Here is a 458,687-nt window from a genome sequence, read left to right as displayed (position 1 = left end):
CGTCGCCCGGCACCTCCATCGTGCCCATGGAGTCCTTCTCGGTGCGGGTCTTCGAAGCGGTCAGCGTGCTCGATGCGGTCATGGGGTCTCCTGGCAGGGCTGCGGGACGGGGTGGCCTAATTCCGGGCTGCGTTCGCATCGTATGGGCGACCCGCGGACCCGGGTGCCACGGCGGCGCTCCCCGCAACCCGGGCTCGGCCCGTCCGTACAGTGTTCGGACCCGCGGCTCGACACGCCGTCACGCCCAAACGCCCGTCACCAAGGGGGCCCCTTCCCATGTTCGCATCGTTCTCATCGATCCGCTTCGTCGCCGCGGTTGCCGGCATGACCGTCGCCAGCAGCGTGCTGGCCCAGGGCGTGCTCCGCCAGGGCGAGAGCCGCGACTGGACGATCCGCTTCCGCGTCAACATCCGCGCGTGGCAAGACTTTGGCAGCGTCGAGCAGCAGCGCGGCGCCTCGCGCGACACCTGGGCGTTCGACCAGGCGACCGTGGTCGTGCCCGTGCTCGAGCGGACGAGCCTGCACCGCGTGCACGAGAACCGCGTCGACATGAAGGTCCGCGTCGACGACCGAGACGCGACCCCCGCGAGCACCGACCCGTTCGTCCGCCTGAACAACAAGCACGCCGGCTCGCGCTACCTGGGCTTCGCCATCGCCGAGGGCACGGCCCGCGACATCTCGGTGGTCACCGAAATCGGCATCACCTCGTACGACGTGACGGTGAACGACGAGCGCGCCATCGCGGTCGAGTGGCCGGTTGGCGACTGGCCCGAAGATGCGCTCAGCGCCCTCGACCCCCAGGTCGGCATCGAGCTGGGTTTGGACGGCGAGGAATACCGCGGCCTCGACCGCGTCTCGGGGTCGATCGACAACCTCATCGAGCGCCTGGGCACGAGCCCGAGGAACGTGCCGCCCTATCTCGTCGCGAAGTACCTGACCGGCGCGGTGTGGGCCCACATCCGCTCGCGGACGGGCAACGGCTTGAACACGGCGCGTACCGGCGAGATCGAGGGCCTGGAGGTCCACGGCGTGCCCACCACGTTCGTCCGCCGCCGCGGCAACCAGTTCGATACGTGCGCGGTGCTCGTGTACGCGATGCGGCGGGCCGGGCTGCCGGCGCGCATGGTCATCGGCATCATCGCCGATGCACGGGCCGACGACGAAGACGTGCTCACGCAGCGCAACGACCGCGAGGGCGAGATCATCTCGTGGGTCGAGTTCGCGCTGGTCGAGAACGGGCGGACGACGTGGATCCCCGTCGACTTCAACGGCATGATGCGCTCGTCCAGCCGCGCGCCCGACATCTCCGACGTCGAGGTGCTGCGCAAGCCCTGGGACGGCTTCGGCACCATCGACGACACGCGTTACTGGGCGCCCTTCGCCCACCACGTGCACCCGCCGGTGACGGTCAAGGCCTACGGCAGCCCGGGCTTCTGGGGCATCTTCGCCGAGCCGGCCGAGCCCAGCCGGGCCGAGCAGATGATCATGTTCGACGTGACGAGCACGCCCAAGACGGCCGAGTCCCGCCGCGAGACGCGCGAGCAGGGCGGCGGCGGCGACACGCCCCGACGCCGCCGTCGCTAGGGCCCGGTTGATGTTTGGAGCACGGCGTACGCTCGCGGCATGGAGTTCACGCCCGAGGACCTGGCCGCGAGCGACCGTTACAAGCTGCTGATCGGCCTGATCGTGCCGAGGCCGATCGCCTTCGTCTCGACGGTGTCGGTCGATGGCAAGCCGAACCTCGCGCCCTTCAGCTTCTTCTGCGGCGTGGGCAGCGAGCCCATGATGCTCGCGTTCTGCCCGGCGAGCGATGGTGCGGGCAAGGACAAGGACACGCTCAAGAATTGCCTGCCGGAGCGCGACGGCGGCACGGGCGAGTTCGTCGTCAACGTCGTCACCGAAGCCATTGCCCGCCAGATGGCCGCGTGCGCCGAGCCCTTGCCGCACGGCGAGAGCGAGTTCGAGCTGTCGGGCCTGACGCCGATCGCCAGCAGCGTCGTCAAGCCGCCCAGGGTCGCCGAGTGCCCGGCGGCATTCGAGTGCGTCACGCGACAGGTCGTGCGCACGAACCCGGGCGTTCCCTCCTCTGGCAACCTCGTGCTGGGCGAGGTCGTCCGCGTGCACGCGACCGACGGGCTCGTCAACGAGCGGCACCACGCCGACCCGGCGAGGCTCGCCGCGTTCGGACGCATGGGCGGGCCGGGTTATTGCACGACGCGGGACCGGTTCGAGCTGCCGTGGGGCAAGAAGGCGCTCGAGTAGCGTGCGTCAGTGATTCCGGAGCGCCTCGATCAGCTCGTCCTTGGTCATGTCGCTGCGCCCGTCGATGCCGATCTCGCGGGCCCGCTCCAGCAGCTCGTCCTTGGTGCGGTCCTCGTACTTCTCGGCCTTGCCGCCCTTCTCGCCGGGGTTGTCGGCGTTGGCGATGCGGGCGGCCTTCTCCTTGCTCATCCCCTCGTCGCGCAGGGCCTCATACTTCTCGTCGTCCTTGATGCTCGGGCCGTGGTCCTTGCTGGCTGCCATGGTCGGGCCTCCCTTTTCGCTCGGCGTGCTCCAGTGTGATCAAGGAAGGTCTATGCGTTCGGCCGCGGCCATCGATCGCACCGCGACCAACCCCGGGTGAACCACGCGTCAGCCGGGGTCGTCCCCATCGCCCTGCGGCCACGGCTCCCACAGCCCGTGCTCGATGCCGCCCAGGATGTAGATCGCGATGCTGCCTCGGCCGGGCAGCGGCATGCGCTCGATGGCGATCTCGGCCCCCGCGTTGCGCGCCGCCGCGACGGCCGCGTCGAGGTCGTCGACCAGCAGGTACGGCCGCACGACCGGCGCTTCGTCGGGGCGCAGCGGCCCGCGGACGGCGATGCTCCCGCCGCCGGCCATCGGCGAGAGCCGCGCCCCGCCCAGCTCGGCGACGGGCTCGCCGAACTCGACGCCGCGGATCTCGGCCAACACGTCGCAGGTCGCGTCGACCTGCGGCGTCACGATCTCGAGGTACTCCACGCGCGGGGCGTCGGTCGCCGTGTGCGTCGCCGTGCAGGCGGCCAGCAGGGCCAGCGTCGCGAGCATGATCGTCAGCGTGCGGCGGGTGCGGGTCGGGTGCATGGTTCTGCTCCTTCCTGTGTCCTCGCCGGGCATGCTAGCGGCCGGGCCCGGCGCGGCGCACGGGCCGTGCGCGCACGAAGGCACCGCCGCGGGCCGGAGAACGCACGGCCCGCCGCGGTGGCTCGGGGCGAAGAAAACAACCTCGGCTTACGCGGCCTCGGTCGAGATGACCTCGGCCGAGTTGCCCGCGCCGAAGCTGACCAGGAACACGGCCGGGTTGCCGCGGCCGGTGCGCCGGCTGCGGCTACGTGCTGTCGAGGCTGGATCGATGCCCGGAGTGCGGCGAGTTCGCGGCCTCGTGCCACGCTTACCAGCCCTTTCGCGCCCCCAACTCGCGGCGGATGGCGGCGGCCATGGCCAGCACGCCGGGGCGGATGAGCGTGCGGTCGTCCAGCATCCTCCCCGGGGCGACCATCTCGACGATCCGCTCGTCGACGGGCTCGAGGCCCACGCCCTGGCAGCGGACCCGGAGGCTCGTATCGCGGCCGGGGCGGCCCAGGTCGATGCGCAGCTCCCCGTTCGCCTCGGCGAACTCGTACGCGTCGAGCGTGAAGATGCCGCCGACCTCGGGGCGCGGCCGGTCGATGGCGAACGAGCGGACCTTGAGGAACCGCACGAAGTAGTAGCGCTCGACGGCGTCGACGGCCTCGACCAGCAGTGCGACCTCGCCATCGTCGCGCGATAGGTCGATGTCCACCACCGTCGCGTCGGCGAAGACGTCATCGAAGAGCTGGCGGTCGTGGGGCTTCATGGCGGGGCCTCGGTGGCGGGAGCGTACGCGCGGGCGTGGCTCGCGCGGTGCTACGCCTCGTCGGTGCGCGCGGGTGCCCAGCTCTGAAGCAGTGCGAGCGCCTGATCGAGCCGCATGATCGGCGGGGTCTCGCGACCAAGGCGGACCTCCGCGAGGCGGTACAGATACGAGCAGCCCCGTCTAATTGGGTCTTCCGGGTGGTAGTTGGTCCGGAATCCGTGCACCGATGGGTTGTTTATGTTGATCGACCGGCGGGTGTCGAGGTCCCAACGCAGGGCTGGCTCCTTGCGGATGAGCGTCTCACAGCAGAAGATGCCCAGGTCGGCCCCGATGGATCCGGCCCGCTTGGTCAATTCGAATAACCGGCCTTCTGTGTCGATCGAAACACGGAGCATCGGATCCTGGCGATCGAGCGCCGTTTGCTCGTCTGAGTGCCAGCGAATCCTTGCCTGGGTCTGGCACCATGGGTGCAACTCGCGCAGCGAACGCTTGGTGTACGACAACTCCAGCCCGGTGTCGGCGTGCACCAGCTCGCGCAGCATCTCGATGCGCTTGTCCTTCACGGACATGAAGAAGTCGAAGTGCTCGCGCGCCTCCGCCTTGGTCATGGCGTAGCGCTCGTCGACGTCGGGCCAGTCTTGCACTGTGTACGCGGGCATGCGGGCTCCGGGGCGATCCATTCTATAAACGACGTGGCATCGTTGGCCGTGTGCTCACGCCCGCGGCCCGGACGATCTCGCGGCGTTCCCGCCTTCGAGCCCTTGGCGACCTCCGCGTTCAATGCTCCCGCTCCGCCCGGCCAGCCGCAACCCGATGCAGCCGCGCGGGTACGAGCGCGGCCGGACGCTCCCGCCCCCGCGACCGTGGAGGAACGCATGTCGATTCGTTCGTTGATCCGCCCCATCACCCGTCGCCCCATGCTCGCCATCGCCATGCTCCTCGGTGCGCTCGGCCTCGCCCTGCTGCCCGCCTGCGCCTCTCCGCCCGTGCAGCGGGGTTCGCCCGACTGGACCCCCGACATTCCGCCCCTGGGCGTCGGCGACCCCGCCCCCGCGTTCGAGGTCGACCACTGGATCCGCGAGCCGCACGCGATGCCGTTCGATGGCGAGTCGATCTACGTCGTCGAGTTCTGGGCGACGTGGTGCGGCTCGTGCATCGCCGGCTTCCCCGAGCTGGCCGAGCTGCAGGCCGAGCACGCCGACGAGGGCGTGGTCGTCATCGCGGCGACGAACGCCGACGATTGGGGCTGCACGCTCGAGTCGGCGACGGCCATGGCGATGGACCCAGAGCGCCGCATGGAGTTCGGCGTCGCGTTCCTGGACGACAAGCGGCTGTACGACGCGTGGGCCGGGGCGGCCGGGCACCGCGGCATCCCCACGGCCCTGGTCGTCGACCGCTCGGGCCGGCTGGTGTACGTGGGCTACGAGCGGCCCGCGCACGAGGTCGTCGAGGAATTGCTCGCCGGCACGTTCGACATGCAAGCGGCCATCGAGAGGCACGAGAAGGTCATGATCACGTCGGCCACCATCGAGCGCTACGAGGCGCTGCTCGAGGCCGGCGACCCCGGCGCGAGCGCCTTTGCGTGGGCCGCGCTCGAGGGACCGACCGGCGAGGTCTCCAGCGGCCCGATGGCCATCGCCGAGCTCGCGCTCGACTTTACGCCCGACGGGATGGAGCCCAACCTCGAACTCGCGCTCGCCGCCGCACGCCGCGGGTATGCGCTGCGCACCGACGAGACCGACCTGTGGTACGACGGCACGCTGGCCGAGGCCGAGTTCCGAGCGGGAAACGTCGGGCGGGCGATCGAGGTCATCGAGCTGGCCCTCCGCCAGGAAGACGCCGACGGCGCCTGGGCCCTGCGGGAGAAGCTCGCCGCGTATCGCCGGGCCGCGGCACGCGAGGGGTGATGGCGGGGCGTGCGAGCGGCCCGCCGGCCCTACGCTGCCAGCGTCCACGCCCGCACCCGCACGGAGGCACTCCTTATGAAGATCCACGAGTACCAGGCCCGCGACATCCTCAGCCAGGCGGGCGTGCCCGTGCCGCCGGCGGTCGTGATCGAGGACGCGAGCCGGGCCGCGGCCGTGTTCGACGAGGTCACCAAGGGCATGACGGGCGTCAAGCTCGCCGTCGTGAAGGCCCAGGTGCACGCCGGCGGGCGGGGAAAGGCGGGGTTCGTCAAGCTCGTCAAGACCGCCGAGGCGGCGACCGAAGCGGCCGAGTTCATGCTCTCCAATAAGATGGTCAGCGTGCAGACCGGGCCCGAGGGGCTCGAGGTCACCAAATTGCTCATGGCGGCGGGCGTCGACATCGCCCACGAGTACTACATGGCCATCACCACCGACCGCAAGACGCGGCGGCACGTGCTGATCGCGAGTAGCGAGGGCGGCGTCGAGATCGAGAAGGTCGCCGAGGAGAACCCCGACGCCATCGTGCGGGAGCGGCTGCACCCGCTGCTGGGGCTGCAGCCCTACCAGGCCCGCAAGGTCGCGTTCGCGCTGGGCTTCAAGGGCAAGCTGGTGGGCCAGGCCGTCAAGACGATGATGGCGCTGTCGAAGACCTTCCTCGAGAAGGACTGCTCGATCGCCGAGATCAACCCCCTCATCGTCACCAAGCCAACGAGCGAGCACCCCGACGGCGAGCTGCTGGCCATCGACGCCAAGTTCAACTTCGACGACAACGCGCTCTTCCGCCACAAGGACCTGCAGGCCATGTTCGACCCCGCCGAGGAGAACCAGAGCGAGCTGCGCGCGCAGGAAGCCGGCCTGAGCTACATCGCGCTGGACGGCAACATCGGCTGCCTGGTGAACGGCGCGGGGTTGGCGATGGCGACCATGGACACGATCGCGCTCGAGGGCGGCACGCCGGCGAACTTCCTGGACGTGGGCGGCAGCGCCTCGGAGGAGGCCGTGACCGAGGCGTTCCGGATCATCCTCGAGGACGACGCCGTGAAGGGCGTGCTCGTCAACATCTTCGGCGGCATCATGGACTGCGCCGTGATTGCGCAGGGCATCGTCAACGCCGCGACCGAGATCGGCTTCGAGGTGCCCTTAGTCGTCCGGCTCGAGGGCACGAACGTCGACGCGGGCCGCAAGATCCTCGAGGAAGCCAGCGGCAAGCTCACGACGCTGCAGGCCGCCAGCGACCTGGGCGACGCCGCCAAGAAGGTCGCCGCAGCGGTGGCCTAGCCATGTTCGAGGTCAAGAAAGACGTCGCGCCCGAGGTCCGCAAGCGCCTGAAGCTGGCGCTCGAGGCCGCACACGCGGCCGGCGAGGTCACGCTGGGCTACTTCCAGGGCGACCAGCTCGGCACGCGGCGGAAGGAAGACGGCAGCCCGGTCACCAGGGCCGATACCGAGGCCGAGCAGACGCTTCGCACGGCGATCGCCGAGGCCTTCCCGCGCGACGACATCGTGGGCGAGGAGTTCGGCCAGACGCTGGGCAAGGCCGGCGGCCGCAGCACCGGCGGCGACGCCTTCCGCTGGGTGCTCGACCCCATCGACGGCACCGTCAGCTTCGTGCACGGCGTGCCGCTGTACGGCGTGCTCGTTGGCGTCTTCCAGGGCGAGTCGCCCGTGGCCGGCGTGGTGCACATGCCGGCGCTGGGCGAGACGGTGTACGCCGCGCTCGACGGCGGCGCCTGGTGGGTGCCCGGGCCCAAGCAGAAGCCGCGGCCGGCGCGCGTCAGCGATACCGATCGATTGCGCGACGCCATGGTGGTGACGACGGGCCTGGAGTACTTCGCGCAGATCGGCGCCGAGAAGCTCTACGCCGGGCTCTCGACGAGCTGCGGGCGCATCCGCGGCTGGAGCGACTGCTACGCCCACGTGCTCTTGGCGACCGGCCGCTGCGATGCGGTGGTCGAGCCGAGCATCAAGGTCTGGGACATCGCGCCGCTGCCGTCGATCCTGGGCGAGCTCGGCGGGGTCGTCAGCGACTGGCACGGCGAGCACCACCTCGATAGCGGCCACGCCATCGCGAGCAACGGCCACGTGCACGGGGAGCTGCTCTCGGTCGTGCGCGGGGCCGTGCCGCGGACCGACCGCGACGAGGCGATCTAGGATCCACCCGTCATGGCAACCAAGGCCGAACACCCCGAACCTGGAACGCCCGAGTCCGAGCTCGAGCGGCGGCGGAAGCTTGCCGGCTGGCAGATCGGGCTGCTGATCGTCTCGGTGCTGGTGATGTTCGCGGGCGTCGCCCTGGGCATTACCGGCACGCTCTCGGGCGATGCTGCCCAGGGCGAGCAGGAGCTCCGGCAGGCCGAGGCGGCCCAGGGAGACGGGCGCGAGGTGCCGGCATCCGGATTCGTGGGCGGTCCGGGCGACGTGACGCTGCCCTTCCCGGTGCCGGGCGTGCCGGGTAGCACGCCACCGACCGAGGGCGGCAGCGATCGCGAGCCTGGCTCGACCGTGCCGGCAGAACAAGCGTCCGAGCCGCCGGCCGACCCGTGGTCGCCGGCGATCTTCCGCATGGGCTTCGGCTTCTTTGTGGGCTTTGCGATGGCCTACGCGTTCCGCGCATTCGCGAAGTTCGCCGTCGTTTCGCTGGGCGTGTTCTTCCTGCTGCTGTTCGGCCTGCAATATGCCGGCCTGATCGAGGTGCAGTGGGGCGCGATGGCCGATCGCTACGACGGCCTCAAGAGCTGGCTCGGCGCGCAATTCGAGGGCTTTACGGCATTCGTGACGGGCGCTCTGCCGTCGGCCGGCGCGGCGCTGGCGGGCCTGGGGCTGGGCTTCCTCCGCAAGTAGCGTCGGCGAGCCGGCGTCACGCTATGGTTGACGCCAGCCCCGGAGGAAGACGATGGCCGCCGACGAAAACCACCCAGAGCCCGTGATCATCGCCCAGTACGCCACCGAGATCCAGGCGACATTCGCGGCCAACATGCTCCGCGAGGCGGGCATTCGCTGCGAGATGGTGGGCGGGGCTAGCTCGGGCTTCAAGGCCGAGAGCCCGGGCCACGTACGGCTGCTGGTTTCCGCGAACGATGCGAACAAGGCGCGCGTGCTGCTCGAAGAGTTCGATGCCCAGAAGTCGTCCGACGCCGACGAAGGCTGACCAGTCCGAGGCGGATCGAATTGAGAACGAGAGGACCGCTGCCGATGACCACCCGCTCGCGCGTTGCCGCCGTGCTGTTCTGCATGCCCCTCGTGGCGACGCTGCCGGGTTGCCTCGCGTACGAGGTGCGCAACGAGCTCCGCCGCGCCAACGAGTCGCTCGAAGAGATCGAACTGCGGCTCAGCTCGCTCAACGACAGCCTCCTGAAGATCGAGCGCACCAATACGCTGCTGTCGGACCTGGACATCACGCTCCAGAGCCTCGAGGCGACCAATTCATCGCTGGCCGCCATCGAGCAGCACCTGTCCGTGATCCGCGAGAACGGCGACGGCATGCAATCGGACGAGCCGTCGACCTCGCAGCAGGGCGAGCTACGGGACGAGCCACCCGTCGCATCGGGCGACGATCCCGGCTGAGGCTCAGCCGCCCGGGATGCGAACGGTGTCGAACTCGCGCCGGCTGGCGAGCTGGGCGGGCAGTTCCAGCATCCGCCGGCCGCGCCGCACGCTCAGGACCACGGTGTCGCCCGGCAGGTAGCGACCGATGACGCGGTAGAGCTCGTTGATGTCGCGCGTGCCTTGGCCGTTGACGGCAACCAGGACGTCGCGCGGTCGCAGGCCGGCTTTTCGTCCGGGCGAGTTGCGTGCGATACGCAGCACCGCCAGCCCCTCGCCGCGCTCGCCGTCGACGTCGATGCCCAGCGTGGCGGTCGGCGGGTGGTTCTGCTCGGGCGCGACGGGCAGGCGTTCGATCCAGCGGCGGAAGCTGAGCTCGATCTGGTCGATCTCGGCGCCGAACGTGCGCTCCAGCGCCTGGATGCCCGTGCGATCGCGGTCCCAGGTGTCGACGTAGTTGTCGTAGAACGCCTCGAGCTTACCGTCGGCAACGAGGTAGAGCATGACGGTGCGCGCGTGCCCGTAGTGCAGCAATTGCGACGTACCGACGAAGAGGTGGTCGGGGGTCTGGGCGAGCTGCTCGAGGGTCTTCAGTCCGTTGCCGCGGTGGGCCTTGCGGACGAGGTTGCTGCGCCACGACGGCGCGAACGCCGGCGTGCCATCGGGGTTGACGTCGACGTCTTCGACGAGCGAGGCCATGCCCTCCATGATCCACGACGCGTGTCGTTGGCCCAGCAGGCTCTGGCTGCGGTAGTGCAGCGCGTGGAAGACCTCGTGCCGCAGCGTGGCGCCCAGGTCCTTGCAGACGAGTTCCTTGCGGTCATGGTCGTAGGTGCCGGCGATCTGCCGCGTGGCGCCCCGGGCCGCCGCGCCGTGCCGCCGGGCGGCCCATCGAGCAAAGTCGCCGTCGGTCGGAATCACGACGCTGACCCACGGCACCGATGCGTCTTCGGCCTCGGATAGATTCTCGAACAGGTGGGCCACGGCCCACCGGCTGACCAGATCGAGTTCTTCGCGCGCCATCGCGAAGCTCTGCTGGGGGAGGCCAACGGCGAATCGCAGGCGGAGGAAGGCGTCCTCTTCCGTCGCGTAGTTGCCACCAAACCGCTTCGTCAGCGCGTCGAAGCGTGCCTGGGCGAGGGCTTCCATCCGCTGCGGCCATGCCTCGATGATCGCCCGGAACCGTTCGGTCTCGCGGATGGACTCCAGGTCGGGGTCGTGCCGCAGGTGGGCCAGGTCGTCGAAGCCCAGCTCGAGCGCGCGGTCGAGGGCGTCGAGCGATTCGTCGCTGCGGCCGAGCTGTGCGAGGGCGCTGGCGATGTTGTACGGCGGCACGAACGACTCGGGATCGCGACGTGCCATCTCTTCGAAGAGTGGCAGCGCACCGGCGTAGTCGCCATCGGTCGCGAGCGCATATGCCTCGGTCTCGAGCTGCGCATCGGACATCGGTCGCACGCGACCGTCCTGCGCGACAGCAGCGATGCACGCGACCAGGAGCACGGAGAGCGTCAGTGGCATTTTCATCGCGTCGCCTCCTTGGCGGCTTCGTCGCGGGCCAGCAGCATCGTCAAAGCCTCGGGATAAGCCCGACACTCCGCCTCGAACACGCGGGCGGCGAGCGTGGCGACCGTGTCGCCGGGCAGCACGGGGCATCTCGCTTGAAGCACGATGGGGCCGCTGTCGTACTCGGCGTCGCACAGGTGCACGGTGCAGCCGCTCTCGGCCTCGCCCGCCTCGAGCACGGCCCGGTGCACGCGGTCGCCGTACATGCCCGGCCCGCCGAACTTGGGCAGCAGGGCGGGATGGATGTTCACGATGCGTCCTTCGAGCGAGGCGGGGATCTCGAGGCGCTGCAGGTAGCCGCATAGGACGATCCACGACGCGTCGTGCTCGCGCGCGATTGCCTCGAGTTCGGCGGCGGGGATCATGCCGCGCACGATCCGCGTCGGCAGGCCGCGCGCCTCGGCCCGCTGCACGCCCGGGCACGGCCGCGAGGCGAGAGCGCCCGAGATGCGGGCGCGCAAACGTCCCGCCTCGATCTCGTCGAGCAGGTTCATGAGAGTCCGGCCGCCGCCGCTCAGCATCGCCAGCAGCCGGGGTGGCTCGGGTTGGTCGCCCATGGGCGTCACTCCTGCAAGCTTCTACGGGCCGGGCGGCCGATCGGTTGAGGCGGCGACCGTTGGCAGGTGGGCGGTTGCCGGGCTGGTCATGGGCACGGGGCGTCCGTCGGGCCCGATCGCCACCATCGTGAGCTGGGCCCGAGTGACGCGGACCGTATCGCCGCCCTCGTACCGCTCGGCATCGACGCACACCTCGACGGTCACGCTGCTGGTGCCCCTTCGGGTCGTGCGCGTCATGCAGCTCACCAGGTCTCCCACGTGCACGGGCTGGCTGAATTCGACCCGATCGACGCTCGCGGTCACCCAGCGGTGCACGCCGTGGCGGCGGGCCTCGACGAAGGCGGCCTGGTCGATCGCGCTGAGGATGACGCCGCCGAAGATCGTGCCGTACTGGTTGGTGTCCCGCGGCATGGTCATGACGCGGAGGCTGCAGGCCCAGTCGCCGTCCTCGCTGCAGGGGCCGTCCGCCGGGTCGCTGGTGGGGGGAGGGTTCGTCACGACCGAGAGGTTAGGGAGGCGGCGGGCCCTTACCATGCGGGCATGACGCAAGCCCCGACCAACGCCCAAGCCTGCGGCCCGCTCAGCACCCGACTCGACGTCGCCCCCATCGAGGCCCTGGCGGCCATGGACTGGCCAGACCTCGTCCGGCGGTATGCCGTGGGCGTCGAGTGGTTCGATCCTCGGCTGTTCCACCTGCCCGAGGGCGAGCTCGACACGCCCTTCAAGCCCGACTCGGGCGCGGGGCAGCTGCCCATCCGGGCCCTCGTCACGCACCTAGCCGACTGCGAACTCGTGTACCTGCACCGCATCCGCCGGGCCGTGGCCGAGCAGACGCCCGTGCTCAACGTGTTCGACGAGCAGGCATTCTTCGATGGACCGCTCTACGGCCGGGGCACCCGCAGCGGCGTGACGAGTGCGCCGCCGGTGGCCGGCTCGGTGGCCGTGGTGCACACGCTGCGGCGCTGGTCGCTCGACTGGCTCTTCGACATGGACGAGGCCGCCCAGAACCGCTCGGCCATGCACCCCGAACGGGGATCCATGACGGTGCGCGACATGCTGGCGTTCGCCACCTGGCACCTGGAGCACCACGCGAGGTTCCTCAATGCCAAGATCGAGCTGCTCGCAGGCCCGATGCCCGAGGCGCAGGCGATGCCCGCCGGCGGGTGCGGCCCGGGCTGCGGCTGCGCGGCGAAGGCCGACCAGGGCGATGCCGAGCAGTAGGGCGAGCATGATCTGCGTCCTGCTGGGGCTGCTCGCGGGGAGCCAGTCGGGCTGCCAGGAGGTCGTGCTCGACGAGCGACCGAAGAACGACCTGTTCGGTCGGCTGAGCGGCGCACCCAGAGAGCGGTCCGACGCGGTCTCGCCCCGCCGCGGCGTCGATCCGGCGAGCCTGCCGCCCATCCGCGAGGAGCTGCCCGACGGCGAGATCGTGCTCCGGGCCCGGACGGGCCGAGACCTGATGGCCCACCTCCAGCACGCCCTGATCCACGACGACGAGCCACTGGAGCGCGAGCTCTTCACCGAGCACCTGCTGAGCGAGGCGACGAGGGCCGAGTACGAGGCCCGCAGCCTGCCGCCGGACCAGGCCTATTACACGCTCCTGAGGCGACGGGACGACGTGCTGCTGCTGTTCAACCGCATCGGGCCGCTGGCCGAGAACTCGCCCCAGGTCATCATGAAATCGCTGGGGAACAACGTGATCCGCCTCCAGGTGACCGGGCTGGCCCGCGAGGGCCTCCGCTGGAGCTTCATGGACATGATCTTCGAGGACGGCAACTGGCGGCTGCGGTGGTTCGGGTAGGGGCGTCTGCCCTGTCCGCCGATCCGGGGGCTGGACCCGGGAACGGCCTCCGGGCTATCATTCGGGCTGTGGCGGACGCCGGGGTGGCCGGCGGCCGGGTGGTCGTATCGAGTTCCTTCTGAGAGTAAAGAGGCCAGGGTTTATGGCAATCGAACCGGCGGTGAAGCAAGAGGTCATTGGCGAGCACGCGAGGCACGAGGGCGATACGGGCTCTCCGGAGGTGCAGATCGCCATCCTGACCAGCCGCATCAAGGAACTCTCGGGCCACCTGCGCGAGCATCGCCACGACTTCCACAGCCGTCGTGGGCTGATCCTGATGGTCGGCAAGCGCAACCGCCTGCTCCGCTACCTGAGCAGGACGAACAACGACAGCTACAAGGCCCTCATCCAGAAGCTCGGCCTGCGCAAGTAACGGTTTTCTGCGTACAAAGCCCCACGAGGGGGCTTTTTTGTTTCGTTTTGTTTCGAGGCATTTCCGGGTCGGGCCCGGCGCATGGGCGTCGGGGAAAGAGGCCGTCCCGTTCCACATCCGGACCGCAAGTCACGGGCGATTCGCGCCCGGTCGGTCCATCTTCATGCGAGGGTTCCGGAAGGCCGAAGGAGCAGTCGGCGCGACGCAGTGCGGGTGCAACATCTTGCAGCGACACTGCCTTACGTCCTCTGCCCCTTCCACCTCCTCGTCCCTCTCTCCCTCGCGGCCGGCGTCACCCTGCTGATGCCGGTGTTCGCTGATAGCCGAGCCCGCGGACCGAGTTCGCCCGGCTCCTGGTGATAGAGGTACTTTCATATGGCAGACGTTCTGATTTCCGAGCAGATCAAGGTCGAACGAGAGATCGCCGGCCGCACCATGTCGATCGAGACCGGCGTCGTCGCACGCCTGGCCTCGGCGGCTGTCATCCTCCGGTACGGTGGCAGCGCCGTGATGGCGACGGTCGTCCGGGCCAACCCAAGGCCCGGGCTCGACTTCTTCCCGATGCAGGTCGACTACCGCGAGAAGCTGCCCGCGGCGGGCAAGTTCCCCGGCGGGTTCCGCAAGCGTGAGGGCGCTCCCAACGAGAAGGAAATCCTCACGATGCGGATGATCGACCGGCCCATCCGCCCCTTGTTCCCCGATGGCTTCATCGACGAGGTGCAGATCCAGTGCTGGGTCATGAGCCACGACGGCGAGAACGACACCGACGTGCTGGCCTCGGTCGCCGCGTCGGCGGCGCTCACCTTGAGCGACGCGCCCTTCGAGGGCCCGATCGCCACCGTTCGCGTTGGCCGCGTGCACACCGATGACGGTCCCGTGCTGGTCGCCAACCCGACGGCCAGCCAGATGGACTACAGCGACCTGGACATGGTGCTCAGCGGCCACGCCGACGGCATCAACATGATCGAGGTCGGCGCCGCTGAAGTGCCCGACGACGACGTGCTCGATGCCATCGAGTTCGGCCAGGACGTGATCGGCGAGATCCTCGAGCTCATCGAAGACCTTGCCGCCGAGGCGGGCCAGGAGAAGCGTCTGGGCGACAACATCAACCTGCCGGCCGACGACGTCGTGCAGGAAGTGAGCAAGGCCGCCAAGACCAAGCTGATGAAGGCCCGGCAGATCCCCGGCAAGCACGAACGCGGCCAGGCCGTGGGCGAAATCCGCGACGAGGTGCTCGACGCGCACTTCCCGATCATCGAGGACGGCACGCCGGGCGAGCACCTGGAGAGCACCAAGCGCCGCGCGATGGCCCGGGAGGCCTTCCGCACGCTCGAGAAGAAGGTGTCGCGTCAGCTCCTGGTGGAGAAGGGCGTGCGCGCCGACGGCCGCAAGCCCGCCGAGTTGCGTCCGATCTTCGGGCAGGTCGGCTACTTCGAGCGCACGCATGGTTCGGCGCTCTTCCAGCGCGGCGAGACGCAGAGCCTGGTGAGCTGCACGCTGGGCACCGGCAAGGACGCGCAGATCGTCGACGGGCTCATGCCCGAGTACAGCAAGAAGTTCACGCTGCACTACAACTTCCCGCCCTTCTGCGTTGGCGAGGCCGGCCGCATCATGGGGCCCGGCCGCCGCGAGATCGGCCACGGCGCGCTCGCCGAGCGCAGCCTGCTGGGCATCCTGCCCGGACCCGACGAGTTCCCCTACACCATCCGCCTTGTCAGCGACATCACCGAGAGCAACGGCTCGTCGTCGATGGCGTCGATCTGCGGCGGGTGTCTGGCGCTCATGGATGCCGGCGTGCCGATCCGTGCGACGTGCGCGGGCATCTCGGTCGGCCGCATGACCGACGAGAACGGCGAGAACGAGGTCTACATCACCGACATCATCGGTGAGGAAGACTTCTTCGGCGATATGGACTTCAAGATCGCCGGCACGCGCGACGGCATCACCGGCATCCAGCTCGACCTCAAGGCCCGCGGCCTGGAGATGGACCAGATCGAGCTGATCTTCGACCAGGCCCGCGAGGGACGGCTCGAGATCATCGACATCATGGAGCAGGTGATCGAAGCGCCCCGGGACGACATCTCGCGCTACGCGCCGCGCATCGAGACCATCAAGATCAACCCCGAGAAGATCGGCAAGCTCATCGGCCCCGGCGGCAAGACCATCCGCGCCATCCAGGAGCGGTGGGGCGTGCAGATCGACGTCGAGGAGGACGGCACCGTGTCGGTCGCCTCGACCGACGGCGACAGCCTCGCCGGCGCCAAGCAGGAAATCGAGGCGCTGGGCGAGGAGATCAAGGTCGGCTCGATCTACACCGGCAAGGTCGTGAGCGTTCGCGACTTCGGCGCGTTCATCGAGATCGCCGCGGGCACCGATGGCATGTGCCACATCAGCGAGCTCAAGGACGGCTACGTCGAGAAGGTGACCGACGTCGTCAACGTGGGCGACGAGGTGACGGTCAAGGTCATCCTGGTCGACGACCAGGGCCGCATCAAGCTCAGCCGCAAGCAGGCGTTGCCGCCCGAGGAACGCGGCGGTGACGAGGATGGCGATCGCGAGGAACGCGGTTCACGCGGTGATCGCGGCTCGCGTGGCCGCGGCCGGGGGCGTGATCGCGGCGGCGATCGCGACCGTGGTGGCGACCGAGACCGAGACCGTGACGGTGATCGTGACCGCGAAGGCGGCCGCGACGGGCGTCGCTCCAAGCGGCGTGGCGGACGCCGACCGGCAGCGGTCGATTGATCGCCTCGCACGCCAAGATTTGAGTTTTCACCAGACCCGCATCACTGCGGGTCTTTTTGATGACCGGATGCGGCGGGCGGTTCCCCGAAACGAGGGGTATCCGCCTGCTGTTTTGGCGAGTTTGCGACACTTTTGGTGTCGATTCGGCGAAGATTGCACCAAAGTGGCCTCTGGTGGCCAATTTCGCGTTACGCTCGCCTCGCCGAATTGATAACCTAGGAAAGCCCAGCGTGGATCGGCCCGACCGATCCGATTGCGGGCCGTCCAAGGCACTCGCGGCGTGGGGCTGTTCGCGGGCTTGGACGGCGGAGCAGCGCTCATGACCGAGCAGCCGACCGACCTGCTGGAAGGCATCGAGGGCGAGGTGAAGTGGTTCGATGCCCGTAAGGGGTACGGCTTCATCATCGGTCCGCAGGGCCAGGACGTCATGGTGCACTACTCGGTCATCAAGGGCGCGGGCTATCGCTCGCTGCGCGATGGCTCCACCGTGGAGTACGACGCGAAGAAGACCGACAAGGGCTGGAAGGCCACGCGCGTCGAACGGACGGGCGTCGTCGAGACCAGGCCCGATCCCGACAGCGTCAAGCGTTCGCCGCGTCGGTAGTTCGGGCGGGCCACTACCCTGAGCACATGTCGGTCGAGGCCTGGGGCACCCCATTCACGAACATGCTCGCGGGATTCGGAGCCGGGCTGCTGGTCGCGGCCGGCGCCGGTTGGTGGGCCACGCGCGTGTTGATGCGTCGAGCGCGGCAGGCCGAGGGTCGCGCTCGGGCCGCCGAGCACCTGGCCGAGATCGGCTCGATGACCGGCGGGTTGGCCCACGAGATCAAGAACCCGCTCTCGACCATCGGCATGAACGCGCAGCTCTTGGCCGAAGCCGTAGGCGACCTGCCCTCGGTTGACGAGCAGCAGCGTGGCCGCCTCGTCCGCCGGGCGGGCACGCTCAAGCGCGAGGTCGAGCGGCTCGGGGACATCCTGAGCGACTTCCTCGACTTCGCGGGCGAGCTTCGGCTGAGCCCGACGCGCGTCGACGTCAATCGCCTCGTCGAAGAACTCGCCGACTTCTTCCTGCCTCAGGCCGAGAGCCGAGGCGTGCGCATCCGCGTGGAACTTGCCGGGGAGCCTGCCTGGGTGAGCGTCGATGCGCCGCGCCTGAAGCAGGCCGTGTTGAATCTGATGCTCAACGCGACGCAGGCGATGGCTGAAGTCTCAGGCACTCTGCCGAAGGAACTTATGCTGCGTGTTCGTCGCCGACCGCGCGACGGGTGGATCGAAGTCCACGTGACGGACACGGGTCCGGGCATGCCCGACGATACCGCCGATCGGGTGTTCCACCCCTACTTCACGACGAAGCAGGGCGGAACGGGCCTGGGCCTGCCGACGAGCCGACGGATCATCCAGGCGAGCGGCGGCGTATTGAGTTTCACCAGCGAAGAAGGACGCGGCACCGACTTCGTCATCGAGTTGCCAGCCGGCGACGCCTGATCGACTCCGCCGGGACATGCTCGCAGTTTCGAGCCGATGGCGTGCATCTGGCGCTTGGATTCAGGGGGGATGCACGATGAGAAAGCACGTCGCACGCACCGTGCTCGCTTCGGTTCTCGCTCTTACGAGCATTGCGTCGGCGCAGGACGCGACGTTCCGGGGCATGGGATACAGCGGCATGGGGGCGTCGCTCGTCGGCAGCCGCGCGGACGCCTTGAGCCCGGACGGCCTGGTCGCGACCGGCGGTGACGATACCGACATGGGTACGCTCGTCGCGTCGTGGGACGAGTTTGCGTTCTTTCCCGAGTTCCTTCGGGATCCGGATGGCAACTTCACGCCCGGTCGCGGCGTGGCCGTGAGCGAGCTCGGACTCGTGACCGTCGGCGGATGGAACACGTTCCGGGACGGCACGTTCGTCCGGCTGTCGATGGCCTGGCAGTTGGGCCAGCTGGGCGTCGAACTCCAGCCGTTGCCCGATGCGTTGCCGCTCTCGGGCACCTACACGGTCGTCGGCGACCTGAACGGTCATGGTTCACTCGCCGTGGGCGTTTCTTTCGACGAAGCCCGGCGCCGACAGCCCGTTTCGTGGGATCCGGCCAGCGGCGCGGTCGATCGCCTCCCGCTGCTGCAGGGGCGTACCGGCGGACAGGCGAATCGGATCAGCACCGATGGACGCATCATCTTCGGCAGCCAGTTCGGCGGGCCCGGCGGCGTCGACCGCATCGTGTTGTGGACGGATGGCGTGCCGCAGGCCGCCGACGCGACGCTGCCCGACGGTTACGCGGACTTCACCATCCTCGGCATTTCTCCGGATGCGTCTGTCGTGACGGGGACGCTGCTACCCATCGACTACGACCCCTTTACGAATCCTGCGAAGCCTGCGGTGTGGCGCGAGGACACGGGCATCGAGATCCTGGACACCATCGGTCCGGCTGGCTTCAGGCTCATCGATGATGCGGTCAACGATGCCTCGGAGCACGGCGGCTTGATGGTTGGAACGGTCGGCGTTTTCGTCGTCGGTGGGCCCTACGCCGCGGCCGTGTGGTTCGAGGACGGCAGCGTGCGGCTGCTCCAGGAGTGGCTGGTCGATGAGTTTGGCCTGTTCGAGGCCGGCGAATGGCGCGGCCTGCTCGAGGCGACGTCGATCTCCGACGACGGCACGATCATCGTTGGCTACGGCATCAACCAGTTTGGCATCAAGGAAGCCTTCCGTGTCACCCTGCCCCGCCTGGGGTGCGAGGTAGACTTCGACGAAGACGGATCGCTAACGATCTTCGACTTCCTGGCTTTCCAGAACCTCTTCGATGACCGCCACCCGCGCGCCGATATGGACGGCGACGGGCAATTCACGCTGTTTGATTTCCTGGCGTTCCAGACGCAGTTCGACGCCGGGTGCGAGTAGCAAGCCGAGTCGACGGGGATCCTTACAGCTCTTCGATCCGCGTGCGCACCTCCCACAGCTCCGGGAAGAACTGGTGGTCGATCATCTGGCGAAGGAATGGCACGCCGCTGGATCCGCCGGTGCCGCGCTTCATGCCGATGATGCGGTGCACCGTGCGCAGGTGGCGGTAGCGCCACTGGCCGAACTGGTCGTCGACGTCGACGAGCTTCTCGGCCATCTCGTAGCTGGCCCAGTGCTCGTGGGGGTTCTCGTAGACCGTCTTGAGCACGGCGATCACGCGTTCGTCCATCTCTCGCGGCTCGCTGAAGTCGCGCTCCACGACGTCCTTGGGAACGGGCAGGCCCTGGCCGTGCATGTACGCGAGAAAGGCGTCGTAGATGCTCGGCGCTTCGAGGGCGGCCTTGAGCTCCGCGTGGTTGGCCTGGTCGTGCTCGTGCACCTTGAGCATCCGCCGGTCCTTGTTGCCCAGCAGGAACTCGACGAGCCGGTACTGGAAGCTCTGGAAGCCGCTGGCGTTGCCCAGCACGCCTCGGAACTGGGCGTACTCGGTCGGCGTGAGCGTCGCGAGCACGCTCCATTGGTTCAAGAGCTGCTGGAGGACGTGCTTGACGCGAGCGAGGATCTTGAAGGACGGCTCGAGGTCGCCCCGCTGCACGGCCACGATTGCGGCCCGCAGCTCGTGGATCATCAGCTTCAGCCACAGCTCGGTGGTCTGGTGCTGGATGACGAAGAGCATCTCGTCGTGGTGCGGCGGATTGCTCAACGGCTGCTGGGCCGTGAGGATCTTCTCGAGATGTAGATAGCCGCCGTAGGTCATACGGTCGGCCAGATCGGTGTGGAGCGTCGACTCGAACTCGCGCTGGGACATGTGGCGGTCTTAGCCGTTCCACTTGCGCAGGTCGGGACCCACGTAGTTGGCCCGCGGGCGGATGAGGCGGTTGTTGGCGTGCTGCTCCATGATGTGGGCGGCCCAGCCGGTGATGCGTGCGGCCACGAAGATGGGCGTGTACTGCGGCACGGGGATGCCGAGCGCGTAGTACGTCATGCCGCAGGGGAAGTCGACGTTGGGGTGGATGCTCTTCTCATCGAGCATGATCTGCTGGACGATCTCGCCCAGGTCGAACCACTTGACGAACTCGGCCCCACGCTTCTCGGCGGCGGCGCGGCCAAGCTTGTGGAGGATCGGGGCGCGGTGGTCGCCGTTCTTGTAGACGCGGTGGCCGAAGCCCATGAGCTTGCGCTTCTCGGTGAACGCCTTGCGCATCCAGTCTTCGACGGCGGGCTTCTCGATCTTTCCATCGAGGTCGCTCATGATCTCGCGGAGCATGTCCATGGCGGCTTCGTTGGCGCCGCCGTGCAGCGGGCCCTTGAGGGCGGCGATGGCGCCCGTGACCGCGCCATGCATGTCGCTCAGCGTGCCGGCGATGACGCGGCTTGTGAACGTGCTGGCGTTGTAATCGTGCTCGGCGTAGAGCGTGAGCGAGACGTCGACGACCTTGTCGGCCTCGGCATCGGGCCGCTCGCCGCTCATGAGGTAGAGCATGTTGGCGGCGTGGCTCAGGTTGGCGTCCCCGCCGGTGTCGGGCGCGACGATCTCGCGGCCGTCGATGACGTTCTGCATGTGCCCGATGATGGTGGGGATCTTCGCGGTCAGCCGCTTGGCCTTGCGCAGGTTGGCCTCGGCGGAGATGTCCTGGCACTCCTTGTCGAGGTTGGCCAGCATGCTGACGGCCGTCCGCAGGATGTCCATCGGCACCGCGCTGCCGGCGATGACCATGGGCTTGACGGTCTTGAGGTAGTCGATGACCTGCGTGGGCAGGGCACGGTTGGCGATGAGCTCGTCCTTGAAGAACTGGAGCTGCTCTCCGGTCGGCTTCTCGCCCTCGAGCAGGAGGTAGGCGACCTCCTCGAAGCTGGCGTTGTCGGCCAGGTCGTGGATCTCGTAGCCGCGATAGATCAGGGCGTCTTGCTCGACGTTGCAGATCGCGGTGTCGCCGGCGACGACGCCTTCGAGGCCGGCCTTCTGGGCGGGTGCGGCGGTGGTCATAAGAAGAGCCTCCGATCGGGAAGTTTTCGGGTGTCGCGACGATCGCGAAGGAAAAGAGGGCGCGGTGGGATTCGAACCCACGAACGGCTTTCGCCAAACGGATTTGCAATCCGCCCCATTAGTCCACTCTGGCACACGCCCGGGGCTGGTTCCGGCGGGTTCGTCCACCGGAAAGACATTATTGCGCGCTCGCAGACCAAAGGCCCGCGCGTGCGGCAATGACCCGCTCGTAATGCCTCAGAACGACCGATTCACGACCGCGTCGGCCATCGCCAGCATCGTGCGGCGGGAGGGTGAGTCGGCCAACTGCTCCAGACGCTCACGAGCCCGTCCCACGATGGCCTCCGAGGCGGCCTGGGCGTGCTGGACCGATGCGGTGCTCTCCAGGCGGCCGCGGAGTTCGGCCGGTGCGTCGCCCGAGTCATCGCCGGCCGCTTGCAGCGCCAACGCGAGGCTGTGGGCTCGCTCGGCGGGTTCGGCCTGGGAAAGGTGGTGGATGACCGGGAGCGTCAACTTGCCCTTTCGCGCGTCGCGGCCCACGCTCTTCCCGACGACCTCTTCGCGGCCGGTGAGATCGAGCAGGTCATCGCGAACCTGGAAGGCCGCCCCGATCTGGCGGCCGAAGGCCTCCAGCGCGGCGATGGCCTCGGCCGATCCGCCGCCCGCGGTCGCGCCGAGTTCGCACGCGGCGGCGATCAGCTCGGCCGTCTTGCGATCGATGATCTCGAAGTAGGTCGCCTCGTCGAGCGAAAGATCGTCGCGCCGGTCGAGCTGGAGCAGCTCGCCGCTGCACACCACCATGCTGGCGCGCGCCACGCGGAGCGCCGTGGCCTGCTCGTCGAGCGTCGAGCATAGGTGGTAGGCGCCGGCGATCAGGTAGTCGCCCAGGATGACCGCGGTCTCGTTGCCGCTCATGGCGTTCACGGTCCGGCCGCGGCGGCGCGTGTCGGCCTCGTCGAGCACATCGTCGTGCACGAGCGTGGCCATGTGCACCATCTCGCACACGGCGCCGATGATCTCGAGCGCGGCGCCCGGGGGGCCTTGCAGCACCGCGGCGAGATCGCCGTGGGCAGTCCCCGCCGAGAGCGCCACCAGCGCGGGGCGCAGCATCTTTCCGCGGTATCGCTCGACGTGCTGGGTCAGCCGCTGGACGGCGAGGATGTCGCTCTGGAGCGCTTCGTCGAATCGATCGACCACGCGGCCGAGGTACGAGGCAAGCTCGCCCTGGATGGGCTCGAGCGACGGGTCAAGATTGAGCAGGTTGTGCACGTCGACCTCCCCCCGCACGAGCGTTTCACGATAGGCTTGGGCCGGTCGGGCGGCCCCTCGCCGAGGCCACGTCCCGGTTTATGATGGGGCCATGAGCCTCAGCCCCGAACGATCGAGACAACTCGTCCAGCAGGCCCGCGAGGCCAATCTCCGCGGCGACTTTTCCCAGGCCTACGCCCTGGGACTCACGCTCCTGGAGAACCTGCCACGGGATCCCGACGTCCGCATGCTGATGGGCGAGGTCTGCCTGGCCACGGGCTTCATCGATCAGGCCCTCGAGCACCGGAAGTTCGTGGTCGAGAACGCGGCGCCCTCGCCGCTCAAGCAGGTCCAGCTTGCCGAGACGTACGTCCACGCGGGCCGCTTGGGCGACGCCCTCGCCCACTATGCCGACGCGATCAAGATCGACGCGGGCTTCCCGCCCGCCATCGCCGGTCGCGCCGAGGTGTACGAGATGCAGGGCAACTTCAAGCGCGCCTGGAAGACGCTCGAGCCCGCGCTGGCTGCGAACCCAACCAACCCGTCGCTGGCGGCGGTCGGGGTACGGGTGCTCATGGAGTTGAAGAGGATCGACGAGGCGATCACGCTGGGCGAGCGCGTGATGGGGGCCGACCTGCCCGAGGAACCGCAGCGGCGCAACCTCATGCTCACCATGGCCCGCGCTTATGAACGCAACAAGCAGTACGCCGAAGCGCTGGACGCCGCTCGCCGTGGGAATGACATGCTGCGCATGCCCTTTAGCATCGATCAGTACCGCGCCGAGAACGACCGCATCATCGAGACCTTCAGCGAAGCGTGGATGCGCTCGGCCCCGCGTGCCGCGTGCGACGGCTCGTGGGCCGTGTTCATCGTGGGCATGCCCCGCAGCGGTTCGACGCTCACCGAGCGGATCATCCACGCCCATCCCGATGCGTTCGGGGCCGACGAAGACTTCACGCTGCAACTCATCCTGCGCGGCGCGCAGACGGGATTCGCACCGACGGACTGGCCCGAATTCGTGCGTGACATGTCGCCCGAGCAACTCACCGCTGCCGGCGAACAGTACGAAAGGGCGATGCGGACCAAGGCACCGCGCGCCAAGATAATCTCCAACAAGGACCTGGCCAACATGCGACGGCTTGGCTTTGCCGACCGCATCCTGCCGGGCGCAAAGTTCATCCATACGCGGCGCGATCCGGCCGACAACTGCCTGTCGTGCTACTTTGAGCGTCTGCGACCATCGTCCATCCCGTACGCCGCCGACTTCGACGATCTCGCCGCGGTGTACGCCGAGAACGAACGCCTCGCCGCCCACTGGCAGCAGGCCTGCGGCAACGACTTCCTGACCATTCGGTACGAAGACATGGTCAGCGACCTGCCCGCCGTTGCTCGAAAGGTTATCGACTTCGTCGGCCTGCCGTGGGACGACCGATGCCTGCGTCCGCACGAGGCAAACCGGGCCGACCGCACGCTGAGCGTCACCCAGGTCCGCCGGCCGATCTACAAGTCGGCCAAGGGCCGTGCGGCGAAGTACGGCGACTTGATCGCCCCCCTGCGCGAGTCCCTGAAAGCCCACGCACTGGAAGCGTAATACCGGGGAGAGCCGTTTCGGCCTTGGCCAGACAGGAGCCCGCCCGTGAAGAGCACATGCAGAGCCGTCGTCACCTTGCTCGTCATTGCCCCCTTCGCGCTCGCCCAGCCGGCCGAACAGCACGATGCTGCGGAAGCCGCCCAGCCGCGGTTCGAGTTCATGAAGATCGATCCAGGGAGCTCCGGCTACCGGGGCTTCGAGCGCGCGATATTCGCCGACTTCGTCGATGCCGCCCAGGGCGATGCGGACGCGAAGCAGCGATTGGTCGACGCCTGCACACAAGCGATCGAGGTCGATTCGGAGAATGCCGAGGCCATCGCGTGGCGAGGTGCGGCCCGGATGTTTGACGCGGGGAGCGCCTCGGAAGCCGGCGACTTCATGGCCGCCATGCGGCACACCAACGAAGCGCTCGCCGATCTCGACAGGGCTCGCGACCTGGAGCCCGAGAATCCTGGCGTGCGGGTGGTCACGGCGACCACGCTGTTGAATCTGGCCGCGTACCACCCGATCGATCGCATGGCCAAGGGCTACGCCGCCAAGGGGGTCGAAGACGCCATCGCGGCGCTCTCGAAGCTCTACGAGAACTGGAACGAGCAGCCCATCGACCTCAAGGGCCAGCTCATGATCGGTGTCGCCTGGGGCTACGACCGCATGGGTGAGACGACCAAGGCCCGGGACTGGTTCAATAGGGTGATCGGCGCGGCCCCGGGCACGACGTGGGCCGAGCAGGCCCAGGCCTGGATCGATGCGGCCGACAAGCGTGCCAACGAGTTCTGACCGCTAGAACCCCACGGCCTGTCCATCCGCCCGCAGATCGCTCGCCGCGATGTAGCCGTCCTCGAGCTTGTAGATCACCTGGCCGCGCCCGAAGCTGGCGTTGCGCGTGCGGTAGCGTCGCATCGGGTGGCCCATCTTCTCGAGCTCGTCGTATACGCCCTCGCCGTCGATGGTCTCGAAGCCCGGCTCGATCATGACGCGGCCGTCCCGCTCGATCTGCCAACGCGGCGCATCGAGGCACGCCTGGGGGTTCTGCCCGTGGTCGGCCATGCGCACGAGCACCTGGGCGTGGCCCTGGGGCTGCATGAAGCCGCCCATGACGCCGTAGGCCATCGCGGGTTGTCCGTCGCGCGTCACGAACGCGGGGATGATCGTGTGGTACGGCAGCTTGCCGGGTGCGATCTCGTTGGCGTGGCCCGGCTCGAGCGAGAAGTTGCCGCCGCGGTTGTGCATCGCCACGCCGAAGCCCGGCACGACCATGCCCGATCCGAAGCCCGTGTAATTGCTCTGGATGAAGCTCACCATGTTGCCGTCGGCGTCGGCGGCGGTCAGCAGCACGGTACCGCCCTCCTTGGGCTCGCCGTAGCCGAAGTTGCCGGCCTTGCCGGGGTCGATCAGCTTCGCCCGTGCCTCCAGATAGCCGTCGTCGAGCAGGTCATCGACCGACACGCGCATGTGCTCGGGGTCGGCGACGTGCTGGTGCGCGTCGGCGAAGGCCAGCTTCATCGCCTCGATCTGCGGGTGCATCCAGGCGGCCGAATCGACGTCCATGCTCGCGACGTCGAAGTGCCTCAGGATGCCCAGCGCGATGAGCGCCGCAATCCCCTGGCCGTTCGGCGGGATCTCGTGCAGGCGCCAGCCGCGATAGTCGATCGAGATGGGCTCGACCCAGCGTGCTTCGTGAGTCGCCAGATCCGCGAGCCTGAGTGATCCGCCGTGCTTGACGCTTTCTGCCTCGATGGCCTCGGCGATCTCGCCCTCGTAGAACGCGCGGCCCTTGGTGCCGGCGATCGCCTCGAGCGTGCGCGCATGGCCGGGCATCGCGAAGAGCTCGCCGGGCTGCGGCGCTCGACCGCCGGGCGCAAAGGTCTGCTTCCAGCCCTCGAATCGGTCGAACCCGCGGTACCGCCGGCTCGACGCGTTCCAGCCAGATGCAACGCCGGGACTGACGAGGTAGCCCTCGCGTGCGTACCGGATGGCCGGCTCCAACACCTTCTCGAGCGGCAGCTTTCCGAACTTGTCGTTCACGGCGACCCAGCCCGACACGGCGCCGGGCGTCGTGACGGCGCGCCAGTCGTAGAGCGGCATGCGATCGAGCCCGTCGTAGTCCTCGCGCTTCAATCCCTTCGGTGATCGCCCCGAGGCGTTGAGCCCGTGCAGCTTCGCGTTGCCCTGCTCATCCTTCATCCAGAGCAGCGCGAAGTTGTCTCCGCCGATGCCGTTGGCGGTGGGCTCGACGACGGTGAGCGCGGCGGCCGTGGCGACGGCCGCGTCGGCGGCGTTGCCACCGAGACGCAGCATCTCGAGCCCGGCCTGGGCGGCGAGGGGTTGGCTCGTCGCCACGCAGTTGCGCGCCAGGACGGGCATGCGCTTGCTGCTATAGGGCAGGTCGTAGCCGAAGGGGCCCTCGCCCCACGAGCGGTCCTGCGGCAGCGACTCGGACTCTTCGACGACGCGGACTTCCACGCCCGCATCATTCGGCCGCGAGCCCCCCGACGCGGCCGACGCACGCGACGCGAGGTATCCGCCGCCCGCGGCCGCCGCCAGGCCGGCGGATGTCGTCCGCATGAAGTCCCGCCGGGTCAGGCCATCGTTGGGGTTCTGCCGCTCGTCTGGGGTGCTCGCCATAACATGCACGGTACACGCTCGGGACCGCCGATGCGCGGCAGCGAGCGACCATCTCGAGGGAGGCTGGAGCCATGCGAAACCGAATCGAACGCGTCCTTGGCCTGTGCGGGTGCCTCGTTGCGGTGCACGCCCAAGCGGGCACCGCCAGCGACCCCGTCACCGAGGCGTTTACCGCCGAGGGTGCGACGCTCAGCAGCGCCGTGGATTCGCTGGGCGCCCGCGTCGAAGGCGGAGACGCCGATGCGCGCACGCGGTTCGCTCACGCGCTGGCGGTCTTCTTCCGCAGCGGCGAGCACGCCGTCCAGCAGCTCTACGACTACGGCGCGGGCCAGCCCGTTCGCGCCGGCAGCATGATGATGTTCCGCGGCATGATGCAGGCCGGCATGAACCCCGAGCCCAAGGAAGTCACCGCGGGCGAGGTGCGCGGCATCATGCAGGGGTGGCTCGATGACTTGCGCGAGGCCGACGAACTGCTCAACGACGTGCCGGCCGATGGTGACTGGAAGCTCCGACTCGACATGGCCGAGATCCCGCTGGACTTCAACGGCGACGGCACTGCCTCGCGGCAGGAAGAACCGGCCCGCGCGTTTGCGATCGTGTTCCGCGACGGCGTCAACATTCCGCAAGAGCAGCAGTCGTTCGTGCTCGGGCTCGACGCCACGGACCTGCAATGGCTGCGCGCGTACAACGACGTGCTCATGGCGGCCGGCGAGATCATGCTGGCCTACGACAACCGCGAGATGTTCGATCGCTGCGCCCACCTCTTCTTTCCCAGGCCCAAGACGCCCTACCCGTTCCTCCAGCAGAACAAGCCGCTGGATCCCACCGGCATGGACATCGACGTCTCGGACATCCTCGCCTTCGTGGGCAGCCTTGATTTTCCGTTGGCCGACGACGGGGCGGAACGCATGTCCCGCGCCCGGCAGCACCTGCTCAAGGCGATCGGCCACAGCCGCGAGATGTGGGAGAGCGCTCGGGCCGAGACCGACGACGACCGCGAGTGGCTGCCAGCGCCGCACCAGTCGCCGGCGATACGCGGCGTCGCGCTCGGCGAGCCCCAGGTGACCATGTGGCTCGACTTGCTCGACGAGGCCGAAGCGCTGCTCGAAGGCGAGAAGCTGCTGCGGTTCTGGCGCGGCGATGGATCGCAGGGCATCGACGTGCGCGCGTTCTTCGAAGAGCCTCGAGACTTCGACGTGTTCTACTGGGTCCAGGGCTCCGCCGCAGCGCCGTACCTCGTGCCCGTCGAGGATCGGCCCGTCACCCGCGACGAATTGTGGCAGGACATGGAAGACACCTTCGGCGACGACCTGTTCCGCTCGATCTTTTACATCAACTAACGGCGCTCCGGCTAGTTGAAGCACCAGTGGAGCAGCCCGGCTGCGCCGTAGACCAGCAGCACGAGAAGCCCGGCATCGCCGCCGCCGCAATGCCCGTACGAGTAGTGCCCGTATCCGGGAGCGCCATAGCCGTAGGCGTAGTGGCCGTGGGACGAGCAGCCGCCCAGCGACGCCGCCGCGAAGGTCAGTACCGTCATCCCCAGCACCACCGCTCGGCAGCGCACTCGTTCGATCCGTCCGGGTCGTGTGTCCATCGTCGTCGCCCTCACGATCGTGCCGCCGGCCGCGGCCGCATCGGCCCGTCCCTCCTCGGACCGAATCGCGCCGCCGGCGGAAGCCCGTAGTTAGCACTAACCAATATAACGGCAGATCGGCCCTCCCGCGCCAGGAATGTCGCGGAAGTCGGTGGGATTTCTCGTCGTTATCGGGCATAAAAGGTCCGCCCTGACGCCCTGCGGCCGGGCCGACCTATACTCCGCCCGCGCGGGCCCGAGGGACCGTTCGCGAGGGGCGGTAGCTCAGTTGGTAGAGCGCATCGTTCGCAATGATGAGGTCGAGAGTTCGAATCTCTTCCGCTCCACTTCCCAATCACCACCGCATGAGACGATCGGCCGCCAGAGTGCTGTGGGCCGTCGCTCCGGCCGCCGCCGCGGCCCGGGAGCTCGGTCTCGCGTGGAGCGAGGCCCGGGCCTTCCTTGGGGCCATCTATCGGCGTCGTCGCGTTGTCGTGGCCGCAGTCGTGCCGGCTGCCTTCGTCGCTGGGGCCGGCGGGTGGCTGGCGTTCGTGGCGGCCGTCTCGACCGTCTACGAGCAGGTCACCACGTTCAACCCCGACGGCTCGATCGCCACGACCGAGTCCACCGGGCCGTTCGGTATCACCGCCTATCCGCTGCTCGCCGCAGCGGTGCTCGGGTTCGGTCTTGCGTGGTTCATCGGCACGCTCGCGGCGTTTGCGGCCCAGTACGCCGTGATCGGTCGCGAGGCCCGTCGCTGCGCTCGCACGCCCGCGTGCTTCGCGTGCGGCTACGACCTCTCGGCGGTCGTAGGGGAGACCTGCCCCGAGTGCGGAACGGCGCGTCCGCCGCGTATCGTGCGAGCATGATCGAGACGACGTACCTGAGAGAGAAGTTTGCTCGCGGCCTTTCGTACGGCGACTACGTCGCGACCGGCAGCGACAATCATCGCCACGCGTGGAATGACTTCCGCCAGCGCGTGCATCCGACCGAGGTCCATCGAGAGCTTTTTGATGGCTTCGTCCGCAAGATGCACCTCCTGTGCGTCAGCGGCACGTGGTGCGGAGACTGCGTGCAGCAGGTGCCCATGCTGGACGCCATCGCCAGCCTCCGCCCCGACCTCATCGAGCTCCGAGTCGTTGACCGCGACGAGCACATGGACCTGGCGCGGCGGCTGGTCATCAACGATGGCAACCGCGTGCCGGTCGTCTTGTTCCTGAACGAAGAATTCGACTTCGTCTCGATGTACGGCGATCGGACGCTCACGCGGTATCGGGCGATCGCGGATCGGCAGCTCGGGGCCTCGTGCCCGCTCCCGGGCGCGCCGGTGCCCGAAGACGAGATCGCCGCCACGCTGCAGGACTGGATCGACGAGACCGAACGCGCACAGCTCGTGTGCCGACTGAGCACGAAGCTGCGTGCCAAGCACGGAGATTGACCGGGACAACCGCCATGCTCGAACTGCTGCCCCATGCCTCGTACATCTGGCGGACTGCGCTCTCGGACGTGCGACACCGGTACGCCGGCGCGGGCGTTGGCGTGCTCTGGAACGTCATCCAGCCGCTGTCGATGATCTTGATCTATTCGCTGGTCTTCGCCAGCATCATGAGCCGCGAGGGCACCAACGACGCCCCGTACGTGGTCTACCTCTGCAGCGCGATGATTCCGTGGCTGGCGTTCTCCGAGACCGTGTCGCGCGGCAGTCAGGCGGTCGTGGCCAACGCGCAGTACCTTCGCAAGCTGCCGATCCCCGAAAGCGCGTTCGTCGCGCAAACGGTGGTGTCTGCCGCCATCGGGCTGGTGATCAGCTACGCCATCCTGGCCGTCGCGGCCATCCCATTCGGCTTTATTCCAAATGCGTACTGGCTGCTTGCGCCGGTGCCGTTCGTACTCTTGCTGATGCTTGGTTTTGGCCTGGGCGCACTCGGTGCAGCGGTGGTGCCGTTCGTCAAGGACGTAGCCGAGGTCATCCGCATCGTGCTGATGATCGGCTTCTGGGCCTATCCGATGGTCTACAAGCCCGAGATCCTGCCCGAGGCCGTCCAGGCCGCGCTGCCGTACAACCCGACGTACCCCGCGCTCGAGGCCGGCCGGCAGATGATGCTGGAGGGCCGGCTGCCCGACCTGTGGCTGCTGCCGGTGGCGCTCGGGTGGGCGGTGCTGTTCACGACGCTTGGCCTACTCGCGCTGCGAGCCGCCCGCGCCGAGATTCGCGACGTCATCTGACGTCGGCCCGCGAGCGTCAGTCTTCGATGAGCCGAAGGTCCGTCAGCATGAGCGACAGCGGCCGACCCTCGCCCTGGTTCCACTTCCACAGTTGGAGCTGCAGGTGGTTGGCACCCTGGTTCACGGCCACGGGCAGCGTGAGTGCATGGTCGGTGTGCGGCTGCGTCACCGGGATCGAGCCCTCGTGCACGGTCGCGCCATTGAGTACGAGGCGCAGCCGCTGGCCCTTGTGGAGGTTTCGGCAGGTGATGGCGAGCCGCGCGTGGCCGCTGCTTCGCGCGTGGAGCACGGCCGCTGCGGTGCCGCCCCGGAGCCAGCGGAACCGGCCGAGATTCTGGTCTGGCTTCGGGCCCTCCCAGTGATCGAAGCCGAACCGGGGCTCGTATGCCGGGCCGCTCGTGGGTAGCAGGGTGGCGTGCTCGGGCACGGGCGACGGACGGGTGAAGTCGATCTTGCGGCTCAGGCCGATGCGGTTGCCTGCGCCGCTCTCGGTGAGCGCGACGTGCAGCCGCTGGTAGCTCGTGTACAGGCTCCATTCGTTCTGGGCGTGGATGCGTGCCCACCGTCCCAGATTGGAGCGATAGGCGTCGTCCCGGTAGAGCGTGTCGATCGCCTCGGCCAGCGCCTCGGATGAGACCTCGCGCGCGACCAGTCCGGTGACGCCGTGCGTGATCGCCTCGGGAACGCCGCCCACGGGAAAGCCGATCGCCGGCGTGCCGCAGGCTGCGGCCTCGATGAAGACCTGGCCGAAGGCCTCGTCGGTGCTGGGCGCTACGAAGAGGTCGCACGCCGAGTAGAGCATCGCGAGCTGCTGCGGATCGCGCATGTAGCCCATCGCGCGCATGCCGGGAATCGGCGGCTTCGCGTTGGGCGGCACGTATCCGACGCCGACGACCGTGGCATCGGGCAGCCCGAGTTGCTTAAGGGCCTTCGCGAGGTACGCGATGCCCTTGCGATCGTCGTCGAGCGAGCAGGCCGAAGCCATGATCAGGAAGTCGTCCTTGGGTAGGCCGAGCGCATCGCGACAGGTCGCCTTGTCGCGGGGCCGGAGCGCATCGACGTCGAGCCCGTATCGCACCGCATGCACGGGCGGACGATGGCCCAGGTCGAACGGCGCCTTGCCTGCGTCGGCATCCCCAGCGGCGTCGAGTGCGTCGAGAGCCGCGGTCGCACGGTCGGCCAGCCACTGGCTGTTGGTCAGGATCGTCAGGTTCTCGCAGCCCGTCAGGAAGCGTCGCTTGGCCTCCCACGCGGGGCGGATCGCAGACTCTTCCATCGCCGGGTAGCCGGCCTGCGTGCTGGTCCGGCCCACGATGCCGGTCAGGAAGTCCTCGTTGTCACCGAAGTAGGTTTCGCGGCCGGTCAGCAGCCATGCGTCGTGCATGAAGAACACGGTCTCGTGCTTGTTCGCGATCGCGCTGAGTGCCTCTGGGGCTATGTCGGCGCCGTGGACGTTGCCGATGATGACCAGATCGGGCTCGACCGCGTCGAGGGCGGCGAGCACTGCCTCGGCCGAGACCGTCGGCGTCTCGCGAACCGGCTCGGGATGCGTCGCTGCCAGCACGCGGACGTCGTGGCCGGCGGACGCGAATGCCTCGGCGAGCCGGCGCTGGGCGATGCCCGCTCCGTACTCGAAGCCCACATCGTTGAATAGCGCCACGCGCAGACGGCCCTTCACGACCTCCTTCTCGCGCTGCTCGCGGACGATGCCGTGCTTCTCGCAGTGATCGACGACGACCTTGGGAAGCTCGCCGCGGAAGCCCGAGCCCTCGCCCTCGCTGGTCTTCTGGTCTTCGTGGGTGCGATACCAGCAGATCGGGCGGCCGATGCTGTGGACCCTCGCGCCGGCCTGGGCCATGCGCAGCCACAGCTCGTAGTCCATCGAGTAGTACCAGTCGACGCGGACGTGCGCGCCCGCCCGGTCCCACAGGTCCTTGGTGAAAAAGCTGTCGGGCTGCCACCAGAATTGGCCGGTCAGCCAGCAGTTTTCCAGGTCGAGCATGTCCTGCAGCGGCATGGGGCCTTCGCCGCAGCTGGTGATGCACTGGTGCACCAGCCTGCCCTCTTTGAAGACCTGCGAGATGCCGTTGACGAAATCGGCCCCGCTGGTCTTGAAGGCGATGGCGGCGGCGGCCAGCGCCCCCGGCGCCACCAGATCGTCGCTGTTGATCCACGTCAGGATCTCGCCGGTCGCACGCTCGAATCCCTTGTTGATGGCGTCGCTCTGGCCCTCGTCCTTCTCCGAGACGATCACCGAGAAGTGGTCTCGGTACCGATCGACCACCTCCATCGTGTCGTCGGTCGAACTGCCGTCCATCAGGATGTGCTCGAGGTTCGGATAGCCCTGGTGGATGATCGAGAGGATGGTCTCCTCGATGAAGTGGCCTTGGTTGTACGTGGGCGTCACGATCGAGATCTTGGGCCATGGCGAGCCGTCGGGCATCGTCGGCGGGAGCGGTTCGCCCTGCGGCACCACCCAAGGCCAGCGGCTGAGGCCCTCGAGCATGCGTCGCTCTCGCCGGGGTGCCAGCGACTTACGAGCATGCATCACCAGCTCGATGAGTTCTCGACGCGTCTGGCGGCTGCCATATCCCCTCGGCGGAGCGACCGCGGGCGTGCGCATGGTGGCCTCGGCCGCGGGGGTGGGGCCCTCGACGAGCGCTCGACGCGTGAGGTCGCCGAGCCGTCCGAACATCTCGTCGTCGAGGCGTACCGGCAGGATGCCCGATGCCGTGCTCCGCCGTTCCAGCACCGCGTACGTGTCGCCGCCCCCGATGCGCGCCCACGCGCCGTCCTCGGCCTTGGTCTCGTCTACGAGGATCGCCAGCCCGCCGTCGCATGCGACGCGTGCGATCGCCGGGAGTGCTTCGGCATCTTGCACGATCGTCACGCAGGGCTTCACCGGTAGCGTGCGCAGTAATTCGGTGGCATTGTGCTCGACGATGACGGCCCGGCGGAGCGTCTCGACCAACGTCCTTGCGGACTCGGCGTCTCCGACGGCGACGTAGGCCTGCCAGCCGCGCTCGTCGCACGCCCTCGCGATGGCGTCCTGAACGGCGGCCCCGGGCTCGCCCGCGACGAGCACGACGCCCCGCTCGCCGTCCAGCGCCGAGACGAGCGCGTCCTCGATGGACGTACCGGCATCGAGGGTCCGCATGCGTTCGGTCAGTCGGCGGGCATGGTGCAACAGTCCCGTGCTCTCGGTGCGGGTCGTACTCATCGATCGCTCCCCTTCAGGATCCTGGGCCGGCGTGCCTCAAGCCGCCCTAGTGCTGCCCGTTCGTGCCCGTCCCCAGAAGCCGACGTCGCTCGGCCTCTTCCCACGGCAGCACCATCGCCACGTGCAGGCGCTGGCCCATCTGCCGCCATCGGCTGGCGAGCAGTTCGCCTAGCTTGTTCTCGAGGTTCTGCACGGCCACCAGTCGCTGGTCGGCCAGCTTCTCCATCGCGCGGCGTTCTTCGAGCCGTTGGTCGGCACGGAGCTTCAAGTCGTTGTTCTCGCCCTGCAGAGCGCCGACCAGGCGCCGCGCCTTCGACAGGTCGGCCCGCAGCTTCGGCAGGTCGACGCCGGCGTACTTGGCGCGAAGTTCTGCGGCCTCGCGCTCCGCGGCATCGCGCTGCATCGCGGCCTTGTCGCGCGTCTTCTCGGCTTCGGCCGCTCTCGACTCGGACTCATGCAGCCGCTGCCGGCTCTGTTCCAGTTGCGTCCTCAGTTGCTCGATCTCGGCCTTGAGGCTCGATGTCGCCTGGTTGGCCGTATCGGCGCGCTCGACGGCGCTGGCCAGCTCTCGCCTTGCCTGCTCGAGCGCCTGGGTGTTCTGCGTGAGCTTCTGCGTCACCTCGCTGGCCCGGCGTTCGGCCTCGTCGGACCTCGAATTCCGCAGCACCTGCTCGAGCTTATCGAGCCGCTGCATGACCGCGTTGTCGCTCATTGCCTTCTCCCGAGTTTCCTCGTTCTTCTTCTTGAGTGACCGGCGAGCGATCGAGAGCTCGGCGCGGTAGTGCTTCGCTGCACGGGCAGCGTCGCCGGCCATGCCCACCAGCATCGCCCGGCTCGGCTCGATCTGCACCACGTCGGCACCCTCGACCTCTCCGTTTTCGAATCGATCGATCTGCGCGGTGACGGCGCTGACGGGTACGTCCTTGACGCAGTGCGAGCGGCGCTGTTCGCACCGCCAGTCGCACGGCGAGCAGGGCACCGCAAGCGTGATCGACACGCTCGGCTTCACAAGCGGGCGGAAACGCGGCCAGGTTCCCCCGCCGAAGACCGCCAGCACGGGCTTGCCCAGCGCTGCAGCCATGTGCATCGGCCCTGTGTCCTTGCCCACGTACGCGCGTGAAGCGTCGAGCAGCGCCGCCAGCAGCAGCGTGTCGCCCTCGGGCCCGCCGAACCAGTGCCTGGGCTCGAGGCCCTTAGCTTCCAGCGCATCGCCGATCGTTCGAGCAACCTCGGACTCTCCCTGGGCCCCCAGCAACAGCACGGGCCGGTCGTACTCCACCATCCAGTGGGCCAGTGCCTCGGCCCATCGCTCGGGTCGCCAGTTGCGGACGGCCGTGTATTCCTGGTGGCCTACGCACGCAGCAAGGAACGAGCCACGCTTGAGTTCCAGGCGCGCGAGAACGGCATCGGCCGACCGTTGCAACTCGTCGTTGAGCACCAGCCGCGGCTCGTCCAGGTACACGCCGGCGTTAAGCACCGCTCGCGCCAGGGCCTCGCTCTTGCGAAGTTCGTGCAGGTCCTCGTTGACCCGGACGACCTCGTCGAACAGCACCGGCGTTGCCCCGTCGAGGCTGAACTCGGAATCGAGGAACTTGCCGCCAGCCTGGCCGATGCGTCGGGCCTTGGGGAACGCCTCGCAGAGCCGCTCCTCCAGGATGGTCCAGGTGAAGGGGGCGCCGACGAGTACCTCGGGGTCGAACGCCTCCGCGGCCTCGACGACGTCGTCGAGGCGTTCGTCGTCGGCGTCGAGCTTGCCGTCGTAGACGTTGATGGGCAGCTCGATGAGGCGGGCGGTCGGTGCCACGGCCCGGGCCATGGGCTGTACCAGCGGGCTGACGACCAGGGCGAGCTCGTGCCCCGCCTCCGCCAGCGCCCGGAACAGCGGTTCGCGCAGGACGACGTCGCCGATGGTGTCCGGGTTGGAGATAAGGATTCGCATCAGGGGGCTTTGTACGGGCAGGTTCGCCGCGGGCTCTCGCGGGCCTCGTTCGGGCAATCAAAGGATAGTGCGCCGCGCCGGCGGCTTCTCATCAAGAGGCCGGCTTATGGGCGGTTTGCGGCCGCCGGGCTCGCCTCGACGGGCCCGGCCAGGGCGTCCATGAACTCTCGGTGGTTGGCGCACCGCGGGACCTTGTGCTGCCCGCCGAGCTTGCCGCGAGACTCCATCCACCGGTGGATCGCGCCCGGCTCGAGCGGCGTCACGATGGGCGGCGCCATGCCCAGCCCGTCGGTCCGCTTCACGCGATAGTCGACCACCTCGCCCTGGAGCTTGGCATCGAAGGCCTCGGCAAACTGCCCCAGATCGCCCCGGCGGACGACCTCGACGGCCAGCTGCAGCCCCGACCGCACGCCGTTGCCCGGGTAGACCGGCGACGCGGTGAACTCGCCGACCTCGATGCCCGTCTCGCGGGCGGCGTGGGCGACCGCCGTCTCGATGTTCTCGACGATCAGGTTCTCGCCGAAGGCGTTGATGAACAGCTTGTGGCGGCCGACGATCCGCAGCCGGGCGGGCCCGGTCCCGCCGCCCCAGCCCATGCGGTTGGGCACGCTGTCGAAGACCACGACGTCGCCGATGACGTAGCGCCACAGCCCGGCGCACGTGCTCATAACCACCACGTACCGCTGGCCGGGCTCGGCCTCGTCGGCGCACACGGCCTCGGCATCGTCCTCGCCGATGTCCTCGAGCCGCACGAATTCGTAGAAGTTGCCGTGGTCGGCGTTGAGGCGCATGCCGGGCTCGCCGAATTCGTCCTGGACGGCGATGAAGCCCTCGCTGGCGGGGTAGAGCTCCAGGCGGACCGGGATGTCGCGCTCGCCGCCGGTAAACAAGCGGCGCACGGTGGGCTCGAAGGGGTCGTACCGCACGCCGCCGTGCGTGAAGAGCGTGAGGTTGGGCCAGACCTGGTCGATGCGCTGCTTGCCGGTCTTGGCAAGCACCTTCTCCATGAGCGCCACGGTCCAGCTCGGCATGCCGCTGATCATGCGGATGTCTTGGGTCGAAGTCAGTTCGGCCATGGCGTCGAGCTTGCTCGGCCAGTGGTCCATGAGGGCGATGTCCTTGCCCGGCGAGTAGATCTCGCTGAGCGGCCAGCGGATCTGCTGGGTCGCGATGCCCGACAGGTCGCCGATGAGCATGCCGTTGTCCTGGCGTTCGAGCGCGCTCGAGCCTCCCAGGAACAGCGCCCGTCCGCCGAAGAGCATGGGGATCGACACGCCCCAATTGATGGCGTGGGAGAAGATGTCCAGCGACGCCTTGAAGTTGCTCTTCATCATCGCGTCGCTGATGGGGATCCGCTTGTCGCCCGCCGTCGTCCCGCTGGTCTGGCAGAACTGCTTGACCAGGCCCGGCCAGAGGACGTCGGGCTCGGCGCCCTCGACCATCCGCTGGACGTACGGCAGGAACGCCACGTAATCGCGCGCGGGCACGGCCTTGCGATACTCGCCGGCGATGTCCGCGTCGCTGGCCTTGAGCACACTGGCGAAGCCGTATTCGCATCCGAACGCCGTGTCCTTTGCTTGCTCCAGGAGCGATCGCAGCTGGGCCCGCTGCACGTACGCCGTGTTGGCGTTCCAGTAGTCGTACCTGCGGAGCTTCTTCGCCCGGCCGGCCACGCGTGCGTGCAGCCCCGCGCCGATGAGCGAGGTCCATCGCAGGCCGCCGGGCTGGTCCGTGATCGCGGTGCGTGCCACGGGCGGGGCCTACGCGTCCGGCTTCTCGGGGCCGAGCGACTCGACGAACTCGACGAGCTCCTGGGCGAACGGCTCGGGGTGTTCCATCATGGGCACGTGGCCGCAGCGGTCGAACCAGACCAGCCGCGAGCGACCGAGCATCGAGGCGAACTGCTCGGCGGCCTCGGGCGGCGTCACGATGTCCTGCTTGCCCCAGATCAAGAGCGTGGGCGCGCCGATGCCGCTCATGCGCGAGCCCAGGTGGTTCCGCCGGGCGCTGCGGCTGAGCCGGACCATCGCCCGCGCTCCGCCGCGCTCGCTCAGTTGCTGGTAGGCGCGCTCGATGTCGCTGTCGCGCATGTGCGTGCTGGGGTCGTAGAACAGCTCACCGATCTTGCGTTGCAGCCAGCCGCGGCTGGGACGGAGCTGGACGTCGCTGACCATCGACTTCTCGATGAGCCCGCTGCTGCCGGCGAGCACCAGGCCGCGCACCAGGTCGGGCCGCTGCAGCGCAACGCGCAATGCAACGTGACCGCCGAAGCTGTTGCCCACGAGCACGACCGGGTGGTCGAAGTGCTTCTGCAGGAAGTCGATCGTCAGGGCCGTGACGCCGTCGATCGAGCAGTCGTCGCCGCGCAGGTCGAGCAGCGGCACCTGCAGCAGCACGCACCGCACGCTCGGCTCGGCCAGGCGGACGACCTCTTCCCAGTGCTCGTTCAGGCCCACCAGCCCGTGCAGGAACACGACCGCCGCGCCGGCACCGACCTCCTCGACCGTCGCCGGCACCGTGCCGCTCAGACCGCGCAGCGTGATCGGTCGCCCGCTCGCCGGCGAGGAGGCCGTATGGGCCGAGTCGGCCGAAGCGTGCTGTCCGGTGGCGCCCGTGGGTGTCAACGTGCTGGGTTCCCTGCCCTGTGGCCCGCGGCAACGAGGGTGCAACGGCGTCCGGCGACCGAACGGCCCCTTGCCCCCCCAGGGCGAGCCCAATCGCGAGCATACTACGCGCCATCGCCGCCCGGCGCGGGCCAGAACCTAGTGGGGACCAACCAGAGATCCCACCCGTGGAATACGGGCTGTCCCTAGGCCTTTGCGACCGCCTCGGCCTCGACGATCTGCCCATCGACCATGTGCACGATCCGGTCGGCCCGCTCGGCCACGTGCTGGTCGTGGGTGACCATGAGCATGGCGCGCTTCGGGGCCCCCCCATCAATCGAGTCGTCATCCGGCCGAACGACCTTCTCGAGGGCGTCGAGGATGCCCTCGCCGGTGTGCTGGTCGAGGTTGCCGGTGGGCTCGTCGGCCAGCAGCAGCGGGGGGTCGGCGATCAGGGCCCGGGCGATGGCCACCCGCTGGCGCTCGCCGCCGCTGAGCTGGGCGGGCTTGTGGCGCAAGCGCTCGCCCAGGCCGAAGGCCGTGAGCAGCTCCTTCGCACGCGACCGCCGCTCGGCGGGGACCTTGCGGCCCAGCACGCCCTGCGTCATCGCGCCCAGCAGCACGTTGCCCATCACGTCGAGCTCGGGCAGCAGGTGGTAGAACTGGAAGACGATGCCCACGTCGCGCGAGCGGTAGCGGTTGAGCCCGCCCGGCCCGAGGCGGGAGATGTCGCGTCCCTGGAAGGTGATCGTGCCGTCCTGGGGCTTGTCCAATCCGCCGATCAGGTGCAGCAGCGTGCTCTTGCCGCTGCCCGAGGCGCCGAGGATCGCGACCCACTCGCCTTCCTTGAGGGTGATCGACGCCCCACGCAGCACCGGCACCGGCACGCGGCCCAGCCTGTAGGTCTTGTGGACGTCCTTCGCGTTGAGCAGCACGCTCATGCGCTCTCCAGCGCGCTCACGCAACGCTCAACGACCTCGGCCATCGGCACGACCTCGCCCTTGCCCGCGTCCTTGCGGAGCTTGAACTCCACGCCGCCGGCGTCCAGGGCCTTGTCGCCCAGCGTGAGGCGAACAGGGATGCCGATCAGGTCGGCGTCCTTGAACTTCGGGCCCGGGCGCTCCTTGCGGTCGTCGATCAGCACGTCGGCGCCCTTCGCGGCCAGTTGCTGGGCCAGGTCGCTGGCGACGGATTGCTGCTTCTCGTCCTCGGGCTTCATCAGGATGATCTGCACGTGGTACGGCGCGACGGCCGCCGGCCAGACGATGCCGTTGTCGTCGTGGCTCATCTCGACGCACGCGGCCATCGTCCGGCTGACGCCGATCCCGTAGCAGCCCATGGTGACCGACCGCGGCTTCTGGTCCTCGGCGAGCACCTTGAAGTCCATCGCATCGGAGTACTTCGTGCCCAGCTTGAAGATGTGGCCGACTTCGATGCCGCGCTGGGTCTCGAGCCTCGCGCCCTCGGCCCGCGGCGACGGGTCGCCTTCTTCGGCGTTGCGGATATCGGCGACCTTGAGCTTCTCGGTCTCGTACCCGAGGTCGCGGCCCCAGTGCCAGCCGGTGACGTGGTGGTCCATCTCATCGGCGCCGGTCGCCCAGGCGGTCGAGCCCTGCGCCGCGTCGGGGTCGACGACGATCGTCGCTCCGGTCAGCCTGGCGAACGCGCTCGGGCTCAAGTAGCCGATCGCCAGCCCATCCGCCTTCGCCTTCGCCTCGTCGGCCAGCTTCACGCCCGAGCCCACCGCGTCGCGTACCTTGCCCTCGTTCACGTCGTGGTCGCCGCGTACCACGGCCAGGACGTACTTCGTCTTGTCCGGGTCTTTCAAGACGCGCTCGAAGACGATGGTCTTGAGCATGCCCGCCGCGGTCGTCCCCAGGTGCCCGGCGACGAGCTCGATCCCCGGCATCTCCGGCGTGTGGTGCTTCTTGAGTTCCTGCGAAGCAGCACCCTCGAAGCTCCAAGCCCGCTCCCCGATCTCCGCCTTCTCCACGTTCGCCGCGTACCCGCTCACCGGGCACACGAGCACCTTGTCCTCGCCGCTCTCGGCGTGCACCATGAACTCGTGGCTGGCCGAGCCGCCGATGGGCCCGCTCTCGGCCTCGACGGCGGTGAACGTCAGGCCGCACCGCGTGAAGATCCGCGTGTACGCGTCGTAGAAGTGGTCGTAGGTCACGTCCAGCCCGCCCTCGCCCTGCTGATTGAGGTGGAACGAGTACGCGTCCTTCATGATGAACTCGCGGCAGCGCAGCAGCCCCGAGCGCGGCCGCGGCTCGTCGCGGAACTTGGTCTGGATCTGGTACAGGCTCAGCGGCAGCTGCTTGTAGCTGGTCACCGCGCCCTTCATCATCTCGACGATGGGCTCTTCGTGGGTCGGGGCGAGCGCGAGGGCCCGCCCGTGCCGGTCCTCCAAGGTAAACAGGTCGTCGCCGTACGCCTCGTCGCGGCCGGTTTCCTTTAAGAGGCTCATCGGCTCGAACGCGGGGAAGAGCATCTCCATCGCCCCGATCCGCTCGTGCTCCTGGCGCACGATCTCCTGGATCTTGCGGAGGCTCCGCCAGGCCAGCGGCAGGTAGTCGTACACCCCCGCGGCGAGCTGCCGGATGAACCCCGCCCGCACCAGGAAGACGTGGCTGGGCGTCGTCGCGTCGGCGGGGGCCTCGCGGGTGGTGGGGATGAGGGTCTGGCTCCACAGGTGGATATCGCCCTGGCGGGCGGCAAGGAGGGCTCCGGCTTTGCCGGGTTGGGAGGGGGATTGGGAGGCGGTCTGGGCGGTGGGGGTCATGGGAGGGCAGGGTAGGAGCGATGCCCCGTGCCTACCCCGGCCCGGTGCTCATGGGCATCCGAGGTCGAAGGCATTCTGGAAGGCGAGGAAGTCGAAGATGGTGAGGCTACCGTCGCCGTCGAAGTCGGCCAAGGGAGAGCCAACGTCGTACAAGACTCCGAACGCCAAGAAGTCGAACAGTGTGAGAACGCCATCGGCGTCCAAATCTGCGCGACACGTCTCGACGAGCGAGAAATCGTCGAGCGCAAAGTCGTTGCCCGAGCGTTGCCCTGATGCCTCGAACACCTCGACCACGACGGGGCCCGCTGCCGCCAGCGTGATCTCTCGTTCTAACTTCAACCACGCGTCCCAGATGCCCGCCGGTCTGGTTCGCACCGTCTCACCGATCTGCGATCCATCGACGAGGATGCCCAGTTCGGCATCGTTGCCACGACTGCCAAAGCTGGTGTTGGTGTAGTAGATCGAGACGGTGTATCGCCCGGCCCGCGGCACGTTTGCACGGAAACGAAGCACCGACGTGCCGGCATCTGGCGATCCGTTCACGACCAACTGTGCCCCGTCGCCCGTCGTGTGGTCCGGTCCCACCACCTCCACGGCCGGGAACGTTCGGTACACGTCGCCCGTGTCAAACACGTTGAGCGTGCCTTCATCGACGTCGAGTTGGGACACGATCTGGTAATCGGTTTCAAACGCCGCCAGCCCGGCGCTAAAGTCGCCTCCCGGAATGAGATTTTGGGCGTACGCCAGCGGTGAGACGGCCAAAACAGAAGCAACCGCGCCGGCCAGCTTGACGGTGATCGACGGCATGGAATCTCTCCTTTGAAAGTAGAGCATACCAGAACCGAGTCCAACACGCAAGCACAAGTCGCCTGCGGCCAATCGGCGAGTGCATAGCCACCGATCGCGCCACCCCCACCCCGCACCACGATCCCCCCTCCGGGCACCACACCACCTTGCCCCGGCATCGCGATCCCCGCGCCCGGGATCATGATTCCCCGGCCCGGGGTCTTGGCGTGGGCGCTCGGGATCGCGGTGCCGGGGCCTGGGGGTCGCGGCGGCGATGGAGGGCACGCCGGCCGCCGCGCTGCCCATCGGGGTCATCTCGTTCCGCACCAAAGCCGCTCCGGTCCCCGCCGCAGCCGTCGGCTTCCGCGCCGCGGCGACGTCCTTGCCCACGGCAGCGATTGCGTTCCTAACCGGAGCCGCTGCCTTCCCGAAGAAAACCGTTCCGCTCCGGACCAAAACGATTTCCTTCATGAAGGAAACGAATCTCGTGCGGACGTATCGGACCTTGTAACCCCGCTGGGAGGCTCTGGGGGCGATTGGGAGCGTTCTTGGATGGATTGGGGATCTTTGGGTGATCTTGGACCACTGAAGAACGTTCCTCACACTTCCGGACAGCAAGCAGGCAGCAATGGCCGGGCGCCGCGCTCCAGCGCGTGGACGCCGCCCATGGTCGTGTTCATGGGCAAGCCGGGGAACCAGCAGCAGGTGCAGACCGGTGGGCAGAGCAGCGGTCAAGCGGCGTAGGCCGCGCGCCGCCGAACACGTCGGACGCCCGCCCGTCACGCCCCCGCCCGCGCCTCGATCCGGCGCGGATCGGGGGCGTTTCCGCGCGCCCGCATCGATCGGCAACCACCGCACGGCCATCCTGGTACGACCTCCGGCGGCGCATGAGAACGCGCCGCCAGTGGGTGCACGAGGAAGGGGAGCAGCATGGACGGGATGGGAATCCGTCGTAGCGTCAAGGGGCATCGCCCGATCGTGGGAACAAGAGCGTTGGCAGCTGCGGCGACCGCCTTGCTCACGGCCGCCGCCTTGGCGCCGGGCCAAGACCGCTACGGACCCGAGCCGATCTCCGCCGATGGCCTTCGCGGCATCTATGGGTTCGAGATCGAGCACGAGGGACGCGAGCCCGAGCGCTTCGGCCGGACGATCGATTCAGCGGGCGACCTCAACAACGACGGCGCGGCCGACTTCGTCGTGACGGCCTTCGAGGGCTTCGCCGGATCGCAGGCGGCCTACGTGTTCTTTGGCCGGCCCGGCGGCGGCTTCCCGGACCTGACGACCGTGCCGACGCAAGACTTCGACGGCTTCGCGATCGTGAACGACAGGACCATCTCGAGGACGTCGATCCGGTTTGCGCGCACGATCGGCGACCTGAACGCCGACGGTGTCGACGACCTGTTCGTCAGTGCCGACGGATCTCGGCTCGGATACGTGCTGTACGGCCGGCCAAACGGCCAGTACCCCAAGATTGTGAACTTTTCGGAGTTCGGACCTCGGGATGGCATCATTCTCGAACTCACCCCCAACTTGTGGCCGCGCCTGACCTTCAGTCCGTGGTCGAACGGCGCGCTGGCGGGAGACGTCAACGGCGACGGCGTCGACGACGCGGTGTTCTCGTTCGCACGAATGCGAGACGAGTCTGGCCACTCGGCGTGCCAGGCGTACGTGCTGTACGGCTCGGCCGATGGCCTGCCCGCCCGGATCGATCCCCGCCTGTTCGACGGCGCCGACGGCTTCCTGATCCTCCCCGAGTCGGGCGACGACCTCCTTGGCGTCGCCGTCGATGGCGCCGGCGACGTCAATGGCGATGGGTTCGCCGACGTCGTGCTGGGCGCATCGGGTGACGTCGGCTCGCGTCCGTTCGAGATCCTCGCTCCCGGCAAGGCCCACGTCGTGTTCGGCGGGCCGGCACTGGGGGCCGTTGTTGACGTCGCCGGCCTCGACGGCACCAACGGCTTCACGCTGCGGCCCGGACCGGATCGATCGTTCGGGCTCGGGTATGGCGTTGCGGGCGTGGGGGACCTCAACGGCGACGGCCGAGACGACGTCGCGTTCGGTGCGCCCAGCGCGGGCGACCGGTTCGACGGCCGCGTGTTCGTGCTGTTCGGCGCACCCTGGTTCGAGGCCGAGTACCGTACGGACGCGATCGGCGAGGACGAGGGCGGCGTCTTCCTCGATTCGAGCGATGAACTGGTACGCAAGGGATTGGGCTGGTCCGTGGCGGCGGCGGGCGACGTGAACGCGGATGGCCGGTCCGACATCATCATCGGCGCCCCATCGATCATCGAGGAATTTGGTCGAGCCCACGTCGTGTTCGGTCGATCCGGCGGTGGGCCTCTTGGTCCCGGGGGAGTCTTCGACGTCGCCACGCTCGACGGCGAGAGCGGAGTGACGATCACCAGCCCGCGTCGGGGGGGCTCGGACTACTTCGGCGCTCGCGTGGGCGGGCTGGGCGACATCGACGTCGACGGCAACGACGACATCGGCATTACCGCAGAAGAAGCCAACCTCGGCGCTGGCGAGGCCTTCGTGCACCTGAGCGGCGGATTCTGCCCGCCGGACGCCAACGGGGACGGGCGACTAGACGCGTTCGACGTGCTCGAATTCCTCAACCAGTACCAGGCCCGCCAGGCGCTCGGGGACTGGAACAGCGACGGATTCTTCTCGCAAGAGGACCTTGCGGCGTTCTTGAACGACTTCGACGCCGGGTGTCCGTGATTGGGAGAGCCTGACACGCGTTGCGGCGGATCGCCTCCCCCTTCCCCATACCCTCCCCCATGGACGACACCCGCACCGGAGCCCGCCTGATCAAGGGCATGGCCTGGGGCGGATCAATCGGCGGCGCGGCGGGGGTGGGGCTGGGCGTGGTCGCCGGCTCGGTGACCGGTCCCGGTTGGGCCGCGATGGCCGGCTGGCTGGTGCTCGGGCCGGCCATGGGCGCCTCGTTCGGCGCGGTCGCCGGCTTCGTGTGGGCCATCGCCAGGCCCGAGACCGCCCGAGCGCCCTGCCCGCACTGCGGCTATGACACCCACGGCCTGCCGCGAGCGGCGCCCACCGGCGAGGCGACCTGCCCCGAGTGCGGCGGGACCGTCCCCCAGCCCGAGCCCGAGCCCGAGGGCGACGCGGGCTCGGGGCTGCCGTAGGGCCTCAGCCGCCGCACCCCGCGTCGAACGCGTTCTGGAACGCCAGGAAGTCGAACAGCGTCAGGCTGCCGTCGCCGTCGAAGTCGGCAGGGCAGGGGTTGGGCCGCACGGCCAGGACGCCCGGCTGGCTCACCGTGTCGCCGGCCACGTTGGTGACCATCACGTCGTACGCGGCCACGTCCTCGATGGTGGCGTCGATCGTCAGCGTGGGCGTCATCGAGCCCGAGACGCCGCCGCCATCGACCAGGTCCACGCCGTCGCGCCGCCACTGGTAGAGGAATCCACTCGTGCCGCCGGCGACGACGCCGAACTCGGCCACGCCCCCGCCGGCGGGCAGCAAGAGCGAGGCGGGCTGCGTCGTGATGATCGGCGCGACGCACCGGTTGAGCAGCACGCTCACGCTGTCGCCGTTACTGTTCGCCGTGGCCAAATCGAGGGCGCCGTCGCCGTTCAGGTCGCCCATGGCCACCGAGGCTGGCGCTGCGCCGACGAGATAGTTCGTGCGCGGCGCAAAGGTGCCGTCCCCGTTGCCGATCAGCACGCTCACCCGATTGGCCGAGCTGGCCTGGCCGTTAACCGTGGCCAGGTCGGGCACGCCGTCGCTGTTGAGATCACCGATCGCCACCCCTTCGGGCCCGTTGGGCGTGTCGTATTCCACGCGGGCCCCGAAGGTCCCGTCCCCGTTGTTGAGCAGCACGCTGGCGTTGTCGCCCACGAAGTTCGCCGTCACCAGGTCGGCCGCGCCGTCGCCGTCCAGATCGCCCACGGCGATCGATCGCGGGCCGTTGCCCACGTCGTACGGCACGCTGGGCGCGAAGGTGCCGTCGCCGTTGTTGAGCAGCACGCTCACGCTGTCGCCGATGTCATTGGCCGTGATCAGGTCGCCGTCGCCGTCGCCGTCCAGGTCGCCCACCGCCATCGACCAGGCCCCGTTGCCCGCGCCGTAGTCCACACGAGGCACGAAGGTGCCGTCGCCGTTGTTGAGCAGCACGCTGGCGCTGTTGCCCCTGTAGTTCGCCACCGCCAGATCGACGTCGCCGTCGCCGTCCAGGTCGCCTATGGCGACCGATCGCGGCTCGTCGCCCGCGTCGTACAGCACGCCCCGCGCGAAGGTGCCGTCGCCGTTGTTGAGCAGCACGCTGACGTTGTCGCTCGTGGAGTTTGCCGTCATCAGGTCGGCGTCGCCGTCGCCGTCCAGGTCGCCCATGGTCACGGCGAAGCCATTGTTGCCGCTGTGGGCGTAGCGCACTTCGGGCGCGAAGGTGCCGTGGCCGCTGTTGAGCAGCACGCTGAAGTCGTTGCTCCCCAAGTTCGCGACGGCCAGATCGGGATCGCCGTCGCCGTCGAGGTCCCCCATGACGACCGACCTGGCCCGGTCGCCCGCGTCGTAGTTCACGCGGGTCTCGAACAGGTCCGATGGGTCGCACCCCTGCCCGAAAGCGGTGGCGGCGGGAACGAGGGCGGGCAGAACGGCCAGAGCGGCCACGGCGGGGCGGAGTCGGAACATCGGATTCTCCTTTAGGACCCCAGCATAACGAGATCCCATCCGGAGCACAAGGGAATCTCGGTGGGTTTCGGGCGCGATGGAGCGATGGGCGACTTGGGTATTCTGAAAACGACCGCCCACGCCCGTCGCCGGCGTGCCCTGCCATCGTGCGCTGAATCTTCGAGCCCGGCTGGCTCGTTACGGGCACCCCATATCGAACGCGTTCTGGAACGCCAGGAAGTCGAAGATCGTCAGCGAGCCGTCGCCGTCGAAGTCGGCGGCCGGGTCGCCGGCGTCGAACAGGTTCTGGAAGGCCAGGAAGTCGAAGAGCTCAAGCAGGCAGTTGCCGTCGAGGTCGGCCTGGCAGACGAACGGCGGTGGGTCGAACGCGAAGCCCTCGTCCGGCGCGACCCACGCCACGGCGTTGAGCGCGAAGACGCGGCCGTTGGCGTTCCACGCCGGCGCGGCCGGGCACGGATCGATCGACATCGCCCATTCCTCATCGCCGACGAGAACGGCCCGTCCCTCGCCGCGTTCGAAGGCGGCGGCCGTCGCCGCGCCGGTGCCGATCGTCGCCAGCGGCGTCGCGCCGGCGCCCAGGTCGTCCATCGCGCAGTTGAACACGCGCTGCCATGGCCCCGAGAGCGCGCCGAACGGGCCATCGACCACGGGGTGCGCCCCGGTGAAGGCGAACGCGTTCGAGCCACAACTCGTAGCGCCGCCGGTGGGGACCACCTCGGCCATCGTGTCGGGGCTGCCGTTCTCGAAGATCAGCACGCCGCCGCCCTGGTCGAGGAACAGCCGCAGCAGGCGCTGCTCGCACGCGTTGAGCGAGTCGAACCGCGGCATGATCACCACGTCGGCCTCGCGCAGCGCGGCCTCGGTCAGCTCGGGCGTGCCGGTCAGCACGATCGATCGACCGACGACGCCGCCCGGCCCGAACGCGGCGGGGTTGAGCAGCGCATCGCGAAGGTCCGTGTGCACCGTGTCGCCCAGCAGGGAGAACGTCTGGTCGCCGCACGCGCGGGCGCGGGCGTCGTCCCACGTCAGCACACGCAGGTCGTCCTGGGCGCTGGCGAGCGTTGAAGCGCCCGCGATGGCAAGCGTGATGATGTAGTAACGGTTCGGTCTGGTCATGGCTCGTCCTCCGATCCATCACAGCCTACCCGATGTCCGCCGGATCCAGAACGCCATTCTGCTTGGATTCTCGCCGAACGGGCCACTCCCTCGTGACCGGATACGCTCTGGGATGCCCGCGACCCGCCGTGCGTTCCTCCAGTCCCTATACCTTGCCCTGCTTGTCATCTGTGTCATTGCCTGGCCGGCGTTGGCGGAGCAGGTCGCACCCGATCCGTCGGCCCGCGACCAACAACGCACTCGCACCCTTGCCACTGGTGGCAACCCCGCGTCGCTGGTGGTCTACGGCCAGGCCGAAGCGATCGCGACGCTCGCCGACGGCACGGTGCTGGCGGCTTCGGCCCGAGCGGGCGAGGGGCGGGTGGTCGCGATCGGCCACGGCGGGTTCCTGCGCGACGTCCGAGGCGACACGCGGGCGTTCCTGGCCGAGCAACTGCGATGGCTGGTGGGCGGGGCGGGTCCCGCGAAGGCATGGGGCGTGCCCGACGACCTGCGCGAAGCGGCGGCCTTCATGCACGTGGCGATGGAGCCTGTGGGCGGCGAGATCAGTATTTTAGAACTTGACGCGGTGGACCTCATCGTCGCGTCGCCGCAGGCGTTCGCCCGCGCCGGCCGCCTCGACGAACTTGGCGCATGGCTGCGAGGCGGCGGGGCCCTGCTCAGCGCCGAAACGGCCTGGGGCCAGATCCAACTCGGCCACGCTACCGGCACCCACGACCTGGCGGCCAACACGCTGCTGGCCGAGCACGGCATCCTCTACACCGAACGCGCCCTCTCGCCCGGCCGCGATGGCCTGTACACGCTCGATGCGAATGCCAACGACGAAGCGAACGCGAGCGTGGCACTAGCGATCCTCGCGGGCGAGGCCGAGGGCGACGTGGTCCGCGCCGCCCGCGTCGCGCGTCAGGCGTTGGCCACCGCGCCGCTCGAAGGACCGCTGATCGCGGCCGCCGACGCGTTGGAGCAGCGTCACGCCGAGGCGTTGCGAGCCGCGTACGCCTCGATGGCCACGAAGCCGCTCAAGCTCGCGGACGAACCGCTCGCGTGCGCGCTGCTCGACCTCGAAGCCCGCCGTGCAGAAGCGGCCGCGCCCACGGGCAAGGTCGACGCCCACCCCAGCCACGTCGCCTTCCCCGGCATCGTGCCCAACGTTGCGCCGCGCATCACTCGCCGCATCACGCTCGACGACGGCATCCCCGGCTGGCGTACGATCGGCCTGTTTGCACCGGCCGGCGAGCCGATCTCGCTTAGGATCATCGAGGGTGATGCGACGAACGTTTCGCTCCAGATCGGCTGCTGGCTCGATCCGCAGGACTTCGACGACCGGGTGCGCATGCCGACGGCAACGTTCCGATCGCCCGTCGTCGGTGGTGCCGCCACGCTCGCATCGCCGGTGGGCGGTCCGATCTACCTCGATCTCGGCGACACGCCCGCGAGCGTCACGTTCGAGATCGCCGGCGCCGTCGAGATGCCCAGGTACCGGCTCGGCCACACCGACCTCGCCGAGTGGCAGGCACGGCTCCGTCACTTGGCCGCGCCCTGGGCCGAGCTCGAGTCCGATGAGCTGGCGTTCTCGCTCCCCGCGTCGGCGATCCGAGACCTCGAGCACCCCGATCTGGTGATGCAGCACTGGGACCGCGTGCACGCCGCGATGCAGGCGCTCGAGCCGCGCTCGCCCAGGCATTGGCCCGACCGGCAGTACCGCTACGTCGCCGAGAAGCGGCTGAGCTGGGGCTACATGTACTGCCCGAGCAACGCACCGATCGTCATCCCGCTGAACGAGGCCCGAGCCATGGTCGACGTGGCAAACTTCGACGCCGAGGGCGAGAACCAGCTGTGGGGGCACTACCACGAGATGGGCCACGCCCACCAGGACCCGCTGTGGACCTTCACCGGCACGGGCGAGGTGACGGTCAACATCTTCACGGTGCTCGCGCTTCACAAGATCAACGGCTATCCGCTCGACGCCGAAGCCATGCGCAGCAACCCCGAGCGTGCCCTGAGCGCGATGCACGCGCACGCCGCGAAGGGCGCGCCCTTCCATCGCTGGAAGAGCGACCCCTTCCTGGCCTTGCAGACCTACGCGCTCCTCTGGCACGAATTCGGCTTCGAGGCGTTCGACCGCGCGTTCCGGTCGTACGAATCACTCCCGACCGCGCAACTCCCCAAGACCGACGACGAGAAGCGAGACCGGTTCGTCGTCCAGATGAGCCGGGCCGTCGGGCGCAACCTCGAGCCCTACTTCAGGGCCTGGGGCGTGCCGCTGAGCGAGATGCCGGCCGGTGATCTGGCCGATCTCGAACCCTGGATGCCCAATGGCTTCGAGGCGCCGTAACGACCGTCTTATGGACACCCGTCCGCGAACTCGTTCTGGTACACGAGAAAGTCGAAGAACGTCAGCAGCAGGTCGCCGTCGAAGTCGGCCCGCAGGTCGCCCGCGTCGAACAGGTTCCCGAACTCGAGGAAGTCGAAGATCGTCAGGAGCCCGTCGCCGTCGAGGTCGGCTCGGCACGGATCGGGTGGATCGAACTCGCCGCCAAACACGATGTAGCCCGCGCCCGCATCGCCCCGGCCCAGCGGATCGTTGTTCAGCGAGCCGATGAGCACGTCGGCGTCGCCGTCGTCGTTGAAGTCGCCTCCGCCGCCGCACGCGAATCCCGACAGGTCGTCGAACCCCTCGCCGAAGCACGCGAATCCGTCCTCGGGCTCAAGCTCGCGGATGTCGATGATCCCCGTGTACCGGTCCTTGCCGAACACGCAGTAGCTCACGCCCGAGCGCACGGCGCCCCCGTCGGCGAAGCTCGCACCGATGACGAAGTCGTCCCGGTCGTCGCCGTTGAGGTCGCCGGCGCCCGAGACCGCGACGATGCGATCGTCCCTGCCATTGCCCCGAAAGATGCCGCCCCTCGTTTCGTCGATGAAGTCGGGCGTGAACTCGTCCGGCCAGTCGTCGGCGCCGAAGAGCAGGTACGTCTCGCCGGGGTTCAGGGCAGACACCAAGAGGTCTGCAAGGCCATCGCCGTTGGCATCGCCGGCCGAAGCGACGCCGCCGCCGAGGCTGTCCAGAGCGAGCCGACCCTCGAGCCGGGTGACGCCGACGAACGCGGGGTTCAGCGTGATCTGGCGCCCAAAGGTCGCCCTGCCGCTGACGATGTAGGCAGCGCCAGCACTCGTCTTGCCGCCCGGTGCGGCAAGGTCCGCCCCGATGATGAGGTCGTCGATCGAATCGCCGTCGAAGTCGTCGCTCATGGCCACCGAGATGCCGGTCCTCGATCGAGAATCGCCCCGTGCGATGAAGCCGAGGACACCATCGAGGTCGGATCGGCGGATGGCCGGCGGGAAGGGATCGCTCGCGTCGCGCCCGAAGATCACGTAGGCCTCGTTCGCCAGCGGAGAGCCGATGCAGACGTCGTCGCGGCCATCACCGTTGACGTCGTTGCCGCCGCAGACCGACCTGCCCGTGTACGAGGCGCCGGTGGCGCCTTCGAACCGGAATCCGTTCGAGCCGTCGAGCGAAACGACGTCGATGACCGGCGGCAGCCCAGCGTCACTTCCGAAGACGACGTACCCGGCACCCGCGAACGCCCCTGCTCCATAGTTCGCGCCGGTAGCGCCAACGACCACGTCGTCGATCCCATCGCCGTTCACGTCGCCCGCGCCGGCGACCGCCGTCCCGACGTACGCGTCGGTGGTCACGCCGCGGATGGCAAAGCCGTTGGTGCCGTCGATGTTTCGCAGGTCGATCGTCGGCGAACTCGGGCCCGTCTTGCCATAGATGACGAACGCCGTGCCAGCATTGACCGCGGCGTCCACGTCGGCGCCGTTCGCGCCGATGACGATGTCGGCGACACCATCGCCGTTGACGTCGCCGGCGTTTGCGATCGAGATGCCTGCGAAGTCTCCGGGCGACATGCCCAGGATCTTGATGCCGCTACCGGCGGCAAGATCTGCAAGGTCAACAACGCGCACGGGATCCATCGCCAGCGCGACGGATGCGCACGACAAGCCGGCGAGCGCCAGCACCATTGCGGGTGATCGAGTCATCATGTTGTGTACCCCCAGGCAGCGCGATCGTGGAATCCGCGCGTGGGTTTAGTCTAACGGCGGATGCCGCCACCCCGCCCGCAAACGCCCCGCCCCGAGGGCCGTCGCGCGGCGCAATCGACCGATAACCAGCTCACCGATCCTCGCGCCGCGCCTCGCCAATGACGTTGGAGCCTTCCTCGGGGTCGCGAGATTCGTTCGCCTGCTTCTCGAGGTCGTCCGCTTCGGCGGCCAGACCCCCCTCGGCCTCCGTCGCCGTTTCGGAGCCCTCGTCGTGTGCCGGAGGCGGCGGCGGTGGCGCTTCCGCGGTCGATTGCGGCTCGGCTTCGACCATGTGCACCGGCACGCCCTGGGGGAAGATGACCTCGCGCGATTCGTCGGGCATGGAGATGCCCTCGCGCGTCAGCACCACCTTCGCGAGGCGCATGGCCGAGCTGCCGACCTTCAGCATGCTGTGCTTGGAGCCATCGATCCAGTAGTACGCACGCAGGTTGACCGTCGAGGCGCCCAGTTCCTCGACGAGCACCAGCGGCTCGGGGTCGTCCAGGATCGCGTCGTGCTCGTCGAGCATCTTCCACAGGACCTCTTGCGCGTGCGAGACGTCGTCGTCGTAGCCGATGCCGACGGTGAACGTCAGCCGCTGCTTCGGGTTGGCGCTGAAGTTCTTGATCGTGCTCTTGTAGACGGTGGCGTTCGAGATCTGGATGTGATTGCCGTCGAAGTCGATCAGCAGCGTGCCGCGGTTGGTGACCTTCCGAACCACGCCCAGCTTGCCGTCGACTTCGATGACGTCGCCCAGCCGGAACGGCCGCTGCACGCTCAGCAGCAGACTGGCCAGGAAGTTCTCGGCGATGTCGCGGAAGGCAAAGCCCAGGATCAGGCCGATGATGCCCGTGCCGCTGACCACCGTGAGCGCAATCCGCGTCATGCCGCTCACGCGGAGCGCGATGTAGATGCCGATGATCAGGACGACCGCGTACACGACCTTCCGAAGCACGGCCTCGAGCAGAGCGCTGTCCGTCCAGCGGCCAATGAGCGGGTCGAGCACCCGGCGGACGAGCGATGCGGCCACGAATGCGAGCACCAGGACCACGAGCCCGACGCCCACGAGCGGTACGGAGGCGACGCCCTGCCGCCAGAGCGCCACCAATTCCTCCTTGGCCGGCTCCAGCGTCCAGATTGGTCCTTGCTCGATCGTGATGTTGTTGACAACGGCGACCACGCCCTCGGTCCGACGCGCCAGGTCGCCGGCGAGCGCACGAGATTCCTCAATCTCGGTCGATCCCCGCAGGAACGCGACGCCCTCGCGTACCTCGACGTCAACGCTTGCGAACCGCTCCGTCGCGCGTAGTACCTCGGCGAGTCGCTCGGCGATGCGGCCGTCGTCGACCTGGCTCTCGACGCCTACCGCTTGCTCGCTGGCCGACACCGTGTCGGAATCAACGTCCGGCGGTGGCTCCGGCTGGCCGTCCTGCCAGCCGAGCACAGGCGTGCATGCGCCGAGCAGGACGAGCAGGACAACCGACCGCAAGATCAGGGCGTGGAGACGGGGCATGGGTTCAGGTGTTCTTGCCGATGACAAAGTAGAGAATCATGCCGATGAGGGGCAGGAGCAACACGATCAGCGTCCACAGAACCTTCCATCCGACGCTCTTGCTGGCGCCCAGAATGCTAATGATCGCGATGATGTCCAGGATGAGGATGATCAGACCGATGATGCCGTATTCCATGTCCGGTGCTCCTTCTTGACGGCCGCTCTGCGTCGCGCGACCGATGCCCGAGGCTGCCGCAGTACATCTACGACACGCATGAACCTAGCCAAGCTTCGTGAAGGCAGCCGAACCCGGCGGATGAAACCGCGTTCATAGGTGTTGCGAGGCGGATCCTCAGTGCTCGAGCAGGTCGCGGGCCTGCTGCATCGTCGCGTCGTCGATCAGCGGCTGCGCAACGCCACGGTCACCCATCTTCAGCAGCCATGGGGCCGATTCGTCGGCATCGCTGAACCTGCCGTCGCCGTCCGTATCACCGAGCAGCTGAAAGTACACGTACTCGCGGTCCCAGTCGATCCAGGCGTGCACGACGCGCATGCCCTCGGGCGTCACCACCCGCGGGTTCCGCGCATCGCCGTCGGCCATCCACGCACGCCGCGCATCAAGGCTGTCGAGCAGGCCGTCGTCGTTTGTGTCCTCGGTCGTTGCCAGGTACATCACCGCCCACACGGCCCGATTGCTGGAACGCGGCCGCGTCAGGAATGCCACCGAACTGATCACGCCCCGTCGGTCCAGCAGCATCCACCGCTCGTTGCTCGAGAGATCGCGGCCGAAGGCGTTGTGCCACCGTACTCGGCTGGCTGCGTACCTCGCGCCGCCCGCCGAGTCGTACGACGCGTTCTCCAGCCAACGGTCGCCGTGCTGGACGCTCCGCGCGCGATACGTCCCGCGCCGCTGGTACGGATCTTCCGACTGGAACCAACCCTTGTCGTCCTCCATCACGAAGGGCACGAGCACGACCTCGTGCCCCGGCAGGCCGATCGGCCGCTCCAGCGCGGGCCGGCCCTGGACCGAGTCCTCCACCGTGGTCTTCGAGATCGTGTGGCTCTTCAACGGGGCGGCCACGCCGCACCCGCCCAGCACCAGACCAATCAGGCACGCTCCGACTCCCAGAATCCCACTGCGCATGGCATCGCTCCCTTGACGTGTCGATCCCCTCGTGAGTGCGGCAACCCTCGGTTCTATGCGCAGCCGTCCTGGAACAGATTCTGGAACGCCAGGAAATCGAAGATGGTCAAGAGGCCGTCGCCGTCGAAGTCCGCGGCCGGATCTCCTGCCGCGAAGAGGTTCTGGAACGCCAGGAAGTCGAAGATCGTCAGGGCCCCGTCGCCCGTCAGGTCGGCCCGGCACGCCTCGTTCTCACGGATCACCACGAACCGATCCCGAGCGAACTCGTGCATCGTCGTCACGCCGCTCGGCCAGCGCACCTGGACCATCGCCGACGCCGCCAGGCCAAGCCCGAACTCGAGTTCCAGGCTGCTCGTGCTCGCCGCGTTGCTGCTGCCGCTGACGACCTCCTTGATCTGGTGCTCGCGCGCGTCGACGAGCCCATCGCCGTCGAGATCGGCCGACACCCGCACGCGGGCGCCGATCGCGTCTCGCGTCGAGCGCAGCGGACCGGCCGACGCATGATCGCCCACGAGCATGACGTTCAGGAATCCGTGGGCGCTTCCAGTCGTCGTCGCGAAGCGATTGTGGAACAACGCCGACGGCAGGCGATCAATGTTGACGACGAAGACGTCAACCCAGCCATCGCGATCGAAGTCGGCCGTCATGTTGCCCCGGGCCTCGCGCCGATCGCGATCGATGCCCAGCTCGACGGCCCGCTCCTCGAAGCCATCGCCCGTGTTCATGTACAGGTAGTCGCGAAACGGGAAGCTCGTCGTCGTGTGCAGGTCCTGCAGCCCATCGTTGTCGAGGTCCTGGAACTGCGCGCCCCATCCGAGCTTGGCCGGCGCATCCCACCAGGGCGCCGCATCGGCCGCCAAGGCGTAGCCCAGCTCGCCCGTGTCAGCCAAACGTGACAGCCACAGGTCGTTCATACCCGGAGACGTCGGGTCCCGCTGGTCGGACATGTCGGTGATGTAGAAGTCCAGGTCGCCGTCGTTCTCCAAGTCGGCCGCGTCGATGCCCATCGCGAACGTCGAGGCCGCACCGAACGTGCCGGGCAGGTCGTACGTCGCCGTCCGGAAGCCCAGCCACGTCCCGTCGCCGTCGGCGCCTCGGTTCAGGTAGAGCATGTCGCGGTCGTCGGGCCCGCCGACCTTGTTGGTCACGAACAGGTCGGGCCAGCCGTCGTTGTCCGCGTCGACGAACATCACCGCATTCGTCGAGCTGTACCGCTGGTTGTCCGTCTCGAACGTGCCATCGGCGGCTTCCCATCCCGGCACGCCGCACGCCATCGTCGCCTCAGTAAACGTGCCGTCGCCGTTGTTGAAGTAGAAGACGTCGCGTCGCCCCGGCACGTCGTGCGGCCCCTCGAACGGGCCGGTCTTCCCGAAGTACCCGTTGTGGTTACCCACGTACAGGTCGAGGTCGCCGTCGCGATCCGGGTCACCCCAGGCTGCCGTCAGCCCGTTGTCCAGTGGCACGCCGCCCTCGTAGGCCATGCCCACGCCGTGCTGGTCGTCGGCCACGCCCGGCGTCGGGTCGGTCTGGGCCGTCACGTCCACGAAGCCGATCGTCCCGGTCTCGGCGAGCATGTTCTTGTAGAGCGTGTTGGGCTGGTCGTAGTTCACGACGTACAGGTCGGCGTCGCCGTCGTTGTCGTAGTCGGCCGCGATCGCGCCGACCGCCTCGCCACCGTCGGCCGCGCCCGCCGCACCGGGGATCTCGACGAACGTCCGCCCGCCCGGCCCCGCGACGTTCAGGAAGAGCTGGTTGGTGCCGTCCGGATCGAGCGACGGCGCCCGCACGAGGTACAGGTCTGCCCACCCATCGCCGTCGAGGTCGGCAAACACGCCGCCCGGGCCGCGCGAGTTGCCCATCGATGCCCGGTAGTCCGCAAGCCCGACGCTGCTCGCCACGTCCTCGAAGGCAACCTGTCCGCTGACGCCGGATGCAAGAACGCCCGACGCGACCGCCGCCGTACACCACTGGATTGCACGCATCTCGAAGCCCTCCCACGCAAAAGCGTCGCGTTCAGCACCCGATCATGAACTGGTTCTGGTACTCGAAGAAGTCGAAGATCGTGAGTTCACCGTCGCCGTCGAAGTCGGCCAGCGGATCGCCCGCCTGGAAGAGATTCGAGAAGTAGAGGAAGTCGAACAGGGTTGCTCGTCCGTCTCCGTCGAAGTCCACGGCGCAGTCGCGCGCGACGAGCACGCGAACCGTGCCCTCGACCAATTCGTCGAGCCTGGACTCACTCGTTGCCAAATCTCGTGCGATGTACACGTCGTACCGGATCGTGCGCGTTGTTGCCTCGAGCACGATCGGGCCCGAGAGCGCGTCGTTCACCGTGAAGTCGGCCGCCCAGAACGAGATGGGGTTGGTCGGGTCGGCGTAGATGCCCGCGGTAGCCGGAAAGTTGAGCTGGCCGGCGATGATCTCCTCGACGCCGCCCCCCACGAGCATCCCGGCGGTGGTCCCTGGCCCATCCATCGGCGCAACGAGCCTGAGGTTGCTGAGCGTTCCCTGTGCCCGGCCGATGTCCACGTTCACGAAGACTCCCGACATCGCGTAGTCTCGACCATCGAACCCAGCCTTCATGGTGATCGTGATCGTCTCTCCGGGCCGCGGCTCGGGATTGGACAGCTCGAACACGATTCCTACCTGTGCCGCCGCCGTCCCCGCCCCGGCCAGCAGCATCGCCGCGAACGCGCTGTTCATCATCGTTCTGCCCTCCACTCATTGCGGGCGCGTCAGCACCCGGCCATGAACTGGTTCTGATACTCGATGAAGTCGAAGATGGTCAGCTCACCGTCGCCGTCGAAGTCGGCCAGCAGATCGCCTGCCTCGAACAGGTTGAAGAAGTACAGGAAGTCGAACACCGTCGCCTGCCCGTCACCATCGAAGTCCACGGCACAATCGCGCGCGACGAGTACGCGAATGGCGCCCTCGACCAGTTCATCGAGCCTGGACTCACTGGTTGCTGAGTCTCGCGCGATGTACACGTCGTATCGAGTCGTCCGCGTCGATGCCTGGAGCACGATGGGCCCCGAGAGCACGTCGTTCACCGTAAAGTCGGCCGCCCAGAAGGGGATCGGATTCGTCGGGTCGGCGTAGATGCCCGCCGTGATCGGGAAGTTGAGCTGGCCGGCGATGATCTCCTCGACGCCGCCAGCGACCAGCGTACCGGCGCTCGTGCCCGGTCCATCCATCGGCCTGATGAGCCTGAGATTGCTCAGCGTGCCCTGGGCCCGGTCGATGGACACGTTCGTGACCACGCCCGCCATCGCGTAGTCTCGACTGCTGCTGAATCCCGCGAGCATCCTGATCTCGATGGTCTCGCCCGGCATCGGTTCCGGATCGGAAACCTCGAACACGATGCCGACCTGGCCCATCGACCCGCAGGCCGTCGCGAGCAACGCCGCCGATCCGAGCAAGACTCGCATGATTGTTCCCCCGCTTTGCTGTTCATCCACGCGGTTGCGATGAAGTCGACCGCTTTCCGCGCCCAATGTATCACAAAACGGTGCGCTCCCAACACCAAACCGCGCGAATGCGCGAAGATGGCCATCGATGGCCTCAGATGGCCACCGGTGGACAACGGCGTCGAACTATCCAACAGGCCCTGGCGAAAACTGCTCAGGAATCGCCGAAGAGCCGCCGCTCCACGCCCTCGACGAGCGCGTGCAGCACGAGCATGTGGACTTCCTGGATTCGATCGGAGGTCGGCGCCTCGACGGGCACGCCCGGCACGATCCACTCGAGCTCGCACACGCCCGCGAGCTTTCCGCCGTCGCGGCCGAGCAGCGCGATCGTCCGGAGGCCCTCTTCCCGCGCTGCCTCAACCGCTCGCACGACGTTCGCCGAGTTGCCGCTCGTGCTGAGTGCGACGAGTACGTCACCCTCGCGCCCTAACGCCCGCACGCCGCGCGCGAACACCTCGTCGTAGCCGTAGTCGTTTGCAACGCAGGTCACGTGCCCCACGTCGGTCAGGCTCACCGCCGCCAGCGGCGCCCGATCCTTGCGAAACCGCCCGGTCAGTTCTTCGCAGAAGTGCATCGCGTCGCACGCCGACCCACCGTTTCCGCAGGCGAGGACCTTGCCACCCTCGGCCAGCGACTCGGCCAGTACGTCGGCGGCCAGGTCGAGCGTCGTAATGTTTCGCCCATCGGCCAGAAACGCCTCGAGCGCCCGCTTTGCGTTCTCGAAGGCCTCGATCACGCGTTGGCCTCGGCCATCTCGGCCTCGTCCGCGCCCGCGGGCTCCGCCGCGTCGACCTCGGCCGCCTCACCGCGCTTCATGCCCGCCAGGGCGTCACGCAGCCTCGGCTTGCCCTTCCCGTGTTGCTCGGCCGGCTTCGCCGACGAATCCACCGCCGCCGCGCTGAGCCGTCCATCGGCGCCGACCTGGTCGAACCGCACGCCGACCCGCGTCGACACGCCGCGCTCCTGCATCGTCACGCCGTGCAGCCGGTCGCACATCGCCATCGTCTTCTTGTGGTGCGTGATGACGATGAAGTTGCTCTTGACGCTGAACTGCTTCACGACGCGGCTGAACCGGTCGACGTTCGCGTCGTCGAGGGCCGCATCGACCTCGTCGAGCACGCAGAAGCAACTCGGCTTGCTCTGGAAGATCGCCAGCAGCAACGCGACCGCCGTCATCGCCTTCTCGCCGCCGCTCAGCTGGCTGATCGAGCGAGGCTGCTTGCCGGGCGGCCGCGCGACGATCTCGATGCCGCTCTCGAGCAAGTCCACCTCGTCGGTCACCACCTTCTGTCCGTCGACCTCGCGCACCAGCGGCATGAGCTTGATCTCGGCCCGTCCGCCGCCGAAGAGCTGGCGGAACAGCCCGTCGTCGCCCGCAAAGCTCTCGCGCACACGCTCGAGCATGTCTCCGAAGCGATGCCGGCTGGCCTCGTTCAGCTGCTCGATCAGCGTCTCCAGGCGAATCCGTGCGTTGTCGATGTCCTCGACCTGGACCGCGAGCTGCTCGTTCTTGCCTGCGAGCTGGCCTTCCTCGTCCATGGCCGACAGGTTCACGCTGCCCAGCTTGTCGATCGACTTCTTCAGCGTCGAGATCGCCTCGCCCGACTCCCGGTCGCCCACGCCGCGCATCACGCCGTGTTCCTCGTCGTGCAGCGCCTCGCGATATCCGGGCAGCTCGGCGGGCAGATCCAGCCCATCCTCGTCCAGCGTTCGCTGCACGAGGTTCTCGAGCCGGATGTCCGCTTCTCGGCCGCGAAGCTCGAGATCGTGCCAGGCCTTGTCGATATCGCCCGCGCTCCGCCGCGCCGCGTCGAACTTCCGCTCGAGGCCCAGCGCCGCCTCCTGGGCCGCATGGAGCGTGGTCCGCTTGCCGTCGATGCCGCCGCGCAGCGTTTCCGCCCGCTCCTGCAGCGTCTCGATTTCTTCGGCCGCCTCGCGTGCCGTCTTCTGATGGGCCTGGGCCTGCTCGCTGGCCCGCTGCACGTGCGTCGCCAGGTCGCGCTGGCTCGCCCGGTGCTTGGCCGCCGCCTCGCGCACGCTCGCGGCCTCGCGCCTTGCCGCCCCGATCTGCTCGCCCAGCGTGCTCGCCGACACGCGCGCGACGGTCAACGCCTCGGCCAACGAATCCGCGTCCTTCTCGGCTTGCTCGGCGCCGGCTTCGAGCTTCTCGAGCGCGCCGCGCTCGTCCTCCAGGATGCTCGCCAGCGACGCCAGCTTGCCCTCGAGTTCAACCACCTGCCTTGCCGCAGCCTCGCCGCTCGCCGCCGCCGTCTCGCGTTCGTCCCTGGCCCGCTGTCGCTGGCGGTCGAGCCGCGCCAGCGCATCGCCCGCACGCTCGGCCTCGCCCTCGGCCTTCAGCCTCGACTGCACCAGGTCGTTCAGCGTGCGCTGCAACGCCGTCTGTCGCTCGGCGAGATCGCCCGCCTTGGCGTCCAGCGTGCGCAGCGCCGCTTGGGCGCGCTCCAACTCGGTGGTCGCCTGCGCGAGATCCGCCGTTAACTGCTCGAGCTCGGCCCGTCGCTGCAGCACGCCCACGGCCTGCCCTTCGCCGTCGCCCGCCGTCAGTGACCCGGCGCTCACCACGCCCGGATGCCGTAGCACGCTGGCGGCGGCATCGGTGATCGTTGCGCCGCGGATCGGCCCGGCGCTCAGGAGCGCCGCCGACTCGATGTCCCCCGTCCGCCAGCAATCGTGCAGCAGCACGTCGAGCAGGCCCGACACCGACGTCGGATCGACGCCGGCCTCGTGGCACGCCCGCTCGTCCACGCCCGCGACCTCTCGCAGCGGCAAGAGCCGCCCGGATGCGCGCATCGCCTCGAATGCCGCATGGTCGGGCCGCTGTGCCGTCGCGGGCACGCCGAGCCCCAGCGGCACAAAGCTGACGCGACCGGTCAGCGTCGCCAGCTCCTCGCGCCCGGGCATGGCGTCCATCGAAGGCACGACCAACGCCGACAGCAGCGAGCCCAGCGCCGCCTCCACCTGCGGCGCATGCTCGATCGGCACGCGGATCAATTCTGCCAGCGGCGCGATGACCGTCGAGAATCCCTCGCCGCTCGCGGCGCGCTCGAGCACGTCGCGCGCCGGCTGGCCCAGCCCCTCGCGCGAGGCGAGCACCTCCGCGACCGCGTGGTGCCGCGTCTCGAGCCGCAGCCGCCGCTCCTCGAGCGACTTCACTTCGCCCGACTGCTTCGCCCGGCCCTCGCCCAGCGACGACGCATCCGACTCGAGAGCCGCGGCCTCGCGGGTGCGCTCGCCGTGCGCCTGGGCGTGGCTCTCGGCATCGGCCCGCGCCGCATCGCGGCGCTGCACGACGCGGTCGGCTTCTTCATCGAGCGACGCCAGCTCCGCCTCGACCTGTCGCGCCTTCTCGGCGAGCTGATCGGCCCGGCGGCGTTCTTCCTCGATGCGGCCTTGAGCAGACAGCTGGTCACGCTCGATGCGCTCGACCTCTCGACGCTTCTCGGCGTGCGCCTGACGCTTGCTGGCGACCTCCTGCTGCGCCCGCTGGCGTGCCTGCGATGCCTGCTCCAGCACGCGCTCCGCGTCGGCAAGCTGCTCGGCCACCGCGGCGACGCGCTCGGCCGCTCGATCGGCCTGCACTTCCGCCTGCTCGGCGGCCCGCTCCGCCTCGGCCAGCCGCTGCCCGTCGGCGTCCAGGCGAGAGAGCGCCTCGCCGGCAGATCGCTCGGCCAGTTCCTTCTTGTGCCGCGCCCGCTCGACGGCCTGGTTCGCCTCGGCAAGCTCTTCCTCGGCCCGGCGCACGGCCTGAGCCGCCTCGTGCCGCTTGAGGTCCGCTTCCTGACGTTCCTTCTCGAGGGCGCTCAGCTCGGCCTCGGCGGCGTCTCGCTGGGCGCGAGCGCCCTCCATGTCCGCGTGGATGCGCTCGACCGCGGTCGTCAGCGCATCGTGCTGGCTCAATGCGCGAGACGCCCGCCAGGCGCGAAGCTCGGCGTCGAGCTCGACGAACTGCCGCGCCTTGGCCGCCTGGCCGCGCACGATCTTGAGCCGACGCTCGGTGTTTGCCAGTTGCTCGCGCGTGACCGCCAGGTTGCGCTCGGCCCGATCGAGCTTGCGGACCGATTCGACCCGCCGCTGGCGGTACCGCGCGATGCCGGCCGCTTCCTCGAAGATCGTCCGCCGCTCCTGCGGGTTGGCCAGCAGCATCGCGTCGACGCGGCCCTGCTCGATGATCGAGTAGGCGTCGGCGCCCACGCCGGTATCGAGGAACAGGTCGCGGATGTCCTTGAGCCGGCACCGCTTGCCGTTGATCAGGTACTGGCTACCGCCGTCGCGGTACAGCCGCCGCTCGACCTCAACCACGTCCGTGTCGACCGGCAGGCCGCGACGCACCGTGCGGCGGTCGGCCAGCACGCTGTTGGCGTCCGGCTCGTCGTCGATGTCGCTCGACTCGTCTTCCGTCGCGTCGATCGCGAGCGGCTGGGCCTCGGAGACCGTCGTCCTTGGCGCCTCGTCCAGCAGCGGATTCTCGAACGTGAGCGTGACGCTGGCCATGCCCGCAGGCTTGCGCGCGGCCGAGCCGGCGAAGATGACGTCGAGCATCTCCTTGCCGCGCAGGCTCTTGCTGCTCCGCTCGCCCAGCACCCACTTGAGCGCGTCGACCACGTTGCTCTTGCCGCAGCCATTGGGGCCCACGATGCCCGTCACCGGATCGTCGAAGTGGAACTCCGTCCGGTCATCGAAGGACTTGAACCCATTGAGCGTCAGCTTGGCAAGCCGCATCAGACCTCCTGTCGCCATGGTCCGCGTCGCCGCGGACCGGGCTGGCATCCTGCCGCCCGAGCCCACAGTATCGGCCCCCGACCTTCAGAGACGTGGGATTCTTCGGCCCCATTTGGGCCCACGCCGGCGGGTTATCAGCCCTCGCGCTCGACGGGCGTGTCGCCCATCGCCTCGCCCGCCTCGTCGAGGGTCGCCTCGTCCATTTCCTCGCCGCGGATCGACCGCTGGATGAACCGCTGGAGGGGGTCGCCCTCGCCCGGCGCATCGCCCTCGAGTTCGGGCCGATCGGCGATGGCGCCGCGGGTCGAGCGATCGACGTTCTCGCGGAGGATGTTCCGCTCGACCTGCCACTGCGCCTTGACCGCCCCGACCTCCTGCAGGCTCGAGACCACCGACACGATCGAGCCGAAGCCCATGCCCAGCCCGCCCATCGGGCGCTCGACGGTGGGCTTCGTGGCCAGGAACTCGATGAACTCGTGCAGGCTCGCGGGCGCGTCGGGCACCGTCACCAACCAGTCGGCCGGCATGTGGCGGTACCGCACCCGCACGTCGAAGCCGTTGGGATCGAAGTCGGGATCGTCTACTTCCGGGCGCGCGAGGATCAGGTCATCGTTGATCCGCAGCACGGCGCCGGGCTCGATCCGCAACTCGGGGCCGAACAGCACCAGCCCGGCCTGGCCCTGCTGCCGCAGGAAGATCAGCGGCTCGCCGATGGGAACGCGGTCGACCATGAAACCGCCGGGCATGACGTCGCGCCGCAGGCCCTGGGCGAGGCTGCCGCGGAAGCTGGTGCGGGCGAACTCGCTCCATTGCCTCATCACGAGCACCGGGTCCATGCCCGGCCGCAGGCTGGTTCGCTCGCGCATGGCGCGCAACTCGCGCATGCCGGCACGCCTGACCATCGCCTCGTACGCGGCCACGCGCACCGAGACGCTGCCGGAGGCCGCCAGGTCCTGGAGCGTGGCGTCGATCATCGCGCCGGTGCCGAGCTCGCCCAGCAGGCCGAGCGCCTCGATCTGCAACGCCTCGTTGTCGCCGCGCGCAATCGCGATGAGCGGGCGCTCGGCGTTGGGGTCTCCAAGCCTGGCGCCCACGCGCAGGGCCGCCATGCGCGGCGCGATCTCGGGCCAGTCGTAGAGCGACGAGACCGACGTCGCCCCGCGGACCGACACCGGGCCCAGGGCCTCGAGCGCCCAGGCGAGGCGGTCGGCCGAGCCGGGCTCTTCCTGCAGGGCGCGCACGTAGCGGCCGACGTACCGCTCCTCGCGTCCCTGGGCGTCGGGATTGATGTGGGCAACGAGCCGCAGGAACTCCTCGGGCCGGTCCTTGTAGCTCCATGGGATGCTGACGGTGACGAGCGACGTCGTCGCGTCGGACTGGCCCGTCAGCCGGCCGCTGGCGATATCGCCGCGGTCGACCGGGCTGTTGCCAAATCGGCTGTTGATGAGCGAGGCGATCGCTCTCGTGCGCCGGGGGCTGGGCACGTTGAGGCGGATGGCCAGCTCGAGCGGGTTGGTCATGGTGCCGCCGCCGATGACGCGGCCCTGGGTCGGGTTTGCGCGCGGCCCGGCGGCGAAGGGGTTCACGTACACCGGACCCTCGGCGAAGCCCACCAGCCGCGTGGCCGGACCGCCCTGCACGGTGGGGCGGCCCAGCCGCAGGTCGGTGCGCCAGAGGCTACCGCCGGTGAGTTCCTCGTTGTTCAGGGCGTAGACGAGCACGTCGAAGGTCGAGCCCTGCGGTGCGCCGGGGGCGACCAGGCCCAGCACGGCCACGACGGTGACGTCGGGCCGGCGGATGAAGCTCTCGGGGCTCTCGCCCTCGAAGGGCGTGCCCTCGAACATGTCCATGCCGCGGGCGCCCTCGCGCAACGCGAGCTGGCGGATGACGGTGGCCTCCACGGCCAGGGGCAGCGGGCCGCCTTGGCCCTTGGTGCCCACCACGATGCCCAGGCCCGAGACGAGCGTGGGCTCGACGCCGATGAGCGTGGCTGACGCGCCGACCGTGCCGCGGAGCACGCTGGGGCCGTCGAACGGCACGACCACGCCGCCGCCGGGGCTGACCACGCGGCCCTTGCTCTTGCAGCCGGAGACCGAGGCGAGCACGATCCCGAGCAGCGCCAGCGCGGTCAGGAGGCTGGCAAGGCGGGGCGAGGGCGTGCGAGTGGACATGCGGCGATCTCCGGCGTTCTCGGGCTGGGCCCAGACTCTACGAGCGCCGTGGGGGATTGCTGCACCTGGCCGGCAGCGAACTCCGAGGATAGGCTCTCTTTGTTTGGTATTCGAAAGGTAATCGTGGTCGATCGGCACCCTGACGGACCAAGACGCGCGAATTTCGCGTGAATTTCACGTTTGACACAGCATGATGTATACGCGTTTCCCAGAACCACTACCTGTTGAATAATGGCGCTTGTGTTGTCGGTTGGCTGTGTGGAGGAGGCGTAAGTGCGTTTTGGGGCGAGATTTAGCGAGATTGCAGGGTGAGCGACAGGATATCCATACTGCATCTTGTGGTCAAAAAGTCTTGCGGCTACACGTTGTAGTGGGTAGAGTGGAGACGCCGATGAACGCGTCCGGCTGGGTGGCTCGGACCTCACGCGGCGGTGGTGGGTCTCAAACAGGGAAGGAACCGCGATGCCCGTGCTGTGCGACGAACAGATCAGGGAACTGGTGCGCATCGAGCCGTTCGAACGCGGCGAGCGTCGGCCTGGTAAGATTTCGTACGGTGTCAGCAGCTACGGCTACGACGTGCGGGTGGGGCCGACCTTCAAGATCTTCACGCCCACGCCCAAGAGCGGCGGCATCACCGTGGTCGACCCCAAGCGATTCACCGACGACCTGTTCGTCGAGGTGAATTGCGACGACGTGGGCACCGACCACGTCATCATCCCGCCGAACAGCTTTGCGCTGTGCGAGACGGTCGAGTTCTTCGAGATCCCGCGCGACTGCCTGGTCATCTGCGTCGGCAAGAGCACGTACGCCCGCTGCGGCCTGATCGTGAACGTCACGCCGCTGGAGCCCGAGTGGCGCGGCAAGATCACGCTGGAGATCAGCAACACGACGCCGCTGCCGGCACGCGTGTACGCGAATGAGGGCATCGCGCAGCTCGTGTTCTTGAAGGCCGACCAGGTGTGCGCGACGAGCTACGCGGATAAGGCTGGGAAGTATCAGGATCAGTCGGGGTTGACGTTGCCGAAGGTGGACTAACCGCGGTGGTGCGCGGTAGCTGCTTCATTAGGGCGAGGTTTGAGGGGCCAGGACGGTCATGAACGCTCGCTGAAGGATCGAGGTGTGAAATGAGTGGGAACATCCGCAAGGAGGCAGATCGTTGAATAGTCGACAAAATCGCATCAGTGGAATGGGTCGCCGGATGAAGGTAATCCGGCAACGTCGTGGCATTAGCTTGGCTGATGCAGCATACACCATGGGTTGTACCACTCAGACGTTGGAGCAGATTGAGCAAGGAGCCCTTGAGGAAGGCAGCACATGGCTGGTGCAAGTTCACAAGTTCTCTGAGATGGTTGGAATCAGCCTTCCTGTGCTGCTGGAAGGCGAGTGGACGAATGCTGACGTCCGCAATCTCTTCAATCAGGCATTGCTCGATACATTTGACAATGCGTTTCGTGTCTTGAATACCTTCTCGCCCTCTCCCACAATTGCACAGTGTCAGAACGTGATGGCGGAGATCCGTCGTCGGTTCGAACTCTGGTGTGACGAGCGCGAGGCTGAATCGGTAATTGCTTGGCGGCGCGAAGACGCGTTCGCTCTCGATGACATGGAAATTGTGTCGATCTACACGAGCATCAGGCGAGATAAGCGGTAACTGCCAACGCCTTATGGCGGTGAGGTGTGTGGGTGCACAAAGAAATCCAACGACATCTTGAAATGATGGCAAACTATGTGCGCTATCGGTACGGATGTCTTTCGACGCCAACTGATCTGGAGAAGCTAGCTCAGGGGCTTGGTGTTAAAGAGATTCGACAAGACGACATGTCCGCTTGGGGCTGTGTTGAGAACGGTGAACATGGCCTCGTGATTCGACTAAGGAAAGACTCGCCACACACGAGAATGCGGTTTTCGCTTGCTCATGAAATTGGGCACGTAATGCTAGAACTTCTCGAGAAGAAGCCCAATTCACAACACTACAGGCACTTCCGGTCATACGCACAGGTCGCTAGCGGAGCAGACGAAGAGTCGATGGCAGATCAGTTGGCTGCCTACTTGCTTCTCCCCACTGACTACATGATGCGTGCTATTTCCGGAGACTGGTCGCTTGCTCGATTGTCAACGATTGCCAGGCAAGCGGGCGTGAGCTTATCTGCGTCGATGATTCGCAGCGTGGATCTCTTCGGTTATCCGATTGTGGCATTCCATGCGCGCAGGCTTCAGGGAGAGCCTTGGAAACTCAAGTGGTCGAGAACGAATCAGCCTCATGCAGCGGAAGACATCAAGTCGACGCTCGAAGACTCGTCGACGCTCGGAGCAATCTGTTCGCCTAACTTCAAGGGTGATCGTGGTGCGTTCACCTGGACATCAATTCAAACCGAGGTTCGTCGGTACCACACGGTACAGAATCTCTATGGGCTAGCGCGCATTACTGCTGCTTCGGCTCACTCAAGAACTAGTAACAACGCGACCTGGAACTGACACCATTTTTGGATGGCACTCGATGAAGATTACCCGCAAGTTTACCACCGCCGGCCAGGATCCCTTCGACAGCGTCAAGTGGACGACGCGGTCGAGCAAGATCAGCAACCCCGATGGGTCCATCGTCTTCGAGATGAACGACGCGGAGGTGCCGGCGTCGTGGAGCCAGCTTGCCACGGACATTGCCGTCAGCAAGTACTTCCGCAAGGCGGGCGTGCCGCAGATGGAGAAGGCCGGTTCGATCATCGCCGGGGGGTGGCAGGCCGCCGCCAAGCGGGCCAAGGATGGCCTCCCCTCCGGCGTGCAGAAGGACGAGGACGGCAACGTCGTGACCGGGCCGGAGCGCAGCGTGCGCCAGCTTGCGCACCGGCTGGCCGGCTGCTGGCGTCACTGGGGCGAGCAGCACAAGTACTTCGATAGTGCCGAGGATGCCCAGGCGTTCTACGACGAGCTGGTGTACATGCTCATCCACCAGATGGCGGCGCCCAACAGCCCGCAGTGGTTCAACACCGGTTTGCACTGGGCCTACGGCATCGACGGCCCGGCCCAGGGGCACTGGGTGCCCGACCCCAAGACGGGCGAGGTGAGCCTGGCCGGCGGGGCGTACGAGCACCCGCAGCCGCACGCGTGCTTCATCCAGAGCGTGAGCGACGACCTGGTGAACGACGGCGGCATCATGGACCTGTGGGTTCGCGAGGCGCGGCTGTTCAAGTATGGCAGCGGCACGGGCACCAACTTCAGCAAGCTGCGCGGCGAGGGCGAGCCCCTGAGCGGCGGTGGCAAGAGCAGCGGACTCATGAGCTGGCTGAAGATCGGCGACCGGGCCGCCAGCGCCATCAAGAGCGGCGGGACGACGCGACGCGCCGCCAAGATGGTCTGCCTCGACATGGACCACCCCGACATCGAGAGCTTCGTGAACTGGAAGGTTCGCGAGGAGATCAAGGTGGCGGCGATGGTGGAGGGGCTGCAGAAGATCGCCGGCGAGCGGGCCAGCATGCACGACCCCGAGACCGTGGGCGAGACCGCCGAGCGGCTGGGGCTGAAGCTCGACTTCGACTTCAACGGCGAGGCCTACGCCAGCGTCAGCGGCCAGAACAGCAACAACTCCGTGCGCGTGCCCGACGCGTTCTTCGAGTCGGTCGACGCGGGCAGCGTGTGGGAGACGCGCTGGCGCACGGCCGAGGGCGTGGCGCGGACGGTCGACGCGCGGAAGCTTTGGGACGATATCGCGTACGCCGCCTGGCGGTGCGCCGACCCGGGCGTGCAGTTCGACAGCACGATCAACGCGTGGCACACGTGCCCCGAGGGCGGCCGCATCAACGCGAGCAACCCTTGCTCGGAGTACATGTTCCTCGATAACACGGCGTGCAACCTGGCGTCGCTGAACCTCATGAAGTTCTACGACGGCCCGACGCGGCACTTCGACGTGCGTGCGTACGAGCACGCGATCGACGTGTGGACGATGGTGCTCGAGATCAGCGTGCTGATGGCCGCCTACCCGAGCAAGGAAGTCGCCGAACTGAGCTTCAAGTACCGCACGCTGGGGCTGGGCTACGCCAACCTGGGCGCCATGCTGATGCAGGCGGGCATTCCGTACGACAGCGAGGACGGCCGGGCCATCTGCGGCTGCCTGACGGCGATCCTGACCGGCGGCTCGTACCGCATGTCGGCGAAGATGGCCAAGGAGCACGGGCCGTTCGCCGGGTACAAGGCCGATAGCGAGAACATGCTGCGGGTCGTGCGCAACCACCGGCGCGCCGCTCACGGCGTGAAGCGTGGCGCCGCCGAGTGGGAGGGGCTGAACGCCAAGACGCGTCCGGTGCCGATCGACCAGGCCCGCTGCCGCAGCGGCGAGGTGCCCGTGGCGAACACGCCCGAGCTGCTCGACCGCGCGAAGATGGCGTGGGACCAGGCCATCCAGCTCGGCGAGAAGCACGGCTACCGCAACGCCCAGACGACGGTGATCGCGCCGACGGGCACCATCGGCCTCTTGATGGACTGCGATACGACGGGCGTGGAGCCGGACTTTGCGCTCGTGAAGTTCAAGAAGCTGGCCGGCGGCGGCTACTTCAAGATCGCCAACGCGAGCGTGAAGCCCGCGCTCAAGGCGATGGGCTACGAGGAGACCGAGCGGCAAGACATGCTGCGCTACTTGCTCGGCACGCTGCACCTCGAGGTCGAGCTGCCCGAGGGCGTGCCGGGCGCGCAGGTGGGCCAGACGCTAGCGCAGTGGCTGCGGAGCAAGGGACTGGCCGAGAACGACCTCAAGACCATCACCGAAGCGCTGCCGGGCGTGTTCGAGCTGGGATTCGCGTTCAGCGCGTGGGCGCTGGGCGACCAGGCCCTCGAGCGGGCGGGCGTCGACGCGGAGGCAGCCAAGGCCGATCCATCGTTCAACTTGCTGCGGGCGCTCGGGCTCTCTCGCGAGCAGGTCGGCGAGCTGAACCTGCTGGTGTGCGGCACGCAGACGCTCGAGGGCGCCCCGCACCTGAAGGACGAGCACCTGCCGGTGTTCGACTGCGCCAACACGTGCGGTCCCTTGAGCACGCGGTTCATCGAGCCGCAGGGCCACATCCGGATGATGGCGGCGGCCCAGCCGTTCATCAGTGGTGCGATCAGCAAGACGATCAACCTGCCCAACGACGCGAGCGTCGACGACATCAAGGACTGCTACCGCCTGAGCTGGGAGCTGGGGCTGAAGGCCAACGCGCTCTACCGCGACGGCTGCAAGCTCAGCCAGCCGCTGAGCACCAAGAGCGACGCGGCCAGTGAAGACGGCGACGAGAAGCAGGCCGAAGAGCCGGTGCTGGTGGCGGTCGACCTCGAGGACGAGGTCGAGATCGACGAGCAAGGCGAGGCCGAGGCGCTCGAAGAGGTCGAAGAGCTCACCGTGACGGCGGCCGAGCAGGCCAGCAAGGCCGATGCGGCTGCGACGGTGAAGACGGTCGAGCGGATCGTGCACCGGCCCATGCGTCGTCGTCTGCCCGACACGCGGGGGTCGATCACGCACAAGTTCAACATCGCCGGCCACGAGGGCTACCTGACGGTGGGCCTGTACGAGGACGGCATGCCGGGCGAGCTCTTCATCACCATGGCCAAGGAAGGCTCGACCATCGGCGGCCTGATGGACAGCCTGGGCACGGCGGTGAGCGTGTCCTTGCAGTACGGCGTGCCGCTGGAGAGCCTGGTCCGCAAGTTCACGCACCAGCGCTTCGAGCCGGCGGGCATGACGACCAACCGCGACATCCCGCTGGCCAAGAGCCTGGTGGACTACATCTTCCGCTGGCTGGGCATCCAGTTCATCCCGGGCTATCGCGAGGCCAACACGCCCAAGCGTGGCGGCTCGGGCGAGGCCGCGAAGACCGACGCAAGCTCAGGGACGAGTGACCGCATTCGTTCGCTCGCCGGACCCACGGAGGGGTCCGGTGGGCGGGTCGAGATCGCCGCACGCGCGACGCGTGAAGCTAATCCGGAGCGTTCGGAAGCCGCGACGGGTTCGGCCCAGGCGCACCGTGCCGCCGAGGTGGTCGTCGTCGACCGCCAGCCGGCTGTCGAGGCTTCGGCCCAGGGCCAGGCGAACGTCCAGACCAAGAGCGGCGAGGCGGCGCAGCTCTCGTCGATGCTCGAGAGCATGGCCGACGCGCCCGCGTGCGACGTGTGCGGCACGATCACCGTTCGCAACGGCACCTGCTACAAGTGCCTGAACTGCGGCAACAGCATGGGGTGCAGCTGATGACGACGCGCCGACGCGGGCGCGCGTCGGTCTGAAGAACTCCTTCTCTCCCACAGATCGTCGGGATCACGCCCGCCCCCTTCTCAACGGCGGGCACGCCACCACCCGGTCCCGATGATCGCCACCCGCCCCCGGGCCCGCCACCAGGCCCGGGGGTTTTTCGTTTGTGCTTGCATTCCAGACGCGGCTCGTTCAGCCCGGCCGATCATCGCGCTTTCGCGCGAGCACGCGGACCTCGCCGTAGGCCAGCGGATGGCTGGCGTGCTCACCCACGCGCTCGCGGACCGTGTCGAGGCCCTGGCTCGTGAGCATGGCGCCGAGCAGCTCGGGCGTAAAGGCGTGCGGGTGCATGTCGTCGATCGAGGTCCGCAGGTCGACCAGGATCCAGGCGTGGCCGCCCGGCCTGAGCACGCGTGCGATCTCGGCGACGACGCGGCCCGGGTCGGCCACGTGGTCGAGGCAGTTGTCGCACACGACCACGTCGAAGCTCGCGCTCGTCACGGGCATCTGCTCGCCCGAGGCGGCGACGGGCGTGAAGCCGAGTGGACCGGGCGGGAACAGCTCGCACGAGGCGTACCCGTCGTTGAGCGGGTCGACCGCCGCGGCGAGACGCCACCGGCCCTGGGCGACCATGGGGTGTGGACCGCCGCCGATCTCGAGCACCGCGGTGTCGAGCTGCCATGCCGCGACGTCGGGCACGCCCAGCCAGTCGGCCAGTTCCTTGCACCGGTCGGTCTGCCAGCGGGCGAAGACGGCGTGGAAGTCGCCGTACGTTGGATCGATGGCCTCGTGGGCGCCCGGCACGTTGACGGCCCGCACCCAGTACGCGAGTTCGTCGCGCAGGCGTCGTTCGATGTGCACGTCGCCGATGGCGCTGGTCAGGCTGCCGTCGAGTCCGCCGCGCCACGCGTGCCACCCACCGGCGCCGGCGATCGCATCTTCGAGTGGTACGAGCGCTGGGCGGAGCACGCGTCGGACGGAGCGCTTCCACGCCGACACGAGTGCGGCTGCCAGCCGTCCCCGCCTCGGCGGCGTCGCGATCTCGATGTCTCGGGCCGGACGAACGGGCCCCGCGGGCGCGGGCTGAGGCGGGGCAGGCGCGGTCCGTTCGGCGGTCAGGCAACCGTTCCCGGGCTCGGGTTGCGGCGCGTCGTGGGACGGCGCCGACCGGCGTTCGGCACTCGTATGCGAGGGCGAATACATCTTCCGGAGCGTACGCCCGGTGGAGCGTCATGCCTAGAATCACCGATGGTCTCCGGGGCATCCGCCACGCGAATTCTGCCCCGCACCACGGAGGGGTGGCTTGCTGATGGAATCACGACCGGCATTCGATCGCCCGATCGGCGGGCAGGGCCTGCCGCGGCAGATCGTCAGCCTCAAGCGGCAGCTCATCAAGGAAGCGTCGTACGCGACGGCCATGATCGAGCAGGCCCTGGACGCCCTCCTGCGGCTCGACCGGCCCCAGGCCAAGGCCGTCCGCAAGCAGGATGATGTCATCGATCGGCAGGAACTGGAGATCGAGGAAGCGTGCCTCGACCTGCTGCTGATGCAGCACCCGGTCGCCAGCGATTTCCGCGAGGTGTTGTTCGTGCTGCGCGTAAACACGCAGGTCGAGCGTGTGGGCGACCACGCCACCAGCATCGCCAAGTGCGCGTCGCGCATGGTCAAGGCGGGGATCGAACCGCGCTGGCCGACGTCGCTCATCGAGATGGCCCACCGCGTGCCCGCCTGCTGCCACAAGACGCTCCGGGCCGTGCTCGACGAAGACCTCGATGCCGCTCGCGAGATCATCGCCGAGGACGAGGTCATCGATGATCTCGAGAAGACGCTGTTCTCCGAGACCCTGGGCATCATCAACAACGAGCCGCAGGGCGATCTGGCGGGCCTGTACATCTTCCGTGTGGGCCGAGAACTCGAGCGGACCGCCGACGTCATGGCAGGCATCTGCCGGGACCTGATCTTCCGGGAGACCGGCGAGAACGTCCGGCACTCTTAAGAGACGCCCTCTCGCGGCCTGGTTCGCTTTCGCGGAACAGTCTGCGGGCCGCCGCGATTGGGGCTACCGAACACGCCAGGCGTCTTGGGAGGCGATCGGTGGTTGGTACGCGCGGTCCGAAGATCATCGGGGTCCTCTCTCGGCCGAAGAGCCGCCGGGCGCTGCTCGTGTCGGCGCTCGTGTTGCAAGCCATCGTGCTGAGCATCGGCTGGTTCGCGACGTTCCGGCTGGTCCAGCGGTCGTTCGCCGGCGTGGTCGAGGACCTCGTGCAACAGCAGAACGCCGAGATCGCCGCCAACGTCGCCAAGCTGCTGCCCGAGACCATGGGCGACGTCGAGTTCGGCAGCGAACAGTGGGAGCGACTCCAGCGGATCATCGAGGATGAAGAGCTCAGCGGCCTTCTCGCCGGTGGGTTCGTGTGCCTGGTCGAGCCCAGCGGGCGCCTGCTGTGTCATCCCGAGATCCGCGAGAACCCGGGCTTGCGTGAGTTCAGCTTCGATGGGAAGGAACTCGCGGAAAGCCTTGGAAATCGTGACCAGTCGGTCCCGCTCATGCAGGCGGGCGCCGTCGGCATGCCGAGTACGGGCATCGTGCAGTTCACCAGCGACTTCCACTTCGTGGGCACGCAGCCGGTGGGCGACGACGGGCTCCGCCTGCTCGTGCACCAGCCCGTGGGCAGCGTCGTCAACGTGGGACGCGAGAGCACGCGTTGGGTGCTCGTGTTCGCGGGCATCGCGGCCGTGGGCGTGCTGGGCATCTCGGGCCTCGGGCTCAACGCGCTCATGAACCGGTTCGAGGGCGTGCAGGAGCAACTCAATCGCCAGATGCGCGAGGGCTTGCTCGTGGCTCGTCGAATCCAGCAGGCAGCGCTGCCCCGCGAGCTTCCGACGCTGGCGGGATACGAACTGGCGGGCGAAAGCATCCCCGCCGAGGAGACCGGCGGCGACACGTTCGACTTCACGCGTCTCGATGGGGGGAAGGCCGTCTCGATGATGATCGCAGATGCCACGGGCCACGGCATCGGTCCGGCGCTGGCGGTGTCGCAGCTCCAGGCCATGGCCAAGCTGGCGTGGCAGCACGAACCCGACCACGACGTCGTCCGCATCACCGACGTGCTCAACCAACGCATGCACGAGAACCTGCCCGACGGCCGGTTCGTGACGGCGTGGATGGGCGTGCTCGACGCAGCCAACGGCGTCGTTCGGATGGTGAGCGCGGGCCAGGACCCTCAGCTCGTCGTTCGGGCGTCGACGGGCCGGGCCGAACGCCTGACGACCGATACGGTGCCGTTGGGCATCTTGGCCGACTTGCCCCAGTACGCGGCGCGCTCGGTCACGCTCGAGCCCGGCGACCTGCTGTTGGTGGCGACCGATGGCATCGCCGAAGCGAGCGGACCGACAGGCGAGCAGTTCGGCGTCGACCGGATGATCGAGGTCGCTGAGCGGCTGGCCGCAAGCGGCCCGCAGGCGGTCGTCGAAGGCCTGCTGGAAGCGGCCGAACGCTTCACCGGCGGGGTCGAGGCCAGCGACGATCGGACCGTGCTGGCGCTGCGGCGGAGCCCATCTGCCGGGACGTGAGGAGAGGGCTCGGATATACTCACCGGCTCGGGCGCATAGCTCAGTTGGCTAGAGCGCTGCCGTCACATGGCAGAGGTCACAGGTTCGAGTCCTGTTGCGCTCATTCTCGAGGTTGTGAAGCGGACCGGCCGGCCCGAGGTCCTCGGTGCGCGCGTCGATCCGGACAAGAATCGTGGTGTGAAGAGACGATCTCACTCGATGAGCGCAGTGTCGTTTGCGCCGATTTCTTCCCAGAGAACCTCCAATAAGAAACTCGTCAAGCGGATCAAGGGAAAGCGGCCCGACCCGCAGAGCCCCCTAGATGTGCTGGACCGCGGGCCCTTGGTGGCCGCCATAGGCCCTTTTTGGCCATTTTCGCTGTTTTACCACCGCATCACATCTTTGGCCCATTTTCACCCCTCTTGCTGTATAATCGTCAGCAAGGGCCCGTCGGAGATCCTGGTTGCAGAACCGAGCGCTCAACCGAAGGCAGATTCGTCGTGCACGGTGCACGGCCAGCCGCGGCGTCACGCTGCTCGAGGCGCTCGTGGTGATGGCGTTGCTCGCCGTGCTGCTCGGGATCTTGCTCCCAGTGCTCGCGAGCGCCATCGATGCGTCGAGGTCGTTTCGCTGCCAGATGTCCCTCCGCAACGTCGCGTTCGACCTGCGGATGTTCCTCGACCCCGCGCTCGACGAAGGCCGGACGCACGACCCCTGCTCGCGTCACGGGCACGTAGCCATCGAGACGTTCCAGGAGAGCCTCTACGGCATCGACGAGTACTGGCGCTACGGGCAGGGTCGCTCGCAGGTCTCCCTCGGCAATTCTGAAGACGTTCCGCTTCGTTGCGCGGCCGTTCGCGGCGATCTCGTGCTCCGGCGCGATGCACCGTGCTCGAGCGGCGGCGTAGCGAGTTGGGACACGGTTTCGTACACCTTCAACGCCAGGCTGCACCGGATCGAAGGTCCGGGTGGTCGGAGCATGAGCACGTGCCTGAACGAACGGGTAATCGACGAGTCGATGGTGCCGCTGGCGTGGGACGTCGACGGCCGCGAGGCGACGCGCCGCGGCGTCACGCCCGTGTACTCGGCCCCGCCCACGGAGGCCGACTCGTTGTACGACGACGGGCGGCTGTGGATGCCCGCCTCACGTCACGGCTCGGGCATCAACGTGGCGTTCCTCGACGGACACGTCGATTCGTCGCGTCGGCCGCTGGAAGAGCCGGGCTGGCGGTGGGACTACTCGCTCAGGCACTAGCCCGCCGCGGTGCATCGGTATGCTCGATCTCCTCCGCGGGCGGCCCTCGCAGGTTGGTCACATGGCACGGCACTCGCTAAAGACCAGGTTCGCGATCTTGCTGGCGGCATTGGGCGTCGTCGTCGTCATCAACATTGCCACCATGCTGTGGGGGCTGGCGTTCCTCGAACAGCAACTCGACGAGCCCATGCGCGCTACCGAGAGGGCCCTCAGCCTGCTCAGCACCGCCAAACGGGCCGCCGGAACACAGTACAACGACATAGCCCAAGGTACTCGGGTGGCCGCCATCGGCCCAGCCCATTCGAGCAACGGCGACGGATCCGAATCCATCGATCGTGTTGCGTTGCTCGAGCTCAGCGATGAAGCGCGGCAGGCCGCGGCCGACCTCATTGCAGCCGAGCGATTGGAGGTGGTGCTGGGCCAGGGGGTCCCTCGATACCTCGCCCGAAGCATCGCGCGTGCTGAGGACGCCGTGCGTACCTGGCTCGATACGGGGGACGACGCCGATCGCGATGTTGCACTGGGCATGCTGTTTGACATCCATGAGCGGATTGAGGCCACGGAGACGCTCGTTATCGAGAACGCCCAACGGGCCAGTTCGCACACCGACGACGTGCGGAAGAAGATGCTGCTCTCGCTGGCTGGGAGCGTGGCGATCGCGGTGCTCTCGGGGGTGTTGGCCGTCCAGCTCGTCCGGCGGTGGGTGCTCTTGCAGGTCACCGAGCTTCGCGTCGCTACGGAGCGATTCGCGAGGGGCGAGCTTGGGTATCGCGTCGAGGTCCGCGGCAAGGGCGAATTGGCCGAACTGGCGGCCGAGTTCAACGCCATGGCCGGCACCATTTCGTCGATGCAGACCGAGCGCATCGAGCGTGAACGCCTGGCCGCATTCGGCACTGCCACGAGCCGCATCATCCACAACATCAAGAGCCCGCTGTCGGGCATCCGCATGATGGCCGAGCTCGCCGAGAGCGAGCCTGATGCGCCCCAGCGGACCGAGCAGCTCTCGCGCATCATCTCGACGGTCGACCGCGTGAACGTATGGCTCAAACGCTTGCTCGACCTCACGAGGCCAGAGCAGCTCAACCGCGTCCGCGTCAACCCCGGCGAGTGGCTCGAAGAGTCGCTGGCCTCGCTGGCCGATCGGGCCGGAGCCTCGGGCATCGAGCTTTCGATCGACGGGCAACGCGCGCCCGATGCAGTCTCGATCGACCCGTCCCAGCTCGAGCAGGCGATCGTCGCGCTGGTCTCGAACGCGATCGAGGTGACGCCCAGCGGCGGCGCGATTCGCGTGCACGCGTGGTCCGAAAACGGTACCGCGGCACCCGGTACGTGGGGCATCGACGTGGAAGACGGCGGGCCGGGCGTACCGCCGGAGGTCGAGGGCAATCTGTTCCAGCCCTACTTCACGACGAAGTCGCAAGGGAATGGCATCGGGCTTGCAATGGTGCACAAGGTGGCGAAGGACCACGGCGGCGACGCCTGGCTTCGCGACGCCGGAGTGGGCCGCGGCGCGGTATTCGCCGTATCCCTTCCCGTGGAATGAGCACCTTGCGGGCCATGCATGGCCGCGCGGAGGCCACCGATGGCCGTAGTCCTCCTTGTTGAAGACGATCAAGACCTGCGCTACTCCGTTGCGTCGACGCTACGCCGCGAGGGATACGACACCCTCGAGGCGGAGTCCGTTCGTGACGGGCTTGCGGTCTATGCATCGCGGCACGTCGATCTGATCATCACCGACCTTCGCATGCCTGGCGACGGCGGGCTCACGCTCATCAAGTCGGTCCGAGAAGAAGGATTCACCGGCGGCGTGCTGGTCATGACTTCGGACGACAGCGTGGCGACCGCCGTCGAGGCGATGAAGCTGGGCGCCGACGAGTACTTGCTCAAGCCCATCAGCGTGGCCGAGCTCTCGCTGGTCGTGAAGCGCTCGCTCGAGCGCGGCAAGCGCGATGCGCGATTGCGGCTGCACGAGCGCATGGCCAGCCAGCCATCGGCCGCGGACGCCAACGGCCTTGTGGGCGAGCACCCTGCGTGGAAGGAAGCGGTGTCGATGGTGCACCGCCTGGCGCAGCTGCCGTTGCCAGACCCCGGCGAGGGGCCGCAGGCCCTGCCCACGGTGCTGCTCATCGGCGAGACCGGCGCGGGCAAGGGCGTCCTGGCAAGGGAGCTGCACCGCGCGGCCGATCCATCGGGCCAGTCGCCGTTCGTGCACGTGAACTGCGCGGCGTTGCCGGCGAACCTGATCGAAGCAGAGCTCTTCGGCCACGAGCGCGGGGCATTCACCGATGCGAAGGAAGCGCGCGAGGGCCTCTTCGAGATGGCCGCCGAAGGCACGATCTTCCTCGACGAGATCGGTGAGCTTCCGCTCGAGCTGCAGAGCAAGCTGCTGCTCGTGCTCGAGGCCGCGACCCTCCGGCGCGTCGGCGGCACGCGGGAGCGTCGCGTTCGAGCCCGTGTCATTGCCGCGACGAACCAGGAATTGCCGGCGCGGGTGCAGGACAAATCGTTCCGCAGCGACCTGTACTACCGACTCAACACCTTCACGGTGGCGATCCCTCCGCTTCGACACCGCGGTGATGATGCGATCGCCCTTGCACGATCGGCCCTTGAGGGCTTCGGCAAGCACTTCGGCCGTGGGGTCCTCACGCTGAGTGACGAGGCCGAGGAGCTCATCCGCGAACACGACTGGCCGGGCAACGTCCGTGAGCTCGTCAATGCAATGCAGCACGCGGCATTGCTAAGCAAGGCGCGCGTCATCGAGCCTTCCGACCTGCAGATCGCACGCGAAGCTGACACGCACGACGGTGCGGAAGGCCTCCGATTCGACTTCCGGCGCGGGCCGTGCACGCTCGAAGCCGTGGAGCGAGAACTCGTCGAGCAGGCGCTCCGACACACCAATGGAAACGTCACCGCCGCAGCACGTCTGCTGCAGATGCAACGAAGCAGCATCCGCAATCGGATCGATCGGTACGGCTTGGAGTCTCTGGTGCGGGAGCTCAGCATGCCATGAAGCGCTCCCGATGTCCCATCTCGGTGGTTGCGATGGCGCTCGCAATCACGCCGGCGCTGCGCGCCGATCCGCTCGAGGAGATCTGGAACGATCTGGTGGGCGATGCCGTGCTTCGGCCAACCGACCGCGGCGGCCTGGGCATGATCAATCCGGGTGCCGTGCTGCCCGACGTCGTATCGCTGGGCGTCGGCGCGTGGGATCCGTTCTCGCCGGCAATCGATCCATATTCGGGCGTGCTGGTCGAGAGCCGCGACTCGGACATCTTCCGCGTGCAGCTCGTGCTCGATGGCCTCGTCAATCCGCCCGGCACGCTGGGCCTGAGCGGCCAGCCATTCGACCCCTATCGCTTCGGGCCCAGCCCGCTCTTCGGTTTCGTCGAGCTCGACGTCGACGACCGCAAGGACACCGGCGGCCACCTGGGCGCATCGGCCGAGAGCCGGTTCATGGCCAACGTCGCGCGGTTCGGCTCCAGGCCCCACGGCTCGATCGGCCAGCGCATCGCCGCGACGGCCGACGACTACGACCGCAACCTGTTCACCGGACCACAGTTCGAGCGCAGCGGGGCCGATTGGTCGCTGGCATTCTGCGGGTGCTTCGCCGTTACGCTGGTGAGCGAGGTCGGCAACGGCAATGGCCTCTTCGAGGCCGGCGAAACCATGATCGTGAGTGGACGCTTCTTCGCACGGTCGGAGGGCTACATCACGCCCAGCGGGATGAGCGGCGGCTCGGTGCCCGGCGCTTACGACCCCTTGGTCGAAGTACGCTTCGAGCACGACCAGAGCACGGACCAGACGACCGTGACGTTCGTCGGGGCAACCACGAACCTGGGCTACGGCCTGCTCGCGGGTACGCCAACCCCGCCGATCAACTTCCGCGCCGACGATGGCTGGAGCATCGAGGAGGGCGTGACCGACCTGATCGACTCGGTGCCCTTTGCCACCTTCGAGGCCGAGGTGCTCATCGAAGACTGGGAAGGTCGCGACGTCGAAGACTCGCTCGAACCCGTCGATTGGAGCGCGACGGTGCTCGTCGGCACGAGCTATACCGATCAATTCGTCGATGGTCTGTTCGTGTGGACCGACGCGGGCTTCGAGCTGACCGCGGCCGACGTCGACGGCGACTCGATCGCCGGCCCGCTCGATAAGCAGGCCCTGCGCGACTGGGTGTACGCCGAGGACGGCGGCTCGTCCGACGCCGACGGCGTGAAGAACGGAACGGTTGTGCTCGCCGACCCACCCTTCGACTTCTCGCTCTTCGACCTCGACGCCGACGGACTCGGCCGACACCACGACCTCTCGGCCTACGGCCCGCGGGCTGACCTTACCGGCGACGGTATCCGCGACATCTTCGACTTCCTTGCCTTTCAGAACTTCTTCGGCTCGGGCGACCTTCGCGCCGACTTCGTGCTGACCGAGACGCTCGACGTGTTCGACTCCCTGGAGTTCCAGAACGCGTTTAACGAGTAGATCTTCGCATGGCCACCCGGGGCCTAGGGGCTCGGTCTGGTGGCCAGCGACGGCCGACGAAACTCGTACCAACGCAAGACGGCCCCTCCTGCTCGCTCTGGGAGGGGCACTTTCGTGCTGGCACGTCCGTTGCCTATAGCTCAGCACGTCGCGACTGGAGGAGAGCCGCGGCGGCTTGATTCCTACCCCCTCGCAATGCTCTGGAGAATGTAGATGCACTCGAATTCGTTCACCCGCACGCTCGCTCTTGCTATCGCCGCCGGCGCCGTTGCCGGCACGGCGAACGCCCAGATCAGCTTCGGTCCGCGCACCGATCTGGCGACCGCGCAGCGGCCCTCGGGCGTCGCCGCCGCCGACTTCACCGGCGACGGCCTCGTTGATCTGGCCGTCATCGCCGACAACAACGACCGCATCCTGGTCTTCGCCGGCGACGGCGCGGGCAGCTTCGTCCCTGGTCCGGTGACGTTTCTGGGCGCCGGCGTGGGCGCCGACGCGGCCATCAGCCACGACGTGGACGGCGACGGCGACGAAGACCTCGTCATCGTCTTCGACGGCCCCAACCGCGCCCAGATCATGCTCAACAACGGTGCGGGCACCTTCGTCGCCGGCGGCAGCGCCCCGACGCAGCTCGAGCCGGTCTGGATCGTCAAGGGCGACCTCAACGGCAACCCGCAGGCCGATTTCGTCGTGGTCAATCGCGACTCGAACTCGGTGTCGGTGATGCTCGACCTGGGCGCCTCGACCAGCAGCACGACCATCTCGGTCGGACTCGAGCCCCGCTCGGCCGCCATCGCCGACTTCACGGGCGATGGCCTGGCCGACCTGGCCGTCACCAGCCACGACGACCGCACCGTGCGCATCCTCAACGGCAACGGCGCGGGCGGCTTCACGCCCGGCCAGGTCATCAGCACGCCCGGCGAGCGCCCCGAGGGCATCGTCGCGGCCGACTTCGATGCCGACGGCGACCAGGACTTCGCCATCACGATCGAGAACAACGTCGACGTGTACGCCAACACCGGCGGCACGCTCGCCCGCGCGGGCCGCTTCCCGGTCGGCTCGGTCGATCCTTCTGAGATGTACGTGGGCAACTTCGCCCCCGGCTCGGCGGCCGGTCCGGACATCATGACGATCAACAACGACGGCGGCTCGATCTCCGTGTTCGAGAACCTGGGCGGCCTGGGCTTCGGCGCCGCGCTCGTCCTGCCCGTGGGCGTCCAGCCCGACTTCGCGGCCGTGGCCGATCTCGACGCCAACGGCTCGAGCGACGTCGCCGTCACCAACCGCGACAGCAACACGACGAGCGTCTTCATCAACGATGCGGTCGGCACGACTCCCTGCGTGGCCGACTTCGACGGTGATGGCAGCGTGAACCTGTTCGACTTCCTGGCGTTCCAGTCGGCCTTCGACGCGATGGATCCGCGGGCCGACATCGACGGCGACGGGGCGTTCACCGTGTTCGATTTCCTCGAGTTCCAGAACCTGTTCACCGCCGGCTGCCCCTGACCGGCCGATCCGATTGACTCCCTGATCCTCTGGTGTTTCTCTCTTTACCCAGGCGGCGGCCGGTCCACGAGCCGGTCGCCGTCTTTTCATGCGCTCGCACGATACCATGGGCAATGCACAGCGAGCCTTCCGCCCTCCCCGATCGGCCTGCCTCGATGCAACATCCAGAGCCCGGTCCGCTCGGGCCGACCGTCCGACAGGACCGCTTCGACTCGATCGACACGCTCCGCGGCGTGGCCCTGCTGGGCATCTTCGTGATGAACATCCCGATCTTCGCGTTCACCGGCACGGCGTTCTTCAACCCGCCGGCCGGCGGCGGCTTCGAGGGCGCCGACTACGCGACCTGGCTCGCCAGCCACCTGCTCTTCGACATGAAGATGATGGCAATCTTCTCCATGCTCTTCGGCGCGGGCGTCGCGCTCATGGCCGAGCGGATGGCCGCCACGAACCGCAGCGCCGCTGGCGTGCACTACCGCCGCATGGGTTGGCTGCTGGCGATCGGCATGGTGCACGCGTACCTGATCTGGTTCGGCGACATACTCGTGGCCTACGCGCTCGTCGGGATGATGGTCTACCCGCTGCGCAAGCTGCGGACCAAGTGGCTGCTGCTGATCGCAAGCCTGCTCCTGCCGGTGGGCATGGCCTTGAGCGCCGTGCAGCAGATGCTGTTCGAGGCCATGCGCAGCGCCGAGAGTGGCGGCATGGCCGATGCGTGGGTCGACATGAAGATCATGTTCTATCCCACCGAGGCCTCGCTGGCCGACGAGAGCGAGGCCGCCCTCGGCGGATTCTTCGCTCGCGCATTGGCCCATGCGCCGAGCGTCATCTTCATGCAGACCTGGGTCTTCGCCACGTGGGTCGTCTGGCGCGTGTCGGCCCTCATGCTGCTCGGCATGGCGTTGCACAAGGCCGGCGTCTTCAAGGCCGCCCGATCCACCCGCTTCTACGCCACGATGCTCGTGGCGGGCGCCACGCTTGGCGGCGGCCTCGTGGGCGGGGGCGTGCTCATCAACCACGCCAACGACTTCGACCCGGTGGCCTTCTTCGGCGTCGTGGGCTGGTTCAACTACCTCGGCAGCATCGGCGTCGCCCTGGCGTGGGTGGCCGTCGTCATGCTGCTGTGCAAGAGCGGCGCCGTCGGCTGGCTACGGCACGCCCTTGCCTCGGTCGGACGAATGGCGTTGACCAACTACCTGAGCCAGTCGCTGATTGGCGCGTTCGTCTTTTACGGCTGGGGGCTGGGCTACTTCGGTGAGTTCAGCCGCAGCCAGCTCGTCCCCATCATCCTCGGCGTCTGGGCATTGCAGCTGGTCATCAGCCCGCTCTGGCTGTCGAAGTTCCGATTCGGACCGATGGAGTGGCTGTGGCGGAGCCTGACGTACCTGAAGCCGGCGCCGATGCGGCGGGCCAACGTCTCAGGCTGACCCCGCCACCACGTCTTCCACGCTCGGGCACGTGCACACCAGGTGCCGGTCGCCGTAGGCGTTGTCCACGCGGCCGACGCTCGGCCAGAACTTGCTCTCGCGCAGCCACTCGACCGGGTAGCCGGCCTGCTCGCGGCCGTAGGGATGCGTCCACGCGTCGGCCATGAGCGCCGCCTGGGTGTGCGGGGCGTTGCGCAGGACGTTGTCCTCGCGGTCGGCCTTGCCCTCCTCGATGTCGCGGATCTCTTGGCGGATGGCGATGAGCGCGTCGCAGAAGCGATCGAGCTCGATCTTGGCCTCGCTCTCGGTCGGCTCGATCATGAGCGTGCCGGGCACGGGCCAGGCCATGGTGGGGGCGTGGAAGCCGTAGTCCATCAGCCGCTTGGCGATGTCGTCGATCTTGATGCCGGCGCTCTTGTCGAACGCCCGGCAGTCGATGATGAACTCGTGCGCCACCCGGCCGCTCGGCCCGCGGTAGAGCACGTCGTAGTGGCCCTCGAGCCGCTTGGCCATGTAGTTGGCGTTGAGGATGGCGATCTCGGTAGCACGCTTCAGCCCGGCCGAGCCCATGAGCGCCATGTAGACATAGGAAATGGTCAGGATGCTGGGCGAGCCGTACGGCGCCGCGCTCACCGGGCCGATGGCTTGGCTGCCCGCGCTCGAAGGCTGCCGCACCGGGTGGCCGGGCAGGAAGGCCGCGAGCTCTTCGGTGCAGGCGATCGGCCCCATGCCCGGGCCGCCACCGCCGTGGGGGATGCAGAACGTCTTGTGCAGGTTCAGGTGGATGACATCGGCGCCGAGTTCGCCCGGCCGGCACAGGCCGACCTGCGCATTCAGGTTGGCGCCGTCCATGTACACGCGGCCGCCGTGGTCGTGCACGATCTGGCAGATGTCCTTGATCGTCGGCTCGAACACGCCGTGCGTGCTGGGATAGGTCACCATCAGGGCCGACAGCTTGTCCTTGTGCTGCTCGGCCTTGGCCCGCAGGTCGTCGAGGTCGATGTTGCCCTTGGCGTCGCACTTGATCGCCACCACCCGCATGCCCGCGATGATCGCGCTGGCCGGGTTCGTACCGTGGGCGCTCGTGGGGATGAGGCAGACGTCGCGGTCCTCGCCCTTGCTCTTGTGCAGGGCGCGGATGGTCAGCAGGCCCGTGTACTCGCCCTGGCTGCCCGCATTAGGCATCAGGCTCACGGCCGGCAGGCCGCACATGTCGGCGATCCACGCCTCGAGCCGGTCGAACATGAGCTCGTAGCCCGTCGTCTGCTCGGCCGGCGCGAAGGGGTGCAGCGCGCCAAACTCGGGCCACGTCACCGGCAGCATCTCGCTGGTGGCGTTCAGCTTCATCGTGCACGAGCCCAGCGGGATCATGCTGTCGGCCAGCGAGAGGTCCCGCCGCTGCAGCTTGTAGATGTACCGCAACATCTCGGTCTCGCTGTGGTGCGTGTTGAAGACCGGATGCGTGAGGTAGCCGCTGGAGCGCTGGAAGGCGGGCGCGACTTCCCTGTGTGCCTTGCTAGCCAGCTCATTGACATCAGCCTCGACGCCGAAGCACGCCAGCAGGTCGGCAACGTCCTCGGGCGTCGTCGACTCGTCGATCGTGACGCCCAGCGTGCCGTCGCCGAAGTCGCGCAGGTTGATCTTTCGAGCATCGGCCGCTTGCACCACGTCGGCCGCACTCGCCCCGCTCGGCTTGATGCGAAGCGTGTCGAAGACTTGATCCTCGGCGATCTCGTGCCCGCCGCCGAGCAACCCTGCGCGCAGCGTCTGGGTCATGGTGTAGACACGCATCGCGATCCGGCGCAGCCCCTCGGGCCCGTGGTACACCGCGTACATGCTGGCCATGATCGCCAGCAGCGCCTGGGCCGTGCAGATGTTGCTGGTGGCCCGATCGCGCTTGATGTGCTGCTCGCGCGTCTGGATGGCCATGCGATAGGCCGTGTTGCCGTGAGCGTCCTTGCTGACGCCGATGATCCGGCCCGGCATCTTGCGGGCGAACTCTTCGCGCGTCGAGAAAAACGCCGCGTGCGGCCCACCGAAGCCCATGGGCACGCCAAAGCGCTGGGCGCTGCCGACGGCGACGTCGGCCCCGAATTCGCCCGGGGGCTTGAGCAGCGTGAGCGCGAGCAAGTCGCACGCGCACACGAGCATGCCGCCCGCCTCGTGCACCGTGCTGGCCAGCGATTCGTAGCACTCCACGCGACCGTCGGTGGTCGGGTACTGCACGAGCACGCCCGCCGCGCCCTCGAGCTTGGATTCGATCTCCGACGCCGGGCACACGACGACCTCGACGTTCATCGAGTCGGCCCGCGTCTGCACGACCGCGATGGTCTGCGGGTGGCAGTCGTCGGCGACGACGAACCTGGGCTTGTTCTTGACGGCCACGCACATCGCCATCGCCTCGGCGGCGGCGGTGCCTTCGTCCAAGAGACTCGCGCCCGCGAGCGGCAGCGCGGTCAGGTCGCTCACCATCGTCTGGAAGTTGAGCAGCGCCTCGAGCCGGCCCTGGCTGATCTCGGCCTGGTAGGGCGTGTACTGCGTGTACCAGCCGGGGTTCTCGAGGATGTTCCGCTGGATGACCGGCGGCACGATCGTGCCCGTGTAGCCCATGCCGATGTAGCTGCGACGCACCTCGTTCTTGCCTGCGATGGTGCGCAGCTCGGCCAGCAGCTCGTGCTCGCCGCGCTGCGGCCCGACGTTCAGCGGCGCCTCGGTGCGGATCTGGCTCGGCACCGCCGCCTCGATCAGCGCTTCGAGTGAGTCGTACCCGAGCAGCCCCAGCATCTCGGCGACCTCGGCTTCGTCCGGCCCGATGTGGCGGTGCACGAACGTGTCGGTCGGGGCGAGCCCGCCGGGCATCCGGGCGTCGCCGGCCGTGCCCTGGTTGGTGCTCTGATTGGTGCTCTGGTTGGTGTTGGAACCGGTCTCGAGGCTGGTCATCAAGGAAGCGTCCCTCGCGGTCGAAAAGGGGTGCGGGCTCTCTTCGAGAATGATAGGAAAGCCGCGGCCCACGCTGCGATCACCGCCCGAACCTGCCGTGTTCCCGACCATGCGGCTGGCTGGCCCGCATGCCCGGAAAACCCGGGCGGCAAACCCCTTGGGTTCGGGCGGTTTCCCGGTAGACTGACACCGGAAGGAGGCCGCCATGATCCGCCCATTCATCCCCGCCCTCTCGATCGCCCTGACCTGCTCGCTGGCGCCGGCCGCCCTGGGCCAATGCCTGGAGCAACGCATCGAGAACCCGAGGCCAATAGAGGGGGCCGAGTTCGGCACCGGGGTCTGGCTGGAGGGCGACAGGCTGGTGGTGTCGGGCGGGGGGATCCACATCTACTCGCGATTCGAGGGCGAGTGGCAACTCCAGCAAACGATCGACGGCTCTTCGGGTGCGTCCTCGGCCAGCGGCCGGGTCGACTTCGATGGCACGAGGATCGTTGCCGGTGGCAATCGCGAGGCCTTTGTCTTCGTCGAGGAAGCCGGGCGGTTCGTCGTCGAGCAACGCATCGACCAGCCCCACCCCGACGCATACAGCTTCGCAAGATCGAACGCCATCGAGGGCGACACGCTCGTCCTCGCGGAGTTGGACGGTGCGGACCTGTGGGTGTACCAGCGTGACGACGACAACTGGCAACAGAGCCAGCTGATCGAGTATCCCAGCCATCTCGTTGAAGCCACTTCCTTTCCCAGGTATGCGTACAACCTTGAACTCCGAGATGGATGGCTGTTCGTGTCGGCCTCGAACGCCGATCGCTTGGGCGTGCGGCGTGCCGGTGTTGTTGTCGCGTACCGGCAGCAGCCCGATGGAACGTTTGCCGACCCGCAGGTGATCGCAACGCCCGAGCCCGGACACATCGAAGAAATCAACGAGCCGATCATGCGAAACGGTGTGCTGGCGGTGACTTCCCGAGGCATCGATGCTACGACCGCCGACCAGATCGTTGCCCACACCTTCCGGCTCGAAGGCGGAACCTGGTCCTACGACCAGGCCGTCCGCGGCTCGGGAACGAACGATCGCCTGTACGCCACCATCGGCCTGAGCTCCGACGCGAGCCAGATGCTGGTCTCCGATCGCGACCGAGGCCACGTGTACGCGTTCGAGCGAGACGCCTCGGGCCTGTACCACGAGGTGGGGCGCGTGGGCGCTGAGTCCGGGCTGGTGTTCTCGTACGCGGGCTTGGCCAGCGATGGTCGCACCGCCTACGTCGGCGCGCCCGGCCAGCGGATCGATGGCGTGCCCGAAGTCGGCGCCGTCGCCGTCATCGACGTCCTCTGCGAGCGGTGCACCGCCGACCTCACGGGCGACGGCCGGGCCGACACCGCCGACGTGCTCGTGTTCCTGAACCTCTTCGAGCTAGGCGACCTGGCCGCCGACTTCGACGGCGACGGCGTGCTCACGCCGGCGGACCTCGACGCCTTCCAGATCGCCCTGGCCGCCGGATGCCCGCCGCGGCCGATTGGCTGCCAGCCGCGCATCGTCAAGACGATCGACGAATTCGGACCGGTTGGCGCGGTCCTTCTCGATGGCAGCTTCGCCTACGCCCATAGCACCAGCATGGGCTTCCTCGTGCTGGACGTGCGCGACCCGACCGCGCCCGTCCTGCTGGGTGGGCTGCCGGCCTCGGATCTCGCCGGCAGGATTTCCAGGAACGGCGAGACCGCGTACTTCGCAGGCCCGGACCGCGAACTGGTCGTCGCCGACGTCTCGGATCCAACATCTCCGGAGGTGCTGGGCACCTTCGACGCGGTCGAAGACCTTTTGCACGCCACAGCTTCCGGCGACCTGGTGGCCATGACCAGAGCGCGTGCGGATCGTGGGGGTGCGATCGTGTTCGACGTTTCGGACCCCAGGTCGCCGGTCGAGGTTGGTGAGATCCGTGGCAACGCGTTCGTTGCTCGCAATGACCTCTTTGTGGCCGCCGCGGGCCAGCACCTGGAAGTCGGCTCGCTGGCGGTCTACGACGCCGGCCTTGTGCGTATAGCGGAAGCGCCCGTTAACGGCGAGGGCCAGTCCATTGCCCTGAACACCTCGGGCGATGTTGCCTTCGTACATTCGCTCAACTTCTACGGTCCGCCGCCGGTCGGCGGCTTCATCACCGCCTTCGACGTGCGAGACCCGACCAATCCGGTCGAGATTGGTCGCATCGCGGGTGCCGGCCGGTTCTCGCTGGTCGAGCGCAACGGCTATCTCTATGCGGGCGACCAGGGTGGCATCTACGTGTATGAGGTGCGCGACCCTTCGGCGATGCGGCTGGTGCACTTCGTGCCAACGGCCGCTCGCGGTGCCGACCTCCTCGACCACTACCTGTGGGCTTCCAACGGTGTCGGTGGCCTTTCGATCGTCGACATCGCCACCTGCCTCCCCTGCCGCGCCGACCTCGACGGCGACGGCGAGGCCACCGTCTATGACGTGCTGGCCTTCCTGCGGCTCTTCGACGCCGGCGATCCCTCGGCCGACTTCAACCAGGACGGCCGCCTCAGCCTCGTCGACCTGCTGGGCTTCCAGCGGGCGGTCGGGCTGGGCTGCGAGTAGCCGGGCGCCGTGGCCGACCTCGTCCGCGAGTCCTGGGCCTGGGGCCTGCCGCAGGCCGCCATCGCGCTGCTCCTGGCCGGCGCGCTGGGCATCGCCACGCTGCTTGTCCTGGATAAGCGCGGTCCTAAGAACCGGCTGGCCAGCGACGGCCCGGCCTATGCGTGGGCGTGGCTCTACGTCGCGGTCGGCATGGCCGCGTGGCTGCTCGCGGGCTACGCGTGGCTCAACGCGAACCCCAGCTCGACGATGGGCTTCGCCGTCGTCATCGGCACGTTCGTCGCCATCCTCGTCACGCCGGTGTGGTACGGCCAGCTCACGGGCCTGGGCGTCGCCGCCAGTCGTCTTGGCACGCGCTCGATGCACCTTCTCATGGCCGCGATGACGCTCGCGGGCGTGGCCGCCGCCGCGGCCACGCCGCCCGCGTGCGGCCTGCTGCTCGAGTCCGGCGTGATGTCCGACGACGGCGCCGTGCTCCCCGTGATCGTGGGCATCATCCCCCTGGGCAGCGCCCTCGCCGCGCTCTGCCTGGCGCCCATGCTTCCCGTCGGCCGCTACGGCAAGGGCCGCTGCATGCGCTGCGGCTACGACCTCGCGGGCCTGCCCGAGTCGTCCAAGACCAACGGCGCCATCCGCTGCCCCGAGTGCGGCTACCACCCGTCGGCGACCGAGCCGCCCACGGGTTGATCCGTCCAAGCCCCGGTTGCGGCCGCCCAGTACGCCAAGCCCGCACGTCCCTGCCCTATCCTGGATTGAGATCGGACCGGACTGAATCGAATCTAGACACGCCACCGCGGCGCCCCACACATCGGACCTTTCCTGAGGCAAGACGATGGGCGACTGGAAACCCGTGACCGTGGTCTCCGAAGGCCAAGGCGTCATTGCCGGCATCAATCCGTGGCGCTACGAATGGAGGTCGGTGCCATCCGAGCCACTGGAGCTTCCCCACCCGCTGTATCGCCGCCAGCGTCATCGCTTCGATGTCTATGAGGTCGACGGCCCCGAGGGGCCCGTCCGTTTTGCAGCCACAGAGCTTTCCCCGGGTTGCTATGGCTTCTATGTTCCCACATCCGGCTTCGACCAGAGGGATTCCCGCCAGTGTCTGGCGCTCCAACCTTCCCGCATTCAGCGATTGGTAAGGAGAGCCGCCAGCTTCATCAAGCCCGCCCGTCACGACTGATGCGGCCTGCCGGCCGGATCGTCGCGGCCGCCCACAACTCCAGACCGGCCCACCACAACCCCGATCCGGCCTCCCGGCACGCCACTTCGGATGACCAAAACGAGATTCCGGTCATCCGGATCCCGCTCCTGGGCGGCCAGCATCGCGTTCTGGCGGACCAGAACGTCGCCCTGGTTGACGCAAACGCGGAATCATGCCGCCTCTGCCAGATTTTGGTTCAGTCGGCCGCCCGCCTCGCCGAAACAACCGGCATGACCACCATCCCCGAGCGGTTGCCCGACGTGATCCCCTGGTGCCAGACCCACGTGAAGGCGTGGGAGGGCGACCCCGAGTCGATCGGGCTCGACGACGCCACCGTCGACGAGCTGGACGGCCTGACCCAGGCCGCCGAGGAGGCCGAGCGGGCGTACCAGCGGGCGAGGGACGCCGCGGCCGCCGCGCTGCAGCGCTACCGCGATCGCACGGGCCGCCTGCGCACGCGCGCCTCGCACGCCGTCGGCCGCGTGCGCGCCTTCGCCGCGGCGCAGCCCAGCCCGAGGAAGGTCCTGGCCGAGGCGCAGATTCCCTCGAGGCGCGACGCGTCGCCGATGCCGGCGCCGGGCACGCCCTTCCGATTCGCGTTCCGGCTCCTGGAAGACGGCTCGCTGGCGGCGACCTTCAGGTGCGACAATCGTGCGGAGGGCGGGCGGCGCCTGCGCGGCGTGACCTACGAGGTGCACCGCCGCGATGGGCTCGACGGGAGGTTCGAGTTCGTGTGCACCGCCCCGGAGCGCCGCTTCCGCGACGAGACGATCCCGCCCGGCACGGCGAGCGTTACCTACCGCGTCGTCGCCATGACCACCACGCGCCGCGGCAGGCCGGCGGAGAAGACGGTGAGCTTCGGGTCTAGGGGTGTCATCGAGGAGCATGCGAGCGGGCGCGCGGCGTGAGTCTGCCCCTGTCGGGGCCATCCGGCCGATACACCACCCATGAGCCAGCTTGCCCAGAGTACCACGACCGGGGCCACGACCGGGGCCACGACCGGGCCCGCGCCGAAGGCCACGACCAGAGCAAGACCCCGGGGCCTGCTGCCCCTGGCCGGCGTGCCCAGCGTCATCGTCGGCGACGCAACCACCGCCGCCCTGGCCGCCCGGTCCATCCCCGAGGGCGGGCCCATGATCGTCGGCCTCGTGCTCACCGGCATCGGCGAGAAGGGGCACACCGGGCTCATCGGCGTGCCGACGCTCGGTTCGCTCGAGGCCCTCGAGAACGCCCGCGAGAACATGGGCGTGCGCGTCGCGATCGTGAGCCTGCCGCTGGACGACCACGCCGGCATCGCGCGGGTGCGCCAGGCGATCCAGGAGGCCGGGCTCGAGGAGCGCTTCCTGCCGCCGGTGGTTGATCTCTTGAAGCGGCAGCCGCCGGTGCTCGTCGGGCTCGGCGGGCCGCCGGACTCCAAGGCCGGCGCGACCATGAGCACGGCCCCGGTCATCGACCTGCAGGCCCTCATCGGCCGGCCCATGCGCGAGACCGACGAGGCGCCGCTGCGCGAGCTCATCCACGGCAAGCGCGTGCTCGTCACCGGCGCGGGCGGGTCGATCGGCAGCGAGCTGGCCCGCCTGTGCGCCCGCTTCTCGCCGGCGAGCATGATCCTGATGGAGCGCGCCGAGAACGCGCTGTTCGAGATCGATCGGCGTTTGGCGTGGGCCCACCCCGACGTCGCCCGCCGCGCATTACTCCATGACGTCGCCGACCGCGCCGGCACGCGGCGCCTGCTGAACCAGGAGCGCCCGCAGATCGTCTTCCACACCGCGGCGCACAAGCACGTGCCGCTGATGGAAGACCACCCGGCCCAGGCCATCGCCAACAACGCGATGGGCACGGCGGCGCTGGTCGACGCGGCCATCGAGGCCGGCGCGCACCGCGTCGTGCTGGTCTCGACCGACAAGGCCGTCGCGCCGCGCTCGGTCATGGGCGCGACCAAGAGGCTGGCCGAGGCCTACGGCATCGCCGCCGATGCGCGGGCCAGGGCGGAGGGGAGGCCGACGCGGGTCTCGATCGTGCGCTTTGGCAACGTGCTCGGCTCGGCCGCCAGCGTGCTGCGCATCTGGAGCGCCCAGGTCGCCGAGGGCCAGCCCATCACGATCACTGACCGCCGCATGACAAGGTTTTTCATGACCATCGGCGAGGCGGCGCTGCTCGTTGCCCACGCCGGTGCGCTCGAGCCCGAAGAAGGATCAGCGGATGGCTGCGGCGTCTACGTGCTCGACATGGGCGAGCCCGTCGAGATCGCGACGCTGGCCGAACGCTTCGCCCGCGCCCACGGCCTCGAGCCCGCCTGGAACGAGGTGGCGGCCGGCCCGGGCCAGCATCCCAACCGCCAGACCATCGTCGAGACGGGCATCCGCCCGGGCGAGAAGCTGCACGAGGTGCTCGTCCACGCCGCCGAGGAGCTGGTCGAGACCGCCTGCCCCGGCGTGCTGCGGCTGCGAGATGCCGGCGAGGGTTCCGGTTGGCCCGACGGCTTCGAGGCCCTGCAAGCGCTGCGGGCCATGCCCGACCCGACCAACCGCGACGCCGTGCTCGCCGAGCTGCGGCGATGGATCCCCAGCCTCGGAGGGAATGCGGGAAACCACTGAGCCCGAGCACGCAGGCAGAAACGCCGGAGGCGATCCGACCAACAAGAGACGGCTAAACTTGCGTTCACGCCATCGCGGAGCCGCTCCAGGTCTTGAGAGCCACGCCCGCACGCGAGACCCCACCACACCCCCACGACACAATGGCCACTGCCACCATCACCAAGAAGCCCGACCTGCCGACGCTGCTGGCCGACCTCCGCGCCACGCGTGCGCGGGCCGAGGTGGCGCTGGTGGAGCTCCGCACCGCCCGCAAGGAGAGCGAGGCCCGCATGGCCCAGCGCCCCGGCGGCGACACCTACAAGCGAGTGGCCGGGGTGAGCAGCCTCGACCGCGCCATCCAGTCGGCCGAACGCATCGTCGCCGCGGCCGACCGCCAGCTCGCCAGCCTGTCGAGTTCGGCCAGCGTCGAGACCGGCCGCCGCTGGGCCAACGCCCGATGACGCTACCGCCCGTGCGCTTCCGCGTGCTCGACGAGCGCGCGACGATTCCGCGCCGCCAGAGTGCGCACGCCGCCGGCCTCGACGTCGCCGCGTGCCTGCCCGAGGCAACGCCCACCATGACGCTCGCGCCCGGCGAGATCGCCGTCGTGCCCACGGGGCTCGCGATCGCCATCCCGGGCGGCTTCGAGGGCCAGGTGCGTCCGCGCTCCGGCCTGGCCACCAAGCGCGGCATCACGGTGCCCAACGCACCCGGCACGATCGACGCCGACTACCGCGGCGAGCTGCGCATCGCGCTGATCAACCTCTTGAAGGACCGCCAGACCATCGAGCACGGCGACCGCATCGCCCAGCTCGTCATCGCCCCGGTCGCCATGTGCGACGTCGTCGTCGTCGACGACCTCGACGAGACCGCCCGCGGTACACAAGGCTTCGGCTCCACGGGCGTCTCGGCCAGCGCATGAAAAACCCACGCCGTCGCGTGGGTTCTTGCTTCAAGCTCCAAGACGAATTCAGCCCAGCCCGCCCTTGAAGCCGCTGTTGCCAAACTTCTCGCGCAGGCGGCGGAGCTGGGGCGTCTCCTTCAGGATCTCGTCGGCGCTCGGCCCACGCTCGCCCTTGCCCTTGGCGCCGGCGGGGGCCGGCTTGAGGGCCTTGATGCTCAGGCTGATGCGACGCTTGCCCGGCTCGATGCTCAGGACCTTCACGTTCACGACCTCGTCGGGCTTCACCGCGTCGCCGACGGCCTTGACGCGCTTGTGGTCGAGCTCGGAGATGTGCACGAGGCCCTCGACGCCCGGGGCGACCTCGACGAACGCGCCGAAGTCCATGATCTTCGTGACGCGGCCCGAGACCTCGGCGCCCTCCTCGATCTCGCCCACCTTCTCGGTGAATGGGTCGGCCTGGAGCTGCTTCATGCCCAGGCCGATGCGCTGGTTCTCCCAGTCGATCTTCAGGATCTCGACGCGGACCTGCTGGCCTTCCTTCACGACCTTGCGCACGGCGTTCTCGCCCTGGCCGATGCGATCGTGCGAGAGGTCCGAGACGTGCACGAGCCCGTCGATGCCGCCGATGTCGACGAACGCGCCGAACGGCGCGATGCGCTGCACCGTGCCCTCGACGATCTGGCCGACCGCAAGCGTGTCCTTGAGCTTCTCGGCTTCCTTGGCGCGTTCCTTCTCGAGGATCGACCGCCGGCTGAGCACGACGTTGCCCTGGCCGCGTCGCTCGACGCGCTGCACCTCGCACTCGAGCTTCTGGCCCACGAACTTGTCGAGGTCGTTCACGCGCTCGATGGCGACCTGGCTGGCCGGCAGGAACGCGCGGTGCCCGCCGGCGAGTTCCATCTCGAGCCCGCCCTTGTTGGTGCCGACGCACGTCGCCTCGACAACCTGGCCGCTTTGCAGCGTGTCCCAGATGGCCTTGCGGATCGCGCCCGGGCGGGCGCAGACGTAGATCGACTCGGCCTTGTCGAACCGTTCGACGATGACTTCGAGGTCCTGGCCGGCCTCGGGCAGGTTCTCGCCCTCACGCCACTGGCCGCGCGAGACGATGCCCAGCTCCTTGGGCCCAAATTCGAGGAAGATGTCGTTCTCGGTGACGTTGACGACCTTGCCCTCGCGGAGGTTGGGCCGGCCCTGGCCGCCGACCACGCGCGGGCCGCGGATGCCGCTCTGTCCGGGCTGCTTGCCTGCGCCGCCGCCCTGCGAACCGGCCGCCGGCGGGGTCGACGCCTCCATGGCCGCATCGATCTGCTTCGAAAGCTCGTCGCTGAGCGCCTCGGTGGTGGGCATGGTCTCGGATACCTGCGCCGTCGGTTCTGGCTGGGGCGCCGGGTCGGCGGGCGGCGTCGGCGAAGGGCTCGCGGGCGTACTGGGCTGCTGGTCGGCCATGGCGTTGGGTCTCGGACGGGTGGGCGTGCGACCGATGGGCAACGCCACCGGAACGGGGGAAAGTCTAGCTAAAGTGGCGTCCGTGCGGGGCGAGCCTGACGATTTCGCGGTCCGGCTCTTCGGCTCGGGGTCTCTCAGCGACCGGAGGGACGGCCGACGGGGGCTTCCTGCCCGGGGCCGGTCACGCCCTCGATGTTTGGATTCGACGCGGCGAGGTTGTCGCCCATGGTTGCACGGATGGCTTCGACGATGCGCTGGGCCGTCCGCACGTTGGCGAACCCGGCCCGGGCGTCGATCGGCGGCGGGCTGCCGGTATGGATCGCGTCGAGGAACGCGCGGATCTCCATCACGATGGGCTCGCCGTCGTCGATCTCGAGCTGCTCGACGTTGACCAGTTCGTCCCACTTGAGGTCCGTCAGGTCGACGCCGCTGCGGAGCTGGGCTTGGATCTCCTGCATCTGCAGCTCGTTCGCGGTGCGACGGATGATGACGCCCGTCTTGGCCCCGTAGTCGAGCTTGATGTACGCCTTCTCGCCCGTGATGCGGGTCACGCGCTCGGTCTTGAGCGCCAGCCGGCTGGCCGTGATGTTTGCAACGCAGGCGCCGCCGGGCTTGCGCCAGGTCAGCCGCGCGTTGCAGATGTCCTCGTGCTCGGTCACCACCGCGACGCCCGCGGCCTGGATCTCGTCGGGCTCCTGCCCGCCCATGAGCATGAGCACGACATCGAGGTCGTGGATCATCATGTCCATAACCACGCCGATGTCGACGCTGCGGAAGGTCATCGGGCTGACGCGATGCACCTCGATGAAGCGAGGCGTGATCGAGTCATCCTCGGCCGTCGCACGCTGCATCGCCCGCATGATCGGGTTGAACCGCTCGATGTGCCCGACCATCAGTACCACGCCGCGCTGCTCGGCCAGGTCGCGGATGGCCTCGGCGTCCTTCGACGTGCCGGCCAGCGGCTTCTCGATGAGGCAGTGCACGCCGGCGTTGATGCAGCGCTCGGCCAGGTCGCGGTGCGCCGTCGTCGGCGCGGCGATCGAGACCGCGTCGACGCCCTCGGCCAGCAGGTCGTCAAGATCGCTGAACGCCTTGCCGCCGAACTGCTCGGCCATGTCGGCCGCGCGCTCGACGTCCGCGTCGACGACGCCCACCAGCTCGGTGTCGGGGAGCTGGCCGTACACGCGTGCGTGGTGGCGGCCCATGCGCCCAACACCAACCGCACCGCAGCGAAGGCGGGCGCCGTTGGTCTGGCCGGACTGTGGGTTCGTGCTGCTCACCAGGGGGTGACTGTATGGCCCGCGTGGGGATAAAGCGTCAGGCCGCGCTGACGGCGCCTTCCATCGCGGCGGCGAGTTCCTCGCGGTTCTTGAGGCCGATGAACTTCTCCACCGGCTCGCCGTCCTTGAAGAGGATGATGGTCGGGATCGCGTGGATGCCGTACTTCACCGCGACGTCGCGGTTCGCGTCCGTGTCGAGCTTGCCGACCTTGACCTTGCCCGCAAAGTCCTCGGCGAGCTGGTCCACGATCGGCGCGAGCATCCGGCACGGCATGCACCATTCGGCCCAGAAGTCGACCAGCACGGGCTGGTCGCTCTTGAGCACGTCGGCCTCGAAGTTAGCGTCGGTAAACTCTTGTACGTGCTCGTTGGCCATGCGTGGCTCCTTGCGTCGCTCGGGGTCGTTCACAGACCCATCCATTCCGGTGCCGCGAGGACCGGACACCCGATCCTAGCGAGCCTCACTCGGCCTTCCACCGAGGCCGTTCGCTTCGGCGTTCGGCGGAGCGAGGGCCACGGTCAAACCCCATTCTCGCGCCCGGCATTCCAGGCGCTCAATACCGATAAGGCCCGGACGTGCTCGGTGGGGTCGTGCACGCGGTGGAGCAGGGCTCCGCCCTGGGCGGCCAGGAGCGTGCATGCCAGCGAGCCCGCCAGCCGATCCGCCGGCTCGCTCTCGGGCCCGATCGAGATGCGCCCCACGAACCGCTTGCGGCTTGCCCCGACGTACACCGGGTAACCCAGCGACGCAAGGTCCCCGATGCGGCGGAGCAACTGGACGTTCTGCTCGACGCTCTTGCCGAAGCCGAGACCCGGATCGATGACGATCCGCTCGGGCGCAACGCCGGCATCCAGCGCGCGTTGTGCGTGTGCCGCCAGCGTCGCTTGCACCGTCGCCACCACGCCACCGGCGAAGTCGGGCTCGTCCGCGTACTCGTCGGCGTACCTGTCCTGGGGCGGCGGTGCGCCGCGGTGCATGAGCACCAGCCCCGCTCCGGTGTGCGCGACGATCTCCAGCAGCTTCGGATCCTCCGTGCCGCCCGAGACGTCGTTGACGGCGTCGGCGCCCGCGTCGATCGCGGCACGCGCGACATCGCTTCGCGTCGTATCGACGCTGATGGGTACGTCCGCCGTCGCTCGATCTTCACACGCCCGAATCGCCTCGATGATGGGCACGACCCGCGCGACCTGCTCGTCTGCCGCGACGCGCGGTGCGCCCGGCCGCGTGCTCTCGCCACCGACGTCGAGCATCGCCGCGCCTTTGCGCACCGCCCGCCGTGCACGCTCGACGGCGGCCTCCACGCTTGCAAGCTCGCCGCCGTCATAGAAGCTGTCGGGCGTGGCGTTCAGGATGGCAACGACGCGCGGCTGCTCGAGAGCAACCGCGCGTCCGTGGGCCAGCGCCCAGTACCGGGATGGGGCCGCGGCGTCGGTCAGAAGGCCGGCCCGCCCATGCCGTCGTCTTCGAACTCCATGCCCGGCCCGCCCATGCCGCCGAACATCATGCCGAGCTCCATGCCCTTGGAGATGACGACGGGGGAGATGTGCAGCGCGATCTCGGCGGTGCCGTCGCCGCTAGCCGCGACGATCGCCACCGGCGGCATTTCGGGGATGTCGCCCAGGAACGCGGCGCCGATACCCAGCAGGTGGTCGACGCCGACGTAGAGCTCCAGCGCCCGGTCGCCGGGCAGCTTGGCCGAGATGGCGTCGATGCTCTGGTTGGTGCCCAGGCCGCCGCCGTTGGACGCCGCTTCGAGCGTCTGCGTCAGCATCTGGCTGTTGCGGGACATGGTCATGACCACGCCGTTGTCGGTGGGGGCCACGTAGCCACCCAGGCCGTTGCTGCCGAACATCATGCTCATGGCCATCTGGGCCTGCATGGCCTGCTCGTTGGCTTCGCCCTCGATGTTGGTGGTCACGCCCCACTCGTCGACGGTCACGCCGTCGATCACGCGGGCTTCGGGGCGGTAGCTCGTGTTGGTCGTAATGACCAGGCCTTCCTGCTCGGTGCGCTGCCCGTCGGCGATCTTCATGCCGTCGGCCAACGCCTTCTGCAGCTTGCCGGGCTCGTCCGAGCGGTAGTACGCGGCGCTCCGCACGAAGGCGCCGGCGCCGATGCTCATTTCCTGCATCGAGGGAGCGCCCAGCACCATGGCTCCGCCGCTGGAGTTGTTGAGCATGTCCATCATGGCGCGGGCCTGGCCTGCCATCTCGTCGCCCATGCCCTCCTGCATCATACCCAGGATGCTCTGCACGCCGGGCGACGACGTGTCGTACGCCGCCGCGAACGCGAAGGGCATGTCGGGCACGCGGGCCAGCAGGCCTTCAGTGCTCGACTTGCCCTGGAACAAGCCGCTCAGCATCGAGCCTTCCTTGAAGCGGCTCAGCATGCGAGCCGTCACGCCGTCGGCGGCGAAGTCGAGCGTCACGACGCCTGCCTGCGCATCGGTCAGGAAGGCGCCCACCAGCGGGTCGATCGCGCCGAAGCCCTGGGCGGCCTCAGGCCCGCCGAACATCATGGCCATGCCCTTCATGCCTTCGTAGCCCTGCCGCCACTCATCGGCGAGCGAGGCGATGGAGCCAACGATGAAGAGGTCCGCCGACTCGGCCGCGCTCAGCGAGCGGCTGCCGATGGCGCTGGCGTGCGCCTCGAGGTTGCCGTTGGCGGGCTCCCACATCTCCAGGAAGCCGTCATCGTCGCTCATGGCAACGTACGAGTCGTTGACCTTCTTCACGAAGACGTTCTGGCCGCCGAACTCGATCTCTTCGACGCCCGCGCCCACGCCACCACGCCCGGTGACGAACTCGTTGTATCCGGTGACCGGCAGCAGCATCACGCTGTTCTGGTCGCCACCGATGAAGAAGAACGCGGCCGACCGGCCGGCATCGACGCCCACGCCGTCGACCTCCGAGAGCATCGCCTGCATCTCGCCTTCCATGGGCGGCAGGTTGCTGGCCTGATAGAACGCGCGAAGATCGCCCATCGCGCCGCCGAGGTTGTTGACGGCGATGACGCCGCTCACGTCGGTGGGGACCCAGTCGAGCACCTGGGGCTTGGCCAACGCGGGCGCGGAGAGCGCGAGCCCGCAGGCGGCGATGACGCAGGACATCCGGCCGGCGAGGCCTTCGAACGAACGAGCAGACTTGAGCATGTGCTTCCTCCTGGCCTGTTGGAGCCGGCCGGGCCGAATGGGTGATTCCTTTGGGGCGCGGTCACGCCGCGCCGGGGCCATAAGTCTATCGGAACTGGCGGGCCGCCCTTTCCGTGCGTTGGGCAAACTTCCTATCAGGGACGATCCGGGCCAACCGCTTCCGCCCCCAGGATCGTCCGGATCGCCTCGTGGCTTTCGCGGGCCGTCTCCTCTGTCGTCTTTCGAGAACTGCGGACGAAGCTCCACCACATGATCGGCAGCGACAGGATCGTGAGCGGGTAGTACCACCACATGATCGATCCCCAGCCCCACGAGCCGGGGATCATGACGTCCAGGAAGTACCTGCCCGGCTCCACCGTCGCAATCATGGCGATGACGTAGATTATCGGAACTTTCTTCCGCCAGTGCAGCCCGAATCGGAGTCGAACGCCACCGTCGCGTGGTTCGGCCCACGCCAGCAAGTCCCGGTCGAAAGGATGGCCGAGCGCACTGGCGCGGAACAGGGCGTCGTCGGGGCCGCCGGGGGCGTATTCGGGCAGCTTGCCCCGGCGTGCCGCCTGGCCGAGCTCTTGCAAGACGGCCTCGGGCGTCCGGGAAACCGCCAGATCGGGCAGCGCATCGCCCGCGCGTTCGTCCGGCTGGAGGGGCTGTTCGGGTTGGGCGTCTCCCTCGGTCATGCTGGCCAGTGTATCGACGGATTCGGGCCGCTTCGGCACGAGATATGCACCCTCCGGCACTGCGATGGTGGAATCTGCCGGAAATGGTCATTCGTTGCGTCTCGTCGGCGACGGGCGTGGCGTGCGTGCAACGGCGTTGCCGGCACGCAACGCGGCTCGGGCGGTGGCGTCACTGGTGGGCGACGCCACGCAGCCCGAGCGGCCCAGCGAGGCCATCCGGCAGGCCGCCCGCGAGTTGGAGGTTGCGCGGGCCAACCGACAGGCGGCCTCGATCGACGCGGCCGACGCGCGGTGGGTCTTCGCCTGCCGCGTCGCCGCCAGCATGGAGGGCGGTCGCTCGGCCATCCTCCGCCCCGAGTCCCGCGATCGTCTCCTCAGCCAGGCCACGCGGCTTGGGCTGCGGCAGTTCGACGCCAACCTCGTCATCGCCATCGTCCAGGACTCGGCCCGCTGCGGGCAGGAACCGCTCGGGCTCGCCACGGCCGAGCGACTCCCGCTCATCCGCCAGGCCCACACGCCCAACCCGGCATCGCTGCCGGTCATGGCCCGCTTCGCGATCGCGATGATGGTGGGCGTCGTGCTGGCGGCGACCATGGTCCGATGGGTGCTTTCCTGAATCCTGCATTGACGCTCGCCGGCATCGCACGCGGCAGGCCGTAGCCTCCTCACCGGAAGGAGGCACCCATGCCCGCAACGACCGAAGGACCGATCAAGGCCGGCCGAAAAGCACCCGCGTTCAAGCTGAAGGACCAGGACGGCCAGACCCACGCGCTCTCCGATTACGCCGGCAAGCCGCTGGTGCTGTTCTTCTATCCGAAGGACTCGACGAGTGGCTGCACGCAGGAGGCTTGCGACTTCCGCGATCAGCTCCCCGCGTTCGAGGAGCTCGGCGCGACGGTCCTTGGCATCAGCATCCTTGACACGAAGAGCAAAGCGAAGTTCGCCTCCAAGAACGATCTCAACTTCCCGCTGCTGGCCGACGATCGCGAGAACGACGAAGGCAAGCCCGACCCCGTCGTCGCGCAGAAGTACGGCGTGTGGGTCGAGAAGAGCATGTACGGCCGAACGTACATGGGCATCGAGCGCACGACCTTCCTGATCGACGCGAACGGCAAGGTCGCGCAGGTCTGGAGCAAGGTCAAGGTGCCCGGCCACGTCGACGACGTTGCCGGAGCGCTTCGCGAACTCGACTGATCACCGACGCCGGCGGCCCGCCATCATCCCTCCCAGGCCGAGGAGTACGAGTGCCCCCGGGGCCGGGACCTGCTGCACGACGATCACCACCCCACCGGGCGTGAAGAGGACGTCGACGTCTCCCTCGAGGCCGAGGCCCCGGAGCTCGATGTCGCGGAACTGACCGTCGAGGCTGTCGGCAAGGATGATCTCAAACTGATCGCCCGGCTGCACCGGCGGCTCCCCCGAGAAGGGGGAAAACTCCAGCTGCAGCACGCCGTCGAGGAATGCGCCGCCGCGGATCTCGAGCACGTCGTGATCGATGCCCGGCGTGCGTCCCTCGATCTCGATGAGCAGCGTGCCGTCGAATCCCTGCTGGAAGAAGTGCGTTCCGGTAGGGTTCTCGGTGACCAGCACGCCCGGGGAGTTCCCGGGGCTGACCAAGCCGTTGTTGGTGAACAGCGCGGCCTGGATGGTTCCGTTGCCTTCGACAACGCCGAGGTTGTTCTCCACCGTGGCGGATCGAACGATCCCGCCGTTGAACACGGTGATCTGTCCCGTGTTGGTCAGCGAGCCCGTCGCGGTGATCGTCGAGCCCACGCCGTCCGCCTCGAGGACGCCCTCGTTGGCCAGCCCGCTGGTGGGCGAGAACGAGATGTCGGCGCCACCCTCGGCACGCGCGAGGCCTTGGTTCGTCTCGACGGCCGAGAACTGCGGGAACGCCGAATCTGGCCCGCGGAAGATCACGTCGGCCTGGTTCGTATCGAGCGTCGTGCCCGACAGATCCAGCGTCGCTGCGTCGAAGATGTCGTAGGTCGCCGGGCCGAGCGTGCCCGCGCTGGGCAGGATCGGATTGGTGATCTCGAGGGTGCCGTCCTCGACGACAACGGTGCCGGTGTTGACGAAGCCCACGTCCTCGATGAGCGTCAACCCCGCCGACTGCTTCGCGAAAACGCCGTCGTTGATGATGCGTGCGGTGCCATCGCCGCCGAAGTCGCCGCTGCTCTCGATCGTGAACGAGCTGCCGTCCATGATCTCGAAGACGGTCGTTCCCGTCAGCAGGATGTCGCCCGTGCCGGTCTTGCGACCCACGGAGCCCACGTGGCACAATGGCGTGTCGTCGATTTCCGCAACGAGGTCGCCGGTGAAGAGCAGCGTGCCCTCGCTCATGAGCTCCGAGATCGCCCGTGCCGTGCCGTCGCCGAACTCCAGCTCGGTACGAACGACGATGGTGCCCGTGCCGCCGCCGTCGATCGTGGCGTCGGTGCTGGTGAACCTCAGGCTGTCAAGATCAATGGCGGCACCGAGCGAGATCGTGTACGCGCCGCCCGAGTCGAATTCGATGATGGCCCGGTACAGGTCCGGGCCCCGCGCCGTCGGGAAGTCGGGTGACGACCACCGAGCCGCGTCGGACCAAGTGCCCGACGTGTCATCAATCCACGTTGCATCGATGACCTGCCCCACGCATGCATGGACGCACGCGCCAAGGACACCCATGGAAACAACCACACGGGGAAGGCCCAGAGTCGCCATGTTCTCTCCTCTCGCCGCGACCGCGGCGTGTCTCTCTGGGTGCAAGATATCAGAATGCGAACGGTGACTCAAGGCCATTCGCAATGTTTGAAAAGATCAGCCGGACGAAAGCTTGTCCCGTACGGCTTTGATACGGGCGTCGATGGTCGTGAGATCACCGTTATCGGTACTCATGCCGGCCTGCTGCTGCTGCTCGATGTAGCCGCGGGCCCGCTCGAAGGCAGCGAGGGCTTCGCGGAGCGTCGTCTCCTCCCCGGTCTCGTCGGCCTGGCCTTCCCTGAACACCCCGACGTAGTACCAGCCCACCATCGCGTCGTTCAGGTGCTGGCCCGTGGGGTCCGTGTCGGCGAGCATGTCTCGAACGCCGGCCGACTCGACGAAGTCCTGCTCGGCCTGCCGAGACTCTTCGAGCGCATCGAGCGCTCTGGCGCGCTTGTTCAGCAGGTGGGCGAGCGTGCGATGGAACGCGACGTCCGAATCGTCGGCGTTGATCGAGCGTCGGATGATGTCGATGCCATCGGTGAGGATGGCCACCGCATCGCGCCTCGCGATGCGCGCCTGCTCAAGAGGCTCTGCCGCATCCTCGCCGGCCGCCTCGCCCGCCATCGCCTCGTACAGGCGGGCCCGCTGCCGGAGCGCCTGTCCCCATGCGTCGTAGGCAACGCCCATGTCGGAGGGATAGACGCCGTTCGCCGGTTCGGCCTCGGCGAGTGACTGCAGCGTGTCGTTCGCACTCGCGAGCAGCGCGACGGCGCGGTCGATCGCCTCCAGGCCCCGGTCCGCTTGCCCGGGATCGGCGATCGACGCCTCGCTGGCGCGGATGCGCATGAGCGCGAGCCGCACCTGCGCACGCGAAGCGCCCAGCCTGGCTCGGTTCCGTTGCAGCCCTTCCAGTTGGCTCGAGAGTCGATCGAAGGAGGTCCGGCCGCGCTCGTACGTCGATTCCGCCCGGGCATTGAGCCGCGAGCGCTGGTCCGCATCGTCGCTGCGTAGCGCCTGCCCGATGAGCGAGTTGCCAAGCTCGAGTAGCGCGTCGGCATGGGCGAGCCTGAGCTTGCCAAGCAGTTCGTCGGTATCGGGCGGCGCGTCGATGGCCTTGTCGAAGGCGGCGAGTGACTGCTCGTACAGCTCGACCGAGCGCTCGAATTCACGCATGAGCCGGGCCGCGTGCCCCAGGTGCGTCAGCGCATCAGCACGCAGGTGCATCGCCGTGACCGAACCAGGCTCGTCGGCCAACACCGCGTCGGCGAGCGAGAGCGCCGAGGCATACAGCGCCTGGCCTTCCTCCGGCTTGCCGATGCGGTGCAGGTCTCGGCGGCCGGCATAGAGATCGCCCAACCGGAGCCGCCCCCGGCCGATCTGGAGCGTGCGCACCGGATCGCCCCGCACGTCGTCCTCGAATTGATCGAGGGCTGCGACCGCCCGCTCGGCGAGCGAGAGCTTCGCCGGGGTGCCGCCACGCAGGTTGACCACCGCGTCGTAGAACACCGTGGTCATGGTCTCGGTCAGGTCGAAGACCGCCGCGAGGCGAGCCTCGGCCCGGGCGCGCTGCTCCGCTTCGGCCTCCAGCAATCGCTGGGCCTCGACCGTCTTCTCTTCGGCCACGCCGCGCGCTGCTTCCGCGTCGCTGTACAGCACCGAGACGACCACCGCGAAGACGACGAGCGCCGCCAGCCCGCCCGCCCCGAGGGCCACCGGCACGCGGTACCGCTTCAGCGTCTTGGAGATGACATACCAGCCGCTGTCGCGCTTGGCCTCGATCGGCTGGCCGTCGAGGAACCGGTGCACGTCGCGGCCGAGTTCGCCCGCACTCTGATAGCGGCGCTCGCGCTGCTTGGCCAGCGCCTTGAGCACGATCGTCTCGACCTCGTCGTTGATCTTGCGGCGGATCGTGCTGGGCCGGGCGGGCTCGACGCGGACGATGTTGTCCAGCACGTCGCGCATGTTGCCCAGCACTTCGTACGGGAAGCGGTTCGTCAGGAGCTGGTACAGGATGACGCCCAGCGAGTACACGTCGGTGCGAACGTCGATGTTCGTGGGCGACCCGTCGGCCTGCTCGGGGCTCGCCCACGGCAGCGAGCCGATGAACTGCCCGGTCATGCTCATGAGCCGGCCGCTGCCCTCGGCGTCGAGGTCCGGGATGGCCAGCTTCGCGAGACCGAAGTCGACGACGATGGGCTCGCCGTGCTTATCGATGCGGATGTTGCTGGGCTTCAGGTCGCGGTGGATGACGCCCTTGAGGTGGGCCGCCGCGACGGCGTCGCAGATCTTGGCGAAGAGCCGGAGCGACTCGCGGATGGGGAGCTGGCCCTCCTCCATCAGGCGATCGAGCGGCTTCCCGCTGATGTAATCCATTACGTAGAAGCACGAGCCATCCGTCGTCACGCCGCTGTCGTGAATGCCCACGATGTTGGGGTGGTCGAGCTGGCCCAGCACCTGGACCTCGCGCTCGAACCGCGCGCGGCCCGACGAGCCCATGAACGGGCCCGAGTGCATGACCTTGATCGCCACGTGTCGCCGCGTGCTGAGCTGCACGGCCTGGTACACCACGCCCTGTCCGCCGCGGTGGATCTCGCGCACGATGTCGTAGCCGGGGAACGCCCCGTGCGGCGGCAGCGGCGCGCCCTCGAACCATGCCTGCGTCGACTCGGGCCAGCCGCTCGCGGGCTCGGCGCCCTCTAACGCGGCCTCGATGAGCCGACGCTCGGCGCTCGAACTTTCGTCCGGCTGGCGCGCGGCGTCGTCGGGGGTTGGCGGCCCCTGATCGCTTCCCTGGTTCGGCGTCTCGTCCATGCAGCAGCGTCCGTCGTGAGTGGGGTGTCAACCGCCCGGGCGGGAGAAGTACTGCTCTTCGTCGCCCATGGCCTCGCGGAGCCGGTCGTGTGCGCGAGCGCGGAGCATGAAGATGGCCCCGGTCGACCGGCCCATTTCTTTGGCCACTTCCTCCACCGGATGCCCGGCGAGGTCGTACAGCCGGATGACCTTGGCGTAGTCGGCCGGAAGCGTTGCGAGCATGCGCTCCATCGCCATGACTGCCTCGCCGCGCGCGACGAATCGCGAGGGCGTGGCCTTGCTATCGCCCGCCAGCACATCAATGAGCGTGGCCGCCGAGTCGTCGGCGTTCCGCGGCGAGTGCGCGCGCTTGGCAGGGTCGGGCCGCTTGGCCGCGTGGGCCGAGCGGATGGCGTCGAGCAGGTTGTTCTCGGCCACGCGCGAGACCCAGGCGCGGAAGCCGCTCATGCCGCCGGTCTTGAACTGCGACATGCGCCCGACGACCTCGATGTAGGTCACCTGCAGCACGTCGTCGGCCTCGATGGTCACCCGGAGCTGTGGCGGGATCTTGCCCTCCAGCCTCCCACGCAGCATGGGCGCGCAGTCCTCCAGCAGGTCGATGATCGCGGCGCGGTCGCCCTTCATCGCTCGCGCAAGCAGCGCTTCGCACGGGTCCGCCGCCGCATCGCCCGAACCGTCCCGGTCCGATTGGTCCTGGATCATGGTCGATTCCCCCCGGAGCCTCCTGCCCAGGGGATTGTAACCGACGGCTTCGCGTTTCCCCCCGTGTTCGGGTGCCCGAACACGGGCTGCTCGCCCGTCGGCCTGTCGAGAGGGAGTGGCCATCATCCTCCGTCCAGCGCAGGCGAGGCCTCCGACTCACGCGCGGGCCCAGACTTCGTCCAGCTTTCGGGCAAGATCGCGGGAAGCAACGCCAGGATGGCCACGCCGCCCACCGCCACGCACGCCCCCAGCACGGCCCGGGGCGAGACCCGGTCGCCGCTCCAGGCCACCATCGGCAGGATCATCACCGGCGCCAATGAGCACAGCGTCTGGGCGACCGCCACGGGCGTCAGGTCGGCCGTCACCAGGCTCATCCACATGCCCAGGAACGGGCCGACGAATGCCCCGAGGGCCGTGAAGGCCAGCCCGATCTTCAGCGTGCGGGGCGGGATCTTGGGCGCGTTGCGCCCGGCCTGGAACCGCCAACGGGCGATCAGTACGGGCGTCATGCACACGATCGCAACCGCGATGCGCACCTGCGTGGCCGGAAGCGGGCCCAGGTGATCCTCGGGCTCGAGCCAGCCGTGGCCCATGCCGGCCTTGCTGATGAGCAGCCCGCCGCCCTGGCACATCGAGCCGACCAGGGCCAGCACGATGCCGCGCACGCGGTGGGGGTGGGCCCGTTCGTCGGCCTTCATCGTCGGACGTTCCATGATGACCCATGCCACGCCCGCGATGGTGACGGCGATGCCCACCAGGGCCGGCCAGGCCAGCGACTCGCCCAGCACCAGCCACCCCAGCACGGCCGCCCAGATCGGGGCCGTGCTCATCATGAGCAGGCTCAGACGCGGGCCGATGTCGACGAACGCGGTAAACAGCGCCTGGTCGCCGATGACGATGCCCACCAGCGACGACGCCGCCAGCAGGATGAACTGCCGATCGCTCAGGACGGGCCACGGCTCGCCCGTCGTGATCCACACCATGCCCGTGAGCAGCAGGATGGCCACGTACAGCCGCAGCCCGTTGACCAGCGTGGGCCCGATCCGCCGCCCGCCCGCGGCAAAGCACAGGCTCGTCAGCGCCCACAGCAGGCTGGTGACGAGCCCGGCTGCGAAGCCGGCGTAAAAGGTGGGGTCCAAGGGGGGGAACTCCGGCGGTGGGGCGGCGGAACGCGAATCCGGAGCATAGAACAGGAGGCCCGGATCAGACCTCGGTCTTCACGCTTGCGCAGGGAGAATGCATGCCAGCTCACACACGCGTTGCGGTCTTGGCAGTCTTCACGTTGATCGGGCTCGCTTCCGGCGGCTGTGGCGTGTTCAGTCCGCTAGGGCCGACGATCAAGCCCAAAATGCCTTACGAGACGTTTTCCCAGCTCGACCAATACGAGCAGGTCAAGGTCTTCAATGGAGCGACCGGAGATCCAATCGATGTGATGGAGTTGTTCGACGCCGCTCAGAGTGGCGACGTCGTCGTCTTTGGCGAGCTCCACGGCCACCCCGTCGGCCTGCCCGTTGCCGCTGCCATCTGGAAGGACATGCTTAGCGTCCGCGACCGCGATGAGACGCCCGCCCTGCTCCTCGAGTTCTTCGAGCGTGACCAGCAGCTCGCCATCGACGAGTACCTCGCCGGCATGATCGAGGAGGAAGACTTCGTCAAGCAGGCCGGCCGAAGCGCGTCGAACTTTCCCGACGCCCACCAGGCGATGTTCGAATCGACGAAAGACGCCGGCGGGGTCGTGATCGCCGCCAACGCCCCGCGCCGCTACGTTCGCCTTGCGCGCACGGATGGCTACGACCGCCTCCGCGCCATGACGCCCGCGCAACGCGCTATGTTCGAGCTGCCTCCGACCGAAGAAGGCCCCGACGCCTACCGCGAACGCTTCAACGAAATCATGGGCGGCATGCGTTCGAGCGACGAATCGGGCAAGGCCCAGCCCGGCATGAGCGTGCCAGACTTCTTGCGCGCCCAGCTCGTGTGGGACGCGACCATGGCCGACAGCGTGGCCGACGCGCTGCGGGCCGGGCACGAGCCGGTGGCGCTGGTCATCGGCCGCTTCCACGTCGCGTTCGACGGCGCCACCGTCGAGTACCTCAAGCAGCAGCGCCCGGGCGCCGACGTGCTCACGATCGTCATGGTCGACCGCTGGAGCGAGGAACTGGCAGACGAGGACAGGGGTCGCGGCGACATCGTGGTCTACGTCGGGCCGAGCGAGCCCGAGGGCGAAGACTCGTAGGCCCTAGGTCCTGGCGAGCGCCTCGGCGACGACCTCGATCAGCGTCTCGGGCTCGGGCATCCGCCCCGGCCCGACGTGGCGGCACGCCTGCCAGCCGCTCTCGGCGTCGAGCACGTGGTACCCGTCGTCGCGCAGTTGCCGGAGGTTGCGCTGCGTGCTCGGCTGGGCAAGCATCACGCTGTTCATCGAGGGCGCGAGCAGCACCTGGACCTTCGCGCGATCCATCGCGCTGAGGATGAGGGTCACCGGATCGCTCGCGTGGCCGTGCGCCAGCCGAGCGAGGCAGTCCATCGTGCACGGCGCGACCAGCGCCACCTCGCAGCGGTCGGCCAGGTTCACGTGCTGCACGTCGCCCGGGTCGTGATGGTCCCAGATGCCAGTGACGACCGGATGCCCGCTGAGGGCCTCGAAAGTGAGCGGCGGGACGAAGCGCGTGGCGGCCTCGGTCATCGCGACGCGCACGTCGCAGCCGCGCTGGCTCAGCCTGCTGACGACCGTGGCAGTCTTGTACGCAGCGATGCCCCCGGTCACGCCGATGAACACGCGGCGGCCGGTCAGGTCAGGGGTCGGCTGGCTGGTCATCGCGAGGGAGCGTTAGAGCAGGGCTTCCTGCGAGCGCGTCGGGGCCGGGGGCAGTTCCTCGGCGGCCTGCGGCTCGGCGAACTCGAGCGTGATCTTGTCCTGCATGATCTCTTCGATCACCACTTCGAGGTCGCTGCGGCCGTTGCGATCCACGAGCGGGCGCGAGCCGTCGAGCAGCTCGACGAGGCGGCGCTGGATGAGCACGGTCAGCTTGAATCGGCCGCCGACCTTGGAGGCGATCTCGTTGCTCTTGAGGGCTTCGATCATGGGGGTTGGGGGCTCCCGATGGCATGCGAGCAGCACGCGCCCGGTTCGCCGGACGGTGCGGGATGTCGTTGGGGTCGATCACAATGATAGGCCCGCCCGCGGGCGCTCTGGGCCGCTACCATCGGCCCCCAGACCCACTGGGTCGACCCAAGGCGAGGAGGGCAAGGGGTGTCCAGCAGCGTGGCAGAAGTGAAGAAGGGCGACCGGGTCCGCCTGGCGACCCGTCCAGAGTGGGGCCACGGCGAGGTCCTGTCGATCATCTCGACTATCGTCGACGGCGAGCCGACCCGCAAGGTCCGCATCCGCTTCGCGCGGGCGGGCGTCCGCGAGGTCATCGATTCGCCCGCGCTGGCCGCGACCGCCGACGGCCCGGTCAACCTCCAGCCCGCCGCCCTCCAGGCCAAGATGGTCGCCCTGCCCGAGCCCATCCGCGATGCGCTTCGGCCGCTCGAGGACCGATTCAAGGACACGGGGGCCCTCTTCCGCTTCAATGGGCGCGGCGGCTCGCTCGTCGACTGGGCGGCGATGCAGACGGGGCTGGTCGATCCGTTATCGGAGCTGCCCCGCCACGAGATCGAGGACAGCTTCGCCCGCTTCCGTCGCGGCCTGGAGGAACACCTCCGCGAGTTGGGCCGCCAGATGAAGCGCGAGAACGAGGCCGAGTTCCGCCGGATCGCGTTGTCGATGCCCAACGACGCCCAGGACGTGTTGCGCGGACGCAACGTCCGGCGTTGACACCGCACCACGGCCCCCACGAGCCCGCGGAATCGCCCAGCTTTCCCGATCGAAATAGACGGACCGAGAACTGCCCTGGCGAAGCGCTGGGGCGGTTTTTACAGGACAAAGCGCAAGAGATGCCTGGTCGGACGCCGGCGTGTGGCACGCCGGCGCGGCGGTTGTATCTGTTCCTGGCACAGGCCGCGGGGGCGGACCACAACCTGAGACTCGATCGACGGAGGACACCATGAACGATCGCGACTTCCACGCCCGCCTGGGCGAGCTTCTGACGAAGATCAACGACATGCCCCAGGGCGAGCGCGATCGCCTCCGCAAGCTCGCCGACGAGACCAAGACCCGCCACGATCGGGTGAAGAAGGCCATCGGCGAGATGCAGGAGTCCCTCGACTACCTCCGCCTCAGCGTGAAGTACCTCGTGTTCGATCTCGAGGCCACCCGCCGCGAGAACCGCTACCTGCGCGACATGCTGGCCCGTTCGGCCGGCGAAGAGTCGGGCGAGTAAGCCCCAGCCAGCGACGAGAGACGTGCCCTTCGCCGAGAGGCGGACCGGCGCCTTGTGTCCTCCGCACGCCCGGCCCAGACGTGGGACGGGCGTGCTCCATTGGTGCCGGGAAACGCTGCCTGCTCAGGCCTTTCGATAGCCCGCGAGCCTGCGATCGGGCAGGGGCGTGAATGCCTGTTGCTCGGGTGGCAGGATCTCGGTCTCGCCGACGAGCAGCACGCCGTCGTCTGCAAGCACCTCGTGGAACATCCCGAGAATGCCCGCACGCGAGCGCTCGTCGAAGCCGCCGAGCGTGTCGCGGCACACGATGGCGTCCCACCGGCCGTGCCGGCCGATGCCCGCCCGATCACGGAGGTCGATGGCCTCGAAGCCGAGCATCTGCGTGATCTCGTCGCTGACCGCGTACCGACCCTCGTGCTGCGAGAAGTAGCGCAGCCTCATGACCTCTGGCACGGACTGCACGCCATCGGCGTCGAAGACGCCTCGCTCGGCGACGTCGATGCTCTGCCGGTGCAGGTCGCAGCCGTAGATCTCCACGCACCAGTCCATGATGCGGACGCCCAGCGTGCGGTGGATGATCATCGCCAGCGTGTAGGCGTCTCGGCCCGTCCCGCAGGCGGCACAGAAGATCCGAAGGCGACGAGTGTCGCGGCGCGATTCGAGCATCTGCGGCAGCAGCGAGGCCTCGAAGGTGCCGAGCTGCTGCTCGTGGCCGAAGAACGAGTCATCGCTCGGGCTGAGGCGCGGAAGGAGCGACTGGAACTCGTCGTTGCGCAGCGGGCCCGTCGTCAGCAGCGTGAGGTACTGGGCGAAGCTCTCGAGCCCGAGCTCGTCGACGCGCGCCAGCAACGAGGGCGTCAGCTCCGTCTGCCGGTTGATGGCGAGGACCAGGCCCGAGCGATCGGCGACGAGCTCGGCCAGGGCCTGGAACTGTTCGCCCGTGATCGTGGCCCTGGCCTGTGCGGCTACTGGCGTCTGCGACATGCAACGAGCCCTCCGTCGGCCGACATCGCGGACCGATATCCAAGCATCGGCCGGATCGCGGCCGAGTTTCATCTGAACGGGTCGTGCTGGTCGTATCGGTGCGGCGGCTATCGGACGCGCCGCCGAGCGGGAATGAATGCCCAGGAGAGGACTCGAACCTCCACCCTGTTTCCAGGACTACCACCTCAAGGTAGCGCGTCTGCCAGTTCCGCCACCTGGGCGTGGGGCGAGGCCGGGAAACCCGGCGCGGGGTGAGGATAGCGGGCAGGCCGCCCGCTGTCGAGCGTACGATCGCGCCGCGGGACGACCAGAGGCCCGCGAGAGACCCGCATTCCACACCCGGAGGGCCCATGCCTCAGCCTGGATCGACGTCGAGTTCCGCGCCGCCCGCCTTCTCCGCGCTGCTGGAGAACCTCCGTGCGCGAGCCAATGAGGCGGGCGTCTTCGCGTCGTGCCAGATCATCAACAACCGGCTCGACTGCCTGGCCGATGGGTCGGCCGAGGAGGCGTACTACCGCGTGCGGTGGGACGGCGGTCGCGTGTGGGTGGCGCTCGAGATGGCCGACCGCTGGCAGAGCGAGTCGATCGAGGCCGATCTGGTTCACACGGGTGACAAGCTGGACGAGTTGATCGAAGAGGAGATGGTCGACCTGGGCTACGAGGGCCCGCGTCCGACGTTCGAGCACTTCCGCTCGGACGACATGCTGTTCACGTTTCGCTCGCCGGTCGACGTCTCGGCCGAAGCGCTCGACTCGGACGCGAGCGCTCAGGCTGCCGCCTACCTGCTGCTTGGATACGAGGCGTGCTTCCGCCAGCTCGGCGACATGGACGCCGACAACGCCGAAGACTGATCGACCTGGTAGCGATCTTGCGGCCTACGACAGCCCGACCTGGCCGCCGTCCTTGATGAATTCTTCGATGTCCTGCTGAAGCCGCTGGTTGATCTCGTTGACTTCTTCTTGGGTCAACGGGGCCTCGCGCTGGGCGACCTTCGCGTTCTGTCCCGATGCGAAAGGCCAGGGCAGCACGCCGGCTTGCATGGCGAAGAAGACGCCCGCAAGCAGGAGCATGCTTGCCGCCGCAGAAACCTTCAGCACCCGCGGATCGAGACCCTTTGGCCTTGGCGTCTTGCGGTTGGAATCAAAGTCGATGCCATCGAGCAGCGAAGCCATGCGTCACCTCCTCGGTACGCCGGGTAGCGCACCGCCTGCTTGTCCGTTAAGCCTTGGCCGGATCAGGAAACGGCCGAATCAGGAAACGGCCGGATCAGGAATCGGTCGGATCAGGAGCCGCCGACGGTTCCGCCGCGACGGATGAACTCGGCCTCTTCCTGCTTGAGCTGTTCCTGGATGCGTTCGACTTCTTCCTTCGCCGGCGGCTGGTACTCGACGACGTCGCCCGAGCTGTTGGTGACGGTCTCGCCGCCCCACGGCGCCGGGATGATGTTGAACTGCATGGCGATGACCACGCCGGCGAGCAGGAACAGCACGGCGGCGATGGCGATCTTGATGACCTTGGGGTTCGGCCCGCCGCCAGACTTGGAAGAGCCGCCGGAGTCGCTGACTTCGATGCCGTCGAGCAGGGATGACATGTTGGGCCTCCGATTCGTTCGCTGCCGGCTCGCGATGGGGCCGGGGGGAGATTTGAGCGTGGCGGCCACGACCGCCGCCCGACACTTTACTTTAGTCGGGCGCTGACAGGATGATGATACGCAAAATGAAGGAAGCGGTTTAGGGGGTTTACCCTACATCCCTCCTCTGGAAGAGCGCGACGGCAAGGGCCAGGAATGCCGCGATCTGGAGGATGGCGTACGCAGCGATCTTGAACAGGTGCGAGGCCGGCACCTCGCGATTCTGGGTGACGGCGTCCAGCAGCCAGTAGTAGTGCATGTTCGGCACGATGGCCCAGAGCGTCGCGGCGACGGGTTCCACCGTCGTTGGCGTGACGAACACGAAGTCGTCGCGCAGCGGCTCGCGGTAGAGTTCGATGGGCACGCCGCCGATGTTCTGGACGAGCAGTTCCTTGCCGTTAGCGCTCTGGATGACCAGCCCGCTGGGCGTGCTTGCCTCGAACAGGCTGGGCGTATCGGTCGGATCGCCGCCGAATGGCGTGAAGTTGCCCGTCACCAATGCGACACCGTTGGGATTGGGCCCGTAGTAGAACGGATCGCCCTGGCTGATCTCTACGCGCGGGGGCTCCTTGAGCGTGACTTCTATGAACGCGCCGCGGGCGGATGGGTCGTTTTCTCCCACCTCGGGCGGCTGGGCGAAGTCGACGACGCCGACGATCTCGTTGCTGAAGGCCTGGCGTCCCAGGAAGTAGTTCGAGAGCAGGCCGCCCACGAAGACGCCCGCGCACACCACGATGGTCATGACCTGGCCCAGGCGCGTGCTCGCGGCGGTTGCCACGGCGGTGAGGACCAGGATGGCCAGCACCATGGCCGAGCAGGCGATGATGATCTTGACCGGGAAGTCGGTGGTGATGGGCTGGAACTCCCACTTGGCGGAGATCAGCAGCACGCCCAAGTAGGCCAGCAGCACCAGCGGCAGCATGGCGATGGACGCCGTCTGGTTGAAGGACCAGCCATACATGAAGTTGCCCGCGGCGGCCAGGAGCAGGGACCCGATGACGGCGCCGAGTCCGAAGAGGATGACGGGCATGTCGAGGGTGTCGGCGGCGGTAGACATGACGCCGTGGCGGATGGCCAGCAACAGGAAGGTGAGCATGATCACGACGGCGCACGTGATGGCGGCGCCCACGCCGAGGTACTTGCCCACGACGACCCAGGCCCGGGAGATGGGCTTGCTGACGACGGTGAGCATGGTCTTGCGATCGATCTCGCTGGAGATGACGGCGGTCGCGAGGAAGGCAGCCATGAGCACGCCCGCACCAAAGATCGTCGCTAAACCGACGTCTAGCAGGAGCTTATTGTCGCCGTAGACCTCGGCGGAGCTGCTCCGGCCCATGCTGAAGTTGGCCGACCACGTGTTGAAGACCTGGGCCAAGCCGCTGATGAGCACCAGCAGCAGGAGGATGGGCTGGCGCACGCTCTCGACGAAGGTATTGCGGGCGATGGTGAAGATCTGGCTTGGCATGGGCCTCCCGGATGTGCACGGCCGCGCGAATGGGTCGCCGGGCGATCGAGGGATGCAATGATTCGCCGCGGGCGGGCCTCTGGGTCGGTGGCCGAAGGAAATTCTTCCGCGTCCGGGGCGAACCCGGGGCGCGGCGGCTCGTAGCTGCCGATTGCGTCCGCGGCCTCCGTAGGGAGTTTCCAGTTGCGGGCGTGCCTCGGGAGGGGCGAGCGAGGGCGAGCGAATCTCGTCCCGGGCGTGTTGAAAGCGACGCCCCGGGGCGTGAGAATGGGCGGTCGATGGCTTCCGTGGGCGGCTGGAGCATGCCCCGCGACGCCGGCCCGCTCGCGTGAGCGATCGCGGGCGAGTCCGTTCGGGCCGCCTCGTTGCCGGGAGTGTTCGTTCCGGGAGCCTCTATCCGGGAGCCAGAGTGCATGTCGGGTGATTTCAATACCTACAAGCGTGCCGCCAGCCACTGCATCCTGGGCCTGATCTTCCAGAGCGTGTTCGGCGTGGGGCTCCTGGTCTACGGCATCGTGGGCCGCGAGCCGACGGCGATCACCGGCTCGATCTTCGCGCTCGTAGGCATCGTGCCTTGGATCGTCCTGCTCATCCTCTACGACCAGCACCGGCGCGAGCGCATCGAGGCGATGGAGGCCGAGGCCTTCGCCGCGACCGACGCGGCCACCAGTTCCGTGTTCGACGAGGCCGAGGGCGGACTTCGCGTGGCCGGTCGCCGGCTGAAGCTCATCCGCACGGTGGCCGTTCCGGCGGTGGGGCTGGTGTTCGGCGCGGCCTTGATCCTCGCGGGCGTCCTGCGGATCGGTCCCGGGCGGGCTCTGGCAAATCCCGACGAATTCGTGGCGCCGCCGCACGAGCTGGTGGGCCTGACCCTGGGCCTGGCGATCGCGGTGCTCGGGTTCATGTTCAGCCGGTACACGGCGGGCATGGCCAAGCGTCCGGCGTGGCAGGCCCTGCAGGGCGGCGCGACCATCGCGGCGGGCACGGGCCTATTCGGCCTGCTCGTGGGCGCGGGGCACGTGGTCGACCAGCTGGGCAGCAACGACGTGATCCGGGCGATGCTCTACGTGTCGCCGATCTTGCTCGTGGTGTTCGGGGCCGAGTCGATCCTGAACTTCCTGCTGGAGCTGTACCGCCCGCGGAAGCCCGACGAGGGCTTCCGCCCGCCGTTCGCGTCTCGCCTGCTGGGGCCGGTGGCCTCGCCCGAGGTCGTGGCCGAGTCGGTCAGCGGAGCCATCGATTACCAGTTCGGCTACGAGGTCTCACGGAGCTGGATGTACCGGCTGCTGACGCGTCGGGCCTGGATGCTGATTCTGGCGGCCGCGGTCGTGCTGTGGGGCATGTCGAGCGTGGTCGTGGTGCGTCCCGACCAGACGGGCATCCATACGCGCTTCGGCCGCATCGTCGATGCGAACGTCCAGCCGGGACTCCATGGGAAGCTGCCGTGGCCGATCGATCGCATCGAGATCCCCGGGGTGTACGAGTTCGACGAGGAACGCGTGGAGCGGCTTGCCGGTTTCTCGACGAGCACCGTGCGCACGATCGACGGCGCCAGCGCGCCGCGAACGGTCGAGACCGAGGCGTTCCTCTGGACGAACCTGATGGCCGAGAACGAGTCGAACATGCTCGTGCAGCCATCGCGGGGCGAGCTCGCGGCGGGCTCGCAGGTCGAGCTGGGCCAGGATCTCAGCCTGCTTCGCGTCGAGGTGCCCGTGCGGTACACGGTCGACGACGTCGAGGCGTGGGAGCTCTTCACGCAGGATGGCAACCACCTGGACATGCTGTACCGCCTGACGCAGAAGGTGGTGATGCAGTACCTCCTGCGGACGCGCGTGGACGAATTGCTCGGCCCGCGGCGCGCCGAGATGGCCGCCGAGATCCGCGATCGCCTCGAGCAGGAGTTCATCGACGCGAATCCGAAGCAGAACGGCGAACCAGTCGTGCGCATCCTCTCGGTGGGCGTGTCGGGCGTCGCGCCGCCGGCGTCGGTGGCCCTGCAGTTCGGCCAGGTGGTCGAGCAAGAGCAGAAGTACCAGGCGCAGCTCAACGCGGCGCAGGCGGAGGCCATCCGCTCGCTGACGCAGGCGGTGGGCTCGGTCGAGCTTGCCGACGAGATCGTGGCCGAGATCGAGGCGCTCGATCGGCTGCAGTCGCGTCGTGGCACCGAGGTCGACGAGGCGCTCGAGGCCGAGATCGTCGAGCAGGAACTCAAGATCGATCGCCTGCTGGCCGAGGCCGGCGGGCAGGCCGCGTCGCTGATCGCCGAGGCGCAGGCGCAGCGGTGGGAGCGGCACATGGGCCAGTGGGGCGAGGCACAGCTGGCCATGGGCCAGTCGGTGGCCGACCGGGCCAACCGGGAGTACTTCCGGGCCCAGCTCTACCTGGAGCGGTTCTTTGGAGCGCTGGACGGCAAGCGCATCATGATCGTGCCGGGCGGTCGCAACGTCTCGATCGACGTGGATCTTTCTCACGATCGGCAGGGCGGCGCGATCCTGCAGGATGATTTTTCGACGGGCGGCTGAGTCGCTCGTGATGGCGTACGGATCGGACGCGCTCGAGCGTCCATCGCAGCGGGAGCTAGTTCTGGCATGCCAAAGTTCTTCTTGACATTCGGCGTTGCGATTGCCTTCGTGGTCGTCCTGTTGCTCTATGCGACGACCTACACCGTCCGGTTCACCGAGGCGGCCGTCGTGACGAACTTCGGCGAGGTCTCGAAGGAGGTCACCGAGCCGGGCCTGCAGTGGAAGCTGTTCTACCCGATCCAGGGCGTGACCAAGTACGAGACGACCAACCGGTTGTCGCAGGCTCGCATCGAGACGTACCAGACGCGTGACGACCGCCAGCTCATCGTCGGGGCGTTCGCCATCTGGCGTGTCAAGCCCAACGAGGTCGCGACCTTCTACAGCCGGTTCAGCAACTCCGGCCCGCGGGCGGCCGACCACTACCGCGCCGCGGCGACGCTCGTCGAGGACACGCTGCGGAGTTCGATGTCCGAGCTTAGTGCGTACTCGATGGCCGAGCTGTTTACGCCCAACGAAGAGGCCTCGCGCCTCGAAGAGCTCGAGCAGCGCGTGCTCGCGCAGATGAAGTCGACCCTCGAGGGCCAGGGCGAGCGCTCGTTCGGCATCGAGGTCGTGCAGGCGGGCATCGCACGGACGAGCCTGCCCCAGACGACGACCGAGGCGGCGCTCGAGCGCATGCGCCAGGATCGCGCCCGCATCGTGACCGGCCTGCAGGAGACCGGGCAGAGCGAGGCCGACGCCATCCGTTCCAAGGCCGAGAGCGATGCGGCCAAGATCCTGGAGTTCGCCAAGGGCCGTGCCCAGCAGATCCGCGCCCGTGGTGATCTGGAAGCGGCCCGCTACCTCTCGCAGATGAGCGAGGCGCCCGGCCTGGCGATCTTCCTCAAGAACGTCGAACTGCTCGAAGACTCGATGTTCGGTCGCGCCACGCTCTTGTTCTCGACCGACACGCCGGGCCTGAACCTGCTGGACCCGGCGATCTTCCAGTCGACCGAGTCCGGCCAGGTCCCCGGCGTGGGCATGTTCACCGGTGAGCCGGCAGAGGCGGAGGGTCGCGGCGATGAGTGAGCCAGGCGACCGTGGCGGCAACGGTGGGGAGGATCGCGCGGGCGACGAGTCGCTCGAGTCGATGCTGCCCGAGCTGCGCGAGGACGAGACGAGCTCGGCGCCGACGCGCGAGGCCTCCGTCCGGCTGCGCGCCGATGGCGGGTCGGGCGAGCAGGCCATCAACGACATGCACGCCGCCAACGAGTCGCTGGCGGCGGCCTTCCGCACGATGTACCGGCTGCTCCAGCTTGCCATCGTCGGCCTGGTCGTGATCTACGTGCTCAGCGGGATCAACTCGGTCAACGCGGGCGAGTCTGGCATCAAGGTGCGCTTCGGACGTCCGGCGGCCGACACGGTCCCGCCCGGCATCACTTGGAACTTCCCGTATCCGCTGGGCCAGCTCATCCGAGTGCAGACCGGCCAGCGGACGGTGCAGCTCGAGGAAGAGTTCTGGTTCCGCGTCGATGAGCGCGATCGCGGCCGCTCGCTGGAAGAGCTGGCCCGCTCGCCGCGTCGCTCGCTCGACCCCGAGCGCGACGGTGCGCTGATCACGAGCGATCAGAACCTGGTGCACACCCAGTGGACGGTGGTGTACCGCCGCGAGGACCCGCGCGAGTTTGCCAGCAACATCACGCCCGACGATGAGCAGCAGATCGTTCGTACCGCGGTGCAGCGCGGGGTGATCCGGGCCGTATCGACGACGGCGATCGACGACCTGCTGCGTGAGACCGGCGCTGCCGGCGGCGTGGCCAGCCGGGCCCAGCGCATCGCGCAGGAGACGCTCGAGGCGATCGACGCCGGCATCGTGGTCGAGCAGCTCACGATGCGGACGCGCACGCCGCCGCTGAGCGTGTGGCAGGCGTTCACGGAGGTGCAGACGGCCGAGAGCCAGAGCCAGACCCAGCGCGTCCAGGCCGACAGCTTCGCGTCCAACGAGCTCAGCCGCGTCGCGGGCGCGGCGGCTCGGCCGATCCTCGACCTCATCTACGAGTACGAGCAGGCCGTCGAGCTCGAGCAGCAGGCCGAGCAGGAGATCATCCTCGACAAGATCCATCGCCTGATGGCGGGAGAGCCGGTCGAGATCGACGGGGAGATCCAGTCGTTCGCGGTGAGCGGCGAGGTCTCGCTGATCCTCAACATCGCGCAGCAGCAGCGGGTCGAGGCCGAGCTCTCGGCCAAGCTCATGCTGGAGCTCTACAACGCCAAGCTGCCGCAGTTCCGCGAGAACCCGGACCTCGTTCTGCAGAGCGACTGGTCGCGGATGATGGCGTCGGTGCTCGGGCGCGACACCGTCGAGGTCATCAAGCTGCCCTTGGGTGACATCAACCTGATGGTGAATCCCGATCCGGAGATCCGGCGGCTCATCAACGAGATCGAGCAGGAACGCCTGAACCGTGCCGCCCAGGATCGACGCGATCGCCGCGAACGCGACCGGGAGTTCCGCACCGACACCGAGATGCGCGAGTTCGGCGGCTGATCGCCGCGTAGGAACGCAACAGGGAGCACGCATCGCATGACGCAGATGGCAACCCCGCAGGCGGCATCGACGCCCGAGGCCAACTCAGCGGCCCGGCCGGTCGTCGCCGTCCAGGGGCTCACCAAGACCTTCCGCGACTTCTGGATGCGTCCGCGGGCGCGTGCGGTGGCCGACGTGACGTTCGACATCAGGCCGCACGAGATCTTCGGCTTGCTGGGCCCGAACGGCTCGGGCAAGAGCACCACCATCAAGATCCTGCTGGGCCTGCTCAAGCCGACCAAGGGCCGCGTGGCGGTCTTCGGCAAGTCGCCCACGGACGTGCAGATCAAGAAGCGCATCGGCTACCTACCCGAAGAGAGCTACCTCTACCCATTCCTGAACGCCCGCGAGACGCTGGACTACTACGGCCGCCTCTTCGGACTCGATCACGGCACGCGGCAAAAGCGCATTGATGAACTGCTCGACATGGTCGGGCTCAAGGCCGCCCAGTACCGCCAGGTACGTGAGTACTCCAAGGGCATGCAGCGACGCATCGGTCTGGCCCAGGCGCTCATCAATGATCCGGACCTGCTGATCCTCGACGAACCGACCACCGGCCTCGACCCCATCGGCACGCGACAGGTGAAGGACCTGATCGTCGAGCTCGGCCGTCGTGGCAAGACGGTGCTGCTGTCGAGTCACCTGCTGGCCGACGTCGAGGACGTTGTCGATCGCATGGTCGTGCTCTACGGCGGGCGCATCCGCAAGGAGGGCACGCGCGAGCAGTTGCTGCTGTCGACCGAGCGGACGACGATTGAAGCCGACACGCTCGACGAGCAGACGCTGGCCGAGATCGACGAGGTCATCCGTCGCCGCACGGGCGGGACGAAGGCCGTGCAGCGGGTGTCGCACCCGAGGCAGAAGCTCGAGGAGCTGTTCCTCAAGATTGTGGAAGACGCCCAGGCCGAGCGGCTGGAGACGGCCGGCGCCGAGGGCGGGGGCATGACGGCCGAGTTCCTCCGTGCCGAGGGTGAAACGCGCGATGAGGGCGAGGCGCTCATCAGCGACCTGGTGCGCGAGGATCCGCCCGCCGAGCCCGAGCCCGAGGCTGGCCCCGAGCCCGAGCCCGAAACGGAAGAGGTCGACGAGGTCGTGGTCGAAGAGCTCATCGAGAAAGATCGCTCGGCCGAGCCGACGGACGAGGAGCCCGAGGTTGACCTGGGCGTCATCGGCTCGCTCATGGACGACGACGACGAGAACAAGAAGGACCAGAATCAGAAGGACTCCTCGCGATGAGCGCGCTGTGGGCACGCATCGATCGCCTGCAGAAGTCGCGCGTGTTCAAGATCGTCGCGTCTCTCGTGGTGCTGGCGCTGGCCGTGGCGGTCGGCATCGCCTACGTCGCCCAGTCGAGCGCGGACACACGAGCCTCCGACCAGGTCGAGTTCTTCGATACCTCGGCCATCGAGGATCCGATCGTCCGGGCCCAGGCCGAGCGGCAGCAACGCATCATCCAGAACGTGCTGAACCAGGATCGCAGCCCGCTGGCGGTGACGTTTGGCATCGGCGTCGGCTTGGGCGCGTCGCTCATCATCATCTGGCTGGGCCTCGGGCTGACGTACGTCCTGTTGAATCTCGTGGTCGTGCTCGTGTCGGGCCCCATGATGCTGGCCGTGTACTACGAGCGGGCCGGGCCGAACGTCGAGGCGCTGGCGAGGATCATCGCCGGCGCGGCGACGCTGGCGTTCTGGTTCGTCGCGGTGCTCGAGGTGCTGCGGCTGCTGCTCTCGATCTCATCCGGTCCGGTGTTCGCCGTCGCGCGCAACGTGTTGGCCGAGGCGGTGCGGATGAAGGTCTCGCTGGTCTTCATCGTGCTGCTGATCCTGGGGCTGGCCGCGGTCCCGATGCTGCTGAACGAGGGCACGCCGCTTCGGTACCGGATGCAGGCGTTCCTGCAGTACGGCACGGCGGGCGCGTTCTGGATGCTCGCCATCCTGACGCTGCTGCTCTCGGCGGCCACGCTGACCTTCGAGCAGCGCGACAAGATCATCTGGCAGACCATGACCAAGCCGGTCTCGGTCTGGAAGTACCTGCTGGGCAAGTGGCTGGGCGTCATCTCGCTGAACGCGGCGCTGCTGCTCGTGTGCGGGGCGGGCATCTTCCTGTTCGCCGAATACCTCCGCCAGCAGCCGGCCGACGGCGAACGCGAGGCCTACGTCGCGCGGGGCGTGGAGCTCGGCGGTGCGGCCCTGAGCGAAGACCGTCGCATCCTGCACAACCAGGTGCTGCAGGCCCGCGTGGCCCGGGACATCGACATCCCGCTGGCCAAGAACAGCGAAGAGTTCGAGAGCATCGTCGATCAGTTCATCGAGCAGCGGGAGGCGCTCGACTCGTTCCAGGACCTGGCCGAGGAGCAGCCGCAGACGCGCGCCGAGGTCCGCGACGACCTCTACAAGAACTACATCGCCCGGCTGCGGTCGATCGAGCCCGGGCAGGCCAAGACCTACGTCTTCGGCGGCCTGGAACGGGCCGCACTGCAGGACGCGCCGCTGCTGCTTCGCTACCGCGTCGAGTCGGGCGCCAACCTGCCCGACGAGTCGTACCGGATCTTGTTCGACTTCGGCGGGTACCAGTACGAGCGAGAGGTGCGGCTGGCCCAGACGCTGATCATCGACGACATCCCGCCGCTGGCGATCGACGAGGACGGCCGGCTCGAGATGTCGATCATCAACGGCACGCTCGTGCAGGCGAGTGATGGCCAGATCGGCATCATGGGCAACCCGAAGACGATCACCTTCCCGCCCGAGGGGCTCGAGCTGAGCTACAGCGTGGGCGGGTACCAGATGAACTTCCTCCGGGTGGTGGTGGTGCTGTGGATCAAGCTGGCGTTCCTATCGCTGCTGGCGATCGCCGCATCGACCGCGCTCAGCTTCCCCGTCGCGTGCCTGGTCGCCTTCGGAGCCTTCTTTGCCGCCGAGAGCGCCCTCTTCTTGGAAGAGTCGCTCGAGGTGTACAACCCCTTCTTCGGCGAGGGCATCGGCCCGGCCATCCTGGCGGTGGTGGAATTCGTGTCGGCCGGGGTCATCTGGGTGTTCAGGGTGTATGCCGAGCTGAACCCCACCGAGAAGCTGGTGCAGGGCGAGTACGTGTCGTGGGCCAGCCTGGCCCAGGGCATGGTCGTGCTGGGCATCTGGTGCGTGCTGCTGTTCGGCGTGGGCTGGTTCGTGTTCCGGTCCCGGGAGCTGGCCATCTACTCGGGCCAGTAGCGATCCGTCGCGCCGTCCGCGGCGTATGACCGACTGGGGCGCCGCCGGGCGCCCGGACTCTTGCGGAGGCAACGCTCGATGCCACGAGGCCGGATGACGCAGCTGATCGCGGTGGTGGTGTGCTTCGCATTGCTCGGGCTGTCGGGCTTCGTTTCGGCCGACCTGACGGCCTCGGCCGGTCGCCACAAGCTGAGCTACACCGAGCGGGCCGAAGAGGGAGACCCCCCGCAGGTAGCCCTGGGCATCGCGATGGGCGCCTTCCGCGGCTTGTTCGTGAACATCCTGTGGATCCGAGCCAACGAACTCAAGGAAGAGGGCAAGTACTACGAGGCCGTCGACCTCGCCCGGGCGATCACCCGATTGCAGCCACGCTTCCCGCAGGTGTGGGCGTTCCACGCGTGGAACATGGCGTACAACATCTCGGTCACGACGAACACGCCCCAGGAGCGGTGGAACTGGGTGAGCCAAGGCATCGACCTGCTTCGCGACGAGGGCGTGCGCCACAACCCGACCGACATGGTGGTGCACAAGGAGCTGGCGTGGTTGTTCCTGCACAAGGTGCAGGCCTACGCCGACGACGCCCACTGGTACTACAAGCTCCAACTTGCTGCCGAGTGGCACGAGATCCTCGGCCCGCCGCCGTCGGGCGTTGGCGGCGACTACACGCGCGAAGCGCGCATTGCCGAGTTCGAGGCATGGCTGCGGCCGATCGTCGACGCGCCCGATACGCTGCTCGGGGTTGTCGAGGCCGAGCCGAAGGTCGATGAGCTTGTCGATCGCCTGGCGGCCCTGGACGTCGACCCGTCCGGCCAGCAGATGCTCAAGGTAGTCACGCGCGTGCGGATGGGCCGTGCCTCGGCCGTGTGGCCCGAGCTGCGCGAGTCGGCCGACCAGCGCTTCCTCGACATGACCGAGCTCGTGCACGATCCCGAGTTCGAGCAGGCGTGGGCGGCGCTGCTGGCTTACACCCGCAAGAAGGTCTTGCAAGAGGACTTCAACATGGAGCCGCGGCGGATGCTGCGGTATACGAGCGCCTACGGCCCGCTCGACTGGCGCCACCCCGCGGCCCACGCGCTCTATTGGGGGCAGAAGGGCGTCGAGGGCGGCATGACCCGCATCGAGGCGGTCAACATCAAGGACTACGACTTCATCAACACCGACCGCCTGGTGGTGCAATCGATCCAGGAACTGTGGCGCACGGGACACCTGTTCTTCGACTACGGCGGCATGCGGCTGAATACCGGAGACCGACAGCCCTTCTACCTGGGTATCCCGGATCCGGCGTTCGTGCCGGTGTACGGCGAGATCCTGGCCGACGTGGTCGAGCGAAGCTATTACGACAACGACCGGGCCTATAGCTCGTACGCCGCCGGCTACGAGAACATGATGAAGGACGCCATCCGGTACGTGTATCGCCGCGGCAACGTCAGGCTTGCCGACGAGATGAAGAACGAGCTGGCGTTGTTCGACTTCGCCAACACGAACAACGACGGGCGCGCCCAGTGGCTCGCGATGGACATCGACCGATTCGTCCGCGCCGAGCTGGCCGATCGCCTTGGTTCGCCGACGGTCGCGCTGCAAGAGGTGGTCGGCTCGCTCTACGACGCGTACCTCACCGGGCTGGTCGCGGGCGATGACGAGGTCTTCGAGCGTGCGATGGACTACGCCAAGACCTACCACGCGCTCTACCGCGAACAACAGATCCGAGAGTCGGGATTAGGCACCGTGCGGATGGAGTTCCTCGATCGGCGATTCGATTTCGTCGCGGGCCAGGTGTTCGGCTCGCTCCTGCCCCAGCTCAACATCGACTTCGCCCAGTCGGCGTACGGCAACGCGCCGCCGGAGCTCCAGAAGTGGGCGTACGACGAGTTGGTGCTGCGCTTCAAGCCCATATTCGACGACGAAGAGGGCAACCCCACCGTCGAGGGCCGGAGCTTCGACTCGGTCTTCCCACAGCCTGAGGGCATGCCCGCGTTCCGGGCCATGCTCGACCGCGAGTTCGGCCAGCGATCAGAGCAGGTCGAGCGCGAGCGGAAGTAGCACCAAGGCACTTTTCAGGAAGTGAGCAGTCGAAGCGCCGTCTCGTAGCGCTGCGCCGTCTGCGTGACGACATCGGCGGGCAACTGCGGTCCGGGGTCGCTCTTGTCCCAGGCTCCCGAATCGACCAGGCCCGACAGGTACTCGCGGACGAACTGCTTGTCGAAGCTCGGCTGGGCGTGGCCCGGCTCGTAGCGGTCGGCCGGCCAGAACCGCGAGCTGTCGGGCGTGAGCACCTCGTCGGCTAGCATGGGCTCGCGCGAGCCCCTCTCTGCGTCGAGCGGGAAGGCAAACTCGAACTTCGTGTCGGCCAGCAGGATGCCTCGGCTCGCGGCGTGCTCGCGCGCGGCCTCGTAGATCGCCAGCGAGCGATCACGTAGCTCGTGCACGAGATCGGTGCCGAGGAACGACGCTGCTTGTTCGAGCGAGATCGGCTCGTCGTGCTCGGGCGGTTCGGCCTTGGTGCTGGGCGTGAAGATCGGCTCGGGCAATCGGTCACACTGCTTCAACCCTGCAGGGAGCCGGACACCGCTCACGGATCCCGTGCTCTGGTAGTCTCGCCACCCCGACCCTTCGAGATAGCCGCGCACGACGCACTCGAGCTTGATGATCTCTCCGCGGCGCGCGATGGTGGTGCGGCCCCGCAGGTGCGCGGGGTCGGTCGCGGCTTCCAGTTCGAAGGCCGACGCGGGCAGGTCGGCCGCGTCGCTGATGAAGTGCGTGGGTCCGAGGCCACGCTCTTGGAGCCAGCGGAACCACCAGGCCGAAAGTGCGGTGAGCACTCGGCCCTTGCCCGGGATGGCGGTGGGCAGGACGACGTCGAAGGCCGACAAGCGGTCGGTCGCGACGATGGCAACCCGATCGTCGCCCAGGGCATACACCTCGCGGACCTTGCCCCGGTGCAAGAGTGGGAGGCTCAGGCGGGTCTGGGCGAGGGTGGCCCCCTGGGTCGGCTCGGCGCTCGGCATGGCCGTATGGTAGTGGGCGCGGCCCAAGACGAGGCCCGGACGGAACGCCCAAGGCCCCTTGGAGAGACGCTGGCGGATGCTGAAGTTCTTCGTGCATCGCGATGGGAAGCCGGCCGATGGCTGGCCGCTGGCCCACGCGGGCATCCTGGCGACCGACGGCGCGACGTCTCCGGGCGAGATCCGGATTGACCAGGGCGTCCTCACGGTGGTGCCCAAGAACCCCGGCACCGTTTCGCTCGAGGTGCTCTTCCCGCTTGGTGTCGGCCAGGGCCAGGCCCGAGCCGATCGCAAGACGCTGCTGACCACGACGCTCCTGCCCCAGCGCGAGCGACCCTACCTCTTGCCGCTGGAGCTCGCGCGGAAGCAGCTCATGCGATTCCTCAACGCGCTCGAAGAGTGGAACCTCGCGATGCTGCCGGCCGAGCACTCGGCGCTGCAGACCTTCGAGCGGGCGCGCGAGGACTTCTCGGCCGCGCTCGTGTCGTGGCGGAGCCTGCAGAACGGTGATCTCTCGGCCAACGATCCCGCCATCGCGGCTGCCGACGAGAAGTCCCGGCGTGCGCTCAGCGACGCGCTAGAGGCCAGCGAGCTGCTCGTAGCCGAAGCGGTGCATCGCGGGCTGGCGGCGCGGGCCGACGGCTCATGGTTCAACGACGCCATCGAGCGGGCCGAGCGTTCGATCGGTCGGCCGGCGAGCAAGCCGGTCGCCGTGGTCAAGGCTCCCGAGGCACACGGCGTGACGCTCGCGGGCGTGGCGCGCGTCGGGTGCGCGGTCGATCCCATGAGCTTCGAGCCGCCCGCGCAGGCGGCGCTGGCCAAGGCGGCGGACTTCGTCACCGTGCCCATGCCGTGGTCCGCGATCGAGCCGGCCGAAGGCAAGTACCAGTATGCCGCGACCGATCGATGGATCGAGTGGGCCGTGCGAAAGGGCAAGCTGCCGGTCGTCGCCGGTCCGGTGCTCGATCTGGCCCCGGGTCGGCTTCCCGAGTGGCTCTACATCTGGGAGAACGACTACGACACGCTGCGCGAGCTCGTGTACGAGCACGTGCGACAGGTCGTCACGAGGTACCGTCGGACCGTGCAGTGGTGGACGCTGGCCAGTTCGCTGGGCGTCGAAGGCGCCATGTTTCTTCGATTCGAGCAGATCGCCGACCTGCTGCGCGTCGCCGCAACGGTCACGCGCAAGCTCCAGCCCCAAGGCCGCGTACAGGTCGAGATCGCCGACCCGTTCGCGCTCTACGCCGCGCGGTCAACCAGGTCGCTCCCGCCGCTGCTGCTGGCCGAGCTCATCGCCCAGAGCGGGACGCACGTCGACGCCATCGGCCTGCGTTTCGACATGACCGACGACGGCACCGCCGCGGCCGTGCGCGACGCGATGGCGTTCTCGGAAGTGCTCGATCGGTACGCCGAGATGGACCGCCCGATCTCGGTGACGTTCGCCGCGTGCCCGTCGGCCCCCGTCGACGCCAACGGCGAGAGCGGCGAGTGGGACGGACCCTGGAGCCCGGCGACCCAGGCCGACTGGATCGAGCGCGTGCTGCCCGTGGCGGCCGCCAAGCCCTTCGTGCATTCCATCTGCTGGGGCCTCGCGCAGGACACGCCGCGTGCGAAGGGTGGCGCCGGTCTCGTTGATTCCGCTGGTGCGGCCCGTCCTGCGCTCGACGCGCTCGCCCGCCTTCGTGACGCCGTGCGCGCCGGCTCGATGGCGGGTTCGAGCCGGTGACTCCGCAAGGGCCATCGCCGCATGGCGCTCGCTGGGTTGCCGCACTCTTGATCTCGGGCGTCGGCCTGGCGGGCGTGGGCTACGGCCTGGCCACGCGGCCGACGCCTCCGCCGCAGCCGGTCGTGTTCGTGCCGCAGCAGGTGGAGCCAAGGACCGGCACGCTCGCGGAGCCGGTCCAGGCCCGCCCCACGCCGGCGTCCGAGACTCCGGCCCCCGCGTATGAGCCCAAGCCCACGCCCGCCGCGGGCATGATGATCGACGTCAACACCGCGTCGGCAGCCCAGCTCGAGCTGCTGCCGGGCATCGGCCCATCGCGCGCGGCGGCCATCATCGAGAGCCGCAACGCCCAGGGCCCGTTTCGCACCGTCGAAGACCTCGCCCGCGTACACGGCATCGGCCCCGCCACGGTCGAGGGGGTTCGTCCCTACGTCCGCATCGAGGTCGCCAGCCAGCCAAAATAGCGCCCTAACATCTTCTCGCGCTTGCACGAGTTGCTCGCAGAACTCGGCGGACTCGAGGAATTGGCCCATGCCCTGAGCGGCAAGGGAAGGCCGCGCGTGCGCGGCGCCATCGGCGCCTCGCCCAGCTTCACCGCCGCGGCCCTCGCGCGCCGCCTCGAGCGGCCCGTCGTGCTCATCCACGCCCACGTGGAGGACGCCCAGCACGCCGCCGACGAGCTCGAGGGCGTCGGGCTCGAGGTCGTCGAGCTGCCGGCGATCGAGGCCGGGCCCGACGGCGTCTCGGCCCGGGCACTGGCGGGCCGTGTCGCGGCCGTGCGTCGGGCGCGCGAACTGGGCCAGACCGACAAGCCGTTCGCCATCGTCGGGTCGATCCATGCATGGATGCAGCCGGCCCCCGCGGCCGAGCAACTCGAGCGGCTGAGCCGACGGGTGCAGCGGGGCGATCGCGTCGATCCGGGCGAATTGGTGCGCTGGCTGGGCGACGCGGGCTATGACCGCGTCGATGCGGTCGACGAGCCGGGCCAGTTCGCCCAGCGCGGCGGCATCGTCGACGTCTTTCCCGCCGCGCCCGGCGCCGACCAGGACGCCGCAGTGCCGGTGCGGCTGGACTTCTTCGGCGACGAGATCGACCGCATCGCCGAGATCGACGTGCAGAGCCTGGCGAGCGTGACGGCGATGGACGCCGTCGACCTGCCCGCCGCCATCGAGGGCGACCAGGCACAGGGCAGCGGCGTGTGCTTCATCGACCACTGCCCGCCGCGCGCATTCGGCGTGCTCGTTGAGACGCTCGAGGTCAGCGAGCAGGGCCGGGGCTACTTCGAGCGTGTGCGGGCCGAGTCGGGCGTGATCGCGCACACCAAGGTCGTGAAGATGGCCCAAGAGCGACTGCACGCGTTTGCCGAGCTGAACCAGTACTCGAGCACGGGCGATGCCGAGGAACTCTCGTTGCCCGTCGAGCGACCGCCGGACTTCCGGGCCGACGGCGCGGGCGGGGCGATCGAGGTCATCACCGCCGCCGGGGCGTGGGCGAACGAGGAGCAGGCGCGGGTGCTCGTTCCGTGCGCGACGCCGGGCGAGATCAGCCGCCTGGGCGAGCTCATGGACGAGGCCCAGGTGACGAACCTGGAACCGTGGCACGCGGTGATCGCGCACGGCTTTGTATGGCGGCAAAAGCAGACGATCGCCGTATTGCCCTTGCACGAGATGCTCGGCCGCGCGCCCGTGCGCCGTCGGCACGCGCGCATCAAGGGTGCCCGCACCGTCGACGCGTTCCTGGACTTTGCGCCAGGCGACCACGTCGTGCACGCCGATCATGGCATCGCGCGGTTCGTGGGGCTCACGCTGATGGAGATCGATGGCTCGGGCAAGAGCACCGACGTCGCCAGGGCGGCCAAGGGCAAGAAGAAGAAAAGGCCCAACGACCTCAACGTCGAGGAATTTCTCACGCTCGAGTTCAAGGACCGTGCGCGACTGCACGTTCCGGCAACGCAAGTCGACCTGGTGCAGAAGTACGTCGGCGGCTTCAGCGGCACGCCGCCGCTCTCGCAGCTCGGTGGCGCTCGCTGGAAGAACCAGAAGGAGAAGGTCGCCGAGTCGGTGAAGGACCTCGCGGGCGAGCTGCTCCGCGTGCGGGCGGCCCGCGAGGCCAGCCCGGGCATCGCCTACCCCGCCGACACGACCTGGCAGAAGGAGTTCGAGGCCGAGTTCCCATATCAGGAGACCGACGACCAGCTCGCAGCGCTCGGCAGCATCAAGCGCGACATGGCGAGCCCCAGGCCGATGGACCGGCTCATCTGCGGCGACGTCGGGTTCGGCAAGACCGAGCTGGCGATCCGCGCGGCGTTCAAGGCCGTCGAGTTCGGCAAACAGGTGGCCGTGCTCGTACCCACGACGGTGCTGGCCGAGCAGCACGAGCGGACGTTCCGAGAGCGCTTCGCGGCGTATCCGTTCAGGGTCGAGAGCATCTCGCGATACAAGACGACCAAGGAGAGCAACGAGACGCTCAAGGCCCTGCGCAAGGGCGAGGTCGACGTCATCATCGGCACGCACCGGCTCCTGAGCAAGGACGTGCGCTTCAGCGACCTCGGCCTGGTCGTCATCGACGAGGAGCAGCGCTTCGGCGTCGAGCACAAGGAGCAACTGCTGCGGCTGCGGACCGAGGCCGACGTGCTGACGCTGAGCGCCACGCCCATCCCGCGGACGCTGCACATGGCGATGCTCGGGCTGCGCGACATCTCGAGCCTGACGACGCCGCCGGCCGAGCGGCAGAGCGTGGTGACGGAGGTGATGCCGTTTGATCGGGCGCGCATCGAGCAGGCGATCGCGCGCGAGCTGGCGCGTGAGGGCCAGGTCTTCTTCGTCCACAACCGCGTGAAGGACATCAAGTCAAGAGCAGCGGAAGTCCAGGGGCTCGCGCCCGAGGCCGACATCGTGGTGGGGCACGGCCAGATGCCCGGCGGCCAGCTCGAAGAGGTCATGCTGAAGTTCGTGCGCCGCGAGGCGGACATCCTGGTCAGCACGACCATCATCGAGAGCGGCATCGACCAGCCCAGCGCCAACACCATGATCATCGCCGACGCCGACAACTTCGGGCTGGCAGACCTGCATCAGCTCCGCGGACGCGTTGGTCGGAGTAGTCGACGCGCGTACTGCTACCTGCTCTTGCCCGAGGACGGCATCCTGAGCGCCGTCGCCAAGAAGCGGCTGGCGGCCGTCGAGCAGTACGCCATGCTCGGCGCGGGCTTCAAGATCGCCATGCGCGACCTCGAGATCCGCGGCGCGGGCAACCTGCTCGGCTCGGAGCAGTCCGGCCACATCGCGGTGGTGGGCTACGACATGTACTGCCGGCTGCTCGAGCAAGCCGTGCAGGAGATGACCGGGCAGCGGAGCGTCACGCACAGCCGCATCGCCCTCGACGTCGGCTTGAAGGGCTACATCCCCGAGAGCTACGTCCCAGGCGACGTGCGCCGCATGGCCGCCTACCGGCGCATGGCGCTGGCCAGCAGCATCGGGCAGGTCTCGGCCGTGCGCGAGGACCTGGCCGAGGCCTACGGCAAGCCGCCCGGTCAGGTCGAGCGACTGCTGAGCCTGGCCGAGCTGCGCGTCGCGCTCGCGAGCGCGGGCGTCAGCAGCGCCGCCGTGCGCGGGGCCGACGTGATCCTCTTCGCCGCCGACCCGAGGCCCGTGCTCGACAAGCTCGAGGGCGTCGCCGGCTCGCTCACGAGCCTGACGCCCAGCAGCGGCGGCGCCAAGCGCCGCGACGCCGACACGCAGCGGCCGCTGCACGAGATCTACTGGCGGCCGCCCGAGCAGTACCGCCAGGGACGGACGCTCGTCGACGTCTTGTGCAAGCGGCTGCTGCCCGAGGGGTCGAGAGAGCCGGTCGCGGCGGGCTAGCGACGGCGGCGCGAGGCGAGCGCCAGGCCGCCGACGAGAGCCACCGCACTGCTCGGCGCGGGCACGACGATCAGCAGCTCGCCTTCCTCGAGTTCGTCGACGCGGAACTCGCTGGTGGCCAGCAGGCGGTCGGTGTACACGTCGAACCGCGTGGTCTCGGTCACCACGTGCAGCAGCACGTCCGAGCCCGGCCCGGGGCCGCCCGGCTCGTAGATCCAGTCGACCGCCCAGAACGCGATCGGGTTGGTCGGGTCGGCGTAGATGCCCGCGAGCGGGAAGTTGAGCTGGCCGGCGATGATGCCGTCGACGCCGGTGCCCGAGACCGCACCCGCGCTCGTGCCCGGCCCGTTCATGGGCGCGATCAGGCGGGGGTCTTCGAGCCGGCCCTGGACCTGGTTGATCACCAGGTCGGTGCCGATGGCGGCCATCGCGTAGTCGAGCGGGTTGAAGCCGGCGCTCATCGTGATGGTCGTCCGGTCGCCGGGCATCGGAAGCCCGCCGGGCAGGTCGGCCTCGATCAAAATGGCCTGGGCCAGCGTCGGAGCCGTGCAGGCCGAGGCGACGGTGATCGCGAGGATGGCGGGCGTTGGGCAGTTCATCCGTTCTCTCCTGTGGACGTCACTCGCTCGGCGGGACGATCCCGTCAATGTACCCGAAGATGGTGCGATCGGTGCCGTGTTTGCGTCTTCGTCGCGAAGTGGCCACGACGGGCCACGCAACGCCTTGCTGCCCGGGCCACCAACCAACCGCACCCCTCCCCTATGGTCGCCCATGGACACCAACCTCCACGGACGAACCGCTCTGGTCTGCGGCGCCAGCCAGGGCATCGGGCTGGCTTCCGCTGTCGCGCTCGCTGCTCTTGGCTGCCGCGTGACGCTCTTTGCCCGCGATCCGCAGCGGCTGGGCGAGGCCATGGCGGCGCTGCCGGTCGTTGACGGAGTCGAGCACGACATCGCCATCGCCGACTTCCAAGATCCCGTGATGGTGCTCGACGAGGCCAGCGGGGCCATGGACCGCGCCGGCGGCTTCGACGTGCTCGTCAACAACACCGGCGGGCCGCCCGGCGGGCCGATCACCGAGGCCGATGGCGAGGCGTTCCTCAAGGGCATGACGGCCCACCTGGTGAACAACCAAAACCTGGCCAACTTGGTCTTGCCGGGGATGCGGGAGAAGCGCTTCGGCCGGATCGTCAACGTCATCAGCACGAGCGTGAAGTGCCCGATCCCTGGGCTGGGCGTCAGCAACACCGTCCGCGCGGCCGTCGCGGCCTGGGCCAAGACGCTGGCGGGCGAGGTCGCCAAGGACGGGGTGACGGTCAACAGCGTTCTGCCGGGCTTCACCGACACGGCCCGGCTGAGCAGCCTGTTCGACGCCAAGGCCAGCCGCCAGGGCAGCGACGCGAGGGCCGTGAGGGACGAGGCGATCGCGTCGATCCCGATGGGCCGCCTGGGCGAGCCCGAAGAGGTGGCCGCCGCGGTGGCGTTCTACTGCACGCCCGCGGCGAGCTACGTCACGGGCACGGTGCTGGCCGTCGACGGCGGCCGGACGCCGGCGTTCTGACCGAGTTCGCGGCCCGCTTGCAAGATTGCGTGTCGCCGGACGCCGGTTCGTGGTATCCTTGAGGGATTCGGCGGTGGCGGTACGGGTTGGCCCGCCCCCTTCGGCTTCCTACCAGAGCCCGATCCATTCGTTGGTCTTCCAACCCGGCCGGCGAACCGATTCCACCATCAAGACCCGCGTGGCGGCCCTTGCGTCGCACGGAACGAGCCCGCCGCGAGGGCCGTACCTCATTCACCGATTTCCCCTCTTTGATCCCACACTTTGGAGCACTTCAGATGAGCAACGACAGGCGAGACTACGACGAGCGAGGCGAGTACCGGGGCGGCGGGGGTCGCGGCGGTGGGGGCCGAGGTCGCGGCGGACGGGGCCGAGGCCACGGCGGTGGACGGGGCCGGCATGGCGGCGGTCGCGGCCACGGCCGGGGCCACGGCGGGCACGACCGCCAGGGCATCCCGCTGAGCGCCCTCGACCCAGAGCTGACCGACATCAGCCGCCGCGTCATCGGCTGCGCCATCGAGGTGCACAAGGCCCTGGGCCCGGGCCTGCCCATCGAGATGTACAACAAGGCGCTGCAGATCGAGATGAAGGAAGCCGGCATCGAGCACGTGGCCGACCGGACCATCGACGTGAAGTACCAGGACCAGCTCGTAGGCCAGGTCACCGCGTCGCTGTTCGTCGAGGACCGCTTCATCGTCGACCTGGTTGCGCGGCCGGGCGACGTCGGCACGGGCGAGCGCCTGCAGACGCGCGCCAAGCTGCGGGCCCTCGAGCTCGAGCTGGGCCTCATCATCAACTTCGCCCAGCGCCGGCTGAAGGACGGCCTCGTCCGCGTGCTGAACCCCGACCAGCTCAAGGAGCTGCTCGAGGAGCGGCAGAAGGCCCAGGAAGAATCCGATTACGAGGACGACGAGTACGAGGATGACGAGTACGAGGACGAGGAAGACGACGACGAGTACGAAGACGAAGACGACGAGGATGATGACGAAGACGACGAGGATGATGACGAAGAGGGCGACGACGACCGCTGAGGCCGTCGCGTCTGATCCCGCACGCCCGCTCGGAGGCCTGCCCGTTCGGTGAACGCCTACCTGGACAACAACGCGACCACGCGACCGCTGCCCGAGGTCGTCTCGGCGGTGTGCGAGTGCCTTGAAAACTGCTGGGCGAATCCGTCCAGCGTGCACCGTCCGGGTCAGTCGGCGCGGGCGCGGATCGAGCAGGCCCGGCGATCGGTGGCCGAACTGATCGGGGCGGGTCAACGCGAGGTCGTCTTCTGCTCGGGCGGCACCGAGAGCTGCCAGCTCGCCATCCGCGGTGCGCTCGAGGAAGCCGAGAAGACCTGCGGCCGTCGCGTGCTGGTTACCAGCGGCGTCGAGCACCCGGCCGTCCGCGAGCTGGCCAAGAGCCTGCACGCCTGCGGCAAGGCCGAGGTCCGCTGGCTGCCGATCGGGCCGGGCGGTGCGATCGACCTCGAGGCGTCGCGGTCAATGATCGACGACTCGGTCGCGGTGCTCAGCGTGCAGTGGGCCAACAACGAGACCGGCGCCATCCAGCCCATCGCCGAGCTGGCGAAGATGGCCAAGGACGCGGGCGCCGCGGTGCACGTCGATGGCACGCAGTGGGTCGGCCGGATGGAGACCGACGTCCGCGCGTATCCGTTCGACCTGCTGACCTTTAGCGCCCACAAGTTCCACGGACCCAAGGGCATCGGCGCGCTCTGGGTCCGCCGGGGCTTCAAGATCTGCCGCCAGTCGCACGGCTCGCAAGAGCTCGGCCGGCGCGGGGGCACCGAGAACGTGCCGGGCATCGTCGGGCTGGGCGAGGCCGCCAAGGGCGCTCAGGCCTGGCTGGCCGACCCGGGCAACCGCGCCCGCGTCGCGGCCATGCGGGACGAATTGGAGCGAGGCGTGATCGAGCGCATCGAGGGCGCCTGCGTGAACGGCCCGCGCGACCCCGCCGAGCGGCTGTGGAACACGACCAACCTGGCCATCCCCGGGGCCGATGCCGAGATCATGCTGCTGACCCTCGCCGAGATGGGCGTGTGCGTCTCGGCCGGCTCGGCGTGCAGCAGCGGCTCGCTCGAGCCAAGCCCGGTGCTGTGCGCGATGGGGCTCGACAAGAAGAAGGCCGCCGGCTCCCTGCGGATCAGCCTCTCGCGGTTCACTACCGAGGACGAGGTCCGCTTCGCCGCCGACGCCATCGTCGAGGCCCACCAGGTGGTGACGGCGACGGTCTAGCCGCGGCCGCGTGTCGGTTGCCCTGGCGTTGACAGGCTTCTGGGCGGGCTACCCTGCGGCATGAGCGACAATCCCTACGCCCAGCCCCAGGAATTTGCCGGCGGCCCCGAGTACCTCGAGCCGAAGACCAGCATCCTGGCCGTCTTCGCCTTCGTGATCTCGCTGGTCGGCCTGATCGCCTGCTGCATCCCGGGCGTCGGTCCGTTCGGCCTGCTGCTGGGCGTGCTCGCGCTCGTACTCATCTCGTCGTCGGGCGGTCGCAAGAAGGGCGGCGGCCTGGCCATCGCCGCGATCGTCATCGGTCTGGTCGCCGGCGCCATCAACATCGCGATCATCTTCGGTGCGGCCGCGGCCGGCCGCGAATGGAGCGGGCTGGGCAGGCTGGTCGAGGCCGTCGAGGCGCGCGACCTCCAAGAGGCGCAGAGCTACATGGTCAGTTCGCAGGCGCAGCTGCTCGACGATGCATCGATGGACGCCTGGGGCAACGCGCTGTCGGCAGAGTTCGGTGCGATGCAAGCCCGGCCCGAAGGCATGTGGGACCTCATCCAACTGGCGATCGAGGTCGGCCCGAGCATCGAGACCGCTCAGGCTGACGCCGGCCAGGTGTACTCGCCCGCGTCGTACGCCGCAGCGCCGCTCGCGCTGCCGTTCGATCAGGGGACCGTCCTGTTCATGGTCATCATCCCGAACCAGGGTGCCGCGGGCTCGAACGTCGTCCACAACATCGCGTTCGAGGCCCCGGACGGCTCGCTCGTCTGGCTCTTGCCGCCCGCGGGCTCGACCATGCCGGTGGTACCGAGTGCGCCGACACCGGCCGACCCTGATCTGGTTGATCCCGAGCCGACCGACCCTGACTCGGGCGGCGATGACAGCAGTTCGGGCGAGGGCTGAGCCATGCCGCCGGGCAAGAACGATGGCCCGGTGCTACGCGTCCGAGGCCTGCGCAAGAGCTTCGACGGCCGCGAGATCCTTCGGGGCATCGATCTCGACGTCTTGCCCGGCGAGACCATGGTCATCATGGGGGGCTCGGGCTCGGGCAAGAGCACGCTGCTGCGACTCATGATCGGCTCGCTCAAGAGCGACGCGGGCAGCATCTCGATGTTCGAGCACGATATCTGCGGGCTCACCGAAGAGAAGCTCAACCAGGTGCGTCTGAAGTTTGGCATCCTGTTCCAGAGCGGCGCGCTCTTCAACAGCATGACCGTGGCCGAGAACGTGGCTCTTCCATTGCAGGAGCATACACGCCTCAGCCAGGAGATCATCGACATCCAGGTCAAGATCAAGCTCGAGCAGGTCCAGCTCCGCGAGGCGGCCGACCTGTTCCCGGCGCAGATCTCCGGGGGCATGAAGAAGCGGGCCGGGCTCGCGCGAGCGATGGCCCTCGACCCCCAGCTCCTCTTTTGCGACGAGCCCAGCGCCGGGCTCGATCCGATCACGAGCGCCCAGATCGACCGCTTGCTGCTCGACCTGACCAAGAAGCTGGGCATCGCCTGCGTGGTGGTGACCCACGAGATGGACTCGGCCTTCACCATCGCCGACCGCATGGCCATGCTCGACAAGGGCCGCATGCTGGCCGTCGAGTCCAAGTCCTGGTTCGAGCGCGTGCGGGACGTACCCGATGCCGAGGTCGATTCGCTTAGCGAAGACGAGCAGATTATCCACCAGTTCCTGCGTGGCTCGGCCGAGGGGCCGCTGAGCGAGCGGCAGAGCGGCAGCGACTGGGAGCAGGACATCCTGGGCGTGCGTCCCGGCGTTCCGGGCATGCGCAGCGTGGAGCCCTCGCGTATGGTTCCCAGGACCGAAGACGAGAGCGTGTTGCAGCGGCTTCGGCGGATCTTGCAGGCCTGAGCAGCCAAACCCGCGTTTGGCACGCCCGAAGGGAGCGCCCCCGACATGCCGCCGGCTCGTGGACGAAACGCGATCGTGGGTGCCTTCTTCATCGCGGCGGTCGCCTTGGCCGTGCTCGTCACGGCGATCCTGAGCGACTTTCTGTCGGCCCTGACGCCGACCAGGTCCTACGTCGTTCGCTTCGAGCTCTCGCACAACGCCGGCCTGCTCGCGCCGGGGGCCGAAGTCCGCGTCGGCGGGATGAAGGTCGGCAGCGTGGCCGACATCTCACTCGCCGACGAAGCGGGAGCCGTCGACGCACTGGACGTCCAGATCGACGTCAACGACGATCTGGTCCTCCACGAAGACGCCGTGGTGCGCCTCGAAGTCCCCCTGCTTGGCACGGGCACGGTGGTCAACTTCATCAGCGTTGGCGCGGGCACGCAGCTCGCCGAGGGCGGACTCGTGCTGGGCAAGCCCTCGCCCGGCCTGCTCGCCCAGACGGGCCTGAACGACGACGACATGGAGAACATCCGTCGATCGATCGCTTCGCTCGCCGCAGCCAGCGAGCGAGTCAGCCGCATCCTGACCGACGTCGAACCCGAGGTCGGGACAGCCATTGACGAGCTGAATCTCGCGCTGCAGGACGCGCGATCGATTACCGGGGACCTGCGCGAGCGACTGCCCGGCATCGGCGATCAGGTCGAGGGCGCGCTGATCGACGTTCGCGAGAGCGTCGACGTCTGGACCGCGCTGGCAACCCGGCTCGACGAGCGAACGGTCGAGCTTGGCGAGGTCATCCAGAGCGTGCGCGCAACCATCGATGACAACCGCCCGAACATCGATCGCGTCATCGCCGACCTCGCCGAGATCACCGAGCGGACCAACGAAGAGTTGCTGCCCACCGCGCTCGAGACGGTCGAGAATGCTCGTGCCGCCAGCGAAGAAGGCGTTGCCCTCGCTGCCGATGCCGCGGCGCTCCTGGAGTCCGAAACGCCCGGCATCCGCCGCAGCATGGCCAACCTGCGTCTGGCCACCGATCAGGCCAAGCTCACCATGCTCGAGGTTCGGCGCAGCCCGTGGCGGCTCTTGCAGCGTCCGACGACGCGCGAGCTGGAGGGCGAGCTCATCTACGACGCAACCCGATCGTTCGCGCAGGCCGCCAGCGACCTCCGGGCCGCGAGCGAGAGCCTGATTTCGCTGAGCACCGACGAGCGCGGGCCGGTCGACTTGCCCGGCCGCCAGCAGGCGATCGAGCAACTGCACGAGCAACTCATGTCCAGCTTCTCGCGGTACCGCAGGGCCGAGCAGGAACTGCTGGATCGCGCCCTCGACCTGGGCGTCGGCGAGTCCGCAGGCCCGAGCAACCAGGGCGGCTGATCGCTTCTGCCGATCAGTCGCAGCCGGCGTCGAAGGCGTTCTGGAACAGCAGGAAGTCGAAGATGTCCAGCACGCCGTCGTCGTTGAAGTCGGCCTTGAGGTCGCCCGCTGCGAACAGCGTCTGGAACGCCAGGAAGTCGAAGATCGTCAGCGTACCGTCGTCGTCGAGGTCTGCCGGGCAGCCCGCTGGCGCGATGAACGCATCGTCGAGGATCTCGTCGCCGATGCTCGTGTGCCGCCGGATGATCGTCGAGAGCGTCTGCTGGTTTACCGTGTCGACGAGGTCCGCCGGCAGGTACGCCTCGTACCAGAAGCGGTCGCCGTCGCGCAGGCGGATGAACTGGTCGGACAGCGCTGCCCGCAGCGTCTCGCCCACCATCGCGCCCGGCACGGTGTCTTCGACAAGGAAGCCCACCCACGGATCGATCTGGTCGCAGTCGGCGTAGACCGACGCGAGCTTGTCTCGCATCTCCGCGTTGCTCGTCACGCCGATGAAGTCCGACACGCGCGGCAATCCGAATGCCTCGCGAACCGAGTTGAAGTCGGGCAGGCCGTGATCGCGGCCACGCTGGATGTTGAGCGATGCGAGATCGAAGCCGCCATCGCCCGGGATGCCGAACAGGAGGTTCCGTACGTCGGAGATGATGAGCGCATCGAGCTGCTGGGCCCGCTTCATCGACATGCCCCGCAGAACGCTGTCGATGCCGTAGCGGCTGATGTGCGTCGGCTGGAAGAAGGCTTGCGCGAGCGACAGGTGGCCCTCGTCGGCTTCGGTGCCGTCGCTGTCCATCCGCGGCAGGAAGGTGGGCAGCATCGAGTGGCCCATGCGGAACGCCGCCGCCGCGAACACGTTGGAGATGCCCGGATCGACGCCCGGGTCGTAGCCGGTGTACGGTGGGATCGCATCGGGCCCCAGCAGCAGCGGCAGGAACTCGTTGTACGTGATCGCTTGCATGATGCCGCCAACGATCGCGCGGGCGTGCTCGTACACCTCGTCTCCGGTGAACGACGGGTTGGCGGCGCGAATCTGGTCGGCCCAGTAGTTGTGCTCGCGGACGAACAGTGTGTGGATGGCCGTCAGCGAGACCTGCTCGTTGGCGCGCACGTCGCCCGCGAGGAACAGCGTCGGGTTCAGGTGCGTGGGCGCATTGGGGAAGCGGTTGACGTTGTACGGCAGCAGATCGCCGTCGCTGGTCTTCAGGCGGCCCGTGCCGTCCATCGAGCGCAGCTCGTTGGCACGCTCCTGGTCCGAGCCGTAGACGTTCGACGCGTCGATGAACGCGGTGATGGCGTTGATCTGCTCGCGCGGGCCTGCGCCGAGCTGGTAGCCCGACCGGTCGAGCTCGATCGTCTGCGAGCCGGTCTCCTCCGGATCGAACCACGGATCGCCCGCAGGCACGACGATGTCGAAGCGCTCGATGGGCACGGCGATGGGCGTCTCGTCCATGTCGTGGTCGAGGAACTGGCCCCACAGCCAAAACATGTTCGAGTTGCCCACGTTGCTGGGCATGTCATTGCCGCCCTGGTCGGCGATGGCCTGGCTGATCGCCCGCGCACTGCTGCCGTCCGAGCGAGCCGGGATGCGGCCGGCGCCATCGCCGTACGCCGCGGGCGCCTTGCGCACGAACGTCTGGCCCGTCGAGCCCAGCCAGGGCACGACCAGGTTGTTGAAGCGGCCGTTGATGGTGCGGAACTCGTCGGGAAAGGTCGCGGGATCATCGACGCCCGGGGCGTTTGGGTTGCCGAGCGGCAGCGGGGGCATGAAGCGCGTCACGTACGCGCGCTGCACCAGCGAGCTCCGCCGATCGGGCGTCTCGGGCCGCGGCTCGACGACCGGGCCGGCGGGACTCGCCGGTCCGTCCTGGGCCAGGGTCGGCAGGCACAGTCCGGCGACGAGCACCAGGAGGCACGCGTTATTCAGCTTCTTCGCATCCATCGCAGCATCCCTCTCGTCTCTGGGTGTCCCCCGCCGGGCGAGGGAACTCCAATATACCCGAATGGTTGGTCGCGCTCAACAGCAGAGCGCAGCCGGCCACGCTGGCTCATGTCGAGAAAACGCTACCAGCGTCAGAGTTGCTGCATTTCATGTCCCATAACGTCAGCAGCCGCCGTCAAACGCCGACTGGAACGCCAGGAAATCGAAGAGCGTGAGGGTGAGGTCACCGTCGAAGTCTGCCAGTAGGTCGCCTGCGCCGAACGCGTTCTGGAAGGCGAGGAAGTCGAATGCCGTCGCGGCCCCGTCGCGGTCCAGATCGATGAGGCATCCTTGGGCTTCGCCCGCGGTTCGGACCATCCAGGTGCCGTTGAAGGGGCTGTCGCTCATCCGCAGGATGAACGGCGCCGCCCCAAGGTCGGTCAGCAGGTCGCCGTCGTAGAACAGCCAGGAGTTCAGGCCCAGCGTGTCCTGGTCCATCCGAGCCACGGCTTGCCGCTGCGGCACGAACGCGGCGATCGCGACGAAGAAGCCGCCCTCGCCTACGTCCGTCGGGCGGATGGCGTAGGTGGCGAAGGTGCTCGTCGAGGTCGCCTCCGACGCGTGCGAGGCCGCCGAGACGACCGTGGCGTTGGTCGGATCGCCGTCGCCGTCGGGGTCGGCGTACACGATCACCGTGAGCGGCGTGCCCACCGGCAGGCTGCCGGGGAAGGACACGCTGACCTCCGAGAGCCAGGGGCAGCCCGCGTCGGCGTGGAAGTAGTTGCCCCAGGTGACGACGGCGTCGAACTCGCTCGGACCGATGGTGAACCCGCCCGAGCCATCGTCGAGCACGTAGTCGGGGCAGCGGGCGATCGCAGCAGAAACGGCGAAAAACAGGCAGGCGAGGGTCTTCATCCGCGAGTCTAGCGGACAATTTTCTCGGATTCGGGAAGAGGCCGCCGCCCGGGCCGCTTTGCCCTCTCAGTGTTAGTGAACACTAAATAAATCGCACGCGGCCGGGCGGGCGTCGGAATGCCCCGCCAGGTCGCGAGCCGAACCGCCGAGAGGAGCTCGTGATGAAACGCACCGTCGCCAAGCAAGCAAGCGTTTTGGTCGCCCTGGCCGCCGCCACCGTCGCCATGAACGCCCCCGTGTGGGCAGCCGGCCAGCAGCAGTCCACCCAGGCCAACGAGCCCGCCAAGAAGGCCGAGCCCGTCCGGAACATCTCGGAGTGGAACCTGCCCAAACGCACCAAGCTGGCCATCAGCGGCTACGACCCGGTCGCCTACTTCCCCGAGGGCGGCGGCAAGGCCAAGAAGGGCTCCAAGCGCTTCGAGCACACCCACAAGGGCGTGACCTACCGCTTCACCAGCCAGGCCAACCTGGAGCTCTTCAAGAAGGCCCCCGGCCGCTACGAGCCCGCCCACGGCGCCTGGTGCAGCTGGGCCATGGCCAGCGGCGGCAAGACCGAGCCCAACCCCAAGAACTTCATCGTGAAGAACGACCGCCTGTTCCTGTTCTACGACGGCCTGTTCGCTAACACCCGCACCGACTGGCTGAAGGGCGACCACGACGAGCTGGCCGAGAAGGCCGACCACGAGTGGAAGAAGAAGAGCCGCGAGGAAAAGCGTCAGGTCAAGAAGCCCGCCGCGTGAAACGCAGGACCACGACCGCGCCCGACGACGCTGCCCCAGAGATCCGAGAAAGCCAGCCGCCGGCGTGACACGGGGAGCGCCGGCGGCTGGCGTCCTCGCTTCCCTGCAGTGCGCCAGACGCCCCCTCCTGCAGCCTCTAGAATCCCGTTCGCTACCAAGAAACCCACCCGGACACCCCGGCCTAGCGGCCCCCGTGCCCATTCAGGAGACCAACTGCCCATGTCCAACCAGTCCAACCAGCCCGTGATCGTCGCCGCCAAGCGCACCCCCATCGGCAAGTTCTTCGGCAGCCTGGCCGGGACGCCCGCGCCCCAGCTCGGCGCCTACGCCATCAAGGCCGCCATGGATGAGGTCCCCGCGCTCAAGCCCGACATGGTCGACGAGTGCGTCATGGGCTGCGTGCTGCAGGCCGGGCTGGGCCAGAACCCCGCGCGCCAGGCGGGCCTGAAGGCCGGCCTGCCCGACACGCTGAGCGCCAAGACCATCAACAAGGTCTGCGGCTCGGGCCTCGAGGCCGTCATGATGGCGGCCCAGTCGATCAAGGCAGGCGACAACGACGTCGTCGTCGCGGGCGGCATGGAGAACATGACCGGCGCGCCCCACTTCGCGCACGTGCGCCAGGGCGTGAAGTTCGGCGACACTAAGCTCACCGATGTCATGGCCCACGACGGCCTGACCTGCGCCTTCGAGCACTGGATGATGGGCAATGCCGCCGACCACATCGCCCAGAAGTTCGGCGTCAGCCGCGAGGAGCAGGACCGCTTCGCCGCCCAGAGCCACCAGCGCGCCGAGAAGGCGACCAGCGATGGCTGGTTCAAGGACGAGATGGTCGCGCTCACCGGCGAGCAACTTGGCAACCGCAAGGTCCCGGGGCCCGAGGGCGGCTGCAGCACTGACGAGGGTATCCGCCCCGGAAGTACCGCCGAAGGCCTGTCGAAGCTTCGTCCGGCGTTCGACAAGGCCGGCACCGTGACCGCTGGCAACGCGAGCCAGATCAACGACGGCGCCGCCGCCACGATCGTCATGAGCGAGAGCAAGGCGACCGAGCTCGGCATCAAGCCCATGGCCAAGGTCATCGCCTACGCCACCAGCGGCGTCGCGCCCAAGGACATCTTCGCAGCCCCGATCACCGGCGTGCAGAACGTGCTGAAGAAGGCCGGCCTGAGCGTCGATGACATCGACCTGTTCGAGCTCAACGAGGCCTTCGCCGCCCAGGTGCTCAGCAACATCAAGGAGCTTGGCATCCCCGAGGACAAGCTCAACGTCGCCGGCGGCGGCATCGCCCTGGGCCACCCCATCGGCGCCTCGGGCACCCGCGTGCTGACCACCCTGCTTCACCAGATGAAGCGCACCGGCGCCAAGCGCGGCCTGGCCGGCCTGTGCCTGGGCGGCGGCAACAGCGTGGCGATGGTGGTGGAGGCGGTGTGAGAACCCTGGCGAAACAGTGAGTCTCACCTGCAGCCCAAGGCTCTTGTGCTGGTGACTTAGTCAACAGCCTGAGTCAAACGAGTTCTGGAAGCACAGAAAGTCAAAGATGTCCAGCGACCCCGACCCATCGCAGTCCGCGATGGGATCGGCGTCCTGGAACGCGTTCTGGAACGCCAGGAAGTCGAAGATCGTCAGCACGCCGTCGCCGTCGAAGTCGGCGTAGCAGCCGCCGGTCACCTCGAGCGTTGGCAGCGGCATCAGCGTCACGGGCCGGGTTCCCGCGTCGGCGATCGTGATCGACAACTCGGCCATGCCCGCGGCGCCGCTCGATGATGCCGTCAGGTCGACCTCCCACACGCCGCCGCCCAGCGACACCGGCGTGCCGAGGCTGATCGTGGGCGGCCCGCCGATGAGCACCTGCGGCACCACCATGCTCATGTCGGCGGCATCGCCCCGCCAGTCGCGCAGCTCGATGCGCAGCGTCGCCATCTCGCCAGCCGCGATCACCGGCGGGTCGAGCTCGGCTTCGCTCTGCACGGCGTCGGCCAGGCCGACCAGGTCGCTGCGCCAATCGTCGAACAGGTCGCGGAGCTGGAACACCGGATCGGGATCGCTCCGGCTCGCGTTGGCGATGTTGAAGTTCATGAAGTAGTCGCCCGCGCCGCAGCCCGGGCCGGGGGCGAGGTTCCCGCCCTGATTACCAATGACGCTCAGGTTACTGCCCGTCGTGCCGACGAGCTCGTCGAAGCCATCACCGGTGAGGTCGGCGAGCACGAAGTTCCGCGGGATGAGCGACGTGCCGGTGCTGTCGACCAGCTCGAGCACGCCGGCGTCGAGGCGGAACGTCAGCAGATCCGCCGACAGGTCGCTTACGCCCACGACGACCTCGGTCGCGTCCGGGCTCGTCACGCTGCCGACCGCGGCCCAGTTCGGCGAGCGCGGGAGACCGGCCGTCGCCTGCGCAAACGTCCCCCCGTTCAGTGACACGACGGCGACCTCACGCCGCGAGCGATTCACGCCGACCAGGTCGTCGTCGCCGTCGCCGTCCATGTCGGCTGCTTCCAGGAGCGTGCCATCGAGCGTCGCGGCGCCGATGGGCCCGAGCGAGAGTGAGCCGGCGCCGTCGTTGAGCACCGCTGCGACGAGTCCGCCGCTCGTCACGTATCCGACGTCGTCGAAGCCGTCGCCGTTGAGGTCCCCGACGGCCCATTGACGTGGGCCACCCGCGAAGGCAAACGACTCGATCGAGAAGCCGCCCGCTCCGTCGTTTCGCAGCAGCAGGGCCTGACCTCCGCTCTCGGCGCCAACGAACAGGTCGGTCGGCCCGCCGTCGCCATCAACGTCGATCGCCAGCAACGCGCCCGGTTCGACTGCGATGCCCGTGCGCACCGGGTCGGCGAACCCACCCATGCCATCACCGACGCCGACGGCGATGGAATCGGCCACCTCGTCGTAGGCAACGATGTCGAGGAGGTCGTCACCGCTTACATCGATCATCAGGAGGTTCGACACACGCCCGAACCGCGTGTCCGCCGATGGGTCCAGGAGCACGGGCATCGTGCCGAGCACGTCGGGCCCGGCATTCGCGAGCGTCGAGAGTTGATTGCCGGCACTGTCCGCGACGACCGCATCGGGTGCGCCGTCACCATCGACGTCGGCGATCTCGATGTCCCGCGTCGAGGTCGTGAGCCGGTAGATCCCGTTGCACGCGTCGGTGTCGCCCGCCCGCGCGATCATCATGTACCCGATGTCGGCGCTCTTGAGGAACCCCGCCGGCGGCGTGCCGCACGGGATCGGCAGCGGCGTGCACGAGCACCGCGCGTCGCCGCCCACTGCCTGCGCCGCTTCCATGCCCGCCATCAGCTTCTCGGCCAGGTCGCCCGGCGTCGAGACGATTGCCTGCACCGCATCATCGACGACCGCGGGCCCCGTCAGCAGGTTGCCCTGCACGGCGTAGAAGATTCCGTCGCTCGTGCCAGTGAGTTCGCCCGTCAGGCCGCCCGCCCACGCCCCGGCCCCGGTGCCGCTGAAAGTTCCCGTGCCTCCGGTCACGTCGACGATGCCGTACTGCCGCGTCTGGTGCCCGGGGTCGAAGGTCGAGAGGTCGTCGAAGATCTCCGCCGGCGTCAGGCCCAGCGCAAGCCCGTCGCGGATGCGCACGCGGTTGCGGCCCGAGCTATCGACGAAGCTCTGCGCCGTCGCCGCGCCCACGCCCGTGATGATCACCGGCGTGTTGGCCCGCAGGTCGAAGCCTGTCAGGCACGTCGCGCTGCCCAGGGCGATCTCGCCCGTCCGCGTGTCGACCAGCAGAATGGACCAGGTGGCCTGGGCAGAGCCCGCGCAGGCGAGCAGGGCGGCGGCGGCGATGGCGGCGGGGGCCGAGCGCAGGTTGGGCAGCACGGGCAATCTCCTTCTCACGTCACGATCTTCGAGTGGCGATCCGATCTGCACAGCATACCACAAAAGCCTGTCGCCACGTCACTTCCGTAGGCAGGGTTTCCGCCGCCACGCTGGGGAGATGTCATTATGAGACCGGATTCAGCCGGAAATCATCCTGGCTACGCGCTTGCTTCGCATCGTATCTTGAACGCGAAGCGAATCGAAACGGAGCACCAGCATGGCCGACCGCGAAGACACCAGAAGCCAGGACCCGGACCTCGAGCAAGGGACCCAACCGGGAAGCTGGACCGATCCGGACACCCAGCCGGCAGAAGACCCGCAGGAGGCCGGCAAGAGCGGCAAGCACACCGGCAACCATCGATCGGCAGGCGACACGCCGCCCTTGTCCTCCGACGGCTCGGCCTCGAACGCTCGGACGTGACCGCCCGGAAGCTACGAACATCACTATAACCAGCGGCGGTCGGGTGAGTAGGGAGAGCCCGGCCGTCGCTGCTTGGTGCGCCCATCCGGCGGGTTGCAGGACCGTCCATCACCCAGCCGGCTTCTATCATGCGGCGCGGGCAACGCCGCCCGCCGGAACGCCGCCACGGGAGACACGATGGACCTCGAGACCCGCATCGCCCAGTTCGAGAACATGTCTCGGGAGGACCCCGACAACGACATGGCCCACTTCTCGCTGGCCAACGCCTACGCCCAGGCCGGCCGCCACGCCGACGCCGCCGCCAGCTACATGCGCTGCATCGAGCTCAACCCCGCCATGAGCAAGGCCTACCAGCTCGCCGGCGAGCAGCTCATCGAGGCCGGCGAGAACGACGACGCGACGGAATTGCTCACCACCGGCTACAAGAGCGCCACCGAGCGCGGCGACCGCATGCCCGCCACCGCCATGAAGGGCATGCTCGAGAAGCTCGGCGCCCCCGTGCCCGAGGTGCAGGAAAAGAAGCCGACCGCCGCCGAGCTCGAAGAGGGCGACTTCCTCTGCCAGCGCACCGGCAAGCGCGGCCACCAGCTCCCGCGCCCGCCCTTCAAGGGCCCCATCGGCCAGTGGATCTACGACAACATCAGCAAGGAGACCTGGGACGCCTGGATCGGCCAGGGCACCAAGGTCATCAACGAACTCCGCCTCGACCTCAGCCAGGACAAGGACGCCGAGGCCTACGACCAGCACATGCATGAGTACCTGGGCCTCGACGAGACGACGCTCGAAGAGCTGCGGGCGGGCTCGGCGAGCTGAGTTCGACTCAAGCGGGCGGGCCGAACGCCCGATAGCAGCAACACCGGCGTTCGGTCATAGCGCCACAGTTCCATTTCCAGAACGGCAGGGCCGCTCCTTGTTGGGGGAGCGGCCCTTGTCTTTGTGCGGTCGCCAATTGGCTTGCGGCTGCGTCAGGGCGGCTTGAGCGAGATTCCATCGGGGAGTGCCCGCGAAGGAAGGGCCGGCGCGCTCCGACTGCGGGCCGGAGATGTCGTGTTGCCGGCCGGCCACGGAGCATTGCCGGCCGGAGATGTCGTGTTGCAGGCCGGCGACTGAGCATTGCCGGCCGGAGAGGTCATGTTGCAGGCCGGTGATGGAGCGTTGCGGGCCGGTCCGGACCGATCGCCGGCCTGGCGATGGGCGTGCCGCCCATGCTCGTGAGCGGCGTGCTGGCCCTGCTCGGCCTGGCCGCGGCGTGCGTGGTGGGGGTGTGGGATTATGAAGGGTGTTTGAGGGGGGTGGGGTGGCGTGAGAGCGGCTAACCACAGCCTATTCAAAGACTTGCTCAGGAAACCTGCCATGTGCGTCTCGGTCCAACAGCCAAGGCATTGGCTTAGCGAATTCGCCCAATGACCTTTGTATGCGTCGAACGACAATGATGGCACTGTCGACGGCATCCTTTGCATGCTCAACTGAGGAAGCGAAGAAAGCCGGCAGCTTCGACTCACCTAGTGCCAGTAGGTCCGGCGATGGGGAAGCGTGAACGATTGCGTCGCGAGCAGATTTAGCTTCCTGCAGTAGGTACTTAAACTCTTTGCAGTTGTTCTCCTGGATAGGTGCACGATCTAGTCCTGCGACGATGCGCGGATATGTCAGCAGCTTCTCTCGCAGGGAGAGTGAACGGCGTCGTTTCTTATCCGGGTTCCACTCGGTGAGTTGCGACAGCTCAGCTTCGTCCAACGTGTCGCCATTCATGGCCACATGATCGAAAGCGATGCCGTTCAGGTAGGCTTCTACAAACTGCAGTGCCCCAACAATACAGGCCTGAGTCAGAGCACGCTGTTCCTTAACTCGACGCTTGGGTATGTCGTAGCTTGGCTTGAAGTCGTAGTTGTCAGTGATGCTGTTAAAGATGCTGCACATGTTCTCGTGAATCGCTGCGTCGACTCGGAACAGTTCGATTGTTGTTCGCCCGTCCTTCATTCCATGAGAATGAAATTGCACAAAAGTGTGCAAGGGTATCTCATCAAGATTTGTTAGAACAGTGTCGTACTTGGTGAACAACTTGGTCAGTTCAAATAGGGACAGAGAGGGGACACGGTCGTCTTTGGAGCCCCGCACAAAGTCAGAGATCGAGTCGAGCATCTCTGGGCCGCCAACGTAGCCGCAATATGCAGTTGCCCTAAGGTGGCCGGCCTGAATCTCTTTGAGAAGTCCTCGTAATTCAAGCTTGCTTGCTGTTCGGACGCGTGCGTGTGCCTCTCGAACATTGGCTTTAAGCTCGTCTGTGTCTTGACAGGTCAAGATTGTCAGTGTCTCGTGTCGAATTAGAGTGGCCTCCGCTTTAGCGGCGAGGCGAGAACGCTCAGAATAGTGTGCGGCCATGCTGCGTCCCTCAACAAACAGGCACGCGTCAAACGCGTGCCTGTGGTGTGAATCAGAGCTTAGACTAATTTCGAATCAATAATCAAAATCATCCCCACCGCCCATCGGCACCTTCGCCTTCTTCTCCTTCCGCTCCACCACCGCGGCCTCGGTGGTCAGCAGCAGGCCGGCGACGCTCGCGGCGTTCTCCAGGGCCACGCGCTCGACCTTGGTCGGCACGATGACCCCCATCTTCACCAGGTCGCCGTACTCGCGGGTCAGGGCGTTGAAGCCGAAGCTGGGGTCCTTGTTTTCCTCGACCTTGCTGGCGATGAGCGAGCCCTCGAGGTCGCAGTTCTTGGCGATCTGCTTGATCGGGGCGCTCAGGGCACGCCACACGATGTCGACGCCCAGCCCCTCGTCGCCGCCGGCCTTCTTGCGCAGCGACTCGAGCTTCGTGCGGGCGCGGAGCACCGCGGTGCCGCCGCCGGGCAGGATGCCCTCCTCGACGGCCGCCCGGCAGGCGTGCAGGGCGTCCTCGACGCGGGCCTTCTTCTCCTTCATCTCGACCTCGGTGGCCGCCCCGACGTTGATCTGGGCGACGCCGCCGGCCAGCTTGGCCAGCCGCTCCTCGAGCTTCTCTCGGTCGTAGTCGCTGCTGGCCGCCTCGACCTGGTGGCGGATCATGTCGATCCGGCCCTTGATGTCGGTGCTCTTGCCGGCGCCCTCGATGATGGTCGTGTTGTCCTTGTCGATCACGACCTTCTTGGCCCGACCCAGCTCGCGCAGTTCGAGCTTCTCCATGTCGATGGCCAGCTCTTCCATCACGGCGGTGCCGCCGGTCAGGATGCCGATGTCCTCGAGCATGGCCTTGCGGCGGTCGCCGAAGCCCGGGGCCTTGACGGCGGCGACCTTGAGAACACCACGCAGCTTGTTGACCACGAGCATGGCCAGCGCGTCGCTGTCGACGTCCTCGGCGATGATGAGCAGGCTCTTGCCGCTCTCGGCGACCTTGCCCAGGATGGGGACGAGGTCCTTGGCGCTGCTGAGCTTCTTCTCGTGGATGAGGACGTAGCAGTCTTCGAGCACGCACTCCATGTCGGCGGCGTTGGTGACGAAGTGGGGGCTCAGGTAGCCCTTGTCGAACTGCATGCCCTCGACGAGCTCGACCTCGGTCTCGAGGCTCTTGCCCTCTTCGACGGTGATGACGCCGTCCTTGCCGACCTTGTCCATCGCCTTGGCGATGATGTCGCCGATCTCGGCGTCCTGGTTGGCGCTGCACGTGCCCACCTGGGCGATCTCCTTGCTGCTGGAGACCTTCTTGGACATGCCGTGCAGCTCGGCAACGATGGCGTCGACGGCCTTCTCGATGCCGCGCTTCACCTCGTTGGCGTTGGCGCCGGCGGTGATGTTCTTGAGGCCCTCGCTATAGATGGCCTCGGCATAGATCGTCGCGGTGGTGGTGCCGTCGCCGGCGTCCTTGGACGCCTTCGAAGCCACGCTCTTGACCATCTGAGCGCCCATGTTCTCGTAGGGGTCCTCCAGCTCGATCTCCTTGGCGACCGTCACGCCGTCCTTGGTGACGGTGGGGGCGCCGAAGGACTTCTGGATGGCCACCACGCGGCCCGAGGGGCCCAGCGTGACCTTGACGGCCTGGGCGAGCTTCTGCACGCCGCGGAGGATCCGCTCGCGTGCGTCGTTGTCGTATGCGATGTCTTTCGCGGCCATGGTTCGTGTTCCTTGTGATTCGAGATTCACCACAGAGACGCAGAGGCACAGAGATGGGAAAGGGATCGATTCTCTCTTTCTCTTCTCTCCCTACCCGATCCCCTCTCTTCTCTGCGCCTCTGTGCCTCTGTGGTAAATGGTTTCTTACTGGTTCAGCTAACTGTTCAACTGGGGCGGACCGATCCGCACCCAGGCCACGCTCGCGGCGTCGATGATGGCGATGCTCTGGCCGTCGGTCACCTTGACCATGTGGTCGCCCTCCTCGGGCACGAGCATCGCGTTTGGCACCAGCAGCAGGGCGCCCTGCTCGCCGGTATGGTGGAAGGCGAACGTGGCGTCACGCCCGCCGGTCAGTTCCTTGAGCGCTGCGCGCAGCTCGTCGGTGGTCATGGACCGTTCCTTCCGCGGTTGCGGGTCCGGCTCAGCCCTCGAGCACCGCCAGCACGTCGCTCTCGGTCATGATCAGCAGCTCGTCGCCGTCCAGCTTGACCTCAGTCCCGGAGTAGCTGGTGAAGATGATGCGGTCGCCCTTCTTGAGCTCGAGCGGCACGCGATCGCCCGTCTCGGTGTTGAGCGCACCGTCGCCGACGGCCTCGATCACGCCGGTCTTGGGCCGGTCCTTGCTGCTCTCGGGCAGGAAGATGCCCGAGGCGGTGACGCTCTCGGCCTCGTCGCGGCGGACGATGATCTTGTCGTGCAGCGGGCGGATGTTCAGTTTCTTGCGAGTCTTCGTTGCGGCCATCGTGCATCGCTCCTCTGCGAGTAACGCCCGCATCCGCGGGCAGGGTGTGGTTCGGTTTCCTCAGCCGGTTCCGGGCCAGCGGCCCCGATAGTGACGCGCCAGGACGCGGCGCAGCACCTCCAGCAACAATTCGACGTCTCGGTGGTGGCTCGGACGATCGACCACCGCGAACGCGTCGGCGAGCAACGCCCGCATCGACTCGCGGCTGGCCTCGCGGGCCGTCCGGGCCCGGCGGATCACGATCGTCGGCGGCCGCTGCTCGCTGCGTTGCAGCAACTCCAGCAGTCGCAGCCCGCCGTCCTCGGCCGACCCATCGTCCAGCGGCAGGGCCAGGTCGACCACCGCCATGTGGATGGGCGTGGCCCGGATGACCTCCGACGCCTCCCGCCCGCTGTGGGCCCGCACCGTGCGGACGCCCAGCGGTGCCAGCAGCGGCGGCAGCCGATCGGCCCACGACTGGTCGGGCCGGCTGGCGTCGCTCAGCAGCAGGTTCAGGCGGGACGGCTCCGCGCTCGAACCGGTCGGGTTGGCAGCCGAGGGCTTCACGACGGGCGTGGTACAAGCCGCGTGCCTGTCCGCGGGGCCGCCCCTTGCGACGGCAGGCCCCCGCCAGCATGCTCACGCCGCTGTCACCCCAGCACCCGATCTCCCAAAGGTGTCATCTTGGCAGACGAGGCTGTAAGCCCAGCCGCCGGCGCGCATGAAAAAGCCCGGGTCGTTGCCCGGGCTGAACAAGCCGTCAGTCCTAGGCCGGGCTGGGCGACATCCCGCCCGCGATCTCCGGTCCCTCGTCGTCGTCGGGCTGGGCCTGGCTGGGCTTGGGCGTGCGGTCGCGGTCGGCCAGCAGCAGGTCCGAGACCGACGGCTTGTTGAGCGAGCCGCCGCTGATGAGCAGGTGGACCTCCTCGGCCGTCAGCGTCTCGTGCTTGAGCAGCGACTCGGCCACCGACTCCACCTTGCCCCAGTTCTCGTCCAGCAGCCGCCTGGCCTCGGCATACGCCTCGTCGACGATCCGGCGGACCTCCTGGTCGATCAGGTCGGCGGTGCGGTCGCTGTAGTCCTTGTCGGGCACGTAGGCCTCGCGGGAGTCAGCGCCGGTGTACCGCAGGAAGCCGAGCTTCTCGCTCATGCCCCACTCGGTCACCATCGTGCGCGCGAGCTGCGTCGCCTGGGCGATGTCCTGGGCCGCCCCGCTGGACATGTCGCCCATCGCACGCGCCTCGGCGATGCGCCCACCGCACATGACCTTGAGCGTGGTGTTGATCCACTTGAGCCCGTACCCCATGCGGTCCTTCTCGGGCAGGCTGAACGTCGCGCCGCCCATGCCGCCGCGCGGGATGATCGTGACCTTGTGCAGCGGGTCGCCGTGCGGCAAGAGCGCCTGCAGCACGGCGTGCCCGGCCTCGTGGTATGCCACCAGCTTGTTCTCGTCCTTCTCGCGCACGCGGCTCTTGCCGGCGCGGCCGAACTTCACCTTATCGCGCGCCTCTTCCAGGTCCTCGTGCTCGACGAACTCCTTGTCCTCCATGGTGGCCATGATGGCCGCCTCGTTGACGATGGCCGCCAGGTCGGCGCCGCTGAACATGGGCGTGCCGCGTGCGACCTTCTCGAGGTCGACGTCGGGCCCCAGCTTCACCTTCTTGGCGTGCACGCTCAGGATCTGCAGGCGGCCCTTGAGGTCGGGCAGGCTGACGGCGATCTGGCGGTCGAAGCGGCCCGGCCGCACGAGCGCCGGGTCGAGCACGTCGGCCCGGTTGGTCGCGGCGATCACGATCACGCCGTCGGTGGCGTTGAAGCCGTCCATCTCGACGAGGATGGCGTTGAGCGTCTGCTCACGCTCGTCGTGCCCGCCGGTGCTGTAGCCGCCGCCGCGGCGACGCCCGACGGCGTCGATCTCGTCGAGGAAGATCAGGCACGGCGCGTTGTCCTTGGCCTGCTTGAACAGGTCGCGCACGCGGCTGGCGCCCACGCCCACGAACATCTCGACGAAGTCCGAGCCCGAGATGCTGAAGAACGGCACGTCGGCCTCGCCCGCGATGGCCTTGGCCAGCAGCGTCTTGCCGCAGCCCGGAGGCCCGTTGAGCAGCACGCCCCGCGGGATGCGACCGCCGAGCTTGGTGAACTTCTTGGGCGTCTTGAGGAACTCGATGATCTCCGAGACCTCGTCCTTGGCCTCGTCGATGCCCGCGACGTCCTTGAACGTGACGCCGGTCATCTCCTTGTTGAACACTCGGTGGCGGCTCTTGCCGAAGCTGCCCAGCATGCCCGCGCCGCCCGCGGCTCCGCGCAGGCTCCGCAGGAACAGGAAGATCAGGAAGATGAACAGCAGGATCGGCAGCCCGAGCATGAGGTAGACCGGCCAGTTGCTGCTGGGCTGGGTCTGGGCCTTGCCCTCGGTCTTGACGATGATCTGATCGCTGATGGTCTCGCGCGTTGCGGCGTTGAGGTCGATCCTGACCGCCGTCCGTTCGGCGCTGTCGGGCCCGTCGAGCCGAACGGCCCGCACCGCGCCATCGGAGATGACGACGCTCTCTTCGTCGATCTGCCCCGCGTCGTACAGGCTGTAGAACTGCTCGAGCGTGATCCGCTCGCCGCGGCCGGTCTGGAACATCAGCATGACCATGACGGCAAGCAGCACCAAGGCCACGATGAGGATCATCATGCGGCCCTGGGGCATGGTCGGGCCCGAAGGCTGCTGGCCCGGCCGCTTCCCGCCCGGGCCCCCGCCCTGACCCTTGGGGGGCTGGTTGGGATTCCTGTCTTCCTGGCTCATCGCAATTCGACGCATGCGTGCTCCGCGAGGGGCCGGCTCCAACGCTCGCAGCGTCTCGGCGGCCACCGGTTTCCGAGTTCCATACCACGAGCATCGGCCCGCGTGGAGGTCATCCTAGAGACCGAGCGACTCGCAACGCCCGCTTATGGGGCCTGCGGGGACCAACCCCCGAACCGATGCGTGCATTCCTCGCCTTCGTACGCCGCATGGGCATCGCAGGGTCGTGCTACCACACCGAACGCATGGCTTCCAGGATGGCCCCCGCCATCTCGTCGGTGGCCGATGACAGGCCCACGTCGAGCGGCTCGCCCGCAGCGGGCAAGAACGACTCGACGACGACCAGGTTCGTCCGGCGTGCGAGCTCGCGTCCGGTCACGTTGCTCCGCCACGTGAAGTCCACCGTCAGCCGCACCGCCGCCTGCTGGGTGATGCCGCCTCCGGTGTCCTGCGTCAGACGGCGGATCTGCACGTCGCGGATGGTGCCCGTCAGCGCGGTCTGGGCCGACCCGCTGCTCGTGACGTCCCAGGGCGTGTCGCGCTGGACGCGGCGGATGATCGCCGTCGTCAGGTCGGACTCCAGCCCGGGGTGGAACGTCTCGTTCTGGAAGACCTGCACCGCGACGCTCTGGACGCGGTCGTCGTAGCTCGACGAGAAGCTGTAGCCCGTCGTCGGGTCGCTCGAGCAGCCGACGAGCGCGAGCGAAGCGACCGCGATTGCGAGGCCGAGCGCCCTCACGCGCCCTCTCCGGGCCTGAGCCATCCCCGCGAACGCAGCGTATCGATGGCCTCCTGCGCCGCCGTCGTCCGCGGATGCTCGCTCAAGAGCCGCCGCAGGACGTACCGGGCCGACGCCTTCTCGTCGCGCTTCAGGTACACGCGGGCCATCTGCAGCAACTGCTGGCCCTGGCTTTCATCGATCCGCACGCGCAGCGAATCCAGTTCGGCCTGGACTTCGAGGTCGCCGGGGTACTTCGCCTCGTAGACGTCCAGCAGCTCCTCGGTCTCGATGAGGCCCGAGCCGTCGTACTGCGGCCCGTTGTACTGCGCAAACGTCGCCTCGATGCGCGCCAGCAGCGCCGCCCGATAGAAGCTCGACGTCGGGAACGCCTCGAGGAAGATGCCGTAGACCTCGCGCGCCAGCTCGAACTCGCCCGTCCGCCGGTAGTGCGCGCCAAGCTCGAGCATCGCCCGCTCGGCGATCTGGCTGCCGGGCAGTCGCTCGGCGATCCGTACCAGCAGTTCTTCGCCGTCGCGGCGGGCGCTGCTAATGCGGATGCCCAGGAACTTGCGTCGCTTGCCGTTGATGTAGTCGATGGCGATCGCCATCGTCCGCTCGGCTGCCTTGACGAATTCCGGGCTGCCGGCATAGTTCCGCGCGATGGCCTCATAGTCGTAGAGCGCGTCGTACTCGTCGTCCAAGGCGACCTTGGCGTCGCCGCGCACGAGTAGCGCCAGCGGTATCCATTGGTTGCCCGTGCCCGTGTTCTCGCGGAGCCACCGCGTCAGCATCGACTTCGCACGCCCCGGCCGACCCTCCAGCAGCGTTGCCCATGCATCGCGGATGTACGCCTCGTCGGCGTCCATGGGCTCGGTGGCGTCGGCGGCCTGCCAGCCTTGCTGCGAGAGTTCGAGCTCGGCGCGCTGGGCACCGGCGCCGCTCGTGCAGAGCAGGATCGCCACGACGAAGAACAGGACCACGTGCTTCGGGATGCACATGGCCCAGTATAGTGTTCGCGTTGGCGGGCGGAACCCCTAGCGGCGACGCCGCAGGCCGGCCAAGCCGAGTCCGCCGAGCGCCGCCATCGTCGCGGGCGCGGGAATCGTGTAGGTGTACTCGTATTCCACGATCATCAGGTTGTACTCAACCGGTCCGCCGGGCGTCCGCAGCGGGATGGTTCGGCCAAAGTCCGTGCCGTCCCATGGGTTCAGGAACGAGCTGGTCAGGTCGTACACCGTGAAGTCGATGCCGCCGTTCTCGCTGACGAAGATCTTGTACTCGGTCACCTCGATGTCGCCCGTGAAGTCGAGGAACTCGATGGGGTCGCTCTTACCGATCTCCCAGCCGATGAACTCTGCTTCTTCGTCGCCAATGAGGTAGTCCGACGGCACCAGCGCGCTGCCGTCGCGAGAGCGGAACTCGAACTGGAGGACGTTGGTGCCGACGCCTCGGATCTCGGTCCACTTGGCCTCGACGATATCCGGTCCGCCGAGCAGGGGCCCGATGCTCTGGAACGCCTGATCGATAAGGAGCGAGCGCTCGCTGCCGTGGATGATCTCCTCGCCGGTCCGTGAGAAGGCCTTGAGCGCCACGCTCGCCGTCTCGTCGGGCGAAATGGTGCGGATACCGGTATCGCCCGGATCGATCTGGCCCTGGGCGCTGGCGGCCGCCAACGCGACCACGCCGCACACTCCGACCGTCCACTGGCCAACCATACCCATCCTCCCGATGCGCGTCACCGTGCCAGAGCCTGCATGAGCAAGCCCATGCAGCGACAAGCGTTCACAGAACGCGCCAACGCGGCGGAGAACACACACCCGCCGACCACTCCTCTTACGGCCAAGGTACATCAGGATGGCGGATTTGCCAGTAACACGGCGCAATTTCCGCGCCAGTCCGCATGATCGCGCCCGTGTCGGTGAAAATCAGCCGGCGTCGCTTGACAAGAGCACGAAGCCGTCGAGCAGGACGCGGTCCTGGATCGCGCCGCCCAGGCCCTCGTCGACGCGGACCTCGAGCGGCCCCACCGAGCCGCCGGCCGGGTCAACAGGGGGCAGATCAATGGTGAACGTCGCCTGCGGCACGGCAGCGTTCAGCCGCTCGGTGAACGCGACGCGGCCGCCGACACGCACGGTGACGTCGCAGTCGCCCCACACGCGGCAATCGTCGCGGAGGCGGGCGCGGATGGCCACGCGGCGTACGTCCGTGGGGATGTCCCAGGCAGCCGAGACCGGGCCGATGAGCTCGATCGAGGCCGATCCGAGCAGTTCGCGGTCGGGGTCGCCCACTTCCGGCGGCAGCGTCCACGAAGAGATCCGCTGCCACCGCGGCTCGCCCAGCGCTGCCAGCGGCACGACGCCGCCGCTCTCGAAGGCCACCGCCAGCACCTCGTTCATCGTCAGAGAGGCAAGCGTCTGGTCGGGCGTGCCCACCGGCTCGGCCAGGTCGATGCTGACGCCATCGGGCACGGTCTCGAGCGCATCCACCGCGACGATCGAGCCGTCGCTCAGCCATACGCGTGAGCCGACCGGCTCTTCTTCTGGGTTTGCCAGCGTAATGGACGCGATCTCGCTGAGATCGAACGAGCGCGACTGCCCGTCGACGTCGAGCACCACGTCGGGCCACACGCGCTCGAGCAGCCCACGCGTCCGGTCGCCGTTGGAGAGCACCAGCACGTCGTTGAGATCGTCGTACTCGGCCGGCTCGGCCTCCTCGCGGAGCACGACGCGGCGCAGCGCCTCGAGCGGCACGCGCAGGTTGCCGAGCAGCGGCGTGCTCCAGGCGAGCCCCGTGTCGCCGCTCGCCCGCGCAAACTCTTCGGCCTGCGTCGTCGAGAGGAACACCGGCATGCCGACGAACCGCTGCCCGTCGGCTAGCTCCACCCAGCTATCGCGCGGCCGCGGCGCCCTGCCGCTGGGCTCCACCAGCGCGACGACCGATCCATCGAGCGGGGCGCTCGCCTCGCGGCCGGCGGACGTGTAGACCAGACGCCCCGGCTCGAAGCGCACGTCGGTCACGAGCGTGCGCTCCAGCTCCGCGTTGATGATCACGCGGTCGGGCGAGGCCTGCCCCTGCGCGCTCGACCACGCCCAGAGCAGGGCAAGACTCGTCGTGATCGCGCGGCGTCGTGTGTGCATCAAGTTCGGGCTCGGGCGTGGGGGCGTCACTTCTGGTAAATCGGCAGGTATCGCTTCGGCATTTGGAGCACGATCAGGGCCATGGCCGTCCCATAAGCCGTGCCCACGGTTCGGTCGGGCCACGACCCGTTGGGCTGCTGCAAGTCGATCAGCTCGCGGCGGACCGCGGGCCACCACGTCTCCCAGGCCTCTCCGCCCGCCAGGTACATGGCCTGGACGGCGTAGTAGTGCCCGTAGTAAAAATACCCTCGCCGCAGCCCCCGGCCCGGAAGCGCCTCGCGGATGAGATACTGCACGCCCGGGTCGATGGCCTCGTCGCCGAACTCGCCCGCGTAGTACAGCGTCGCGACGCCGGCGGCCGACCGCGGCCAGGCGCTCGTGCCCGCCCGCGACTGATAACGGAAGCCGCCGTCGGCGTTCTGGCACCGCTTGACGTACTCGACGGCGTTGTCGATGACCTCGCTGCTCACCTCGATGCCCGCGTTGCGCGCCGACCGCAGCGCCATGACCTGGCAGATCGTCACGCTCACGTCCGCGTCGTTGGGCACGGGGTTGTAACGCCAGCCGCCCTCGTCGTTCTGCGATCGCTCGATGAGCCGGACGGCCTTCACGAGCGCCTCGTGCAGCCGCTCCTGCAGCGCCTCGCTGCCCTGGCTCATGCCGTAGACCTCGCCCAGGAACAGCGCGGCGAACCCGTGCCCGTACATCGGGCTGGGCGCCTGGTCGTCGGCGAGCAGCCCGCTCTCACCCGAACGCTCGAGCACGTAGTCGAGCGCCCGCCGCACGACCTCGCCGTACTGGCCTCGGCCCGGCATCTGTCCGTCGGCCATGAACGCGAGCGCCGCCAACGACGTTACTGCCACGCCGCGTCCCCACGCACCATCGCCAAAGCTGCCATCGGCGTTCTGCTGGGCGGCCAGGAACGCCAGCCCGTCGGCGATCGTCTGGTCGAGCTGCGGCGTGATCTCGGTCAATGGCTGGCCCACGGGCGCATCGGCCTCCTGAGCCACCACCGGGCCCGTTGCAACCGCCGCGAGAACCATCGCCATCGCCGTTCGCGTCATTCGTTGTTCGCCTCCTCGGCCAGCCTGCGGTAGTACGCCTCAGTAATCGCACGATACACCGCGCTGTAGGCGTCCGACGAGCCCTGCTGCAGGGCCTCGCGCACCCGCGGCGGGAGCGCGCCCCACGTCGCACCCACGGCCGCCTCGTCGCCCAACGCGCCGCCCTGCTGGGCCTGCCTGCGGACGCCCTGCGGATCGGTGGTCGGCTGCTGCTGCTGTTCCTGCCCCTGCTCTTGCTGCTGCTGTTGCTGGGGGGCCTGTTGCTGTTGCTGCTGTTGGTCCTGTTGCTGTTGCTGCTGTTGTTGCTGCTGCTGGTTCTGCTGGTTGCGTGCCGCCTCGATGAGCTGGTCGAGTGCGGCGATCGCTTCCTCTTGCACACGTTGCGTGCCGATGCCCGTGCCGCCGTCGCTGTTCAGCCGCGTCGAGGCCCGCTCCATCAGGTCGACCGCGCGTAGGAACGCGCCCGCAAGCCCGCCCTCGAGCTCGCGGTCGAGATCGTCGTTGATCGGCGCTTCGCTCACGCCCGCCGGGTTCGTGATGCCCAGCAATTCATCGAGCGTTGGTTCGTCGGCGGGCTTCTCTTGCGCTGCTGGATCGTCTTGCTCGCCCGGCGTCGCTTCCTGCAACGCTTCGAGCATCGCAAACCCAAACGGCTGCGGCCGCTCACCAGCGGGCTCGGGCCGCTGCGGCTGCTCCTGCTGTTCACTCAGGCGCTGCACGAGGTCCTGCGCCACTTGGCTCAGCTCGCGTTGTAGCTCGCCCGCGTCGGCCAGGCGCTCGGGCCCGAGCACGCCGTCGTCGATCGCCCGCGTCATCTGCGCCGCCTCGACCTGCATGGTCCGAAGCAGCAGCAGTTCGGCCATCGGCGGCACGACGCCCTCTTCTTCGCCCTGCTGGCCCGGCTGCCCGGATCCCTGACCGCCCTGGTTGCCCTGGGCAAACTCCTGCTCGCCGCGCTGCGTGCTGCTGTCGAGCGCCTCGATCAGCCCCCGGAGCACGGTGATCACCGTGTCCTGCGCATACAGCGTGTCGCCCGAAACGGTGCTCGCCTCGAGCAAGTCGCCGGCGCGCGTCGCCGATCGCTCGATGCGATCGTGCGCGAGCTTGAACGCCGACGCCTCGTCGAGGCCCTCGGTCTTCTGGCGGACGTCCTCGAGCTCGGCCAGCAGCTTCCGCTGGCGTTCGCCCAGGCGGCGTACCAAAATCTTCTGCCGGCGCGAGAGCGCCTGGTCGGCGTACGAGCCCGACTCATCCCGCAGCGATGCCTGCGCCGCCAGCGCTTCTGCGTACGCCTTACGCAGCTCGCGGCGCTGCCGCTCCAGCTCGCGCTGCTGCGCCTGCTCGTCCAGCAGCCGGGCCTCTTCGAGCGCGGACTCAAGCCGCTCCAGGCTCGCCCGCTCCTGCAACAACGCCTCGGCGTCATCGATTGGCACCGACCGCAGCGCCACGATGGCCGCATCCTGCGCCTCGGCGGCGTCGAGCAGCTTCCGCGCGATGCCCGCCAGCGCTTCGTCGCCCGCCGCGCGGTCCTCGGCCAGCGCCGCGGTATCGCGCGAGAGGCCGATCATCGCACCATCGAGCCCGTCGAAGGTCTTCGACACCTGCGCGACCTCGAGCCGAGAGATCTCGCCCGATTGCCGCGCGATCAACGCCTCGATGGCCGCCGATAGCTCTGCCAATACGCGGCGCAGCTCGGCGTCGCGGTCCTGCCCGGCTTCGTCCAGCCGCTCGGTCATCTCTTCCAGCGCGTCGAGCGCCCGCTGCTGGCTCTGCTGGGCCGACGACATCTGGTTCTGCTGGGCCTGCTCGGCGGCCTGCTGCATCTCGCGCGGCGCCTCGCCCTCGCGGCCACGCTGGGCGGCCTCGCGCAGCGTCTCGGCGCGTGCCGAATCGTTCTCGGCGATGGCTTCGGCCCGCTCGGCGAGCTGATCGATCGCGTCCTGGGCGCGACGCGACAGTTCGGCCTGCCGCTGGGCGATCTGCTCGACCCGCGAGCGCGCCTCCTGCGAGAGCTCGTCGAGCGAGCGGCCGGCGTTGTCGGCCTCGGCCTGGCGTGTCTGTTCTTGCAGCTCGCGCTGCTGCTCGATCAGCCGGTCCAGGTCCCGTCGTGCCAGCCACTCGTCTTCATCGCGGCTCAGCAGCCCGACCAAACCGCCCAGCTCGTCGCGGACGCGCTCCTGCGCCCGCTGCGCCGCATCGCGCGATCGCTGCCGCTCTTCAGCGTCTTGCGACTCGCTCGAGTCGCCGAGCGCTGCCTCCGCCCGGTCCGATTGCTCGGCCGCAGCGTTCAGGTGCTCTTGCGACATCCGAAGCAACTCGGCGAGCGCTGCATCGTCGAGCGCGTTGCGTTCCATCCTGTCGGCGATCTCTCGTACGGACTCGGCCTGCCGCGAGAGCTGGCTCGTCAGGTCGCCCTGCTCGCGCGACAGATCGGCGTCGTCTTCCGCCGCCCTTGCTTCGCCGAGCTGCGCGGCCTCGTCCAGCACGTCGCGCTGTGCGCGGTCGAGCCGCTTGGCGCTCTCGCGCACGGCCGACATCTCGGCCCGCAATTGCTCGATGAGCTCGGTCTCGCCGATGATCCGCAGCCGCCGCGTGGCCGACTCGGTGGCGTCGCCGCCGCGAAGGTCGGTGGCCAGCGCGTGCACCAGCAGTTCATCGCCCGGCGTGAGGTCGAAGGCAGAGAGCTCGACGACGGCAGCGGCGCGGGCCTCGAGCGGCGCCGTCTCGTCGCGCCAGGTCGCGAGCGTCACGGCCTCGCCTACCGGTTCGGGCGGAGCGCCCTGGCTGCCGGCGGGCGGCGTGGCCCGCTGGGCCAGCAGCTCGACCGAGACCAGGCCGAAGTCGTCGCGACCCTCGCCCACCATCGGCAGCGTCGCCGTGGGCAGCACCGACTCGTCCTGCCCGGGCTCGAGCACCGCCGCCGTCGGGTCGGCATCCGCAAGGACGTCGAGCGCGATGACGAGCGGTCGCGTCGATGGAATACCCAGTTCGTCGCGCAACTCGATCGAGAGCAACGCAGGCACGTTCGCACCGATGCGAACGATCGCGCCCAAGCCGTCGTCCATCGGCTCGATGCTCGATGCGACCAGCTCGCCGGTCTCGTCGGAGGCGTCGACCGAGAGCTCCGGCGCGGCCGCCGTGCTGAATCGAAGGTCGAACTCAACGCTCGAACCGGCCAGCACGGGCCCGAGCACGGCAGTGTCCTCGCCGCCCATCGCCAGCGGCACGCGTTCGCGTCGCTCGCCCAGGCCCAGCACGCGCCCACTCGAGGCACGCTCCGCATACGCCGGCGGCTCGACGAGTGCGCTCGCGCGGACCACCCTCGGCGGGCGCACGAGCTCGACGGTCGTCGTCGCCGTGCGATCATCGCGCGTCTCCAGCCACAGCTCCATCGTCACGCGCTGGGTCTGGCGGAGCGCCTCGGCCGCCGGGTTCACCAGCCGTTCGAAGACCTCCGGGACATCACCGGCCTCGGGCGCACCCTGGCTGGTGAGCATCAGCTTCTGCGGTGCGCCGCCGTCGAGCGTGTACCACGCCTCGACGCGCGTGCGGCCGACGGGGCGATCCGTTCGCGTGAGCTCACCGCGGATCGCGATGGGGTCTCCCAGCGGGTGGAACGCCGGAAGCTCCGCGAGCTCGATCGCCGTGCGAGACGGCCACTTCACGCCCGTCCAAGGCGCGAGCACGCGCTGGGTGGCGAGTGCGGCAGGCCCCGGGCGAGTGACCCAGAACGCCACGATGGAGCTCGCGACCAGCAAGAACACGCCCACGGCTTGCAGCGTCGGCGGCCGCTTCATCATGTCCGGCAGCGCATCGCGCGAGAGGTTGTCGATGAGGGGTTCGTATCGCGGCTCGAGCGAGCCCGACCGCGCGAGGTCCGTCGCCGAAGCCAGCCTGCCCTTCAGCTCGGGGCGTCCGTTTTCCAGCCGCAGCGCCAAGTCGGTCAGGCTCGGGTGCATCCGTAGCGCGGGCCATACGAGCTTGACGAGCGCCCACGCCATCACCGCGATCCCGCCGAACAGCGCGGCGTAGCGCACCCAGCTCGGCAACCGGAGCGCGTAGTCGAGGAGCGCCACCAGCACGAGGCCGCCGAGCACCCCCGCGAGCGCCCAGCCCAGCCGGCGCGACACCAGCAGCACCTTCGCCTGACGGCGGATGCGCGACAGGCGGGAGAGCAACCGCTTCGCGCTGGCGTGTCCGGCGTGCGTGCTAGCCATGACTCGGGCTCCCATCCTGGCGGTCGGCCTGATTCGCGACGGCGATCGCTCCTTCAGGCTATCGGTTCAATCTGCACGTGCCTGACAGGTCCGCCGCCCATCAGGGATACGTGCAGCCCGGCCCGACGTTCCCGCACGAACGTCACCGCCCGGTCACGAATGCGGGCCCGCCCGAACGAAGGCGCTCGCCGCGACCACCGCAGCCGTTCCGATCCGCAGAACGTGCGGCCCGAGCGACACAGCGGGCAACCCCGCTGCATCCGCCATGCTTCGCTCGGCGTCCGAAAAACCACCCTCTGGGCCGACGAGCACGTGGATGCCGCTCGCGGGCGTACCCGCCGCCACCCGGCCTAGGACATCCCCTGCCGCTTCGCCTTCCGCGCTGGCGATCACGGCGTTCGGCAGCTTCAGGGCCGCCTCGAAGGGCAGTCCCTGGTCAATCTCCAGGAACCACGGCCGCCCGCACTGCTTCGCCGACTCGTGGGCGATCCGCACGAGGCGCTCGATCTTGCCTTGCCGAGGCTCTCGCTCGCTCCGCTGGGTGTCCAGCGGGCGCCAACCAGCCGCCCCGACCTGGCTGAGCTGATCGATCATCGTCTCGAGGAGATCGCCCTTCGGGGCCGGGCTCAAGACGTGGACGGCCGGCTCGGGAGGCGGGCGCCGGCGATGCTCGGCGATCCTGACCAGCAACCGCCAGGAGGTCTTCGGACCGTTCTTATCGGAACCTTCGACGACGGCTTCGGCCGTGCCGCCCGCCCCATCCATAAGGATGAGCCGCTCGCCCGGCTCCATCCGTCGCACCCGCACGGCGTGGCGGGCCTGCTCGCCCTCGATGGCCATCTCGGCCTGGCCCGGGTCAAGTCGATCGACGATGAGGTGGTGCATGGCTGGGCTCGTCAGATGGGTACTACGTTTGGATAGTGGTTCTCGGACGGAGCTTTCGTAGGTCCGAGATCTTCAGACGCGGCCAGATTCGGCCGATGAACGCTGCGGCCCATGGCACACCACGCCGAGGACATCTCGAAGATCGAGGATATCGGCGAGCGCCTCGACGCCTTGCTCGATGCGCTCGAGGAATCTTCGGAAGAGGTCGCGCGCGCCAGTTCTTCGCTGGAAGACGACGCCCCGCCGCCTCCACGCAAGAAGCCTGAGCAGCCAAAGCCTGCTCCAGAGTCGACCCCCGAGCCAGCATCTGCAGCACCGACCGAACCCGAGCAAGCAGATGTCGCCCCGACCGAAGAATTGCCCGAGGAATCGCCCGCAGAAGAGCCCGCAGCAGAGGCGGACGATGGGCCCGTCATCGACGACGGCCTCTTGATCGAGCCGGAGGCGCAGGCCCCCCCGAACCCTCCGAGCAACGACGTCGACGGCGCCCCCGTCGGCTCCGATGACCTCGAGCGCGAGCTCGACGAGGAACTGGCTTCCCTGCTCGCGTCGGGCGTGTTCGAGGACCCCGTCGGCGAGATGGGGACGGACGAGTCGGCCGATCCGGTCGAATTGCCCGACGAAGACCCCGACGCCGATGCAAGGGCGAAAGCCGAGTTGCTCCAGTCGCCCTCGGAGCCAGAGCGCAAGCCCAACCTGCCGACCGACGAGGCCGAACTCATCGGCGAGCTCGACGAGCAGCTCGCGGCGCTGGCCGATGCCCAGCTCGAAGCCGACGAACCCGCCCCTGAACCGGTCGCTCCTTCGCCCGAACCCCAGATCCAAGCCGAGCCGGCCGAGCCGAAGGCTCCCGAGCCCGAGCCAGCAGCAGCACCGGCGCCCGAGCCCGCGACCGCTGAGCCCGCACCGGCGCCCGCGGCGGCCAGCGCTCCCGCCGTCGACAAGCCCGCGTGGCGCGCTGCGGCCGACCGCGTGCTGGTGGTCGCCGGTCCGGTCGTGGTCCGGGTGACCAAGCAAACGGGCGAGGCCTTGATCGTCGGCGCCCGACGCGCGAGCGCTCCGCTCGACAGCAAGCCGCAGCTCAAGCAGATCGTGGGATGGGTGGCGCTCGTGCAGGCGTTCCTTGCGACGTGTGTCTGGGTGTACCTGGCGCTGTGGCACAACCCGCCCCATCCGCCAACGACGCCGCAGCCGTCGCTCCAGGCGCCGGCCGATGGCTGACGCCTAGTCGCTTGCCAGCTTCGTGCGGACGTGATTGGGTCCGGTGAATGTCTTGTGCACCGGACACATGTCGGCGATCTCGGCGAGCCGGTGTCGCTGCTCGTCGCTCAGCTCGCCGATGGCGCGGATCGTGCACTCGATGACGCTGACCATGCCATCCTCCTGCTCGCAGTCTTCGCAATCCTGGGCGTGCACGCGGTCGTGCGACAGGTCGAGCTCGAGGCGCTCGAGCGGCCACTGCTTGCGGTCGGCGTACATGCGCACCGTAATGGCCTTGCACGCCCCGAGCGACGCGAGCAGCAGCGCATACGGATCGGGGCCGTTGTCCGACCCGCCCACGCCCTCGGGCTCGTCGGCGACGAGCGTGTGTCCGCCCGCGGTGATGTCGGTGTGGTAGCGGTCCTTGCCGATGGTGACCCGAATGACGCGAGGCTCTGCCATGGATGAACTCCTTGGCAGAGCCTACGTCACGATCCGAGGGGAGATGGGCGTCGGTCTCAGCCGCCGCCGCCCGGATCGCTCGGGTCGCTCGTGATGATCCGCCCGCCGACGACCGCGCTCACCGGCTGCTGGCCGAAGCCGTCGATGGTCGAGATTCCGGTGTCCACGCCCATGGTGACGTAGCGACGGCCTTCGATGACGGCGCTCAGCCGCCGCGTCGGCCAATACGTATAGCCCACGATGCCGCGGTGCACGTAGTCGGGCGCCCGCACGATGAGCGTGCCCTTGAAGTAGCGGATCGACGCACGCGAGTTCTCGATCCAGTGATCGGGCTCCACGAGGTCTTCGATGAGGCTGATGATCTCGTCGGCGCGTTCCTCGATGGGGCGCTCGTCGAGCTCGTTGTCGCCCTCGCCGCCGGTAAAGGGGCTCTGCCCGCCGCCGCCCTGGCTGGCCTGCAGCGCTTGCTGCAGGTCGATGGTCGGCACCTCGGGATACTCGGGCAGCACGAGCAGCAGATCGTTGATGTCGTAGATCTCGGTGCGGTTGAAGCGGTTCAGGCGGCTCGTCGGGCCCACTTGCATCTCGCCCCACTCGGTCATCTGCCAGTTGTTGCCGCCGCCGAAGACATCCTCGGCCTTGGCAAGCACGCGCTCGAGCACGGTGATCGCCGGCAGGTTCTCAACGTTCAGCGTGATGGTCTGCTCGGGGTCCAGGCCGGTGCCGGTGCGCTCGTCGAGCCAGAAGATCTCGAGGGTGGCGCCGGTCTGCTGCACGATGTAGTTCATCACGTCGCGCAGGGGTTCGTCCTGGAAGCTGGCGGTCAGCGGCCGCATCATGCGAGACAGCGTGACCCGTTCGGGTCGGCCGCCCTCGACCACCTGGGCCGGCGCGCCCGCCTCGCGAGTCGAGGTGGTGCCGGTCGGGCTCTGCTGGGCGGCGGCCGACGCCGCGAGCAACGCGGCCAGGCCGATGGCGGGGGCGGTGCGGGACGAACTCAGGCGACGCATGTGGTGCCTCCTTTTATCGGACAGGCTTCGGGCGAGCCATCCGCTCGATCCAGGCCGGACGGACGCAGCGCGTCCGTGCGTCGGCGTGGCGGGCTCGCCCGAGAAGCCCTCGTGGGTGCCCCGATGGGGCGGGTGCGGCGTGCCGGCCGCCCTCCATCGTATCGGCGACTCCGGGCCGCCGGTTCTGGGCGCCATCTGGTACCACGCGGGCGGGGCAGCGGTTGCGGGGGGCGGTCGATGGCGGTGCCGCCGCGAGTTTTGACGCGGACGCGCCACGCTTTGTTCCACGATGGGTGGAAGTACGCCGGATCCGGCCCTCCGAGCCGTCGAGCGATCGGCGAAACCTGCGCGTGAAACAAATTTCGTGCGGATTAGAAGGATCGGGCAAAGCCCGCGGCTCGTGCTGCCGAAACAAGGTGTGCGAGCCAAGGCACGGACGCCGGCCCGCCGTCAACGAAGCAACGTCCAGATTCGAGGCATGGGCCCCGCAGTGGGGGTGCGCGATGGTCGCGCGCTCGTCGGAGGGCTCGGTCGTGCGTCAAAGGTGCCGCGCGGCCACACGGAAAGTAGGAGCATCACGCGCATGAACAGCTTCATCAACAATTCGCCGGCCACGACCCCGTTCGGTGTCGGCACCCCGTTCACCCCGTCGTTCTCGTCTCCGTTCACCAGCGGCTTCGGCCAGATTGGGACCCCCATGTTCACGAACAGCTTCAGCAACAGCTTCGGCACCCCCTCCTTCGGCGGCTTCGGCCCCTTCACCACGCCCTTCACCAACTCGTACAACGGCCCGTCGTTCGGCGGCCAGTTCTCGCCCTTCAGCGGCTTCGGCTTCGGCCAGCCCTCGTGGAACCAGGGCTTCGGCTCGCCCACCAGCTCGTTCTACGGCGGCTCGTATGGCTCGCCCGTGAGCCCGTTCGGCTACACGCCCTTCAGCAACATTCCGTTCGGCTTCAACTCGTTCGGGCAGCAGCCCTTCGGCGGCTTCTCGCCGTTCACCACGCCCTTCTCCAGTAGCTTCTCCAACAGCTTTGGCAGCGGCTTCGGCGGCCTGCCGCAGAACGACTGGTCGATCTTCGGTGGTCGCTTCGGCGGCTTCCCGGGTTCGTTCACCAGCCCGTTCGCATCGAGCTTCGGCACCCCGTTCTACGGCTCGTTCGGCAGCCCCTTCGGCTTCCAGACCGGTTGGGACTCGGGCATCACCGGCTTCTCGCCGATCGGCAGCAGCTTCGTCTCGCCGTTCGCCGGTAGCTGGAGCCAGCCCGCGTGGAGCGGCTTCTCGCCGATCACCTCGAGCTACACCGCTCCGTTCACCTCGCCCATCGGCCAGACCACCGGCTTCGGCGGCGTGCCCACGACCGGCTTCGGTGGCATTGGCGGCTTCAGCGGCACCAGCAGCAACGGCACCGGCGTGACCGGCACCAGCGGCCAGGGCTTCTCCGGCTACTCGCCCGCGACCCCCGTGACCAGCGGGAGCAGCTCGAGCACCGGCATCGGCAACGGCACGCTCAACCCCGCCCTGAACACCAGCTTCGGCTTCGGCCAGAGCAGCTTCACCCCGACGAGCGTCGGGAGCTACGGCACCATCCCGGCGCAGCTCGTGGCCGGCCAGTTCGGTGGCCAGTTTGGCGGTCAGTTCAACGGTCAGGGCTGGAACGGCCCGATCAACGGCGTCACCCCGAACCAGTTCACGGGCCAGCCGATCTTCCAGACGGCCTTCCCCACGGGCGTCCCGGGCTTCCAGGCCCAGGGCTCGCACGGCACCCCGGGCGAGCTGCGCAACGCCGCCGGCACCACGATCAACGTGAGCCAGCGCGACGCCGCCTGATCACGTCACGACATTTCTTCTTCGGCAGGCCCGCGTCCCCAAGGCGTGGGCCTGTTTTTTTCACTCCCACTCGATCGTTGCGGGCGGCTTGCTCGAGATGTCATACACCACGCGGTTGACGCCGCGGACCTCGTTGATGATGCGGTTGCTGATGCGTCCCAGCACGTCGTAGGGCAGGCGCGCCCAGTCGGCGGTCATGAAGTCTTCGCTCTCGACGGCGCGCACGGCCACGGCGTTCTCGTACGTCCGCCCGTCGCCCATGACGCCCACGCTCTGCACCGGCAGCAGCACGGCAAAGACCTGGCTCGTCTGTCGATAGAGCTGGGCCGAGATGATTTCTTCCAGCAGGATCTCGTCGCACTCGCGCAGCACGGCCAGCTTGTCGCGGGTCACCTCGCCCAGCACGCGCACCGCCAGGCCCGGGCCCGGGAATGGGTGCCGCCAGACCATCTGGCTCGGCAGGCCGAGCACTTCGCCGAGCGTGCGGACTTCGTCCTTGAAGAGGTCGCGCAGTGGCTCGACGAGCGCGAATCCGAGCTCGGCCGGCAGGCCGCCCACGTTGTGGTGCAGCTTGATGGTGGCCGAGACCCCGCCGTGGCCCTGGCCGCTCTCGATGACGTCTGGGTACAGCGTTCCCTGGGCCAAGACGGTGGCGCCGGGGATGTCCTTGGCGGTGTCCTTGAACACCTCGATGAAGCGATGGCCGATGAGGCGACGCTTCTCTTGCGGGTCGGTCACGCCCTCGAGATCGCCCAGGAAGTCGTCGGCTGCGTCGACGACGCGCAGATCCGCGTCGAAGTGGTCCTTGAACGTCGTCTCTACGAGCTCGCGCTCCTTCTTGCGGAGCAAGCCCGTATCGACGAACACGCACGTCAGCCGGTCACCGATCGACTTGTGGAGCAGCGCGGCGCACACCGCCGAATCCACCCCGCCCGACAGGCCGCAGATGACGCGCTGGTCGCCGACCGCCTCGGCGATGCGCTCCTGCTGGGCCTGCGCGAAGTCGGCCATGCGCCACGTGCCCTTGCAGCCGGCAATCTCGAAGAGGAAGTTCCGCAGGATGTCAACGCCGTGGGGCGTGTGCGTCACCTCGGGGTGGAACTGCACGCCGAAGAACCGGACGCCGTCGTGCTCGTGGGCGACGGCGGCGGCGGGGCAGGTGGGCGTCCTTGCCAGGATCTTGAAGCCGTGGCTCTTGAGCTCGCTGATCTGGTCGCCGTGGGACATCCACACGGTGGTCTTGCTGGGGATGGCGCCCAGCAAGCCGCTCGGCTCAAGCACGTCGAGCGCCGCGCGCCCGAACTCGCGGTGGTCGGCCTTCTCGACGTGCGCGCCCAGCTGGTGGCAGGCGACTTGCATGCCGTAGCAGATGCCAAGCACCGGCAGCCCCATGCCCAGGATGCCCTCGGCCAGGGACGGCGCGCCGGGGTCCTCGATGCTGGCCGGCCCGCCCGAGAGGATGATGGCCTTGGGGCTTGCCTCGGCAAGCTCGGCCGCGGTGGCCTTGGGCGAGACCATCATCGCGCACACGCCAAGCTCTCGACATCGGCGGGCGATGAGCTGGGCCGTCTGCGAGCCAAAGTCGACGATCAGGACGACTTCGTCATGTGGGGTCGGGATCATCAGGGACTGCCTCCACGCGATGGGGAAGCGCGAAGCATATGCCGGCAGGTCCCTCGCCCGCGTTGGCTACGGTTGGCCATGCGGACGGTTCGCACCACCATCTCGGTTGGCGCCCTCGCGATGGCGGGCTGCAATGCCTCGTTGCCAGCCGACTTCGAGGCGCCCGACGCCGGCTCGCGCATCCGGGCGGTCATCGCCACGGCCCGGCAGCCCACGCACGAGGACCTGACCCAGATGGTGCGGGCGCTCAACTCCGACGACCCCGCCCTGCGGTCCCTCTCCATCGCCGCCCTCCAGCGGACGGCCGGAGACCGCTTCGGCTACGATGCCTGGGCCCCAGAGCCCGAGCGCCGGGCGGCGATCGACCGATGGAAGCGGTGGCTCGACGAACGCAAGGGCTCGGGCCCGGCGGCGTCGACGACACCCTGAGTTGGCCGCGGAGTGCACCCCCTTTCCATGACCGACACCCTACCCAAAGAGGTCACGCAGTCGCCCCCGGACATCCTGCTCCGGGTTGTCAGCGACGTGCGATACCTGGCCGGCGCACGCGAGATGGTGGCCGGCGTGGCCAAGCGCCTGGGATTCAGCCACGACTCCAGCTCCCACCTGGCCCTGGCCGTCGACGAGGCGCTCTGCAACGTCATCCGCCACGGATACAAGCAGGACCTCGGCAGGCCGATCTGGGTGAAGATCTGGCCGCTGCACGACGACGGCGAGCACGGGCCGGGCATCTGCATCGTCATCGAGGACGAGGCCCAGCAGATCGACCCGAGCAAGATCCAGGGCCGCGACCTCGACGACGTCCGCCCCGGCGGGCTGGGCGTGCACATCATCCGCCAGGTGGTCGATCGGGCCGAGTATGCTCCGAGGCAGGAGTCGGGCATGAGCCTCACGCTCGTGAAGCGCACCGACGGCCCCAGCGCCCAGCGGACCAAGGCCCTCTCGGGCGGGTGCGACGACGGCGCGTGCGGGTGCGACGGGCCATCTCGGCCGGCGACGGACAAGGGCGGACCGACTCGATCGGCTGGAGGGTGAGCGTGAGCGACGATCGTGATGGCAACGAGATCGACATCCGTCCCGAGGGCGAGAAGGCCGTGGTGGTCAGCTTGTCGGGCGAGGTCGACATCGTCCGATCGCCCGACCTGCAGATGGCCCTGCAAGACGCAGTCGGCCGCACGCCCAAGGGCGGCGGCGTGGTCGTCGACCTCTCGGGCGTGACGTACATGGACAGCTCGGGCGTGGCCACCTTGGTGCGAGGCCTGCAGCTCAGCCGCAAGAAGGGCGCGGGCCTGGTGCTTTGCGGCCTGCAAGACCGCGTGCGCTCGATCTTCGAGATTGCGCGCCTCGACACGGTCTTCCCGATTGCCGGCTCGCTCGACGAGGCCATCAAGACGACGTCGGCGGTGTAGGCATGACGCGGCTGCTCGGGTTCGTGGGCGGCATCGTGGTCGACACCGTCGACCACATGGGCGACATGCTCGTCCTGCTGGCCCAGGCCACGGTGTGGCTCGTGCGGTCGGTGCTCGATCCGCGGATTCGTCTTGGCTCGTCGGCCCTCAACACGCAGATCATCCGCGTGGGCGTGCGATCCATCGCCATCATCTGCCTGGTGTCGGCCGCGGTCGGGCTCATCCTCAGCCTGCAGATGGCCCCGCCGCTGGACGAACTGGGCCAGAAGGACAAGCTGGCCAACATCATCGGCGTGGCCGTGCTGCGCGAGCTTGGGCCGCTCATCAGCGCCATCGTGCTCACCGGCTACGCCGGCGCCGCTATCACCGCCGAGATCGGCACGATGGTCGTGGGCGAAGAGATCGAGGCGCTCGAGGCGCACGCGCTCAACCCCGTGCGGTTCCTCGTCGTGCCCCGCGTGTTTGCCACGTGCACGTGCATGGGCGCGCTGGGCGTGTTTGCAAGCCTGGTCTCGATCACCGCGTCGATCGGCGTATCGATCCTCGTCATCGACCTGCCCTTCGTTGTCTACTGGGAGAACCTGCTCTTCCAGGTCAAGGTCGTCGACTTCCTGACGGGCGTGGCCAAGAGCCTCGTGTTCGGCCTGCTCATCGGCGTCATCGCCTGCCTCAACGGCCTGCGTGTGACCGGCGGCGCCGCGGGCGTCGGCGCCGCGACCACGCGCACGGTGGTCGAGAGCGTGGTTGCGGTGGTCATCGCCGACCTCGTGTTCACGGCGATGTTCTACGCCTTGGGGCTGTTCTAGAGCAACCTCCGGCCAGCCGATTCGGTACCAACATTCGTGGCTCGCTGGATACGACGATCTTTCTTGTGCATCGCCCTGGGCTTTGTCACGGCGTGGCTCGTGGCGTGGGGTCTCACGATTGCCCTGTGGGCAGGATGGTTACAACCCGCACCTGCCTGGGTCGCGCGCGGCGTCGGTGTCGTTCAGCCTTGGCTCCTCGAACATCAGATGCACGGGCGCCCCGGCCTTGAGGGCGAGTCGTGGAGTGGGAATCGGCTCGATCGCACGTATCTCGGTGCCGAGTACCACCAGCGTGAAGCACAGCGGGTACTGAAAATGGGCGGGGCGGCGTACGCCGAAGTACGGGAGCGTGAACTCCGGGATTTCGCAACCCAGATCGAGGCGGTCATGAACAAGCCGCAGGGCAGCCTGACCGATCCGCTCGATAATCTGACGGCGATGCTGCCACCCATTTAGCGGATCGACGACCAGATTGCATCGTTTCCCCCGCCGAGCCTCGAAAGCCGCATGTCCGGGATGCAGGGGGAGAGCTTCTACGCCGGAATCATGCGTGCCGGCTGGCCATTGCCGATGCTCGAGGGGATCACGGGGTTCGAGGCAACGTCCGCCGGATCCGCCTACTAGCAGACCGAGTTCGAGAGTGGCCTGATCACGATCGACGCGCTCAAGCGCACGCCTCCCATCGGCGCGCAGCCCGTAGCGCTCTCTCTGCCCTTCGGCGTCATCGCACCAGCGGCCGTTGCCAACACCGTCTTCTTCGCGATCTCGTGGTTCGCACTGCTCACGGGACTCGAACTCGTTCGATCGCTCCGCCGCCACATGGCCGGCCGGTGCGTGCGATGCGGCTACGACCTGCGCCGCGTCGCCGGCAAGACCTGCCCCGAGTGCGGGCGAACGAGGAAATAGACCGATCGTGCCTACCGGCGATAGCCCATCGGCTGGTGCGCCAGGTGGTACGCCTCACGCGCCACGGTCATCACGATGAGGCCGACCAGGCCGAGCCCCGCCAGGATCATCGTCGCCAGCCAGTAACCTTCGGTCACGACCCAGGCCACGCCATAGAGCACGAGCCAGATGGCCCCGTAGCGGCGGAGCTTCTCCGCGGCGCGCGGGCCGGGCCCGGTCTTGCGCACCTTGTGGGACATGTAGATGATGAAGGTGATCGCCAGCGCGGCGATGAGCAGCGCACTCATCCGGCTGGGCCACGTAGGCCAGGTCTCCAGCCCGCTCGTGTTGTACGAGCCGATGAGCAGGATGACCGATGCCCAGAAAAGCCAGCCCAGCGTGATGGCCGCAACCGCGCGTCGGCTGATGGCCGGGCTCCGCCGCCCGATGACCCAGGCCGCCCACTCGACCGCCAGCGCGTGCGTCATAACGACGACGACGGGCCACACGAAGTGGAGCTGGATGTTCGGGATCACCATGTGCCCGGCGAAGATCAGGCCCAGCAAGAGCGGCCCCGCGCCGGGCACGAACTTGCCCACCACGTTGAACGCCAGCGCCGCCGCGGCCACCAGCACCGTGAGGCGGACGGCCCCGGTGCCGAAGAACGACGCGCCGAGCACCGCCGCGAAGACCGAGCCGGCCACGATGATGGTGGCAAGGTCGAGCCCGATCCGGCCGGTGGGGATGGGGCGGTCGGCCCCGAGCGCCCGGTCTCGCCGGCGGTCGACGATGTCGTTCAGGCCCAGCGTGAAGGCGTAGAGCCCGATGGCCGCGACGGCTCCGCCCAGCAGCAGCAGGGCCAGCGGGGCCGTTCGCATGGGGGCGGTCACGGGCAGGGCGGTGAGCTCGTCGGGCGTCGCCCGCGTCCAGAGGATGACCAGCCAGACGTTGCCCACCGCCGCGAACGCGGTGGCGAAGCGGGTGAGCTGGAGCACGTCGGTGAGTTTGACCAGGCGTTGCCGCACGGGGCGATGGTACTGCCCCGCAGGCCCGGCCGCCCGGACGGCCGGCCGCGTCCGTGCCCCTACGATGCTTCGATGCACAACGCCGAGCAACCTCCCCCGGTGGCCATCGTGGTCAGTCGGTATAACCACTCCATCACCGGGCCCATGCTGCGCGGGGCGGTCGAAGCATTGGCCCAGCGGTGGCCGGGAGCCACGCCGGCCGTGCTGCGGGCCCCCGGGGCGTTCGAGCTGGTCGCCCTGAGCTCGGCCGCGCTGCGGACCGGGGCGTTCGAGGCGGTGGTGGCCCTGGGCTGCGTCATCAAGGGGCAGACCAGCCACGACCGGCACATCAACGACGCCGTCGCCCAGGGCCTGGCGCACCTCGCCGCCGAGTCGGGCGTGCCGGTGTGCTTCGGCGTCATCACGGCCGACACCGACGAGCAGGCCCGCGACCGGGCCGGCGGACCCAAGGGCAACAAGGGCGCCGAGGCCATGGGTGCGGCGCTCGAGTCGATCGACGAGCTCCGCCGCATGCGGACCGCCGCCGTGCGCAACCAGCCCGAGATGCTGTCGCCCCAGGCCATGCCTCCGCTGGCAGGCGGCACCGACAAGGCGGCCGCCGCCGGCATGAACGGCAAGGGGTCGGCATGACGTCGACCCAGCGCGTGCGGATCGCGGCCTTCCAGCTCTTGTACGGTCTCGATGCCGTCGGCGCCCCCGACGATGCCGACGAACCGGTGCTCGCGTCACTGCGGGATTCGGTGGCCGAAGAAAGCGAGGACCTCGAGCCGCGGGAGCTACGCCAGGCCGAGAAGCTGGCGTTGACCGCCTTTGCCGCGCGGCGTGAGGCCGACGAATTGTTCGAGGAGCTCAGCCCTGGCTGGCCCGCGTCGCGGCAGCCGGCCGTCGACCGCGCGATCCTCCGCCTGGCCTACCACGAGATGGCCACGCAAAAGACCCCGCCCAAGGTCGCCATCGACGAGGCGGTCGAGATGGCCCGGCAGTTCAGTACGGAGAAGAGCCCGGGCTTCGTCAACGCGTTGCTCGATGCCGCGATGCGGAGGCTCGCCGGCCAGCCGACCGACACGGTGGAGCCCAACGCGTGCTGAAGTCGCTTGGCCGCAAGATCAAGGACTCGCTCAAGCGCACGCGGTCGGTCCTCATCGACCCGCTCCGCGACCTCGTGGCGGGGCGAAAGCTCGACGAAGCGCTCATCAAGGAGATCGAAGCCGTGCTGCTGCGCGCCGACGTGGGCGTACAGGCGACGCGGCGGTTGATCGAGGGCCTGCGGGCCGACGTCAAGGCCGGCAAGCTCGAGAAGGGCGAGGATGCCATCGGCTACCTCAAGCGGTCGGTCTCGGCAATGTGGCCGCCCGAAGATCTCGGGCTTGCGTATGCCGACGAGGGCCCGACGGTGCTGCTCGTCACCGGCGTCAACGGCGTCGGCAAGACGACCACGATCGCCAAGCTCTGCCACGCCCTGCGCGAGGACGGCAAGACCGTGCTGCTGGGCGCGTGCGACACGTTTCGCGCAGGGGCCGTGCGCCAGCTCGAGGTATGGGCCGAGCGCATCGGCGTGGATGTCGTGCGCGGGCAGCAGGGCGGAGATCCGGCGGCCGTGGCATTCGACGCCTGTGCCGCCGGCGCGTCGCGCGGCGTCGACGTGGTCATCCTCGACACCGCCGGCCGGCTGCAGACGCAGGAAGCGCTCATGCGTCAGCTCGAGAAGATCGCCAAGGTCGCCGGCAAGCGCATCGATGGAGCGCCGCACGAGAGCCTGCTGGTCCTCGACGCCACCAGCGGGCAGAACGCCGTGGCCCAGGCCGAGCACTTCGCCAAGGCGGTGCCGTTATCGGGGCTGGTCATTACCAAGCTCGACGGAACGGCCAAGGGCGGCGTGGTCATCGCCGTACGCGAGGCCTGCGGCGTGCCCGTGAAGTTCATCGGCGTGGGCGAGACCGCCGAGGACCTTCAGCCCTTCGACCCCGAGGCGTTCGTCGAGGGCCTCTTCGGGCCGGCCGCCGAATCGGCCTGAAGTCGCGCTCCAAACCGCCCGATAGCCAGGATGGTGTCCCGATCGTGACGGTTGGAACGCCTGCCACGGCGCGAACGGATCGCGCCGCGTCGGTTTCGCGTGGGCGATCGTCTCCGCGGAAGCGACCTGTTGAACGTGGGCGTGCGTCGTGGGGGCGCGTGTCCGCGGGATCGAGCGCCAAGGGAGGGTGCGACATGCAGCCGATCGGAATTGGCTCGTCGCCGGTCAACACCGGCCTTCGGATCCTGGGCCTGAATCAGGCCGAGCGGAATAGCGCCCTGGAGCGTCTTTCGACGGGGCTGCGGATCAATCGTGCGTCGGATGACCCGGCCGGCCTGATGTCGAGCGAGGCGATCGGCGCGGCGCTCAAGTCGCTCGAAGCCGAGTCTCGCTCGCTCGACCGCAGCCAGTCCGTCATCAATTCCGCCGAGGGTGCTATCGCCGAGATCTCGGGCTTGCTGATCGAAGCCGAGGGGCTCGCCGTCACCGCCGCGAATACGGCAGGACTCTCCGAGACCGAGCGCGAGGCGCTGCAGGTCGAGCTCGACTCGATCCTGCAGACCGTCGATCGCCTCGCGGGCGGGGCCGAGTTCAACGGGCAGAAGCTGCTGGACGGCACGTTCCGCATTCCCCTGGGCGATGGAGCCTTCGAGTCCGTCGCGGCCCTGGACCCCTCGAAGCTCGGCGAGGTGTACGACATCGAGCCCGAGGTGACCGAGACCGGCGAGGTGATCGTCGATCCCGACGCGGTCAAGGTGAACATGACCGACCTTGCATCCGGCGGCGCGGGCTCCCTCCTGGAGAACCCCGGGCTCGCCCAGCGGATCCTCGGTGCGGCCCGCGAGCAGGTGAACACGCAACTCGGGGCCCTCGGGGCGCTCAGCAAGAACGCCATCGCGCCGCGGCTGGCCTCGATCGGCGTGCAGATCGAGTCGCTCTCGTCGGCCCGGTCGCTCATCCGCGACGCCGACTTCGCCGAGGAGTCCGCCCGGCTGATCCGGGCGAACATCCGCACCGAGGCGACGCTGGGGGCGATCAGTGCGGGCTTGCTCAACCAGGAGCGGGTCCTGGACTTATTGGGCTAGTGCCGCTGCGAACACCGGGCTGAATGTCGTCTCGGGCCTGAGTACCCTTCGGGGTGAACCTCTCCCCGCCGTCTGCGAGACGTGGCGCGATCGACTTCGTCGAGCTGCTGCGTGAAGCCAGCGAGGCATCCTCGCTGGCCGAGCATGGCTTTCGCCTGCTCCGGCGGATGCGTGAGATGTTCGGGGCGGAGCTCTTCGTGGGCTTCGACCTCGACCCCGAGCGCCCGGGCTGGTACACGCTCAACAACGTCATCGAGCTTCCCGAGGGCGAGCTGGATGCGCGCATCCTGACGCCCGAGGGCGCCTGGCAGCCCGGCACGACGGCGAGCGCCAGCGGCGGCCTGCTCGCCCAGCTCGCCTCGCACGAGCGGCCCGCGATGATCGAGGTCGACCCAGGGCCGGCCGATGCAGTGCTGTTCGACGGCCGTGAGCTGCCGAGGTGTGCGCTCGTGCTGCCGATCTTCCGCGGCGGCGTGGCGACCGAGTGGGTCGTGTTCTTCCGATCGACGCCGTGGGACCTCGGCGCCCCCGACCTGCTGTTGCTCACGCAGATGGTCAACCTGATGTCGATGGCCGGCGAGCGCGAGAACCTGTTCAAGAAGGTCTCGGGCCTGAACGACCGCCTCAGCCATTCGCTCGAATCAATCCTCGACGCCCAGCGGTCGATTATCCCGCCGGCCCCGCCGCAGGTCGATGGCCTGCGATTTGCCGTGTGGTACGAGCCGAGCGAAGAAGTTGGGGGCGACTACTACGACTTCCGCGACTTTGGCGACGGGCAGTTCGGCGCGGTCGTGGCCGACGTCTCGGGCCACGGCCCGCCGGCATCGGTGGCGATGGGCATGCTGCGCAGCGTGTTGCTGGCCTACCGCGCCTTCGGCAGGCCCGCGAGCACCGTCGTGACGGACGTGAACCGCGTGCTGTACGAGAGCCTCCAGGGCGAGCGATTCGTAACGGCGATCTTCGTGGGCTTCTACCCCAAGACCGGCCAGTTCGTGTACGCGAACGCCGGCCACCACGTGCCACGGGTGCGCCGCCGCGACGGCTCCATCGAAGCAATTACCGGTGATGCGAGCCCGCCGCTGGGCATCCTCGAGTATCTCGACACCGTCGGCGCCGCGGGCATGCTGCATCCCGGCGAGTGCATGGTGCTCTATACCGACGGCATCATCGAGGCGTTCGACGAACACGGCGAGCAGTTCGGCGTCGAACGCCTGGACGAGGCCATCAAGCACGCCGAGCCCGACCCCGACGCCATCGCCGAGGCCATCCGGGTGGCGGTGGGGGCCTTCAGCGAGGAACGCGTGGTCGACGATCGGTGCGTCCTGGTCGTCGCGCGCGAGCGCTAGCCGAGGAGTCCGAGTTCCTTGATCGCCCTGATCACCCGCTCGTGCACGCTGGGGGGCGCGCACACGACGCCGCGATTGCGCTCCAGGCCCTTGCCGTGCGTGAAGGCCAGCGGCAGGCCCGAGGCATCGCTGACGACGCAGCCGGCTTCCGTCGCCACCAGAGCTCCGGCGGCGTGGTCCCAGATGCGTTCGACGTAGCCCTTCCTGGTCGGCAGGCGCAGATACGCGTCGGCCTGGCCGCGCGCCACGACGGCGTACTTGCACTGGCTGTCGAGCCTGGCCGGCTCGCGCTCCGGGCCGACGAGGGCCATGACGCGGGCCGTGTCGTCGGTGCTGCTGTGGGCCTTCTCGACCGACATGCACGCGCTGACGGGCTCATCGGGCGCCAGATCCTGCCGCAGGATGCGCGTCGCGTCGGCGGTCGGGTCGGCAAGCGGGGCCTCGAGCGTGCCCTCGCCCGCGACGCTCAGGTAGATCGACCCGTGCGCGTCGACCTTGTCCAGGGGCGCGTCGTGCGAGATCGGCAGGTTGGGGCAAGCCATCGCGCCCACCGTGGGCACGCCGTGGTCGAGCCACGCGAGCGCTACCGCGTACTGCTGGCCGCGCAGGAAGCCCTTGGTGCCGTCGATGGGGTCGAGCGTCCAGTAGGTGTGGTCCGCCGTTGGCTCGGCGTCGCCCGCGTCGATGGCGGCGAGGAACTCCTCCTCGGTCGCCTCGGGCCACGCTTCGTGGGCGGCCTCGAGCGCGGCCTTCAGGTGCGCCGCGTGCTCGGCCTGGCGGAGGTACTCGCTGCCCTCTTCGCCCACCAGCACGATCGACGTCCCCAGATGCTGTTGCAGCACCTTCGCGACGACCGCCTGGCTGGCAAAGTCGGCGATGGTCACCGGGCTCTTGTCGTCCTTGGTGATGGCTCGCAGGTCGTCGAGCCTGGCCTGCACGGCCCGGCACACGATGGCCGCCTGCGCCACGGCATCGCGGGCGGCGCGCGCATAGAGAGCGTTGTCGGTTGTTGTCGCTGATGGATCGCTGGTCATCGTGCAGCGTAGGTCCCGCTCGTCCCTACGATCGCTCCGATGTCCGTTTCCACGCCGCAAGCCCTTTCCGACTCGCTGCCCATCATCCGCGCGCTCGACGCCCTGGTCGTCAACCAGATCGCCGCGGGCGAGGTCGTCGAGCGGCCGGCCTCGGTCGTCAAGGAACTCGTCGAAAACGCACTGGACGCGGGGGCCACCAAGGTACGCATCGAGCTGGAAGCCGGCGGCATCGAGCTGGTCCGCGTGGCCGACGACGGCTGCGGCATGCTGCCCGACCAGCTCCCCATGGCGGTCGCGCCGCACGCGACGAGCAAGATTACCTCTCCCGACGATCTCGACGCCGTGGCGACCATGGGCTTCCGCGGCGAGGCGCTGGCGAGCATCGCGAGCGTCAGCCGGCTGCGCATCCGCTCGCGCACGCGCGGTGCGAGCGAGGCCAGCGAGCTGCGTGTCGAGGGCAAGGACGTGCAGGGCCCCAGCCCCGCCAGCGGCGCACCGGGCACGGTCATCGAGGTGCGCAACCTGTTCTTCAATACGCCCGCGCGCCGCAAGTTCCTACGCACGGCCCAGACCGAGAAGCAGCGCTGCGTCGAGGCCGTCAAGGGCCTCGCGCTCGCCCGGCCCGCTATTGGCTTCACGCTTGTGTGCGATGGCCACACGACGCTCGACCTGCCCGCCGACCAGAGCGCCCCCGACCGCGTGCGCGCGATCCTGGGTGAGGACCTCGCCGGCGCGATGATCGAGGCGAAGGGCGTCGCGGCCGAGACCTACAACGTCAACCTCTGGGGCCTCGTCGGCCGCCCGCACGCGGCGCGCGGCAACGCCAAGGGCCAGTGGATCGTGCTCAACGGAAGGGTGGTGCGCGACGGCACGATCGCCCATGGATTGCGGGAGGCCTACCGCGGGCTGATCGAGCCGGGCAGGCACCCGGTGGCCGTGCTGCTGATCGACGTCGATCCGTCGATGGTCGACGTGAACGTGCACCCGGCCAAGGCCGAGGTCCGCTTCCGCGATTCGTCGGCCATCCACGCCGCCGTGCACGGCTCGGTGCGCGAGGCGCTGGCGGGCGAGGACCTGACGGCGTCGTTCACGGAAGTGAGCCCGGGCGCGGCTCGCCCGTGGCAGCCGTTCGTGCCCGCCGACGGGGCGATCTTTGCCGGCACGCGTGCGAGCGATCTCACCCACGAGGCCCGCGAACTCGCCGATCGGCTGACCGACGCCGAGGTGCACGCGGTGCTCAGCCGCGTCGAGCCGCAGCCCCAGCCGGAAGCACAGGTCGAACCAAAGGACCCCGGTGCGGCTTCCTCCACCGACCGAGCGCCCATCGACCGCGCCCCCGACGGTCCGTGGATGCGCCGGGCCTTGCAGCTCCGCGACAGCTACCTCGTCGCCCACGACGACGACGGCGTGGTCATCATCGACCAGCACGCCCTGCACGAGCGCGTCATGTTCGAGGCCCTGCGCAGCCGGGTCACCAGCCACGGCAACCTCGAGAGCCAGCGCCTGCTCACGCCCGCGATGGTCGGCGTCGCCGATGCCCCCGAGAAACTCGACGCGCTCGCGCCGATCCTGCAAACCCTGGGCATCGATGCCACCGCCGCCGGCCCCACGCGCGTCGCCGTGCACGCCTTCCCCAGCCTGCTGTTTAGCCGCGGCGTCGACCCGGCCGAGTTCATGGCCGACCTGCTCGAACGCGACGATCTTCCGAAGGACCAGGAGGATGCGCTCAGAGAAGTCCTGGACATGATGGCCTGCAAGGCCGCCGTCAAGGCCGGCGACGCGCTGAGCGACCAGGAGCTGAGCGCCCTGCTCGAACTCCGCGAGAAGGTCGAACGCAGCGCGAGCTGCCCGCATGGCCGGCCGACGTCGGTGCGGTTGACGATGCGGGACCTCGAACGCATGTTCGGGCGGAGGTAGAGCGGGGAAGGCACGAAGGCACCAAGGCACGGAGGCACGAAGGGAGAGGCTCGAAGCGGCTGCCCGCGTGCTACGCCGCGGACCTTGGCTCTTCCTTGGTGCGATCGATGATGCCGTCGAAGTTCAGGTAGGCGTGCTCGCCGAAGAGCTCGCGCGCGGCGTTGTCGTAGGCGTCGGCGGCGTCGATCTCGTCGTCGAATCGGCCCAGGTGGTGATGCTTCCCGTCCTTGTTGATCTGGGCGAGCCACTTGCCGCGATCCTCGTCCCAGCAGACGCCCTTGTACTTCGACGTCGGCTCGTAGCCGGCCCGCATCTTGATCTTCTTGTTGCCGTAGCTCTGCTGGGCGCTGTCCAGCACGACGAGGTTCTCGCGCCGACAATCCAGGAAGTCGCCGTTGGCGTGGCGGATGCGCCACCGATGCCCGCGGACGCCGGCGATGATCTGCTTGAGTGGGGTCTGCCGGCCTCGCGTGGTCGACAGGATGACCACGCCCCTGGTCTCGTACTGGTCGCTCCGCTCCGAATAGTTCCAGTGCTTGCCCTCGACCAGGTGCAGGTCGTCGGCATCGATGAGCGCCTCCATGCGCTTCTTCCAGCTTCGGATCGGCACTCGGACCACGCCCGGGCGATCCGGGTCGGCGTACGGCTTGTGCAGCTTCTCCAGTTCTTCGGCGAACGCCTCGAGTTCCGCGAGCGTGTACATCTTGCAGCGGCCACGATTGCTTGGGGTGCTGCCCCACGCGCCGATCGGCGTGCGGCCCTGGTGCTCCCAGTGATGGAACGTGCCCCATGGCACGCCGATGAACCGCGCGGCCTGCTTGCTCGTGTGGGTGTGCTCATCGGTCGCTTTGGCAAAGCAGCGGACGCCGTGCTTCTTGAGCCTCTCGCGGCCCTCTTCGACCTGCGCTGGCGTGTACATCTTGCGCAGCGCGGGGCCCTTCGTGGCTCGGGCCCAGGCGCCCATGGGCATCAGGCCGCGCTTCTCCCAGCCCTGGAGCGCGGTCGCCTCGACGCCCAGCAAGCGGGCGGCCTCGCGCTGGGTCAGCGTGTGGGCCTCGGTCGCGTTGGGGGCGCGACCGAACCCGATCTCGTCGAGCGCCGCGCGGGCCTGGCGCACCTCTTCCATCGAGTGCATCCGCCGCAGGCCGCCGTGGCCCGAGCCTTCCGGGTTCGTACGCCAGCGGCCGGTGGGGATCACGCCGCGGCGGCACCAGTAGGTCCACGTGCCCTCGGAGATGCCAACGAGCTCGGCGGCCTGCTGGCGTGTGAGGACGTGCTCGGGCGTGGCCGCGGGCTCGAGGATGCCCATCTCGGTCGCCTTCGCACGAACATCTTCGACCTGCTCGGGCGTCCACAGCTTCCGGCCGCCGTCCAGGCCCAGATTCGGCGAGAGCGGCGGCAGCTTGCCGGGGGGCACGATGCCGTCCTTCTCCCAGCGCGACCACTTGGCCGCGGTGATGCCCAGTTGCCTGGCGGCCTCGTGGCGGGTCACGGTGTGCTCGGCCGTGCCGCGCCCCTGCGCGCCCGGGTGCTCGCCGCGGTCGACGGCGGCCTTGACCTCGTCGATCTGCTCGGGCGTGTACAGGTACATCATCTGGCCGCTGGCGTCGCGCGGGGCCTGGTGGGCCTCGGGCAGCCAGCCCCGCTCGTCCCACAGGCGGAAGAGCTGATAGGAGATGTTGATCTTCTCGGCCGCCTCGGACGCGGTCAGCGCGGGCTCGCCGTCGATGGTCGGACGCCGCTCGGCTTCCAGCTGCGCCATGGCCCGCTTGAGCGCCTCGACGTCCTCGGGCGTGTACAGCTTGCGCAGCCCGCCCTTGCCGGTGCCCTTGGGGTTGGGCGTCCAGCGTCCCTCGGGCAGCTGCCCGCGCTGGCTCAGCTCGTGCCACGCGTGGACGCCCACGCCGGCGAGGCGCGCCGCCTCTTCCTTGGTGATCGTGTGCCGCGGCGTGGCGATCTGGCTGGCGCCCGGGTGCTCGCCGCGCTCGATCGCGGCGACCAACTCGTCGATTTGCGCCGTGGTGTACACCTGCTCCTTGCCGATGAAGCCCGGCCACGTGTGCGGCGTGCCCATGGGCGCCCATCCCTTCTTCTGCCACGCGTACCACTGGGCGCGGCTGAGGCCGATGCGCGCGGCGGCGTCCTTGAGCGTGATGGCCGGCTGGCCGTCGATCTCCGGGCCCTGGTTCATGAACGCGTCCAGTGCCGCGCGCGCATCTTCGACCTCGGCGGGCGTGAACATCTTGCGGCGGTTGCCTCGCCCGTTGCCCTCGGCGGGCGTGGCCCAGCGGCCGGGGGGGAAGCGTCCGCTCTTGATCATCTCGTACATCCGCGACTTGGAGATGCCCAGCATCTCGACGACCTGGTCGTACGTGATCGTGTGCTCGGGCGTCGCCAGCCCGCTGCGCTCCACCGCCGCGCGGGCCGCGTCGACCTCGTCTTGCGTGAAGACCAGCACCCGGCGGTCGTGCTCGCGGCCCTTGCCGATCCTGCCCCTTGGCAGCAGCCCGCGCTTCTGCCAGCTCGTCCACGCGTCGCGCGTGAGGCCGACCAGGGCGCACGCTTCCTTGATCGTGTAGGTGGCCCCGGTGTCCGTCGCCGGCTCGCTGGTCGTGCTGGCGGCGGGGGTGTCGCTCGTGGGGGTCGTGTCGGTGGCGATGCGATCGGCTTGGTTCTCGGTCATGCCGTGGGTATCGGTCCTTCGGTCGGCCGACTTTGGTCGGTCGCGGCCGGGGACGTGCCCGGCAGTTTTTGCGCGTGGCTCAACCGGCCAACACCCGCCCGCGCAGCCCGAGCCGCGCAGCGAGGCCGCCCAGCCCGAGGACGTGCGCACCCGCGTGCGGACCGATGGCACCATCGAGGTCGCCTTCACCGTCACCAGCGGCGGCGGCGCGACCTACGACGTGCAGCGCCAAGCCGTCTTGCTCACCGGCGAGGTCGGCCCGTGGACGTCGCTGGCGACCATCGGCAAGAAGGAGTTCATCGACCCGGCCGTCCCGGTCGGCCTGCGGCAGGTGCTCTACCGCGTCCGCACCACGCTGAGCAACGGCGTAGCCAGCGAGTGGAGCGAGCCGTCGGTGACCAACTTCGGCAACGACGGCAGCGCCGGCGGCCCGCTCGCCGCCGCCACGCCCGAGAGCGACGCGGCCTGAGACGATCACGTTACTTGAACGCCGCCCGCGCCGGGCTCGTTCCGGGCGCGGGCGTTCTCGTGCGCCGCGTCGCGTGAATTCGCACTCATTGCACCAGCGATGTTTCCGCGCATTGCGGGCGGCAGTGAATTCGGGCTCATAGTTCGGGCGCGCCCTTGCCGAGCGATCTCCGCGCTCGGTAGCGTTCTCCATCGCAGAACCATGATGCAGTCCATGATGGAGACGCCGCCATGAAGATCGACAGCCTCGAAAAACTCTACGTCCACGAGCTCAAGGACCTGCACAGCGCCGAGACGCAGATCCTCGAAGCGCTGCCCAAGATGATCGAGAACGCGACCGACGACGAGCTCAAGAAGGCGCTCGCGAGCCATCGCAAGGAGACCGAGGCGCACCTGTCCCGCGTCGACAATCTCATCGTCAACCTCGACTACGAGCCCGGCGGGCACAAGTGCAAGGGCATCGAGGGGCTCATCAAGGAGGGCGAGGACACGCTCGCCGAGACCGAGGACGAGGACGTGCGCAACGCCGCGATCATCGCGAACTGCCAGCGCGTCGAGCACTACGAGATGGCCGCCTACGGCGTGGCCCGCGCCTTCGCCAGCAAGCTGGGCCGCCACGACGACGCCGAGGTGCTCACCAAGACGCTCGAGGAAGAGGGCGCGGCCGATCGCACCCTCACCAACATCGCCGAGCAACGCATCAACTTCGCGGCCCGCACGAGCTAATACCCACGGCTTCGCGAAGGTATCGATCGAATCGACAAGGAGGCCAAACATGGCTCGCCGAACGAACCGATCAGTGGAGAGACGCTCCAAGGCAAGCGTGTCGACGATCAGCCCATATCGCCACGTGGTCGTGCCCGGGCTGGGGCGCGGCTCGCGACCGGCGACGTGGCAATTCGTCGGCTGCGCCATCGCCGTAGCCGTCTCCGTCGCTGGCCTGGCATGGGTCTTCAGCGGTGGGGCCGAGGTACTTGCCTGGCCGGCGCTAATCCCGACCCGCTAGCGCGCTTCTGACGCGGCCGGCGGTACAACCACGCCGAAGAACCGTCCGGCGTTTGCATCGATTGCTCGCTCGAACTCTCTGACCGTTTCGCCGCGAGCTTCGGCAATCAGCTTTGCTGTGAGCGAGACCATCCACGGCCGGCACGGCCGCTGCCCGCGCACGGGCTGGGGGCTCAGGTAGGGCGCGTCGGTCTCGACCATGATGCGGTCGGCCGGCGTCAGCACGGCGGCTTCCATCACGTGCTTGGCGTTGTGGTACGTCGCCACGCCGGTGAAGCTGATCATGGCGCCGAAGTCGAGGACCTGCCGGGCTTCGGCCGGGCCTGCCGTGAAGCAGTGGAAGACGAAGCGTTCGCCGGCGATGCCGCTGTCTTGCAGGATCGGGATGACATCGTCGAACGCCTCTCGGCAGTGCAGCACGACGGGCTTGCCCGCGCCCGGCTTCGGCTTGCCTCGCTTGGGCTCGTCGATCTCGCGGATCAGCGCGAGCTGCTGCATCAGCACGGGCTCCTGGAGCGAGCGCGGCGGCTCGGCGTAGTGGTTGTCGAGCCCCATCTCGCCCCACGCCACGCAGCGCTCGTGCGCGATGGCGGTCCGGACCGGCGTCAGGTCGAACGGCCCCTGATCCGCGTAGAGCGGGTGCACGCCCGCGCTGCTCCAGACGTTCGGGTAGCTCGTGGCCAGGTTCAGGCACTCGAGCGCGTTCATGGGCGTCGTGCTGATCGTGATGCAGCCCGAGACGCCGTGGCGGGCGGCCTCGGCCAGTTCCTCGGCCACGCGGCCCTCGAACTGCGGGAACGTCAGGTGGCAGTGCGTGTCGATCACGGGCAACCGTACACCCCGCCAGCCGATCGCGAGGCTCTCTACGATGCTGGATGCTCCGGCTGCCGGCCATGGTGGGCCTCTTCTTCGGCCTCGTTCTCGCACTCGCCACGGGTGCGCTCGCGGAGACGCGGTGGTACGTCGTCAAGCTCCAGGGTCAGCCGGCCGGGTGGATGGCCATCGAGCGAAACGAAGCCGGCGACCTGATCACGACAAAGACAACGATGCGCGTCGCCGTCGGGCGGCAGGGCTCGGTCGTGGTGACGGCCTTCGAGAGCGAGGTCGTCGAGTTCGACCACGGCAACCTCAGCAGCATGCGCCGCCGCATCGAGGGCGACCGCGATGACGTGACGACCTGGCACTTCAACGGCCGCACCGCGCGGGTCGAGCATGATGGGCACGAGTCGATCGAGCCGGCGCCCGATGGCCTGTACGTGGGCCCGGATGCCGAGCGGCGGTACCTCGCCGAGCGCATCGCCGCGGGCGACGCGACGATCAGCACGCAGGTGGCCGACCCGCTGAGCGGGCTCGACCCGGTACCGACGCGGCGGACGCGGACCGGCGAAGAAGCGATCGACGTGCTCGGCCAGGCCATCGCGACCGTCCGCTTCGAGACCCGTCGCGGCGACGAAGACCGGGTCGTGCACGAGTGGCTCGATGCCAAGGGCAACCTCGTGCGGGCCGAGACCGCCATCGGCGCCGTGACCCAGGAGATCGTCCTGAGCGACGAGGCGACGGCCCGGCGGGCCCTCGTGCGGCCGCCCGACCTCATCGACGCGACACGCGTCGTCGCCTCGCGGGCCATCCGCGGCCACGAACGCGTGCGGACGGCGTCGTTCCTGCTCACCGGCAGCACCGATACGCCCGCGCTGGCGACGACCGTGCAGCGGGCCGAGCGGCTCGACGGCGGATCGGTCCGCGTCGCGGTCGATCTCGATGCGCAAAGCGAGGCGGTCGACGCGAGCGACGACGACCATGCCCGGCTGCTGGCGCCGACCGACCTGCTCGAGACCAACGACGCGCGCGTCCGGCGATTGGCCGAGCGGGCGATCGCGTCGCTGCCGGCCTCGGCGACGGACTCGGCGAGAGCCGAGGCCATGCGCGGGTTCGTGCACCGCTACATCAATCGCAAGAACCTGGGCGTCGCGCTGGGCAGCGCCGCAGAGACGGCCGAGAGCCGCGAGGGCGACTGCACCGAGCACGCCGTGCTGCTCGCGGCGATGCTCCGCGTGAACGGCATCCCGTCGCAGCTCGTCGCCGGGCTCATCTACGAGCCGGGCGGGCCGGGCACGCCGCCGGCCTTCGTATACCACGTGTGGACGCAGGCGCTGGTCGAGGGCGAAGCGGGCGAGCACTGGATCGACCTCGACGCAACCCAGCGTCGCCGGCCGCGGCACGCCTGCCAGATCGCCCTCTCGCTCTCGGACGGCTCGGACCCCGACGACCTGTGGGCCGGTCTCGCGCCCACGCTGGGCACGATCTCCGTCGTCGTCGAGGCGACCCGCTGATGGCCGACCCCGCGACGCCACGGCTCCCCGCACGCGCCGAGACCGGCCACAAGGGCGACTTCGGCCGCGTGGCCGTCGTCGGCGGCTGCGCGCTGCCGGGCACGCGCATGATCGGCGCGCCCGCGCTGGCGGCCCTCGCCGCCACGCGCAGCGGGGCCGGGCTCGTGCAGCTGCTTTGCCCCGAGGGCGTGCTCAACGAGGCGCTTTCGATCGCCAGCCAGGCGACGGGCCGGGCCCTGCCGACTGATGGGCACGGCGCGGTGCTCGCGAGCGACGCTGTCGCCGTGCTCGATGAAGCGATCGAGCAGGCCGACGCGGTCGTCATCGGGCCCGGCCTGGGCCGCGGAACCGGACCGGCGGCGCTGTCGCTGCGAGCGATCCAGCAGAAGCTGACGCCCGTGGTCGTCGATGCGGACGCGCTCAACGAGCTGGCCGACACGCCCCAGCTCGCACTCGACTTCCACGCGCCCGCCGTCCTGACGCCGCATCCAGGGGAGTTCGCGCGCCTCGCCAAGAGCATGGGCATCGACGGCGACGCCACCGACGACGCGAAACGACCAGGGGCCGCCGAGTCGCTCGCCCAGCGGCTCGGCTGCGTCGTCGTGCTCAAGGGGGCCCGCACCGTCGTCAGCGACGGCATCCAGACCTGGAGCGACGACACCGCCGACTCCGCGCTCGCAACCGGTGGCACGGGCGACGTGCTCGCGGGCCTCGTCGGCGGGCTCATCGCCCAGCACGCCAGGCCCGTCACCCACGAGCTCGCCCGAGCCAAGCTCGGCGAGCGCATCAAGCACATGGGCGACGACGGCCGGCTGACGCTCTTCGAGATCGCCCGCTGCGCCGTGGTCGCCCACGCCCACGCGGCGCGGCTCTGGCGCGAGAAGCACCTCGCGAACGCAGGCCTCACGCCGATGGAACTGGCCGACGAGATCCCCGAGGCCGTGACGGCGCTTCGCGGCTAGGGCGACTGCTGGGGTTGCTGTTGCTGTGGTGGGGGCGGCGGTGGGTTCGCCTGGGCGTACCGCCACCGGGCGTAGATGATGAAGCCCACCAGGATCAGGCCGATCCCGAAGCCGGTGAAGTAGGTCTTGAGCTTCTCGCGTCGTTCCATTTGGGGTGCTGGTCTCTAGGAGGTCCGCTTCTTCCGCCGCGTGGGCTTGCTGCCGGGAGCGCCGGGCTTGCCGCTGCGGCTGCGGCGCTGGCGCTTGTTCTGCTTGCCCTCGTCGAGTTCGCTCCGCCGGACCTTCGCGGTATCGCCCTGGGCGATGCGCTCCTTGAGCTTGCGGGCCTGGTCGCGCAGGCGGGCGGCCTTCTCGAACTCGAGCGACTGGGCGGCCTCAAGCATCTCGGCCTCGATCTCGCGCAGCAGCTCGGCGATGTCGAAGGCCTCCTCGGCGCTGCCGGCCGCCTCGCGGGCCGTCTTGCGGGCGCGGAGCTGCATCTCGATGCCGCGACGGATCTCCTTCTTGATCGTCGCGGGCGTGATGCCCATCTTCTCGTTGTACGCCGTCTGCTTCTCGCGGCGGCGGTCGGTCTCGTCGAGCGCGTCGCGCATGCCGGGAGTGATCGTGTCGGCGTACATCACGACCCGGCCATTCACGTTGCGGGCCGCCCGGCCCATGAGCTGGATGAGGCTCGTCGGGCTCCGCAGGAAGCCCTCCTTGTCGGCGTCGAGGATGGCCACGAGCGCGACCTCGGGCAGGTCGAGACCCTCGCGCAGCAGGTTCACGCCCACCAGCACGTCGAAGGCGCCCTCGCGCAGTTCGGTGATGATCTCCAGCCGCTCAAGCGTCTCGATGTCGCTGTGCAGGTAGCGCGTCTTCAGGCCGTTCTGGTCGAGGTAGCTTGCAAGGTCCTCGCACAGTCGCTTGGTCAGGGCCGTGACGAGCACGCGGTCGCCGCGCGCAACGGCGGCCTTGCACTCCTCCAGCAAGTCGGGCACCTGGCCGTCGGCGGGCTTCACCTCCACGCCCGGGTCGAGCAGGCCCGTGGGGCGGATCACCTGCTCGGCGATCTCGCCGCCCGTGCGCTCGAGCTCGTATGGCCCGGGCGTCGCACTGACGAACAGCATCTGCGGCACCATCCGCTCGAACTCCTCGAACCGCATGGGCCGGTTGTCGAGGGCGCTGGTCAGGCGGAAGCCGTGCTCGACCAGCGTCTCCTTGCGCATGCGGTCGCCGTTGAACATGGCCCGCACCTGCGGCAGCGTCACGTGGCTCTCGTCGATGATGACCAGCCAGTCGTCGATGTTGGGCCGGCCCGCCCGCCGGCCGTCGTCGCGCTGCACGAGCTGGTCGTCGGTCTCGGGCCTCGGCCGCATGCTGGCGTCGCCCAGCCCGGGCCTGGGGGCATAATCGAAGTAATCCAGCAGGGTAAAGGGTCGCTCGCCGGGCATGCGGCCGTCGAAGAAGCGGCTGTAGTTCTCCACGCCCGGGCAGCTCCCGGTCTCGCGGAGCAGGTCGAGGTCGTATTTCGTGCGGGCCAGCAGCCGCTGTGCCTCGAGCAGCCGGCCGTCGCTGCGCAGCTCGAGCACGCGGGCGTCCAGCTCTCGCGTGATGTCGTCGCAGATCGTCTCGAGCTGCTCCTCGGGCAGCACGTAGTGCACGGCCGGGAAAAGGTGAAAAGTGTCCTCTTCGGCTAGAACTTCTCCCGACGTCGGGTTGATCAGCTCGAGTCGGTCGAGCTCGTCGCCGAAGAGATCGAGCCTGACGGCGAACTTCTCGGAGGCCGGCCAGACCTCGATGACGTCGCCCCGGGCGCGGAAGCGGCCACGGCTGAACTCGTAGTCGCTCCGCTTGTACTGCATCGCCGTCAGGCTGGCGAACATCTGCCGCCGGTCGACACGCACGCCCTTGCTGAAGGTCAGTACTTTTTCGCCGTACGCCTCGGGCGAACCCAGACCGAAGATGCACGACACGCTGGCGACGACGACCGTGTCGCGCCGGCTGAGGATGTTGCTCGTCGCGGCCAGGCGGAGCTGGTCGAGGTCCTCGTTGCGGCTGGCGTCCTTCTCGATGTAGATGTCCCGCTGGGGGATATACGCCTCGGGCTGGTAGTAGTCGTAGTAGCTGACGAAGTAGTTCACGCTGTTGTGCGGCAGGAACTCCTTGAGCTCCTCGTAGAGCTGGGCCGCCAGCGTCTTGTTGTGGCTGATGATCAGCGTGGGCTTGCCCAGCCGCTGCACCACGTTGGCCATCGTGAAGGTCTTGCCCGTGCCCGTGGCACCCAGCAGCACGGCCGAGTCGGCTCCCGCGGAGAGGCGCGTGGTCAGCGCCTCGATCGCCGCGGGCTGGTCGCCCATGGGCTTGAAGCTGCTGACGATCTCGAAGGGGCGTGGGGGCACAACGGATGATAGGGGAGGGGTTTTACGCGTCCGCGTCGAAGCACGCCCACGCCTCGGCCTCGCTGATCGCCTGGTCAGGCGCGATGCCTTCGGCGAGGGCCATGTCGCTGCGACCCCGGTTCGTCGCCGCGAGGATCGAGTCCTCCGGGTCGGGCCGCACGATGGGCGTGTCGCTGCCGAAGAGCAGGTCGCGCCCGGGCGTGAGGCCGCTATCGATCAGCTCACGCAGCGGTAGCACGCGGTCGAGCCGATCGGGGCACGCCCGCCGCAGGGCCTCGATGTCGTACAGCAAGTGGCACGGCTGCACGCTGGCGATGACGCCCAGCTCGGCAAACCGCGGTACGTCGGCTTCATCGATGAGCTCGGCGTGCTCGATCCGCACCGAGCCCCGAGGCGCCCGAACCCGCTCGGCGGCATCGAGTACGGCCCGCACCGCGGCATCGCCGATGGCATGAGCGGCCAGTTGCAGGCCCTCGCCCACGCACAGCCGCATTGCGTCCTCGATCTGCCTGTCGCTCATGAGCTGCATGCCGGCCGGGTGCTCGGTCCGTCCGTCGGCGAAGGGGTGCAGCATCCACGCCGTGCGGCTGTTGAGCGTGCCGTCGACGAAGATCTTGCCGCCGCCGAGGCGAACCCGGTCGGTCTCCCAGTCTCGGCGGCGCTTGAGAACCTCAGGTAGATCCTGCACGAGCGGGTAGAGCGTGAATTCGATCGATCCGGTGCTGGTCGCGGCCAGCGCCTCGCCCAGTCCCGGCTGGGCCTTCAGGTCGTGCACGTGCGTGAATCCGTGCTCGGCAAGGTCCTCGATGGCGCGAGCCAGCGCATCTTCATCGATCCCCGTCGGCTCGAGCTTGCCCCATGCCATGCCCACCGCCGCTTCATACAGCACGCCCGTGAGCGATCCGTCGGGCCGGCGACCGATCTGGCCGCCCTTGGGGTCGGGCGTGTCGATGCCCACGCCAGTCGACTCCAGGGCGCGCGAGTTCAGCATGATGGCGTGGTAGTCGAAGCACCAGGCCGCGACGCTTGCCTCCGGGCTGGCGTGATCGAGCCGCTCGAGCGTCGGCCAGCCTGGCTCGAGCCAGGCCTCGGGCCGGGTGCCGTGAGCCAGCACCACGCGTCGCTCGACCGCCGCGTCGGCGATGGCGTCGAGCATCTCTTCCGCCGACGTACACCCGTTGAGCTGCACCATGTCCATCGCCCGGCCGTGCGCCAGCACGTGCGCGTGGGCCTCCCGCATGCGTGCCGGCCGCTTACCCACGGAGCACCTCCTCGATGGCCCGCCGAGCCGGTCCTTCGTCCGTCAAAGGCTCCTCGAACGCCAGCCGCAGCACTTCAAAGGCTGCTCTCACGTGCACGCCCCATTCGTCCACGCCCACCGCGACCGGCGCCTCGGGCCGCACGCCCGTCAGCCGGGCGCACGCATCGATCAACGCCGGCTTGTCGGCATTCGCGAGCTTGCAGAGCGATGGCACGCTCGATCGCAGCGGATTGGCATGGAGCACGCCCTCGGCAACGTGCGTGCGTCCGTCGGCGTCGGCGTATCGCGTGAAGGAGATTCCAAGCGACACCAATCGACACCTCGGCGGCGTCGACCCGTGGTACGCCATCCAGCGGTCGGCCTCGATCTCGGCGGGCTCGGGCAGTTCCTCCCGGTCGCCTGGTCCTTCGAGTGGCTCGATCGAAAGCTCGATTGCCGGATCGAGCTCCCGTGGAGCGGCGAACGACCATTGGCCGGCTTCGTCGAGATCGTGGTGCATCGGGAGCGTCACCGAGCCGCCCGCTTCGGAGATGACGAGCCGGCATGGCTCGGCGCCGGCGTCGCACACCAGGACGCCCGCGAGGTTGGCGAGCAGCAATGCCCGCGCGTGCTGTTGCTCGGTCCGGGCGTCGTGTGGCATGGGCGATTGTTACCGCAGATGGGCGGGCGCGCACGAAAACGGCGATCCGGAACGGGCCGGATCGCCGAGAGAAAGCCTGGCATGGACGGCGTCTTAACGACGAACGGTGCGGCGACGAGCCTTCTTGCGGGTCGCCTTCTTACGAGTGGCCTTCTTCCGGGTGGCCTTCTTGGCGGCCTTCTTCCGGGTCGCCTTCTTGCGAGTGGCCTTCTTCCGGGTGGTCTTCTTGGCGGCCTTCTTCCGGGTGGTCTTCTTGGCGGCCTTCTTGCGGGTCGCCTTCTTGCGAGTGGCCTTCTTCCGGGTGGTCTTCTTGGCGGCCTTCTTGCGGGTCGCCTTCTTGCGAGTGGCCTTCTTCCGGGTGGTCTTCTTGGCGGCCTTCTTCCGGGCGCCGGTCTTGCGGGCGGCGGTCTTGCGAGCGCCGGCCTTGCGGGTTGCCTTCTTGCGGGTGGTCTTGCGTTTGGCCGTCTTCTTGGCCGCCTTCTTGCGGGTGGCCTGCTTCCTTGCGGCTTTCTTCGCCATGAGCAATCTCCTGCTCTGTTGCCCGACTTCGCCTGGTTACCACGCGCGCCGATGTGCGAGTCGGGCAATCCGCGGACAAAGGGCGCGCGCAGCGTGTATCGGGTCTGTTCCCCACGCGGCTTGAGTAGTCTACTAGAACTTTCCGTTTCGTCCACAAATTTTTCAAGCCCCACGACCATGCCTTCGCACGAGCGAACATCATGAACCAACCCGCTTCCATCCTGCTCGTCGGCGCTTCGGGCGCCCTCGGCTCACGCATCGATGCCCTCGCGGACAAAGACGATCGCTTCCGCGTCGTTGCACGCATCACGCGGTCGCACCCGCACGCCCACGCGCGCGCCCTGGCGCACGAAAATCGCGAAATCATCGTTGATTTCTCGCATTTCGACGCGATCGCGGATTCGATCGATCTGGCGCGCACGCGAGGCGCGCCGCTGCTGATCGGTACCACCGGGCTCGATCGAGAGCACCTCGAAGCGCTCGAGCGGCTCGCCGCCGACGTCCCCGTGCTCGTTGCGCCCAACACCTCCGTTGGGTGCGTCGTGCTCGTTCAGATGGTCCGAAAAATTTCTTGCGCGCTGGGTGAAAATTTTTCTCCATCGATCGCAGAATGGCACCGTTCGGGCAAGCGCGATGCGCCGTCGGGCACCGCAAATGCGCTCAAGCGGGCCATCGAACACGCCGACGACGGAGCCGTGAGGCTTGGAGATCAGGCCGTCGTGTCGGTGCGCGCAGGCTCGATCGTGGGCGAGCACGTCGTTCGCTTCGACGGACCCGACGAGACCATCGAACTCAAGCACACGGCGCACTCGCGCGACCTGTTTGCCCGCGGGGCGCTCCGCGCCGCGGCCTGGCTGGTTGACCAGCAACCGGGCTCTTACGACATGGTCGATGCGCTCGGCCTGCGCGACGAAGAGTCGCAAAACCCGCTCTGAGAGCGCCTGAGGGCCGATTTAGGCGGGGTCGTCTGTCGGCTGATCTGTCGGTTCGGAGGGCTGTCCAGGCTCGTCCGGTTCGTCCGCAGGCTCGTCGATCGTCACCGGTTCGGGTTCGCTCTGGTGCGCGGCTTCGGGTGGCGGGGGCGGCGGCTCGTCGGGCTGCGCGTCGATGCGACGCACCTTGACAACGTTGTCGCTTGACGTGATCGCACCCGTCGACTCGGCCATCTGTCGGACGCGTTCGGACATCTCGCGCAGCCGTTCGGCGTCGTCGCGCTCGCGTTCGGCGTTGCGCAGCCCGCCTTCGGGCGCCAGCGTCGCCAGGAACACCCCATTCACCCGGTTGTACAGGGCCAGGGTCTCTTCATCGTTGATCTGGGGCGCAACTCTTGCGCGTACGACGCCCCGATACGGGTTGTACCAGAAGCTGGCGGCACGTTCGCCGTCCATGTCGAACGCGACCGGATCGGCTGGATGATCGCGATCGGCGTCCTCCGCGGGCGCGATCTCGACCCACGGGCGATCGCCGGTGAGCAGGTGGTTCAAGGGGGGTTCGTCGCCGAACCAGTAGCCCTCGATGGTGTTGGGCCAGCCTCGACCGTTGACGGCCACGCCGCGCGTGGTTGCCTGGATCTTGAGCGTTGAGTGAAACTTCGCGAGCGAGAGCTCGGTCTGCACCACCACGTTTTCGACGGTCTCGCGCTGGGTCTGCTGGACCACCACGAGCACGACGGCCACGACGCAGAGGCCCAGGGCCACCACGTCCACGATCCGACGCATGCTGGAGCGTCCACTCGACATCACGTACCTCTCTAAAGGATGGGATCGGATCGACGCGGCCCTTGCGCTCGGCCCTTGCGGCGGATCTCGCGGGTCGGCGAGGGGCTGCGAGGGTCGTAGCGGCTGGCCCGGGCGGCGACCCGGGCGGCGTGCGTCCGCTAAACTGCGCCCACCCATGGCGATCGAGATCCGAGAACTGGCGTGCGGGGCGGTGCTGCTGGTCGAGCCGATGGCCGGCGTGAAGAGCTGCGCCCTGACCTGGACCCTGCCCGCTGGCGCCGCCGCCGAGCCCGAGGGCAAGCTGGGCATCGCGGGCATCGCGGCGGAGATGGCCCAGCGTGGCGCGGGCGGGCGCAGCAGCCGCGAGCACGCAGACGCGCTCGACGCCGCTGGCGTGGGCCGCAGCCTCGACGCGGGGGTCCGAACGAGCCGTCTCTCGGCGACGTTCGTGGGCCAGGACCTCGCCCGGGCCGTCCCGCTGCTGGCCGACACGATCGTCCGCCCGGCGATGGACGAAGCCTCGTTTGCCCCCGCGAAGAGCCTGGCGTTGCAGGAACTGGAGGCCCTCGCCGACGATCCGCAGGAGTGGGCGGGCGTCGAGGCCATGGCCCGGCACCTGCCGTCGCCGCTGAACCGATCGACCTATGGCACGCGGGAGGGGCTTGAGTCGTGCACGCACGCCGACGCGGTGGCGTTCCTCGAGCAGGGCTACGTGCCGCGCGGGAGCATCATCGCGCTGGCCGGCGACGTCGATCCGCTGCTCGCCCAGGAGACGTTGAACAAGGCCCTCGATGGGTGGACCGGCAAGGCCGCCGAGCCCATGGCACAGGGTTCGGTCGAGCGCGGCACGCACCACGTCGACGACGACGGCGCCCAGGTGCAGGTCATGGTCATCCGAGATGCCCCGCGCGACGGCACGCCCGAGGCCGCGTGCGAGCGCCTGGCGACGGCGGTGCTCAGCGGCGGCATGTCGGGACGCTTGTTCACCGAGGTGCGCGAGAAGCGCGGCCTGTGCTATGCCGTCCACGCCGGGTACACGCCCGAGCGTGAGGCCGGCTGGGTGACGGCCTACGTCGGCACGACGCCCGAGCGGGCGGCCGAATCGCTCGAGGTTCTCCGGGCCGAGCTCGACCGCATCGCCACCAAAGACGGCGCGCCCACCGAAGAAGAGCTCGAACGCGCTCGCGTGGGGCTCAAGAGCCGCATCGTGTTCGGCGGCGAGTCGACGGCGGCGAGGGCGGGCGCGATGGCCAACGACTACCGCAAGCTGGCCCGCTGCCGGACGCTCGAGGAGCGCGTCGCCGAGATCGACGCCGTGACGCTCGACGCATTGCGGGCGCACCTGGCGAGCTTCGATCGCGGGGAGCCCACCGTCCTGACGCTCGGACAGTCGCTGGCCGCCCGGCCCGCCGGGGCGGAGGCCTGACCCCATGCACGCACTCACCCTGCGCCGGCTCATCGAGCAGACGCTGGTCGTGCTGCTCATCGCGTTCCTCGCCCTGGCGCTCATCTATCCGATCGTGCTGACGATCCGCGGCGGCTTCGCGAGTGATCCCGGTGGCGACGGCGGCTGGACCATCGCCCACGTGCTCCGCGTGTTCCGAGACCCCGTGACCCGTGAGGGCCTCTTCAACGCGTTCTGGATCGCCACGGGCACGACCATCCTCAGCGGGCTCATCGCGGTGCCGCTGGCGCTCTTGGCGGCACGGCACACGTTTCCGTTCAAGGGCGTGTTCAGCGCGCTCATCCTCGTGCCGCTCATCCTGCCGCCGTTCGTGGGCGCCATCGGCTTCCGTGCCATCATGGGCCGCGAGGGCATGCTCAACACGCTGCTGGGCACCGACTGGGACGTCATGGGCGAGGCCAAGGGCCTGGGCGTCGTCATCGTGCAGGCGCTGCACCTCTACCCCATCCTCTACCTCAACGCGACGGCGGCGCTGGCGAACCTCGACCCGGCCATGAACGAGGCCGCCGAGAACCTGGGCGCGGGCCCGTGGCGTCGATTCACCCGCATCACGCTGCCGCTCATCCGTCCGGGGTTGTTCGCCGGCGGCACCATCGTCTTCATCTGGGCGTTCACCGAGCTCGGCACGCCGCTGATGTTCGACTACGACCGCGTGACGGCGGTGCAGATCTTCTACGGCCTCAGCGAGGTCGAGGGCTCGGCAAGGCCCTACGCGCTCACGTTCGTGCTCTTGGCGGCTTCGCTTGCGGCGTATGCGGCGGGCAAGCTCGCATTCGGTCGTCGTGGCTACGCCATGAGCATGAGGGCGACCCGCGCCGGGAGCGAGGTGCCGTTGAAGGGCGGTCGGGGCTGGCTCGCGGCCGGAGCGTTCCTGCTGGTGACGATCCTGGCGGTCGCGCCGCACGTGGGCGTCATCCTCATGAGCGTCAGCGGCGTGGGCCAGTGGTACCAGAGCCTCTTGCCCAAGAGCTTCACGATGGCCCACTTCGGCGTGGCCTTGGGAAGCGACGCGGCGTTTCGATCCATCGTGAACAGCCTCGTGTACTCGGCCCTGGCCGTCGTGCTCAACGCAACGATCGGCGTGACGGTGGGATACCTCATCGTGCGTACCAAGGCGGTCGGCCGGAGCGTGCTCGATACGCTGTGCATGCTGCCCTTGGCGGTGCCCGGGCTGGTGCTGGCATTCGGCTTCGTCGCGGTCAGCCTGGCCTGGCCCTTCCGCGGCACGCTCAACCTCGGTCTCGGCGAGGTCGGCGCCCCGCTGGACGGCGTGGTCTCGGTGGTGGGGGTCGATCCGAATCCGATCCCGCTCCTGGTGCTTGCGTACGCCGTGCGCCGTCTGCCGTACATCGTGCGGTCGGTCGTGGCGGGGCTCGAGCAGACCAGCGGCGAGATGGAAGAGGCCGCGTTGAACCTGGGCGCGACGCGGCTGCGGGCGATCCGAAGCGTGGTGCTGCCGCTGATCCTTGCCAACATCATCGCCGGGGCGCTGCTGGTGTTCGCCTTCAGCATGCTGGAGGTCTCCGACAGCCTCCTGCTGGCCCAGAAGCAGGACGACTGGCCCATCACGCGGGCCATCTACGCCTTCAGCAATCGCCAGGGCGACGGCCCGTACATCGCCAGCGCCATGGGCGTGTGGGGCATGGCGTTGCTGACGATCACCCTGGTGGGGGCGAGCGTGCTGCTGGGCAAGAAGATGGGGGCGATCTTCAGGGTCTAGCGAAGACCTGGAGGAGCGCCGCCCAAGTTTGTTGAAACTAACCTGGCCGGCTTCCCACTACAATGGCTCGACCACACACCGTCCTCGAAGAGGAGGAAAGGAAGCGAGCCATGAAACCGAACAAGATGCATACGAAAGCAACCCTCGCACTCGGACTTGCGACGGCGGCCATGCTCGCCCAGGGCTGCATCTTCTCGATCGGAGGCGGCAAGAAGGAGTACGTCGTTGCGGACAAGACGCGGCTGACCTCGTCGCAGCAGTCGCGGGCCGACGTCGTGCGCTCGAGCGAGGACGTGCCCAGCTTCAGCCAGGCCGAGAACACACGCCTGGGCAAGCTTGGCCCGGACACCACGGTGGAGCAGTTCCGCAAGATCTTCCCCGAGGCGGTCTTTCGCGGCTCGAAGAACCATGACGGCGGGCAGGTGCTGATCTACGAGGTCCGCGATCGCCGCGTCTACCGCTTCGAGAGCACGGACTACGGCCACATCCACGACGAGCCCGTGTTCTTCCGATTCATCGACGGCACGCTCGAGGGCTGGTACCACTCGACCACGGGCGCCAACTTTCCGCAGTGGTGGCTCGACCTGGACATGGACGAGGACGACGAGGGCTGAGCCCGGTGTGTCCCTAGCCGGCCATGACGCAGCGGCCCTTCGCCCACTGGCGGAGGGCCGCGACCTTTTCGGCCATCGTGACGCTGAGCGGCGGGCTCTCTTCGTAGACGGCAACGAGGCCGGCGGTAGTGACCGGCTGCTTCTGCGCGAAGGCCTCGTGCCGGGCGGCGATGATGCCCTGTTCGATCTCGGCGCCGCTGAAGCCCTTGGTCGCCTTGACGAGCTTGGCAAGGTCGAACGCTTCGGGATCGAGCCGACGCTTGCGAAGGTGGATCCCGAGGATGGCCTCGCGGGCCTCTTCGCCCGGCAGATCGACGAAAAAGATCTCGTCGAAGCGGCCCTTGCGCATGAGCTCGGGCGGCAGGCTTTCGATGTCGTTGGCGGTCGCGACAATGAACACCGGCTCGCGGTGCTCCTGCATCCACGTTAACAGGCTGCCGAACATGCGCCGGCTGAGCCCGCCGTCGGTGCCGCTGTTGCTCACCGACGCAAAGCCCTTCTCGATCTCGTCGATCCACAGGATGATCGGCGCCATGAGCTCGGCCTGGTGCAGCGCGGTGCGCAGGCGATTTTCGCTGGAGCCAACGAAGCGGTCGTACAGCGAGGTCGGATCGAGCCGCAGGAGCGGGCGCTTCCAGGCGGCGCTGATGGCCTTGGCGCACAGGCTCTTGCCCGCGCCCTGCACGCCGAGCATGAGCACGCCGCGGGGCGTGTCGAGCCCGTGCTCTTCGGCCTCGGCCTCGGTAGTCAGCAGCCGGCTGGAGAGCCATTGCTTGAGGTTCTTGAGCCCGCCGATGTCGTCGAGCGTCGCGGGCGCTTCGACGAACTCGAGCAAGCCGTCGGCTCGGACGTACTCACGCTTGCGGGCGACGATGCGGGGTAGGTCGTCGGCGTCGAGCCGGTGATCGTCTCGCACGACCTCGGCCACGATGTTCTGGACCTGCCGACGGGTGAGGCCGCGCAGGTTGCGCACCATCGCGTCCCACTCGCTGCGCTTGATCTCGACGTCGATGGGCGTGTGGCGGTGGTGGGCGCGCAGCTGCGAGCGCACGAGCCGCTCGATCTCCTCGGTATCGGGCGGCATGACTTCGAACTCGGCGGCGTACTGGCGGACGACGGGCGCGGTGATGCGTTCGTGGTCGATCAGCACGATGAGCTGGGCCTGCTCGTTGGCCCTGAACAGGCACTCGCGCAGCGCGCGGGCGACCTTGACCTCGTCGAGGTGGTGGCCCAGGTCGAGCATGACGTACACGCCCGGCTTGCGCTCGCTGGCGATCTGCCGCAGCGCGCGCTCGGGCAGCTGCGTCTCGCTCGACTGGCCGGTGTCCTCGAAGCCGGCGTCCTGGAGCCCACCGGTGAGCGTCCAGCGGTGGCAGATCATGCCTTGATCGGCGGCGGCGTCGCGGACGAGGTTGAGGGCGTAGACCTCCTCGCCCGTGGCGATGGTGATGGCCGGCTGGCTCGTCACCCGCATGAGACCCCGTAGACGATCGAGATTGGTTTCGGCCATAGCGCCGAGGATACGCGGATGGCCTGCGTGGATCGTTTTATGTCCGATAAAACCGAGATCGTCGCAATCGCGACATCGTACCGGCATCTGCCCTTGCGGATGCCACGGATGGGTGTAGGGTGGCTCCGTACGCTGCCATAAATAGGGGGTAACGGCTCGGAAACCGGGCCACTATGCCCCTTGAGACCGGGTTCGCGCGGGCCTGCCTGCACGCGCACACGGACGAGCCCGTGGACCAAGATTGGCCTTGGCAAGTGCCGGGGCCGGACCCATCCGGGGAGGTTGAATTCGATGATTGCACGCATGCCGACTCGCGGGACCGCCGCGAGGTTGTTGGGCTGTACGGCTGCCCTGTTCGCCACGACGGGCGGCGCACTGGCCCAGGGAACCTTGCTGCAGGAGGGCGGCTCGCCCGCCGGCCAGCAGTCGCCGCTGGTGTTCGATGACCTGATCGAGTACTCGATCGAGCGTCTGGACTTCCAGGCGAAGGGCGACGGGTCGGTGACGACCGAGGTCCTGCTGGGCGAGCAGCTGGTGACGGTCGAGCTCTGGCCTCACAGCGTTCGCTCGCCGGCCTTCGAGGTCCTGGTGCAGCGCGACGACGGTTCGATGGACCGCATCGTGCCGCCTTCGTCCACCACGTATCGCGGCCACGTCGAGGGCATCGACGGCAGCGTCGTGTCCGCCGGCCTCTACGGCGGATCGCTTACGGCACTGGTTTCCATCGGTGACGACGCGACGAGCAAGTGGGTCATCGAGCCCCTGAGCGATCGCGTCCCTGGCGCCGACGACGCGCTGCACGTGGTCTTCTCCGAGGACAACGACCTTTCTGGCGTCGACGGCTTCTGCGGCACCATCGATGCGCCGCTCGGCGGCCTTATCCAGGGCGATCCTCTCGCTCCGAGCGTCGACAACACGCTCCGGCTCGAGCTCGCCGTCGACACCGACTTCGAGTTCTACCAGAGCCGCGGGTCGTCGGAGCCGGCGGTCATCGCCGCCGTCGAGGCGCAGGTCAACTCGGTCTCCTCCATCTACGAGCGTGACGTCGACACCGTCATCGAGATCACGACGATCATCGTCCGGCCGACCTCGTCCGATCCGTACACCACGTCGGATGGCGGCGGCCTGCTCCAGCAGATGACCAACCACTGGCGTTCGCAGCAGACCGGCGTCCGCCGCGATACGGCCTCGCTCATCAGCGGCCGCAACTTCGCCGGCGGCACGCTGGGCGTTGCCTGGCTCTCCGGCCTGTGCACGACCACGCTCGGCTACAACGTGAACCAGTATGTGTCGCTCAGCACGGCCGCCCGCGTCGCCGTGCTGGCCCACGAGATCGGCCACAACTGCAACGCACGGCACTGCTCGGGTGGCGATTGCCGCATCATGTGCGCCGGCATCGGTGGTTGCGCCGGTGATATCCGGAACTTCGGCGCCTCTTCGCGGAGCGTCATCCGCTCGTTCCTCGAGTCGCGGCCCTGCATCGACGACCTCGTGACCGAGCCCGATCCGCAGCCGCTGCCCTTCGTCGAGGACTTCGACGACTCGACCTCGCTCGATCCGCAGCGGTGGGCCGAGTCCGATTCGGTGAACGTGACGCCGTCGGTCGTGAACCCCATCACCCCGCCCAACGGGCTGAACTTCCAGGTCGATGGAACCATGACGACGACGCGCTACGACGTGCCGTTCCCCACCGAGGCCGACACCTACGTCAGCATCTGGTCGCAGCACCGCTTCGTGGAGCCCGGCAAGTTCCTCAACGTGGAGTACTTCTCCGGGTTCACCGGCGCATGGGAGCCGCTCGGCACGATCGAGTCTGACGGCTCGGCCCAGCAGCAGTTCATCCTGAACGAGTGGAAGCTGCCCCTCGAGGCTCCGGGCGACGAGTTCCGCCTGCGAATCACCTCCGTCGGCGCCGACGCGGCCGATGCCTGGTTCATCGACAGCGTCTCGATCGACGAGTTCTGCCGCGTCGACATGAACGAGGACGGCGTGGTCAACCTCTTCGACTTCCTGGCCTTCCAGACGGCGTTCGACGGCGGGAGCCCGTTTGCCGACTTCAACAACGATACGGAACTGAACGTCTTCGACTTCCTCGAGTTCCAGAACCAGTTCTCGCAGGGCTGCCCCTGATCGGTTCGTGAAAACCTGAAGGCTCCTTTGCCCGGCCGGGCCTCCCCCGGCCGGGCTTCTTGTTTGTTGGGCCCGGCGTATCGTGGAATCGATGAGCAGCCACGCCCAACCGACGCCCGGCGCGTTGACGCTGATCGCCCGCGACATCAAGCTGGCGCACTCGGTTTTCGCGTTGCCGTTTGCGGTCCTCGCCGCCTTCATGGTCGCGCCGCGGACCCCGGCCGGCGACATCGACTGGCCGAGCATGGCCGGCCTGCTCGCGCTCGTGCTCGTGTGCATGGTGGCGGCGCGCACGTGGGCGATGGTGGTGAATCGGCTGGCCGATCGCGACATCGATGCGGCCAACCCGAGGACGAAGGGCCGCGTCTTCGCGTCGGGTGCGCTCCCACCGGCTGCTGGCTGGGCGACCCTGGCGGCATGCGCCGGGCTGTTCCTGGCGGCTTGTGCGCTGTTCGGCGTCTTCTTCGGCAATTGGTGGCCGGCCATCCTGGGCGCCCCGGTACTGGCGTGGATCGCGTTCTACTCGTTCACCAAGCGGTTCACGTGGTGGTGCCACGTGTTCCTGGGCGGAGCGCTCGCAGCGAGCCCGCTCGCGGCGGCGATCGCCGTGGGCGGCATCGAGACGCTGCAGCACGCGGCCCTCTGGCTGCTGGCGGGCATGGTGCTGCTCTGGGTCGCGGGCTTCGACGCGATCTATGCGCTCCAAGACCTCGACTTCGACCGCGAGGCGGGGCTGCGCAGCATCCCCGCGCGCTTCGGGTGGCGGCGGGCGAACGCGCTCAGCCGGGTGATGCACGCCGGAGCGGTTGCCTGCCTCGTGGGCGTGCTGCTGGTCGAGCCGGCGTTCGGCCTGATCTTCGGCGTGGGCGTCGCCGCGGCGGTGGCCCTCCTGGCGTACGAGCACGTCGTGCTCTCGAAGCGTGGGGCCGCGGGCATTCCGATGGCGTTCTTCACGCTCAACGGCATGATCAGCGTGCTGCTGGGGCTTGCCGGCGTGGTCGACGTGCTGGTCTAGCGCTCAGCCGTAGATCGCGTGCGCGAAGGCGAAGAGCAGCGTGAGCACCACGGCGTTGTTGAGCGCATGGGCGGCGATGGGGCCGACGAGTGAGCCACGCCACGCCCGGATGAGCGCGAAGTTGAAGCCCAGGACCGTGACGGGGATGAGCTGGATCAGCGCGTAGCCGTGCATCATGCCGAAGATCATCGCGCTCAGGATGGCGGCGATGGGCAGCGCCATGCGCGATCGCAGGTGGCGCAAGAGCGCGCCGCGGAAGACGAGCTCCTCGCACAGCGGCGCCCAGATGGTCGCCAGGGTGAAGATCATGATGAGCAGCACCGGGTCGAGCGACCGCGCGAGCTCGAGGATCGGGTTCGAGGGCCCCATCGCATCAGGATCTGTTGGGAAGAGGGTCTCCTGAAGGAAGAGGAGCACGAACATGACCGCAACGCCCGCGATGACGATGGGCAGCATGGCGAGGTAGCCGGCAGTACCCATGACGATCTCGACCATCACGCCCCGCGGTGCCCGCAGGCCCAGGTCATCGCGGATCTGGCTCCAGCTCACGCCGCGAGCCAGGGGCCACAACGGCACGAGAAGCAGCAGCCACTGCGCGGGCAGGGCGACAAGGCCCGCGATCATCTCGGCCGACTCGCCGATGAGCGCCGCAATGGCCTGCATGATCTGCAGCAGGGCGAATGCGACGACGAAGATCACGGCCGTCTCGAGGTACACGCTCCCGCCCGGCGCGGGCTTGGGCATCGCAAGGCGAACCTTGCCCGTGCCGAGCATGACCAGCGCGATGATGCCCAGGACGAGGCCCGCGAGGATGGCAAGGCCCATCATGCCCATCACGCCGCCGACGACGATGAACGGGCCGATCGCGCCCGAGAGGAGTTCTTCGCGGAGTTCGTGCTTCTGGGGTAGGCGGGCGACGCGGACGAGCTCGCCGAAGAAGCCGTGGCGTTCGACGATGCCGTCGATGGTCTCGTCGTCGAGCGCGGCGGCGTCGTCGCCGCTGTCCGAGATCTGCTGGTAGTAGGGCAGCAGCGTGCGCGCGTCGGCCAGGAGCTGGGCCCGCCGGGCCTGCGCGTCTTCGTCGCCCGGGTCGTAGAACTCGTCGGCGTCGCCTTCGAGCGTCGAGATGACCGCTTGCAGCTCGCTGATCGTGCGGTCGGCGTCGACCAACTCCCGATAGGCGATGGCGGCGCGAAATCGTTGCAGCGGGGTGTCGGCCGCCTCGATGGCGTCGTCGAGCTGGACTTCGAAGCTCTGGGCTGCCGCTGGGAAGTCGTAGGACATGCGGGTCGCCATGCGAGCGGTGACCTCGACGTTGTCTCCCTGCGGCGGCTGGATCTGCGAGGGATCGGTCTCGGGCTCGCCGTGGACCTGAAGCTGCTGCATGACCACCACCAGGGGCAGCACCAGCAGCAGGACGATCCACGCGAACCTGGCGGCCCCACGCGAGCCGGGATCGGGCCGGCGGCCCGGCGTCGGCGGCGGATCGATCGGGGGCTGGGTGTCGCCAAAGGTGTGGGGAGGCTGGTCCATCGCCCCAATCATCGGCCAGGGGAGGCGGCAGGGCCACCCGGGCGAGGGTCGACGGGGGGATGGGGCCCGCCCAGTGGGGCGTTTGGGGCTTGACGGGCGTCGGCGGCCGTCTACGCTTCTCTTCGCGTCGAGCGGCGGTGGCTGGTGGCCCTTGCCTCGCTCGGCGGACCGAATGGTCAATCCTGCAGCCGGGCCCACCAGCCCGCCTGCCCGCCCCGCCCGGTAGGCGGCGTACGTGAAGTGCCCTCGGCGACGTGTTTCCGCGTCGCCGGCCGCAGGAGAGTGTTATGCGTCGGCAAACCTACATGGCCAAGGCTGGCGAGGTCGAGCAGAACTGGCACGTGGTAGACGCCACGGACCAGGTGCTTGGCCGGATGGCCACCGAGATCGCCCAGGTGCTCATGGGCAAGCATCGCCCCGAGTACACCCCCCACGTGGACACGGGCGACTACGTCGTCGTGACCAACGCCAAGAACGTGAAGCTCACGGGCCGCAAGGAAGCCCAGAGCGTGCGGACCCGCTACACGGGCTACCCCGGCGGCCTCAAGGTCGAGACCTTCGGCTCGCTGCGCGAGCGCCGGCCCGAGGCGCTGATCGAGGACGCCGTGCGTCGCATGCTGCCCAAGAACCGGCTCGGCCGGGTCATGCTCAAGAAGCTCAAGGTGTACGCGGGCAGCGAGCACCCGCACCAGGCCCAGCAACCGGTGGAGATGAAGCTCTAATGGCTGACGAGAACACCCCGACTTCGACCGAATCCACCGATGCCGGCGCCGCCCAGAGCGGCTCGAGCCTGCTGGGTGGCAGCGCCCTGGCCCAGGCCGTCGCCGCCGACGAGTCCGGCGAGCCTACGACCCGCCGCGTCCGCGAGGCCGTCCCGCCCGATCGCCACGGCTGGTGGTGGGGCACGGGCCGCCGCAAGCGGGCAGTGGCGCGCGTGCGGATGAAGCCCGCCGCCGAAGACGGCAAGGGCGACGTGCAGATCCAGTGCACCCGCAAGAAGCTCAAGGCCGTTAGCGAGTACTTCACCGAGGCCCGCGACCGCAACGACGTGTTCGCCCCGCTCGAGGTGACGGGCACCAAGGGCCGCTTCGACATCGTGGTCCGCGCCAACGGTGGCGGCTACATGGGCCAGGCCCAGGCCGTTCGCCTCGGCATCGCCCGGGCCCTGCGCGACTACGACCCGAGCCTCGAGGACGCCCTGCGCGACGCCGGCTTCCTCTCGCGCGACGCCCGCAAGGTCGAGCGCAAGAAGCCCGGCCAGCCCGGCGCCCGCCGCCGCTTCCAGTTCTCGAAGCGCTAAGGCGCGATCCAAGCCAGCAACGACGAACGCAGCCCGTCTTTCCAGATGGGCTGCGTTTTTCGTGGTCGAGCGAAGCCGATCAATCGCAGCCGGCGTCGAACTCGTTCTGGAACTGCAAGAAATCGAAGATGGTCAACTGGCCGTCGCCGTCGAAGTCGGCCGCCAGATCGCCAGCATCGAACAGGTTCTGGAACGCGAGGAAGTCGAAGATGGTCAGGCTGCCATCGCCGTCGATATCGGCCCGGCAGGGCCCGTCGCCTCCGAAGGCGACCTGGTCCACGCCGTACCCGCTGTCGGTCAGGGTCTCGAGCACGACGGTCGTCACGGGTCCGCCGATGTAGCCCCAGAATCCGTCGCGGACGCCCGAGCCCGAGTCCACGAGAAACGTCTGGCCATCGATCTCGACGGTGAATTCGTTGTCGCGCTCGCCCATGCCCGTGTAGTCGAACGCGAAAGCCGTGGTCTCCTCATCGAGCGTGAACGTCGTGCGCGAGCCGACAAAGCCGCGATCGGTATCGAGGTACAGGTACTTCGCGCCGCCCGGCGTGGTGTTCTCCGACCCGAAGAGCGGCTGGTCCACCACCTTGGCGGCGGTGGGCGAGGTGTCGACGCGGAAGAAGTCGAAGTCGATGGAAACGACGGCGCCGCTGCCGGGCGTGCCCACGAGTGGCGCGTCCTCGAACGTCTCGATGGTGGTGGCGCCAGCCGCGGCCTCGAAGGCGGCGCGATCGGTAAACACCTGGGCATGGCACACGCCGGACAACACGCACACGGACGCGGCGGAGAGTACTGCGGTCTTCATGGTTTCTCGCTCCGTTGTGACCGCCCCCCATCGAGCGGGCAAATCTAATGTACCAGAATGCACCGGCCGACACAAGCGCTTCCACGCCTTGCGGATCGGCCAGTAGATCTGTACGCATTTGGTAAGGGTGCCGGATTGCGTGTCCTTCGCCACACCGCTTTGTGCTGGGCCTGAACCGGTGAACCGCCGATGGGGTGTTGATGGCCGATCCGAGTCCGCAGCCCCGTCCGCTTGAAGAACTCCGCCGCCTCATCGACGAGGCCGACGAGAAGATCGTGGCGTTGCTCAACGAGCGGGCCGGGCTGGTCGTCGAGGTTGGCAAGCGCAAGCAGCACGACGGCACGCCCATCTACGCCCCCGACCGCGAGCGCATGGTGCTCGACAAGGCCAAGGCGCGAAACAAGGGGCCGCTCAGCGACACCACCATCGAGGCGATCTACCGCCAGATGATGTCGGGCTCGTTCGCGCTCGAGCGGCCGCTCCGCATCGGCTACCTCGGGCCGCCGGGCAGCTACTCCCACCTTGCCGCACGGGCGCACTTCGGCGCCAGCGTCGAGTTCGCCAGCGTCACCAGCATCGGCGCCGTGTTCGACGAGGTTATCAAGGGCCACGTCGACTACGGGCTCGCGCCGATCGAGAACAGCACCGCCGGCGGCATCGTCGAGACGCTGGACGCCTTCATCGAGCACGCGGGTGAGGTCTCGATCTACGCCGAGGCCCAGGTCGCGATTCGACATGCGTTCATGGCCGGCTGCCCGGCCGAAGACGTCACGCGGATCCACAGCAAGCCCGAGGTGTTCGCGCAGTGCCACAACTGGCTGAGCGCGCGGTATCCCAAGGCCGAGCTGTTGCCCGCCGCGTCGTCGAGCCGCGCCGCCATCACCGCCGCCGAGGAGACCGAGAAGGCCCGCAGCATCGGCGCCCGCCCGTGCGCCGCCGCCATCGGCACGCCGCTCGCGGCCGAGCTGTATGGCCTCAGCGTGCTGGTCGAGTCGATCCAGGACCAGCCCAACAACATCACGCGCTTCGTGATCCTGAGCCGCGAGCGCACGGGCCGGACGGGCCAGGACAAGACGAGCATGCTCTTCGAGACCAGCGACGAGCCGGGCGCGCTGGCCGACGTGCTGGCGGTCTTCAGCGCCCACGAGGTCAACCTCACCCACATCGAGAAGCGACCCAGCGGGCGCGAGAACTGGACCTACATGTTCTTCATCGACGCCGCCGGCCACATGCAGGACGAGGCCGTGGTGGGGGCCATCGAAGACGCCAAGACCAAGTGCCGGCGGCTGACGGTGCTTGGGAGTTACCCGCGTGCGAAGGGGCTCTTGTGATGCTCAGCGGTCGGTGATCGTCGCGGCCTTCACGAACCCATCGTCGTCGTACTCCACGCACAGCCACAGGTCATCGAACGACAGCAGCCCCGGCTCGGGACCCAGGATGAACACCTGGTCCCACTGTGCCAGATCGCGCACGTTCTGGGGCTGCCCGAAGCGACCTTCGACCCACGAGCGGTCCATGGTGCCGCCGCTGGCGGCGAACATCACGGCTCGCGCGTCGCTCATCCGCCGTTCCTGATCCGCTGCCGGTGGCTGCCAGGAGAGCCACTGGAACACCAGGCTGGCTGCGACCACCTGCAGGACGAACAAGCCCACCAATGCGACGACAATGGTGATCAGCATGATGCGAACGGCAGCGAGGAGCGTGTAGATCATAAGCTAGTATACGCTAACAATGACGCGAGGGTTCGGGATGCGTCGGAGTCTGGGCGTTCGATCGACCCCGCATCCCGAGGACGCGCTGTCTGGTACATGCACGCTGAGGGAGGATCATCATGACCATGCTTGCGCGAAAAATCAGTATCTTGTTTGGGTGTTTGCTCGCGTCCGGGGCCGTGGCGGATGACGTTCGCCTGAGCCAGACCGTGTCCGACGAGGTCGTCCTCGGCTTCGGCCAGGTCTGCCCAGCGCTGGGGTCGGCTGCGATCGTGGAGGCCAGCAGCTACTGGCGCTCCTTCACGCTGCGCGATGAGGGCGTGCCCAGCGACTTCCAGGTCCGCCGGGTCGAGTTCGGCATCGAGCAGCTTCGGCTGCCCACGCTCATCGAGGTCGAGATCACCGTCAACCTCTTCACCGCCCCTGAGGGCACCGCGCCGCAGACCGGGCTCACGCTCATCGAGTCCGCGGTGCTCAACCCGGGCGATCGTTCCCTCGAGGTCGTGGGCGTCGACGTCGATGCCCTGGCCGCCGCCGGGACCGCGCTCGTCGTCGAGGTCAGCGTGCCCAGCCTGCGCGACCTGAGCTTCGGCGGCACCACGGACATCTTCGTTCCCGGCGCGAACGGCGACGGCGAGACCGCGCCGGTGTACTTCTCGAGCGACGCGTGCGGCGTCGCCGAACCTGTTGCCTGGGATCCGGCGTGGGGCACCTTCAACTACGTGCTCTCGGTCATCGGCGAGCCCTTCTGCGCGACCGACCTCGACGGCGACGGCGAGCTCACGCTGTTCGATTTCCTGACGTTCGCGAACCTCTTCGACGCGGGCGACCTGCGAGCCGACTTCGACGGCGACGGCGTGCTGACCGTGTTCGACTTCCTCGAGTTCCAGAATCGGTTTGGCCTGGGCTGCTGACCGAATCCGCTCGGGCACGATCTACCATGCCGCGTGACGAAGGCCGGCCCGACGTTTCCAAGGCAACGCCCCCTCGCGCCGCCGCGTGCGTGCGGGGGGTGCGGCCATGGTCTGGGCGACTTGCCGCTCAACGAGCCCTGCCCCGAGTGTGACTGGCGGCCCAGCGTTCGCTGCATCACGTGCGGCTACGACCTGGCGGGCCTGCCCGACGAAGGCGCGTGCCCCGAGTGCGCCACGCCGATCGACCAGTCGATGCGTGGCGACGGGCTGGCGTTCTCGAGCGTGGCGTATCTCGCCACGCTCGACCGTGGCCTGAGGTTCACGCGGCTGGGCGTCGGTTTGCTCTTCGCCGTGTGGGTCGGCGGCATCGCCCTTGGCATCGCGGTCTCGCTGCTCACCAGCGGCGGCACGCTCCCTTGGCTACGGATGCTGTTGGTCGGCGTTCCTTCGATCGGGTGCATCGGTCTTTGGGTGCTCGGCTGGTGGCTGGCGACGACCCCCGATCCGAGGCTCGCCGAAGACGTCCGCGGGCGAGCGCCGCTCTTCGCTCGCTGGTTGGCGATCGCGGGCGGGCTCTACTTCGCGGGCATGTTCATCACGCAGCCCTTCCTCGCAAGCTCGATCCCGTTCGTTGGCGTCGTGCTCGGCGCGCTGCTGCTGGGGCAGTATGGCTTCGGTGCGGTCTCTCTCAGGCGGCTGGCCGAGCGCGCCGGCAACCGGCGTGCGGCCGGCCATGCTCGGCAAGCGTGGTGGGCCACGGTCATCGTGTGCGGGGGTGCCGCGATGCAGATCCTGGCGAGCATCACGCTCTCGCAGGTGCCGCGCACGGCAGGCGCGACGATCCTCGGGACGATCGTCCTGCTGGTCGGTCTGACGATCTTCTTCACCAGCATCGTTGCGATCGTCCGCCAGGCGACCGCGGCCGGCCTGATCCGCGACGACCTGCGCCGGTTCCTCTTCCACGCCCGGAGGCAACGCGAACAAGGCGCATGAACAACGGCCCGTACGGGCCGTCATGGATTAAGGCGATGGGTTGCGGCTCTAGTTCGCCGCGTCTTGGATGGCGTCCCCGCCGGCTTCAATGTCCTCGCCAGCGCCTTCGACCGTGTTGCAGGCAGCGGCGGCGACGGCCAGGGCGACGAGCACGCCGGTCAGCGCCGTGCGAACGAGGGTGGTCTTGGTTTCGGTGTTGCGGTCCATGCTGCTTCTCCATTACAAGCCGGCCGCGTGCCGGCGTCATGTTCGACAACATAGGCCACGGCCGTGCCACCAGTCACCGGGTGAACCCGAATTCACCCGCGCCGGGCTGGACCGTCCTACATCGCCCCGCCCTCGAAGATCACGCGCTGCTTGACGCGGCGTGGATCGGGCTCGGGCACGGCGCTCAGCAGGCTCTGCGTGTACTTGTGCTGCGGATTCTTGAGGATGTCGTCGCGCGAGCCGGTCTCGACGATCTGGCCCTTGTACATCACCGCGATGCGCTTGCACACGTGCTGGATGACGGCCATGTCGTGGCTGATGAACAGGTAGCTCAGGCCGAACTCTTCCTGCAGGTCGGTCAGCAGGTTGATGATCTGCGCCTGGATGCTCACATCCAGCGCGCTGGTCGGCTCGTCGCACACGATGAACTTGGGCTCGAGCGCGAGCGCCCGCGCGATGCCGATGCGCTGGCGTTGCCCGCCGCTGAACTCGTGCGGGTAACGATCGGCCGCGGCCGCGGGCATGCCGCAGCGGACGAGCAATTCCTCGACCTGCTTGCGCAGCTGGCGGCGATCGGTCACCAGGCCGTGCACGATGAGCGGCTCGCCCACGATGCTGGCGATGCGCATGCGTGGATTCAGGCTGCCGGCCGGGTCCTGGAAGATGATCTGCATGTCTCGCCGCAGGGCCTTCATCTCGCCGCCCTGGGCCTTGAGCACGTCCTTGCCCTCGAACGTGACCTTGCCGCCGGTATTTGGGATGAGCCGCAGGAGCGTCCGGCCGACGGTGGTCTTGCCGCAGCCGGATTCGCCCACCAGGCCCAGCGTCTCGCCGCGGCCCAGGTCGAAGCTCACGCCGTCGACGGCTTTCACGTAGCCCGTCACGCGTTGCAGCAGGCCGCTGCGAACGGGGAAGTGGGTCTTGAGGTCCTTCACCGAGAGCAGCGGGGCATCGCTGCCGCGGTGCTGGCCTCTCGAGGCTTGCGGATCGGTGGGTGCGGCTGGGGCTGCTGGTGGGGTCATGGCGGCCATCCTATGGGGGCCAAGTGCCGCGAACGCCGCGCCGTCGGGTTACATTAGTGAAGACTATCCTTTTCGCCCCGGGCCGGGCATGGCGCGGGCGAAGCCGTTGCCCAGGAGTCCAGGCCATGCGCGTTGCGCTCGCGACACTCGCCCTCTCGATCGCCGCGTCGGCCCAGGCACAAGACGAGCGGCCCGCGCCGCCCCCGGCCGAGCAGGCCGTCACGGACCGAGCGGTGCCGGCAGGCACGCCCGAGGGCCAGGGGCCTCCGCAGGGGCCGCCACGCTTCATCTACGAGCTGAGCCAGAGCATCGAGGCGACGGCGGTGCCCCACGTCGACGGCGGCGGCGACGCCGTCACGTCGCTCACACGCACGGAGTTCAGCCTGGTATGGCTCGCTTCGCAACGGACGCGCGCAATCTTCGAGGTGAGCAACGAGCTCGCGTTCTATGACTTCGACGACGCCTTCAAGGTCGACCCGGTGAACGGCGATCCGTTTGGTAGCTTCAACCGTCAAGACTTCAACGTCGTCGTCGTTCACCGCATCGCGCGGCAGTGGAGCATCCAGGGGCTGGCCGGCATTGGTCTCACGCGTGAACGTTCGGCGGACGTCGGCGACTCGCTCGTCGGACGGGTTGGCGCCGGTACGACGTACCACCTCTCGGAGAACATCTCGCTGGGCGTGTTCGTCATCGCCAACAGCCAGCTCGAGGACAACGTCGAAGTCCTTCCGCTACCGCAGATCGAGGCGACGTTCGAACTCGACGAGCACTGGACGCTGGTCCTGGGCACTCGCGACGGCGCCCTGCTGCGGTACCAGCACAACGACGAACTGGCGTTCCGGTTGGAGGCTGGCTACCAAGAGCGGCAGTACCGCCTCGACGATTCGGGCTTTGCACCCGAGGGCGTGTTCCAGGACAAGTCGATCGATCTGAAGCTGGGCGTGCAATGGCAGCCGGCACCAGGGCTGGAGGTCACCGCGGGGGTGGGCTCGCAGCTCTGGCGCCGGTTCAAGATCAAGGACGACGACGGAAACAGGCTCACCCGGAGCGAGACCGACCCGACGCTCATGCTCCACGCGGGCCTGTCGTACCGCTTCTGAGCGTCGCCGGTCCTACCGCTCGCCCGAGGCCTGCGGCCGTTCGACGGGCTCGGGGCCCGTGCCGAAGGGCGGTGCGTCGATGAGCTCGGCGCTGATGATCCGCGGCGGATCCACTGGGCTCCCCCGGGCGGGATCCTTCAATGGCGTTTGCTCGACGGCCACGATCGCCTCGGCTCCGCTGACCGCTTCGGCGAAGCCGGTGTAGCGGCCGTTCAGGTGCACGGTCGCCTCGCGGCTGAGCGCGACGAAGAACTGCGAGCCGTTGGTGTCCGGATCATTGGTACGCGCCATCGAGAGCACGCCGAACTTGTGCTCGAGGTTGCTCCGTTCCAGGTCAATGAAGACGCCCGGTCCGCCGCTGCCGGTGCCCGTCGGATCGCCCGCCTGGATGACGAAGGGCTTGCCGCTGCGGTGCGTCGGCAGCACGCGATGGAACGGGATGTCGGTGTAGAACCCGCCGCGTGCGAGTTCGCGGATGTGCCACACCGTGTTGGGCGCTTCGTCGGGCCGGAAGCGGAAGACCATCTCGCCCTCCGTGGTGTTCAGCTTCAGCAGCCGGTCGACGTACACCCGAATGCCCGAGAACAAGGGTCGGTAGTCGTTGTCGTTCCACACGATCTCGGGTATCCGCGACTGTCCGGATTCGTCCGAACGCGCCCGCCGCGGCGTGATCAGCGGCTGGATGACCAGCGGAGCTCCGATCGGTGCACCAGAAGCGCCCTCGCCCGAACCAAAGAGCTGGGCGTACAACACCGTCGGCTGCTGCTGGTCCCACAGGATCGGGAAGAACGTCGCAAGATCAACGCGGCCGGCCAGCACGTTCGCCTGTGCGATGCGGTCACCCCGCGCGTTGAACAGGGCGATCGTTGCCTCGCCCTCTTCGCTGCCGGGCAGCGCCACCGTGACGGGGACCTCGCGGTCGATTCCGTAGTACGTCCGGTCGGGCGAGAGCTGGGCATCGGCGGCGGGCGCGATGAGCAGCACGGTGGCCGCCATCGCCGTGAAGAGCGCCAGGCGCGTCGTCGAGAGGGCGCGGTGCATTCCCATGATTGTTCCTCCTGGGTGGGAGCGTCGGACGAGGCCGCCCGGGCGGACGGCACCCGCAGACCGGCGCGGCTTCAAGTGTATTGGCAAGATGCCGTCGATGCGGACCCGGTGCACGACGAGCGCATGAAAAGAGCCGGGAATCATCCCGGCTCGAAATCGCATCGGACGACTCCCGCGTCGGACGCCCTAGTTGTCGGTGGGCTGCGACGAGTCGCCGGCCGTTGCGTCGAGCTGGCGGTCGATGAGTGCCCAGGCGTCCATGACGACCTGCGAGCGGGCGTCGGCCTCCTGCAGCGGCAGACGCGACACGATCCGACCGCCGTAGTCGCGGAACCACGTGATGGACAGGTCGGCCCGCATGACGTTGGAGCCAACGTCGTGGTTGTAGTCGCTGCGAACCCGCATGCCGTCGGCGATGAGCGCCGTGCGCCGCGGCTCGATCCTGGACAGGTGCCGCTGGCCCTGGGGCCCGGCGCCACGATACTGGTAGTTGCCGTAGACCTCGGCGGGGAGGTCGCCGAACTTGTCGGAATACTGCGAGAGCGGGTGGGCTCCATCGTGCGAGGGGCAGTAGAAGCACGCGGCGTGATCGAGATAGCCGCCGAAGTAGAGAAGGCCAAGTCCGTCCCAGCCGCCAGTCTCGGGCGAATAGTCGCCCAGCGTCGTGCCGCTCGCGAGCCGCAGCATGAGCATCTGTTCGGCCTTGTTGGCCGATGGGTCGTAGAACGTGGTGGGGGGGATGAGATCCTTGTTGGTATCGGCGTACATCAGCATGCCGATGCCGATCTGCCGCACGTTCGACGAGCACACGAGCCTGTGGGCCGTCTCGGTCGCCTTGGTCAGGGCGGGCATCATCAGCGAGATGAGCACCATGATGACAGCGATCGACACCAGCACGTCCACGAGCGTGAACGCACGCGAACGCCCGCGGGCTTGTCGCCGAACTGCCATCGATTGCCGAGTTATCAAGTTCACCCCACTCATCCGCGTTCCCCGGGGCGGCTGGTCGTGTATCGGGAGTATACACGAAACCAACAGGCAAATACAAGAGAATTATTTGGTCCAGAGTGCAACCACCTTCTGCGAACCTAATAAAAACCTATCGTCACGGCATGGCACCACCCCCTCACACGAAGCCAACGTTGAGGACGGATCCTGATCGGGAGCGGCCGCGAATAGAAACGCCGGGACGTTGGCTGGCATAGGTGACCGCTCCAGCGTTCTCGTGGTGGCAGGTGGGACATGACGAAGCATCCGCGAAATCCCAAGGCGGACCTCGACCTGATGCAGCGCGTCGCGGCTGGCGAAGAATCCGCCATCGGCGACCTGTATGACCGGTTCGGCTCGCTCGTGTACCGCATGGCTTATCAGACCATGCCGACCCGGACCGATGCCGAAGACGCCGTCCAGGAGATCTTCGTCCGCCTCTGGAAGACCGCCGATCGGTACGACCCCAAGCGGGCGGCCCTGGTGACGTGGGTGATGCTCCTGAGCCGCCGCCACCTGGTCGACCGGCTCCGCCGGAGCCAGGCCAGGCTCAAGACCACCGCTTTCGGGGAATCGGCCGGGCAGTTGCCCGGGGGCGGTTCGGGAGAAATGACGGGATTGGAGCAACACGAGCGTTATAAAGACGTGTTAGAGCTCGTAAAGACCTTGCCCGAACTGCAACAGAGGGTGGTCATCCGTGCGTATCTAGGGGGACAGACGCTCCGCCAGATCGGCGAGGAACTGGACACGCCCATTGGCACCGTGAAATCGGCGTTGAGCCGGGCGCTGGTGCGTCTGCGAGAGAGGGCCGTCGAGGAAGCCACGACATGAACACGATCGACTTGATAGAACTGGCCGTCCTTGACGCCCTTGGAATGCTCGACGACGCCGAGTCGAAGGCGTTCGATGCGGCGTTCAAGGCCGCGCCACCCGCCACGCAGGAGCGTGTGCTCAGCGAGCAGGCCCGCCTGGCAAACCTGCAGGGGCTGCTGCCCGACGTCGAGCCCGCCGCGGACATGCGGGACCGCGTCGTGACGGCCGTCCGCGAGGCCATGCTCGCCGACGCCATCGCCAAGGCCTCCGAGGCCGAGGACGTCGACGGCCCGTTGAGCATCCGCCGTAGCCGGGGCGTGTCGCGCGTCTGGCGCATCAGCGCCATCGCCTCGGCCGCCGCTGCCGTGGCCTTCGGCGTGGCGTTCGGACACTCCACGCTGCGTTACGAAGACCTGAACAAGCGAATCGTGAACAACCTCGTGCTCCAGGGCGATATCCGCGCCTACGAGGCCGACGTCCTCGAATTCATCTTCAATCGTGAGAGCGTCCAGGAAGTCGCGTTTACGCCGGTCGATCCCACGTCGGAGGTGCGGGTCCTGATCGAGTACCTCGAAGAAGGCAACGTCGGTGCGCTGCGGTGTGCGAACCTGCCGAGGAACCGGGGTACCGAGTACGCACTGGTCGAACTGGATGGCCGCAACCAGATCGGCCGCTCGCTGCGTCAGTTCGAGTCGGACGGCATCCTGACGGGTCAGTACCTGCAGGACCTGGTGCTCGAAAACGGCATGCGGCTCGCGCTCGTCAGCGTCGATGTCGCCAGCGGCACCAAGCAGATCATGGCGACCACGACGATCAACCTCTGACCGTCACGGTTCGGCGACAATCCTGAACTCCACGCGAGGCCGTGTTAGCCGATGCTGATGCGGCCTTCGCTTTGCTCGCCCATGTCGTCGTAGTCGGTATGGCCTTCGGCGGCGGCCTGCTGACGAACCTTCTTCAGCCGACGGGACACCGTGCCACCAAGAGCCGCGCTGACCAGGAGCAGTCCGCCGAAGATGCCGCCCGCATAGAGCGGGCGCTCGTTGGTCAGGGGGCGGCGGTCGGCCTGCGCCTCCTTCGAGATGACGCTCGGCAGCCCATCGGGTCGACGCTCGCGGGCCGAGTTGGCCTGGCCGACGAGCGCGATCGCCAGCGTCTCGGCGACTCGGCGAGAGCGATCGGCGCCCGGCTGACGCACCTCCAGCATGAGCTCGCCGTCGCGGCCCGAGGCCCAGCCCACCGACTCCTCCACGAACGACTTCACCGCCACGGCGGTGCCGAGTTCGAGCAGCCCACGCTGGCGCATCCGCTCGGAGGCGAACTCGTAGAAGCGTGGATCCTCCATCAGGTCCTCGTGGAAGGCCTGCCAGCCCGCCAGGTCCTCGGCCAGCACCTCCCGACCGCGGGCGTCGTGGGCGACCGTCACGCTCGAGGCATAGGTCGGCGTTACGAGCTCGCCCGAGGCAATCCAGCTCACGCCCGCGAGCACCGCGATGGCTCCGGCCACGCCGAACATGCCCACGCCCATGCGCGCGAGCGCCGCGAGCGGCCCTGTTACCTGCGGAGCCGGCGCCGCGTTGGACGTCTCGCTCCCTCGCTCGCTCCCCTGCTCGCTCAGCGCGGCCGAACGCTGCTTGAGCAGCTCGCTGGCCTTGGCGATCTTGGCGTGCTCCTGCCGGAGCGTCTGGCGGACGAATCGCAGCCGGCGCTGGCGACGGCGCAGGTGTGCGTCGTCGGCGTTCGCCGGCTCGCTCGCGTCGGCGTTGTTGAGCTGGTCGCGGAGCTGCGCGATGATGCCGGCCGCGTCGCGGAGCTTCTCGCGCGTCTCGTCGAGCTCGGCGCGCAGGGACTCGTCGGCTTCGTCCGCCTGGCCGTCGGCGTCGATCGCGTGGCTGCGCGCCTCGGTGAGCTCGCCTTCCAGCTGCTTGACGCGGGCTCTCAAGAGGTCGACCTGCTTCGTCTGCTCGGCCAGCCACTGCTTCTGCTGTTCCAGGTCGGAGCTATCGCCCGAGAGCTGCTCGCGCTGCTCGGCGGCCTTGCGGCTGAGTTCGGCCAGCTTGCGGTCCTGCTCTTCGAGCATCTTCGCGCGCTCGTCGAGGCCCTTGCTCCGGGCCTCGATCTCGCGGACACGCTCGGCCAGCGTCGAGGCCTGCTCGTCCAGGTCCCGTTGCCGCTCGTCGAGCTCCCGGGCGGTTGCTTCGAGCGCGCTGCGGTCTTCTTCGACGTCCTTGACCTGCTGCGCGGCCTCTTCGGCGAGCTGCTCGATCCTGGAGCGCTCTGCTTCGAAGGCCTCGCGATCTGCGGCGAGTGCTTCCCGGCCGCTCTCGATCTCGGTGGTAGCCTCGGCCAGTTCACGGCGCGTGGCGTCGTGGCGCGCCTTGGCCTCCTCGAATGCCGTCCGCGCTGCTTCCTCGCGACGATCGAGCTCGGCGAAGCGGGCTTCGGCCGCGGCGACGGCTTCCTCGTGGGCCCGCTGGTGCTCGGCAAGTTCCTGGCGGGCCTGCTCGAGCTGCTGGGCGTGCTCGTGGACGGCCTGGCTGCGGCTCTCGAGTTCCTCGCGCTCGCGTTCGCGGTCGGCGTGCGCAGCCCGCAAGCGATCGAGCCGGCGCTCGATGTCGCTCATCACGCCGCGGATGTCCTCGGTCAGGCCCGCGGAGTTGATACGCGGGGACTGCTCGTTGCCTGCCTGTGCCATGTTGCCGTCGTTCATGTCGATGCCTCAGTTCACCAGCCGGATGTCGGGTCGCCGCCGCGGGCTGACCGGGAGCGGGAGCGAGCCGACCGCGAGTGGCGTGCGCGGGTCGTGCCACCGAGCCCGGGCCGCTCGGTCGTGTTCGGCCAGGCCCCGACCCAGCTCGCGGATCTTGTCGTCGCAGGCGGCCTGGTCGCAGGCCAGCCGCAGCGCCTCCGCGTTGAGCCGCCGCTCTCGTTCGTCCAGCCGGGACTCCCGCGCGTCCAGCTCGTGGGTCGTGCGGGCGGCCCGCTGCTCGTGGAGCAGGTTGTCTCGGCTCAGCTCCTCGATGCGCTGTTCGAGCTGGGCGATGCGGGCCCGGGCGGCATCGAGCGATGACCGCGCCTCGGCTTGCTCTCTCTCGGCCTGCTCCACGCGCTCGGCGCTCTCGCGAACCTCGAGCCTGCCCTCGCGGACTTCGTTGGAAAGCTCACGAACACGATCGGCCAGGCCGCACGCGTCTCGCAGTTGCTCAAGGAGCTCGAGCGACGCCTGGTCTCGCTTGGCCAGGTGTGCGTCCATCGCGTCGGCGTGCTCGGCCGTCATCGCCGCCTGCTCTTCGATCAGCCGACGGACTTCCTGGTTCTGGGCCCGCTCGGCCTGCACCGCGTCGGACTGGGCGTCGAGTCGCGACTGGACCTCGGAGTACTGGCTTTCGCGCTCGGCCAGTTCGTGGGCCCGGGCCTCGATCTCCTCGGCCGCCCGGCGGGCGTGCTCGTCGACCGCTGCCGTGACGCGTTCCTCCATGCGAGCACGCCGCCGCCGGAGCCGATCGGCCAGCGCACGCCGGCGTTCGGTCAAGCTGGCTTCGGCGGCCACCACCTCGTCGGCCAGCCGCCGGAGCTCCGTCGTTCGCCGGTCGATCTCCACCTGCCGCTTCATGGCGATCTGGATGGTGCGGTCGATCTCGGCCTGACGCTGGGTCAGTTCGCGGGCGTGCTGGGCGGTGGTCTGTTCGCACCGTTCGACCAGGGCGCTGAGCTCCTGCTCGATCGACGCCAGCACGTTCTCGACGTCGGCGTCTTGGTCCGGACCTCCGTCCACGGCGCGTTCCTCCCCCAGATCGGGGGCGTCGTCGAGGCCGGGCTTGTCTTCGTGCTGTGGCATGCTCTGTTCCGGCGGGCCTCGTTCGGCGAGGTTTCCGGAGCAGACATCGACTCGGCGGACGCCGGTCTGAACGCCGAGTGGCGGTCCGACCGGGCGAATTCTTTCACGGCTTGGTTATCAGACCATCCACCATCGACCGTATGCCAATACGTTCGGGAAGATACCGACAAGGTTCGGGAACAAATCGAGCCGATCCGAGTATGTTGCTCTACGAAGCCGGCGGCGTGGGGTCGCGCGGTGGATACGCTTGTACAAGGATCCATGGACATCTCAGCTCGCCGGCCCCGTCGACGCGGCCAGGCGTTCATCGAGGAGGCAGCAGATGAAGCGCACCGGTTCGACCACCAGCATCGTGATCGCGACGATCGCAGGCCTTTCCGTTCTCGGCGTTGCCGGGTATCGCATGATGTCGGGCGACTGCGGCGCCTGCGCCGTGACCGGCAACGAGGTCACGACCGCGGCCGTCGCCACCGAGAGCGACTGCGGCTCGTGCTGTGCCCTGATGGAAGGCGCCGAGACCGAGGCCACCCTCGTCTCGACCGGCGAGAGCTGCGAGAGCGCCTGCAGCGGCGAGAAGGCCGCGAGTTGTGACTCGGCCAAGAACTGCGACACCGCGTGCTCGGGCGAGGCCGCCGAGGTCGAAATGATCTCCACCGAGGCCACCGCTGACTGCGCCGACGCGTGCGGCGATGCCTGCGCCGGTGACGCCTGCGGCACCGACGCCGACGCCTGCTGCGGCAAGTGCGAGGCCGGCAAGGAACTGGCCAAGGCCCCCCAGTAAGACCCGAGCGGGGTTTCGTACGCAGCGACACGCTGCCTCCGAATGATCGATGACGACCGCATGCCCAAAGCGTGCGGTCGTTTTTCGTGCGCTATCCTCGGCCATGGCGACGTGGCTGATCAAGACCGAGCCGGGCGATTACTCGTGGGACGACATGACGCGCGACAAGCGCACGGCCTGGACGGGCGTGGCGAACAACGCCGCCCGGATGCACATGCGCGCCGTCAAGAAGGGCGATGAAGCCTTTTTCTACCACACGGGCAACGACAAGGCCATCGTCGGCGTCGTCAAGATCGCGACGAATCCCTACGAAGACCCCGATGAGCCCGGCCTCAACGGCAACGGCGAGATGAAGGCGCCGTTGTTCGACGTGACCGTCGGCAAGAAGGCCAAGACCCCCGTGACGCTCAAGGACATCAAGGCCGACGAGCGCTTCCAGGACTTCGACCTCGTCCGACAGTCGCGCTTGAGCGTCATGCCCGTGCCGGCAAAGCTCGAGAAGATCATCCGCCAGATGGCGGGCCTTTGAGCGAGCTCGAGCCCTCCATCGCCGACGCCGCGAGCAACTCGAGCCGCGTCAGGGCCCGGTCGGCCAGGCCCTTGAAGGCGACGTACGGAAAGAGAGCCGCCACGGCGATCGCGAGCCCGAAGGCCGTGGTGTAGAGCGCCTGGGCGATGCCGCCGGCGACGAGCCTCGGGTCGCCGTCGCCCGCCTCGCCGATGGCCGCGAAGCTCGTGATGATCCCCGTCACGGTACCGAGGATGCCCAGCATGGGCGCGGCGGTGATGATGATGCTCAGCGCACCCTGGAATCGCTCGACGGCGTACCGCTGGGCCTCGATGGCCTCGCGGGCCTGGGCCTCGCCGATGGGGCCGGCGGCGTCCTGGGAGAGCTCCCGCGCCAGCCGCGAGTAAGGGTCGCGACGCTCGGCGGTGGCCTTCACCACGCCGGCAAAGTCTCCTCGGCGGAGCTTTGCCGAGAGCGAACTCGTCCTGCCGCGGACCGCTGGCCCCGTCAGCCGGACCCAGAAGAGCACGCGCTCGAAGACGATCGCCAGGCCGACCACGCTGACGAGGGCCAGCGGCGCCATGACCCAGCCGCCGACCTCGAACCACTGCCTGATGCCGTTGATTAGGGCTTCCACTCGATCGCTCCGGCGTTGCTCGGGCTTGGATGGTACCGTTGCGCCATGACCGGCGAGCCGGCGGCCAACCCGACCCAAACCGACGCGATCGAAGTGCGCATCCGTGCGCTCGTATCCGAGCTGGCGGCGCTGGTCGAGGCCGAGATCGCCTCGGTCGTCGACGAAGCCTGCCAGAGCTCGATCATGCGCGACGCCGCCCGCTACGCCGCACTCGGCGGCGGGAAGCGTCTCCGGCCGGCCCTCACGCTCATGTGTGCGCGAGCCACCGGAGCAGCCGACTCGGCCGCATTGCCCGCGGCTGCAGCGGTCGAGCTCGTCCACGCGTTCAGTCTGGTGCACGATGACCTGCCCTGCATGGACGACGACGATCTGCGCCGCGGCCGGCCGACCCTCCACGTGCATGCCGGCGAAGCTGCAGCACTGCTCGCGGGCGACGCGATGCTCAATGCGGCGTACTGGACGCTCGCCAAGCGCGTCGAGGATCCCCACACGAGCGCGTTGCTCATTGCGGAGCTGACCGACGCGACCGCGCGCATGATCGATGGGCAGACGCTCGACTCGTTGGGCGGGTTCGACGCCGGTCTATCGGACGATGAATCGCGGCTGGGGCTGATCCACCGCTGGAAGACCGGCGCGCTCATGCGCGCCGCCTGCCGCATGGGCGCCATCAGTGCTGGCGCCGATCGGGCCGCGATCGACGCCGTGACCAAGTACGCTGAAGCGGTGGGGCTGATGTTCCAGGTCGTCGACGATCTCATCGACGTCGAGCAGTCGACCGAACAGGCGGGCAAGCGGACGGGTAAGGATGCAGACGCCGGGAAGCTGACCTTCCCCGGCGTCGTGGGGGTCGAGGCATCACGAGCCGAAGTCGCGAACCTTCTGGAAGCAAGCCTCGTCGCCCTCGGACCGCTGGGCGGCCGCGGTCGCGATCTCTCGGACGTAGCCCGCGTCTTGGCCAGCCGGACGCGATGAGGTCGATGATTGCAGGGCCAGCGAGTCCAAGGGAAATCCCGATATTTTCAAGAATCATTGAAAATAGCCGGGATTTCGCCTAAGAAATAGGGTTGGGGACGGATCGATCGGCCTCGTGCCGGGACTTGGAGGGTTGGATGGCACTGCTGGACACGCTGACCGGGCCCGAGCAACTCCGCTCCATGTCCATCGACCAGCTCGAGCAGCTCGCCGGCGAGATCCGGGCGGCCATCTGCGACCAGGTCTCGCGGACCGGCGGCCACCTGGCCCCCAACCTGGGCGTGGTCGAGCTGACCATCGCCATGCATCGCGTGTTCGACTTCGGCTGGGATCGGCTGCTGTTCGACGTGGGCCACCAGTGCTACCCCCACAAGCTGCTGACCGGCCGCCTGCCGCTGCTGAGCAAGCTCCGCACGCGCGAGGGCATGGCCGGCTTCCCCGAACCAGACGAAAGCAAGTACGACCTCTTCCGCGTCGGCCACGCCGGCACGGGCATCTCGACGGCCGTCGGCATGGCCCGCGGCGACGCGCTCAACGGCGAGGCGTACGACTCCAAGGCCCGCAAGGACGGACGCCGCGTCGTCACGATCATCGGTGACTCGTCGATCGTCAACGGCGTGGCGATGGAGGGGCTGAACAACGCCGGCACGCTCAAGCGGCAGATGCTCGTCGTCCTGAACGACAACGGCATGTCCATCGCCGGCCCGCAGGGCGCGCTCGCCCAGCACTTCGACCGCGTCCGCGTCAGCCACACGTACACCGGCCTCAAGCGAACGGGCAAGGAACTGCTCAAGGGCATCCCGGGCGGCGAGGCGCTGCGTGACGCGTACCACCGCATGGGCGAGGCCGCCAAGGCCATGGTCGGCGACGGCGCACCCGAGAACACCTGGTTCGAGCACTTTGGTTTGCTCACCGTGGGGCCCATCGACGGACACCACCTGCCCACGCTGATCGAGTTCCTCGAGGCCGTGAAAGACCTCGACCGGCCGTGCGTCCTGCACGTCAAGACCGTCAAGGGCAAGGGCTTCGCTTTTGCAGAAGGCGATGCACGGACCTTCCACTCGCCGAAGCCGTTCGCAGCCCAAGATGGCGCCCAATTGCAGTCCGAGGGCTGCCGCGTCGTCGTCAAGGGTGGCGGGCGCAGCTTTACCAGCGCGTTCGGCGACGCGCTCGTCGACCTCATGGAACGCGACGAGGCGGTCGTGGCGTGCACGGCCGCGATGCCCGATGGCACGGGCGTGACCGAGGCGATGGAAAAGTACTCCGATCGCGTGTGGGACACGGGCATCTGCGAGAGCCACGCGCTCGACATGATGGCCGGGCTCGCAAAGACGGGCTCCAAGCCCTTCTTCGCGGTGTACAGCACGTTCCTGCAGCGGGCCTACGACCAGGCCTTCCAGGAGGCGGCGCTCCAGGGGCTACCGGTGCGGCTGTGCCTCGATCGCGCGGGCCTGGTCGGCGGCGACGGCGCCGTGCACCACGGCTTCGCCGACGTCTCGCTCCTGCGCACGCTGCCCGACGCGGCGATCATGGCCGCCATCGACGAGCCGAGCCTGCGTGCGAGCCTCGAGTTCATGCGCGACTACGACCGAGGCCTCTCGAGCGTCCGCTACCCGCGGGACGACGTGTCCGATCGATTCGCGGGCTCGTGCCCCGCATTCGAGCTCGGCAAGGCACGGTTGCTCACCGAAGGCGTTGACAAGCCCGACGCGGCCATCCTCGCCTTCGGCGTCCCCGCGCTCGCGTGCGTCGAGGTCGCCGAGTCGCTCTCGCCCGACCGTAGCATTGCCGTCTACGACGCCCGCTTTGCCAAGCCCGTCGATCGCTCGCTCCTCCGCGAGCTCGTCGAGGCAGGCGTGCCCATCATGACCGTCGAAGAGCACACGCTCCAGGGTGGGTTCGGCAGCGCCGTGCTCGAGGCGATCGAGGAGATGGGGCTGCGCGGCGCCATCATTCGCCGCCTCGGCCTGCCCGATCGCTGGATCAAGCAGGACGGGCGAAAGGCCCAGCTTGCCGAGGTTGGCCTCGACGCAGCCGGAATCGAGAAGCAGGTGCGTGCGCTGCTGGGCTCTTGCGCGAAAGAGCAGGCGCAGAGCGTCGTGCACGCCTCGCGCTAGGGCTGCCCAGCGGTCGCGTACGGGATTACGCACGAGTGAGCCTGCTCGTGCCGACCGGCGCATCGGAACCGTTCGACCATCCCGGGTCGAAGGAGGTCTCCGATGATCGACTGCTCGCTGAGAATCCTGGTCCTTGCCGGCGCCGCAGCTTGCCTTCCGCTAAAAGCCATCGCGCAGGATGCGGCCGAAGCACCGGCTGGCGCCGCTGTTGCGGTCGTTGCCGATCCGGTCAAGGTCGGCGGCGTGTCCGAGTTCGAGCTCAAGACCCGGACGGGCGAACTCGAGGACGGCGAGGTCAGCGCTTACTTCGTGGCCGGCCCGATGCGCACGACGGCGGCGCTGCCCGAGGGCTACCCCCGGCCGACCCCGGCGGGCGCGATGGAGATCAAGTCCTACCCGAGCGTTCGCCGCGCCGAGATCACGGTCGATGCGTCGCCGCGCCTCGGCATGAACATGGCCTTCTTCCCGCTGTTTCGCCACATCAAGAACCGCGACATCGCGATGACCGCGCCGGTCGAGGCCGACCTGCCCACCATGGCTCGCCAGGACGCGGAGAACTTGGGCGTGCAGGGAGCCGAGGGCGACGACGCGATGACCGTGTCGTTCTTGTATCGCACAAGCGACCTGGGACCAGTCGGTGACGCCGAAGAGAACGTACGCGTCATCGATACCAAGCCCGTGACGGTGCTGTCGCTGGGCATCCGCGGCACGATGGGCAACGACCGGATCGAGCGCGAAATCGGTAAGCTCTACGAGTGGCTTGAATCCCAGGCCGAACGCAACGTCGGGCCCGGTGGCGTCGAGGCAGCCGGCCGGTGGAGCGCCGACGGCTCGCCGCGCATCATGGGCTACAACGGCCCCGACGTGCCGCGGCGCAACCAGTGGTGGGAGGTTCAGTTGCCCGTCGCTTGGACCGCGACCGACGCCCCGCCCGAGCCCGCTACGAGCAGCCCAGGCTGAAGGCGTTCTGGAACGCCAGGAAGTCGAACAGCGTGAACGCGCCGTCGCCGTCGAAGTCGGCTGTTGCGTCACCGGTTGCGAACAGGTTCTGGAACTCGAGGAAGTCGAACAGCGTCAGGGCTCCATCGCCGTCGACGTCGCTTCGGCAGCCTAGCGATGCGGCGATCTGCTCGGCCAGCAGGTACGTCCACGCGGGCCGATAGACGTTCTCGCCCATCGCGCCGATCGGCAGGAAGTCGTCGACGACCACGGCCGAGTGGTAGTTGCCGTGATCGATGTCGAGTAGGCTGGTGAGCATGTGGCTCGACAGTTCGCCCGCGGTCTTTCGATCGACGCTCTCGAGCGGGCCGAAGGCGTCAAGCCCGAGGATGCGCTGGTTGCCGAAGAAGCCCGCGGCGGTTCGATCTCCGACGTGCGTGAAGGCGAGCATGCGGCTGGTCGGCGTTTCACTCGGCCGGAAGAGCCAGGGCGCCGGACCAACGCCGGTCACGAAGTCTCCCGGACCCGCGAACAGGAGCGACCCGCCGAGCGTGAACTCCTTGGTGAGGTAGGCCGAGTGCCCAGCGCCTTGCGAATGTCCCGCGACGATGATGCGACGCCATCGCAACGAGCCGTCGCCCTCGACAAACTGCCCCCAGCCCTCGTCGGGAAACGCATTGTCGAGGTACGAGAGCGCCCGTCCGAGACGGCCGCTGATGCTGTTGGGCTCGTCGACGTCGATGAGATCGGTCTGCGGCTCGCCGAAGAGGCGCTCGCGCCGAATCGCCTCGGCCAGGTCGGGGTCGTCCTCGCCGCGGATCATCTCCCAGATCGACGGCCAACTCTCGTACGCGATGCCCAGCGCATGCAGGCCGAGCGACGCCGAGTGCTGGGCGAATCGGGTGTACTGTGTCGGCACCGCGCCCCCGCCCGGCACGAACACCAACAACATGCGCGGCCGAACGCCCTCCGGGAATCCCGGGTCGAACGCGGCGACGTGCAGCCCTTCGAGCCCCGTAGGCGACTCCAGTGGCGTGACGTCGGAGCCGGTCAGGGTCGGGTCGATGAGCCTGGTCTCGACCTGAGCCTGTGCGGCTGCGGCCAGTAATCCGACGCTGATGACCGTTGCGATGCTCGTGCGCATAACAGTCCTCCTCGTGCGTGCGGAACGAGGCGGAGCATGGCCTATTGCTCGGGCGTGCGACGTCCTACGCGTCGGGCCGGCGGGAGGACGAGGCATCGAGCTGCCATCCGCACTCGACGCAACGGCCGTCGCCATCGATCTCGCCCGTGTGGCCGCACGACGGACAGCCGGCGTCGGGCATTGCGATGGCACAGCGACTCAAGGGCCGCGCGAGCAGCACGAGCGCAAGGCCGACCAGCGTGGCTGCGATGCCCGCTGCGACCATGTGTTCCTTGCCGACCCCCGTGTAGGCGTCGTACGCGTACGCCACGTCTCCCTGTGTGATGCCGAACGCGAGACGGTTAATCAGCAGGTACACGCCTCGCACCAGGAGCACGAAGCCGACCAACCGGCACGACCAAAGCGAGAGCGCGCGAGCGATGCGGACGCGTCGGGCGACGGCGACAGGGGAGGCGTCGAGCGGCATATCGATGCGTTACCGGCCCTGCGGCCACGGGTTGCCCGGCTTCGATGGGGATATCAACGATTTGCTTCCTGAAACGTCCTAATGAAGGCCGGCGTAGACCCATCGGCACGCCGGCGAACGAGGGGAGCGCCGGACGTGTGCAGGGGTATTCCCCATTTCTCTCCCATCCGAGGGCCAGGCTTCCAAGGGCCGGCCGCGATCCGCAGGAGTGGACCACGATGACGATTGACTCTGTTTCCATGGGCGTTCGCCGTGGCGGCGTTGCCGCCGCGATGCTCGCGTGCGTGTGTGGCGGCGTGCTGAGCGCGACCGCCCCGGTGCTTGCCCAAGCAGCCGATCCGCTGCAGCAGTTCGAGGTTGCCAACCGCATCGACACCGGCCCCTTGGGCCTGCCCGGCGTGGGCGATGAGGAGCAGGTCGTCTTCGCGGCGACGATGGCCGCCCCCGGAGCCGGCTGGAGCCGCGTGCGATTCGACGCCGAGTCGACCGTGCTGCCCGACTCGATGCGCCTCCGCATCACGAGCCTGAAGGACAAGCACGACCAGCACCTGACCAGCCACACGCTGGGCCAGTGGAAGCACAAGACCGCATACTTCAACGGCGACACCCTGCTCGTCGAGGTGCTCGCCCGGCCGAGCGCCGACGTCGGCCGCGTCGTGATCAACGGCCTGACCGCCGGCAGCGGCTTCACGCAGGGCGGCGGCTTCGACAGCATCTGTGGCTCGATCGACGACCGAGTGCTCTCGAGCGATCCGCGGAACGCACGCCTGCTGCCCGTGGGCTGCACGGCGTGGCTCATCGACGACTGCGCCAAGTGCTTCATCACGGCCGGCCACTGCACGTTCAGCGCCGACGTAGTCGAGTTCAACGTGCCGCTCAGCACGGGCAGCGGCTCGATCGTCATGGCCGCTCCCGAAGACCAGTACCCCGTCGACGATGACTCGATGCAGTCCAACGGCGGCCGCGGCATCGGCAACGACTGGGCCTACTTCGGCGCCTTCCCCAACAGCGACACCGGCCTGACCGCCGGCCAGGCCCAGGGCGAGTTCTACCGCCTGGCGCCCGAGGCCCCGACCTCGACCGGCGACATCCGCATCACCGGCTACGGCAGCACCTTCGGCACCGGCGCCCCGCTCGCGTGGAACCAGGTGCAGAAGACCCACACCGGCCCGTACGTCCGCAAGGACGGCTTCGGCATCTCGTACCAGACCGACACCACCGGCGGCAACTCCGGCTCGCCCGTGCTCGACGAGACCACCGGCCTGGCCATCGGCGTGCACACCCACGCCGGCTGCAGCACCACGAGCGGCAACAACGGCACGGCCATCGACCGTCCCGAGTTCCAGGACGCCCTGGCCAACCCGCTTGGCGTGTGCTGCCCGCCCATCCGGGGCATCGAGATCAGCCTGCCGGACCTCGACCTGGTCGACCCCGGCTCGCCGCAGAGCTTCGCCGTGACGATCGTCGAGGTCGACGGTCCGCTCGACCCGGGTTCGGCCGAATTGTTCTTCAGCGTCGACGGCGGCGCGTTCGACAGCGCCCTGCTGGTGCCCATGGGCGGCGACCAGTTCGAGGCGACGTTCCCCGCGCTCGATTGCGGTTCGATCGTCGAGTACTACGTGCGTGCCACGTCCGACGGCCGCGAGACCATCGAGCCGTTCGGCGCTCCGGGCATCAGCTACGACGCGCTGGCGGCCACCGCCGTCATCACCGCCGTCGACCAGGACTTCCAGTCGGCGCCCGGTTGGGCGGTCGACAACGACTCGGTCGCCGAGGGCGGCTGGGAGCTCGGCGAGCCCGATGGCTTCCGCGGCGTGGCGGATTCGGACTTCGACGGCTCGGGCAACGCCTACGTCACCGGCGCGGACCGCGGCATCGACCTCGACGGCGGCCCGACCGTGCTGACCTCGCCCGTGTTCGACCTGTCGAGCGCTCCGAGCAACGCCGTCCTGAGCTATGCCCGATGGTTCTCCAACGACGACCAGCGCGCCGGCCTGGGCGACCAGGACCGCCTCGTGGTCGAGGTGTCCGACGACGCCGGCGGCCGCTGGGTCGAGCTCGAGCGCGTCGACCACTCGATGGGCGGCGATGCCTGGTCGCTGATGCGGTGGAACCTCACCGATCACATCAGCCTGACTTCGCAGGTGCAGGTGCGGTTCACCGCTTCCGATAGCCCCAACGACTCGGTGATGGAAGTCGCCATCGATGCGTTGCGCATCGAGGGCCTCGAGTGTGGCGGATGCCGGGCCGACATGGACGGCGACGGCGACCTGACCATCTTCGACTTCCTGGCCTTCCAGTCGGCGTTCGCCGTGGGCGATCCGGTCGCCGACTTCGACGGCGATGGAAGCCTCACGCTGTTCGACTTCCTCGCGTTCCAGAGCGAGTTCGACGCCGGCTGCTGAGCAGCCGAGCACACAAGCGTCCCCTCCTTGGAGCAAACCGGGGTCGGCCTTTGGGTCGGCCCCGGTTTGTGATTGATGGTGCGCCCTTCGTCGCGGTCAGCCCTCGCGCCGCACGAACGGGTTGTGCGAGCGCTCTTCGCCCACCGTCGTCGGCGGACCGTGCCCGGGCAGGCACAGGCACAAGGCATCCAGGCCGTAGAGCTCGCGGCGGATGCTCTCGGCGAGTTGGTCGAAGTCGCCGCCCGGCAGGTCCGTTCGTCCGATGCTGCCCGAGAAGAGCGTGTCTCCGACGATCGCAACGCCGCCCCCGGGCGCCAGGAACACGCAGCCACCCGGGCTGTGGCCGGGCGTGTGCCGCACCGTCCACGACTCGCCGCCGATGGTGAGCGCCGCGCCGTGCTCGAAGGTCTTGGTCGGCTCGGGCCCGCTGTACGGCATGCCGAAGCCCGCGCTCAGGTTCAGGGCGGCGTCCCCGATCCAGTCCCGCTCGTCCTCGTGGATGAGTAGCGGCGCACCGGGGAAGGCGTCCATGACCTCGCCCAGACCCAGGATGTGGTCGGCATGCGCGTGCGTGAGCAGCACGGCATCGACCGCCAGCCCCTGCTCGCCGACGAGTTCGAGGATGGGCTCCGGCGCCTGCCCCGGGTCGATGATCCACGCGTGGCGGCCGTCCGGCGTGTACACGTAGGCGTTGGTCTCGAAGGGCCCGAGGCTCGCCGTCCACATCGCGGCCGCGGTGTTGGAATCTTGCGTGTTCTGCTTGTGTATGCGTCCGGAAACGTCGATCTGCTGCATGGGCCCAGTGTACCCCGGGGGCGTTGGCGGCCGTTCTGGTGCATCGGTTGGGGGGTTGTGCCGTTATACTGGTCGAGGCAGAGGAGTGCGGACGACGGCGCGCCGCACCGGCACGGAGAGCCGCCCATGAGCCAGCATCCGAACGAACTCGCCCGTCCCGATCACGACGCGATCGAGCCGGTCGTGCCCCGCGCCCGGCCCAGCCGCTGGCCCATGGCGCTGGTGCTCCTTGCCCACGGCTCGGTGTTCTTGATGGGCGTGGCGGCCGTCGTGCTGTGGGCCCTGCGGCCGGCCGCCGCGACGCAGGCCGCCGGCATCGACCTCGAGAGCCTGCTCTCGGGAGATCCGCAGGCAGCCCTCACGCCGGGAGAGGTCGCGTCGACCGCCGGGCTGCTGGTGCCCGAGAGCCTGGGCGTCGCCGGGCTGCTGGCGATGGTGCTGGCCGTCGTGCTCGCCCCCGCATCCGTGGGCCTGGTGTACCTCGTACGCGACGTCCGCCAGACACGCAAGGAACTGCACACAACGACCATGGCCCTGCGCTCGTTGGGAGAGCAGGCCGCCCTGAGCGACGATGCGCGCCGCGTCTTGCACCGCACGCGCGAGCGCACGCTGCTCCGCCGCGCGATCGAGGAAGACATCGCCGCCGAAGACTGGGAGGCGGCGCTCGTGCTCTCGGGCGAGCTCGCCGATCGGTTCGGATATCGCCAGGATGCCGAGAACTTCCGCCGCCGGATCGATCGATCGCGTCGCGCGACGCTGGAGCACCAGCTGAACAACGCCATGACGCAGCTGGAGGATCTCGTCCTGCACCGCCAGTGGGAAGAGGCCCAGCGAGAGGCCGTGCGTATCGCCCGCACCTTCCCCGAAGCGCCGCGCGCCCAGGCGGCGCCCGAGCGCGTGTCGCGCGAGGTCGAGCGCTTCAAGGCCGACCTCGAGCGCCAGTTCCTCGAGGCGGCCGAGGACGACCGCGTCGAGGAGGCGATGGAACTCCTCAAGAGGCTCGACCACCACCTCAGCGAGGACGAAGCCGCACCCTTCCGCGAGGTCGCTCGCGGCGTCATCGGCAAGGCCCGCGAGAACCTGGGCGCCAAGTTCAAGCTGGCCGTGCGCGACAAGCGCTGGATCGAGGCGGCCAGCCACGGCGAGCGCATCATCGCCGAGTTTCCCAATAGCAAGATGGCCGCCGAGGTGCGCGAGTTGCTCGACGGCATCCGCGAGCGGGCCGCCAAGATGGTCTCGAGCAGCTTCTAGCCCGCCGGCGCCACGGGCTCGCTGAGCACGAGCACGGCGCGCCCGATGGCGGTGCTCGCCGCGTCGGTGTACTCGCGCGTCACGCCGTCGCCGATGAGCAGCACGCCCGAGGCGCCGCCCGGTGCTTCGACGATCCGCAGCGTGAGCCCGCCCGGGGGCGTGAGCGCCTCGCCACCGATCGCCGACGCTTCGATCTTCACCGGCCGGGACGCCCGGCCCGCGGGCTGGGGTGCGTCCGTCAGCTCGACGCCCGTCATCGCCGTGGTCGTCAGGAGCGTAGAGAATGCATCGAGTGCGGCGGCGCGGTCGGCCGGTAGTACCTCGTCGCCCTCGGCCCAACCTCCATCCGTGCGCGCGTACACGCGGTCGTTGAGCTCGAGTCGCGTGACGAGCGTCGCATCACCCTCGATCGCGGTCGCTGCCACGTAGCCGCGTGCCTCCAGAGTAACTTGCTGCAGCGGCTCGAGGTCGATCGCGACGAACGTCGCCCCGAGGAACTCGGTCGCCGCGCCCGCCGAGCGATATCGCCGCTCGCGCGCCACGCCGACGAGCGTGAGGCGCCCGCCGGTGTCGGCCGGGCCGTGCAGCGTGAGCGTGAGTCGCTCGGTCGTGCGGACGGGCTCGGAGTCGTCGCCCATCGGTTCGATGCGATCGGCCTCGACCGTGATCGTCACCTGCGTCGCGGCTTGTACGGCGGGTGGTGGTGGTTCGTCGAAGCGCTCGACGCGCAGGCGTGCGATCGCCTGCAGCAATGCATCCACGCCTTGCTCGCTGGCGCGCGAAGATACCGGCGCCCTCAGCGACCATCGGCCGTCGACGCGGGCGAGTTCGAGGCGCGAGTCGCCGCGCGCAAGCTCGAGCCTCGCGGGCCTGCCGGGGAGCGCCCCGAGCAGGCCTTCGTCGCGCCAGGCCGCCAGCCCGGTCAGGACGAACGCCTCGTAGAGGGGTTCGTCGATCGCAAACTGCTGGACGCCGCCCTCGGCGTCGACGCGATCGACCACGCGTCGCCCGCCGACGACCGGTTCACGCAGGCCGAGGGACATGGTGCGTCCACGCGCGTCGGTGATCGTGAGGGTCGAGGCGACCGGCGGCAGGTCCTCGTCTCCGACCGGCCGGCCCTTCAGGTCGGCAAGGATGCGGGCCGCGGCGCGTGCCCGTCCGTCCTGCACGGCCCAGGGCGGGCCGTCCTGGTCGATGAGCTGCCATCCCGCCAGCGATCGCTCGATGCGTCGGGCGTTTTCCCCCTCGGCCCGCGTCTCGAACGACACGATCGAAGCCGCGTCGACGTCGAGCACGGGCTGCGGCTCGGCCGTCGCGCTGGCCGACGGTGGTCTCAGGAGCCACATCGAAGCGACGACGATGGCGATCGCGACCAAGAGGCTCAGGATGACCGGCTTGGTGGGCATCGGCGCAGCGTACTCCCGCTACCCTCGACTCGGGGCAGCCACTCGGCTCCTACGCACCATCGGCATGGAGGCCGACCATGGGCCAGCGCGACCAGCACCACCGACCGCTCATCGGCATTGCCGGCGACGTCGACGTGGCCCCCAGCAGCGATCCGGCTGCGCCGCCCGCCCTGCGTTCGTGCTGCCGGATGACCTACGTCGACGCCGTCGTTGCGGCCGGCGGGCTTCCGATCGTGCTGCCGCCGGTGATCGAATCCATCGAAGACCAGCTCGACCTGGTCGACGGCGTCCTGCTCATCGGCGGGGACGATCCGCGGACCGAGCCGTTCGGCGAGCCGACCGACCCGCGCGTCACGCCCGTGGTCGAGCTCCGCCAGGCGTACGACTCGGCACTTCTTCGGGCCCTGCAGGGTCGCTCAGGCCTGCCCGTGCTGGGCGTCTGCTACGGCATGCAGATGATGGCGCTGCTCGCGGGCGGCCGGCTCGACCAGCACCTGCCCGACACGCTGGGCGACGCGTGGCGCACGCACTGGCACCAACCGCACGCGATCGAGGCCCGCGCGGGCGCGCCCGGATGGCTCGCCGAAGGTGCCGATAACCCGTACAGCCGGCATCGGCAGGCGATCGCCGATGCGGGCTCGCTTGCCGTGGCTGGAGTCGCCCCCGACGGGACCATCGAGGCGGTGCACGACCCCGAGCGGCCGTTCTATGCCGGGGTGCAATGGCACCCCGAGCGGAGCGGAAACGGTGCGCTCGGTTCGGGCGTGTACAGTGTGTTCGTTCGAGCGTGCCGGGGTCAGGACGGCCCTGCATAGATTCGGCAGATCGGACAAGGGAGGCGCCACCTGGCGATGGCCGATCCGCAGCCAAACGCGGGCGCCCTGGACACCAGCGATCCGCTGGCGCTCGGGGCGATGCTGGCACCGGTGGTCAAAGAGGCCGCGGGCGACAACCTCGGTGACATCGAATGGTTCCGGACGAGCTGGCAGCGCGGCGGCGCGGCCACCGGCTTCTCCACGTGGACCCTTGACGACGGCACGACCGTGCCCTGCATGGTGAAGGTGCCCGTGGGGCCGAACGAGCGCCGCTGGGCGGCGGCCCTGGGCGATTGCTGGAAGAAGGGCTGGTCGGCCCCCGACTGCCTCTCGCTCTCGACGCCGCGCGTGCTGGCCTCGGCGGACAACCTTGGCTCATATGACCTGTGCTGGCTGGTGATCGAGCGGTTCGAGGGCGGCACCGTCGCGACCAACTTCGACGAGCACGGGCTGCGGGCCCTGATCGACGCCGCGAGCGACTTCCAGATCCGAGCGGAGCAGCAGTGGCAGCCGACGGGCCGCCCGGTCGAGCCCGACTGGGCCCACGCGCACGAGCAAGCACGCCAGATGGCCCACGACAACGCCATCCCGGATGCCCAGCACTGGAACAACGCCCTCAAGAGCGCCCGGAAGCTGCTGCCCGAGGCCCTGTCGATCTGGAACGCCCGGCCCGTGAGCGCGTGGCAGCACGGCGACGTACACCCGGCCAACGCCATGTGGCGGCAGCCCTCGGACAACGGGCACGGCCACGCCGGCCAGCGGTGCGCCCTGATCGACCTGGGGCTGGTCCACCCCGGGCACTGGGCCGAGGACGGGCTGTACCTCGAGCGGCAATTCTGGGGCCGCACGGAGCGGCTGTGCGGCCTGAAGCCGGTGTCGATGATCGCCAAGGCCCGGCGTGAGGCCGGTTTGCCGGTCGAGAAGGACTACGCCCGCCTGCTGCAGTGCAAGCGGCTGATCGCCTCGGCGGCGGCCCCGGCGAATCTGGAGCACGAGGGCGACGCGATCTACCTCAGCGGGGCTCTGGCGGTTCTGGAGAGGTCGGTGAAGGCCCTGAGCGGCTAGAGTGGGGTCGGGCTGGCCCTTGTTCGGTCGATTTTTGCGGTTTTGCCCGCTCTTGGGGGCCTCAGGCCCGCCCGAGGCTTGCCCCGGCCGCCGGGGATGGGAAGTATGACAGCCGGCCCGCCGGGCCGAGGCACTCAGGGCACCACGTGGGAGAACTGGTCGATGCAGCAATACGAGCAAATGAAGCAGATTCTCGACTCCATCGCCGAGGACATGGACAAGGTCAAGGCGGGCAACAAGGCCGCGGGCACCCGCGTCCGCACGGCCATGCAGGACATCAAGAATCTGGCCCAGGAGCTCCGCAAGGAGGTCCTGGAGCTGCGTAAGCAGGACTGAATACCCACGATGCCGACCGTTTCGAGTGACACGCCCGCGACCGACCCCGCCGGCGCTCCCGCGAGCGCCAAGGGACTGTTGTTCCCGCTCGGCGGGATCGACCTGGGCTCGTACGTGCTCGACACGGCCGGCGTGGAGCGCATCCTGCCCCATCGAGGGCAGATGCGGCTGATCGACCGCCTGGTGTGGCACAACGAGGGCTACACCAAGGCGGTGGCCGCCCGATCGGTTAGCGACGACGAGTTCTGGGTGGCCGGGCACTTCCCGGGCAAGCCCATGTTCCCCGGCGTGCTGCAGATCGAGGCCGGCGCGCAACTCGCGTGCTTCATGTTCCTCGCGCGCCACAAGGACCCGTACCTCGCCGCATTCCTGCGGATCGAGAACGCGGCGTTCCGCTCGATGGTCGCGCCTGGTGACGAACTCATTTTGCTCGGCCAAGAGATCAAGTTCGGGCGGCGTCGCTTCACGGCGAACGTCCAGGGCGTGGTCGAGAATCGTCTCGCGTTCGAGGCGACGATCTCGGGCATGGCGATCGACGCCGTGGCTGACCCCAACGCCAACCCCGGCGGCTGACAGCGTCCGTGGCTGACGCCATCCAAGAACCACTGCCGTTCGTGCTCGAGCCCAGGCTCTTCGAAAAGGTCTGGGGCGGTCGGCGTCTGGCCACGCTGGGCAAGGACCTGCCCGACGGCGCCAGCGTTGGTGAGAGCTGGGAGCTTGCCGACCTCGACGCGACGAGTGCGTCTGGCGCGGGTGGCTCGGGCGTGTCGTCGATCATCGCACGCGGCGCGCTCGCGGGCCGCAGCATCCGAGATGCAGTCGAGTTCTGGGGCGCTGACCTGCTCGGCCCGGTCGGGTCGCTCGACGGTCGTTTTCCGCTCCTGGTCAAGTACCTTGATGCGCGCGAGAACCTGTCGATCCAGGTGCACCCGAGCCCGGCCTATGCGGCGGCCCACGCCGAGGCGCACGTGAAGACCGAGTGCTGGTACGTGGTCGAGGCCGAAGAGCACGCCCGCATCCTGAAAGGCCTCGCACCCGGCGTGACGGCGGCCGACGTCGGCGCCGCAGCGCGCGAGGGCGGCGACGTGCCGGCGATGCTGCACAGCGCACCGTCGCGGGTGGGCGACCTGCACACGCTGCCGACGGGCACGATCCATGCGCTCGGCGCGGGCACGCTGGTGGCCGAGGTACAGACGCCCAGCGACACGACGTTCCGCGTGTACGACTGGGCGCGCGAGTACGGGCGGCAGGGGCGCGAGCTGCACCTGGAACAGGCCGTCGAGTGCATCCTCGGCGGGCCGCCGCCGGCGACCCGGCGGCTGGCGAGCGGCGACGATGCGGGACGGCTGTGCGCGCTCGACGCGTTCTCGATCGACGAGGCGCGGCCACACGGGGGCGACGAGATCCCGCTGAGCTTCGACGGGCGCTGCCAGGTGCTGATGCTCGTGTCGGGCGTGGGCGAGGTCGTGGTCGAGGACGACGACGACGCAGCGCTGCCCGTGCACGCCGGGCACACGATCGTCGTGCCGGCCGCATGCGCCGACCGCGTGTCGTTCGTGTGTGATCCCGCAGCGCCGCTGGGCGGCACGCGGCTGCTACGCATCGGCGTCGGCAAGGCCTGAGACGGGTCAGCCTTCGGCGTCGGACGCCGGCCCCAGCTCGATGGCGTTCTTGCCTTGGTGCTTGCCCTCGAGGGCTCGCTGGTCGGCGGCGCGTACGAGCGAGGCGACGTCCAGGCCGTCCCAGGGGAACGTTGCCAGCCCGCCCGAGATCGTCAGGCGACCCGGCGCGTCGTCGCCCAGCTTCGGGAATCGCTTGGCGGCGACCTGCTTCTGGAAGCGCTTCGCGAGGCCAACGACCGAGCGCGGGTGGCGGCTGGTGGGCTCGCGCTTGCCGGCGGGGTCGTCGAAGATGACGGCGAACTCGTCGCCGCCGATGCGGCAGACCTTGTCGGTAGGGCGGATCACGCTCTGCAGCAGGTTGACGACCTCACGCAAGATCTCGTCGCCGGCCTCGTGGCCGTGCTCGTCGTTGAAGCGCTTGAAGTCGTCGATGTCGAAGACGAGCACCGACAGGTCGCGGCGTGCCTCGCCGGCCGCGTCGATGGCGTCGGTCAGCGCGCGCTCGAAGTGGCGGCGGTTCCAGGCACCGGTGAGTGGATCGGTATTGGCCTCGTTCTCCAGGGCGCGATGGCGGGCCTCGAGCCGGAGCCATCCGCCGAGCCATTCGGCGGCATCGGCCAGTCGCTCGTGCGCGGCGCGCGGGCCGACGAGCACGCGATCGGCAACACCGGGGATGCGCGCGCAGCTCGCATCGTCCGTTGCCTCAGAGGCATCGCGCAGGGACAGCGGTGCGCCCGCGCGGCGGGAGGCAAGGTCGACCGCGGCGGCCTCGATCGACTCGCCGGCCAGGAGCATCTCGACCAAGCGGCGATCGTCGGCGGGTGGCGGCGGGGCGGTCGGTTTCGGCGGCGCCGAGACCTCGACCGGACGCTTCGGCGTCGGCGTCGGCGTCGGCGTCGAGCGCGCCGCCCGCCGGCCGTGCAGGAGCACACGCGACGAGAAGACGGGGTCGTCGATGTCGAGCCAGCCGTCGAACGCGTCGTCGCGGCTCGCCTGGTCGCTCTCGAGCGGCCGGCCTACGGCCAGCACGCGGACGCCCGGGTCGAGCCGTCGCAGGGCGTCGACGAGCTTACGGGCACGCAGCAAGGTCGGGTCAGCGTCGATGGCCTCACCCAGGACGACGACCTGCTCGCCGCCGTGCTCGCGCGTCTGTCGGCTCCAGGCCGAGACCTCGCCCAGCGCGTCCATGCCGCTGCGGACGCGGACCATCTCGGTGCTCGCCGGAGCGGCCAGCACGCCGTCGAGGCCCGTGCGGCCGACGAGCACGATGCGGGCCGGCCCCTGGGCCTGCCTCGGGCCGTTGGTCGTCGCGCCGGATTGCGTTGCTCCGTCGGAGGCCACGAGTGCTCCCATCTGGCGTCCGCCGAGCGCCATGCCCTAGTGCCCCGGCCGATCGGCCAGCAGCATGCTGAGTTCCTCGTCGCTGAGCAGCGACGACGCCGTCGGCTCTTCGTCCTCGGGCTCGACCTGGCGGCGTTCGCCCTCGTCGCTCGAGGCGGCCGGAGACGACGGCGGCGGTCGGTCTTGAGACTGGTCGGCCCGGCGGGGCTCCCCTTCTTGTGTTCGCACGAAGACGGTGGCTAGTTCGTGGCGCTCGGCGGCGGCGAGCACGGGCTGGGCGTCAGGATCGAACCTCCACACCGCGACGGGGCCGGCGAAGCGTCCGAGGGCATCGACGACCAGGCCCGATAAGTCGAGCTTCGTCGGATGCACCAGGACGAGCACGGCCGATTTGGGGCTCTCGCCCGAGCGGCGACGCATCAGGATTTCGGCCATGGCGGAGTAGCCGTCCTGCACACCGACCCAAGACAGCGACCGCCGCTCGAGCGAGGCGAGTAGCTCGGCGGGCGGGTCGGTTCCTGCGGGCGTCCAGAGCACGCAGCACGTCGTACTCGCGGCGGCGTGGCGGGCGTGGTGATGACCGTTCTGCCCCATCGACGCAAGTATACCAGAGATCGCCGCCCGGCCCGTGGGAAGTCGAGGCAATCAGCAAGGAACGGCTGCGTCGACGACGATGCGCGCGCACTCCGCGGCGCCGTCTTGCCGCGGGGCGCGTCGCAGGGCGTCGGCCATGGCCTGTCGCTTGTCCGCCGAGGCCATGAGGTCGAGCAGCGTCGGCGCGACTGCAGTGAAGTTGGCCTCGGGCGAGATGCGGTCTTCGAGCACGACCGCGCCGCCCGCATCGACGAGCGGTTGCGCGTTGGCCGCCTGGTGCTGGTCTCGGTGGTAGGGGTAGGGCAGGAACACGGCCGGTACGGCGTTGGCGTGGGCCTCGGCCACCGAGCCCGCGCCGCCGCGGCAGAGCGCCAGGTCTGCGGCGCCCCACGCGGGGCCCATCGGGCTCAAGCGCTCGAGCACGCGGGCGGCGACGCCGGCGTCGTCGTAGGCGGCCTGGAGATCGCTGGCGGCCGACTGCGAGCCGGCCAAGTGGATGGCCTGCCACGCGCGCAGCGATTCGGCTTCCCTCGTGCAGAGCGCTTGCACGAGCGCGTTGATCGACGTGGCGCCCTGGCTGCCGCCCATGACGAGCAGGGTCGGCTGATCAGCCTCGAGGCCCAGCACGCGGCGGCAGTCGGCCTTGGGGCCCGGCGCGATGGCGCGCGTGCCGATGATGGTGCCGACGGCACGCCAGCCGCTCGGCGCATGGTCCTGGCCGACGAGGGTGTGGGCGGCGAGCCGGCCGACGAAGCGGTTGGCCTTGCCTATGCGGGCGTCCAGGCTCACGAGCACGAGCGGGACGCGTTCGGCGCGCGCGGCCATGGCGGCGGGGGCCGAGACGTAGCCGCCGGTCGACATCGCGACGACGCGCTCGCTGGCGTCCTTGAGATCCCGCAGGGCTTCGCGAGCGTCGCGAACGGCCTGGCCCCAGGCGCGGACGCATCGCAGCATGGCGATGGGGCGAGCCGACGGTGGGCGCGCGTGCAGGGCGATGCGGCGGGCGGGCTCGTCGAAGGCGAGCTCGTTGGCGAGCGCCTGTTCGTCGGCGGGTCGATCGCCGGTGAGGAAGACGGCGCGGGCGTCGGGCACGAGGCCGGCGATGGCGTCGGCGACGGCGAGCGAGGGGTAGATGTGTCCGCCGCTGCCGCCACCGAGGAACGCGATGCCGATGTGCGCCTTGCGGCTCAAGCCGGCGCCTCGGCGCCCGGTCCTCGGCTGCGCGCGAACAGGCTGCGCTGCACGCCCGCGGGCTCGCGCGTCGGCTGGTGCTCGATGACCGTCGATCGCGCGGCCTCGCGGCGGTCCATCGCGACGAGCAGGCCGAGCGAGGCGCCGGTGAGGATCCATCCCGTGCCGCCGGCGCTGACCAGCGGCAGGGCGATGCCCTTGGTCGGCCCGAGCCCGGTGACCACGGCGAGGTTCATGATGGCTTGGAGCGCGACCGTTGCGGTGACCCCCAGGGCGACGAGTTGGCAGGCGACCCCGCGCTCCTGGCGGACCACGCCGATGCAGGCCCAGGTGAGCAGCGCGAAGACGCCGGCCACGCCCGCGGCGCCGAGCACGCCCAGCTCTTCGCAGATGATGGCGAAAAGGAAGTCGGTGGTGTCTTCGGGCAGGTAGCCCAGCTTGTGCAGGCCGTTGCCCAGGCCGCGGCCGGTGAGCTCGCCGCCGGAGATTGCCGCGAGGCTCTGGATCATGTGGTAGCCGGTGTTGGCCGGGTCGCCCCAGGGGTCGAGGAAGCTGGTGATGCGGTCCATGCGGTAGGGGCTGGTGCGGACGGCCTGCACCGAGGCGGCCAGCGCGACGGCGGCGAGGACCGCGACGTGCCACCAGCGGATGCCCGCGGCCAGCAGGACGACGCCGCATGAGGCTCCGATGAGGACGGCCGTGCCGAGGTCCTCGAGCATGATGAACCCGCAGACGAGGGCGACGGCGACGCCGGCGGGCAGCAGGCCCTGCAGGATGGTGCCGATGGCGGGGCCGCGGGCGGCGGCGAAGACGGCGATGACGGCCGGCAGCGCCCACTTGGCGATCTCGCTTGGCTGAAGGCTCTGCTCACCGACGCCTGGCAGCGTGAGCTCGATCCACCGCTTGGCGCCCTTGGCCTCTCGGCTGAGCCCGGGCACGTAGACCAGCAAGAGCACGCCCACGATGAGGGCGATCGCGATCGCGAGCCAGAGGCCGGGCCGCTGCACGTCGGCCAGGTGGTCGATGCGGTCGAGCAGCGACTTGGGGAGCGCCGCGAAGGCAAGCGTGGCCAGCAGCGCGAGGCCCGCGTAGATGGCGGCGCGCGAGGTAGCCATGCCGAGGAGCGCCTCGCGGAAGGTGGGGTCAACGATTTCTTTCGGGTCGGGTACGACGACGAGGGCCGCCCCCTCGCTGAAATCGAGGGGCTTGGGCGTGTCGATGGGGTCGACGGTCGTATCTGCCGAGCGCACCATGACCAAGCCGACGCCCAGGAGCGTCAGCACGCAGATCAGGATGGTCCAGCCCGGGCGCACGTGTCAGGTAGGGCTATCGGATGGGCGGTGTGCGCCGGTGTAAAAGCCACCTCGCGGCGGTCGCTCAGGGAATCCACACGTAGTAGCCCACGCCCGGTCGCAGGCCGAGCGTGCCAGCCGAGAGGCCGCCGCCGTCGAACCGCAGGAGGCTGACGGAGTTGTCGGCCATGAGCGGGGTGGGGGTTTGGCCGCTGGCGTAGGCCGTGCGTGGGGCGTTGCCGCGTGGGCCGTAGCGGATGAGGATGGCGCGCTCCAGGCCGGCGCTCTCCATGGCGGTGTCCATCGCGTCGCGCACGCCGCCGAGGCTATCGACCAGTCCGATGGCGGCGGCGGTGTCGCCGGTCATGACGCGGCCGTCTGTGGCAGCGGAGACCTCGTCGGGGAGCAGGCCCGGGCGTCGGCGGAGGACGAGCGAAAGGAAGCTCGCGTAGTACTCGCCCACGATGCCGCGGAGGATGTCGTAGTGGCCTTCCTGGACGGGCGCCAAGGGATTGGCCAGGTCCTTGTTTGGGCCGCTGGTGACGAACAGGGTCCGGATGCCCAGCTTGTCGAGCCCCTCGCTGGCGTTGAAGCTGGGGATGAGCACGCCGATGGAGCCGGTGAGCGTGGCGGGTTCGGCCATCACGTGGTCGCCGGCCAGGGCCAGGTAGTACCCGCCGCTGGTGGCAACCTCGCCCAGGGAGACGATGACGGGCTTGCCGGTGGCCTCTGCGAAGGCCCGGACCTCGCGGTAGGCCGTCTCGCTGCCGGCGACGGTGCCGCCGGGCGAGTCGATGCGGAGGATGACGGCCTTGACGGCCGGGTCGTCGGCGGCCATCTTGAGCTGGGCCACCATGTCGTCGATCGGGGCGGTGCTGGCGCCCAGCAGGCCCGGGGTCGGGGTGTCGGTGATCAGGCCGCGCACGACGATCATCGCGACGCGGTCGCTGGTGGCGCCGGGGCCCTCGCCGACCTCGAGGACCTTGGAGGCCACGATCTGGTCGTTGGCCGGGCCCAGACGCACGGTGAGGCCCAGGGGCGAGCAGCCGGCGAGCAGGAGCAAGGCAAGGACAAGCAGGAGGACGGCTTTCATGCCCGACTGTACTGCGGCCGGGGGTGCGGCGTGCAATCATGCCCCGATGTCCCAGAGCGAACACCAGTCCGTGCTTGCCCGCGAGGCGATCGAGCTCCTTGTGTTGCGGCCCGGCAACGTGTACGCCGACGCGACGGCGGGCCTGGGCGGGCACGCGGTGACGGCGGCGGGCCTCGTGGGGTCCGAGGGCGTGGTGGTCCTGAACGACCTCGACGGATCCATGCTCGAGCGCGCGAGCGCGACCGTGGCGGAAGCGCAGCCTGACGTACGGGTCGAGGCGGTCCGCGGCTCGTTCGCGGGGCTGCCAGCCGCGATGGCCGGAATGGGGCTTCGAGCCGACGCGTTGCTGGCCGACCTGGGGTTCGCCAGCCCTCAGGTCGACGATCCCGACCGCGGGTTCTCGTTTCGGCAGGATGGGCCGCTGGACATGCGGCTGGACCCGACCAGCGGGGTGAGCGCAGCGGAGCTGTTGGCCACCGCGAGCGAGGCCGAGATCGCGGAGATTCTGTGGACGTTCGGCGAGGAGCGGGGGTCTCGTCGGATCGCGCGGAAAGTTGTCGCCTCTCGGGATTCGCAACCGATAACGACCACGCGCGCGCTCGCAGAGCTCGTCCGGTCTTGCACCACTGGTGGCGGCATCGACCCGGCTACTCGGACGTTCCAGGCGTTACGGATAGCCGTCAACGACGAGCTGGGCGCGCTGTCGGCCCTGCTTGACGCGATTGCGTCTCAAGCCGGGTCGACGAGCATCGGGAGCGAGCCGGTCCGGGCAGGCGGGGCGGTGCGCGAGCACGGGGCCGGCCGTTGGCTGGCCCAGGGGGCACGGGTGGCCATCATCTCCTTCCATTCTCTCGAGGATCGGATGGTCAAGCGTGCGTTCTCGTCGCTGAGCGACGCCGGGCAGGCCCGTCGGCTGACGCGCAAGCCCATCGTGCCGGGCGACGCGGAGGTCGCGGTGAATCGTCGCGCCCGATCGGGCCGCCTGCGCGCCATCGAACTGACCCCGAGCGTGGAAGGGGGACCGTCGCGTTGACTCGAGAGCAGAAGCTGGCCCTGGTGCTTGGATTCGCCGCCGTGATGGTGGTCGGGTTGTTGATTAGCGACCATCTGGCGGCCGCTCGGTCGGCCGAGCTCGAAGACGCGCCCCACGACGCGACGGTGCTCATCGACGCGACCGAGGGCCAGGCCATGCGGCGGATCGTTGCGGTGCCGCAGGATGAGGACGAGTATCGGGGGCGGCCGGCGCGTCGGATCCAGGATTCGAACGAGCGGGATGTTCCGAAGGCTGCGGAGCAGTCTGGCGGCGGCTTGGCGATCGAGGCTCCGGTCGAGGCGGCGCCCGAGCGGCCACGGCCCGGCCCTATCAAGCTGGTGGTGGGCGAGGGCGGCGGCGCGTTCATGCCCGCCGAGCCGCCGCGCGAGCGGACGGTGCTGGACGTCGTGGGCGAGTCGGTCGCGGACGGCGCTGAAGCGATGGCCCAGGGCATGCGAAAGCTCACCGGCCTGGCGACGTCCACGAAGCCCAACGGCATGGCGTCGCTGAACGGCGCCGACGGCCGGTCCGTCTCGCGTGAGGTTTCGACCCAGCCGGTCGTCGTGCAGCACCACGTGCAGGCGAACGAGTCGCTGTACAAGATCGCCGAGAAGTACTACGGCGACGGCAACGCGTGGCGTCGCATCGCCAAGGACAATGCCGGCCGCGTGGGCGAGAATGGCTCGGTGCGTCAGGGCGTGACGTTGCGGATCTTCGATCCGACGGCATCGGTCGTTGCCGCGGCGGCGCCATCGAAGCAGGCCGCGCCCCGCGAACTGAAGCCGACCCGTGGCGGTCCGCTGACGTACACGGTCAAGTCGGGCGACACGCTGGGCGAGATCGCGCAGGACCTGCTCGGAACGGTGCGCCGCCAGCACGAGCTGATCGCGCTCAACCGGGACGTGCTGAAGGACCCGGACAACCTGCGGGCGGGCACGGTGCTGAAGCTGCCGAGTTCCTGACGCATGGCACGTCCAAAAGTGCAGATCGATGGCGTGTTTGGCTGCAAGCTGGCCTTCTGCGTCGTGGCGTTGGTCGCGATCGCCGGGTCGCTGCTGACGATCCGCCAGATGCGTACGCAGGCGGCGCACGAGTTCGCGTCGCTGCGGCTGCGGGTCATGCAGGTGGACGAGTACTCCAAGCGGCTCCGGGCGGACATCTCGCGGCACGTGGGGCCCGACGAGCTGCATGCGCGGCTGGCCGAGCTCGACGCGGCGGAATCCGAGGGCGAGGCACCCGGATTGGCGATGGAAGACCGTGATGGAAGGTGAGGGACGCCAGGCCGCGGCCCGCGTGCGGTGGGTGGCGCCTGCGCTGGGCATCTCGTGCTCGGTGATGCTTCTGCTCATCGTGGTGCGTGTGGCGATGCTGCAGGCGATGCCACCCGAGCCCATCCTGTCGGTGCTCGAGGCGCGCGAGCGGCAGCACGCCATCAGCGTGCCGCGGGCCGACGTGCTCGACCGTCGCGGCCGGCCGCTGGCGGTGTCGCGGTACGTGCATCGCGTGTTCTTCGATCCGGTGGAGGTTGCCCAGCAGCTCGAGAAGGGGCGCATCAGCGTCGACGAGCTCGCCGCGGCGATGGCGTGGATGACCGGCGAGGACGACTTCGACATCGACCGCCGCATCCAGGTGTCGCTGGCCGAGAACCGTGATCGTCGCCGGGCGATCGAGGCGTACGAGGCGGGTGGGCAGCAGGGCGAGAAGCCAAAGCGGTTGATCCGCTACGTTCGTGTCGGCGGATTCCTCAACGACCACAAGCTGGCCATCGTGCGATCGCATCCGTTGCCCGGTATTCACTTGGAACGCGAGGCGATCCGCGATCGGGTCGGCGGCGAGCTGGCCTCGGCGATCGTCGGCAAGGTTGGTAGCGATCCGCAGTTCAGCGAAGGCCTCGAGCGGACCATGCGCGAGCGGCTGGAGGGCGAGGCAGGCGCCATCACGTATACGCACGACGCCAAGGGGCGACCGCTGTGGATCGCGCGTGGGGCTGCGAAGACGCCCGAACCCGCGGCGCCGCTGTACCTGTCGCTCGACCTGGAGATCCAGCGGATCGCGCGGGCGGAATTGCGGCGCGCGGTGGAAGACGCCGACGCGGCAGGTGGCATGGTGATCGTGCTCGATCCGTCGACCGGCGAGGTGCTGGCGATGGCCGACGTGCTCCGCGAGGTCGAGAACGAGCCCTACCCGTGGGCCGACGACCGCGTGCCCAAGGACGAGTGGCCGCGGCGCGTCGATCTGTTCCGGCGGTTTGAGTTCGTCCGGCCCGACCCGCTGCGCGAGCAGGACGCGGCGATTGCGCGCAATCGCGTCGTCGAGGATGCGTACGAGCCGGGCTCGACGTTCAAGGCGTTCGTGTGGGCGGCGCTGACCGACGGCCATCCCGAGCTGCTCGACCGGGTGTTCGAGCCGGCGCCGGGGGGTGTGACGTTCATCAACGGCAGGCGGCTCAGCGACGTCCGCGCCAACGGCGAGCAGACGTGGGCCGAGGTGCTGGTGAACTCGTCGAACATCGGCATGGCGACCGCAGCGCAGGAGTTCACGCCCGCGGAGTTCCGCGCGTCGCTCGAGCGGTTCGGCATCGGCGAGCCGCCCCGCGTCGGCCTGCCCGACGAGGCGCACGGCACGCTGCGATCGCTCAAGAACTGGAACGACTACACGCACGTCTCGATCGCGTTCGGCCAGGAAGTGACGACGAGCGTGGCGCAGGTCGCGCGGGCCTACAGCGCCTTTGCGCGCAACGGGAGCGAGGCGGGTACGGTGCCCGCGTTGCGGCTGAGCGCCGTAGGCGTCAATGGCCCGGACGGGCTCGTGGCGCGGCGTGCGGTCTCGCCCGAAGCCGCGATGGCGACGCGCACGGTCATGGTACAAATCGCCGAGAAGCTCGACGAGAAGATGCGTGGGGAAGGGCCGTTCGAGTATTCGATGTTCGGGAAGTCGGGCACCGCGCAGGTGGCGCCAGAGCGCACGGAGGCGTGGCACCGCCGCCCGCCCGGGGCGCGGGGCTACCTCGAGCGTCAGTACGTCTCGAGCTTCGTCGCCGGTGCGCCGCTCGACCGGCCGCGCATCGTGGTGATGGTGAGCGTCGAGGACCCGGGGCCCGAGACCATCCGCCGGAACCAGTACTACGGCTCGAGCGTGGCGGGGCCCGCGGTGCGTCGGATCGTCGAGCGGGTGCTGCCCTACCTGGGCGTCGAGCCCGACCGCGAGACGGCCGATGCCTCTTCCACGAGCGCGCTGGCGAACGCGCGGTAGTCCGCGTCGAACGCGTCGATGTTGACCGAGACGTAGCGGCGAAACGCGAGCGGGCCGAGGCGTGTGTCGGCTGGCCGACCGAGTTGTCGGAGCATCCGGCCGCGAGCGGCGTCGCGGAGGAGGCGCTCGATGCCTGTCCAGCGGTTCGGGTCGGTGGCCATGTAGAGGCCCAGTGCCCAGAGCTGGGCGTAGTAGTCGACGGCGCGGGCGGGGTCGGCGTCGAGCAGGTCGGTCGGGTCGCCCGTCAGCAGGTCTTCGAGCGGACGCCAGCGACCGGTCCGGACGATGGCGGTCAGTTGCGACAAGCGGTCCGGGTTGGCCAGCGGCTCGAACACGTACCGGCCCGCATCGTCGACGACGAAGCCCTCGGCCATGACGGCGATCATCTCGTCGGCCCACGTCGGCAACGGCTCGCGGAAGCTGCGCTGCACGTACTGGTGCCATCCCTCGTGCGCGGCGATCTTGAGTGTCAGGTCGTTTCGCGACGGGTCGAGGGCGAACAGGACGGCCCGCCCGCCGGCGGCATACCCGCCTACTTCGATCGCCAGCAATGGATGGGCGGTCTGGTCGATCGTGGCGCGGGTGAACTGTGCCCATTCCTCGCGGGTGGAGAACAAGAAGACCTGCATGCGCCCGGGCGGGCGGGGGAGCGCCGGGCCCGAGAAGCTTGAGCCGGCGAAGGTGCGGTGGCGAGCCAGCGAGGCCTCGAGGAAGGCGGGCATCTCTTGGGCGATGGGTCGGTCCTGGGCGGTCGTCAGCAGAAGGTAGTTGCGCGTGGTGATCTGCTCGCCCTGGCGCTGCATGTACGGCCAGGGGTCGCGGCGCTGCACGCCGTCGGGGCCGACGCGATCGCTCGCGCAGCCGGTCAGCAGCGCGAGAGCGACCAGCAGCAGCGGGAGGGCGCGCCTCAGCTCAGTCGCTCCAGGGCCTGCTGGGCGGTGGCGAGGTCTTGCTTGACGCGGTCGAGCTGCTCGCGGGATTGTTCGACGAGCTTGGCGGGCGCCTTCTCGGTGTAGCCCGGGTTGCTCAGGCGGCCCTCGAGCGTCTTGCGCGAGCCATCGAGCTCGGCGATCTCGCGCTCGAGCCGCTCGCGTTCGGCGCCGGCGTCGACTTCGTCGGCGAGGTTGGAGAGCCGCAGCTCCCAGCCGTCGAAGGTGAACGTGGCGGCCTCGCCCTCGGCGGGGTCGGTGGTGATGGCTTCGAGCTCCGCGAGCGTGTGCACGATGCTAGCGACCGGTTCGAGCGCGTCGGCCAGTTCGCTCGGGGCGTGCAGCGTGACCATGCGGCGGGGCTTGACGTTGTGCTTGGCGCGGACCTCTCGGACGGCGGTGACCAGGCCGCGGGCACGCTCGAAGAGCGCGGTGGCGTCGGCGTTGCGGATCGACTCGTCGGCCGAGGGCCATGCGGCGGTTGCGAGCACGGCCGACTCGCGGGCATCGCCCAGCGACAGGCCATCGACCTGCGGCAGTGGGTGCTGGCCGAGTTGCTCGCCGATCGACTCGGTGATGAAGGGCATGACGGGGTGGGCGACGCGGAGGATGGCCTCGAGGACGAGGCGCATGACGCCGCGCTGGCTCGCATCCTGGCGGACGGTCGGCTTGATGGCCTCGAGGTACCAGTCGCAGAAGTCGCGCCAGAAGAGGTTGTAGAACGCCTCGGCGTAGGCGTGGAAGTTGTAGTCGGCGAGGGCTTCGTCGATCTCGTCGAGTGCCTGGCCGACGCGCGCGAGCATCCAGGCGTCGAGCACGCCGAGGTCGCCGGCGTTGATGGAGGCCGGCGGCGGGTCGCACTGATCGAGGATGCCCAGCACCAGGCGGGCGGCATTCCAGAGCTTGTTGCACACGTTGCGGCCCATGTCGAACTTCGGGCTCGTGTTGCGGCCGGTCTTGGGGTCGGCCTCGACGGGCATGCGCACGTCCTGGGTGTGCGTGGTCATGTGGGCGAGCGTGAAGCGCATGGCGTCGGCGCCGTGGCTCTCGATGATGTCCATCGGGTCGACGCCGTTGCCCAGGCTCTTGCTCATCTTGCGGCCCTGGCCGTCCTGGATCATCGCGTGGATGAAGACGTCGTTGAAGGGGACCGCGCCGGTGCCCGGCTCCTGCTGCTGGGTGACGAGGAAGTAGCGGTTGAACATCACCATGCGGCTGACCCACAGCGTGATGATCTCGCGTGCGGTGCAGAGCACGCTGGTCGGGTTGAAGGCGTCGAGTAGGCCGTCGAACTCGTCGCCGGCGATGGCGGGCTCGGGCCAGCCCATGGTCGAGATGGGCCAGAGGGCGCTGCTGAACCACGTGTCGAGCACGTCGGGGTCGCGCTCGAAGCCGGCCTCTTCGAGCAGGGCCTCGAACTCGATGGTGCCGTATTTCTCGGTCTCGAACGGGCCGGGCCGGCGGACGCAGACGAGGCAGACCAGGTCTTCGCACTCCTGGATCTCGGCGGGGTCTCGCAGCGGCACGCCCATGTCGCTGGCGCTGACCAAGCGGTAGACGATGGGCGTCGAGTGGTCGTGGTCGCGCAGGCTCATCATGAGGTTGACGAGCTTGTCTTGCTTGGAGTCTTCCTCGCCGATGAAGTTGGTGAAGGTTCCGAAGGCCTTGCTCCATACCGGGATGCGGTGGCCCCACCAGAGCTGGCGGCTGATGCACCAGTCGCGCAGGTTGTCGTGCCACTGCTCGTAGGTCTTGGCGTAGCGGGCGGGGTGGAACTTGATGGTCGAGTCGCTCTTGACGCCCGTGCGCGGCTTGAAGCCCTCGCTCTCGCGCTGGGTGCGGTGCAGGGCGCGCTGGGCGCTGCCGCGGAGCTTGTCGTCGGTGACGCGGACGTACCACTGGTCGGTGAAGTAGGGCTCGATGGCGGCGTGGCTGCGGTAGCTGTGGCCCACGCTGTGGCGGTGGGGCTTGATGCCCTGGAGCAGGCCGCGGGCCTCGAACTCTCGCTGCACGAGCTTTCGTGCTTCCTCGCGGGGCTTGCCCATGAAGATGTGGGCGTCGCGGGCGCCGTCGGGGTCTGCCTCGGCCCAGCCGAAGTCGGCGCTGATGCTGGCGTCGGGCGCCATGACGTTGATGATGGGCAGGTGGTGGCGGCGGCCGATCTCGTAGTCGTTGGGGTCGTGCGCCGGGGTGACCTTGAGGAAGCCGGTGGCCATCCTCGCCTTGGCGTCGTCGCTCTCGGGGTCGGGCAGCACGACGTAGTCGTCTTCGACGATCGGCACGACGCGGCCGACGATCGGGAGCTGCGCGCGCATGCCCCGGAGAGCCTTGGCGCGCGTGTCCTTTGGGTTGATGGCGACGCCGGTATCGCCCAGGTAGGTTTCGGGGCGCGTGGTGGCGACCGTGAGGTAGGCGGGCTCTTCGTCCTCGCCTTCGATGTGGTCGGCCGGATAGCCGCGGGCGGCGAGTTCGCTCCAGGTGACGGGCTCGGTGTCGCGGGGGTCGTCCTCGTTCTTGGGCGCGTGCACGAGGGGGTATCGCAGGTAGGTGAAGGTTCCGTCGACCTCGACCATGTCGACCTCGTCGTCGGCCAGGGCGGTGCCGGTGACGGGGTCCCAGTTGACGAGGCGCTTGCCGCGGTAGATCAGGCCATCGCGGAAGAAGACGAAGAACGCCTCGCGAACGGCGCGGGCGCAGATCTCGTCCATGGTGAAGCGCTGGCGGGCCCAGTCGCACGAGGCGCCCATGGCCTTGAATTGCTCGGTGATCTGGGCCTCGAAGTCGTCCTTGAAGGCCTGGACGTGGGCGACGAAGTCTTCGCGGGAGAAGTCGGTGCGCCGCTTGCCCTCGGTCTCCATGAGGCGGCGTTCGACGACCGTCTGGGTGGCGATGCCGGCGTGGTCGGTGCCGGGCATCCACAGCGTCTCGAAGCCCTTCATGCGGTGGGCGCGGACGAGGGCGTCCTGGACGGTGGTGTTCAGGGCGTGGCCCAGGTGGAGGCGGGCGGTGACGTTCGGCGGGGGAATAACGACGGCGTAGGGCTTGCGATCGCCTCGGAGCACGGCCCGCGGATCGGCAGAGAAGGCGTCGGCGTCGTCCCACCGTCGCCAGGCGTCGGCCTCGGCGGTTTTCGGGTCGTATTGCTTGGGTAGTTCGGGCATGGTCGAAGGGGCCGAGACTTGGTCTGCCGGCAGTTATCCGGGCCGGAGGATGTGAAAAGCGAGTGTAGCAAGCCGATAGTTAGGCGTAATGACGACGCGTGAAGAGGCCAGGCTCGCCCTGGACCGGCTGCCATCTCGATTCCCCGGATACGAGTCCGAGGAGCCACCTCGCAAGGGGCTGGGCATCGGTACGCTCGCGGTCGGCGTGCTGTCGATCGGGCTGGTCGTGGCGCTGGCCGTGTTCTGGCAGGGCGCCAAGCCGCCTCCGAGTTCGGCGGCCGCCGCGTCGGTCGGCAGCCCGCCCAAGTCCGCCGACATTACCGCCGCGTTGGAGCAAGCGCGGACGTACATCGCCGACGGCGAGCCGTCGATGGCGCTCGCCGTGCTCGAGCCGATGGTCGCGCGGGCCGATCGCGACCGCGAGCTCCGTGTCGCGCTGGCGCAGGCGTACCTGGCGATCGACGACGACGAGGCGGCGTACGACCAGTTCTCGCAGGCCATCACGCTGGGGCGGACCGATCCGCAGTTGCACTTCGCGGCTGGCACGCTTGCCTCTCGACTGGGCCGGCAGACCGAGGCCATCGCGCACCTCCGGCTCGCGCACGAGGCCGAGCCCTCGAACCCGCAGTATGCGCTGTTCCTGGGGCAGGCCGAGCTCGAGGCGGGCAACTACGCCCCGGCCACGGCCGCGCTCGCTCGGGCACGGCACGCGTCGCCGGACGACCCGCGCATCTGGGGCATGCTGGCCGAGATCGCGCTGCGCGAAAACAAGGCCGAGATGGCGCTACAGCATGCGGGCCGGGCGCGACACCACGACCCCGAGAGCGACGCGTGGAAGATCATCCAGGCTCGAGCACTCAAGCGCATGGGCGATGCCTCGAAGGCCGTGGTGGTGATCAACTCGCTCTCGCCCGGTGCGATGCGGACCAAGCCGGTGCTGCGGCTGGCCGGCGAGTGCTACGGCATGCTCAAGCGGCCCGTCGAGGCGGCGCAGCTCTACCGGGCCGCGTCGGACGCGAAGCCCAAGGATCCGGAGTTTGCCTTCGAAGCTGCGGTGTGGCTCGATCGGGCCGATGACCGACCGACGGCGCTGGCGTATGCGCGGCGTGCGAAGGAAGCGGGGCACGCCGGGGCGGCGAAGCTGGCCGAGCGGCTGGCCGACCAGCGCGAGTTCAAGTCTCAGCCGAGGTAGGCGGGCGGATCAGCCGGGGTCCTTCGGCTGCTCTTTGGGCTCTTGCTTCTTCTGGCCCGGCAGCAGGCCGCCGAGGCGTTCGCGGGCACGCTCGGCTTCTTCCTGGATGGCTTCGCCCGTTTCTTCGATGGCTTCGCCCACGGTGTCTGCCGCTTCGCTGACGGCCTCTTCGACGTCCAGGCCGATCAGGTCGGCCGCGGCTTCACCGAGCCCTTCGACCGTACCCACGCCCATCTCCCCGAGGTCGAGCAGCGATCCGAGCTGGTCGCCGAGCTCGCCCAGCACGTCTTCGGGGATGACGCCGCCCCCGACCTCGATCGCCGAAGCGAGGATGGCCTTGAGCACGACGGTGGTGATCTCGGCGATGGACATGGGCTTGCCGCCCGAGCCGACGTCGCGGAGCACGACTTCGTCGACGGTGAGCTTGGCGCTGGTCAGGTCGCCTATGGCGCCGCCGATGGGCACGACGTCGGCGTGGATGGTGACGCTGCGGACCTCGACCGTGCGGATGACGAACTTCTTGGCGTCGGGATCGGGGGCCTTGTCCTTGTCGCTCTCGAAGCGACCGAGGTTGTCCATGATGACGCGGTAGTTGGCGCCGTCGACGGTGCGCTCGAGCCGGAGGTCGATGCCGGTGAGGACCAGGCTGGGCACCTCGACCGTCTGTTCCATCAGCGAGTCGAGCGAGACGTTCATGTCGGCATCGTCGAGCGTGAGGAAGTGCTCGGCCTCGAACCCCTCGGGGTTGTCGACGGTCAGGCCCGAGAGCTCGACGTTGCCCGCGAGGATGCCGACGTCGGCCGAGTCGAGCTGGGTGTCGACGTCCAGCGCGTACGTTGCGCCTCGCTCCACGCCGCGCTCGGCCAGGCTGTCGACGTAGATCCACGCGAGCACGATCGCGAGCACCACGAGGCCGACGAGCGGCACGAGCGCAATGGTGAGTATCTTGAGGAGGAGTTTCAAGGCGTTTTCTCCGGCGATTGCCTCACATGGACGGCTGTTCTACTCCGCGTCCTTGGGAGGGTCATCGATCTGCACGCTGGCGAGTGCCGTGAGCATGTCGGGCGAGAACTGCAGGACGCGGTCGAGGCCGGTCGTGCGCATGACCTCGAGAACGTCTCCGCCCACGCTGGCGAGGCGGAGCTGACGCTGCGCGGCCTCGAGCGCCTGGCGCAGCTGCAGGAGCTGGGCGATGTTGGAGCTGTTGATGTAGGTGACGTTCGAGAAGTCGAGGACGACGCTCGGCATCGCGTCGGAGCCCTCGAGTCCGCGGATGCGCTCGAGGATCGTGCCGAGCTCGTCGCTGAGCGCGGGCTCGTCGGCCAGGTGGGCCAGCACGATGTCGTCCGACCAATCGGTGGTCATGACTCGGCTTCGCCTCCGTCGCCGCCCGCCGATTCGGCGGAGTCTTCGGCGTCGTTCTCGGCCACTGGCGCAACGGCGATGACGTCGTCGCCCGCGTTGAGCTTGACGACGCGGACGCCCTTGGTGCCTCGGTTGGTCTCGCGGATGCTCTCGCCGGCCATGCGGACGAGCTGCCCGCTGCGGGAAATGACCATGATCTCCTGGCCGTCGAACAGGCCGACGGCCGTGACGGCGTCGCCGTTGCGCTCGCCCGTGGCGATGTCGCGGCGTCCCTTGCCGCCGCGGCTCTGGCTGCGGGGCTTGCCGGTCTCGGGCTGGACGCGGTACTCGTCGACGGGCGTGCGCTTGCCGTAGCCGGTCTCGGTGACGGTGAGCAGGCAGAGGTTCCGCTCGAGCGCGTCGGGATGGGTCATGAGGTCGCCGTCGTCGTCCTCGACCATCGGGATGGCAACCAGTCCGATGACGCGTGCGTCGTCGGCGAGGTCGATGCCCTTCACGCCCGCGGCCGAACGGCCCATGACGCGGACGTCGTCTTCGGCGAAGCGGATGGCCATGCCGTTGCTGGTGACGAGCAGGACGTCGTCGTTGCCGTTGGTCAGGGCGACGTCGTAGAGCTCGTCGCCTTCCTTCAGGCCCACGGCGATGAGGCCCGAGCGGTTGACGTTGCGGTAGGCTCGCAAGGGTGTGCGCTTGACGATGCCGCCGCGTGTCGCGAAGGTCAGGAACTGGCTGTTGGCCTCGAAGTCCTTGATGGTCAGGAAGGCCCAGACCTTCTCGCCTTCCTTGAGGTCGAGCAGGTTGACGATGGCGCGGCCCTTGGCGGTGCGGGCCATCTCGGGCAGCTCGTAGACCTTCATCTTGAAGACGCGGCCCGTGTTGGTGAAGCACAGCAGGTGGTCGTGCGTGCTGGCGACGAAGAGGTGCTGGATGAAGTCTTCGTCGCCCCCAGAAGACTTGCTGGTGCCGGCGCGGATGCCCTTGCCGCCGCGGGCCTGGGCGCGGTAGGTCTCGGCGGGCACGCGCTTGGCGTATCCGCCGCGGCTAATGGTGACCACCACGTCGTGCTCGCGGATGAGCGACTCCATGTCGATCTCGCCCACGGCGTCCTCGATGGCGGTGCGGCGGTCGTCGCCGTAGCGGGCCTTCATGGCCTCGCAGTCTTCGCGGATGATCTGCAGCACGCGCGGGCGGCTGGCGAGGATGTCCTCGTAGTCGGCGATCTCGGCGGCGAGCTTGGCGTACTCGTCGACGAGGCGCTCGATCTCGAGGCCCACGAGCTGGATCAGCCGCATCGAGCCGATCTGCTCTGCCTGGTGGCGCGTGAGCGCGACGCCGCCGAGCTCTTCAAACTTCGCGACGTGGTCTAGCAGCCGCTGGGGGATCTGCTTGGCGGCCGGGTGCTCGGGCGGGATGCGGTACCGGCGATCCATGAGCTTCTGGATCGCTTCCTCGCGGGTCGAGCTGCTCCGGATGAGCTTGACGATCTCGTCGATGTCGATGACGGCGTAGATCTGGCCCTCGAGCAAGTGGGCCTTGCGGCGGGCCTCGCGGAGCAGGTGCTCGGTGCGGCGGCGGATGACCTCGACGCGGTGGTCGATGTAGTGCTCGATGAGCTCCTTGAGCCCGAGCGTGACCGGGCGCCGGCCGACGAGCGCGATGTTGATGATGCTGAAGGTCTGTTGCAGCGGGGTGAACTGATAGAGCTGGTTCTCGACCACGGCCGGGTCGGCGCCGCGCTTGAGCTCGATGACCACGCGGGTCATGGCCTGGCGGCCGCTCTCGTTGCGGATGTCGCTGATGTCCTTGATGCGCTCGTCCTGAACGGCCTCGACGATCTTCTCCACCAAGTTGCGCTGGCTGAGGTTGTAGGGAATCTCGTCGATGACGAGCTGCTGGCGGTCCTTGTTCAACTCCTCGACGTGGCAGACGCCGCGGAGGTAGACCTTGCCGCGACCGTTGGCGTAGGCCTCGCCGATGCCGCGGCGGCCGACGATGACCCCGCCGGTGGGGAAGTCGGGGCCCTTGACGCCCAGGCGCGTGACGTTGCCGTCGGCGTCGACCTCGTCCTGCATGAGCTCGATGAGGTCGATCTCGGGCTTGTCGACGACGCGCGTGATGGCGTCGAGGATCTCGCTGGGGTTGTGCGGCGGCATGCTCGTAGCCATGCCCACGGCGATGCCGAGCGAGCCGTTGACGAGCAGGTTCGGGAAGCGGCCCGGCAAGACCTTTGGCTCGAGCAGGCGGTCGTCGTAGTTGGGCTGCATGTCGACGGTGCTCAGGTCCATGTCCTGGAGCATGTCGACGGCCGCGTGGTGCATGCGGGCCTCGGTGTAGCGCATGGCCGCGGGCGGGTCGCCTTCGATGGAGCCGAAGTTGCCCTGGGGGTCGATGAGCGGCACGCGCATGCGCCACTTCTGGGCGAGGCCCACGAGCGTGGGGTAGATCACGCTCTCGCCGTGGGGGTGGTAGTTGCCGCTGGTGTCACCGGCGATCTTGGCGCACTTGAGGTGCTTGCGGCCGGGCTTGAGGTTGTTGTCGTTCATCGCGACGAGGATGCGTCGCTGGCTGGGCTTGAGCCCATCGCGGACGTCGGGCAGGGCCCGGTCCATGATGGTGCTCATGGCGTAGGTGAGGTAGCTTTCCTGGAGCTCGCGGTCGATCTCGAGATCGACGATTCGGCCGCCGCCGATGACCGGCGCCTGCGATGGCTCGCCCTGGTCGCCGTCGTCCAAGATTCCAGCCTGATCATGCTCGTCGGCCAAGCGGCAGTCCTCCGAAGCCAGTCGTCGATCACCAAACAAACGCCCCGCAAACGGGTCGATTTGGCAAGCGAGATTGTAGGTCGGCCGGGCCTCGAAAACCCTGGTTTGGTGGCCTCAAGGGGCGGGCTTGTAGGCCGCGTCGAGGGCGTCGCAGACGGCCATCAGGGACAGGCTGGTCGCGACCGACGGCTGGCGCTGATCCCACTGCGCAGCGCGTACGCCGCCGGCTGACTGGGCAGGGTCGGCCAGCAGGTGGGCCAGGCCGTCGTCGGCGGTCAATTGCCGCAGAAAACGCAGGGTTCGCAGGAGCTTCAAGAATTCGCTGGCGCGCTCGTCGGCGGGCGTGAGGCGTTCGTCCAGGAGGAGGGCGCCCATGGCCGTCGCGGCGCGCGCGGTCTGCCAGGTGGGCAGCGGCGTGCCGCCGCGGGTAAAGACGATGCCGCCGGCAAGGTCGCGGTTGTCGCCCTCGACGCTTGGTCCCTCGAGCTGGTGGTTCCACACGAGGGTGCGCATCTGCCGGAGCGCGTCGGCCCCGTCGAGCTGCTGGTCGGGCCCTAGAGCGGTGAGCACCCAGGGCATCTGCGCGACGAGCAGCTCGGGTTCGACGCGCGCGAGGATGGCGCGGGCGGCGGCGCGGCCGATCTCGGCGTCGTCGCGCTCGGCGGCGTCGGAGTTGCCTAGCGCCACCATCGCGCGCGCGATGAGGGCGTAGGCGGTCGCCGGCGCCTGCGGATCGAACACGGCCGAGCCGGTGATGGAGATGCCCACGCGCGGGCGCACGGCCGCCGCGCACCGGTCGCGCATGGCGGCGAGCTCGGGGTAGGCCTCGAACGCCTCGGGCCCCAAGGCTTCCATCGCGATCAGGACCATCGCGGCGGAGGCAACGTCGGCCCAGGGCTCGGGCTCGAGGGGCGCTTCGTCGCCCAGGTCGGCCATGGCGCCGAGGCGCACGGGCGTGACGAGGGCGAGCTGGCGGAGGAGGACGAGGCCCGTGGTGCGCGCGCGGGCGGCGTCTTGCTCGGGCGCCCAGGTCGACGTGCCGTAGCGGAGCAGCGCGTGGGCGGCCAATGCCTGGTTGAACGGTTCGTCGATGGGCGAAAGCGTGCGGCCCGTGCGGGCGTCGAGCGTGCCGGTGAGGCCGTAGGGCTCGAGCCGGGTGTGCTGGCGGCGTTGCAGGTGGCGCGCCATGTCGCCGGCCCAGTCGACCATGGCCGAGGGCGTGAGCTCCATGAGGCCCACGACGCGGGCGCCGCGGTGGACGAGCGTGGGGGCGACGGCGTCGGGCGGCTGGGCGAGCACGGTGACGGGCGCGCGGTACGCGGTGATCTCGCCCTGCCGGAGCGCGGCGTCGGCGTAGCGCGTCCAAGCGCCGGGACCGGGCTCGACGGTGGCGGGCAGGTCGTTGCCCAGCGCTTCGCGCAGGGCGGCGGCGATCATGTCGCTGGGCAGCATGCCGCCCGCGAGCGCAGCGTCGGGGAAGATCACGGCGACCGCGTCGCCCGCGCGCACGGCGACGGCATCGAGCCCGGGGCGGATCGCGAGCGCCACGTCGGCCAGGCCGCGCTCGCCGGCGATGGCCGAGGGGCGGCCGGCGAGTTCGACGGTGAGGCGGGCGGCGTCGGTGGTGGGCGTGCGCGCTTCGCGGGCGACGGCGTCGATGAGCGAGGCGCGGGCTCGGTCGAAGGCGAGCGCATCGGCCGTGAACCGCCGGCCGTCCTCGCGCACGGTGACGGCGACGCCCCAGGCCGGCGGGAGCTCGAGCTCACGCAGTTCCTCGCCCAGGACGATGGCCCGGGCCCGGGCGAAGGCGTCGAAGGCGGGCTGGCCGGTGGGGGGGGCGTCCTGCGAGAACGCGGGCAGGGCGAGCACGAGCAGGGCCAGGAGCGTGCGCATGGGGGAGGGTAGGGTCCGAAGTGGCCTAGCACCCTGCTTGGAACTGGTTGAAGAACTCCAGGAAATCAAACACGTCGAACCGTCCGTCATAGAACACGTCGGCACGCACGTCGCGGGCATCGAACAGCGTCTGGAACTCGAGGAAGTCGAAGATAGATAGTTCACCATCGCCATCGAGATCGGCCTTACAGCCGAGCAACCACGAGATCTGTCGTGCCGCAAATCCTTGTCCGCCGGCCCAATTGTCCCATTGCTGGCCGTTCACAAGAACACGTCCTTCGTGAGAGATGACCGTCGATGCGCGTTGGTCGGACTCGTACCATTGCGTCAAGAATGCATCCGAGCCCGGTAGGAGCGCGTCCCCGTAATCGGGCGGGAAACGCTCGTCATCGAGCCCGAGCAGCCCCACGCTGGGAACCGATGGGTGCACGGGAATGGGTGCCCGAATGTCGCTGAGCGGCAACCGAAGATCCACCGCCCCCTCCAGCCCCAGCAGGTCGTACCACCCGTCGGGCACGAGCTCCAGGTCGGCCATCTGGAAGTGCAGCGGGCGACCCGCATCGACGTGGTCGCGCAGCAGCGCCAGGATCTCGGCCTCGTACAGCGCCTCGAAGCGGATCGTCCGACGCACGATCACCAGGTCCCACGGCCCATCGAGCAAGTCGTCGCGCGTGGCGCGTGAGGTAAAGGCCAGCTCCGCGTCGATGCCCAGATCACGCAGCGCCGACGCCATGGGCGTGAACACGAACGAACCGAACTCCGTGCTGTAGAGCACCCGAGGGTCGTCCTGCGCGTGGCAGGGCGCGGCCGACACCGCGCCGGCGATGGCCGCTCCGATCATGAGCCGCTTCAGCATGCTGATTCCCCCTCCGGTGTCTCATACGGGCGTCGGCGGCCACCCGTTGCACGGCCCCCGGTCGTCGAGAGAGTCGCGGAGCGTGCTCGCTCACGGGGATCCAGTTTGACCAAGCCGATCCATCGGCAACTCGACTGGCATCGTGATCAGCACGCCGGTGTTGGGATGGTTGAAGAACTCGGGCGTCGCGGTCTCGAAGCCAGGGAGGGGGCGGCTGGCGAGGGTGTAGGGCCGCGCGACTTCGTGGACGCCGAGGGGTTGGTAGTTCCAGCCGGTGGTCTGGGCGATGGGCTCGTATCGCCAGGGCTGGCCCGTGAAGGGATCGGTGCGGAGCGACTCGGGCAGCAGGTCGCTCAGGTCGGCGAGGGTTGCGGGTGGGTTGCCGTCGTGGGCCAGGCGGTAGCGCTCGATAGCGAGCATGACGCGCCAGCCGGCGATCTGGATGTCGCGCCGCCGGGCCATCTCGATGATGCGATGGGGCTCGAGGCTGATGTCGCACGCGGGATTACGCCACGTCGGCGCTGCGTAGTGGGCCTTGAGGGCGGTGTCGCCGGCAACGGCGTCGGTGCCGGTGGCGGTCGCGGCGGCGTCGGCCAGGTCATACGCGTCGTTGATCCACGCCGTGGCGGCGTCGCGGTCGATGAACAGGCGCGAGTGGACGTTGGAGAGGCCGGTATCGCCCAGGGGCAGGAGCTCCTCGGGCGCGTCGTTGATGTCGTAGGTGTAGCACAGGCGTGCGTGGGCGAGGGGGATGAAGCGGCCGCTGGCCGTGTAGACCCGCTGGACGTGGTCGAGCGCGGCGTCGCGCTCGTTGGCCATGGCGTCGGCGAGGGTGGCGTAGGAGTCGACGAGCTCCCGCTCGATCACGGCGTCGGCGGCGGCGAGGGTGGCATCGTCGATGGGAAAGAGGTAGGCGTCCTGCATGAGGCAGTGAACCGCGAGTGACTCGATGGCGTTCGCCGTGAGCCAGCCCAGGAGGGACCCGCTGTCGGCAAGGATCCGTGCGAGCGCGGCGCCTTCTTCAAACGCTCGGATACGTCCGGCGGTGTCGCCCGTCTCGGCGGCCAGTCGCATGCGTGCGCCGATCGCACGGGCCAGCGCCCGCGACAGCCGGAGCTCTTCGAAGGGCGACTCGACCGCGGGGGCGTCGTCGGCCGGCATGACGATCGGGTGGAGGTCCGGCAGGTCGGCGGAGGCCTCGAAGACGCCGATGTCGCGCCAGTGGTCGAGGGCCTCGATGCCTCTTTGTCGGGCCTTGGCGTAGTACACGCCGAGGTCGGCCATGCCATAGGCCGCGGGGTCGTCGTACGGGCCTCGGATGATCGAGAAGTCGATGACCGGGAAGGGATCGTTCGCGGCTGGTTGGTACGCCTCGTTGCGTTGCGCGAAGTCGTTCTGTCCTGCCTCGACCAGTTCCATGATCTCGATGAACCGCGACCACTGGTTGGGCCCGTCGCCGCGCGCGGCACGCTGGCGTTCGAGGATGCGGTCGTGGATGCGTTGGCCGTAGTCGACGGTGATGCTGGGCTTGGCGTTGACGGCCGCGATGACCTCGGCGATGACGAGGATGACGAGCGCCAGCAATACGACGGCGATCGTGATGACCAGCTTGGCAAGGATGGCGCCGCGGCGAGAAGCGTTATGGCATGTCATACTGCGGTCCCTGGATCGGCATGGCGATGAGCACGCCCGAGCGCGGATCGATGCCGCGGTCTTCGGGTGGGTTGGGGGTGTGGCCCGGCATCGGCTGGCTGCGCAGCGTGTAGGGCCACGCGTGCGCGCCCGGTAGCAACGGCTGGCCGTCGGCCATCGTGTCGACGGGACTCGGCTCGTAGTGCCAGGGCTGGTTGGTATATGGATCGTTCTGCAGGTCGTCCGGCAGCAGATCTCCCAGGTCCCCGAGGGTGGGAGGTGGTGCGCCGTGTTGCAAGCGGTAGCGTTCGATGGCGAGGAGCACGCGGGTGCCGGCGGCCTGGATCCTGCGGCGTCGTTCGACTTGACGCGAGGTGCCAAAGAAGATGCTGGAGTTCTGGGCCACGGGGTTGCGCCACGTGACGGCGTCGACGTATCGAGCAAGCTCGGCGTTGCGGGCGGCCGAGTCGTCGCTGTTCGCCTCGGCGGCAGCGATCTGTCGCTGATACAGGCCCTCGAACCATTGGATGGTGGCGCGGCGTCCGAGGTAGAGCCGACCGTGGAGGTTGGAGAGCTTGCGGTCGCCGAAAGGGGTGAGGCTGGGCTGGGCGTCGACGAACTCGCTGTCGATATGACGGGCGTACTGCAGGGGCAGGAAGCGACCGCCGCCCCTTCCGTCGTCGGTGAAGAAGTGCTGGAAGGAGTCGAGCGAGAAGAGCCGCTCGCCGCGGAGGGCGTCGGCCAGGGTTGGCATGCGATGCTGCATCTCGCGTTCGATGGCGGCGTCGAGGTCTTGGAGGACGGTTTCGTCGCTGGCCGGGTGCAGCAGCAGCGAGTCGAGCATGGACGACCGCGCGAGCTCCTGCACGGCGACGCCCACGAGCCAATCGATGAGGTAGCCGTGGTTGCCCATGTGCCGGCCCAGGGCGAGCGTCTCGTCGGTCGCGCGCACGAGCGTGGCGTGGTCGCCGGCCTCCGCAGCCACGCGGCCGCGGGCGGCCTGGGCGCGGGCGAGGGTGCGTGAAGCGCCCGTGTAGGGCAGCATGAGGTCTTCGACGATGCTCTTGGTTGCGGGCCGGGCGACGGGGCCGAGCGCGGGCAGGTCGGCGGTGCGGGCGAAGATGCCGCGGGCCTCCCAGTCTTGCAGGGCTTGCACGCCTCGCCGGCGGGCGGCCTCGAACTGCTCGGGCGTGCCCTCGTCGGGCACGAAGTAGAGTGGCTCGAACGCGTCGTACGCCCACGGATCGTCCGCGTCGGCACCTTGCTCGTCGGCGCGTTCGAGCAGTTCGTTGAACAACTGGTCGTTGGCGGCCTTGGCGTCCATCACGATGGCGGCGAGAGCCTCGTAGGCGTTGGGAGCATCGCCCGCGTACTCGGCCTGCCGATCCAGCGAGAGCCGTTCGAGCTCGGCGCTGTAGCGGTCGGTGATGACCAGCTTCGCCGATGCGCCGGCGAAGTACTCCAGCACGACCAGCACGATGGCCAAGCCGAGGATGATGGCGATGGCGAGCATGGCCTTCTTGTATACGCCGCCGTGGCGGGCGAGCAAGCGATCAGACATGATCTGAGGATACCGCCATTACGCCTGCTGGTTGCAATTCTTACGAGCGCGTTGCGGCGGCGATGTGGCGTTCGACGTGGGACCGGGCGCGCGTATCTGCGTCGGTGGCGTCTTGCACGGTCTGGAGCGGCGTGACCTCGACGGATTCGCAGGCGTCCTGGGTCAGCTCGCCGATGCGGCCGAAGGGGACGCGTCCGGCGAGGAAGGCGTGGACGGCGGCCTCGTTGGCGGCGTTGAAGATGGCGCCGGCGGTGCCGCCCGTGTCGATGACCCAGCGTGCGAGCCGCAGGGCGGGGAAGCGCTCTTTGTCCGGCTCTTCGAAGTCGAGGCGGGCGAGTTGGGCAAGGTCGAGCGGCGGCGTGCTGCCCGGTGCGCGGTCGGGGTGGGTCAGGGCGAGCTGGATGGGCAGGCGCATGTCGCTGACGCCGAGCTGGGCGAGCACCGAGCCGTCGATGGTCTCGATGAGCGAGTGCACGATGGACTGGGGGTGCACGAGTACGCCGAGGCGGGATGATTCGAAGCCGAAGAGCCAGTGGGCCTCGATGACCTCGAGCGCCTTGTTCGTGAGCGAGGCGCAGTCGATGGTGACCTTGGGGCCCATGTCCCACGTGGGGTGGGCGAGGGCTTGCTCTGGCGTGGCGTTGTAGACCTCGCTGGCCGAGGCGGTGCGGAAGGGGCCGCCCGAGGCGGTGAGCACGAGGCGCGCGACGTGCGCGGGCGGCGTCATGGGCGGCGCGGCATCGGGGCCGGCGATGGCGTGGAGGCACTGCCAGAGTGCGGAGTGTTCGCTGTCGACCGGCAGCAGCTTCGAGCCCGAATGCCGGGCCGCGGGCACGACGAGGGCGCCGGCGGCGACGAGCGTTTCCTTGTTGGCCAGCGCGACGTCGCGGCCGAGCTCGACGGCGGCGAGCGTGGCGGGCAGGCCGGCGGCGCCGACGACGGCGGCCATCACGACGTCGGCATCGACCTCGCGCACCAGGCGTTCGGCCGCGTCGCTGCCGATGAAGTTCGCCGCGTCGTCGTCGCCCTCGCAGAGCGCGGTGTGGGGAACCCCGTGCGCGGCGGCTTGCTCGTGCAGCTCGCGCGCACGCCGGCCGGCGGCCAGGCCCACCACCTCGATGGGCGGGTCCTGGCCGTTGGCCCTTGCGAGCGACGCGAGATGGGCGACGACGTCGAGGGTCTGCCGGCCGATGGAGCCGGTGCTTCCCAGGACGATCAGCCGCCGCGTACGGGGGGCCATGCGTCAGGCCCCGTCGGATCCGCCGCCCTTGGTGCGGCGGTGGGCGGCATAGAGGAAGCGCGGGCGGGGCTTCTTGTCGGCCTTCGCTTCTTCTGCCGAGCCGTCGCCGCCGCGAGAGCGTCGGCCACGCTTGGGGCGAGGCTCGATGAGGCCCGCGGGCTCGGGCTCTTCCTCGGCGGAGACGACCTCGACCGTGGGCGCCTCGTCCTCTTCGTCTTCGACGAGGTCCTCGATTTCTTCTTCAACCTCGTCCTCGACGGCTTCGGGTTCGTCGAGGACGGGTTCGTCGAGCTCGTCGGCGGCGACCTCGGCGTCTTCGGTGCGCTCGCCCCGGTTTCGGCCACGTCCGCCGCGGCGCCGTCGGCGACGCCTGCGCGGGCGATCGGGCTCATCGCCGTCGTCTTGCTCGTCATCGCCGCCGTCCGATGCTTCGGTGGGCTCGGCGTCGGACTCTTCGGCTTCTACCTCGACGGCAGAATCGCGAGACTCGCCACGCCGACGCCGGCGGCGACGTCTGCGGCGCGGGCGGTCGTCGTCGTGCTCGTCTTCGGCAGATCCGTCCTGGCGGTCTTCGAGGACCTCGTCGTCGTCGCTTTCGTCTTCTGCTTCCGGAACGGGCGTCGCCAGGGCGCTGGCGAGCCGTCGGGCGAGCGAGTCGGGCGGGCCGTCGTCGTCGCGGTCTTCGCCGTCACGGTCGTCACGGTCGTCACGGTCGTCACGCGATTGAGCGTTGGCGCCCGAGCGGCCCCGTCCGCCGCGTCGGCGACGGCGGCGGCGGCGACGCGGGCGGTCTTCGTCGTCCGACTCGGCGTCGTGGACCTCGCGGTCGTCGGTATCGGCCGGTGCCTCTTCGTGCTCGTCGTCGTCATCGCTGGCAACCGCCTCGTCGCGCTGGGCGGCCTCTCCGCTGCCGCCGCGGCGACGACGCCGGCGCCGGCGGCGACGCCGGCCCGTGCGCTCGTCACCCTCTTCGCTCTCGTCGTAGTCGGCGTCGAGTTCGATCGGGTGGGCCTCGACGGCGTGCACCTCATCGATTTCGTCGTCGTGGTGGTGGGATCCGTCCTCGCGTGCTTCGGGCGTGTCGACGATCGTGGTATCGGCGTCGGCGAGGCCCTCGGCCTCGACGAGGAACTGCTCGGGATCCGGCAGCTTGGGCAGCTTCTCGACGTTGATGTCGTTGTTGCTGGCGTCGTAGGCGTGCAGCACGAAACGCTCGGCGGCCATGTTCTCGCTGACGCGGACCTCGGTGATCACGCCGCTCGTGCGCTCGATGCGGCTGAGCTGCTTGCGGCGGCCGCTGAGCAGGTGGCTGGCGACCTGGGCCGACACGACCATCTCGACGCGGGCGACCTTGTCGTGGCTGGCGATGAGCGAAAGGTCGCGCAGCGCTTCGGCGGCCACGCTATCGGGCCGGCGGATGACGCCGCGGCCCTTGCACAGGTGGCACTCGGCAAAGTGCGTGCGCTCGTGGCTGGAGCGCATGCGCTGGCGGGTCATCTGGAGCAGGCCGAACTCGCTGATGGGCAGGATGGTGCTCTTGGCGCGATCGCGGCCCAGTCGCTCGGCGAAGCGCTGCTCGATGGCCTTGCGGTTGCTCGAGTGGCGCATGTCGATGAGGTCGTTGATGACCAGGCCGCCCATGTCGCGAAGGCGGAGCTGGCGGCAGATCTCGTCGGCCGCCTCCATGTTGGTGTTGAAGGCGTTGGTCTCGGCGTCTCGGGCGCTGCGGCTGCGGCCGCTGTTCACGTCGATGGCCACGAGCGCCTCGGTCTCGTCGAAGATCAGGCGGCCGCCGCTGGGCAGCGGCACCTCGCGCGAGTGGATGTTGTGGATCTGCTGCTCGATGCCGAAGGCTGCGAAGACGGGCGCCGAGCCGGTGTACTGGCGGAGCTGCGGGCGGCTGCGGGGCGAGGCGATCTTGATGAATCGCTCGGCCCGGGCGAGGGCGCCGGGATCGTCGATGATGATGTCGGTGACCTCGCTGCCGGCGAGGTCTCGAAGGGCGCGTAGCAGGAGGTCGCTCTCGGCGTAGAGCGCCTGGGGCGCCTTCTTGCTCTTCTGGCGCTTGTCCATGTCGCTCCAGAGGCGCTTGAGGTAGGCCAGGTCGCGCTTGAGCTCGGTCTTGGTGCGTTCCATGCCGGCGGTGCGCAGGATGAATCCGAAGCCCTCGGGCAGGTCGAGCTGGTCGAGCACCTTGCGCATGGCGCGGCGGGTGTCCTCGTCCTCGACCTTGCGGGAGACGCCCACGTTGTCCATGCCAGGCATCATGACCAGGTAGCGGCCCGGGATGGAGATGTAGCTGGTGAGCGTCGGGCCCTTGGTGCCCACGCCCTCCTTCAAGACCTGGGCCATGATGCGGTCGCCGGGCTTGAAGCACTTCTGGATGGGCGGCCGGTCGCGGCGGGGGGTCTTGATGCCCACGCGCTCGGCGGCGTTGTCGTTCTTGGGGAAGTAGCGGGGGTGGACGTCGGTGGTGTGCAGGAAGCCGTGCTCGTCGAGCCCGAAGTCGACGAAGGCGGCCTGGACGGCGGTGTTGACGTTGCGAACGACGCCCAGGTAGATGTTGTTGACGCGGCTCGTCGAAGCGGTGGGCTCGGCGTGGTATTCCTCGAGCTTGCCGTCCTCGACGAAGGCGATGCGGCACTCGTCGCCCGGGATGTAGTTGACGACCATGCGCGACGCGCCGGGAGCGCCGCCGCTGGACTCGATGGCGTCGCTCTGGAATCGGCCGCGGCCGCGGCCCGATGACGAGCGAGACGTCTTCTTCCTGGTTGTCTTCTTGGAGGTCTTTTTGGTGTCGGTCGATTCAGCCTTGGTGGTCGAGCCGTTGTCGGAGGTGCTGGACTTTCGTGCCATGATGTGGACGCTCTCGTGCAGGGAGTGCCGGTCCGCCCGCCACCGCCGCGCGGCCGGCGACGCCACACCCGTGGGCGGCGGTCGGGCCTGCGAGGGCGATTCGGGGGGTCACTTCGGCGTGCTCCGCAAGGTGTGAACGGCAGTGATCGGAATCGATCGTGCCTGGTGGACGCCGGCCGGGCCTGGCCAATCCGCGGCCTCTGGCGGGCGTCGAAGTTGTCGTCTCAAGTCGCCGCCGCGGGCCGATGGCTCGGGGCGGGTGCAAGGGCCGTGGTTGCGCGAGTCTTCGAGCACCCCAGCGGGTCCCACGAACATCTACGGCCCTCGTGGGGGTGGGGTTTGGCCGGATGCCGAAAGTGCGGCCCGGTCTGAGTCTTATCGGCCGATATCGCCGATGGATCGAGACTAATCCTCGCCGGAATCGAAGACGCCGGGCATGGCCTTGCGGACACGCTCTCGGACGTACGCGGTGACGTCCGACGGCGATTCGAGCGAGAGGGCTCGCCGGGCGATGCGGGCGCACTCCTCGGCGGAGACGCTTCGCACCAGCCGCTTGACCTGCGGAATCGAGTACGAACCCACCGAGAGGGTACGCACGCCCAGCCCGATCAGCAAGACGGCAAAGTCGAGCTCGGCGGCCGATTCGCCGCAGCAGGACACGGGTATCTGGCGGCTCTTGGACCCCCGCATGACGTCTCGGACGAGCCGGAGGACGGCCGGGTGCATCGCGGTGAAGAGGTCGGCCACCCGCTCGTTGGTACGGTCGACGGCCAGGGTGTATTGGACGAGGTCGTTCGTGCCCACGCTGAAGAAGTCCGCGTCTCGGGCGAAGCTCGACGCGATGACGGCGGCGGCGGGAACCTCGACCATCATGCCCATGGCCACGTCGGCGTCGAAGGGCACGCCCTCCTCGGCCAGGTCCTCCATGACGTCGCGGACGATGGACTTGGCCTGGCGCAGCTCGTGGACGGTGGTCACGAGCGGGAACATGATCTTGAGCGGCCCCTCGGCGCTGGCGCGGAGGAGCGCGCGGAGCTGCCGCTTGAACATCGGCAGGTTGCTTAGGCAATAGCGGATCGAGCGATTGCCCAGGAAGGGGTTTCGCTCGGGCAGTTCGAAGGTGTGCTGGGTGTACTTGTCGGCGCCCAGGTCGACGGTGCGGATGACCAGCTCGCGCCCTTCGAGCTGGCGGATGCAGCGGACGTAGGCCTGGTAGTGCTCTTCCTCGGAAGGCTCGGTGTCGCTGGTGAGGTAGAGGAACTCGGTGCGGTAGAGGCCGATGCCCTCGCCGCCGACCTCGAGCACGTGGGAGATCTCGTCGGGGAACTCGATGTTGCCCAGCAGGCGCACGTGCTGGCCGTCAGTGGTGACGCTGGGCTCGCAGGCCTGCTCCTTCCACACCGTTTCGCGGCGAACGAGGCGTGCCTGGCGTTCCTTGTAGCGGTCGAGCTGCTCGTTGGTGGGGTCGAGGATGACCACGCCCTCGAGCCCGTCGACGATGATGGTGGTGTCTTCCTCGGCGATGCTCGCGATGTCGCGCAGGCCGACGACGGCCGGAATGTTCAGGGCGCGCGCGACGATGGCGGTATGGCTCGTGCGGCCGCCGCGATCGGTGACGAAGGCCTGCACGTACTCGCGATTGAAGCCCGCCGCCTGGGAGGGCGTCAGGTCATCGGCGACGACGATGGCGGGGTGGGCCAACTCGTCGAGCGTGCGGTTGTGCTCGCCCATGAGGTGGCCCAGCACCCGGTTACGCAGGTCCTCGAGGTCGTCGACCTTGGAGGTGAAGGCCGAGTCGCCCATCTTCGAGAAGCGGGTGGCCCACTCGCCGAAGGTGACCTCGACGGCGTGCTCGGCGGCCATCTGCTCGTTCTCGATGCGCTCGAAGATGGGGTTTCGGAGCGAGGCATCCTGGAGCACGCCGATGTGGAAGAGGAAGATCTTCGCGGCTTCCTCGCCCATCTCCTTCTCGGCCCGGTGCTTGACGGTCTGGAGGTCGGCCACGGAGGCTTCGAGCGCGCTCCTGGCGCGGGCGGCCTCTTCGTCGGAGCCAGCCGAGGGCGTGAAGCGGCGGACGACGCGGCGATCTTCGTCTTCCAACAGGAAGATGCGGCCGATGACGAGGCCGGGCGAAACCGCGATGCCGCGAAGGACCTCCATGACGGGGACGTGCTCCGTGAGAGTGAGAGATGGACGCCGAGCGGGTGTCGCTGGTGGGCTACCGATAACCCCGCACCCTGCAAACGCCGAGCATAGTCGAATCCGGCGGGGCTGGCCATGCGTTAAGAAGGGCGAGGCGTGCGTCGGGCTGGGAATGCCCGATTGCTCCGACGGGTTTGTTTGACATCGGGGCGACAGACGCCTCTGATACGTCAGTCACGCAGGGCGGCCCAAAGCGTTGCCCCCTCGCGGACCGATACCACGGGAAAGCCGATCTTCGCGAGTGGGGCCTCGTCTGGCTCTCTGACGCGAGGATCTCGCGGACGATGGACAACATGACGACCTTTTCCGGCCTGGTGGACCAACCACGGCGCGGGGATGTCCGGCTTCGGCCCCTGGTGGGCGATACCGTGCAATTCCGCGATGACGACCCGATCTTGCCGCGCTCGCTCGTCGATCGCTTCGGGCTGAAGCCCGGCATGCGCCTCGAGGTGCGCCTGGGCGAGAAGCAAGCCACCGTCGGCCAGAACGGCCAGGGAGGCGGCCGCAACCGCAATCGGCGGAATCGACGCCCGCAGCGGGGCGGGGGCACCAAGGCGCCCGTGGCCGACCGCGTGCTGAAGATCGAGGGCGGCCACCCCGACGATGCGCCGCAGCCGACGCCCTTCGAGGAATTGACGACCGTCGATCCGTGTCCGCGGATGACGCTTGAGTACCGCGGCTGCCCTGCCTCGTGCCGGCTCGTGGACATGTTCTGCCCCATCGGCTTCGGGCAGCGGGCCATGGTGGTCAGCCCGCCCAAGGCCGGCAAGACGACCCTGCTGAAGGACATCGCCACGGCGATCCTTCACAACCACGAGAACACGGAGCTGTTCGTGCTGCTCGTCGACGAGCGGCCCGAAGAGGTGACCGACTTCCGCCGATCGCTGACCGGGCACGGGCCGGACGATCCGGACCGGCCGTGGGATAGCTCTCGGGTGACGGTGGTGGCGTCGAGCGCCGACCACGACGCCGAGCGGCACATCCAGGTCGCGACCGTGACCATGGAGCGGTGCAAGCGGCTGGTCGAGCTCGGCAAGGACGTCGTGATCATCCTCGACTCGCTGACGAGGCTTGGCCGCGCATTCAACCGGTCGCGCGAGTACTCGAGCAGCGGCCGCACGCTGAGCGGTGGCATCGACAGCAAGGCGCTGGAGGTGCCCCGCCAGATCTTCGGCGCCGCCCGGCAGACCGAGGAGGCCGGCTCGCTCACGATCATCGCCACGGCACTGGTCGACACCGGTGGCCAGGGCGATCAGGTCATCTTCGAAGAATTCAAGGGCAGCGGCAACATGGAGCTCATCCTCGACCGCAAGGTGGCCGAGCGCCGGCTCTTCCCCGCCATGAACCTGGCGGCGAGCGGCACGCGCAAGGAAGACCTCCTGATGCCCAAGCAGGAGCTCGAGACGGTGAATGCCTTGCGCCGCAGGTTGCTCTCGATGCCGCCGCCGCAGCAGATCGAGCAGTTGCTGAGCGCGCTCAAGCGATTCGAGAGCAACGAAGCGCTCATCGGCACGAACCGATCGGCGAGCCCGGCCTGAATCGAGCACGATGGCGACCCTTGGCCCAGCCGAACTCGTGCCGCCGGTCGACGGGCTCGACCTGCTGGTCGATGGCAACGAATTCATCCTGGTACGAGCGCAGGACCGCTACGGCGAACGCATCCGCATCGGCATCCGCGATTCGGCGGTGCGTTTGTTGCTGGCGGTGCGGCCGCGCGTGAATCGCGTGCGGTTCTTCGTGGTCTTGGCCGGCGTGCTGGCCACGGTGCTGCTCGCGGCGCTCATCCCCATCGGCATCGGTTTACCGCCGCTGCTTGGGTTCGCCATGGCGGTTGCCGTCGGCCTCGTGGGACTGATCGTCGTGCTCTTGGCCCAGCCGACGCGGGAGTATCGCTTCCACGACGACCTTCCGGGCGGGCTCGAGCGGGCGCCGCTCATGACCTTGGCCGAGCGGAGCGGCGAGCAATCGTGGTACTCGCTGCGGGATGAGCGCGGATGGCTTTTCGGCGACGTCTCTCGGCGGATGGGCAAGTGGCGGGTGCGCGGGTTCGACCCCGTCGAGCCGCCGCCGGCCGAGGAAGAGGACCCCGAGGCGCTCGAGGAAAGACTGGGACTGGCGGCGCGGCTTCATGCCTGGGGCATATCGGTGGGCAGCGAGGAGCGCGCGCCCGAGGGCGACCTTCCCGAGATGTCGGTCACGATCGTGCGCGACTACTTGAACGCGGCTTCGATCGCTGCCGGCCTCGTCTCTGGGCCGGTGGGGTTGGCCTTGGCGCTCAATGGCCCCTGGAAGCGGATGGAGTTCAAGCTCGGCGGGCGACAGGTAGCCGTCGGGCATCGGCTCGACGACGGCAGCGCGATGCGGCTGGAGATTGCCGACGCGTTTGATCGCGGCATGGAGAGCGAATCGGCGGTCGACCGCCGGCACGTGCTGGCGCTCGCGATGCTCAGCCTGAGCTTCGAGGCCGACCGCTAGCACGCGCGGCATAGGCTTGGCCATGGTGCAGCTGAGCGTCAACGTCGATCACGTGGCCACCGTCCGCCAGGCGCGGCGGGGCGTGGAACCCGACCCGGTGCGCGCGGCCCACGAGGCCGAGCTGGGCGGGGCCGACGGCATCACGGCCCACCTGCGCGAGGACCGCCGCCACGTGCAGGACCACGACCTGCGGCGCCTGCGCGACACCGTCAACGTGCGCCTGAACCTGGAGATGGCCGCGACGGACGCGATGGTCGACTTCGCCTGCGATCTCACGCCGCACACGGCGATGCTGGTGCCCGAGGGCCGCCAGGAGGTCACGACCGAGGGCGGGCTCGACGTCGCGGGCCAACTCGACGCGCTGACCGGCGTGGTCCGGAGGCTCAAGGACGCGGGGCTGATCGTCAGCGCGTTCATCGATCCGGTGCTGACGCAGGTGGAGGCGGCCCACGCCGCGGGCTTTGACGTGTGCGAGGTGCACACCGGGCCATATGCGCACGCCTGGGCTCGGTGCGGGGGCGACTTCCGGCGGACGGAGCTGTCGGCGTCGCTCGAGGCCGTGGCGCACGCCGGGGCGCAGATTGCTGCCAAAGGCATGCGGTTCAACGCCGGGCATGCTTTGAACTACCACAACGTCGGCCCGATCGCGGCGCTACCGGGCGTCGAAGAGCTGCACATCGGCCACGCAATCGTGAGCAGGGCGATCTACAGCGGCTTCCGGGTTGCGGTCGCCGACATGAAGAAGGTCATGTCGCGCAGCGTGCGGGGCTGAGGGTTTCGGCCAAGTCTGGAATGGCCTGGCGGAGCACCTCGATGGCGCGGAGGTACTCGCCCAGGTCGAGCCGCTCGTGCGGCGTGTGGTCGAGCGTGCTGTCGCCGGGCCCGTAGGCGACGATCGGGCATCCGAACGCGTCGGCGACGGTGTTCATGTCGCTGGTGCCGGTCTTGACGGTGGCGGTCGGGCGACCGCCGAGCGAGCCGATGGCGCCCGAGAGCGCGCTCGCGATCGGGCTCGTGCGTGGCCCGCGGTACGCGGCGGCGTGTCCCTCGAATCGCAGGTCGGCGTCGGGCGAGATGCCGCGGATGCACTGCTCGAGCTCCGCCGCTTCGATCCAGGTCGGCAGGCGAAAGCCAAGCGTCAGGAGCGCGGTATCGCGAAGGCCGTCGCTGCTCGTGTTGAAGCGTTGCAGGTTGGCTTGGATGGTGTCGAAGTTGCCCTCGTGGCCGAGGTTCCATTCGTTGACGTGCGCGGCGATGCGGCGGTGCCACGAGATGCCCGCTTCGGCGACCGAGCCGATCGGCCCGGCGCTGTGGCCCGAGTCTTGCACGAACGACGCGTGCGCGAGCAGCCGGCCCTTGTAGCCGATGGCGAAGCGGTTCCAGCCGCTGGGCTCGCCGATAAGGCAGGCGGCGGGGCGGTAGCGATCGCGCACGAACGATGCGCCGGGCGACGAGGGTGTTTCTTCGCCGAGGGCGCCGATGACGACGACGCGTGTGTCGTCGGGCAGGTCGGCCGTCGCCGCGGCGGCGGCGAAGGCGCACAGCGGGCCCTTGGCGTCGACCGAACCGCGGCCCCAGAGCACGCCGTCCTCGATGCGGACGGGGACGTGGCCCGGCACGGTGTCGATGTGCCCCAGCAGCAGGATCTCGGTCGCGTCGGGCGCGTCGCTGCCGATGACGCCCACGGCGTTGCCGGCCTCGTCGATGCGGGCGCGCAGGCCCAGGGCGTTCATGCGCTGCGCGAGCAGCAGCACGGCCTCGTGCTCGTTGCCCGAGACGCTGGGCGTGCCGACGAGGTCGCGGAGCAGGGCGATGGCGTCGTGGTCGGAGGCGTTCATGCCAGCACGGTTCCTTGTCCTTCGAGGGCGCGGCGAATGGGGTGCTCGCGGCGGGCATCGGCCAGCACGACGCGTGCGACGCCCGCGTCGATTGCTTCGCCGGCGGCCAGCACCTTGCGCTTCATGCGGCCCTGGGCCAGTTCGATAGCGGCGTCGAGCTCGCTGCGGGCGAGGCTGGGCACGAGCGTCGACTCGTCCGGGAAGGCGCGCAGCAGGCCCGGCACGTTGGAGAGAATGACGAGCGTGTCGGCCGCGAAGGCGCCCGCGGTCTTGGCGGCGGCGCGGTCGGCGTCGACGTTGATGGGCTCGTGGTTGTGGCTGATGGCCGGCGGACAGAGCACGGGCACCTTGCCGATTTGAAGCAGCGAGCGCAGCATGGCAGCGTCGACGCGGTCGATGCGGCCGCTGTGGTCGTCGCGGATGATGGTCGTCACGCCATTCTCGACCGCTCGGATGGCGGCCTTGCGCGTGCCGGTCCACAGCCCGCCGTCGATGCCGCTCAGGCCCACGGCGTCGACGCCGCGCTCACGCAGCAGCCGCACGATGCGCGCGTTCAGCCGCCGGCACGCCATCTGGAAGACGTCGATGGCGGCGGCATCGGTGTAGCGGCTCGAGTGTCCGCTGGGGCTGGTGATGAACCGCGGCTCGATGCCCAATCGCTGGCTGAGCGTGTTGGTCTCGTTGGAGCCGCCGTGGACGACGACGACCTGCTCGCCGCCTGCGACCAGCTCGGTGATGTCGTCGCACGCGTGCCCGGGCCCGATGCCCTCGGCTCCGCCGATCTTGATCACGATCATGCTGTGCTCCTACGCCGGGTGCAAGCCGGGGAATGCGAGCCCGGCGGCCTCGTCGAAGCCGCAGGCGATGTTCATTGACTGGACGGCGCTGCCGGCGGCGCCCTTGCCGAGGTTGTCGATGGCGCCCAGTGCGACGATTCGGTTGGCGCCCGGCTCGATCACGAAGCCCACGTCGGCGTAGTTCGTGCCTGCCAGGATCTTGGGCTCGGGCAAGCGGTACAGGCCGCGACGCTCGCGCACGATGCGGACGAACGGCTCGTCGGCGTACGCGTCTCGATAGATTTGCCAGGCTTCCCGGTCCGAGAGCTCGCGGTTGGTCAGCACGTGGCACGTCGCCAGCACGCCGCGCACGAGGTCGGTGGTAGTCGCGGTCACGTGCAGCGGGAAGCTGCCGCAGGCCTGCTCGACCTCGGCCCCGTGGCGGTGGGAGACCGGGGCGAACGTGCGCAGGGCATTGCTGCGTTCGGCGTGGTTGCTCGCGGCGCTGGGCTCGGCGCCCGACTCGCTCGAGCCCACCTTGACGTCGGCGATGACGCGGTCGATGACGCCCGAGCGGGCGAGCGGCAGCAGCGCGAGGTTCATGGCCGTGGCGTTGCAGCCCACGCCGCTGATGAACCGTGCGTCGGCGAGCTGCTCGCGGTGGACCTCGGGCAGCCCGTATACGAAGCGGTCGAGCCACTCTGGAGCCGCGTGCGGTTGACCGTAGGTGCGCTGGTAGAGGTCGGGGTCGCGGAGTCGGAAGTCGCTGCTGAGGTCGATCACGCGGTGGGCGAGCGCCGCGTATCGCTCAATGCTGCTTGCCGTCTCGCCGTGCGGTAGGCAGAGGAAGACCACGTCGACGCGATCGATCTCTTCGGGATCGATGAACGACAGGTCGAGCACGCCGCGGAGGTTGGGGTGTACGGCCGAGACGGGCCAGCCCGCCCGCCCGCGCGAGGTGGCCCAGGCGATGGTGGCGTGCGGGTGCGCGATCAGCAGGCGCAGGAGCTCTCCTCCCGTGAATCCCGCGCCGCCGACGATGCCCACCCGGATGCTCATGCCACCACCGCCCGGGCGTTCTCGGCCTCGGCAACGCCTACGACGTGGTCGACGATGCGAGCCGGGATGTCGACGCCCGTCGTCTCGATCGAGTTTCGGAACTCCATCGTCGAATTGACCTCGCACACGAGCAGGCCGCGGTCGGGACACTCCATCAGGTCGATCGCGAGCAGGCTCGCGTCGGTGCCGCCCACGGCGACCGCGGCGCGCCGGCACAAGTCGTCCAACGCCGGCGAGACGGGCAGTCCCTCCGCCCGCCCGCCCCGCGCGGTGTTGGTGATCCAGTGGTCGCCGTGGCGCATGATGGCGGCGATGGCCTGCCCGCCCACGACGAAGGCGCGGATGTCGCGGTCGGGCTTGCGGACGAGCTCCTGCAGGTACACCACGCCGTGTTGCGGCCCGCCGAGCGTGAGCTTGTGCTCGAGCACGGCCTCGAGCGCGTCGCGGTCGTTCAGGCGGCCCACCATGCGTCCCCACGAGCCGACGCAGGGCTTGATGACCACCGGGTAGCCGAGCTGCTCCGCAGCCTGGACGGCGCCATTGGCGCCGAATGCCGCGATGGTGCGCGGCGACGGCACGCCCGCGTCGGTGAGCGCCAGGGTCGTCAGCAGCTTGTCGCCGCAGGCGTGCGTGACGGCCGAGGGGTTCATGCAGATCGCCCCGCGGCTCTCGTACGCACGCACGATGGCCAGGGCCTTGCTGTGGCTCAGGCACCGGTCGAGCAACACGTGGGGCTCGTTCGCCGGCTCGTGCCGATGTGTGAGGTCGATGACGGCCTCATCGGCGTGCACGAGCTCGGCGTTTATGCCGCGACGCTCGAGCTCGTCGAGCAGCAGACGCTCCTCGACGCGGATGCGGGTGTGCAGGAGTGTCAGTCTCATGGCGTGGCTCCGGAACGTGACCGTGGTGTCGGGTTTCGCTCATTCGCCCCAGTCTTCCTCGACCTCGGGGGCCAGTGCGAGCGTGATGGGCGACACGCCGGTGACCTCGAGCTCGGCCCCGCAGTCGGGGCATCGCACGAGCTCGTGGCGGCGAGGTGCGCGGGCGAAGGTGATGGTCGAGCCGCACTCGGGGCAGGTGGCGGTCAGGACCTCGGTGGCGGGGTCGGTGGTGGGGGTGGCGCTGGGGATGGCGGCTTGGGGGGCGACTTGGGACATGCTGATGCTCCTTCGAAAAACCAGGAAGACACGACGAAAAAGGCCCGCCGGAAGGGTTCCGGCGGGCCTTGCAAATTGCTCACAAGGTGGATCTAGCGGACGCGCACGCGACCATCGCCGGAGGGTTTGGTTCCCTGGGCTTTGGCTTTGCAGCAGATGGCGTGGCGATCGCTCATGTGCACAATGATCCCCATCGGCCGAATCGAGTCAAGCGGTTGAGCGGACTTCCACCACCTGGCTCTCTGCGTCGAGGAGGCCGTGGAGCGTCCGGCACGCGGCGGCATCGAGGACACTGCGCCTGAAGCGACCGGGCACGTCAGTCATCGGCCTGGAGCGCGCTGGACCTCGTCGATTCGCGGCGGACCCGAAGGTGTATCGTTGAGCCGATGAGACATCTTCGACTGTTCTGGGACGTGTTGCGGACGAGCCTTTGGTTCGTGCCCTCATTGTTCGTGCTCGGGTCGATCCTGCTGGCCCAGGGCATGATCGAGCTCGATCACCTGCTGTCGATCGACGAGCTCGAAGAGTCGTGGCCCCGGATCTTCGCCGTCGGGCCGGCGGGGGCACGGAGCGTGCTGGCGACCACCGCGGGCTCGATGATTTCGATCGCGGGCGTGGCCTTCAGCATCACGATCGTCGCGCTCACGCTGGCGTCGAGCCAGTACACCAGCCGCATCCTGCGGAACTTCATGCGCGATCGAGCAAACCAATCGGTGCTCGGGGCCTTCGTTGGCATCTTCGTGTATTGCCTGTGGATCCTGCGGACGATCAGCGAAGGCGAAGCATACAGCTTCGTGCCCGTCGGCGCCGTGCTGTTTGCGGTCGTGCTCGCGCTCGTGGGTATCGCGTGCCTGATCTTCTTCATCCACCACATCGCCAAGTCGATCCAAGCAGAGCAGATCATCCTTGCCGCGACGGCCGAGACGCTCGCCTCGGTCGATCGCCTCTTTCCAGAACACGTGGGGGAACCCGCCGAGGATGATCCGCCGCCCCTTCCGAGAGAGGACACCACGTGGCATGCGATCCCGGCGAATCGCACCGGCTACCTGCAGTCGGTCGATGGCAACGGGCTCGTGGACTATGCGTCCGAGCACGGGTGCGTCATTCGCATGGAGTGCCCGGTTGGTCGGTTCAACATCGAAGGCTCGCCTCTCGTTTCGCTGGGTGATACCGGCGAGCCCGACGAGGACGTCCGCAAGCAGATCCTCGGCTACTTCAAGATCGGTGGAGAGCGGACGCTGGTACAGGACGCCAGCTATGGCATCCGGCAGATCGTCGACGTGGCGTTGAAGGCACTCAGCCCCGGCATCAACGACACGACGACCGCCGTGAGTTGCGTCCAGAACTTGACGGCCGTGATAGCCAGGATCGCCGAGCGACGCATGCCCGAGGACTACCGCGTCGAGGACGGCCAAGTGCGATTCATCGCCGCACGTTTGGGCTTCGGGGATCTACTCGGCGATGCGTTCGACCAGATCCGTCAGAATGCCGGCGGCAACGTTGCGACGCTCGAAGCCCTCGTTGCGGGCCTGACGACCATCGCGGAGCGTACGAGCGACCCCGAACGGCATGGCGTGATCGCCGAGCAACTCGATCTTGTTAAGGCCAAGGCCGACGCGACGATCGAGCAGGCCGAGGATTGCGCGGCGATCGACGAAGCCGTCTCGGCGCTCCGCCAACGCCTGGCCGGCCGCTCTGATTGATAATTGAACGAAGCCCGGGTGCGAACCCGGGCTCCGTGTGCATTCGAGTTGTCGTCGTTCGTCGCGGCGGGATTAGCAGCCGGCGGCAAACTCGTTCTGGAACGCGAGGAAGTCGAAGATGTTGAGCTCGCCGTCACCGTCGAAGTCGGCGGCGGGGTCGCCCATCGCGAAGAGGTTCTGGAATTCGAGGAAGTCGAAGATGGTCAGCTCGCCGTCGCCGTCGAGGTCGGCCCGGCAGGTCGGATCGTCGCTGATGATCCGCACGCGGACGTCGTCGATGTACCACTGGTCCGAGGCATCGCTGCCCGGCGTGGCAAAGCGGACGCGGAAGCCGTCGCCGTAGGCGTCGAGCGGAATCTCGGTCGCGCTGGCGACGAAGGTGGACTGGTCGACGCCATTCGAGACGATCTCGGTCAGGTCGCGCCACTCGCCCAGGAAGCTGCTGAAGTAGTCCACGTCAAGCACCTTGCCGCTCTCGACGCCGCGGTGCTGGCTGTGGAAGGCAACCTCGACGGGCATGTCGGGCAGCAGCGTCGCGGGTGCGTTGATGCGGGCCGATGCGAGCGTCGAATCGTTGAAGAGCAACACGCTGTAGGGCTCGCTGGGCGGATTGACGCCCAGGGTCGTGGGCGCCACGCTGCCCGAGACCTCGATCCACTTCTCGGTATCGAGCGTGAGGCTCGGGAAGTCGTCCTCGAACGGAAGCTCAAACGCGGCGGCCAGGCCGTCGGTCCCCATGACGACCAGCGCGAAGTCGGCGTCGCGACCGGTGGTCTCGCGGTGGCCGTCGGTGTTCAGGTCGGCGGCGATGACCTCGACGGTCCACGTGCCGGCCTCGGGGTTCTGCACGAACACGTTCTCGACGGTATCGACGTTGTTGGCCGAGCCGCCTGGCGTGCTCCAGATGCCGCCGTTGAGGCCGTTGTTGCCCCAGTAGACCTGGCCCGTAGGCGAGGTGACCTTGAGGTCGAGGTTGTTGATGCGGTGCACCGTACTCGAGGTCGTGCCCTGGCGGTCGGCCCACGTCAGCGTCGCGCGCAGGTCGGGCGTGCCGGCGGGCACCTTGAGCGGATAGACCGCGATGTCGAGTTCCTCGATGACGTCGGTCTCGTCGACGACGAAGATCTGGTCGCGGCCGTCGTAGAGCGAACGCAGGTCGGGCATGCCCCAGCCCTGCTTGGCGCGAGCCTTGTCGTTGCCGATGCTGGTGCCGGTGAAGTTGTACGGCTCGGCCGAGGCGATCATCAGGGCCTTGGCGGTCGTGAAGCGCGGCTTCTCTTCGAACACGTCGCCGCCCGCGGTCGGGTTGCCGAAGACGCCCTCGCTCCACATCTGGAAGAGCACGCCGAAGTGACCGGCCACGATGGGCGTGGCGCCGCTGGTGCCGCTGAACTCGGTGTACGCCGTGCGGCTCGAGCTCGTCGCAGCGCGCGTGAAGTCGTAGAAGTGGGTGAGGTCGGGCTTGATGCGGCCATCGGAGGCCGGGCCCCGGCTCGCGCCGCCGCACCAGCAGTCGTCGGCCTTCGACAGCGTGTTGCGGTGGAAGACGCCGCCGACCGACACGATGTTCTTGGCCCAGGCCTGCGGGCGAGACTGCTGGCTGCCCTGGTTCGACTGGCTCTGGGTGATCAGGATGTCCTGATCGAAGATGATGCGGTCCATCTCGCTGCTGCTGGTGGTGTAGGTCGTGGTCAGGCCGCTGCCCCAGCTGTTGGACTGGTACACGGCGCGGTACGGCAGCGAGGGGTTGATGAGCTGGGCCGTGTGCGAGTAGCGGTTGCCCGTGAAGTTGTAGCTGGCGAAGATGCCCTGCGCGTCGGGCACCATGCCGCGGGCCGAGCCCGAAGCGCCCTGCGCGAAGTTGATGCTGTACGTGCTGGTGCCGTGGCTGTCGATGCTCGAGCTCGTGTGCATCAGCGGCGGCCTGGCGGCGAACTCCTGGTGATCTTGGCGGATGCCGCTGTCCATGACCTCGGCCCGCACGCCTTCGCCCGAATAGCCCGTAATGCCCTCGATGTAGTTGGCCCCGCCGATCGAGCGTGCGATGCTCATGTCGGTCTCGGGGGCCTGCCAACGATCCATGAACAGCACGTCGCTGTCTGCGACGACCATGCGGATCTGGGCGGGCGTCAGCGTCGCCTCGAGTCGGCCGACCTGCGGCACCGTCAGTTCCACCGTCGCGCCCATCTCCGCGATGCGCTGGACCATGCGGTCCATGGCTGCCTCGCCGTCGGTCAGGAGCTCGATCGAGTAGCGCGCGCCGAAGTCGGCGAACGAGCCGCCGAGCATCAGCGGCTGGAGGATCTCTTCTTCGAGCTTGTAGGCCGGGTGGTACGCACCGACCCAGCGGACGATGCCCATCGCTTCGACGGCGGCCTTCGCGTCGGCGTCCATGCGCACGATGCGGGCGTGGTCGTGCAGCGGCCGAAGGATCGTGGCACCGGCGGCCTCGAGGGCCTGATCGGCTGCCCACACGGGCTGGCCGATGAACTGGACGACGTACGCGTCGTTGCCCGCGGTCGCGGACAGGTCGCCCGGCACGGCGGGCGTGAACACGTCGGGGTCGAACTCGGCGTAACGCAGGCGGATGGTGTTGTCCGTCTGCGACACGCGATCGATGCGATCGCCGCGAAGCGAGATGGCGCTGTAGCCGACCTCGCCCTGGGGCGTGAGTTCCTTCCAGGCGATCAGCACGGCATCGCTACCGGGAACCCTTGCCTGCTCGAGGCCAACGACGGCGCCCGCCGCGTCGTGGAATGGCCGGCCGTCGAAGGCGAGCGTGGGGTGGTCGCCGCTCTGTGCCTGCAGCGTCACCGCCGGGCCTTCGAGCGCCTGATCGGCGAGCGTCAGCGTCGCCGTCAGCCCGACCGCCAGGCCGCATGCCAGCAAGAGTCCCATCTTCGAATGCATATCGAAACCTCCCTGGATGGCCCTCGTCCATGCAAGCACCCTGGGCAGAGGGATCTGCGTTCGGGTTTTGCTCAGAGGAGCCTGTCGCGGGCGTGCCCGCTTGATCAAAGTACCACGAGCCCACGCATTGGCCATCGCCGCGGCGCGTCGGGCTCGCGCGTCATGAGGGTTACGCTCGCTGTTCGGCCAGCGCTTCACCGCCGGTTCCATCCGATGCATCGAGTACGTCCAGCACGTGCTTCGCAATGCCAGCAAGCGGGGATCCACCGTGGTGCGAAGTACCTATAACATCGTCCCCGAGTGCCTCGGCAAGCAGTTCAGCCCTCGACATGATGGAAGCATCGGGAAGCAAGCCTTGTTCCGAAAAGTGGGCCCGGAGTTGGTCAGCCTTGTTGCTGCGGAAACCCTTGACCTGGCCGCAGTCGATGGCGTTCAGAAGGGCGTCGGCGGAGTGTCCGACTTCACGGGCCACTTCGAGCACGCGATCCAGGTACGCCGCGGAGACCGCGCCAGAATCGAGGATGTCGCCAGCAGTCACTGGCCGAGCCCGCCCGCGCCGCCAACCGCGAACGAGCCGGTCGACGCAGCGGCACGCCTCGACGAGTTCTGGGCGATCGATGAGCTCGGGGCGTGCGAGGACCTGGCCGATGGTCGAGATCTCGCGCTCGCGCAACGCGTGCAGCGTGGCGAGGTCGTCGCGCAGCACGTGGTAGAGATCGATGCCATCCGGCCCATGCCAGGGATCGATCGGGCGCACGCCGATGGCCTCCAGGTACGCCTCGCGGGGCATCTCGTCGGGCGAGGGACCGGGCTTGGGCTCGAGCAGCGCCGCAGCGGGCACGCGGGCTGCGGCCTGCCGACCGCGCTCCTCGTCGAGGTTGAGACGCGTGCACGAGAGCTGGTGTGTGCTCGAGAGCCGCTCGAGCCTCGCCGCGTGCCCGGGGTCGCACGTGAGGTAGACCAACTGCCGACCCTCGCGAGCGAGCTCGAAGATCGATCGGCACACGGCCTCGAATCGCGCGTCATCGGTCGTCGCCAGCGGCTCATCGAGCACGAGCGGCAGCGGCGATGCGCCGATCCGGCGCTCGGCGTCCATCGCGCCCGCCATGCGCATCGCCAGCAGTGCCTGGGCCCGCGTACCGGTGGAGAGGGCGTCGTAGCTCTTCTCCATGCCACTCCGCAGGTCGTACACCACCGCCTCGCCGCGCTCGATGCGTAGGCCGTAGGCGTTGGCCGTGAACTGGGCGAGCCACCGATCGGCGAGCTGGACGATGGCGGGCACGTCGTCGCCCTGCACGCTCGCGACGGCGTGGTCGAGGATCAGCCTGCGGGCCGCCTTGGCGCAGGCCTCGTCGCGCGCCTCGGCTACGCGCCGTGCGGCGTGTTCGAGCTCGGCAAGTGCATTCGCGATGTCCGCCTTGCCGCGCGCGGCTCGGACCTGTCCCTCGATCTCGCCGACCTTGTGCTGCAGCGAGTCTGCCTCGGAGGCTGCCGCCTCGCAGGCGCGGCGACGCTCGTCGAGCGCCGCGCCTGCGAGCTCGCGAAGATCTCCGGCGTCCGCAAGAGATGCGTCCAGGCGGTCCAGCACGGCTTCGCGCCGCCGGATCTCATCGGCCAGCGTGTTGGCCTCGTCGCGCAATCGGAGCCACTCGGCCAGTTCTTCCAGGCGGTCTTGGGGAAGCCCGATCCGCGCGAGCAACTCGTCTCGTTGTCGCTGCGCCAGGGCACGACGATGCTCGCCCTGGGCTTGCAACCGATCGGCCTCCGACACGACTCCTGTCAGGCGTTCGTACTCGCGTTGCTGCGCCTCCAGATGCGCACGAACGCGGTTCAATTCATCAAGGCTCGTACACGCCGGAACGGCGTACTCCGCCAGCACACGAGAAGCTCGATCCAACAGCGCTTCGCATTGCGACCCGAGAGACTCCACGCCCGCCCGCGCGCCGAGGAGATCGGCGCGCAGGGCATCGAGTCGCTTTGCACGATCGGCCGCCGTCGCGACCGCCAGTGTTGAGACGATCGCCTCGTCGTCCCCAGCGATCGCGCGCACTCGACTGAGTGCGGTCTGGTACGCCGCCTCGCTGCGCTCGGCCCGGGCCATCGGTGCTTCCGAGCCATCCGGCGTCGTGGATAAACCGCGGACGAGCACTGCGAGGCCGCCGACCAGCGCCGCGGCCGCGAGGGCCGCCGAGATCCAGGCTTGCTCGAAGCCCGCCGCGACGCCGGCGAGCGCGACGAACGCGATCGTCACGACCGCGAAGGCGCGTGAGACGCGTTGCGGCTGCTGCGGCTCGGTTGCTTCGGCGGCCGCGAGGTCGCGGGTCCGTCGCTCGCGCGCCTCGTGGGCGGCGTTGAGCGCGGCCTCGAGCTGGGCGAGTGCCGCGTCGTCGAGCGCCTGCATCGTGGAGGGCACGGCATCCATCTTGGCTTGGATCTCGGCTGCCCGGCGTTGGGCATCGCCTCGCTGCCGCTCGAGGCCCAGCAGTTCACTCTCGAGTCCGGCCAAGATCTGGAGAGCGCCCGCGTCGATGCCGGTCTCAGGCAAGCCAAGCCGGTCGATCTGCTGCCGGGCTTCGAGGGCTCTGTCGCGTTCGTGACCGATCGCTTCTCCCTCGTCGTCGAGGCGTCGGTCGATCTCGGCAAGCCGCTGGCCCTCGTCGCCTGCGACGCGCCGGGCGCCCGGCGGCAGTCGTTCGAGCCGGGCGTGCAACTCGGAGAGTTCCTCAAGCACGTCGAGCCGCTCGAGCGCGCTTCGTACCAGCGGGCCCTGGGCCGCCCGCTCGCGGCAGGAGCCGGCACGGGCTTGCAGCCCTGGAATCTGCGCTTCCTGGGCCATGAGCGATGCGGCTTCCGAGCGGGCGGCGTTGAGCGCTCGCTCGGCTGCTTCCGCGTCTCGCCGCGGGGCCGTGGGCGTCTTGGGCTCGGCGGCCTCGTGCAGTACGTGCAGGTCGAACCCGCCGTGGAGCTCGCGCGTCATCGCCTGTTGGATGGCTCGGTCGTGCGCGTCGTCGGTCCACAGATCGCCGATGCCGACGATGATGCCGCGCCCCGCGCTGGCGTCGGGCAGGGTTGGAGCGTCTCCCTGCCAGCCCCCACCGTGCGTTTCGACGTACGAGTGAAACGCCTTGCCATCGAGCTCGAAGGCGCCGCGCGCCCGCAGGCTCGGATGCCGATCGGGCCAGAGGAGGGCACGGATGGCGCCCGCGAGCGTGCTCTTGCCAGACTCGTTTCGGCCTTCGATGATCGTCAGGTGCGCATCGAAGCCGTCGACGTCGAACCCGGGGTTGATGCCCTTGCTGGCGAGGATGTCGATGCGTTGCACGCGCATCAGCCGTCCTCCTCGCCGCGTTGGGCGAGCAACTCGCCCAGCATCGCACGCGCTTCGCGTACGAGCGTCTCCCGTGCATCGGGCAGCACGAAGCTCCGCTCGCCGAGGTCCGGCGGGCGGAGGTATCGGTTGCTCGCGATCGTGGCGAACTCGTCGGTCGCGGTGCCAACCAGCGCGTCGGCTTCGCCGCGCTGCAGGTCGAGGATGAGCCCCGCGATGCGGCCGGCGGCGGTGCGCTCCGCGGCGAGTTGCTCGAGCGGCAGCGGCGGCGTGACACGCGTGACTACTTCATCGATGAACACCCAGCTACCGGCGTAGTGCCAGGGCCTTGAGACGTCGACCGAACGGGCCTTCGCGTGGAGATCTCGCCAGGCCTCGTTCTCGCCGATGAGCGTCATGCGCACGCCGATGGCCGATGCGCCGGGGAACTCCGATGCTGCGTTCTCGGCCTCGCGCTGGAGAGCCACGTCGAGCGACGCGGAATCGAGCGCGCCGCATTCGACCATGACGTTGGCCCATGCGATCGGTGCGAGCGGGCGGTGCTCAAGCGACGTACGCGACCCGTCGAGTCGTACCAGCCAGGCGCCACGGGCGCCGGGCTCTCCCGGGTCGAGCCCGCAGGCGCTGCCGAGGTAGCCGCTGGGGGCACTGCTTCCGAGGCGTTCGTGCGACGGCACGTGTACGTGGCCGAGCAACCAGGCGTCGGCAGCGTGCTCACGCAGGTCGGCCGGGCGGAATGGTGCATACACGCTCTTGGGAACATCGACGTCGCCGTGCAGTAAGCCGACGCGCGGGCCATATCTCGGCGGCGGAGGCGTCTCGAAGGGCGAGTTGTTGCAGTGGGGGGCCGGGAAGCTCCAGCCCAAAACCTCGACGCCCCCGATCGCCGTATCGATGGTGCGGCCCTGCCACGTGCCGCCCGGGCCGAGCAGCGTGAGCCCGTCGATGGCGTCGGCCAGCCGGGGCAGCACGCGGGCGTCGTGGTTGCCGGCAACGGCGATCATCGGGATGCCGCGGAGCTTCGCCACGGCGTCTTGCAGCGCGGCGAACACCTCGAAGTACGCGCCGTCGTCGTCCACCACGTCGCCGGCCAGCAGCACGGCGTCGACGCGCTCGCGGCGTGCGAGGTCAACCATGCGCTCGAGGGCGCCGAACGGGCCGAGTTCTCGGGCTCGGTCGCGCAGCGCGTCCGGCAGGCTGGCGATGGTCCGGCCCAGGTGCAGGTCCGCCGCGGCCAGGAATCGCGCCTCAGCCATCGCTCGGCTCCGCGGCGCGGCGACGCATCGCGAACGTCACGAACGCGGCGCCGAGCACCAGGCCGAACGCCAGCGGCAGCCACTGTTCCTGCCGGGCAATGAACCCGAGCGAATACATCGGCAGCACCGCGGCGATGGCGATCGCGATGATCGCACGTCCCGCGCGCGGCAGCGGTCCCATCTTCAGGGCATCCGGAACGACGGCGTACAGCACGTACACCGGGAAGAAGAGGCCGTACGCAGACATGAACAGTCGGTACACGACCTCCCACGCGAGCATGCCGTCGGCCCAGGCGATGGGGCCGGCCGGCAACATCCATACGGCCGCGAGCGCCGCGATCGTGAGGCCCAGCGTCAGGCCGCGCTCGGTCATCCTGAGCTTCGACTCTCGCAGGTGAACGGCCAGCGTGAAGCCGCCCTGCAGGGCAAGGTGCGCGAGCACGAGCGTCCATCCCACGCCGTCGCCCGAGACGATCGCTCGGGCGTAGAGCACGGTGAAGGCAATCATGACCACGAACGGCCCGAGGAATCCGAACGCGAAGGCCGCGCGCCCGGCTGCCGGGCTGGTCGCGGCCCTGGCACGCAAGAACGTCGCGTCGAGGTACGGGCACAACGCGAAGCCGAAGACGACGACGGGAGCGAGCATCAGCAGGTCGAGCGACCCTGGTTGCGCGAATGCTCGGACATCGAGCGTTGTCGATTCTCCAAGTGCGAGGTATGCGACTGCAAGCCCGACGCTCGCCAGCCACACGAGCGTGGCGGCCACGAGCCACCGCCGCACGGCCAGAAGCGCGAGCGCGAACACCGCCGCGATGACGAGCACGCCCGGTTGTCCGGCGATCGTCGGGAAGCCGTCCATCGCGAGGGCGATGGCGCCGAGCACGTACAGGTGGAACGCGATGGTCACCATCGAGAACCGGCGTACCGCCGCGTCGTGCTTCAGTCGGAGCCGTTGCGCTGCTTCGGCGTTCCGCAGCATCGTGCCCATGAGCGCCGCGCCGATGGCGTTCGGCGCGAGGAATACGAGCAGACCCCACCAGCCGAAGTCACGAAGCATGAGCGCTGGCAGGATCATGCCGATGACCCACGTCCATGACACGGCCAGGTAGAAGCCCCAGCCCAGGGCGGCCAGCGGCGACGTTCGAGTTGGGGCGGATGGAGCGCGGGGCCCGGCCATGGGCGTCTACTTGAGCCGGCCGCGGCTGCGCTGGTGGGCCTTGGGCGTCACGTGGAAGGTCGCCGTTGCCAGCCCGACGCGCTTCTCGCGGTCGCTTGGCCGGCGGATCTGCTGCACCACGTTCATGGTGATCGTCAGGTTGAATTCCTTGCCGCTGGCGACAAGGGCCTCGATGTCTTCTTCGGGCTCGATGCGGTAGACCGCCGGGCCCAGGCACGGCCGAAGGAACTTGTACTCGAGCTTCTTGCACACCACCGTGTAGTCGGCCCCGCAGACCTTGAAGATGTACGACCCGCCGGCGATCTCGGCGTTGCCGAGCAGCGCAGCACCCGCCATGGCGTTGTACCAGTTGCGATTGAACCGCCGGAAGGGCAGCACCGCCTGGAAGGTCGTCGCGTCGACCATCTTCATCTTGATGCCGCTGTGGAAGGCATACGGCAGCCATATGAGCGAGCACACCCGGTGCCAGAAGTGGTTCCGCGTGCTCAGCCGGCTGACGAACGCCTCGGCCCGCTCCCAGAGCGTCCGCTTCCGCTTGCGCTTGGCGTGGGCGTGCGAACGCGGAGCGTCGGCGGGCTGGCCTTCTCGCTTTGGGTCGGCCTTGGGGTCGGCGGGCCGCTCGCTCGGAGCGCGGCCGTCCTCGGAGGCCTCGATCTCGGCCTGCGGTAGGGGTTTGGAAGCCGTGGTGTCGTTCACCGCGGGGGTCATCGCCCGATGGTAGACCCTCGCACCCTGAGCGGGCCGATCACCGTCCTTCGGCCGGTTTCAGGGCGAACCAGCCCTTGCCGTTGGGCTCGACGCGACGCCACGGATCGCCCGGCTCGTGGTCGAGCATCAGGGTCCACCCGCGCTCGCTCGCCTCTCGCAGCAGCCAGCCCTTGCTGACCATGCTCGTATAGGGCTCGACGTCGTACGCCAGGCTGTAGGCCTTGCCCGCGTGCCAGGCCGTGGGCATGACGTCGGGCACAAACACGACCGCCCGGTCCTGCTCGTCGGTAAACCACGTCGCCTGCTGCCCCCACGTGTGCCCGGGCGTGAGGAACACCTTGATGCCCGGCAGGATGGTCGTGGTCCGCCGCTCCCAGGGCAAGGCGGGGTGCTCGTCCTTGTGCGGCACGCGGCCGGGCTCGAAGGGACGCGGCGAGTCGTGCAGACTGAGCCTGTCCTCGATCGGGGCGAGGTGGTCGGCGTAGTAGGTCCTGGTCATCACCGAGTCGCCGGCGAGCGCGGTGTGCCACTCCTTTTCCTGGACGTGGACGGTGGCGTTGGGGAACGTCAGCTTCACCTCGCTCGCGTCGCCGCTGGCCTGCTTCGGGCCGGCGGTCCAGTCGGCCGTCTCGCCGGGTCGCAGCCGGCGCGTGAGCCCGCCGGCGTGGTCGAAGTGCAGGTGGCTGATGACGACGTCGTCGATCTTCGCCGGGTCGCCGCCGGCCTCGGTGAGCGCCGTCTCGACCGTGCGCCCGTCGAGCCCGAAGATGCCGGCCATCTTGGGATCGAGCTTGTCGCCCGTGCCCGCTTCGATGATGACCTGTCGGGGCCGCCCGAGTTCCGGATCGTCCTTCGTGCCCACCAGCCACAGGCAGTTGTGGTGCAGCTCGACGCGGTGCCGTTCGTCGGGGTCGACCATCGTCTCCCACACCACGCGAGGGATGAGGCCGAACATGCCGCCGGCGTCGAGCAACAGCCGTCCGGCGCGCAGCAGGGTGCATCGATAGGTCATGGGCGTCGCGAGATGCTTTGCGTTGGGCATCGTCAAGGCTAGGAGTTTCTACGTACGAGCCCAGGCGTTTTGCAAAGATTTGTTGAACGTCCTCGTGAGTATCCCGCACGCCAATCGCTTGCAAGGTGGTTGAACATCGAGCCGGAACGTCAGCGGTGCACTCAGCCCGCGGCCGGCCGATTCGGACCAGACTCTCAGTCAAGTTTTGTGGAGGTGTCTCATGCGGACTCGTGCTATCGCTTTGCAGTCGTTCGTCGGTCTCTCGCTCCTTGCTGGCTCGGTCGCCAGCGCTCAAGATCAGGAACTCCGCGTGCGAGAGCACGCCAACGTTCAGATGATGATCGAGAGCATGCTCCACGGCCTGCACATGCAGACTACCGATCCGGACTCGGCATGGGAAACCTGCGCTGGTGGATCGCTCAACATCACGGGCCAGTTCAACCCCCAGACGTGGAGCGCGGTCGGCCAGGCCGCCGTCTGCGGTGGCGTCATGAACATCGATTACTTCGGTGACCTCACGCGGACAACCAGCGGCTATGACTCCAACGTCCAGGGCTTCGGCACGATCCTCGATGAGCAGTGGAACAGCAGCATCCGCGGCGTGTGGGAGACCAACGCCGACGGCGAGCTGATCTCGCTGGACTACCGCGAGGTCGCCGACGATGGCGGCAGCCTGAAGCCCAAGTGGTGGGTCTACGCCCTGGAGATCATCGCGGGCGGCGCCATCGGCAGCGTGGGTGGCGTCGGTGCCGGCACGGTCGCTGGTGCGGCCGGCGCGGTCAACATCTCCAACGCCATCGACTCGCAAGTCTCCGATCCCGGCGCGCCTCCGGCGCCTCCCGGGGCGGACGTGGTCATCGAGCTCAGCCCGCCCATCCGCGACGACCAGGTCGTGATCACGGTGCTGGGCACCGGTGAGATCCGCGGCAACCGCTCGAACCACATCACGTTCGAGGGCCGCTGGGCGGTTGATCCGACTACCGGCATCGGTTCAGTGACCGGCGCCTTTACCTTCGAAGACACCACGTCGTGCTACGCCGACTTCGACGGCGACGGCGTCCTGAACATCTTCGACTTCCTCGCCTTCCAGAACGCCTTTGCCACCGGCGACGCCACCGCCGACTGCGACGGCGACGGCGCCCTGACCCTCTTCGACTTCCTGTGCTTCCAGAACGCCTTCGCCGGCGGCTGCTGAGCACGCATCTCTCAAGCCCCCCCAGCATGCCGGACGCGAACGCTCTCTCCTTGGCGTTCGCGTCCGGCGTTTTCTCGCATCGCCGCGCCGTAGCCTTGCTCCATGGGGAGCCAGCCTGAATCCAAGATGGTGATGCTGCTCAATGAGCGACGGCAGCAGGCGGTCATCGCCGAACTCTCTGACGAGCACGAGAAGATCCCACAAGCCGAAGGCGGCGGCGTCGTTGCGTTCAAGCAGGGCGTCGACTGGCTCTGCCAGGCGATCGGCTGCGGCCTCGATTCACCGATCACCGATGCAGGCGTCCGACGCATCTCGGCGTTCCTGCGGTCGCGTGGCGTTCGGCCGAGCATCGATCTGACCGATCTCTCGGGCGAGGATGCCTTCGCCGCGATGGCCCGCGACGGGCTCGCGCTGGAGCAAGCCGAGCGCGTGTATGCACGCGATCTCGAGCGTCCGGTGCAGCAGCCCGCCCTGCCGGACGTTCGCATTGAGCCGCTCGACGAAGCCGACGAGGCGAGCCTGGAGGCGCTCGTCCGCCATCGGGTGCTGGGTTTCTCGGAGCCCGGAGCCGAGCCGCAGCCCGGCGAGTTCGAGGCCGCCGAGCGGAGCCAGACGCACCCTCGCTCACGCGGCTTCTGCGCCTACGTCGATGGCAAGCTCGCGGGTACCTGCGGCATGGAGGTCATCGAGCTCGCGCCCGCCAACGGCCAAGAGCCGGTTCGGCTGGCCTCGCTGTGGGGCGCGGTGGTGGGCGAGCCCTATCGGCGCAAGGGCATCCAGGGTGCGTTGATCGCGCGTCGCCTGCAGCAGGGCGTGGAGGAGGGCTGTCGGCTTGCCGTCATCGAGTGCGATCCCGGCATCCCGACCGAGCGGAACGCCATCCGGCTCGGCTTTTCCCTGGCGTACACGCGGCTGGGCTTCAGAGGCGATCGGCCCCCGGGAACTCCAGCGGCGAGCGGGCAATGATTCACGCACGATCGGCCACGGTGCTCGTGCCGAGAGTCTCGAACCCCAGGAGAAGCCCATGAGCCCCGACGTGTTGACAGCCGAGCAGACGCACTCGAGCAGCGACGTGTTCCTCGACGAGGCGCTGCCTCGCCTCGAGATCGCCGCCGAGCACAGCAAGGCCAAGCCCGAAACCGTCGAGCGGCTCAAGCACGCCGAGCGATTCACCGAGGTCGGCATCCCCGTCAAGATGGACGACGGATCGACCAAGGTGTTTACCGGCTTCCGCTGCCGGTACAACACGGTCCGTGGGCCCGCCAAGGGCGGCATCCGCTACCACCCCGACGTGTCGGCTGCCGAGGTACGGGCGCTGGCGTTCTGGATGACCTTCAAGTGCGCCACGGTCGGCATCCCGCTCGGCGGCGGCAAGGGCGGCGTGATCGTGGACCCGCGCGAGATGAGCCAGCGTGAGCTCGAGGGACTCAGCCGCGGCTACATGCGCGGCATGGCCGACGTGCTGGGCCCGGACATTGACGTACCCGCCCCCGACGTGTACACCAACGCGACCATCATGGGCTGGATGAGCGACGAGTTCGACACGATCAAGCGCGGCCGCTATCCGGGCGTCATTACCGGCAAGCCCGTGGCCCGCGGCGGCTCGCTCGGCCGCAACGATGCGACCGGGCGTGGCGGCTTCATCTGCCTGAAGGAGCTCGAGAAGCGGCGCGAGTGGAACCCCAAGGACGTCACGATCGCGATCCAGGGCTTTGGCAACGCCGGCCAGCACTTCGCCAAGCTCGCCGACGAGGCGGGCTACAAGATCGTCGCCGTCAGCGATTCGCGCGGCGGCATCCACGATGACTCGGGCCTTGACGTGCCCGGCACGATCTCGACCAAGACCGACTCGGGACGCCTTCCTGACGCTGGCAAGAAGATCAGCAACGAGGAATTGCTGGAGCTCGACGTCGACGTGCTGGTGCCCGCCGCCCTCGAGAACGCCGTGCACGAGGAAAACGCCCGCAACGTCAAGGCCAAGGTCCTCATCGAGCTGGCCAACGGCCCGCTGACCAAGGAAGCCGACGAGATCTTGGCCGAGAGCGAAGCGCTGGTTATCCCGGATATCCTGGCCAACGCCGGCGGCGTCACCGTCAGCTATTTCGAGTGGTGCCAGAACATCAGCGGCTACTACTGGGACCTGGACACCGTCCACCAGCGGCTGGGCGAGATCATGTCCAAGGCCTTCGGCGACGTGTACGACCTCATGGAGTCCGAGAACATCCCGATGCGGACCGCCTGCTACGCCCACGCCCTGAACAAGCTGGCCGAGGCGATGGAGTAGGGGCCGGTTCCGAAGCCAGCTCAGGGGACCGGATCGAAATACCGGGCGTCCGTGACGGCTTGGGTCGATCAGCGCTTCATGGTGGGCGAAGGCCGCCCTCCGTGGTATGCTGACTTGGGGCCGCGGCGGCCGAACAATACTGCATCACGCGGCCCGCGATGGCGGGCGACGCCGGCGGGTGGTACGCCTGCCTCGGCGACGAGAGAGGGGAACGACCATGGACATCACTGCACGAGCGACCATCCTCGGAGCCTTGGGCGTGGGCGTCTGCCTGACGCTTTCGCCGACCAGCCTGCTGGCACAGCAGGCCGGCACCGCCACGCAGGAGGCCGAGCAAGCCGCGCAACAGGACCAGGAAGCCCTGCCGACGTTCGAGCTCGAGACGCCGATCGTCGACATGGGCACGATCCTGGACACCGAGCCCGTGTCGGGCACGATCCGCTTCCGCAACTCGGGCAACATGAGCCTGACCGTGCCGAGCGTGAGCAGCACGTGCGGCTGCACGGTGGCCGAGCTTCCCAAGAACGAGTTCGAGCCGGGCGAGTCGGTCGAGCTCGAGGTGACCTTCGACCCGCGTGGCAAGACCGCCGGCCGTCACGAGCAGACGGTGACCTTCCGGACCAACGACCGCGCCAACCCGATGGTGGCCGTCAAGGTCCGCGCGTTCATCAAGCCGCTCATCTCGATCGAGCCGCTGCAAGTGAACCTGGGCGCCGTGACCAAGCACACGCGCAAGGAAACGCTGATCAGCCTGACCGGTTCGCAGGAGAGCTTCGAAGCCTTCCACGTCACGCTCGTGGGTGATGGCGCGAAGTACTTTGACGTCGAGATCCTCGGCACCGACCCGCTCCAGGTCGAGGGCGAGACGGTCGCGCGGACGGACATCCTCGTCTCGCTCCGTGACGACGCGCCTCCCGGCCGGGCCCAGGCGCTTGCGGCCGTCCGGACGAACGAGGACCGCCGCAAGCTCGTCACCGTGCCCGTCGGCGCGCAGGTCGAGGGCGACGTCGTGATCAATCCCACGCGCATGTCGCTGGGCACGCTGAGCGTGGGCCGCCAGGTCGACGAGGTCATCGAGATCCGCCACGGCCGCAACGAGGCATTCCGGATCACCGGCGTCGAGCTGCGTCCGCTGCAGCCCACCGACATGGCGCCGATGGCGATCGACTACTCGGTCGAGCCCATGGACGCCGAAGCCGGCGCGAATGGCAAGGCCGTCGACGCCTACCGCGTGCGTCTGGTGATGCCCAGCATCGAACAGGCCGGCCGGATCCGCGGCAACTTCGTCGTGCTCACCGACGTGCCGCTCGAAGAAGAGGTGAAGCTGCCGTACGTCGGCCGCATCGTCGACACCCGCGCGGGCGAGTGATCCATGCGATTCGTCGGTCGGCTCGCCATCATCCTGCTCGTGGCCGTCGGGGCCGCCTTGGCCCATTCCATGCAGTGGCCGATCACGCGCGACGTCGCTGACGCGCTGCAGCGTCGCGGTGGTGATGGTGCGACCCAGCCGGCACGGCCGTCGCCAGAAGTCGTCGAGCCCGAGGCTTCGACGAGTGGCGATGCGCTTGAACCAGGCGATTCCGATCCTGCTCCGGCCCCCGATCCCGACCCGGGCGAACAGCCCGAAGAACTGCCCGACTACTACATCTCCGTCGAACGGGCGTACGAGTACTGGGAAGAGGGCATGGCCTTCATCGATGCGCGGACCGACGGGGAGCGCACGGATGGCACCATCGAGGGCTCGTTCCACCTCGAGACGCGCGACTTCATCAGCGGTACGAGCGCCCAGGTGCTGGGCCAGATCGACCTCGCGTTCCCTGTCATCATCTTCTGCGGTGGCGGCGAGTGCGATGCGTCGGAGAACGTCGCCCAGCGGCTCATCGGCCGCGGCTATGCCGAGGTCTACATCATGCACGAGGGCTACGGCGCCTGGCAGGCCGCTGGTCACCCGACCGAGCCGGTGGGGGGTGGCTGAGTGAGCACCGGCCAGCGCATCGACGTCGTGTTCACCCTGTTCGTCCGCCTGTTCCTCGCCGGCGTGTTCGGTTTCGCTGCGTTCATGAAGCTGCGCAACCCGGACGCGGCGCAGGCGTTCGCCGAATCGATCCAGGCGTTTCAGGTCTTGGACAAGTTCGACCACCACCACGTCGTGGTCGTGTCGGCGTTCGCGGTGCCGTGGCTCGAGGCCATCTGCGCCGTGCTCATCCTGCTGGGGCTGTGGACGAGGGCGGCGGCCTTCGCGATGCTCGGCGCCCTGGGCGTATTCATGTACGCCATCTACACCGTCATCGCCCGCGAGTTGAACGTCGAGTGCGGCTGCTTCGGAGACTTCAACTTCCCCTGCCACGACACCGTGGGCATGTGCCAGATGTACCGCAACGGCGTCCTGGCGGTTGGCTGCCTGTTCCTGGTTGTCCGCGGGGGCGGACGGGCGTCGCTCGACGGCCTCATTGGCCCTCGCAAGCCCAAGGACGACGCGGGCGAGCCAAGTCAGTCCGAGCCCCGCCGGCCGGTCTCGGCGTCGGCAAGGGACGAGGGCTCCATCCCGCTGGACCCCGAGCGGCCGACCCCGCTATCATCTCCGCCCTCGGAGCCCAAGCCGGCCGATACGCCGTCCAAGCCCCGCTGGGACTAGTCTGAACCATTCACCCGTCGCGTCCACGCGTGCTTCGCGGGACGCCCAGAGCCCACGACGGAGGCCAGCATGAGCCGTTTCTCCCGCTTCGGCGGCGGACCCAACAAGAAGAGCGTGATCAAGACTTCCGGCACCGGCGTCGTGTACGTCGACTGGAAGGACGCGGACAACCTGCGCCGCATGATGAGCCCCAACGGCAAGATCTACGGTCGCAAGCGCCTGAGCACCACCGCCAAGGAGCAGGCCATGATCGCCCAGGCGATCAAGCGGGCCCGTTTCATGGGCCTCCTGCCCTACACGTCCGCCACGCTCTAGTTCGAGCATGAGCGAAGCAGCGTCGCGAGTTCGCGACTACGCGAGCCTGCTTTCCGCCTCTCGAAGCCTCTCCGGCGATCGTGCGGCGCGGATGGCGGGCTTCGTTGATTTCGCATGGGACGCGCTGGCGAGCGAGGACGTCTCGTGGCTCGGCTTCTACCTCCCGGACCCCGAAGACGACGCCCACATGCTGCTGGGCCCCAGGCGTGACAAGCCAGCCTGCTCGCCCATCGGCATGCATGGCGCGTGCGGCCAGTCGTTCCAGCAGCACGTCACGCTCGTCGTCCGCGACGTGGCGGCCCTGGGTGAGGGCTACGTCGCGTGCGACCCGAGGGATCTGGCCGAGCTGGTGATCCCGCTGCTCGACTCCCGCGGCGCCTGCTGGGGCGTGTTCGATTTGGACAGCTTCAGCCGAGGGGCCTTTACGACACGCGACGCCGACGCGCTGCACGAGTGCCTGGTGGCGGCGGGCCTGACGAGTGGCAAGCCGCCGGCGGCGCGGGTGGTGTGACGCGCCTTCGGGCTCCCTCTCCCCGTCCGCGGGGAGAGGGTTGGGGTGAGGGGTCTTACTTCACCACGCTGGAGTCTTGCGCTTCGAGGCGCGACCGAGCGGTCTCCAGGATTCTCTGCAGAACGCCTGACACATTTCTCGCAATCTCCCCCGTCGAAACGCGGAGCACAAACCACTCTGCCCGAGAAAGCGCGGCATCACGAGCGGCGTCAGCCACCCTTCGCCCATCGTGATACCGGCTATCGACCTCCACGACCAACTTTGCCTCGGTGCAGGCGAAATCAACGATAAACCGACCGATCGCGTGCTGCCGACGAAACTTCAGCCCGCCGAGTTGGCGATTGCGTAGCGCACTCCAGAGGACCCCCTCGGGGGGAGTTTGCTCCGCCCGCAGCTTGCGAGCGCGTTGGCGGGCGTGGCTCATGGCGAAGGGTATCCGGAGACCCCTCACCCCGGCCCTCTCCCCACAGACGGGGAGAGGGAGGAAGAGTCAAGTCGCCCGCTACCGCGGGTGGGGCTTACGACTGTCCGATGGTGAGGTCCGCGCCCTTGAGCCGCTCGGCCGCCATCTTCTCCCAGCCGCTGCCGAGCTCGCCCAGCGGGTCGGGCGGCACGATGTCGACCTTCTTGTCGCCCAGCTTGGCCTCGCCGCTGCGAATCTTCTCCTGGAAGTCGAGGCATTCGGCCAGCAGGCGGTCGAGGATGTCGTCCTCGGGGATATTGGCGACCTTCTCGCCCTGCACGTAGATGATGCCGCGCTTGTTGCCGGCGAAGACCGCGACGTCGGCGCCCTCGGCTTCGCCCGGCCCGTTGACGACGCAGCCCATGACGGCGACCTTCATCGGCACCTGGATGTCGCTCGCCAGCTTCGTGCGGACCTCTTGCACGAGGCTGAACAGGTCGACCTGGATGCGTCCGCAGGTGGGGCAGGCGATGAGCTCGGCCCCGATGCGCTCGCGCAGGCCCAGCGAGTAGAGCAGCTCGAGCCCGTCCTCGACCTCGTAGATCGGGTCGTTCGCGTAGCTGATGCGGATCGTGTCGCCGATGCCATTGGCGAGCAAGGTGCCCAGTGCGACGACCGAGCGGATGCAGCCGGTCTCTTTTGGACCAGCGTGCGTCACGCCCAAGTGCAGGGGGTGGTCGAAGCGCTTGCTGATCTCGGTGTACGCGTCGATGACCATCGTCGCGTCCATGCTCTTGGCGCTGATGGCCACGTCGTGGAAGTCCTGCTCCTCGAAGATGTCGAGGTATTCCTCGAGCTTGGCGATCATGATGGCCAGCATGTAGCCGTGCTTGTGGTCGCTGAAGAAGGCGCCCAGCTCCTTGGCCCGCTTCTGCTTGTCACGCCGCTCGATGATCGAGCCCTCGTTCACGCCCACGCGGATGGGGAGCTTCGCGTCCTTGCACGCGTTGATCACGTCGATGACCTGGGCCCGGTCGTTGATGTTGCCCGGGTTGAGGCGGATCTTGTGCACGCCCGCCTCGACGGCCTCGAGCGCTCGCTTGAAGTGGAAGTGCACGTCGGCCACGATGGGCACGCTGGTCTGGTCGAGGATCTCCTTGAGGGCCTCGGTGTCCTTCTTCTCGGGCACGGCCACGCGCACCACGTCGGCGCCGGCCGATTGGAGCTTGTGGATCTCCGCGACGCACTTGTCGACGTCGTGGGTGTAGCCGGCGGTCATGGTCTGGACGCTCACCGGCGCGGGCTGGGTGGCCTTGCCGGTCGAGTCGGGCAGGCCGCCGCCCACCTGGACGGTGCCGGTCTTCTCGTTGCCGACGTAGATGGGGCGGGTGGGGCGTCGCTCTTGCATCGCCGCATCGTACGTTGCCCGCAAGCGACAGGGTCGGTGGCTTGCCCGGCGGTGGGGGCAGCGGCAACGATGGTCGGTGCTCCTCTACATCGGCATCGACGAGGCGGGCTACGGGCCCATGCTCGGCCCGCTGTGCGTGGGCGTGGCGGCGATGCGGGTCGAGGCGTGGGGTCCGGGCGACGGCGTGCCCGACGTATGGGAACGCCTCGAACCGGCGGTCTGCCGCTCGCCCAGGGACAAGCGCAAGCGGCTGGCCGTCGGCGACAGCAAGAAGCTCTGCAAGCCCATGGCCCAGGGCGCGGGCCGCCTGGCCGAGGCCGAGCGCAGCGTGCTGGGCTTCGTGCAGGCGATGACCCATGGCATGCCCGGGACCGATGCCGAACTCTTCGAGTCCCTGGGCGTGGCGGCGTGCGACCTGGATTGGTACGGCGGCTCTCCGCGTCCGTGTCCGTCTCACGCGGACGGGGCCGAGGCCCGCATCGCCGCGAACGCGCTCGCCGGGGCCATGACGCGGGCGGGCGTGTCGTGCGAGCTGCTCCGCGTGGCCCGCACCGACGAGGTCCGCTTCAACGCCCAGCTGACGGGCGGTCGCTCCAAGGCCAACACGACCCTGGCCGCCATCGCCGAGCATGCGCCGGCGATCCTTGAGTTGATCGAGCGGACCGGCCAGGAGCGCGGTGACGTCCACACGCGCATCGTCCTCGACCGCCAGGGCGGCCGCACGCGGTACCGCGACGCGCTGGCCCACGTCTTTGGCAAGCCCATTCGCACGCTCGCCGAAGCGCCCGAGGCCAGCACGTACGCGTTCGAGGACGTGCCCGACGCGCGCATCCGCGTGCAGCCCAAGGCCGAGGACGCCCACCTGCCGGTTGCGCTCGCGTCGATGCAGGCCAAGCTGGTGCGCGAGCTGACGATGGAGCGCTTCAACGCCTACTGGCGCGAGCGTCGCCCCGAGGTCAAGCCCACGGCGGGCTACACGACCGACGCGCGGCGCTGGCTGGCCGACATGGAGGGGGCGATCTCGGCGGACGAGCGGCGGGCGATGGTGCGGCTGGCGTAAGTCCGCCTCGACTCCGTCGCACGCCGATTCCCGCGAGCGTCCGACAGCCCTGCAGCGACGAGGCCGCGAGAAACGTGCGCGCCGATCGGTGGTTTCGGGTAGCGCAACGACGCCTGCACGAGTGGCGGGGCGGCTCCATCGAAGACAACGCTCATGGCAGCAGTACTCCATAGAGTCAAGGCTTACGGGCACCCGACCTCGAACGCGTCGAAGAACGCGAGAAAATCGAAGATCGTCAGCCGGCCGTCGTAGTCGAACCAGTCCGCCGCCGGGTCGCCGGCCATGAACAGCGACTGGAACTCCAGGAAATCGAACAGGTCGAGCGTTCCGTCCCCGTCGACGTCGACCGGACACGAGATGAGCCACTCGATCTGGTCGGTGGCCATCGCGATGCCGTCGCTAGACCATTCCGACCACTCCCAGCCGTTGACGATCACCTGCCCGCTGCGCACCATGACGCTGGCGATGGTCTCGTCGATCTCATACTTAAGCAGCGGACGAGCATCTGGGCCGGGCACGAGCACGTCGCCGATGTCGTCCAGGACCGGCGGCTCGCCGCTGGTGCGCATAACGCCTTGGGCGACCGCCGGGTGCGCCGGCACGGCCACCTGCCTGATCCGCTGCTGCGGTGGGCGAAGATCTATCGCCCCCTCCAGCCCCAGAAACCGCTGCATCGCCGGCATGTCGTCGAGTTGGGGCATGTTGACGAGCAGGCGGCCGCCCCCGTCCAGGTGCTGCCGCAGCGCGTCGATTACGCGTGCCTCATCGGTCGGACCCAGTGCCCGATAGCGCCAGATGATGATCACGGGCCACGCGCGGTCGTCCGCCTTGTCGAGGAACTGGTCCACGCTCCGCGAGATGTCGCCCGTGAGGCCGAGGTCCAAGAGGGCGCCAAAGATCACGTCGGTCGCGGCAGGCGTTTCCTTCCAATACAGGAAGTCCGCGCCCTGCGCTCTCGCGCCCAGGGCCACCACGCTCAGCGTGACCCACGCCATCAGTGTTGTGCGAATTCTTTGCATCTGAAACCCTCCTCCCGGCCACGGGCCAGCGTTGCTTTACGCAAATCGATACAGGAACCCCAGGTGCGTTGCCTCGTCCGGGCGTGCGGCCGTCGAGAATCGGGGGCCGCCCGCGAGCACCGGCAAGCGCCATTGGTCCCCGGGTGGACGCCAGCCTGTTGGGCCTACGGACCGTCCGCCCGGGCCGTTGCGATCATCGGCGCGTGGCGCGGGCCGCCGGGCTCGTGGTTGCACCACCTCGCGGCGCGCCCCGCCGAGTTCTCGGAACCCGGGCCGCGCCCCGGCCCGCCACCCCAACACCACCCATGCAGCCGCCGACGATTCTTCGAACGGGCTCAAAACCCACGTTCTCTCGGCTTTCCGCACGATGGCGCGGGCCGGGCGGACGTGCACGACGCTAAACCGGACGGTGCGCGCGGCCAAAAGAACGATTCTGGAGGCCTCCCAAAAGACCGTGCGGGCCTCCGGCGCGCCGGGTTGGGCCCGCACCATCGCCCCGGCGCCGCCCGGCACGACCGCGCCAGGCCGCACGACCGGCGCGCTCGCCGCTCGCTCGGCGTGCGCGGCCCGCGCCGCGAGTGCCGCCCGCACGGGCGCGCAGAGCGCCCCACGCGTACGCAAACACGCGGCCGGGCCACGGGGAGTCCCGGCTCTCGGGCGCCGTCCGTTGCTGGTTTCCGAAGCACGCGGCCGCCGCGCGCGACCGTCCCGTTAGCGTCCCGCGGTGCTGGTCGGGCCGATCGCGGCGTTGCGGCGGGACACGACCCGGGCGGGCCCGGCCAGCGAAGAACGTCCCACGAGTCCCGCTCAGAAGGAGGGCTTCCATGTCCGTCAGCAACCTCAAGGACCTCTACGTGCACGAGATCAAGGACCTCTACAGCGCCAACACGCAGTCGCTGGAGATGCACCAGACGCTGGCCGAGGCGTGCACCAGCGAAGAGGCGTGCGCCAAGATGGACCGCGTGCTCGATGGCATCCGCGACGGCATCAAGGCCGTCGAGACCATCTGCGACCGCCACGGCGTCGAGCCGACCGGCGAGCGCTGCAAGGGCATGGCCGGCCTGGTGACCGAGGCCAAGGCCCACGCCACCGAGGCCGACATCGAGGACGCCATCGTCCGCGACGCGTCGATCATCTCGCAGAGCAACCGCATGGAGCACTACGCGCTCTCGGGGTACAAGTCGTGCCTGGCCTACGCCCGGGCGCTCGACCTGGAGGACGACGCCAAGACGCTGCAGGACTGCGTCACCGGCACCCAGTCGAGCGGCGACGCCCTGCGTGAGGTCGTCGTCGAGTCGAGCCGACGCGCGCACGCCTGACCGACGGGCACCATCCGCCTGGACCTACGCTGTGGGCGTGACCGATCGTGCCACGCCAGCGCAGCAGGAGGATGCTCACGACGCGGCCCGAGCGGCCCGCGACGCACGCTTCCTCGACGCTGCCGCGCGGCTCGCCCTGCTCGGGCTGGGCCGCGTGGGCGATGGGGCGCTCGTCGGCTGCGTGATCGCGCGCGGCGACGAGGTTCTCGGCATGGGCGCCCATCGGCGCTTCGGCGGGCGGCACGCCGAGACGCGGGCGCTCGCGAGCGCGGCAGCGAACGGGCATGACGTGCGCGGTGCGACGGCCTACGTCACGCTCGAGCCCTGCGCCCACACGGGCAAGCAGCCGCCCTGCACGACGGCGTTGATCAACGCCGGCATCGGCGAGGTCGTCTATGCGGCGAGCGACCCCAACGAGGTTGCGCGTGGCGGGGCCGACGTTCTCGAGCAGGCGGGCGTGCGGGTCCGCGCCAGCGACGCGAGCGCGCTGGCCACCGCCGTGAGCACGCCGTTCCGCCAGCGCGTGATCGAGGGGCGGCCGTGGGTCGTCGCCAAGTGGGCGCAAACGCTCGACGGGCGCATCGCGACGCGCGTCGGCGAGAGCCAGTGGATCTCGGGCACGGCCTCGCGTCGCCGCGTGCATGCGCTCCGCGGCCGGGTCGATGCAATCCTGACTGGCATGGGCACGGTGGTGGCCGACGATCCGTCGCTGACCGTGCGGCACGGCAAGCCGCGGACCACGCCGATGCGCATCGTGCTCGACCCGGACCTGGAGATCCCCCTCGACCGCACGCTCGTGCGTACGGCCAGGGACGTGCCGACGGTCGTGTGCTGCGAAGAGAAGCTGGCGGCGAGCGGCATCAGCGAGATGAAGCGGGCCGAGCTGGCCAAGGCCGGCGTGCGCATCCTGCCGTGTCCTGCCGGGCACGGATCCAAGGGCGGCCTGGACCTGCGCGAGACGATGAAGAAGCTGTACTCGACCTTCGGCGTGACCACGATCCTGGTCGAGGGCGGGGCGGGCCTGCTGGGGGCGCTCTTCGAGGCGAGCGTCGTCGACACCGCGATCGCTTACGTCGCGCCCATGCTGCTGGCCGACGAAGAAGCCAAGCCCGTCGCCGTCGGACGCGTCTCGCCCGCGCTGTCGTCGGGCGTGCGCCTGCGGCTGGGCCGCGTGCGCCGCGTGGGCGAAGACGTCGAATTGACCTATTGCCGATCGGGCGTCGAGTCTGAGGCCGACGGCGACGCCTCGACGGGCGGCCACGACGCCAGCGTCGGCTGAACGACGAACGGGACGCGCTCGCCCTCGGCCTCGAGGAAGAGCGTCGTTCCCGGGTCGGCGTGGGCCGTACGCACCTGAGCGAGCGCGACGGGCGAGGCGCTGAGCATCGGCGCGATGGTCGAGCTCGTGACCGTGCCGATGGGCTTGTCGCTCTCGGCGTTGGCAAAGATCTTGGCCTTCTCGCCGGGCAGCCTCGGCTCGGCGCCCTCGGCGAGCCGCAGTGCGACCAGGAGCTGCTTGGGCTTGCCCAGCGCGTGCATGCGGGCGACGACCTCCTGGCCCAGGTAGCAGCCCTTGGTGAACGAGACGCGGTCGTGCAGCACGCCGGTCTCGGCCGGCAGGCTCTCTCCCGCGAAGTCGATCTGGAACAGCGGCCAGCCCGCCTCGATCCGCGCGATGTTGTACGCCAGCCAGCCGCAGGGGCGCACGCCCTCGGCTTGTTCTAGTGCGTCGAACACGGCGCGAGCGTGCTCGGTCGGCATCGTGAGCACGAGGCCGAGCTCGCCCGCGCTGTCCTCGCGCTCGACCAGGACCGACGTGCCCGCGACCATCACCGTCATGGCGCGGCCGGGCTCGAGCGCGACGTGCTCGTCGGTTTCGGCGACGGCCATCAGCGCCTGCGCCGCGCGCGGGCCATGGAGCGCCAGGCGGTGCAGTGACTCGGTCGCATCGCGGAGCTGCACGTCCTCGGCGAAGACGTATTCGGCGAGCGCCTCGGCCGTGGTTCCGGCGACGAGGGCGTCGGTGGCCATCAGCAAGCGCTCGCCGTCCTCGATGAGGCGCAGGTCGGCGTCGATGCGGCCCTTGCGGTTGAGCCAGAAGCTGCGGACGCTCCGCATGGGCTCGAGGCCCTTGAGTTCTTGCGTGACGAGGTTGTTGAGGAAGCTCACGCGGTCGGCGCCGGTCGCCTCGATGGTGCCCGACTGCGGAAGATCGACGAGCGCCGCGGCCTTGCGGATAGCGGCGTACTCGAGCTCGACGTGCTCGAAGGCCATGGGCACGAGCAGACCGCGCTGCGGGTCGCCGTAGGGATGCAGCGCGGCCTCGCGCTCTGCGTAGGTCTCGGTCATCGGGCTGCGGGTCGCCATGGATGATGCTACCCCCGCGGGGTCCGGGGCCCGTAGACTGGGGGCCTTCAAGCCGCGAAAACCCAGGGAGAAGGAGCGAAGCCCGTGAAAGACGACCTGAACATCGACCTGCTCAAGCGACTGTGCGAGACCCCCGGCATCCCGGGCCGCGAGGAGCGTGTTCGTGCGCTCATCGAGGACGAGGTCAAGGACCTCTTCGACGAGATGCGCGTCGACGCCATGGGCTCGCTCATCTGCACGCGGCACCCGCGGCCCAAGGGCGGCTCGAAGAAGAAGAGCGGCAAGAAGACATCGAAGAAGTCGACCGCCGGCGGCGACGACGCGACGCGCGTGATGATCCTCAGCCACATGGACGAGATCGGCTTCTACGTCAGCCACATCGACGACAAGGGCTTCATCCGGCTTAACGCCGCCGGCGGCTTCGACACGCGCAACCTCTTCAGCCGCCGCGTGCTCGTGTGCACCAGCGGCGGCGACCTCAAGGCCGTCATGAATCCCGGCGGCCGGCCCGTGCACATCTCCGGACCCGAAGAGCGCAACAAGGTGCCCGAGGTCAAGGAGTTCTTCGTCGACACGGGCATGCCCGCCGACGAGGTGAAGGAAAAGGTCCGCATCGGTGACTACGTCGTCATGGACGAGCCGCTGATCGAGATCGGCACCAAGGTCGTCAGCAAGGCGCTCGATAACCGCTTTGCCTGCTGGCTGGGCATCGAGAGCGTCCGCAAGCTGCACAAGAGCGGCAACGGCCACTCGTGCGAGGTCGTCGTCGCCTTCACAACGCAGGAAGAGGTCGGCCTGCGCGGCGCCAAGACCGCCAGCTACGCCGTCAAGCCCGACATCGGCCTTGGCATCGACGTCTCGCTGGCCTGCGATACTCCCGGCGTACCCGAGCCCGAGGCGGTCAACCACCACGGCAAGGGATTCGGCCTGCACATCCAGGACGCCAGCTTCATCGCCAACTACGAACTGGTCGACCAGATCGAGTCGATCGCCAAGAAGAAGCGCATCGCCTACCAGCGCACCATCCTGGCACGCGGCGGGCAGGATGGCGCTGCCGCCCAGCAGGCCGCCGCCGGGGCCAAGGCCGTCGGCATCGTCTGCGGTACGCGCTACATCCACACGGTCACCGAGATGATCGATCGGCGTGACCTCGCAGCAGCTCGCGACGTGGTCGCCGCAGCGCTCAGCACGTTCTGAGCTGACGCTCCGAGTTCTCCGCCCAAACGAAGCGAGCCCGCGCTCTTGGAGCGCGGGCTCGCTGCATTCTGGTCCGTAGCATGACCCGGGCTAGATCATCGTGGTCATGGCGTCGATGATCCGCAGCGCCTCGCGGGCCGGGAAGGGCTTCCGCAGGAAGGCGTCGAAGCCCTGGCTCTTGAGGCCCTGGGCCTGGCCGTCGGTCAATCGGTTGCTCAGTGCGATGATGCGGGTCATGGCCAGGTGGTCGTTGGAGCGGACCATCTGGACGACCTGCTGGGCCTCGTTCTCGCCCAGGTGCAGGTCGAGCAGCAGGACGTGGGGGCGGAGCTTCTCGCACAGCATGCCGGCCTGGAAGCTCGTCGTCGCCGTCGAGACCTCGTAGTCGGTCTGCTCGGCGATGATGCTGCCCAGGCCCTCGATGACCGCCGCGTCGCTGTCGACCAGCAGCACGCGGGTGCCGGTGGTCTTCAGGCCGTCCAGCGGCATGCGGTGCTTCTTCATGAACTTGACGAGTGCGGGGAGGGGGATGCGCCGGTCCTTGGAACCAGGAATCCGATAACCCTCGAGCTCGCCCGAATCGAACCACTTGCTCACCGTGCGCGGGGCGACCTTGCAGATCTCCGCCACTTCTCCAGTCGTCAGCACGTCCTTCTCGAACGGCATGGCTACACCTCACATCCCTTCCCAGCGCCCCGAGCGCTTTGGCCTGCTGCGGACGCCAATGAGATCGGCGGCGCGGGTCGGTCGCTTGACGCCGGACGCGATGAATACGCCGTAAGTTCTGCAGTTTCTGTGGGTTAGGCGGACATAGCGGGCTCTGCCGGCCGTTCTGGGACGAGCAGCGATCGGCTATCGGCTGTGTCGAGCGGGCCCGGTGACCCGCTGGCCGTGGGGATTGCCGCCGGTTGCGGCTGCATCCATCCGGCTCCGAGCCCGTACGGTCACCCACCAGGGCCACGTCCGTTTTGATCGAACCTGCCATCGGGCTGGCGCTGGTCTATCCTCACGACCCTGCAGGGGGCCCCCAGCGGCCCTGCGGGGATCGGCGTGGAGTCGTGACAGGCCTCACCGAACCGACTGATATAGAGGAGTGCAGCTCGTGCCCATGTTCTCGCGATCGACCCTGCCCACCTTCGCCGGCTGCCTGGCACTGGCTCTTTCGACCCACTTTGCCGCTCCCGCGGTCGCCCAGGAAGGCCCCGATCGCCTCACCGATCGCCAGCTCCTGGACGAGTTCATCCACTTCGTCTTCATCGATCGCGACGACGTGGCGGCCGATTACGCCGCCCAGCTCCTCGGGCGCAGCATCGACCCGCGCGAGTTCGTGGACCTCGTCGAGAACGCCGGCCTCGAGGACCGCTTCGATCGCGCCGTGAGCGAGGCCATCCGCTCGGGGCTTGCCGAGGCGCAGGCCGCCTCGCTGCGTCAGCTCTACAGCGAGGGTCGCCTGCAGCGGGCCCGCGACCCGCAGGAGATCGCCGAGAACATCGCCATGCTGACCGGCCCGTTGCGCGGCCGGCTCATCGCCAAGGACCGCCTCGTGGCTGCTGGCGAGTACGCCGCGCCGCAGTTGCTGCGCGTGATCGACGAGGGCGGCGACCCGGCGTTGGTCCGCGAAGTGCGCGCCGTGCTCGTGCAGCTGGGCCAGCAGGCAGTGATGCCGCTGAGCGTTGCGCTGCGTGAGACCGCGCCGCAGACCCAGCGCACCATCGCCGACCTGCTGGGCCAGATCGGCTACGACACGGCCGCGCCGTTCCTCGCCGAGATCGCCCAGAACTCGAGCAACGGGCAGGTGCGCGAGGCCGCCCAGCGGGCGCTCGATGCCATCGGTACCGATGCTGGTTCGCCGGCCCACGAGCTGTACGTCGACGTGGCCGAGAACTTCTCGGCCGAGGATGCGGGCGTCACGAGCTTCCCGGGCGAGGGCAACCAGCCCGTGTGGCGCTACGAGGCGACGGCGGGCGGCCTGCTCTTCGAGTCGGTGCCCACGCCGGTGTACCACGAACTCATGGCCATGCGCCTGAGCGAGGACTCGCTCCGCTTGGTCCGCCGCCCGAACGTCACCGCCGCGGCCCTGTGGGTGGCCTCGTACCTGCGCCTGGACATCGAGCGTCCGCAGGACGCAAACCTGGACCTGGGCCTGCGAGAGCCGATGTACTACGCCGTCGCGTCCGGCTCGACCATTTCTCAGAACGTGCTGTCGCGGGCGCTGGCCACGAGCAACACCCAGCTGGCGCGCAAGGCCATCGAGGCCATCGGCAAGACCGCCGGCGGCAGCGACCTGTGGGTGGGCTCGACCGGTAACGCCCAGCCGCTGGTCCAGTCGCTGACCTATCCGAATCGCCGCGTGCAGTACGAGGCGGCCTTGGCCTTCGCCCATGCCCAGCCGCGCGCGTCGTTCGAGCGGAGCGACCTCGTCGCCCCGATCCTTGCGTCGTCGATTCGCGGCGCGACCGATCGCTACGCGCTCGTCGTCGCGAGCGACCCGGAAGTGGGACGTGGCCTGCAACGCATGCTCGAGGGCATGGGCTACCGCGTCAGCCCCGCGGGCGAGTCGCTGACCGCGCTGCAGCAGGAGTACGAGACGGCCGCGAGCGTCGACCTGATCGTTGCCAGCCTGCCGCTCGACCAATCCGTTGGCCTGGTGGCGCAGAAGGATGCGACCAATCGTTTGATGGCGGCGCCGCTGCTGCTGCTCTCGGACGGCTCCGACGAGATCGAACTCGGCCGTCGCTATGGCTCGGATCGCTCGATCGCGGTTCGGACGGCTGGCATCCGCAGCGACCAGATGCGTGCCACCATCGAGGACCTCTCGCAGCGTGCGCTCGGCGGGCCGATTTCCGAGGAAGAGGCCACGATCTACGCCGCCGAGGCGATCGATGCGTTGCTCGAACTGGCGATCTCGCAGAACCAGGTGATCGTCGCCTCCGACGCGACGAGCCAGCTCGTTCGCGCCCTGGAGGAAGACGAGGGCCTGCTCGAGCTCCGCCTGGCCGAATTGCTCTCCTGGATCGACCAGGCCGAGGCACAGCAGGCCATCTTTGACCGGGCCATCCAGGCCCAGGGTGCCCAGCAGGTCGCGCTGCTCGGCCACACGTCGAATTCGGCCCGCCGCAACGGCAACCAGTTGCTCGAGCGACAGATTCAGCGGCTGCTGCAGATCGCTCGGTCCGGAAACGACGCCGAAGCCATCGCGGCCGCGGGCTTGCTTGGCTCTCTTGGCGTGCCCAGCGAGGACCTTGCCGGGCTGATCCTCGACGGCCGCGGTTCCTAGGTCGTCACAACACAACGCAATGCAACCCCGCCCGGGCGCGAGCCCGGGCTTTTTGATGCGCCTTTGGCGTGGAGCCAGGGTCGATAACCCGAAACCACGGGTTTCGGCGTGTTGCAGGCCGCACCATCGTCACGACCGGCGCCGATCCGCGCCCGACCGAGCACCGTCGCCGGACCGGGGCACGCACGAATCCGATGCTGCATGTGGCCGCGGTAGGCAAGGTGCCTGCCGGGGACCGTGACAGATGGTCGCCCGCGCGAGCGTGACGACGCGATGCCGAAGGGTTCGGCGAGAGCTCGGGCGGCGGGTACCTAGGAGGGCACGCAAGATGCGCGCACAGGTTCGTAAGGCGTTTACGCTTGTTGAAATTCTGATCGTTGTGGTGATCCTCGGCATCCTGGCCGCGATCGTCATTCCTCAGTTCACCAGCGCCAGCGAGGATGCTCAGGTGAGCAGCGCGGAGAGCCAGCTCCAGACGGTTCGCAACCAGATCGAGCTGTTCCGCGTTCGCAACAACGGCACTCCCCCGGCTCTGGACGACATCTTCGACGGTGACGCGGCCGACCCGCTCACCGAGCCGGCTGGCGGCTGGACCAGCATCGTCAACGCGGATTACCTCCGCGTCGCTCCCCAGAACCCCCGCACCGGCACCGCCACCGTCGTCGATGGTGACGCTGCTCCCGCGGACGCCGTCGCCGCTGGCGATGACGGTTGGGTCTACGACGAGGACACCGGTCGCATCTGGATGAACGGTTTCGACGAGGCCACCGGCGAGTGGATCGAGCCGTAAATCGTTCGGTTTGCATGATTCTTCGCCTGCCCCGGGGCAACACCCGGGTCGGGCCTTTCGGGTAGCAGGCATTGACGGAGGTTTCGAGCAATGGCCTACGGCGTCTCCGCGGTGCGTACCGCATTCACGCTCGTCGAAATCCTCATCGTGGTGGTGATCCTCGCGCTGCTGGCGGCGATCGTGGTGCCGCAGATGGTGGGGGCCCAGGAAGAGTCGCAGGTCAACTCGACGCTGTACGACCTGGGCAAGATCCGACGCCACATCGTCGTGTACCGCTCGCGCGAAGACGCCTTCCCGAGCATCGAAGAGGGCGACGGAACCTGGGGTGAGATCGTGGGAGATACCACGAGCTACCTCATGTCGCCGCCGGTCAACTCGTACGTGGGCGGGGAGAATCGCCGCGTCATTGCGTTCGGCGATGCACCCGATGCGGCCTACCAGACCGACCATGCGTGGATCTATGACGCGGCGACCGGCCGTGTCTGGGCGGGGGGATTCGACGACGAGGACATTCCGCTTCCTCGCCTGCCGTAACCATCGACCCGTGACGAAAGGATCCGCCATGCGCGCCCGCGCTTACACGCTGCTCGAGGTTCTCGTCGTGGTGGCCATCCTCGGGACGGCCGCCGCGATGGTGGTCCCGTCGATGGGTTCGGCCGGCAACCTCCGGGTCCAGGCCGCCGTTCGTGAGGTGGTGTCCGATATCACCTTCGCCCAGAGCGATGCCGTTGCCTACCAGTCTCGCCGCGCGATCGTGTTCTTCGAGGGCGAGGGTCGATACGTGTTGTGCGAGGTCCGCGGTTCGGTCATCGATCCGGACGTCGACGCGCTGTTCGACATCACGCGTGACGGAGCCCGCTACGAGGTCATCTTCGATGAAGATAACACCGCCGGCGCCGCCATCGTCGAGGTCGACTTCGACGGCGACGGCATCCTGATCTTCGACGAGCTCGGTGGACCCGTCGAAACGGCCACGGGCGATCGCCCGAGCTCGGGCGGATTCATCCTGATCCGCGACGCGATCGGCCAGACCTTCCGCATCACCGTCGAGGCCTATACGGGCCGCGTGCTCGTCGAGCGCGAGTAGGCCGCCGCCCGCGGTTCTCCTGGTCGCTGCACACTTTCACTCAACGCAAGCTGCCGGACCTCCGACATACGAGGTCGGAGGGGCATCCTGCCATGGCAACGACCCAGCAAGTGACGCGTCAACAAACCCGCACGGCGATGGCGGCGTTTCTCGGACGCTCGGGTTTTGGGCTCGCCCTTGCGGTGCTCCTCTTCACGGCCCTGATCTGGCTGCGACTGCGGCTGGTCACCGACGTGCCCCGCCAGGCCTACGCGGCGCCCGAGACCAAGCAGACGCAGCCCGGCAGCGCCAAGAGCGACACCGCTCGCGACGCACGCTGAGCCAATCGCCATACTCCGTACGACCGGCAGGCCTTGCCCATGTAGCACAGGTTGGCCGGTTGTTTCGATTTGGGGTGCTGCATCAAGAAGAGCGTTTGGCAGAGTGTCGAGGAATAGGGGGCACGTTGCCATGCACGAGCCGCAGGGGCCGTGAGCATCAGGCACTGCGTCGACACACCACGGATCGAGGGAACAGCACAATGACGGTTCACAGCAGCAACAAGCAGACCGCGTCCGGGACGAACGTGACGCTGACCACCGCCTCGGCCGCGGCGCTTGGCGCGTTGGCCGGCAGCCCCGCCTCGCTTGCCCAATCGGGCGACGCATTCTCGCTCGAGAAGGTACCCGAGCTCATCTCTCCGGACAAGGCCGAAAAGGGCGACGGCGCCCGGGTGCCGATCCAGGGCGAGGTCAAGGTCGACGAGCACCTCATCGTCGACCTGCACGTCGTCGACGAGGACCTGGCCGACGTGCTGCAGCTTCTTTCGATCCAGAGCCAGCGGAACATCGTGGCGAGCCGCAACGTGGCCGCCAACGTCACCGCCACCCTCTACGGCGTGACGTTCTACGAGGCACTCGATGCCATCCTCCACGTCAACGGTTTTGGCTACGTCGAAGAAGGCAACTTCATCTACGTCTATACGGCCGAAGAGATCAAGACGCTCATCGAGAGCAGCCGCGAGCGTACGACGGCGGTCATCCCGCTGGACTACATCAACTCGAGCGACGCCGCCGAGTTCGCACAGGCGCTCCTGAGCGAGAACGGCCAGATCAAGGCGCCCGGGAAGACCTCGCCGTTCCAGATTCCCGATAACGCGCCGGTGGGCGCCGACGACCTGGCGACCGAAGCGTTCATCGTCGTGGTCGACTTCGAGGAGAACGTCGACGCGATCCGCGACCTGCTGGTCCAGATCGACACCAAGCCAAGCCAGGTTCTCGTCGAAGCCACCATCCTGCAGGCTGCCCTGACCGAGAACAACGCCTTCGGCGTCGACTTCTCGATCATCGGCAACATGAACTTCGGCGACTTCCTGGGCGGCCCGCTCAACGCCGTGAACAACCTGATCAACGGCCAGGGCCAGGACATCACCGGTTCGCCCACGGCGCTGCCGAGCAGCAACAACGGCAGCGCCAACGGCGCCGTGTCGAGCGTCGGTCGAACCGACGGCCCGGCCACGCTGAAAGTCGGCTACGTCGACGGCGACTTCGCCGCCTTCCTTCGCGTGCTGGACGAGGTGACCGACACCACGATCATCGCGCGTCCGAAGGTGCTGACGCTCAACCGCCAGCCGGCCCGCGTGCTCGTGGGCGAGCGCGTCGGCTACCTGAGCAGCACTACGACGCAGACTGGTACGACCCAGACCGTCGAGTTCCTCGACACCGGTACCCAGCTCTACTTCCGTCCGTTCGTCTCGCGCGACGGACTGATCCGCCTGGAGCTCAAGCCGCAGGTGTCCGAGGCCGTCATCCGCGATGCCACCGACTCGGGCGGCGCCGCCGTGACCATCCCCGACGAGACGACCAACGAGCTGACGGCCAACGTCATGGTCCGCGACGGGCAGACCATCGTGCTGGGCGGCCTGTTCCGCGAGCGCACCCAGTACACGCGCCGCCAGGTTCCCTGGATCGCCGACCTGCCGTTCATCGGTGCGCCGTTCCGCGGCCGCGAGGACAGCACCGATCGCGCGGAGATCATCTTCATGATCACGCCGACGATCGTGAACGACCAGATCGTGTCCGAGCACGCCGAGCGTGCCAAGAGCCTGATCGACAGCGCCGTGGCTGGCACCCGCGAGGGCTTGCTGCCCTTCAGCCGAGACAAGCAGGCCTCGCGTCTGCTGGTCGAGGCCCAGCAGCACGCCTCGCAGGGCAACACCAAGAAGGCACTGTACTGCGTCCGCCGCTCGCTCTCGCTCAACCCCAACCAGCCGCAGGCCCGCCTGCTGCTCGAGCGACTCACCACCAAGGTGCACGACTGGCCGACCATGAGCGTGCTGCAGAGCACGTTCCACACCGAGATGGACCTCTATCTCGACGAGCACGGTGACATGTACGTGCCTACCGAGGTCGACATCATCGACGAGGGCGTGTCGCTCGAGAGCGAGATCGACACGCTGACCGGGGCCGCCGATGCGAACGCCACCGAGGCCGCCGCCAGCGACGAGCCCGAGACCGTCATCGCCGACGCCCAGACCGACGCCGAGCCCGAATCGGACGTTGAGTCCGGTGAGGACACGGACACGATGGTCGCAACCGCCAGCGAAGACTCCGGCGAGGTTACCGAGGAGATCGAGTCGATCGATCCGGCCGCCGCCGAAGCCGAGGCACTCGCCGCGGCCGACGCGAGCTTCGAGGAAGACGAGCTGGCCAGCGCCCGCGAAGTCGCGTCCGACGAAGACACCAGCATTGAGTCGATCGAAGAGGCCGAGAGCAGCGAGAGCGCGTTCGAGGGCTCCGATTGGATCAACAGCCTCGCCCAGGCCGAGATCGGCGCCGCCGCCGACGAGGTCGATGCCGAGGCCGTCGAAGATGCCGAGTCGATCAGCGACGACGTCGAGACGACGATCGCCGACGAGACCCCCGTCATCAGCTACGACGCCGAGGCTCGCACCTTCGACGTCGACGTGCAGGACGCGCCGCTGCCGGCCTTCCTGCGGGATCTCTCCAGCCAGGCTCGCCGCAGCATCATCGTCTCGCCGGAAGTTGCCGGCACGATCAGCGCTTCGCTCTACGGCCTGTCGCTCGAGGAGACCCTCGACGCGGTGCTCGGCCAGCAGAACCTCGGCTACGTCGAGGAGGGCAAGGTGATCCGCGTGCTCCCGCTGGACGTCATCGCCCAACAGGAGGCCGAGCGTGTTGCTGCCGAGGCAGCTGCGCTCGCCGCCGCCCAGCAGGCCGCCGCCGACGAGGCCGCGGCGATCGTTGAGGCCGAGCGTATCGCTCAGGAAGAGGCCTTTGAGGCTGCTCGCCTGGCCGAAGCCGAAGCGCTCGCCGAGGCCCAAGGCGCGAACGAGACCGAGACCGAGTCCGATGACGGCTTCGTTGGTGGTTCGACCAGTGACGTCGTGACCGAGACCGGCGGCAGCACGACCGCCAACGCGCCGCTGACCATCTCGTCGGCCGATGCTCCGACCGAGGTCGAGATGCCCGAGCCCGTCGAGTTCACGCCGAGCTTCGACGAGTCGAGCCCCATCGAGGCCCAGATCGAGGACCAGTTCGAGGAAGCGCTCCTCGCCTCGCTGAGCTTCAACAGCTTCGAGTGGTCGCCCAGCGTCTCGCGGGACGGATACACCGAGCCCACGAGCTGGACCGAGTCCGCGAGCGGGACCACGACCCTCGAGCTCGAGCCGGTCGAGGCCGACTTCGAGCTCGACGGCGAGGGCGAGACCGAGACCGAGACAACGCCCGAGGCCGAGCCCGGCTCGGAGGACGGCGAAGCTTCCGAGAACCAGTTGCAGGACTGATAACCCCATCACCCGGACGTGCGCATGCACGTCCGGTTCAGCGTGGCCTCGAAAGGGCCGAAGGTACGTAGCAGCCGGACGCGCGCAGTAGGCACGCGTCGAACAGCCCGAGCCCGTTCCGACGGGCGGCGAGAGGACGCAGGACGATGCACAACGAACGACGCATGAACTCGACGACGCAGGCCGCCAAGCTCGCACTCTTGGCCGGCGCGGTGGTGGGAGCGATGGCCCTGACCGGGTGCTCGGGCAACGGTCGCACCTCGGCCGAGGCGCGGAACGCCGCGGCCGAGCGCATGGCCGGCATGAAGAGCGGCACCGAGTGGGACATGGCCCGCCAGGCCTTCCTCTCGGGCGACCCGCAGAAGGCCCTGGACCACATCGACCGCTCGATCGCGCTCAACGACGGAGTCGTGCGCTCGCACGTGCTCCGCGGGCGCATCATGATGGAGCTTGGCAACTTCGAGGAGTCGATGGCCTCGCTGGGCAAGGCCGAGGTCCTCGATCCGGAGGACGTGGACACCCAGTACTTCCTGGGCGTCGCTTACGAACGCATTGGTGAGAAGGAGCAGGCCATGGAGCGTTATCAGGCCGCCGCAGAGCTTGACACCGCCCGCGCCATCTACGCCGTCGCCGCCGCCGAGATGCTGATCGACATCGGTCGCACCGACGACGCCGAGAGCTACCTCAAGGACCGCCTCGATCTCTACCGCCACAACGCCGGCATCCGCCAGACGCTGGGCCACATCGCCATGATGCGCGGCGACGCCGTGCAGGCCTCCGACTGGTTTACCGAGGCCCGCTTCCTGGCGCCCGATGATCCCGGCGTGCTCGAGGATCTCGCTCGCGCCGAGCTGGCCGCCGGCCGCTTCGCCGAGGCCGAGTTCAACCTGGCCGAGCTCATGAACATGGAGGGCTTCGACGACCGCCGCGACCTGCAGCACATGCGGGCCCGGTGCCTCGTCGAGGTCGATCGCCCCGTCGAGGCGCGCGACGTGCTCGTGAGCCTGACCGAGGGCGACGGCGGCGAAAAGGACCTCGACGCGTGGATCCAGCTCGGCCACGTGTGCTACCAGCTGCGCGACATGGCCCGCGTGCGTCGCGCCGCCGGCCGCGTCATCGCGCTGGCTCCGCAGCGCAGCGAGGGCTACCTCCTCCGTGCCCTGCAGCAGCGCGGCATGGGCGACCTCGACGCCGCCCTGCAGAGCCTCGACCTGGCCATCCAGCGCAGCGAGGGCGACGCCTCGCCACTCATCCTGCGGGGCCTCATCGCCCAGCAGGCCGAGATGCCCGGCCTGGCCCGCTCGAGCTTCGAGGCGGCCCAGAAGCTGGACCCCAGCAACGAGAACGTGGCCCGCATGATCGCAGCCCTCGACGCCCAGTACGCCGAGACGTTCGCGACCATCCCCGACGACGGACAGTAAGCCGTACTACTCATCCGCCCTTCGGACGTCGGCGATCTCGCCGCGCACCGATCGGCGACCGCGATACTCCTCGACCCTGGGCGTGACGACCACGTCCAGGGTTTCTCCATTGCGGACGTGCTCGGCGTGCCGGCCCCAGTTCCAGCCCACGAGCTTGAGCATGGCGCCTGCCTCGTCGCGCACGAGCACGGACAGGTGGGCGCTCGACGAGCCCATGAGGATCGGCGCCTGGGCCACGCGAACGCCTCGCAGGCGAAGCCGGGGCGTCGGATTCCCGCGGCCGAAAGGGCCAAGCTTCTCGAGCGCGTGCACGGTCGATTCATCGAGCTCGTGCAGCGTCGCGTCGGCGTCGATGCGGATCTCGGGGGTGAGATCGTTGATGGAGATTCGGTCGTTGGCGTGGGCGACGAGCGCGTCCGAGAACGCGTCAAGCCGATCGGGTGAGACCTTCAGGCCGATCGCGGCGTCGTGCCCGCCGAACGACTCGACGAACTCGGTGCAGGCAGCGACCGCACCGTGCAGGTTGAAGCCCGGGATGCTGCGGCCGCTCCCCTTGCACGCGTCGCCGCTGCGCTGGAGCAGGATGGCCGGCCGGTTGTACCGCTCGACCAACCGCGAGCACGCGATGCCGATGACGCCCGGGTGCCAGTCTTCGTGGGCTAGCACGATGGCGCGGTGTCCGTCGCGGTCCATGCCAAGGCGCTCGGCCTCGGCGCACGCCTGTTCCACGATCAGCTTCTCGATCGACTGGCGCTGCTGGTTCAGCTCGTCCATCGCGTCGCAGATGGACTCGATTCGCGCCTCGTCGCTGGTCGTGAGCAGCTCGATGGCCTCGTCGGCCTCGGCCACGCGCCCGAGGGCGTTGATGCGCGGGCCGAGCCGGAAGCCCAAGTCGCCCACGCTGATCGGCCGCTGCTCGCGCACGCATCGTTCTGCGAGGACCGCCAGGCCGCGCACGCGGGTACGACGCATGAGTGCCAGCCCGTGCGTGACGAGGATGCGGTTCTCGTCGATTAGCGGCGAGACGTCGGCCACCGTGCCCAGCGCCACCAGCGGGAGCAGGTCGAGCAAGAGCGCCCGCGGCTCGGCGGCGGCCCGCCCGCCCTCGCCCGCGAGCGTCGCCATGCGCCAGGCCAGCTTGAATGCAACGCCCGCGCCACACAGCCCCGCGAAGGGATACGACGAATCGGGCCGGCCCGGGTGCACGACCGCGTCGGCTTGTGGCAACTCTTCGACCGAGGCGGGCGGGTTGTGGTGGTCGGTGATGATGAGCCGGACGCCGAGCTCGCGCGCCCGCCTCGCGGGCTCGACGGCGGTGATGCCGCAGTCGACCGTCACGATGACTGAAGCGCCGGCGCCCGCCAGCGTGTCGATCGCGTGGGCATGCACGCCGTAGCCATCGCGGAGGCGGTGGGGCACGTAGTGACGCAGCGTCGCCTGCGGGCACAGCAGGCGCTGGACGTGGTGCAGGATGGCCGAGCCCGTGGTTCCGTCGACGTCGTAGTCGCCGTAGATCGCGATGGTCTGGCCGGACCTCCCGGCCTCGAGGAGCATCTCGGCGGCCCGGTCGAGGTCGGGGATGCCCGAGGGATCGTGCAGGCCGGTGAGCTTCGGGTCGAGGCCGGCCGCGCCTAGGTGTGGCCGGCCTGCCAGCACTCTTGCGACGAGGGGCGGGAGCGACGGGTCGAGCACCCCCGGTGGATCGGGCAGCCGCCACCGCCTCGTCAGTCCACGGGGGCCGGCTGGCAGGGCATGGGGGGCGGACTGGGGAGCAGCGGGGGGCATGAGCCGTAGACTAGTTCGGCTCGCAGGCGGGTCCACCGGGAGAAGCAGTCGGATGGTGAAGCTGAACAAGATCTATACCCGAACCGGCGACGACGGCAGCACGGGCCTGGGCGACGGTTCCCGCGTCGCGAAGGCCGATCCCAGGGTCGACGCCTATGGAACCACCGACGAGGCCAACGCCGCCCTCGGGCTGGCCATCATCGCCTGCCGGGATGCCGGCGGGTCGGTCGAGGGGCTGGCGACCACCTTGGAGAGCCTCCAGCACGACCTCTTCGATTGCGGCGCCGACCTGTGCACGCCGGTGAAGGACGACGGCAAGGAGGGCGAGCGGCTGCGGGTCACCGAGGGCCAGGTCGACCGCCTGGAAGACCTGATCGACCGGTATAACCAGGGATTGCAGCCTCTCACGAGCTTCGTGCTGCCCGGCGGCACGCGGGCTGCCGCGGCCCTCCACCTGGCCCGCACCATCGTTCGCCGGGCCGAGCGGCTGTCGACCGAAGTGCTCGAGGCCGAGCCCGACGAAACGAACCCGACCGTAATCCGATACCTCAATAGGCTGAGCGACCTGCTGTTCGTGCTGGGCCGCGTCGCGAACACCAGCGGCGATGTTCTCTGGAAGCCCGGCGCCAACCGCGACGCCGACGAACCCACGACCTGAATCGATCCGAAATGGCGACCGCCACGTACACCAGCGAATTCGCGCAGGAGTTCGAAGCCGAGACCGGCGTGCTGCTGCGTCGTCGGTTCCTCTGGTTCTTGGGCGCCATGCTGGCGTTGTGGGCGTTCGGCCTCGTTGGCCTCGCATTCATGTGGGCGAACGCCGCCGAGGTTCCCCTGAGTGCTCGCCTGGGCATGACCGCGATTACCGTCATCGACATCGGCGTATACGTCTGGTTCTTCGTACGCGTGCACCGCAGCAAGCCAGACAAGGCCGCGCTCCTGTGGCTGACTCGCGTCTTGCTCGTGTACATCGGCGTCATGGGCCTTGCCACGACGCTGCTCGACCTGCCGGGGATGGGCTCGTTCGGCGGGGTGTTCCCAGCCGCGACGTTCTGGTTCGGCGTGTCGTTCTTCCTGGCGTCGATCTTCCTGCCCTGGTCGCCCGCCGAGGTGTACAAGACGGTCGGCCTCGTGCTGGCACTGCACGCCGTTGCGTACGTGGCGACGAACCTTCCGCCGAGCCTTGCCTGGCTGTGGCTCGCGTTCTTTCCGGCGTTCGTCGCGCCGGGCTTTGCCGTCTGCGCCGTCAAGCACAGCAGCCGCATGCGAGCCTACAAGATGCGCTTCCTCTCGACCCGCTACGGCGAGGTCCGGCGGGAGATGACCGACGCCCGCCGCATCCACGAGGACCTGTTTCCCGAGCCGCGCGACGTGGGCGACATCGTGTTCCGCTACACGTACCAGCCCATGCGGCAGATCGGTGGAGACTTCCTCTTCTTCAGCGAGAGCCCGGGCATCGAGGGCCGGGTCCCGATCAACGTCGTGCTGCTCGACGTCACGGGCCACGGCCTGGCCGCCGCGCTGACGGTCAATCGCCTGCACGGCGAGCTCGAACGCATCTTTGCCGAAGATCCGCACGCCGAGCCGGGCCACGTCGCGGCGCTGTTGAATCGGTACGTGCACCTGACGCTCGCCCAGCACAGCATCTACGCGTCGGCGGTTTGCCTGCGTGTCGATCCGACGACCGACGAGCTTACCTACGCGAACGCCGGCCATCCGCCGATGTTCCTGCGCGGCATCGACGGCACGATCGAGGAGCTCGACTCGACCGCGATCGTGCTCGGCGCCTGCCTGCCCGAGGACTTCCACGCCGACCCGCAGACACACAAGTTCGTGCCGGGTGACATGCTCGTCGCCTACACGGATGGTGCCATGGAGGCCCGTAACGAGCAGGGCAAGTGCATCGGCCGCTCGTGGCTCACTGCGATGCTTGCGCGGACGGAGTGTGAGCCGGGCGAATGGCCCCGCCGCATCATCGGCGAGCTCGACGGCCGCCGCCACGGCATGCCTGAGGATGACACGCTGGTCATCGAGGTCCAGCGGCGGCTCTCGCGGGGCTCAGCGCGGCGTGAGTCGGCCGAGAGCTCGAGGCAGCATGCGTGACTCGACCGATCAGGGTCCGCCGCCTCCCTCCGCACGCCCGTACGTGCTGGTGCCGTGGATCATCTCGTCGGTCAGCGCACCGGTCGCCCTGGTCGTGCCCTTCGTCCGGTCGGGTGGCTCGTCGTTCTTCCTGACGTCGTACGCCCTGCTGGCGCTGACGATCGGCGTGCCAACGGGCATCGTGTCGGCCCGTGTGGCCTACCTCGCGGCCGTTCACGACGGTGCCCACAACGGCAAGCGGGTCGCCGCCCGGTACTTTCTGGCCGCATTTCTCCTGGTTGCTGCGTCGATGGCGGTCATGCTGCCGGTTCTCGGCTGACGACGCCGGAAACTACTCAATCTTCGGCCGCCCGAAACCACCTTCATCGATGCCGGTATGACCTTGCGGGGAGGCCTCAGCCATGACCAGTCACCCGATCTCGTGGATGCTTACCGCTGCAACCCTGGCCCTCGCGACGCTCGCCATCGCCCGAGATGACCTGCCGCAGGCCAATGCGTCCGAGGCGCCGGCTTCCGGCGCGATGGTCGTTCGTGTGCCGCACGCCACGCGGTCGATCCTGGAGCAGCTCGAGTCCCTCCGGGCCGACTTCTGGACGCACACGCCGATCGTGGGCCAACCGATCGAGGTAGCGCTGTCGCGATCCCAGGCCGCAGCGCTGCGAGCTCGGGGCTTCGAGTTCGAGGTGATCATTGAAGACCTCGACGCGTTCGAGGCAAGCATGCGGGCCCAGAACGACGCAGCCCGCTCGGGTGATGCGACCGACTGGTATGCGGCCTATCGAACACCCGAGGAGTTCACCGAGCGGCTGGAACTGATCGAGGGTCTCAACCCCACCATCGTGCGGAAGCGTCTCATCGGCCTGTCGATCGAGGGCCGACGCATCGAGGCCTACCGCATCACCGGCGCAGGACTGGCGGTCGGCAAGCGTGCCGTGGTGCTCATTGGTGGGACGCACGCCCGCGAGTGGGTTGCGCACATGGCATCGATGTACACGCTCGAGCAGTTCGTCCGCGGCTACGGCGATGATCCCGAGATCACGCAACTGCTCGACCGCCTTGAGTTCATCTTCATCCCGCTGCTCAACCCCGATGGCACGAAACACTCGCACGACGTCTACGCCTGGTGGCGGAAGAACCGGCGCGGCGACGGCATGGGCGGCGTCTGGGGCGTCGACAACAATCGCAACTACAGCGTTGGTTGGGGCAGGGGCGTCGGATCAGGCGAAACCTATCCGGGCGAGTTCGAGTTCTCCGAACCCGAGAACCAGGCGTTGCGGAACTTCCTACTTCCCATGAAGGATCGCGTGGCTGCCGTGGTCGACGTCCACGCATCGGGCGGCGTGCTCTTCACGCCGTACAGCTACCAGGGACGCCTGCCGGTCGAGCGGTATGCCCTGATTGCGCAAGCCAGCGAGGAGATCGCTGCGGCGATGAGTGCCGCACCCGGCCTCGATCGAACCATCGGATGGCGCACGCCCGGCAGCTACGGCGGCACGTCGAAGGATTGGGCCTTCGACGAGCTCGAAGCACTTTCGTGGACCTTCGAGCTTGGCGAGGGATGGATGGGTCCCGTCGAGCGCATCAAGCCCTGGGGCCGATCGCTCGTCGCGGGCGCCATCGCGCTCGGGCAGTTCGTGGATCGACCGATTCAGCTGGCCGTGTACGCGCCTGGCGGTACCGTGCGCAACTACGTAGGACTGGGCGAGCCATTCTCCATACGCGTCGAAGCGATGGACGGCAGCAGCAAAGTCGATCCCGCCTCGGTGCGGATCTACCAGCAGGTCTACGGCGAGAGCGACTTCGTCGTTGCTGAGGCGGAGCACCTGGGTGACGAGGCATATCGGGCCGAGCTCATGGGCATCTCGTGCGACCGCTGGGTCACCGGTTTCTACGCCGAGGCGACGACGATCGACGGCCAAGTCGTCCGCGTTCCGGCCGATGGGTCGCTCATCGACGTCACGACGCAGTTCGAGACGGTCAATCTGCACCCGTGCGAAACGACGTCGGGCTGGGCCGAGCGCGACATTGGCGACACGGCGACGACCGGCCTCTGGAGCATGCGCGATCCCGTCGCGACGGCGCTCCAGCCCGAGAACGACACGACGCTGCAGGGCTCGCGCTGCCTCTTTACCGACCCCACGGCCCCCTCCAACCCGGAAGATGGCATGGTCAACGGCGTCGCGTCAATGCGGTTCGTCGGATGGCGTCCGGAATTCCGCGGCCCCGCGTCGGGCAAGCTCGAGTTCAGCTACTGGGCCGCTCGCCCGCACGGCAGCCCGCCCGTTGCCATGGTGGTCGAGGTCTCGACGGACCAGGGGGCGACGTGGGAACACATCGTCACGCTCGAGGCCGACCACGAGCCAGCGTGGAAGCACTACCGGGGAAGCGTCCCCTTGCCACACTACGAGTGGTTGATCATGACGCGGTTCCGCGCCGGCGTGGGCGAAGGCGACGTACTGGGCGAGTTTGGCATCGACGACGTCCGGACCGTCATCCGGCGGTGTGACTTCCACCCTGGCGACTTCGATCGAAACGGCGTCGTCGACTTATTCGACATGCTGGCGTTCCAGGGCGCGTTCCAGGCCGGCGACCCTCGTGCCGATCTGGACGGCGACGGCGAGCTGACGATCTTCGACTTCCTGGAGTTCCAGCGGCTCTTCGAGCTCTGATCTACGAAAGGTCCTGTTCGAGGACGATGCGGTAGCGAGCGTTGCCGTCCTTGAGGTGCTGGAGCGCGTCGTTGGTGTTCGACATCTTGAAGCTCTCGGTGACCGGCGCGATGCCGTGGCGGCCGCAGAACTCGAGCATGTCCGTGATCGTCGCGGGCGAGCCGAGCGGGCTGGCAGACACCTGCCGCTGCTTCATGAGCAGGTCGAAGACCTCGACCTCCATCGGGTCGGGCACGGCTCCGACGCTGTGCAGGGCCCCCCGAGGGCCGAGGGCGCTCAGGAACGCCTTCCAGTTCAGATTGGCGTTGGCGGTGTTGAGGATGAGGTCGAATCGGCCGGCCTCGTCCTCGAGTGCCTTGTCGCTCGTCGAGTCGACGATGCGGTGCGCGCCCATCTTCTTGGCCTGATCGCCCTTCTTGTCGGGATTGGACGTAAAAGCCGTGACCTCGCAGCCCCAGGCGTTGAGGAACTTCAGCGCCAGGTGCCCCAGCCCGCCGATGCCGATGACGCCCACGCGGTCGGTGGGCGAGACGCCGAGCTGCACGATGGGATTGAAGACGGTGATGCCCCCGCAGAACAGTGGGCCGGCGGTCTTCGCGTCGACGCCGTCGGGGATCGGGATCGCCCACGCCTCGTCGCAGCGCACGCGGTTGGCAAAGCCGCCGTGCCGCCCGACGATGGTGCCCTCGGTGTCGGGGCACATGTTGTGGTCGCCGCCCATGCACTGGCGGCAGCGCATGCACGACTTGCTGAACCAGCCAAGGCCGACGGTCTGGCCGACCTCCAGGTGGTCGATCTGGTCGCCCTTGGCGGCGATCGTGCCCACGACCTCATGGCCCGGCACCAGCGGATACTGGCTCATGCCCCAGTCGTTCTGGAGCATCGACAGGTCGCTGTGGCACACGCCGCAGGCGACGACGTCGATGTCGACCTGGTGCCCGCCGAGCTCGCCCAGCTCGAACTCGAAGGGTTCGAGCGATCCCCCGGCCTCGTGTGCCGCCAATGCCTTGACCGTGCGTGCCACGGTGTACCTCCGGCTGCCCGATGCTACCCGAGTGTGGCCGGCCGAACGCAAGGTCCCGGGGTGTCGTATCCCCCCTGACCTACGAGGAGACCCCCATGCCCTACGTCAACGTCCGCATCACGCCCGCCGCCACGCGGGAGCAGAAGGCCCGGATCATCGCCGAGATCACCGACACGCTCGGCCGCGTGCTGGGCAAGGCTCCCGAGCACACCCATGTGGTGATCGACGAGGTGGACGAGCAGAACTGGGGGTTCGCGGGCGTGCCGACCGACGTGTTACGGGCGAAGAAGCCGGAGTAACTACTCGCCCGGGATGTAGCTGATCGCTCCCTCGAACGGGCTGCTGGCCGTCGCGTAGAGCTTCTTCTCGATGCGGCCGCTGCGGTAGCTCAGGTAGCCGGCGTCCAGGGCGAGGCGCATGGCGTGGGCCATGAGCACCGGGTCCTTGGCGTGGGCGATGGCGGTGTTGAGCAGCACGCCGTCGGCGCCCAGCTCCATCGCGACCGACACGTCGCTCGCGCTGCCGACGCCGGCGTCGACGATCACCGGATAGTCCGGGTCGCCGTCCTTGAGGGCTTCGAGGCAGAGCACGATGTTGGCCTGGTTCACCACGCCGCGGCCGCTGCCGATGGGGCTGCCCGCGGGCATGACGCTTGCAGCGCCCAGGTCCTTGAGCCGCTTGGCGACGATGGGGTCGTCGCTCGAGTACACGAGCACCTTGAAGCCGTCGTCGATGAGCTGCTTCGTGGCCTCGACGGTGCCCACGGGGTCGGGCAGCAGCGTGCGCTTGTCGCCCAGCACCTCGAGCTTGACCCAGTCCTGGCCGGGGTTGTCGATCTGGCTCAGCAGCTCGCGCCCGAGCCGAGCAACACGCACGGCGTCGTCGGCCGTGAAGCAGCCGGCGGTGTTGGGCAGGATGGTGTACTTGCCCGTGTCGACGTAGTCCAGCAGGCTCTCGCCCTTCTCGTTCACGAGGCGTTCGCGGCGCACGGCCACGGTCACCACGCGGCAGCCGCTGGCCTCGAGGGCGCGCTGCATGAGGTCGTAGCTGGCGTACTTGCCGGTGCCGACGAACAACCGGCTGTCGACGGTTCGGCCGGCGATCGTGAGCGGGGCGACGAGGGCGTTCGAGTCGGTGGAAACAGGGGCGGACGTGGGGCTCGATGCGGTCATGAACCATCGTAGGGGCACGCCGACCCCAGCACGGGCTACGGTCTAGCGACACGCGTGCTCGAATTGGTTGAAGAACTCCAGGAAGTCGAAGAGGTCCAGGCGGCCGTCGAAGAACACATCGGCCCTGGGGTCGCTCGCATCGAACAGGTTCTGGAACTCGAGGAAGTCGAACACGGTTGCCTCGCCGTCGCCATCGAGGTCGGCGGGGCAGGACAGGAGCCAGCGGATGTGGTCCTCCGCGGCGTCGATGCTGCTCGCGCCCCAGTTGTCCCATTCCTGTCCGGCAACGATGACCCTCCCAGCGCGGGACACGATGACTGCTGGGGCGCGGTCGTCTTCGAACAAGGCTATCGGGAACGCGCCCGGTGCGGGCGTCAGCCGATCGCCATAATCGGGACCAAAGGTCTCATCACGAAGATTCATGCCGAACGTGCTCGAGAACGCCGGGTGCCGGAGTTCGGGCGTTAAGGGTCCCCCGAATGGCACGCGAATCTGTGGAAACGGCAACTTGAGGTTCTCCGTTCCCGCAATGCCCAGCGTGTCCCAGAGCAGTGGATTCTGCTCGATCTTCGCCATCGAGAACATGAGCTTGCCGCCACGCTGCACGTGGACCTCGAGCTCGTCGGCCAGGTCGGCCTCGAAGCCGCGGCCGAAGGCGAAGCGCCAGCGGATGATGACCAGGTCCCATTCCTGGGCGCGGAGCTGATCGAGGAGGTCCTGGCCGTCCTGCGGAATCAACGTCGTGTGGGGACCGAGGCCCATGCCGAGAATCGCGGTTCCAATCCACGCTGCATCCCAACTAAACGGCGAAGAGAACAGGATCTCCGGATCGTCCTGGGCCCGTGCGTGGCTCGATGCGAGGGCCAGCAGCAAGGCGGTCAAAGTCACTCGAGTCTTCATTCGAAGGCCCCCTCCTTCGGCTCAGGTTTTAACTGTGCCCTCACGCACACCCGTCCTCGAACGCCGTCTGGAACGCCAGGAAGTCGAAGATGGTCAGGTCGCCGTCGTCGTCGAAGTCGGCCGCTGGGTCGCCCGCGGCGAAGAGCGTCTGGAAGCACAGGAAGTCGAAGATGTCAAGCCCGCCGCTGGCGTCGCAATCGACCGGGCAGCCCGATAGCTCGGCCGCGTAGACGTTGCCGGCCCGGAAGCCGAGCTCGTCGGACTCGGGTGCGCCGCCGACGAGCCAGGACCGATCGGCGCCGGGCTTCGCGTAGGCGACGCTCGTGCCGAACTGCTCGCTGCGCGCGATCGCCGTCGAGGCGGGCGAGACGAACTTCTGAACGAAGCGCCACGAGCGCCCGTCGCGCTCGTACGCGTAGATCGCGCCCGCGTCCTCGGCGACCTCGGGGTCGTTCTGGGCGCCCACGAGCAGGCCCGTGCCGTCCTCGGAGAGGTTGACGTCGAAGCCGAATTGCTGGTCCCACTTGAGGTCCGGCGGCTCGAGCCGTGCGGTGCGCGTCCACACGCCGTCGACCTTCTCGAAGACGTAGACCGCACCCGGGCCGGTAAAGAGTGAGGGGACCGAGCCCTCGTTGTACGCGCCGACGACCAGCACGTCGCTCGCGGCGTCCATCGACCACCCGAACCGCTCGTTGAAGCCCGGCACGTCCTGCTCGAGCGTGGCCGTGAGCTGCCAGTCGTCGCCGACCTTCTCGTAGACGTCGACCGAGCCGCGGCCTCGGTAGGTGTACGTATCGCCATCGATGTTGAACGTACCCGCGGCGAAGAAGCCATCGCCGACGGCAACCGACCAGCCGTAGAGATCGTCCTCGTCGCCCCGCTCGAACTCGGCGACGGGCTCGAATCGATCACCGAACCGCTCGAACACGCTGACCCGCCCGGAGTACGGGCCTCGGCTCTGGGCCGAGGGCGAGCCGACGACCAGCAAGTCGCCACGGATCGCTACCGACGAGCCGAACAGGTCGCCGCGCTCGATGGGCGTGATGGTGAAGAGGTCCTGGGTGTACCGCCACGAGTCGCCGACGCGCTCGAAGACTTCGACGAATCCGCCGGCGAGCGCGAGCCGCGTGTCCTGCGGCGAGCCAACGACCAGCGTGTCGCCCGATGCCGCGATGGCGGTGCCCCAGAACTGCCCGCCGTACGCGCCGATGCTGATGACCGTGTCTTCCTCGACCCAGGCGCCGGTCACGTCATCGAATCGGAACGGCGTGACCGACCCCGAGTTGAACCCGGTGACGTTGTCTTGCGGCAGCGCGACGAACAGCCAGTCGCCGGTGGCCGCGAGCTGGTAGCCCGCGAGGTCGAGCCGCTCGGTGGAGGCCGGCGTGAGGCGTTCGGTCGCGGGCGTCCCGATCTGGGCGCTCGCGGCCGTTGCGGCAACCATGGACGCGACGATGGTTCGGATAATATCAGGGTTCATATCCCTGCTCCTCGGTACTGGCGGGCGTCGGACTCGGCCGCTGCTCGAGGCCGATTTCTCATGGCTACGGGCCGTCGGTCGAGGCCCGTTTCGGATCGGACTGTCACATCGCTGCGTTGGTTGCCCCGCGAACCCGCCGAATGCCGATCGTGTACCGTTGGTCGTGCCGCGGCCGTTGCAGCGGCCGGCACACCCAGGAGATTCGGTGTATGTGTGGAATCGTCGCCTACCTCGGCCACCGCCAGGCCCGTCCGCTGCTCATCGAGGGCCTCAAGCGGCTGGAATACCGCGGCTACGACTCGGCCGGCATGGCGGTCATCGACGGCGGGCTGCACGTCGCTCGCGCCGTCGGACGCGTGAGCAACCTCGAAGGCATCGTGGAGGGCAACCCGGACTTCGAGGGCACGCTGGGCATCGCCCACACGCGCTGGGCAACGCACGGCGGGGTGACCGAGGCGAACGCCCACCCGCACCGGGACGACACGAACGGCATCGCCCTGGTCCACAACGGCATCATCGAGAACTACAGCGCCCTGCGCACCTACCTCACCGAGCGCGGCCACACGTTTCATAGCGAGACGGACACCGAGGTGCTCGCCATGCTCATGGGCGAGCTCTACGACCCCGAGCACGGCATGGACCTGGAAAAGTCCGTGCAGGCGGCGCTGCGAGAGGTCACCGGCGCGTACGCCATCGCCGTGGTGTGCGAGCGGGAGCCCGATACGCTCGTCTGCGCGCGCAAGGGCTCGGCGCTGCTCGTCGGCGTGGGCAGCGGCGAGTTCGTCGTCGCATCCGATCCGGCCGCCATCGTCGCCCACACGACGCAGGCCTTCCCGCTCGAAGACTACAACGTCTGCAAGATCACGCGTGAGAAGTTCACGACCAGCACGATCCACAACGTGCCCGTCACGCCGCGCGTCGAGCAACTCGAGCTCGACCTGGAGCAGATCGAGCTGGGCGGCTACGCCCATTTCATGCAGAAGGAGATCTTCGAGCAGCCCGCGGCCCTGCGTACGTGCATGCGCGGACGGCTGAACAGCGCCGACGGCATGGTCGTTCTCGGCGGGCTACGTCAGTTCGCCCCCCAGCTCGTGCGCTCGAGACGCGTCATCTTGGCCGCCCAGGGCACGGCCCTGCACTCGGCCATGATCGGGGAGTACTTGCTCGAGGACCTCGCCAAGGTGCCCGCCGAGTGCGAATACGCCAGCGAGTTCCGCTACCGCAACCCCATCATCGAAGAGGGCACGGTGGTGGTGGCCGTCAGCCAGAGCGGCGAGACGGCCGACACGCTCGCGGCCCTAACCGAAGCCAAGGAGCGCGGCGCGCTCGCGCTGGGCGTCATCAACGCCGTGGGCTCGAGCATCCCCCGTATGACCGACGCGGGCGTGTACCTGCGTGCCGGACCGGAGATCGGCGTCGCGAGCACTAAGGCCTTCACGGCCCAGGTCGCCGTGCTCACGATGATCAGCCTGTTTATGGCCCGGCGTCGCTTCATGAGCGCCGAGCAATGCACCGACCTGATCAAGGAGCTCGAGCTCTTACCCGACAAGATCGAGAAGGTCCTCGAACTCAACGACTCCATCCGCTCGATCACCGAGAAGTACGTCGAGCGTGAGAATTGGCTGTTCCTGGGTCGAGGATACAACTACCCAACGGCGCTCGAAGGCGCACTGAAGCTCAAGGAGATCAGCTACATCCACGCCGAGGGCATGCCTGCCGCAGAGATGAAGCACGGGCCGATCGCGCTCATCGACGACGGGATGCCGGCGGTCTTTATCGCCACCCGCGGAAGCCAGTATGACAAGGTCATGAGCAATATCAGCGAGGTCCGCAGCCGGGGCGGTCACGTCATCGCCGTGGCGACCGAGGGAGACCGCGAGATCGATAAGCATGCCGAGGACGTGTTCTTCATCCCAGACGTGCCCGAATGCCTCAGCCCGATGCTCGCGGTCGTGCCGCTGCAGCTCATGGCCTACCACGCGGCCGTCCTCCGCGGCCACGACGTCGACAAGCCACGGAATCTGGCCAAGAGCGTGACGGTCGAGTAGACCTATCATCGCCGGAGCAGCGTCCGTCCTACCAGCTTCGCACGTGCCACGGAAGGCAAGCACATGGAACGCCCGCAGCATACCCAAGCCGGTTCTCGGTCAGCACCGCGGCCCGTCGAGGTCTTCGCCCACGACACGCCGGGTGCTCGGATCGATACCGACCGCCTCATCCTTCGACCGGCAACGCGAGACGATGCCGAGGCGTTCGAAGCCGCGCTCGATTCGCTGATCGCTTCGGGCGACGGCACCAGCGGCGTGAATCTTCCGGGCGAGCACGCCAAGCAGATCGTCAAGCGGCAGCTCGAGCTCACGGCCAAGGGCCTGCGCACGGGCAACGCACTCCGCCGCGCCATCTTCGATCGCGAAGACACGAACGCCATCTTGGGCTGCTGCAATCTCATCGCCATCGAACGCGGGCTCGAGTGGTTCGCCGAGCTTGCATTGTGGCTCGCTCCCGAGGCAAGGGGCAAGGGGATTGCTCGCGAGGCCTGCGCGGCGGTCACCGAGCACGCGCTCGCCGATCTCCCAGGCGGACTTGGGTGCGCAAGCGTTCGAGCCTACGTGCAGCCGACCAACAGCCGCGCTCAGTCCCTCTTCGCAAACCTCGGCTACGTCCACCAGCCCACCACGCGTGAGCACAAGGACATGGGAGGCGAGCACCACCCGCACGAACTCTGGTTGCGGAGCCTGTCCTAGCGGCCGTACCACCAGCGAATGAACTTCTTCACCTGCTCGACCTGCTTCGCTTCGGGCGGGTCGGTCGGTACGCGCACGCGTCGGCTCGTCATCGAGACGTGCACCGGCCGGGTCATGGCAAGTAACCCGAGCTCGCCACGGCTTAGGCCCCAGCCGCTGTCGCCAAGTGCGGGCAGCGGGGCGCCCGGGTGGGCCGTGGGAATGATGGTGTCGTTGATGGTGACGGTTCCGGCGCCCAAGCGCCGGGCAAGCGCTCGAGCCTCGGCGGTGTCGCGAGAAAAGATGCTCGTCGCCAGATGCTGTCCGATGCCGCGGTGCACCTCAAGCATGCGTTCGACGGAGTCGCAGGACACCACGGCGATCGCCGGCCCGAAGTGGTCGCCCGTGACGAGTTCATCGCCCGCCAGGCATCGCTCGACGGTCGGCGTCGCTTGATTGCCGCCGCAATCGGTGAGCGGTCCGCTCTTGGCGACTTCGGCTTCCAGCAGTGTCGTAAACTCGTCGGCGACGCCCGCGTCGACCAGCACACGCCTGGGCGCCATGCACGTCTGCCCCGCGTTCAGGCGCACGGCCGCGCCGATCGATCGCGCGGCGAGCCGGACGTCGGCGTCACGGAGCACGAACGCCGAGTCGCGTCCCGAGAGTTCGAGCGTGCTGGGAATGAGCCGCGGCCCGACCGCCGCCGCAATCTCTCGCCCAACGGCGGTGGAGCCCGTAAAGACCAAATGATCGAGCGGCTCGTCGCGGAGCATGGCTGCACCAGCTTCACGCGTGGCCTCGAGGGCTCGGAGCGTTCCTTCGGGTAGCCCGGCGTCGCCGGCGATCTCGAGCAGCTTCGCCTGCGTCTTCGGGCATCGCTCGCTGGGCTTGACGACCACCCGATTGCCCGCCACCAGGGCCTGCACCAGCTGAACGCCCAAGAGCTGCACCGGGTAATTCCAGGTCGCGATGATGCCCACCAGGCCTAGGGGCTCCCGATGGAGCCGGTGCCGCTGGCCGATCTGCCACACGCTCGCCCCGCGAATGCGCTGCGGACGCAGGACCCTGCGGGCGTGCCGCTCGTGCCACTTGCAGCTGCTTAGCAGCGGCACGAGGTCGCTCACCAGAGTCTCGAACGGGTCCTTTCGTACTTCGTCGGCGGCGAGATCGATGAGATTATCTTGATGCTCGACGACGGATCGACGGAACCGCCGGATCCACTCGAGTCGCTCGCGGAGCAGCCATGAGGCTGGAGAACCCCCTGACGGTCCGGAGACTCCCCCTCCGGAATGACTGTCGGGCAAGGCGGCGTCCATCGCGAGCAGTATAGTTGATGCAATGCCAGCCACTTCGTCTCGAGAGAACGAACCCATCGCCGTCATCGGCGCCGGCCCCGGTGGCCTTGCTGCCGCGATGCTGCTGGCCGCCAGCGGCGCCCGCGTACGGGTGTACGAGGCCCAGCCCTACATCGGGGGCCGCACCAGTCGGGTGACGCTCGAGGGCGCATCGGGCGACTTCCACTTCGATCTCGGGCCCACGTTCTTCCTGATGCCCTACGTGCTGGACGAGATCTTCAAGTCGGCCGGCCGGCGATTGGCCGATGACGTCGAGCTCACCCGCCTCGACCCAATGTATCGCCTGCTTCTTGGACGTCCGGGAGACGACCCGATCACCCTCGATGCGACCCAGGACGTCGCCGAGATGGCGCGTCGCATCGGAGAAGTCGACGCGAAGGACGGCGCCGCCTTCGAGCGCTTCATCGCCGACAATCGAGCCAAGCTGCACGCGGCCGAACCGATCCTGCGGCGTGCCATCCGCTCGCCGCTCGACTTGATGAAGCCCGACGTGATCCGGGCATTGCCTCACATCAATCCGCACAAGAGCGTCCACGATCTGCTCACGAGGTACTTCGAGCATCCGCAGGTACGCCTGGCCGTCAGCTTCCAGAGCAAGTACCTGGGCATGAGCCCGTTCGACTGCCCGAGCCTGTTCACCATCCTGCCGTTCATCGAGTACGAATACGGTGTATGGCACGCCACGGGCGGGCTCAACCGCATCATGCACGCCATGGCCAGCGCGTGCGAAGACTTGGGCGTCGAGATCCTGACCGACTCACCCGTCGAGACGCTGACGTTCGAGGGAAACCGGGCGACCGGGGTGATGGTCAACGGCGAACACCACGCCCACGCCGACGTCGTCATGAACGCCGATGCGCCCTGGGCGCTCAAGAACCTGCTGCCCGCCGATGCGCTGCGACGCGTTTCCGGCTATTCGTCGGCAGACGCGATCGACAAGAAGAAGTACTCGTGCTCGACGTCGATGCTCTACCTGGGCATCGACGGGCAGACCGACCTGCCGCACCACACGATCTACGTCTCGTCGCGCTACGAGCAGAACCTCGACGAGATCTCTCGCTTGGGCACGCTCAGCGAAGATCCCTCTGCCTACGTGTGCAACCCGGTGACCACCGATCCATCGATGGCGCCGCCCGGCTGCAGCGCTCTGTACGTGCTGATGCCGACGCCCAACGTGCGCAGCACCGTCGACTTCGAGGCCGAGCGCGGCCGCATGCGCCGCGACATGCTCGATCAGCTCCAGCGCGTCTTCGGCATCCAGGACATCGAAGAACGTATCCAGTGCGAGAAGATGGTCGCCGCCGACGACTGGGCGGCCATGAACATCAACCACGGCGCGACGTTCAACCTGGCGCACAACCTTGGCCAGATGCTGCACAAGCGTCCGCGGCACGAGCTGCAGGGCCTCGAAGGCGTCTGGATGGTCGGCGGCGGCACGCACCCGGGCAGCGGCCTGCCGGTGATCTTCCTCTCCAGCCAGATCACAAGCCGCATGCTGTGCGAACGGCGTGGACTGTCCTACGCGGGCATGCACGCGCCGGGCCTGCCATCGGCCGCGCAGGCGAACCGTGCCGCCGTGCGCGACGCCGAGCCCGCCACGGCCTGACTACACCGCGAGCTGGTCGCGAAGGAACGCCTCGGCCTGCGCCGCGTCGCGGCAGGCAGAAAACCCTTGCCGGAACGCCTCGTGCACGAGCCGGCGTGCGAGCGTGGCGAAGATCTTCAGGTGAGCCGACCCGCCACCCCCGGCCGCCTCGCCCTCTGGGACCGCGAGCAGGAACACCGTGCCCACCGGTTGGCCATCGGTCGCGTCCCACTCGACCGGCCTTGAAAGCGTGACAACCGCGAGCGTGGGCCACTTGACCGACGCGCACTTGCAGTGGGGGATGGCAATTCCGTGGCCGAGCCCGGTCGAGTACGTCTCCTCGCGGGCCCACGCGGCTTCCTCGACGTCCCTGGGCGAATCGGTTCGACCGGTGATCGCGAGGAGATCGACGACGGCCTTGATGGCCTCCGCCTTGCTCGTCGCGTCGACGCCCAGCTCGATGCACGCCGCGTCGATGATCGGCGGACCGTCGTGCACCGCGCGCCACGCGAACCCCGACACCAGCTCCCGTACCTCGTCCGCCGAGTCGAGCTCGCACGCCGCGTCGAGCAACGACCGGCAACGCCCCGAGTCCGCCTCGGCCACGGCGAGCTTGATCGGTGCGACGCCGGCCGGCCCGGCGCTGACCTCATCCACGCCGAGCCCGATCATCAGCGGTAGATTCTCGACGCGGCCGCCCATCTCCCCGCACACGCCCGTCCAGACTCCCGCCGTACGGGCGTCGTCGCAGATGCGTCGGAGCACGCGGAGGAACGCGGGCTGGAGCTCGTCGCCGATCCGGGCCACGCCCGTGTTCCCCCGATCGGCCGCCATCCAGTACTGGCACAGGTCGTTCGTGCCGATGCTAAAGAAGTCTGCATGCGGCGCAATTCGATCGATCGACAGCGCCAGCGACGGCACCTCGACCATCATGCCCACGAGCACCGACCCGCTCAATGCTCGGACGCGTTGGCGAAACCAAGCCATCTCCGCGACCGTCGACACCATCGGCGCCATGACCTTGATCGGCCGGCCGTCCGCCGCCGAGACCATCGCACGGAGCTGCGCATCGAGCAGGTCAGGCCGCCGCTGGTGCAACCGCACGCCCCGCACGCCGAGGAAGGGATTGTCTTCGCGCGATAGCCGCAGATACGGCGCCGGCTTATCGCCTCCGGTATCGAACGTTCGGAGGATGACGGGCCTGTCCGACGCGGCCTCGATGACATCGACGTAGACCGCCCGCTGCTCGTCCTCGCCCGGCGGCTCGTCGCGATGCAGGTACAGGAACTCGGTGCGGAAGAGCCCGACGCCGTCGGCGCCGTTAGCGACCGAGTCACGCACCTCGTCGGCATCCACCGCCGTCACCCCGACCTCAAGGGGCACCCCGTCGGCCGTCGCTGCGGGCCTGCACACGATCGGGCGTACGCGTTCACGCTTCCGGATCCGGACCCGTTGCTCGGCTTCATAGAAGCGATGCACGCGATCGTCGACCGGGCTGATGACGAATCCACCATCGCCGTCGACCGCGGCCACGGTGTCGGCAGCGGCAATGCCCGCTGCGGCCGCGACATCGATGATGCAGGGCAGCCCGATGTTCCGCGCGATGATCACGGTGTGCGAGGTCTGCCCGACCGCCCCGAGCACGAGTCCGCGCAGGTGGCGACGGTCGAGCGAGAGGAGTTGGTTGGCAGTGAGCGTATCGGCGAACACGATCGAGTCCGACTCGAGCACGGGACACACGCCGCTGAGTACTCCTGGGATCAACCGATCGACGAGCTGCATCGCGATGTCAATGACGTCGACGGCCCGCTCGCGGACGTACGCGCTGTCGACCGATCGAAGGCGGGCGGCCATCTCCTCGGCGGCACCGACGATGGCCCGCTCGGCGGTGTCGCCCTTGCGCACACGAGACTCGACCGCCGACCAGAGAGCCGTATCGCCGGCGATCTGCGCGTGCGCACCCAGCAGCGAGGCTTCCATCACGTCGAACGCGCCCTCGGCCCGCTGCTTCAGCTCGCGAGCGAGGCCCTGGGTCGCATCGCGGGCGCGTCGCAGCTCTTCCTCGACGCCCGCGGGCACGGCGTGGCGCGCTTCGATGGGAAGCTCGAGACCGCCAACGTTGACTGCCCGGCCGATAGCACTGCCGCCGCCGACGCCGAGCCCCGGCGTGTAGGCAACGCCCATCATCCGGAGGGCGGGCGGCAGCTTGCACGACAAGCCGGCAAGCGGCGCGGCTTCGTCATCGACGAGGCCGAGTTCCATGATCGACCGCAGCGCCGCGATCGCATCGACCGCGTCGTCGCCGTGCGCCCGGATCGTGAACGCATCGCCCCGCTGGACGTTGAGCCCGACCACCGAGAGCACGCTGCGGACGTCGGCCGATAGCCCGTCATCCCGGATGATCAGGACCTCCGAAGTAAACCCACCGGCGGCCTCGGCTAGGACACTTGCCGGCCGCGCGTGCAGTCCGTTGGCAAGTTCGCACACGAATCGATGCTCGGCGGAGGCCGTCATCACGCACTCGCGCGGGCGATGAGCGCGTCTGGCTTCTTGATCGCCTCGGCGACGCCCACCTGGACGATCCTCTTGCCCTCGAACCGTTCCTTCTTCTCGACCTCGATGTCGACGGCGAAGATGACGACATCCGCGGTGTCAATCTGTGCCGCGCTGAGCTCGTTCTCGATACCCATCGAGCCCTGGGTCTCGACCGACACCTCGTGCCCGGCCGCTATGGCGGCGCGTTCGATGTGCTCGGCGGCCATGTAAGTGTGGGCGATGCCCGTCGGGCAGGCCGTGACGGCGACGATCTTCATGCAACGCCCTCCGGGGTATCTGCTGGGTGCCCGCCCGTCAGTCGCTTCACGAGCAGCACGGAGACGGCGGTCACCACCGTGCCAACCAGGATAGCCACGACGTACATCAGCTTGTTCTCGACGACGAACAGCACGATCGGCCCGCCGTGGGGCGCGTTGTTGCCCACGCTCGCGAGCATCGCCGTCACGCTCGCACTCATCGAGCCGAGCATGATGCACGGGATGACGCGCAGGGGGTCGGCCGCGGCGAACGGGATGGCGCCCTCGGTGATGCCGATCATGCCCATGCCCAGCGCCGCCAGCCCGGCCTCGCGCTGGTCCTCGCGCCACATCCGTCGCGCGATGACGGTGGCAAGCCCCAGGCCCAGCGGCGGCGTGCAGATCGCGGCCGCTACGGGCCCCATGATGAGGATGTTGCCCTCCTGGATCAGCCCGGCGGCGAAGAAGAACGCGACCTTGTTGACCGGTCCGCCCATGTCGAAGGCGATCATGGCGCCAAGCAGCGCCGCAAGCAGCACGGCGCTGCCGCCCTGCATGCCTTCCAGCCCCGCGGTCATCCAGCCCATGAGCGCGGCAATGGGCGGCCCAACGACCAGCAGCATCAACACGCCAATGACGGTCGCGCTGATGACCGGGATGACCAGGATCGGCATCAACGGCTTGACGTACCGGTTCGCCGGAATCATCTTGAGCGCCTGTACGACGTAGCCCGCGATGAGGCCCGCCACGATCGCGCCGAGGAAGCCGGCGCTCACCTCATCCGCGCTGGGGTCCCACGGCACGCTCAGGTGCCCGCTGAACCACCCGCCGAGCATCCCCGCGACCAGGCCGGGCTTGCCGGCAACCGAATATGCGATGTACCCGCCCAGCACGGGCAGCATGAGCGTGAACGACGCGACGCCGATGGCAAGCGTGGTCTGCAGCAGGTTGCGGGCCCACACCGGCTCGAGCATTGCCAGGCTGTCGCCCAAGCCCATGCCGTCGATCTTCGGCGCGAACGCCAGCGACAGGGCGATCAGGATGCCGCCGCACGCGATGAACGGGATGGCGAACGACACGCCCGTCAGCAGGTGCTGGCGGAGCTTCTTGAGTTCCTGCACGAACGCGTCCATGGCCGATCCCCCAGGCTCGCCGCAGGCCTCGCCGGCCCGAGCGCCAATCCTACCAGACCTCACCCAGCGTGTGTAGGTGCGGCGGCGGTGGCCCGCCGTACCATCCGCCGGGCCGGCGAATTCCGCGGTCGGCGCTCCTCAGGGGATCAATCCATGGCACGCATCTCTCGGACGTCGGCACTCCTCGCTTCGGCGGCAGTCTTCTCGATGACCCAGGCCGCCCAGCAGGCCGGGCGCCCCGACCCCGCCGACATCGACCTGACCGAGCCCACGCTCTTCGTCGTCGGCTACGCCCACCTCGATACCCAGTGGCGGTGGACGTACTACGACACCATCCGCGAGTTCATTCCCAACACGCTGCAGGACAACTTCGAGATCTTCGAGCGGCACCCCGGCTACGTCTTCAACTTCGGCGGTTCCCGACGCTTCGAGATGATGGAAGAGTACTACCCCGAAGACTTCGAAACCCTCAAGCAGTATGTCGCCCAGGGTCGCTGGTTCCCCTCCGGCTCCGCCGTCGACGAGAACGACGCCAATGTGCCCAGTGGCGAGAGTCAGATCCGCCAGGTGCTCTACGGCAACAAGTACGCTCGAGATACGTTTGGCGTCACCAGCAACGAATTCATGCTGCCCGACTGCTTCGGCTTTCCCGCCGCCCTGCCGAGCCTGCTGGCGCACTGCGGGCTGAAGGGCTTCAGCACGCAGAAGCTCACCTGGAACGCCGTCACGCCCATCCCCTTCAAGGTTGGCGTGTGGAAGGGCCCCGACGGCAACTCGATCATCGCCGCTCTCGATCCGGGCGCCTACGTCGGCGACGTCCGCAGCGATCTATCGGCCGACGACGGCTGGGTTGCCCGCATCAACAACAGCGGCGAGCGCTCGGGCGTCTACGTCGACTACCACTACTACGGCACCGGAGACCAGGGCGGCGCCCCGCGCGAGGCGTCGGTCGCGATGGTCGAGCAGAGCGTCGCCAACGGCCGCAAGCCCGATGCGCAGATCAAGGTCATCGCCGACCGCGCGGACCTCATGTTCGAGGCCATCACGCCCGAGCAGCGGGCCGCCCTGCCGACGTACGAAGGCGAGCTCCAGCTCATCGAGCACTCGGCCGGCAGCATCAGCTCCCAGGCCTATATGAAGCGCTGGAACCGCAAGAACGAGCAGCTCGCCGACGCCGCCGAGAAGGCCGCCGTCGGCGCCATGCTGCTGGGCGCCCGAGACTACCCCGCCCAGCGATTGCAGGACGCGTGGGAACTCGTGCTGGGTTCGCAGATGCACGACATCCTGCCCGGCACCAGCGTACCGCTGGCCTACGACCTCTCCTGGAACGACGAGGTCATCGCCGCCAACCAGTTTGCCGCCGTGCTGACCGATTCGGCCTCGGCCATCATCGGCGCGATGAACACGAGCGCCCAGGGCACGCCCGTCGTCGTCTACAACCCGCTGTCGTGGGAGCGCCGCGACGTCGTCGAGGCCGAGATCGAGTTCGACGGCGAGGCGCCCGGCTCCGTCGTCGTGCTCGGCCCCGATGGCAGGCTCGTTCCCGCGCAGGTCCTCGGGGTTGACGACCGAGGCCTGGCGCGCATCGCGTTCATCGCGACGGCGCCATCCATCGGGTTCGCGACCTACGACGTGCGCTTCGGCCAGGGTGCCTTCCCCGGCGGGCCGAGCGAGCTCAGCATCACGCCCGACGGCCGTCGCCTGGAGAACGGCAACTACGTCGTCACGCTCGACGCCCGGGGCGACGTCGACTCGATCTACGACAAGCGAGCCAACACCGAGTTGCTCAGCGCACCCGCCCGCATCGGCCTGCACTACGAGAACCCCAGCCAGTGGCCCGCGTGGAACATGGACTGGGCCGACCGCCAGCTCCCGGCGAAGGCCTTCGTCGGCGAGCAAGGCCCGGTCGAGTTCGAGGTCATCGAAAACGGCCCCGCCCGCGTCGCCGTCGAAGTGACGCGGCGCGCCGAGGGCTCGACGTTCACCCAGCGCATCCGCCTGGGGTCCGGCAGCGACCGCGTCGAGTTCGAGACCGACATCGACTGGAAGACCCGCGAGCGCAGCGTCCGCGCCGCCTTCCCGCTCACCGCCCGCAACCCGACGGCGACCTACGACATCCACCTGGGCACCATCGAGCGAGGCAACGGCCACCCGAACCAGTACGAGTACCTCTTCCACCAGTGGTTCGACCTGACCGACACGAGCGGCGATTACGGCACGACCATCATGTGCGACAGCAAGTACGCCGCCGACAAGCCCGACGACGGCACCGTCCGCCTCACGCTGCTCTTCACCCCGGGCGTGCGCGGCGGCTACCCGGACCAGCAGAGCCAGGACCTCGGCCGCCACCACGTGCTCTACGCCGTTCAGGGCCACGCCGGCGACTGGCGCGCGGGCCAGAGCTATCGGCACGCCGCCGGCCTCAACCAGCCGCTCATCCCCTTCCGCACGACGCCGCACGAAGGCGAACTTGGCAAGACCGTCTCGCTGCTGTCGGTCGATGATCCCGCCGTCAGCGTGCAGGCCATGAAGAAGGCCGAGGACACGGGCGAGGTCGTCGTCCGCCTCCGCGAGCACGCCGGTAGGACGCCAGGAAGCATCACCATTTCCAGCGACCTCGGCGCAATCGCGAGCGCCCGCCAGATCGATGGCCAGGAACGAGCCATCGCAGATCTGAAGCCACGCGACGGCTCGCTGACGACCGACGTGGGCGGATATGGCCTCAAGGCAATCGCTCTCGGCATCGATGACGTTTCGCCGAGCGTGGCGATGCCCGAGGCCCGAAGCGTCGAACTACCCTTCAACACCGACGCCTTCACGACCAACGACGACCGTTCGGCCGACGCGTTCACGCACGACGGTCGCTCGTATCCCGCCGAGATGCTGCCTGAAGTCATTTCGCTAGGCGGCGTGCACCTTCACCTGGGCGAGCACGACGGACCGAACGCGCTGCGGTGCGAGGGTCAGGAACTGACGCTCCCTGAAGGCGATTACGACACGCTCTACCTGCTGATAGCGTCGAGTGAGGGCGACGCAGACGCGTTCATCAACATCGACGGCAGCGAAGCGTACCTCGCCGCCCAAGCCTGGGACGGCTACGTCGGTCAGTGGGACCGTCGAGAGTGGCCGGGCGACGTGGCCGACCCGCGGTACCCGTGGGGCCGGACCGACATCATCGGCCTGACCCCGGGCTTCATCAAGCCCGACGAGATCGCGTGGTACGCCTCGCATCACCACGTCGCCGAGACCGACGAAGACGCCATCTATCGCTACTGCTACCTCTACCGTCAGACGATCCAGCTCCCGCCGGACGCACGACGCATCACGCTGCCCGACGATCCGCGCATCACGATCTTTGCCGCGACGGTCGCCAGAGCCGGCGCTCCCGCAACGCCCGCACGCCCGCTCTTCGACACGCTCGAGGACCACCGCTTCGGTCCGCCCGAGATCCGGGTCGCCGCGACGCCCGGCCGGGCCGACGGCACGCACACCGACACGATCCAGGCGACCATCGAGCCCAGCCTCTACTGGCGTCCCGGCTCGTTCCGCTATACCACCGACGGCTCGGCTCCTTCCGCCGACTCGCCGGTCTACGCGAGCCCGATCGTGCTGCACGAGACGACCACCGTCCAGACTGCTGCGATCGATGAAGACGGCACGCTCGGGCCGCCGCAGAGCCGCACGATTCGTGTCGTCGACGAGACCGCGCCGACGGTCACGCGGGTCCAGGCGATGTACGAGACGCCCGTGGTACGTGTCGAGTTTTCCGAGCCGGTGCGCCGCGTGACGCCGCACAACATCGGCCTCCAGCCCGCCATCGGCGTGCGTCGCATCGAGATGGACGACGACTCTCGGACCGCCACGATCGAGCTCGATCGCGCGCCGGAAGTTGGCACGCCCTACACGCTTCGGCTCGACGCAATCCAGGATCGCTCGCCCGCCGGTAACGAACTCGCCAGCCATCGCCACACGTTCGTCATTGCTGGGCCGGTCTACGAGCTGGACGCCATCCCGCAGAGCCGCTACGGCACCACCATCGACGACGCGGGTGACCTCCCCGTGGCCGCCGGCGACGCGTGGACGATGAACGTGTGGGCACGATTCGACGAGCAGCCGGCCAATCGAACCCTGCTGATCGGCTTCGGCAATTGCGATGCCCGCGTCGGCGGACAGTCTCGCTACTTCGCCAAGTTTGCCAGCGGCGTCCACTTCTGGAGCCACAACCAGGACGTACCCAGCCGCACTGCCTACGACACGGGCCGCTGGCAGATGATCACCGCGACCTTCGACGGCCAGGTCGGCCGGATCTACAAGGACGGCGTGCTCATCGGCGAGCGAGCCGTGCGCTTGGCGGACGACGAGTCGAAGATCCTCATTGCGCCCGTCGACCCCTGGGACCGTCGCTACCGGTACCAGGGCGATCTCGCACATCTCAGCATCTGGGATCAGGCCCTGACCGAGCAGGCGATCCAGACGCTGCTCGACCATCGTCCCAGATGATTCGTTCGTGCCTTGCCATCCTGCTCTGCCTCGCGGCCCGCGTGCTGGCGCACCCCACGATGGCCACCGTCGTCGTGGTCGAGGTCGAGCACGCACCCGCCGGCGGAACCATCGAGGTCCGCGTGGTCCACGACGCGCTCGCCTATGCCCTCAACGAGACCTCGGCCCGGGTCATGGACTGGCAGATGCACGAACTGCTCGAGGGCCCGCCGCAGGCACTCGAGGCGGCCCTGCTCGACGGCCGCGAGCGCTTCGCATCGGGCTTCGAGGTCTTCCTCGACGGTCGCGCCCTCAGGCTGCACCTGGTCGATTCGCCCACGATCGATTCCGTCGAGCAATGGGCGGCCGAAAACCCATCGCTGCGTCTACCGATGGCGATGGAGTTCGTCCTCCAGGGAACGCTCCCGCCGGCGGCAGGCGATGCGTCGATCCGCGCGCCGCTCGTGCTCGATGATATTCTGCTTGCCGTGCATCGCCCCGGCCTCGAAGTCATGCACGCCACGGTGGAGGCCGGCCAACGCTCCGACGCCTTCCAGATCGATCTCACCAGGAGCGCCAAGCGGCATCGCGAGCCAGAACCCGAGCCGTTGGCGGCCGAGCTACGCCTCGCCGGCGCACGAGACGGCTTCCGATCCTTTCTCGTCGCCGGCACGCAGACGCAGCTCTTCCTCCTGACGCTCCTGCTCATCAGGATCGACCCACGCACACTGGCTTCGGCCGTCGGCCTGCTGATTCTCGCCCCGGCACTGGTCTCGCCGATCGTTCCACAAGCCTTGATTCTCCCGACGGCCGCAGCCTGGGTTGCCGGCCTTGCGACCGCGACGCTCGCGCTCGAATCCCTGGTCCGCAAGGAGCCAAGCCGCCTGCGTTGCGCGTTGGTGCTCCTCGGAGCCGTCTGCCACGGCGTGACGCTGGCATCCAACACGGGTACGACCACGCACGCGTCTTTCCCGAGCGTGGCGGGTGCCGCCATTGGCGTCGTCATCACCCTTGCCGTCTGTTACGGTCTGCTTGGCTGGTACCGCCATGCCTCCTGGTTCCGGCGCGCCGTCGCCGTCCCGGTGCTCGGCATCGTTCTTGCATCGGCGATCGTTCTGGGGGCAGGGCCTGCCTGAGCCCGCCACCTCGTGCACTTCAAGCGGCGTCTCGCGCCCGCTGGTTCCACACCGACCAATAGAGCCCCAGGTCTCGCACCATCTCGTGGAACTTCTCGACGTCCATGGGCTTGACGAGGTAGCTATTGGCGTGCGCCTCGTACGCCTGCTTGCGGTCCGGCGCCGCGTCGGACGTCGACATGACCACGACCGGAATGTCCGACGTCGCCGGATCGGACTTGAGCGCCCGCAAGACTTCCAGCCCGTTGAGCTTGGGCAAGTGCAGGTCGAGGATGATGACGTCGGGCTCAATCGCTGCCTCGAACGGTGGCTCGCGGCCCACGTACGCCAATGCCGCTTCGCCGTCTGCGACGTGCGAGAAGTTGTTGGCCAGTTTCGCGTCCTTCATCGCTCTCCGGAAGAACTCGACGTGATCGTCGTCGTCTTCCACCAGGAGAAAGTGTGTCGGATTGGCAGCGTCATTCATGTCCCACCACCTCTCGTGCTGGCTTCGCGGAGCCGAAGGAGGGCAGCATCAGCCGAAACGTCGCGCCCTCGGAACACGTGGAATCTAACCAGACCCGGCCGCCGTATTGCTCGGCGACCCGCCGAACGATCGTCAGCCCGATTCCGGTCCCGTTCTTATCGGCGCTCAAGCGCTCGAACAGGTCGAAGATCTTGTGCTCGTACTTCGGATCGATGCCCGTTCCGTTGTCCGAGACCACGATCTCGACCGTTCGGTCGTTCTTCGTGCTGGAAGAGATCTCGATCCGGGGCTGCTCCGACGCCGAGCCATACTTGATCGCGTTGGACACGAGATTGGAGATCGCTTGGGTCAGGTGCATGCGATCGCACGCAACGACCTCCTCGCCAATGTTCACGCTCAAATCGATGCCACCTTCGTCCAGTCGCTGCTCGAAGTCCTCGGCCACGTCATGAATGACTTCTTGCAGCGAGACACCGGTGACCGCCGACTTCGTGCGACCGATGCGGCTCATCTCCAGCAGGCCATCGATGTTGGCCCGCATTCGATTGGCCGCCCGCTCGATCCGCTGGGCGTATCCTGCGACATCGTCGAAGTTGCCCTCCTCGGCATCCTTGATCAAGTAGCTCAAGAATCCCAGGATCGTCACGATCGGCGACTTCAGGTCGTGCGAGGCCGTGTAGACGAAGCGCTCCAGCTCGACGTTCTTCTGGCGAAGCTCGTCCTGGAGCTGACGCTCCCCGTCGATGTCGATCAGCATCCCCGTCACGCGCTGCGGCTCGCCCGCGGACGTCCGCTCGACCACCCGGCCGATGACGTGGCCCCACTGCCAGGTGCCGTCCTTGCGACGGACCCGCATCGTGGTGTCGTACAGCGGCCGCTCGCCGGCCAGGTGCTCCTCCAGGTTCTTACGGGCGTCGGGCACGTCTTCCGGGTGAACAAGCAGCGTCCATCCGTCGAACACCGACGCAAAGTCGCCCTTCTCGTAGCCCAGCATCTCGTACCAGCTGTCGCTCAGGAACGTCTCGCCCGTCACCGGGTTCCACTCCCAGGCCGCCTGGCCCGATCCCTGCATCGCCAGCGCCAGCCGCTGGTTCGTTTCGTCCAACTGCGATTCGGCGGCTCGCAACGCCGTCACGTCCGTCGCGATGGCCACGAGCCGATCGAAGGTGCCGCTGCGATTGCGGAGCGGGATCTTGTCCGTCCGGATCGTGAGGGGCTCGCCGTCCCCGCCCTCATGGGTCTCCTCGATGCCGAGCTTCGGTCGCCCCGTTTCGAGCACCTCGAGATCATCTTCCAGGAACTTCCGCGCATCCTTCTGGGGGAAGAATTCCTCCGAATGGCGGCCGACGACCTCGTCGACGTCGAGCCGCATCGCCGCGGCGGCGGCCTTGTTCAGGTTGAGGATGTTGTTCGCACCGTCCTTGAAGTAGATCAACGCCGGCACCGAGTCGAGGATCGTTCGCAGCTCCGTGGCAACCGTGTCGTACTCGAGTGCTTGCTGCCGCAGTTGGATCAGGTGTACCACCTGCGCCGCCAAGTCCTCGAGCGTCCGGAGATCCTCGGCCGAGAACGAGCGAGGCTCGGTGTCGATGGCACAGAGCGTGCCGATCGCCTTGCCGCTCGGAAGCCGTAGGGGTGCACCGGCGTAGGCCCTGATGCTGGGCTCCCCCGTCACGAGAGGGTTGCAGCGCGTGCGGTCGTCCTTCGTCGCATCGGGAATCACCAGGACGTCCTCGCCGGCGATCGCATAGTCGCAAAACGCCTGACTCCGTGGTGTCTCTCGAGCGCCAAGCCCGAAGTGGCTCTTGAACCATTGCCGATCTTCGTCGACCAGAGAGACCAGCGCGATCGGCGTCCCCAGCAGCGACGCCGCCAGCTTGGTCAAGTTGTCGAACGCCGGCTCGTAGTCGGTGTCGAGGATGTCGCAGTTTTGCAACTCGCGGAGGCGCTCCCGCTCGTGCGAATCCGATCGCAATCTCCCCGGCTGGGACGACGAGTTGGCATGCGTCGACATTCCGACAACCTCCTGAAAGTCCTTCATTGGGGCATCGGTCAGGCCGTCCGGCTCCTTCACGCCAAAACAGCCCGACGCCAGATTCCGGGTTATCTGACGGCCCGCACGACCGACCCAGGCCGCACGGGCGGAAAGCCCCGCTCAAGACGGCTGCTGCCCGCTGTAGCGGTGCCCCGAGTCAGCCGATCCGGGGTTGCTCGGAGGGCTCCGACTTGGAATACGTCCAGACCATCTCACGCCTCCACGTCGTCATCATCGACGACGACGAAGACCACGCGGAGCTCACGCGTGTGGCCGTCGGGGCCGCCCTGCGAGACGCTGGCGTCGATCTCCAATTCTCGGAGTTCTCTCATCCAGCCCAAGCCCTGGAAGCGTCGACCACGGAGCGGTGCCTGTTCATGTGCGACTACAAGTTCGCATCGGACACCGCTGCGGCGTGGCTGCCCGACCTGGTCGACATCGATCGGGGGCCCGCGATCGTCATGACCTCGTGCGGCCATGAGGACATCGCCGCCGCGGTCTTCCGCCGCGGAGCGACCGACTACATCAACAAGCAGACGGTGTTCGAGCAGGGCGACGGTCTCCGACACGTCATCCTCGATGCCCTGCGGCGATTCAACCTCGAGCAAACCGCCCGCGAACTCACCAGGCAGCTCGAGCGTGCCAACGACGACCTGCGAATCAAGGGCGACCGACTCGAGCTGCTCAGCAACTCGGCACACCGGTTCGTCGAGGACGTCGCCCACGAGTTCCGCACGCCGCTGGCCGTCATCCAAGAATTCGCCTCGATCATGGCCGATGGCATCGGCGGGCCGGTCTCCGAGAAGCAGTGCGAGTTCCTGGACTTCATCGGCAACGCCACCAGAGACCTCGCCCAGCTCGTCGACGACTTCCTGGACAGCAGCAAGCTCCGCGCGGGAACGCTGCGCGTCGACCGGCGTGCCCACGACGTCCATGAGATCATCGACACCTGCTGGACCATCTTGCAGCGACGTGCCCAGCGCCGGGACATCACCCTCGTACGCGACGTCCCCGACGAGTTGCCCCTCGTCTGGATCGACATCGATAAGGCCAGGCGAACACTCACCAACCTCGTCGTTAACGCCATCAAGTATGCTCCCACCCAGACGACCGTCACCGTGCAGGCCGAGGTCGGCGACGACCACACGGTCGAGCTTCGGGTCATCGATGAGGGACCGGGCATGAGCGAGCTGCAGCGCGAACAGCTCTTCGAGCGTTTCCGGCAGGGAAACGCCACCCACGACAGCAACACCAAGAGCTTCGGCCTGGGCCTCAGCATCGTCCGCGAGCTCACGGGCATCAACCTGGGCCTGGCCAAGGTGCGATCGCGCGAGGGCAGTGGTTCGACGTTCTCGTTCAGCATGCCGCGCGCCGATACCGACAGCATCATCCGGGGCTATCTCGCCTGGATCGATCGCCAGGAGGAATCCACACCCATCACGATGCTCCACGTCGAGGCGTTGGCGCCCGAGATGACCCAGGACGACCTCCAGGCCTTCCTGGGATCGGTGTCGCGAGCCACCGATCTCGCGCTCCCCGTCGCGGAAGACGGCGGCGTCTTCCTCATCGGCGTCGGATATCGCCCGCAGGAGTGGGCCGATCGCATCCAGGAGCTCTACTGGGAATCTGCCTTGCGTGTCTTAAAGCAACTCGATCAGCCATTACGCATCACCGTCCTCGGCGTCCGCCAACTCGAAGATGCCGAATCATTCTTGAACGACCAACTCGTCCACCGCGTGGAGATTCCGTCTTATGGCTAAGTCCGTGTTGATCATCGATGACGAGCCGGCCATCACCGGCGCCCTCATGACCCGCCTGGAAGCCCACGGGCACGAGGTGTATCACGCCATCAATGGCTTGGCGGGCGTCGAGGCCGCCGCGGTGCACGAGCCATCGATCATCATCCTCGACATCCGCATGCCCGACATCGACGGATTCGAGACGTTCGAGCGCATCCGTCGAATGCCACGGCTTAGCCGCACGCCGATCGTGTTCCTATCGGCCCACGCCCAGGAAGACGCCAAGCACCGCGCTCGCGAGCTCGGCGCGACCGCGTTCCTTTCCAAGCCGTACGACTCGAAAGACATCCTGGCGATCATCGAACGCATCGACGACGATGCCGACCCGACGACCGCCGACGCCGCCTGATCACAACATCGATGGAGCCAGAGCCATGTCCAAGCCGAACACGGGACCGACCATCCTCATCGCCGACGACGATACCGCGTTGCTCACCGCTCTGAGGCTCCGGCTCGAAGCCGAGGGCTTCGCCGTCGTGACGGCGCAGGACGGCTACTCGGCCGTCGACCGCGCGACGCACGCTCGCCCAGACCTCATCGTGCTCGACGTCAACATGCCCGCGGGCAACGGCTTCAGCGTCCAGGCCAGGCTCCAGAAGATCGAGGAACTGCAGCAGACGCCCGTCATCTACCTCACCGGTTCGGCGGCCGACTCCATCGACCGCTCGGCAGCGGCCCTGGGCGCGTTTGCCGTCATCCACAAGCCATTCGCGACCGCCGACCTGCTCGCCACCATCCATGAAGCGCTCGCGAACGTCCCCTCCGCTGCCGCAGGCTGACCCAGTTGGCCCTCGGTCAACGCAGTCAACCAAACGACTCGTCCTGAGGCCGTCGCGCTAGCATTGCCGCACGGGGGGCGATGATGGCCGATGCGGACCGCCTCTCGATCGATGCCGCGCAGGCAAGGCTCCTGTTGTCGGAGCAGTGCCCGACGCTGGCCGACCTCGAAATCGTGCCGTGCCCCGTCGGCGGTACCGCGCACGTGCTGTTCCGACTGGGACGCGAACTCGCGATCCGCTTTCCCACGTCGGCAGCGGCGGCGACGCAATGCCGGAAAGAGCAGGCCTGGCTGCCGCGCATCGCTCCCATGCTCTCGGTCCCGATCTCGACGCCGTTGTTCGTCGGCGAAGCCACCGAGCGATTCCTGGGCCCCTGGTCCGTCGTCCCCTGGCTTGAGGGCGAGGCCGCGTGGTCCGCGTCTCACGCCAACCGCGATGCACTCGGAAGCAGTGTTGCCAGGTTTATCAACGAGCTCTCGACGTTTGACGCAGCGGGCGGTCCCGTGCCGGGCGACCACAACTTCGGTCGGGGCGTACCCCTCACCGAACGCGACGCCGCAACGAGAACGGCGCTCGACCAGATCGCGGACGCCGTGCCCGTTGAGCGCCTCGCGGCCATCTGGGAGCGGTCGCTCGACGCCGAGGCGGCGGTCGACCACGCGTGGATCCACGGCGACCTGCACGGCGGAAACCTGATCGTCGCCAGCGGCGACCTCGCCGGCGTCATCGACTTTGGCGGTCTCGCGGTCGGCGATCCCGCCTGCGATCTCGCTTTCGCCTGGTTCGAGCTCGGCCCGCGACAACGGCAGGCATTCCGGGCGGCAACCGGGGCTGACGATGCCCGCTGGGCTCGGGCACGCGGCTGGGCGCTCAGCATCGCCGCCATCCAATTGCCCTACTACCGCGACCGACATCCTCACATAGAACGGCTCGCAAGGCGAACGCTGGCCCAGGTGCTCGAAGACGATCGTTGATCCGTGCTCGACCAGCACTGGGTGGTTGGGCGGACCGACAACCGCGTCGCCCCTACACTCCTCGCCCACGCCGGAGTGGCGGAATTGGCAGACGCGGTGGATTCAAAATCCACTTCTGGCAACAGAGTGGGGGTTCGAGTCCCCCCTCCGGCATTGACGCTCGTCACGGGGACTCCCGATCCGGCGATGCATTGCAAGCTTGATCGCACGCCAGGCACGCCGGCATGACCATCCCAACAAGGCTCGGGCTTCCTCGATATTCGGGCGGGCTCACCGCTGGGGCGCATCGAGGGGACACAACGGGCCGAACGGTGTTCCGACTGCGGTGCCGTCCGGCTGCCCGAACGCTTGGGAACGAGCACAGCGAGTAATACGCCATGATGAAGAGCGCGAGCATCCTTGTTTCAACCATCGCTCTGTCGAGCGCCACAGTCGCCCAGCCCGAGATCATCATCGAGCAGGCGAAAGTCCTCGCCGGCGATCCAGTCTCCGTGCGAGTCCATGGCCTCGAGCCGGGCTCGCTCGCGATCATCAACGCTTCGCGATTTAACAACCGCTCGCGAGCCTGGTACGACGCTTCCGCCGCGTTCCGCGCCGACGAGCAAGGTCGCATCGATCCCATGGCCGATGCGCCGGTCGCGGGCCGATGGACCGGCGCCGACCCCACCGGCCTGTTCTGGTCGATGCAGCGCGCCGAGCCGCAAGCCGATCCCCCAGCAACGTCGCGTGCCTGGGGGCTCGTCACGTTCTCGGTGGACGCCGACGCCGACGGCATGCCCGACGCGACGGGCGAGGTCGAGCTGCTCCGAGGCCGCGACGACCTCGTCGAGATCCCCGTCGGCGACTCGATGCCAGGTGCGTTCCTCATGCGACCGCCCGGCGACGATCGACTGCCGGTCGTCATCGCGCTCGGCGGATCGGAGGGCAACGACGGCGCTGCCCGCAGCGTCGGCCGCCAGCTCGCTTCGCGGGGCTTCGCCGTGCTCGGTCTGCCGTACCACTCGCCCGCCTGGGGAGACCAGGAGCAGAAGTTCCCCGAGCTGCCGCGAGCGTTCGCGAACCTCCCGCTCGAACCACTTCGCGACGCGCGAGACTGGATCCGCACGCGAGACGACCTCGACGGCGAGCGCATCGGCATTTGGGGCGTCTCCAAGGGCGGCGAGTTCGCCCTCGCCGGCGCAAGCCGCATCGAAGGCTTCGCCGCCATCGTCGCCTACGTGCCCAGCGACGTGATCTGGGAGGGGTGGGGCGTCGGCCGCGGCCAGCCGTCGCCCAGCAGCTTTAGCTGGGAGGGCGAGCCGCTGCCCTTCGTTCCCTACCTGGGCATGGGTGCCGAGTTCGCCAAGGGCCAGCGAGACCAGCCCGTCAAGATCCGCCTGGCCCACGACGCCGGCCGCCTGGCCAACCCCGATCGCATCGCCGAGGCCCGCATCGAGGTCGAGATCATCGATGAGCCCGTCATGCTCGTCGGTGGCGACGGCGACACGACCTGGGACTCGGGCGACATGGTCCGCAACATCAAGGAGCGCCGCGACGCCGCGGGGCTCGAGACCCTTCTGATCGTCGACCGCGAGGCCGGCCACGGCCTATCGGGCCACGCCTACACCCCGCTGGATCGCCACGACGCCGCCGTCCGGCGAGAGGCCTTCCGGGTGATGATCGAGTTCTTTCGCACGCACCTGGGCGCTGACGAAACCAACGGCGGCAAATAAAAAACCCCGGGACCTGCCCGGGGCTTCAGAGTGCGGATGAGAGGAGTCGAACCTCCACGGGATTTTACTCCCACTAGGACCTGAACCTAGCGCGTCTGCCAATTCCGCCACATCCGCGGTGGCTGCCAGATGGCGGTGGGGAGTGTAGCACGCATCCCCGCCCCGGAGCAACCGCCGCCCGGGCTCGGGCGGCCCGCGTGCGGCTCCTTGGCCCTACCGCTTGTTGCCCTGCTCCTTGGCCTGGGCCTTGGCCACGTACCGCTCGAGCACCTTCGAGCGGATCTCCTTGGCCAGGTCCGGATTCTCGCGGATGAACTGCTTGGAGTTCTCTCGCCCCTGGCCCAGCCGCACCTCGCCGTAGCTGAACCACGCGCCGCTCTTGTCGACCACCTTGTACTCGACGCCCAGGTCGATCAGGTCGCCCGAGATGCTGATGCCCTCGTTGAACATGATGTCGAACTCGGTCTGGCGGAAAGGCGGCGCCACCTTGTTCTTCACCACCTTGGCGCGCACGCGGTTGCCCACGGCCTCGTCGCCTTCCTTGATCGAGCCAATGCGCCGGATATCGATGCGCACCGAGCTATAGAACTTCAGGGCGCGGCCGCCGGGCGTCGTCTCGGGGCTGCCGAACATCACGCCGATCTTCTCGCGGATCTGGTTAATGAAGATCACCGTGCAATTGCTGCGAGCGATGATGCCCGTGAGCTTGCGCATTGCCTGGCTCATCAGCCGCGCCTGCAGGCCCACGTGGCTATCGCCCATCTCGCCCTCGATCTCAGCCCTGGGGATCAACGCCGCCACCGAGTCGACCACGATCACGTCCACCGCGTTCGATCGCACGAGCAGCTCACAGATCTCCAGCGCCTGCTCGCCCGTGTCGGGCTGGCTGACCAGGAGATCGTCGATGTTCACGCCCAGCCGGCGCGCCCACGAGGGGTCAAGCGCATGCTCGGCGTCGATGAACGCCGCTACGCCGCCGCCCTGCTGGGCGTGCGCCGCCACGGTCAGCGCCAGCGTCGTCTTACCGCTCGATTCCGGGCCATACACCTCGACGATCCGGCCCCGCGGGATGCCGCGCCCGCCCAGCGCCAGGTCGAGCGAGAGCGCGCCCGTGCTGATGCCCGGGATGTTGAGCGCCGCGTTCTCGTCCAGGCGCATGATCGCGCCCTTGCCGAAATTGCGCTCGATCTGCCCGACGGCCAGGTTCAGCGCCTTGGCCTTCTCGGGGCTGGGTTCGGCTTTCTGGGAGGCGGTGGTGGGGGCCTTGGTGTCGCCCTTCGAGCTGTTCTTCTCGGGGGCCATCACCTCGACCGCGCCGTTGGACTTGCCGTCCGGCTTGGTGCTAGACCGGGCGTCGGTCTTCGAGGACTTCTCGGCGGTCGCGGAACCGGCAGAACCCTTCGTGCGTGCCATAGGGCACCTCCAGATGTCTTCGGCGTGCCGTGGCCTGCGGGAGAATCTCGTTCTCCAGCCGGGCGTCACGCCGCTGCAGCGCTCGTGGCCCGGGCCCGGTCCACCATGACCGAAGGGCGTCGGGGGCCGGGGGCGGCGCTGGTCGCGTGCCCGGCCGGCCGAGTGTACCAGAGCCCGAACAGGCGGTCAAGTGTTCGGGTCATGATCTGTGTGAAGTTTTCGTTGCCCCGCCCCCGGCCCCGTATGCTGGCGGGCAGACACCCGAGGAGCGAGACCCCATGCCCGAAACCATCACCATCGACGGCCCCTGCCCCCTGACGGCCTACGTCGTCAGCGACGCCTCGGGCTGGACGATCGAGCCCGCCGGCCCCACCCGCGAGTGGATGGACAAGACCCCCGGCAAGGGGGCGTATCGATGCCTGCCCCTGGCCATGGCCAACCAGAGCGGCTGGGTCATCCCCTGCCCGGCCACGGTCTCGATGAAGTGGAACGGCAAGGACGCGCCCGACGCGCTGGCCGTCAAGGTCCACGATGGGCCCAAGGGCATCGACCAGTTCATCGTCAGCCACTTCGGCAGCGGCATCGTCACCTTCCGCCTGCCTTGGCTGTTCCGCACGCCGCCCAAGATCGGCCTGTTCGTCCGCGGCGCCACCAACTACCCGAAGGACTACGCCGTCCCGCTCGACGGCTTGGTCGAGACCGATTGGTCGCCCAGCACGTTCACGATGAACTGGAAGATCATGAAGCGCGGCACCGACGTCTGGTTCCGCAAGGGCGAGCCCATCTGCATGATCATGCCCTACCCGCTCGCGCTCCTCGAGTGGACCGAGCCGGGCGCGATCAACATCGAGAAGGAGCCTGCCACGCAGAATGCCTACCTGAGCTGGGCCGCCAGCCGACAGCAGGCCATCACCCGCCACCAGGGCGGCACCGACACGTGGCAGAAGGACTACATGAAGGGCCAGACGGCCGGCGGCACCGTGGCGCCCGAGCACCACCGCACTCGCCTGAAGCTCAAGCAATTCGACCAGCGCTGACCAAGCCTGCGGCTATCACTCGCAGCCCGCGTCGAACGCGTTCTGGAAGCACAGGAAGTCGAAGATGTCCAGCGAGCCGTCTTCCGTGCAATCGGCCGCCAGGTCGCCGGCGTCGAACGCGTTCTGGAACGCCAGGAAGTCGAAGATGTCCAGCACGCCGTCCTCGTTGAAGTCGGCAAAGCACGCCGAGCCCACGCATCCCGTGCGCCGGACGAGCCCGCGCACATCCACGGCGGGATCGCCCACGAGCGTGAAGTTGCCGGCCACGTACAGATCATCGTCCCAGACGTGCAGGCCAAAGACGCTGGCGAACGAGCCGCTCGTCGCGGGTTGGCTCGCGATGCCACCATCGACCGGAACCCACTCATCGTCGACCAGCTTCGCGAGGTACTCGATGGGCGGGACGGCCGTGCCGGCAACGTACAGGGCCGGACCGGTGCCATCGTCCCAGACCTGGAAGTCGGTCACGCGGCCGCCAAACTCCTGACCGACGGCCGACCACGCCACGCCGTCCCACTTGTACACGCTGGCGAAGGGCGCGCCCGAAGCCCGCACGTTGCTGCCGCCGACGTAGAGCGCCGGGCCGGTGCCGTCATCGAACACCGTCATCGCGCCGATCTGCGACGTCACGCTCCCGGCGGTCAGGCCCCCGCCCACCGCCTCCCACGAGGTGCCGTTAAAGCGACCCAGCATGCTGGTGTTGAATGCGCCGCCGATCGAGTCGAACCGGCCGCCGGCGTAGAGGGCCGGCCCCGTCCCGTCATCGAAGGCCTCAAGGCTGAACACGGTCGGGCTGAACGTACCCGTGATCCCCGTGCCATCGCCGACGGGCAGCCACTCGTCTCCATCCCACTGCGCCAGGTCGGCTCCGAAAGCGCCACCGATCTCGGGCCACGCACCGCCGATGATCATGTTCTCGCCGTCGCCGACGTCGGCCGTGATCATCGCCCAGATGCTCTGCGGTGCGGGCAGGCCGGCGCCCATCGACACCCACTCGTCGCCGTTCCACGCCGCGATCGACCTCGTGTCGGCCACGCCGCCCGCGCTCGCGAAGAACCCCGCGACCACCAGTCGCTCCTCGCCGAACACTTCGAAGGGCATGATGTTGGTCAGGAACCCGTTGGTGCTGCCGGTGCTCAGCCCGGGCGTACCAACGCGTGACCACGTGTCGCTGTCGCGATCCCAGGATGCGAGGCTCGTGCTGCCCGGCACACCGATGATGCCGCCGAACGAACCACCGACGTACAGCCGTTCACCGCTGCCGTCGTCCCAATTTATCATGGGCTGGACGTACCCGCGATCGACGCCGGGGTTGCCGACCTGGCCATCCCACGCCGGCTCGCACTGGCCGAACGCGCTCGCTGCGACACCAGCGGCCAGGATCACTCCAACGGTGCTCTTCGTCTGCATCTCGCTCGCCTCCTCACGGGGTTCCTTCTCCGAGCAGATCATAACAGCAGAACCCCCTCGTTCGATCCACGAGCGAGGGGGAATCAGCGTCACGACGCGTCGTAGCGAGTTATCCGGGCTTGTACTACGGGCAGCCCGCGTCGAACCCGTTCTGGAAGCACAGGAAGTCAAAGATGGTCAGCGAGCCATCCTCGTCGCAGTCGGCCGCCAGGTCGCCCGCGTCGAAGGCGTTCTGGTACACCAGGAAGTCGAAGATCGTCAGCTCACCGTCGCCATCGAAGTCGGCGTAGCAATCCCCGGCCGTGCAGCCCGTCCGCCGGACGATGCCGCTGGCGGCCTGGCCATCCACGGACTCGAAGCTACCGCCGACGAACAGGTCACCGTTCCACGATCCCAGGCCAAACGTTGATCCGCCGGCCACGCCGCCGTCGACGCCCACCCACGTTCCGCCTTCGAGCCGGGCGATCCGACCCAGCGACGAATCGCTCGTGGTCATGTACAACGCCTCGCCGCTGCCGTCGTCCCACGCGAACAGCCGGGTCACGATGCCGCTGATGTCCTGGCCGACAACGGACCACTCGGCACCGTCCCACTTGAAGACGTCGCCGGTGCCGGTGGCGCTGGCGGCAAAGAAGCTCCGCCCACCAACGTACAGCGCCGGGCCGGTGCCGTCGTCGAACACCGCAAGCTGGCCCGCATCGCCCGTGATCGAGCTGCGCACGAGCCCGGCGCCCACCGGCTCCCAGGCGCCGTCCTTGAATCGGCCGAGCAGCGTCGTGCCGGGCACGCCGTCGATCTCGTCGAACCGTCCGCCGGCGTACAGCGCCGGACCCGAACCGTCATCAAAGACGACCGCGCCGAAGACGTTGGGCGTGACGACGCCGGTCAGCGGCGCACCGGTGCCAACCGGGGACCACGAGTCGCCATCCCACGCCGCGATGCCGCCGGCGGTCACGCCACCAATCTCGGTGAACGACCCGCCCGCATACAGCAGGTCGCCGTCACCCACGTCGCCAGACGCCAGCGCCCAGATCGCGTCCGGGTTCACCAGGTCTGCTCCCATCGAGAGCCACTGCGTGCCGTCCCAGGCCGCGATCGACTGCGTGCCCGACAGCCCGCCCGCGCTGGCGAAGAAGCCACCGACCACCAGCGTCTCGCCGCCGTCGACCTCGAAGGCGTCCATGCTGGTGACGAAGCCGTTGGTGCTGCCCGTGCTCAGCCCGGGGCTGCCCAGCCCGCTCCAGTCGCTGCCGTCCCAGGCCGCGATCAGCAGCGTGCCGGGCACCCCGCCCATGCTGCCGAAGGAGCCGCCGGCGTAGAGGGCCTCGCCCGTGCCGTCGTCCCAGACGAACAGCGGCTGCACGTAGCCGTCGTCGACGCCCGGGTTACCGATGGACACGTCCCATGCGGGCGTGCACTGCCCCAGGGCGGCGGCGGCCGAGGCGGCAACGCCGGCAACGGCGGCAAGGCGGGTAGGACGCGTGGTGTGCGTAATGATCAAGAATCTCTCCTTCGATGCTCATGGGTGGGACGGCAAGCCAACGCGACCTCCCGTGACATCTTCGAACGTCCGGCGGCCCCATGCGGCGGGAACTGGCCGTCCGGTAACGGACGAATCCGACCGACCGCGCAGCATGCTCGTCCCAGAACACGCCGCGCTGTGACCCCTTCGCGGCCGACCGCCGATGGATCCTCGGGCGGCACCATGATCGCCCGACGAGGGAGGATCTTGATGCGCGCTACCACCGCCGACGCCACCCCGGATACCAGCGAAGGGCCGAACACCATCCGCCAGACGTTCGGCCGGGCCCTGGTGATCTCGCCCAAGGGCCCCAGCCTCAGCGAGTCTGACGCCGCGGGCGTGCTGGCCGAGTCGATGCCAGATGCGGTCCGGGCACGCGGCCGCGTCGTGCTCGACATGGCGCGCGTCGAGTACATGTCCAGCGCCGGCATCTCGATGCTCGTGCAGATACGCGAGACGTGCATGGGCGAGGGCGGCACGCTCGTGCTCTGCAACCTGGCCAAGCCCATCGCCTCGGTGCTCAAGGGCACGCGCGTCGACCGCCTGTTCGTGATCACTTCCAGCCGCGAGAAGGCGCTGGCCAAGATCGACCGCTAGGTCCGAGATCGGGCCTCAACGACGGCCCGAGAGCCGCCCGCCCATCCGCTTGGGCGGTAGCTTCGTGGGCACCACTCCGCCGGGGAACTTCTTCTCGTCTCCGCCCTTGGGAAGCACCTTGCCCTGCCGCTCGAGCGTGCGCTGCTTGGAGCGTTCCTCGCGGGCGGCCTCCTGCTCGCGCCGCTCGCGTACGGCCGCGGGCTCGGGCCCGGGCTTGAAGTCCGGGTAGTCCATGAACGGAATGTGCGTGTTGATCCGGTTCTCGATCTCGGTCAGCAGGGCGCCCTGCTCGGGGGTCACCAGGCTCCAGGCCACGCCGCCGCGCCCCGCGCGCGCGGTGCGCCCGATGCGGTGGATGTACAGGTCCGGGTCCTCGGGCAGGTCGTAGTTGATGACGTGGCTGATGCCCTCGACGTCGATGCCGCGGCTGGCCAGGTCGCTGGCGATCAAGACTCCGAGCTCCCCCGTCCGAAGCCGGCTCATCACGCTGTTGCGGCGGCTCTGGCGCATGTCGCCGTGGATGGCCACCGCATCGATGCCCTTGTCACGCAGCAGCTTCTCGAGGTCGTCCACCACGCGCTTCAGGCGGCAGAACACGACCGTCAGCGCGGGCTCCTCGTGCGTCAGCAGGTGCACGAGCAGCCGCTTCTTGTCCCACGGCTGCACGGTCAGGTAGTGCTGCTCCACCACGCTCACGGTGAGCGAGCCGGCCGAGGCGACCAGCTTCTCGGGGTTGTTCATGTACTGCCGGGCGAGCTTTTCGATCTCCTCGGTCAGCGTCGCCGAGACGAAGATCGTCTGCCGGTCCTTCGGGCACGCGCTCATGATCCGGCGGATGTCCTCGCGGAAGCCGATGTCCAGCATCCGGTCGACCTCGTCCAGGATCGCCACCTGGATCTTGTCGAACCGCAAATAGCCGCGCCGCTCCATGTCCATCACGCGGCCCGGCGTGCCGACGATGATCTCCGGCTTCTTAGCGAGCTTGCGGGCCTGCTTCTCGATCGGGTCGCCGCCGTAGATCGCCACCACGTTCAGCCCGCTGTGCTTGCCCAGCGTCTGGAGCTCGCTGGTGATCTGCAGCGCCAGCTCGCGCGTCGGAGCGAGCACGAGCGCCGCGAAGCTATCGCCCGGGTCGACCAGCGACAGCAGCGGCAGGCCGAACGCCGCCGTCTTCCCCGTACCCGTCTTGGCCTGGCCCAGCACGTCCTTGCCCGTCAGCGCGACGGGAATCAGCATCGACTGGATCATCGTCGGGTGGACGAATCCCTCGTCGTCCACGCCATCGAGCACGTCTTCGACCAGATCGAAGTCGTCGAACGTCACCGAGCGATCGAAGATGGTCTCGTCACGCTCGGCTTTCTTGCTCGGGCCCTTTGGCGCCCGTCCACCCGACCCACTCCGGCTGGAGTTCGTGGCGGGCTTCTTCTTGTTGTTGGTCTTCTTCGAGGGGGGCAGCGTGTGATTCCTCTTGGTCGTGGGGGGCGCGCCCGGGGGCGACGCCCGTTCGAGTCGGTCGATTCAGCTCGCCGGAATGGCGTGCACCTTGGTGCGCGTGACCTTGCTGCGGCCGCCGCGGCTGGTGGTCTTCTTGCCGCGCGTCTTGCCGGCGGTCGAAGTGGTCTTCTTGGAGACCTTCTTGCCGGTCTTCTTGGTCGTGCTCTTCTTCGTGGTCTTCTTGCCGACCTTGGCGGTCTTCTTGGTCGTCTTCTTCGACGTCTTCTTGCTGGTCTTCTTGCCGGTCGTGCCGGCCTTCTTGCTGGTCTTCTTGGCCATTGGTGTCCTCGACGCGGCTCGTGCCGCGGGCACGTCTGATGCCCTCACGCTGAGGGCCACAATGCTAGCACCAATCCGCTCTGGTGTTAGGCCTCGGGCCGGCGAAAGAACATCGAACCGAAGGTGTACCGAGCCTGCGGGTGCTTGCGATTCAGCGGGTATCGATCGCCCGTATCGACGAAGTCCCCACCGATCAACGGCAGTCCGATCAGGTCGCCGAGCTTGTGCGCGTCGTCCATCGTCCGCATCGGCGCCTCCATCGGCCCGTGCTCACCGAAGTCGAACGTGATGCACAGCATCCCGCCGGGCTTCACGAGGCCACCCATTCGGCTGGCAACCCGCTCCTGCTCGGGCGGCAGGATGTGCTCGATCACGCTGAAGCAGTACACCCGGTCGAACCCGGCCTCGGGCGCGCCCAGATCCGCCGCCGACGGATCCTCTTCGCCCAGGTTGGTCGTCCGGCAGTCCAGTTCCAGCCCCTGCCGCTCGGCCGCGTCCATGCTCTGGCGGGTCATGGTGGGGTCGATGTCCAGGCACACCACGCGGTCGCCCAGGCTCCCCAGGTACAGGATCGGTAGCGTCATCGCGCCGCCGACGTCCAGGCAGTGCAGCTTCGCGCCCGGCTCTCGCGTCGGCCCGCTCGCGCCCGTGAGCGCCAGCCCCCGGCTGTACTCCCACATCTTGTGCGGCCGCACGTACCAACGCTTCTTCACGGCGCCGTTCACGCCCAGCGGCTCGCCCTTCAAACGCCACCGCAGCACCCACTTCTTCATGTCCGCGACGGTGGGGGCCACCCGCGGGTCGCGCGCGTCCTCGAACTGAAGCGTCTTGTTCACGCCGCTCAGGTCAATCGACGAAGGTCCGCTCACGGGCGCTCGCTCCTGCTGGATCGTGGTCACCGCCGCTCCTCTCGCTGTCGGCCCGCCTGGTCCTGGAGCTCCAGCAGGCACACGTACTTCATGAGGGTATATGCAGCCATCGCGCCGGCCGCCGCCCAGCCCCGCGTGCCGTCCCGATACCCGCGCCGGAACACCGCCTGCCGCACGAACGCCTGTACCGGCGAGATCGCCAGCTTCAGCGGCCCCGCCCGCCGTCCCTCGGCGTGCAGGCTCGTCGCCATGAGCTGGGCGTGCCCCACGTGCTTGCGCATCAGCTCGGCAAACCCCGAAAAACTATCGTGCCGAAGGTCGCCCGCGAGGTCGGCCGTCGCTTCTCCGCCATCGATCGGCCGCAGCTCGTCGTGCGGGTCGAGCCCCTCCCATCGGTACCGATCCCGCCGAACCAGCCGAAGCCGCCACTCGGGCTGCCACGTGTGCTCGAAGTACCGCCCGTCGTAGAACACCTTGCGGTTCACGCGGTAGCCGCTCGGCCCGCCCTCAGACTCGAGGTCGAGCGCTTCGATCGACCGCCGAAGCTCGGGCGTCAGCGACTCGTCGCTGTCGAGCGACAGCACCCAGGGCTGCCCGCATCGCTCCAGGGCGAACTGCTTCGTGCCCACGTACCCCTGCCATTCGGCCTCGATCACCCGCACCCCGTTCTCGCCGAGCATGTCCAGCGTGCCATCGGTCGAGCCCGAGTCGACGGCCACGATCTCTTGCCCCAGCCTGCGCACGCTCTCGAGGGTCCGGCCGATGGTCGCCTCGTTGTTCTTGCAGATGATCGCCACCGACAGCGGCTTGGGAACGTCGGGCATGGGCGTCCTCGGAGCGAGAATCCGGGCGACGAAGCCGGCGTGGCATCGAGCATGCCCGCCGTCCGGCGACCGGAAACCGCCCGAACATACACTAGGGCCAGATGGCCGAGGCTCCCAGCTTTTCCGCACGCCGGCACGGCCCCACGGGCGACGGCCCCGAGTGGGCCCGCGCCCTCTCCCAGGAGCCCTGGGCCGATTCGGCGACCCTGCTCAAGGAAGACGGCGGCGTCCGCGTCATGGCCGCCGAACTGCGCGGTCGGCCGGTGGTCCTGAAGTTCTACCGCTACGGCGGCCCGCTCGGCCGGGCCCGGGCCCGCCTGGGCATGGCGGCCGGCGACCGCCACTGGGCCGGTGCCGCGTTGCTGGCCGCCGAGGGCATTCCGTGCGCCCCGATGCTCGCGCTCTTGAGCCGCAAGGACGGCGGCGTGCGCGAGGACTGCCTGGTCATGGGCCGCGTCGAGGGCGTCAGCCTGCTGCACTGCCTCGATCAAGCAAGGCGAGGCGAGATGCCCCTGCGGCGCCAGCATGCGCTTGCCGACGCGGTCGGCCTCCAGGTCGGATGCCTGCTCGCCTCGGGCCTGCACAACCGCGACCACAAGCCCAGCAACCTCATCGTTTCCTTCGATGGCGATTCGCCCACCGTCGCGGTCGCCGACTGCCAGGGCGTGCACCGTCTCAGCCGCGACCGCAGCCGACACTCGATCCGCACGCAGGCGAGCCTGGCGCTCGAGGCCATCGGCGCGGGCGTGCTGCCCCGCCGCGCGATCATCGCCCGCACGCTGCGCGCCGTCATGGCCGCCTACACCGCGCGCCGCTTCGCGAAGATGCCCGTCGAGCAAGCGCTGGTGCTGACGAAGGCCGAGCAGGACCGCGTCCTCGGCTCGCTGCCGCGCGGCATGCCGCTCAAGGCCTGGCCGCGCATCGCCCAGCGCATTCGAGGCCACGGCGACCCGACGCCACGCGTCGATCCGCTCGCAACCCCGCAGGCGGCGAGCCAGTGAAGCGCGACGACCTGCCGACCAAGATCTGCGAGACCTGCGGGCGCACGTTCGCGTGGCGCAAGAAGTGGGAACGCTCCTGGGAAGACGTCCGTTATTGCTCCGACCTGTGCCGCCGCGAGAAGCCCGGCGACCTCGACGCCCGGCTCGAAGCCGCCATCCTCGAGTTGCTCTCGAAGCGCGACCGCGGCGCCACCATCTGCCCGAGCGAGGCGGCCCGCGCCGTCGAGCCCGACGACTGGAAGCCGCTCATGGAGCGAACCCGCCGCGCCGCCCGGCGCCTCGTCCGCCAGCGCAAGCTCTCCATCACCAAGGGCGGCAAGATCGTCGACCCCGACGATGCCCGCGGGCCGATCCGGCTGCGGCTCGCGAGCTAGGAACCTACGCGTCCAGCGAGCTCGCCCGGCCGATCGCCGCGTCGCCGAACCGACTGCGGATGACGTCGGCCGCCTCGTCCACGCGGCTGGCGCGTTCGTGCTCGGCCGCGTCGAACAGGCCCGGCCCCTCGGGCGCGTGCAGGTGGCTCGCGCTGACGCCCAGCAGGCGTACCGGCTCGAAGCCCTTCCTCGCCCAGGCATCGAGCAAAGCGCACGCCTCGCGCACGATCGCGCCGCTGTCGTGCGTCGGTTCCGCGAGCGTGTGCGCCCGTGTGATGGTCTTGAACTCACCGTTGCGCACCTTCAGCGTGATCGTGCCCGCCGCACGCTCGGCCCTCCGCAATCGCCATCCGACGCGCTCGGCCAGGTCGACCACCTGGGCGTGGCACTGCTCGAGCGTGGTAAGGTTGTCGCCGAACGTCCGCTCGTGGCCGATGCTCTTGGCCCGCCGGTCGGTCACCACGGGCCGATCGTCGATGCCGCGGCAGCGGTTGTACAGGCTCTCGCCCAGGCTGCCGAACATCGCCTTGAGCGTCTTGAGGTCGAGCTTCTGGACGTCGCCGAACGTACGGACGCCGAGGCGCTCGAGCTTGGCCTGCCCGACCGCGCCCACGCCCCAGAGCCGGGAGATCTCCAGGGGCTCGAGGAACGCGTCGATCTCGCCCTCGCGCACGACGACCAGGCCGTCGGGCTTGTCCAGGTCGCTGGCGATCTTCGCGACGAGCTTGCTGGGCGCGACGCCCAGGCTCACGGTGAGCCGCGTCTGCTCGCGTACGTCGTTCTTGATCTTCCGCGCGATCGCCTCGCCGTCGCCCAGCAAACGTAGGCTGCCCGTGACGTCCAGGAACGCCTCGTCGATGCTCAAGGGCTCCACCAGCGGCGTCACCGACTCGAACACCTCAAACACCTGGCGGCTGGCCTCCTTGTACTTCTCGTAGCTGCCCTTGACGAAGATCGCCTGCGGGCACAACCGCGCCGCGACGGCCCCGGGCATCGCGCTGCGGCAGCCGAACTTCCGCGCCTCGTAGCTCGCCGCGGCCACGACGCCGCGCTTGCCGCCCCCGCCCACCAGCACGGGCTTGCCGCGCAGCTCGGGGTTGTCACGCTGCTCCACCGACGCGAAGAACGCGTCGAGGTCGGCGTGCAGGATGGTGCGGGATTCGCCGGCGGCGGGCATGATCCGATGGTACGAGCGAGCGACCCTCAGGGGACGCACTGTTCGGCGTACCGGCTACGGGCAGCCCGCGACGAACTCGTTCTGGAACGCCAGGAAGTCGAAGATGGTGAGCCGGCCGTCGCCGTCGAAGTCGGCGGCGGGGTCGCCAGAATCGAACAGGTTCTGGAACTCCAAGAAGTCGAAGATGGTGAGCTCGCCGTCGCCGTCCAGATCAGCGGGGCAGAACGGCCCGCACCGATTCAGCAGCACGCTCGCCGCGTTGCCGGTCGCGTTGAAGACGACCATGTCCGGGTCGTTGTCGCCGTCCAGATCGCCAAGGGCTACGCCGCCGGGCCCAGCGCCTGCTCCGTACAGGTCTTGCGGCGCAAGCGTGCCGTCACCGTCGCCCAGAAGCACGCTCACGCTGTTGCCCAACAGATTGGGCAGCATCACGTCGAGGACGCGGTCGCCGTCTACGTCTGAAAGGGCGACGTCGAACGGTGAACTTCCCGCGGCGTATCGCACCTGCGGCCCGAACGTACCGTCACCGCGACCCAGCAGGACGCTCACGTCGTCGGTCACCTCGTTGGCTACGACCAAGTCGAGCTCGCCATCGCCGTTGAGGTCGCCCAGTGCCGGACTCTGAGGCTGCTCGCCCGTCGCGTAGCGAACCTGCGGCGCCAGCGTCCCATCGCCGTTGCCCAATAGCACGCTGGCATCGTCACTCAAGACGTTCGCCACGACCACGTCCAGCGTCCCGTCGCGATTCAGGTCGCCGAGTGCCATCCGCCACGGTCGATCGCCCGCGGCATACGTCACCGCCGGCGCAAACAACCCGCCGGTGTTGAGCATGACGCTCACGACGTCGAGGTCCTGATTCGGCACGACCATGTCCAGGTCGCCGTCGCGGTCGAGATCACCCAGTACGACGTCCCTTGGCTGATCGCCCACGGCCACGCGCCGCTCGGGCCCGAACGTCCCATCGCCATTGCCCGGCAGCACGCTCACGTCGTCGGTTCGAGCGTTGGGCACAGCGATGTCCAGCCTCCCGTCATTATCCAGATCGCCGAGCGCCACGGCCTGTGGCTGGTCACCCACGGCCCGCCGGGTCGACGGTCCGAACGTGCCGTCACCATTGCCGAGCCGGATGGTGATGTCGTCGCTGAACGAATTGGCAACCACCATGTCCAGGTTGCCGTCGCCGTTGAGATCGCCGAGCGCGATGCCCGAAGGGAACGAGCCGGCGGCGTAGCCCACCGGTCCGTCGAACGCCTGGCCGGGCGAGCAATCCTGTGCGATCGCGGGACCCGCGCACACTAAACCGGTGGCCGCCGACACGATGCGGATCGGCCACGGACCGCCATCATCGAACGCTGCTGGCATGTCTCTCTCCTTTTCCGGTCGGGGTGGGCAAGCGCCCATACCCCCTTGTATACCGGAAAAGGGGCGAAACCGCAAGGCAATTTTCACGAAGCGGCCCGCCCGCGAGTTTCCGAGGGGGCGCGAGCCGCTCGCCCGCGGGCAGAAAGCAGGATGTTCAGTCGATCGACGGCGCCCGATCGAGTTACGCCGGCACCTGGCACGTGCGCGTTCTTACGTCCGCAGCATCCGGGCGATCTTCTCCAGGTGCTCTGCGCACAGCGGCTTGCTCAGGTAGTCCTTGATCATCGAGCAGGCGTCGGCCCGGGCCCGGTCCTCGGGGTTCAGCGACGTCGTGAGCATGATCACGACCATCTGGGCGAAGCCGTGCCCGATCTCGCGTTCGGCCGCATCGAGGAACTCGAAGCCGTTCATCCTCGGCATGTTGATGTCCAGCAGGATGGCATCGATCTCGGGTCGATCGTCGCTGCGGAGGAACTCAAGCGCTTCCTCGGCGCTGAGGAACGTAATCAGCTCATCCACCAGCCCCGACCGCTCCACGGTCCGCCGATAGAGCAGGTGATCCATCTCCTCGTCGTCGATCAGCACCAGCGTGCCGATCCGGAGTGCCGTCGTCTCGTTCATGTTCGTTCCCCGTGTGCCGGAAGCGTCACCCGAAACATCGATCCCTCACCCGGTTGGCTCTCGACCGAGATGGTGCCGTCGTGGTTCTCGGCGATGCGCCGGCACAGCGACAGGCCGAGGCCAACGCCCTGGATCTCGTCGCCCCGGTGGAGCCGTGCGAACATCTTGAAGATCTTGTCGAAGTAGGCCGGATCGATGCCCTGGCCGTTGTCGGTCACCGTGACGGCGACGCGCCCGCTTGCGCGATCCGCTTCGCAGCCAATCTCGACGCGCGGCGTCGCCCCAGGCCTGCGATACTTGATCGCGTTGCTGATCAGGTTCTGGAATAGCGCCCGGAGCTGGGGCTCGTGTCCCTTGATCGTCGCCAGCGGCTGCCGGATGATCTCGGCGCCCGTTTCCTTGATCACTCCCGCCAGATCGCCCAGAGCGCTCTCCAGCGGTGCGTCGAGGTCGACCGGCTCGAATCGCGGCGGCTCGCCGATGACCCGGGTGTATTGCAGCAGGTCATCGATCATGGCCTGCATGTTCCCGATCGTCATCTGGGCCATGCCCAGCAGCTCACGCTGGTCGTCGTTCATCGATCCGTCGTCCGCCTGCACGACTTCTTCCAGCAGCATCCTGAGCGTGTTGGTTGGCGCCTTGATGTCGTGCGACACGCTATAGGCGAAGCTGCGTAGCTCTTCGGCCGCAGATTCGGCGGCTTCCTTGGAACGCAGCGCCTGATCCTCGGCTCGCTTGAAGTCGGTGATGTCGTTGTGGGCGCCGAGCATCCGGATGGCCCGGCCCGATTCGTCCCGAATGGCCATCCCGCGGCAGCGAACCCAGACGGTCGACCCGTCGACGTGCCGGAACCGGACGATCTCCGAGTAGGGAACGGCCGGATCAGCGAAGTGCCGCTCGAGGCTCTCCATCACGGCGTGGAAGTCTTCTTCGAAGACGACTTTCACGAATTCCTCGGGCCGGTGCTCGCGTGTCGCCGGGTCGATGCCGAGCAGTCGCCAGTACTCCGGGCTGATCCATAGGTTGTCTCGGTCTTCGAGATCCCAATACCAGACGCCATCCAGTGAAGCCTCCTGCAAGAAGCTCCACATATGCGGATTCCGGGTGATGAGCTCGTCTAGTTCGCGGCCGAGATAATGGCGATCCGTTGTGGTGGCTGGCATTCCCGGTACCCGTCCGTTCCGTTCGCGATCAGTCCAAGAACTCAGACGCTGGAGCCGCCTTGCGCACGAGACGAGTCAAGGCGGCGACATCATCCGATATGCAATCTCATCGGCACGACCCCGCCCCGACTCGTCCGTCAAGATCGGAACCAAGGGAAGAAACTGCCTCGGCCATCGGGCACCGCTGCCAAATGTGGTCCGAGAAGTCGGCGCTCCCACGAAGTAGCACGGCATTGATCGAGTCCGGCCAGCGGCTGCGTCGTGCGTAAAGCGGCCTGACTGCTCAGGGCCCGAGGTCGATCCGGACGCGCTCGCCAAGGGCTTCGATGGCCGCTTCGACCTCTTCGACGATCAGGTCCGGGCCATCCTCGCTCCACCACTCGGTCCTGGGGCGCAGGGTCGGCTCACGATCGAGCGGCAGTTCGTGCATCGCCGCGAAACGGGACCTCGTGGCATCGGGGTGACGCGACACGTAGAGCCGGTCGAAGCAGACCGCGTCCAAGTCGTCGCGGGCGCGCACTCGAAAGGCGATCTCGATGCAGCGATCCTGCTTGATACGTGGGAAGTCCATCCGCGTGATCCAGGCCTCGACGTCCGCAGCGCCATCGGTCACGACCCGCCCTTGCAGACTCTCCGCAACCCGTTCGGCGAGCATGAGGCCGACCTGCGCTTCGCCGAACGCCGCTTCGAGCTTGCGGATGCGTTCCCGCTCGGCGTCATCCGAACCGACGATCGCACCGATGACCGACCCAACGCCGGCGACGAACGCGCCCACGACGAGTCCTGGGGCAGCGACGAACGTCGTGAGGAGCGGATCCCCCTGTCCCGCCTCGAGGCTCGCGCCCATGAGCTGAACGCCGGGGGAGGCGCCGGCTGCCATGCCACGAACAGCGCCGCCCACAGGTGCCGGCGCGTCACCGAGAAAGGCCGACACCGTCGCGCCTGGTCCCGGGCGATCTTGCATCGGAGTAGGGCGGTCGTACCGCCGCATTGACGAATGTACGATCGGTCCCTGCACGCGTGCGAGCGCTCTTCCCTGGGCCCGCTCGGCTTCGATGATCGCCGCCGCCTCGGCCCACTCGTCCGACAGCGACAGCTCGTCAGATCTGGTACCTCGGTGCACGCTGCCGACGTACACGACGCCGACGCCCTCGGGCACGGCAAACTCGATGCGCGGCGCGTCGAGCTGCGTCGCTGCGTCGAACACGCTCTTGTGCTCGACGAGACTGACGTGCCGGCCGGGCTTCAATACCTGGTAGAACCAGCCTTGCTTCGCGAGTTGCTTGGAGAGCGCTCGCGGGATTGGCCTCGATCCGCGCGACGTAAACGAGTCGGCCGGGCCATCGAACGCCAGGCCAAAACGGCTCGGCTCGTGATCGTGGCCCTTCGTGTATCGGTACAAGACGAACGCGGCCTCGCCACGCTCGATCCGAGATCGCTCCCTGGCAGTCGGCTGCCCGATGTATGTGCACGCGGAGGCGAAGGCCGCGATGCACGCCAGGGCAATCGCCAGACTGACGCGGGCTCCGATCATCCGACGATGTCCTCTCGACCAAGCATCGGCTCGCCATCGGTCAATAGCAGTACTCTATCAACGCCAGTCGCGTGGCCAAAGAACGCTTCTAACGTATGCGTAGTTTCGGCCAGCTCAATCTTGTATAGACGATCGAACAATCGTCGCAGGGTTGACACGCTACGTACTCCTTCCGCGTGAGAAACACCCATGCGTACCGGCCTCCCGCGTCGCTGCGCAACATTCGCTCGGGTCTTAGCAAGCATGATGCCGTGAAAATAGCGTGAATAGGCAACACTGGGCGTGAGTACGCAACAGGATTCGCGCTTCTCTTTGTCGTCACCGGATTCGTGTGTTCAGCATCGTGCACTCGGCGTGGTCCGCCCGGCGCGACGCGGTGTCGCATGCCGCGAGCGGACTGCGAAGGTCCTGGGATCGAGAAGGAGAAGAACCATGAGAATGCAATTCGCTACCGCCGTTGCGTCGCTCGCGCTTGCCGCGACCGTCACGACGGCCCAGCCCCTGTCGGCCTTCGGCCTGCCGCACGAGGCGCTGGGCGACGCCGTGCTGCGACCCACGGGCGACAGCCTGGTCGTCTCCAACATCGGCTCGTCCGGCCAGGACGGCGTCCGCATCAGTCTGGGCGAAGCCGAGTTCCACGTCGTCACGTTCGAGCCACCGCCCCTGACCAGCCTTCCCGACGGAGCGTTCCTCGAGACGACCGTCCGCGGCGTGGTCGACGGCGTGCCCGACGCGTTCGTGTGGTCGCTCCGCTCGACGGCCCGCGGCGGCGACTCGTTCCTGAGCTTCGACGCCACGCGAGTCCGGCCCGCCGCCCTGCGTCTTGAAGCGCGGCTGGGCGGCCAGACCGTCGACGAGGTGCGCACCACCGACATCGATCCCAGGCTCGAACTCGTCGAGATCCGCCGGCTCGAGGGCTGCATCATCGATCCCTTCTGGCCCATGCCGCCCGAGTGCTGGGCCATCGTCGCCTTCCCGCGGCCGACCGAGATCGTCCTCCTGGGCGGTGACGTCGTCTTCGCCGACGAGATCATCGTCGCCACCGTCGGGCAGGAGGCCGTCGTCGGCACCCTCTCGGCGACCGAGATGCGTGGTGCCGAATACCGCGAGATCGCGCTCGTCGACGAGGCACTGGGCCAGTTCGACTTCGAGCACCGCGCCCTCGGCGAGGCGCAGTTCCAAGCCCGTGGCGATCACCTGACGATCTCGAACATCGGGTCGAGCGGACAGGACGGCGTACGCATCAGCTGGTTCGAAGAGACCGGTGCCCGCGAGGGCTTCGACGTCGAGATGGTCGCCCTCTCGCTCCGTGGGCCCGACCAGGGCCTACAGCTCGAGGCGACCGGCCGCGTTCCCGGCGCCGCCCCCGTCTCGCTGGGCACCTCCAGCATCAACAACGGCGTCGTCACCGCCGACTTCCGCGACATCGGCGCCCAGACCGCCACGCTCATCGGCCTGCTCGACGGCCGCATTGTTGACCGGCGCGAGGTCCCTGCGGGCGGCCGCGTCATCGTGATGGACGAGATCGTCGTGCACGGGTGTGGCAAGCAGCCCTCGCTGCCGCTGCCACCGTTCCCGCCCTTCCCGTGCTTCATCTGGCGCTTCGACGAGACGCTGATCTCGCCCATCATCGGCCCGCCCTACCGCGCCGATGAGGTCCGCATCCTCGCGTCCGACGCCACCGTGCCCTTCGAGGGGCTGGAGAGCTTCAGCATGACGGCCAGGGGCATCGACCAGATGACCTTCCTCGACGAGTCGTTCGGCATCCCGTGCGTGGCCGACTGCGACGGCGACGGCCAGCTCGACTTCCTCGACTTCCTGTGCTTCCTCAACGCCTTCGATGCCGGCGACCCATCGGCAGACTGCGACGGCGACGGTCAGCTCGACTTCCTGGACTTCCTGTGCTTCCTCAACGCGTTCGATGCCGGGTGCCCGTAAGCCCGCCACTCACCAAGGAGACTCGAGATGAGACATATCTGCACGATCCTGGCGGTTGCGGCCGCCTCGCCGATGGCCTTCGGCCAGCTCTACGGCTGGGAGATCAGCGTCGATGACCCGATCCTCGGGCCGGTGACCAGCGCCTTCCCCCAGTCGACCACCATCACGGTGTCGGCGAAGTTCGACGACAGCGTCGACTACGCGTTCGCCACCGGCCTGTTCGATTTGGTCGGCACCGATCCGCTCGGCCCGGGCATCGCCGGGGTCAACTGGACGACCAACGGCCTGATCTCGCCGTTCGACTTTTCGGGCACGTCCGACGGCGTGCTGACCGGCACGGGCGCGATGGACGTCCTGCCGGGCCAGCTCCATGCGCCGTTCATTCCGACCATCGGCGTGAGCGACAACCCCGTGGCCGTCTGGACGATCAACTACACCGCCACCGATTTCAGCGCTGACCGCGTCATGCCGCTGGAGACCATCACCGACCCGGGTAGCAAGGGCTTCTGGGTCTACGAGTCGCTGGCGGGATCGGCGTCGCGCCAGATCGACGTCGGCTCGCTCATGGAAGGCATGGGCGAGATCCGCATCGTCCCGGCGCCGGCATCGCTCGGCCTGCTCGGCCTGGCCGCGGGCGCGCTCTGTGTTCGCCGCCGGCGTTGATGACCGAGCCCGATACGTGACGGTCAAATGACCGTCAGGCACCCCCCAAGCCACCCGGCGCGCCCTCGGGCACGTCGGGTGGCGTCCGCATTGATCGACGACGAGGCCGCTCGCGCCGGCCGTTGAGCAGCCGCCCGATGAACGTGTACCGCACGAACAACGCGTAGCTCGCCAGCAGCAACGCCGTCGTGATGATGGTCACCAGCGCGAACTTGCTCCACGCCGGGATCGGCACGAAGTAGAACGCCGCGTGCAACGCGAACACCAGTGGCAGGTGCGCGACGTACAGCCAGTAGCTCGAGTCGCTCACGTACCGAACCCAGCGCCGCTCTCCCGACAGCACACGCTCGCCCAGCCCGATCAGCCCGAAGCACAGGCCCCACACGAATACCCCCTGGCCGAGCCCCGCGAGGGCAAGCTGGACGCTCCGATCTTGCACGGCGTTGGTCAGTACCGTCTCACCAACCTCCGGCTCGGCCGCGTACAGCAGCACCATCGTCGGCAGGTATGCCAGCAGCGCGAGGGGCAGCATCAGCCACCAGCCCCTTCCCAAATGCGCCCGCGGCGATCCCGCTTCGGCCGGCGCACTGCGCACGAGGTACAGCAACGCACCGAATCCGAAGAACACCGCGTTGTAGCCCAGCACCAGCACCATCGGCGCCAGCCCAGCGCTCGTCGCCGGCCCCAGCACCGGGCCCTCCACCGTTCCCAGCACCGTCGGCCACGGTGCGGGCAGCCCGACTCCGCCGTCCATCGCGAACTCGAACGCCGCGACGAGCGGCACCAGCCACAGCAGGCTTGCCGGCGTACCGATGAGCAACCGCGCGATCGACACGCGCGACAAGCCGCGAAGGGCCGGCCCGGCGACCACCGCAACCACCGCGAAGCCCGCGACCAGCCAACAAAGGTGCCAGAGGAACCACAGGTGGTTGAACGTCGGAAACGCGAACAACGCACCGACGATCCATTCGGCCGGATGGCCGCTCTTGGCGACCGGCTCCGCAACGCCGCCCTGCCGCGCATCCTCGATCGCTGCCTCGAGCAGCGGCCGGATCTCGTCGCGCCCTGCGCGTACCTCCTCGAATTCCGCCTGGACACCCGTCAGCGAGGCGATGAAGCCCACCGTGCGGGCGTCGTGATCCATCGTGTCCGCAGGCGTCTCCCCTGAGTCGCTCTGCGCGAGCGGATCTGCTCCGGCCCCCAGCAGCACACGCGCGACCCCGGAGCGCCCGAAGAAGCACGCCGAATGCAGCGGCGTATTGCTATCGCGGTTGCGTGCGCTCGGGTCCGCACCGGCGTCGATGAGCTGCGCTGCGACCTCGGCCTCTCCGGTCATCGCCGCCCAGCCGAGCGCCGTGATGCCAAAGCGGGGGTCCTGCGCGTCCAGATCAGTGGCCACGCCCTCTTCGTCCCTGTTCTCGATCCAGTACGCCACCCGGTCCGCATCGCCCCGGGCCGCGGCCGTCCACAGGTCGGCGTCGCTCGTACTCTCACGAACGGCCGGCCCATCGCTCGACGCGGCGTTCGTCACGATGCTCGCGCCGATCGCCACCGCGAACGTCGCCGGCACGATCGTGACCAGCCCGATCGCCAGCGGCAGCGCAATGCGCTTGGAGCGGTGCTTCACCAGCCCGCCCGTGCCACGCCGGTACCACAACATCGCCGTGAAGAACCCGCTGAGCAGGAAGAACAGCGGCATGCGGAAGCCGTGGACGAACGAGAAGAAGTGGAAGTACGCCGGGTTGCCCGTCGGCTCGCGGACGACCCAAGGGATGTCGGTGTACGCCAGGCACGCGTGCAGCGCGATGCCCAGCAGCATGGCGAACGCCCGCAACGCGTCGAGATCGTGCCGCCGGGCTGCGCCGGAAACAGAGCCCGTGGCGAGGCCCGGAGCCGTCTGGTGCCTGGAAGGTGCCACTACGGGCGGGGGAGCGGGGGGAGGCTCGTGCATGGACGATGAGCATACGCCCGAATCGGGTCGCCCCCAACGACGATCGCCCTCGACGCCGGGGCCCGACGAGGGCCGCAACTCGCCGTCGCCCCGTCGTCGACCCGATACCCTCCGGTGGGCCACCGGTCGGCCCTCTCCAGACGCCCGCGCAAGGACGCTCCCATGGGCATGTACGAAAAAGACGGCCTGGGCATGTTCCACGGGCGGCTGGTGCTCCTGGCCGCCCTGGGCCTCGTTGGCTTTGCCGCCCTCACGGCCCAGCTCGGCCGGCTCAGCTTCCTCGACGGCGAGCGGCTCAAGGCCGACGCCGAGCGGCGGCTCGAACGCCTGGCCTACGAGCCCACCGTCCGCGGCCAGATCCTCGACCGCACTGGCCGCGTGCTCGCCCGAGACCGCCCCAGCTTCGACGTCCGCCTCGACTACGCCGTGCTCAGCGGCGTGTGGGTCGAAGTCATGGCCGTGCGGTTTGCAAAAGCGGCCCACGAAGAAGCCTGGGGCGAGCTGGCCTCAGAGCAGCGCGACAAGCTCGCGAGGTCGTACGAGCCATTCCTGCGAGAACACCTCGAACGCGGGCTGATTGAGCTGGCCCGCGTCGCCGACGTCCCGCTCGCCGACGTGCTCGAGCGGCAGGCCCACGTCGTCGCCCGCGTTGGCAAGATCGCCGAGCTCTACGCAGGATTCCGCATGGACCAGCTCGAGGAGCGCGCCGAGGCCCGCGGCCAGGAGCTCACCGACGAACTCAAGGCCCGGCTCGAAGCCCAGGCCCGCCGTCCGGTCGCCGAGCAAGAGCGGCCCCACACCGTCATCTCTCGGGTTGACGACGAAGTCGGCCTCCGGATCATGCAGCTCGCCGAGCAGACCATCTCCTTCGAGGCGCCGGTGCTCGACGTCGAGGGCAAAGCCACCGGCACGCGCGTTCGCGTCGAGCTCCCCGTCGTGCCGGGCCTGAGCGTCGGCGACGCCCGCGACCGCCAGTACCCCTATCGCAAGATCACCGTCGACGTCGATCGCTCGACCCTGCCCGGCCCGCTCAAGGGCGACGGCCGCGGCGACGCCTCGCTCAGCGTGACGGTTGGGGGGACGCTCGACGCCATCATCGGCCGCACACGCCGGGGCGTCTACGCCGAAGACGTGCAGCGCCGCAACGCGTGGCTTAAGAGCAACGCCGACGCGCAGCACGTCGCCCTGGCCATGACCGGCCGCGACGAAGACCGCGGCCGCTACATGGAGGGCGACCACGTCGGCCATACGGGCGTCGAGGCCAAGATGGAGCACGAGCTCCGCGGGTTGCGCGGCGTGCGTGTTCGTCGCCTCGACACGGGCGAGCAGCACGCCATAGAGCGCACGCCCGGCCGCGACGTCACCCTCACGCTCGACGCCGTGCTCCAAGCCCGCATCGCCGCGGCCATGAGCCCCGAGGTCGGCCTGACCGTCGCACAAGGGTGGCACGGCAACATCCAGAGCAGGCGCGACGACGGCCTGCCGCTCGCGGGCGCTGCCGTCGTCATCGACATCGACACGGGCGAAGTGCTCGCGCTCGTCAGCACGCCCACGGTCGACCCCGACGATCCCATCGGCAGCGCTACGAGGCCCGACGGCCTCGAGACCCAGGACTGGGACGACCCACGCTTCAACCGCGCCACGTCGGCCATCTACGCACCGGGCAGCATCGCCAAGGCCTTGACGCTCGTTTGGGCGGCGAGCCGAGGCGAGCAGCAGCTCGGCGAGCGCATCGCCTGCAACGGTCACTATCTGCCGGGCCGCAAGGACGTGCTCCGCTGCTGGATCTACCGCTCGGAACACAACTGGCTCACCCACAACATCGTGGCTGGTGGAGACCTCGACGAGCCCGAGGCACTCAAGCGATCCTGCAACATCTACTTCTACACGCTCGGCAGCCGACTCGGCTACGACCGCATGATCGAAGCCTACCGCCAGTTCGGCGTCGGCGCGGCCCCGCTCGATGCCGTGCCCTGCGCCGAGGGCCTGCTCGGCCGGATCCCGCGTCGCGACAAAGACGGCAACCCCATCGACATCCCGCCCTCACGCACCGACGCGATCATGCTGGGTATCGGCCAGGGCCCCGTCGCGTGGACGCCCCTGCACGCCGCCGATGCCTTCGCCACGCTCGCACGCGGCGGGGTCCGCCTCGGCCCCACGCTCGTGCGGCGCGAGACGCCGCCGCCACGCCAGGACATCGGGCTCGACCCCAGCTCGATCGATGCCGCGCTCGAAGGCCTCTGGCTCAGCGTGAACGATCGGGACGGCACCGGCTTCGGCACGACGATCAACGACGAGTACGTCCGCTATTTCACCGCCCCGGGCATCAGCGTCTGGGGCAAGACCGGCACCGCCCAGCAGGACGCCACGCTCACCAAGGAGGTCCGCGTCGCTCCCGATGGCGAGGTCGTGTGGGATCCGAAGAAAGAGCCACCCGGCACCGTCACGAGGTTCCGCCCCGTCAAGGCGAAATACACCCACGCCTGGTTCGTCGGACTCGTCGGCCCCGAGGGCGGGCGGCCAAAGTACGCCATCAGCGTCATGATGGAGTTCGCCGGTAGCGGCGGGCGGGTGAGTGCGCCGATCGCGAACCAGGTCATCCACGCCCTGCAGGAAGAAGGCTACCTGCCGCGCGGGTCAACGGGCGAGCGGGGCTGATGCTCGACCGCGTGCACGGCTTCATGCTCGCCGAGGGCTCGGGCTCCAGGGCCCGGTGGGCCATCGCCAACTTCGGCTGGCTGAGCTTTGCCGCCGCCCTCGCGCTCACGCTGCTGGGCGTCTACGCCATCGACATCGCAACCAAGAGCGACGGCGCCACGGGCCTGAGCCCCACCGCGCACCGCCAGTTGCTGTTCGTGGGCGTGGGCGTCTTCGCCGCGGGCGTGGCCTGCGTGCCGCACTACCGCTGGTTCGGCCTATTGCGCTGGCCGCTCATCATCGCCACGCTCGCGTTCCTCGTGTTCCTGCTCATCCCGGCAATACCCGAGTCGATCGTCAGACCCCGCAATGGCACGCGCGGCTGGATCGACCTGGGGCCGATGGACTTCCAGCCGGCCGAGCTAGCCAAGGTCGTGTTCGTCATCACGCTGGCGTGGCACATGCGCTACCGACGCAGCCACCGCCGCTTCCTCGGGCTCGTCGGCCCGGGGCTCATCGGCTTCGTGCCCATCTCGCTGATCATCCTCCAGCCCGACTTCGGCACGGCCATGATGATCGTGCCCGCGCTGGGGGCCATCGTCGTCGCCGCGGGGGCCAAGCTCCGCCACATCGCCGTCATCGCCCTGGTCGCCGCCATGGCCGCGCCCGCCAGCTATCCGTTCCTGAAAGACTACCAGCAGCAGCGCGTCGTCGGGCTCATCCGCCAGCTCCAGGGAAGCCAGGAGGGCGCCGACGGCATCAACTTCCAGGGCGGCACCGCCCAGCGCGTCATCGGCGCGGGGCAGGCCAGCGGCAACGCCGACCAGCACGCCCGCGCGCTCATCCGCTACAACCGACTGCCCGAGGCACACAACGACATGGTCTACAGCGTGCTCGTCACGCGCTTCGGCTTCTGGGGCGGCGTGGGCATCCTGGGCCTCTACCTTGCCTGGCTGCTGGGCGCGCTGGGCGTGGCGGCCACGTGCTCCGATCCGTTCGGCCGGCTGCTGTGCGTCGGGCTGGCCGCCCTCATCGCCGCCCAGACCATCGTCAACGTCGGCATGAACGTCGGGCTCGTCCCCATTGTGGGCATCACCCTGCCGTTCCTCAGCTACGGCGGGTCGAGCATCGTGGCCGTTTGGCTCACCACCGGGCTCGTGCTGGGCGTCGGGCTGCGAAGAACCAGCCAGTCGTACCGCCCGTCCTTTGAATACGCTGAGGGTGATGCCCAGCCGGTCCTCAGCAACGTCCGAACCCGCCCCAGCCCCTGATCGAGACGTGCAGGCGTTTCTTGCCGAGATCCTCGCCGAAGCGCCCACGCAGCCGCTCGAAGCACCGCCAGCATTCCTGGCCCAAGCCGCCGAGCTCGGCGTCGCCTTCGAGCCCGGCGAGATCGAGAAGCTCGGCAGGTTCCTGGCCATCCTGCTGCACGCCAACACCCGGATGAACCTGACGGCCATCAAGGACCCGTCCGAAGCCTGGACGCGGCACATCCTGGATTCCCTGACGCTCATGGCGCCGCTGGCCGAGCTGCCCGAGGGCGCCACCGTGATCGACGTCGGCACGGGCGGCGGCGTGCCCGGCGTGCCGCTGGCGATCGTCCGGCCCGACCTGCGCTTCACCCTGCTCGACGCCACCGCCAAGAAGACCGCCTTCGTGCGCGCGGTGCTGGACGTGTTGGGCGTGGAACACGCGACCGTCGTCACCGCTCGCGCCGAGCAGGCGGCCCGCGATCCCGAGCACCGCGACGCCTACGACGCCGCCATCGCACGGGCCGTGGGGCCGACGGCGACCATCGCCGAGCTCGCCACGCCCTTCGTCAAGCCCGGCGGCGTCACGCTGCTCATCAAGGGCGAGAAGGCGGGCGAGGAACTCGAGAACGCCAAGTCCGCCCTGCACCTGCTGCTGAGCGCCCACGCCGGCACGCTCGAGACGCCCACCGGCCGGATCGTCATCCTCGAGAAGCTGCGCCCGACGCCCAAGGCCTATCCGCGTGGTAACGGCGAGCCGAAGCGCAAGCCGCTGGGGCGCTGATGCCCGACGCACGAGACCTCCTCGAAGCCGACGGACCCATTGCCGAGGCGTTGGGCGGGCGATACGAGCCCAGGCCCGAGCAGCTCGGCATGGCCGACGCCGTCCAGCGCACGATGGAGAATCGCGCCCACCTGCTGGCCGAGGCGGGCACGGGCGTGGGCAAGAGCTTTGCGTACCTCGTGCCGGCGATGGTCCGGGCCATCTGCTTCGGCGAGCGCGTCGTCGTGTCGACGCACACCATCGCGCTCCAAGAACAGCTCATCGCGCGAGACATCCCGCTGCTGGAGCGCGTTCTGCAACCGGCGCTGCTCGCCCAGCCGGGCAGCCGCAGCGAGCTGCACGCCTCGCTGGTCAAGGGCCGGGGCAACTACCTCTCGATCCGGCGCCTCGAACTCGCGAGCAAGCGTCGGCTCAAGCTCTTCGGCGACGAGCCCAGCCGCCGCTCGCTCGGCACGATCGAAGAATGGGCCTACGCCACCCACGACGGCACGCTCAGCACGCTGCCCTCGCTCGAGAAGCCCGGCGTGTGGGACCGCGTGCAGAGCGACAGCGGCAACTGCATGGGCCGCAAGTGCCCGCGCTACCAGCAGTGCTTCTACCAGAACGCGCGGCGCGACATGGAGCGGGCGAACCTGCTCGTCACCAACCACGCGCTCTTCTTCAGCGACCTCGCCCTCCGATCGCGCGGCACGGGCTTCCTGCCCAAATACGACCACGTGGTGCTCGACGAGGCCCACACCGTCGAGGAGGTCGCCGCCGACCACTTCGGCCTCTCGCTAACCGAGGGCCGCGTCATGCACCTGCTGGGCGTGCTGCTCAACAGCCGGACCAACAAGGGCTACCTGGCCAACCTCGAGCTGGAAGACGATCGACCCCTGCTGGCCGCGGCGAGCGCCGTGCACGAGGCCGAGCTGGCGGCGCGCGAGTTCTTCGGCTCGCTGGGCGTCGTCGCGGGCGAGAAGGGCGGCGGGGATGGAGGAAGCCTGCGCATCCGCGAGCCCGGCGTGGTCGGGAACTCGGTCACGCCCGCCTTCGACGAACTCGCCGGACGGCTCAAGCGGCTGAAGGAAGCCCTGCCCGAGGAGCCCCGCTACGAGCCCGACAAGTTCGAGCTCAACAGCTACACGATGCGGGCCGCCGAGATCGCACGGGCCTGCGACGCGCTCGTCGAGCAGAGCCAGCCGGGCTTCGTGTACTGGGTCGATGCCAGCCGAAGCAGCACGGGCCGACCTCGCGTGAGCCTGACCTGCGCGCCGATCGACGTCGGCCCGATCCTGAACGAAGAGCTCTTCGGCCGCGACTTTTCGGTCTGCCTGACCAGCGCCACGCTCGCGACGAGCGCCCGCGACGATGGCTCCGGCTTCGACCACGCCATCGAGCGGCTCGGCGCCGCCGGCGCCTCCACGCTGCGATTGGGCTCGCCCTTCGACTACGAACGGCAGGTCCGGCTCATCGTCGACCAGCGCGTGGGCACGCCCGGCCGCGGGCTCGGCCGCGAGTACGAGGAACGCCTGGCGGCCGCGATCGTCGAGCACGTCGGCACGACGCGCGGCGGCGCGTTCGTGCTGTTCACCAGCCACCGGCTGCTGCGTGCGATGGCCCGGGCCTGCCGCGACCCGCTTGGGCGACTTGGCATCAACGTGCACGCGCAGGACGCCGACGGCTCGCGCGCCCTCGTTCTCGAGCGCTTCCGCGAGGATCCGAGCTCGGCCCTGTTCGGCGCCGCCAGCTTCTGGCAGGGCGTCGACGTGCCGGGCGAGAGCCTCCGCAACGTCATCATCACGCGGCTGCCGTTCGATCCGCCCGATCGCCCGCTCGCCGAGGCGAGAGCCGAGCGATTAAAGGAGCAGGGCAAGGACCCCTTCCGCGTCGACAGCCTGCCGCGCGCCGTCATCCGCTTCAAGCAGGGCTTCGGCCGGCTCATCCGCAGCGCGAGCGACACGGGGCAGGTGGTGGTGCTCGATCCGCGCATCGTTACCGCGCGCTACGGCTCGCTATTCGTCAAGGCCATGCCCGAGGGCGTGCCCGTCGAGCAGTACGAGGGCGAGCCGCTTGGCGAGCAGGCGTGGTAGACGCTCACGACCGCTTGATCGAGCGGATGATCGTCGCGATGGTTCGCCAGATGATCTTGAGGTCGAGCCAGAGGCTCATGTTCTCGACGTACTCGATGTCGTAGCGGATCCACTCCTGGAAGTCGCTGTCGGCCGCCCGCGTGCGCTTCACCTGCCAGAGCCCCGTTACGCCGGGCCGCACGCTTAGCCGCGCCTCGCGCCAGCCCGGGCAGTACTGGTTCTCCTTGTACGGGCTCGGCCGCGGGCCCACGACCGACATGTGCCCGACCAGCACGTTCAAGAATTGCGGCAACTCATCGATCTGGACCTTGCGGATGAACCTGCCCACGCGCGTCAGCCGTGGATCGTCCTTGATGTAGAACTGCGGCCCGTCGACCTGATTGAGCGCGGCAAGCTCGGCCTTCATCTTCTCCGCGTCCTTCCGCATGGAGCGGAACTTCAGGCACGGGAAGTCCTTGGCGTTGAGCGATTCGCGCGTGTGCGCGAAGAAGAAGGGCCGCCCGTCCTCGAGCCAGATGGCGAGCATGACGATCGGGTAGATCGGCAGCGTGACGGCGAGCGCCGCGAGCGCGAAGACGATATCGAATCCACGCTTGATGACACGCTCGAGCGTCGGGACCGAGCGGGGCCGCAGCGGCTCGGTGCGTTCGGTTGGTTGCAGGTCGAGCCAGCGCACGTCGCCCGGGTCGGGCGTGTGCTCCGGGTCGTCCCAGACGATATCGGGCCCGACGAGCAGTTCGTCGCTCGAGACCGTCCGGCCCGCGCCGACCCACACGCGGCCGATGCACTGGGCGCCCGATTCGAGCGAGGCCGTCGGGTCGAGCCAGGCGCCGCGGCTGTGCGGCTCGGCGCGTTCGATCGTGCTGCTCGGTGCATGCCATCGCTCGACGAGCAGGCGCGCGCAGCGCGAGAGTTCCGTCCGGTCGCCGGCATCGAACACCCGCGCGTCGATCACCATCGGCCAGCGTTGCCCGCGTCGCACCGCCCGTCGGAGCTTGCGCCAGCCGTCTCGGCGATCCTCGGCTTCCTGCCACAGCCTCGCGACCGTCGGCCGGTTGGTGACGGCCGCACGCGCGAAGCGAGAATCGTCGCTGCCATACACACGCTCGATCTTGATGAAGCGCCCGTCCTCGTCGGATACGATCCGCTCCCGGTAGGCGTGCTCGTCGACGTCTTGCAACCGGAGCATCACCAGGTCGGCGTCGTCCCAGACGATGTGGTCGACCACCGCTGGCAGCTCGAACAGGCAGAGCGTGCGAGGCTGGAGCAGCAGGAAGAGCTGTGCGTGCGGCACCAGCGGCGTGGCCATGCCCTGGCGCACCACCTGCACGCCGCGCGACGCCCAGAACCGGTCGTGCAGCGCGACGGGCGAGAGGCCGAACACGGTGGGGCTGGCGGCGGGTTCGGCGATCACGGCTGATCTCCGTCGGGCAGCGACCGGGCAAGGGCTTCGGCGACTCGTCGGGCCGCCTCGGACAACCCGGGTGCTTCGCCCTGCTCTCCGCCGCCGTTGAGGAGTAGCTGCACGATCGCGCCCGGTCCCGGCCAACCGGGTCCGCTGCGACCGGCCTCGGCGATGATCTGCGGATCGGCGCCCCACGCTCCCGGCACGACGTAGATCGTGTCGAGCGTCACGCGCTCGCCGTACTGGCCCGGGCCGCGGCCGTGGATCGTGCGGCGGAAACCTTCGCGCCGTTGGCCTGCACGGCCCGTCCAGCCGCCGGCCCGCATCGCCTGGATCGGATCGAACGCGAGCAGGTCGCGGCGGTCCTGGACGATGACGATCCGAAGAAACGCTTCTGTCGCGGAGGGCGAGTCGCCTCCCGGCAAGCCGGCAGCGCCGACGTACTGGTACTGCGTCGTCTTGTCGAGGTACGCGTTGTGCGGCGGGAAGGCGCGCGGCAGCGTCTCGGAAAGCTCGGTCCGCGTCCATCCGGGCGTTTCGACGATGAGGTCGGCGATGCCTGCCTCGTACGCCGATGGATCGACCATCGTTCCCTTGTGGCGGATGGGGTCTGCCAGGTAGACCGCGACGGCCAGCGGGATGATCAGGATGATGGGAACGGTTCGACTCACCGGAGCTCCTCGAAAGTCAGGCTATTGGTACGCCAACGCATACCGGCGGGCCGGCACCTGGGCGAAGGCGAGCAGGCGGATGCCGCCGTACAACATTCCGAGTGAGAGCGCCAGCGTCAGCCAGCCGCTCACCTGCGCGAGCGTGTGCGTCGAGGCCGGCCAATTCTCCGCCAGGATGGCGAACGGCACGAGTCGCACGATGTTGGCGACCATGGCCACGAGCGGGCTGGCGAGGACCAACGCGATGCGCACGCCGTGCCGCAGCGGCGTGCCGAACGCGAACGCGTAGGTTACCAGCCCGATGGCGGCGATCATGCGGACGCCGGCGAAGTCGCCCAAGCTCACCTGGTCGAGCCCAACGACGAGCTCGCGACCGCTCGCGTATGCCGGCATGCCGAAGATCTCGAGCACGCCGGCCGTCAGCGCCAGGCTCCAGGTGCTCAACACGTCGGTCAGCGGAAGCAGCCAGGCCATGGGCGCCGGCGCCAAGAAGAACAGCGCGACTACCGCCGGGCTCATGCGCAGCATCACGCTGCTGCCAACGACCGACCAGATGGCGCCGATCAGCACGCCGATCGCGCCCAAGTGCACGGCAAGCGTCGGCCCGAGCAGGCCGCCGAGCAGGTACGTCGCGGCCGCGAACGCGACGATCACCGGGCCGATCCACAGCCCGTTCCGGCCGGCGCTCCGCAGGCGTCGCCGCCGGCACAGCGCCAGCCAGCCCGCGACGGCGGGGACCAGCACGATGTACCCGTTGTCCGGGTCGGTCGTGGCGGTCATGTAAATATCCCGCCACGCCGGAAAGCAGGCAAACACCGCGGCCACCACGGCGATGCACGCCTGGATCGGCGTCCACCGCGTCCACTCCTGCACCGCGCCGGTCATGCCGCGCCCCCGACGATGGCGTCGGTCACGACCTGGCCTGCGGGCGCGAGGGCGCCGGGGCCGAGGATCGAACGCGCCACGACCGCCTCATCGCCGACGCGAGCGCCCGCTAGCACAACCGCGTCGCGCATCCGGCTCGTCGAGGAGACCTCGGCGCCGGGCTCGACGACGCGAAACGGCGCGCCGCCAGACAAGTGAGACAGCGCGGCGAGGTATTGCTCGCGATCGCGAACGGGCAGGCACACCCGACCGCCCGCCGCCGCCCGCGCGACGCGCACGCGGTGCCGCTTGGCGATGCCCGGCAGGCACTGTTCCTTGAAGTCCATGTACCCAGCGCCGGGCATCGATCGCATGACGTCGGCCGACACGAGCATGACGCCCGTGGGCGTGCCGTCGTGCTCGGCCAGCAGCGCCACGTCGGAGTCCAAGGCGATCAGATCGTCGAGCACTTCCGCCAGCGAGACGGTGAGCACGCTGCCGCCCGTGGCCACGAGCATCTTGCCCTCGTTCCCCTTGGCCGCGGCGCGGAGCACGCCGCCGGTGCCGAGGAACGCGACGTCGTCGGGTTCCACGGTCGTCCGGCCATTGTCCGTCGATGCCGGCGCCGGGCTCTTGGTGTCGGTCAGGATGCGGAGCGGCAGCGACGACGAGACACCGTCGAGCGCCGCCTGCCACCGTCCGCCGATGGTCTGACCGTCGAGCAGCGGGAGGTCCAGCACGTTGCGGGCGGTGGCCTTGAGCAGCGGTGTCGGCCGGACCGCTCCGGCGAACAACGCCATCTGCGAGATCGGGCTGCGGACGGCCCGGCCCTCGGGCCGGCCCGCGGAGGGTGCGCCGCTCATCGTCGCGCCGCCCGTGGCGGGCCGTTGGCTTGTCTTGGCCTCGGCCGAAGGTCCCATAGCACGGCGCCTGATCCCATCTCATCGACAGCCGCGTGGCCCTTCCACGCCGCTCCGGTATCGGTTCATCGGCACAATTCGAGTGCCGATGCCGATCGAGTGGAGATGATACTGGGCATGTCCACGCAGACCCAGCAATCGGCGCGAATCCGCGGCAGATCCGAGCGCTCTCAGCCCGCCGCCATCGAATAGGTCAACGGGCCGTTGGGGCCCAGTTCCAGGCCCAGGGCCATCCACGCCAGCAGCATGATGGTCCAGACGATGGCAAACACGATCGTGTAGGGCATCATCATCGAGATCAGCGTGCCCATGCCCGAACGGGGTGCGAACCGCTGCATGAACACCAGGATGATGACCAGGTACGCGTTGAGCGGCGTGATGATGTTGGTCGTGCTGTCGCCGATGCGGTAGGCCGCCTGGGTGAGCTCGGGGCTGATCCCCACGAACATGAGCATGGGCACGAAGATCGGCGCGAACAGCGTGTACTTGGCGCTCATCGACCCGATGAACAGGTTGAAGAACATCGTCATGACGATGAACGCGACGACCAGCCCGTAGTTGCTCAGGCCGCTGGTGGCGAGCGACTGCCCGCCCGCGTGCGCCATCATGACGTCGAGCCCGCTGTAGCTCATGTACTGGATGAACTGGGCCGCGAAGAACGCCAGCACGATGATCGGCGCCATCATCTCGATGGCCTTGATCATGACCGCGCCCGCGTCCTTGGTGCTCTTGATGCTGCCCGTGACCAGGCCGTACACCATGCCCGGGACGATCGATCCGATGAAGATGAGCGGCGTGATGACCACGACCCAGCGCGCAAACGGCGGCGAGCGCTTCTGCAGCACCTCACCGGAGTCGGTCACGAACGTTGTCAGGCTTGCGTCGGTGTAGTAGCCCGCGCCCTCGACGACCACCGCGCCCTCGGGCATCGTCTCCGGAGCCGCGACCGGCTCGCCATCGAGCTTCACGCGGTCGGCGATCGATGGATCGGGATCGGGGTTCTCGACGGTTGCAACGCCGGGCACCTGGTAGTCGTAGAGCGGCCAGTCCTTGACGACGACGGTCGCCACGATGATGCCGATGACGACGACGCCCGTCAGGGCCGCGGCGACCAGGCCCTTCTGCTCCGTTGGCGTGATCTGCTGGCTCTCCAGGTCGACCGCCTCGATGGGGGCTGGTCCGCCCTCCTCGATGCTCTTGCGGCTGAGCCGGCGCTCGACGAACCAGGCGCTCGTCGCCCAGCCCACGCCGGTGATGACGAAGGTCGAAACGATCATGAACCACCAATTGCAGGTCGCGGCTACCTGATAGTCCGCGTCGATGATCTGCGCGCCCTGCGTGCTGAGCGCCGCGAGCATGGGGTCGAGGCCCGTGACCACGAGGTTTGCGTTGAAACCTGCCGCCACGCCCGCGAACACTGCGGCGATGCCCGCCAGCGGCGAGCGACCGACCGACTTGTACAAGAGCGCCGCCAGCGGGGGCAGCACGACGTAGCCCGCATCGAGCCCGAAGCTGCTCATGATGCCCAGGAAGACCATGGCGGGCGTCAGGAGCTGGTTGGGCACCACCTTCATGAATGCCTTGAGCCCGGCACCGATCAGGCCGGTCTTTTCGGCGACGCCGATGCCCAGCATGCCGGTGAGGACGACGCCGAGGGGTGCGAAGCCCATGAAGTTGGCGACCATCGAGCTCAGGCACCAGTAGAGCCCGTCGCTGGTCAACAGGCTCTGGGCGGTCAGGACGGTGCCGGTGGGGACGAGTTCGGTCGTTGCCTCGCCCGTCGTCGGATCGACGGTCTCTCGGAGCGACTGCACCTCGACCGACCAGCCTTGCGTGTACGCGAGGTGGCTCACGATCATGACGACGATCGCGCCGAGCAGGAACAGCGTGGCCGCATCGGGCAGCTTGTTGCCGAGCCACTCGATCCAGTCGAGGGCGCCGCGGCGGTTCTTGATCAGATCCGGCTTGTCGGAGGGCGTAGGCACATGCTCGTCCATCGGCTGCTCCCGTGGGGTTCGACGCGTTGGGGCCTCAACCTACCCACGCCCCGCCCGCCAAGCAAGCCCTATGGTCGCGCCAACCGACGCGTTGCACCGCACGGGCGGTGCCCCGCGGTGGGAGGCCCCGTCCATGACCCAGCCCGAGTTCCTCCGCCTCCCGACTACCCGAGCCGACGCCGGCGTCGTGCTCGTGGGGGTGCCCTTCGACGCCACCACCAGCTACCGGCCCGGCACCGCTGGCGGACCCCTGGCGGTGCTCGAGGCCTCGGCCCAGGTCGACCTGGAAGACACCCGGCTGGGCCGCATCGCCGACCGCGGCATCGCCATGGAGCCTATCGAGCCCTGGATCGCCGAGCTCTCGGCCGCCGTCCGGCCCGACGCCGAGGCGCTGATCGAGGTCGAGGGCGAGCCGCCGGTAGACGAGGCCGCCCGCGAGCGCGTGAACGCCGCGTGCGAGCGCATCCGCAGGTACACGTACGAGCACGTGACGCAGATCTTGAGCGAGGGCAAGACCCCCGGCCTCGTCGGCGGCGAGCACGGCGTGCCCCTGGGCGCTATCGAGGCCTGCGCCGAACATGCAGGCGAGATCGGCATCCTGCAACTCGACGCGCACATGGACCTGCGCGACGCCTACTGCGGCCTGACCCACAGCCATGCCTCGATCATGCGCAACGCACTCACGATGGTGTCCGGCGTCAAGGCGCTGGCCCAGATCGGCATCCGCGACTACTGCAGGGAAGAGCTTGAGTTCTCGCGCTCCGCCAAGGCCGAATTCGGCAAGCCCGTCACCACCATCTTCGGCGAGCACGTGGCCGATGCGGGCGGCGACCCGGCGGCGTTCCGCTCGCTCGTCGATCGTGCGCTCGCGGCGCTGCCCGACGCGATCTACGTCACCTTCGACATCGACGCGCTCGAGGTTTATCTGTGCCCAAACACCGGCACGCCCGTTCCTGGCGGCCTGAGCTTTTCACAGGCTGCGGCAGTGATCCAGGCCGTCATCGAGAGCGGCAAGACGGTGGCTGGCTTCGACCTGGTCGAGGTCGCGCCCGATCCCGATCCGGGCGTTCGATCCATCGACGCGGTGGTAGGGGCCCGTGTGCTCTACAAGATGTGCGCGCTGGGCGCATAAAGAAACCGCGTATGCTCGCGGTCTTTCTGGACTTCACGGTTTGCCTTACCGCCGGTCGCGCTCTCGGATCAGCCTGAGCTGGAGCTTCGCCCGCTCCATCTGCCGCGTGATGCGCTCCTGCTCGGCGACCGGATCGGGATGATCCTTCGGCACGCGGCGGGCCTCGGCCTCGGCCAGTTCGGCCTTGGCGTCCTGCTCGTCGAGGTCGGCCGGGGCCCTGGCGCTGCTGGCCAGCACGCGGATGGTGTCGTTCGAGACCTGCACGAAGCCGTCCTCAACGAGGAATACCTGCTGCTGGCGGTCGCTCGTCTTCAGCGTCAGCAGGCCCAGGCCCAGCTTGGCAACCACGGGGGCCCGGCCCGGCAGCACGCCGAACTGGCCGTCGTGGGCGGGCACGGAGGCGTACTGAACCGGCCCGTCTGAGAGCACGCCATCGGGGGTGATCAGCTTGCAGGTCAGGGTGCTCATGCGTGCCCGGCTCCGTCGCAGAAGGGTCGTGGGGTCGTCGAGACCGGCCCTCAGGGGCCGGGGCCGCCATGGTAGCGCCATACGCTGGCCCATGCCCGCACGGGTCGCGCTCATCCTGCTCGGTGCACTGCTGCTGGCGGCGCTGGGCGTCCGCCTGCTGATCGACCCCGGCGGAGGACTCGCGCCGCCAGACTCGGGGGTCGTGCTCAACATCCGCCTCGATCGCGCGATCGCAGCCACGATCGTGGGGGTGTCCCTCGGGGCCGCGGGCGTGGCGCTCCAGGCCATGCTCCGCAACCCGCTGGCCTCGCCCGATCTGCTGGGCATGTCCGCCGGCGCGGTGCTCGCGGTCACCGTGGTCCACGCCCTGGGCTGGGCCGTGCGTGACGACCTGGCCGCCTTGGTCGGGTCGATCGGCGCCCTCGGGCTGGTGCTGCTGCTCGGCCGGCGGCGGGGCCAGGTCGAGCCGGTCACGCTCATCCTCGTCGGCGTGGCGCTGGCGATCGGGCTCGGCTCGCTCGCAAGCGCCGTCCGTGCCCTCATGCCGCCGAGCGCCAGGCTCGAGGGCGGCTGGTACTTCGGCTCGCTGACCGAGTCGCTTACCACGGGCCAGATGATCCTTGCCGGCGCCGTCGCGATCGTCGGGGCCGCATGGATCGCATGCCGCGGCCGGGCCCTCGATGCGGCGGCCATGGACGAAGACGAAGCGCTCTCGAGCGGGGTGCCGCTGAAGCGGCTGCGCGTCGAGATGGTGTTCATCGCCGGCGTGCTGACCGCGATCGCGGTGGTGCTCTCGGGGCCGATCGCCTTCCTCGGGCTGGTCTGCCCACACCTGGTACGCATGCTCATGGGCCCGCGGCACGCACCGCTGGTGATCGGCGCTGCGATGGTCGGCGCCGTGCTCATGCTCGCGAGCGATAGCGTCGCCCGGCTACTGCCGATGGAGACCGGCCGGATGCCAACGGGCATCGTCGTCGCCATTCTCGCGGCGCCGGCCTTGATCGTGATCCTCAGGAGCCAGGCGAGCCGGCCGGCCTAGGCCGGTGGGTCACGCCATCACGTCGATGTGCGGCGCCGGCGTGGGCATCTCGTCGGCGCGTCGTTCCTGCTTGAGCTGCGTCGAGTCGCTCAGGGCGCTCACCGTCGACCACACCTCGCCGCCCAGGTCGCCGGGCGACAGCGTTTCGGCCGACGCGGACTCGATCTGCTCGGACGCAGCCACCTCGGCTTCGGCGGGCGTGGCTCGCTCATCGCGCGTGTTGGTTGCGATCGGCGGTGCCGGCGGTTCGGCGGTCGTCACCTCGGCCGCCTTGCGGTCCGACATGCCCTGCTTCGCAAGAGCTCGCCGCGCCGCGTCTTCCATGCGGGTTGCCTTCGACGCGACCGCCCGGTCCGTACCCGAGGGGTCCATCGGCGCCAGGGCGGCTCGGCGGATCTGGGCGGCCTTCTGGACGGTCTCTTCGGGCGTCCGGCCAGGCGACGTGTCGATCTGCACCGATCCGGCGACCGCGTACCGCTTGCCGTCGGGTCCGGTCTCGAAGGTGTAGTTGGGACCGCCGCGATAGAGCGCGCCCGCCGCCGCGCGGTGGGCCTCTTCGTGCCGGCGCACGCGGGCGTCGGTCTCGCGCAGTTCCTCGAGCTTTCGCTTCTCGGCCTCGCTGAGCTGCTCGCCGGTCTGGGAGCGCTCGGCCTTCTTGCCTGGTAGGGCAGCTCTCGCCGATTGGGCGGCGAATGGGCTGGCGGTTTGGCTGGCATCCGTTGCCGAGAACATGGGACTTCCTTAACTCCATCATCGACCGAATCCCGCGAGCCCTGCCCGACTGAAGCGATCCCCGGCCGGTCGTGCCGAAAGGCGTGACGATCGTGCCGACTGGGCAAACCGGAAGGACCAATAAGCGAGCGCAACGAAAAACCGCACGGTGTTCCGTGCGGTCGAGTCTGCCTCGATCTGTGGGCGAGCGTCGGGCCTACTTGGCCTTCTTCTTGTCCTTGCCGGCGAAGTAGTTGCCGCCGAACTTCCGCTGGAACTTCTCGACGCGGCCGGCGGCGTCGACGAAGGCCTGCTTGCCCGTGAAGAAGGGGTGCGAGCCCGACCAGACCTCCACGTGCATCTCTGGGACGGTGGCGCCCACGGTCATCACGACCTCGCCGTTGTGGTAGACCTTACAGTTGGGGTAGTACGTTGGGTGGGTTTCCTGCTTCATGGCCCGGCTCCGAAGATTCGTCTGGTGCGTGGAACGGAGAGTATATCCCCGCCGCCAGGGGCGGGCACCTGCCGGAGCCGCCGGACTCTCAGGAGAAGCCCTAGGCCGCGCCCTCGCGCGGGTCGATGGCAGCGTGGTTCAGCAGCCACCGCATCAGGTCCCGCATCGTCACCACGCCCACCAGGTGGCCCCGATCATCGACCACGGGCAGGGCCGAGATACGCCGGTGCAGCAGCATGAGCGTGGCGTTCTCGGCCGTCTCGTCGGGCGAGATCGTGTGCAGCTTGCGGCTCATGATCTGGTGGGCCCGCCGCTTGAGGCTGTTCGCGTCGGCCGTCCGCTCGTTGATGGTGCCCGCAAAGGGGCTGACGGCGGCCAGCACGTCCCGATCGGACACGATGCCCGCGAGCCTGCCGTCGTCGCCGATGACCGGCAGGTGGCGGAAGCGGTAGTTCGTGAAGAGCTCGCGCAGGTGCTCGAGGTCGTCGTCCATGCTGGCCGTCACGATCTGCCGCGTCATGATGTCCGAGATCTTCATGCCGTACCTCCGGGGAGCCTTCTCCACAACTATCGGCCGGATGGAGCCCTGCGCGCAGCCGCTACAGTCGTCGATGCCCACCGACGACCACGCGGCCCAGGGTCGCGGCTCCGATAATCGCCCTGCCGGCCCCGAGGGCATCCACGCACCCTGGCGACTGCAGTACCTCGAGTCGCTGGGTGACGCCGAGTCGAAGGCCTCCGACGGCTCGGGCGGCACGTTCCTTTCGGCCTACTGGAGCAATCCGGAAGACGACGATGCCAACCACGTGGTGGCCCGGACTCGACGCGGCATGATCCTGCTCAACGCGTTCCCCTACGCCAACGGCCACCTGCTGGTCGCGTTGGGCGAGCCGCGCTCGAGGCTGCTGGACTACGAGCCCGACCAGCGCGGCCACTTGTGGATGCTCACCGAGCTCGCCTGCGATCTCGCCGAGCGCACGCTCGAGTGCCAGGGCCTCAACGTGGGCATCAACCAGGGCCGCGCCGCGGGCGCGGGCGTGCCTAGCCACCTGCACGTCCACGTCGTGCCGCGGTGGGGCGGCGATACCAACTTCATCACGACGGTGGGCCAGGTGCGTGTCGTGCCCCAAGCACTCGACGACATGGCGCGCCGCTACCGCACCACTTGGGCGAACATGCGGCTCACGATCGACTAGTTTTGAAGGGTCTTTCGACCGTTGTCGGCTAGATGCTCAGGCCGAGGTCGAACTGCCCGTCCTCGCGTGCCTGGCACCGAGCGACGTAGCCCTTGATGAAGGTCGCGCGGCGGCCCTCGTCGTACAGGGTCACGCGATCGCCCGGCTCGAGTTGCTGGCGTGCCACCAGACCCACGCCGCTCGCGCTCGTGTCACGCAGTTCGAGGGGCAAGAGCCACCGCCCGCCCTCGGCGCCGAAGACGACGCCCAGCCGCTGGCCGTGGGCCGGGCCGCGGACGGCGCGGCGCCGGTCAAAGGGGTATGGCCCCGGGTCGGGCATTGCGTCGCCCGTGGTCTTGGTCTGGAGCCTCTTCAGTTCGATCTGTTGCGCTGCATCCATGTGTCACCACCTCGCGGATGAACCCTTGCGAACGCGGCCTTCCACCCCGGCCACGCGGGCCTTCCCTGGCCACTTCGGCTCTCGCTCCCTCTTTCGCATCGGCTGGGCGCGGGTGGGTGGTTTATCCCGGTTGGGCAAAGGAACGCAAATTTCCGGGACAGGCGGATCTTGCGCCCGGCCCGTCGCGGATGTCACGCACGGCGTTCGCTGGCACCTGGCGGGCCCGCCCTTCACGGTGTAGCGATGGAGCGGGGCGGCGCGTAATCTGTACTCGGAGGAGACCCATGGCCCAGACCACGACCATCGCCGCGGTGCGGACCGGTATCGTTCTTGCTTCGTTCGGGTGCGCCGCTGCTTTTGGTCAGGAACGCCTGGCGAGCAACGGACCGCTGTCGGCCATGCCCGGGGCCCACGAAACCGGAGCCGACCTGATCTGGGCCTTGCCCGACGGTGCCTCGGCGGGCGTCAGTGCCCATGCGCCGCTGGCGTACCGCCTGGCCGAGCCCATCACGCTCGATGGCAACGCGACGATCGAGTCGGTCGTGGTCTACGCGTATCAGCAGGGCGCCATCGACGGCCCGACTATCGACTCGCTGGGCCTCGAACTCTGGCAAGGCCGACCCGGAGACGCTGGCAGCACCCGCGTCGCGGGCGACATCGAAGCCAACATGCTGTCGAGCGTCGAGCCCGCCAACGCGTTCGTCGCCATGACTGGCGTGTCGTTCACGATCGATCGCCCCGTGTTCGCGCTCACCGCCGGCGATCTGGATTGGGCCGTCGAGGCCGGTGACTACTGGCTCGTGTGGACCATGGAGGGCAGCCTCGACGGCGGACCCTACAGCCCATATCTGGGCGACGATGCGCAGCCGGTGATCGGCCAGGCCCGCCAGCGCGTGCTCGGCGCCTGGCGGCCGGCACGCAACAAGACCGAGGGCGGCGTGCAGGTCTCCCTGCCCTACGAGGTGTACGGCAGCTTCACGTGCACGGCCGACTGCGACGACGACGGCGCGCTCACCATCTTCGACTTCCTGTGCTTCCAGAACGCCTTCGCCGCCGGCGAATCGAGCGCCGACTGCGACGGCGATGGGCAAGTGTCGATGGACGACTTCGCCTGCTTCCAGGCGGCGTTCATGGCCGGCTGCGGCTGAAGAGTCTGCTCTGGATTCAACGGCCCGTCGGATCGATCAGGCGGTCGATCGAGAGCGTCGTGATCGACGGCGCCTCGATGCCCGTGACGACTTCCCAGAACGGCTCGTCGAAGCCGTCGGGCAACCAGATCTTGAATTGGCCGCGCGGGTCGTCGGCGTAGGTCTTGAGCGAGGCGTTGCCGGCGAACATGGCCCGCTGGATCAGCAAGAGGTCGTCGCCCACGTACTCGGACTCGGCCGACACGCCCACGATGGCGTCGACGAGCTCGCCGAAGAGTTGGCGGTCGCTCTCGAGCAACACGTGGGCGTCGTCCCAGAGCAGGAAGCGGAAGCGACTGGCCGGCCCGCTGTGGGCAGGGTCTCGACCGCGGAGCATGGAGACGACCCCACGCGGGCCGTGCACGCGGCGGGCGAGCGACGGGCCGGGCACGCTCCGCTCGAGCTGCGCACAAAACGACTCCAGGTCGTGGATGTGCCGGCCCTGGAAGCGGAAGACCTCGGTGTAGCGCTGGGCCTGCAGGAACTGGCCCAGCGACGCGAGAAAATCGAGCTGGCGCCTGGGCGAGGGCGACCATGCGACGAGGTGCGCCTCGTCGGCCATGGCCAGCACGTCGGCCTGCCACCGTCCCCCAAGAAGGGGGTTATTCGATTGGCTGGTGAGAACGCCCATACCCCGGAGCCTTCCATCCGTGACCGACCACAACACAACATGCAGGGCAGACAGCCGTACCCCTATTCCGGCCACCACGAGGGAGCCGTGTTCCTCTGTGCTGTAAGTGTGCGCCGGGATTGCGACTCGGCCACCATTCGCCGGAATAGCCGGCGCAACCGACAGAAACCGCAGGGCTTTCCGGGCCCGCACTGGGTCCACCGGCGGTTATTGTCCGGGTTAATCCCGATTCATATACGACCCGTGCGCTGGCCCGAGCCGAGCGTCGCCCCAAGTTCCGTCTCCGCCACGTCTTGCGACGCGTCGGTCGCCGGCGCGGGGGTGTTGCTCATCTTCAACCGCTTCTCGCCCGATCCGGCCACCGAAGGACGATCGTGGCCGGCCGCCTCGCGTCCGTCTTCGGTGACCTGGTAGACGATGCCGATGGTGTGCTCCGGCTGGCCGAGCAGCAACCGGTCGACCACCTCGACGCCCTGCATGAGCGTGTGGTCGGTGTTGGCGACCTCGTACTTCCACATGCCGAAGCGGCCGCGGCTGTAGATGCCCCGCGATTCGAGCCAGGGGATGACCACCGATAACCGCTCGTCCCGGTCGACCGACGGCGTGGGGTAGCTGTACTCGACGGCGTGGTGCCAGGTGCTCACGACGTCCTGGCGGTCACCGGGTTCGAGCAGGCCGGCGTTCTCGAGGCCCGTGATCGTGTCTTCGACGATGCTTGCCGGGTCGACGGGCTTGTGCGCGCTGGCGCTGGTCTCGCAGAGCAGCGAGTAGTGCGTGGCGTTGTCGCCGGACTGGTCGGGCGTCATGTAGGGCGAGTAGTTGCTGAGGTAGGTGACGCGGTAGAAGGGGCAGTCGTCCTCGGGGAAGTACATCCAGCTCTTGGTGCTCGGGCAGGGCCGCTTGAGGCCGACGCCCACCATGTGCCCGGCCGAGTGCAGCAGCCCCGCGGCGGCGGTTCTGACGTGATCGGGCGCGTCGGCAACCACCTCTTTGCACAAGACGTCCACGGGCATCGCCGAGATGAGCACGTCGAACGGCAGCTGTTCTTCCGAGCCATCGGCGTTCCGGACGGTCACGATCTTCTCGGCCGAGTCGATGCGCTCGACGCGGGTCGAGAGCCTGATCGCGTCCTGCAGGCGCTCGGCCATCCTGCGATAGAACTCGCCCGTCCCGCCGCGCAGGGGGAACTTGAACTTGTTGTTGGGCCCCCAGCCGAAGTCGTCCTTGCCCTCGACGACGTTTCGGACGGCTCGCTCCACGTCGATGACCGCGACGCGCTCGCCGATCCAGTGCTTGTTCATCATCTCGGGCGGGTGGGCCCAGACCTTGAAGTTGTACGGCCGCATGAACAGGCGGGCGATGCCCTCGCCGAAGACGCGGTCGATGAACTCGCCGAAGTTGGCGGCGTCCCTGAAGCTCGGGGCGTCGGCCGCCTGGGCCTTGATCAGGCCGATCAGGCAGTCGGCGGCGTCCTTTGAAGGCAGGTAGCGGATGTTGTTCTGGAAGGGGTACGGCACCCACGTGCCGCGCATCCGCACCCAACTCTCGCGATCATTGAGCGCGAATTCGTCGCCCATGACCGCATCGAAGACCTTGTCGTAGTAGTCATAGTGGCTGAACATCACGTGTCCGCCGATGTCCCACGTGAAGCCGGCATCGTCGACGAACGAGTGCGCCAATCCGCCGGCGTAGGGATTGGCCTCGAGCACGACGAAGTTCTCGTGCCCCAGCTCGCGCAGCCGCCATGCAGCGCCCAGGCCCGTTGGCCCGGCCCCGATGATCAGGACCCGTGCGTCAGCGGGAAGCGATCCAGCCGTGGGTTCGTGGGTGCCGCTGCGTTCGTGCATCAAGAAGTCGATCCTCATTCGTTCGGTGTCGAGCGGCGGATGAGAGCGTCATTCGCACGCATCCGTGTCGTTGAGGCCCGGATCCTGATTCGTCGCACAGATCCGTGGAATCACGATACGGACCGCCGTTCGGGGCCCGTCACGCATGCGTTCGGTATCCGATACTCCCCCGATACAAGGGAGCGATCGCATGCTTGCAGGAGAACAGTATAAACGTGCGGCATACACGGGTGGTCAACGGCAGGACGAGTCCCATGAAGATCCGGACCGCCAATTCGACGTGGCGATGCGGGCGCTGCGGATCGCGTCTGACCTCTCCTGCATCCCGGCCGTCCCGACGCCAGATCTGGCCGACCGACTCGCGGACGCGCTGGTTTCCTTGTGCGGCGAAGATCGTGGCGTGATGCTGCAGATCGGACGCTTCGAAGGTCCCGGCGGCTGGGCCTGCGAGTCCGTCGGGGTTGGCGGTCGGCTGCGAGAGCTGCCGTCGAACGCCGCGACCACGCCTAAGCAGTTTCCTTGGCCTGGGCTGTCCGAAGGCGATTCGCCCGCGATCTACCTCGTGAGCCAGCCGAAGGCCGATCAAGCCGGAGTCAGTGGGCTGGTAAGCGCGTTTGCCTCGGTGAACCTGGGTCTCGAACTGGCCGGCCTTGCCTGCGGCCGCCATCCCGGCGCCCTGACCATCACCGTCCAGGTCGGTGGGAATCCGTCGGACGACGACGAGGCCGGCATCGCCGCTCGCGCCTGGTTGCTGCGCCGGCTGCTGCCCTGGATGCACGCGATCGTCCGGGCGGCCCTCGCGGAGAACGGCAGCCCGGCGACCCGGCCTTGGTTGACCGACCGCGAGCGCGTCGTGCTCGGTGGACTGGTCGAAGGCGGCTCGGTCACGGAAATCGCCGAAGCGCTCGGCCGCAGCAGGTACACCGTGCACGACCAGGTGAAGTCTCTGCACCGCAAGCTCGGGGTGCACACGCGTGCGGCGCTCGTCGGCTGCGCCATCCGAAGCGTGCCACTGCCGCCCTCGGACGGCATGCTCGGGGAAGGCGGCTAGCCCTCTGCGTCTTGGGGTGTACCGAGCCGGCGTTGCACCGAACGTGCGAGCGCGGCCGAGGCGTCGGCGTCGAGGTCCCGTGGCGCGTAGTACGTCATCGGGAGCCCACGGCGGCTGAGGCGGGGGTCGAACGGCGTGGACACGATCCGGATGGCCGAGGCATCGAGCCGGCGCGTTGGCGCGACGCGGCGCTCGATGAGGACGCGCACGCTGACGACGATGGCCCCCGCCGCCTGGCTCGGAGGCAGCGGTGGTTGCGGGCTCGCCAGCGCGTCGGGAACGCCGCCGGGTGGGCGGTCGGTTTCTTCGGCCGGCTCGAAGCGGACTTCCACGACGCGGCGTTGCGCGTTGATCGTGTCTTCGACCGGCCGACTCCCCGGGCCGAGCGTCCACGGCGTGAGCAGGCCCGCCCCCGAGCGTGGCCGCGTGACGATGATGCCCGCCCTCGCATCCACGCGCTCGAGCTCGAAGTGCCGGTCGAGCAGCACGCCCTTGGCCGCTTTGAAGGCGCCCCCGTAGTCCTGGGCTTGCACGACGAACGTCGCCGCGGCTGGCTGGGTCGACGCTTGCCTCGTCGCGCAGCCGGCAAGGCAGCAGGCCAGCAGCAGGATGGTGAGCACACGAGCGGGCACGCGGCAGCGTACGCCGGCGTCACCCCGCGTGGGCGGCCAGCAAGTTCCACAACGCCCGCACGCTCTCGAAGGTGGCGTTCGAGCCGCCGATGGCGACGCGGATGGCGTATCGCTCGCGTCCGCTCTCGGGCAAGGTCGTATGCGTCAAGAGCACCTGCCCGGTGTCGTTGGCGGCCTCGAGCAGGCGGCGGGTGTCGTCGTCGCGGTCGCCGGCAAGGCGGAGGCACACGAGCGACAGCGACCGCGGAGCGGCCAGCTCGAATCGCTCGTCGGCGAGCACCTGCCGCTCGAACCAATCGGCCCACTCGACGTGCTGGCGGATGTGGGCTTGCAGGCCCTGGGCCCCGTAGTGCCGCATGACGAACCAGAGCTTGAGCGCGCGGAAGCGGCGGCCCAGGGGCACCTGCCAATCGCGGTAGTCGATGACGGCGCCCGAGTCGGTCGCCGAGTTGCGCAGGTACTCGGGCCTCACGCTCAGCGAGTCGATGAGCGTCTGGCGGTCGGCCACGTAGAACAGGTCGCAGTCGAAGTTCGTCAGCAGCCACTTGTGTGGGTTCGTGCAGTAGCTGTCGGCGCGGTCGAGCCGGTTCAGGAAGCCGCGGTGCTCGGGGCAGACCGCCGCCGAACCGGCCCACGCGGCGTCGACGTGCAGCCAGGCCCTTGGGCAGAGCTCGTCACGAATGCCGGCCATCGCGCCGATGGGGTCGAAGGCGCCGCTGCTCGTCGTGCCGGCCGTGGCGCACAGGTAGAAGGGCGTCAGGCCCGCATCAAGGTCTGCCCGGAGCCGCTGGCGGAGCTCTTCGGGGTCGAGCGCATGCTCAGCATCGGTCTTGATGAGCCGCAGGTGCTCGACGCCGGCGATTCGCGTGGCCTTGAGTACCGAGCTGTGCGCCTGGGAGCTCGTGTACGCGACGAGCGTGCGCGGGTCGGCGTCGGGCTGCTGCGTCCTCAGGCGATGCCGGGCGGCGACCATGGCCACCAGCGTCGCCTCGCTGGCCGTGCCCTGGATGACGCCGCCGCCCTGGCTCGTGCTCAAGAACCGCTCGGGCAGCCCGCAGAGCTTCGCCATCCAGTCGAGCATCTTGGTCTCGAGTTCGGTGATGGCAGGGCCCGTCTGCCAGAGCATGCCCTGCACGCCCACGCCCGTGCTCAGGAGGTCGCCCAGCACGGCCGGCCACGAGCCGTTGGCCGGGAAGTAGCCGAAAAAGCCGGGCGACTGCCAGTGGGTGAGGGCCGGGAGGATGATGCCGCGGACGTCGTCGAAGATGGCCGGCCACTCGGACTCGCCGGCCGGTTGCTCGGGCGGGGCGTCGGGGATGGCGGCCAGCACGTCGCCCGGCTCGGCCTGCGATCGCACGGGCCGGGCGTCGATGGTGGCGTGGTAGTCGAGGATCAGGTCGAGCGTCTGGTGGGCGAGGGCTCGGAACTGCTCGGGCGTGAGGTGCGCTGGGCCTGGTTGGGTTGGGGCATCGGGCATGGGCCAACGTAGCGGGCCGTCTGCGAGATCGGCTTGCCCAGGCGGAGCGCGATGAGGGCTTTCCAGCCTTCGGGCGCACTCGCGGTGGTGGGGGGCGCGGTGCCGATCAGGCCGTCGAACACGCCGCGGACGACGGCCATGACCGCCGCCGGGCGTAAACCGGCGAGCCGGAACGCCTGCAGCACGCCCAGCCACGCCCAGAATCGGCCGGGGTGGCGGCTGTGCCGGCGAGCCATCCAGAGCCAGTTGCGCGTGGCGAGGTGGCACCAGCGGACGCTCTTGCGTGTGGCGGCGGGGCTGTCGTGCCAGACGACCCACGACGGGTCGAACCAGACCTTGCCGATGGTCGAGAGGCTCAGCGCCAGGTCGGTGTCGTTGCGGTAGAGGAAGAAGCCCTCGCAGTAGCCGCCCGCGCGACGCCAGGCGTCCTTCCGCACGAGGTTTCCGCAGCCCATGAGCGGCCAGGCGTCGCAGGCCTGGCGCACGCGTCGGGCGAAGGGCCACTCGCTCCGCCCGCCGTCGGGGTGCCTGGGGTGCAGCGCGACGCCGGCGACGTCCTCGCGTTCTTCGAGCAGCGTGAGGGCGAGGGCCAGGGCCGTCGGATCGGGCCACGAGTCGTCGTCGAGGATGAGCACCGTCTGGCCCGAGGCCGCCTCGACGCCGCGGTTGAACGCGGCGACGCCCGTGTTCTCTGCGAGTTCCAGGCATCGAACCGCCGGGAATCGCTCGCGGACGGCTTCGGCGGTGCCATCGGCCGACGCGTTGTCGACGACGATGACCTCGGCGCTCGCCGACGGCTCGCTGCTGGAGAGGTGCGCGAGCGTGCGCAGCAGGGCGTCCTTGCGGTTGTACGCGACGATGACGATGCTCAGGCCGTGGTCGGCGCTGCGGACCTGCGTGGCCATCGGCGCTGGCGGCGCGTGCCCGAAAGCGCCGCCGCGGCGTCGCAATCTGAGGGCGAGGCCAAGGCCACGCGCCATCGCGGTGGCTGCACGCCGGGCCTGGGTGAGCCGAGAGGTCGTGATCGACCATCCGCCCTGTGCGTCGAGCGCGATCGAGCCAGCTGGGTTCAGCAGGTCGCCGCGTCGCCCGCGGGCGCCCACGACGCGGCCGCGACCGGAGGCCTTCTGAACTGCCTCTTCCCTCGTCAGCCCCGGCAGATCAGGGTTGCCGGGGTCGATGCCGCTGGGCAGGGGGCCCATGACCCGCCCGGCCGCCGCATCGCGCAGCCCCGCCAGGTGGAGTTCGCCCAGGGCATGGAGCCCGGCGGCGTGCAGCGACGCGGCCCGGGCCGATTCACGCAGTGCTCGGCGGAACACCGGCGTGCGCGCCTCGGGCAGGGCGATCATCGCGCCCCGGGCGGCGAAGTAGCGGGCGACGGTCCGCATGCGGTCGGGCCGAGGGTGGGCTACGCGGCTGGCGGGGACGCCCAGCAGTGGCCGGCCGGTTGCCTCGCGCACGCGGCAGCCCCAGGCCACGTCGTCGCCGTTGAGGAAGGTCTCGGGAAACAGGCCCGATTGCCGGACGACCGCCGGCGTCGTCAGGATGCTGCAGGCGGCCAGGTAATCGCAGCTGATTGGCTCGTCGCCCAAGGGCGGGTGCTGCACGTACTCGCCCGTTCGCCGATCGACGAGCCCGCCGCACTCGAAGGGCTCGCGAGACTCCGGATCGACGAGGCATGAGCCGACCATGGCCGCATCGGTCCGTGAGAGCACGCCGAACAGGTGGCCGAGGGCCTCGGGCTCCGGGGCGGCGTCGCTGTCGAGCAGCCAGACGAGATCGTGCGTGCGGGAATGCCCCATGCACCACGCCAATCCGGCGTTGAATCCGCCGCTCCCGCCGCTGTTGGCCGGCTGGGGCAGGTGCGTGAGGGTCCAGGGGTTCGGCAGCGCGCCCGGCGCAAGCGAGTCGCGGATTGGGCGCTGGCTCGCGTTATCGACCAGAAGCAGCGTGGGGGAGAAATCGGATGGCAGCACGAGATCGGCGAGCGCGCGGCAAAGGTTTTGGGCGTCGGCCGGCCGATTGAAGCAGGGGCTGATAACCCAGAGCCTCGGCGCTTGGTCGGGGCCGTCGAGAGGCCGGGACGAAGGTTGTTGGCCGGACCCGGTCAACCGTTCCATGGGCAGGAGCGTACGGCACACAAAGAAGGATGCGGGGAGGCGACGCATCGGCGACGGCCCTGGCTGGACGCTAACATGCTTGCCCCCGCAGCCGCCCGACGGAGCGGCAGGACGACCCGCCACCGGCCGATGGACCACGGCCCCACGCCCGGCGGGCGAACACCAAACGGAGAGTTGAACCATGTCTTTGTATGGACGCGCGCTGGGTTGGATGGATCGGATCGCTGGCCGCGGGCAGGGACCCAAGGAATCGGCCCTGATGGAGGCCCTGGAGCCGCGCGTCTTGCTCGACGCGAGCTTCCCCGACATCTCCGACCTGGTCGACCCCGAGAACACGGTGGTTCGCTTCAAGACCACGCTGGGCGAGATCGACTTCGAGCTGTACGACCGCAGCGGGCCCGGTGGGGCGAGCGCGGCGCCGGTCACCGTCGAGAACTTCCTGAACTACGTCAATAGCGGGCGCTACTTCGAGAGCTTCTTCCATCGCTCGGTCAACGTCAACTCGACCAACCCCGACATCGATGGAGATCCGTTCATCATCCAGGGCGGCGGATTCATCTTCAACGACGACGACGGGCTGAGCCGTGTCGATACCGACGACGCCATCGAGAACGAATCCAACCCGGATCGCTCGAACGTCGAGCGGTCGCTCGCGATGGCGCTGGTGACCAGCCTGGGCACCGATACGGCGACGAGCCAGTTCTTCATCAACCTGCGCGACAACAACGGCAGCCAGGGCTTCGGCGACATCGATCTGGATGCCCAGGACTTCACGGTCTTCGGCCGCGTGGCCAACGACCGCTCGTGGACGGTGGTGCAGGCCATCCAGAACCTCGACACGTTCGTGTTCGCCGACGTCTTCGTCGACGACGAGGGCAACCTGACCGACAACGAGGGCAACCCTTCGATGTCGCCGTTCTTCCTTGACGATCCGGACGCCGACGTGGTGAGCTTCGCGCTCACCGATGTTCCGGTGCGCAGCGATCCGGGCTTCATCGCGCCGGGCGAGATTCGGAGCACGTCGCTCGAAGAGCGGTTCCTGGTGCAAGTCAACAGCACGCTGGTGATCAAGCCGGCCGATGCCGAGAAGTTCTATACCTTCCTCGTGGGGAACCCCGAGGGCTATGCCAACGACACGAGCGTGACGTTCGTCGAGCTGACGACCAACACGTCGAGCGGCTCGGCCTCGTTCTACCAGATCGTGCTGCGGTACGAGACCGGCGTCCGCGACCAGGTGCTGGCGAGCGGGATGCTCGACCCGGGCACGCGGACGCGCATCGCGGTGAGCGATCCCGGTGGGTCCGAAGCGGCGCAGGCCCGCAAGTTCACGCCGTTCGCCATCGAGGTGCAGAGCACCGAGGGCATGAGCGCCTCGCTCACGCACACCGACTTCGGCGCGACGCTGACCGAGTCGTTCGTGAACTTCGCCGACCTGGACGCTCGCGGCCCCGGCGCGTTCTTGAACTGGGGCTTCGGCGGACTGGCGTCGACCATCGGCGACACGGATTCGGACGGTTCGCTCGACAACATCGATACGCGCGAGTCGTACATCGTCTGGCAGAACCTGACGGGCATGACCGGGACGGTCACGGTAACGGTCTACACCGACGCCAGCTCGTTCCAGACGACGACGTTTGCGCTGGAAGGCCATCGCCGAGGCGGCATCGAGCTGCACAACTCGTTCGGCTTTGCGACCCAGGGCGTGCAGGCGATCGACGTGCAATCGGACGTACCCATCATCGCCTCGATGAGTACGTACGACTCGCTGCTGACCGCCGACGGCTCGGCCGCCTTCGCCAACGTCGCGTATGGCGCACTGGGCGTCGTTGGCGGCGGCGACACCGAGGGCGTGCTGACGGGGGTCCAGTACACGAACAACCCGAACGAGGAGGCCTACCTGACCTTCCTCAACACGGGGCTGTCGGGCACGGTCATCACGCTGACGATCAGCGACGAGGCCGAGTTCTCGGGTACTCGCAACATCGTGCTGGCGCCTCGGGACCGCGGCGAGTTCAACCTCGATCTCCTGGTGTTCGAACTCGGCGGCGAGTTCGAGCCCGGCGAGTTCCTGACCGTTCGCTATGAGTCGACCCTGCCGGTCGCGGGCCAGTACACCGCCGTCATCGGTAACGAGGCACAGTCGACGGCCTTCCAGACGCAGCTGTCGGACCTGGTCATCCTCTCGGGCGGCTTCGATCCGGGCGACAACGGCGAGGTCATCTCGCTGTACAACCCGTACAACGACACGGCCGACGTCGAGCTGAACTTCTCGGTTCAGTTCTACTTCTTCGATCGCAGCCAGTTCGTGCAGTTCGGATTCCTGCCGATGCTGGAACCGGGCGAGAGCGCGAGCATCTCGGCCCGCGAGTTCAACGACGTCTTGGCCACCATCACGCTCGGGGAGGACTGGGGCCGCTACACCATCTTCATCGCGGGCATCGCGATTCCGTCGGGCGGCGGCACGACGCCAATGGCGGGCCAATTCGGCGTGTCGCTTTCGCGCATCGGCGATGACGGATTTGGTGGGCGATCGGTGACGATGAGCACCGGCACGCTCGGCCAGGGCACGCTGGTCGACCTGTCCGACGACGTCTTCGACGGCGGAATCGGCGGCTGATCCACGCCTGCCAAGCAGCATGTCGAGCCGGGAGCGTTACGCTCCCGGTTTTTTGTTTCGTGGCTGCGAGGCCGGATGGTCCATCGTGTTCGAGCGACGGGCGACGAAGCGGCGAGCGAGGCGGCGCAGAGCGCCGGGAACCAGCCCATCAACGCGACGCGCTAGGGCTATGGCGCCCGAGCCGTGATATGCATCGCGCACGGCGTGGAGGTATTGCAGTTCGATCGGCAGGCCCGTCTCGTCGATCCAGTGGGCGTCCGATCGGCGGAGCAGCGCGTTGGCGCGGGCGGCGACGTCGACGGCGTGGGCCTCGAAGAACGCCCGGTGGTTCTCAAGGAGCCGGTGGTAGAGCGCTTCGTGCCGCGTGACGGCGTCGTCGATCATGGTCTGCTGGCTATGGCGACGCCAATTGAAGAGCGGCTGACGGCAGCGCACGCCGTGCCAGCCGCGCGAGGCGAACCGCAGCCAGAGGTCCCAGTCCTCGTAGCCGTCGGTCATTGACTCGTCGAAGCCGCCGGCGGCCTCGAAGCGGTCGCGGCGGATCAGGCAGGTCACCGGGTGCAGGTTGGTAACCATCAGGAGGATGGGGTCCCACGCCGGCACCCGCCAGACGACGTCGTTGCCCAGGTCGGTCAGGCGTTCCTGGCAATAGGCGTGGCTGGCCTCGGGGTTGTCGTCGAGCAGCGTGCCGAGCGTCGCGGTGAAGGTACGCTCGATCCAGTCGTCGGCGTCGAGGAATACGAGGAACCGGCCCTTTGCGAGCTTGGCCCCGGCGTTCCTCGCCGCGGGCAGCCCGGCGTTGGGCTGGTGCAGGACGCGCACGCCCGGGCCCGTAAGGGCGTCGCAGGCCGCGGGCGTCGAGCCGTCGTCCGAGCCGTCGTCGACGACGATGACTTCGATGCTGCTGCCGGCCTGGTCGAGGCACGAGCGAACCGCCTCGGCAACGAAGCGGCCGTGGTTAAAGCAAGGAATGACGACGCTCGTCATCGGCGGGGCGTGGCCGGCCTCGTCGGGCATGCCAGGGTTGTAGCCCCCCCGGGCCGATGGCGCGGCCGGCCCCTATCGTCCGGCGTGCGCGTGTCGTGGACCCTGATCGGGCATATCTCCCTCGAGCTGTGGCGGCACGTGCTGCTGATCACGGCGGTGCTGGTGCTGGTGACGGCCTTCGGCGCGTCGGTACAGCACTACGCCAAGGGCCAGCTCACCGCCTTCGACACGCTCAAGTTCATGGGCCTGGCGGCGGTGCCGATGCTGGCCTATGCCATCCCGTTTTCGGGGGCGCTGGCTGGTACGCTGGCGTACCACCGCATGGCCCAGGAGCGCGAGCTCATGGCCGCCCAAGCCGGCGGTATGAGCCTGCTGGCGCTCCTCGCGCCGGCGATCGTGACCGGCGTCGTGTTGACGGCGACCCTGGGCGTGCTCAGCGAGCAGGTGATCCCGAGGTTCTTGCAGCGGATGGGCGAGGTTGCTTCGGGGCAGGCCGCCGGGCTCATCAGCCGGACGATCGAGCGCGGCGAGGCCGTCCAGGTCGAGGGTTTCCTGCTCTACGCCGACCAGGTATTCACGCCCGAGGTCGACCAGCCCGGCGTGCAGGCCCACCTCGTGCTGCTCGGGGCTCACCTGGTCAAGCTCGACCCCGAGGGCGCGATGGCAAGCTGGGGCGCGGCCGAGCGGGCCGACCTGTTCGTCATGAAGCCGCGCGAGATCACCGAGGCCGACCTCGTCGGCCCTGACGAACCTCCGGGCGCCCCCGGCGAGCGCGTGAGCGAGGTCATCTACCGTGTGCGAGATGCGGTGGGCGACGCCGGCAGGCTGGCCGACGGCAAGGTCGGCGAGTTCCAGGACACGCTCTTCATGCCGGGTGGCGCGGGCGATCGGCCAAAGTTCCTCACCTGGGGCGAGATGCGCAGCGCGTACCAGAACCCCGACCCGCTCGGCCCGATCGATGCCGCGCGGCGCGACCTCGCCTTCCACCTTGCCCTGCGGATGATCATCGAGCGCACCGTCAACGAGCTGCGCGGTGGCGGGGCGGTGCAGGTCATCGGGGCCGACGACTCCACGCTGGTGCTCCGCGCCGGCGGCATCGATTGGGACGAGCAGGCCAAGGCTTGGCGGCTGAAGCCGCGAGGCTCGCAGCCCATCGTGGTCGAGCGGTACCGCCCGGAGCGGGGCGGAACGCGCTCGTTCGACCGCTTCGAGATCGAAGCCGCCACAATCGAGGCGAACCTGACCGGCGACCCAGCCAACCGGGGCATGGAACTCATGCTGCTGGGCGAGAACGTGCGAACGGCGGTCGCCCAGACGCCCGACGCCGAGTCTCGCGTGGGCGGGGTGCGGGAAGAGATGACGCTAGGTCCGTTGAAGGTCGAGGGCGATCCGGTGGCCCAGACTCTCGCGATGTCGAGCGAGGAACTCTTCGTCGCCGTCGAGGCGCACAACGAGCGTTGGGGCAGCGAGGATCCGTTCCTGACGCCGCCGACCAACGACCTGCGCAAGCGCATCGCCAAGACGCGCAAGGAGATCTTGGGCACGCATCAGGAGCGGCTGGCGCTGAGCGCGGCGGCCTTCGTGCTGGCAATCGCCGGCGCCGTCGCGGCAATCCGTTTCCAGGAAGCGCCGCCGCTCTCGGCCTACCTCGCGGCGTTCCTGCCGGCGCTGGCGATGATCCTGGTCGTCTCGACGGGCCAGGAGATGGTCGAGGACTACGGCCCGATTGCGCTGCCCATGCTGTGGGGCGGGCCGGTGGTGCTGGCGGGGCTGGTCGCGTGGACGTCGGTGGGCATCGCGAGGCGGAAGGGCTAAGGGGAACGCGTGCGGCTGCTCGATCGAACCATCGCCAAGCAGTACTTCGTGAACGTCACGCTGCTGCTGCTCATCCTGGGCAGCTTCATCGTCGTCGTCGATGCATCGCTCAACTTGCACCGATACGTCCGCTATGCGGGCGAGCACGATGACCTGTTTTCGAAGTCGCTGGCGACCATCTCGGTCATCTGGAGCCTGTGGTGGCCCCGCCTGCTGCAGCTGTTCAATTTCACGCTTGGCTTCGTGCTGGTGGCGGGGCTGGGGTTCACGGCCGCGCAGCTCGTCGCGAGGCGCGAGCTGGTCGCCGTCCTGGCCAGCGGCATCAGCCTGTGGCGTGCGATGGCGCCGGTGCTGGTCGTGGCGCTGGGCTTCATGCTGCTGGGCGTGGCGAACCAGGAGCTCGTGCTGCCGCGCATCGTGGGCGTCCTGCTGGCCGACGATCCGCGCGTGAGCCGGGAGGACGCCAAGATCGGTGTGACCAACCTGCCGACGACGCCCGATGCCTCCGGCCGGCTGTTCTTTGCGAGCGTCTTCGACCCCGATGCGGGCGAGATGCGGGGGCTCAAGGTGTGGGAACGCGACGAGGTAGGCGTGCCGACTCGCCTGATCTCCGCCGAGCGGGCGACCTGGGACGGATCGGCCTGGCTGCTCGAAGGCGGCGTGGCCCAGCCCGTTGGGGTCGGCGGCGCGCCCCAGGCAATCGACCGCATCGAGACCGAGATGGACCCGAGCGCGCTGGCCGTGCGACGGTTCGCGGGGCTGGGCCAGCACCTCAGCTTCGCCACGCTGGGCCGCATGCTGGGCCAGGACGAGAGCCTGACGCCCGAGCTGAAGCGTCGCCTGCAGCGCGACCGGTGGGGGCGCGTGGGCTCGTGGGTGGCCATGGCGCTGTCGCTCATCATCGCGCTGCCGTTCTTCGTGACCCGTGAGCCACGAAACATGGGCGTGCAGGCGGCCAAGTGTGCTCCGATCGTGCTGGCGGCCCTCGTCCTGTCGGCTCTTGGCGTTTCTGCGCCGATCGCTGGCATGCCCGGCTGGCTGAGCGTCTTCCTGCCCGCCATGCTCCTGGCGCCGGCGGCGGCCGCGGCGGCGACGAGCGTCCAGACCTGAATGAGCAGCGAATCGATGCTCGATTTCGGCCGCTCCGCAGGATCTTGACGATTCCTGCTTCTCGGGGCGTTCCGTGCAACGGATCGGGTGGCTCGGGCATACAAACGGCGACGGCACCCCGGGCTCGGCGGGCGGGGGCCGAAGTCGGCAGGTCTAGGATTTGGCTCCCATGAGCACGCCTTTGGGCACGATTTCAATCCAGCGGATCGGCGAGCCGACGCGACGCGGGCGAGCGCGTCGCGGGTTCTCGATGCTCGAGTTGCTCATCACTATGAGCATCGTCGCCGTGCTCCTGGGCCTGCTGATCCCGTCGCTGCGGTACGTCCGGTATGCCGCCAACGGCGCAGTGTGCGCGACCAACCTGAGGCAGATTGGCATCGGCTGGCGTCAATACGTCGATGACCACCAGGCCATGCCCTTCCGGGAGAACGCCGACTGGAAGTACGGCGGGGCGTCGTTCTTCGGCGCCGATCGCCGGGCCGTGCTGGCGAGCGATCGCCCGATGAACGGCTACGTCATGACCGAGAGCGAGCAGGACTCGGACCGCCTGGCGTACCTCTTCCGGTCGCCGCTCGACCGCGGCTACCGCTGGACCGAACGCTCGGGCAGGCCCGTCTCGCAAGACGTCTTCCCGCAGCCGACCGTCTTCGAGCGGTTCGGCACGAGCTACCGGGCCAATCCGCTGTTGCTCGACCGGCGCTTGCTCGATCCCGAGATGCCCGCGGGTCCGATCGCCGAGCACGAGATCCAGACCATGCCCTCGCGGATGCTGCTGATCGCCGTGCCGCAGTGGCAGATCGTGGTCGACCGCGAGTGGCGCGTGGAGGCCTCGTGGCACCCCGAGCCCGACACGGGCAACGTGCTCTTCCTCGATGGGTCGGTGCGGCACACCAACTTCGAGGACGGCCTCGGCACGGCCTACGAGACCGTGCCCTATCCGGTGAAGGGCCCGCGGCCGCGCATCGGCACGCCGCCGATTCCCTGGATCTACTAGCTACGCGAGCATCTCGAGCAGGCGGGCGCGGATGGCCTTCGGGTCTCCGGCACCCTTGGCCTCTTGCATCGCGTGGCCGATGAGGCGGCCGATGGCCTGCTGCTTGCCGCCGCGGACCTCTTCGGCCGCCTGCGGATGGGCGTCGGTGGCTGCCTGGCACCAGGCGTCGATCGCGCTGGCGTCCTGCACGATGAGCAAGCCGCGCTGCTCGGCGAGCGTTCGTGCATCGGCGTCGGTCGGCTCGGTCGCCATCGCCTCGAGCAGCTCGTCCAGTCCGTTGCTGCTGACGTCCCCGGCCAGGCGCAGGCTGATGAGGTCGGCGAGCTGCGCGGCGGAGATCTCGAGCTCGCCCGGCGCGCAGCCGCGCTCGTTTGCGAGGCTCGCAAGCTTCTGCGTGATGGCGTTGGCCAGGGGCTTGGCTGACTTGCTCGCGTCGTGGCCGTTTGTGCGCAGGGACTCGAGCGCGCGATCGAAGAGCGCGCCGGTCGGGGCGTCGTTCAGGATGATCGAGGCGTCGGCGATCGGCAGGCCGAGATCTCTCGTGAGTCGCTCGAGGTGCGTGAGCCAGGGCTCGGCCGCGAGCGTGCGGGCACGGTCGAGCATGTCGCTGGCGATGCGCACGGGCGGTAGATCGGGGTCGGGGAAGTAGCGGTAGTCGTGGGCGTCTTCCTTCTCGCGCTGCACGATCGTCCGCTGGTTCGCGTCGTCCCAGCCATAGGTGGCCTTGGCGCCGGGACCCATGACGCGTCCGTCCTCGCGCCAGCGCTCCGGCTGCGTGCGATGCTCGTACTCGATGGCGCCGACAACGGCCCGGAAGCTGTTGAGGTTCTTGACCTCGACGATGGGCGTCGTCACCGTCTGCCCGCCGGCGAGCGTGAGCACGCAGTTAATATTGGGCTCGAAGCGGACGTGGCCCTCTTGCAGCACGCCCTCGCTCGCGCCCATGAGCCGGACCGTGTGTCGCAGCCATCGGCAGAAGGCCTCGACCTGCGACGCGTTGGTGAAGTCGGGCTCGGTCACGATCTCGAGCAGCGGCGTGCCGGCGCGGTTGAGGTCGACGATGGAATGGTCGATGGCGCGGCCGCCCGGCGCCTCGTGCAGCAGCTTGCCGGCGTCTTCCTCGAGGTGGGCACGCGTTACGCGGATTGGCGTGCGCGGCGCATCGAGGTCGACCTCGCCGCGATCGTTGAACGCCGGCACGTCGACGCGGCCCTCGAAGCACAGCGGCTGGTCGTACTGGCTGATTTGGTAGGCCTTGGGCAGGTCCGCGTAGAAGTAGCTCTTGCGGTCGAACCGTGTGACCTGGGCGATGGAACAACCCAGGGCCAGGCCGACGGCGATCGACAGCTCGATGGCGTGGGCGTTGGGCGTCGGCAGGGCGCCGGGCAGCGCGAGCACGACCGGGTCGATCAGCGTGTTGGGTTCGGCGCTGCGGGCCGCTGCCGACGTCGGGTTGCGGGCCCGCGTGAACATCTTGCTGTGCGTCGCCAGCTCGACGTGGACCTCGAGCCCGACGACGAGCCGGACGTCGGTGATCTCGGCGCTGGCGCGCTGCTGGGCGGTCATCTCGGGCGCGGTCGTGGTCATCGGTCGATCCTACTCGGCGGTGCTGCGGCCGGCGGCGATCGCGGCGCGGGCGGCCTCTCGCACACGCCGCGCGATCCACGGCCTGGGGACGTCGAATCGCTCGGCCAGCTCCGCCAGCGTGTGCGGCCCCTCGCCCAGCCCGAAGCGCGCCTCGAGCAGCGATCGCTGGCCGGCGTCGATCTGGTAGACGCCCGCCCGCAGCAGCCGCGGCGCCTCGAGGAAGCCCTGCCACGGGCTGACGCGGCGGGTCCAGTCGTCGGTCGTTGCCTGGGAGAACGTCCGCCGGGCGCTAGCCGAGCGCGTCTCGGGCGGGTGAGCGTCGCCGGCGGCGCGGTCGACCGCGACGGTGACGGCGGCGCTCAGGCGTCCGCCGTGGCTCGGGTCGTAGCGATGGGCGGCCTCGGCGGCGGCGGCCAGCGCGAGCTGCAGGCGCGTGGTGGCGGCGCGGACCGGCAGCGACTCGATCGGCCCGCCGAGCCTCGCCTCGACGCCCCGCAGCACGATGCCAAGCAGCGGCCGGAGCGCTTCCACGCGCAGCCGGGCGGCCCAGAGCAGGTCCGTCTCGGCCCGGTCGATCGGCTCGGCCCGAAGCTTCGCCGCCCGCTCGTGCGAGATCGTCAAGGCGGCGCGCGCGGCGAGGTAGCAGGCGTACGCCGTGATCTGCCGTTCGGCGGCGCGGTCCGGCACGCTGGCCTCGCGCATCTCCGACACCAGGTCGGCCAGCAGCGTCGGCCCGGGCGCGCCGAGGGGGGCGTGGGGCATGGCGGGCTCGTCGAGGCTGGCGGATGGCAACTCGAGGTCGCGCAGCCGAGCGAGTCGGGCCGCGTCGATGGTGCGCCGCGTCGCGCCGGCGTCGCGCCCGAGCCGCTTGGCCACGTCCGCTGGCTCGATGGACCGATCGTGCGCGCGGAGCGCGATCCGTCGTTCTCGTTCCGTCCAGGAATCGGTACCGCCGGAGCCGCGCGCGAGCAATTGCCGGATGGCCTCGTGGCTACGGCCCATCTCGTCGGCGACGGCGCGGGCCGCGGCGTTCGGCGAGTGGCCTTGTTCTCGCAGCTCGGCGACGCGGGCGAGCGCACGCTGGCGGTCTTCGCCGTCCATGCGCGTGAACGATCGAGCCCGATCGATGCCCTCGGGCCGGCGGGCCTCGAACGCCACGACGGCGCCCGGCGTGAACACGAGCTTGCGCGTCTTGCCCGACCGGACGCTGCGGGCCGGCAGCCCCTTCGCGCGATATCGGTGGATCGTCCGCTGTGCCACGTTCCACTGCTCGGAGAGCTCGCGGATGTCCAGGCAGCAGTCGGGCAAGTCGGTGTCGCGCAGGTCGGCGGTCACGCAGAGGTCTTCGATCATCGCGCACGCATCAGTCAGCGCGACGTCGCCCGTTACACGGCCGGCGACCTGCATGGCGTAGCCCGAGGCGGTGCTCAGGAACCAGCCGGCCGGTACGCTCGCGCTGGTGTCGAGGGTGCTGGCCGCGGCCTCCAATCGCTCGATGGCCCGGAGCACGACGTGCCGCGGCGCGCGGCGGAGCTCGGCGAGCGCGTCGAGCGCCGGTTGGCTGGCCGGGCTCCGCGTGCGCATGGGCTAGGCGTTCCCGGGGACGGCCTCGGGCCGCGGCAGCTCGGCGAAGGTCGGAGCCTCGCTCTCGATGATGTCGTGCCGAGCGCAGAGCTCGAAGAACTTCAGGACGGCCTCGCGCTCTCGCGCGCCCAGGTCGTACCGCAGCAGCTCGCCGATGTATCGCTGGGCCAGGTCGACCGGCCAGCGAGCCCTGGGAGCCCACTGCTGGATGAGCCAGTCGAGCCGCGTCTGGTTGTGCCGCCGCTGGCGGTCGAGCATGGCGCTGGCCAGGGCCATGCGTCGCCGGCCGGCGTCGTCCCGCAGCGCGTCGGCCCGGCACTGCCACGCCGCGTACACGAACGGCAACCCCGTCAGCTCGCGCCACGCCTCGCCCAGGTCGAGCTGGTGGGGGTAGCGCACGGCCGGCGGGCTGTGCGTGACGACCTTGTCGCCGATGAGCAGCAGGCACGCGGGCCAGCCCTCTCCATCCTGAGCGAGCCGGTCTTGCTCAATGGTCTTGCCCCCGAGCGGCACGCGCTCCTTCGCGTCGAAGGGGATCACGTCGGGCGTCACGCCGAAGCGCTCGGCCAGCAGCACGCGGGTGAGCGCGACCGACGTGTGGCTGTCGGCGTCGGCGGCGACGGTCTGCACGTGCTCCAGCGGGCCGGTCGAAAACAGCCGGACCGTCAGCGTCGGCCCATCGCAGCCGATCATGCCCGCCGGCAGGATGGCCAGTTCGGGGTCGCCCACCGCGTCGACGACCGAGGCTAGCCCCACGTCCGCCTCGCCCGCGCGCACCATCGGGGCGATGTCGGCCGGCACGGCGGGGATGAGCGTGAGCCCCTCGAGCTTCTCGAGGCCCTCGACCAGGGGCGCCGTGTTGAGGTACTGCACGCAGGCGACGCGGATGGGGTCCATCGATCAGCCTCCCTCTGGCTCGGGCTCTGATTCGGGCTCGGGCTCGGGCGTCGCGGCCGGGCGCGCCTCGAACGGCCCGGTCCGCCCGCCGTTGGTCTCCATCCGCCCGGCCCCGCCGAGGCCGTCGGCGGCCTGGTCGTACGCGATGATCTCGCCCGTGCGGTAGGCACGCTCGATGTCGGGCAGCCAGCGGTCGAGCATCTTGCGGAGGTACTCGTTGTCGTCGTGGTCGTACGCGTGGGTCTCGTCGTAGGCGCGGTCGACGTCCCAGCCGTCCACGATGACGCGGTGCAGGGCGATGAGCATGCCCGTGCGCTCGCTGCCCGCGGCGCAGTGCACCCACACCGGCTGGTTCGCCGGGTCGTTGATGAGCCGCAGCGCCGCGACGTAGTCGTTGGGGTCGCCCGTCGCGTCGCCGATCAGGCCGAAGCGGTAGCGCGTGATGCCCAATTCCTCGGCGGTCTCTTGGGCGGCGAGTTCTTCGTCGGTGCCCGGCGTGTGGGCGCCCAGGTCGATGATGGTGCGGATGCCGTGGGCCTTGACGGGCCGGGCCGTGGCGATCGGCCGCGGCTCGCCGCTGCGGTAGATCGCGCCTTCTTGGACGACGCCCCAGCGCTTGGGCCAGAAGAGCTCGTGCCCCTCGTCGACGTACCAGACGACGCCGGCCAGCAGCACGATCCACCCGAGCACGAGCGCGATCTTGCCGCGCCGTCGCTTCTTCTTGGTGGGCGCCGGGGCCTCTTCTGCGGGGGTCTCGGTCATGGCCAAGGGTAGGAATACGATTGGGAGATGCCACAGGATGCGCCCAAGGACGCAGGACCAACCCGCAGGCCCACCGGCCCCAAGCGGCCCGCGCCCACGCCCTACCCCCAGAGCGTGCAGCGGGCCATCGACGAGCTGGCCGCCCTGCCGGGCATCGGCCGCCGCACCGCCGAGCGGCTTGCGTTCTATCTGCTCAAGGGCCCGCCCGACGCGGCCAAGAGCCTCGCCCAGGCCATCGCCGAGATGCGGACGAGGTCGCAGCCCTGCCCCATCTGCGGAAACCTCGCCGACGAGCCGCCGTGCCGCGTGTGCCGGGCGGCGATGCCGGGGCCAGACGGAAACACGAGCCACGGGAGCGCGAACAGAGACGCCTCGCTCGTCCTGGTCGTCGAGCAGCCGCGCGACCTGTTCGCCATCGAGGCCAGCGGCGCCTTCGCGGGCGTCTACCACGTGCTCATGGGCCGGCTGAGCCCGCTCGAGGGCGTCGGCCCGGGCGACCTGAACATCGCCGACCTGCTCGCCCGCGTCGACGACCCAACGCGCAACGCCGGCGGCGTGCGCATCGCCGAGGTCGTGCTGGGCCTGAACCCGACGCTCGAGGGCGACGCGACGGGCCTGTTCCTCGCCGAAGAGCTCGAGAAGCGCGGCGTCCGCGTCAGCCGCCTGGCGCGCGGCCTGCCCTCGGGCGGCCAGATCGACTGGGCGAGCAAGGCGGTGCTCGAGGACGCGATCGAGGGGCGGCGGGGGTTCTAAGGAAGCGACGAAGGCACGGAGCGACGGAGCGACGAAGGGAAGAGGCCGGCGGAGGCATCGGGGATCAGGCACCAGGCAATAGGGCTGGAGCGCGTCGCTCCCTCCCCCGCCCCCGGCGGGGGAGGTGCCGAGGTCTTCCGAGGCGGAGGGGGTCTTCGGGCATTGCCGTCAATCACGACGTTGCCGATTCACCCGAGACCGCGACCATGGGTAGCATGCTCCTGCCGCACATCAGATCGAACGGAGCAACCACCATGTCAACTTTTCTGGACGCGCCCTTCGAACCCGACATCGACCGCCTTCCCCGTTGGGCTCGTGTTGCCTTCGCCGTTCGCTGCGCCCAGCGCGTCGAGCCCGTCTTCCGGTCGACATGGCCAGATGCTCCGCGCGAGCATCGTGCCATGTTGCGCAAGACGCTGACTATGGCGGCGGCGGTTGCGGCCAGTGGAGACGGGGATGCGGAGGCTTTGCGAGACTTCAGTGCGCAGTTAGGCCAAATTGCGAGCAGCACTTTTGATGCCGACGTGCCACCAACCGATCCAGGCAGCCCGCCGCGCACCGAGACCGCGTGTTGGGTCGCGGTTTCTGCCATGGAGGCCGCGGAAGCTGCCATTCACGCACTCATGGACTCCTATGACGTGGGCTTTGTTCGTCAAAGCTTCGAGCGTGCAATGGATGCGGCATCACACCGCCGCGCTGGTCTAGAAGCCGAGTGCGCGATGAAGCAAGATTTTGACGCGCTTGTCGCACGCGCGGATGCAGGGTCGTGGGATGATGACACACCGGTTGACCCCAGCCTGCTTGACGATTTGTGGCCAGAAGGAAAGCCGCCTAGGTGGCCGGGCCTTGGACAACACATGTCGAAGAAGCGGCAGCAAGAACTATCCGTGCTATCTCGCCGCTCTTAACGCACTCTCACGCCATGCGCAAGGTCTGGTCGGTAAAGCGCTCCCGTCGCAATCACTTGTCCGGATACTCAGGGTATCGCTTGCCGAACTCCGGAACCTCCGGGTACTCCGGGTGGTTGTCGCGCATGGTCGCCCAGTCCAGCGCGTTGATCACCGCGTCCCCGCTGCAGCCCAGGTACGGGCACATCTGGTACCCGTCCTCTGTCCTCCACTTCCCTCGCTCATACGTGCGCTCGCAGTGCAGGCGCAACAGGTAGGGCGAACGCACCTCTTCATCGAAGGCCTTGTCGCGGTGTGACTCTTCCATGAGCGTACTCCTTCGACCCGAGTATACCCCTACCGCACGTCCCAGCGGGACGTTCGTTGGCTGCCGGCAGTTGTGTGACGCCGCTGAGCAATCAGGCCAACGTCGTCGCCTTGCCCGCACCGGCAACCCCGGCCAGTACGCCGTGCAGTTCGGCGCGGCCAATCAGGTCAGTGGCCAGCAGGTCGAGAGCCAGCCGACCGGCGGCGGGAGCCCGGAGGGCTCGGACGGATCTGGAGATCAGCAGGCGGCGTAGAACGAGCCGTGTTGCACGTCCACCGCCCCGGCGGAGCGCCCCGAAGACGGGACGCTGGGGCGTCGTTCTTGTAGCACGGCACGTCCACCGCCCCGGCGGAGCCCTCCCGAAGACGGGACGGCTGCGCCGGGGCTCGTCTATGGAGGCTGTTTTTGAGGCGCTCGAAGACTCGCTTGCGGGCTGCGCCCGGGCGGCCGGGGGGCCGCCGCGCCTCCGCATGCGCTGTCGCCGGAAGACCGGCTCGGCGGATGCTGCGGCGCGAAGCACGGCGTGTACGGACATGCTCGGCGCGCTCCGCGCCGGGCGCCGCCCGCGCCCGGCCCCGCCGGCGAGGCGTCAAGCCAAATCCCCGCCGGCGAGGCGTCAAGCTAATCACAGCCCGCCGCGAACTCGTTCTGGAACGCCAGGAAGTCGAACAGCGTGAGCGAGCCGTCGCCGTCGAAGTCGGCCGCCAGATCGCCCGCGTCGAACGCGTTCTGGAAGGCGAGGAAGTCGAAGATGGTCAGCGCGCCGTCGCCGTCGAAGTCGGCCCGGCAGGCGACCTGGACTTCGTAGGCCCCCATGTCGACCACCGGCGAGCCGACGCCCGTATCGGGCGTGGCCGGATCGTCGACCGCACGCGCCAGGCCGGCGGCGTCGAAGGGGATCGGCTCGCTCAGGTCTCCGTCGCCGTCGAGGTCGAACGCGTCGGCGGGCAGCAGCGTCGTGTTGCCCGCGTCGATCACCGGCGAGCCGGCCACGGGCCGGTACTCGGCGTCGAGCATCGGGTCGGCGTCGATGTTGCCCGCGCCCGGGTAGCCGCCGACGATGCACGACCAAGTGGCGGTGACGGTGGCCGTGTCCACGCCCAGCCAGTCGCCGTTGTCGACCACGCAATTGCGAAGGGCCAGGTCGCCCGCCTCGGCGTACACGGCCTCGCCGTCCGCATCGCCGGTCGCGCCGGCGTTGTTCGCGAACGTCACGCCGGTCAGCGTGCCGCCATCGCGCACGGAGATCGCGGCGCCCCAGAGTGGCTCGCCGGCATACGAGGCCACGCGGTTGTTGGCGAAGACGGCGTTGGTGATGTCGACGATCCGGGCGCTGATCGCGCCGCCGCTCGCGCCGTACGAGTCGTTCCCTGCTGCATTGCCGACGAAGCGGCCGCCGACGATGGTGACGTCGCCGGCCGAGATCGCGCCGCCGCGGCCGGTGCTCTCGCGGCCCGAGGCGCTGTTGTTGATGAAGTCCGTGTTGATGGAGATGACGCGGCTGGCCGCCACGCCGCCGCCGCTGCCCGTGCCGCCCAGGCTGTTGCCGCGCACCGTGCTGTCGATGAGGGTCACCGTCGACTCCGAGGCGCCGATGGCCGCGCCGTTGCCGCCGCTGTAGCCGCCCGCGCGATTGTCCTCGATCAGGCAACGCTCGAACACGAGGCCGCTGCCGCGCGCGTAGATGCCGCCGCCCGTGCCCCGGCCGCCGTGGCCGCTGCACACCTCGTCGTAGGCAGAGTTGTTTCGGATCACGCAGTCGGTAAATCGCAATTCGCCGCCGGTGGTATAGAACGCGCCGCCGTAGCCGCTCGAGAAGCAGCCCATGTTTCCGGTGGTATTGCCGGAGAAGACGCAGTTGTCAAACCAGAGGTCGGCGCCGTTGACGCGGATGGCGCCGCCGTTGACCCCGCTGAACTCCGTGACCGTCAGGTCTTCGAGCCGCGTGCCCGAAGCGCCCGCCCCGAAGTCCATCGCATGGATAACGCGGATGTACGGATCGGACGGGCCCTCGATGACCACGTCGGCCGGGTCGCCGGTCTCGCCGCGCAGCGTGAAGGCGACGCCGGGCATCTGCAACGCCTCGTTTCCCGCGCCCGAGTAGACGCCCGGCGCGAGCACGACCGTGTCGCCGGCGGTGACCGCGTCGAGCGCGGCCTGGATGGTGGGGTACTGGCTGGGGACCAGCAGGTCATCGGCGAGCGCGGTGCTGCCCAGCGCGGTCAGCGCCGCGACGGCGAGTACGGTGCCGGCCGTGCGGCGACTGGGGTTGCGTGTGGTGCCAAGGCTCGAGTAACGAGTAACGCGCATGAAGGTCCTCCCTTGCGTGCCGGGAGGCTGGTGGCTTGCTTCAGCGCCGGCCCGGATGGTCCGCCGTCGGACCGATTCGAATTCGGAGAAGGGCCCATCCCCACCCCCGCACGAGCCCCACGATTCGGGCAAGCCCCGGGCTCATGAGGGTGTACGGCCTCGCGTGGGCAGAGTTTCTACCGGGATTCCCGTCCGTGTTGCCGCCTTCAACGCCGATCGGACCTCGGAAGGAATGAGGCGGGGTCGAGTCGCCACGCTGCGAGCAGCCCGACCGTGAAGATTCGGTTTATCGATTGCACAGGCATACTCGTCGTGCCAGAGTCGCCTTCAAACTTCCCCTACACCACCCGAACGACACCGGACGAGCACCTACCATGCCTCCATGGACCTTGCCCGCAAGCTGGCCATCCTGGCCGACGCCGCCAAGTATGACGCCTCGTGCGCGAGCAGCGGGGCGAAGCGGTCCAACGGCGGCATGGGAAAGGCCAAGGGCCTGGGCGACACCGACGGGGTGGGGATCTGCCACAGCTACACGCCCGACGGCCGGTGCGTGAGCCTGCTGAAGCTCTTGCTCACCAACTGGTGCGTCTACGACTGCCGCTTCTGCGTGAACCGGGTGACGAGCGACACGCCGCGGGCGCGGTTCACCGTCGACGAGGTCGTGTTCCTGACCATCGAGTTCTACAAGCGGAACTACATCGAGGGGCTGTTCCTCAGCTCGGGCATCATCCAGAGCCCCGACTACACGATGGAGCAACTGGCGGAGGTCGCCCGGCGGCTGCGGCAGGACGAGCAATTCTTCGGCTACGTGCACCTCAAGGCCGTGCCGGGGGCGAGCGAGGAGCTGCTCGAGAAGGCCGGTCGCTACGCCGACCGCATGAGCGCCAACGTCGAGCTGCCCACCGACGCCGACCTCAAGAAGCTCGCGCCCGAGAAGAGCATGCGGGCGGTCGACCTGACGATGAGCGCCCTGCGCGACCGCCACGCCGAGGCCAAGCAGGAGCGGAAGAAGTCCAGGAGCGCGCCGCGGTTCATGCCCGCCGGCCAGAGCACGCAGATGGTGGTGGGGGCGTCGGCCTCGACCGACCGCGACATCCTGACGACCGCGTCGAACCTGTACGCCGGCCAGCGGCTCAAGCGCGTCTACTACTCGGCGTACAGCCCGGTCCTGGGCGCCGACGGCGACCTGCCCGCGATGACCCCGCCGCTCATCCGCGAGCACCGGCTGTACCAGGCCGACTGGCTCGTGCGGTTCTACGGCTTCGACGCCGGCGAGCTGACGACGGCCGACGCCCCCGACCTGAGCCTGGAGCACGACCCGAAGCTGTCGTGGGCCCTGCGGCACCCGGCGTTCTTCCCCGTCGACGTCAACACGGCGCCCAAGCGCGACCTCTTGCGAGTCCCCGGCTTCGGCACGCGGACGGTCGGGCGGATCCTGAAGCTGAGGAAGCGGAGAAGGGTCCGCGAGGCCGACCTGCGGGCGATGCGGACGCCGATGAACCGGGCCGGCCCGTTCATCCGCGTGCCGGGCGGCGAGGTGATCAGGGAGAAGCCCGAGCTGCTGGTGCAGCGGTTCAAGCCGAGCGACCAGCAGATGCGGCTGTTCACGCGGCGGCTCACCGTCGACCAGCTGGAGCAGACGGCGTGATCGTCGTGAGCGTGGGGGTGAGCGTGGGGGTGGGCGTCGAGCACGACTTCGAGGCCTGGTGCGCGCGGGCCCGCACGCTGCTGCACCGCCGCGTGCCTCCCGATGAGGTCGCGTGGCGCGATGCTGCGGGGGGCGGGTCGCTGTTCGGCGATGATGGTGAGCGGGTCGACGATGCGCCGGCCGTGCGATTGCCCAAGGCCTTCCTCGATCGTGCCAGGGTCGTCGCCTGCCACCGCGACGAGCAGCGGTGGAACGTGCTGTACCGCCTCGTCTGGCGCATCGGCGTCGAGGGCGACCGCGGCCTGCTCGACGACGCGGCCGACCCGGACGTGCGCCCGTTCGAGGTCATGCACAAGCAGGTCCGCTTCGACGCGCACAAGGCCAAGGCGTTCGTGCGGTTCCGGAAGGTCGAGGGGGAAGGCGGCGAGCGGTATATCTCCTGGCATCGGCCCGAGCACCGCGTGCTGCCGCTGGTGGGCCCCTTCTTCGCCCGCCGCTTCGGCGTGATGCGCTGGACCATCTTCACGCCCCACCAGAGCGCCGACTGGGACGGCCGGAGCCTGACCTATGGCCCGGGCGTCGACCGCGACCCGTTAGATGCCCGTGATGGGATGGAAGAGCTGTGGAAGACCTACTATCGCAACATCTTCAACCCTGCCCGCATCAAGACGAACGCCATGCTCAAGGAGATGCCGCGGCGGTACTGGTCGACCATGCCCGAGACGGGCATCATCGATGAGCTGTTGCGCGAGGCGCCTGAGCGCGTGAAGACCATGATGGCGCGGCAGAAGGACGAGAACCCGGGGGCCGAGGCGTTCCTGCCGCCCAAGGGCCACCGCTCGCTGCCCCAGCTCAGGAGCGCGGCGAGGCAGTGCGCGGGCTGCGAGCTCTGCGACGTCGGCACGCAGACCGTCTTCGGCGAAGGGCCGGCGGACGCGCGGCTGATGTTCGTCGGCGAACAACCGGGCGACGAGGAGGACGTGGCCGGCCGCCCCTTCGTCGGCCCGGCCGGTCGGTTGTTCGACGAGGCGCTCGCGGCCGCGGGCATCGATCGCTCGACCGTGTACGTGACCAACTCGGTCAAGCACTTCCGCCACGAAGCGCGGGGGAAGCGCCGCATCCACATGAAGCCGACGGTCTCGCAGGTGCGGGCCTGCCTGCCCTGGCTGCGCGGCGAGATCGAGCAGGTCTCGCCGCGGGTCATCGTCGCACTCGGCGCGACGGCGGGACAGGCCCTGCTCGGGCGAACCTATCGCGTGACGCAACAGCGCGGCGAGCTGATCGACAGCGAGCAGTGGGGTGCCATCATCCTGGGCACCATCCACCCCTCGGCCATCCTGCGCATGCCCGACCAGGCGACGCGTGACGAGGCGTTCGAGCAATTCGTGCTCGATCTCATCAAAGCGGCCGAGGCGTGAGACGTCGGCTCTCGGCGTCGCGCTGCACGAACCAGACTGCGCCGATCACCTCGCGTCCCGACCGGCGAGCGGTCGCGAGGCTGGGCGCGTTCTCGCCCATGATGGTGCCGAACATCGGGAGCGAGGCGTTCGCCCCGTCGTCGGCGACGAGCGTGCGGGCGAGCTCACGCTGCGCGGCGGCCGCGGATCGCCGGCCGGCCGCCCACCCGGCGACGCACTCCTCGACCACGAGGTACCCGTCCATTGCATGGAAGTCGATCCGCTGGATGCACAGCAATCCCGCGGGGGTGCCCGGCTCGTCCCGGAGAAACCAGTGCAGCACGCGTCCCTCGTTCGCGCACGCCTCGATCTCGTCGCGGCCGGAGGGACGGATGACTTGTTGGAGGGCCGCGTTACGATCTTGGAACGCGTCGTAACTGTCGGCTTCGAACTCCATGGCGTCGTCGACCGTCGCGTCCCGCAGCACGACCGACGGCAACTCGGTTGCAGGTGCTCGTTCCAGCATCTCGCCGATGGTTGCGCCGATCAGAGCCTGGTCGACCTCGGCGACCCAGCCGGGCGGCAGCGGTAGAGGCGTACTGCCGGCGACGGGTATCCGCACCATCGGCGGCTCGAACGCCGGGTACGCTGCCATCGCCGCGGTGGCGGTTTCTGCGAGACGATCGCCCGTCCACGCATGTGCATCCGTCGTGGCCACGAGATCGACGAACGGTCGATTCCCATCGCCCCCGTAGTGCCGGATGCCACAGAGCGTTCGCGCTCCGGCGGCGTCGATGACGACGTTCAAGAAGTCGCGCGGCGCGCCAACCAAGAGGTTCGTCGCACGGTTGACGGCGACCTTGCGATCGTTGCACCAGGAGAGCTGCTGGTCGATCCACGTTGCTCGCGCCGCTCGGAGCTCGTCCATGGGCCGCCATCGCCGCACCGCATCGGGCAGCATGGCCAAGTCTGCGTCGAGCATGGCATCCCGCAGGTGCGCTCGCTTGTCGGCCACCTAGCCCACCTCGAACTCGCACCGCAGGTTGAATGCGGTCCGGAAGAGCTCGCACTTGCGCTGGGCGCCCCAGAGGTCGGTGCTGACGTCGCTGGGCGATTCGACGGTGAAGACGGCGGCGTTCGGGTATTCGCAGCCGTCGCGGGCCTCGATCTTGACCGTGACGCGCTCGACGACCTGCGTGTGCGTGCGGTCGAGCCCGTCGGCAACCCTCAAGATGCCCGCCAGGCGACGCACGATCTTGCGGTCGTGGTTGTCCATCGCGGCGTACGGCTCGTGGCTGTTCTTGGGGTGGCTGCGGCGGTGGTAGCGGGCGATGTTGGCGATCAGCTCGCGCTCCCTGGGCGTGAAGCCGTCGAGCTCGCCGTTGGCGATGATGTAGTAGCTGTGCTTGTGGTGCTTGCTGTGGTTTACCAGGTAGCCGATGTCGTGCAAGACGCCGGCCGCCTCGAGCACGGCCCGGCCCTCGTCGTCCATCGCCGTCTCGTGGTCGAGCGCGAGCGGGTGGCTGGGGTGCTTCTTGCCCAGCTCCTTGGCGACGGCTGGGAGCTGCTGCTGGAGCTCGTCGAAGATCTCGAGGGCGAGCTGCGTCACGTGCTCGCTGTGGGCCTCGTGGTAGCGGCACTTGCGGGCGAAGCGGCGGACGCTCTCGGCCCGGCTGCCCAGCGAGATGCGCGTGGGCGTCGTGGCCGGCGGGGCGCCGCGGCCGCGCGTGGCGGCGGTATGGCCCTCGAGCATCGAGAGCATGAGCCCGTCGCGGATGCCCCGGTCGTGGACGACGAGCTCGTCGACCTTGAGGGCCTTCATCAGCGCCTCGACGATGGCGGCGCCGGGCAGGATGATGTCGTAGCGGTCCTTGTTCAGCCCTGCGACCGACTCGCCCTTCTCGAGCGCGGCCCGCAGCCTGGTGAGCGTCTTGGTGACCTGCTCGCGGGTCAGGCGGTGGCCCTGTACGCTATCGGCGCTGACTCCTTCCTTGGCCATCTGGATCGACGCCAGGGCGCCATACGTGCCACCGGTTCCAAACAGCACCTTGGCCTTGAGCGGCATCTTGCCGATCGCCGTCTCGATGGCGCCCTTGAGGTACTGGCGCATCTCGTCGAAGGCCTTGGGCTCGCTGGCGCCCGCCCCGCCGAACATGTCGGCGACGCGCACCGCCCCGAGCTTGAGCCCGACGACCTTCTCGACCGCGCCGCCGCGGCTGAAGACGACCTCGGTCGAGCCGCCGCCGATGTCGGCGACGGCGAACGGCAGCTTGGTGACGTCGAACGCGGCCGCCACGCTCTTGTGGGCCAGGCGGCCCTCGTCCTCGTGGCCGATGACCTCGGTCCGCAGGTTGCTCAGCCGCTGCACGCCGCTCACGAACTCGTGCCCGTTGCTGGCCTCGCGGACGGCGCTGGTGGCGATGACCCGGACCTCGGCCACGCCGTAGCCCAGGGCGATCTGCTTCATCCGCTCGACGGCGTCGATGGCCTCTTCCATGCGGTCGGGGGCGATCAGGCCCGTCTCGGCCATGCCGTGGCCCAGGCGCGGGCTGACCTTCTCCTCGTCCAGCACGCGGTAGCCGCCCTCCTCGTCGCGCTCGGCGATGAGCAGGCGGATGGAGTTGGTGCCCACGTCGATGGCGGCCAGGCGTAGCGGTCGCTCGACGGCGGCGGGGTTCGCGGCGGCGGTGGGGGAAGAGGGCGTGCTGTCCATCCGGGCAAACGGTAGGACGGGCGCACCGGCCGGTGCCCTCTACAATCTCCACCGCTCGCTCCACCGCTCGCCGTTCCCGAAGATCTCGAAGGGCCGCCCGAAGGACACCCATGCTCGAACGACTCACCGAAGGCTTCCAGTCCGCGCTCCGCAACCTTTCCGGCCAGGGGTCGATCTCCGAGAAGAACGTCCGCGACGCGATGGCCCAGGTCCGCGAGAGCCTGCTCGAGGCCGATGTCGCGCTCGAGGTCGTCGAGAAGTTCACCGGCGAGGTCGTGCAGGACGCCTTGGGCAAGCGGGTCACCGAGAGCGTCAAGCCCGGCGAAGAGATGATCAAGATCGTCCACGACCGCCTGGTCGAGCTGCTGGGCGGCGAGCCGGGCAAGGCCAGCGACCCGGGCATCCACACCGTGAGCCCCGGACCGACGGTCATCATGATGTGCGGCCTGCAGGGCAGCGGCAAGACGACGACGTGCGGCAAGATCGCCGCGTGGCTGCGCAAGAAGGACCTGTCGAGCACCCTCGTCGCCGCCGACCTGCAGCGGCCCGCCGCCGTCGAGCAGTTGCAAACCGTGGCGGCCCAGGCTGGTGACTTGCCCGGCAGCGCCCCCGTGCAGTTCCACGGCGAGCTCGACCAGATCGGTGCGTACGGCGAGCGCGTGGGCGTGGCGGTCGACGTGTGCAAACGCGGGCTCAAGCAGGCCCGGGCCAACGCCAGCGACGTGGCGATCCTCGACACCGCCGGCCGCCTGCACGTCAACGACGACCTGATGGGCGAGCTCAAGAAGGTCAAGGCCGCGTGCAACCCGCACTACATCTTCCTGGTGGTCGACAGCATGACCGGCCAGGACGCGGTGCGCAGCGCGAAGGCCTTCCACGAGCAGCTCGGCATCGACGGCGTGATCCTCACCAAGTTCGACAGCGACACACGCGGCGGCGCGGCGCTGAGCGTGCGAGAAGTCACCGGCGCGCCCGTCCGCTTCGTGGGCACGGGCGAGGGCCTGAACGCGCTGGAGCCCTTCCACCCCGAGCGCTTCGCGGGGCGCATCCTGGGCATGGGCGACGTGGTGAGCCTCGTCGAGAAGGCCCAGCAGGAGGTCACCGAGGAGGAAGCCGAGAAGCTGCAGAACAAGATGATGCGCGGCGAGCTGGGCATGGACGACTTCCTCAAGCAGCTCAAGACCATCCGTCGTTTGGGGCCCATGAAGCAGGTGCTCGGCATGCTCCCCGGCGTGGGCAGCGCGCTCAAGGACGTGAACATCGACGACAAAGAACTCGACCGGGTCGAAGCTCAGATCCAGTCGATGACCGAGCAGGAGCGTAAGAAGCCCAAGCTCATCGACAACTCCCGCAAGCGTCGCATCGCCAAGGGCGCAGGCGTCGATCAGGCGACGGTGGGCAAGCTCGTCAAGCAGTTCAACACCATCAACCAGCTCACCAAGGGCATGGGCGACATGAGCGCCCGCAGCAAGATGAGCACCATGACCCACATGGCCCAGAGCGCCGGCGGGCAGGCCGACGCCGCAGCGGCAGCCGCCATGATGCCCTCGATCGCCCGCCGCAAGAGCACCAAGGGCGGCAAGCCCAAGGGCTTCAAGCAGCGGAAGAAGCGGAAGTAGGCAGAGATGGCGCACGCCGATGGACAAGCCCGGCACCTTGGTGCCAAGGCTGATCTTGACCGGCGTCGCAGCTAGTCGCGAACCTTATCGAGCATCGCCAGCACGATGATGCCGCAGATGAGCGAGATGAGGTTCCCCGCGAGGATCGTGCAGATCTCCAGGATGCCAAGGAGTTGCGTCCGGCTGCGCTTGGGGCCGTAGGGCGGCTTGCCTAGCGCGTTGAAGTGCATGATCTCGAAGACCGCCAGGATCACCAGCGGGACGCTGAGCACCAGGCCGATGCACGTCCACGCCCAGCCGACGGCCGACAGGATGTTGAAGATGGCCGAGACGAGGATCGCGGTACGGACCGCGCTCGGATCCGAAGTTGCGGGACCCGGCTGGGCTGGCGGAACCTGGCTCATGTTGTTTCCCCCGGTGGAACGAACGAGTTGCCGAGCACGTGGATGCTCAAGCGAGATCGGCCAACCCTATCGCTTCAGCGGTAGAAAATCCTTCTCTTCGCCCCGGAGCCACGCGTTGAACCTCGGCCAGAACACCTCGCGCAGCAGGATCTTGACGCACGCCGCCACGGGGATGGCCAGCAAGAGGCCGTAGATGCCTGCAAGTATGCCGCCCGCCAGCGAGGCGAACAGGATCGTGGGCGTGTCCATGTTGGTTGCCTTGCCCTGGATGGCCGGCGTCAGCAGGTAGTCGTCGACGGCCTGGCCCGCGAAGTAGATCGCCACCGGCGCCGCCAGCGTCCACCACCAGGTCTGCTGGAAGGCGAACCACCCGCTGTTGTCGATGGCCAGCGCGATGATCGTCATCGGGATGCCCAGGAGCGCGACGTACGGCACGATGCTCAGGATGCCGACCAGCGGTCCGAAGATCAGCGGGGCCGGCACGCCGATGAGCCAGTACAGGATCGTGAAGATCACGCTCTGGATGATCGCGATCGTGATGCGCCCGCGGACGAACCCGGCGACCACACGGTCCATCTGCCGCAGCAGGTCGACGATCTGGTCGCGATAGCGGTGCGGCAAGACCTCGTAGCCGAAGCCGCGCACGTGGGCGTACCCGGTCGAGAGGAAGTAGAAGAAGAAGCCGGTCAGGAAGAGTCCGAAGAGCAGCATGCCCAGCGTGGTGACCGTCGCCAGGCCGGTCGCCAGCGTGATGCGCCCGCCCTCGACCGCGGCATCGGTCATGCGGGCCGCGTTGCCGCGCACGATGCCGAGGGCCCAATCGGAGAGCTGGGCGACGGTGTCGACCGGACCGTCGACCTCGTCGCCAGTACCGGTCGTGGTGACAGTGCGCCGCGCATAGCCGTACACCACCGGCTTCAGCACGTCGGGCAGCCCGTCGAACGCTCGCTCGGCCTTGAGACTCGCGGCCGTGTTCAGTCGTGTCTCAACGAGGGCCGGCGAATCTTGTTCCGGTTCATCATCGATTCCATCGGGCGGGGCCGGCGGCCCTTCCTCGAATTCGGGCGCTGGCTCGACGGAAAAGAACGCGATCGTCTGCTCTTCCCGGTCGTAGCGGGGCAGCACGTTGTCTTCGTGGTCCTTGACGTACGTGCTGACGGTCGTGATGCGGTCCACGCTGTCGACGACCGTTTGCGCGAAGCTGACGCCCTGCACGACCGCGAACGCCGTCGCGAGCGCCGCCGGCACCGCCACGAACACGACGACCGCCACCAGAATGCCCGACACCGCGCCCTGACGCGTGAAGTGCTTTGACTTCTCGAGCCGGCACACGACGGGCTCGAGCAGGTACGCCAGCAGCAATGCCAGCAGCAGCGGCACCGTCACCGTTCGCAGCACGTACCCGAGGTAGAGCACGCCGAAGACGGACAGCAACAGCAGCACGTCGCGGATCGGCTGTATCTGCCACAGGTGCCGCGAGTACCACGGCTGCTTGTTGAGTGGTTGCGCCGATTCGTCCGGCGCTGGGTCCGGCTCTTCGCGGGCCGGTGCGGCGGGGCGCTTAGCCAACCCCGCCCGCCCCTTCGACGTCGGGGGCAGCGGCGTTGGGGCCGCGACTCGTGCGATCGAGCGGGCCGTCGAAGGCCTCTTCGAACTCGTACACGCCGCGGAAGTCGTCGAGCGAATCGTCCTCGCTGGTACGGAGCAGCCCGGTATCGACCATCGCATAGACGATCTTGCCGAAGTCCTCGGTGCTGCGCACGCCCCAGCCCCGGAGGACCGTGTGCGCGAGCAGGCCGTACTTCTCGACCGCGAGCGAGCGAAGGCCCAGGCAAAGCTCCTGCCCGCTCACGTGCCGGCTCTGGACTGCGGCGATCTCGTCCAACTCGTCCTGATCGATGCCCGCGATTTCGCTGAGCAGCGTCAGGTCGAGGTCGGCTTCGGCTTGCTCGTGGGCGGCCTGCTCGGAAGCCTCGTCGGAAGACGGACCGGGCAGTTCGTCGCCCCGGCCCTTCTCCAGCGTGTGCTGCAGGCCCTCTTGCACGAAGCGAAACGCCTCGGGCGAAAAGGGCGCCAGGGTCCGCATCCGCTGCCAGTCGATGAGCTCGTCCATACCTATCCAAACGTGCCTGGGGGGCCGGCTCATTCCCGGCCTGCGGAGCATGGTACACGCGGGCGCCCCCTGTATCGGCTCACGAAGGTGAATCCCCCCAACTCCCGACAAGGCCCGAACAGACGCCCCGTATCTCCAATGCTCAGGGGAAAGGCCGGCTGAGCGACCGGCTGCCCGCCACGCCGAACCGCAGCGCGGCGGTCCGCCAGCGCTCGCCGACGCGGTCGATGCCGATCCTGGGGCCCGCCAGCACGTCGCTCGGTTCATCGCCCGGCTCGAGCCAGAGGGCGTTTCCGTTCCGGGCCGGCGACAGCAGGTCGAGCCCGTTGCTCGCGCGGTCGATGCCCATCGCCGCGCACAGCCTGGCCGGGCCCGAGCCGAGCTTGTGCTCGGGCAGCGACGCGGCGGCCTTGGGGTTAACACGCCGCAGCTCGTCCATGCGATCGGCTCCTTCGACCGGCTCGATCGCTCGGAGCAGCACGGCCTGTGGGTCGCCCTCGCTCGCGCACGCGACGTTCATGCACCAGTGCATGCCGTAGGTGAAGTAGACGTACGCCGTGCCGGGCCGGCCGTACATCGATTCGTTGCGCTCGGTGCGCCTTCCCATGTACGTGTGGCTGGCCTCGTCGTCGACGCCCAGGTAGGCCTCGGTCTCGACGATGCGCCCGACGAGGACGGCTCCGTCTGCCAGCCGGCGGTGCAGCGTCCAGCCCAGCATGGCTCGCGCGGCTCGCTCGGCCGGCACGCTCAGGCGGTCGCGTGTCAAGAGAACGACCGCGAGTCTTTGACGCCCAGCGTCCGGTAGATCTCCCGCGTGGCCGTGCTCTTGTTGAGCGTGTAGAGGTGTAGGCCGGCGACCTTGTGGTCGAGCAGGTCTCGGCACTGCTCGGTGGCCCAGTGCAGGCCCACGCGGCGGACGAGGTCGGGCTCGTCGCCCGCGCGCCGGAGCGCCCGCAGCAACGGCGCCGGGAAGCGGCTGCCCGCGGCCAGCTCGGCCATGCGGCCCATGCCCTTGGTGCTGGTGATGGGCATGATGCCCGCGATGATCGGGACCTTGATGCCCGCCAGCTCGCACCGCTCGCGGAAGTCGTAGAAGTCGTGGTTGTCGAAGAAGAGCTGGGTGATGATGAAGTCGGCCCCCGCGTCGACCTTGGCCTTGAGGTGGTCCATTTCCTTGAGGCGGTTGGGCGTGGCGGCGTGGCCCTCGGGGTACCCGCCCACGCCGATGCCGAAGGTGCGATCCTTGCCCAGGTTGTTGTCCGAGTACGAGCGGATTGCGCGGACGACGTCGGCGCCGTAGCGGAAGTGCGCGAAGGGGTCTTCGCCCTTCCGCCGGCCGCTTGGCGCGCCGCCGTCGAGCGGTGGGTCTCCGCCGAGCGCCATGATGTTGCGCACGCCCGCACGGGCGTATCCCTCCAGCATCTCGTCGACTTCCCGGGGCGTGTGGCACACGCCCGTCATGTGGGGGATCGGGTGCAGCGGCGTCTCTCGACGGATGCGGAGGACGAGTTCCCGCGTCAGCTCCCGCGTGCTGCCGCCGGCGCCATACGTCACCGACACGAAGCTCGGGCGCAGGTCCTCGAGCTCGCTGATGGCCTGGTACAGCTTCTCGGCGGCCTCCGCGTTCTTGGGCGGGAAGAACTCGAAGCTCGCCGTCGTGCCGTCGCGCTCGATGATGTCGGCGATGTGCTCGCTGGGCGTGACTGGGCTGGCGTTGGGGCTCGCGCTGGACCTTGCTTGGTCAGGAGAGCTTGGCGTCGCGCTGCCGTTCGCGCGACCGGCCTCGGCCTTGGCTTGTTTCGTCGATGGGTCCGACACCGAGAACTGTATCGGTCCGTCAGGATCTTCTCGACCCGGGCCCTTCGGCCGTCCGGCTACCCGAAGATCGCCGCCAGGCCGAACAGGATGACGACGCTCATGAAGAGCAGGCCCAGCGTCAGGCCGATGCCCGTGAAGATCGTGCCGAAGAACGCACGGATCGCACGGCAGAATCCGGCTCGCAGCGTGAAGATCGCCACCAGCGGCGCGAAGAGCGCCGTGAAGACCAGGTTGAATGCCGAGACGACGAACAGCGTCTCGCCGGCCTGCTCGCCCGAGCCGCCCTCGGCGAGCTGCCCGATGGCGACCACCGTTGCCAGCGCCGTCGCGAGGGTCATCACGATCATCATCGCCCGGCCGGGCGAGGCGGTCATGGCCTGGCAGCGGCCGCGACGCTTCGCATCCCGCGGCACGTCCGTGGTCTGGGCGGCTTCGGCGGGCAGCGGCGGGGGGGCGGCGTGGCAGCAGGTCATGGCAGCGGGCATAGCGGGTTCTCCCAGAGTCGGGGGTGCGTCGCCAAGTAGTTGGGATTCGCCCGCCAGACTTTTCGTCCGCCGGTCGCCCGCCCATCGTCCGCTAGTGGTCCGCCCGCCGCTCCTCTGGGTCCGGATCGATCAGGTCAGGTAGGCCATCATCGCGCTGGCCAGGCTCAGGACGATCAGGAAGCCGCACATGTCGGTGATGGTCGTCAGGATGGGGCCGCTGGCCAGGGCCGGGTCGGTCTTGAAGCCCTTCAAGAGCAACGGCACGCCGCCGCCGATGCACACGGCGATCAGCGTGTTGGCCGCCAGCGCCACGCCGACGACCGCGCTCAACGCCAGGTTGCCCTTCCACAGGAACGCCACGCCGCCGATCAGGATGCCGAGTACCACGCCGTTGATGATGCCGACGCTGCACTCCTTGAAGAGCACGCGGAAGATGTCGCGCGGCCGGGTCACGCCGAGGGTCAGTTCGCGCATGCTCACCGCCACGGCCTGATTGCCCGAGCACCCGCTCATGTCCGAGATGATCGGCAGGAAGACGGCCAGCGCGATCACCGCCTCGAGCGTTTCCTGATGGAACGCGATGACGCTCGCGGCGGCGATGTTCAGCACGATGTTGATGCTCAGCCACGCCAGGCGCCGCCGGCTGCGCAGCGTTAGCGGCATCGAGCGGAGCTCCTCGCCGCCCACGATGCCCTGGCTGGCCCGGTACATGTCGTCGGCGTCCTCGAGGGCCGCCTCGCTCACCGCGCTGCGCTCGACCACGCCCAGGAGCCGCTGCTGCTCGTCGACCACCGGGAACGCCAGGAAGCCGTGGTCGTCGAAGACCCCGCGCAGCGCGTCGAAGTCCGTCGTGTCGGCGACGGACACCGGGTCCTTGATCATGATCTCGGCCACCGGCGTCATCCGCCGGGCCATCAGCAGCCGGCGGATGGGGATGACGCCGCGGAGCGCGCCGCCCGCGTCGACCACGTACGAGTACTGGATGTTGTAGTCGCGGTAGCGCTCGGCGTTCTCCTCCATGTCCGCCAGCACGTCGCGCACGGTCATCGACTCGTCGAACGCGAGGAACTCGGTGAGCATGAGCCCGCCGGCCGAGTCCTCGTCGTAGCTGGCCAGCCGCCGCGTCTCGTCGGCGACGTCGGCGGGCATGGCCGCCAGGATGGTGTGGGCCTCGTCCTCGTCGATAGCGGCGACCAGGTCGGCCCGGTCGTCGCTGGTCATGGCCTCGAGGATGCCGGCGGCCTTGGCCTGGTCGAGAACGCCCAGCGCGCCCAGCGCCCCGGCCGCCTGCACGCGCGGCAGCGCCTCGCACACCTCGGCGGCCGACTCGGCGGGCAGCAGCGCGAGCAGCTTGGCCTGCTCGCCGGTGTCCATCGCGCTCACGGCGTGGACCGTCTGCTCGGTGCTCGCGCTCTCGAGCCACTCGGTGCACACGCCGCCGTCGCCGCGGCCGACCGCCTCGTCGAGGACGGCTTCCTGCGGGGCTTGGTCTACCTGCGGCTGATCGAGCGTCGGCGTTGAGTCGGACATGATGCCTCCGGGCGCAAGGTGCCCACGCAAGATAGCACGGACCGGAAAGACATCGAGCCATCGGGGCCGCCGAGATTACCCGCCCGCTGCCATCAGCCCCCGGCGGACATCAGCACGTAGAACCGCCAGCTCCCGTCGGCCTGCCGCACCGCCTCGTGCGCCGCCACGTGGCCCCGGGGGTACCGCTCGTAGGCCAGCGCCATCGCCTGGCCCCGGGCCTGCCGCACGTCGCCGGCGGTGACGGCGAACGCCCGGTGCTCGCGGCCGTCGATCTCGAAGGCTCCCTCGCGGAACCACTGCGGCGGGCCCGTCTCGCCGGCCGAGCGCGCGGGCCCGAGCGGGGTGGGATCGGGCGCGGCCTGGACCTCGGTCCTCGACGCATCGACGCGCTCGGGCTCGGCCGCCCTCGGGCGCTCGGCGAGCTGCCTCGTCTGTTGCGGGGCCTGTTGCGTCTTCTGTTGCGACCCGGTTTGCGACCGCGGCTCAGGCAACGGCCTGGGCGGCGGCGTGCTCGAGCAGGCCGTCACCGACGCGACGATCGCGCCCAGCGCGAGCATCCGCATCCTCCGAACACCGACGCCGTCCGTGCGTTGCTGGTCCATGCTCAATCCTATCGGCGGGGCGGGGCCGCACCATCGCCGGTCGTGTCGAAGAGCGCCTTCTGGTCCTTCACGTCCTTCGGCCGCGTCCGGAGCTGGTCGAGCTCGCGCTGCAGCTCGGTCACGCTCATGAACTGGTGGTACTCGCTGGCGAAGCGGATGTAGGCAACCTCGTCGACCTCGCGCAGCCGGGCCATCACCAGCTCGCCGATGACGCTGCTCTCGACCTCCTGCTCGTAGGCCTGGTGGAGTTCGTCCTCGACGGCCTCGACGATGCCCGCCTTGGCCGCCTCGGGGATGGGCCGCTTGCCGCAGGCCGCCTGGATGCCCCGCAGCACGGTGTCGGGGTCGAAGGGCACGCGGCTGCCGTCGCGCTTGACGACCGCCAGCCGCGCCTGCTGCTCGACCCGCTCGTACGTGGTAAACCGCCGGTCGCACTGGTTGCACACCCGCCGCCGCCGGATGGCCCGCCCGCTCTCGGCCGGCCGCGAGTCGATGACCTTGTCGTCGTTATGGCTGCAATAGGGGCAGATCACGCGGGCTGGCTTCCGGGTGAGAAAACGGCTTGGCTCCGCCCATGGTAGGGTTGATTCTTGGAAGCCACAACATCTTGCGAGTGGGAGGCACGAGGCAACCTCGCCGGGCCTGCCCACTTCCACCGAGCTTTCCCTGCCGGCAGCCCCTGCGTTGATCTCGCTTGCAACGACGATTGGCCGATGTCGGCCCACTGCTCAGGCCTTCGCTCCTGAGCCAGCGACCGTTGCCCTTTTCGAACTGGCTCGGGCCCCCCTGGGAACAAGGCCACGTGGGCTCGTTCGCTCCACGCACGCTCGGGCATCCCGAGGAAGGGTCCTGACGGGATCCCACCCGTGGGGCCCGTTCGGCCAGCATGACTTTGGCTGGAGTCGCGGCTGGCGGTCGCCGATGCCAGTTTTCATCGGCGGGAACTGGCAGCCTGCGCCGTGCGAGCCTCCGCTGCGAGACCATCCGCCCGACCAGATTCCCCCTACCCTCCATGCCCATGATCCACCCCTGGCACGACGTCACCCCCGGCTCCGGCACCCACCCCCTCCCGGGGCACTTCCGCGCGGTCATCGAGATCCCCAAGGGCAGCCACAACAAGTACGAGCTGGACAAGACCAGCGGCATGCTCAAGCTCGACCGCGTGCTGTCCAGCGCCGTCTACTACCCGGCCAATTACGGCTTCATCCCCCAGACGCTGGCCGACGACGACGACCCGCTCGACGTGCTGGTCTTCAGCGCCGAGGAGGTCGTGCCCATGTGCCTCGTGCAGGCGCGGGCGGTGGGGCTCATGAGCATGATCGACGAGGGCCAGGCCGACCACAAGATCATCGCCGTGCTCGAGCAGGACCCCATCTACGACGACTACAAGAGCGCCAGCGACTTCCCGCGGCACACCTTCAAGATGCTCAAGCGCTTCCTTGAGGACTACAAGGTCCTCGAGAGCAAGGACGTCGAGGTCGACGAGATCATGCCCGCCGAGGCGGCCCACCCGATCATCGAGAACGCCCTGAACCGCTACAGCGCCGAGCGTCGGCAGGGCAAGGTCCCCGGCCTGCACAGCTAGGCCGGTCCACCAGCACGCTGAGCGGCTAGCCTTTCCGTGGGAGGGCGTGGTGGCGTTCCAGTTCCAGTCAGCCGAGAAGGTCCGCGCCGGCGTGCGGCGCATCGCGGTCGAGCGCCTCGACAAGGCGATCGCCGTCGTTGAAGAAGCACGCTCCGCCGACGCCCCACGCGAGGACATTGACCTGGCCGTGCACGCGGCGCGCAAGCGCTGCAAGGAACTCCGTGCACTGCTCCGCCTTGTGCGCCCGAGCTTCGACGGCTACCAGCGTGAGAACGCCGCCTTCCGCGCCGCCGCCCGGCTGCTGGCCGATCTGCGCGACGCGACGACCGTGCTCGACGCGTTCGATGAATTGACCCGGGACGACGCCGAGTCGTTCGCTGCGGTCCGCGCTGCGCTCGCGACCGAACGCGCCGAGCTGGCGTCCGACGCCGTCGAGCGCTTGGAAGCATTCGTCGAGCGCATGGCAGAGGCCAGGAAGCGAGCCCGCAAGTGGACGCTCGACGCCCGCGGCTTTGACGTCCTCGGCCCGGGCCTCGAGAAGGCTTACGCCCGCTGCCAGTCGGATATGCACGAGGCCCAGGCCAGGCCAACGACCGAGCGCCTCCACGATTGGCGCAAGCGTGTGAAGTACAACCGTTCCCACCTGCGTCTGCTCCGCGGCCTCTTCCGCCCGGTCATCGAGCCCGTCCGCGAGCAGGCCAAGCTGTTGAGCGACCTCTTGGGCGATCATCACGATCTGAGGGTGCTGGCCGACGCGATCGATGCCGCGGGGCCGGCCATCGACGATGCGCATCGCGCCGAGCTCCACGAGCGCATCGCGGCACGCTGCCGGACGCTGGAGGCCGAGGCGTTCGACCTCGGCCACCGGCTCTACGCGCAGCGGCCCGCGCACGTGCGTGCGCACGCCGAAGCGCTCTGGCGGCTGCGGAAGTAGCCGCAGAAGGGCGCCCGAGGCCGGTCGGCCGCGGGCGCCCGGAGAGAGGGATCGAGGCTCGTGGGGCTCTCACGGTTTCACAGGCAGCCGGCGTCGAACGCGTTCTGGAACGCCAGGAAGTCGAACAGCGTCAGCGATCCATCGCCGTCGAAGTCGGCGGTGAGGTCGCCCGTGGCGAACAGGTTCTGGAACACCAGGAAGTCGAAGATGGTCAGTCGGCCGTCGAGGTCGAGGTCCGCGAGGCAGCACGAGCCGGGGATCGAGCCCTCGCTCGTGCACGCATCGTCTTCCATCAGCAGGACGATCTCGTCATCAACGGCGAAGACCGACTGCACGGCAAGCTCGTACTCGAGCAGCGCATCGACCCAGCGCTCCAGCGGCCCGGGCACCAGGGCCAGAGCGCGGGCCTGGTCGAGGTGGTCCTGGGCGGCGACCATCGAATCGGTGAAGACGACCACGTCCGGGTCGGTGTACGAGCCGCCCGTGGACGGATCGCTGCCGGTGTGGAACGCGAGCTCGCGCTCGACGCCCACATCCAGGGCCGTCGACGCCCTGCGCATGATGTCGTCGAGGACGAATTCGTCGGCGCCATGCAGCCGTGCCTCGGTGAACGGGCCGACCGCGGCGGCCAGCCCGCCGGCGAGCGTGTCGTAGCCGCCGAGTCCGGCCGTTTCGATGGCCGACGCCCCGGTCATGACGAGCGCGTGGGCCGGGCTGCTGGGCGGAAACGTGTCGGCGTAGCGCCGGGCGTCATCGCTCGCGTCGGCGACCTCGTCGCACGGGCAGTCGGGCGCGACGCGGTCGAAGACGGTCTTCGTGCCCTCAGGCACGTAGACGTTGACGTCGAAGGCCTTGCCGCTGCGATCGGTGCCCTTGATGCGGAACTTGCCGTAAGCAACCATGATGCAGTACCGCCGGCTGAACCACGGGATCGGTCCGTAGTTGTACGTCCGGGTGATCGACTTCTTGACGCCGATCTCGACGCCCATGGACGTCTCGACCGCCGCCTTGACCGGGCCCCATTCGACGCCGGCCGACGTCCCGAGCGTTGCGCTCCAGCGCACCGTGGCCTCGGACATGATCTGCTTGGAGAACGTGTCGCTCGGGCAGAGCAGCGTAAACGCGTCGACCTTCGGAAGGTCCGTGGTCCAGACTTGGCCGCTATACGGCTGGCCCGAGATCCCGACGCGCTCGATGGAGGTGATGTCTTGGCCATACCCGACTGATGCCCCCGCGAAGCCGAGGAGTGTGGTCGCTCCGACGATCGTGCGTGCATGGGTCGGCATGGCTTGCTCCTTTGAGATGTTGAGGGGATGCTCGGTTCGAGATCCCACACTTCCAGGAGCGCCGTTCGCAGGGGTCGGTCACGTTTTTTGTGGGTGTTTCCAGTCTGTTCGTTGGCAGAACACGCCATCTGGCCCGCCATAGAGCGTGCGGCGAAGACGGTGCGTCGAAGCTGGGCTCCGACGGTTCCGCCTCCACCGCACGCAAACGGCCCGAGCGTCGTCGGCTACGGGCAGCCCGCATCGAACGCGTTCTGGAACGCGAAGAAGTCGAACGCGCTCAGCTCGCCGTCGCCGTCGAGGTCCGCCGTGAGGTCGCCGGCGGCGAACAGGTTCTGGAACACCAGGTAGTCGCAGATGGTCAGCCGGCCATCGAGGTCGAGGTCGGCCACGCAGCACGAGGCCGGGATCGATCCCTCGCCTGCGCAGTCCGAGACCTCCATCTGGACGGCCAGCTCGTCGCCGGCGGCAAAGACCGACCGCACGCCGGTCTCGTACCAGCGCAGCGCCTCGTCCCACCGATCGAACGGACCGCTGCCGTGCGCGATGGCCCGGCCCGCGTCGAGCGCGTCGCGTGCCGCCGCGGCCGCATCGGTCGGGACGACGACGTCCGGATCGGTGTACGCGCCGCCGGTCGACGGGTCGCTGCCCTCCAGGTAGGCAAGCTCGAGATCGATGCCCGCCTCGAGCGCCATCGATGCCGTCACCATGACGCCGTTGAGCACCGACTCGTCGGCCCCGTGCGACAGGGCCTCGCCGAAGAGCGCGACGGCCGGCGAGAGCCCGCTGGCGAGCGCGTCGTAGCCGCCCAGGCCCGCCAGCTCGATGGCGTCGGCGCCCTGGGAGACCAGGCGATGCACCGGGCTGGCCGGCGGGAAGAGGTCGGCGTACCGGCGAGCGTCGTCGGCCGCTCTCGACACCTCCGGGCACGGGCAGTCGGGCGCCACGCGCGTGGTCTTGGTGAACGTGCCCTCGGGGATAAAGATGTTGACCTCGAAGGCGCGACCCCGGCGGTCGGTGCCCCTGATCCTGAACATCCCATAGGAAGTAAAGATGCAGTACCGGCGGCTGTACCAGGGAATGGGCCCGTAGTTGTACGTGCGCGTGATCGTCTTCTTCTGGCCGATCTCCACGCCCATCTGGGCTTCGACGGAGGCCTTCACCGGGCCCCACTCGACGCCGGCCGAGGTACCGACGGACGCGTTCCACTTCACCGTCGCCTCGGACATGATCTCCTTGGAAAACGTGTCGCTCGGGCACGTCAGCGTGAACGAGTCGACCTTCGGCAGGCTCGGGAAGTGGACGCCACCGGTATAGCCCGTTTCGCCCTCCGCGTTCACGCGATCGACGGAGGTGATGGTCTGGCCATACCCGATCGACGCACCCGCCAGAACGAGGATGGTCGTCGCGGAAACGATCGTGCGTGCATGGGTCAGCATGGCTTGCTCCTTCGTTGGTTGGGGGACGACGGAGTCGAAGTCCCGCACTGCAAGGAGCGAGCAGGTCCGGGCGCAATCACGGAGTTTTTCGTCGACTTGCAGACACGGGGCGTTGCCGATCTGTCAGTCGCGCGGCGCGCATCCGCGCCCGGTCGATGCGCGCGAGCGCTACCGCGCAGGCAGCACGTCCCAGTGCATCATCGCCGCCGTCGGCAAGATGCTCGCGCGCTGCTCGGGCAGGGGCCGGCCGTCGGCGTCCACGCGCGTGATCTCGACCGTGCCTGGCTGGCCGGTGATCCTGAGCACGTACGGCCCGGGCGGCGGCAGCCGCACGCTGAAGGCGGTATTGAACGACGGGTTCCGCGTGTCGCCGCTGCCCGGCTTCGGGCCGGCGGAGAGGTTCATGACCACGCCCAGCCGTCGCTGGACGAAGATCGAGCCGCCGCGTTCGAGCTGCTGCTCGTGCCTGGCGCCCGGCGGCACGCCGAAGGTCACCGTACCGTCGCTGGCCAGCGGCCCAGTCATGTATGCTTGCCGGGCGTCAACTTCGGAGCCCGCGTGCAGCCGCAGCCAGGCGCTCGACTCGTTGATGATCGTCAGCCTGGGACCGCCGCACGCCGAAAGCACGAGCAGCAGACCCGGAAGTACAAGGGCGAGCACGCAACGCAGGGGGGGCGGCCGACGATGCCGACGACGCAGGAAAACGCGATCTTCCACGAGACGCAACGCCTCCACCAGAACTCGATCGTTCGCTACCTCGTCCCCATCTCGACGCTCTCGTCGGTGGTGCTCGTCCTGGCGATCATGATCGGCAGCGGCCAGTCCGCGAGCACGCTCGCGCTGGTCGTCGTGCTGGGCCTCGGCCTGCCGCTGCTGCTCATGCAACTGCCGATGCGGACGACCGTCACCGAGCGAGAGATCCGCGTGCGGGCGCTGGTCTTCTTCCGATTCGTCGTGGCGATCGAGCAGGTCCGCGACGCCCGCGCCATCACGTACAACCCGCTCATGGATTGCGGCGGCTGGGGCGTGCGTATCTCTCGCAAGTTCGGATGGGTGCTGAACGTCAGCGGAGACCGCGGCGTGCACGTCCACTACACCGCCGGCGACAAGGACAAGTCCATGCTCATCGGGAGCCTGCGGAGCGACGAACTCGAGCGGGCCATCCGCCTGGCGGCCGATCTCCCCGACGCCGAGCTTTCCCAAGACGCGGCCGGGCATGACGGCGCCCCTCCGATCGACGCGTGATCAGTCCGGAATGCTGACGGCTTCTGGGCTCAGGCCTTCGCGCCCCGTGGCCCTGGGGGCGTCGTCGGACGACTGGAGTTGCTTTGCAAGCTGGGCCGCTCGCTCGGGCGTGAGCTGCTCGTGCAGCTCCTCGTCGTAGAGCGCCACCGGCGCGGTGCCGCACGAACCGATGCACTCCAGCTCGACCAGGCACATCTTGTCGTCCTTGGTCGTTTCGCCCACGTCGATGTCGAGCGCTTCCTTGATCGCCTCGCTCACCTCGGGCTGCCCGCAGAACTCACACGCGATCGAGCGGCACACGCCGATGACGTGCCGGCCCCGCGGCGCCAGGGCGTACTCCTCGTAGAAGCTGGCCGTGTCCATGACGTCCGCCGGCGAGAGCTCGAGGAACTCGGCGATCTCTTCCATCGCCTGCGGCGGCACCCAGTGGTATTCGTGCTGGATCATGTGCAGGGCGGGCAGCAGCGCGGCCAGCGTGGTCTCGAATCGCGGCAAATAGCGCTCGCGAAGCTCGTCGCGCATGGCCTGGGTCAGGTAGGGCTCGTCGCGCCGCTCGATCTGGGTCGTTGCCGAGGGCTTGGGGATCCACGCCATGGTCGCTGCTCCGAGGGGGACGTTCGCTGGCTCAGTCGGTCCGATCGTAGCGCGCACCACCCCCGCCCGGGCTCACGCGTTCAGGGCGTCTCGACCGGTTCGGCTTGCGGCGACGGGCGCTTGGGGAAGGCCACGCCCGGGCTGCACGTCTTCCCGTCGATGCGGTCGTGGGCCGCCATCGCGCCGGTCGCCTCGGTCCGCTGCACGCTCCCGCGTGGGATGCTCGTGATCGTGTCGGTCTGGTAGGCCTCGGTGGGCGGAGCCTCATCGGGATCGCCCCAGACCACCACGTGCACTGGTACGCGCAACGCATTCTCCAGCAGCACGAAGTCGGCGGTGTTCGCCAATGCCAAGAACCGGGACTGCACGCCTGCTGTGAAGACGAACGCGCCCTCGAACAGCGGATTCGGGCCGGGCGGTGCGCGGTGCGTGTCGCCGACCGGTCCGGTCCAGCTTGCCCCTAGTCCGTTGAACACCACCGCGGTCTGCCCGGGCTCGAGCATCAGGTCGGGGAAGGTAAACGCGAATCGGCCGTCCTGCCCGCGGTGCCGATCGACGAGTCGGTAGCCCGCCAGGTTGATGGGTTCGTCGTGCGGATTGGTCAGCTCGACGAATTCGTCGCCAGTCGCGTTCCGCTTCCCGTCGCCGTTCGCGTCACCGCCGCTGGTCGGCACGGCAAACAGCACCTCGGTGATTAACGGGTGCGGGAACGGCACGAGCGGCTGCTCGGCGGGCCGTTCCTGTGAACTGGGCTCGGTCGGCGCGGCGGGCGGCCGAGGCTCACCGACCTGGCCGGCGAGCGCCGAAAGCAGCACCACGACAGACGAGCACACCCCCATGCCACTAGGCTACCCCGAATCGACGAATCCGACCACCAATCCGGGGGGCATCGCATGAGAGTGGCGCGATTCTGGGCAAGGGCGCAGGCCGAACGCGATGGCTACGGCCGCGGCGCGTGGGCCTCCTCCGAGACGAGCATCGACGACGCACGCCAGCGTGCCGAGGAAAAGGCCCGGCGGCTGCTCGCCGAAGAGATCGAGTCCGACGGCGAGGTCATCCACCAGTACGCCTACCAGCAGCGCGACTTCCCCGAGCCCATCGTCCAGGACTTGCGCGACAACGCCGGCGATCGCATCGCGGCGATCACCATCAACCGGTACGGCGCCAACGTGCTCAATACCGCCCGGCTGGCGTTCATCGACGTCGACCTCGAGGCGAGCGCGTCGTCGAACGGCGGCGGACTGCTCGGTCGCCTGCTCGGTCGCAAGCAGCCGGCGACCGATCCGACCGAAGAGCCCCTCGAACGCCTGCGTCACTGGGCCCGGCAGGACGCCAGCCGTGGCGCGCGAGTCTATCGCACCGCTGCTGGCCTGCGATACCTGCTGACCAGCCCGGGCATGGAGCCCGACGGCGACGACGCCCATCAGCTCATGGAGGAGCTCGGCGCCGACCCGCTCTACGCGCGCTTATGCCGAGCCCAGCGGAGCTTCCGCGCTCGGCTCAGCCCCAAGCCCTGGCGCATCGGCATCCGGGGCACGCCCAAGCTGAGCTTCGAGAAGCTTGCCGAGGCGAGCGAGCCGGTCAACGCATGGCTTCGTCACTACGAGCAGGCCTGCAAGGGCTACTCGGTATGCAACCTCATCGACGAAGTCGGCAACACCCGCCCGCCCGATGACGACACCGCCCGCCTGATCGCCCTGCACGACGACCTGGCGGGCGTGGGTTTGGAGCTGCCGCTCGCCTGAGAACTACTCGTCGCAGCCCAGGGCGAAGAGGTTCTGGAAGCACAGGAAGTCGAACAGGTTCAGCTCACCCGAGCAATCACAGTCGGCCTCGGTGTCGCCCATCGCGAAGCGATTCTGGAAGCACAGGAAGTCGAAGATGGTGGTCGTGCCATCGCCGTCGCAGTCGGCCGGGCACGGCAGTCCGCCACCCGGGCTTGCGTCGCCCGCCCAGATCGCCAGGTTGCCGATCAGGCGGCGGAAGTTCTCGTCGCCCACCTGCAGCGTTCCGTTGACCGTGGAGAAGCTCGCTACGCGTCCCAGGCCCCAGTCCCAGCCAACGACGCCCGATCCGCCGGCAAACGACGAGGTGGTGTAGAAGCTCGTGGCGCCCTCGCGCGGCGCGATGTGCGATTCGGTGCCCGCGAGGCTCGTCAGCGGGAACGTGAACTGGTCGGGCAGGCCGGCGTTGATGACCGGGTCCGGCGTGTCGAGCGTGAACGTCGCCTCGCTCATCGTGTTCCACGTCGTGTAGTCGCTGGGCACGATGAGCCCGAGCGCCTGGAAGGTGCCACGCACGTAGACGTTGTAGCTGGTCCACTCGGTGGTCAGCAGGCCGCCGCCCTTGCACACGAAGTCGATGAGGCTGGCCTGGCCCGAGCCGGGCATGTCGCCCGACGCCCAGTTGTGGTTGGGCTGCAGGTAGATCACGGTGTACTGGTCGATATCGCTGCCATCGAACTCGAAGTACTCCGGCCCGAGCGTCGCCGTATGGCCGATCGCCTCGAGCGCCACGATCACCGAGTCATCGGTCAACGCGTTCCCGCTGGACAGGACGAACACGTTCTCCTGCGCGGCCGCCATCGAAGAACCAAGGGCCGCCGTCGCGACCACGAACGAGCGAATCAACGTGCTCATCTCAAGACCCCCAGAGTACCCAGGCTTCCAACTGAGGCGTACTGCCCCACATCCGCATTGTCGCCGATTGGCGATGCTGATGCAAGAGGAATTGGCCGCGTCTGCAGGATTCTTTCGACGAGACTAGAGCCCTTGTCGGACTTCCCAGACCTCGTCCTCGCTCACCGCGCTCGCCGAGTTACCCCACGACTGGCGGACGTAGGTCAGGATCGCCGCGATCTCGGCGTCGCTCAGGTACTCGAAGCCCAGCATCTGCTGGCGGTACTTGCCCGTCGCCGCCAGCGCGCCCTCGTGGTCGCCCTGGCCCAGCACCGTGACCTCAACGAGATACGCAACGTCGCCGACCACGGCCGGGTTGCGTGCCAGCGCCGGCTGTTGGCCGACGACGCCCTCGCCCTGCGGCTGGTGGCACATCATGCAGTGCGTTTGGTAGAGCGAACGACCCTCGGCGAGCGACACGACCGACTGGGCCGAGCCGATCGACGCGGCGGGCGTCGAGTTCTCCCCGCATGCGGGCAGCCCGAGCGCCAGTGCGAGTGTGAAGGCCATCAAAACTACCAGCGAGATCGTGCGTGCCATGCGAGATGGTACCCATGACCGGATCGGCCGCGACGGCGTACGTTCCCTTCGATGGCCGACGTGCATGCCAGCCCAGCCAGGTCCGTCTCGCTCTCGCCGGCCGAGCTGGGCGACCGATTCATCCCGATCCGCATCGAGGCCATCGTCGACGCCATCGATGCCGATCCGGAGCGCTTCGGCGAGCTTGCCGGCTGGGCCCAGAAGATCTGCAAGGCCACCGAACGCGTCATCGCTCAGGAAGTGGGGGAGCTGCACCGCCACCTCGACCGGCTCTACGCCGCGGCCAATCCCGACCTCGACGCGCTGGCCGAGCCCAACCCGCAGGCCCACTTCGGCGACCCGCGCCTGCATGCGGCGCTCGACTACCTCTTCGACCGCGCCCACTTCACCCCGCTCACGGACGTGGGCATCGAGGCCGCCATCCGCGCCGGCAGCACCTACGGCCTGCGCGTGCGCATCAAGCCCGAGCGCGTCCGCTCGCTCGCGCTACACGTGCGCGGCCGCGGCACGCTCGTGCTGGTCCGCCGCAACAAGAAGCAGCCCTGGAAGCGGATCGAACGCGAGGTCGAGATCTACACGCGGCTAGCCGTCGTTGCCCAGCTCACGGGCGAGGAGTGCCTACGGCTCAAGCTCTTCCGAGACATCCCCGTCGCCGACGTCGAGGCCCTGCTGCCGCACGCCGAGGCAACCATGACGGTGCTCGACCGCGCGCTCGTCGTGGGTCTGGGCGCTGGCTCGCTTGGCTCGCTCGCCAAGGTCGCGGTGGTGGGGGCGGCGAGCACCAGCGCCTTGGCCATCCCAGCCGCCATCGGCTTCGGCGGCATGGCCGTCCGCAGCTTCTTCGGCTACAAGCGCAAGAAGAAGCAGCGCACGAGCCACCGCACGGAACACCTCTACCAGAAGAATCTTGCCAACAACGCCGCCGTGCTGCACACGCTCTGCCGCATGATTGCCCACGAGGAGGCCAAGGCCGCCATCATCGCCTACGCCGTCCTCGCCGCCCGCCATGACAAGGACGAAGCCGATCGCTGGCCCATCGAGCAACTCGGCGCCCGAGCCTCCAAGTACCTCCAAGAGCGCTTCAAGGTCGCCTGCGAGTTCGACGCCACGACGGCGCTGGCCACCCTCGAACGGCTCGGACTCATGCGCGACGCCGCCCTTGCAGACCCGGACGCCGGTCTGGAGACCGTCGACAAGCACTGGACCACCCGCGACACCACCGGGTTCCACCTCGAAGCCATCGACGACTGGGCCGATGCACGCGCGAAGCCGTCCTAGCCTCGCCCCATGAGCGAACCCGTCCCCGCCATCCTGTTCGTGTGCCTCGGGAACATCTGCCGAAGCCCGCTGGCCGAGGGCATCTTCCTCGACCTCGCCAAGAAGCGCGGCATCGAAGGCCTCGTGGTCGACTCCTGCGGCACCGGCAACTGGCATCAAGGGGAACGTGCCGACCGTCGTGCGCTCGCCGTCGCGGAGAGCCGCGGCGTCAACCTGCCCAGCCGCGCGCGTCAGGTCCGCCCGGCCGAGGACTTCACCGCCTTCACGCACATCGTCGCCATGGACGCCAGCAACGTGCAGGATCTGCTCGAGCTCGGCGCGCCCGAGCGGCGGCTCCGCCTCATGCGCTCCTACGACCCCGCCCACCGGGAAGGCCAGGCCCCCGACGTGCCCGACCCCTACTACGGTGGCGACGACGGCTTCGACCGGGTCTTCGACATGCTGCTGGCCGCCTGCGAGGGCCTGCTCGACGAGATCGCCGAGTTTAAGGGCGCTTCCGTACGCGAAGGCCCCTGAAGAATTCGCGCAGCAACGCCCCGCACGCCTCGGCCTCGACGCCGCCGATCACCTCGGGCCGGTGGTTCAGCCGTTGATCCGCAAGCAAGTTCATGAGGCTGCCCGCCGCGCCGGCCTTGGGATCGAACGCGCCGAAGACGACGCGCCCCACGCGCGCATTCACGAGCGCCCCAGCGCACATGCAGCACGGCTCGAGCGTGACGACCACGGTGCACTCGTTCAGCCGCCAATCGCCCAGCGCCGCCGCGGCCGCTCGCACCGCGAGCAGCTCCGCGTGGCCGCACGGATCGGCGTCCCCCTCCCGGGTGTTCCGCGCCTCGGCGACCACCCGGCCGCTCGCCGTCTCGTACGCCACCGCACCGATGGGCGCTTCCCCGGCTCGTGCCGCTTCTTCGGCAAGCTCGATCGCCCGCGCCATCATGCGGCGATCCGTCTCTGTCGCATGCCCCGCCGCCAGCGGCTGCGGCGGTCCCTCTTCGCGGCGCTTCTTGAAGAGTCGCCCGAGCATCTAGGGGTTCTCGTCGTCGACGTCGCCCTCGCCGGCGGAACCCGCGAGCCGCTCGGCCGGCAGCACGCGTGCGATCAGTAGGCCGAGCTCGTACAGCGCATACAGCGGTACTGCCAGCGCGATCATCGACAGTGGGTCGGCCGGCGTGAGCACCGCGCCGAGCACGGCCGCGATCAGGATCGCGTACTTGCGGTGCTTGCCCATCGCCTTGGGATCGATCAGCCCCGTCCAGCACAAGAGCAGCACTACCACGGGCGTCTGGAACGCGATCGCCAGCGCCAGCGTGAGCTGGAACATCAGCTTGATGTACTCCGATACCCGGAACTGCTGGGTCAGCCCCGCCGTCAGCCCAAGGGGCGAGCCGAGGATCCGAACCTCCGGCGGCCGGACATCACCTGAGACGATCTCTTCGGGGTCGGCCACCTCGATCAGAGGCAAGCGCGGAACCGCGATGCGAAGCTCCTGCAGCCGCGTGTTGACCCATACCTGCCCCGGCTGCGGATCCGGCGGATCGCCCGGCAGCGACGGAATCTCGGGGAACACCATGCCCGGCGGCGGCTCGGCCGTCCCCGGGTTGCGTCCGCCCAGCGTCTGACCAAACCCGATGAAGAATGTCAGCACGATGGGCATCATCACGAAGTACAGGAACGCGATCGAGAGCAGCGTCAGCGCCACGCTCATCGGCGCCAGCACGTACACGAACCGGCGCTCGGCCGCGTACAGCCCGGGGGCCGCGAACTTCCAGCCCTGGTAGATCAGCCAGGGCAGCCCGACCAGGACCGCGACCGCGATCGACACCCGCAGATACGCGCCGAACGTCTCCATCGGACCGGTCACCTGCACCACCGGCGGCAGGCCGCGGGCCGTCAGCGCGCCCCGAAGGGGGATCAGCATCAAGTCGATGATCTGCCGGCCGAAGATCAGCGACAGCAGCAGGATGGGCGCAAGCCCCAAGAGCGCGATGATCAGCCGCCGGCGCAGGTCCTCGATGTGGTCGCCCAGCGGCATGGCCAGCACGTCGTCGTGCGGCCGTCGGTGGCGTGGGGCGGGCGGCGGTGGCACGTCGGTCGATTCCTGAAGTTTGGTTGTTGACAGGGAGAAGGCCTGAACCCGCCGGCCCGAGAATCCGAAGTATAACGGCATGGACAGACGACCGTGCCAGCACGAATGCACGCTGCCGGCCCGGAAGTTGTCGGGAACCTGCACCCAGCGCATCTCGACGAGCACAGGACGGGCCGCCGTCGCGGCCAGAGGGGGGCGCAGCAGCCAATGAGCCACACACCGTCCAACGCCAGGGGCGCCGCGTCGATCGACCGCTACCGCGTCGATCCGGCCCTGGTCGAGCGCGCCACCGCCGGACACGCCGAGGCCGTCCAGCAGCTCTGGCAGAGCCACCGCCGCTGGGTCGCCGCCATCGTGCTGGCCCACATGCCCCGCGAGGCCGACCTCGACGACTTGCTCCAGGACATCGCTGCCACCTTCGTGCGCAGCGTGCAGGAGCTGCGCACGCCCGGCGCCCTCCGTCCCTGGCTCCGCACGGTGGCCATCAACGCCGCACGAGCCGAAGGCCGCAAGAAGACCCGCCGCCGCAACGCCCTGGAGAGCCAGGCCGCGACCGATCCGGGCACCTTCCAGCGAGACGAGACGCCCGACCGCACCGCCTGCGTGCCCGAAGACGCCGACGAGGCCCGCTGGCTGCTCGACCTCATCGCCCAGTTGCCCGAGAGCTACCGCGAGCCGCTGGTGCTGCGCTGCGTCCGAGGCATGAACTACAAGGCCATCAGCGAGCTGACGGGCCTGCCCGAGACCACCATCGAGACGCGCATCGCACGGGGCCGACGCATGCTCCGAGAACGCGTCGCCATCGAGCGCGACCGCAAGACGGGCCGCACCGGCGCATCTAGTGATTCGGGGGCGAACGGAGACGTGAACGAATGAATCAGTCCGAGCATGACAACCCGAATCCCACGCGGGTCGACCGCGACCTGCTGATCAGCCGCGTCGTCGACGACGCCGCCTCGGCCCAGGACTGGGAGCAGCTCCGTGCCCTGGCCGAGTACGACCCCGGCGTGTGGCGCGAGCTCTTCGAGGCCCAGCACGCCCAGGCCGAGCTGGCCCAGGCGGTCGAACAGGCCATCGCCATCGCCGATGGCATCGAGGCCCCGCTGGACGACTTGCCCGCCGCGAGCTTCCGCTTCCGCGTGCGCAAGGTGTCGAGCTGGGCCGGCTGGGCGGTTGCCGCCAGCGTGGCCGTTGTCTGGGCGGCCCCGTTCTTCGCGACCCAGGCCGGCGCGCCGATCCCCAGCGACGGGCGCGAGCTCGCCGGCGGGAGTGCGACCGGAAGCACGGTCTTGAACGACAACACGGCCACCGTCAATCCGTTCGAGCTCGTCGGCCCGACCCGGCAGGGTCCGCCCACGACCATGATCGCGCGCGGTAACACGGCGGTGCCCGATTCGGCCATCGGACCCTACCAGACCGTCTCGGCCGACCCGTCCCCGCGCCGGAACACCGCCACCGAGCAACTGGCCGAGATGCCCGAGCGCACGCTGCTCGAGGTCCGCCCGCTACCCGACGGCCGGCTCGAGCTCATCTACGTCCGAAAGCTCATCGAGCGGGCCATCGTCGAGGACGGCGACCTCTACCAGGTCAAGCCCGACGACGCCGGCATCGATCGCACCGTCCCATATCGCACGCGTCGCCCCTCGTCGGGGCCCATCTGAATCGAAGCAATCGCGGCCCTCTTTGGCGGGATGGCTGTCAAAAGGCCGCTTAACGAGTTCCAGATCGACGGGCCAGTCCCCGGCCCGCGTCCACATCTGAAGGATCGGCCAAGCACCGCCGCTCGGCGGGGACCGATCACGACGAATCGTCGAAGCGGATAGGAGGTTCACACCATGATCCACAGCAGCAACACCATGGTCGATCGCATCGTCAGGACAGGCCTTGCCACGCCCGCCCTGGCGCTCACCATCCTGGCCGGCGCTGCCTTCGCCCAGACTGGCGGCGGCAGCGGACGCGCCTACGAGGTCATCGTCGACGCGCCCCAGGACACGGCCGACAAGAAAGACGTCCGTCAGGAGGTCCGCACGGTTGTTGAGATCAACCGCACCGTCGACGGCAAGGCCCTCACCGTCCGCCGCGTGAACGATCGCCCGATCGTCGTCAAGCTCGACGGCAAGGAGATCTCCAAGGAGAACTACAAGATGAAGGACGGCGTGGTGATCATCACCATGCCCGGCAGCCATCGGACGGTCGAGGTGGTCATGCCCGAGCATCATGGCTCGAACCCCTTCGTCGGCAGCATCACGCTGGCCGAGCCCGTGCAGCCGGGCGTGCCCGCGCAGCTCCGCGCCCGCGGCAACGCGCCCGCAGGCTGGGCTCAGACCGCCGACGCTCCCCAGCCCGCCTCGCAGCCCAAGGTCATGCTGGGCGTGGTCATGGCAGAGCCCGATGGCGTCATCCTCGAGCACCTGGGCCTGGACGCCAAGAAGGCCGTCTTGCTCGAGCGCGTCGTCGATGGCTTGCCCGCCGACAAGGCCGGGCTCCTGGCCAAGGACATCATCATCGGCTTCGGCGAGAAGGCCGAGCCGCGCTCGGCCGACGACATCCGCAAGGTGCTTGCCAAAGCCGAGCCGGGCACCAAGGTGAAGGTCAAGGTCATCCGCAAGGGCCACCCCGTCACCGTTGATCTCAAGCTCGAAGCCTTCAACGCGCAGGCCCTCGGCCGCGCACCCTCGGCTGGCGTCGGTGTCGGCGACGGTCCCGCCCGCCTCCGCCTGGCTCCAGGCGCCGGCAGCCCGTGGCAGGCGTTCGAAGAAGAGCGTCACCAGCATCACTCGCACATGGAGCAGGCCGAGAAGGCCATGAAGCAAGCCGCCGAGATGCTCGCCCGCATGGAGCACGAGATCGATCACAAGGCCGCCGACGCCCACAAGCAGGCGTCCAAGGCCATCGAGCAGGCCATCGCCGCCATGCGGCAGGGCGAGGCCTTCGGCCTCGAGGTCGAGGACATGCGCCGGATGCAGCAGGAGGCCATCGAGCGCCTCCGCGGCGACCTTGGCGCCGCGCAGGAACGTCGCTTCTGGGCCGAGCACGGCGATGAAGGCGATGGCTTCGCCCTGACCTTCCCGGGCCAGCAGATGGAGGACGAGTGGGAGGACCGTCTCGATGAGCTCGAAGAGCGGCTCGATCGCCTCGAGCACACTTTCGACAGGGCCATCGACCGCATGGAAGAGCGGACCGAGGCCATGATCGAACGCCTCATGGAGCGCCTGGAGCGTGCCCTGGACGACCGCGACGGTCGCCGCGGCCGCTAAGGCTCGACCGGCTCCGCACCACCGAGCAGGATTTTCTTGCTCGGCGGTGCAACCCGGGCCGCGAGAAGCGGAACAAACCCGGGAGTGAACCTCACGCGACGGGGCGGGCTCGCCGGGCCGAGTGACCCGGGCCCAGGCAGCCAGCCTCGCTCACGAACTCCCCTACGCCGGGCCTTGGATCGGGCAGGATCCAGGCCCGGCGGTCCTTTTGCGCTTCGCGAACGACTTCGAGTCGGGTATGCTGGGCCGAGAAGGAGCCCACCATGCGACCGATCTTGCTGGCGCTCTGGTGCCTCTCCGTCGCGGCCACTGCTGCGGCGGACCAGTTGTTCGTGCCGAGCCCGGAGTATCCGACAATCCAGTCCGCGGTTGATGCGGCCGTAGATGGGGACGAGGTCGTGCTGCGCGATGGCGTGTTTCACCCTCGAAACATCGTAATGCCGAATACGGCCATGGTCATTCGTAGCGAGTCTGGCGATCCCACTCGTGTCACTCTGCTTGGAACGAGAGACGCATCCGGTGATCCAAGCCGTGCATTCGTTTTTTCGGAAGCGAGTTCTTCTGATATCGTGGTTCGAGACCTGACTATCGCAGGATTCCATCATTCGCGTAGTGGCGGCGCGATCGATATCCGCGTGGCCAGTCCTACGTTTCATAATTGCGTGTTCGTAGATAATCGTGCTACAAACTACGGGGCACTCGTTTCAGCCCGTGGTGGTGCCTTGATGGAGCGTGGGTCTTCGGCGGTATTCATCGAGTGCGAGTTCATCGGAAACAGTGCAGCAGGATTCGTGTGCGATGCTGGTGTAGGCCAAGGCTTTGGCGGTGCAGTGGCAACCCAGGGTGACGTCACGTTCATTGGTTGTACGTTTGAGAGCAATCGAGCGAGTGGTGCTTGTGATGGTTCAGGGCGGGGCGGTGCAATCTACTGCGGTGGTGGGTCGCCGAGATTTGTGAACTGTGTATTCAACGACAATGAGGCAATTAAAGGATCGGGCGACGTGGCTTGGGTTGAGTATTCTTCAGCAAGCTTTACTGGTGTAACTTCCGTTGCACAAGCTGTGGGGCAAGGCGACTTATTTTGTCTCGATGGTCAGCTTCGGATCTGTGGCAGCATTCTCCGCGGCTCGGGCGAACCCGTCCGCGGTTTCCGCAGCGCGATCACGATTGCTTCGAGCAACGTTGAGGGCGGCTTCCCCGGCGAGGGAAACATCGACGCCGACCCTCTCTTCGAGCCCGGAACCTACCGCCTCCTCCCCGGCTCGCCCTGCATCGACGCCGGCAACACCGACCTGCTCCCTCCTGACGAGTTCGACCTCGACGGCGACGGCGATACGGCCGAGCCCATCCCCTTCGATGCCGACGGACTCGCGCGGGTCGTCGACGACCCGGCTACGCCCGATACCGGCGTGGGCACGCCCGTCGTCGACATGGGGGCCTTCGAGTATCGCCCGCCCTGCCGGGCAGATCTGACGGGCGATGGCGTGCTGGACGTCTTCGATTTCCTGGCCTTCTTCAACGCGTTTGACGATGCTGATCCCGTGGCCGACTTCGACGGCGACGGCGAGTTCACGCTGTTCGACTTCCTCGCCTTCCAGGACGCTTTCGACGCCGGTTGTCCCTAGCACGCCATCCCGCCGCGCGGGCGTAGCATTCGGGGTCAAGGAGGACCGCATGGCCGACACCACCCCGCAAGACACCGCCTTCGCCCAGGACGCCTACAAGCGGCTCAAGGGCGAGATCCACAAGGTCATCGTGGGCCAGGACGAGGTCGTCGACCAGATGCTCCTGGCCATGTTCGCCCGCGGGCACGCGCTGGTGGTGGGGGTGCCCGGGCTGGCCAAGACGCTGCTGATCTCCACGATCGCGCGAACGCTGAGCCTCGACTTCAGCCGAATCCAGTTCACGCCCGACCTCATGCCCAGCGACATCACGGGCACCGAGGTCATCGAGGAGAACCGCGCCACGGGCCACCGCGAGCTGCGCTTCGTCCAGGGGCCGATCTTCGCCAACGTGGTCCTGGCCGACGAGATCAACCGCACCCCGCCCAAGACCCAGGCCGCCCTGCTCGAGGCCATGCAGGAGCGCCAGGTCACCATCGGCGGCATGCGGCACGACCTGCCCCGGCCCTTCTTCGTGCTGGCGACGCAGAACCCGATCGAGCAGGAGGGCACCTACCCCTTGCCCGAGGCGCAGCTCGACCGCTTCATGTTCCAGATCCGCATTGCCTACCCCAGCCTCGAGGAAGAGACCGAGATCATCCGCCGCGCCAGCGAGAAGAGCGCCGTGCAGCTCGACGCCGTGCTCAGCGCCGACGACATGGACCGCGTCGCCCGCATGGTCGAGCACCACCCCGTCACCGAGCACGTCATCGCCTACGCCCTGCGCCTCGTCCGCGCCACGCGCATCAACGAGCCCATGGACAACCAGGGCGAGCGCCCGCGCCTCGTGAGCGAGTACCTCTCGTGGGGCGCCGGCCCGCGCGCCAGCGAGTACCTCGTGCTGGCCGCCCGCGCCAAGGCCCTGCTGAGCGGTGAGCCCATGACCACCGCCGAGCACGTCAAGGCCGTCGCCCGCCCGGTGCTGCGTCACCGCATCCTGACCAACTTCAACGCCGAGGCCGACCGCATCACCGCCGACGCGATCATCGACGACCTGCTCGAGCACACGCCCGTCGACGGCATGAGCGCCGGCGATCGCAAGCAGGTCGATGCCGTGATGAAGTCGTAGCTTAGCGCGTCCCGCGAGCGTACTCGATCAGGATGCGACGCTGATCGGCATCCAGCTCTGCGGCCACCCTTAAGAACACGGCCAGGCGGGCGCCGTCATTCTCGAGCGTCTTTCGATCGGCAAGGGCCGCATCGGTGTATTCGCCGATGATCTGGCGAACCTTTCCCTCCTGCTCGGGCGACAGATTTAGCGACGAAATCAGCGACTCCAGCCGCTCACCTTCTTGAACGAGCGTTCGCTCGTAGGCGGCCTTCACTTCCGCTCCGAGCCCGACGAGTGTCTCGATGGCATGGGCCCGTAGACCGATGCCCCGGACGACCTCGCCGTCGCGAGCTTCTGCTCGGAGCAACTCGATGCGGTCTGCCACGGCTGCCCGCACGTACTCGCGTTCCAGGCGTTGGTGTTCGGCAGCCGCATCGGACGGCAGGTGCCGGCGAATCCGATCTCCGAGCATGCCCTTCATGGCGAGCGGCGCCATCGCCTTCCGAACGGCCGCGATCGCTTCGGACCAGTCCTTGTCGTTGCCGCCGTTGCTGAACTTGATGAGCAAGTCGAGGCGATCGATCACGAGCTCGTCAAGGACGGTTCGCCGTTCCTGCAGGGCTTCTTCGATCTCGGCGGCATTCTCGGGCGCGATCGCGTAGCGCGATCGGATCAACTGGTAGGCGGCCTCTGCCGGATGCCGATCCAGCCGCTGGAACTCGCCCGAAAAGTTCCGGTTCACGAGCGTCAGTTCGGTCTGGTCGTCCACGCTGGGTCCGGAAAGCAGCGGCTTCTCGTCGGCTTCCTGCTGCATGGCCAGGCTCGGGCACGCGGCCACCAGGAACGCGGCGATCGCGATCGACGTAGGCGTACGGGTCGTAAATCGTCCGTGATTGAGCGGCATCTGAACCCCCTCGGAAGTGCGCAGGGACGCTTCGTCGCGGTCCCCATCCAACTCACTGGGATGCGCCATCGGCACATTTCGGGCGACGATCCGCACGATCCAACGCACGTGCCGCAATCGCATTGCACGCCTCCTGGATGACGCTCGGGGGCACTACCATCGCCACACAGGGGAGCGAAAGGAGACTCGATGTCGCAGACCGCCCAGACCGCATCGGCCGCCGGATCGGCCGACCACCGTACCCCTGTCGACACCAAGACCGCCCGTCGTCGCACGCTCGCCTTTGCCAACTTCGACGAGGTCTCGCAGGACCTCGACCGCCTCGAGGCTGCGATGAACGCCGGCACGCTCACGAACACCGGCAACTGGACCGCGGGCCAGGTGTTCGACCACACGGGCAAGTTTCTCCAGTTCGCCTACGACGGCTTCCCGTCCAAGGCCCCGCCGCCCGTCCGGTGGATCGCCCGCATGATGCTCAAGAAGAAGGCCACCGAGACCGAAGAGCCGCTGCCCTCGGGCTTCAAGCTGCCAAAGCAGGCGTCGGCCCTGCTCCCGCGCGACGGCATCACCGACGCCGAGGGCCTGGCCTTCCTCCGCCAGCAGGTGGCGCGCGTGCATGCGGGTGAGAAGTTCACGCGTCCGAGCCCGCTGCTCGGCTCGCTCACGCACGACGAGTGGCTCACGCTCCAGCGCAAGCACCTGGCGCTGCATCTCTCGTTCCTCGATCCCGGGAATGTCGGAGCAGGATGAACCTGCGCACGCTCCAGGTCATCGGGGCCGCGCTCATCGCGGGCATCCTCATCATGACCGCCACGATGGGCGCGTTCGCGTATGCGCGTAGCGCGCCGCCAGTCGCCGGGCTGCTGCCTCCCCTCGCCGGCGCCGCGGCCCTGGCCATTCCGGCGTGCGTGCTCGCGGGCATCGCCGTCCGGGCCAACTTGCTGCAGCAGGCTCGCACATCGTGGCTTCGCGGCGAGTATGGCAGCAGCCGACCGGGCCCCGAGCAAGACGCCGTGACCAGCTTCGAGGAGGCCTACGTCCGGGGCACGCTCATCCTCATGGCAGCCATCGAGGGCTTCGGCCTGCTCGGCGCCACGTGTGCCCTGATCACGGGCCAGTTGCTGTTCCTGGCCTCGCCCATGCTTGCGGTGCTCGGCATCGGCCTGATCTTCCCGACCGAGGCCAAGTTTCGCGCCACAGTCGAGCGGCTTACCCGGCCGCCCGAAGAACGTGAACGCCGATTCATCGAGTCGCTCGAGGCCGATTCACGTTGAAGGGCGACACTCCCTGTGAAGTATCACGCAGGGAGGACCCCATGACCCAACGTACGAGCCACTCCACGACCGAATCTTCCAAGAGCGCCGCCGTCGTACTGGCTGATCAGCGCGTTGCTCGCGTGCTCATTGCCCGGCCGACGCAAGGCAAGGCCCTCGACCTGACCGAGGCCGACTCGATCTCGAACGATCACGAAGGGGTGCACCAGCGGACGCGGCCCGACATGCTCAGCGGGCCCGGCAAGCGCGGGGCCGAGGCGGGCAGCGGCGTCGTCGGCGGCCCGCACACGGTCAACAACTCTGAGGACACCCAGGCCGAGGAAGACCGCCGCTTCGCGCGCGAAGTCGCCTCGTGGCTCGCCGACCGTCCCGAGCGCACCGATGGCGATCGGCTCCAGGTGTTTGCGTCCCGCCGCTTCCTCGGCATGCTGCGAGACCAGCTCGACCCAAACAAGGCGTCCCACGTCGAGCTGAGCGACGGCGAGTACGCCCAGATGCCCGACAGCGAACTGCGAACCCATGCTGCCCTGCGCCGGGCCCTACCTTTGGGCTAGCGCCGGCCCCGTCCGCGGCCGGCCCGGTGCATGCACCCCGAGGGCATCATGGCCGCATCAGAACGAACGTTTGGTCCAGCCGAGGAGCGCGACCTACATGGCGCGAGCCTCGTGCTGTCGCGCGCCTTCAGCGTTCTGCCCGAGCAGTCCGTCGAGTGGATGCGTGACCGCATCACCCTGCGCGAGACCCGCGTGCTCCGCGAGGGCGGTGTCGTGCTCGCGACCTCGATGCGAGTGCCCATGGGCATGTGGCTGGGCGGCGTCAGCGTGCCGCACGTCGGCATCGCGGGCGTCGCCGTCGGGCCGCAGGCGCGAGGCCGCGGGCTCGCGCGCGACGTCATGCGTCGCTGCCTCCTCGAGATGCACGAGCGCGGCGAGCACGTTTCAACGCTCTACTCGGCCATGGAGCCGCTCTACCGAAGCGTGGGCTACGACTACGCCGGCCATATCTATACCGCCCGCGTGCCCGCCGGCATGATCGAGGCCACCGACCGCGGCGCCGACTGGCGCGAGATGACCGAGGCCGACGCGTCGGGCGTCGAGGCCTGCGCCAACGAGCGCGCTCGATGCGTGCCCGCCGCCCTCGACCGCGGCCCGTACGTCTGGCACCGCGTGCGAAACCCGAGAGCCGGCCCCGCCCAGGCGTTCGTGGCCGAGGACGACTCGGGCAACGTCGAGGCCTACTGCATCTACCGCATCGAGACCCGGGAGGATGGGCCGACCGCCGGAAACGCCCGCGGCAACGTCATGCACCTCGTCGACCACGGCTATTCGAGTGGTCGAGGGCTCGACCGCTTGCTGGGCTTTCTGCGAGGGTTCTCGTCGATCGTTGGGGAGATCGAGTTTTCCGATCATCCCGGCTCGCCGTTGCTGCAGCGCCTGCCCGACCGCCGGTTCACGTTCGAGATGCGCGATCCCTGGATGCTCCGGGTCGTCGACGTCGCGGGCGCCCTCGAAGCTCGCCGCTACGCACCCTCGCTCTCGTGCGAGTTCACGCTGCACGTCCGCGACGCACTCATTGAGGCGAACAACACGCCTGTGCGCGTCCGCATCGCCGATGGCCGGGCCGATGTGGGGCCGGCTCCTTCCGGCGCGCGCGACGCCATCGGTCTCGACGTGCGACACCTCGCCCCGCTTTATACGGGCTTGCAGAGTGCCCGGCGGCTCGCAGCGCTGGGCCTTGTCGAGGGGCCACCGCGCGACATCGCCGATCTTGAAGCCGCCTTTGCAGGCTCGGGAGCGCCGACCATGTTCGATCACTTCTGAACCCGTGGGCTACAGCAGCACGCCTCGCGCGCGAAGCGAGCCCGTGAGCACGTCGCGCGCTTCGGCGTCGCTGGGCACCATCATGTACCCGATACCCCGAGCGCTGGCCAGCCGCGCCAGCCGATCGTTGTGGGCCTGCAGCCGCTTGCGATACTCGGCGATGAGCGAGGGCGTCACGGTCACCTCTGCCGTTCGCCCGCTCTCGACGTCGGTCAGCATCACGTCGCCCAGCAGCCCCGCGTCGGCCTCGGTGGCCGGGTCGATCTCGCCCGGGGCGAGCACTTGCAGTAGTACGGTGTCGAAGCCCCCGCCCTGTGCGAACGCCATGGCGTTGAGGGCGGGCGTCAGGTCTTCGTCGGTCAGGAAGTCGCTGAGCACCACCAGCACGCCCTTGCCCACGCGCGCGCGCGCGAGCCGCAGCAGCGCCGGCACGAGCTCCGGACGATTGGGCGTCACGCCGCCGGGCTCGGCGACCGCCTGGCGGTACACGAACTCGAGCAGTCGCCCGGCCCCCGATCGCCCGCGCACCGGCGGCATCCGCAGCACGTCGGGCCGCCCGGGTACGCCCAGGGCCCACACGCTCACGCGATCCTGATTGCTCAGGCCCACGTAGGCGACCGCAACGGCCAGGCGGCGCGCGAGCTCCAGCTTCGGCGGCCGGCCCGCCTCCATCGACCGAGAGCAGTCGATCGCCACGTGCAGCGCGAGGTCTTCTTCCTCTAGGAAGAGCTTGAGGAAGAGTTTCTCGAGCCGGGCGTACAGGTTCCAGTCCAGGTGCCGCAGGTCATCGCCGCGCACGTACTCGCGGAAGTCGTCGAACTCGACGCTCTGGCCGCGCTTCTTGCTGCGTCGCTCGCCCGGCAGCTTGCCCGCGAAGATCTTCCGGCTGCGCAGCCGCATCCGGCCCAGCGTCTCGAGCAAGGCCGGACCGAGGGCCTCTTCGAGCGACTGCGGGTTGAACGGGCGGCCCGGGGCATGCAGCACGGCGTGGCTCCTGTCGGCCGATGGTACGACCCGTTCGCGGGTAACAATCCGCCATGGATGACTTCCCCTTGGCGTTGCTCGTGACGCTGGCGCAGGCCGAAGGCGGCGACTCGCTCTCGGCGTGGTTGCCCCTGGCGTACCTGCTCCTGGAGTGGGTCATCAGGCTCGTGCTCGCGCCCATCATCATCCGCAAGCACTCGGCCGGCGAAGCCCTGGCCTGGCTCGCGCTCGCGCTCTTCCAGCCCATCCCGGGCGCCGTGCTCTACGCCGCGTTTGGCCGTCAACTCCTGGGTCGCCGCCGCGTCAAGGCCAACCAGCGAGCCGCCCGGCTGGTCGAGACCGTCGACCGCATCAATGCGCTCGAAGCGCACGCGGCGCCGCGAGACGCGATCGATCCCGGATACCGAGACCTGTTCCGCCTGGCCACCATGGTGGGCGGCTACCGGCCGCTGCTGGGCAATAACGGCCGGATCATCGACAGCGGCTACTTCATCGACCACCTCGTTGAGGCCATCGACGCCGCCGAGAACCACGTCCACCTGCTCACCTACATCTTCCGCGACGACACTAACGGCCGGAAGATCGGCGACGCGCTCGTCCGGGCCGCCGAGCGGGGCGTCGTCTGCCGCGTGCTGGCCGACGGGTCGGGCTCGGCCGACTTCTTCCAGACGCTGGGCCGAGAGCTTCGCGAGAAGGGCGTGCTCGTGCGGGACGCGCTACCGAGCCGGTTCTTCCGCCGCACGCTCGCGCGTATCGACGTGCGCAACCACCGCAAGCTGACGATCATCGATGGTCGGATTGCGTACACCGGGAGCCAGAACATCTGCGACCTCGACTACGGCAACCGCAGGTATGGCCCGTGGATCGATCTCACCGCACGCATCACCGGCCCGCTGGCGATGCAGATGCAGTTGCTTTTTCTCGAGGATTGGGTCGCCGAGACGGGTGCAATGCCCGGGCCCGAAGGAGACCTCTTCCCCGAACCCGAGCATACGGGCAAGATCATCGCCCAGGCCATTCCCAGCGGACCCGGCCGGCGGGAGGAAGCGTTTCGTGACGTCATCCTGAGCGCTATCAACGAGGCCAATGAGCGCATCGTGATGGTCACGCCCTACCTCATCCCCGATCCACCCACGCAGCTCGCGCTCCGCCTGCGCGCGCTGGCGGGTGTGAAGGTCGACGTCATCATCCCCGAGAAGACCAACTCGTTCCTGGTCAACGCTGCGGCCAAGAGCGTGCTCGAGGAGCTCCTCGACGCCGGCGCGAGCGTCCACCTGCACCAGCAGGGCCTGCTGCACGTCAAGGCGTTAACGGTTGACGACTCGCTGAGCGTCTTCGGCTCGGGAAACTTCGACCGCAGGAGCTTCCGGCTCAACTACGAGCTCAACCTGCTCGCCCACGGCGAGGACGTCACGACCGCGCTTCGGTCGCGGCTGCTGCAATACCTCGAGGATTGCCGCCCGCTGGGCAAGGAGGAACTCGCCGACCGCCCGTGGCTGCAGAAGCTGGCCGACGACACGGCCAAGATCGTCTCGCCGCTGCTGTAACTGCGATCGCGTCAGCCGCCCTGCTTGCCTTCGTCCTGCTTGTTCTCGGCAGGGCCCTGGTTCTGGTTCGCGCTCGGGCCGGCGTTCTCCGGCATCGGCGGCTCAACACCCATCTCCACCAGCAGGGCGTCGATGATCTCGACCTTCTCCTTCAGGGGCATGGCCGGGTGCAGGCCGTTGTGACGCACGATGCCCTTGCCGTCGATGATCGCAACGTGCGGAATGCCGCTCACGTTGAAGTCCGGGTTGAACACGTCCTGCTCGGTGAACACGACCGGCCACGACACGCCGTGCTCTTCCATCACGGCGGGCATCAGGTCGTACTCCTTCTGCGGATCATCCTCGCAGTCGACCGGTCCGTCCTGGTCTGGCAGGCCATAGACCGCGCCCTGCAGGCTGGTCACGCCGACGATGGTCACCGGCTTGCCTTCGTAGTAGTCCAGCATTTCCTGCAGCTTCGGGAAGCTCGCGATGCAGGGGCCGCACCAGGTAGCCCAGAAGTCGACGACGACGATGGTGCCCTCGAGGTCGGCGAACGAGGTCAGCGATTCATCGCTCGACCAAGTAATGGCCATCTCGGGCACCGGATGATCGATGAGCTCGCCCCGGACCGCTGCGCCGTCCATCCGGCCCAGCGTGTTGCGGACGTACGCCAGCGTTTCGCCCAGCACGGGCTCGCCGTCCTCGTCGGTGGTCTCGATGCTCTTGCGAAGCATGCGGACGAGCCCGAGGCGGATCGTCTCGCGCTCTTCCTCGGAGACGTCTGGCACCCGCTCGAGCGTTTGCCAGTAGATCGCGCCGTCGAGCCCCATCTCGGGTGATGCGTCGGCGAGCATGACGCCCAGCGCCAGGATGCCGTCGCGGTACGTTGCCATGTTCTCGCGCGACGTCGCGGTGATGGCCCGGCCGATGCTTATGGCCCCGCCGCTGCGCACGGCGTCGTGCAGCTTCGGGTGGTTCAGCACCGCCGCCAGCGCCTCGCTCTGGGCCTGCGGCGTCGGCCGATTGGTGCGCGTGGGCACGCCGCGCAGGAGGAGGTCGAGCGTCAGGAGCGAGGCCTCTTCCACAGACTCGGCCTCGGCCTGCTCCAGCAACTCCGCGACCCGGGCCGTGGCCGTCTCCCGCGTATCGTCGCCGTTGAACAGTCCCGCCGCGTAGAGCGTCGCCAGCCCGTCCCGATCCATCGTGGCCAGATCGACCTTCGCGAGCGTCTCCTCGTGCAGCGCGATCCACTCCTCGTAGGTCGGCTGGCCCGTCTCGCGCATCTCGTCCCACACCTCGAAGTACGCCTCGACCAGCGCATCGAGGTCGGGCGTCGCGGCGTCCGCCGCGGCTTCGTCTTGTCCGAGGGCACCACCTGCCAATGCCAGCAGGGCGATGGCGGGCGTCAGGGCCTTCATGCGGAGCGTCGTGCGAATCGGGGGCATGTCGTGGGTCTCCGTTCTCCGGGTGTCGGCCGCCCGTGGTCCGAGCGGGGTGCGTTGGTCCTAAGGCTAGTGGCGTGGGGCCGGCGCGAGCAACGCGCTGAACATCGCCCGAATGCCGCGTCAGCCCGTCGGGGCGGTGGTTCCCTGGCCGCCCTCGACGTACGCCTTGATGTCCGCCAGGTCCTTCTCCATCATCTTCCGCATCGTGCCCTTCATCATGAGGCCCATGATCGGCGACATGATCTTCGCGTACAGCGAGATCGCCTTGGTGTCGATGTCGTAGCTCAGCCGGCAGCCGCCGAGCGATTCTTGGTCGCACGCGACTCGGCTGTCGAATCGCGCGCCGCACGAGATGGCGCTCAGCACGTACGACCGGGGTGGGTCGTACTCGGTGACCTCCATCTCCTCGGTCGCCTGCTTGCCCATCATCGTCCGTGTTTCCTTGAATCGCGTGCCGATGCCGACCGCACTCCCGTTGTTGGCCTGGTCGAGCATCTCGACCGAGTCGATGCCCGAGATCATCTCGGCCGCATTCGAGAAGTTGCTCACCGCGGCAAACACCGCCTCCTGCGGCGCGTCGATCGTCGTGGACAGGTACATGCGCATCGTAAACCCCCTTCGAGTCCGCTGAGATCGCTCAGGCCCGGTCGTACGCCTCGCGCAGGTATGCCATCACCTCGGCATCCACGTCCTTGACCTTTTCCAGCCGCACGCGGTGGCTGACCATCGTGTTGAAGCTCCCCGACTTCTCGAGCCGGTCGGTCGCCTTCTTCGGCGGCTCCTTGAGCTGGATGCCAAGGTCGACCCGAGTCTTGGTGCTGGGCTGGACGAGCGCGAACTGCTTGCTCCGCCGCAAGCTCACGTAGCTCTTCTTGGGCGCAATCTCGACGTCCTTGCCGAACGCCTTCACCTTCTTGATCAGTGCGTCATGGATGGGCCGCAGGTCCGCCTTGGCCCCCGCGTATTGCGCCGCGACTAGGTCCTCGCCCTCGCTCGCGCTGGTCTTCTTGCCGCTGGCGATGCCCACGCTTCCCTTGGCCTCGTGGGCGACGAGGTTGGCGTAGCCGTGCGTGAGGCCGTGCTCTTCCTTGAGGTGCTTGACGACTTCGCCGTGCTTGGTGAGGCCCGAACCCTTCGCGACCTTCGCCCACTGCGCCAGGCTCTTGCCCGTGTTCTTCTTCAGGTTGTCGGCCATGGTCTTGGCCATCTCTTCGGGCGTCGCCATCGCGGGCCTCCGGTCTGGGCTGGCGGGGGTTCGGTGTCTGTGAACCCACACGGATGTCAGTATAGTGGAAGCCCGGCAAGCCCGAACGCCGATTTTCTGCCAGATGCCGGGTCACGCTGCAAACCAAAGGATCACCTGCCCCTGCGGGGCCACGATCGATATCGACGACGTCAACGTGTCGGAAGGCGTCGCGCTCTGCCGCCGGTGCGGTCGGCTGAGCCGCCTGGCCGACCTTGCCACGTCGACCGGCGAGCGTTCGAGCGGATCGAGCAAGGATCAGGCCGAAGCCCGGAAGGCCGTCGCCTTGGCCCAGGGCGAGCCGCCGCGCGGCTGTGCTATCCGAGACTTCGGAGACCGAGTTGTCCTTCGCGCCTCGGCCCGCTCGCTGGCCGGTGCGGCTGGCTTGGCCTTCTTCGCGATCTTCTGGAACGGCATCGTGTCGATCTTCCTCGTCATCATGGTTGCCTCGTTCCTCCATCACGCCGGCATCACGCTGCCCGCGTGGTTCCCCACGCCCTTCGGCGGTGGGGGCGGCGGTGGTGGCAGCAACCAGAACATGCCGCTCGGCATGACGATCTTCATGGCGTTGTTCCTCACGCCGTTCGTTCTGGTTGGCGTGACGATGATCGGCGCCCTGCTCGTGACGATCATCGGCCGCGTCGAGGTTCGTCTCCGCGGCCCGGACGGCATCGTGTTTACTGGTGTCGGTCCGGTCGGCTGGAAGCGGCGATTCGAGGCCGACACCGTCGAGGCTGTGCTTCTGACCGACGCCGACATCGAAGAGAACGGCAAGAAGAAGCGAGCCATCGCTATCGAGACGGGCAAGAAGACCATCAAGTTTGCATCGCTGCTACCCGACCAGCGCCGCCTCTGGCTCGGCGGCGTGCTCAAGACGATGCTCGTGCCGCTGCCACGCCGGTAGCCGAAGGACTCCAGTTCGGCCCGTCGTCACGATCTGGTTCTCACGCCTCCTTCCCCATACGCTACCGGCGAACCCATCCTCAAACGCCGGAGCCCCGCCTTGACTGCCGCGACGACTGCCCCAGCTACCGCCCCTTCCACGCTCAAAGACGCCAACGCCCGGTCCCTCGCCCGCGAGGCCGTCATCCGCAAGGGCGGGGGCGACAAGGCCATCGAGCGCCAGCACAAGAAGGACCGCCTCACCGCCCGCGAGCGCATCGCCCGCCTGCTGGACACCTCGATCGAATGGAAAGCCGACCCGCACTCGGCCGAGATCCCCGGCTTCGTGGAGCTTGGCCTCTGGTGCGCCGACGGCATGTACAAGGGGCACGGCGGCGCTCCCGGCGCGGGTGTGGTCACGGGCATCGGCGTCGTGCAGGGCCGCCGCCACGTCATCATTGCGAACGACGCGACGGTGAAGGCCGGCGCGTTCTTCCCAATGACCTGCAAGAAGATCATCCGCGCCCAGCACGTCGCGCGCATGGCCAGGCTGCCGCTCATCTACCTCGTCGACAGTGCGGGCGTGTACCTGCCATTGCAAGAAGACGTGTTCCCCGACACCGACGACTTCGGCCGCATCTTCTATCTCAACAGCGTCATGAGCGCCGAGGGTCTGCAGCAGACCGCCGCCATCATGGGCTTCTGCGTCGCCGGCGGGGGCTACCTGCCCGTGCTGTGCGACACTCTGCTCATGACCGAGGGCAGCGGCTTGTACCTCGCCGGCCCGGCGCTCGTCAAGGCCGCCATCGGGCAGGACGTCACCGACGAAGAGCTCGGCGGCGCTTCCATGCACGCGGCCATCAGCGGCACCATCGACTTCAAGGAGCCCGACGACGAGTCCTGCCTGACGCGCGTTCGGGAAGTCGTCGGCAAGAACGGCGGCGAACTCCCGGCCACGCCCGACGGCGTCAACCCACTCCGTGACGGCAACGACATCTACGACATCTTCACCGACAAGTCGGGCCAGCAGTACGACGTGCGCGACATCCTCGCCTGCGTCGTCGACGCACGGGCCCTGCCCAACGAAGAGGGCCACGAGAGCCTGGAGCCCGACTTCGACGAGTACAAGGCCGACTACGGCCAGAGCCTCGTCTGCGGCTACGCCCGCATCGGCGGCCACCCCTGCGGCATCGTCGCCAACCAGTGCGAGCTCACCCAGCGCGTCCAGCCCGGCGGCAAGGCCGGTCCATCCAAGGCCGCGGGCATGCCCCGCGTCATCTACGACGACAGCGCCGAAAAGGCCGCCCGCTTCATCATGGACTGTAACCAGCGGAAGGTCCCGCTCGTCTTCATCCACGACACGACGGGCTTCATGGTTG

The 458,687-nt window shown here is 68.6% G+C and carries 396 protein-coding genes, 6 tRNA genes and 1 pseudogene (2 of these 403 only partly in view); 201 read left to right on the top strand and 202 right to left on the bottom strand.

Translation table 11 applies throughout. The annotated features are described in order from the left end of the window. Nucleotides 1–82, bottom strand: the 5' end (the start) of a protein-coding gene (locus RIA68_10580) for a class II fumarate hydratase (GenBank protein ID MEQ8317889.1). The gene continues 1,385 nt to the left of window position 1, outside the view; only the first 82 of its 1,467 coding nucleotides appear in the window; the start codon lies at nt 80–82; the stop codon falls past the left edge of the window. A 194-nt stretch (nt 83–276) separates the two neighbouring features. On the opposite strand from RIA68_10580, the gene RIA68_10575 reads away from it, so the two are divergent. Next, nucleotides 277–1,584: a transglutaminase domain-containing protein gene (locus RIA68_10575; protein MEQ8317888.1), complete on the top strand. Its 1,308-nt coding sequence runs from the start codon at nt 277–279 to the stop codon at nt 1,582–1,584. A 39-nt stretch (nt 1,585–1,623) separates the two neighbouring features. Beyond that, nucleotides 1,624–2,262: a flavin reductase family protein gene (locus RIA68_10570; GenBank protein ID MEQ8317887.1), complete on the top strand. Its 639-nt coding sequence runs from the start codon at nt 1,624–1,626 to the stop codon at nt 2,260–2,262. Between the two features lie 6 nt (nt 2,263–2,268). On the opposite strand, the gene RIA68_10565 is transcribed toward RIA68_10570, so the two are convergent. The 4 genes from RIA68_10565 to RIA68_10550 all read right to left on the bottom strand — a co-directional run bounded on the left by RIA68_10565 (nt 2,269) and on the right by RIA68_10550 (nt 4,512). Then, nucleotides 2,269–2,523: a Rho termination factor gene (locus RIA68_10565; protein ID MEQ8317886.1), complete on the bottom strand. Its 255-nt coding sequence runs from the start codon at nt 2,521–2,523 to the stop codon at nt 2,269–2,271. A gap of 108 nt (nt 2,524–2,631) precedes the next feature. Beyond that, a complete protein-coding gene (locus RIA68_10560) occupies nt 2,632–3,102 on the bottom strand; it encodes a hypothetical protein (protein MEQ8317885.1) in 471 nt (156 codons plus the stop codon). A 307-nt stretch (nt 3,103–3,409) separates the two neighbouring features. Continuing rightward, a complete protein-coding gene (locus RIA68_10555; protein MEQ8317884.1) occupies nt 3,410–3,853 on the bottom strand; it encodes a hypothetical protein in 444 nt (147 codons plus the stop codon). A 50-nt stretch (nt 3,854–3,903) separates the two neighbouring features. After that, nucleotides 3,904–4,512 (bottom strand): hypothetical protein, encoded by a 609-nt coding sequence (locus RIA68_10550; protein MEQ8317883.1) that lies wholly within the window; start codon nt 4,510–4,512, stop codon nt 3,904–3,906. Between the two features lie 216 nt (nt 4,513–4,728). Here RIA68_10550 and RIA68_10545 point away from each other — a divergent pair, with 216 nt between their 5' ends. From RIA68_10545 to RIA68_10520, 6 genes are all read left to right on the top strand, one after another. Beyond that, nucleotides 4,729–5,760, top strand: coding sequence for a TlpA disulfide reductase family protein (locus RIA68_10545; protein ID MEQ8317882.1), 1,032 nt, complete (start codon nt 4,729–4,731; stop codon nt 5,758–5,760). 75 nt (nt 5,761–5,835) lie between these two features. After that, the gene (gene sucC, locus RIA68_10540) at nt 5,836–7,038 is read left to right on the top strand and encodes an ADP-forming succinate--CoA ligase subunit beta (protein MEQ8317881.1); all 1,203 of its coding nucleotides are present in this window, start codon (nt 5,836–5,838) and stop codon (nt 7,036–7,038) included. Between the two features lie 2 nt (nt 7,039–7,040). Next, nucleotides 7,041–7,910: an inositol monophosphatase family protein gene (locus RIA68_10535; GenBank protein ID MEQ8317880.1), complete on the top strand. Its 870-nt coding sequence runs from the start codon at nt 7,041–7,043 to the stop codon at nt 7,908–7,910. Nucleotides 7,911–7,922: 12 nt separating this feature from the next. After that, entirely contained in the window at nt 7,923–8,600 is a 678-nt protein-coding gene (locus tag RIA68_10530) for an FUN14 domain-containing protein (protein MEQ8317879.1), read from the top strand. Between the two features lie 52 nt (nt 8,601–8,652). Continuing rightward, nucleotides 8,653–8,907, top strand: a complete 255-nt coding sequence (locus RIA68_10525; protein ID MEQ8317878.1) for a DUF2007 domain-containing protein — start codon at nt 8,653–8,655, stop codon at nt 8,905–8,907. A 44-nt stretch (nt 8,908–8,951) separates the two neighbouring features. Continuing rightward, nucleotides 8,952–9,323 carry a hypothetical protein gene (locus tag RIA68_10520; GenBank protein ID MEQ8317877.1) on the top strand — a complete coding sequence of 124 codons (372 nt, stop codon included), beginning with the start codon at nt 8,952–8,954 and terminating at the stop codon, nt 9,321–9,323. A 3-nt stretch (nt 9,324–9,326) separates the two neighbouring features. Here the strand turns inward: RIA68_10520 and RIA68_10515 are convergent, their stop codons facing one another. From RIA68_10515 to RIA68_10505, 3 genes are read right to left on the bottom strand one after another with little or no spacing between them, the layout of a single operon-like run. Next, a complete protein-coding gene (locus RIA68_10515) occupies nt 9,327–10,826 on the bottom strand; it encodes a PDZ domain-containing protein (GenBank protein ID MEQ8317876.1) in 1,500 nt (499 codons plus the stop codon). After that, nucleotides 10,823–11,422, bottom strand: a complete 600-nt coding sequence (locus RIA68_10510; protein MEQ8317875.1) for a phosphoribosylglycinamide formyltransferase — start codon at nt 11,420–11,422, stop codon at nt 10,823–10,825. The genes RIA68_10515 and RIA68_10510 overlap by 4 nt, the downstream gene beginning before the upstream one ends. A 21-nt stretch (nt 11,423–11,443) precedes the next feature. Then, nucleotides 11,444–11,920 (bottom strand): acyl-CoA thioesterase, encoded by a 477-nt coding sequence (locus tag RIA68_10505; GenBank protein MEQ8317874.1) that lies wholly within the window; start codon nt 11,918–11,920, stop codon nt 11,444–11,446. A gap of 42 nt (nt 11,921–11,962) precedes the next feature. Here RIA68_10505 and RIA68_10500 point away from each other — a divergent pair, with 42 nt between their 5' ends. The 7 genes from RIA68_10500 to RIA68_10470 all read left to right on the top strand — a co-directional run bounded on the left by RIA68_10500 (nt 11,963) and on the right by RIA68_10470 (nt 19,264). Beyond that, on the top strand, nt 11,963–12,643 hold the full coding sequence (locus tag RIA68_10500; GenBank protein MEQ8317873.1) for a DinB family protein: 681 nt from the start codon (nt 11,963–11,965) through the stop codon (nt 12,641–12,643). A 7-nt stretch (nt 12,644–12,650) separates the two neighbouring features. After that, a complete protein-coding gene (locus RIA68_10495) occupies nt 12,651–13,223 on the top strand; it encodes a hypothetical protein (protein MEQ8317872.1) in 573 nt (190 codons plus the stop codon). A gap of 142 nt (nt 13,224–13,365) precedes the next feature. After that, nucleotides 13,366–13,635, top strand: coding sequence for a 30S ribosomal protein S15 (gene rpsO, locus RIA68_10490; protein ID MEQ8317871.1), 270 nt, complete (start codon nt 13,366–13,368; stop codon nt 13,633–13,635). 375 nt (nt 13,636–14,010) lie between these two features. Continuing rightward, nucleotides 14,011–16,377 (top strand): polyribonucleotide nucleotidyltransferase, encoded by a 2,367-nt coding sequence (gene pnp, locus RIA68_10485; GenBank protein MEQ8317870.1) that lies wholly within the window; start codon nt 14,011–14,013, stop codon nt 16,375–16,377. 319 nt (nt 16,378–16,696) lie between these two features. Then, complete coding sequence (locus tag RIA68_10480) at nt 16,697–16,981, top strand: cold shock domain-containing protein (protein ID MEQ8317869.1); 285 nt, start codon at nt 16,697–16,699, stop codon at nt 16,979–16,981. 26 nt (nt 16,982–17,007) lie between these two features. Further along, complete coding sequence (locus RIA68_10475) at nt 17,008–17,862, top strand: ATP-binding protein (GenBank protein ID MEQ8317868.1); 855 nt, start codon at nt 17,008–17,010, stop codon at nt 17,860–17,862. A 76-nt stretch (nt 17,863–17,938) separates the two neighbouring features. Next, nucleotides 17,939–19,264, top strand: a complete 1,326-nt coding sequence (locus RIA68_10470) for a GC-type dockerin domain-anchored protein (GenBank protein ID MEQ8317867.1) — start codon at nt 17,939–17,941, stop codon at nt 19,262–19,264. A 22-nt stretch (nt 19,265–19,286) separates the two neighbouring features. On the opposite strand, the gene kynA is transcribed toward RIA68_10470, so the two are convergent. From kynA to RIA68_10450, 4 genes are all read right to left on the bottom strand, one after another. Next, on the bottom strand, nt 19,287–20,132 hold the full coding sequence (gene kynA / locus RIA68_10465) for a tryptophan 2,3-dioxygenase (GenBank protein MEQ8317866.1): 846 nt from the start codon (nt 20,130–20,132) through the stop codon (nt 19,287–19,289). Nucleotides 20,133–20,141: 9 nt separating this feature from the next. Beyond that, a complete protein-coding gene (locus RIA68_10460) occupies nt 20,142–21,311 on the bottom strand; it encodes a citrate/2-methylcitrate synthase (protein ID MEQ8317865.1) in 1,170 nt (389 codons plus the stop codon). Nucleotides 21,312–21,367: 56 nt separating this feature from the next. Next, nucleotides 21,368–21,452: transfer RNA gene (locus tag RIA68_10455), tRNA-Cys, on the bottom strand. A gap of 96 nt (nt 21,453–21,548) precedes the next feature. Further along, nucleotides 21,549–22,580: a polyprenyl synthetase family protein gene (locus tag RIA68_10450; protein MEQ8317864.1), complete on the bottom strand. Its 1,032-nt coding sequence runs from the start codon at nt 22,578–22,580 to the stop codon at nt 21,549–21,551. Nucleotides 22,581–22,671: 91 nt separating this feature from the next. On the opposite strand from RIA68_10450, the gene RIA68_10445 reads away from it, so the two are divergent. Together RIA68_10445 and RIA68_10440 are read left to right on the top strand one after the other, a co-directional pair. Next, on the top strand, nt 22,672–24,150 hold the full coding sequence (locus RIA68_10445) for a sulfotransferase (protein MEQ8317863.1): 1,479 nt from the start codon (nt 22,672–22,674) through the stop codon (nt 24,148–24,150). A 45-nt stretch (nt 24,151–24,195) separates the two neighbouring features. Next, nucleotides 24,196–24,927 carry a hypothetical protein gene (locus tag RIA68_10440; GenBank protein ID MEQ8317862.1) on the top strand — a complete coding sequence of 244 codons (732 nt, stop codon included), beginning with the start codon at nt 24,196–24,198 and terminating at the stop codon, nt 24,925–24,927. A gap of 3 nt (nt 24,928–24,930) precedes the next feature. Here RIA68_10440 and RIA68_10435 read toward each other — a convergent pair whose 3' ends face one another. Beyond that, on the bottom strand, nt 24,931–26,775 hold the full coding sequence (locus RIA68_10435) for a gamma-glutamyltransferase family protein (GenBank protein MEQ8317861.1): 1,845 nt from the start codon (nt 26,773–26,775) through the stop codon (nt 24,931–24,933). Nucleotides 26,776–26,846: 71 nt separating this feature from the next. On the opposite strand from RIA68_10435, the gene RIA68_10430 reads away from it, so the two are divergent. Continuing rightward, entirely contained in the window at nt 26,847–28,115 is a 1,269-nt protein-coding gene (locus RIA68_10430) for a hypothetical protein (GenBank protein ID MEQ8317860.1), read from the top strand. Between the two features lie 11 nt (nt 28,116–28,126). Here RIA68_10430 and RIA68_10425 read toward each other — a convergent pair whose 3' ends face one another. Next, the gene (locus RIA68_10425) at nt 28,127–28,369 is read right to left on the bottom strand and encodes a hypothetical protein (protein MEQ8317859.1); all 243 of its coding nucleotides are present in this window, start codon (nt 28,367–28,369) and stop codon (nt 28,127–28,129) included. 253 nt (nt 28,370–28,622) lie between these two features. Between RIA68_10425 and RIA68_10420 the strand changes: the two genes are divergently transcribed. From RIA68_10420 to RIA68_10405, 4 genes are all read left to right on the top strand, one after another. After that, nucleotides 28,623–28,695: transfer RNA gene (locus RIA68_10420), tRNA-Ala, on the top strand. Nucleotides 28,696–28,713: 18 nt separating this feature from the next. After that, a complete protein-coding gene (locus RIA68_10415) occupies nt 28,714–29,217 on the top strand; it encodes a hypothetical protein (protein ID MEQ8317858.1) in 504 nt (167 codons plus the stop codon). Beyond that, entirely contained in the window at nt 29,214–29,786 is a 573-nt protein-coding gene (locus RIA68_10410) for a thioredoxin family protein (protein ID MEQ8317857.1), read from the top strand. Before RIA68_10415 ends, RIA68_10410 begins: the two co-directional genes overlap by 4 nt. Before the next feature lie 14 nt (nt 29,787–29,800). Beyond that, nucleotides 29,801–30,574, top strand: a complete 774-nt coding sequence (locus tag RIA68_10405) for an ABC transporter permease (protein ID MEQ8317856.1) — start codon at nt 29,801–29,803, stop codon at nt 30,572–30,574. 16 nt (nt 30,575–30,590) lie between these two features. Here the strand turns inward: RIA68_10405 and RIA68_10400 are convergent, their stop codons facing one another. From RIA68_10400 to RIA68_10370, 7 genes are all read right to left on the bottom strand, one after another. After that, the gene (locus tag RIA68_10400; protein MEQ8317855.1) at nt 30,591–33,794 is read right to left on the bottom strand and encodes a glycosyltransferase; all 3,204 of its coding nucleotides are present in this window, start codon (nt 33,792–33,794) and stop codon (nt 30,591–30,593) included. Nucleotides 33,795–33,840: 46 nt separating this feature from the next. Continuing rightward, on the bottom strand, nt 33,841–35,733 hold the full coding sequence (locus tag RIA68_10395; protein ID MEQ8317854.1) for a glycosyltransferase family 9 protein: 1,893 nt from the start codon (nt 35,731–35,733) through the stop codon (nt 33,841–33,843). 104 nt (nt 35,734–35,837) lie between these two features. After that, on the bottom strand, nt 35,838–37,484 hold the full coding sequence (locus RIA68_10390; protein ID MEQ8317853.1) for a GH3 auxin-responsive promoter family protein: 1,647 nt from the start codon (nt 37,482–37,484) through the stop codon (nt 35,838–35,840). A 9-nt stretch (nt 37,485–37,493) separates the two neighbouring features. Beyond that, nucleotides 37,494–38,357, bottom strand: a complete 864-nt coding sequence (locus RIA68_10385) for an alpha/beta hydrolase (protein MEQ8317852.1) — start codon at nt 38,355–38,357, stop codon at nt 37,494–37,496. 185 nt (nt 38,358–38,542) lie between these two features. After that, on the bottom strand, nt 38,543–39,277 hold the full coding sequence (locus RIA68_10380) for an ABC transporter ATP-binding protein (GenBank protein MEQ8317851.1): 735 nt from the start codon (nt 39,275–39,277) through the stop codon (nt 38,543–38,545). Next, nucleotides 39,274–41,121, bottom strand: a complete 1,848-nt coding sequence (locus RIA68_10375; protein MEQ8317850.1) for a proline--tRNA ligase — start codon at nt 41,119–41,121, stop codon at nt 39,274–39,276. Before RIA68_10375 ends, RIA68_10380 begins: the two co-directional genes overlap by 4 nt. Before the next feature lie 48 nt (nt 41,122–41,169). Beyond that, entirely contained in the window at nt 41,170–41,928 is a 759-nt protein-coding gene (locus RIA68_10370; protein ID MEQ8317849.1) for a GC-type dockerin domain-anchored protein, read from the bottom strand. Between the two features lie 972 nt (nt 41,929–42,900). Here RIA68_10370 and RIA68_10365 point away from each other — a divergent pair. Together RIA68_10365 and RIA68_10360 are read left to right on the top strand one after the other, a co-directional pair. Beyond that, a complete protein-coding gene (locus RIA68_10365; protein MEQ8317848.1) occupies nt 42,901–44,628 on the top strand; it encodes a GC-type dockerin domain-anchored protein in 1,728 nt (575 codons plus the stop codon). Between the two features lie 59 nt (nt 44,629–44,687). Further along, nucleotides 44,688–45,053 (top strand): hypothetical protein, encoded by a 366-nt coding sequence (locus tag RIA68_10360; GenBank protein MEQ8317847.1) that lies wholly within the window; start codon nt 44,688–44,690, stop codon nt 45,051–45,053. A gap of 4 nt (nt 45,054–45,057) precedes the next feature. Here the strand turns inward: RIA68_10360 and RIA68_10355 are convergent, their stop codons facing one another. Both RIA68_10355 and RIA68_10350 read right to left on the bottom strand, forming a co-directional pair. After that, nucleotides 45,058–46,560 carry an FG-GAP-like repeat-containing protein gene (locus RIA68_10355; protein ID MEQ8317846.1) on the bottom strand — a complete coding sequence of 501 codons (1,503 nt, stop codon included), beginning with the start codon at nt 46,558–46,560 and terminating at the stop codon, nt 45,058–45,060. A 177-nt stretch (nt 46,561–46,737) separates the two neighbouring features. After that, nucleotides 46,738–47,676: a GC-type dockerin domain-anchored protein gene (locus tag RIA68_10350; GenBank protein ID MEQ8317845.1), complete on the bottom strand. Its 939-nt coding sequence runs from the start codon at nt 47,674–47,676 to the stop codon at nt 46,738–46,740. A gap of 112 nt (nt 47,677–47,788) precedes the next feature. On the opposite strand from RIA68_10350, the gene RIA68_10345 reads away from it, so the two are divergent. Then, the gene (locus RIA68_10345; protein ID MEQ8317844.1) at nt 47,789–50,011 is read left to right on the top strand and encodes a M60 family metallopeptidase; all 2,223 of its coding nucleotides are present in this window, start codon (nt 47,789–47,791) and stop codon (nt 50,009–50,011) included. An 8-nt stretch (nt 50,012–50,019) separates the two neighbouring features. Here the strand turns inward: RIA68_10345 and RIA68_10340 are convergent, their stop codons facing one another. The 10 genes from RIA68_10340 to RIA68_10295 form a co-directional block, all read right to left on the bottom strand. After that, nucleotides 50,020–51,720: an integrin alpha gene (locus tag RIA68_10340; protein ID MEQ8317843.1), complete on the bottom strand. Its 1,701-nt coding sequence runs from the start codon at nt 51,718–51,720 to the stop codon at nt 50,020–50,022. Between the two features lie 133 nt (nt 51,721–51,853). Continuing rightward, on the bottom strand, nt 51,854–53,275 hold the full coding sequence (locus RIA68_10335) for a mechanosensitive ion channel family protein (protein ID MEQ8317842.1): 1,422 nt from the start codon (nt 53,273–53,275) through the stop codon (nt 51,854–51,856). Between the two features lie 4 nt (nt 53,276–53,279). After that, complete coding sequence (locus RIA68_10330) at nt 53,280–53,450, bottom strand: PLDc N-terminal domain-containing protein (protein ID MEQ8317841.1); 171 nt, start codon at nt 53,448–53,450, stop codon at nt 53,280–53,282. Nucleotides 53,451–53,606: 156 nt separating this feature from the next. Continuing rightward, nucleotides 53,607–54,398 (bottom strand): hypothetical protein, encoded by a 792-nt coding sequence (locus RIA68_10325; GenBank protein ID MEQ8317840.1) that lies wholly within the window; start codon nt 54,396–54,398, stop codon nt 53,607–53,609. A gap of 53 nt (nt 54,399–54,451) precedes the next feature. Then, nucleotides 54,452–56,380: a CRTAC1 family protein gene (locus RIA68_10320; protein ID MEQ8317839.1), complete on the bottom strand. Its 1,929-nt coding sequence runs from the start codon at nt 56,378–56,380 to the stop codon at nt 54,452–54,454. A gap of 31 nt (nt 56,381–56,411) precedes the next feature. Further along, the gene (locus RIA68_10315; GenBank protein ID MEQ8317838.1) at nt 56,412–57,101 is read right to left on the bottom strand and encodes a GC-type dockerin domain-anchored protein; all 690 of its coding nucleotides are present in this window, start codon (nt 57,099–57,101) and stop codon (nt 56,412–56,414) included. Between the two features lie 29 nt (nt 57,102–57,130). Then, nucleotides 57,131–57,823 carry a GC-type dockerin domain-anchored protein gene (locus RIA68_10310; GenBank protein ID MEQ8317837.1) on the bottom strand — a complete coding sequence of 231 codons (693 nt, stop codon included), beginning with the start codon at nt 57,821–57,823 and terminating at the stop codon, nt 57,131–57,133. A gap of 193 nt (nt 57,824–58,016) precedes the next feature. Continuing rightward, nucleotides 58,017–58,598 (bottom strand): SIS domain-containing protein, encoded by a 582-nt coding sequence (locus tag RIA68_10305; protein MEQ8317836.1) that lies wholly within the window; start codon nt 58,596–58,598, stop codon nt 58,017–58,019. Then, nucleotides 58,595–62,602 carry a chromosome segregation protein SMC gene (gene smc / locus RIA68_10300; protein MEQ8317835.1) on the bottom strand — a complete coding sequence of 1,336 codons (4,008 nt, stop codon included), beginning with the start codon at nt 62,600–62,602 and terminating at the stop codon, nt 58,595–58,597. The genes RIA68_10305 and smc overlap by 4 nt, the downstream gene beginning before the upstream one ends. A gap of 134 nt (nt 62,603–62,736) precedes the next feature. Beyond that, a complete protein-coding gene (locus RIA68_10295; protein MEQ8317834.1) occupies nt 62,737–64,773 on the bottom strand; it encodes a flagellar basal body P-ring protein FlgI in 2,037 nt (678 codons plus the stop codon). Nucleotides 64,774–65,235: 462 nt separating this feature from the next. Here RIA68_10295 and dcd point away from each other — a divergent pair, with 462 nt between their 5' ends. From dcd to RIA68_10275, 4 genes are all read left to right on the top strand, one after another. Continuing rightward, nucleotides 65,236–65,808, top strand: coding sequence for a dCTP deaminase (gene dcd / locus RIA68_10290; protein ID MEQ8317833.1), 573 nt, complete (start codon nt 65,236–65,238; stop codon nt 65,806–65,808). Nucleotides 65,809–65,929: 121 nt separating this feature from the next. Further along, nucleotides 65,930–66,424 (top strand): helix-turn-helix transcriptional regulator, encoded by a 495-nt coding sequence (locus RIA68_10285; GenBank protein MEQ8317832.1) that lies wholly within the window; start codon nt 65,930–65,932, stop codon nt 66,422–66,424. 32 nt (nt 66,425–66,456) lie between these two features. Beyond that, entirely contained in the window at nt 66,457–67,248 is a 792-nt protein-coding gene (locus RIA68_10280) for an ImmA/IrrE family metallo-endopeptidase (protein MEQ8317831.1), read from the top strand. 22 nt (nt 67,249–67,270) lie between these two features. After that, nucleotides 67,271–70,981, top strand: coding sequence for an adenosylcobalamin-dependent ribonucleoside-diphosphate reductase (locus RIA68_10275; GenBank protein MEQ8317830.1), 3,711 nt, complete (start codon nt 67,271–67,273; stop codon nt 70,979–70,981). A 192-nt stretch (nt 70,982–71,173) separates the two neighbouring features. Here RIA68_10275 and RIA68_10270 read toward each other — a convergent pair whose 3' ends face one another. After that, on the bottom strand, nt 71,174–71,980 hold the full coding sequence (locus RIA68_10270; GenBank protein ID MEQ8317829.1) for a class I SAM-dependent methyltransferase: 807 nt from the start codon (nt 71,978–71,980) through the stop codon (nt 71,174–71,176). Nucleotides 71,981–72,290: 310 nt separating this feature from the next. On the opposite strand from RIA68_10270, the gene phoU reads away from it, so the two are divergent. The 9 genes from phoU to RIA68_10225 all read left to right on the top strand — a co-directional run bounded on the left by phoU (nt 72,291) and on the right by RIA68_10225 (nt 83,191). Continuing rightward, nucleotides 72,291–72,977 carry a phosphate signaling complex protein PhoU gene (phoU, locus tag RIA68_10265; GenBank protein ID MEQ8317828.1) on the top strand — a complete coding sequence of 229 codons (687 nt, stop codon included), beginning with the start codon at nt 72,291–72,293 and terminating at the stop codon, nt 72,975–72,977. Nucleotides 72,978–73,075: 98 nt separating this feature from the next. Further along, nucleotides 73,076–74,554, top strand: a complete 1,479-nt coding sequence (locus RIA68_10260) for a PP2C family protein-serine/threonine phosphatase (protein MEQ8317827.1) — start codon at nt 73,076–73,078, stop codon at nt 74,552–74,554. A gap of 29 nt (nt 74,555–74,583) precedes the next feature. After that, a tRNA-Val gene (locus RIA68_10255) sits at nt 74,584–74,657 on the top strand. A gap of 339 nt (nt 74,658–74,996) precedes the next feature. After that, a complete protein-coding gene (locus RIA68_10250; protein ID MEQ8317826.1) occupies nt 74,997–75,788 on the top strand; it encodes a prepilin-type N-terminal cleavage/methylation domain-containing protein in 792 nt (263 codons plus the stop codon). A gap of 61 nt (nt 75,789–75,849) precedes the next feature. Further along, nucleotides 75,850–77,331, top strand: coding sequence for a HAMP domain-containing sensor histidine kinase (locus RIA68_10245; protein MEQ8317825.1), 1,482 nt, complete (start codon nt 75,850–75,852; stop codon nt 77,329–77,331). Nucleotides 77,332–77,370: 39 nt separating this feature from the next. Continuing rightward, a complete protein-coding gene (locus RIA68_10240; protein ID MEQ8317824.1) occupies nt 77,371–78,798 on the top strand; it encodes a sigma-54 dependent transcriptional regulator in 1,428 nt (475 codons plus the stop codon). Then, nucleotides 78,795–80,264: a hypothetical protein gene (locus RIA68_10235; GenBank protein MEQ8317823.1), complete on the top strand. Its 1,470-nt coding sequence runs from the start codon at nt 78,795–78,797 to the stop codon at nt 80,262–80,264. Before RIA68_10240 ends, RIA68_10235 begins: the two co-directional genes overlap by 4 nt. Before the next feature lie 213 nt (nt 80,265–80,477). Beyond that, nucleotides 80,478–81,767, top strand: coding sequence for an FG-GAP-like repeat-containing protein (locus RIA68_10230; protein ID MEQ8317822.1), 1,290 nt, complete (start codon nt 80,478–80,480; stop codon nt 81,765–81,767). 113 nt (nt 81,768–81,880) lie between these two features. After that, entirely contained in the window at nt 81,881–83,191 is a 1,311-nt protein-coding gene (locus tag RIA68_10225; protein ID MEQ8317821.1) for a DUF418 domain-containing protein, read from the top strand. Here RIA68_10225 and gcvP read toward each other — a convergent pair. Beyond that, nucleotides 83,183–86,131, bottom strand: a complete 2,949-nt coding sequence (gene gcvP, locus RIA68_10220) for an aminomethyl-transferring glycine dehydrogenase (GenBank protein ID MEQ8317820.1) — start codon at nt 86,129–86,131, stop codon at nt 83,183–83,185. The genes RIA68_10225 and gcvP overlap by 9 nt on opposite strands. 205 nt (nt 86,132–86,336) lie before the next feature. Here gcvP and RIA68_10215 point away from each other — a divergent pair, with 205 nt between their 5' ends. The 7 genes from RIA68_10215 to dut all read left to right on the top strand — a co-directional run bounded on the left by RIA68_10215 (nt 86,337) and on the right by dut (nt 93,414). Next, nucleotides 86,337–88,718 carry a GC-type dockerin domain-anchored protein gene (locus RIA68_10215; GenBank protein ID MEQ8317819.1) on the top strand — a complete coding sequence of 794 codons (2,382 nt, stop codon included), beginning with the start codon at nt 86,337–86,339 and terminating at the stop codon, nt 88,716–88,718. A gap of 9 nt (nt 88,719–88,727) precedes the next feature. Then, entirely contained in the window at nt 88,728–89,402 is a 675-nt protein-coding gene (locus RIA68_10210) for a hypothetical protein (GenBank protein ID MEQ8317818.1), read from the top strand. 145 nt (nt 89,403–89,547) lie between these two features. Then, nucleotides 89,548–89,895, top strand: a complete 348-nt coding sequence (locus tag RIA68_10205; GenBank protein ID MEQ8317817.1) for a hypothetical protein — start codon at nt 89,548–89,550, stop codon at nt 89,893–89,895. Nucleotides 89,896–90,146: 251 nt separating this feature from the next. Then, nucleotides 90,147–90,824, top strand: coding sequence for a hypothetical protein (locus RIA68_10200; protein MEQ8317816.1), 678 nt, complete (start codon nt 90,147–90,149; stop codon nt 90,822–90,824). 39 nt (nt 90,825–90,863) lie between these two features. Continuing rightward, nucleotides 90,864–92,513, top strand: coding sequence for a polysaccharide biosynthesis protein (locus RIA68_10195; GenBank protein ID MEQ8317815.1), 1,650 nt, complete (start codon nt 90,864–90,866; stop codon nt 92,511–92,513). Nucleotides 92,514–92,653: 140 nt separating this feature from the next. After that, entirely contained in the window at nt 92,654–92,953 is a 300-nt protein-coding gene (locus tag RIA68_10190; GenBank protein MEQ8317814.1) for a hypothetical protein, read from the top strand. Beyond that, nucleotides 92,950–93,414: a dUTP diphosphatase gene (gene dut, locus RIA68_10185; protein ID MEQ8317813.1), complete on the top strand. Its 465-nt coding sequence runs from the start codon at nt 92,950–92,952 to the stop codon at nt 93,412–93,414. Before RIA68_10190 ends, dut begins: the two co-directional genes overlap by 4 nt. A gap of 48 nt (nt 93,415–93,462) precedes the next feature. On the opposite strand, the gene RIA68_10180 is transcribed toward dut, so the two are convergent. From RIA68_10180 to RIA68_10155, 6 genes are all read right to left on the bottom strand, one after another. Then, complete coding sequence (locus RIA68_10180) at nt 93,463–94,842, bottom strand: S1 RNA-binding domain-containing protein (GenBank protein MEQ8317812.1); 1,380 nt, start codon at nt 94,840–94,842, stop codon at nt 93,463–93,465. A 134-nt stretch (nt 94,843–94,976) separates the two neighbouring features. Next, the gene (locus RIA68_10175; protein ID MEQ8317811.1) at nt 94,977–96,122 is read right to left on the bottom strand and encodes a Gfo/Idh/MocA family oxidoreductase; all 1,146 of its coding nucleotides are present in this window, start codon (nt 96,120–96,122) and stop codon (nt 94,977–94,979) included. 37 nt (nt 96,123–96,159) lie between these two features. Next, nucleotides 96,160–96,498, bottom strand: a complete 339-nt coding sequence (gene trxA / locus RIA68_10170; protein ID MEQ8317810.1) for a thioredoxin — start codon at nt 96,496–96,498, stop codon at nt 96,160–96,162. 143 nt (nt 96,499–96,641) lie between these two features. After that, a complete protein-coding gene (gene folP / locus RIA68_10165; GenBank protein MEQ8317809.1) occupies nt 96,642–97,472 on the bottom strand; it encodes a dihydropteroate synthase in 831 nt (276 codons plus the stop codon). Between the two features lie 83 nt (nt 97,473–97,555). Further along, on the bottom strand, nt 97,556–99,274 hold the full coding sequence (locus RIA68_10160) for a hypothetical protein (protein MEQ8317808.1): 1,719 nt from the start codon (nt 99,272–99,274) through the stop codon (nt 97,556–97,558). Nucleotides 99,275–99,408: 134 nt separating this feature from the next. Beyond that, nucleotides 99,409–99,951, bottom strand: a complete 543-nt coding sequence (locus RIA68_10155) for a hypothetical protein (GenBank protein ID MEQ8317807.1) — start codon at nt 99,949–99,951, stop codon at nt 99,409–99,411. Between the two features lie 94 nt (nt 99,952–100,045). On the opposite strand from RIA68_10155, the gene RIA68_10150 reads away from it, so the two are divergent. Beyond that, nucleotides 100,046–100,567, top strand: coding sequence for a hypothetical protein (locus RIA68_10150; GenBank protein ID MEQ8317806.1), 522 nt, complete (start codon nt 100,046–100,048; stop codon nt 100,565–100,567). 68 nt (nt 100,568–100,635) lie between these two features. Beyond that, nucleotides 100,636–101,145: a thioredoxin-dependent thiol peroxidase gene (gene bcp, locus RIA68_10145; GenBank protein ID MEQ8317805.1), complete on the top strand. Its 510-nt coding sequence runs from the start codon at nt 100,636–100,638 to the stop codon at nt 101,143–101,145. Here bcp and RIA68_10140 read toward each other — a convergent pair whose 3' ends face one another. The 4 genes from RIA68_10140 to RIA68_10125 all read right to left on the bottom strand — a co-directional run bounded on the left by RIA68_10140 (nt 101,146) and on the right by RIA68_10125 (nt 107,291). Continuing rightward, complete coding sequence (locus RIA68_10140) at nt 101,146–102,657, bottom strand: PEP-CTERM sorting domain-containing protein (GenBank protein ID MEQ8317804.1); 1,512 nt, start codon at nt 102,655–102,657, stop codon at nt 101,146–101,148. It abuts the gene before it with no gap. A gap of 96 nt (nt 102,658–102,753) precedes the next feature. Continuing rightward, on the bottom strand, nt 102,754–105,450 hold the full coding sequence (locus RIA68_10135; protein MEQ8317803.1) for a protein kinase: 2,697 nt from the start codon (nt 105,448–105,450) through the stop codon (nt 102,754–102,756). Between the two features lie 27 nt (nt 105,451–105,477). Continuing rightward, nucleotides 105,478–106,152: an RNA polymerase sigma factor gene (locus tag RIA68_10130; GenBank protein MEQ8317802.1), complete on the bottom strand. Its 675-nt coding sequence runs from the start codon at nt 106,150–106,152 to the stop codon at nt 105,478–105,480. A 122-nt stretch (nt 106,153–106,274) separates the two neighbouring features. After that, nucleotides 106,275–107,291 carry a DMT family transporter gene (locus RIA68_10125; protein MEQ8317801.1) on the bottom strand — a complete coding sequence of 339 codons (1,017 nt, stop codon included), beginning with the start codon at nt 107,289–107,291 and terminating at the stop codon, nt 106,275–106,277. Nucleotides 107,292–107,500: 209 nt separating this feature from the next. On the opposite strand from RIA68_10125, the gene RIA68_10120 reads away from it, so the two are divergent. Then, the gene (locus RIA68_10120) at nt 107,501–108,385 is read left to right on the top strand and encodes a ChaN family lipoprotein (protein MEQ8317800.1); all 885 of its coding nucleotides are present in this window, start codon (nt 107,501–107,503) and stop codon (nt 108,383–108,385) included. A gap of 3 nt (nt 108,386–108,388) precedes the next feature. Here the strand turns inward: RIA68_10120 and RIA68_10115 are convergent, their stop codons facing one another. Both RIA68_10115 and RIA68_10110 read right to left on the bottom strand, forming a co-directional pair. Then, the gene (locus RIA68_10115; protein MEQ8317799.1) at nt 108,389–108,967 is read right to left on the bottom strand and encodes a flavoprotein; all 579 of its coding nucleotides are present in this window, start codon (nt 108,965–108,967) and stop codon (nt 108,389–108,391) included. Nucleotides 108,968–108,979: 12 nt separating this feature from the next. Beyond that, the gene (locus RIA68_10110) at nt 108,980–109,234 is read right to left on the bottom strand and encodes a hypothetical protein (protein MEQ8317798.1); all 255 of its coding nucleotides are present in this window, start codon (nt 109,232–109,234) and stop codon (nt 108,980–108,982) included. Nucleotides 109,235–109,402: 168 nt separating this feature from the next. On the opposite strand from RIA68_10110, the gene RIA68_10105 reads away from it, so the two are divergent. Both RIA68_10105 and RIA68_10100 read left to right on the top strand, forming a co-directional pair. Next, nucleotides 109,403–109,969 carry a DUF3553 domain-containing protein gene (locus RIA68_10105; protein ID MEQ8317797.1) on the top strand — a complete coding sequence of 189 codons (567 nt, stop codon included), beginning with the start codon at nt 109,403–109,405 and terminating at the stop codon, nt 109,967–109,969. 229 nt (nt 109,970–110,198) lie between these two features. Then, nucleotides 110,199–110,474 carry a hypothetical protein gene (locus RIA68_10100; GenBank protein ID MEQ8317796.1) on the top strand — a complete coding sequence of 92 codons (276 nt, stop codon included), beginning with the start codon at nt 110,199–110,201 and terminating at the stop codon, nt 110,472–110,474. A 123-nt stretch (nt 110,475–110,597) separates the two neighbouring features. On the opposite strand, the gene RIA68_10095 is transcribed toward RIA68_10100, so the two are convergent. Both RIA68_10095 and RIA68_10090 read right to left on the bottom strand, forming a co-directional pair. Continuing rightward, nucleotides 110,598–111,458: a CheR family methyltransferase gene (locus RIA68_10095; protein ID MEQ8317795.1), complete on the bottom strand. Its 861-nt coding sequence runs from the start codon at nt 111,456–111,458 to the stop codon at nt 110,598–110,600. Between the two features lie 137 nt (nt 111,459–111,595). Next, nucleotides 111,596–111,679 (bottom strand) — tRNA-Leu (locus RIA68_10090). 129 nt (nt 111,680–111,808) lie between these two features. On the opposite strand from RIA68_10090, the gene RIA68_10085 reads away from it, so the two are divergent. Continuing rightward, on the top strand, nt 111,809–112,309 hold the full coding sequence (locus RIA68_10085) for a hypothetical protein (protein MEQ8317794.1): 501 nt from the start codon (nt 111,809–111,811) through the stop codon (nt 112,307–112,309). A 24-nt stretch (nt 112,310–112,333) separates the two neighbouring features. On the opposite strand, the gene RIA68_10080 is transcribed toward RIA68_10085, so the two are convergent. From RIA68_10080 to RIA68_10070, 3 genes are all read right to left on the bottom strand, one after another. After that, nucleotides 112,334–112,630, bottom strand: a complete 297-nt coding sequence (locus tag RIA68_10080; GenBank protein ID MEQ8317793.1) for a hypothetical protein — start codon at nt 112,628–112,630, stop codon at nt 112,334–112,336. A 110-nt stretch (nt 112,631–112,740) separates the two neighbouring features. Next, nucleotides 112,741–113,049 carry a hypothetical protein gene (locus RIA68_10075; GenBank protein ID MEQ8317792.1) on the bottom strand — a complete coding sequence of 103 codons (309 nt, stop codon included), beginning with the start codon at nt 113,047–113,049 and terminating at the stop codon, nt 112,741–112,743. A 148-nt stretch (nt 113,050–113,197) separates the two neighbouring features. Continuing rightward, entirely contained in the window at nt 113,198–114,553 is a 1,356-nt protein-coding gene (locus tag RIA68_10070) for an ABC transporter permease subunit (protein ID MEQ8317791.1), read from the bottom strand. A gap of 413 nt (nt 114,554–114,966) precedes the next feature. On the opposite strand from RIA68_10070, the gene RIA68_10065 reads away from it, so the two are divergent. The 6 genes from RIA68_10065 (at nt 114,967) to RIA68_10040 (ending at nt 124,884) form a co-directional block, all read left to right on the top strand. Then, entirely contained in the window at nt 114,967–117,075 is a 2,109-nt protein-coding gene (locus RIA68_10065) for an SPFH domain-containing protein (protein MEQ8317790.1), read from the top strand. Between the two features lie 66 nt (nt 117,076–117,141). Further along, a complete protein-coding gene (locus RIA68_10060) occupies nt 117,142–118,143 on the top strand; it encodes an SPFH domain-containing protein (GenBank protein ID MEQ8317789.1) in 1,002 nt (333 codons plus the stop codon). Next, the gene (locus RIA68_10055; protein MEQ8317788.1) at nt 118,136–119,599 is read left to right on the top strand and encodes an SPFH domain-containing protein; all 1,464 of its coding nucleotides are present in this window, start codon (nt 118,136–118,138) and stop codon (nt 119,597–119,599) included. Before RIA68_10060 ends, RIA68_10055 begins: the two co-directional genes overlap by 8 nt. Before the next feature lie 36 nt (nt 119,600–119,635). Next, complete coding sequence (locus RIA68_10050; protein MEQ8317787.1) at nt 119,636–120,874, top strand: ABC transporter ATP-binding protein; 1,239 nt, start codon at nt 119,636–119,638, stop codon at nt 120,872–120,874. Beyond that, a complete protein-coding gene (locus RIA68_10045; GenBank protein ID MEQ8317786.1) occupies nt 120,871–122,844 on the top strand; it encodes a hypothetical protein in 1,974 nt (657 codons plus the stop codon). Before RIA68_10050 ends, RIA68_10045 begins: the two co-directional genes overlap by 4 nt. Nucleotides 122,845–122,937: 93 nt before the next feature. Beyond that, complete coding sequence (locus RIA68_10040) at nt 122,938–124,884, top strand: hypothetical protein (protein MEQ8317785.1); 1,947 nt, start codon at nt 122,938–122,940, stop codon at nt 124,882–124,884. A 14-nt stretch (nt 124,885–124,898) separates the two neighbouring features. On the opposite strand, the gene RIA68_10035 is transcribed toward RIA68_10040, so the two are convergent. Then, nucleotides 124,899–125,849, bottom strand: a complete 951-nt coding sequence (locus tag RIA68_10035; protein ID MEQ8317784.1) for a phosphoribosylaminoimidazolesuccinocarboxamide synthase — start codon at nt 125,847–125,849, stop codon at nt 124,899–124,901. Nucleotides 125,850–125,925: 76 nt separating this feature from the next. Between RIA68_10035 and RIA68_10030 the strand changes: the two genes are divergently transcribed. From RIA68_10030 to mfd, 3 genes are read left to right on the top strand one after another with little or no spacing between them, the layout of a single operon-like run. Continuing rightward, a complete protein-coding gene (locus RIA68_10030) occupies nt 125,926–127,572 on the top strand; it encodes an endo-1,4-beta-xylanase (GenBank protein MEQ8317783.1) in 1,647 nt (548 codons plus the stop codon). Nucleotides 127,573–127,619: 47 nt separating this feature from the next. Beyond that, nucleotides 127,620–128,033, top strand: a complete 414-nt coding sequence (locus tag RIA68_10025; protein ID MEQ8317782.1) for a ComEA family DNA-binding protein — start codon at nt 127,620–127,622, stop codon at nt 128,031–128,033. 21 nt (nt 128,034–128,054) lie between these two features. Next, on the top strand, nt 128,055–131,429 hold the full coding sequence (mfd, locus tag RIA68_10020) for a transcription-repair coupling factor (protein ID MEQ8317781.1): 3,375 nt from the start codon (nt 128,055–128,057) through the stop codon (nt 131,427–131,429). On the opposite strand, the gene RIA68_10015 is transcribed toward mfd, so the two are convergent. Continuing rightward, nucleotides 131,426–132,028 carry a hypothetical protein gene (locus RIA68_10015; GenBank protein MEQ8317780.1) on the bottom strand — a complete coding sequence of 201 codons (603 nt, stop codon included), beginning with the start codon at nt 132,026–132,028 and terminating at the stop codon, nt 131,426–131,428. The two genes, mfd and RIA68_10015, sit on opposite strands and share 4 nt — an antisense overlap. A gap of 172 nt (nt 132,029–132,200) precedes the next feature. On the opposite strand from RIA68_10015, the gene RIA68_10010 reads away from it, so the two are divergent. The 6 genes from RIA68_10010 to RIA68_09985 all read left to right on the top strand — a co-directional run bounded on the left by RIA68_10010 (nt 132,201) and on the right by RIA68_09985 (nt 138,433). After that, nucleotides 132,201–132,989 carry an SDR family oxidoreductase gene (locus tag RIA68_10010; protein MEQ8317779.1) on the top strand — a complete coding sequence of 263 codons (789 nt, stop codon included), beginning with the start codon at nt 132,201–132,203 and terminating at the stop codon, nt 132,987–132,989. A 275-nt stretch (nt 132,990–133,264) separates the two neighbouring features. After that, nucleotides 133,265–134,017 (top strand): GxxExxY protein, encoded by a 753-nt coding sequence (locus RIA68_10005; protein MEQ8317778.1) that lies wholly within the window; start codon nt 133,265–133,267, stop codon nt 134,015–134,017. A gap of 48 nt (nt 134,018–134,065) precedes the next feature. Then, nucleotides 134,066–135,226 carry a cysteine desulfurase family protein gene (locus RIA68_10000; protein ID MEQ8317777.1) on the top strand — a complete coding sequence of 387 codons (1,161 nt, stop codon included), beginning with the start codon at nt 134,066–134,068 and terminating at the stop codon, nt 135,224–135,226. Nucleotides 135,227–135,286: 60 nt separating this feature from the next. Continuing rightward, nucleotides 135,287–136,117, top strand: coding sequence for a hypothetical protein (locus RIA68_09995; GenBank protein MEQ8317776.1), 831 nt, complete (start codon nt 135,287–135,289; stop codon nt 136,115–136,117). 3 nt (nt 136,118–136,120) lie between these two features. After that, on the top strand, nt 136,121–137,074 hold the full coding sequence (locus tag RIA68_09990) for an ATP-binding cassette domain-containing protein (protein ID MEQ8317775.1): 954 nt from the start codon (nt 136,121–136,123) through the stop codon (nt 137,072–137,074). 45 nt (nt 137,075–137,119) lie between these two features. Then, nucleotides 137,120–138,433, top strand: a complete 1,314-nt coding sequence (locus RIA68_09985; GenBank protein MEQ8317774.1) for an MlaD family protein — start codon at nt 137,120–137,122, stop codon at nt 138,431–138,433. Nucleotides 138,434–138,446: 13 nt separating this feature from the next. Here the strand turns inward: RIA68_09985 and RIA68_09980 are convergent, their stop codons facing one another. Both RIA68_09980 and RIA68_09975 read right to left on the bottom strand, forming a co-directional pair. Beyond that, nucleotides 138,447–140,369: a peroxidase family protein gene (locus tag RIA68_09980; protein MEQ8317773.1), complete on the bottom strand. Its 1,923-nt coding sequence runs from the start codon at nt 140,367–140,369 to the stop codon at nt 138,447–138,449. Between the two features lie 162 nt (nt 140,370–140,531). Beyond that, the gene (locus RIA68_09975) at nt 140,532–141,263 is read right to left on the bottom strand and encodes a GC-type dockerin domain-anchored protein (protein ID MEQ8317772.1); all 732 of its coding nucleotides are present in this window, start codon (nt 141,261–141,263) and stop codon (nt 140,532–140,534) included. Nucleotides 141,264–141,424: 161 nt separating this feature from the next. Between RIA68_09975 and RIA68_09970 the strand changes: the two genes are divergently transcribed. Together RIA68_09970 and RIA68_09965 are read left to right on the top strand one after the other, a co-directional pair. Further along, nucleotides 141,425–142,003, top strand: coding sequence for a YHS domain-containing (seleno)protein (locus RIA68_09970; GenBank protein MEQ8317771.1), 579 nt, complete (start codon nt 141,425–141,427; stop codon nt 142,001–142,003). Between the two features lie 219 nt (nt 142,004–142,222). Next, nucleotides 142,223–143,431 carry an acetyl-CoA C-acetyltransferase gene (locus RIA68_09965; protein MEQ8317770.1) on the top strand — a complete coding sequence of 403 codons (1,209 nt, stop codon included), beginning with the start codon at nt 142,223–142,225 and terminating at the stop codon, nt 143,429–143,431. Nucleotides 143,432–143,491: 60 nt separating this feature from the next. Here the strand turns inward: RIA68_09965 and RIA68_09960 are convergent, their stop codons facing one another. Beyond that, complete coding sequence (locus tag RIA68_09960) at nt 143,492–145,831, bottom strand: DUF1028 domain-containing protein (GenBank protein ID MEQ8317769.1); 2,340 nt, start codon at nt 145,829–145,831, stop codon at nt 143,492–143,494. Between the two features lie 217 nt (nt 145,832–146,048). On the opposite strand from RIA68_09960, the gene RIA68_09955 reads away from it, so the two are divergent. Both RIA68_09955 and RIA68_09950 read left to right on the top strand, forming a co-directional pair. Continuing rightward, complete coding sequence (locus RIA68_09955; GenBank protein MEQ8317768.1) at nt 146,049–146,252, top strand: hypothetical protein; 204 nt, start codon at nt 146,049–146,051, stop codon at nt 146,250–146,252. A gap of 177 nt (nt 146,253–146,429) precedes the next feature. Then, complete coding sequence (locus RIA68_09950) at nt 146,430–147,065, top strand: Fe(2+)-trafficking protein (GenBank protein ID MEQ8317767.1); 636 nt, start codon at nt 146,430–146,432, stop codon at nt 147,063–147,065. A 510-nt stretch (nt 147,066–147,575) separates the two neighbouring features. Here RIA68_09950 and RIA68_09945 read toward each other — a convergent pair. The 13 genes from RIA68_09945 to RIA68_09885 all read right to left on the bottom strand — a co-directional run bounded on the left by RIA68_09945 (nt 147,576) and on the right by RIA68_09885 (nt 163,874). Beyond that, nucleotides 147,576–148,631, bottom strand: a complete 1,056-nt coding sequence (locus RIA68_09945; protein ID MEQ8317766.1) for a hypothetical protein — start codon at nt 148,629–148,631, stop codon at nt 147,576–147,578. A 75-nt stretch (nt 148,632–148,706) separates the two neighbouring features. Then, the gene (groL, locus tag RIA68_09940; protein MEQ8317765.1) at nt 148,707–150,338 is read right to left on the bottom strand and encodes a chaperonin GroEL; all 1,632 of its coding nucleotides are present in this window, start codon (nt 150,336–150,338) and stop codon (nt 148,707–148,709) included. Nucleotides 150,339–150,494: 156 nt separating this feature from the next. Then, nucleotides 150,495–150,728 (bottom strand): hypothetical protein, encoded by a 234-nt coding sequence (locus tag RIA68_09935; protein MEQ8317764.1) that lies wholly within the window; start codon nt 150,726–150,728, stop codon nt 150,495–150,497. Nucleotides 150,729–150,759: 31 nt separating this feature from the next. Beyond that, nucleotides 150,760–151,080 carry a co-chaperone GroES gene (locus tag RIA68_09930; GenBank protein ID MEQ8317763.1) on the bottom strand — a complete coding sequence of 107 codons (321 nt, stop codon included), beginning with the start codon at nt 151,078–151,080 and terminating at the stop codon, nt 150,760–150,762. Nucleotides 151,081–151,140: 60 nt separating this feature from the next. Continuing rightward, on the bottom strand, nt 151,141–151,626 hold the full coding sequence (locus RIA68_09925; protein MEQ8317762.1) for a hypothetical protein: 486 nt from the start codon (nt 151,624–151,626) through the stop codon (nt 151,141–151,143). A 199-nt stretch (nt 151,627–151,825) separates the two neighbouring features. After that, nucleotides 151,826–153,868 carry an ATP-dependent zinc metalloprotease FtsH gene (ftsH, locus tag RIA68_09920; protein ID MEQ8317761.1) on the bottom strand — a complete coding sequence of 681 codons (2,043 nt, stop codon included), beginning with the start codon at nt 153,866–153,868 and terminating at the stop codon, nt 151,826–151,828. Nucleotides 153,869–154,079: 211 nt separating this feature from the next. Then, on the bottom strand, nt 154,080–154,589 hold the full coding sequence (gene lptE, locus RIA68_09915; GenBank protein MEQ8317760.1) for an LPS assembly lipoprotein LptE: 510 nt from the start codon (nt 154,587–154,589) through the stop codon (nt 154,080–154,082). Continuing rightward, complete coding sequence (locus tag RIA68_09910; protein ID MEQ8317759.1) at nt 154,586–155,569, bottom strand: tetratricopeptide repeat protein; 984 nt, start codon at nt 155,567–155,569, stop codon at nt 154,586–154,588. Before RIA68_09910 ends, lptE begins: the two co-directional genes overlap by 4 nt. Nucleotides 155,570–155,605: 36 nt before the next feature. Beyond that, entirely contained in the window at nt 155,606–156,286 is a 681-nt protein-coding gene (locus RIA68_09905; GenBank protein MEQ8317758.1) for a hypothetical protein, read from the bottom strand. A 210-nt stretch (nt 156,287–156,496) separates the two neighbouring features. Beyond that, on the bottom strand, nt 156,497–157,708 hold the full coding sequence (locus RIA68_09900) for a hypothetical protein (GenBank protein MEQ8317757.1): 1,212 nt from the start codon (nt 157,706–157,708) through the stop codon (nt 156,497–156,499). Nucleotides 157,709–157,734: 26 nt separating this feature from the next. Beyond that, a complete protein-coding gene (locus tag RIA68_09895) occupies nt 157,735–158,772 on the bottom strand; it encodes a terpene cyclase/mutase family protein (GenBank protein ID MEQ8317756.1) in 1,038 nt (345 codons plus the stop codon). Continuing rightward, complete coding sequence (locus RIA68_09890; protein ID MEQ8317755.1) at nt 158,769–162,989, bottom strand: hypothetical protein; 4,221 nt, start codon at nt 162,987–162,989, stop codon at nt 158,769–158,771. The genes RIA68_09895 and RIA68_09890 overlap by 4 nt, the downstream gene beginning before the upstream one ends. Before the next feature lie 153 nt (nt 162,990–163,142). Beyond that, entirely contained in the window at nt 163,143–163,874 is a 732-nt protein-coding gene (locus RIA68_09885; GenBank protein MEQ8317754.1) for an RsmE family RNA methyltransferase, read from the bottom strand. A 111-nt stretch (nt 163,875–163,985) separates the two neighbouring features. Between RIA68_09885 and RIA68_09880 the strand changes: the two genes are divergently transcribed. Beyond that, nucleotides 163,986–165,095 (top strand): hypothetical protein, encoded by a 1,110-nt coding sequence (locus RIA68_09880; protein MEQ8317753.1) that lies wholly within the window; start codon nt 163,986–163,988, stop codon nt 165,093–165,095. A 3-nt stretch (nt 165,096–165,098) separates the two neighbouring features. Here the strand turns inward: RIA68_09880 and RIA68_09875 are convergent, their stop codons facing one another. After that, the gene (locus tag RIA68_09875) at nt 165,099–165,536 is read right to left on the bottom strand and encodes an OsmC family protein (GenBank protein MEQ8317752.1); all 438 of its coding nucleotides are present in this window, start codon (nt 165,534–165,536) and stop codon (nt 165,099–165,101) included. 56 nt (nt 165,537–165,592) lie between these two features. After that, a complete protein-coding gene (locus tag RIA68_09870; protein MEQ8317751.1) occupies nt 165,593–166,546 on the bottom strand; it encodes a hypothetical protein in 954 nt (317 codons plus the stop codon). A 583-nt stretch (nt 166,547–167,129) separates the two neighbouring features. Between RIA68_09870 and RIA68_09865 the strand changes: the two genes are divergently transcribed. Beyond that, nucleotides 167,130–168,374, top strand: a complete 1,245-nt coding sequence (locus RIA68_09865; GenBank protein ID MEQ8317750.1) for a hypothetical protein — start codon at nt 167,130–167,132, stop codon at nt 168,372–168,374. A 60-nt stretch (nt 168,375–168,434) separates the two neighbouring features. Here RIA68_09865 and guaA read toward each other — a convergent pair whose 3' ends face one another. After that, entirely contained in the window at nt 168,435–169,997 is a 1,563-nt protein-coding gene (gene guaA / locus RIA68_09860) for a glutamine-hydrolyzing GMP synthase (GenBank protein MEQ8317749.1), read from the bottom strand. 78 nt (nt 169,998–170,075) lie between these two features. On the opposite strand from guaA, the gene RIA68_09855 reads away from it, so the two are divergent. The 5 genes from RIA68_09855 (at nt 170,076) to RIA68_09835 (ending at nt 172,668) form a co-directional block, all read left to right on the top strand. Then, nucleotides 170,076–170,426, top strand: coding sequence for a hypothetical protein (locus tag RIA68_09855; protein ID MEQ8317748.1), 351 nt, complete (start codon nt 170,076–170,078; stop codon nt 170,424–170,426). Between the two features lie 27 nt (nt 170,427–170,453). Next, the gene (locus tag RIA68_09850; GenBank protein MEQ8317747.1) at nt 170,454–171,032 is read left to right on the top strand and encodes an ATP-binding protein; all 579 of its coding nucleotides are present in this window, start codon (nt 170,454–170,456) and stop codon (nt 171,030–171,032) included. Between the two features lie 2 nt (nt 171,033–171,034). Continuing rightward, nucleotides 171,035–171,406, top strand: a complete 372-nt coding sequence (locus tag RIA68_09845; GenBank protein ID MEQ8317746.1) for an STAS domain-containing protein — start codon at nt 171,035–171,037, stop codon at nt 171,404–171,406. Nucleotides 171,407–171,408: 2 nt separating this feature from the next. After that, on the top strand, nt 171,409–172,212 hold the full coding sequence (locus RIA68_09840) for an ABC transporter permease (GenBank protein MEQ8317745.1): 804 nt from the start codon (nt 171,409–171,411) through the stop codon (nt 172,210–172,212). A gap of 63 nt (nt 172,213–172,275) precedes the next feature. Beyond that, nucleotides 172,276–172,668: a hypothetical protein gene (locus tag RIA68_09835; GenBank protein MEQ8317744.1), complete on the top strand. Its 393-nt coding sequence runs from the start codon at nt 172,276–172,278 to the stop codon at nt 172,666–172,668. 461 nt (nt 172,669–173,129) lie between these two features. Here the strand turns inward: RIA68_09835 and RIA68_09830 are convergent, their stop codons facing one another. Further along, the gene (locus RIA68_09830) at nt 173,130–174,122 is read right to left on the bottom strand and encodes a hypothetical protein (protein ID MEQ8317743.1); all 993 of its coding nucleotides are present in this window, start codon (nt 174,120–174,122) and stop codon (nt 173,130–173,132) included. A 72-nt stretch (nt 174,123–174,194) separates the two neighbouring features. On the opposite strand from RIA68_09830, the gene ribH reads away from it, so the two are divergent. The 5 genes from ribH to RIA68_09805 all read left to right on the top strand — a co-directional run bounded on the left by ribH (nt 174,195) and on the right by RIA68_09805 (nt 178,567). Then, nucleotides 174,195–174,752 carry a 6,7-dimethyl-8-ribityllumazine synthase gene (gene ribH, locus RIA68_09825; GenBank protein MEQ8317742.1) on the top strand — a complete coding sequence of 186 codons (558 nt, stop codon included), beginning with the start codon at nt 174,195–174,197 and terminating at the stop codon, nt 174,750–174,752. Continuing rightward, a complete protein-coding gene (nusB, locus tag RIA68_09820; protein MEQ8317741.1) occupies nt 174,749–175,210 on the top strand; it encodes a transcription antitermination factor NusB in 462 nt (153 codons plus the stop codon). Before ribH ends, nusB begins: the two co-directional genes overlap by 4 nt. Beyond that, nucleotides 175,204–176,136, top strand: a complete 933-nt coding sequence (gene ftsY / locus RIA68_09815; protein MEQ8317740.1) for a signal recognition particle-docking protein FtsY — start codon at nt 175,204–175,206, stop codon at nt 176,134–176,136. The genes nusB and ftsY overlap by 7 nt, the downstream gene beginning before the upstream one ends. A gap of 194 nt (nt 176,137–176,330) precedes the next feature. Then, on the top strand, nt 176,331–177,221 hold the full coding sequence (locus RIA68_09810; protein ID MEQ8317739.1) for a flagellin: 891 nt from the start codon (nt 176,331–176,333) through the stop codon (nt 177,219–177,221). A 53-nt stretch (nt 177,222–177,274) separates the two neighbouring features. Next, nucleotides 177,275–178,567, top strand: a complete 1,293-nt coding sequence (locus RIA68_09805; protein ID MEQ8317738.1) for a PP2C family protein-serine/threonine phosphatase — start codon at nt 177,275–177,277, stop codon at nt 178,565–178,567. On the opposite strand, the gene RIA68_09800 is transcribed toward RIA68_09805, so the two are convergent. After that, entirely contained in the window at nt 178,564–179,601 is a 1,038-nt protein-coding gene (locus tag RIA68_09800; GenBank protein MEQ8317737.1) for a 3'(2'),5'-bisphosphate nucleotidase, read from the bottom strand. The genes RIA68_09805 and RIA68_09800 overlap by 4 nt on opposite strands. Before the next feature lie 39 nt (nt 179,602–179,640). Between RIA68_09800 and mutL the strand changes: the two genes are divergently transcribed. Next, complete coding sequence (mutL, locus tag RIA68_09795) at nt 179,641–181,518, top strand: DNA mismatch repair endonuclease MutL (protein MEQ8317736.1); 1,878 nt, start codon at nt 179,641–179,643, stop codon at nt 181,516–181,518. Nucleotides 181,519–181,588: 70 nt separating this feature from the next. Here the strand turns inward: mutL and RIA68_09790 are convergent, their stop codons facing one another. Then, nucleotides 181,589–184,201 (bottom strand): helix-turn-helix domain-containing protein, encoded by a 2,613-nt coding sequence (locus tag RIA68_09790; GenBank protein MEQ8317735.1) that lies wholly within the window; start codon nt 184,199–184,201, stop codon nt 181,589–181,591. Here RIA68_09790 and RIA68_09785 point away from each other — a divergent pair. The 3 genes from RIA68_09785 (at nt 184,200) to RIA68_09775 (ending at nt 185,675) form a co-directional block, all read left to right on the top strand. Further along, nucleotides 184,200–184,670, top strand: a complete 471-nt coding sequence (locus RIA68_09785; protein MEQ8317734.1) for a hypothetical protein — start codon at nt 184,200–184,202, stop codon at nt 184,668–184,670. The genes RIA68_09790 and RIA68_09785 overlap by 2 nt on opposite strands. Before the next feature lie 230 nt (nt 184,671–184,900). Beyond that, nucleotides 184,901–185,395 (top strand): ferritin-like domain-containing protein, encoded by a 495-nt coding sequence (locus RIA68_09780; protein MEQ8317733.1) that lies wholly within the window; start codon nt 184,901–184,903, stop codon nt 185,393–185,395. Nucleotides 185,396–185,444: 49 nt separating this feature from the next. Then, on the top strand, nt 185,445–185,675 hold the full coding sequence (locus RIA68_09775) for a hypothetical protein (protein ID MEQ8317732.1): 231 nt from the start codon (nt 185,445–185,447) through the stop codon (nt 185,673–185,675). On the opposite strand, the gene RIA68_09770 is transcribed toward RIA68_09775, so the two are convergent. Beyond that, entirely contained in the window at nt 185,672–186,499 is an 828-nt protein-coding gene (locus RIA68_09770; GenBank protein ID MEQ8317731.1) for a TatD family hydrolase, read from the bottom strand. The two genes, RIA68_09775 and RIA68_09770, sit on opposite strands and share 4 nt — an antisense overlap. Before the next feature lie 50 nt (nt 186,500–186,549). Between RIA68_09770 and RIA68_09765 the strand changes: the two genes are divergently transcribed. Both RIA68_09765 and RIA68_09760 read left to right on the top strand, forming a co-directional pair. Continuing rightward, nucleotides 186,550–188,004, top strand: coding sequence for a transglutaminase family protein (locus RIA68_09765; protein ID MEQ8317730.1), 1,455 nt, complete (start codon nt 186,550–186,552; stop codon nt 188,002–188,004). Next, nucleotides 188,004–188,966, top strand: coding sequence for an NAD(P)H-hydrate dehydratase (locus RIA68_09760; protein MEQ8317729.1), 963 nt, complete (start codon nt 188,004–188,006; stop codon nt 188,964–188,966). Before RIA68_09765 ends, RIA68_09760 begins: the two co-directional genes overlap by 1 nt. On the opposite strand, the gene RIA68_09755 is transcribed toward RIA68_09760, so the two are convergent. The 5 genes from RIA68_09755 to RIA68_09735 form a co-directional block, all read right to left on the bottom strand. Beyond that, nucleotides 188,963–189,115: a hypothetical protein gene (locus RIA68_09755; GenBank protein MEQ8317728.1), complete on the bottom strand. Its 153-nt coding sequence runs from the start codon at nt 189,113–189,115 to the stop codon at nt 188,963–188,965. The two genes, RIA68_09760 and RIA68_09755, sit on opposite strands and share 4 nt — an antisense overlap. A gap of 15 nt (nt 189,116–189,130) precedes the next feature. Further along, nucleotides 189,131–191,347: an excinuclease ABC subunit UvrB gene (locus tag RIA68_09750; GenBank protein MEQ8317727.1), complete on the bottom strand. Its 2,217-nt coding sequence runs from the start codon at nt 191,345–191,347 to the stop codon at nt 189,131–189,133. Between the two features lie 22 nt (nt 191,348–191,369). Beyond that, nucleotides 191,370–192,608, bottom strand: coding sequence for an amidohydrolase family protein (locus tag RIA68_09745; protein ID MEQ8317726.1), 1,239 nt, complete (start codon nt 192,606–192,608; stop codon nt 191,370–191,372). After that, nucleotides 192,601–193,248 carry a hypothetical protein gene (locus tag RIA68_09740; GenBank protein MEQ8317725.1) on the bottom strand — a complete coding sequence of 216 codons (648 nt, stop codon included), beginning with the start codon at nt 193,246–193,248 and terminating at the stop codon, nt 192,601–192,603. The genes RIA68_09745 and RIA68_09740 overlap by 8 nt, the downstream gene beginning before the upstream one ends. A gap of 93 nt (nt 193,249–193,341) precedes the next feature. Next, entirely contained in the window at nt 193,342–193,767 is a 426-nt protein-coding gene (locus RIA68_09735; protein ID MEQ8317724.1) for a hypothetical protein, read from the bottom strand. A 200-nt stretch (nt 193,768–193,967) separates the two neighbouring features. On the opposite strand from RIA68_09735, the gene dapB reads away from it, so the two are divergent. Beyond that, nucleotides 193,968–194,702 (top strand): 4-hydroxy-tetrahydrodipicolinate reductase, encoded by a 735-nt coding sequence (dapB, locus tag RIA68_09730; protein MEQ8317723.1) that lies wholly within the window; start codon nt 193,968–193,970, stop codon nt 194,700–194,702. An 18-nt stretch (nt 194,703–194,720) separates the two neighbouring features. On the opposite strand, the gene RIA68_09725 is transcribed toward dapB, so the two are convergent. Next, complete coding sequence (locus RIA68_09725) at nt 194,721–195,485, bottom strand: hypothetical protein (GenBank protein MEQ8317722.1); 765 nt, start codon at nt 195,483–195,485, stop codon at nt 194,721–194,723. Nucleotides 195,486–195,660: 175 nt separating this feature from the next. On the opposite strand from RIA68_09725, the gene RIA68_09720 reads away from it, so the two are divergent. From RIA68_09720 to RIA68_09710, 3 genes are all read left to right on the top strand, one after another. Beyond that, on the top strand, nt 195,661–196,911 hold the full coding sequence (locus tag RIA68_09720; GenBank protein ID MEQ8317721.1) for a pitrilysin family protein: 1,251 nt from the start codon (nt 195,661–195,663) through the stop codon (nt 196,909–196,911). A gap of 4 nt (nt 196,912–196,915) precedes the next feature. Beyond that, nucleotides 196,916–198,670 (top strand): iron ABC transporter permease, encoded by a 1,755-nt coding sequence (locus RIA68_09715; protein ID MEQ8317720.1) that lies wholly within the window; start codon nt 196,916–196,918, stop codon nt 198,668–198,670. A 110-nt stretch (nt 198,671–198,780) separates the two neighbouring features. Next, nucleotides 198,781–199,284 carry a hypothetical protein gene (locus RIA68_09710; protein ID MEQ8317719.1) on the top strand — a complete coding sequence of 168 codons (504 nt, stop codon included), beginning with the start codon at nt 198,781–198,783 and terminating at the stop codon, nt 199,282–199,284. 13 nt (nt 199,285–199,297) lie between these two features. Here RIA68_09710 and RIA68_09705 read toward each other — a convergent pair whose 3' ends face one another. After that, nucleotides 199,298–200,794: an AAA family ATPase gene (locus RIA68_09705; protein MEQ8317718.1), complete on the bottom strand. Its 1,497-nt coding sequence runs from the start codon at nt 200,792–200,794 to the stop codon at nt 199,298–199,300. 303 nt (nt 200,795–201,097) lie between these two features. Here RIA68_09705 and RIA68_09700 point away from each other — a divergent pair, with 303 nt between their 5' ends. Then, entirely contained in the window at nt 201,098–202,924 is a 1,827-nt protein-coding gene (locus tag RIA68_09700; GenBank protein MEQ8317717.1) for a M12 family metallo-peptidase, read from the top strand. Between the two features lie 91 nt (nt 202,925–203,015). Beyond that, nucleotides 203,016–203,939, top strand: a complete 924-nt coding sequence (locus RIA68_09695) for a 4-hydroxybenzoate octaprenyltransferase (GenBank protein ID MEQ8317716.1) — start codon at nt 203,016–203,018, stop codon at nt 203,937–203,939. Nucleotides 203,940–203,942: 3 nt separating this feature from the next. Here the strand turns inward: RIA68_09695 and RIA68_09690 are convergent, their stop codons facing one another. Next, nucleotides 203,943–205,472, bottom strand: coding sequence for a CPBP family intramembrane glutamic endopeptidase (locus RIA68_09690; GenBank protein MEQ8317715.1), 1,530 nt, complete (start codon nt 205,470–205,472; stop codon nt 203,943–203,945). 287 nt (nt 205,473–205,759) lie between these two features. On the opposite strand from RIA68_09690, the gene rplM reads away from it, so the two are divergent. Next, nucleotides 205,760–206,194 (top strand): 50S ribosomal protein L13, encoded by a 435-nt coding sequence (gene rplM, locus RIA68_09685; GenBank protein ID MEQ8317714.1) that lies wholly within the window; start codon nt 205,760–205,762, stop codon nt 206,192–206,194. A gap of 173 nt (nt 206,195–206,367) precedes the next feature. Next, nucleotides 206,368–206,772 (top strand): annotated as a pseudogene (gene rpsI / locus RIA68_09680) (30S ribosomal protein S9). 79 nt (nt 206,773–206,851) lie between these two features. Here rpsI and RIA68_09675 read toward each other — a convergent pair. Next, entirely contained in the window at nt 206,852–207,574 is a 723-nt protein-coding gene (locus RIA68_09675) for a GC-type dockerin domain-anchored protein (protein MEQ8317713.1), read from the bottom strand. 200 nt (nt 207,575–207,774) lie between these two features. Between RIA68_09675 and pheA the strand changes: the two genes are divergently transcribed. Next, nucleotides 207,775–208,905, top strand: coding sequence for a prephenate dehydratase (pheA, locus tag RIA68_09670; protein ID MEQ8317712.1), 1,131 nt, complete (start codon nt 207,775–207,777; stop codon nt 208,903–208,905). A 3-nt stretch (nt 208,906–208,908) separates the two neighbouring features. Here pheA and RIA68_09665 read toward each other — a convergent pair whose 3' ends face one another. Beyond that, nucleotides 208,909–209,286, bottom strand: coding sequence for a hypothetical protein (locus RIA68_09665; protein MEQ8317711.1), 378 nt, complete (start codon nt 209,284–209,286; stop codon nt 208,909–208,911). A gap of 119 nt (nt 209,287–209,405) precedes the next feature. On the opposite strand from RIA68_09665, the gene RIA68_09660 reads away from it, so the two are divergent. Together RIA68_09660 and RIA68_09655 are read left to right on the top strand one after the other, a co-directional pair. Further along, nucleotides 209,406–210,200 carry a GC-type dockerin domain-anchored protein gene (locus tag RIA68_09660; protein MEQ8317710.1) on the top strand — a complete coding sequence of 265 codons (795 nt, stop codon included), beginning with the start codon at nt 209,406–209,408 and terminating at the stop codon, nt 210,198–210,200. A 33-nt stretch (nt 210,201–210,233) separates the two neighbouring features. Beyond that, on the top strand, nt 210,234–211,193 hold the full coding sequence (locus RIA68_09655) for a hypothetical protein (protein ID MEQ8317709.1): 960 nt from the start codon (nt 210,234–210,236) through the stop codon (nt 211,191–211,193). A 48-nt stretch (nt 211,194–211,241) separates the two neighbouring features. On the opposite strand, the gene RIA68_09650 is transcribed toward RIA68_09655, so the two are convergent. Together RIA68_09650 and RIA68_09645 are read right to left on the bottom strand one after the other, a co-directional pair. Next, a complete protein-coding gene (locus RIA68_09650) occupies nt 211,242–211,400 on the bottom strand; it encodes an entericidin A/B family lipoprotein (protein MEQ8317708.1) in 159 nt (52 codons plus the stop codon). 116 nt (nt 211,401–211,516) lie between these two features. Continuing rightward, nucleotides 211,517–212,422 carry an ATP-binding cassette domain-containing protein gene (locus tag RIA68_09645; GenBank protein ID MEQ8317707.1) on the bottom strand — a complete coding sequence of 302 codons (906 nt, stop codon included), beginning with the start codon at nt 212,420–212,422 and terminating at the stop codon, nt 211,517–211,519. A 125-nt stretch (nt 212,423–212,547) separates the two neighbouring features. Between RIA68_09645 and RIA68_09640 the strand changes: the two genes are divergently transcribed. Further along, nucleotides 212,548–213,522, top strand: a complete 975-nt coding sequence (locus RIA68_09640) for a DUF6268 family outer membrane beta-barrel protein (protein ID MEQ8317706.1) — start codon at nt 212,548–212,550, stop codon at nt 213,520–213,522. Nucleotides 213,523–213,534: 12 nt separating this feature from the next. Here RIA68_09640 and RIA68_09635 read toward each other — a convergent pair whose 3' ends face one another. Beyond that, nucleotides 213,535–214,569 (bottom strand): peptidylprolyl isomerase, encoded by a 1,035-nt coding sequence (locus RIA68_09635; protein ID MEQ8317705.1) that lies wholly within the window; start codon nt 214,567–214,569, stop codon nt 213,535–213,537. Nucleotides 214,570–214,755: 186 nt separating this feature from the next. Further along, nucleotides 214,756–215,520 carry a DUF1559 domain-containing protein gene (locus tag RIA68_09630; protein MEQ8317704.1) on the bottom strand — a complete coding sequence of 255 codons (765 nt, stop codon included), beginning with the start codon at nt 215,518–215,520 and terminating at the stop codon, nt 214,756–214,758. Between the two features lie 291 nt (nt 215,521–215,811). Here RIA68_09630 and RIA68_09625 point away from each other — a divergent pair, with 291 nt between their 5' ends. After that, a complete protein-coding gene (locus tag RIA68_09625; GenBank protein ID MEQ8317703.1) occupies nt 215,812–216,387 on the top strand; it encodes a sigma-70 family RNA polymerase sigma factor in 576 nt (191 codons plus the stop codon). Continuing rightward, nucleotides 216,384–217,193, top strand: a complete 810-nt coding sequence (locus tag RIA68_09620) for a hypothetical protein (protein MEQ8317702.1) — start codon at nt 216,384–216,386, stop codon at nt 217,191–217,193. The genes RIA68_09625 and RIA68_09620 overlap by 4 nt, the downstream gene beginning before the upstream one ends. A gap of 44 nt (nt 217,194–217,237) precedes the next feature. Here RIA68_09620 and RIA68_09615 read toward each other — a convergent pair whose 3' ends face one another. After that, nucleotides 217,238–219,079: a hypothetical protein gene (locus tag RIA68_09615; protein MEQ8317701.1), complete on the bottom strand. Its 1,842-nt coding sequence runs from the start codon at nt 219,077–219,079 to the stop codon at nt 217,238–217,240. Between the two features lie 9 nt (nt 219,080–219,088). Further along, nucleotides 219,089–220,207, bottom strand: a complete 1,119-nt coding sequence (locus RIA68_09610; GenBank protein MEQ8317700.1) for a hypothetical protein — start codon at nt 220,205–220,207, stop codon at nt 219,089–219,091. 322 nt (nt 220,208–220,529) lie between these two features. Here RIA68_09610 and RIA68_09605 point away from each other — a divergent pair, with 322 nt between their 5' ends. Further along, nucleotides 220,530–220,988 carry a hypothetical protein gene (locus tag RIA68_09605; GenBank protein ID MEQ8317699.1) on the top strand — a complete coding sequence of 153 codons (459 nt, stop codon included), beginning with the start codon at nt 220,530–220,532 and terminating at the stop codon, nt 220,986–220,988. Nucleotides 220,989–221,091: 103 nt separating this feature from the next. After that, a complete protein-coding gene (locus tag RIA68_09600; GenBank protein MEQ8317698.1) occupies nt 221,092–221,517 on the top strand; it encodes an EVE domain-containing protein in 426 nt (141 codons plus the stop codon). Here RIA68_09600 and RIA68_09595 read toward each other — a convergent pair. Beyond that, nucleotides 221,492–222,133 (bottom strand): MotA/TolQ/ExbB proton channel family protein, encoded by a 642-nt coding sequence (locus tag RIA68_09595; GenBank protein MEQ8317697.1) that lies wholly within the window; start codon nt 222,131–222,133, stop codon nt 221,492–221,494. The two genes, RIA68_09600 and RIA68_09595, sit on opposite strands and share 26 nt — an antisense overlap. 45 nt (nt 222,134–222,178) lie before the next feature. Between RIA68_09595 and RIA68_09590 the strand changes: the two genes are divergently transcribed. The 3 genes from RIA68_09590 to RIA68_09580 all read left to right on the top strand — a co-directional run bounded on the left by RIA68_09590 (nt 222,179) and on the right by RIA68_09580 (nt 226,182). Continuing rightward, complete coding sequence (locus RIA68_09590) at nt 222,179–223,105, top strand: polyprenyl synthetase family protein (protein MEQ8317696.1); 927 nt, start codon at nt 222,179–222,181, stop codon at nt 223,103–223,105. A gap of 137 nt (nt 223,106–223,242) precedes the next feature. Next, on the top strand, nt 223,243–225,222 hold the full coding sequence (gene dxs, locus RIA68_09585; GenBank protein ID MEQ8317695.1) for a 1-deoxy-D-xylulose-5-phosphate synthase: 1,980 nt from the start codon (nt 223,243–223,245) through the stop codon (nt 225,220–225,222). A gap of 102 nt (nt 225,223–225,324) precedes the next feature. Next, a complete protein-coding gene (locus tag RIA68_09580; protein ID MEQ8317694.1) occupies nt 225,325–226,182 on the top strand; it encodes a heme-binding protein in 858 nt (285 codons plus the stop codon). On the opposite strand, the gene RIA68_09575 is transcribed toward RIA68_09580, so the two are convergent. Continuing rightward, nucleotides 226,163–227,305 (bottom strand): GC-type dockerin domain-anchored protein, encoded by a 1,143-nt coding sequence (locus RIA68_09575; GenBank protein MEQ8317693.1) that lies wholly within the window; start codon nt 227,303–227,305, stop codon nt 226,163–226,165. The two genes, RIA68_09580 and RIA68_09575, sit on opposite strands and share 20 nt — an antisense overlap. Nucleotides 227,306–227,369: 64 nt before the next feature. Further along, entirely contained in the window at nt 227,370–227,771 is a 402-nt protein-coding gene (locus RIA68_09570) for a hypothetical protein (GenBank protein ID MEQ8317692.1), read from the bottom strand. A 218-nt stretch (nt 227,772–227,989) separates the two neighbouring features. Here RIA68_09570 and RIA68_09565 point away from each other — a divergent pair, with 218 nt between their 5' ends. Continuing rightward, on the top strand, nt 227,990–230,176 hold the full coding sequence (locus tag RIA68_09565; protein ID MEQ8317691.1) for a GC-type dockerin domain-anchored protein: 2,187 nt from the start codon (nt 227,990–227,992) through the stop codon (nt 230,174–230,176). 96 nt (nt 230,177–230,272) lie between these two features. On the opposite strand, the gene RIA68_09560 is transcribed toward RIA68_09565, so the two are convergent. Then, nucleotides 230,273–230,971 carry an MBL fold metallo-hydrolase gene (locus tag RIA68_09560; protein ID MEQ8317690.1) on the bottom strand — a complete coding sequence of 233 codons (699 nt, stop codon included), beginning with the start codon at nt 230,969–230,971 and terminating at the stop codon, nt 230,273–230,275. Between the two features lie 126 nt (nt 230,972–231,097). On the opposite strand from RIA68_09560, the gene RIA68_09555 reads away from it, so the two are divergent. Further along, the gene (locus tag RIA68_09555; protein ID MEQ8317689.1) at nt 231,098–232,222 is read left to right on the top strand and encodes a hypothetical protein; all 1,125 of its coding nucleotides are present in this window, start codon (nt 231,098–231,100) and stop codon (nt 232,220–232,222) included. On the opposite strand, the gene RIA68_09550 is transcribed toward RIA68_09555, so the two are convergent. Further along, nucleotides 232,219–233,628 (bottom strand): hypothetical protein, encoded by a 1,410-nt coding sequence (locus RIA68_09550; protein ID MEQ8317688.1) that lies wholly within the window; start codon nt 233,626–233,628, stop codon nt 232,219–232,221. The two genes, RIA68_09555 and RIA68_09550, sit on opposite strands and share 4 nt — an antisense overlap. 77 nt (nt 233,629–233,705) lie before the next feature. Here RIA68_09550 and RIA68_09545 point away from each other — a divergent pair, with 77 nt between their 5' ends. From RIA68_09545 to RIA68_09525, 5 genes are all read left to right on the top strand, one after another. Beyond that, the gene (locus RIA68_09545; GenBank protein MEQ8317687.1) at nt 233,706–234,443 is read left to right on the top strand and encodes a gamma-glutamyl-gamma-aminobutyrate hydrolase family protein; all 738 of its coding nucleotides are present in this window, start codon (nt 233,706–233,708) and stop codon (nt 234,441–234,443) included. 36 nt (nt 234,444–234,479) lie between these two features. Continuing rightward, nucleotides 234,480–235,508: an aminoglycoside phosphotransferase family protein gene (locus RIA68_09540; protein ID MEQ8317686.1), complete on the top strand. Its 1,029-nt coding sequence runs from the start codon at nt 234,480–234,482 to the stop codon at nt 235,506–235,508. 105 nt (nt 235,509–235,613) lie between these two features. Continuing rightward, a complete protein-coding gene (locus RIA68_09535) occupies nt 235,614–235,844 on the top strand; it encodes a hypothetical protein (GenBank protein MEQ8317685.1) in 231 nt (76 codons plus the stop codon). Between the two features lie 9 nt (nt 235,845–235,853). Continuing rightward, entirely contained in the window at nt 235,854–236,417 is a 564-nt protein-coding gene (locus tag RIA68_09530) for a 3-hydroxyacyl-ACP dehydratase FabZ family protein (protein MEQ8317684.1), read from the top strand. An 8-nt stretch (nt 236,418–236,425) separates the two neighbouring features. Continuing rightward, a complete protein-coding gene (locus RIA68_09525; protein MEQ8317683.1) occupies nt 236,426–237,466 on the top strand; it encodes a class I mannose-6-phosphate isomerase in 1,041 nt (346 codons plus the stop codon). Nucleotides 237,467–237,472: 6 nt separating this feature from the next. Here the strand turns inward: RIA68_09525 and RIA68_09520 are convergent, their stop codons facing one another. The 5 genes from RIA68_09520 to sppA all read right to left on the bottom strand — a co-directional run bounded on the left by RIA68_09520 (nt 237,473) and on the right by sppA (nt 242,977). Further along, nucleotides 237,473–238,807: a GGDEF domain-containing protein gene (locus tag RIA68_09520; GenBank protein ID MEQ8317682.1), complete on the bottom strand. Its 1,335-nt coding sequence runs from the start codon at nt 238,805–238,807 to the stop codon at nt 237,473–237,475. A gap of 36 nt (nt 238,808–238,843) precedes the next feature. Next, complete coding sequence (locus tag RIA68_09515) at nt 238,844–239,401, bottom strand: hypothetical protein (protein ID MEQ8317681.1); 558 nt, start codon at nt 239,399–239,401, stop codon at nt 238,844–238,846. A 51-nt stretch (nt 239,402–239,452) separates the two neighbouring features. Beyond that, nucleotides 239,453–240,592, bottom strand: a complete 1,140-nt coding sequence (locus tag RIA68_09510) for a UDP-N-acetylglucosamine--N-acetylmuramyl-(pentapeptide) pyrophosphoryl-undecaprenol N-acetylglucosamine transferase (GenBank protein ID MEQ8317680.1) — start codon at nt 240,590–240,592, stop codon at nt 239,453–239,455. Further along, nucleotides 240,589–241,905 carry a putative peptidoglycan glycosyltransferase FtsW gene (locus RIA68_09505; protein ID MEQ8317679.1) on the bottom strand — a complete coding sequence of 439 codons (1,317 nt, stop codon included), beginning with the start codon at nt 241,903–241,905 and terminating at the stop codon, nt 240,589–240,591. Before RIA68_09505 ends, RIA68_09510 begins: the two co-directional genes overlap by 4 nt. Nucleotides 241,906–241,969: 64 nt before the next feature. After that, nucleotides 241,970–242,977, bottom strand: a complete 1,008-nt coding sequence (gene sppA / locus RIA68_09500) for a signal peptide peptidase SppA (GenBank protein MEQ8317678.1) — start codon at nt 242,975–242,977, stop codon at nt 241,970–241,972. Nucleotides 242,978–243,023: 46 nt separating this feature from the next. Here sppA and rsmH point away from each other — a divergent pair, with 46 nt between their 5' ends. The 4 genes from rsmH to RIA68_09480 are packed head-to-tail and all read left to right on the top strand — an operon-like array spanning nt 243,024 to nt 247,262. Next, entirely contained in the window at nt 243,024–244,010 is a 987-nt protein-coding gene (rsmH, locus tag RIA68_09495) for a 16S rRNA (cytosine(1402)-N(4))-methyltransferase RsmH (GenBank protein MEQ8317677.1), read from the top strand. After that, on the top strand, nt 244,007–244,972 hold the full coding sequence (locus RIA68_09490) for a LysM peptidoglycan-binding domain-containing protein (GenBank protein MEQ8317676.1): 966 nt from the start codon (nt 244,007–244,009) through the stop codon (nt 244,970–244,972). Before rsmH ends, RIA68_09490 begins: the two co-directional genes overlap by 4 nt. A 3-nt stretch (nt 244,973–244,975) precedes the next feature. After that, complete coding sequence (locus tag RIA68_09485) at nt 244,976–245,281, top strand: hypothetical protein (GenBank protein MEQ8317675.1); 306 nt, start codon at nt 244,976–244,978, stop codon at nt 245,279–245,281. Then, nucleotides 245,271–247,262: a penicillin-binding protein 2 gene (locus RIA68_09480; protein ID MEQ8317674.1), complete on the top strand. Its 1,992-nt coding sequence runs from the start codon at nt 245,271–245,273 to the stop codon at nt 247,260–247,262. The genes RIA68_09485 and RIA68_09480 overlap by 11 nt, the downstream gene beginning before the upstream one ends. On the opposite strand, the gene RIA68_09475 is transcribed toward RIA68_09480, so the two are convergent. Together RIA68_09475 and RIA68_09470 are read right to left on the bottom strand one after the other, a co-directional pair. Continuing rightward, nucleotides 247,190–248,065, bottom strand: a complete 876-nt coding sequence (locus RIA68_09475) for a hypothetical protein (GenBank protein ID MEQ8317673.1) — start codon at nt 248,063–248,065, stop codon at nt 247,190–247,192. The genes RIA68_09480 and RIA68_09475 overlap by 73 nt on opposite strands. Before the next feature lie 104 nt (nt 248,066–248,169). Next, complete coding sequence (locus RIA68_09470) at nt 248,170–251,352, bottom strand: valine--tRNA ligase (protein ID MEQ8317672.1); 3,183 nt, start codon at nt 251,350–251,352, stop codon at nt 248,170–248,172. An 88-nt stretch (nt 251,353–251,440) separates the two neighbouring features. On the opposite strand from RIA68_09470, the gene RIA68_09465 reads away from it, so the two are divergent. Continuing rightward, nucleotides 251,441–252,544 carry a tetratricopeptide repeat protein gene (locus tag RIA68_09465; protein ID MEQ8317671.1) on the top strand — a complete coding sequence of 368 codons (1,104 nt, stop codon included), beginning with the start codon at nt 251,441–251,443 and terminating at the stop codon, nt 252,542–252,544. Between the two features lie 9 nt (nt 252,545–252,553). On the opposite strand, the gene RIA68_09460 is transcribed toward RIA68_09465, so the two are convergent. The 10 genes from RIA68_09460 to ptsP (RIA68_09415) form a co-directional block, all read right to left on the bottom strand. Next, a complete protein-coding gene (locus RIA68_09460) occupies nt 252,554–253,507 on the bottom strand; it encodes an AsmA family protein (protein ID MEQ8317670.1) in 954 nt (317 codons plus the stop codon). A 39-nt stretch (nt 253,508–253,546) separates the two neighbouring features. Continuing rightward, a complete protein-coding gene (locus RIA68_09455; protein MEQ8317669.1) occupies nt 253,547–253,909 on the bottom strand; it encodes an STAS domain-containing protein in 363 nt (120 codons plus the stop codon). Further along, a complete protein-coding gene (gyrA, locus tag RIA68_09450; GenBank protein ID MEQ8317668.1) occupies nt 253,906–256,671 on the bottom strand; it encodes a DNA gyrase subunit A in 2,766 nt (921 codons plus the stop codon). The genes RIA68_09455 and gyrA overlap by 4 nt, the downstream gene beginning before the upstream one ends. 114 nt (nt 256,672–256,785) lie before the next feature. Next, nucleotides 256,786–258,564 (bottom strand): hypothetical protein, encoded by a 1,779-nt coding sequence (locus RIA68_09445; GenBank protein MEQ8317667.1) that lies wholly within the window; start codon nt 258,562–258,564, stop codon nt 256,786–256,788. A 25-nt stretch (nt 258,565–258,589) separates the two neighbouring features. After that, entirely contained in the window at nt 258,590–259,420 is an 831-nt protein-coding gene (locus RIA68_09440; GenBank protein MEQ8317666.1) for a GC-type dockerin domain-anchored protein, read from the bottom strand. Between the two features lie 90 nt (nt 259,421–259,510). After that, nucleotides 259,511–261,073, bottom strand: coding sequence for a hypothetical protein (locus tag RIA68_09435; protein MEQ8317665.1), 1,563 nt, complete (start codon nt 261,071–261,073; stop codon nt 259,511–259,513). Further along, nucleotides 261,060–262,613, bottom strand: a complete 1,554-nt coding sequence (locus RIA68_09430) for a hypothetical protein (GenBank protein MEQ8317664.1) — start codon at nt 262,611–262,613, stop codon at nt 261,060–261,062. Before RIA68_09430 ends, RIA68_09435 begins: the two co-directional genes overlap by 14 nt. Nucleotides 262,614–262,653: 40 nt before the next feature. Further along, nucleotides 262,654–263,853, bottom strand: coding sequence for a 1-deoxy-D-xylulose-5-phosphate reductoisomerase (gene dxr / locus RIA68_09425; GenBank protein ID MEQ8317663.1), 1,200 nt, complete (start codon nt 263,851–263,853; stop codon nt 262,654–262,656). Nucleotides 263,854–263,856: 3 nt separating this feature from the next. After that, entirely contained in the window at nt 263,857–266,709 is a 2,853-nt protein-coding gene (locus tag RIA68_09420) for an Rne/Rng family ribonuclease (GenBank protein ID MEQ8317662.1), read from the bottom strand. Between the two features lie 405 nt (nt 266,710–267,114). Continuing rightward, nucleotides 267,115–268,869: a phosphoenolpyruvate--protein phosphotransferase gene (ptsP, locus tag RIA68_09415; protein MEQ8317661.1), complete on the bottom strand. Its 1,755-nt coding sequence runs from the start codon at nt 268,867–268,869 to the stop codon at nt 267,115–267,117. Nucleotides 268,870–269,204: 335 nt separating this feature from the next. On the opposite strand from ptsP (RIA68_09415), the gene rho reads away from it, so the two are divergent. Genes rho through RIA68_09400 form a run of 3 tightly spaced genes read left to right on the top strand, consistent with a single transcriptional unit; the run spans nt 269,205 to nt 272,158 of the window. Then, nucleotides 269,205–270,449, top strand: coding sequence for a transcription termination factor Rho (gene rho / locus RIA68_09410; protein MEQ8317660.1), 1,245 nt, complete (start codon nt 269,205–269,207; stop codon nt 270,447–270,449). Nucleotides 270,450–270,459: 10 nt separating this feature from the next. Then, nucleotides 270,460–271,386 (top strand): hypothetical protein, encoded by a 927-nt coding sequence (locus tag RIA68_09405; protein ID MEQ8317659.1) that lies wholly within the window; start codon nt 270,460–270,462, stop codon nt 271,384–271,386. A 22-nt stretch (nt 271,387–271,408) separates the two neighbouring features. After that, nucleotides 271,409–272,158 (top strand): pyridoxine 5'-phosphate synthase, encoded by a 750-nt coding sequence (locus RIA68_09400; protein MEQ8317658.1) that lies wholly within the window; start codon nt 271,409–271,411, stop codon nt 272,156–272,158. On the opposite strand, the gene RIA68_09395 is transcribed toward RIA68_09400, so the two are convergent. From RIA68_09395 to lysW, 5 genes are read right to left on the bottom strand one after another with little or no spacing between them, the layout of a single operon-like run. Next, nucleotides 272,133–273,224, bottom strand: a complete 1,092-nt coding sequence (locus RIA68_09395) for a [LysW]-lysine hydrolase (protein ID MEQ8317657.1) — start codon at nt 273,222–273,224, stop codon at nt 272,133–272,135. The genes RIA68_09400 and RIA68_09395 overlap by 26 nt on opposite strands. Then, nucleotides 273,221–274,021, bottom strand: a complete 801-nt coding sequence (locus RIA68_09390) for a [LysW]-aminoadipate kinase (GenBank protein ID MEQ8317656.1) — start codon at nt 274,019–274,021, stop codon at nt 273,221–273,223. The genes RIA68_09395 and RIA68_09390 overlap by 4 nt, the downstream gene beginning before the upstream one ends. A gap of 9 nt (nt 274,022–274,030) precedes the next feature. Continuing rightward, complete coding sequence (gene argC / locus RIA68_09385; GenBank protein MEQ8317655.1) at nt 274,031–275,059, bottom strand: N-acetyl-gamma-glutamyl-phosphate reductase; 1,029 nt, start codon at nt 275,057–275,059, stop codon at nt 274,031–274,033. Next, nucleotides 275,056–275,940, bottom strand: coding sequence for a lysine biosynthesis protein LysX (gene lysX / locus RIA68_09380; GenBank protein MEQ8317654.1), 885 nt, complete (start codon nt 275,938–275,940; stop codon nt 275,056–275,058). The genes argC and lysX overlap by 4 nt, the downstream gene beginning before the upstream one ends. A gap of 39 nt (nt 275,941–275,979) precedes the next feature. After that, nucleotides 275,980–276,216 carry a lysine biosynthesis protein LysW gene (lysW, locus tag RIA68_09375; GenBank protein ID MEQ8317653.1) on the bottom strand — a complete coding sequence of 79 codons (237 nt, stop codon included), beginning with the start codon at nt 276,214–276,216 and terminating at the stop codon, nt 275,980–275,982. 386 nt (nt 276,217–276,602) lie between these two features. Here lysW and RIA68_09370 point away from each other — a divergent pair, with 386 nt between their 5' ends. Continuing rightward, nucleotides 276,603–277,919: a DUF2254 domain-containing protein gene (locus RIA68_09370; protein MEQ8317652.1), complete on the top strand. Its 1,317-nt coding sequence runs from the start codon at nt 276,603–276,605 to the stop codon at nt 277,917–277,919. 72 nt (nt 277,920–277,991) lie between these two features. On the opposite strand, the gene RIA68_09365 is transcribed toward RIA68_09370, so the two are convergent. From RIA68_09365 to RIA68_09340, 6 genes are all read right to left on the bottom strand, one after another. Next, entirely contained in the window at nt 277,992–280,829 is a 2,838-nt protein-coding gene (locus RIA68_09365) for a GC-type dockerin domain-anchored protein (GenBank protein MEQ8317651.1), read from the bottom strand. A 169-nt stretch (nt 280,830–280,998) separates the two neighbouring features. After that, nucleotides 280,999–284,157, bottom strand: coding sequence for a hypothetical protein (locus RIA68_09360; GenBank protein ID MEQ8317650.1), 3,159 nt, complete (start codon nt 284,155–284,157; stop codon nt 280,999–281,001). Beyond that, nucleotides 284,157–285,413, bottom strand: a complete 1,257-nt coding sequence (locus tag RIA68_09355) for a DNA repair exonuclease (GenBank protein ID MEQ8317649.1) — start codon at nt 285,411–285,413, stop codon at nt 284,157–284,159. The genes RIA68_09360 and RIA68_09355 overlap by 1 nt, the downstream gene beginning before the upstream one ends. Continuing rightward, nucleotides 285,406–286,590 carry a hypothetical protein gene (locus RIA68_09350; protein ID MEQ8317648.1) on the bottom strand — a complete coding sequence of 395 codons (1,185 nt, stop codon included), beginning with the start codon at nt 286,588–286,590 and terminating at the stop codon, nt 285,406–285,408. Before RIA68_09350 ends, RIA68_09355 begins: the two co-directional genes overlap by 8 nt. A gap of 6 nt (nt 286,591–286,596) precedes the next feature. Continuing rightward, on the bottom strand, nt 286,597–287,298 hold the full coding sequence (locus tag RIA68_09345; GenBank protein MEQ8317647.1) for a hypothetical protein: 702 nt from the start codon (nt 287,296–287,298) through the stop codon (nt 286,597–286,599). A gap of 37 nt (nt 287,299–287,335) precedes the next feature. Beyond that, the gene (locus RIA68_09340) at nt 287,336–288,340 is read right to left on the bottom strand and encodes an MBL fold metallo-hydrolase (GenBank protein MEQ8317646.1); all 1,005 of its coding nucleotides are present in this window, start codon (nt 288,338–288,340) and stop codon (nt 287,336–287,338) included. A 190-nt stretch (nt 288,341–288,530) separates the two neighbouring features. On the opposite strand from RIA68_09340, the gene RIA68_09335 reads away from it, so the two are divergent. The 8 genes from RIA68_09335 to RIA68_09300 all read left to right on the top strand — a co-directional run bounded on the left by RIA68_09335 (nt 288,531) and on the right by RIA68_09300 (nt 295,250). Beyond that, nucleotides 288,531–289,505 carry a GC-type dockerin domain-anchored protein gene (locus RIA68_09335; protein ID MEQ8317645.1) on the top strand — a complete coding sequence of 325 codons (975 nt, stop codon included), beginning with the start codon at nt 288,531–288,533 and terminating at the stop codon, nt 289,503–289,505. Between the two features lie 102 nt (nt 289,506–289,607). Further along, complete coding sequence (locus tag RIA68_09330; protein ID MEQ8317644.1) at nt 289,608–290,471, top strand: GNAT family N-acetyltransferase; 864 nt, start codon at nt 289,608–289,610, stop codon at nt 290,469–290,471. 58 nt (nt 290,472–290,529) lie between these two features. Then, nucleotides 290,530–291,789, top strand: a complete 1,260-nt coding sequence (locus tag RIA68_09325) for a Glu/Leu/Phe/Val dehydrogenase (GenBank protein ID MEQ8317643.1) — start codon at nt 290,530–290,532, stop codon at nt 291,787–291,789. Nucleotides 291,790–292,006: 217 nt separating this feature from the next. Next, entirely contained in the window at nt 292,007–293,158 is a 1,152-nt protein-coding gene (locus RIA68_09320; GenBank protein MEQ8317642.1) for a DUF1573 domain-containing protein, read from the top strand. 3 nt (nt 293,159–293,161) lie between these two features. Continuing rightward, nucleotides 293,162–293,764: a rhodanese-like domain-containing protein gene (locus tag RIA68_09315; GenBank protein MEQ8317641.1), complete on the top strand. Its 603-nt coding sequence runs from the start codon at nt 293,162–293,164 to the stop codon at nt 293,762–293,764. Continuing rightward, nucleotides 293,765–294,424: a DoxX family membrane protein gene (locus RIA68_09310; GenBank protein ID MEQ8317640.1), complete on the top strand. Its 660-nt coding sequence runs from the start codon at nt 293,765–293,767 to the stop codon at nt 294,422–294,424. A gap of 69 nt (nt 294,425–294,493) precedes the next feature. Continuing rightward, nucleotides 294,494–294,739: a 30S ribosomal protein S18 gene (gene rpsR, locus RIA68_09305; GenBank protein MEQ8317639.1), complete on the top strand. Its 246-nt coding sequence runs from the start codon at nt 294,494–294,496 to the stop codon at nt 294,737–294,739. Nucleotides 294,740–294,746: 7 nt separating this feature from the next. Beyond that, the gene (locus tag RIA68_09300; protein ID MEQ8317638.1) at nt 294,747–295,250 is read left to right on the top strand and encodes a hypothetical protein; all 504 of its coding nucleotides are present in this window, start codon (nt 294,747–294,749) and stop codon (nt 295,248–295,250) included. Nucleotides 295,251–295,768: 518 nt separating this feature from the next. Here the strand turns inward: RIA68_09300 and ispG are convergent. Beyond that, a complete protein-coding gene (gene ispG, locus RIA68_09295; protein ID MEQ8317637.1) occupies nt 295,769–297,061 on the bottom strand; it encodes a flavodoxin-dependent (E)-4-hydroxy-3-methylbut-2-enyl-diphosphate synthase in 1,293 nt (430 codons plus the stop codon). Between the two features lie 76 nt (nt 297,062–297,137). Between ispG and RIA68_09290 the strand changes: the two genes are divergently transcribed. After that, entirely contained in the window at nt 297,138–298,121 is a 984-nt protein-coding gene (locus RIA68_09290; protein MEQ8317636.1) for a hypothetical protein, read from the top strand. 182 nt (nt 298,122–298,303) lie between these two features. Here RIA68_09290 and RIA68_09285 read toward each other — a convergent pair whose 3' ends face one another. After that, the gene (locus RIA68_09285) at nt 298,304–299,140 is read right to left on the bottom strand and encodes a GC-type dockerin domain-anchored protein (protein MEQ8317635.1); all 837 of its coding nucleotides are present in this window, start codon (nt 299,138–299,140) and stop codon (nt 298,304–298,306) included. An 824-nt stretch (nt 299,141–299,964) separates the two neighbouring features. Between RIA68_09285 and RIA68_09280 the strand changes: the two genes are divergently transcribed. Both RIA68_09280 and ribD read left to right on the top strand, forming a co-directional pair. Continuing rightward, nucleotides 299,965–300,459: a ferritin-like domain-containing protein gene (locus tag RIA68_09280; GenBank protein ID MEQ8317634.1), complete on the top strand. Its 495-nt coding sequence runs from the start codon at nt 299,965–299,967 to the stop codon at nt 300,457–300,459. Nucleotides 300,460–300,496: 37 nt separating this feature from the next. Then, on the top strand, nt 300,497–301,738 hold the full coding sequence (ribD, locus tag RIA68_09275; protein MEQ8317633.1) for a bifunctional diaminohydroxyphosphoribosylaminopyrimidine deaminase/5-amino-6-(5-phosphoribosylamino)uracil reductase RibD: 1,242 nt from the start codon (nt 300,497–300,499) through the stop codon (nt 301,736–301,738). Here the strand turns inward: ribD and RIA68_09270 are convergent. Further along, on the bottom strand, nt 301,663–302,826 hold the full coding sequence (locus tag RIA68_09270) for a glycine cleavage T C-terminal barrel domain-containing protein (protein MEQ8317632.1): 1,164 nt from the start codon (nt 302,824–302,826) through the stop codon (nt 301,663–301,665). The genes ribD and RIA68_09270 overlap by 76 nt on opposite strands. 84 nt (nt 302,827–302,910) lie before the next feature. Here RIA68_09270 and RIA68_09265 point away from each other — a divergent pair, with 84 nt between their 5' ends. Next, a complete protein-coding gene (locus tag RIA68_09265) occupies nt 302,911–304,023 on the top strand; it encodes a M20/M25/M40 family metallo-hydrolase (GenBank protein MEQ8317631.1) in 1,113 nt (370 codons plus the stop codon). A gap of 90 nt (nt 304,024–304,113) precedes the next feature. On the opposite strand, the gene RIA68_09260 is transcribed toward RIA68_09265, so the two are convergent. After that, entirely contained in the window at nt 304,114–304,689 is a 576-nt protein-coding gene (locus RIA68_09260; protein ID MEQ8317630.1) for a response regulator, read from the bottom strand. 442 nt (nt 304,690–305,131) lie between these two features. Here RIA68_09260 and RIA68_09255 point away from each other — a divergent pair, with 442 nt between their 5' ends. The 7 genes from RIA68_09255 (at nt 305,132) to RIA68_09225 (ending at nt 314,382) form a co-directional block, all read left to right on the top strand. Then, entirely contained in the window at nt 305,132–307,300 is a 2,169-nt protein-coding gene (locus RIA68_09255) for a HEAT repeat domain-containing protein (GenBank protein MEQ8317629.1), read from the top strand. Nucleotides 307,301–307,628: 328 nt separating this feature from the next. Then, nucleotides 307,629–308,090, top strand: coding sequence for a prepilin-type N-terminal cleavage/methylation domain-containing protein (locus RIA68_09250; GenBank protein ID MEQ8317628.1), 462 nt, complete (start codon nt 307,629–307,631; stop codon nt 308,088–308,090). A 90-nt stretch (nt 308,091–308,180) separates the two neighbouring features. Further along, nucleotides 308,181–308,624, top strand: a complete 444-nt coding sequence (locus RIA68_09245) for a prepilin-type N-terminal cleavage/methylation domain-containing protein (GenBank protein ID MEQ8317627.1) — start codon at nt 308,181–308,183, stop codon at nt 308,622–308,624. Between the two features lie 10 nt (nt 308,625–308,634). After that, entirely contained in the window at nt 308,635–309,177 is a 543-nt protein-coding gene (locus RIA68_09240) for a prepilin-type N-terminal cleavage/methylation domain-containing protein (protein ID MEQ8317626.1), read from the top strand. Between the two features lie 92 nt (nt 309,178–309,269). Then, nucleotides 309,270–309,497 carry a hypothetical protein gene (locus tag RIA68_09235; protein MEQ8317625.1) on the top strand — a complete coding sequence of 76 codons (228 nt, stop codon included), beginning with the start codon at nt 309,270–309,272 and terminating at the stop codon, nt 309,495–309,497. A gap of 200 nt (nt 309,498–309,697) precedes the next feature. Then, complete coding sequence (locus RIA68_09230) at nt 309,698–312,961, top strand: hypothetical protein (protein ID MEQ8317624.1); 3,264 nt, start codon at nt 309,698–309,700, stop codon at nt 312,959–312,961. A 146-nt stretch (nt 312,962–313,107) separates the two neighbouring features. Next, nucleotides 313,108–314,382, top strand: coding sequence for a tetratricopeptide repeat protein (locus tag RIA68_09225; protein MEQ8317623.1), 1,275 nt, complete (start codon nt 313,108–313,110; stop codon nt 314,380–314,382). A gap of 6 nt (nt 314,383–314,388) precedes the next feature. Here the strand turns inward: RIA68_09225 and recJ are convergent, their stop codons facing one another. Next, nucleotides 314,389–316,167, bottom strand: coding sequence for a single-stranded-DNA-specific exonuclease RecJ (gene recJ, locus RIA68_09220; GenBank protein ID MEQ8317622.1), 1,779 nt, complete (start codon nt 316,165–316,167; stop codon nt 314,389–314,391). 52 nt (nt 316,168–316,219) lie between these two features. On the opposite strand from recJ, the gene RIA68_09215 reads away from it, so the two are divergent. The 4 genes from RIA68_09215 to RIA68_09200 all read left to right on the top strand — a co-directional run bounded on the left by RIA68_09215 (nt 316,220) and on the right by RIA68_09200 (nt 320,939). Continuing rightward, on the top strand, nt 316,220–316,825 hold the full coding sequence (locus RIA68_09215) for a cob(I)yrinic acid a,c-diamide adenosyltransferase (GenBank protein MEQ8317621.1): 606 nt from the start codon (nt 316,220–316,222) through the stop codon (nt 316,823–316,825). Between the two features lie 11 nt (nt 316,826–316,836). After that, nucleotides 316,837–318,270 carry a SpoIIE family protein phosphatase gene (locus RIA68_09210; GenBank protein MEQ8317620.1) on the top strand — a complete coding sequence of 478 codons (1,434 nt, stop codon included), beginning with the start codon at nt 316,837–316,839 and terminating at the stop codon, nt 318,268–318,270. Further along, on the top strand, nt 318,263–318,589 hold the full coding sequence (locus tag RIA68_09205) for a hypothetical protein (GenBank protein ID MEQ8317619.1): 327 nt from the start codon (nt 318,263–318,265) through the stop codon (nt 318,587–318,589). Before RIA68_09210 ends, RIA68_09205 begins: the two co-directional genes overlap by 8 nt. Nucleotides 318,590–318,671: 82 nt before the next feature. Further along, nucleotides 318,672–320,939: a M14 family zinc carboxypeptidase gene (locus RIA68_09200; GenBank protein ID MEQ8317618.1), complete on the top strand. Its 2,268-nt coding sequence runs from the start codon at nt 318,672–318,674 to the stop codon at nt 320,937–320,939. A gap of 1 nt (nt 320,940) precedes the next feature. Here the strand turns inward: RIA68_09200 and RIA68_09195 are convergent, their stop codons facing one another. Further along, on the bottom strand, nt 320,941–321,963 hold the full coding sequence (locus RIA68_09195; protein MEQ8317617.1) for an NAD(P)-dependent alcohol dehydrogenase: 1,023 nt from the start codon (nt 321,961–321,963) through the stop codon (nt 320,941–320,943). A gap of 95 nt (nt 321,964–322,058) precedes the next feature. Here RIA68_09195 and RIA68_09190 point away from each other — a divergent pair, with 95 nt between their 5' ends. Continuing rightward, nucleotides 322,059–322,262 carry a 4-oxalocrotonate tautomerase family protein gene (locus tag RIA68_09190; GenBank protein ID MEQ8317616.1) on the top strand — a complete coding sequence of 68 codons (204 nt, stop codon included), beginning with the start codon at nt 322,059–322,061 and terminating at the stop codon, nt 322,260–322,262. On the opposite strand, the gene RIA68_09185 is transcribed toward RIA68_09190, so the two are convergent. Genes RIA68_09185 through RIA68_09175 form a run of 3 tightly spaced genes read right to left on the bottom strand, consistent with a single transcriptional unit; the run spans nt 322,263 to nt 325,515 of the window. After that, nucleotides 322,263–323,135, bottom strand: a complete 873-nt coding sequence (locus tag RIA68_09185) for a thiazole synthase (protein ID MEQ8317615.1) — start codon at nt 323,133–323,135, stop codon at nt 322,263–322,265. A gap of 42 nt (nt 323,136–323,177) precedes the next feature. Continuing rightward, nucleotides 323,178–324,035: a GC-type dockerin domain-anchored protein gene (locus RIA68_09180; GenBank protein MEQ8317614.1), complete on the bottom strand. Its 858-nt coding sequence runs from the start codon at nt 324,033–324,035 to the stop codon at nt 323,178–323,180. 40 nt (nt 324,036–324,075) lie between these two features. Then, entirely contained in the window at nt 324,076–325,515 is a 1,440-nt protein-coding gene (locus RIA68_09175) for an FG-GAP repeat protein (GenBank protein ID MEQ8317613.1), read from the bottom strand. A 209-nt stretch (nt 325,516–325,724) separates the two neighbouring features. Between RIA68_09175 and glmS the strand changes: the two genes are divergently transcribed. After that, nucleotides 325,725–327,563, top strand: coding sequence for a glutamine--fructose-6-phosphate transaminase (isomerizing) (gene glmS, locus RIA68_09170; protein MEQ8317612.1), 1,839 nt, complete (start codon nt 325,725–325,727; stop codon nt 327,561–327,563). Nucleotides 327,564–327,626: 63 nt separating this feature from the next. Beyond that, complete coding sequence (locus RIA68_09165; protein ID MEQ8317611.1) at nt 327,627–328,259, top strand: GNAT family N-acetyltransferase; 633 nt, start codon at nt 327,627–327,629, stop codon at nt 328,257–328,259. Here RIA68_09165 and RIA68_09160 read toward each other — a convergent pair. Next, nucleotides 328,256–329,554: an aldehyde dehydrogenase family protein gene (locus RIA68_09160; protein MEQ8317610.1), complete on the bottom strand. Its 1,299-nt coding sequence runs from the start codon at nt 329,552–329,554 to the stop codon at nt 328,256–328,258. The genes RIA68_09165 and RIA68_09160 overlap by 4 nt on opposite strands. A 22-nt stretch (nt 329,555–329,576) precedes the next feature. Between RIA68_09160 and crtI the strand changes: the two genes are divergently transcribed. Further along, the gene (crtI, locus tag RIA68_09155; protein MEQ8317609.1) at nt 329,577–331,199 is read left to right on the top strand and encodes a phytoene desaturase family protein; all 1,623 of its coding nucleotides are present in this window, start codon (nt 329,577–329,579) and stop codon (nt 331,197–331,199) included. Here the strand turns inward: crtI and ptsP (RIA68_09150) are convergent, their stop codons facing one another. The 3 genes from ptsP (RIA68_09150) to RIA68_09140 are packed head-to-tail and all read right to left on the bottom strand — an operon-like array spanning nt 331,200 to nt 335,103. Then, on the bottom strand, nt 331,200–333,692 hold the full coding sequence (gene ptsP / locus RIA68_09150; GenBank protein MEQ8317608.1) for a phosphoenolpyruvate--protein phosphotransferase: 2,493 nt from the start codon (nt 333,690–333,692) through the stop codon (nt 331,200–331,202). It lies immediately after the preceding gene. Next, nucleotides 333,692–333,991, bottom strand: coding sequence for a PTS fructose-like transporter subunit IIB (locus RIA68_09145; GenBank protein MEQ8317607.1), 300 nt, complete (start codon nt 333,989–333,991; stop codon nt 333,692–333,694). Before RIA68_09145 ends, ptsP (RIA68_09150) begins: the two co-directional genes overlap by 1 nt. Next, nucleotides 333,988–335,103: a fructose-specific PTS transporter subunit EIIC gene (locus RIA68_09140; GenBank protein MEQ8317606.1), complete on the bottom strand. Its 1,116-nt coding sequence runs from the start codon at nt 335,101–335,103 to the stop codon at nt 333,988–333,990. The genes RIA68_09145 and RIA68_09140 overlap by 4 nt, the downstream gene beginning before the upstream one ends. A 153-nt stretch (nt 335,104–335,256) precedes the next feature. On the opposite strand from RIA68_09140, the gene RIA68_09135 reads away from it, so the two are divergent. Further along, complete coding sequence (locus tag RIA68_09135) at nt 335,257–339,603, top strand: glycoside hydrolase family 38 C-terminal domain-containing protein (protein MEQ8317605.1); 4,347 nt, start codon at nt 335,257–335,259, stop codon at nt 339,601–339,603. Then, nucleotides 339,600–340,718: a hypothetical protein gene (locus tag RIA68_09130; protein ID MEQ8317604.1), complete on the top strand. Its 1,119-nt coding sequence runs from the start codon at nt 339,600–339,602 to the stop codon at nt 340,716–340,718. The genes RIA68_09135 and RIA68_09130 overlap by 4 nt, the downstream gene beginning before the upstream one ends. Before the next feature lie 19 nt (nt 340,719–340,737). Here RIA68_09130 and RIA68_09125 read toward each other — a convergent pair whose 3' ends face one another. Both RIA68_09125 and RIA68_09120 read right to left on the bottom strand, forming a co-directional pair. Continuing rightward, nucleotides 340,738–341,184, bottom strand: coding sequence for a response regulator (locus RIA68_09125; GenBank protein ID MEQ8317603.1), 447 nt, complete (start codon nt 341,182–341,184; stop codon nt 340,738–340,740). Next, the gene (locus tag RIA68_09120; GenBank protein MEQ8317602.1) at nt 341,177–343,198 is read right to left on the bottom strand and encodes a PAS domain S-box protein; all 2,022 of its coding nucleotides are present in this window, start codon (nt 343,196–343,198) and stop codon (nt 341,177–341,179) included. The genes RIA68_09125 and RIA68_09120 overlap by 8 nt, the downstream gene beginning before the upstream one ends. Before the next feature lie 398 nt (nt 343,199–343,596). Between RIA68_09120 and RIA68_09115 the strand changes: the two genes are divergently transcribed. From RIA68_09115 to RIA68_09090, 6 genes are all read left to right on the top strand, one after another. After that, nucleotides 343,597–344,979: a HAMP domain-containing sensor histidine kinase gene (locus RIA68_09115; GenBank protein MEQ8317601.1), complete on the top strand. Its 1,383-nt coding sequence runs from the start codon at nt 343,597–343,599 to the stop codon at nt 344,977–344,979. After that, entirely contained in the window at nt 344,972–345,367 is a 396-nt protein-coding gene (locus tag RIA68_09110; protein MEQ8317600.1) for a response regulator, read from the top strand. Before RIA68_09115 ends, RIA68_09110 begins: the two co-directional genes overlap by 8 nt. 25 nt (nt 345,368–345,392) lie before the next feature. Continuing rightward, complete coding sequence (locus RIA68_09105) at nt 345,393–345,797, top strand: response regulator (GenBank protein ID MEQ8317599.1); 405 nt, start codon at nt 345,393–345,395, stop codon at nt 345,795–345,797. 83 nt (nt 345,798–345,880) lie between these two features. Beyond that, nucleotides 345,881–346,771 (top strand): aminoglycoside phosphotransferase family protein, encoded by an 891-nt coding sequence (locus RIA68_09100; protein MEQ8317598.1) that lies wholly within the window; start codon nt 345,881–345,883, stop codon nt 346,769–346,771. A gap of 69 nt (nt 346,772–346,840) precedes the next feature. Next, a tRNA-Leu gene (locus tag RIA68_09095) sits at nt 346,841–346,924 on the top strand. 224 nt (nt 346,925–347,148) lie between these two features. Continuing rightward, nucleotides 347,149–348,483, top strand: a complete 1,335-nt coding sequence (locus tag RIA68_09090; GenBank protein MEQ8317597.1) for an acyl-CoA thioesterase/BAAT N-terminal domain-containing protein — start codon at nt 347,149–347,151, stop codon at nt 348,481–348,483. A gap of 31 nt (nt 348,484–348,514) precedes the next feature. On the opposite strand, the gene RIA68_09085 is transcribed toward RIA68_09090, so the two are convergent. Then, a tRNA-Leu gene (locus RIA68_09085) sits at nt 348,515–348,600 on the bottom strand. 96 nt (nt 348,601–348,696) lie between these two features. Beyond that, nucleotides 348,697–349,896, bottom strand: a complete 1,200-nt coding sequence (gene recA / locus RIA68_09080; GenBank protein MEQ8317596.1) for a recombinase RecA — start codon at nt 349,894–349,896, stop codon at nt 348,697–348,699. Nucleotides 349,897–350,174: 278 nt separating this feature from the next. Between recA and RIA68_09075 the strand changes: the two genes are divergently transcribed. Beyond that, nucleotides 350,175–350,933, top strand: coding sequence for a DUF6065 family protein (locus RIA68_09075; protein ID MEQ8317595.1), 759 nt, complete (start codon nt 350,175–350,177; stop codon nt 350,931–350,933). 15 nt (nt 350,934–350,948) lie between these two features. Here RIA68_09075 and RIA68_09070 read toward each other — a convergent pair whose 3' ends face one another. Beyond that, a complete protein-coding gene (locus RIA68_09070) occupies nt 350,949–352,343 on the bottom strand; it encodes a GC-type dockerin domain-anchored protein (protein ID MEQ8317594.1) in 1,395 nt (464 codons plus the stop codon). Nucleotides 352,344–352,467: 124 nt separating this feature from the next. Next, nucleotides 352,468–353,844 carry a GC-type dockerin domain-anchored protein gene (locus tag RIA68_09065; protein MEQ8317593.1) on the bottom strand — a complete coding sequence of 459 codons (1,377 nt, stop codon included), beginning with the start codon at nt 353,842–353,844 and terminating at the stop codon, nt 352,468–352,470. 231 nt (nt 353,845–354,075) lie between these two features. Between RIA68_09065 and RIA68_09060 the strand changes: the two genes are divergently transcribed. Beyond that, complete coding sequence (locus RIA68_09060; protein ID MEQ8317592.1) at nt 354,076–354,462, top strand: STAS domain-containing protein; 387 nt, start codon at nt 354,076–354,078, stop codon at nt 354,460–354,462. Between the two features lie 15 nt (nt 354,463–354,477). Here RIA68_09060 and RIA68_09055 read toward each other — a convergent pair whose 3' ends face one another. From RIA68_09055 to RIA68_09040, 4 genes are all read right to left on the bottom strand, one after another. Continuing rightward, on the bottom strand, nt 354,478–355,785 hold the full coding sequence (locus tag RIA68_09055) for a DEAD/DEAH box helicase (protein ID MEQ8317591.1): 1,308 nt from the start codon (nt 355,783–355,785) through the stop codon (nt 354,478–354,480). Between the two features lie 195 nt (nt 355,786–355,980). Further along, nucleotides 355,981–356,235, bottom strand: a complete 255-nt coding sequence (locus RIA68_09050) for a hypothetical protein (protein MEQ8317590.1) — start codon at nt 356,233–356,235, stop codon at nt 355,981–355,983. An 86-nt stretch (nt 356,236–356,321) separates the two neighbouring features. Beyond that, nucleotides 356,322–357,134 (bottom strand): class I SAM-dependent methyltransferase, encoded by an 813-nt coding sequence (locus tag RIA68_09045; protein ID MEQ8317589.1) that lies wholly within the window; start codon nt 357,132–357,134, stop codon nt 356,322–356,324. Continuing rightward, a complete protein-coding gene (locus RIA68_09040; protein MEQ8317588.1) occupies nt 357,131–357,928 on the bottom strand; it encodes a glycosyltransferase family 2 protein in 798 nt (265 codons plus the stop codon). The genes RIA68_09045 and RIA68_09040 overlap by 4 nt, the downstream gene beginning before the upstream one ends. Before the next feature lie 101 nt (nt 357,929–358,029). Here RIA68_09040 and RIA68_09035 point away from each other — a divergent pair, with 101 nt between their 5' ends. After that, nucleotides 358,030–358,929 (top strand): hypothetical protein, encoded by a 900-nt coding sequence (locus RIA68_09035; GenBank protein MEQ8317587.1) that lies wholly within the window; start codon nt 358,030–358,032, stop codon nt 358,927–358,929. Next, nucleotides 358,926–359,303, top strand: a complete 378-nt coding sequence (locus RIA68_09030) for a DUF2256 and DUF3253 domain-containing protein (GenBank protein ID MEQ8317586.1) — start codon at nt 358,926–358,928, stop codon at nt 359,301–359,303. The genes RIA68_09035 and RIA68_09030 overlap by 4 nt, the downstream gene beginning before the upstream one ends. Nucleotides 359,304–359,307: 4 nt before the next feature. Here RIA68_09030 and RIA68_09025 read toward each other — a convergent pair whose 3' ends face one another. From RIA68_09025 to RIA68_09005, 5 genes are all read right to left on the bottom strand, one after another. Continuing rightward, entirely contained in the window at nt 359,308–360,480 is a 1,173-nt protein-coding gene (locus tag RIA68_09025; protein ID MEQ8317585.1) for a DNA polymerase IV, read from the bottom strand. 54 nt (nt 360,481–360,534) lie between these two features. Further along, nucleotides 360,535–361,842 (bottom strand): VCBS repeat-containing protein, encoded by a 1,308-nt coding sequence (locus RIA68_09020; protein ID MEQ8317584.1) that lies wholly within the window; start codon nt 361,840–361,842, stop codon nt 360,535–360,537. 210 nt (nt 361,843–362,052) lie between these two features. Next, nucleotides 362,053–362,463, bottom strand: a complete 411-nt coding sequence (locus RIA68_09015) for a response regulator (protein ID MEQ8317583.1) — start codon at nt 362,461–362,463, stop codon at nt 362,053–362,055. Continuing rightward, entirely contained in the window at nt 362,460–363,554 is a 1,095-nt protein-coding gene (locus tag RIA68_09010) for an ATP-binding protein (GenBank protein ID MEQ8317582.1), read from the bottom strand. Before RIA68_09010 ends, RIA68_09015 begins: the two co-directional genes overlap by 4 nt. Nucleotides 363,555–363,909: 355 nt before the next feature. Further along, nucleotides 363,910–365,160, bottom strand: a complete 1,251-nt coding sequence (locus tag RIA68_09005; GenBank protein MEQ8317581.1) for a hypothetical protein — start codon at nt 365,158–365,160, stop codon at nt 363,910–363,912. A 432-nt stretch (nt 365,161–365,592) separates the two neighbouring features. Between RIA68_09005 and RIA68_09000 the strand changes: the two genes are divergently transcribed. Both RIA68_09000 and RIA68_08995 read left to right on the top strand, forming a co-directional pair. Beyond that, nucleotides 365,593–367,098 (top strand): EF-hand domain-containing protein, encoded by a 1,506-nt coding sequence (locus tag RIA68_09000; GenBank protein MEQ8317580.1) that lies wholly within the window; start codon nt 365,593–365,595, stop codon nt 367,096–367,098. Between the two features lie 27 nt (nt 367,099–367,125). Next, nucleotides 367,126–367,761: a PEP-CTERM sorting domain-containing protein gene (locus RIA68_08995; protein ID MEQ8317579.1), complete on the top strand. Its 636-nt coding sequence runs from the start codon at nt 367,126–367,128 to the stop codon at nt 367,759–367,761. A gap of 34 nt (nt 367,762–367,795) precedes the next feature. Here RIA68_08995 and RIA68_08990 read toward each other — a convergent pair whose 3' ends face one another. Continuing rightward, nucleotides 367,796–369,712, bottom strand: a complete 1,917-nt coding sequence (locus RIA68_08990) for an acyltransferase family protein (GenBank protein ID MEQ8317578.1) — start codon at nt 369,710–369,712, stop codon at nt 367,796–367,798. A 162-nt stretch (nt 369,713–369,874) separates the two neighbouring features. On the opposite strand from RIA68_08990, the gene RIA68_08985 reads away from it, so the two are divergent. Genes RIA68_08985 through RIA68_08970 form a run of 4 tightly spaced genes read left to right on the top strand, consistent with a single transcriptional unit; the run spans nt 369,875 to nt 376,455 of the window. Beyond that, nucleotides 369,875–372,370: a penicillin-binding transpeptidase domain-containing protein gene (locus tag RIA68_08985; GenBank protein MEQ8317577.1), complete on the top strand. Its 2,496-nt coding sequence runs from the start codon at nt 369,875–369,877 to the stop codon at nt 372,368–372,370. Beyond that, on the top strand, nt 372,370–373,620 hold the full coding sequence (locus RIA68_08980) for an FtsW/RodA/SpoVE family cell cycle protein (protein MEQ8317576.1): 1,251 nt from the start codon (nt 372,370–372,372) through the stop codon (nt 373,618–373,620). Before RIA68_08985 ends, RIA68_08980 begins: the two co-directional genes overlap by 1 nt. Next, on the top strand, nt 373,574–374,383 hold the full coding sequence (rsmG, locus tag RIA68_08975; GenBank protein MEQ8317575.1) for a 16S rRNA (guanine(527)-N(7))-methyltransferase RsmG: 810 nt from the start codon (nt 373,574–373,576) through the stop codon (nt 374,381–374,383). The genes RIA68_08980 and rsmG overlap by 47 nt, the downstream gene beginning before the upstream one ends. Beyond that, on the top strand, nt 374,383–376,455 hold the full coding sequence (locus tag RIA68_08970) for a helicase C-terminal domain-containing protein (GenBank protein ID MEQ8317574.1): 2,073 nt from the start codon (nt 374,383–374,385) through the stop codon (nt 376,453–376,455). Before rsmG ends, RIA68_08970 begins: the two co-directional genes overlap by 1 nt. A gap of 4 nt (nt 376,456–376,459) precedes the next feature. Here RIA68_08970 and RIA68_08965 read toward each other — a convergent pair whose 3' ends face one another. The 5 genes from RIA68_08965 to RIA68_08945 form a co-directional block, all read right to left on the bottom strand. Next, nucleotides 376,460–377,869: a sugar transferase gene (locus RIA68_08965; protein ID MEQ8317573.1), complete on the bottom strand. Its 1,410-nt coding sequence runs from the start codon at nt 377,867–377,869 to the stop codon at nt 376,460–376,462. Beyond that, on the bottom strand, nt 377,866–378,531 hold the full coding sequence (locus RIA68_08960) for a hypothetical protein (GenBank protein ID MEQ8317572.1): 666 nt from the start codon (nt 378,529–378,531) through the stop codon (nt 377,866–377,868). The genes RIA68_08965 and RIA68_08960 overlap by 4 nt, the downstream gene beginning before the upstream one ends. A 21-nt stretch (nt 378,532–378,552) precedes the next feature. Beyond that, nucleotides 378,553–379,416 carry an exosortase/archaeosortase family protein gene (locus tag RIA68_08955; GenBank protein ID MEQ8317571.1) on the bottom strand — a complete coding sequence of 288 codons (864 nt, stop codon included), beginning with the start codon at nt 379,414–379,416 and terminating at the stop codon, nt 378,553–378,555. Further along, nucleotides 379,413–380,258: a hypothetical protein gene (locus RIA68_08950; protein ID MEQ8317570.1), complete on the bottom strand. Its 846-nt coding sequence runs from the start codon at nt 380,256–380,258 to the stop codon at nt 379,413–379,415. The genes RIA68_08955 and RIA68_08950 overlap by 4 nt, the downstream gene beginning before the upstream one ends. A 227-nt stretch (nt 380,259–380,485) precedes the next feature. Then, the gene (locus tag RIA68_08945; protein ID MEQ8317569.1) at nt 380,486–382,312 is read right to left on the bottom strand and encodes an AbgT family transporter; all 1,827 of its coding nucleotides are present in this window, start codon (nt 382,310–382,312) and stop codon (nt 380,486–380,488) included. A 133-nt stretch (nt 382,313–382,445) separates the two neighbouring features. On the opposite strand from RIA68_08945, the gene RIA68_08940 reads away from it, so the two are divergent. Further along, nucleotides 382,446–383,444, top strand: a complete 999-nt coding sequence (locus RIA68_08940; protein ID MEQ8317568.1) for an agmatinase family protein — start codon at nt 382,446–382,448, stop codon at nt 383,442–383,444. A 45-nt stretch (nt 383,445–383,489) separates the two neighbouring features. Here the strand turns inward: RIA68_08940 and atpC are convergent, their stop codons facing one another. Continuing rightward, a complete protein-coding gene (gene atpC, locus RIA68_08935) occupies nt 383,490–383,912 on the bottom strand; it encodes an ATP synthase F1 subunit epsilon (GenBank protein MEQ8317567.1) in 423 nt (140 codons plus the stop codon). 91 nt (nt 383,913–384,003) lie between these two features. Between atpC and RIA68_08930 the strand changes: the two genes are divergently transcribed. Next, nucleotides 384,004–384,951: an iron ABC transporter permease gene (locus RIA68_08930; GenBank protein ID MEQ8317566.1), complete on the top strand. Its 948-nt coding sequence runs from the start codon at nt 384,004–384,006 to the stop codon at nt 384,949–384,951. 9 nt (nt 384,952–384,960) lie between these two features. Here RIA68_08930 and RIA68_08925 read toward each other — a convergent pair whose 3' ends face one another. The 3 genes from RIA68_08925 to RIA68_08915 form a co-directional block, all read right to left on the bottom strand. Then, on the bottom strand, nt 384,961–385,683 hold the full coding sequence (locus RIA68_08925) for a putative metalloprotease CJM1_0395 family protein (protein ID MEQ8317565.1): 723 nt from the start codon (nt 385,681–385,683) through the stop codon (nt 384,961–384,963). Nucleotides 385,684–385,879: 196 nt separating this feature from the next. Next, entirely contained in the window at nt 385,880–386,116 is a 237-nt protein-coding gene (gene rpmE / locus RIA68_08920; protein MEQ8317564.1) for a 50S ribosomal protein L31, read from the bottom strand. Nucleotides 386,117–386,216: 100 nt separating this feature from the next. Beyond that, the gene (locus RIA68_08915) at nt 386,217–386,654 is read right to left on the bottom strand and encodes a CBS domain-containing protein (GenBank protein ID MEQ8317563.1); all 438 of its coding nucleotides are present in this window, start codon (nt 386,652–386,654) and stop codon (nt 386,217–386,219) included. A gap of 73 nt (nt 386,655–386,727) precedes the next feature. Between RIA68_08915 and RIA68_08910 the strand changes: the two genes are divergently transcribed. After that, nucleotides 386,728–387,312, top strand: coding sequence for an HIT domain-containing protein (locus RIA68_08910; GenBank protein MEQ8317562.1), 585 nt, complete (start codon nt 386,728–386,730; stop codon nt 387,310–387,312). Nucleotides 387,313–387,340: 28 nt separating this feature from the next. Here the strand turns inward: RIA68_08910 and RIA68_08905 are convergent, their stop codons facing one another. Continuing rightward, nucleotides 387,341–387,691: a PilZ domain-containing protein gene (locus RIA68_08905; protein ID MEQ8317561.1), complete on the bottom strand. Its 351-nt coding sequence runs from the start codon at nt 387,689–387,691 to the stop codon at nt 387,341–387,343. A 284-nt stretch (nt 387,692–387,975) separates the two neighbouring features. Here RIA68_08905 and RIA68_08900 point away from each other — a divergent pair, with 284 nt between their 5' ends. Beyond that, a complete protein-coding gene (locus RIA68_08900; GenBank protein ID MEQ8317560.1) occupies nt 387,976–388,839 on the top strand; it encodes an EF-hand domain-containing protein in 864 nt (287 codons plus the stop codon). 16 nt (nt 388,840–388,855) lie between these two features. On the opposite strand, the gene RIA68_08895 is transcribed toward RIA68_08900, so the two are convergent. Beyond that, nucleotides 388,856–389,509, bottom strand: a complete 654-nt coding sequence (locus tag RIA68_08895) for a hypothetical protein (GenBank protein MEQ8317559.1) — start codon at nt 389,507–389,509, stop codon at nt 388,856–388,858. 230 nt (nt 389,510–389,739) lie between these two features. Beyond that, nucleotides 389,740–391,356, bottom strand: a complete 1,617-nt coding sequence (locus tag RIA68_08890) for an FAD-dependent oxidoreductase (protein ID MEQ8317558.1) — start codon at nt 391,354–391,356, stop codon at nt 389,740–389,742. A 190-nt stretch (nt 391,357–391,546) separates the two neighbouring features. Here RIA68_08890 and RIA68_08885 point away from each other — a divergent pair, with 190 nt between their 5' ends. After that, nucleotides 391,547–392,407 (top strand): LuxR C-terminal-related transcriptional regulator, encoded by an 861-nt coding sequence (locus tag RIA68_08885; GenBank protein MEQ8317557.1) that lies wholly within the window; start codon nt 391,547–391,549, stop codon nt 392,405–392,407. On the opposite strand, the gene RIA68_08880 is transcribed toward RIA68_08885, so the two are convergent. From RIA68_08880 to RIA68_08870, 3 genes are read right to left on the bottom strand one after another with little or no spacing between them, the layout of a single operon-like run. Next, complete coding sequence (locus RIA68_08880) at nt 392,404–393,039, bottom strand: hypothetical protein (protein ID MEQ8317556.1); 636 nt, start codon at nt 393,037–393,039, stop codon at nt 392,404–392,406. The genes RIA68_08885 and RIA68_08880 overlap by 4 nt on opposite strands. Before the next feature lie 19 nt (nt 393,040–393,058). Next, nucleotides 393,059–394,516 (bottom strand): pyridoxal-dependent decarboxylase, encoded by a 1,458-nt coding sequence (locus tag RIA68_08875; protein MEQ8317555.1) that lies wholly within the window; start codon nt 394,514–394,516, stop codon nt 393,059–393,061. Further along, nucleotides 394,432–396,636, bottom strand: coding sequence for a glycosyltransferase (locus RIA68_08870; protein ID MEQ8317554.1), 2,205 nt, complete (start codon nt 396,634–396,636; stop codon nt 394,432–394,434). Before RIA68_08870 ends, RIA68_08875 begins: the two co-directional genes overlap by 85 nt. 181 nt (nt 396,637–396,817) lie before the next feature. Here RIA68_08870 and RIA68_08865 point away from each other — a divergent pair, with 181 nt between their 5' ends. Then, nucleotides 396,818–399,253 carry a peptidylprolyl isomerase gene (locus RIA68_08865; GenBank protein MEQ8317553.1) on the top strand — a complete coding sequence of 812 codons (2,436 nt, stop codon included), beginning with the start codon at nt 396,818–396,820 and terminating at the stop codon, nt 399,251–399,253. Nucleotides 399,254–399,289: 36 nt separating this feature from the next. On the opposite strand, the gene RIA68_08860 is transcribed toward RIA68_08865, so the two are convergent. Continuing rightward, on the bottom strand, nt 399,290–400,270 hold the full coding sequence (locus tag RIA68_08860; GenBank protein ID MEQ8317552.1) for a glycosyltransferase family A protein: 981 nt from the start codon (nt 400,268–400,270) through the stop codon (nt 399,290–399,292). Between the two features lie 54 nt (nt 400,271–400,324). Here RIA68_08860 and RIA68_08855 point away from each other — a divergent pair, with 54 nt between their 5' ends. The 3 genes from RIA68_08855 to RIA68_08845 all read left to right on the top strand — a co-directional run bounded on the left by RIA68_08855 (nt 400,325) and on the right by RIA68_08845 (nt 404,159). Beyond that, a complete protein-coding gene (locus tag RIA68_08855; protein ID MEQ8317551.1) occupies nt 400,325–402,055 on the top strand; it encodes an LptF/LptG family permease in 1,731 nt (576 codons plus the stop codon). A gap of 9 nt (nt 402,056–402,064) precedes the next feature. After that, nucleotides 402,065–403,165 (top strand): LptF/LptG family permease, encoded by a 1,101-nt coding sequence (locus RIA68_08850; GenBank protein ID MEQ8317550.1) that lies wholly within the window; start codon nt 402,065–402,067, stop codon nt 403,163–403,165. A gap of 169 nt (nt 403,166–403,334) precedes the next feature. Continuing rightward, complete coding sequence (locus RIA68_08845; protein ID MEQ8317549.1) at nt 403,335–404,159, top strand: type II secretion system protein; 825 nt, start codon at nt 403,335–403,337, stop codon at nt 404,157–404,159. Here the strand turns inward: RIA68_08845 and gatB are convergent, their stop codons facing one another. Genes gatB through RIA68_08825 form a run of 4 tightly spaced genes read right to left on the bottom strand, consistent with a single transcriptional unit; the run spans nt 404,160 to nt 408,989 of the window. After that, nucleotides 404,160–405,746, bottom strand: coding sequence for an Asp-tRNA(Asn)/Glu-tRNA(Gln) amidotransferase subunit GatB (gene gatB / locus RIA68_08840; GenBank protein ID MEQ8317548.1), 1,587 nt, complete (start codon nt 405,744–405,746; stop codon nt 404,160–404,162). Between the two features lie 9 nt (nt 405,747–405,755). Beyond that, a complete protein-coding gene (locus RIA68_08835) occupies nt 405,756–407,330 on the bottom strand; it encodes a hypothetical protein (protein MEQ8317547.1) in 1,575 nt (524 codons plus the stop codon). A 3-nt stretch (nt 407,331–407,333) separates the two neighbouring features. After that, nucleotides 407,334–408,227 carry a menaquinone biosynthesis protein gene (locus tag RIA68_08830; protein MEQ8317546.1) on the bottom strand — a complete coding sequence of 298 codons (894 nt, stop codon included), beginning with the start codon at nt 408,225–408,227 and terminating at the stop codon, nt 407,334–407,336. Nucleotides 408,228–408,230: 3 nt separating this feature from the next. Continuing rightward, the gene (locus RIA68_08825) at nt 408,231–408,989 is read right to left on the bottom strand and encodes a tyrosine-protein phosphatase (GenBank protein ID MEQ8317545.1); all 759 of its coding nucleotides are present in this window, start codon (nt 408,987–408,989) and stop codon (nt 408,231–408,233) included. Nucleotides 408,990–409,016: 27 nt separating this feature from the next. Between RIA68_08825 and recR the strand changes: the two genes are divergently transcribed. After that, nucleotides 409,017–409,742, top strand: a complete 726-nt coding sequence (recR, locus tag RIA68_08820; protein ID MEQ8317544.1) for a recombination mediator RecR — start codon at nt 409,017–409,019, stop codon at nt 409,740–409,742. 215 nt (nt 409,743–409,957) lie between these two features. Then, nucleotides 409,958–410,650, top strand: coding sequence for a hypothetical protein (locus RIA68_08815; GenBank protein ID MEQ8317543.1), 693 nt, complete (start codon nt 409,958–409,960; stop codon nt 410,648–410,650). 52 nt (nt 410,651–410,702) lie between these two features. Here RIA68_08815 and RIA68_08810 read toward each other — a convergent pair whose 3' ends face one another. Continuing rightward, entirely contained in the window at nt 410,703–410,957 is a 255-nt protein-coding gene (locus RIA68_08810) for a hypothetical protein (GenBank protein MEQ8317542.1), read from the bottom strand. A 70-nt stretch (nt 410,958–411,027) separates the two neighbouring features. On the opposite strand from RIA68_08810, the gene RIA68_08805 reads away from it, so the two are divergent. Then, entirely contained in the window at nt 411,028–411,210 is a 183-nt protein-coding gene (locus RIA68_08805; GenBank protein MEQ8317541.1) for a hypothetical protein, read from the top strand. A gap of 368 nt (nt 411,211–411,578) precedes the next feature. Here the strand turns inward: RIA68_08805 and RIA68_08800 are convergent, their stop codons facing one another. Continuing rightward, a complete protein-coding gene (locus tag RIA68_08800; protein ID MEQ8317540.1) occupies nt 411,579–413,267 on the bottom strand; it encodes a GC-type dockerin domain-anchored protein in 1,689 nt (562 codons plus the stop codon). A 382-nt stretch (nt 413,268–413,649) separates the two neighbouring features. On the opposite strand from RIA68_08800, the gene RIA68_08795 reads away from it, so the two are divergent. Continuing rightward, on the top strand, nt 413,650–414,915 hold the full coding sequence (locus RIA68_08795; protein MEQ8317539.1) for a putative DNA modification/repair radical SAM protein: 1,266 nt from the start codon (nt 413,650–413,652) through the stop codon (nt 414,913–414,915). Next, entirely contained in the window at nt 414,912–416,333 is a 1,422-nt protein-coding gene (locus RIA68_08790; GenBank protein ID MEQ8317538.1) for a UdgX family uracil-DNA binding protein, read from the top strand. Before RIA68_08795 ends, RIA68_08790 begins: the two co-directional genes overlap by 4 nt. Here RIA68_08790 and RIA68_08785 read toward each other — a convergent pair. Together RIA68_08785 and RIA68_08780 are read right to left on the bottom strand one after the other, a co-directional pair. Beyond that, entirely contained in the window at nt 416,314–417,327 is a 1,014-nt protein-coding gene (locus tag RIA68_08785) for a hypothetical protein (protein MEQ8317537.1), read from the bottom strand. The genes RIA68_08790 and RIA68_08785 overlap by 20 nt on opposite strands. Beyond that, complete coding sequence (locus RIA68_08780; protein ID MEQ8317536.1) at nt 417,328–419,025, bottom strand: Ppx/GppA phosphatase family protein; 1,698 nt, start codon at nt 419,023–419,025, stop codon at nt 417,328–417,330. Nucleotides 419,026–419,135: 110 nt separating this feature from the next. Here RIA68_08780 and ffh point away from each other — a divergent pair, with 110 nt between their 5' ends. After that, entirely contained in the window at nt 419,136–420,644 is a 1,509-nt protein-coding gene (ffh, locus tag RIA68_08775; protein ID MEQ8317535.1) for a signal recognition particle protein, read from the top strand. A gap of 71 nt (nt 420,645–420,715) precedes the next feature. On the opposite strand, the gene RIA68_08770 is transcribed toward ffh, so the two are convergent. The 9 genes from RIA68_08770 to nrdR all read right to left on the bottom strand — a co-directional run bounded on the left by RIA68_08770 (nt 420,716) and on the right by nrdR (nt 428,129). Continuing rightward, nucleotides 420,716–421,048: a hypothetical protein gene (locus RIA68_08770; GenBank protein MEQ8317534.1), complete on the bottom strand. Its 333-nt coding sequence runs from the start codon at nt 421,046–421,048 to the stop codon at nt 420,716–420,718. Nucleotides 421,049–421,114: 66 nt separating this feature from the next. After that, nucleotides 421,115–422,617: an AI-2E family transporter gene (locus RIA68_08765; GenBank protein ID MEQ8317533.1), complete on the bottom strand. Its 1,503-nt coding sequence runs from the start codon at nt 422,615–422,617 to the stop codon at nt 421,115–421,117. Continuing rightward, nucleotides 422,610–423,161: a hypothetical protein gene (locus tag RIA68_08760; GenBank protein MEQ8317532.1), complete on the bottom strand. Its 552-nt coding sequence runs from the start codon at nt 423,159–423,161 to the stop codon at nt 422,610–422,612. The genes RIA68_08765 and RIA68_08760 overlap by 8 nt, the downstream gene beginning before the upstream one ends. A 142-nt stretch (nt 423,162–423,303) precedes the next feature. Beyond that, nucleotides 423,304–423,927 (bottom strand): DNA-3-methyladenine glycosylase, encoded by a 624-nt coding sequence (locus RIA68_08755; protein ID MEQ8317531.1) that lies wholly within the window; start codon nt 423,925–423,927, stop codon nt 423,304–423,306. Further along, entirely contained in the window at nt 423,924–424,979 is a 1,056-nt protein-coding gene (metF, locus tag RIA68_08750; protein MEQ8317530.1) for a methylenetetrahydrofolate reductase [NAD(P)H], read from the bottom strand. The genes RIA68_08755 and metF overlap by 4 nt, the downstream gene beginning before the upstream one ends. A gap of 56 nt (nt 424,980–425,035) precedes the next feature. Further along, nucleotides 425,036–425,464, bottom strand: a complete 429-nt coding sequence (locus tag RIA68_08745; protein ID MEQ8317529.1) for a hypothetical protein — start codon at nt 425,462–425,464, stop codon at nt 425,036–425,038. A gap of 129 nt (nt 425,465–425,593) precedes the next feature. Next, nucleotides 425,594–426,994 carry a magnesium transporter gene (gene mgtE, locus RIA68_08740; protein ID MEQ8317528.1) on the bottom strand — a complete coding sequence of 467 codons (1,401 nt, stop codon included), beginning with the start codon at nt 426,992–426,994 and terminating at the stop codon, nt 425,594–425,596. 92 nt (nt 426,995–427,086) lie between these two features. Further along, a complete protein-coding gene (locus RIA68_08735) occupies nt 427,087–427,596 on the bottom strand; it encodes a hypothetical protein (protein ID MEQ8317527.1) in 510 nt (169 codons plus the stop codon). Nucleotides 427,597–427,604: 8 nt separating this feature from the next. Next, nucleotides 427,605–428,129: a transcriptional regulator NrdR gene (gene nrdR, locus RIA68_08730; protein ID MEQ8317526.1), complete on the bottom strand. Its 525-nt coding sequence runs from the start codon at nt 428,127–428,129 to the stop codon at nt 427,605–427,607. Nucleotides 428,130–428,614: 485 nt separating this feature from the next. On the opposite strand from nrdR, the gene RIA68_08725 reads away from it, so the two are divergent. Together RIA68_08725 and RIA68_08720 are read left to right on the top strand one after the other, a co-directional pair. Continuing rightward, nucleotides 428,615–429,181 carry an inorganic diphosphatase gene (locus tag RIA68_08725; GenBank protein ID MEQ8317525.1) on the top strand — a complete coding sequence of 189 codons (567 nt, stop codon included), beginning with the start codon at nt 428,615–428,617 and terminating at the stop codon, nt 429,179–429,181. Nucleotides 429,182–429,230: 49 nt separating this feature from the next. Beyond that, entirely contained in the window at nt 429,231–430,115 is an 885-nt protein-coding gene (locus RIA68_08720; GenBank protein ID MEQ8317524.1) for a CHAD domain-containing protein, read from the top strand. 77 nt (nt 430,116–430,192) lie between these two features. On the opposite strand, the gene RIA68_08715 is transcribed toward RIA68_08720, so the two are convergent. From RIA68_08715 to RIA68_08705, 3 genes are all read right to left on the bottom strand, one after another. Further along, nucleotides 430,193–431,401, bottom strand: coding sequence for a GC-type dockerin domain-anchored protein (locus RIA68_08715; GenBank protein MEQ8317523.1), 1,209 nt, complete (start codon nt 431,399–431,401; stop codon nt 430,193–430,195). A 224-nt stretch (nt 431,402–431,625) separates the two neighbouring features. After that, nucleotides 431,626–432,837, bottom strand: a complete 1,212-nt coding sequence (locus RIA68_08710) for a GC-type dockerin domain-anchored protein (GenBank protein ID MEQ8317522.1) — start codon at nt 432,835–432,837, stop codon at nt 431,626–431,628. 168 nt (nt 432,838–433,005) lie between these two features. Beyond that, nucleotides 433,006–433,497 (bottom strand): hypothetical protein, encoded by a 492-nt coding sequence (locus tag RIA68_08705; protein ID MEQ8317521.1) that lies wholly within the window; start codon nt 433,495–433,497, stop codon nt 433,006–433,008. Nucleotides 433,498–433,521: 24 nt separating this feature from the next. Here RIA68_08705 and RIA68_08700 point away from each other — a divergent pair, with 24 nt between their 5' ends. Beyond that, entirely contained in the window at nt 433,522–434,082 is a 561-nt protein-coding gene (locus RIA68_08700) for a hypothetical protein (protein MEQ8317520.1), read from the top strand. On the opposite strand, the gene RIA68_08695 is transcribed toward RIA68_08700, so the two are convergent. Continuing rightward, the gene (locus RIA68_08695; protein MEQ8317519.1) at nt 434,083–434,676 is read right to left on the bottom strand and encodes an NAD(P)H-dependent oxidoreductase subunit E; all 594 of its coding nucleotides are present in this window, start codon (nt 434,674–434,676) and stop codon (nt 434,083–434,085) included. A gap of 80 nt (nt 434,677–434,756) precedes the next feature. After that, nucleotides 434,757–435,515: a lamin tail domain-containing protein gene (locus RIA68_08690; protein MEQ8317518.1), complete on the bottom strand. Its 759-nt coding sequence runs from the start codon at nt 435,513–435,515 to the stop codon at nt 434,757–434,759. A 54-nt stretch (nt 435,516–435,569) separates the two neighbouring features. Between RIA68_08690 and RIA68_08685 the strand changes: the two genes are divergently transcribed. Beyond that, nucleotides 435,570–436,421 carry a hypothetical protein gene (locus RIA68_08685; protein ID MEQ8317517.1) on the top strand — a complete coding sequence of 284 codons (852 nt, stop codon included), beginning with the start codon at nt 435,570–435,572 and terminating at the stop codon, nt 436,419–436,421. A gap of 3 nt (nt 436,422–436,424) precedes the next feature. Here RIA68_08685 and RIA68_08680 read toward each other — a convergent pair whose 3' ends face one another. Next, nucleotides 436,425–437,315 (bottom strand): GC-type dockerin domain-anchored protein, encoded by an 891-nt coding sequence (locus RIA68_08680; protein MEQ8317516.1) that lies wholly within the window; start codon nt 437,313–437,315, stop codon nt 436,425–436,427. Nucleotides 437,316–437,438: 123 nt separating this feature from the next. Then, nucleotides 437,439–437,894, bottom strand: a complete 456-nt coding sequence (locus RIA68_08675; GenBank protein ID MEQ8317515.1) for a cytochrome c — start codon at nt 437,892–437,894, stop codon at nt 437,439–437,441. 51 nt (nt 437,895–437,945) lie between these two features. Here RIA68_08675 and RIA68_08670 point away from each other — a divergent pair, with 51 nt between their 5' ends. Both RIA68_08670 and RIA68_08665 read left to right on the top strand, forming a co-directional pair. Then, the gene (locus tag RIA68_08670; GenBank protein MEQ8317514.1) at nt 437,946–439,172 is read left to right on the top strand and encodes a DUF3754 domain-containing protein; all 1,227 of its coding nucleotides are present in this window, start codon (nt 437,946–437,948) and stop codon (nt 439,170–439,172) included. 9 nt (nt 439,173–439,181) lie between these two features. After that, complete coding sequence (locus RIA68_08665; GenBank protein MEQ8317513.1) at nt 439,182–439,688, top strand: low molecular weight protein-tyrosine-phosphatase; 507 nt, start codon at nt 439,182–439,184, stop codon at nt 439,686–439,688. Here RIA68_08665 and RIA68_08660 read toward each other — a convergent pair. Together RIA68_08660 and RIA68_08655 are read right to left on the bottom strand one after the other, a co-directional pair. After that, nucleotides 439,657–440,196: a nucleoside deaminase gene (locus tag RIA68_08660; GenBank protein MEQ8317512.1), complete on the bottom strand. Its 540-nt coding sequence runs from the start codon at nt 440,194–440,196 to the stop codon at nt 439,657–439,659. The two genes, RIA68_08665 and RIA68_08660, sit on opposite strands and share 32 nt — an antisense overlap. Next, nucleotides 440,197–441,258 carry a twin-arginine translocase subunit TatC gene (locus tag RIA68_08655; protein ID MEQ8317511.1) on the bottom strand — a complete coding sequence of 354 codons (1,062 nt, stop codon included), beginning with the start codon at nt 441,256–441,258 and terminating at the stop codon, nt 440,197–440,199. A 207-nt stretch (nt 441,259–441,465) separates the two neighbouring features. Between RIA68_08655 and RIA68_08650 the strand changes: the two genes are divergently transcribed. The 5 genes from RIA68_08650 (at nt 441,466) to RIA68_08630 (ending at nt 447,245) form a co-directional block, all read left to right on the top strand. Beyond that, nucleotides 441,466–442,134 (top strand): sigma-70 family RNA polymerase sigma factor, encoded by a 669-nt coding sequence (locus RIA68_08650; protein ID MEQ8317510.1) that lies wholly within the window; start codon nt 441,466–441,468, stop codon nt 442,132–442,134. Beyond that, nucleotides 442,131–442,919: a hypothetical protein gene (locus RIA68_08645; protein MEQ8317509.1), complete on the top strand. Its 789-nt coding sequence runs from the start codon at nt 442,131–442,133 to the stop codon at nt 442,917–442,919. The genes RIA68_08650 and RIA68_08645 overlap by 4 nt, the downstream gene beginning before the upstream one ends. 174 nt (nt 442,920–443,093) lie before the next feature. Beyond that, nucleotides 443,094–444,515 (top strand): PDZ domain-containing protein, encoded by a 1,422-nt coding sequence (locus tag RIA68_08640; GenBank protein MEQ8317508.1) that lies wholly within the window; start codon nt 443,094–443,096, stop codon nt 444,513–444,515. Between the two features lie 263 nt (nt 444,516–444,778). Further along, nucleotides 444,779–446,140 (top strand): right-handed parallel beta-helix repeat-containing protein, encoded by a 1,362-nt coding sequence (locus RIA68_08635; GenBank protein ID MEQ8317507.1) that lies wholly within the window; start codon nt 444,779–444,781, stop codon nt 446,138–446,140. A gap of 49 nt (nt 446,141–446,189) precedes the next feature. Next, nucleotides 446,190–447,245: a MoxR family ATPase gene (locus RIA68_08630; GenBank protein MEQ8317506.1), complete on the top strand. Its 1,056-nt coding sequence runs from the start codon at nt 446,190–446,192 to the stop codon at nt 447,243–447,245. A gap of 1 nt (nt 447,246) precedes the next feature. Here the strand turns inward: RIA68_08630 and RIA68_08625 are convergent, their stop codons facing one another. Beyond that, nucleotides 447,247–448,131 carry a hypothetical protein gene (locus tag RIA68_08625; protein ID MEQ8317505.1) on the bottom strand — a complete coding sequence of 295 codons (885 nt, stop codon included), beginning with the start codon at nt 448,129–448,131 and terminating at the stop codon, nt 447,247–447,249. Between the two features lie 189 nt (nt 448,132–448,320). Here RIA68_08625 and RIA68_08620 point away from each other — a divergent pair, with 189 nt between their 5' ends. Genes RIA68_08620 through RIA68_08605 form a run of 4 tightly spaced genes read left to right on the top strand, consistent with a single transcriptional unit; the run spans nt 448,321 to nt 451,225 of the window. Further along, complete coding sequence (locus RIA68_08620; protein ID MEQ8317504.1) at nt 448,321–448,881, top strand: DUF1569 domain-containing protein; 561 nt, start codon at nt 448,321–448,323, stop codon at nt 448,879–448,881. Next, a complete protein-coding gene (locus RIA68_08615) occupies nt 448,878–449,405 on the top strand; it encodes a hypothetical protein (protein MEQ8317503.1) in 528 nt (175 codons plus the stop codon). Before RIA68_08620 ends, RIA68_08615 begins: the two co-directional genes overlap by 4 nt. A gap of 41 nt (nt 449,406–449,446) precedes the next feature. Further along, nucleotides 449,447–449,959, top strand: a complete 513-nt coding sequence (locus RIA68_08610) for a host attachment protein (GenBank protein MEQ8317502.1) — start codon at nt 449,447–449,449, stop codon at nt 449,957–449,959. Between the two features lie 48 nt (nt 449,960–450,007). Then, complete coding sequence (locus RIA68_08605; protein ID MEQ8317501.1) at nt 450,008–451,225, top strand: GNAT family N-acetyltransferase; 1,218 nt, start codon at nt 450,008–450,010, stop codon at nt 451,223–451,225. Between the two features lie 9 nt (nt 451,226–451,234). Here the strand turns inward: RIA68_08605 and RIA68_08600 are convergent, their stop codons facing one another. Next, the gene (locus tag RIA68_08600; GenBank protein MEQ8317500.1) at nt 451,235–452,209 is read right to left on the bottom strand and encodes a DUF58 domain-containing protein; all 975 of its coding nucleotides are present in this window, start codon (nt 452,207–452,209) and stop codon (nt 451,235–451,237) included. A 53-nt stretch (nt 452,210–452,262) separates the two neighbouring features. Here RIA68_08600 and cls point away from each other — a divergent pair, with 53 nt between their 5' ends. Further along, entirely contained in the window at nt 452,263–453,756 is a 1,494-nt protein-coding gene (cls, locus tag RIA68_08595) for a cardiolipin synthase (protein MEQ8317499.1), read from the top strand. A gap of 11 nt (nt 453,757–453,767) precedes the next feature. On the opposite strand, the gene RIA68_08590 is transcribed toward cls, so the two are convergent. From RIA68_08590 to RIA68_08580, 3 genes are all read right to left on the bottom strand, one after another. After that, nucleotides 453,768–455,183: a TlpA disulfide reductase family protein gene (locus RIA68_08590; protein MEQ8317498.1), complete on the bottom strand. Its 1,416-nt coding sequence runs from the start codon at nt 455,181–455,183 to the stop codon at nt 453,768–453,770. 120 nt (nt 455,184–455,303) lie between these two features. After that, nucleotides 455,304–455,783 carry an SRPBCC family protein gene (locus RIA68_08585; GenBank protein ID MEQ8317497.1) on the bottom strand — a complete coding sequence of 160 codons (480 nt, stop codon included), beginning with the start codon at nt 455,781–455,783 and terminating at the stop codon, nt 455,304–455,306. 37 nt (nt 455,784–455,820) lie between these two features. Continuing rightward, entirely contained in the window at nt 455,821–456,408 is a 588-nt protein-coding gene (locus RIA68_08580) for a DUF4287 domain-containing protein (GenBank protein ID MEQ8317496.1), read from the bottom strand. Nucleotides 456,409–456,511: 103 nt separating this feature from the next. Between RIA68_08580 and RIA68_08575 the strand changes: the two genes are divergently transcribed. Together RIA68_08575 and RIA68_08570 are read left to right on the top strand one after the other, a co-directional pair. After that, complete coding sequence (locus RIA68_08575) at nt 456,512–457,330, top strand: hypothetical protein (protein ID MEQ8317495.1); 819 nt, start codon at nt 456,512–456,514, stop codon at nt 457,328–457,330. 99 nt (nt 457,331–457,429) lie between these two features. Continuing rightward, nucleotides 457,430–458,687, top strand: the 5' portion of a protein-coding gene (locus tag RIA68_08570; protein ID MEQ8317494.1) for an acyl-CoA carboxylase subunit beta. The gene runs 470 nt beyond the window's last position; 1,258 of the gene's 1,728 nt are visible here — the first part of the coding sequence; it begins with the start codon at nt 457,430–457,432; its stop codon lies beyond the right edge, outside the window.

It is taken from the genome of Phycisphaerales bacterium (assembly GCA_040217175.1).
Classification (GTDB): domain Bacteria; phylum Planctomycetota; class Phycisphaerae; order Phycisphaerales; family UBA1924; genus JAHCJI01.
Note: the sequence above shows the minus strand (reverse complement) of the source record. Positions and strands in the feature narration are given on the sequence as shown.

What these genes read in the sequence shown, in the direction of transcription:
- RIA68_10575 (MEQ8317888.1), top strand. Translation starts at nt 277, where the DNA reads ATGTTCGCATCGTTCTCATCGATCCGCTTCGTCGCCGCGGTTGCCGGC.
- RIA68_10570 (MEQ8317887.1), top strand. Translation starts at nt 1,624, where the DNA reads ATGGAGTTCACGCCCGAGGACCTGGCCGCGAGCGACCGTTACAAGCTG.
- RIA68_10565 (MEQ8317886.1), bottom strand. Translation starts at nt 2,523, where the DNA reads ATGGCAGCCAGCAAGGACCACGGCCCGAGCATCAAGGACGACGAGAAG.
- RIA68_10560 (MEQ8317885.1), bottom strand. Translation starts at nt 3,102, where the DNA reads ATGCACCCGACCCGCACCCGCCGCACGCTGACGATCATGCTCGCGACG.
- RIA68_10555 (MEQ8317884.1), bottom strand. Translation starts at nt 3,853, where the DNA reads ATGAAGCCCCACGACCGCCAGCTCTTCGATGACGTCTTCGCCGACGCG.
- RIA68_10550 (MEQ8317883.1), bottom strand. Translation starts at nt 4,512, where the DNA reads ATGCCCGCGTACACAGTGCAAGACTGGCCCGACGTCGACGAGCGCTAC.
- RIA68_10545 (MEQ8317882.1), top strand. Translation starts at nt 4,729, where the DNA reads ATGTCGATTCGTTCGTTGATCCGCCCCATCACCCGTCGCCCCATGCTC.
- sucC (MEQ8317881.1), top strand. Translation starts at nt 5,836, where the DNA reads ATGAAGATCCACGAGTACCAGGCCCGCGACATCCTCAGCCAGGCGGGC.
- RIA68_10535 (MEQ8317880.1), top strand. Translation starts at nt 7,041, where the DNA reads ATGTTCGAGGTCAAGAAAGACGTCGCGCCCGAGGTCCGCAAGCGCCTG.
- RIA68_10530 (MEQ8317879.1), top strand. Translation starts at nt 7,923, where the DNA reads ATGGCAACCAAGGCCGAACACCCCGAACCTGGAACGCCCGAGTCCGAG.
- RIA68_10525 (MEQ8317878.1), top strand. Translation starts at nt 8,653, where the DNA reads ATGGCCGCCGACGAAAACCACCCAGAGCCCGTGATCATCGCCCAGTAC.
- RIA68_10520 (MEQ8317877.1), top strand. Translation starts at nt 8,952, where the DNA reads ATGACCACCCGCTCGCGCGTTGCCGCCGTGCTGTTCTGCATGCCCCTC.
- RIA68_10515 (MEQ8317876.1), bottom strand. Translation starts at nt 10,826, where the DNA reads ATGAAAATGCCACTGACGCTCTCCGTGCTCCTGGTCGCGTGCATCGCT.
- RIA68_10510 (MEQ8317875.1), bottom strand. Translation starts at nt 11,422, where the DNA reads ATGGGCGACCAACCCGAGCCACCCCGGCTGCTGGCGATGCTGAGCGGC.
- RIA68_10500 (MEQ8317873.1), top strand. Translation starts at nt 11,963, where the DNA reads ATGACGCAAGCCCCGACCAACGCCCAAGCCTGCGGCCCGCTCAGCACC.
- RIA68_10495 (MEQ8317872.1), top strand. Translation starts at nt 12,651, where the DNA reads ATGATCTGCGTCCTGCTGGGGCTGCTCGCGGGGAGCCAGTCGGGCTGC.
- rpsO (MEQ8317871.1), top strand. Translation starts at nt 13,366, where the DNA reads ATGGCAATCGAACCGGCGGTGAAGCAAGAGGTCATTGGCGAGCACGCG.
- pnp (MEQ8317870.1), top strand. Translation starts at nt 14,011, where the DNA reads ATGGCAGACGTTCTGATTTCCGAGCAGATCAAGGTCGAACGAGAGATC.
- RIA68_10480 (MEQ8317869.1), top strand. Translation starts at nt 16,697, where the DNA reads ATGACCGAGCAGCCGACCGACCTGCTGGAAGGCATCGAGGGCGAGGTG.
- RIA68_10475 (MEQ8317868.1), top strand. Translation starts at nt 17,008, where the DNA reads ATGTCGGTCGAGGCCTGGGGCACCCCATTCACGAACATGCTCGCGGGA.
- RIA68_10470 (MEQ8317867.1), top strand. Translation starts at nt 17,939, where the DNA reads ATGAGAAAGCACGTCGCACGCACCGTGCTCGCTTCGGTTCTCGCTCTT.
- kynA (MEQ8317866.1), bottom strand. Translation starts at nt 20,132, where the DNA reads ATGTCCCAGCGCGAGTTCGAGTCGACGCTCCACACCGATCTGGCCGAC.
- RIA68_10460 (MEQ8317865.1), bottom strand. Translation starts at nt 21,311, where the DNA reads ATGACCACCGCCGCACCCGCCCAGAAGGCCGGCCTCGAAGGCGTCGTC.
- RIA68_10445 (MEQ8317863.1), top strand. Translation starts at nt 22,672, where the DNA reads ATGAGCCTCAGCCCCGAACGATCGAGACAACTCGTCCAGCAGGCCCGC.
- RIA68_10435 (MEQ8317861.1), bottom strand. Translation starts at nt 26,775, where the DNA reads ATGGCGAGCACCCCAGACGAGCGGCAGAACCCCAACGATGGCCTGACC.
- RIA68_10430 (MEQ8317860.1), top strand. Translation starts at nt 26,847, where the DNA reads ATGCGAAACCGAATCGAACGCGTCCTTGGCCTGTGCGGGTGCCTCGTT.
- RIA68_10425 (MEQ8317859.1), bottom strand. Translation starts at nt 28,369, where the DNA reads ATGGACACACGACCCGGACGGATCGAACGAGTGCGCTGCCGAGCGGTG.
- RIA68_10415 (MEQ8317858.1), top strand. Translation starts at nt 28,714, where the DNA reads ATGAGACGATCGGCCGCCAGAGTGCTGTGGGCCGTCGCTCCGGCCGCC.
- RIA68_10410 (MEQ8317857.1), top strand. Translation starts at nt 29,214, where the DNA reads ATGATCGAGACGACGTACCTGAGAGAGAAGTTTGCTCGCGGCCTTTCG.
- RIA68_10405 (MEQ8317856.1), top strand. Translation starts at nt 29,801, where the DNA reads ATGCTCGAACTGCTGCCCCATGCCTCGTACATCTGGCGGACTGCGCTC.
- RIA68_10400 (MEQ8317855.1), bottom strand. Translation starts at nt 33,794, where the DNA reads ATGAGTACGACCCGCACCGAGAGCACGGGACTGTTGCACCATGCCCGC.
- RIA68_10395 (MEQ8317854.1), bottom strand. Translation starts at nt 35,733, where the DNA reads ATGCGAATCCTTATCTCCAACCCGGACACCATCGGCGACGTCGTCCTG.
- RIA68_10380 (MEQ8317851.1), bottom strand. Translation starts at nt 39,277, where the DNA reads ATGAGCGTGCTGCTCAACGCGAAGGACGTCCACAAGACCTACAGGCTG.
- RIA68_10375 (MEQ8317850.1), bottom strand. Translation starts at nt 41,121, where the DNA reads ATGACCCCCACCGCCCAGACCGCCTCCCAATCCCCCTCCCAACCCGGC.
- RIA68_10370 (MEQ8317849.1), bottom strand. Translation starts at nt 41,928, where the DNA reads ATGCCGTCGATCACCGTCAAGCTGGCCGGCGCGGTTGCTTCTGTTTTG.
- RIA68_10360 (MEQ8317847.1), top strand. Translation starts at nt 44,688, where the DNA reads ATGGACGACACCCGCACCGGAGCCCGCCTGATCAAGGGCATGGCCTGG.
- RIA68_10355 (MEQ8317846.1), bottom strand. Translation starts at nt 46,560, where the DNA reads ATGTTCCGACTCCGCCCCGCCGTGGCCGCTCTGGCCGTTCTGCCCGCC.
- RIA68_10350 (MEQ8317845.1), bottom strand. Translation starts at nt 47,676, where the DNA reads ATGACCAGACCGAACCGTTACTACATCATCACGCTTGCCATCGCGGGC.
- RIA68_10345 (MEQ8317844.1), top strand. Translation starts at nt 47,789, where the DNA reads ATGCCCGCGACCCGCCGTGCGTTCCTCCAGTCCCTATACCTTGCCCTG.
- RIA68_10340 (MEQ8317843.1), bottom strand. Translation starts at nt 51,720, where the DNA reads ATGACTCGATCACCCGCAATGGTGCTGGCGCTCGCCGGCTTGTCGTGC.
- RIA68_10335 (MEQ8317842.1), bottom strand. Translation starts at nt 53,275, where the DNA reads ATGCCCCGTCTCCACGCCCTGATCTTGCGGTCGGTTGTCCTGCTCGTC.
- RIA68_10330 (MEQ8317841.1), bottom strand. Translation starts at nt 53,450, where the DNA reads ATGGAATACGGCATCATCGGTCTGATCATCCTCATCCTGGACATCATC.
- RIA68_10325 (MEQ8317840.1), bottom strand. Translation starts at nt 54,398, where the DNA reads ATGCGCAGTGGGATTCTGGGAGTCGGAGCGTGCCTGATTGGTCTGGTG.
- RIA68_10320 (MEQ8317839.1), bottom strand. Translation starts at nt 56,380, where the DNA reads ATGCGTGCAATCCAGTGGTGTACGGCGGCGGTCGCGTCGGGCGTTCTT.
- RIA68_10315 (MEQ8317838.1), bottom strand. Translation starts at nt 57,101, where the DNA reads ATGATGAACAGCGCGTTCGCGGCGATGCTGCTGGCCGGGGCGGGGACG.
- RIA68_10310 (MEQ8317837.1), bottom strand. Translation starts at nt 57,823, where the DNA reads ATGCGAGTCTTGCTCGGATCGGCGGCGTTGCTCGCGACGGCCTGCGGG.
- smc (MEQ8317835.1), bottom strand. Translation starts at nt 62,602, where the DNA reads ATGCGGCTTGCCAAGCTGACGCTCAATGGGTTCAAGTCCTTCGATGAC.
- RIA68_10295 (MEQ8317834.1), bottom strand. Translation starts at nt 64,773, where the DNA reads ATGTCCACTCGCACGCCCTCGCCCCGCCTTGCCAGCCTCCTGACCGCG.
- dcd (MEQ8317833.1), top strand. Translation starts at nt 65,236, where the DNA reads ATGCCCGTGCTGTGCGACGAACAGATCAGGGAACTGGTGCGCATCGAG.
- RIA68_10275 (MEQ8317830.1), top strand. Translation starts at nt 67,271, where the DNA reads ATGAAGATTACCCGCAAGTTTACCACCGCCGGCCAGGATCCCTTCGAC.
- phoU (MEQ8317828.1), top strand. Translation starts at nt 72,291, where the DNA reads ATGGAATCACGACCGGCATTCGATCGCCCGATCGGCGGGCAGGGCCTG.
- RIA68_10245 (MEQ8317825.1), top strand. Translation starts at nt 75,850, where the DNA reads ATGGCACGGCACTCGCTAAAGACCAGGTTCGCGATCTTGCTGGCGGCA.
- RIA68_10240 (MEQ8317824.1), top strand. Translation starts at nt 77,371, where the DNA reads ATGGCCGTAGTCCTCCTTGTTGAAGACGATCAAGACCTGCGCTACTCC.
- RIA68_10235 (MEQ8317823.1), top strand. Translation starts at nt 78,795, where the DNA reads ATGAAGCGCTCCCGATGTCCCATCTCGGTGGTTGCGATGGCGCTCGCA.
- RIA68_10230 (MEQ8317822.1), top strand. Translation starts at nt 80,478, where the DNA reads ATGCACTCGAATTCGTTCACCCGCACGCTCGCTCTTGCTATCGCCGCC.
- RIA68_10225 (MEQ8317821.1), top strand. Translation starts at nt 81,881, where the DNA reads ATGCACAGCGAGCCTTCCGCCCTCCCCGATCGGCCTGCCTCGATGCAA.
- gcvP (MEQ8317820.1), bottom strand. Translation starts at nt 86,131, where the DNA reads ATGACCAGCCTCGAGACCGGTTCCAACACCAACCAGAGCACCAATCAG.
- RIA68_10215 (MEQ8317819.1), top strand. Translation starts at nt 86,337, where the DNA reads ATGATCCGCCCATTCATCCCCGCCCTCTCGATCGCCCTGACCTGCTCG.
- RIA68_10205 (MEQ8317817.1), top strand. Translation starts at nt 89,548, where the DNA reads ATGGGCGACTGGAAACCCGTGACCGTGGTCTCCGAAGGCCAAGGCGTC.
- RIA68_10200 (MEQ8317816.1), top strand. Translation starts at nt 90,147, where the DNA reads ATGACCACCATCCCCGAGCGGTTGCCCGACGTGATCCCCTGGTGCCAG.
- RIA68_10195 (MEQ8317815.1), top strand. Translation starts at nt 90,864, where the DNA reads ATGAGCCAGCTTGCCCAGAGTACCACGACCGGGGCCACGACCGGGGCC.
- RIA68_10190 (MEQ8317814.1), top strand. Translation starts at nt 92,654, where the DNA reads ATGGCCACTGCCACCATCACCAAGAAGCCCGACCTGCCGACGCTGCTG.
- dut (MEQ8317813.1), top strand. Translation starts at nt 92,950, where the DNA reads ATGACGCTACCGCCCGTGCGCTTCCGCGTGCTCGACGAGCGCGCGACG.
- RIA68_10180 (MEQ8317812.1), bottom strand. Translation starts at nt 94,842, where the DNA reads ATGGCCGACCAGCAGCCCAGTACGCCCGCGAGCCCTTCGCCGACGCCG.
- trxA (MEQ8317810.1), bottom strand. Translation starts at nt 96,498, where the DNA reads ATGGCCAACGAGCACGTACAAGAGTTTACCGACGCTAACTTCGAGGCC.
- RIA68_10160 (MEQ8317808.1), bottom strand. Translation starts at nt 99,274, where the DNA reads ATGCTCAAGTCTGCTCGTTCGTTCGAAGGCCTCGCCGGCCGGATGTCC.
- RIA68_10155 (MEQ8317807.1), bottom strand. Translation starts at nt 99,951, where the DNA reads ATGACCGAGGGAGACGCCCAACCCGAACAGCCCCTCCAGCCGGACGAA.
- bcp (MEQ8317805.1), top strand. Translation starts at nt 100,636, where the DNA reads ATGCCCGCAACGACCGAAGGACCGATCAAGGCCGGCCGAAAAGCACCC.
- RIA68_10140 (MEQ8317804.1), bottom strand. Translation starts at nt 102,657, where the DNA reads ATGGCGACTCTGGGCCTTCCCCGTGTGGTTGTTTCCATGGGTGTCCTT.
- RIA68_10135 (MEQ8317803.1), bottom strand. Translation starts at nt 105,450, where the DNA reads ATGGACGAGACGCCGAACCAGGGAAGCGATCAGGGGCCGCCAACCCCC.
- RIA68_10130 (MEQ8317802.1), bottom strand. Translation starts at nt 106,152, where the DNA reads ATGATCCAGGACCAATCGGACCGGGACGGTTCGGGCGATGCGGCGGCG.
- RIA68_10120 (MEQ8317800.1), top strand. Translation starts at nt 107,501, where the DNA reads ATGCCTTACGAGACGTTTTCCCAGCTCGACCAATACGAGCAGGTCAAG.
- RIA68_10115 (MEQ8317799.1), bottom strand. Translation starts at nt 108,967, where the DNA reads ATGACCAGCCAGCCGACCCCTGACCTGACCGGCCGCCGCGTGTTCATC.
- RIA68_10110 (MEQ8317798.1), bottom strand. Translation starts at nt 109,234, where the DNA reads ATGATCGAAGCCCTCAAGAGCAACGAGATCGCCTCCAAGGTCGGCGGC.
- RIA68_10100 (MEQ8317796.1), top strand. Translation starts at nt 110,199, where the DNA reads ATGAACGATCGCGACTTCCACGCCCGCCTGGGCGAGCTTCTGACGAAG.
- RIA68_10095 (MEQ8317795.1), bottom strand. Translation starts at nt 111,458, where the DNA reads ATGTCGCAGACGCCAGTAGCCGCACAGGCCAGGGCCACGATCACGGGC.
- RIA68_10085 (MEQ8317794.1), top strand. Translation starts at nt 111,809, where the DNA reads ATGCCTCAGCCTGGATCGACGTCGAGTTCCGCGCCGCCCGCCTTCTCC.
- RIA68_10080 (MEQ8317793.1), bottom strand. Translation starts at nt 112,630, where the DNA reads ATGGCTTCGCTGCTCGATGGCATCGACTTTGATTCCAACCGCAAGACG.
- RIA68_10075 (MEQ8317792.1), bottom strand. Translation starts at nt 113,049, where the DNA reads ATGTCATCCCTGCTCGACGGCATCGAAGTCAGCGACTCCGGCGGCTCT.
- RIA68_10070 (MEQ8317791.1), bottom strand. Translation starts at nt 114,553, where the DNA reads ATGCCAAGCCAGATCTTCACCATCGCCCGCAATACCTTCGTCGAGAGC.
- RIA68_10065 (MEQ8317790.1), top strand. Translation starts at nt 114,967, where the DNA reads ATGTCGGGTGATTTCAATACCTACAAGCGTGCCGCCAGCCACTGCATC.
- RIA68_10060 (MEQ8317789.1), top strand. Translation starts at nt 117,142, where the DNA reads ATGCCAAAGTTCTTCTTGACATTCGGCGTTGCGATTGCCTTCGTGGTC.
- RIA68_10055 (MEQ8317788.1), top strand. Translation starts at nt 118,136, where the DNA reads ATGAGTGAGCCAGGCGACCGTGGCGGCAACGGTGGGGAGGATCGCGCG.
- RIA68_10050 (MEQ8317787.1), top strand. Translation starts at nt 119,636, where the DNA reads ATGACGCAGATGGCAACCCCGCAGGCGGCATCGACGCCCGAGGCCAAC.
- RIA68_10045 (MEQ8317786.1), top strand. Translation starts at nt 120,871, where the DNA reads ATGAGCGCGCTGTGGGCACGCATCGATCGCCTGCAGAAGTCGCGCGTG.
- RIA68_10040 (MEQ8317785.1), top strand. Translation starts at nt 122,938, where the DNA reads ATGACGCAGCTGATCGCGGTGGTGGTGTGCTTCGCATTGCTCGGGCTG.
- RIA68_10035 (MEQ8317784.1), bottom strand. Translation starts at nt 125,849, where the DNA reads ATGCCGAGCGCCGAGCCGACCCAGGGGGCCACCCTCGCCCAGACCCGC.
- RIA68_10030 (MEQ8317783.1), top strand. Translation starts at nt 125,926, where the DNA reads ATGCTGAAGTTCTTCGTGCATCGCGATGGGAAGCCGGCCGATGGCTGG.
- RIA68_10015 (MEQ8317780.1), bottom strand. Translation starts at nt 132,028, where the DNA reads ATGAACTGCCCAACGCCCGCCATCCTCGCGATCACCGTCGCCTCGGCC.
- RIA68_10010 (MEQ8317779.1), top strand. Translation starts at nt 132,201, where the DNA reads ATGGACACCAACCTCCACGGACGAACCGCTCTGGTCTGCGGCGCCAGC.
- RIA68_10005 (MEQ8317778.1), top strand. Translation starts at nt 133,265, where the DNA reads ATGAGCAACGACAGGCGAGACTACGACGAGCGAGGCGAGTACCGGGGC.
- RIA68_09995 (MEQ8317776.1), top strand. Translation starts at nt 135,287, where the DNA reads ATGAGCGACAATCCCTACGCCCAGCCCCAGGAATTTGCCGGCGGCCCC.
- RIA68_09990 (MEQ8317775.1), top strand. Translation starts at nt 136,121, where the DNA reads ATGCCGCCGGGCAAGAACGATGGCCCGGTGCTACGCGTCCGAGGCCTG.
- RIA68_09985 (MEQ8317774.1), top strand. Translation starts at nt 137,120, where the DNA reads ATGCCGCCGGCTCGTGGACGAAACGCGATCGTGGGTGCCTTCTTCATC.
- RIA68_09980 (MEQ8317773.1), bottom strand. Translation starts at nt 140,369, where the DNA reads ATGGATGCGAAGAAGCTGAATAACGCGTGCCTCCTGGTGCTCGTCGCC.
- RIA68_09975 (MEQ8317772.1), bottom strand. Translation starts at nt 141,263, where the DNA reads ATGAAGACCCTCGCCTGCCTGTTTTTCGCCGTTTCTGCTGCGATCGCC.
- RIA68_09970 (MEQ8317771.1), top strand. Translation starts at nt 141,425, where the DNA reads ATGAAACGCACCGTCGCCAAGCAAGCAAGCGTTTTGGTCGCCCTGGCC.
- RIA68_09965 (MEQ8317770.1), top strand. Translation starts at nt 142,223, where the DNA reads ATGTCCAACCAGTCCAACCAGCCCGTGATCGTCGCCGCCAAGCGCACC.
- RIA68_09955 (MEQ8317768.1), top strand. Translation starts at nt 146,049, where the DNA reads ATGGCCGACCGCGAAGACACCAGAAGCCAGGACCCGGACCTCGAGCAA.
- RIA68_09950 (MEQ8317767.1), top strand. Translation starts at nt 146,430, where the DNA reads ATGGACCTCGAGACCCGCATCGCCCAGTTCGAGAACATGTCTCGGGAG.
- RIA68_09945 (MEQ8317766.1), bottom strand. Translation starts at nt 148,631, where the DNA reads ATGGCCGCACACTATTCTGAGCGTTCTCGCCTCGCCGCTAAAGCGGAG.
- groL (MEQ8317765.1), bottom strand. Translation starts at nt 150,338, where the DNA reads ATGGCCGCGAAAGACATCGCATACGACAACGACGCACGCGAGCGGATC.
- RIA68_09935 (MEQ8317764.1), bottom strand. Translation starts at nt 150,728, where the DNA reads ATGACCACCGACGAGCTGCGCGCAGCGCTCAAGGAACTGACCGGCGGG.
- RIA68_09930 (MEQ8317763.1), bottom strand. Translation starts at nt 151,080, where the DNA reads ATGGCCGCAACGAAGACTCGCAAGAAACTGAACATCCGCCCGCTGCAC.
- ftsH (MEQ8317761.1), bottom strand. Translation starts at nt 153,868, where the DNA reads ATGCGTCGAATTGCGATGAGCCAGGAAGACAGGAATCCCAACCAGCCC.
- RIA68_09910 (MEQ8317759.1), bottom strand. Translation starts at nt 155,569, where the DNA reads ATGTGCATCCCGAAGCACGTGGTCCTGTTCTTCGTCGTGGCGATCCTG.
- RIA68_09905 (MEQ8317758.1), bottom strand. Translation starts at nt 156,286, where the DNA reads ATGGTTGGCCAGTGGACGGTCGGAGTGTGCGGCGTGGTCGCGTTGGCG.
- RIA68_09900 (MEQ8317757.1), bottom strand. Translation starts at nt 157,708, where the DNA reads ATGCACACACGACGCCGCGCGATCACGACGAGTCTTGCCCTGCTCTGG.
- RIA68_09895 (MEQ8317756.1), bottom strand. Translation starts at nt 158,772, where the DNA reads ATGACGCGAACGGCGATGGCGATGGTTCTCGCGGCGGTTGCAACGGGC.
- RIA68_09890 (MEQ8317755.1), bottom strand. Translation starts at nt 162,989, where the DNA reads ATGGCTAGCACGCACGCCGGACACGCCAGCGCGAAGCGGTTGCTCTCC.
- RIA68_09885 (MEQ8317754.1), bottom strand. Translation starts at nt 163,874, where the DNA reads ATGCACCACCTCATCGTCGATCGACTTGACCCGGGCCAGGCCGAGATG.
- RIA68_09880 (MEQ8317753.1), top strand. Translation starts at nt 163,986, where the DNA reads ATGGCACACCACGCCGAGGACATCTCGAAGATCGAGGATATCGGCGAG.
- RIA68_09875 (MEQ8317752.1), bottom strand. Translation starts at nt 165,536, where the DNA reads ATGGCAGAGCCTCGCGTCATTCGGGTCACCATCGGCAAGGACCGCTAC.
- RIA68_09870 (MEQ8317751.1), bottom strand. Translation starts at nt 166,546, where the DNA reads ATGCGTCGCCTGAGTTCGTCCCGCACCGCCCCCGCCATCGGCCTGGCC.
- RIA68_09865 (MEQ8317750.1), top strand. Translation starts at nt 167,130, where the DNA reads ATGAACAGCTTCATCAACAATTCGCCGGCCACGACCCCGTTCGGTGTC.
- guaA (MEQ8317749.1), bottom strand. Translation starts at nt 169,997, where the DNA reads ATGATCCCGACCCCACATGACGAAGTCGTCCTGATCGTCGACTTTGGC.
- RIA68_09855 (MEQ8317748.1), top strand. Translation starts at nt 170,076, where the DNA reads ATGCGGACGGTTCGCACCACCATCTCGGTTGGCGCCCTCGCGATGGCG.
- RIA68_09850 (MEQ8317747.1), top strand. Translation starts at nt 170,454, where the DNA reads ATGACCGACACCCTACCCAAAGAGGTCACGCAGTCGCCCCCGGACATC.
- RIA68_09840 (MEQ8317745.1), top strand. Translation starts at nt 171,409, where the DNA reads ATGACGCGGCTGCTCGGGTTCGTGGGCGGCATCGTGGTCGACACCGTC.
- ribH (MEQ8317742.1), top strand. Translation starts at nt 174,195, where the DNA reads ATGCACAACGCCGAGCAACCTCCCCCGGTGGCCATCGTGGTCAGTCGG.
- nusB (MEQ8317741.1), top strand. Translation starts at nt 174,749, where the DNA reads ATGACGTCGACCCAGCGCGTGCGGATCGCGGCCTTCCAGCTCTTGTAC.
- RIA68_09810 (MEQ8317739.1), top strand. Translation starts at nt 176,331, where the DNA reads ATGCAGCCGATCGGAATTGGCTCGTCGCCGGTCAACACCGGCCTTCGG.
- RIA68_09800 (MEQ8317737.1), bottom strand. Translation starts at nt 179,601, where the DNA reads ATGACCAGCGATCCATCAGCGACAACAACCGACAACGCTCTCTATGCG.
- mutL (MEQ8317736.1), top strand. Translation starts at nt 179,641, where the DNA reads ATGTCCGTTTCCACGCCGCAAGCCCTTTCCGACTCGCTGCCCATCATC.
- RIA68_09785 (MEQ8317734.1), top strand. Translation starts at nt 184,200, where the DNA reads ATGCCGTGGGTATCGGTCCTTCGGTCGGCCGACTTTGGTCGGTCGCGG.
- RIA68_09790 (MEQ8317735.1), bottom strand. Translation starts at nt 184,201, where the DNA reads ATGACCGAGAACCAAGCCGATCGCATCGCCACCGACACGACCCCCACG.
- RIA68_09780 (MEQ8317733.1), top strand. Translation starts at nt 184,901, where the DNA reads ATGAAGATCGACAGCCTCGAAAAACTCTACGTCCACGAGCTCAAGGAC.
- RIA68_09775 (MEQ8317732.1), top strand. Translation starts at nt 185,445, where the DNA reads ATGGCTCGCCGAACGAACCGATCAGTGGAGAGACGCTCCAAGGCAAGC.
- RIA68_09765 (MEQ8317730.1), top strand. Translation starts at nt 186,550, where the DNA reads ATGCTCCGGCTGCCGGCCATGGTGGGCCTCTTCTTCGGCCTCGTTCTC.
- RIA68_09760 (MEQ8317729.1), top strand. Translation starts at nt 188,004, where the DNA reads ATGGCCGACCCCGCGACGCCACGGCTCCCCGCACGCGCCGAGACCGGC.
- RIA68_09755 (MEQ8317728.1), bottom strand. Translation starts at nt 189,115, where the DNA reads ATGGAACGACGCGAGAAGCTCAAGACCTACTTCACCGGCTTCGGGATC.
- RIA68_09740 (MEQ8317725.1), bottom strand. Translation starts at nt 193,248, where the DNA reads ATGCCACACGACGCCCGGACCGAGCAACAGCACGCGCGGGCATTGCTG.
- RIA68_09735 (MEQ8317724.1), bottom strand. Translation starts at nt 193,767, where the DNA reads ATGGCGAAGAAAGCCGCAAGGAAGCAGGCCACCCGCAAGAAGGCGGCC.
- dapB (MEQ8317723.1), top strand. Translation starts at nt 193,968, where the DNA reads ATGAACCAACCCGCTTCCATCCTGCTCGTCGGCGCTTCGGGCGCCCTC.
- RIA68_09725 (MEQ8317722.1), bottom strand. Translation starts at nt 195,485, where the DNA reads ATGCGTCGGATCGTGGACGTGGTGGCCCTGGGCCTCTGCGTCGTGGCC.
- RIA68_09720 (MEQ8317721.1), top strand. Translation starts at nt 195,661, where the DNA reads ATGGCGATCGAGATCCGAGAACTGGCGTGCGGGGCGGTGCTGCTGGTC.
- RIA68_09715 (MEQ8317720.1), top strand. Translation starts at nt 196,916, where the DNA reads ATGCACGCACTCACCCTGCGCCGGCTCATCGAGCAGACGCTGGTCGTG.
- RIA68_09710 (MEQ8317719.1), top strand. Translation starts at nt 198,781, where the DNA reads ATGAAACCGAACAAGATGCATACGAAAGCAACCCTCGCACTCGGACTT.
- RIA68_09705 (MEQ8317718.1), bottom strand. Translation starts at nt 200,794, where the DNA reads ATGGCCGAAACCAATCTCGATCGTCTACGGGGTCTCATGCGGGTGACG.
- RIA68_09700 (MEQ8317717.1), top strand. Translation starts at nt 201,098, where the DNA reads ATGCCGACTCGCGGGACCGCCGCGAGGTTGTTGGGCTGTACGGCTGCC.
- RIA68_09695 (MEQ8317716.1), top strand. Translation starts at nt 203,016, where the DNA reads ATGAGCAGCCACGCCCAACCGACGCCCGGCGCGTTGACGCTGATCGCC.
- RIA68_09690 (MEQ8317715.1), bottom strand. Translation starts at nt 205,472, where the DNA reads ATGGACCAGCCTCCCCACACCTTTGGCGACACCCAGCCCCCGATCGAT.
- rplM (MEQ8317714.1), top strand. Translation starts at nt 205,760, where the DNA reads ATGCGTCGGCAAACCTACATGGCCAAGGCTGGCGAGGTCGAGCAGAAC.
- RIA68_09675 (MEQ8317713.1), bottom strand. Translation starts at nt 207,574, where the DNA reads ATGAAGACCGCAGTACTCTCCGCCGCGTCCGTGTGCGTGTTGTCCGGC.
- pheA (MEQ8317712.1), top strand. Translation starts at nt 207,775, where the DNA reads ATGGCCGATCCGAGTCCGCAGCCCCGTCCGCTTGAAGAACTCCGCCGC.
- RIA68_09665 (MEQ8317711.1), bottom strand. Translation starts at nt 209,286, where the DNA reads ATGATCTACACGCTCCTCGCTGCCGTTCGCATCATGCTGATCACCATT.
- RIA68_09660 (MEQ8317710.1), top strand. Translation starts at nt 209,406, where the DNA reads ATGACCATGCTTGCGCGAAAAATCAGTATCTTGTTTGGGTGTTTGCTC.
- RIA68_09650 (MEQ8317708.1), bottom strand. Translation starts at nt 211,400, where the DNA reads ATGGACCGCAACACCGAAACCAAGACCACCCTCGTTCGCACGGCGCTG.
- RIA68_09645 (MEQ8317707.1), bottom strand. Translation starts at nt 212,422, where the DNA reads ATGACCCCACCAGCAGCCCCAGCCGCACCCACCGATCCGCAAGCCTCG.
- RIA68_09640 (MEQ8317706.1), top strand. Translation starts at nt 212,548, where the DNA reads ATGCGCGTTGCGCTCGCGACACTCGCCCTCTCGATCGCCGCGTCGGCC.
- RIA68_09635 (MEQ8317705.1), bottom strand. Translation starts at nt 214,569, where the DNA reads ATGGGAATGCACCGCGCCCTCTCGACGACGCGCCTGGCGCTCTTCACG.
- RIA68_09630 (MEQ8317704.1), bottom strand. Translation starts at nt 215,520, where the DNA reads ATGGCAGTTCGGCGACAAGCCCGCGGGCGTTCGCGTGCGTTCACGCTC.
- RIA68_09625 (MEQ8317703.1), top strand. Translation starts at nt 215,812, where the DNA reads ATGACGAAGCATCCGCGAAATCCCAAGGCGGACCTCGACCTGATGCAG.
- RIA68_09620 (MEQ8317702.1), top strand. Translation starts at nt 216,384, where the DNA reads ATGAACACGATCGACTTGATAGAACTGGCCGTCCTTGACGCCCTTGGA.
- RIA68_09615 (MEQ8317701.1), bottom strand. Translation starts at nt 219,079, where the DNA reads ATGAACGACGGCAACATGGCACAGGCAGGCAACGAGCAGTCCCCGCGT.
- RIA68_09610 (MEQ8317700.1), bottom strand. Translation starts at nt 220,207, where the DNA reads ATGCCACAGCACGAAGACAAGCCCGGCCTCGACGACGCCCCCGATCTG.
- RIA68_09605 (MEQ8317699.1), top strand. Translation starts at nt 220,530, where the DNA reads ATGAAGCGCACCGGTTCGACCACCAGCATCGTGATCGCGACGATCGCA.
- RIA68_09600 (MEQ8317698.1), top strand. Translation starts at nt 221,092, where the DNA reads ATGGCGACGTGGCTGATCAAGACCGAGCCGGGCGATTACTCGTGGGAC.
- RIA68_09590 (MEQ8317696.1), top strand. Translation starts at nt 222,179, where the DNA reads ATGACCGGCGAGCCGGCGGCCAACCCGACCCAAACCGACGCGATCGAA.
- dxs (MEQ8317695.1), top strand. Translation starts at nt 223,243, where the DNA reads ATGGCACTGCTGGACACGCTGACCGGGCCCGAGCAACTCCGCTCCATG.
- RIA68_09580 (MEQ8317694.1), top strand. Translation starts at nt 225,325, where the DNA reads ATGATCGACTGCTCGCTGAGAATCCTGGTCCTTGCCGGCGCCGCAGCT.
- RIA68_09575 (MEQ8317693.1), bottom strand. Translation starts at nt 227,305, where the DNA reads ATGCGCACGAGCATCGCAACGGTCATCAGCGTCGGATTACTGGCCGCA.
- RIA68_09570 (MEQ8317692.1), bottom strand. Translation starts at nt 227,771, where the DNA reads ATGCCGCTCGACGCCTCCCCTGTCGCCGTCGCCCGACGCGTCCGCATC.
- RIA68_09565 (MEQ8317691.1), top strand. Translation starts at nt 227,990, where the DNA reads ATGACGATTGACTCTGTTTCCATGGGCGTTCGCCGTGGCGGCGTTGCC.
- RIA68_09560 (MEQ8317690.1), bottom strand. Translation starts at nt 230,971, where the DNA reads ATGCAGCAGATCGACGTTTCCGGACGCATACACAAGCAGAACACGCAA.
- RIA68_09555 (MEQ8317689.1), top strand. Translation starts at nt 231,098, where the DNA reads ATGAGCCAGCATCCGAACGAACTCGCCCGTCCCGATCACGACGCGATC.
- RIA68_09550 (MEQ8317688.1), bottom strand. Translation starts at nt 233,628, where the DNA reads ATGCCCACCAAGCCGGTCATCCTGAGCCTCTTGGTCGCGATCGCCATC.
- RIA68_09545 (MEQ8317687.1), top strand. Translation starts at nt 233,706, where the DNA reads ATGGGCCAGCGCGACCAGCACCACCGACCGCTCATCGGCATTGCCGGC.
- RIA68_09540 (MEQ8317686.1), top strand. Translation starts at nt 234,480, where the DNA reads ATGGCCGATCCGCAGCCAAACGCGGGCGCCCTGGACACCAGCGATCCG.
- RIA68_09535 (MEQ8317685.1), top strand. Translation starts at nt 235,614, where the DNA reads ATGACAGCCGGCCCGCCGGGCCGAGGCACTCAGGGCACCACGTGGGAG.
- RIA68_09530 (MEQ8317684.1), top strand. Translation starts at nt 235,854, where the DNA reads ATGCCGACCGTTTCGAGTGACACGCCCGCGACCGACCCCGCCGGCGCT.
- RIA68_09515 (MEQ8317681.1), bottom strand. Translation starts at nt 239,401, where the DNA reads ATGGGGCAGAACGGTCATCACCACGCCCGCCACGCCGCCGCGAGTACG.
- sppA (MEQ8317678.1), bottom strand. Translation starts at nt 242,977, where the DNA reads ATGAAAGCCGTCCTCCTGCTTGTCCTTGCCTTGCTCCTGCTCGCCGGC.
- rsmH (MEQ8317677.1), top strand. Translation starts at nt 243,024, where the DNA reads ATGTCCCAGAGCGAACACCAGTCCGTGCTTGCCCGCGAGGCGATCGAG.
- RIA68_09485 (MEQ8317675.1), top strand. Translation starts at nt 244,976, where the DNA reads ATGGCACGTCCAAAAGTGCAGATCGATGGCGTGTTTGGCTGCAAGCTG.
- RIA68_09480 (MEQ8317674.1), top strand. Translation starts at nt 245,271, where the DNA reads ATGGAAGGTGAGGGACGCCAGGCCGCGGCCCGCGTGCGGTGGGTGGCG.
- RIA68_09475 (MEQ8317673.1), bottom strand. Translation starts at nt 248,065, where the DNA reads ATGCAGCGCCAGGGCGAGCAGATCACCACGCGCAACTACCTTCTGCTG.
- RIA68_09470 (MEQ8317672.1), bottom strand. Translation starts at nt 251,352, where the DNA reads ATGCCCGAACTACCCAAGCAATACGACCCGAAAACCGCCGAGGCCGAC.
- RIA68_09465 (MEQ8317671.1), top strand. Translation starts at nt 251,441, where the DNA reads ATGACGACGCGTGAAGAGGCCAGGCTCGCCCTGGACCGGCTGCCATCT.
- RIA68_09455 (MEQ8317669.1), bottom strand. Translation starts at nt 253,909, where the DNA reads ATGACCACCGATTGGTCGGACGACATCGTGCTGGCCCACCTGGCCGAC.
- RIA68_09445 (MEQ8317667.1), bottom strand. Translation starts at nt 258,564, where the DNA reads ATGCGCACGCTCCTGGCCCTGCTCGTGCTCGCCCTGCCCGCGTTCTCG.
- RIA68_09440 (MEQ8317666.1), bottom strand. Translation starts at nt 259,420, where the DNA reads ATGCTGAAGCGGCTCATGATCGGAGCGGCCATCGCCGGCGCGGTGTCG.
- RIA68_09435 (MEQ8317665.1), bottom strand. Translation starts at nt 261,073, where the DNA reads ATGACATGCCATAACGCTTCTCGCCGCGGCGCCATCCTTGCCAAGCTG.
- RIA68_09430 (MEQ8317664.1), bottom strand. Translation starts at nt 262,613, where the DNA reads ATGTCTGATCGCTTGCTCGCCCGCCACGGCGGCGTATACAAGAAGGCC.
- dxr (MEQ8317663.1), bottom strand. Translation starts at nt 263,853, where the DNA reads ATGGCCCCCCGTACGCGGCGGCTGATCGTCCTGGGAAGCACCGGCTCC.
- RIA68_09420 (MEQ8317662.1), bottom strand. Translation starts at nt 266,709, where the DNA reads ATGGCACGAAAGTCCAGCACCTCCGACAACGGCTCGACCACCAAGGCT.
- ptsP (MEQ8317661.1), bottom strand. Translation starts at nt 268,869, where the DNA reads ATGGAGGTCCTTCGCGGCATCGCGGTTTCGCCCGGCCTCGTCATCGGC.
- rho (MEQ8317660.1), top strand. Translation starts at nt 269,205, where the DNA reads ATGACGACCTTTTCCGGCCTGGTGGACCAACCACGGCGCGGGGATGTC.
- RIA68_09405 (MEQ8317659.1), top strand. Translation starts at nt 270,460, where the DNA reads ATGGCGACCCTTGGCCCAGCCGAACTCGTGCCGCCGGTCGACGGGCTC.
- RIA68_09400 (MEQ8317658.1), top strand. Translation starts at nt 271,409, where the DNA reads ATGGTGCAGCTGAGCGTCAACGTCGATCACGTGGCCACCGTCCGCCAG.
- RIA68_09395 (MEQ8317657.1), bottom strand. Translation starts at nt 273,224, where the DNA reads ATGAACGCCTCCGACCACGACGCCATCGCCCTGCTCCGCGACCTCGTC.
- RIA68_09390 (MEQ8317656.1), bottom strand. Translation starts at nt 274,021, where the DNA reads ATGATCGTGATCAAGATCGGCGGAGCCGAGGGCATCGGGCCCGGGCAC.
- argC (MEQ8317655.1), bottom strand. Translation starts at nt 275,059, where the DNA reads ATGAGCATCCGGGTGGGCATCGTCGGCGGCGCGGGATTCACGGGAGGA.
- lysX (MEQ8317654.1), bottom strand. Translation starts at nt 275,940, where the DNA reads ATGAGACTGACACTCCTGCACACCCGCATCCGCGTCGAGGAGCGTCTG.
- lysW (MEQ8317653.1), bottom strand. Translation starts at nt 276,216, where the DNA reads ATGTCCCAAGTCGCCCCCCAAGCCGCCATCCCCAGCGCCACCCCCACC.
- RIA68_09370 (MEQ8317652.1), top strand. Translation starts at nt 276,603, where the DNA reads ATGAGACATCTTCGACTGTTCTGGGACGTGTTGCGGACGAGCCTTTGG.
- RIA68_09365 (MEQ8317651.1), bottom strand. Translation starts at nt 280,829, where the DNA reads ATGCATTCGAAGATGGGACTCTTGCTGGCATGCGGCCTGGCGGTCGGG.
- RIA68_09360 (MEQ8317650.1), bottom strand. Translation starts at nt 284,157, where the DNA reads ATGCGCGTGCAACGCATCGACATCCTCGCCAGCAAGGGCATCAACCCC.
- RIA68_09355 (MEQ8317649.1), bottom strand. Translation starts at nt 285,413, where the DNA reads ATGGCTGAGGCGCGATTCCTGGCCGCGGCGGACCTGCACCTGGGCCGG.
- RIA68_09350 (MEQ8317648.1), bottom strand. Translation starts at nt 286,590, where the DNA reads ATGGCCGGGCCCCGCGCTCCATCCGCCCCAACTCGAACGTCGCCGCTG.
- RIA68_09345 (MEQ8317647.1), bottom strand. Translation starts at nt 287,298, where the DNA reads ATGACCCCCGCGGTGAACGACACCACGGCTTCCAAACCCCTACCGCAG.
- RIA68_09340 (MEQ8317646.1), bottom strand. Translation starts at nt 288,340, where the DNA reads ATGCCCAACGCAAAGCATCTCGCGACGCCCATGACCTATCGATGCACC.
- RIA68_09335 (MEQ8317645.1), top strand. Translation starts at nt 288,531, where the DNA reads ATGCGGACTCGTGCTATCGCTTTGCAGTCGTTCGTCGGTCTCTCGCTC.
- RIA68_09330 (MEQ8317644.1), top strand. Translation starts at nt 289,608, where the DNA reads ATGGGGAGCCAGCCTGAATCCAAGATGGTGATGCTGCTCAATGAGCGA.
- RIA68_09325 (MEQ8317643.1), top strand. Translation starts at nt 290,530, where the DNA reads ATGAGCCCCGACGTGTTGACAGCCGAGCAGACGCACTCGAGCAGCGAC.
- RIA68_09320 (MEQ8317642.1), top strand. Translation starts at nt 292,007, where the DNA reads ATGGACATCACTGCACGAGCGACCATCCTCGGAGCCTTGGGCGTGGGC.
- RIA68_09315 (MEQ8317641.1), top strand. Translation starts at nt 293,162, where the DNA reads ATGCGATTCGTCGGTCGGCTCGCCATCATCCTGCTCGTGGCCGTCGGG.
- rpsR (MEQ8317639.1), top strand. Translation starts at nt 294,494, where the DNA reads ATGAGCCGTTTCTCCCGCTTCGGCGGCGGACCCAACAAGAAGAGCGTG.
- RIA68_09300 (MEQ8317638.1), top strand. Translation starts at nt 294,747, where the DNA reads ATGAGCGAAGCAGCGTCGCGAGTTCGCGACTACGCGAGCCTGCTTTCC.
- ispG (MEQ8317637.1), bottom strand. Translation starts at nt 297,061, where the DNA reads ATGCAAGAGCGACGCCCCACCCGCCCCATCTACGTCGGCAACGAGAAG.
- RIA68_09285 (MEQ8317635.1), bottom strand. Translation starts at nt 299,140, where the DNA reads ATGCAAAGAATTCGCACAACACTGATGGCGTGGGTCACGCTGAGCGTG.
- RIA68_09280 (MEQ8317634.1), top strand. Translation starts at nt 299,965, where the DNA reads ATGTCCGTCAGCAACCTCAAGGACCTCTACGTGCACGAGATCAAGGAC.
- RIA68_09270 (MEQ8317632.1), bottom strand. Translation starts at nt 302,826, where the DNA reads ATGGCGACCCGCAGCCCGATGACCGAGACCTACGCAGAGCGCGAGGCC.
- RIA68_09260 (MEQ8317630.1), bottom strand. Translation starts at nt 304,689, where the DNA reads ATGCCGTTCGAGAAGGACGTGCTGACGACTGGAGAAGTGGCGGAGATC.
- RIA68_09255 (MEQ8317629.1), top strand. Translation starts at nt 305,132, where the DNA reads ATGTTCTCGCGATCGACCCTGCCCACCTTCGCCGGCTGCCTGGCACTG.
- RIA68_09250 (MEQ8317628.1), top strand. Translation starts at nt 307,629, where the DNA reads ATGCGCGCACAGGTTCGTAAGGCGTTTACGCTTGTTGAAATTCTGATC.
- RIA68_09245 (MEQ8317627.1), top strand. Translation starts at nt 308,181, where the DNA reads ATGGCCTACGGCGTCTCCGCGGTGCGTACCGCATTCACGCTCGTCGAA.
- RIA68_09235 (MEQ8317625.1), top strand. Translation starts at nt 309,270, where the DNA reads ATGGCAACGACCCAGCAAGTGACGCGTCAACAAACCCGCACGGCGATG.
- RIA68_09230 (MEQ8317624.1), top strand. Translation starts at nt 309,698, where the DNA reads ATGACGGTTCACAGCAGCAACAAGCAGACCGCGTCCGGGACGAACGTG.
- RIA68_09225 (MEQ8317623.1), top strand. Translation starts at nt 313,108, where the DNA reads ATGCACAACGAACGACGCATGAACTCGACGACGCAGGCCGCCAAGCTC.
- recJ (MEQ8317622.1), bottom strand. Translation starts at nt 316,167, where the DNA reads ATGCCCCCCGCTGCTCCCCAGTCCGCCCCCCATGCCCTGCCAGCCGGC.
- RIA68_09215 (MEQ8317621.1), top strand. Translation starts at nt 316,220, where the DNA reads ATGGTGAAGCTGAACAAGATCTATACCCGAACCGGCGACGACGGCAGC.
- RIA68_09210 (MEQ8317620.1), top strand. Translation starts at nt 316,837, where the DNA reads ATGGCGACCGCCACGTACACCAGCGAATTCGCGCAGGAGTTCGAAGCC.
- RIA68_09205 (MEQ8317619.1), top strand. Translation starts at nt 318,263, where the DNA reads ATGCGTGACTCGACCGATCAGGGTCCGCCGCCTCCCTCCGCACGCCCG.
- RIA68_09200 (MEQ8317618.1), top strand. Translation starts at nt 318,672, where the DNA reads ATGACCAGTCACCCGATCTCGTGGATGCTTACCGCTGCAACCCTGGCC.
- RIA68_09190 (MEQ8317616.1), top strand. Translation starts at nt 322,059, where the DNA reads ATGCCCTACGTCAACGTCCGCATCACGCCCGCCGCCACGCGGGAGCAG.
- RIA68_09185 (MEQ8317615.1), bottom strand. Translation starts at nt 323,135, where the DNA reads ATGACCGCATCGAGCCCCACGTCCGCCCCTGTTTCCACCGACTCGAAC.
- RIA68_09180 (MEQ8317614.1), bottom strand. Translation starts at nt 324,035, where the DNA reads ATGAAGACTCGAGTGACTTTGACCGCCTTGCTGCTGGCCCTCGCATCG.
- RIA68_09175 (MEQ8317613.1), bottom strand. Translation starts at nt 325,515, where the DNA reads ATGAACCCTGATATTATCCGAACCATCGTCGCGTCCATGGTTGCCGCA.
- glmS (MEQ8317612.1), top strand. Translation starts at nt 325,725, where the DNA reads ATGTGTGGAATCGTCGCCTACCTCGGCCACCGCCAGGCCCGTCCGCTG.
- RIA68_09165 (MEQ8317611.1), top strand. Translation starts at nt 327,627, where the DNA reads ATGGAACGCCCGCAGCATACCCAAGCCGGTTCTCGGTCAGCACCGCGG.
- RIA68_09160 (MEQ8317610.1), bottom strand. Translation starts at nt 329,554, where the DNA reads ATGGACGCCGCCTTGCCCGACAGTCATTCCGGAGGGGGAGTCTCCGGA.
- crtI (MEQ8317609.1), top strand. Translation starts at nt 329,577, where the DNA reads ATGCCAGCCACTTCGTCTCGAGAGAACGAACCCATCGCCGTCATCGGC.
- ptsP (MEQ8317608.1), bottom strand. Translation starts at nt 333,692, where the DNA reads ATGACGGCCTCCGCCGAGCATCGATTCGTGTGCGAACTTGCCAACGGA.
- RIA68_09145 (MEQ8317607.1), bottom strand. Translation starts at nt 333,991, where the DNA reads ATGAAGATCGTCGCCGTCACGGCCTGCCCGACGGGCATCGCCCACACT.
- RIA68_09140 (MEQ8317606.1), bottom strand. Translation starts at nt 335,103, where the DNA reads ATGGACGCGTTCGTGCAGGAACTCAAGAAGCTCCGCCAGCACCTGCTG.
- RIA68_09135 (MEQ8317605.1), top strand. Translation starts at nt 335,257, where the DNA reads ATGGCACGCATCTCTCGGACGTCGGCACTCCTCGCTTCGGCGGCAGTC.
- RIA68_09130 (MEQ8317604.1), top strand. Translation starts at nt 339,600, where the DNA reads ATGATTCGTTCGTGCCTTGCCATCCTGCTCTGCCTCGCGGCCCGCGTG.
- RIA68_09125 (MEQ8317603.1), bottom strand. Translation starts at nt 341,184, where the DNA reads ATGAATGACGCTGCCAATCCGACACACTTTCTCCTGGTGGAAGACGAC.
- RIA68_09120 (MEQ8317602.1), bottom strand. Translation starts at nt 343,198, where the DNA reads ATGTCGACGCATGCCAACTCGTCGTCCCAGCCGGGGAGATTGCGATCG.
- RIA68_09115 (MEQ8317601.1), top strand. Translation starts at nt 343,597, where the DNA reads ATGTGCGACTACAAGTTCGCATCGGACACCGCTGCGGCGTGGCTGCCC.
- RIA68_09110 (MEQ8317600.1), top strand. Translation starts at nt 344,972, where the DNA reads ATGGCTAAGTCCGTGTTGATCATCGATGACGAGCCGGCCATCACCGGC.
- RIA68_09105 (MEQ8317599.1), top strand. Translation starts at nt 345,393, where the DNA reads ATGTCCAAGCCGAACACGGGACCGACCATCCTCATCGCCGACGACGAT.
- RIA68_09100 (MEQ8317598.1), top strand. Translation starts at nt 345,881, where the DNA reads ATGGCCGATGCGGACCGCCTCTCGATCGATGCCGCGCAGGCAAGGCTC.
- RIA68_09090 (MEQ8317597.1), top strand. Translation starts at nt 347,149, where the DNA reads ATGATGAAGAGCGCGAGCATCCTTGTTTCAACCATCGCTCTGTCGAGC.
- recA (MEQ8317596.1), bottom strand. Translation starts at nt 349,896, where the DNA reads ATGGCACGCACGAAGGGTTCTGCCGGTTCCGCGACCGCCGAGAAGTCC.
- RIA68_09075 (MEQ8317595.1), top strand. Translation starts at nt 350,175, where the DNA reads ATGCCCGAAACCATCACCATCGACGGCCCCTGCCCCCTGACGGCCTAC.
- RIA68_09070 (MEQ8317594.1), bottom strand. Translation starts at nt 352,343, where the DNA reads ATGCAGACGAAGAGCACCGTTGGAGTGATCCTGGCCGCTGGTGTCGCA.
- RIA68_09060 (MEQ8317592.1), top strand. Translation starts at nt 354,076, where the DNA reads ATGCGCGCTACCACCGCCGACGCCACCCCGGATACCAGCGAAGGGCCG.
- RIA68_09050 (MEQ8317590.1), bottom strand. Translation starts at nt 356,235, where the DNA reads ATGGCCAAGAAGACCAGCAAGAAGGCCGGCACGACCGGCAAGAAGACC.
- RIA68_09040 (MEQ8317588.1), bottom strand. Translation starts at nt 357,928, where the DNA reads ATGCCCGACGTTCCCAAGCCGCTGTCGGTGGCGATCATCTGCAAGAAC.
- RIA68_09035 (MEQ8317587.1), top strand. Translation starts at nt 358,030, where the DNA reads ATGGCCGAGGCTCCCAGCTTTTCCGCACGCCGGCACGGCCCCACGGGC.
- RIA68_09025 (MEQ8317585.1), bottom strand. Translation starts at nt 360,480, where the DNA reads ATGCCCGCCGCCGGCGAATCCCGCACCATCCTGCACGCCGACCTCGAC.
- RIA68_09020 (MEQ8317584.1), bottom strand. Translation starts at nt 361,842, where the DNA reads ATGCCAGCAGCGTTCGATGATGGCGGTCCGTGGCCGATCCGCATCGTG.
- RIA68_09015 (MEQ8317583.1), bottom strand. Translation starts at nt 362,463, where the DNA reads ATGAACGAGACGACGGCACTCCGGATCGGCACGCTGGTGCTGATCGAC.
- RIA68_09010 (MEQ8317582.1), bottom strand. Translation starts at nt 363,554, where the DNA reads ATGTGGAGCTTCTTGCAGGAGGCTTCACTGGATGGCGTCTGGTATTGG.
- RIA68_09005 (MEQ8317581.1), bottom strand. Translation starts at nt 365,160, where the DNA reads ATGATCGGAGCCCGCGTCAGTCTGGCGATTGCCCTGGCGTGCATCGCG.
- RIA68_09000 (MEQ8317580.1), top strand. Translation starts at nt 365,593, where the DNA reads ATGAGAATGCAATTCGCTACCGCCGTTGCGTCGCTCGCGCTTGCCGCG.
- RIA68_08995 (MEQ8317579.1), top strand. Translation starts at nt 367,126, where the DNA reads ATGAGACATATCTGCACGATCCTGGCGGTTGCGGCCGCCTCGCCGATG.
- RIA68_08990 (MEQ8317578.1), bottom strand. Translation starts at nt 369,712, where the DNA reads ATGCACGAGCCTCCCCCCGCTCCCCCGCCCGTAGTGGCACCTTCCAGG.
- RIA68_08985 (MEQ8317577.1), top strand. Translation starts at nt 369,875, where the DNA reads ATGGGCATGTACGAAAAAGACGGCCTGGGCATGTTCCACGGGCGGCTG.
- RIA68_08980 (MEQ8317576.1), top strand. Translation starts at nt 372,370, where the DNA reads ATGCTCGACCGCGTGCACGGCTTCATGCTCGCCGAGGGCTCGGGCTCC.
- rsmG (MEQ8317575.1), top strand. Translation starts at nt 373,574, where the DNA reads ATGCCCAGCCGGTCCTCAGCAACGTCCGAACCCGCCCCAGCCCCTGAT.
- RIA68_08970 (MEQ8317574.1), top strand. Translation starts at nt 374,383, where the DNA reads ATGCCCGACGCACGAGACCTCCTCGAAGCCGACGGACCCATTGCCGAG.
- RIA68_08955 (MEQ8317571.1), bottom strand. Translation starts at nt 379,416, where the DNA reads ATGACCGGCGCGGTGCAGGAGTGGACGCGGTGGACGCCGATCCAGGCG.
- RIA68_08950 (MEQ8317570.1), bottom strand. Translation starts at nt 380,258, where the DNA reads ATGAGCGGCGCACCCTCCGCGGGCCGGCCCGAGGGCCGGGCCGTCCGC.
- RIA68_08945 (MEQ8317569.1), bottom strand. Translation starts at nt 382,312, where the DNA reads ATGGACGAGCATGTGCCTACGCCCTCCGACAAGCCGGATCTGATCAAG.
- RIA68_08940 (MEQ8317568.1), top strand. Translation starts at nt 382,446, where the DNA reads ATGACCCAGCCCGAGTTCCTCCGCCTCCCGACTACCCGAGCCGACGCC.
- atpC (MEQ8317567.1), bottom strand. Translation starts at nt 383,912, where the DNA reads ATGAGCACCCTGACCTGCAAGCTGATCACCCCCGATGGCGTGCTCTCA.
- RIA68_08930 (MEQ8317566.1), top strand. Translation starts at nt 384,004, where the DNA reads ATGCCCGCACGGGTCGCGCTCATCCTGCTCGGTGCACTGCTGCTGGCG.
- RIA68_08925 (MEQ8317565.1), bottom strand. Translation starts at nt 385,683, where the DNA reads ATGTTCTCGGCAACGGATGCCAGCCAAACCGCCAGCCCATTCGCCGCC.
- rpmE (MEQ8317564.1), bottom strand. Translation starts at nt 386,116, where the DNA reads ATGAAGCAGGAAACCCACCCAACGTACTACCCCAACTGTAAGGTCTAC.
- RIA68_08915 (MEQ8317563.1), bottom strand. Translation starts at nt 386,654, where the DNA reads ATGAAGATCTCGGACATCATGACGCGGCAGATCGTGACGGCCAGCATG.
- RIA68_08910 (MEQ8317562.1), top strand. Translation starts at nt 386,728, where the DNA reads ATGCCCACCGACGACCACGCGGCCCAGGGTCGCGGCTCCGATAATCGC.
- RIA68_08905 (MEQ8317561.1), bottom strand. Translation starts at nt 387,691, where the DNA reads ATGGATGCAGCGCAACAGATCGAACTGAAGAGGCTCCAGACCAAGACC.
- RIA68_08900 (MEQ8317560.1), top strand. Translation starts at nt 387,976, where the DNA reads ATGGCCCAGACCACGACCATCGCCGCGGTGCGGACCGGTATCGTTCTT.
- RIA68_08895 (MEQ8317559.1), bottom strand. Translation starts at nt 389,509, where the DNA reads ATGGGCGTTCTCACCAGCCAATCGAATAACCCCCTTCTTGGGGGACGG.
- RIA68_08890 (MEQ8317558.1), bottom strand. Translation starts at nt 391,356, where the DNA reads ATGCACGAACGCAGCGGCACCCACGAACCCACGGCTGGATCGCTTCCC.
- RIA68_08885 (MEQ8317557.1), top strand. Translation starts at nt 391,547, where the DNA reads ATGCTTGCAGGAGAACAGTATAAACGTGCGGCATACACGGGTGGTCAA.
- RIA68_08875 (MEQ8317555.1), bottom strand. Translation starts at nt 394,516, where the DNA reads ATGCCCGATGCCCCAACCCAACCAGGCCCAGCGCACCTCACGCCCGAG.
- RIA68_08870 (MEQ8317554.1), bottom strand. Translation starts at nt 396,636, where the DNA reads ATGGAACGGTTGACCGGGTCCGGCCAACAACCTTCGTCCCGGCCTCTC.
- RIA68_08865 (MEQ8317553.1), top strand. Translation starts at nt 396,818, where the DNA reads ATGTCTTTGTATGGACGCGCGCTGGGTTGGATGGATCGGATCGCTGGC.
- RIA68_08860 (MEQ8317552.1), bottom strand. Translation starts at nt 400,270, where the DNA reads ATGCCCGACGAGGCCGGCCACGCCCCGCCGATGACGAGCGTCGTCATT.
- RIA68_08845 (MEQ8317549.1), top strand. Translation starts at nt 403,335, where the DNA reads ATGAGCACGCCTTTGGGCACGATTTCAATCCAGCGGATCGGCGAGCCG.
- gatB (MEQ8317548.1), bottom strand. Translation starts at nt 405,746, where the DNA reads ATGACCACGACCGCGCCCGAGATGACCGCCCAGCAGCGCGCCAGCGCC.
- RIA68_08835 (MEQ8317547.1), bottom strand. Translation starts at nt 407,330, where the DNA reads ATGCGCACGCGGAGCCCGGCCAGCCAACCGGCGCTCGACGCGCTCGCC.
- RIA68_08830 (MEQ8317546.1), bottom strand. Translation starts at nt 408,227, where the DNA reads ATGGACCCCATCCGCGTCGCCTGCGTGCAGTACCTCAACACGGCGCCC.
- RIA68_08825 (MEQ8317545.1), bottom strand. Translation starts at nt 408,989, where the DNA reads ATGACCGAGACCCCCGCAGAAGAGGCCCCGGCGCCCACCAAGAAGAAG.
- recR (MEQ8317544.1), top strand. Translation starts at nt 409,017, where the DNA reads ATGCCACAGGATGCGCCCAAGGACGCAGGACCAACCCGCAGGCCCACC.
- RIA68_08815 (MEQ8317543.1), top strand. Translation starts at nt 409,958, where the DNA reads ATGCTCCTGCCGCACATCAGATCGAACGGAGCAACCACCATGTCAACT.
- RIA68_08810 (MEQ8317542.1), bottom strand. Translation starts at nt 410,957, where the DNA reads ATGGAAGAGTCACACCGCGACAAGGCCTTCGATGAAGAGGTGCGTTCG.
- RIA68_08800 (MEQ8317540.1), bottom strand. Translation starts at nt 413,267, where the DNA reads ATGCGCGTTACTCGTTACTCGAGCCTTGGCACCACACGCAACCCCAGT.
- RIA68_08795 (MEQ8317539.1), top strand. Translation starts at nt 413,650, where the DNA reads ATGGACCTTGCCCGCAAGCTGGCCATCCTGGCCGACGCCGCCAAGTAT.
- RIA68_08780 (MEQ8317536.1), bottom strand. Translation starts at nt 419,025, where the DNA reads ATGGACAGCACGCCCTCTTCCCCCACCGCCGCCGCGAACCCCGCCGCC.
- ffh (MEQ8317535.1), top strand. Translation starts at nt 419,136, where the DNA reads ATGCTCGAACGACTCACCGAAGGCTTCCAGTCCGCGCTCCGCAACCTT.
- RIA68_08770 (MEQ8317534.1), bottom strand. Translation starts at nt 421,048, where the DNA reads ATGAGCCAGGTTCCGCCAGCCCAGCCGGGTCCCGCAACTTCGGATCCG.
- RIA68_08760 (MEQ8317532.1), bottom strand. Translation starts at nt 423,161, where the DNA reads ATGGACGAGCTCATCGACTGGCAGCGGATGCGGACCCTGGCGCCCTTT.
- RIA68_08745 (MEQ8317529.1), bottom strand. Translation starts at nt 425,464, where the DNA reads ATGCCCGCTGCCATGACCTGCTGCCACGCCGCCCCCCCGCCGCTGCCC.
- mgtE (MEQ8317528.1), bottom strand. Translation starts at nt 426,994, where the DNA reads ATGTCCGACTCAACGCCGACGCTCGATCAGCCGCAGGTAGACCAAGCC.
- RIA68_08735 (MEQ8317527.1), bottom strand. Translation starts at nt 427,596, where the DNA reads ATGGACCAGCAACGCACGGACGGCGTCGGTGTTCGGAGGATGCGGATG.
- RIA68_08725 (MEQ8317525.1), top strand. Translation starts at nt 428,615, where the DNA reads ATGATCCACCCCTGGCACGACGTCACCCCCGGCTCCGGCACCCACCCC.
- RIA68_08715 (MEQ8317523.1), bottom strand. Translation starts at nt 431,401, where the DNA reads ATGCCGACCCATGCACGCACGATCGTCGGAGCGACCACACTCCTCGGC.
- RIA68_08710 (MEQ8317522.1), bottom strand. Translation starts at nt 432,837, where the DNA reads ATGCTGACCCATGCACGCACGATCGTTTCCGCGACGACCATCCTCGTT.
- RIA68_08700 (MEQ8317520.1), top strand. Translation starts at nt 433,522, where the DNA reads ATGCCGACGACGCAGGAAAACGCGATCTTCCACGAGACGCAACGCCTC.
- RIA68_08695 (MEQ8317519.1), bottom strand. Translation starts at nt 434,676, where the DNA reads ATGGCGTGGATCCCCAAGCCCTCGGCAACGACCCAGATCGAGCGGCGC.
- RIA68_08690 (MEQ8317518.1), bottom strand. Translation starts at nt 435,515, where the DNA reads ATGGGGGTGTGCTCGTCTGTCGTGGTGCTGCTTTCGGCGCTCGCCGGC.
- RIA68_08685 (MEQ8317517.1), top strand. Translation starts at nt 435,570, where the DNA reads ATGAGAGTGGCGCGATTCTGGGCAAGGGCGCAGGCCGAACGCGATGGC.
- RIA68_08680 (MEQ8317516.1), bottom strand. Translation starts at nt 437,315, where the DNA reads ATGAGCACGTTGATTCGCTCGTTCGTGGTCGCGACGGCGGCCCTTGGT.
- RIA68_08675 (MEQ8317515.1), bottom strand. Translation starts at nt 437,894, where the DNA reads ATGGCACGCACGATCTCGCTGGTAGTTTTGATGGCCTTCACACTCGCA.
- RIA68_08670 (MEQ8317514.1), top strand. Translation starts at nt 437,946, where the DNA reads ATGGCCGACGTGCATGCCAGCCCAGCCAGGTCCGTCTCGCTCTCGCCG.
- RIA68_08665 (MEQ8317513.1), top strand. Translation starts at nt 439,182, where the DNA reads ATGAGCGAACCCGTCCCCGCCATCCTGTTCGTGTGCCTCGGGAACATC.
- RIA68_08660 (MEQ8317512.1), bottom strand. Translation starts at nt 440,196, where the DNA reads ATGCTCGGGCGACTCTTCAAGAAGCGCCGCGAAGAGGGACCGCCGCAG.
- RIA68_08650 (MEQ8317510.1), top strand. Translation starts at nt 441,466, where the DNA reads ATGAGCCACACACCGTCCAACGCCAGGGGCGCCGCGTCGATCGACCGC.
- RIA68_08645 (MEQ8317509.1), top strand. Translation starts at nt 442,131, where the DNA reads ATGAATCAGTCCGAGCATGACAACCCGAATCCCACGCGGGTCGACCGC.
- RIA68_08640 (MEQ8317508.1), top strand. Translation starts at nt 443,094, where the DNA reads ATGATCCACAGCAGCAACACCATGGTCGATCGCATCGTCAGGACAGGC.
- RIA68_08635 (MEQ8317507.1), top strand. Translation starts at nt 444,779, where the DNA reads ATGCGACCGATCTTGCTGGCGCTCTGGTGCCTCTCCGTCGCGGCCACT.
- RIA68_08630 (MEQ8317506.1), top strand. Translation starts at nt 446,190, where the DNA reads ATGGCCGACACCACCCCGCAAGACACCGCCTTCGCCCAGGACGCCTAC.
- RIA68_08625 (MEQ8317505.1), bottom strand. Translation starts at nt 448,131, where the DNA reads ATGCCGCTCAATCACGGACGATTTACGACCCGTACGCCTACGTCGATC.
- RIA68_08620 (MEQ8317504.1), top strand. Translation starts at nt 448,321, where the DNA reads ATGTCGCAGACCGCCCAGACCGCATCGGCCGCCGGATCGGCCGACCAC.
- RIA68_08615 (MEQ8317503.1), top strand. Translation starts at nt 448,878, where the DNA reads ATGAACCTGCGCACGCTCCAGGTCATCGGGGCCGCGCTCATCGCGGGC.
- RIA68_08610 (MEQ8317502.1), top strand. Translation starts at nt 449,447, where the DNA reads ATGACCCAACGTACGAGCCACTCCACGACCGAATCTTCCAAGAGCGCC.
- RIA68_08605 (MEQ8317501.1), top strand. Translation starts at nt 450,008, where the DNA reads ATGGCCGCATCAGAACGAACGTTTGGTCCAGCCGAGGAGCGCGACCTA.
- cls (MEQ8317499.1), top strand. Translation starts at nt 452,263, where the DNA reads ATGGATGACTTCCCCTTGGCGTTGCTCGTGACGCTGGCGCAGGCCGAA.
- RIA68_08590 (MEQ8317498.1), bottom strand. Translation starts at nt 455,183, where the DNA reads ATGCCCCCGATTCGCACGACGCTCCGCATGAAGGCCCTGACGCCCGCC.
- RIA68_08585 (MEQ8317497.1), bottom strand. Translation starts at nt 455,783, where the DNA reads ATGTACCTGTCCACGACGATCGACGCGCCGCAGGAGGCGGTGTTTGCC.
- RIA68_08580 (MEQ8317496.1), bottom strand. Translation starts at nt 456,408, where the DNA reads ATGGCGACGCCCGAAGAGATGGCCAAGACCATGGCCGACAACCTGAAG.
- RIA68_08575 (MEQ8317495.1), top strand. Translation starts at nt 456,512, where the DNA reads ATGCCGGGTCACGCTGCAAACCAAAGGATCACCTGCCCCTGCGGGGCC.